Raw genomic sequence first — 461,373 nt, 5'->3', positions numbered from 1 at the left:
CCTTCTTAACAGGAGCAACTAAATGTCCATCTTCAGCGAGTGATTTATCCGCTTCAGTAGAAATTTTGTAAGGTGATTTGTCACCCTTTTTCGCAATGACTGTTATTTCTTTTTCAGGTGCAACAGTTACTTGATCTTCTTTACCTTTTACGACAGAGATTGTATTGTGTTTATCAACTTTTAATTTTTGTTTTTCAAAGTTATTAAATCCATATTCAATTAATGCACGAGATTCAGTGAAACGTTCGTCCATTGATTTTGTTTTAATAATTACTGAAATAAGGCGTAAGTCACCACGTTTTGCTGTAATAGTGAATCCGTATCCAGCGGTATCAGAACTACCAGTTTTTAAACCATCTGTTCCTTCATAAGAGAAAGCAGCACCTGGTAACATCCAGTTCCAGTTTTCCATACGAATTGGTTTCGGATGATTATCTGGAAAGTTTCTAAATCTTTGTTTTGTATCCTCTAGCATTTCTGGATACTTTGTAATCATTGCTTTTGAAAGCATACCCATATCGCGAGCTGACATGGAATTTTCTCCATTCGGATCCGTTCCTTCAGGATGTTTTCCCTTTAAGTCAGCGTTATTTAACCCAGTAGCGTTTACAAATTTATATTTCTTTAACCCTAGTTTCTTTGCATGTTCATTTGCAAGATTTAAGAAGTTTTTCTCACTTCCTGCAAGAAGTTCTGCTAAGGCAATACTAGATCCGTTTGCAGAGAAGATAACGATAGAATGATATAATTCTCTTACAGTATACTGACGTCCCTTTTCAAACGGAACGTTAGAGAATTCATTATTACGTGAAACTTCATAAGCGTAATCAGAAATGTTTACCTTTGTATCCCAAGTGATTTTTCCTTCTTTAATTGCTTCTAATACAGCATAAACAACAATTAGTTTTGACATACTAGCGATAGCTAGCAATTCATCTGGATTTTGTTCATGCAGTATTTTCCCTGTATCTGCATCAAATAGAAGTGCAGCAGCTGCCTCAATGTGTATTTTTTCTTCCGCATGGGATGTTGTTACTCCTAAGGAAGAAATTGACAATAGAAACGCTAGTAAAATAGACAAGATTTTCTTCATATAGATTATCACCTTCGCATCGTTATTAGCATGTAGCTCGTACCATTTTAGCATAAATTTGGATATAGAAAGGTTACAATTTTGTAAGGAATTTGAAAGGAATTTGTCGATTTTTGTTCAAACTTGCGGAGAAAAGAAGTTTTTTGAAGAGAAATATAGAGGGGAATAAAAAAAGGAACGAATTTCGTTCCTTTTTCACGATTTACCCCGCATTAACGGGCAGTAAGATCCCCACCTCAAAATTAAGCGAAAGCAAGGAGGTTAGGTGGGCGATTAACTGCCCGTAAAAGCCCGATTGGTTCAACTAATAATCAGTGTGGATGAACAAAATTCCCACTGATTAAAGTTTCACTTTATATGTGTAAAAACTTCTCTACTTTTTCGTCTGGTAAAATGTTTCCGACGAAAAATGTCCCGAATTCACCATAACGAGCACTTACTTCATCGAAGCGCATTTCATATATAAGTTTTTTAAATTGAAGAACATCGTCAGCGAATAATGTTACGCCCCACTCAAAATCGTCGAATCCAACTGATCCTGAAATAACTTGGCGTACTTTACCTGCGTACTGGCGACCGATTTTACTATGACTGTACATCATTTTTTTACGTTCTTCCATCGGAAGCATGTACCAGTTATCATCACCTTGGCGACGCTTGTCCATTGGATAGAAGCAAATATGATTTGCTTTTGGTAGTTCTGGATATAAGCGAGCTAAGATTTGTGGATTTTGGTATGGATCTTCATCAGCTGGAAGGTAGTTGCTTAGTTCAACAACAGATACGTAAGAGTATGCAGGAACCATATATTCAGCTAATGTTGTTTTATTCAATTCTGTCTCAATTTCATTTAACTCTTCCATTGTTGGACGTAAAATCATAAGCATAATATCAGCTTTTTGGCCAACAACTGTATACATTGCATGACTGCCTTTTTTCGCAGTAGCCACTTCGTTCCATTTTTCAACGACATTTAAAAATTCAGACACAGCTTGTCCGCGTTCGTCGCTGGATAATGTTTTCCATGCAGCCCAATCAATAGAACGTAAATCATGTAAACAATACCAGCCATCTAACGTTGTTGTTGCTTCACTCATTCTATTCACCTCAGTTAATGATAGTTTTACACGTTAACTATAGCATATATAGTTTTAAAATCATCTATATAAAGCTTTGGCGCATAAAATTGTCACATTTAAGTTTATTTGAAAATAGGAGGAGATAAGGTTTAAAGGGGCGTTATTTATAGGCTGAATTTTATGAAAATATAATCATTTTCATTTTATCTATTTTTTGGGAGCTATAAGTTTAAAATAGAGAGGAAAAGCAGTATTCTTAAAGATAGAGTTTTTTTAACATAAGTAGGAGGGTTTATTCGTGAGCAACTTATTTACAACAGTAAAAGAAAAAGTTCAAGGAAAAGGCATTTCTATCGTACTTCCTGAAGGAACTGATGAAAGAATTTTAGGCGCTGCAGAGCGTTTAGCAAAAGAAGAGTTAGTACAACCAATCTTAGTTGGTAATAAAGAAGAAATTAGCGCAAAAGCTGCTAGCATGAATTTAACATTAGCAGGCGTTGATATTTACGACCCAGCTACATACGAAGAAATGGATGCAATGGTAGCATCTTTCGTTGAACGCCGTAAAGGTAAAGCAACTGAAGAAGACGCTCGCAAAATCCTTAAAGACGAAAACTACTTCGGTACAATGCTTGTATACATGGGCAAAGCACACGGTTTAGTAAGTGGTGCGGCTCACTCTACAGCTGATACAGTTCGTCCAGCGCTTCAAATCATCAAAACAAAACCAGGCGTTACAAAAACTTCTGGCGTATTCATCATGGTACGTGAAGAAGAGAAATATGTATTCGCTGATTGTGCAATTAACATTGCACCAAACAGCCAAGATTTAGCTGAAATTGGTATCGAGAGTGCGAAAACTGCTGAACTATTCGGTATTGATCCACGCGTTGCTATGTTAAGCTTCTCTACAAAAGGTTCTGCGAAATCTCCAGAAACAGAAAAAGTTGTAGAAGCAACTCGCATTGCAAAAGAAATGGCTCCAGAATTAACTTTAGATGGAGAGTTCCAATTCGATGCTGCATTCGTACCATCTGTAGCTGAGAAAAAAGCTCCAGGTTCTACAATTAAAGGTGATGCTAACGTATTCGTATTCCCAAGCTTAGAAGCTGGTAATATCGGCTACAAAATCGCTCAACGTTTAGGTAACTTCGAAGCAGTAGGACCAATCTTACAAGGTTTAAACATGCCTGTAAATGACCTATCTCGTGGATGTAACGAAGAAGAAGTATACAAGTTAGCTTTAATTACAGCAGCTCAAGCACTTTAATTCTATAATGAATTGAAATAAAGACCGTCGCTATAATAGCGACGGTCTTTATTTTTCTAAGCCGAGTGCTTTATTGTTACGATCAATAATACGTTGTAAATTCGTCTCATATAAAGGTATTTCATCTATTGTTAATTGAGATGGTGTTAACTTTGGAGCGAATTGCTGCAATGTTTTTAAAAGGCGCATCATTAAATCTTGTACTGTAATGGTTTCGCCAAGTAATTCTGAAAGTGAAGCCATCGTGCTCGGTACAATTTCAGGATACGTAAAGCGTGTCTCTTCTCCTTGAATGGCTAGGTTGTAGAAATCACGAACGAGTGCGGCACGCTCAGAGCCACTTCCTGTAGCGCATAGATAAATTTGGACAGCGACACCGCCGCGAATACGGCGCTGTGAAATGCCAGCGAATTTTTGATCGCGAATACTTAAATCGTAGCTACCAGGACAGTAAGAGCCAACAATTTCTTTTGCCTCGATTGTAACATCGTAATCGCGTAACATTTCCTTAATTAAATGCCACATTGTATCGTATCCAAGATCAATATCGATACCTTTTTCCGTCTCTTGGAATAACAGCGATACGTTTAAAACACCTTCATCCAGTACGACTGCAAGTCCACCGGAATTACGAACGATAACATTGAAGTTGTTTTCTTTTAAAAAGGAAATACCTTCTTCTAAGTGTGGTAGGCGTGAATCTTGAATGCCAAGAACAATTGTATTGTGATGAACCCAAGAACGCATTGTTGCAACTGATTGACCGTTTCCAATACTTGTGCATAATGTGTCATCCATTGCGAATGACTGCAATGCATGGAATGTTGGTCCCAAACTAGACTGATCTACAATACGCCACTCTGGCTGAGATAAAATGGAACGGGAATTGCTCATATAACTAACCCCTTATCTTTAAAATGACAATCTCTATTATAGCAAAAATATAGAAAATAGTTTTAGGGAGAAATCTTACTAAAATGTAATGTTGTTGTAAGGAAAGTGAATTGGTAAAACGAGCTACTGTCGTTAAACTAAAAGATGCAATTATGATTTTAGGAGGCATACAAATGAAAAAAGTTAAATTAGGACTCGTAGCGATTATGTCAGCTGCCGTATTTAGTGGCTGTTCTATTATGGATATGATTGCACCACAAGCAAAGGGCGTTGTTATGTACGGAGATGAAACAGGCGTTCAAAAAACAATGGACCAATATAAAGATAAAATTGAATCCCAAAGTAAATTCGAAGCAAAACTAGGTACTGTTAATGAGAAAAAGGTTTTAATTATGAATAAAACAACAGCTGAAAAAATGGTAAAAGAAAACATGCTGAAAAAGGTAGTAAAAGAAGATGTGGAACCAATTAAAGCATTGCCATCTGTTTCAGATGAAGTGGGAATCATATTCGCTAAAGAAGAACAAAAAGATGTAGTAATTAATGGAAAGAAAATGAAATATGAAGGTAATGTAGTCATCGGTGATGCGCGTAAATATACAGATATGTATGCAGTTATTAGTGATGCCGAATATACAAAGATAAATGAACCGGTAAAAACGATTGGATTAGCGGCTTTTAAAGAAAATCCAAAGGAAAAAATTTTCCCAGATATAAAGAGAGGTTCTAACGTAGAAGAAGTGCATATGGTTGAAGTGAAATAACAAAAAAGGATGCATGCAATGCATCCTTTTTATTCTGCAATTTTTTCTAAATTACCGTTTCGATCCATTCGGAAAGATGTTTGGGAACGTTCCTCGTCATCCATAACTGCCAACTTACGAGCGCGGTTCATAATATTCATAAGTGTTTCGTAATCTTCTTGTACAGTATGAGATTGTTTTTCTAATTTTTCTAGTTTCTTTTCTAGTTCTTCATTTCGAAGGATTTGTGATTTGATTTCTTGTTTCAATCTCGTATTCTCGTTTTCAAGAGCTGTCACTTTTATATTTGAAGATCCGACTGTTTGTAAAAAATAAATAACATCTTGCATTGTCATAGAGCCTTTTGCAGCAGGAACAGTAGATTGTTGATATGGAATAGCTTCTTTATATTGTACAATTGCTTCCTCTTGTACGAATTCTTCATAATCAGTTATCGCCTCTGAAGCTGGTGGTGTATAAAGTAAACGTTTTTTCGCTTGTTCACCGCTTGCAGCACGCATTTTATCCTTACGATGTTTTTTTGCTAGTTGAAGAGCTTGTTCATAACTATAGCGAACAACAGCATTCCAACGGAAACCACAGGCAGCCGATGTACGATTTAATTGATCTCCTACTTCTTCAAATGCATTTAATTGAGTACTTCCTTCTCGAACGTGACGAAGTACAGTTTCAGCAAGTAATAAATCATCCTCATCTGTCCAAGCATCTTGTCTTACTTTCATAGATTCAACTCCCTTTCTTTTTATGAACTTCCTATTTTTATAATGGGCAAAAAAAGGAGCTTTTATACAAAGCTTTTAAAAATATGGTAGATTTCGATGAAAGGTATAAAGTGAAACTTTAATCAGTGGGTGGTTTCTTCATCCCCCGCTGATTATCAGCCCTCACCAATCGGACTTTTATGGGCAGCCCGTTAAAGCGGGATAAATTTTGCCAAGAATGACGGGAACTTCTGTAGGAGAACATATAAATATGAAGCATTATATGAGGAAAGAGCTTTATAGGGAAACTTGCAACGAGCTTCAAAGAGCGGTAAAATACCATTTAGTGTTTATTTTTAAATGTACTTGTGAAAAGTTTAAAATAGAGGAAGTGTTATATATAATGGGAAACGAATTTCGTGTGTGCGATGATTGTCAGGCAACGAACGTTAAAACGTTAATTCCAAAGTTAAAAAAAGTAGATTCATGTGCAACGATTGAAGTTGCATGCCAGTCTTACTGTGGTCCTGGTCGTAAAAAATCATTCGCATTTGTAAATAATCGTCCAGTTGCGGCTCCAACAGAAGATGAATTAATTGTAAAAATTGAAGCAAAATTAAAGAAGTAAGAAAAAGAAGAGTGAACAGATTACTCTTCTTTTTTATGCCCATAAGAGGAAGGATTTATTCTGTGGAAGCTTAAATGGTGAGGGTAATAGTTAACGACAGGTAGTTATTATCCATGTATTAAGGTCTCGACCTATATGTATTTGTATTTCAAAATAATAGTTGACAGTCTTTGGAAGCGATAGGTAGAATAGAAGATGTCTGATTCTGATAATCATTATCAAGAAAAGGCTGATTCGCTTATTTTTTTATTACTATTTGAGAATAAATTTCATTAAATATATGTTGTTGGTTAGGATGGTTGAGGGATGGAAGCGAGCGCAAGGAGTATAGAACAGCAAGATGTGAATGTTAAAGAGATTAAGAGCAGACCGCTCATTGCTTCTATTATTTTAATAGTAGGTACAATTTTGTTAGCTTTAAGCATGGCAGCTTCTATTTCGTTTGGAGCAGCAGATATTAGTTTAAAGACTGTATGGCAAGCTGTGTTTCAGTTTGACGGTTCGATTACGCATCATAACGTAATTCAAGAACTTCGCATGCCTAGAGCAATAGGGGGCGTAGTTGCAGGTGCCTTTTTAGCAGTATCAGGTGCAATTATGCAAGGTATGACGCGAAATCCACTTGCTTCTCCATCGTTAATGGGGATTACAGATGGGGCTGTATTTGGGATTGCGATTATGTATGCATTCTTCCCTAATTCACCTTATTTAATGTTCGTTATCGCATCTTTTATTGGAGCGGCGTTTGGAGCAGCTATTGTATATGGTGTTGGGTCTTCTTCACCAGGTGGATTAACGCCTGTGAAGTTAGCTTTAGCGGGAGCGGCAATTAGTGCTTTATTAGGGGCCATTTCATCTGGAATTGCGTTATATTTCAACCTTGCCCAAGAGGTGAGTATGTGGAATGCAGGTGGAGTTGCTGGAGTGAAATGGGAAAGTATTAATATGTTAGTACCGATTGGTCTTGTTTGTCTCTTTATTGCAATTATAATGTCGAGGTATATTACAATTTTAAGCTTCGGTGAAGAAATTGCGATTGGACTTGGTCAAAATACGACATTAATTAAATTTATCGGAACAGTACTTGTTCTTGTGTTAACAGGTTCTGCAGTTTCTATGGCAGGATCAGTTGGATTTGTAGGGCTTGTAATCCCGCATATGACTCGTTTCCTTGTAGGCTCAGACTATAGATGGGTTATTCCATGTTCTGCGGTCTTAGGCGGACTGTTAATTGAATGTGCAGATATGTTATCTCGCGTTATTAATCCGCCGTTTGAAACACCAATTGGAGCAATTACAGCGCTAATTGGGGTTCCATTCTTCCTCTACTTAGCACGTAACGAAGGGAGAGGGAAAATGTGAGGACAAGTGTCTTAACAAAAAAGAACGTTTCGGTTTTAACAATTTTAGTAGGATTAATCGTTACTGTATTTTTAGTAAGTTTAAATACAGGGACATTTAAAATACCACCAATGGACGTATTAAAGTCATTGGTTGGACTTGGGGCTGAAGATCAGTCTGTTATTTTATTTGAATTCCGTATGCCACGTATGGTTATTGCTATATTAGTTGGATCTGCTTTAGCAATGTCAGGTGCAATTTTGCAAGGATTATCACGAAATCCACTTGCTGATCCAGGTATTATCGGTATTAACGCTGGAGCAGGATTAACAGTAGTTATATTCGTCTACTTTTTCTTCGGGAAAGTTGGGACTGGAACATTTTTATCTGTATTTATCCTTCCATTCTTCGCGTTAGTTGGAGCGATATTAGCAGCAGTTATTATTTATTTACTAGCATGGAAAGACGGCGTTTCATCAACGAGATTAATACTTGTCGGTATCGCTGTTGCAGCCGGATTTGGTGCTGTTAGTTTAATTTTTTCTATGAAGATGACGTCTAACGATTTCCGTTTTGCGACGATTTGGTTAGCAGGAAGTTTGTGGGGCACAGATTGGAAGTTCGTACTAAGTGTACTTCCATGGATGGTTATTTTCTTGCCACTTGCTATTAGTAAGGCGCACATATTAAATGTAATGAACCTAGGCGACTCTACAGCTGTTGGCCTTGGTGTAAATGTAGAAAAAGAAAGACGTAAATTATTATTTATTGCAGTTTGTTTAGCTGGTGCATCTGTCGCTGTTGCCGGAGGAATTGGTTTTATCGGCTTAATGGCTCCGCATTTAGCGAGGCGCCTTGTTGGTGGTAAACATCAAATTATGCTGCCTACCGCTGCACTAATAGGGACGTTTTTACTTTTATTCGCAGACGTAATTTCAAGAAGTGTGTTAACAACTTCAGAAATACCGGTCGGTCTTGTTATTTCTGTAATTGGTGCACCGTATTTTATATACTTACTTATGAGGACAAAATAAAGGGAGGCTTTTTGTATGGCAACTTTAGCAGTTGATGCGGTATCTGTTGGTTATAATGAAGGGTTAATTATTGATGGATTAACAGTTGAAATTCCGGAAGGGAAAATTACAACAATTATTGGACCAAATGGTTGTGGGAAGTCCACATTATTAAAAACGGCTTCTCGTATTTTGAAGGCGAAAAAAGGTACTGTTTATCTTGACGGAAAAGCAATTGAGAAACAACCAACGAAAGAAATCGCAAAGAAAATGGCAATTTTACCACAGACTGCAGAAGTGCCAACTGGCCTTACTGTGTTTGAACTTGTTTCATATGGACGCTTTCCTCATCAAAAAGGATTTGGAACGCTAAAAGAAGAGGATTATCGTTACATTCATTGGGCACTTGAAGTGACGGGAATGACAGAATTCGCAAATCGTCCAGCAGAGGCGTTATCAGGTGGACAACGTCAACGTGTATGGATTGCGATGGCTCTTGCACAAGGAACAGAATTACTTGTATTAGATGAACCGACAACGTACTTAGATATGGCGCATCAATTAGAAGTATTAAACTTATTGAAAAAGTTAAATGAAGAAGAAGGTAGAACGATTGTTATGGTTATCCATGACTTAAATCATGCTTCTCGTTTCTCAGATCATATGATTGCATTGAAAGCAGGTAAGTTAATGAAGCAAGGAACGCCAGATGAAGTGATGACGAGTGAAACACTTCGTAACGTATTTGAGATTGAAGCTCAAATTGTTCCATGTCCAGTAAACTGTAAACCAATTTGTTTAACATATGATTTAGCGATGATTAGTAATCAATTGCGTAAAAAAGCATAAGTAGAATCCCCCTCGTAAAGAGGGGGGCTTCTAATGGATGTTGAGCTTCTTATTAGTAAATAGGAAGTTGAACACCCGTTAGAACGGGGCATAAGCAACAATTAATCGATATATATTTATTAATTGTTAATCTTGTTTCTTATAGTTCATTGTAACTTATAAGAGGAATACAGCTAGAAGGAGTGGGAACATGAAGAATTTTAAAATGGCACTATTAGCAATGGTACTAGTCTTTACTTCTGTACTATTTGCAGCTTGTTCTAACAAAGAAGAAGAGAAGAAAGCAGATGCGAAGGATGCGAAAACTGAAGAGCGCACTGTACAACACGCAAAAGGGGAAATTAAAATCCCTGCAAATCCAAAGAAAATTGCTGACCTTAGTGGTTCAACAGAAGAATTGTTAATTTTTGGTATGAAACCAATTATTACTGCTAATACATCTCAAGAAAAAATTGATGCACATATTGAAAAGAAATTAAAAGACGTAAAACCAGTTGGCTCTGCTTGGGGCGATAAAATTAACATCGAAGCAGTAGCTGCTGCAAAACCAGACTTAATTCTTGTAAACAATCGTCAAGAAAAGATTTATGATCAATTATCTAAAATTGCACCAACAGTTATGTTAAAAACTCCATTAGATCAATGGCGTCCAAAATTCGAAGAAGTAGGTCAAATCTTCGGTAAAGAGAAAGAAACAAAAGAATGGTTCAAACAGTATGATGAAAAAGCAAGCAAATTACATGATAAAATCGTTGCGAAAACTGGCGATGCTAAATTTATGAAAATGGCTGCATATCCAAATGCTTTCCGCGTATACGGTGACTACGGTTACGGTAGCGTAATCTTTAATGATTTGAAATTACCAGCAGTTAAAGGTACACCAACGGATAAACCGTTAGTACAAGTACAAAAAGAAGCTTTAATCGATTACAACCCAGATTACTTATTTGTATTTACGACTGGTGACGGTTCTCAGCGTCTAAAAGAATTCCAAGAAGAATCAATCTGGAAAAACATGAACGCTGTTAAAAATAACCACGTATTTACAATTAAAAACGAAGACTTAAACAAAGGTTATTTCCCTCTAGGTAAAGAAATGATCTTAGATGAAGTTGCTGAATTCGTTTTAGGCAAATAATGTATAAAAAGAAATCACTTTTACTCCGGTAAAAGTGATTTTTTCTTTATATAAGGGCAATTAATATAGTCTTTCATTTCTTTCTGTTTCCTATTTCGTTTATAATATATAGTAAGAATGCAGTAAAGAAAGGAGGATGTCGGAAGGTGGTATATTTAAACGACAAACTCAGCGAAACAAAAGTGTTTAAAGACCCGGTACATAAATATGTGCACGTGCGCGATCGTGTTATTTGGGATTTAATCGGAACAAAAGAATTTCAACGCTTGCGCCGTATTAAGCAGCTTGGAACGACATTTTTTACATTTCACGGTGCAGAGCATAGTCGCTTTACTCATTCGTTAGGTGTATATGAAATTATTCGTCGTATGATTGATGATGTGTTTGATGGCAGACCGAACTGGAATGCTGAAGATAGATTGTTATGTTTATGTGCGTCATTACTTCATGATGTCGGTCACGGCCCATTTTCTCACTCGTTTGAAAAGGTATTTTCATTAGATCATGAGAAATTTACGCAAAAAATTATCGTTGGAGATACGGAAATTAACCGTGTATTAAGCCGCGTGGATAAAGACTTTCCGCAAAAGGTGGCCGATGTAATCGCAAAAACATCTACTAATAAATTAGCGATTAGTATGATTTCCAGTCAAATTGATGCAGATCGTATGGACTACTTATTAAGAGATGCGTATTTCACTGGCGTAAAGTATGGAAACTTTGATATGGAACGTATACTACGTGTCATGCGTCCGTATGGGAATCAAGTAGTCATTAAAAATAGTGGTATGCATGCCGTTGAGCATTATATTATGAGTCGTTATCAAATGTATTGGCAAGTATATTTCCACCCGGTAACGCGCAGTGCCGAAGTTATTTTAACGAAGATTTTACACCGTGCAAAATCATTGCACGAGAAGTATTATACATTTAAAAATCATCCGGTTCATTTCTATTCTTTATTTGAAGAAGAAGTAACAGTAGAGGATTATTTAAAGTTAGACGAGAACGTTATGTATTATTACTTCCAAGTATGGCAAGACGAAGAAGATCCAATTTTAAGTGATTTATGCCGTCGTTTTATGAATCGAAACCTATTTAAATATGTAGAGTTTACAGATAAGCACGGTTTAGACAATTGGATGGAATTAAGTAGCTTATTTAAAAAGATTGGACTTGATCCAGAATACTATTTAGTAGTTGATTCAACATCAGACTTACCGTATGACTTTTACCGTGCTGGTGAAGAAGAAGAGCGTCTGCCAATCTTACTTCTTATGCCAAATGGAGAGCTTAGAGAGCTTTCACGTGAATCGGATATTGTTGAGGCGATTACTGGTAAGAAGAGAAGGGATCAAAAATTATTCTATCCGCATGATTTAATCTATGAAGATGGAAGAAAAGGAAAATATAAAGAGAGAATCATCGAGTTACTAGAAGGAAAAAAATAAGAAGCAGCTAAGAGCTGCTTCTTATGAAAGAACTTGAAATTATTTGTCGCTTAAGCGTTTTCCGCCAACTGCATAATGGTTTTTAGACATTTCTTCGATGAAAACAACGATGTTTTCTTCAGGAGCACCAGTTGTTTCGCTTACTGCTGCTGTTACTTTCTCAGCAAGAGCTTTCTTTTGTTCCTCTGTGCGTCCTTCTAGCATTTTCACTGTTACGTATGGCATATATAATCGCTCCTTTTATGTAAGTTACACTCTTATTATAGCGGATTATAGGGAAGAACAATCGAAAAAACAAATATTTTCTTTTTTTGACATATTGAAGAGGAGATGAAGCATGGATCAGTTATTTAGATATCCGTTGCACCAAATTCCGTTGGTAGCAATGGCCATTATTATTGCATTATCAGTGCATGAATTTGCGCATGCATATGTTGCATATAAATTTGGAGACGATACAGCAAAGAAGCAAGGCCGTTTAACATTATCACCGATGGCACACTTAGATCCTATCGGGATGATTGCTGTATTAATTCTTGGTTTTGGTTGGGCAAGACCGGTACCAGTTAATCCGTATAATTTTAAAAGACCGCGTCTTGCAGGAATATTAGTTTCTATTGCGGGACCAATTAGTAACTTAATTTTAAGCGCAATCGGTTTAATTATTTGGTATAGCTTATTAAAATTTGGCGTATTGTACTCAATTCCATCTGCAGTCGCAGATACGTTAGCTCAATTTTTCCAGATTTTTATTATGTTGAATATCGTTTTACTTGTCTTTAACTTATTACCAATTCCACCACTTGATGGATATCGCGTAGTGGAGGATCTAGCACCAGCAAATATTCGTGCGAAAATGACACAGTATGAAAAGTATGGAGCGATAGCGTTATTAATTCTTGTTATTACACCGCTTAGCAATTACACAATCCAGCCTATTTTTAATGTTGTTATTCCGTATGTATTAATATTTTTACAGAATATCATTGCGCCTATTTTCGGCCTTTAAACGAGGAGGAGCTTACATATGACAGAGAAAAAGAAAAAAATCGGTTTTAATATCGTGAAAAATGATTCAACGGATGGACATGGTGGTTTTGGTGTTGGAGCATTAAGTCTAGAAAATATTTCACCTGTATTTGTCGATGTACTAGAGAAAACAGCATTTGTTGATATCGGTGCAATGCATGCGCGTAGTACAGTCGAAAAAGGTATTAAGTTTTTAACAAATAAAGATGAAGTTCCAAACGGAAAACCATTTTGGCTTGTGTGGGTAACGATTGAAAGAACGGCGACAGGTGCTTATTATGCAGGTGTAACAGCTTGTGAAATGACAGTTGACCGTGAAATTCGCCGCGGATATAAATCACTTCCAGAGCACGTAAACAAAATGGATAAATCAATGAAGCGTCACATTATGGTTGACCATATGGATGAATCATCTAAAAAAGTACTTGGTACGTTCTTGAAAGAACATAATGAAGCGATTTGGAACGAATCTAGTGAAGAATTGCGCCGTGCATTATTAAGTGAATAAAAAATAGCTGACGGATGCCCGTCAGCTATTTTTTTACCAAGGAAGATATTTTTTCCACCAACTTGTTTTTTTCTTTTCTTCAGTTGTCTTTTCAAATTCTTCTTTATCATCAACATGATCCATACAATATTCAGTTGGTTCAGTACCTTTTGCGAAATACATTTTAACTGAAATCGGACAGTTTTTTGTAGCGATTTTTCCGTTTTCAGGGTTAATATCGACTGCAACGACGTCATTTGGTTGTTTAAACTCTTTTTTAGGTTGTCCATCTAAGCCTTTTTCCATCGTATCGGTCCATATTCTTTTTGCATATCCTTGTTCTGCTACATTTGAAATCGATTTAGGTTGATCGTATCCAACCCATACCCCAGTGACGATTTGCGGGGTAAATCCAATCATCCAACTATCCGTTTCAGTAGAACCAGACTTTCCAGCATATGTTCTTGATAGCTTTGATAACATCGATTGACCAGTTACAGCAGCATAACTGCTTAGTTTTTTATTAAACATACCCGTCATCATTTCTTCCATCACAAACGCTTTGCTCTTATCAAGAACTTGCTTACTCTCCAAATGAGCATCGTATAACATATTTCCTTCATGGTCCATAATGCGGCGAATAAACACTGGTTTTACTTCTTTTCCACCGTTTGCGAACATGCTATAAGCGTTAACCATTTCAATTGGTTTTACAGGAGATGTACCGAGAGCGAGAGACGGAACATCTTTTAATGCGGTAGTAATACCGAATTGCTTCGCTGTTTTTGTAAGAATGTCTTCGCCTAAAAATAAATTGGTCTTCACGGCATATACGTTATCAGAGACCGCAAGAGCTTGTGCCATTGTTACAAAATCGTCTGCATAATAGTCTTTATAGTTTTTCGGTTTATACTTTGAAACACCGTCACCTAAAGTGAAAACAGTATATTCGCTTTTTAAGCGCGTAGCAGGGGTGAATCCTCGTTCTAATGCCGCGTAATACAGAAATGGCTTAAACGTAGATCCAGGCTGGCGAGCGGCTTGTGTAGCCCTGTTAAATTGACTTGTATTATAATCAGTTCCACCAACAAGGGCAGCTACTTCACCTGTTTTTGGATTCATAGAGACGAGCGCAGTTTGTATGTTTGTTGTGTCAGGTATATGATCTTTTACAGCTTGCTCTGCGACCGATTGTAATTTAGGGTCTAGCGTTGTATAAATGCGCAAACCACCTTTTTGTAATGCTTGTTCATCTAATCCGATATCACGAAGAAGAGAAGCTTGTACAGCATCTTGGAAATAAGGCGCGATTTCTGCCACTTTTTTCGTATCTAATGAGGCAAAGGTTAATGGCTCTTTCTTCGCTGACGTTGCTTGTTTCTTCGTAATATAACCTTGTTCTACCATTTCGTCTAATATGAGAGATTGTCGCCCTTTCGCACGATCCTCTTTTAAAAAGGGAGAGTAGACACTAGGTCCTTTCGGAATACCTGCGAGCATACTAGCTTCCGCTAATGTTAGTTCTTTTGCTGTTTTATCGAAATATAGACGAGACGCAGCTTCGATTCCGTAAGCACCATGCCCATAATAAATTGTATTTAAATATCCTTCTAAAATATGATTTTTATTATAGTTCACTTCAAGGCGAATTGTGTACATCGCTTCTAATAGTTTACGTTTCCACGTTTTATCGTGATCTAAGTATAGGTTACGGGCATACTGTTGTGTAATCGTACTAGCACCTTGAACCTTTGCCATCGCTTTTAAATCGGCAACAATAGCACCAGCAATACGTTTCATATCAAAACCATGATGTTTGTAGAATCTTTGATCTTCGATAGATAGTGTTGCCTCTTTTACATAAGGAGAGATTTCATTGAGAGATACATTGTAACGTTTTTGCATTTCATTACTTTGTCCGATAACAGTGTCATCATTAGCGTAAAAGACACTCGTTTGCGGGACGGCAACAGGAGGAGGTCCCATAATTTTTGCAACTATAATAATAACAAAAAAGGAAAAAACGAAAAAAAGAACAGAAGAAAACATTACGGTGAAGAAAAGACGTTTATATTTTTTAAGTTTCGGATTCATAGTTTGATCCATCTTTTTCAGCCCCTCAATACTAATACAAACATTATTGTATTAGTATTGAGGGTTTTCGGTTATTTTAAACAATGAAATTTCCAAAACAAAAAGCTCCTTTAATTAAGAAAGGAGCTCAAAGGCACGTGCTGGCCAATCGGTAATAATGACATCTACGCCGTAGTCAATCATAGTCTGTAAATCGTTGTATTCGTTAATTGTATAAGGGCGGAAAGCGTACCCTTGATTTTGTGCAAATTGGACAAATTCTTTTGTTAATAATCGAAAGTTCGGGTGTAAACCAGTTGCGTTTCTATTTTTTGCTTCAGCAATCGGATCAGCAAGTGGTGTATCATATAAAATTGCTCTTGGGATTTCAGGAGCTATTTCTGCTAGTAATGAAACAGAGCCGTGGTTAAATGATGAGAATACAATTTGATTAGATAGATGATATTCGCGAACGAGAGCGACAACTTTTTCTTCAATGTTTGGATAGTGAATGACATCTGTTTTTAACTCAATGTTGAGTTGTAACTTTGTTGTAGATAGCCAAATGAATACTTCGCGTAACGTTGGGATTTTTGCTTCATGGAAAGAAGGATCTTTATGGCTGCCGGCATCTAAAGCTTGTAATTCCGCTACCGTTTTTTCAGAAACAAGACCTATGCCATTTGTTGTACGATCTACTGTTTCGTCGTGGATCACGACAAGCTCACCATCTTTTGATAGGTGGACATCAAGTTCAATGCCATGAGCACCAATACGTTCTGCTTCTTGGAAGGCAATCATCGTATTTTCTGGATGTGTTCCTTTTACCCCGCGATGAGCGAAAATAAGTGGTTTATTCATACGGAAATCTCCTTATCGTTTCTTTTCTTTCATTATGAAACTGCTTTTGGAAAAATACAATTGAATAGGATAAACATTTACAAAAGTCTAACAGTTGCACAAAAGTTAACGTTAACGTAAAATGTAATAATTGAGTGAAGGGAGGAATAAACATGTATAAAATTGATGAAGTCACAAAGCAAGTTGGTTTAACAAAACGTACACTTCGTTATTATGAGGAAATTGGTTTAATTCATCCCCCTGAACGTAGTGAGGGGAACATTCGCCTGTATACAGACGAGGACATCGCTAGAATTAAAAGGATTGTGGAAGCGAAAGAAGTGTTAGGGATTACGCTTCAAGAAATGCAACATTTTTTATCATTAAAAGAAAGAATGGAGCAAAGAAGAAATAGTGAGAATCCTCGTGACCGCGAAGTGATTCAAGAAATTAAAGAGATGCTTGAAAAACAAGTGCAAACGCTAGACGAGAAAATGGAGCAAATGCAGCGCGTAAAGGCGGAACTCGAAGATAGCTTACATCGTGCAGCGACATTTTTAGAGAATACAAAAGGAGAGTAATCAAAATGGAGAGCAAACAAAAACTAGGGAGATTGATTACAGTGGTGGCTACCTTTCTTGCCTTTTCGGGTATAGGGGTAGTCGATCCAATCTTGCCGATTATTGCTGAAAAGATTGGTGCATCACATTGGCAAGTAGAGATGTTATTTACAGCATATATTTTAACGATGGCAATTATGATGTTACCAGCTGGAATATTCGCATCGAGATTTGGTGATAAAAGAATGATGACGATTGGTCTTGCGATCGTAACTGTATTTGCGTTTATATGCGGTATATCGCAAACGATTGCTCAATTATCTCTTTTCCGCGCTGGATGGGGATTAGGGAATGCGATGTTCTTTGCAACGGCGATGACCTTATTGATTGCATTAAGTAAAGAAGTTCATGAAGCAGTAGGATTATATGAAGCAGCTATCGGTTTAGGAATGGCAGGCGGACCGTTATTAGGCGGGATATTAGGTGGACATTCTTGGCGTTATCCATTTTTTGCGACGAGTATTTTAATTTTCTTAGCATTTATTTTAGTTTTCTTTTTTGTAAAAGAACCGGAGCGAAAAGTGAAACGTAAAGCGGCAGGCGTGGGAGAATTACTTAACCTAGTGAAGTATAAACCGTTTATGCAAGGTGCAATTTCAGGAATGTTATACTACTACGGATTTTTCGTTGTATTAGCATATTCACCGCTTATTATGCATTTATCTGCGATTCAATTAGGATTCGTATTTTGCGGATGGGGATTAGCGTTAGCTTACGGTTCCGCAATTTTGGCTCACAAGTTAGAAGGTAAATATGAGCCGAAAGCATTGTTGAAAGGTAGTTTACTCGTATTTGCGCTTTTCTTAATCGCACTATTCTTTGTGAAAATTATGTGGTTACAAATTGTATTAATTGTTCTATCAGGATTAGCATCCGGATTAAATAATGCACTATTTACAAGTTATGTAATGGATATTTCACCTTATGAAAGATCTGTTACATCAGGTGTTTATAACTTCGTTCGTTGGTTAGGTGGCGCAATTGCTCCAATCTTATCAGGAATCATCGGTCACACTGTTTCACCGCAAAGTCCGTTTTTAGTCGGTGGAATTGTTGTGCTAGTCGGTTGTGTAATGATCTTAATTCCGGTTCGAAAGCCGGTAGAAGTAGAGACAAAAGCCCTTTCTTAAGAAAGGGTTTTCTTTCCTGTTACGGGGCAATCTTTTTTCGTATATATGTTAGAACCCTCTGACTAAAATATATTTTCGGTATTTTTGTACTTTTAACTATACTTTTTGGATGTTTTGTTTTATTTTTGTTAGGGGACATTAATGATGTCCCTATTATAAATTTGCATTGAGAGGCGTGATTGTACGATGGAACTATGGTTCACTGAAAAACAAACAAAACATTTTGGGATTACGGCGCGTATTAACCGCACATTACATACGGAGCAAACAGAATTCCAAAAACTTGATATGGTTGAAACGGAAGAGTTCGGAAACATGCTTATTTTAGACGGCATGGTTATGACAACAGAAAAAGATGAGTTCGTTTATCATGAAATGGTAGCGCACGTACCTTTATTTACACATCCAAACCCTGAAAACGTATTAGTTGTAGGTGGTGGCGATGGTGGTGTTATTCGTGAAGTGTTAAAACACCCAAGCGTAAAGAAAGCAACTCTTGTTGAAATCGATGGAAAAGTAATTGAGTACTCAAAACAATACTTACCATCAATTGCAGGCGCATTAGACAATGAGCGTGTAGAAGTAAAAGTAGGAGACGGTTTCCTACACATCGCAGAAAGCGAAAATGAATATGACGTAATTATGGTAGATTCTACTGAGCCAGTAGGACCAGCAGTAAACTTATTTACAAAAGGATTCTACGCTGGAATCTCTAAAGCGTTAAAAGAAGACGGTATTTTCGTTGCACAAACGGACAACCCTTGGTTCACACCAGAACTAATTACAACTGTGTTTAAAGACGTAAAAGAGATCTTCCCAATTACTCGTTTATACACAGCGAACATTCCAACTTACCCAAGTGGTCTTTGGACGTTCACAATTGGATCTAAAAAACATGATCCATTAGAAGTAAGTGAAGAGCGTTTCCACGAAATCGAAACGAAATACTATACAAAAGAATTACACAATGCAGCATTCGCATTACCGAAATTTGTTGGCGATTTAATTAAGTAAGAGAATCGTATTGAACAAATAAAGTGTAAGTAGCTCATTTAAGGTGTTTGTCCAGAAGACTTAAACATGCTAGCTACTTACACTCCTGTAAAGAAAATCGTCTTCTTGTTATGAAACAGAAGACCCGGTAAATCGAGAAAGAGGAGCAGCTCGCTCCAAATTTGAGAAATAGTGAAAGGTTGGGATACCTTAAGTTCCACATAAGGAGGAAAAGAATATGCGTTTTGATGAAGCTTATTCAGGTAAAGTATTTATTAAAAGTCATCCAAGTTTTGAAGAGTCAAAGGTAGTTATTTACGGGATGCCTATGGATTGGACAGTAAGTTATCGTCCAGGTTCTCGCTTTGGCCCTGCACGTATTCGTGAAGTATCAATCGGTCTTGAAGAATATAGCCCATATTTAGATCGTGAACTAGAAGAGGTAAAATATTTTGATGCGGGTGATATCCCATTACCATTCGGAAACGCACAACGCAGTTTAGACATGATTGAAGAGTATGTATCAAAACTTTTAGATGCCGATAAGTTTCCACTAGGTCTCGGCGGTGAGCACTTAGTGTCTTGGCCAATTTTTAAGGCAATGGCAAAAAAATATCCGGATTTAGCAATCATCCATATGGATGCTCATACTGATTTACGTGAATCGTATGAAGGGGAGCCTTTATCCCACTCTACACCTATTCGTAAAGTGTGCGATTTAATTGGTCCGGAAAACGTATATTCTTTCGGTATTCGTTCTGGAATGAAGGAAGAATTCGAATGGGCAAAAGAAGTAGGTATGAACTTATATAAATTTGACGTATTAGAACCGTTAAAAGAAGTACTGCCGAAACTTGCAGGACGCCCAGTTTATGTCACAATCGACATTGACGTATTAGACCCAGCTCATGCTCCTGGAACAGGAACGTTAGAAGCTGGAGGTATCACATCTAAAGAATTATTAGATTCCATCGTGGCAATTGCAAATTCAAATATAAATGTAGTTGGAGCAGACTTAGTAGAAGTAGCTCCTGTCTACGACCATAGTGATCAAACACCAGTCGCAGCAAGCAAATTCGTGCGGGAAATGCTGCTCGGTTGGGTGAAATAAAAGTGAAGCGGCTTGCTCAGAATCGCAGGTCATGGAATGCTCGACAGAGAGTGTGAAATGGCCGGAGATTCTAGCTGCCATAGCTGCATAAAAAAAGAGCCTCCTATATGAATAGGGGCTCTTTTTTTATGCAACTTTCTCTTCTGAAGTAATGCCGCGAATTTCATCAGCAGAACGAATTGGATATTTACGGAATACGATTGATCCGATATATCCAACAATAGTGGTAACGATTCCACATAGTGCAGCAGCAATTGTTACTTTTACAACGTCATTAAATCCGAATAAGACAAGAAGTCCTGGGATTGGTGATGCTGTTCCTGGCGCATTATTAACGAGCTGGAACAGAGATGTAATAATACCAGCAAGTGCACCGCCAACGAAGTTTGTCGCATAAATAGGAATTGGATTTGCTGAAACAACATCGGCTTGTGTTAAAGGCTCGATTGCTACAGCGATTGTGTCTTTCTTCGAGCAAATTTTTAGTCGCTTAAAGAAAATAAAGTTCATCGGGGCTGAGGCTGCTACGGCAAGACTACCAATTGCCATTGGTAAACCTGTTAATCCAAGCATTGCAGTTAGTGCCATAGAACTTAATGGAGAGGTAGAAATAACTGTTATTAATCCACCAAGCATAATACCCATAATGATAGGACTTTCTGTAGTTGCAACTGAAATCATAGAACCGATTTTACCAAGTGTTGCGTTCACGAGTGGATCCATAAGCATTGCCATGCCGCGCGAGATTGGTGCAGCAATAAATAAAATTGCTAAAAATTCTACACCAGCCGGCAATTTCTTTTCGAGAAATTTCACGACGAAAGCGCAAATGTATCCAGCGAAAAATCCTGGTAAAATACCGAATCCACTAGTGGCGATACCGATTAAAACAGCATATACAGGTGAAACACCGATTGCTAGTGCGACTAAAATTGCCGCTGCGACACCGCTCATGCTACCAGAAGCTTCTCCTACTGATTGTAAAAAGTCATTATGAAACATTTCTCCACCGATATAACGGTGAAATGCTTCAATAAGAAAACTTGCGATTGCTGCATTAGCTAAAGCACCCATTGCTTTCATGCCGTAAGGAGCACGGTAACTAAAAAGTGTAAATAGACAAAGTACAACAAGTAATAGTGCTAAACCTTGCAAGATAGCCATTTGAAAACTGTCTCCTTTGATTTTTGTAATAAAAATTCGTATCATTCAATAATAATATAAAAGTTTGGTAAACGGAAAAAATTTTTGATGGGAATTTGCTATAAAGGGAAAAACTCTTACAATAATGTAAGGAAAGTGTAAGGCGTTTCGATAGAGTATAGTATGTTGTTTTTCGTATAATACATGTATAGACATAAGGTTAGTGAGAAAGAAGTGCAAACAGGAGGCGCATTTATGAAATTGGTAATTAAAGTTTTAGCTGTGTTCGCCATTATTTTAGGGGGAACAGCATATTATTTAAACACAAAAACAGAAGGTGTACATGCTTTTGTAGACAACTTCTTTTCAAATAAAGAAATACAAGATTATTATGCGGTTATAGATAAAGGTGAGAAAAAAGATGGAGAATACTTATACACCTTTAAAGGGTATACAGAAGACGGAAAGTTACAAGTTGTGAAAAGAATGATGAACCGTGAATTGCATACGGGAGCATTTATAAAAATTTATGCAAAAGGTATGCAAGGAAAAGGATGGGCTGAAATCTCAAAAGAATCAATTCCGCAAAAGGCTTTGGAAAAAATAGAGAAACCATAAAAGGAGCGACTCGTTCGCTCCTTTTTTAGTGCGTTAAAATGGTGATAGATGTCTTTTCTTTGTTAGAAATGATTTTTGCACGTCCACCAATTGGAAAAGTGAAAATCGGGGTTGTATGCCCGAAACTTGCGTTTGCAATGATAGGGATATGTGCAAGTTCAGATTTTGAAGCGATCATTTCTTGAATGTCTTCTATCGTACATTCTGCACCTTTTTGCATCTTTCCTATAACGATGCCCTTTATGCACTCAAAATCTTGCTGTTGCATAAGGGAATGTAAATAACGATCAAAAGTTTTAAGAGTAGCTGTTCCAGTTAAACTATCCTCTTCAAGAAATAAAATTTTATCCTGTAAATTTGGCATATACGGTGTACCTTGTAGTAAATTCAATGTGCTCATATTACCACCGATAATCTCTCCAGTTGCTACGCCTTCGTGAATTGAAACATACCCTTCATTTTTAATGAATTCTCGATTTTCCTGATCAATGTACCAAGAATCATCGCTCCATGTTTCAGATGGCAGGACTTCAATAGGCTCATTAGAAGTTAAGCATTTTAAAAAGTAATCGTTCGTATACTCGAGCCCTTTCTTCATTCCAAATGAAGAGAAATGGGGTCCTGAATATGTAACGAGTCCTGTTTTTGCGTAGATGGCATTATTTAAAGCGGTAATATCAGAATAGCCACAGAAAAACTTTGGATTTTCTCGAATTAAATTATAATCGAGATGTTTCAATAAGCCATTAGAGTTGTATCCGCCAAGTGTCGTTAAAATGGCTTTTACATTCGGGTCTCTAAATGCTTCGTGGAGGTCTTGAATGCGTGAAGAAATGGAAGAGGAAGCAAATCGATCGATCTCATCAGCATATGTTGAGAATGTAACTTGAAAGCCCATGTCAGTTAATCTTTTTATAGCAAGCTCTTGGTTCATATTTGAGACAATACTTAAACTACAAGATGGTGAAATAACTCTAATTTCATCACCTTTTTTCAATTTTGTTGGTAGCACATAATTCACCTCTTTAAATGAAAGAATATTTAGATTTAAAAAATATTTTATCATATGAAATAAAGTGAAAGTGAATTATTTTTTGAAATGGAGTTTTCCTGATTTTTCAGCAGACAGACAGAGGTTTTTTTTGATATGATAGGAAAAGTGATTTATTATAAGTAGTATTTAATATCTATAACATTTGAAAGGTGTGCAAGACGTGGAGAAACAACTTGCAGGCTTGCCGGTACACGTTCATTTCGTAACAGAAATCCGTGAAGGGGCGAGGAAGGAAACCGTTGCTTTTGAAGCAAATGGTCAATACTATGTAAAAGGTCAAGGTACATACGTAACATTCCAAGAGCCGAATGAACAGGGCGAAGTGAAAACAATTATTAAAATTCAAGGTGAACAAGTTCTCATTATGCGTTCAGGTGCTGTTTCAATGCGTCAAACGCATGTGAAAGGTGAATGGACAACTGGTACGTATACGAGTGAACTTGGTACGTTTGCATTGCAAACGAAAACTGATAACGTTCTTTTTAAATGGTCGGATGAAAAGAAAAAAGGACAACTCTTCTTAACGTACGCATTGCTTCTAAGTGAACAAGAAGCTGGCAGATATACAATTACACTTAATTTGAAGGAGGCAAAATAATGAATTCTTTAGAACAAGTAAAAGGATTAATTAAAGAAGAAATTCAAGCTGCTGTATTAAAGGCAGAATTAGCGACAGAAGAACAGATTCCAAACGTTGTATTAGAATCTCCAAAAGATAAAACAAACGGTGACTTCTCTACAAATATGGCAATGCAACTTGCACGCGTTGCAAAAAAAGCACCTCGTATGATTGCAGAAGAATTAGTTGCAAACTTCGATAAAGCAAAAGCTTCTATTGAAAAAATTGAAATCGCAGGTCCTGGTTTCATTAACTTCTATATGGATAATAGCTACTTAACAGACTTAATCCCAACAATCGTTAACGCTGGCGAAGCTTACGGTGAAACGAATACTGGTAAAGGTGAAAAAGTACAAATTGAGTTCGTATCTGCGAACCCAACAGGTGACCTTCACTTAGGACATGCACGTGGTGCGGCAGTGGGTGACACGTTATGTAACGTATTAGCAAAAGCAGGATACGATGTATCTCGTGAGTACTACATTAATGACGCTGGTAACCAAATCCATAACTTAGCTCTTTCTGTTGAAGCTCGTTACATGCAAGCTTTAGGTCTAGAGAAAGAAATGCCAGAAGACGGATACCATGGTGCGGACATCATTGGAATCGGTAAGCTTTTAGCTGAAGAATTTGGTGATCGTTATGCAAAAGCTGATGCAGAAGAAAGCTATGAGTTCTATCGTTCATACGGTTTAAAATATGAGCTAGCAAAACTTCAAAAAGACTTAGAAAGCTTCCGTGTTAAATTCGATGTATGGTTCTCAGAAACATCATTATACAAAAACGGAAAAATCGATGCTGCACTTGCAGTATTAAAAGAGCGTGATGAGATCTTTGAAGAAGGCGGCGCAACTTGGTTCCGTTCTATGACTTACGGTGACGACAAAAACCGTGTATTAATTAAAAACGACGGTTCTTACACATACTTAACGCCAGATATCGCTTACCACCGTGATAAATTAGAGCGTGGTTTCGATAAGTTAATCAATATTTGGGGTGCTGACCACCACGGTTACATTCCTCGTATGAAAGCTGCTATTCAAGCACTTGGTTACGATAAAGAAACACTTGAAGTAGAAATCATCCAAATGGTACAACTGTACCAAAATGGTGAAAAAATGAAGATGAGTAAGCGTACAGGTAAAGCAGTTACACTTCGTGAGCTTATGGAAGAAGTAGGCGTGGACGCAATGCGTTACTTCTTCGCAATGCGTAGCGGTGATTCTCATTTAGACTTCGATATGGACTTAGCTGTATCAAAATCTAATGAAAACCCAGTATACTATGCACAATATGCTCATGCTCGCGTATGCAGTATCCTTCGTCAAGGTGAAGAGTTAGGATTAGCTACAGGCGGAGACGTGAACTACAAACTTGTTACTTCTGAGAAAGAAGTAGAGTTACTGAAAAAACTTGGTGAATTCCCGGCAGTAGTTGCGGATGCAGCGCAAAAACGTCTGCCACACCGCATTACAAGCTATGCATTTGAATTAGCAGCGGCATTACACAGCTTCTACAATGCAGAAAAAGTATTAAACCAAGACAACTTAGAATTAAGTAAAGCTCGCTACGAGTTAATGAAAGCAGTACGTACTACACTTCAAAACGCATTAGCAATCGTAGGAGTATCTGCACCAGAAAAAATGTAATAAAGAAAAGCGGAAGCGGCTCGTTCAGAATAGGAGGGGGATGGAGCTCCTGACAAAGAGGTGTACTTTACCTCGGAGGAAGGCGCGAAGCCACCGAGTATTCTAGCCGCTGGAACTAGGCAATAGAGAAAAGCGGAAGCCGATTTTTCGCTTTCAGTAAAAGGCAATCACACGATGTTGTGATTGCCTTTTTGTATGGAGATAATAAAAAAATAAAATTTTATCAAACAAAAGGAGAATTTGCGTCGTCTTATATAAATGACAGGAGGTTTAAGATGGAAGAAAAGGTAGAAGAATTAATTGATATATATATAAGCAGCAAATATATTCCTTATGCTATAAATTAGCGAAAACGAAAGAAGATGCAGAAGATATTTTTCAAGAGACTTGGATAAAAGTTTTTTCCTCTAGGCACCAGCTTTCTTGCGTGGAAAATTATAAAAAATGGATTACTACAATTTGCGTTCGTACGTTTTATGACTTTTATCGTAAGAAGAAAAGGTGGAAAGATCGCGTATTGGATTTGTTTCATAAAGAGGATGGTGGAGAAATCGATTTCGCAGATGAAGTGAATATATCAGAAGAATTGATTCAAAAAGTGGAAGCGGAAATGATACGGGAAGTTATACAGTTATTGAATGAAAAATATAAAACCGTACTCGTACTCTACTATTATGAACAATACTCTTATAAAGAAATGAGTGAAATATTAAATATACCGATTGGTACGGTGAAATACCGCCTTAATTATGCGAAGAAGCAAATGCGGGAACATTTGGAGGGGTTCATTTATGACGGAAGATAAGTTTGATCAGAAGATAAAAAGTAGCTTAGCGGGAGAGATGATTCCTAGCTCAGAGCTGCTAAACAATACGAAAAATAGTGTGCGAAAGGCTCGGAAATTTGAGAAAAGATGGTTTGTTTTTATACATGTTATTTGGATTGTATTATTAACAGTTGTTGTAGAACAGTTTGTTGTTCATTTAGATAATAAAATACCTATCATAATAGCAATTGTTATAGTGATGCACTTATACATTCCGATATATGTTGTCATACAGTCATTTTTAAAGAAGGAGTATAAATTACATGATAGAGTTCGCTAATCCATTTGTAGTATTTGAGATAGCTGGGATTGCAATACTTTTGACTTTTATAGCACTTTTAGTATGTGTAGCATCATGGGTATATACAGATGCAAAAACGCGTGGAATAAGTAGGTGGTGGAGTGTTATAGCGATTGTATTGCCATTTTTTATTGGGGTTTTGTTATATATGATACGAAGAAGTAAAAAGAAAATAGAAGGAGAACATACAGTGAAGGCTATGAAAAAACAAAAGATAACATTAGTTGTCATATTTGCAAGTGCAATGTTTGTATTGCTGAGCGGCTTTGCTTTCGTTCAAACGTTAGATGATATGTGGAAAGCCGGTGATATATATTTAGAAAGTGAGAAGCAAGGAGAGACAAGTTATGAAGCAAAATTCTCATCATGGGATATTGCTGGGAAAGATATTGAAATTCAGTACGAGAAGGATACAGAAGTAACATTTTCTTATGGGACAGATGCAAAACGCGGTAATTTATGCTTTAGCTTGTATGAAAGACAAGGGGAAGAGATAAAAGAGTTAAAGGAAATTTGTGAATCGAAAAAAGGTACGTTTACAGTTACATTAAAAGCGAATGAAAAATATGTGTTTAATATAAGTGGTGTAATGGTGAAAGATGGATTTGTGAAAGTGAATTGGGAAGCAAAATAAAGAGCCTTGAGAAAGGCCCTTTATTTTATTGGATAGTATAAGTAACAGAAAAGCTAACAGGACTATAGTAAACGAAAGGTGCATGAAATTGAACGTACATATTTCCATCTGTTTTTGCAGTGAAAATTCTGCCGTACCCATCAGAATACCGCCCGATAAGGTTATGATTTGAGTCATAAACACTGTAACTAGGAGTTTTGCTATTAGGTTGAATTGTTAACTCTTGTCCCTTTTGAAGGAAAACAGGTTCTTGTTCAGAACTACTTCCAGTTTGCAAGGAATAAAATTTTGTAAAGCTGTGTTCTTGAACGGCAGCAGCGACCTTTGTTTCGGGAATAAACGCGGTAGCACCAGTAATTCCTGCTAAAGTTAACGCACCGGCTAAAATCATTTTTTTCATAGTAGAAAAAGCCTCCTTATTAGTTGTAATCATTTTTGTTACAGTTAATATTGTATATGATAATGAGCAGGAGGAAATATGCTTTTATGCATATATGTATTTTCTCAATAAAAGACCACTAATAAAAATCAGTGGTCTTTTAAATGGTTAAGCAGCTTTCTGTTCAGTTTGAGTAACAGGTTTTTGAAGTGTATTATAAACTCCTGTCCCGATAACCTCTAATGCCATTTTCATACGTTCAGGCGAAATGTTTTCTAACACATTATCTTGAGGTGTATGGTATACCTTCTCAATATGATAGATTAATGGATTCCAACTATCGACACCCATCCAAATAAATAGGGCGGCAGGAATACCAACTTCAGCAAATGGAACGTGATCACTAGAGCCGAATTTCCCTTGCAGTACGAGGTCATTATTTAATTGTTTACCTGCTTGTAAGGCCGCGTCTGTTACAAGGTTTGGAGAACCGTTAGGCGTCATAGCATATAAATTCTTTGCTTTATCGTAATTTGTTGCAACCATGTCTGCGTTAAAGACACCTAAAATTCGATCGCGTTCTTTTTGGGGCAGATTATTAACGTAATAATCAGAGCCAAGTAAGCCAGTTTCTTCAGAACCAAAAGCAATAAAACGAATTTCTTTATCAGTTTCTACATTTTGAAAAGCACGAGCTAACTCTAATACTAATCCTGTACCAGAAGCATTGTCGTTTGCTCCAGGTGCTCCAACTACGCTATCATAGTGCGAACTTACAACGACAGCTTTTTCATTACCTGTACTATTTTTTGGTTTCTTTTTAGCGATGACATTTAGTGATGTTAAGTTAGATTCATGTCTCGCCTTTAGAGAAAGAATTGTTGTCCCTTTTTTAGCGATTTCCTCTTTAAATGCATTTCCTTGCGCATAAGCAAGACCAAAGACAGGGATAGACTGCTTTTTCGTTAGGCGGGGATTGAAGGTTTGTCCATAATTTCCGCGTCCACCAATTAAACTGTATAACAGGACACCTTTTGCTCCTTTGCTAACAGCATTTTCAACTTGTTTATTATAGTCTGCAACTGTTGTTCCTCTTTCAAATAGAACAATTTTTCCGTTTACTTCATTTGGGATATCCTCTAATTTTGTCCCACCTTGAACAAAGATAAGAGGTGCTGTAATAGCTTCTGTAGAAATTAGTGCGTTAGGGGCAGCGCCAGCTTGCCAATTACGCTTTGTGGATAATGGTGAGTCAATAAATCCAACGTATTGATCAGGCACTTGAAATGGTTGATATTCTACTTCATAGCCCATTGATTTCAGTTGCATACCAACGTAGCGAGAAGCCCATTCTTCTGATTTTGTTCCACCAGGGCGAGGACCAATTGTTTCGGATAAGAAACGAATGTGTTCGATGGCGCGGCTTGCATCAACTTGTTTTGTGATAGGTGAAGTCTGTGTGATTTCTGACGTGGAATCAGCTTTGGCTTGTCCGATTGGAGCTAAGCTAACAGCGAGTGATACAGCAAGCAAAGAGCTTACTATTTTTTGTTTCAAAGTTTTTTTCATTTTTTCCTCTCCTATTCTTCTATTCTCTATGCCTGACAAAAGAAGACGGATAACGACTTCATTTTACCGTTACCTTCGTTTATTTTCAATATTCTGACATTGAGAAATAAAAAACGCTATATGCATATTTGCATATTTTTGATGGAGATATGTATGCTATCATTTTAAATGAAGGTTCGCTTTCTGCTTGGAAAGCTCCTACATTGCATGAATCTAGTGTACCCAAACTTTAGATTATGTAGAGAAAAGAATCCTATAGGGTTCTTTTCTCGTGTTTGAATCATGTGATGATAAATATGTTTCCGCATTTCATACTTATCATCAGTGATATATGTAAGGCATCCATATGAAAATACGAGGCTGTTCAAAGGTTTTCCGTACTTTTGGACAGCCTCACCCCGTTAAAAGGACGATACTCTATGTATCGTCCTTTTTTGCATAAAAAAACACCCAATCAAATGTTTACTTGATTGGGTGTGAAAACTATTAATAATATTTTTTGCGTTTTGTAGCTAAAATACTTAACAATCCAGCTAGTAGAAGTACGATGCCGACTGTTTGAGTAGGATCATTTTTGTGACCTGTATTTGGAAGTTCTTTACCCTTATTTCGGTCATCTTGCTGTTTGTTTATTTGTGTTTCAGGGTTTTCTTTTTCTAGTTCTTCAGAAGTTCCTTTACCATGTGTTTCAGGATTTCCTTTTTCTAGTTCTTCGGAAGTTTCTTTACCATGTGTTTCAGGATTTCCTTTTTCTAGTTCTTCAGAAGTTTCTTTACCTGTTTCCTCTTCTTTATTAGGAGGAGTAACTGGTTTATCATCTCCACCTGATGAAGAATCGATTTTTTTATTTGAAACTGTAAGTTGTAGTGGTGTAGCTTGAGCTTTTTCAATTGTAAAGTTTATCGGTGATGCATCCAATTGATAGCCAGCAGGAGCCTTTGTTTCCACTAATTGATAATTACCAGGTTTCAAATCATTTACGATTAATTTACCATGCCCATCTGTTTGTAAACCTTCTCGTACTACTTTTCCGTCTTGATCTAAAATGTTGAAAATGGCACCTTCAAGTGTTCCATGGTGATCCATATCAACTTTAGTTAACTCCATTGAACCTGTCGTTAAACTATTTAAAGCTGTAACAGAAGTAACTTGAGATTGTCCTTTCGTAATTGTGAAGGGAATTGGCTTAGCACTTAAATCGTATCCGGTAGGAGCCTTTGTTTCAACGAACTGATAGTCTCCCGGACGTAAATCAGAAACAGAAATTTTACCATCTTTATTAGTAGTTAAATCAGAACGAACATCATTGCCGTTCATATCAACAATTTTAAATACTGCACCTTCAAGAGTAGAGTTGTCAACGTCGTCAAGCTTAATTAATTCAACAGCGCCTTTCGTTAAGCTATTCGTAGCGGTAACAGAAGCTGTAGTTGTTTGACTCTTTTCAACAGTAAACTTGATAGGATTTTGATTTAAGTCGTAATGAGTAGGAGCTTTCGTTTCAACGAACTGATAGTCTCCCGGACGTAAATCAGAAACAGAAATTTTACCATCTTTATCAGTAGTTAGATCAGAACGAACGTCGTGCCCGTTCATATCAACGATTTTAAATACTGCGCCTTTAAGGGTAGTACCGTCGACATCATCTACTTTAGAAAGTTCCACAGCACCTTTCGCTAAGCTATTCGTAGCTGTAACGGAAGCGATTTTTTCTTGCCCTTTTTTAACAGTGAATTTAATAGGTGTTTCGTTTAAGTCATAATGAGTAGGAGCTTTTGTTTCGATAAACTCATAGTCTCCTGGTGGTAATTCATCCACAACTAAACGGCCGTTTTTATCAGTAGTTAAATCAGTACGGACGTCGTGTCCATCCTTATTAACAATTTTAAATACCGCACCCTCAAGTGTTGTGTTTTCTTCAACATCATCCACTTTAATTAACTCCACACTACCTTTTGTTAAGCTGTTCGTAGCTGTAACGAAGACATGTTTTGTTTGACTTCTTTCAATTGTGAACTTAATAGGTGTTTCATTTAAGTCATAATGTTTCGGAGCTTTCGTTTCAATAAATTGATAGTCTCCAGGTTGTAAGTCTTTAGCGACAATTTTGCCGTCTTTATCGGTAACTAAATTCGTACGAATATCGTTACCGTTCATATCAGTAATTTTAAATACCGCACCTTCTAGCATTTCTTTTGCATCTAGAGAGTCAACTTTCGTTAATTCCACGCCACCTTTAGTTAAGCCATTTTTAGCAGTAACAGAAACGTGAGTTGGTTGGCTTTTCTCGATAGTGAAAGGAATCGGTTTTTTATTTAAATCATAATCTTTAGGAGCTTTCGTTTCAACAAATTGATAATCTCCTGGTCGTAAATTAGAAGCAGAAACTTTCCCGTCTTTATCAGTAGTTAAATTCGTGCGAACAACTTTACCTTTCGCATCAATGATGTTAAATACTGCATCAGAAAGTTTTGTATCTGGATTTATATCATCCACTTTAATTAATTCAACAGCACCTTCAATTAAGCTGTTAGTAGCAGTGACTTGTAGCTTCTCTGCTTGGCTTTTCTTAATTGTAAATTTAAGCGGTGTACTGTCTAATTTGTAGTGTTCAGGAGCTTTCGTTTCAACAAACTGATAGTCTCCAGGACGTAAATCAGAAACAGAGATTTTTCCATCTGCATCTGTCGTAAGATTAATGTGAACATCATTGCCATTACTTAAATCAATGATGTTAAATACTGCGCCTTTAAGGGCAGTACCATCGACGTCATCCACTTTAGAAAGCTCTACCGCACCTTTAGTTAAACTATTTTTAGCAGTAACAGAAAGCGGTTCGGCTTGTCCTTTTTCAATTGTGAAAGGAATCGGTTCTTTATTTAAATCGTAGTGTTTCGGAGCTTTCGTCTCGACGAATTGATAATCACCAGGACGTAAGTTAGAAACGCCAATTTTACCTTGTGAATTGGTAGTAAGATTCTCGCGAATTACAGTACCCTTCATATCAACAATGTTAAATATTGCGCCTTCAAGAGTAGTACCATCGACGTCGTCCACTTTAATAAGTTCCACGCCGCCTTTAGTTAAACTATTTTTCATAGTAACAGTAGCAATATCTTTCTGGCTTTTTTCAATTGTAACTATCATTGGCTTTTTGTCTAAATCATAATGTTTCGGAGCCGTTGTTTCGACAAATTGATACGTACCAGGACGTAAATTTTCAACAATGATTTTTCCTTCACCGTTTGTTTTTAAATCGGTTTTAATTACAGTCCCGCTTTGATCTAGTAAATTAAACACAGCATCGGCAAGTTTTGTTTGATCATTTAAATCATCCACTTTAATTAATTCGATACTACCTTGTTTTAAACTATTTTTAGCGGTTAAAGAAATAGTTTCCTTCTGTCCTTTTTGAATAGTGAAATTAATTGGTGTTTCATCTAAAACGTAATGCTTAGGAGCTTCTATTTCGATGAATTGATAATCACCAGGACGTAGGTCGTTAATTTCAATTTTCCCTTTACTATTTGTAACAAGACCTTTATGAATTACAGTACCCTTCATATCAACAATGTTAAATACTGCGCCTTCAAGTTTAGTGCCATCGATGTCATCTACTTTAGAAAGTTCCACGCCACCTTTTGTTAGAGCGTTTTTAGCCGTAACATGAAGCGTTTCAGTTTGGCTTTTCTTAATTGTAAATTCAATCGGTGTTTTATTTAAATCGTAATGTTCAGGAGCAGCTGTTTCAATAAATTTATACGTACCAGGACGTAGGTTTTCAACAACAATTTTTCCTTCATCATTTGTTCTTAATCCTTCTTTAACTACTTCTCCGTCTGCATCTAATAAATTAAATACGGCATGAGCGAGCTTCGTATCAGTATCAATATCGTCAATTTTTGTTAATTCAACGCTACCTTTTTTCAACGTGTTTTTCCCTGTAACAGGAATCTTTTTCGTTTGGTTTCGTTCAATTTTAAATGGAATTGGTGTCTCATCTAACACATAATGTTCAGGAGCAGCTGTTTCAATAAACTGATATTCTCCTGGACGTAAATTAGAAACAGAAATTTCACCATTGTCATCTGTAACAAGGTTTGTGCGAACTTCGTTACCATTCATATCAACAATTTTAAAGGTTGCACCTTTCAGCATTGTACGATCGATGTCATCAATTTTTGTTAAAATGACGCCACCTTTCGTTAAGCTGTTAGTAGCGGTAACGTTAATATTTTCTTTTTGACTTTTTCCGATAGTGAAAGGAATAGGCTCTTTCCTTAAATCATAGTCTTTTGGAGCTTTTACTTCAATAAATTGATAGTCACCCGGGCGTAAATCAGAAGCAGAAACTTTACCATGTTCATCGGTAGTTAATCCTTTACGAACGACTTTTTTCGTATCATGAGCATCAACAATGATAAATTCTGCGCCTTCAAGAGTAACGCTATCAATGTCATCAACTTTTGTTAAAGTAACGCCACCTGTAAGTAAACTATTTGTTACAGTGACAGGGACTGGAAGATCATCCTTGCTACCTTTTTTAATTGTGAACTTAATAGGTGTTTGATCTAATTTATAATGTTCAGGAGCTGATGTTTCAATAAATTGATAATCTCCTGGTGCTAAATCAGGAATAACTAGTACTCCATAATCATTTGTTTTTAAATCTTTCGCAATTTCTTTGCCAGTTGCGTCTTGTAATGTAAACACTGCGCCGGCAAGAGCGATACTACTATCCACATCATCTTCTTTAATAAGTTTAACTTTTCCTTTCGTTAAACTATTTTTAAATGTAAGTGGAAGAAGTTTTTGTTGTCCTTTTTCAATTGTAAATTCAATTGGTTCTACATTTACATCATAATAAGTTGGAGCCTTTGTTTCGATAAGTGTATAGTTACCAGGACGTAAGTCATCTACAACTAACTTTCCTTCACTATTCGTAACAAGGTTCGTACGAGCATCTTCATTCGTATCTCTATTAACGATTTTAAATACTGCACCTTCAAGTTTTTCCTTTTCATCTGCAGCATTCACTTTTGTTAATTCAATACCGCCTTTTGTTAAGCTGTTTTTAGCAGTAACAGTAGCCGACGTCGTTTGACTTTCTGTAATCGTAAATTTAATCGGATTTGTATTTTTATCGTAATACTTCGGTGCTGTTACTTCGATAAATTTATAATTGCCAGGGCGTAAGCCAGTAGCGATAGCTTTACCATCCGCACCAGTTTTTACATTTTCGCGAATGACTTTCTTTTCATCATGAGCATCAACAATTTTAAATACAGCACCTTCAAGGGCTGTACCATCGATATCATCAACTTTTGTTAATTCCACATCTCCTGGTTTTAAGGCATTTTCAGCTTTCACAAGTAGAGTTTCTTTTTGACTTCTATCGATTGTAAATTCAATAGGTTCTGCTCGTAAAACGTAATGTTCAGGGGCAGCTGTTTCAATAAATTTATACGTGCCAGGACGTAGCTTATCAGCTTTTGTTTTTCCATCAGCATCTGTAGTTAGGTCAGTACGAACATCATTATTATTTACATCAACAATTTTAAATACGGCACCTTTTAGAGGCTTTTTATCACCGAATTCATCAACTTTTAATAATTCAACTTCTCCTGTTTTTAAACTGTTTGTTGCCGTAACGGTAGCAAAAGACTGTTGGCTTTTGTCAATTGTAAACTCGATAGGGTTTGTATTTAACGTATAATCCTTAGGAGCTTCTGTTTCAACAAATTTATACGTACCAGGCTCTAAGTCTTTAACAGTTACTTTACCGTCTGCACCAGTTTTTACATTTTCGCGAATGACTTTCTTTTCATCATGAGCATCGACAATTTTAAATACAGCACCTGCAAGAGCTGTACCATCGATATCATCAGTTTTTGTTAAAGTGACGCCACCTTTAATGAGGTGATTTGTCGCTGTAACAGTAACTGCGTTCTTTTGACTTTTTACAATTGTAAACTCAATTGGTTTTTTATCTATGTCGTAATCTTTAGGTGCTTTTTCTTCGACAAATTGATAGTCCCCAGGGCGTAAATCTTTTGCTTCGATTTGTCCTTGATCATTTGTCGTTAATTTTCCATAGCCAGGGATTATTTTATTATTTCGATCTCTTACACTGAATTCCGCGCCTGCTAAGTTTTTTCCATTTTTATCGACCTTTGTTAAAATGGCCGATCCTGGAATCAAACTGTTTTTTGCAGTTCGGTATACTACAGTCGTTTGATCTTCTTTGATTGTGAATTGAATAGGTGTACTGTCTAATTTATAGTGCTCAGGAGCAGTTGTTTCTTGTAAGTAGTAAGTTCCTGGTTTTAAATTATCTACAGTAATTTGTCCTTTATCATTTGTTGTCAATTCTTTATGTTCAGAAATGACTTGTTTGTTTTTATCCAGTAAAGAGAAAACAGCATGTTCGAGTTTTTCTCCACTGTGAGCATCAGTTTTTGTAAGTACTACTTTCCCGACAAATTTCTTATTTGTAAGGGGGTAAGTTGTAACTTCTTTTGAACCTAGCTCAACAAGTATACCTTCTCTTAATTCTTTACTAATTACATAACCTTTAGGTGCTTTCGTTTCTTTAATTAAATATTTATCGCGTCGTAAGTTGTTAAACTTAGCGATACCGTCATCACCTGTTGTAATTGTTCGAATAGCGGTTGTACCCGTTTGATCATATAAAGTAAATTCTGCTCCGGCTAATCGTACTGTTTGATCTTTATCATCAGCCTTTATAATTTGAAGGTTTCCGCGTCCTTTAGTAGCAGAACCACCTCCAGATCCAGAAGATACTTTAACTTCAACAAACTTAACATCTTCCGTTTCCGTTAATGTTAAACGGTGACCAGTGATTGTCGCTTTATTACTTACCTTTTCCTTATGGTCTGCATTAATGAGTGAGCGGTATTCTAAAATATAAGCTCGGTCAATGGTATGAAGGAATTCAACTTTAAACTGTTGTTTCCCTGTATCGTTGTCTGTTATTACTTTGAGTTTATAGTCTGTTCCTTCTTTTAATTCATTTGCTGTATCTTTCGTTAAAGTTCCATCCACGGCTACTGTTGTCGGATATAGGTGGAAGGACTTTTCATCAAGCATTTGATTGTCTGTCGGTTCGTCTGTTACGACAGCATTTTCGATAGTTGATTGACTTGCATTAATAGAAATACTCCAATCAATATACTTGTCATTTTGTTTCGCTGTTTTCGTAACACCGCTACCACCGTTTGTGATCTCAAATGCACCATGGATAGTAGTAACAGTTTTCGATCCGTCTTTTAAATCGGCATAATTATCGTAGCGCTTATTAATTTGTTCACCTGCAAGTGAAGTTTTAAAGCTAATATAATATGCAGAATTAATTTCATTTTTAAAATGAACTGTTAATGTATTGTTATTATCTTTTGTTGGATTTTCTATCGTATATTCGCTAGATGGAACAGGATCACCTACTTCAAATCCATGTGCACCACCAGTTAATTTCATATGTCGAACTTCAATAGATTCCGGTATTAATTTTTGGTTATCTCTTAATACGTCAACGATAGAAGGGTCCTTAATCGTCATATTATTATAGTTAAAACCTATGTCCCATTTAATTTCTTTCGTTTGGGCGTTGTAAGAACCGTATTTAAATCCATTTCCTTTTGTGAAGTAATCAGGATCAAATGTATCATTGGAGGAACTATTTTTATCGTCCCCATTTATGTCTATCCATGATAAATTTGCTGTATTTTTGAATGATTTATTATCTTTCTCTTTGGATAGGTTCTCGTAATTAAAGTCTGTTGTGTATGTGATAGTTAAAGTTTTATTCATATTAGACTTATAATCACCAGTTAGTTTCACTTCGAATCCTTTATCGGTTGCATGAAGTGTGTAGTCATGCCCTAATTTAAGTGCATTTGATCCGTCAGTAATCTTGAAACTATTTTCCTGTAACGTTAGACCACCAAAGTCAAACGTATCCTTGATAACAGCATCGTTTAACACGTAGTTGTTATCATTTACAATAATTGTCCATTTGGTTGTTTTCGCATTGTAATCTGTATCGCCTGCATTTTTATTATGTTTCTTTATAATGTTTTGTTGTTGTAATGTAACCTTGTCTGTTTTACTTGAACCGCCATCTGCGATAATTTTATTTTCGATTTCTCCATCTGCGATGACATCACCCGCGGCCTTTGATGTGTAAGTAATCACATAGGCACTATCAATATCAGTAGTGAACTGTAAATCGAATCCCTCAGTCGTTTCTTTTATTGTGAAGTTTGTAGCATCGTCACCAGTGACAATTTGCCCACTATCATTATAAGAAGCATTTTTTACAACAATAGAACTTAGATCAACTTTATGATCTTTATCTAGAATATCTTTTAAAAGAGCAGCCTCTTTTTTGATCTTTTTTTGGTCACCGTTATAAGTGATCATCCATTCGATTGTTTGTGTTTTTGGGTTGTACTTGCTAGTTTTTTCTAGATGCGTACCTCTTTTTACAGTTACAGTTGCATTTGCAGATACATCTTTTTGGTTCTTACTTGATACTTTTGCTTCATTTTTGAAACTAGTAACACTTTCATCCGTAATCTTTGTTGCATATTCAATTTGATAAGCTTTACTCGTTTCATTTTTAAAAGCGACATTTAATTTATTAGATGATGAAGTAAGTTCATATTCTTCTTTAGGAACTTCTGCACCACGAGTTGTTTTTCCGTTAATATCTACTTCTAAATAATAAACCTTAATAGAATCTTCGTTGAGACTTGCTCCGTTTGGAATGTTATCTTGGAAGACAGCATTTGTCAGTCTATCTTTTGTCTTGTTCATTTCTACTGTCCAATTAATTTGATTCGTATTAGTTGGTCTATCAGGTACACCTTTTTTACCTATAGATTCTGTTACTTTAGGTTTGAAATCAAGCTCAATAATAACGTCTTTTTCTTTAATAGGGAATGGGATTTGTTTATCTGTAGTCCCTGTAATTTTTACTTCATTAAACTCCGTACGAATGTTTAAATGGCCGGATAGATTAGGATTATCTTCAACATATTCGTTAAAAGTCATCGTTACTTTGCCATCAGGCGTAACAACGAATGATCCAATCGTATTTCCTTTACCATCTATTAAATCTTCTGTAATGGTATTGTGGACAATAAAGTATTCTGGGAGTTGGAAAGTGTAGTAATCACCTTTTTTGACGTTCAGTGACTTTAGAACTTCCCATGTAAAATCAATTTTAGTAATAGAATCTGGACTTGGACGATTATCCGTATCGTTGAATGGCTTACCGTCTTTATCCGTTAGTGTGACACCTGTTAAAATATTTTCTGTAATTTGCTTAGGTGATGGATCTGGATTATCAACAGGTTGCTCTGTTGTGTTATCACTAGGATTGTCCGTAGGTTGTTGAGTATCACCATTTTTTTGCTCTTCCGCAGGTTGCTGGGCATTACCATTCTTTTGCTCTTCTGCAGGTTGCTGAGCATCGCCGTTCTTTTGCTCTTCCGCAGGTTGCTGAGCATCACCATTCTTTTGCTCCTCCGTAGGTTGCTCTGCAGTGTCCTTGTTCGTAGTAGGTGAAGCAGGGCTATCTACTTGAACGGGAACTGAAATAGACTTAGCTGTTGTACCTAGAGGGAACGAGAGTTGAATAGATTTTGCATCAGGTTTTAAATCAGGATTGAATACTGTATCAAAATTGATTTTTCCGTTAGCACTTTTGGAATCTTTTACTCGATCGTTAAATACTAGTTTCATTTTGTTATCATTTGCTGTAACAAAATATTGACCAATAATTTGTTGATCTGCCATCAGGTTTCCCTGTTGGTCACTTTTAACTTTTAATGCGTTAGGTATTTGGAGCACTGTTGAGTCTGTTTGTTGATCTTTTATTGACCAAGCATATTCTAGGTGAATGGTTGATCCTACTTGTATTAAGTTTTTAGGATTTAATGCTTCGTCAATAATATGATCCGTTGTATCTTTCATTTCAACAGTGTCAAATAATGAATTGCCTGTTAATGTTTCCGCTTTTACTTGATTGTATGGAAAACTAGCAAGCTGTGAAAATAGTACGAATACAATTAAACATATATTGAAAAGTTTTTTCATTGTGCCTCCTTTATGAATCCTTTTATTGCATAAAAATACTTTGTGAATGGATTGTTTGTCATGGATCAATGGGACTGACTTGATGCCTCCTTTACTGCGTATCCTCTTTAGGGAAAGTATTCATATCTGATGCTTTGTAACGTAAAACAAAATGTATATTCTAATAATATAGGGAGTGAATATACAAATTTCGACAAAAAATGTCGAATGAAATACTGATAAGGAATGATATCAGACCTTTATAGGATGTGACTTGTTACGTGGTTCTTTATAAAATAGGTACATACAAAAAATATGCAGTGAAATACTTAAACTATTTTATAATGATTTGTATTCTTGCAATGTGCAAAGAATCGTTATAAAGGTAAGTTTTACGATACATGCTAACCAAAATAATGTATCCTATTGTAAAAAGTTCTTTCGTATTGAGGTAGTAATAAAATGTAGCTTGAATTTGGTCAGGATGAAGAAAATATGTACTGTCTAAAAGAGTATACAATTCGTAGATTAAAGCGAAGACAGCGTTTTATAATAAATAGAACGCATTACTTTAATCGGTGCTATTAAATAAAAAAAGAAGGTACTCCCTTGATCATCTTTTATGAGAGATAACCATCAATAACCTTCGTTAAAAATTATATACGTAAATGAAAAAGAGTTCAACCGTATTGCTTCTTTTCAAAAAAGTACATAAAAAAGAACCGCTTCCTACTAAGAAGCGGTTCTTTTTATATTTCTGTTAAAATTATCGGTTCGCCGCGTGTTACGACAACGGTATGTTCACATTGGGCAACAAGGCTTTTATCAGGTGTAACGAATGTCCAACCATCGTCACCGCGCTCGATAATGTGATCAGCTTTCATAGAAATGAATGGTTCTACAGCGATAACAAGACCGTCTTTTAGAAGCGCATTATCCATTGGATCAAAGTAGCTTAAAATGTGGTTTGGTGCTTCATGTAAGCTAAGACCAATACCGTGACCAGTTAAGTTTTGAATCACATTGTATCCATTTTTATGTGCAAAGTTTGAAACAGCACGACCAATTTGGTTTTGTTTTGAACCAGCTTTTACCTTTTTCATTGCTGCCCAAAATGCATCAACAGCTGCTTGGCAAAGCTTTTCTTTCGCTTCATCTTCTCCAAGTACAAATGAAATACCTGTATCTGCATAATAGCCATCAAGTGCAGCAGATACGTCGACATTTACTAAGTCGCCTTCTTTTAATACGCGATCTCCTGGAATACCGTGAGCAACTTCTTCGTTTACACTGATGCAAGTTACACCTGGGAAATCATATTCTTTTTCAGGTGCAGAAATAGCACCATGCTCATCTAATACTTTTTTACCGATCAAATCAAGCTCTTTCGTTGTCATACCTGGCTTCGCTTCTTTTTTCATTTCTTCACGTGCAAGCGCAACGATGCGGCCGATTTTTCGTAAGCCTTCTAAATCTTGTTCATTACGAATAATCATGAAAACCACTGTCCTTCCTCGAATATATATCTTACCCGATTGTATCATGTTTATTTTCGTCCTGCTACTCGCTTGCGGTATGTGGGCTGATTCCTCTCATAAGGAATACATGACAATTGTCATATCGATGTCATGACGCATCATACTGTTTCCTATGTTTTCCAACACGTACAATGTAAATATAAGAAACAGCGGGGGTGGAGAGATGGAAAAGATTATAGAAGTAAATGGTGTTACTAAAACATTTAAACATAAAAAAGCAGTAAATAACGTTTCATTTCATGTGAATAAAGGAGAAATCGTGGCACTACTTGGACCGAATGGTGCAGGGAAAACGACAACGATGTCAATGATGCTTGGATTAAAGGATCCGACGGAAGGAACTGTTTCTATATTTGGAAAGAGTCCCAAGCATAGAGACGTTCGTAATAGCCTCGGTGCGATGCTACAAGAAGTAAGTGTCATTGATAGCATTACAGTGGAAGAGGCGATTGAGTTATTCCGTAGTTATTATACGAATCCGGTAGCGAAAGAAACGTTACTACAGTTATCGAATTTAGAATCGGAGCGGAAGCAAAGATGTGAGAAATTATCAGGTGGGCAAAAAAGAAGGTTAAACTTTGCACTCGCACTTGCAGGAAATCCTGATTTGTTATTTTTAGATGAGCCGACAGTTGGGATGGATATTACGTCCCGAAGAACGTTTTGGGAAACAATTCGAAAGTTAGCAAGTGAAGGGAAAACAATTATTTTAACGACGCACTATTTAGAAGAAGCGGATGCATTGGCGAATCGTATTTTATTGTTTGCGAATGGAAAGATTATCGCAGATGGTACACCAGATGAGATGAAAGCGACGATTTCGCGAAAAACAATCAAGTTTTATTCGAAGGAAAATATTCCTGCAAAATTACTAAAGGAATTACCAAACGTAACAGAAGTACAGTCAAATGAAGGGCACTTCACTTTAACAACTGAAGATACAGATGAAACTTTAAAAGCGATTTATCAAAAGAACTTACCTGTAACAGACGTTTCCGTTGAACGTGGAAGTCTTGATGAAGCATTTGAACAGTTTGTCGCAAAACAGGAGGAGGGAATCGCATGAGAGCGTTATGGATGCAGTGCAAAATAGAGATTTTACGTACATTTCGTAATAAATTATTTATCTTTTTCTCATTATTAATGCCGGTTATGTTTTATTACATCTTTACCAATGTTGTTCAGGTTCCACAAAATGGAGATGCATGGAAAGCACATTATTTAATTTCAATGGCGACGTTCAGTATTGTAGGGACGGCACTTTTTAGTTTCGGTGTAAGAATCTCTCAGGAAAAGGGGCAAGGGTGGACGCATTTATTAAAAATTACACCACTTCCAGAGGGGGCATATATAACAGCCAAAATCATCGCTCAAACTGTAGTGAATGCCTTTTCAATCTTAGTCATCTTTATCGCAGGAATATTAATTAATCATGTTGAGTTAACTGTAGGGCAATGGATTGGTGCTGGATTATGGTTGTTGTTAGGTGTAACACCATTTTTAGCATTAGGAACAGTAATAGGTTCTATTAAGAAGGCGGATGCAGCAGCGGGTTTAGCAAACATTTTAAATATGTGTTTAGCAATTCTTGGTGGTCTATGGATGCCGATCGAAGTATTCCCGAAAATATTAAGATCTATTGGTGAATGGACACCAACATATCATTTCGGAAGCGGTGCATGGGATATTGTAGCTGGGAAATCAGTTGGATGGGAAAATATCGCGGTATTAGGAGGTTATTTCCTTATATTTGTTGTAGTATCAATATATATAAGAAAAAGACAGGAAGCGGTATAAATGATAGAGAAGAAGAGGATTGAAATTTTTCCGAAACATATGGGTTTCTTCCCGTATATGTGGCTTGTGTATCTGTTGTTTCCAATTTACCATTTAGTGCAGGCGTCAGGGTGGAAGCTTGTAATTGGAAGCGGTATGTTGATAGTTTTTATTATCACATACCGTCAGCTTTATTTTGTGCAGAGGACATTTGTTGTTTGGGCATGTATTCAAATGGTACTTATCTTTTTATTTGCTTTATTTTATAATCCTTTCATGATATTCTTTGGCTTTTTCACGGCAAGTGCGATGGGATTTACGCCAAATAAGAAAGTGTTTCGAGTGCTATTATGTTTGTTAGTTATAATGCTTGGGGCATTTTTATTTGTAAATATGAATCAATTAACAACTACAAGTTTAGTAAATATCGTTCCGATGTTTATTTTAATGCTCCTTACGCCTTTCGGTATGCGCAACTTTAATCAAAAAAAGATGTTAAGAAATCAATTAAACGAAGCGAATGAGCAAATTAAGGACTTAGTAAAACGTGAAGAACGGCAGCGGATTGCAAGAGATCTTCATGACACGTTAGGGCATACGTTATCACTCATTACTTTAAAAAGTCAGCTTGTGGAGAAGTTAATTGTAAAAAATCCGGAGCGTGCAAGTGTGGAAGCAAAGGAAATTACGCAAACATCGCGTACCGCTTTAAAGCAGCTAAGGGAATTAATTTCTGATATGCGTATGATTACAGTGGAAGAAGAGCTTGAGCAAATAAAGGCGATCTTACAAGCGGCTAATGTCCAATTAGAAGTGAAGCAGGAAGCAAGTGCGAGTTCGTTATCACCAATTGAGCAAAATATTGTGGGGATGTGTTTACGTGAGGCTGTTACGAATGTTGTAAAGCATAGTAAGGCAACATATTGCACAGTTTCTGTACGAGAATCACAAGGTGAATTGATTTTGACAGTAGAAGATAACGGAATCGGATTAGCGGATCAAAGCCATGATGGAAATGGCATTCGTGGTATGAAGGAGCGCATCGCTCTTATTGATGGGTTTGTTGAACTAGGTACGATCAATCCAGGGACACTATTAACAGTAAAAGTTCCAGTTGTTATTCGAACAGGAAAAGATGAGGTGAGGGCATGATTCGAATTATTATTGCAGAAGATCAGCGGATGCTTCGTGGTGCATTGGGGGCCTTACTTGATCTAGAAGATGATATTGAAGTAATTGGGCAAGCGGCGAACGGGGAAGAAGCGCTAAAACTAATTGAATCGCTACAACCTGATGTAAGTATTATGGATATTGAAATGCCAATTCAAAGCGGATTAGATGTTGCGGAAACGTTAAAGAAAGAAAAATCAGCATGTAAGGTAATGATTTTAACAACATTTGCACGCCCTGGATATTTTGAACGAGCTATGAAAGCTGGCGTGCACGGATATTTATTGAAAGATAGCCCGAGTGAAGATTTAGCTGCATCGATTCGTAATGTAATGAAAGGAAAGCGAGAGATCTCTCAAGATTTAATGTTCGGCTTATGGCAGGAGCAAAATCCGTTATCGGATCGTGAAAAAGAAGTATTGTTACTTGCGAAAGAAGGAAAGACGGCAAATGAAATTGCGAAGGCACTTTATCTTTCACCTGGAACAGTACGTAATTACATTTCTGAAGTATTAACGAAGCTTGATGCGAAAAATAGAATTGAGGCAATTACAATTGCGGAAGAAAAGGGATGGATATGAAAAGAAGTTTACCTATGAGTGGTAAACTTCTTTTTTTTCATAAACAAGTATTTCAATAGAGAGTTTCGTCGCAGTCGCATCGCTCAGAATTTGAAGTATATCGCGTAATTTAGATTTTACTTCATTTTTCGACAAAAAATTTGTTATAGTAAGATTAGGTTGTTGGTCTAAATTTTGGACAACTTTACCACTAACAGTTGTAATTACTCCATTTTTATCTACTTTTACAATAAGATCTTGGCAATATACTTTGTAATTTTTGTAAGTTTGTGCAAGGTGAACTTCGGTTTGATTTTCTTTTGTTTCTTTATTGGTAGGTTGGGAATCTACATTCATTTCAGTTGTCACTCACTCTTGTTGAGCTTTAGCCTCGTTTATCTCACCCTTTAAATACTTTTTCGCCATATATTTTTGTATCATTTTGAGGTTGTGTTAATTTTTAAATCGTTAAACTAGGCTGAGCGATTTCAATTTTTACTTCATTTCTATCTAGTTCTTGGGTGTGAATAGCTTCTGCTGATAAAGGATAAAGAAGATCGAATGTAACGAAAGCATGGGCAAATTTTCTATAGTTTATCTATAAAATTACTAGTCTATTATATTATATGAGATGGATTGTATGAAAAATTTGCCGAATTTTATATATATTATGCATTATTTCATATCAAAAATTGTCGAATTCACATTATTGTAGTGGTATGACAACTTAAAAAATTAGATTGTTATAATGGGATGGTGAGTAAGTGTGCACGCAGAAAAACTAGGAAGTGAAATTAAGAAAATTAGGGTGATGAGAGGATTAACACAAAAGCAGTTATCCGAGAACATATGTCATCAATCGGAAGTGAGTCGAATTGAATCGGGCGCGGTATACCCAAGTATGGATATATTGCAAGGCATTGCAGCAAAGTTACAAGTTCCCATTATTCATTTTTATGAGGTACTCATTTATTCGGATATTGAGAGGAATAAGCAGTTAAAAGATCGAATTATTATGCTTTGTAAGCAAAAGAAATATAAAGAAATTTATAATAAAGTATGGAATGAGTTGAAAAAGGAAGAATATCATCCTGAGCTTCAGCAATTTCTTCAATGGCAATATTATGTATCTGCTTACATATTGAAAAAAATCGATTACGAATATTGTATTTTAGAATTAAAGAAATTGCTCAATCAACAATTGGCGGGAATAGATGTATATCAAAACCTTTATATTGAAAACGCAATTGCAAACATTTACGCTGAAAATGGCCATTTTAAGAAGAGCATTGAGTTATATGAAAATATATTAAAACAATTAGAGGTATTACATGATAATAAAGAGTTTGATGTGAAGGTGAGACATAATCATGCAAAAGCATTATACTTAGACAATCAATACGAAGAAGCACTTTGTCACGCAAATAAAGCCATTGAACTATCGTGTCAAATTAATAGTATGACATTGATTGGACAGTTATACTATCGAAAAGTTGAATGCCTAGAAAAGCTAGAGTGTGATAGAGCAGAAATTGAAGATGCTTACGAAAAAGCGTGTTTCTTTTTTGATATATTAGGAAACCATGCGTTAAAAGAATCACTTATAAAAAAAATGAAGAAATAAAAAAGACGTAAAAAACAAATATGCATAATTGCATACGATGTGGGTAATTTTTCATGATATATTTAAAGAAAAAATGCGGGTGATGGAATATGAAAAAACTACTTATTGGTAGTCTGTTAACATTAGCGATGGCATGGGGTATTTCATTAACAGATACAGTTTTAGAGAAAAACCAAGTAATTTCTCATAATGATCAAGAGATACAATTAGCTTCAGATGTACCTTTTGAATATTAAAAAACAACCGTCTTACTTAGACGGTTGTTTTTTTGTGGAGTAACCTCCAAACGTCTTTACTAGAAACAGGTTTGCTAATAAAGAATCCTTGAATGTTGTCACAGCTTTGTTCATATAAAAACTTCCATTGTTCTTCGGTCTCTACACCTTCCGCAATAACTTCTAAATTTAGTTCTTTAGATAGTGTAATGATGGAGGAGATAATCGCTTCTTCTAAAGGACTATTTGTAATGCCACAAATAAACTCTCGAGCAATTTTTAATGTGTTAATTGGGTATTTTGTTAAATAAGCTAAAGAACTATAACCAGTTCCAAAGTCATCGATTGAAATTTGAATACCGAGATTTTGAAGCTGTTCTAGTTTTGTAACTACAGATTGATTTTGATTAATTGCAATACTTTCCGTAATTTCAATATCTAGTGCTTCCGGTTTTAGTTCTGTTTCTTCTAAAACCTTTGAAATAGTTGGGATTAAATCTGCATGGTTAAATTGAACAACAGATAAATTCACACCAACTTTCAAGTGAGAAAAACCTTGATTATGCCATCTTTTTGCTTCTAAGCAAGCAGTACGTAAAATCCAATTTCCAAGTTCAATAATAAATCCGGTTTCCTCCGCTAGAGGAATGAATTGGGCAGGAGATACGATGCCGAGTTTTGGATGCTTCCAACGGATTAGTGCTTCAAAACCGATAATTTGTTTTGTTGCTGTGCTTACTTGTGGCTGATATTCAAGGAAAAATTCATTTTGTTGTAACGCTTTAGAAAGTTCCCCTTCTAAAAATTCAATCTCATTTTGTGCGATACTCATTTCTTTTGAGAAGAAAACAAATCTATTTTTTCCATTTGCTTTCGCGCAATACATAGCCATATCGGCATTTTTCATTAATTCAGTAACATCAGTTCCATAATCAGGATACATGGCAATTCCGATGCTCGGTGTAATAGATAGTTCTTCATCTTTAATGAAGAATGGTTTGTTTAAAATAGTTAAAATCTGTTCAGCTATAAAAGCCGCACTTCTTTCTGAGTACATATCTGGTAATAGAATTGTAAACTCGTCTCCACCTTGGCGAGCAACAACATCCTTTGAACGTAAGCAACCGCGTAATCTTTTTGCTACTTCAATTAATAATAAATCTCCGACGTCATGACCAAGCCTATCGTTAATTTTTTTGAAGCGATCTAAATCAAGAAACATGACGGCAACATCATTTGCGCTAGTTTGAGCTGTATTTAAAATAGTTTTTAAATCTTTTTCAAATTTTCGACGATTTGGTAATCCTGTGAGTGCATCATGAAAGGCTAAATGTTCTACTTGTTTTTGTTTTTCATATAAAGTTGTAATATCACGTGCTATGCCGAACATCCCGACAACTTCTTTATTTATGAAAGTAGGGATGAGTGTAATGTGAAGGTAATAGTAATAGCCTTCTTTTTCTTTCGTGCGAACTTCTAAAGTTTGTGGTCTACCTTCTTTCGTTATTTGTAACGCTCTCTTTAGTAGATTATGGTCTTTTGAGTCAATAAAGTGTAAAAGGGAATAACTTTCTACTTCACAATAGTAGGCGGTAAATAAACTTTCACATGCCTTATTAGAATGTTGGAAAATACCATTCATATTTAAAGAGAAAACAGCATCGGGATGATCTTCAAATAAAGATTTATAGCGTTGTTCACTTTTGGATAATGCAAATGCACCTTCTTCAACTTCATCTTCTAGTTGTGTAGTCAGCTGTTCATATGTATCGATTAATACTTTATTATCTTTCCACATGTAAAGTTGTCGTAAGAATAATAAAATAAGTGATAATACGAGACCGATTAACATAAACTTATCATCCCAAGGTTGAATGATAATGAAGGAAAAAGTAATGATTATACTAAAATAAGGTAATATAAAGCGTACATAATCGAATCGATAATATTTCGCTTTTGTTTCATGTTGCATTGGTTTATCTAAAATGTATAGTATGGACGATAAACCGATTAATAAAATTGAAGCGGTATGTATTAAATAAGAGACTTCAGCAGAAGTTTGCATTCCTGTGTTTAACTGGAATAGTTGTATATATCCGTACACGAGTATGATAGTAAAGCCGATAATTAATGAGATTCTACTAGAAGAATATTGTTCTCTTCTATATAGGCTAATAACGGCGTAAATTACTAATGATTGTGCGATAAAGCATCCAATTAAAACCCACGTACTCTTTGTTAGCATACCGAAGCTTGAAAGATCCAAAATAAACGTTAAGGTGAAATAAATATTCATAATAACGATAAAGATGCTATCGAATGAGAATTGAGCAAGGCCTCTAATAGAGTAATGTTTTATGAACTTTATAGCGAAGGCAGAAAAGAGTAAAATATATTGTATGATGAAAAAAGGTAGTGCCCTATATGAGAATATGACTTGATCATATATAGAAAGTGAATGAAGAAATAAAGTTATCTCCATAGTTAGTCCGCATATGCAAGTGCATAATAATAACACCCAAAATAGTTTATCACCGCGCTTCATTTTCTTAATTGCTTTATATGAGCAATAACAAGAAAAGATTGCAGCAAAACAAAATAAGAAGAGAATTCCAATTTCTTTTATATTCCACTCATTTGGAATAAAGGATATCCAAAGAGAAAATATACAAATATAAATTATGACAAATTGTACATACTTTTTTTGATTAATCATATTATGACTCCGTTTCAATAAAGTTGAATCTCAGGGGGAAAATGCTAATTTAAATAATAGCATATAAAATAGGAACATTTTTACTATAAGAATTACTTTTTAAAAAAAATGGCGCAATGTTACAATTTACCATTGTAATATTGCGCCATTTATTCTTTTGATCCCTCTTATAGAGGATAATTCATGTATGAATTGCAGCATTGCTAAATCTTTCTGTTTACTTTCAATCATAATATCGAAATTATGATTGATTTTTTTTGCAATGTGTAAGAAAGGCTTAATAAACTCTAAATCAATATATTCAGCATGGGCCCTAAATTCTTTTTTGGATTTAGGGGAGGAAATGTGAACTTTAGGAGGGATATTTGTATGTGACCAAGTTTCAAAAATTGCAGGAAGTAACACTTCTAGCGGTTCTTCGCAAAGGTTTGCTATGTGATGATGATAATCAAATACGAATGGGATCTTTTCTTTTTGGCAAATCGATAAAGTTTCAGCAGTTGTATATGTTTTATCATCGTTTTCAAGCGTCATTTGTTTTTTTATATGTGTAGGAAGTTTTTTTATATTTTCATGGAAACGCCCAACCGCTTGTTCTTTATTTCCATAGGCACCACCTACATGGATATTAATATAGGAAGAATCTGCAATGCCTATTGCATCTAATACTTTATAATGATAGGCCATATCTGTAATAGCGTTAGTTGTAATATGTGGCTTGTCGCTTGTAAATAGCGTAAATTGATTTGGATGAAAACTTACTCGTAAATTGTGTTCTTTAATTAATGCCCCAATTTTACGCCAAAGCGGTGTAAATGCCCCGATATAATCAAACTCGACTTCGGGATGTGTTGCAAGTGGGACGATGGAAGAGGATAAACGATATAACGGAATTTCATGCGCTATATTGTAATGAAGAATACGTATTGTATGCTCAAGGTTCTGCCTTGTAACATCGTACAATTTATCTTCTCTTTCTTGTTTGCTGAGCTTTTGAAAGCTTGTAAACGTCATCGTTTTGGCAGGAGAACAGTCCCACAGTGCCATTGCATGTGAGACATATCCAAACCGCATAATCATATGTGATACACCTCTTTTTACTCAGTATCTTTCCTATAAGAAGAAAGCAAATACCGTTCCTATCCATTCTTTCCCTCTATCAATAAGGGAATGCGGGCTAACATCTTTAAAGGAAAGTAATGACGCATTTTCTAGATCTTCATGGAATTTGTTTTTTACTGTTTGTATAAAATGTTTATCATATAAAAGGCAGTTGATTTCATGATTAATATATAAACTTCTCATATCAAAGTTTGCAGTTCCGATATCACAAATATAATCGTCCGCTATAATAACTTTAGCGTGAAAAAAACCTTGTTGAAATGCGTAAATATTACAACCGGCTTGTATTAACTTTCGGCAATAGGGAAATTTTGCTTCTCGAACAAGGGCGTGATCAGCTTTTTCTGGAACGAGAATCGTGATTTGAACCCCACGTTTTCGTGCTTTTAATAATGCGTTCATAATTTTTTTTCCAGGAATGAAATATGGTGTACCGATAAAGAGTTCTTTTTCTGTATTTTCAATTAAGTGTAAAAAGGTATGTTGTAAATAGGCCCCATCTGTCGGAATAAATTGATGTTGGATGATACCAGTTTGCAGTTTCGGAAAATAAAGAGAAGTATCCAATAAGTTTTGGTTTGTATCATCAAACCAGTCATGTAAAAATTGTTTTTGTAAATCTTGTACACCTTCGCCTGTAAGACGTAAATGATAATCGCGCCATAATCCTAATTTTTGATTATGCCCTAAATATTCTTCTCCAATATTAAATCCACCAATATAACCAATTTTCCCGTCAATAACTGTAATTTTTCTATGGTTTCTTTGATTGGCAGAAAAGAATAGGAACGGAAATTTCATTTTATGACAAAATGAAAAAGAGACGCCGTGTTTTTGTAGGGAACGAATTGCCTCGTTTGATAAATGATGGCTTCCCAATCGATCGAGTAAAAGTCTTACTTCAATTCCTTCCTGTGCCTTATCGATAAGTAACTTTAAAAATTCACGACTGATTTTATCGTTTTTTACAATGAAGAATAAAACGTGCACATGGTGCCTTGCTTGTTGTATATCAGTAAATAAAGCATCATATAAATCTTGCCCGTATGTATAAAGGTGAAAATTACTTTGACGTAAAGGGAAAGTACGAGAGCGCACACGCTTTAAATGAAGAGTTCTCCCATATAAAAGGTCAATTGTGATCCAAAGAGTAACGCATAGTAACAAGAGAGATAAGAAGAACATAAGTGAATTCCCTCCTTTGCATTCTTTTCACCTTCATTTTGCTGGTTACCTGGTAAAGTCCGATTGGTGAGGCTAATAGTCAGTAAGGAATAAACAGCTCTCTACTGATTAAAGTTTCACTTTATAGTTTCACCGAAATAAACAACTTTATGAAAAAATATGTTGTTGTATAACAAAAAAACTGTTGACTGAATGCTCACTCATTATATAATGAAGATAGGGGAAAAAATTCAGAAAATTATATGTTTTTGAAGATTCTAAAAAAGAAAGAGGGCTTACAAAGAGAGGGGTAGCATAAAAATGAATAGCTTACTGATCATGAATTGGCTGGCTGCCATTGCTGTTATTGCTTATGCGGGATATTTGTTTGTGTATCTTATACGAACGAGGATGGCCTACATACAGTTAGGAAAAAAGATTGAATTTGACCGTCGTTTTAAAGAGCGTTGGGACCTCCTTAAGGTCAATGTTTTCGGTCAGAAAAAGCTGCTGAAAGATAAGAAGAGCGGCATTATTCACGTTATGTTCTTTTACGGATTTATTCTTGTCCAATTTGGAGCAATTGACTTCGTTTGGAAAGGACTCGCACCAGGATCACATCTTCCACTTGGACCACTATACCCTGCATTTACATTCTTCCAGGAAATTGTCACACTTGTTATTTTAATTGCAGTCTTTTGGGCTTTTCATAGACGTTATGTTGAGAAGCTAGTTCGTTTAAAACGTAATTTCAAATCAGGCCTTGTTCTTATCTTTATTGGTGGCTTAATGGTTTCTGTGCTACTCGGTAATGGGATGGGAATTATATGGCACGGCGAGGAGCTTTCATGGAGTGAACCAATCGCTTCTGCAATCGCTTACGTTTTCTCGGGAATAAATGAAACCGTAGCCATTTCTGTGTTCTATTTCTCTTGGTGGGTGCATCTACTAATTTTGTTAACGTTTTTAGTGTATGTTCCACAATCAAAACACGCGCATTTAATTGCGGGACCAGCCAACGTTTTCTTCGGTCGTCTTTCAAATCCAGGGAAACTTGAAAAGATTGACTTTGAAGATGAAACGCAAGAAACATTTGGTGTTGGTAAAATTGAAGACTTTAGACAAAATCAGCTTATTGATTTATACGCTTGTGTAGAGTGTGGTCGCTGTACAAATATGTGCCCGGCAACAGGAACAGGGAAAATGTTATCGCCGATGGATTTAATTTTAAAACTTCGCGATCATTTAACTGATAAAGGAGCAGCAGTGACATCAAAAGCACCGTGGGTTCCAGTAGTTGCTTTTAATAATACACAAGGAAATCAGTTAGCGATGATGGCAGCTGGGAAAGGGCAACAAGAATCAGCAGCTACAACGCTAGCTTACGATCCGAGTTTAATCGGAGATGTTATTACAGAGGAAGAGATTTGGGCTTGTACAACGTGCCGTAACTGTGAAGACCAGTGTCCGGTTATGAATGAGCACGTTGACAAAATTATTGATTTACGCCGCTATCTCGTTTTAACAGAAGGAAAGATGGACGCGGAAGCGCAGCGTGCGATGACAAACATCGAGCGTCAAGGGAATCCATGGGGACTGAACCGTAAAGAGCGTGAAACTTGGCGCCAAGGTGATGATGAAGTAACGGTTCCAACTGTAAAAGAAAAATCGAAAGCTGGCGAGGAGTTCGAATATTTATTCTGGGTTGGTTCAATGGGATCATATGATAATCGTAGTCAGAAGATTGCAATATCATTTGCGAAGTTAATGAACGAAGCAGGCATTTCATTCGCGATACTTGGTAATAAAGAAAAGAATTCTGGGGATACACCGCGACGTCTTGGAAATGAATTTGTCTTCCAAGAGATGGCGACAAAGAATATCGAGGAATTTGAAAAAGCAGGAGTGAAGAAAATCGTTACGATTGATCCTCACGCTTATAACACATTTAAAAATGAGTATCCAGACTTTGGCTTGCAAGCAGAAGTCTATCATCATACAGAATTGTTAGCTCAGTGGGTGAAAGAAGGGCGATTAAAACCTGTTCACGCTATTGAGGAAACAGTTACGTACCATGATTCCTGTTATTTAGGAAGATACAACGAAGTATATGAAGCACCGCGCGACATTTTGAAAGCAATTCCTGGTGTGAACCTTGTAGAAATGGCACGAAACCGTGAAACAGGAATGTGTTGTGGCGCAGGTGGTGGCCTAATGTGGATGGAAGAAACAGCAGGTTCACGTATTAACGTCGCTCGTACAGAACAAGCACTAGCTGTAGAGCCATCCATTATCGGTACAGGTTGTCCATATTGCTTAACGATGATTAGTGATGGGACGAAAGCGAAAGAAGTAGAAGAGAATGTTCAAACTCTTGATGTAACAGAGATTTTAGAACGCTCTGTTATCGGACAGAAGAAAGAAGCTATGTAATCTGCAAGCATGAATACAACTTTAGAGAGAGGTGCAATCATTGCACCTCTTCTCAACGTAAGAACACCGAGCGAGCGCTCGGTGCTAAAAAAAGAGATGGGGGAAATAGATATGAGTAAAACAGTTATTTTAAGTGCTGCAAGAACACCGGTTGGGAAATTTGGAGGATCTTTAAAAGACGTGAAAGCAACAGAACTTGGGGGAATTGCAATTAAAGCAGCGCTTGAAAGAGCAAATGTTTCTGCTAATGATGTTGAAGAAGTTATATTCGGAACAGTTATTCAAGGTGGACAGGGACAAATTCCATCACGCCAAGCTGCGAGGGCTGCTGGAATCCCTTGGGAAGTGCAGACGGAAACGGTGAATAAAGTTTGTGCATCAGGGCTTCGTGCGGTTACATTAGCGGATCAAATTATTCGTACTGGTGATCAATCACTTATTGTAGCTGGCGGTATGGAGTCGATGAGTAATAGTCCTTATATTTTACGCGGAGCAAGATGGGGATACAGAATGGGCAACAACGAAGTGATTGATTTAAACGTTGCTGACGGTTTAACATGCGCATTTTCAGGTATACACATGGGTGTTTATGGCGGAGAAGTTGCGAAGGAAGATGGAATCTCTCGTGAAGCGCAAGATGAATGGGCGTACCGTAGCCATCAACGTGCGGTTTCAGCGCATAAAGAAGGACGTTTTGAAGAAGAAATCGTACCAGTAACGATTCCGCAAAGAAAAGGCGATCCTATTGTCGTTGCAAAAGATGAGGCGCCACGCGCGGATACAACGATTGAAAAATTAGCGAAATTAAAACCTGTATTTGATAAGACATCAGCAGTGACAGCGGGTAATGCACCAGGACTAAATGATGGTGGTGCTGCACTTGTACTAATGAGCGAAGACAGAGCGAAGCAAGAAGGAAGAAAGCCATTAGCGACAATTTTGGCACATACGGCAATTGCAGTGGAGTCTAAAGATTTCCCAAGAACGCCAGGTTATGCAATTAACGAATTGTTGAAAAAAACAGGCAAGACAATTGAAGATATCGATTTATTCGAGATTAATGAAGCATTTGCAGCGGTAGCAATTGCCAGTACAGAGATTGCAGGAATTGACCCAGACAAATTGAATGTAAATGGCGGCGCAGTGGCAATGGGACATCCGATTGGAGCAAGTGGAGCGCGTATTATCGTTACACTTATCCACGCACTGAAGCAGCGCGGCGGCGGAATTGGAATTGCTTCGATTTGTAGCGGTGGCGGTCAAGGTGACGCAATTATGATTGAAGTTCGTTAATTTACGTGTAGGTAATTTTTGATTTATTAACAATTTATATTAAGGGGGAAGAAAGAATGGGTGTACAAAAAATAGTTGTAATTGGTGCGGGACAAATGGGATCGGGAATTGCGCAAGTATGTGCAATGGCAGGATATGATGTGAAGGTACAAGATTTAAAACAAGAGCAATTAGACAGAGGATTGGCTATTATTACGAAAAACTTAGCGCGCCAAGTAGAAAAAGGGCGCATGAAGGAAGAAGAGAAGGAAGCAACGTTAAATCGCCTTACAGTAACGCTTGATTTAGATTGTGTGAAGGAAGCGGACCTTATTATTGAAGCAGCTGTTGAGAAAATGGATATTAAAAAGAAAATCTTTGCGAATCTAGATGAAATTGCTCCAGATCACGCAATTTTAGCGACGAATACGTCATCTCTACCAATTACAGAAATTGCAGCGGTAACGAAACGTCCGGAGAAAGTAATCGGTATGCACTTTATGAATCCGGTTCCGGTTATGAAGCTTGTTGAGATTATTCGTGGTTTGGCTACAGATGATGCGGTATATGAAACGATTGAGGATATTACGAAGAAAATTGGGAAAGTACCAGTTGAAGTAAATGATTTCCCAGGGTTTGTATCAAACCGTATTTTATTACCGATGATTAACGAGGCGATCTATACGTTATATGAAGGTGTAGCGACGAAAGAAGCGATTGATGAAGTAATGAAACTCGGTATGAATCATCCGATGGGGCCTTTAACGCTCGCTGATTTTATCGGTTTAGATACATGTTTATACATTATGGAAGTGTTGCATGAAGGCTTAGGTGATAGTAAATATCGCCCATGTCCATTATTACGCAAGTATGTGAATGCAGGATGGTTAGGACGTAAAACGGGTCGTGGCTTCTACGTTTACGAATAAAATCCTCCCTTTATTAAAATAGTGGTCTTACCAAATTGTTAAAAAGATATATAGCAAACGGAGGCGAAGTACATGAATTTTCATTTTACTGAAGAGCAACAAATGATGAGGAAAATGGTTCGAGATTTTGCGCAGAAGGAAATAGCTCCCTTTGTTCCTAGTATGGAACAAGGGGTGTTCCCGAAAGAGATTTTGCAAAAGATGGGTGAGCTTGGACTAATGGGTATTCCAGCGCCTGCAAAATATGGCGGGGCAGAAATGGATTTTATTTCTTACATTTTAGCAATTGAGGAAATTTCAAAGGTAAGTGCAACGGTTGGTGTAATTTTAGCTGTACATACGTCAGTTGGAATGAATCCGATTTTATACTTCGGAACAGAAGACCAGAAGCAGAAATATGTTTCTAAACTTGCGACTGGTGAGTATTTAGGTGCATTTGCATTAACAGAACCAAATGCAGGATCAGATGCAGGGAGTTTGAAATCAAGAGCTGTAAAGAAAGACGATCACTACATTATTAATGGATCGAAAGTATTTATTACAAATGGCGGTGAAGCAAGTACATATATTGTATTCGCTTCTACAAATCCAGAGGCAGGAAAAAGTGGGATTTCTGCATTTATAGTAGAGAAAGATACACCGGGCTTAATTATTGGAAAAGATGAGCACAAAATGGGACTTCTCGGTTCTCGCACAGTACAACTTACGTTCGAAGATATGAAAGTGCCGACTGAGAATTTACTTGGTGAAGAAGGACAAGGATTTAAGGTAGCGATGGCGAATTTAGATGTTGGACGAATTGGAATTGGTGCACAGGCTTTAGGAATTGCGGAAGCAGCGCTTGCATGTGCAATTGATTATGCGAAAGAACGTAAGCAATTCGGAAAGCCAATTGCGGCGCAGCAAGGAATCGGATTCAAACTTGCAGATATGGCAACTAGTGTAGAAGCAGCGCGATTACTCGTATATAGAGCGGCATCGCTAAGAGCACAAGGGTTACCATGTGGTAAAGAGGCATCTATTGCGAAATTATTCGCTTCTAAGACGGCTGTTGAAGTTGCGATTGAAGCGGTGCAAGTATTTGGTGGTTACGGTTATACGAAAGACTATCCAGTAGAACGCTTTTTCCGTGATGCGAAAATCACGCAAATATATGAAGGAACGAGTGAGATACAGAAACTTGTTATTAGTCGAGCTTTATAAAAGGACAAGGGGGAGACGGGCATGCATTTTAAACTATCAGAAGAACATGAAATGATAAGAAAAATGGTTCGGGATTTTGCTAAGAACGAAGTAGCACCTACGGCAGCTGAGCGTGATGAAGAAGAGAGATTTGATCGTGCACTATTTGATCAAATGGCAGAGCTTGGTTTAACCGGCATTCCGTGGCCTGAAGAATACGGCGGAATTGGAAGCGATTACTTAGCGTATGTAATTGCTATCGAAGAATTATCTCGTGTTTGTGCTTCAACAGGTGTAACACTGTCTGCACATACTTCACTTGCTGGTTGGCCAATTTTTAAATTTGGAACGGAAGAACAAAAGCAAAAGTTTTTACGACCGATGGCTGAAGGGAAGAAAATTGGTGCATACGGCTTAACAGAGCCGAGTTCTGGTTCGGATGCTGGTGGAATGAGGACAACTGCGAAACGAGATGGAGACCATTACATTTTAAATGGATCGAAAATCTTTATTACAAATGGCGGTATTGCTGATATTTATGTTGTTTTTGCGTTAACTGATCCTGAATCGAAGCAACGTGGTACGAGCGCGTTTATTGTGGAAAGTGATACACCAGGATTTTCAGTTGGGAAGAAGGAAAGCAAGTTAGGGATTCGTTCTTCACCAACAACTGAAATTATGTTCGAAGATTGCCGTATTCCTGTAGAGAACCTACTCGGGGAAGAGGGCCAAGGATTTAAAGTTGCGATGCAAACATTAGATGGTGGTCGTAATGGTATTGCCGCGCAAGCAGTCGGTATTGCGCAAGGGGCTTTAGATGCTTCTGTAGAATATGCAAGAGAGCGTCATCAGTTTGGGAAACCAATTGCGGCGCAGCAAGGAATTGGCTTTAAACTTGCAGATATGGCAACGGATGTGGAGGCGGCGCGTCTTCTAACATATCAAGCGGCTTGGCTTGAATCGGAAGGGCTTCCGTACGGGAAAGAGTCAGCGATGTCAAAAGTATTTGCAGGTGATACAGCGATGAAGGTGACGACTGAAGCGGTACAAGTATTTGGTGGTTATGGTTATACGAAAGATTATCCAGTAGAGCGTTATATGCGCGATGCAAAGATTACACAAATATATGAGGGAACACAAGAGATTCAAAGGCTTGTAATTTCTCGTATGTTAACGAAGTAGGAACGAAAGCGTAGGTATTTTCCTACGCTTTTTCCTTCCAAAAAATAATAGAGAGAGGTGAAGGGGATGGTTAAACATAATGTACATGCGTCCGTGAAAGATGAAAAATTAGTTGCGTTAAGACGTGAACAAATGATTAAAGGTGCGGTGCAATTGTTTAAGCAAAAAGGGTTCCCACGTACAACAACGAGAGAGATTGCGAAGGCGGCTGGGTTTAGTATTGGAACACTTTATGAGTACATTCGTACAAAAGATGATGTTTTATATTTAGTTTGTGATAGTATTTATGAACATGTAAAAGAAAGATTAGAGGAAGTAGTGTGTACAGAAAAAGGAAGTATAGAAAGTTTAAAGATAGCAATAACGAATTATTTTAAAGTGATGGACGAATTGCAGGAAGAAGTATTGATAATGTATCAAGAGGTACGTTTTTTACCGAAAGAATCACTCCCGTACGTATTAGAAAAAGAGTTTCAAATGGTCGGGATGTTTGAGAATATTTTAGAGCAGTGTACAGAAAATGGGACATTTACATTAAATAAAAAAGAGATACAGCTTCTTGCACATAACATTTTCATACAAGGACAAATGTGGGGATTTAGACGTTGGGCCCTGCAAAAACTATATACGCTTGAAGAATATACAGAAATGCAAATTAGGTATGTACTGCAAGGAGCGCATATGTTTCCGAAATAAGGAATAGACAAATTATAATTTTATTACCATATTAAAGTTTCCCGTTTTTTTTGTAGCATATTTGTGCGACTTTTGTTTATAATGAATAGTATGGATTTTTTTAAGCAGACCGTTATATATAAGGTTATATTTGAAGAAAGGAAGTGCCGCATAAGTGAATTTTAAGCAATATTCACCAGAAGAGCTAAAAGAATGTTCAATGATTGAAGTTGTACATAGCGTTTTAGGGGATAAAAGACAAGCAACGACATTCAACGAGTTGGTTCAAGAAATCGCTCAAGTGCTGGGACTATCTCAAGAGCAAGTTAATGCGAAACTCGCACAATTTTATACAGATTTAAACATCGATGGACGTTTCATTAATTTAGGAGAAAATCGTTGGGGGCTACGCAGCTGGTACCCATACGAGCAAATTGATGAAGAAATCTTACCTCAGCCAAAACCGAAGAAGAAACGTAAAGTTGAAGAAGACGGTTTTGACGACTACATTGAAGAAGATGAAGACTTCGACGATGCAGACGGAAATGAAGAAGACGAAGAGGTAGAAGATTTGGACAAGGTTCTTGAAGAAGAAGACGGAGATGACGATGATCTTGATGATTTAGATGAAGATGATGACGATGACTTCGCCGAAGAAGAACTTGAGTACGATGAAACTGAAGAAGAAGAAGAGGAAGAACTGTAGTTCTTGACTTTTCATTATCGTCCATGTAGAATCATTTTTGGGCTCTTTAAAAAAGGACGATAATACTTTTAAAGTGTAAATATAAAAGAAAATTGCTCCCTACTTATTACTTTTTGTGATGAGGGGAGCAATTTTCTTTTTTGTTTTTTGTTTAGAAAATAAAAAGAGTCTAACAATAAGATGGATACAGTGTTATCTACATACGTTGCGCTTTGCAACGGTGATTATATAACAGCAAAATAGGAGGGAGCTTTTTCATGACTAAGTATATTTTTGTAACAGGCGGTGTAGTATCGTCTTTAGGAAAAGGTATTACAGCAGCATCTCTAGGAAGACTTTTAAAAAATCGTGGTTTAAACGTAACGATTCAAAAGTTTGATCCATACATTAACGTAGACCCAGGGACTATGAGCCCATACCAACACGGTGAGGTATTCGTAACAGATGATGGTGCAGAAACTGACTTAGACCTTGGTCACTATGAGCGTTTCATCGACATCAACTTAAACAAATACAGCAACGTAACAACAGGTAAAATTTACTCTTCAGTTCTTCAAAAAGAGCGTCGTGGTGAATACCTAGGAGGAACAGTTCAAGTTATTCCTCACATTACTAACGAAATTAAAGAGCGTGTATACCGTTCTGGTCGCGAAACAAACGCGGACGTTGTTATTACAGAAATTGGTGGAACTGTTGGTGACATCGAGTCTCTACCATTCTTAGAAGCAATCCGTCAAATTAAGAGCGACATCGGTCGTGACAATGTAATGTACATTCACTGTACGTTAATCCCGTACTTAAAAGCAGCGGGTGAAATGAAAACAAAACCAACGCAACATAGCGTTAAAGAGCTTCGTAGCTTAGGTATTCAACCAAATATTATCGTTGTTCGTACAGAATTGCCTGTTTCTCAAGATATGAAAGACAAGCTTGCATTATTCTGTGACATTGATACAAAAGCAGTTATCGAAGCACGCGATGCAGATACTTTATATGCGGTTCCATTATCTCTTCAAGAGCAAAATATGGACCAAATCGTTTGCGATCACTTAAAATTAGACAATCCAGCTGCAGATATGACAGAGTGGACTGCACTAGTTGATAAAGTACGTAACCTTTCTAAGAAAACAAAAATTGCTCTTGTTGGTAAATACGTAGAGCTTCAAGATGCATACATTTCTGTTGTAGAAGCACTTCGTCATGCGGGTTATTCATTCGACACAGATGTAGAAGTGAAATGGGTAAATGCTGAACACGTAACACCAGAGAACGTACAAGAATTAGTTGGCGACACAGATGGTATCCTTGTACCTGGTGGATTCGGCGATCGTGGTGTAGAAGGTAAAATCGTTGCAATTCAATATGCTCGTGAAAACAAAGTACCATTCTTAGGAATTTGCTTAGGTATGCAACTTGCATCAATCGAATTTGCACGTAACGTATTAGGATTAGAGGGAGCTAACTCTTCTGAAATTAATCCTGACACACCGTATGCAATCATTGACTTATTACCAGAACAAAAAGATGTAGAAGACTTAGGTGGTACACTTCGTCTTGGCCTATACCCATGTAAGCTTGCTGAAGAAACAAATGCTTACAGTGCTTACAATGAGCCGGTTGTATATGAGCGTCATCGTCACCGTTATGAGTTCAACAATCAATTCCGTCCGGATATGGAAAAAGAAGGATTTGTATTCTCTGGTACAAGCCCAGATGGCCGTCTAGTTGAAATCATTGAATTAAAAGATCACCCTTGGTTCGTGGCAGCACAGTTCCACCCAGAACTAGTTTCTCGTCCAAACCGTCCACAACCATTGTTCCATGACTTCGTAAGAGCTTCTATTACGAATAAAGAGAGCAAGTAATAAAAAAAAGCGCCTGAAATAGGGCGCTTTTTTTAATATTCATTTAACATTTCATCGATTGTAAATTTGATCCCATGATATGCAAATAAAGCTATCATTAAACTTGGGAATCCGTAGCGATTGCCTTCATCATCTGGAATAAGACTTTTTAACAGCTTTGTATCAATATGTACATCTGTATATTGTTCTAGTGATTCAGTACCTTCTTGAATAGCAGAGATACCGACAATAGAGTGTCCATTTGCTTGAAGTTTTTTTGCCATTGCTACAACTTCTTCATCTGTTGAAAAACGGCTAATAAGAAGTACACGATCTGCAGAAGTTACTTCTACTTCTTTACCATTCTCAAATAATCGTTTTGCTTGCTTCATTGGTTCAGCACCGGATAATGCTTCAGCAACAACGCCCTCCATTTCATTTGTCCCATGTAAATAAATGAAACCATCACCAACTAATGCTTGAGCAAGTAGACGGGCGCTATCTTCTATATTCATTTCCTCTTTTTGAGAAACTCTGGAGAAATAACCACTTAATTGAGTTGAAAAAATTTTTAACATAATGTTACTCCCTTCGTACGTGTTTACCGGCTTTCATTATAGTTTATTTTTTTAGAAAGGTGAAATCGAAGGGTAGCATAACAAAATAGGAAACGGTAAAATAAGAAAGAATAGGAAGGAATTTGCCAAAGAATAGCGAAAATTAATCGTTAAGATATAAGAAGCTTTAAATCTTGTACTTACACAGAAAGGTTGGGAGTTATGGAAGGGAAAATTTTAATCGTTGATGATCAATATGGCATTCGTGTGTTATTACATGAAGTGTTCCAAAAAGAAGGTTATCAGACATTCCAAGCAGCAAATGGATTTCAAGCTTTAGATATCGTGAAAAAAGATAATCCAGATTTAGTAGTATTAGATATGAAAATTCCAGGTATGGATGGCATAGAGATTTTAAAACATGTAAAGGAAATTGATGAGAGTATTAAAGTAATTTTAATGACTGCTTATGGAGAGCTTGATATGATCCAAGAAGCAAAAGATTTAGGAGCTTTAATGCACTTTGCTAAACCGTTTGATATTGATGAAATTCGTCAAGCAGTGAGAGAACAGCTTGCTGTAGAGGCGTAAAAAATGAATTTTTTATAAAAAATATGGAAAAAAGCGTTTACATGGACTATTGAGCAGGTGAATACGGTTGAGTTTTTGAGTACAAGTTGTTATCCTATTGAGTGTAGAAAAAAGTCCGGTATGTAAATATACATATTTTACCTTATTCTGGTCATACTACCAGCGATAAGAACTTATCGGATACAAAAAACGTTTTTTAGGAGGATTCACCATGCCTTTAGTTTCTATGAAAGAAATGCTAAACACAGCACTAGAAGGAAAATACGCAGTTGGTCAATTCAACATGAACAACTTAGAGTGGACTCAAGCTATCTTAGCTGCTGCGGAAGAAGAAAAATCTCCTGTAATCCTAGGTGTATCTGAGGGTGCAGCTCGTCATATGACTGGTTTCAAAACAGTTGTAGCTATGGTTAAAGCTTTAATCGAAGAAATGAACATCACTGTTCCTGTAGCGATTCACCTTGACCATGGTTCAAGCTTCGAAAAATGTAAAGAAGCAATTGATGCAGGTTTCACATCTGTAATGATCGACGCTTCTCACCACCCATTCGAAGAAAACGTTGAAACTACTAAAAAAGTAGTAGAATACGCACACGCTCGTAACGTATCTGTTGAAGCTGAGCTTGGAACAGTTGGCGGACAAGAAGACGACATCATCGCTGAAGGCGTAATTTACGCTGACCCAGCAGAGTGTAAGCACCTTGTTGAAGCAACAGGTATCGATTGCCTAGCTCCAGCTTTAGGTTCTGTACACGGTCCTTACAAAGGTGAGCCTAACTTAGGATTCGCTGAAATGGAACAAGTTCGTGACTTCACTGGCGTACCTTTAGTATTACACGGTGGTACTGGTATCCCAACTGCTGATATCGTAAAAGCTATCTCTTTAGGTACTTCAAAAATTAACGTAAACACTGAGAATCAAATCGAGTTTACAAAAGCTGTTCGTGAAGTATTAAGCAAAGACCAAGAAGTTTACGATCCTCGTAAATTTATTGGACCTGGCCGCGACGCTATTAAAGCAACTGTTGCTGGTAAAATGCGTGAATTCGGTTCTAACGGTAAAGCGTAAGAATAAAATTCCGTTTTGGAAACCGTCTAGTCTTTTAGACGGTTTCCTTTCGTTGTATAATGAAAGCGTGAACAAGTCTAAAGATTTTTATCATTTTGTTTTTAAAATAGAAAATAATGTGCATAGTCCTATTAAATAAATGTGATAACGTATCTAAATTGATAAAGTAAATTCGATGAATAGTTAATCTTTATCTAGTCGTACTACAGGAGAAATGAAGATAATGGTTTCCTATTTATTGAGTGTTAGGGTGGAAAGAGTGATTGAGATTCTTAAGGGGAGCTTTCTATAAAGATATAGAAAGTAAATACATTCACAAGAAGGGAGCTCAATATGGAAAAATTGCTAATTGAAGGCGGAAGAGCTTTAAATGGAACAATTCGAGTGAGTGGTGCAAAGAACAGCGCCGTTGCACTAATTCCAGCGACAATTTTAGCAGATACTCCAGTAACTATTGGTGGTGTCCCTAATATTTCGGACGTGAAAATGTTAGGAGACTTGCTAGAGGAAATTGGAGGAAGGGTAACTTATGGACAGGAGGAAGAGATGGTAGTCGATCCTTCTAACATGGTTGCAATGCCTTTACCAAATGGAAAAGTGAAAAAATTGCGTGCTTCTTATTATTTAATGGGTGCGATGCTTGGCCGTTTTAAAAAAGCTGTTATTGGGCTTCCGGGTGGATGTCATTTAGGACCGAGGCCGATTGATCAGCATATTAAAGGGTTTGAAGCGTTAGGTGCACATGTTACGAATGAACAGGGTGCGATTTATTTAAGAGCAGATGAATTGCGCGGTGCACGTATTTATTTAGATGTTGTTAGTGTAGGAGCTACGATTAATATTATGCTGGCAGCTGTGCGAGCGAAGGGTAGAACTGTTATTGAAAACGCAGCGAAAGAACCAGAGATTATTGATGTAGCTACATTGTTAACAAGCATGGGTGCACGTATTAAAGGTGCTGGCACAGATGTAATTCGAATTGATGGTGTGGATTCACTGCACGGTTGTCATCACACGATCATTCCGGATCGTATTGAAGCGGGTACGTATATGATTTTAGGAGCTGCATCAGGAGGAGAAGTAACGGTTGATAATGTTATTCCTCAACATTTAGAGTCAGTTACAGCGAAGTTAAGAGAAGCTGGTGTCCAAGTTGAAACGAACGATGACCAAATTACAGTGAACGGCAATAGAAGGTTAAAAGTAGTTGATATAAAAACGCTTGTATATCCAGGATTCGCAACAGATTTACAACAACCATTTACGACACTTTTAACAAAGGCGCACGGAACGGGTGTTGTAACGGATACGATTTACGGCGCACGCTTTAAACACATTGATGAGTTACGTCGTATGAATGCACAAATTAAAGTAGAAGGTCGTTCGGCAATTGTAACTGGTCCTGTTTTATTGCAAGGTGCAAAAGTGAAAGCGAGTGATTTGCGAGCTGGAGCAGCCCTTGTTATTGCAGGGTTAATGGCGGATGGAATTACAGAAGTAACCGGACTTGAGCATATTGATCGAGGTTATGAAAATATAGTAGACAAGCTTAAAGGTCTTGGCGCAAACATTTGGCGAGAACAAATGACAAGTCAAGAAATTGAAGAGATGAAGAACGCATAAGTGATACTTCCGCAAGGGGGAAGCGAAGCATCACTACTTGCGGAAGTATACTTTATAGAGAAACACAGTTCACAAAATACGGCAGAATATATAAAGACTTAAAGGAGAGGGATTATCGTGGAAAGAAGTTTATCTATGGAGTTAGTACGTGTAACAGAGGCTGCAGCATTATCATCAGCGCGTTGGATGGGACGCGGGAAAAAGGATGAGGCAGACGGTGCAGCAACATCAGCTATGCGTGACGTATTTGATACAATTCCGATGAAAGGTACAGTTGTAATTGGTGAAGGTGAGATGGATGAAGCGCCAATGCTGTACATCGGAGAGAAATTAGGTACAGGATATGGACCACGTGTAGACGTTGCAGTTGATCCTTTAGAAGGGACAAACATTGTAGCAGCTGGTGGATGGAATGCTCTTGCTGTTATTGCAATTGCAGATCATGGTAATTTGTTACATGCTCCTGACATGTACATGGATAAAATCGCGGTTGGCCCAGAAGCGGTTGGGGCGGTCGATATTGATGCGCCTATTATCGATAACTTACGTGCGGTTGCGAAGGCGAAAAATAAAGATATTGAAGATGTTGTAGCGACAGTTTTAAACCGTCCACGTCATCAAGCGATTATCGAAGAAATTCGTAAAGCTGGTGCTCGTATTAAATTGATTAACGATGGAGATGTGGCTGGAGCAATTAACACTGCATTTGATCGTACAGGTGTAGACATTTTATTCGGATCTGGTGGAGCGCCTGAGGGTGTATTAGCAGCAGTTGCATTAAAATGTTTAGGTGGAGAAATCCACGGAAAGCTTCTGCCTCAAAATGAAGCTGAATTAGCTCGTTGTAAAAAAATGGGCATTGAAGATATAAATCGTATCCTCCGCATGGAAGACTTAGTAAAAGGTGACGATGCAATCTTTGCAGCAACAGGCGTCACAGACGGAGAACTATTACGCGGCGTTCAATTTAAAGGTAGCGTAGGAACAACACAATCCCTTGTTATGCGTGCAAAATCAGGCACAGTACGCTTCGTAGACGGACGTCATAGCTTGAATAAAAAACCTAACTTGGTTATTAAATAAAAAGCGTAAGCAGCTCGTTCAGAATGGGAGGGGGATGGAGCTTCTGACGTAGAGGCGCTTTTTGCCTCGCAGGAAGAAGTGAAGCCACCGACCATTCTAGCTGCTGGAGCTGGATTAAGTAAAAAGTGGAAGCAGCTCGCTCAGAATCGCAGGGCATTGGAGCTCTCGGCCATTCTAGCTACTGGAACTAGGTTAAATAAAAGCGAAGACAAATTTTCTTGTCTTCGCTTCTTGTATTTGTGTTTCAACGTATTGATTAAAACTAGATAAAAGGGTTACAATAGTGAATATTACCCTACTTGAACTTATTGCCTTTCATTATTAATTATTTGCCTTCCGTATTTTTTCCCTTTACCCATGTGAAAAGAGAATAACGTTAAAGTGTGGTGTCTGAATGAATTTGTCAATTGCAGCATTAGAAAACATGAAATTAAAAGAGTTATACGAGCTTGCGAAAGAATTTAAGATTTCGTATTATAGCAAATTAACGAAAAAAGAGTTAATCTTCGCTATCCTAAAAGCTCGAGCAGAAAAAGAAGGTTTCTTCTTCATGGAAGGCGTATTAGAAATTATTCAATCAGAAGGATTTGGATTCCTACGTCCTATCAACTATTCTCCAAGCTCAGAAGATATTTATATCTCAGCTTCGCAAATTCGTCGTTTCGATTTACGTAATGGAGACAAGGTTTCTGGTAAAGTACGACCTCCGAAAGAAAATGAACGCTATTTTGGATTATTACAAGTTGAAGCTGTAAACGGAGATGATCCAGAGTCAGCAAAAGAGCGTGTGCATTTCCCTGCATTAACACCATTATACCCAGATCGCCAAATGAAATTGGAAACGGAACCGAAAAAGTTACCGACACGCATCATGGATTTAATCGCACCAGTTGGATTTGGACAACGTGGTTTAATTGTCGCGCCTCCAAAGGCTGGTAAAACTAGTCTATTAAAAGAAATCGCGCACAGTGTTACAACAAATCATCCGGAAGCTGAATTGATTGTACTTTTAATTGATGAGCGTCCAGAGGAAGTAACAGACATTGAACGTTCTGTTAAAGGTGATGTTGTAAGCTCTACTTTTGATGAAGTGCCAGAAAATCATATTAAAGTAGCGGAACTTGTGTTAGAACGTGCAATGCGTCTTGTAGAGCACAAAAAAGATGTTATCATTTTAATGGATAGTATTACCCGTTTAGCGCGAGCTTACAACCTTGTTATTCCGCCAAGTGGTAGAACATTATCGGGTGGTATCGACCCAGCTGCCTTCCATAGACCGAAGCGTTTCTTTGGAGCTGCACGTAATATTGAAGAAGGCGGTAGCTTAACGATTTTAGCAACAGCGCTTGTTGATACAGGATCTCGTATGGACGATGTAATTTACGAAGAATTTAAAGGAACTGGAAATATGGAACTTCACTTAGATCGTTCATTAGCTGAGCGTCGTATCTTCCCGGCAATTGATATTCGCCGTTCTGGTACACGTAAAGAAGATCTATTAATTCCGAAAGAACATTTAGACAAGCTATGGGGTATTCGTAAAACAATGCGCGATACACCAGACTTTGTCGAAGGTTTCTTACGTAAACTTCGTCAAACAAAGACAAATGAAGAATTTTTACAAAACATTGTTGCAGATTCGAAAAGATATGTAACAACTAAGTAAAGGGAAAAGATTGGGACTCGCTTATTTCGTAGTAAGCGAGTTTTTTATGTTTTTTAAGGGAATATTAGAGAGAGTAATATATGGAAAAAATTTTGTTTTTTGAGATGAAAATCATATTTGGATCGAGAGTTTGAAGTGTTCTGCGATTCTAAACGAGCCATCTTCACTGTAAGGTGGTTATCCAGCTCCAGCGGCTAGAATGGTCGGTGGCTTCGCGTCTTCCTACGAGGCAAAAAGCGCCTCTTTGTCAGAAGCTCCATCCCCCTCCCATTCTGAACGAGCCGCTTGCGCTTTAAATTATATCCAGCTCCAGCGGCTAGAATCTCCGGTCAGTTCACTCTCTCACTCGAAGCAAAAAGCGCTTCAAGGTCGAGAGTTCCAATGTCCTGCGATTCTAAACGAGCCGCTTCCACTTTAAATTTTAAAAAGACAAAAACAGGTAGTTGCAAAATGGAGTTAGCCTTGTTATAATTTCATCATATGTGTTTCATCAATATAGTTGTGCAAGCAGCTGAAGATGAAAAACTCTGTTTCGAAAATGATTCAGGGCGGAAGGAGATGAAAAGAATGAAAGCAGGAATCCATCCAAATTACAATAAAGTTGTATTTATGGACACGAACACAGGCTTCAAATTCTTAAGCGGGTCTACTAAAGGCTCTAGCGAAACTGTTGAGTGGGAAGATGGTAACACTTATCCATTACTAAAAATTGAGATCAGTTCTGATTCTCACCCATTCTACACTGGACGTCAGAAGTTTGCTACTGCAGACGGACGTGTTGACCGCTTCAATAAGAAGTACGGTATCAAGTAATAAAGAACATAAAACAGGCAAGTGTATGTATTCGCTTGTCTGTTTTTTTTGCAAAAATATTAAACCTTTACCCTACTTTGGATTAGGAAAGTAGATGAAAGGAGAGCTCAATGTACTTAATGAATCAAAATGGTTGGATTGAAGTGATTTGCGGGAGTATGTTTTCTGGGAAATCAGAAGAGCTCATCCGCCGTATACGCCGTACGCAATTTGCGAAACAACATGCGATTGTATTTAAACCATGTATTGATAATCGTTATAGTGAAGAAGATGTTGTATCACATAATGGATTAAAGGTTAAAGCAGTTCCTGTTTCAGCTTCAAAGGATATATTTAACCATGTAACAGAAGAAATGGATGTTATTGCAATCGATGAGGTACAATTTTTTGATGGGGACATTGTGGAAGTGGTGCAAGTATTGGCAAATCGTGGCTATCGTGTCATTGTAGCAGGATTAGACCAAGATTTCCGTGGTCTACCATTTGGACAAGTTCCTCAGCTGATGGCGATTGCTGAACATGTAACTAAATTGCAGGCAGTTTGTTCTGCATGTGGATCTCCTGCAAGTCGTACGCAACGTTTAATCGATGGAGAACCAGCGGCATTTGATGATCCAATTATTTTAGTTGGGGCTTCAGAATCGTATGAACCACGTTGTCGTCATTGTCATGCAGTACCTACAAAACAAAGATAAATGAAACTCGCTATGTAGAGCGGGTTTTTTTCAAAATAGATGAAGATTGGTGGCCAGCTCTTCGTACAGCTAAGAACGTTAGGCAGTCAGATTTGAGCGAGCCGCTTACGCTTTTAAATATTATCTAGCTCCAGCGGCTAGAATCTCCGGACATTTCACTCTCTCGCTCGAAGCAAAGAGCGCTTCAAGGTCGAGAGTTCCAAATAGCCTGCGATTCTGAGCAAGCCGCTTGCGCTTTTAAATATATCTAGTTCCGGTGGCTAGCTCTTCGTGTCTAAGAACCTCCCGCACGAGAAGACAAAAAGCGTCTTCTGTGCGAGAGAACCTAAGCCAGTCAGAGCTGAGCGAGCCACCTCCACTTTTAAATATAATTTGCGTTTTTTTTATTAAGTACCATATACTATTTGTATTAGATACTAGGATGTAGAGGTGAATGGTGTGTTAGATCGTTTGCAAGCTGTAGAAGATCGTTATGAGAAGTTAAATGAATTGTTAAGTGACCCAGAGGTTATTAGTGATACGAATAAGCTTCGTGAGTATTCAAAAGAACAATCTGATATGCAGGAAACGGTAGAGGTGTACCGTGAGTATAAAGATGTTCGTGAGCAATTAAGAGATGCAAAAGCAATGTTAGAAGATAAGTTAGACGCTGATATGCGTGAAATGGTAAAAGAAGAGGTTTCTGAATTAGAAGGACAAGATAAAGAATTGTCAGAGCGTCTGAAAATTTTACTTGTTCCAAAAGACCCTAATGATGATAAAAACGTTATCGTTGAGGTTCGTGGTGCTGCTGGTGGTGATGAGGCAGCTTTATTTGCTGGTGATTTATATCGTATGTATAGCCGTTATGCTGAGGTACAAGGTTGGAAAACTGAAATTATCGAAGCGAGCTATACAGAGTTAGGTGGATATAAAGAGATTATCTTTATGATTAACGGTAAAGGTGCTTTCGCGAAGCTGAAATTCGAGAATGGTGCTCACCGTGTACAACGTGTTCCTGAAACGGAATCTGGTGGACGTATTCATACATCTACAGCAACTGTAGCTGTATTACCAGAGGCAGAAGAAGTAGAGATTAGTATTCATGAAAAAGATGTTCGTGTAGATACGTTTGCTTCTAGTGGTCCTGGTGGACAAAGTGTTAATACAACGATGTCAGCGGTACGTTTAACGCATTTACCGACTGGTGTAGTTGTATCGTGTCAGGATGAGAAGTCACAAATTAAGAATAAAGAAAAAGCGATGAAAGTATTACGCGCACGTGTTTATGATAAGTTTAGACAAGAAGCGCAAGCTGAGTATGATCAAAACCGTAAACAAGCTGTTGGTACAGGTGATCGTTCAGAGCGTATTCGTACGTATAATTTCCCGCAAAACCGTGTTACAGACCATCGAATCGGTTTAACGATTCAAAAGCTAGATCAAATCTTACAAGGTAAGTTAGATGATTTCATCAATGCCTTAGTGATGGAAGATCAGGCTCAAAAGATGGAGGCAGCTGAGTAATGCGTGTCTATGAAGCCCTGAAATGGGCTTCTTCTTTTTTACAGGAAAATGGACGAGATGAAAATGCGGGAGAAATTGTCCTTTGTCATGTATTAAAGACGAACAGAACCGGAATGCTCATGAATATGCGTGAAGAAATAACTGTGGAACAAGAAACAAGTTTTACGGAGTTTATTCACAAGCATGTAGAAGGTATTCCTATTCAATATATGATGGGTTATGAAATGTTTTATGGACGGTCGTTCTTTGTGAATGAAGAAGTATTAATACCAAGACCGGAAACAGAAGAGCTTATAGTGGGAGTGTTAGAAAGAATCGAGCGTCATTTTGGTGATGAGAAACTGCATGTGGCGGATATCGGTACAGGTAGTGGAGCGATTTCTATTACGCTTGCTTTAGAAAATAAAAATCTTCATGTGTATACGGTAGATATTGCACAAGAGTCGATTGAAGTTGCACAAGAAAATGCAAAAACTTTGGGCGCAGAAGTAACGTTCTATCATGGTGATTTATTGTCACCATTTCATGAAACAGGTCAAAAGTTAGATGTTGTTGTTTCAAACCCCCCATATATACCGGAAGAGGATTGGCGTGGCCTTTCTCCTGTGGTGAAAGAGCATGAGCCAAAGAGAGCACTTGTTGGCGGTGAGGACGGATTAGATTTCTATCGCCGTTTTATGGAAGAGTTGCCGAATGTGTTGCAGAAGAAAGCAATTGTGGCATTTGAAATTGGAGTAGGACAAGGTGAGGACGTAAAAGAGCTGTTACAACAAGCTTTTCCTCATGCTCATGTTGAGGTTGTTTTTGATATTAACGGAAAAGATCGTATGGTATTTGCAGAGATGGAGTAAGGTTCACACCTTACTCTATTTTTTTATGGGAAAATTTATATAGATTTTGAATTTAATAGTTTAGAAAGATGAAAGTCTGTCCACACTGTTTGTAGAAGGGACGGTGGAGGAAATGAAAAAACAAGTTATTGCTTATCTTCTTCTATTATTAATTGGTGCACAGTTACTTGTGCAGTTTGGATATATGAAAGCTGATGCGAAAGGGCCTTCAGTTATTCCGAAAGAGGCCGTTCGATTACGGATTTTAGCAAATAGTGATTCAGATAAAGATCAGGCGTTAAAGCGCAAAGTGCGTGATGAAGTAAAAGCACAAATTGATGGATGGGTAGCGGATTTAACTTCATTTGAAGAGGCACGTAAAGTCATTCAAAGTCATATTCCAGAAATCGAAAAAACAGTGGCAAATACGTTGAAAAAAGAAGGAAGTAAAGATTCATTTCAAGTGAAATTTAGTAAGAATGTAAAGTTTCCTACAAAGGTATATGGGAATTTTATTTATCCAGCAGGGGAATATGAGGCGGTATTGATTACAATTGGGGAAGGTGAAGGGGCGAACTGGTGGTGTGTATTATTTCCGCCGATGTGTTTCTTAGATTTTTCAAGTGGTACAGCTGTAAGGAAAGAAGAACATGTTGTGAAGGCTGAATCTCCTGAAGAAGGAGAAGTTAAGAAACAAAATGAGGAAGTAGTGGATGTACGAGAGAAGAAAGAGGATAAAGTGAAAGAAACGAAAGTTGTAAAGCAGGAAGTTGCAAAAAAAGTAACAGCTTCTGAAAAGAAGTTAGTAAAAAATGAAACGAAAGTAGAGGAACAACCTGTAAATAAAGAAGAAACAAAAACTGTGGAAAAAGTGGAGAAACCTGTGGAACAAAAGCAAGAAAAACAAAATGAGTATGTAAAAGTAGAGGAGGAAGAAGAAAAGCCAGAAGTGAAGTTATTTATTGTAGAAGCTTTTACATCTTTATTCTCTAAATAGTACTATTAGTAAATCCCTTCTCATATATAAAAAAGAGGAGGGATTTACTATGAAGAAAGTATATTTTGCGACGAAAGCAGATGTGGAAAGATTGCATTCTTTTTTCGGACAAGCTAATAAAAAAGATGATAAAATAAATGAGTTGTACGCGCAATTTATGATTTTGGAAGAGGCGGAAGAAATACGGGCTGTTATCGGATATGAACAAAGTGAAGAACACGCACTGATTCGTTCTTGTTTATTCACACCTAATGTGGATAAACAGACTTTCTTATATTTTTTTGAAATGTTTTTGCAGTATATGAAAGAAAAAAATATTCGACAATTGTACTTACTAACAAATCATCCACAATCTATAACAATCTTTCAGTTTTTTGACTTTGTTACTATAGAGAAAGAAAACGTACCAGAGGGAATTCGACAGTTAGAACACTTTTGTAAAAATATAAAAGAGCCAAATGCAATAATACTAAATTGTCAGCTATTCACAAAGTTATCCACGGATTAATTAGGTTTATCCACATTTTGTGGATAAACCTTGTTTGTCTTTTGGATAAATCTCATAGTAAACTAAAAATAGACAAGTATTTCAGGGTAGAAAAGGACGTGTGAAAAAATGCATACAAATATGTGGGTTGTGGATAATGTTGTGGAAAGAAAAAAATATTATCCACAGTTACAAGAAGCAGCAAAATTATTAAGGGAAAACGAGGCGATTGCCTTCCCTACAGAAACGGTATATGGACTAGGCGCCAACGCGATGAATGATGAAGCAATCGCGAAAATTTTTGAAGCGAAAGGAAGACCGAGTGATAATCCACTGATTGTCCACATCGGTACAAAATCACAGTTGGATGGAATTGTGAAAGAAATCCCGCCAGTTGCAGAGAAGTTAATGGAGCATTTTTGGCCAGGCCCGTTAACAATTATTTTACCTAGAAAAGAAGGGATTTCAGAGAGGGTGACGGCAGGACTTAATACGGTTGGAGTAAGAATGCCTGATCATCCAGTAGCGCTTGCTCTTATTGAAGAGGCAAATGTACCTGTTGCAGCACCGAGTGCGAATCGTTCTGGTCGTCCAAGTCCGACGTTAGCGTCTCACGTATATGAAGATTTAAATGAGAAAATCGCAGGTATTGTAGATGGTGGTGCGACGGGAGTAGGTGTTGAATCAACTGTAATTGATTGTACGAGCGAGGTTCCAACGATATTACGCCCAGGTGGGATTACGAAAGAACAATTGGAAGCGGTGATTGGTACTGTCTCTTTAGATCCGGCTTTAAAGGATGAGAAGGAAAAACCGAAATCACCTGGAATGAAATATACACATTATGCACCGAAAGCGCCACTGAGTATTGTGGAAGGTTCACGTGAATTTATTCAACGCCTTGTGGATGAGAAGAAAGAAGAAGGGTTCAAAGTAGGTGTATTAACGACAGAAGAATATCAGCATGTATACAGCGCGGATGTTGTATTATCTTGTGGTGTTCGAAGCGATTTAGCAAGCGTTGCGACTAAATTATATGATGTACTTAGAACGTTTGATGCAAGTGAAGTAGATGTTATTTTTAGTGAATCATTCCCGAATGAAGGAATAGGGAATGCCATTATGAATCGCTTAACGAAGGCGGCAGGGCATCAAATTATTACTGAATGATAAGGTAAGATTAGCAAACAGAATATTTCTCCTCGGATAAGCATATTTTGAAGTAGCACGTCCGAGGAGGGACATGAATGACGTTTGAACAGCTACTACCTTTAACAATTATGGCATTCGCCTTAGGGATGGATGCGTTCTCGGTAAGTCTTGGTATGGGAATGATGACCTTAAAGGGAAGACAAATCCTGTATATCGGTATGACGATAGGGATATTTCATATTATCATGCCATTTATAGGGATGGTATTAGGTCGTTTTTTATCAGAGCAGTATGGAGATGTTGCACATTTTGCAGGTGCTATTTTATTAATTGGACTAGGATTTTATATTGTATATTCATCTATTTTGGAGAATGAAGAGACTAGAACGGCCCCTATTGGAATTAGTTTATTCGTATTTGCATTTGGTGTTAGTATAGATAGTTTTTCAGTAGGCCTTAGTCTTGGTATTTACGGGGCGCAGACACTTATTACGATATTACTTTTTGGATTTGTTAGTATGTTATTAGCGTGGCTTGGTTTATTAATTGGTAGGCATGCGAAAGATATGCTCGGCACGTATGGCGAGATAGTGGGCGGTATCATTTTGGTTGGATTTGGATTATATCTCCTTTTTCCTATATAATTTTAAGGAGGAGGGCGTTATGAACAAGCTATTGGAATGGTATATTCGATTTGGCACTTTCTTTCCTAGATGGTTGCGACTGCTTGTTATTTGGGGTATTATTTTGCAAATTTCAATTTTAGGTTGGATGAAGTTAATTCGCGAATGGTAAGATAGCTCCTTTCTGTGCATAGTTTTATTTATACTATACTGATTGCGCTAAAAAATTACACATATAGAAAGGATGAGATGAATGACGAGATTGAAACAAGTTTTTGGTATTATTATTAGTTTTTTTGTTTTTTGGTTTAGTATGCTCGGTGTACAAATGTTTGCTGAGTTTTTAGATATTGAGTCATTGAAGTTTGTTGCGGGAAAAACGGAGGCGGCGCGTGCCTTTTATTCTCCGTATCCGTTTATAATCGTTTTTCTTATTACATTGCTTTCCCTATATTTCTTAGTAATTAAGCTTGGGAAACCGAAAAAAGAGAAAGTACCTACTTTAGAGGAGCAGAAGGAAGAAATATAAGGGGGAGACTATGTCTAACATTTCTTTAGCGGAAGCTGTAAAATTAAAAAGCGTATTATCGAAAAGAATACATGAATTAGAAGAAGAGATGAATCAAATTGGATTTGTTGAAATTGAAAAAGGTGATACACTTCCAAAACAGACGCGTACATTGGTACAAGTTGAACAAGAGTTAGATGAAGTTCGCGCTGACTTTCGTCTTTTAGATAAATTGATGTACGAAGCAAATATTCAAAACGAAGTTAATTTCAACGGAGAAAACGTAACGATTGTTGAGGCGATAGAGCTTGCAACACAACTACGTGCAAAAGCTCGAAAGTGTAAAGAGTTTGGTGTGAGTAAGAAAGAAGAACATGTATATTCTTACGGTGAAACATCATCGCTTTTAAAAGTAGCGATGTTCGATCCTGAAGTATATCGTGTAAAAGGTTTAGAGTTAGAGAGACAAGCTAATAGATTGTCCAATTTAATTAATGCGAAAAACTACGCGATTGAACTAGACTTCGATGGTGAAAAATACTTTTAAACCTTGAAGTGGTGAGACTCTGCTTCAAGGCATAGAAGAAGACCGCTTTTGTAAAAATGAGATTTGTGATGGCAAAGGGTACAACCAATCATCCAATTACCAATCACACTGTTACTTTTTACCGATGACCAATGATGGTAAAAGAGGTCGATGACCGAAATTGAAAAATTATTTTTCTTCTTCTATGAAAAGGCTGTACCAAATTAATTTGGTACAGCCTTTTATATTTTATAGGTATTCTATTTTGAGCGAACCACTTCCACTGTTAGATATATCCAGCTCCAGCGGCTAGAATCTCCGGTCATTTCGCTCTCTCGCATGAAGCAAAAAGCGCTTCAAGGTCGAGAGCTCCAATGCCCTGCGATTCTGAGCGAGCCGCCTCCACTTTTAAACAGGCCTCACCAATTCAAATTGTTCTCCTAGTTTTGCGTAGTTGTGTCCTGCTAGACGGCTTACTGGTTTTAGTCCTTCTGCGTGAATGCGACCTTTTTCGTATAGGTGTTCTGCGACGTGGAAACGAACGACGCGTCCGATTAGTAGGTCGCAAGCTGGTGAGTCTTCTGTTCCACCAAGAGGGATTGCGCGTTCTAATACGCATTCCATTCGAATGTTTGCTTCTTTTACACCTGGGACGGAGATGACGTCACTTTCAATTGGTGTTAGTTTTGCTAGTTCAATTTCACTCTCATTTGGCGGGAGATTAGCTGCTGTTTCGTTAATTGCTTCTACGTAAGATTCATCAGAAATATGTACGACAAACTCACCTTTTTCAATTGCGTTTCGGGAAGTGTCCTTTCTTTCTCCTGCTTTCCGTTGCACAGAAACTGAAATAAGTGGTGGATTAGCAGCGACGATATTGAAATAACTATACGGTGCTCCGTTTAATACGCCGTCTTTTGTTACAGAAGTAACGAATGCGACAGGGCGTGGAATGATACTTCCCGTTAATAATTTGTAATTCTCTTTTTCTGTTTGTTCGCTTGGATTAATGGATAACATGTGTAAAATCCCCTTTCTGAATGTAACGACTTATTGTTTGTTTACAAGATGTTAGTGGAAAACTCCTGCTGGAAATAATATTTTTATTGCATAAAAAGAACTTACTTCAATTGTAATGAAGTAAGTTCCGTTTGAATAATCTCGAAACTGAGATAAATATTACAGTAACACGTATGCGCCAGGTCCGATTAAAGCTACACCGATCGCAACAGCGATTAACATTAAATTGTATTCATATCCGTTTTGTGTCACCCAGTAACCATTTTTTCCGTGAACAGTGAAGATTGCCATTAACATTGTTCCAACGATAAATAATGAACCAACTGCAGTGAAAATACCTGATGCGAATAAGAAGCCACCTAATAATTCAGTTGCGCCAGCCATAAATGCCATGAATACACCAGGGCGTAAACCGATTGATTCCATCCAGCCGCCTGTTCCTTTTAAACCGTAACCGCCGAACCAACCAAATAATTTTTGAGTACCATGACCCATGAATGTAATACCTATAATAAGACGAATAATAAGAAGACCGAAATCCATCATTTTTAAAAACCTCCTAAAAGTTATTAACTTACCTTATGTAAGTAATAATAAAATAGTTACTTACTTTAGTCAAGTGGATTTCGAAAAAAGTTTGAAAATAATTTTACAAATTAGCGACAAAAAACAAAATGTAGTAAAGACCTCTAGACAAGTTGGGTAAAAAAAGAGAAAATATAAGTAGAAGTTAACTTCTTATTGTTATTCAGACAATCAGAATTGACTGGAATTTTGTGAGGCGCTACAATAAGAGTCTAGTAGTAATGACGTAATTTATTTCGAAAGCGTTTTTACAGTATAATATTCGAAGTATGAGGTCTTACGTTTATTTCGATCTTTAATAGAGATTGCCCTATAAACTTTTAGGTAAATTATAAGGAGGACTATCCTATGTTTAAAAAATTATTCGGTCTTGGTTCAAAAACAAATGAAGAAACAATCGTAGCTCCATTAACTGGAGCAGTGAAAAATATTGAAGAAGTACCAGATCCAGTATTCGCTGGTCGTATGATGGGTGACGGTGTTGCAATCGATCCTACTGAAGGTGTAGTTGTATCTCCAGTTGATGGTGAAATCGTACAATTATTCCACACGAAACATGCAATTGGAATTAAAGCGAAAAACGGTACAGAAATTTTAATCCACGTTGGATTAGAAACTGTAAAAATGGAAGGCGAAGGTTTCGAAGCTCATGTTTCTGAAGGACAAGCTGTAAAAGCTGGAGATAAATTAATCTCATTCGACTTAGAATTAATCCGTGAAAAAGCGAAAAGTACAATTACTCCAATCGTTATCACAAATACAGATGCAGCTGAGTCTATTAAGACAACTGTAGGTGTAACTGCTACAAAAGGTTCAACAGAAGTAATGAAAGTTACAATGAAATAATTATTGCATGAAAGGAATCTGTTTCGTATGAAATGGATTCCTTATTTTGTTTTGTAGTCTGTTCCTTATGTATGTTAAAATACTTTGGGCACTTGGAAATAGGGTTTCACATATATGTGGATAAGGCGCATTTTTCTTAGAAAAATGCGCCTTTCGTATATTCACATTTCTTTTGTTCTATTCTTATGTACGCTATGATAAAGGAAGCAGAGAAAAGGGGTGGGGTTAGATGAAACGAGTATTATTTGTTTGCACTGGAAATACATGCCGTAGCCCGATGGCTGAGGCGTTACTTCGTCATCATGGAGAAGGTAAGTTTGAAGTGCAATCTGCTGGCGTTTTCGCCTATCCTGGTAGTGATGCGTCGATATATGCAAAGGAAGCTCTAGCTGAAAAGGGAATTTTTATCAATCATGCTTCGCAGCAGGTAAATGAAACTTTGATTGATTGGGCAGATATTGTAGTAACGATGACGGAAAACCATAAGCAAATTGTACTTGGGCATTATCCGAGTGTTGAAAAGAAAGTAGATACATTATATGGAGTAACCGAGGGGATCAGTAAGGATATTTCAGATCCATTCGGCGGATCACTTTCTATTTATAAAGAAACGTTAGAAGAGATGGAAAAACTTGTACAAACTTTACTGAAAAAACATTCAGAGGGTTAATGTTTCGTGTATAATACGATATTGGAGATCACTTCGTTCCGTTAAGGTAACGAGTGAGAAATGAAGATGATTGATTGAAACTTTGGAGGGGTAAAAATGAAAGTAGTAGTAGCATCTGATCACGGCGGTATGAATATCCGTAAAGAACTTGTAAGTTTATTAGAAGAGTTAAATATTGAATATATTGATTTAGGTTGTGAATGTGAAGCTGGTTCTGTTGATTACCCTGATTTTGCGTTTCCAGCAGCGGAAATGGTAGCGAATGGCGAAGTAGATCGTGGTATTTTAGTTTGTGGGACAGGCATCGGTATGTCAATTGCAGCGAACAAAGTAAATGGTATTCGTTGTGCATTAGTTCATGATACTTTCAGTGCGAAAGCAACGAGAGAGCATAATGATACGAACATGCTAGCAATGGGCGAGCGTGTAATTGGTGCTGGTCTAGCGCGTGACATCGCAAAAATTTGGTTAACAACTGACTATGAAGGTGGTCGTCACGAAAACCGCGTAGGAAAAATTAAAACATACGAAACAAAGTAATAGATTCTAACTAGAAGCAGTATGAAATATAATTTGGTGAACCAACCTGTGAAAGGAAGAGGCGTAATGACAGAAATCGTAAAGGTAAGAGAACAGTTACAAATGTCGCTTTCTGATTTCCAAGAACAAGCTTCATTACAAAGTGGTCAAATTTTTGTAGTGGGGTGTAGCACGAGCGAAGTGCTAGGAGAAAGAATTGGAACATCAGGGACGATGGAAGTAGCAGAGGCGATTTTTTCTGAGTTAAAACAATTTCAAGAACAAACAGGTATTGAGTTGGCGTTTCAATGTTGTGAGCATTTAAACCGTGCTTTAGTAGTTGAGAGAGAGTTGGCGATGAAATATCAATTTGAAATTGTAACAGTTACGCCTGTTAGATCAGCAGGTGGTGCATTAGCAACATATGCGTATCACAATTTGAAAGATCCGGTAGTAGTTGAGTTTATTAAAGCAGATGCAGGAATGGATATTGGTGATACATTTATCGGTATGCATTTAAAGCATGTAGCTGTTCCGGTTCGTACAGGTGTGAAGGAAATTGGAAGTGCACATGTAACGATGGCAACAACACGTGGGAAACTAATTGGCGGAGCGCGTGCTGTTTATGCGGTGAAGGAAGAGACTATTACTTGCCGTTAGACATGAAAAATTATAAAGTCGCATAATAGCTTTATATCGAAAGATAAAAGGTATGTAGTCTGACTTTATAATAGAAGAAAGAAAAGACCGATTTTCGGTCTTTTTTTTCTTTTATGATATAGAAAGTCATGTTAGAATGTAGTTGAAAACATGAAGGTTCGAAAGAATTACAACCTGAATTTTCGTTTTTTCTGAATAAATGAGAAAAAACTATTGGGAATCGATGTAATTCGTTCAGAAAAGGGGGATTTTGGTGGATCATTTAAAACGTCAAGATGAAAAGGTATTTGCTGCAATTGAGGCAGAACTAGGAAGACAGCGTTCAAAGATTGAGTTAATTGCTTCGGAAAACTTCGTAAGTGAAGCAGTAATGGAGGCGCAAGGTTCTGTTTTAACGAATAAGTATGCTGAGGGATATCCTGGAAAACGTTACTATGGTGGCTGTGAGCACGTAGACGTAGTGGAAGATATCGCACGTGATCGCGCGAAAGAAATTTTTGGCGCAGAGCATGTAAATGTTCAACCGCATTCTGGTGCACAAGCGAACATGGCAGTATACTTCACGATTTTAGAGCAAGGCGATACAGTACTTGGTATGAATTTATCTCATGGTGGTCACTTAACACACGGAAGCCCTGTTAACTTCAGTGGAGTACAATATAATTTCGTAGAATATGGCGTGGATGCTGAATCTCACCGTATTAATTACGATGATGTATTAGCAAAAGCGAAAGAACATAAACCAAAATTAATCGTTGCAGGTGCAAGTGCATATCCTCGTGTTATCGATTTCAAACGATTCCGTGAGATTGCAGATGAAGTGGGTGCATACTTTATGGTTGATATGGCACATATCGCTGGTTTAGTAGCTGCTGGTTTACATCCAAACCCAGTACCACATGCACATTTCGTTACAACGACAACACATAAAACATTACGTGGTCCACGTGGTGGTATGATTTTATGTGAAGAGCAATTTGCAAAACAAATTGATAAATCAATCTTCCCTGGTATTCAAGGTGGTCCACTTATGCACGTAATCGCTGCAAAAGCTGTTGCATTTGGTGAGACACTACAAGATGATTTCAAAACATATGCACAAAATATCATTAATAATGCGAACCGCTTAGCTGAAGGTCTTCAAAAAGAAGGACTTACACTTGTTTCTGGCGGAACAGACAATCACTTAATCCTGATTGATGTTCGTAACTTAGAAATCACAGGTAAAGTAGCAGAGCACGTATTAGATGAAGTTGGTATTACAGTGAACAAAAATACAATTCCATTTGAAACAGCAAGCCCATTTGTAACAAGCGGTGTACGTATCGGTACGGCAGCTGTAACATCTCGTGGTTTCGGTTTAGAAGAAATGGATGAAATTGCGTCACTTATTGCTTACACATTAAAAAATCATGAAAATGAAGCTGCATTAGAAGAAGCACGTAAGCGTGTAGAAGCGTTAACGAGCAAATTCCCAATGTACACAGATCTATAATAGATGAAAGAAGACTGCTGAGACATAATTGTTTTGGCAGTCTTTTTTTGGACATATATTGGTCTTTAAGTATGTATACAAATGATGAATAAATTTTGGCGATATAATGAAGGATACAGCTCCCATAATTGGTAAAGATACTAGATAGATTCATCGTAAAATTATGATTTTGCCAAATTTGCCCTTGAATATTAGTAGCGTTTTCTTTACAATCGTAAATAGTGTAAAAAAGCGTGCAAACGCATGAATATCATCTAAAGGAGAGATTCACATGGGAAAACTGTATGTATTTGATCACCCGTTAATTCAACATAAGATTACATATATTCGCGATAAGAATACAGGTACGAAAGATTTTCGTGAATTAGTGGACGAAGTAGCAAGTTTAATGGCCTTCGAAATTACTCGCGATCTTCCACTTAAAGACATTGAAATTGAAACGCCTGTAAGCAAAGCGACAACAAAAGTGATCGCTGGTAAAAAACTTGGTTTAATTCCGATTTTACGTGCAGGTTTAGGAATGGTTGATGGAATTCTGAAATTAATTCCAGCAGCAAAAGTAGGACACGTTGGTTTATACCGCGACCCTAAAACATTGCAACCGGTAGAATACTATGTGAAACTTCCAACGGATGTAGAAGAGCGTGACTTTATCGTACTAGATCCGATGCTAGCAACAGGTGGTTCTGCAGCTGAAGCAATTAACTCTCTGAAAAAGCGCGGTGCAAAGCAAATTAAATTAATGTGTATCGTTGCAGCTCCAGAAGGAGTAAAAGTAGTACAAGAAGAACATCCGGATGTTGATATTTATGTAGCGGCATTAGATGAGAAATTAAATGACCACGGATATGTAGTACCGGGTCTTGGTGATGCTGGTGACCGTTTATTCGGAACGAAGTAAGACAACTGACGAGAGGGGATTCCCTCTCGTTTTTTTGTACCTTGATTAAGTAGGGGAGGGGGATAAATATACATAGTATATACAACATAAGTTGCATGCACATCACATATAATATAGAAGTCTTACGTCTAAAGAGCACTATATTATGGAAGGAAAGCGTTATATCGTAAAAATATAATAGTGACAAACTTGTGAACATTTCCTTCTATTATAAAGAGAAAACTGTTAGAAATTGCATATCTCTAACCAGTATTTAGAAGGGGAACGTTTTCATTTTTGGGAGGAAATGACTAATACTCAAATTTTTTGATTTTTTACGATTTCTCGTTGACACTGTTAATACCCTATTGTATGCTAACAACGGGGATAGATGGTAGGGCTTTCAGTGACAAAAATACATCTATTCAGTGACGAAAATGTAAACTTTTTATTTTGTATAGGATTTATGCAAAAAAATGAGTTATTATTAACACATCGTGAATGAGGGTTACATATTGGAGGGATGAATCCTTGCAAAAAAACGATCGCAGCCATATAAAAGCTTATGCTTTAATGTCAGGTATTCTTGCTCAGTTAGTCGGTTCTATTCTTATTGGAATCTTTGGTGGGCAGTGGATTGATAATAAGGTTGGAACGTTTCCATTGTTTCTTATTATAGGGTTATTACTCGGATTAGGAACTGGGGTATACGCAATGATTCGACTCATTCGACATTACTATTCGGGAGAGCAATGATGATAGACGTACATGGACTTGTCCAAAGACAAAAGAAATATATGTACTACTTGCTTGCGCTTCTAGTGCTAGGATGGGGATTCACCTCTTACAAGGATGTATTTCTTGGACTGATTATCGGAACGATTTTCAGTTTTCTTAGTTTGCGCATCATTGCACGTAGAACAGACAAGCTGTTGGATCGCGTAACAAATGGAGAAAACGTGAAGTTTAAGGCGACAGCGGTAAGTACATATTCAAGATTCGCCACGATTGGGTTATTAATTTTATTTGCAGCCAAGTATCAAGAGTTAATTGCGATGTGGGGCTTAGGTGTGGGATTGCTGACAGGATACCTTGTCATGATCATAGATTTTCTTTATTTAGAGTATAAGAGCAGGGAAGAGAGGTGAATTACTAGTGGAACACGGTAGATTAGTTGAATTTCTAGGTTTAACGTTCGATTTGTCATCAGTTATGATGGTTACTGTAGCAGCAGTTATTGTTTTCTTAATCGCTGTTATCGGAACTCGCAGTTTAGCTCTTCGCCCAACAGGGATGCAAAATTTCATGGAATGGGTGTTTGACTTCGTGAAAGGGATTATCAATAGTACGATGGACTGGAAAACAGGTGGACGTTTCTTAACGCTTGGCGTTACGCTTATCATGTTTATCATCGTATCGAACTTCCTTGGTTTACCATTCATGTATTCAACAGTTGAGGCTGGCGAACATATTGCATGGTGGAGATCACCAACGTCTGATCCAGCAGTTACATTAACATTAGCCGTGATGGTAGTTACCCTCACCCATTATTATGGAATTAAGATGAAGGGTACGAAAGAATACGTTAAAGGTTATTTCCAACCGATGAAATTCTTATTCCCATTAAAGGTTATTGAGGAGTTTGCTAACACATTAACGTTAGGTCTTCGTTTATTTGGTAACATTTATGCAGGTGAGATCTTATTAGGATTACTTGCTAAGTTAGGCGGGGCATCATTCCTTGGAGCATTAGGTGCGCTTGTACCGATGTTAGCATGGATGGGATTCAGCGTATTCGTTGGATCAATCCAGTCATTTATTTTCGTTATGTTAACGATGGTTTATATGGCTCATAAAGTAAGCCATGACCATTAATATAATTTAAGTAAGAAAAAATTTATTTTTTTATAATACAAAGGAGGACAAATTAAATGAGTTTAGGTGTAATCGCAGCTGCAATTGCAATTGGTTTATCAGCATTAGGTGCAGGTATTGGTAACGGTCTTATCGTATCACGTACAATCGAAGGTGTTGCTCGTCAACCAGAATTAAAAGGCGCACTTCAAACAATTATGTTCATCGGGGTTGCTTTAGTTGAGGCACTTCCAATCATCGGTGTAGTTATTGCATTCATCGTAATGAACAAATAAGGGAGACTCCCCTTACATAGATGGCGAAGAGTGTTTTTCCGAACTTTCTTCGCCATTGCTTTATGGATGAAACGTATGTCTTTTTTTTTCATATGATCAATTTAGATATTTTGAAGGGAGTGAATCCTTGTGCCAACTTTATTATTAGGGGCTGCCATTCCATTTGGAACGATTGCTTATACATTGTTCATTTTCTTACTTCTATTAGTAATGCTACGCAAATTTGCGTGGGGTCCTTTAATGGGAATTATGAAAGAACGTGAAGAGCATGTTACTAATGAAATCGACGCTGCAGAAAGAAGTAACGCTGAAGCGAAAAAATTAGTAGAAGAACAACGTGAAATGTTAAAACAATCGCGTGTTGAAGCACAAGAGTTAATCGAAAGAGCGAAAAAACAAGCTGTAGATCAAAAAGATGTTATTGTTGCTGCTGCGAAAGAAGAAGCAGAATCAATTAAAGCATCTGCTGTACAAGAAATTCAACGCGAAAAAGAGCAAGCGATTGCTGCTTTACAAGAACAAGTTGCTTCTTTATCTGTTCAAATTGCTTCTAAAGTAATTGAAAAAGAGTTAAAAGAAGAAGATCAAGTTAAGTTAATTCGCGATTATATTAAAGAAGTAGGAGAAGCGCGATGAGCAATGGGATTGTAGCAAAACGTTATGCTGTCGCTCTTTTTAAAATTGCAAAAGAAAAACACGTATTAGAAATGTTTGAAGAGGAATTACGCCTTGTACAAAACGTTTATGTAAAGAACGGAGAACTACATAGCTTTTTAACGCAACCGAACATTTCAAAGGAACAAAAGAAAACGTTTCTTGCAAACGTATTCGGGTCTGTTTCTGAATCTATTTTAAATACGTTATATATTTTAATTGATAACAAACGCATTGATATCTTACCTGAAATTGCAGATGAATACGTTGTTCTTGCTAATGAAGAACGTAACGTAGCGGATGCAACTGTATATTCTACTCGTCTTCTATCAGAAGAAGAGAAGCTTAACATTGCAGAAGCATTTGCAAAGAGAACAGGAAAAGATGCAATTCGCGTGAAAAATGTTGTAGATGAAGATTTACTAGGCGGCATTAAAGTACGTATTGGAAATCGCATTTATGATGGAAGTTTACAAGGAAAATTAGCACGTATTCAGCGTGAATTAATGAAGAATAGATAGGGGTGAAGCACATGAGCATCAGAGCTGAAGAAATTAGCGCACTGATAAAGCAACAAATCGAGAACTATCAGTCTGAAATCGAAGTTAGTGATGTTGGTACAGTTATCCAAGTTGGTGACGGTATTGCGCGTGCTCATGGTCTTGATAATGTTATGGCTGGTGAACTTGTAGAGTTCTCTAACGGCGTTATGGGACTAGCACAAAACTTAGAGGAAAACAACGTAGGTATTATCATTTTAGGACCTTACACAGAAATCCGTGAAGGTGACGAAGTTCGTCGTACTGGTCGCATCATGCAAGTACCAGTAGGAAAAGAACTAATCGGTCGTGTTGTAAACCCATTAGGTCAACCAGTTGATGGTTTAGGCCCAATCAATACAACAAACACTCGTCCAATCGAAAGTCCAGCACCAGGTGTAATGGATCGTAAATCTGTTCATGAGCCACTTCAAACAGGTATTAAAGCGATCGATGCTCTTGTACCAATTGGCCGTGGTCAACGTGAGTTAATCATTGGTGACCGTCAAACAGGTAAAACAGCAGTTGCACTTGATACAATCATTAACCAAAAAGATGAAGATATGATTTGTATCTATGTAGCTATCGGACAAAAAGAATCAACTGTACGTAACGTAGTAGAAACACTACGTAAGCACGGTGCATTAGATTACACAATCGTTGTAACTGCATCTGCTTCTCAACCAGCTCCATTATTATACTTAGCTCCTTATGCTGGTGTAACAATGGGTGAAGAGTTCATGTACAATGGTAAACACGTATTAGTAGTATATGATGACTTATCAAAACAAGCAGCGGCTTACCGTGAGCTTTCATTACTATTACGTCGTCCTCCAGGTCGTGAAGCTTATCCAGGGGATGTATTCTACTTACATTCTCGCTTATTAGAGCGTGCAGCAAAATTAAGTGATGCAAGAGGCGGCGGTTCTTTAACTGCACTACCTTTCATCGAAACACAAGCAGGGGACGTATCAGCATACATCCCAACAAACGTAATTTCTATTACGGATGGACAAATCTTCTTACAATCTGATCTATTCTTCTCTGGCGTACGTCCAGCAATCGATGCGGGTACTTCTGTATCTCGTGTAGGTGGATCTGCTCAGATTAAAGCAATGAGTAAAGTATCAGGTACACTTCGTCTTGACCTTGCATCTTACCGTGAGTTAGAAGCGTTCGCTCAGTTCGGTTCTGACCTTGATAAAGCAACTCAAGCGAAACTAAACCGTGGTGCTCGTACTGTTGAGGTATTAAAACAAGGATTACACAAACCGTTACGTGTAGAGAAACAAGTTATCATTCTTTACGCTTTAACACGTGGATTCCTAGATGATATCCCAGTAGCAGATATCACTCGTTTCGAAGAAGAATTACATGCTTGGTTAGATTCTAATGCGACTGACTTATTAGAAGAAATCCGCACAACTAAGAAACTTGCGGATGACGACAAATTTGCAGCAGCTATTAATGGATTTAAAAAAGTATTCGTAGCTTCTGAATAATAAAAGCGGAAGCGGCTCGTCCTGAATGTGAGGGGGAAGAAGTGAAGCCACCGAACATTCAAGCCGCTGGAGCTAGATAATAATATATATAGGCATCTCAGGCTTTGAGATTGCTGACGGTTATGTAAAGGAAAAGAGTAGGTGCACCTATTCTTTTCCTTCAATCATGAGCAAGAATATCTTGCAACGTAGATTAGGAAGAGAATTCTTACTAATCGTGCCAACTTCCGGAAAAAAGGTGGTGAAAACCTGTGGCATCTTTACGCGATATAAAAGCGAAGATTAACTCGACAAAGAAAACGAGTCAAATTACGAAAGCGATGGAGATGGTATCTGCATCTAAGTTAAACCGTGCAGAGCAAAATGCTAAATCTTTCGTTCCGTATATGGAAAAGATTCAAGAAGTAGTAGCGAGCATTGCGCAAGGAAGTAAAGGAATTAATCATCCGATGCTAAATGCGCGTCCTGTAAAGCGTACAGGGTACATCGTTATTACATCTGATCGCGGACTAGCAGGTGGTTATAACAGTAACGTATTACGTACAGTAAGTAACGTAATTCGTGAACGTCATAATATGGACTCAAACCAATATTCAATTATTGTGCTTGGCCGACTAGGACGTGATTATTTAAAACGTCGCGGCTTTAACATCATTGATGAAGTAGTTGGACTATCTGACCACCCATCATTTACTGATATTAAAGACCTTGCTTCTCGAGCAATTGCGATGTTTGCAGATGGTGCTTATGATGAGCTGTATATTTACTACAACCATTACGTAAGTAAAATTTCACAAGAAGTAACGGAAAATAAAATTTTACCGCTTACTGATGTGGCGTCTGATAAACCGACGACAGCTTATGAATTCGAACCTTCTGAAGAAGAAATTTTAAAAGTACTATTGCCACAATACGCAGAAAGCTTAGTGTACGGTGCATTACTAGACGGTAAAGCAAGTGAACACGCAGCGCGTATGACAGCAATGAAGAGTGCTACAGACAACGCAATGGAAGTTATCGATTCACTTACACTTTCATTCAACCGTGCGCGTCAGGCAGCGATTACGCAAGAAATTACGGAAATCGTTGGTGGAGCAGCAGCGTTAGAGTAGTATAAAAAGTGGAAGCGGCTCGTCCAGAACAGGAGGGCATTGGAGCTCCTGACAAAGAGGCGCTTTTTGCCTCGTAGGAAGGCGCGAAATGACCGACTGTTCTAGCCGCTGGAACTAGATTCAATAAAAAGCGTAGGCGGCTCTTTTCAAAGAGCCGCGTAAGCTATAAACCAATAAAAAATGAAAAGCTAACCGCTCGTAGAAAGTTGGCTAATTAAAAGAAAGCTAGGAGGGAACCCGATGAATAAAGGGCGCGTTACGCAAATCATGGGTCCGGTTGTAGACGTTAAGTTTGATGGCGGAAAGCTACCAGAAATCTACAACGCCCTTACGGTAAAACAAAGCAACGAAAACGGAACAAGCATTAACTTAACATTTGAAGTTGCACTTCATTTAGGTGATGATACAGTTCGTACAGTTGCAATGTCTTCCACAGACGGACTTGTTCGTGGTACAGAAGTAGAAGATACTGGTAAAGCAATCTCTGTACCAGTTGGTGATGCAACACTTGGTCGCGTATTTAACGTATTAGGTGATGCAATTGATTTAGATGGTGAGGTTCCTGCCGATGTACGTCGTGATCCAATTCACCGTCAAGCACCTGCATTCGAAGAATTATCTACTAAAGTAGAAATTCTTGAAACTGGTATTAAAGTAGTAGACTTACTTGCTCCTTACATTAAGGGTGGTAAGATCGGTCTATTTGGTGGTGCCGGTGTAGGTAAAACTGTATTAATTCAGGAATTAATTAACAACATCGCACAAGAACACGGTGGTATCTCTGTATTCGCTGGTGTAGGTGAGCGTACTCGTGAGGGTAACGATTTATACCACGAAATGAGCGATTCTGGCGTAATTAAGAAAACTGCGATGGTATTCGGACAAATGAACGAGCCACCTGGAGCACGTCAACGTGTTGCATTAACAGGTTTAACAATGGCTGAACATTTCCGTGATGAGCAAGGACAAGACGTACTTCTGTTCATCGATAATATCTTCCGTTTCACGCAAGCAGGTTCTGAAGTATCTGCCCTTCTTGGTCGTATGCCATCTGCGGTAGGTTACCAACCGACACTTGCAACAGAAATGGGTCAATTACAAGAGCGTATTACATCTACAAATAAAGGATCTATCACGTCTATCCAAGCGGTATATGTACCAGCCGATGACTATACGGATCCAGCACCAGCTACAACGTTCGCTCACTTAGATGCAACAACAAACTTAGAGCGTCGTTTAACACAAATGGGTATTTACCCAGCCGTAGATCCATTAGCATCTACATCTCGTGCACTTTCTCCAGAAATCGTAGGAGAAGAGCATTATGAAGTAGCTCGTCAAGTACAGCAAACTTTACAGCGTTATAAAGAGCTTCAAGATATCATCGCTATCTTAGGTATGGATGAGTTATCTGAAGAAGATAAGTTAGTTGTACATCGTGCTCGTCGTATTCAATTCTTCTTATCTCAAAACTTCCACGTAGCTGAGCAGTTTACAGGTCAAAAAGGTTCTTACGTACCTGTAAAAAATACAGTTAGCGGATTTAAAGAAATTTTAGAAGGAAAATATGATGACCTTCCAGAAGATGCATTCCGCCTTGTTGGTGGCATTGAAGAAGTTATTGAAAACGCGAAGAAAATGATGGCGTAAGGCCTTAGGAGGGACGAATTATGAAGACATTTCCAGTCAGTATTGTAACTCCTGATGGACCGGTTTACGAAAAAGAAGTAGAAATGGTAAGTGTAAAAGCAGAGAGTGGGGAAATGGGGATCTTACCAGGTCACATTCCAACTGTCGCACCGTTAAAAATTAGTGCAGTTCGTCTGAAACATGGTGGACACACTGATTATGTAGCAGTAAGCGGTGGCTTTATCGAAGTTCGTCCAGATAAAGTAACTGTATTATCATCATCTGCTGAAGAAGCAAACCATATCGATATCCATCGTGCAAATGAAGCGAAGCGTCGTGCTGAGCAACGTATGCAAGATAAACAAGCACATGTTGACTTTAAACGTGCAGAAATGGCATTACAACGTGCTGTGAACCGTTTAAACGTTTCCGATATGAAATGAAAAATCCGTAAAGGCTTTGCCTTTACGGATTTTTTTGTGTAGTTTATGGATAATTTTACAAAAATGGTATAATTATATTGATGCTTGTATAAGTAGAGAATGTACAACAATTTATAAAGGAGATGAATAAATGATTGGTGAAGTGAAACGAGAAGCGTTGCACTCTTTAACGGGAAATTGGGGACTAGGTGTTGGATCAACGATTTTATATCATATCATAAGTTACGTCGTTTCAATGGCTGTAATGCTTATATTATTAATTCCAGGAGTTATAATATTCCTTTTAGCTTCTATCTCAACCGGTTCAATTGGAGAAGAAGCGATGGGAATTGCAGCTGTGATTACGTTTGGGGTTTTTTATTGTCTTATGATAATTTTAAGTTATGCAGCTTATGGTATTACAACATACGGTTATACGAATGTGTTTCTACAAATAAGTAAAAGAGAAGATGCTAGAGTGGATTACTTGTTTGAAGGGTTCCGTGGTTTTAAAAGAATGATGAAAACAATGTGGGCTATGGTTGCAATTTTGTTATATACAGGTGCATGGGTGCCAATGTTAGGAATGATTGTGTTTGGGACATTAGGGTTTTTTGATGAGGGTGCAAACCCATCGTTCATAATCGTTTTCTTTATTTTATTAGCTATCTCGGGTATTGTAATGACTATCCTGTATTTTTCGTATTCAATGACGTATTATGTGATGGTTGAAAAACCAGAATATAGTGTTTCACAGGCAATGAAAGAAAGTAAGCATCTTATGAAGGGGCACAAATTGGATTTGTTTCTGTTATGGCTGAGTTTTATAGGTTGGGTAATTTTAGCGATTCTTACACTTGGAATAGGTTTTCTTTGGCTTAGCCCGTATATGAGTACAACGACAGCGCATTTTTATCGCTATCTTGCAAAAGATGAATTGTAGTAGGAACATGCTATACTAATAGAGTTATTACGTATAGGAGGACGATTATGATTAGTGATTTAAAAGGAGAAGCGCTGGATTCATTAGAAGGGAAATGGGGATTAGCTGTCGGTGCAACATTACTGATTTCGATTCTTATTTCAGTTTTTAGTTTTAGTATTAATTTCATTTTCTCTCAGGCTTGGGATTGGAAAGAAGTAAATAGCTCACTTTCAGTAGACGTTATTTCAATATTCATGGTAGGTCCATTAACGTTAGGTGGCTATTATTTAGCGCTACATATTATTCGTGAAAAAGAGGCGCGTATCGGGCATATATTCAGGTGGTTTACAGAAGGAAGTAAGTTTATAAAGTCATTTTTATTATATATAGTAGTGAACATTTATATTTTCTTATGGTTTTTACTATTTATTATTCCAGGCATTATTAAATCATTTTCTTATGCGATGACGTACTTTATTATAAATGATCACCCTGAGTATTCTATAAATCAAGCTATTACAGAAAGCCGTCGTATGATGGATGGGCATAAGATGGAGTATTTCATTTTATGTTTAAGTTTTATTGGCTGGTTTATATTAAGTTGTATTACGTTAGGAATTGGATTCCTATGGCTAATTCCATATTTTTATACGACGTCAGCAGCTTTTTATGAAGAAATTGCAGAGGAATATTACGAGAAAAAAATTCCGACACTATAAAGTGAAACTTTAATCAGTGGAGGTTTTGTTCATCCCCCACTGATTATTAGTTGAACCAATCGGGCTTTTACGGGTAGTTGATCCCCCACCTAACTTCTTTGCTTTCGCTGAATTTTGAGGTGGGGGTCTTACTGCCCGTTAAATGCGGGATAAAAACGCCCAGTATGAACTATTTGTTCATACTGGGTGTTTTTTGTAGAAATTTTATAAATTGATGACTAGTAAGTGGTTTGCTGAAATAGTAACCTTGCATATATTTACAGTTGTTTTTTTGTAGGAATTTAAGTTGTTTTTCTGTTTCAATTCCTTCAGCAACGACAGAAAGATTTAAAGTATTTGCAAGGGAAAGGATAGTGGAAACGATAGCTCTTTCCTCAGGTCGATGATCGGCTAGTTGTGTAAATTCTCTCGGTACTTTTAATGTATCGATAGGGAAAATGGATAAATAAGCGAGAGAAGAATAGCCGGTACCGAAGTCATCAATGGACGTTTGAATACCATATTCCTTTAATTGTTTTAGTCTTGATAACGTTTCTTTTTCATCGATCATCGCAATTCGTTCTGTTAACTCAAGTGTTACATATTTTGGATCAACGTTAACGTCTGTTAGTATTTGTGAAATGTTCTCGATTAAATAATCTTGCTGGAACTCCTTTGCTGATAAGTTCACACTTATTTTTAAATCTTGGTAGCCGAAAGTATGCCATATTTTCAGCTGGCGACAAGATTCTTTTAATACCCAATGACCGAGTGGGATAACTTGTGGCGTCTCCTCTACAATTGGAATGAACTCACATGGCGGAATGTCACCTAGGAGTGGGTGTTTCCAGCGTATTAATGCTTCAGCACCAATAATCTTTTTCGTCGTAATATCAATTTGTGGTTGATAGACGAGATAGAACTCTTCGTTTACTAAAGCGAGTGGTAAATCTTTTTCAATTCGAGCTTTTCGTTCCATTTTTTTATACAATTCTTTCGTGTACAGAGAGCTACCGTTTTTCCCTTTGTTTTTTGCTTCGTACATGGCCATATCGGCATGCTGCAAGATTGATAATGGATCTTCACCTGCTTCAGGATATATCGCAATTCCGATGCTCGGTGAGATTTGTAAATGCTGATTTTCGATTTCGAATGGTTCGTTCATGGCTACTACAATCGTATCAGCTATTTTTTGTATATCTGGTCTTTTTTTATAATTTTCGATAAGGATTGTGAACTCATCCCCAGCTAGCCTGGCAAGCTTCATATTTGGTGTCGATAGCCTTTCAAGTCTTTTTGCTACTGCAATTAATAGAAGGTCTCCTACCCTATGACCGAGGGTGTCATTAATAACTTTAAAGCGGTCTAGGTCGAGAAACATAACAGCAAAAGGCCTTTTTGATATTTCGGATCGAGCAATTGCTTGTTCTACATATTGATGAAATGCACGGCGATTTGCAAGCTCTGTTAACGTATCATGATATGCTAGAAAGTTAATTTGTTCTTGTTGTTGTTTGCTTTCCGTAATATCTTTAATCATTAAATAAACTCCAGAAATATGATTCTTTAAAAAGATAGGAACAGCTGTAACATGCAAGTAGTAAATATCTCTATTTTTATGATATGCCCGTATTTCTAAAGAAATAGATGTCCCCTTTTTTACGCGATGAAAGGCATTAATGATTTCTTCCAAATCTTCTTCATACATAAGTGAATAGTAAGGTTGATTTAATAATTCATTCGTTTGATAACCGAGTAAAGTAGTACCAGCGTTGTTCACATTGAGAAAATTACCGTACAAGTCTAATGTGAAAATTGGATCTGGATGGTACTCGTATAAAGATTTAAACATTTGTTGGTTATGGTATAGTTCATTTTTTTGTTCTACTAAATCTTCTGTACGTAGTTCAATTTGTTTTTCGAGTTCTGAGTTGAATTGCATTTGGGCTAGTAATAATATTTTATTTTGTTTTCGAACTAAACTATGGCGTATGAGAACGAAGGAGAAAGTTATCATAAGCCCGATTACTACAATAGGTGCAAAAACGTATTCAACTAATATAAAAACAATAAGCATGACTACAGAAATATAAGGTAATGACAATCTGATCGACTCACCAAGTTTAGGTGTTAATAGTACTTGTTCTTGTTTTTCAGGTTCTTTTGTATGCAGAATACAGGCGATTGCTACTAGTACTAAAGTTACTTGATAGAGGGGGGTAACTGTAAACATAGAATACTCGGGTGTGAAGTATTTGATATAAGCATAAATCGCGTCTGTAGTAGCATATAAAATTAAAGCACTGCCAAGAAGCGCACCAACTTTTTTTGGTAATAAGGATAATGGCTTGAATAACAGATTGATTCCTATTAAAAGAAAAAGTAAATCAGCCATTGGATAGGTAAGTTGAACAAATATGTCGACATAGGATGTTGTAAAAACGTGAATGGTTCGTTCAATAAGTAAGTAGTAGCTTAAAGTAAATTGTGCTGTAACGATGATACAAATATCACATATCATAAAAAGTTTTTCTAATAAATCTCGGTTATAAATGATTTCATATAGAAAGGCAAATGCAAAGCTCATTAAAAAAAGTAGGTAAAAAAAATCGGACGGATCAACGAATGTATAGTAGTCCTTTAAAATTAAACGCTGATAGGAAACGACGATATCCCCAATGAAATAAGAGAGGGTTCCAACAGATAATATGGTCCAAAATAAACGAGGTAACCCTTCTTTCATGTTTGAAAAATAAAGTATATAACTACAAGCGATAATATCAATGAATAGTGAACTCATCCCAATTAATAATTGAAAAGGAAATGAGTATTCATATAGAAAAGGCATTGCTACGTAATGAATAACTATAGACAACAATATAATGCTTATAAGAATACTTACATGTGTTTGTTTTTTCATTTATCTCACCCACGGTATATACATATAAATTCCTCTTTTATTTTTTATAGTTTCTTGAAAAACATATATAATTTTTATATTTATTTTGCACAGGTATGGCGCGAGTTATAAAAACAGATTTTAATAATTCTCGTTTCTGTCCCCAATATATCGACATAGGAATTTGAAGTTTGCTATAATGATTAAAATAGTTGCATTATTTAGAAAAATTTAAAAATAATAATTACTGCAACTAGGACATATTGTTTACTAAGTGAACTTGTTCTTAATTCAGGGGGGAGGGTTTCACAATGGCAAGTGTATATGAAAATAGTTATATGATCGTTTTGATTTTCTTGCTATTAGGCATATTGCTGCCGGTAGTGGCTCTTACATTAGGAAGGATGCTGCGTCCAAACAAACCAAGTGCAGCGAAAGCGACGACGTATGAGAGTGGGATTGAGCCTTTTCATGATGCGAATATTCGGTTTCATGCTCGTTATTATATTTTTGCTTTATTGTTTGTCATCTTTGATGTAGAAACTTTATTTTTATATCCATGGGCTGTTGCATATGACAAGCTCGGTTTATTTGCACTGATTGAAATGCTCATCTTTGTTGTAATGTTGCTAGTTGGATTAGCGTATGCTTGGAAAAAGAAGGTGTTACAATGGTTATAAATTTTGAGGAATTACATCCAAATGAACGTGCGGAATTAGAACGAAATATCTTTTTTTCTACATTGGAACAGTTGAAAGGATGGGCACGGAGCAATTCTTTATGGCCGATGACATTCGGACTAGCATGCTGTGCAATTGAAATGATGGGAGTAGGTTCATCACATTATGATTTAGATCGATTTGGGTCATTTTTTCGGACTTCACCAAGGCAATCAGACGTTATGATTGTGTCGGGAACGGTAACGAAGAAGATGGCTCCTATTGTTCGGCGTTTATACGATCAAATGCCTGAACCAAAGTGGGTTATTGCAATGGGATCTTGTGCGACAGCAGGTGGTCCATATGTAAATTCATACGCTGTTGTGAAAGGTGTAGATCAAATTGTACCAGTTGACGTGTATATTCCTGGCTGCCCACCAAATCCCGCCGCTTTAATTTATGGAATTAATAAATTGAAAGAAAAAATTCGTTACGAGGCAAAGACGGGAAAGCAGGTGACGAATAAATGAGTGATCCAAACAAAGACTTAGAGGATTTGAAAAGGGAAGCGGCTAGGCGTGCGAAAGAAGAGGCAAGAAAGCGCCTTGTTGCGAAACATGATGCAGAAATAAGTAAACTTGAGGAAGAAAATCGAGAAAAAGAGAAAGCGCTACCAAAAGATAGTGAAATGACTTTGGAAGACGCAAAACGCCGCGCGGCCGCAAAAGCAAAAGCGGCGGCGTTAGCGAAGCAAAAAAGAGAAGGAAGCGAAGAAATACCGGAGGAAGAAAAGGTCAAAGCAAAGGCAAAGGCAGCGGCGGCCGCGAAAGCAAAAGCGGCAGCGTTAGCGAAGCAAAAAAGAGAAGGAAGCGAAGAAGTGACGGAAGAAGAAAAAGCCAAAGCAAAGGCAAAGGCAGCAGCAGCCGCAGCCGCAAAAGCAAAAGCGGCAGCATTAGCGAAGCAAAAAAGAGAAGGAACAGAAGAAGTGACGGAAGAAGAAAAAGCCAAAGCAAAGGCAAAGGCAGCAGCAGCCGCAGCCGCAAAAGCAAAAGCGGCAGCATTAGCGAAGCAAAAAAGAGAAGGAACAGAAGAAGTGACGGAAGAAGAAAAAGCCAAAGCAAAGGCAAAGGCAGCAGCAGCCGCAGCCGCAAAAGCAAAAGCGGCAGCACTAGCAAAGCAAAAAAGAGAAGGAAGCGAAGAAGTAACGGAAGAGGACAAGGCTAAGGCGAAAGCAAAGGCCGTGGCGGTAGCAAAGGCAAAAGCAGCGGCTCTAGCAAAGCAGAAGGCCTCGCAAGGTGATGGGGATTCGGGAGATGAAAAGGCGAAGGCGATTGCAGCAGCGAAGGCGAAAGCGGCTGCGGCTGCAAGGGCGAAGACAAAGGGTGCTGAAGGTAAGAAGGAAGAGGAAACGAAGCAGGAAGAGCCATCCGTGAATCAGCCGTATTTAAATCAGTATGTTGAATTTATTAAGGGGAAAATAGGAGAGGATATATTAGTAGATTCCTACATTAATAAACTTTCAAAAGATGTGCCAACTCTTGTAGTGGAGCCTTCAAAATATTATGAAGTGATGGAGTTACTGCGGTTCCACGAGGGACTTGCATTTGATTATATGTCAGAGCTACATGCGACAGATTTTGTGACACATATGGAAGTATATGTTCATTTATTTTCATATGGAAAGAAACAGTCAGTAGCGGTGAAGGTGAAGCTGGATAGGGAAGAGCCGCAAGTAGAATCGGTGACAGCGTTTTGGAAAGGCGCGGACTGGCCGGAGCGAGAAGCGTATGATTTGCTCGGTATTGTATTTAAGGGGCATCCCAACTTATCACGTATTTTAATGCCAGATGATTGGATAGGGCACCCGCTTAGGAAAGATTATGAACCGCATGATGTGGAGGTGTAGCTAATGATCCGTACGGAAGAAATGCTTTTGAATGTAGGGCCTCAGCATCCGAGTACGCACGGTGTGTTCAGGCTTGTTATTAAGATTGATGGGGAAATTATTAAAGAAGCTACACCGGTTATTGGATATTTGCATCGCGGGACCGAAAAGATTGCTGAGAGCTTACAGTATACGCAAATTATCCCTTATACAGATCGAATGGACTATTTATCGGCCATGACGAATAATTACGTCATTTGCCATGCTGTAGAGACGATGATGGGGCTTGAAATACCGGAGCGGGCCGAATACTTACGAGTACTTGCAATGGAGCTTGGAAGGATTGCGAGCCACCTCGTTTGGTGGGGGACGAATCTTCTTGATATAGGAGCGGTCAGTCCGTTTTTATACGCGTTTCGTGAACGAGAGATGATTATAAATTTATTAAATGAATTATGCGGTGCCCGGCTTACTTTTAACTATATGAGAGTCGGGGGTGTAAAGTGGGATGCGCCGGACGGTTGGATCGAAAAAGTGGAAGAATTCATTCCGTATATGAGAGAGCAATTGGCAGGTTACCATGATCTCGTTAGTGGTAATGAGATTTTCTTAAATCGTGTAAAAGGCGTTGGTATATATAGCGCGGAAGAAGCGATTTCGTATTCTTTAAGCGGAGCGAATTTGCGGTGTACGGGAGTAAACTGGGATCTTCGCAAGGATGAGCCGTACTCCATTTATGATCGTTTTGATTTCGATATTCCTGTTGGGAGCGTGGGAGATGCTTGGGATCGTTACGTTTGCCGCATGGAGGAAATTGAGGAGTCATTAAAAATTGTTGAGCAAGCTGTCCAGCAGTTCCCGAAAGACGGAGCTGTGCTGGCGAAAGTGCCGAAAATCATTAAGGCGCCTAAAGGGGAAGTGTTTGTACGTATAGAATCACCGCGAGGAGAGATTGGTTGTTATATTGCTAGTGACGGAAAGAAAGAGCCGTACCGCTTGAAGTTTCGCAGGCCGTCTTTTTACAATTTGCAAATTTTACCGAGGTTATTGAAAGGTGAAAATATCGCCAATTTAATTACGATTTTAGGTGGAGTTGATATTGTACTTGGGGAGGTTGATGGCTAATGATTGAAACGCTCTTACAATCACCTTCAAGCTGGACGAATTTTTTCATTTTTTTCGGATTAGCGGTGCTTCTATTATTTGCAGTCCTTGGCTTCGTTACATATGGTATTTTGGCAGAACGGAAAGTGATGGGATTTATGCAAGGGCGAATTGGACCAAACCAAGTTGGGGGCCGATTCGGTTTACTGCAAACGGTAGCTGATGTTTTAAAACTATTACTGAAAGAAGATAGTATTCCGAAAGCGGCAGATAAACCGTTGTTTATATTAGCACCTGTTATTGCATTCGCACCGGCATTTATGGTGCTTGCAGTTATCCCGTTTACTGATAAATTTCAGTTCGCGGATATTGGCGTAGGCTTACTGTATTACATTGCTGTTTCTGGTATTACGACGATTGGTGTCGTGACCGGGGGATGGGCATCAAATAATAAATATTCCCTTTTAGGAGGGATGCGTGCGGCGGCGCAAATGATTTCTTATGAAATTCCACTCGTAATGAGTGTAATTGGCGTCGTTTTGTTAGCTGGTAGTCTGAATTTAAATGAAATTGTAGCAGCGCAGGAGAATGTTTGGTATATTTTCGTGCAACCAATTGGTTTCGTCGTCTTCTTAATCGCAGCGGTAGCAGAGTTAAATAGGACGCCGTTCGATTTACCGGAAGCAGAGTCAGAACTTGTTTCGGGATATCATACGGAATACTCAGGATTTCGCTGGGCGTTTTTCATGCTTTCAGAGTATGTATATTTCTTTGGAATGGCATCATTAATTACAGTGCTCTTTTTAGGCGGATGGAATCCAGTCATGTTCCTTGGATTTATTCCAGGAGCTGTATGGTTTGCTTTGAAGTTTAGCAGTGTAGTCTTTCTATTAATTTGGTTCCGCGTTACGTTTCCGCGTATAAGAGGTGACCAGTTAATGGAGTTTGGCTGGAAAGTATTATTGCCAATTGCACTTGCAAATATTTTCTTAACGGCATTGATTAAGGAGTTATTCTTCTAATCTATGAGGGGGGTGCCAGTAAGAGATGAAAGGACTATTTAAAGGATTAAAATATACATTAAGCAATTTGAGTAAGAAGAAGGTGACTTACGATTATCCGAATCAACCGTTGCCGCTGCCAGACCGCTTTCGAGGTATTCAAAAGTTTTATCCGGAAAAGTGCATTGTTTGTAATCAGTGCTCCAACATTTGTCCGACAGATTGTATTCAGCTGACGGGGAAAAAACATCCGGATCCTATGAAAAAAGGAAAAATTATCGACACGTACGATATTAATTTTGAAATTTGTATTCTTTGTGATCTATGTACAGAAGTTTGTCCGACAGAGGCGATTGTTATGACAAACAACTTTGAACTCGCGGAATATTCACGTGATGATTTATTTAAAAATTTGCAGTGGCTTGACGAAAACGACGAAAACGTCAGGAAGGAGAATAAAGCATGAATGGCGAGTTTGTAGCATTCTTCATACTATCCTTGTCTGCAATTATCGGCGGTGTTCTTATGCTAAATTTAACGAAAGTCATGCATATGATGCTAGCTCTCGTTCTGACATTCCTCAGCATTGCAGGTTTGTACTTTCTTTTATCGGCCGAATTTATAGGGGTTGCACAAATTTTACTTTACTCGGGTGCAATCACAATTATTATGATTTTTGGCATTATGTTAACGCAACATAACGCAGAAAATGAATCACGTCTTACTCTTCGAAAATGGATTATCTTCTTTGCGGTTGTAGCATTTGGGGCAGTTATGTATTTCGCTGTTAACAATATTGATTTTGCAAATGAAAGCGCACAAGGAAGTTTACCTCTCCATGAAAAAAACACACTTCAAATCGGTACACTTCTCTATTCGAAATATATTATTCCATTTGAGTTAACCTCAGTTATTTTACTTGTAGCACTTGTTGGCGCAATTATTCTTGCGAAGAAGGATGAGAAAGAGGAGGATTCCAATGAGTAGCGTTCCTGCTTCTGCATATTTAACGCTTGCGATTATTTTATTTTGCATCGGTTTGTTTGGAGCTTTAACGAAGCGGAATACGGTGATTGTATTAGTTTGTATTGAATTAATGCTTAACGCAGCCAATTTAAATTTAGTAGCGTTTAGTAAATTAGGTTTATTCCCAAATTTAACAGGGCAAATTTTCTCTCTGTTTACGATGGCTGTAGCGGCTGCGGAGGCGGCGGTAGGACTCGCCATTTTAATTGCTTTGTATCGTAATCGTACGACGGTTCATGTAGATGAAATGGATACGCTCAAAGGATAACATTGTGACCGAAAAGGGGGAAGGAAACAATGATCGATTATGCATGGCTCATACCGCTTTTCCCGCTTGTTTCGTTTTTTTTATTACTTATATTCGGGAAGAAAATTAGAGAAGGAAGCAGTGTACTTAGTATTTTCCTCGTCTTTCTCTCCTTTATATTTGCGGTACTTGTGTTAATAGAACGATTTTCGAAAGTAGGATTGAAACATAAGTGGGTATGGCTTAGAACGGGAGATATTGATATATCATTTGGCTTTGAAGTGACAGCATTAGGGGCTTTAATGCTGTTTATCGTTACACTTGTGAGTTTACTTGTACATGTGTATTCGAAAGGTTATATGAAAGGTGATGAAAGATTACCAACCTTTTATGCCTATTTAGGACTCTTTACATTTGCGATGCTCGGGCTCGTTATATCGCCGAATTTATTACAGCTTTATATATTTTGGGAGTTAGTAGGCCTCGGTTCATTTTTACTCATCGGTTTTTATTTCTTTAAAGAAGAAGCGAAGGCTGCTGCAAAAAAGGCCTTTATTATGACTCGTATTGGAGATGTCGGGTTATTTATAGGGATGATCTTACTTTTTTGGCACGCGGGTAGTTTTGAATATGACGCAATTTTTAGAGCGATTCATACGGGGGATCTTACCCCTACGATGATTACAATAACGGCGATATTAATTTTTATCGGAGCGATGGGGAAATCAGGTCAGTTCCCGCTTCATACGTGGTTACCGGATGCAATGGAGGGGCCGACGCCTGTTTCGGCACTTATTCATGCGGCGACAATGGTCGCAGCTGGCGTATATTTAGTGGCGACGATGTACCCGCTATTTTCAGCAAGTGCGGTGGCGATGCAGACGGTGGCAATTGTTGGAGCCTTCACTGCAATCTTTGCGGCTTCTATCGGTCTTGTGCAAACGGATATAAAGAGAGTGCTTGCTTATTCTACAGTTAGTCAGCTTGGTTATATGATGCTTGCATTAGGATCTGCCGGTTATGTAGCTGGTATTTTCCATTTAACGACACACGCCTTTTTTAAAGCGCTACTATTTTTGGCTGCAGGAAGTGTCATTCATGCAGTGCATACGCAAAACATTAACAAAATGGGCGGTTTACAAAAGAAGATGAAAATAACGGGTGCACTATTTTTAATCGGTACACTTGCAATTAGTGGTGTGCCACTCCTTTCCGGTTTCTTTAGTAAAGATGAAATTTTGGCGGCGGCTTGGATGAATGGCAATTACGTTTTATTCATATTAGCAGTAATTGCAGCGTTCTTAACAGCATTCTACATGTTCCGGCTATACTTCCTTGTCTTTACGGGGGAAGCGAAGACGAAGGAAGATGTGAGGGAATCGCCCCGCGTTATGACGTATCCGATGATTGTCCTCGGCGCCCTCGCGGTAGTGGCGGGTTATATGAATACACCATGGTTTGGGACGTTTCTTGGGGATTGGCTTACGAAAGATGTAGCATTTAAAGCGCGAGAGGTACACGGGCCAGTTTGGATTATGATCGTAGCAACGCTCGTTTCATTTGCAGGGATTGCTCTTGCATATTTCATATATGGTAAGAAATCTATTTCTAGAGATTTGGCAGGTGGCGAGGGAACACCTCTTTATAACCTTTTGAAAGAAAAGTATTATGTGGATGAACTATACAATATGACGGTGCTCCCTATTACGAAGGGAATCGCTCATGTGCTTCGCTTATTTGAGGTGTATGTAGTCGAAGGAATTGCCGTTTTAATAGGAAGTCTAGTTAAAGGGATAAGCGGACTCGGTTCTAGACTCCAAAACGGAAATGTACAAGTGTACGGCACTGTAACAGCTGTTTCGCTTGCAGTACTCGTCATTATTTTGCTTTATACGGGAGGGGATTTACGATGAATGATTTGTTATTAACGTTCTTCATTTTTTCCCCGCTTTTAGGAATTCTTTTACTTGTATTAACACCGAAAAAAGAATCGCGTACAGTGCGAGCGCTCGGTTTATTTGGGACGGCGCTTCCATTTGGAATCGCTATCGTCCTCGCTTGTACATATGCTTCTGGAAAGAGTTTGTCGCTATTCGATGAAAAAGTGAAATGGATTAAATTTGGGGATTTTGCAGCGGTGGATAAAAGATGGTTTTCCATTTATTACGAGCTTGGTATTGATGGTTTATCACTCGTTATGATGGTGCTGACGGCCCTTCTAGCGATGCTTGCAGCAATTGCGGCATTTACTATTAAAAGGAACTTAAAAGCCTTTTATATGCTGCTACTCATGCTAGAAATAGGGATGCTCGGCGTCTTCGCTGCTCAAAATTTAATGCTGTTCTTTATCTTCTTTGAAATTACATTGCCGCCAATGTTTTTATTAATTGGGAAGTGGGGGAAATTGTCGAGTGAAAAGGCTGCTTATAGTTATTTAATATATAACGGTATCGGCTCCGCTATTTTACTCATCGTTTTCTCGGTTTTATTTGCAAAAACAGGTACAACAAATATTACAGAGCTTAAAGAAATATTAACGAGTGTAGGTGCTGGGGGAGGAACGGCTGTCTCAAGTAGCTTACAGTTCGGTTTGTTTCTTGCCATAATGATCGCTTTTGCGATTAAACTCCCCGTTTTCCCGTTACATCGCTGGATGGTTAATGTGCATATTGAAGCGCATCCAGCTGTAGTTATGCTTCATGCGGGCGTTTTACTGAAGATTGGAGCATACGGTATGATTCGCTTCGGAAAGGGGTTATTCCCGGAATACTTTCGCGAGTTTGCAACGCTCATTGCGATTTTAGGAGTCATCAATTTATTGTACGGAGCCTTCTTGGCGCTCATCCAAACGGACTTTCGGAAGGTGCTTGCTTACTCTAGTATTTCGCATATGGGTATTGTATTAATGGGACTTGCGGCGTTAAATGCACCAGGTACACAAGGGGCACTATTCCAAGTTGTCTCTCATGGTTTAATTGCGGCATTACTCTTCTTCTTACTGGGTGTTATAGAACAACGTTTTGGAACGTCGGATATTACAGCGCTTGGCGGACTTGCAAAAAGTGTCCCAATACTTAGCGGATTCTTCTTAGCGGGAGGAATGGCATCGCTTGGATTACCAGGCATGTCTGGATTTGTTAGCGAGTTTCTTGCCTTTCTTGGTTTATTCCAAGGAGAGCCGGTCGTTGCGGCAGTCGGCGTACTTGGCATCATTTTAACCGCTGTATACGTATTAAGAGCAACACTTCAAGTAACATTTGGTAAGAAAGAGTGGGAAGCGAAAGCTGATATACATGGATGGGAGTATGTCCCTATATTGCTACTTATCTTCTGCATTATTGCAATTGGAGTAATGCCAGAAATACTAGGGGATCCGCTTCAAAATACATTGAAAACATTGGGGGTGAAGTAGGATGGATATGAATACGTTACTTAGCTTATCATGGCATCTCATGGTGCCAGAATTCATAATTCTCGGAGCTGCCATCCTTCTTTCCATATGTGATTTGTTTTTTAAGTTGAACCATAGATATGTAGCGCTTAGTGCAATCGCAGCCGTCATATTAGCAATCGTGTCATTAATTACGCTATATGGTGAACCGACAGGAGACATTTTAAACGGCTCGTTCGTGTTAGACGGGTTTTCAAAAGGGTTCAAAACGTTGTTATTAGGCGGCGCGGCCCTCATCTTATGCACCGCAATGAGCGATGATAAGAAGAATCCCATTGAAGATAAGGGAGAATATTATTACTTGTTTTTAATGGCACTTCTTGGGGCTATGTTTATGGCTTCTAGTGTCGACTTCATTACACTTTTCGTCGGTTTAGAATTGCTTTCACTTTCTTCATATATTTTAGTAGGGATACGAAAAAAGAACCGTGCATCAAACGAGGCGGCCATGAAATATGTCATTAACGGAGGAATTGGAACGGCAATTACCCTCTTTGGAATGAGTTATTTATACGGTATTACAGGATCAACTAATATCGTGGATATGCAAAAAGTATTCGCAGGGGAGCTTGCTGGTGGTATTCAGTTATTGTTAGCTCTCGCATTTCTACTATTACTCGTTGGACTCTCGTTTAAAATTGCGACGGTGCCGTTTCACATGTGGGCACCAGATGTGTATGAGGGAGCGGCTCCGCCTGTTACTGCTTTTCTTGGAACGATTTCTAAAATTGCTGGGTTCCTACTCATTATTCGTCTGTTTCTCATGGTTTTTGCAAGTGTATCAGTGCAAGGAGATATGCAATCTTTATACGGACGTATGAGCATATACATTGCAGTGCTAGCGAGTATTACGATGATTATTGGAAACGTCGTAGCGTTAAAGCAATATAACGTAAAACGCCTATTTGCCTATTCGGGAATCGCACATGCAGGGTATTTACTCGTTCCGCTTGTAGCATTATCACCATTTACGATGGATAGCATGTGGTTTTACATGCTTGCGTATATGCTTATGAATATAGGCGCGTTTGCAATTATCCACGGCTTAATCTTACAAAGTGATAAAGAAAATATTACCATTTTCACCGGATTGTATAAAAGGTCGCCATTTACAGCGATAGTGATGACGATTTTTATTTTATCGTTGGCCGGAATACCAGGAACAGCTGGTTTCATCGGGAAAATTAACATCTTTTTAGGGGCACTGCATGTAGAGCCAGCTCATTACGTACTAGCTTCTATTATGATGGGAACGACAGTCATTTCATTCGTATATTATTTCCGTATTCTACAGCAAATGTTTTTCCGGACGGGAGAAGTGGAAGAGAAAATTCGTTTGCCATTCAATATAAAGGTTGTTATGAGCCTTTGTGCAATTTCGATTGTAATACTAGGGATTATGCCGATGATCGGATACAATTTCTTTTATGAATATTTTCCATTAATGAAGGATTTCTTCTTCCTAGGGAACGTGGTACAATAGTGAAAATAAAAGGTGTGGAGTTGTTACTCTGCGCTTTTTATTTTGTGTGAATTGCAATTGAAAATGCATGTAGGTATACGTTTTTTGAGAGCAAATTACGATGTGAAATGTAAGATGCTTATTTGTATTTGAAAAAGTGTGGCTCCTACTTATTATGGTATCGTTTTTATAGTATTTCGTAAGTAGTAGCTGGGTAAAAAGGGGTCGATTTTTTGGCACATCTTTTAGGGCAACAAGCACTGATTGCCATCGTTTCGCATTTATTGTTTATTACCATTACGTGGTGGGCCTTACAAGGTATTCACATTGAGCGTTTAATGAAGCCTGGAAAGGTGATGCAGACGCGAGTATTACTCATCCTAATTACAATTACAATTGGGACGTCTGTAAGTAACTTTTTCCTTGATTATTTAGGCTATTCAAAGAGTTTAACGTATTTAGTAAAGTAAGTGTATAGAACCTCATATCTCCGTTAACAATGGGGATAGGAGGGGATGAAATTGAAGTTTAAAGCCATTCTTATTGTTGTGATAAGTGTTGTTTTATTTTTGGTTGGATATAGAGAAATGAAACCAATCAGCGATGAACAGAAAATGGAGAGCATGATTGCAACTTTAGAGAAAAATAATGCTAAAGTAGAGAAGTGGTCATGGTTAGCGCGAGAAACAAAAACAATTTCTAATATACATACGTTTCAAAAGTTGTTAAACGATGTGAAGGACAAGGCGAATATTCAAAAGTGGGAATTAGAGCAATCTCCAGATGGATATAAAGCTACATCCTATAAAAAGTTTTCTTCTTATGAAGAACGAGTAGTAGTAACATGGAGTAAGGAAAATACTAAAGAAAACACTTTCATTATTTTTGAAGTGAGCGGGGCGAAATGGGACCCGAAGTACATTCAGAAAACAAATAAAATTTTTAGTGAAAAACCTATAATTTACACTTGTGTTCAAGGTGTACTGAATGATAAGATTGAAGGTGTTTTGCAAAATAAAACCAATCAGGTTTTGAAAGATTTTTCAGCAAGAGCGATCGAACAGATAGAAGAAAGAGCATTTGTGTCAGTCTCCGCATACAATAAAAAGTGGGATGACGCTCTTTCAACAAATAGAGAGAAAATAAATGTGCAAATAGCAATACGTTCTACAGACAACAAAGATACAATTGTGGTTGGCACACCGATCATAACTTCTGAGTATTGAGTGAATAGATACTGAAAAAAGGACACGGAGGGGAATAATTTGGAAAAGATCATCGTCCGTGGCGGAAAGCGGTTAAACGGCACAGTGCGTGTTGAGGGCGCAAAAAATGCTGTATTACCTATAATCGCTGCAGCCCTATTAGCGAGTGATGGAAAGAATGTACTATCTGAAGTACCAGTTTTGTCTGATGTATACACAATTAATGAGGTATTACGTCATTTAAATGCTGAAGTCGTATTTGAAAATAACCAAGTAACAATCGATGCTTCTAAAGAACTAAACATCGAAGCACCATTTGAATATGTACGTAAAATGCGTGCATCTGTTCAAGTAATGGGACCATTACTTGCGCGTAACGGTCGTGCTCGTATTGCACTTCCTGGTGGATGTGCAATTGGTTCACGTCCAATTGACCAACATTTAAAAGGCTTCGAAGCAATGGGAGCAAAAGTACAGGTTGGTAATGGTTTTGTTGAGGCATACGTTGAGGGAGAACTAAAAGGAGCTAAAATTTATTTAGACTTCCCAAGCGTGGGCGCGACAGAAAACATTATGTCTGCAGCTACATTAGCAAAAGGGACAACAATCCTTGAAAACGCAGCGAAAGAACCAGAAATCGTTGACTTAGCTAACTTCTTAAATGCGATGGGAGCGAAAGTACGCGGAGCTGGAACTGGAACGATTCGTATCGAAGGCGTTGATAAATTATATGGTGGAAACCACTCTATTATTCCTGACCGTATTGAAGCGGGAACATTCATGGTTGCAGCGGCAATTACTGGTGGAGACATCTTAATTGAAAATGCTGTACCTGAACATTTACGCTCAATTACAGCGAAAATGGAAGAAATGGGTGTTAAAGTTATTGAGGAAAATGAAGGCGTACGTGTTATCGGCCCAGATAAGTTAAAAGCGGTTGATATTAAAACTATGCCTCACCCAGGTTTCCCAACAGACATGCAATCACAAATGATGGCATTATTACTACAAGCTGATGGAACAAGTATGATTACAGAAACGGTATTCGAAAACCGCTTTATGCACGTTGAAGAATTCCGTCGTATGAATGCTGATATTAAAATTGAAGGTCGTTCTGTTATTATGAACGGTCCAAACAGCTTACAAGGTGCTGAAGTAGGCGCAACTGACTTACGTGCTGCTGCTGCATTAATCTTAGCTGGTTTAGTATCTGAAGGTTACACTCGTGTAACTGAGTTAAAGCATCTTGACCGTGGTTATGTAGATTTCCATAAGAAATTAGCTGCATTAGGTGCAACTATTGAACGTGTAAACGAACAAGTAGAAGAAGTGAAAGAACAAGAAGTTTCTGATCTTCACGCTTAATTGAAATAGTCTCTACGTCTTTTGACGTAGGGGCTATTTTTTTGGGTTATTACTGTTATAGTCAATAAATTCTATACTTATGCACGTACCAGTAAAAATATTTAGAAAATTTTCGTTTTAGCTAGTTCCCTTTAAGTATGTTCTAAAAGAAAGAGTTGTTCCATAAGAATGAATGGAGTAAAGCTTTTTCATATTGGGGGAAATAAGATGAAATTTTCAAAGCCACTTTTCATCACAGTAGCGCTTCTCATAGCGCTCGTTATCATTGTACCTGCTGCTCTTGTTATTCCGTTTGCGAAAGCAAAGGTAGGGGAAGAAGCAGCTTCTAAAACTCCTCCAGCAATAGAAAGTATACCAGCTCCAAGGAAAGTGGATACAGCGGTGCAAGTTGCTGTATATCGTGAGAAACAGAAAAAGGTAGATACATTACCTATGGAGGAGTATGTGACCGGTGTAGTAGCTTCTGAGATGAATGCCAGTTTTGAAATAGAGGCGCTAAAGGCGCAGGCATTAGCAGCGAGAACATTTGTGGTGCAGCGTATGCTAAGTGGAGGAAAGAAAAACAATGCGGACGTGACAGATACGGTGAAAGATCAAGTGTACAAAAGTAAAGAAGAATTGAAGAAACAATGGGGCAATAACTACGAAAATAATTTGAAGAAAATCGAAGAAGCCGTTTCGAAAACCGCAGGACAAGTTTTAACGTATGATGGAAAACCAATCTCAGCATCCTTCTTCTCAACGAGTAATGGCCGGACAGAAAATGCGGCTGATTACTGGGGAAATGATTATCCGTACTTAAAGAGCGTAGATAGTCCGTGGGATCAAGCTTCTCCAAAATTTACGAGCGAGCAAACATTTACAGTAGCTGACTTCCAAAAACGTCTCGGTGTGAAAGTGCTAGCAGACGGGAAAGTTGGTGATATTAAAGGGCGTACAGAAGGAAAACGTGTAAAAGACGTAGCGTTTCAAGGTAAAACATTAACCGGAAGAGATGTGCGTGACAAATTAGATTTACGCTCTTCTGACTTCACTTGGAAACAAGATGGAGATAAAATCATTGTTACGACGAAAGGCTTCGGCCACGGTGTTGGCATGAGCCAATATGGAGCAAATGGCATGGCAGCGGAAGGTAAGAAATATACAGATATCGTCGCTCATTATTATAAGGGTGTCGAAATAAAGTCGATGAATGATTATGAAGGAAAGTTAATGGTGAAGAAGTAGAGGACAAAAGGAGCTAATTTAAATTAGCTCCTTTTGTCATTATTTGTAGAAATAAATGGAAGGTACGCTGTATGCTACGTGTTATAATACAATTATATGAATATATAAAACATAATAACAGGAGGTAATGACAAATGATGATGGATGTACCACTTCTCATTCCGTCAATGATGGAGCGAGCAGAGAAATATTTTTCGAAAAAGGAAGTTGTTTCACGGACTGCATCACGTATTCATATATTAACATACGGAGAAATTGCAAAGCGGACGCGCAGGCTTGCTAGCGTATTAACGAAAATGGGAATTGAAAAAGGGGATAAAGTAGGTACGATTGCTTGGAATCACCATAGACATTTAGAAGCATACTTTGCGATTCCGGGAATCGGAGCAGTGCTACATACAATTAACTTAAGACTTTCCGCCGATCACATTTCATATATTATTAACCATGCAGAAGATAAGGTTATTCTTGTCGATGAAGATATGGTTCCTATATTAGAAAGTATTCAACATGAAATCCCGCATATAAAAGCCTTTATCATTATGACAGACGATCATAAACTACCTCAAACAACATTATCACCAGCATACCATTACGACCAACTACTCGAAGAAGGCGATGAGACATTTCCGTTTGTAAAAGATTTAGATGAAAAAGAACCAGCCGGTATGTGCTACACATCGGCTACGACAGGAAAACCGAAAGGTGTAGTTTACACACACCGTAGTATTGTGCTTCACAGCTATACACTAGGACTTGCAGATGGCGGGAATATATCGGAAGTAGACACTTGTATGCCTGTCGTTCCAATGTTTCATGTTAATGCATGGGGATTACCGTTTGCGAGTACGTGGTTTGGGACAAAACTTGTATTACCAGGCCCGCATTTCACACCGAAGATTTTAGCAGAACTAATTGAAAGAGAGAAAGTAACAATTACGGCTGGCGTGCCGACGATTTGGATTGGCTTATTGCAAGAACTAGAAAAACATCCATACGATATTAGTAGTATAAAAACGATATGGTCAGGTGGATCTGCGGCTCCATTAAGCATGATTCGTACGTATGAAGAGCGATATGGAATTGCATTTAGACAAATATATGGAATGACAGAAACAAGTCCGGCTGTTGTCATTAACTGTCCGAAATCATATCAACGAGATTTACCGAAAGAAGAATATTATAATTTACGTTCACGCCAAGGATATTTATTCCCTGGGTTAGAAATGAAAGTGATTGGACAAGACGGTGAAATTAAGTGGGATGGAGAAGAGATGGGAGAACTTTGTTTAAGGGGTCCGTGGATCGCTGGAAGCTATTATAAGGATGAGCGTACAGAAGAATCAATGAAAGATGGTTGGCTCCATACAGGAGACATTGTCACGGTTGATTCGGAAGGATTTATTAAGATTGCTGATCGTACGAAGGACTTAATTAAAAGTGGAGGCGAATGGATTTCTTCCGTAGATTTAGAAAATTCCTTAATGTCGCACGATAAAGTGTTAGAAGCATCTGTTGTGGCGGTGCCGCATGAAAAGTGGCAAGAACGCCCTGTTGCTTGTGTTGTATTAAAAGAGGGACAAGCAGTAGACAGAGAAGAGCTGTATGCTTTACTAGAAGCAGAGTTTCCGAAATGGTGGATGCCAGACGATATTTTATTTGTAAATGAAATTCCGAAAACATCTGTAGGGAAATTTCTAAAACGAGCACTGCGTGATCAGCTCAAGACGTATATGGTAGAGCAAAACTAGAGAAGAAGGCTATCCTTTCATTTGGATAGCCTTCTTTTTATGGTGCTTCATAAAATATCTAAATTTTCCATTAATTGTTTGGTATAATAAGATAAAAAGTATTTGGGGGAGACAGAATGGCGTTATTGGAGTTGAAACAGTTAGGTAAGACGAACCAGTTACCGGCAGTTGAACTGAAGGTTGAAAAGGGACAATGTGTTGTTTTGCAATGCAATAACCATACAGCTAAAGTATTGCATCGTATTATTATTGGTGAGGAAGAAGCTTCAACTGGGAACGTGCTATTTGAGGGGGAATCGATTGGAAAGAAAAATTATTCTCACATCGGTTTTTGTTTTTTGAAAGATGAAGCATACGAACGTTTGAAGGTGAAGGAATACTTCAAGTTTTTAATAGGACTTTATGAATCGAATATAAGTATAGAGGAAGTAGTACAATATGTCGGCCTCTTAGATAAATTAAACGTTAAAATAGAAAAATTATCATTTTCAGAGAAACGTCGCCTTCATATCGGGCGAGTTATGATTCATAATCCAGATTTAGTTATTTTGGAAGAACCAGAGCAAAATGTAGATACAGAGAGTACGATTATTATTCGAAAAGCAATTATGAAAATGAAAGAGCAAGGAAAAGCGATTTTTATTACGTCATCATTTCTATCAGACGCCCTTTCGTTAACAGAAGATGTATACATATTAAACAATGATGGTGTGAAAAAAGTAGAAATCGAACAAGAAGAAATTGAAGAGGTTGATGGAGAAAAAGTTGTTCAAATGATTCCGCAAATGAAACTTGAAAGAATTCCAGCAAAAGTGAACGATAAAATCATTTTACTTGATCCGATGGAAATTCATTTCATTGAAACGCAAAATGGAGTGACACATATTCATGTGCGTGAAGGTGATTTCGTATGTGCATTAACATTAAGCGAACTAGAATCGAGATTAACAGGATTCGGGTTCTTTAGATGTCATCGCTCGTACCTTGTGAATTTACAAAGAGTACGAGAAGTCATTACGTGGACTCGTAATAGCTTTAGTTTAATTTTGGATGACGAAAGAAAAAGTTCAATTCCGCTTTCAAAAGGACGAATGGATGAATTAAAAGGTGTGATTGGGCTATAAAAATTACTCCAATAAGCTCAAAATACGATTCATTCACCGGTAAAAATACTCCTTTTACCGGTATTTTACTGCGTAACCTCTTTGTTTTTCATATGATTGAGTCAAGAAAAGCGAAACAAACAAACGAAAAGCGCTAAAGCGACTTTCATCTATAAAAGAAAAAAACAAAGGGGATGACGAGATGACATTAGCAATTGAAATGAAAGATGTAATGAAAAGTTTCAACGAAAAAACAGCACTTCGAAATGTAAATATTGAGGTGAAGCAAGGAGAAATTTTTGGATTCCTCGGACCGAGTGGATCTGGAAAAACGACAACAGTAAAGATTTTAACTTCTCAATTGCTGCATAGCGTTGGAACAGTGAGGGTACTAGGAAAAGATATTACAGGACCAAGCAGCATCGATTACAAACGAATTGGTATTTTAACAGACAACAGCGGTTTATATGAGAGACTTAGCATTTATGATAACTTACTATTATTTTGTGATTTATACGATTGTAAAAAAGAACGGATCGATGAAGTACTAGCGCAAGTGAATCTATTAGATGATAAGAAAACACCAGTAAAGAAACTATCAAAAGGAATGAAGCAACGCGTTACACTAGCAAGAGCGATTCTTCATAAACCAGATATCCTCTTCTTAGACGAACCAACATCTGCACTCGATCCAGTTAATGTACAAAACATTCATAAAATCTTAAAAGACTTAAATAAAGAAGGAACGACGATTTTCTTAACGACGCACAATATGGACGAAGCGGAAACGCTTTGTAACCGCATCGCCTTTCTATGTGGCGGAGAAATTGTAGCGCTTGATACTCCGGAAAACCTTCGCTTGCAATACGCGAAAGATCAAATACAAGTCGTATTAAAAGATAAGCAAAAAGAAATCGTACAAAAAGATGAATTAGGTGCCAAACGTATTTCAGAATGGATGAAAAAGGGCGAATTACTATCGATTCATTCACACGAACCATCGCTAGGCGATATCTTTATTGAAGTTACTGGGAGGGGATTATAATGACATTTTCAATGAGACGTGTATCAGCTATTTTTAGAAAAGAAGTACAAGATTTTAAGACAAATTCACAAGTATTGTTAATGGCATCTTTACCAATTATATTTGCATTTATATATAGCAGGTTTGGGCAAGGGAGTGCAGGAGTTGGTATTATTACTTTAATGGCCTTTCTATTTGTTGCTGGGTTTGTTCAATCAATGGTAATTGCAGAAGAAAAAGAAAAACATACACTACGTGTGTTAATGCTATCACCGGCTTCTTCTGTGGAAGTTCTTCTTGGGAAAAGTATATTAACAGCATGTTTAACGTTGGGCATTTCCATTGTAAACTTATTTATTTTAGATCAATTAAGTGGCAATCTCTTATTGCTAGCATTTATTTTCTTATGTGGAACAATTCTATTCATTTTAATTGGAACAGTGATTGGATTATTAGCTGAGTCTGTCCCGCAAACATCACTAATTGGAATGCCAATATTAATGACGATGTATTTAGCTGTACAATTTGAGCCAATGGTTGAAAATAAAGTAATTAAGACGATGATTAGTTATCTTCCAACATCTCATCTTGAAAAAGCGATTAAAAGCTTAGTGGAGGGTGCTGGGTTTAGTAGTATTAGTGGGCATATGCTAAATGTTGGAGTGTGGCTCGTTATTTCACTTATTGCATGTTTAATCGTATATAAAAAGAAACAATTGGACTAAAAACTGAGCTGAAACGCTCAGTTTTTTCTTTTTTCTATCATTTCCTCGGAAATTTTGCAATTCCTATACATATTTTTACAGATTTTGTCGAAAAGTAATTAGTTATACGTTGTATAGGATACGTGAATATTGTTCAAAATGATTGCTGAGGTGATGATGGAATGCGAGGAAGAAATAATAAAAAGTCGCAAAAGGTAGTACATTTATTTCAAAAAAGATGGGTGTTTCCGGCACTATACATTGCTTGTGCAGCGGTAATTTTAATGGTTGCGCTATGGTTCCAAGGAGCTAATCCGAAGAAGACTCCGAACCAAGATCAAGCAACACCGTATACACAATCGGAAGATCCAGCAGTACCAGTAACGAAATCTTCAGAAGTAGTGAAAATGCCAGCTGCCGCGAGTGTGGAAGTAGTCGTACAGAAGAAATTCTATGAAGATGCAGCAACTGAGGCGGAACAAGAAAAAGCACTTGTCTTTTATAACAACACATATTCCCCAAACAAAGGAATTGACATTGCTGCGAAAAATGGAAAAGAATTCAATGTAGCAGCTGCTTTAAGTGGTACAGTAACGAAAGCTGAAAAAGATTCACTTCTTGGTTATGTTGTAACAGTTGATAGTGGAAATGGTGTAGCAGCTTCTTATCAAAGCTTAGGCAGTGTAAAAGTAGAAAAAGGTGCACGAGTTGCACAAGGTGAAGTATTAGGAAAATCCGGTCTAAGTGCAATGAATAAAGAAGCAGGTTCTCACGTTCACTTTGAAGTACGTAAAGACAATGTGGCTGTGAACCCTGAACGCTACTTAAATAAATCAGTAGCCGAAATTAAAGCTGATGCAGGTGCTGCAAAAGCAACGAATGCTTCTGGTAAAAAAGCTGATGACAAATCTCAAAAAGAAGAAAAATCAACAAGCACGAAACCAGAAAGTAAAACAGAAGATAAGTCTCAAAAAGAAGAGAAATCAACAAGCGGTTCGACTAGTGACAAAAAAGAAGAGCCGAAGAAAGAAGAAAAATCAACAAATGGTTCTACAGAATCATCTAACAGTTCTTCTTCACAAGAATAAAAAAGTGGAAAAATCAGTTCTCACTAGGAGAGCTGATTTTTTTACTTTCATCCCGCATTAACGGGCAGTAAGACCCCTACTTCAAATTTCAGTGAAAGCTAAGAAGTTAGGCCTGGGGTCAACTGCCCGTAAAAGCCCGATTGGTGAGGGCTGATAATCAGTGGGAAATGGCGCCCACTGATTAAAGTTTCACTTTATATAAAAATACTCAATTTCGAGAAAAAAGTTGCAATAACAAGGAAATATGACGAGATTCTCGAATATATATTACAAAAAGGAGGGGATACTGTGTCATTTGTATTTGTTCTGTCGACTGCTATTATTTTATTGTTTGTTTTATTCACTTTATATTATTATATTGCCGGTAAGAAAGAGGTTCCCCACCATCAATTGTTAGAAGAAGAATGTGAACGAGAAGAATGACACCTTATATATAAGGTGTCATTTTTTTTCGCCAAAATAGTCACTGTTAACGTATTTCTCACAAAAAAACGTAATTTTTCTTAACTTAGTCCGCAAAAATAGTGAACATGTAGCATATATCAGTAGTGCGGGCAATACAATGGTATAAACCAAAGCAAAGAGAGTGTTTGAGGTGAGAAATCGTGAATCATTTCATTATAAATCCAAGAATGTTTAACGCTTACAAACAGCACTCACACTTACTTCTTAGTCATATGCAGCGAGGCTCATTTCACCCTTCTCACATCCAATTTAGGGAGGCGAGTGGTGTGCACGATTACATCAAAGAGAGAACTATCAAGATTGGTAAGTATATCGTGGAGACAAGAAAGACAGTGCGTGTCATTGCAAAGGAATTTGGGGTATCAAAGAGTACAGTCCATAAAGATTTAACGGAACGTCTACCAGAAATTAATCCAGAGCTCGCAAATGAAGTGAAAGAAATTCTTGATTATCATAAGTCTATTCGTCATTTAAGAGGCGGAGAAGCAACAAAACAAAAGTATAGAAAAGAAGATGTAGAAAAGCCGGTACGTCAATAAAGGTACAATCGTGAACATTCCGTTTCAATCCGGTAATATTTTTCAGAAGAATTCTTTTTGCGAATATTACGTTTCTGTTAAATTTATGATAAAATCAGAAATTAGGTGTAAAAGAATTCGGGTGTAACCTGATTTTGAATATCGAGGAGGAAAAAACGGGAATGTTTGCGCGAGATATCGGAATTGACCTAGGTACGGCTAACGTATTAATCCATGTTAAAGGTAAGGGTATTGTATTAAATGAGCCATCTGTTGTTGCAATTGATCGTAACACAGGTAAAGTATTAGCAGTAGGTGAAGAAGCAAGAAGTATGGTGGGACGTACGCCTGGTAATATTGTAGCAATTCGTCCACTTAAAGATGGTGTAATCGCAGATTTCGAAATTACAGAAGCAATGTTAAAGTATTTCATTAACAAATTGGACGTAAAGAGCTTCTTTTCAAAACCTCGTATTTTAATTTGCTGTCCAACAAATATCACATCAGTAGAACAAAAAGCGATTCGTGAGGCTGCTGAACGTTCAGGTGGTAAGACAGTATTTTTAGAAGAAGAACCAAAAGTAGCCGCAGTTGGTGCTGGTATGGAAATCTTCCAACCAAGCGGTAACATGGTTGTTGATATTGGTGGAGGTACAACAGATATCGCTGTACTATCTATGGGTGATATTGTTACCTCTTCCTCTATCAAAATGGCTGGCGATAAGTTTGATATGGAGATCTTAAACTATGTTAAACGTAAGTATAAGCTGTTAATTGGAGAACGTACTTCAGAAAATATTAAAATTAAAGTTGGTACAGTATTCCCAGGTGCACGTAGCGAAGAGCTTGAAATTCGCGGACGTGACATGGTAACAGGCTTACCACGCACAATTACAGTATGCTCTGAAGAAATTACAGAAGCACTAAAAGAAGATGCGGCTATCATTGTACAAGCTGCAAAAGGCGTATTAGAGCGCACACCACCAGAACTATCTGCGGACATCATCGACCGCGGTGTTATTCTAACAGGCGGTGGAGCTTTACTACACGGTATCGACATGCTTCTAGCAGAAGAACTAAAAGTACCAGTATTAATTGCTGAAAACCCAATGCAATGTGTTGCGGTTGGTACAGGGATTATGTTAGAGAATATCGATAAATTACCAAAGCGTGCTTTACGATAAAGTGAAACTTTAATAAGTGGGGGTATCCCCACTTATTATTAGCTTGCAAATAGTAGGGAAAATGAGAAGAACTAAGGTGTTAACCGAAGTTCTTTTTTGTTTTTTTATTCTTTTATTTTTTTATTTTATTTTGATTTATTGAGAAAATAGAAGAAAAATAAAGAAAAACGAAGGAAATAGGTAAAATATTCATATATATGGTTAAATTTAATATTTCCTTATTTGAAAACGTTTATAATATAATGAGTCGAATACGACATTAAGGCAAATCATGTTTCAATACATATTGCCTTTCCCTAATCTGGGCATACACTCTTTTCTACCTCCGTGTCAGTTGCAAGTATATGCAGCTATTTTAATGGAATAGAGTGTGTGCATTTTTTTATAAATAGGAAGTTAAATTGCACTTTATAATGACAAACAATAAACAAAATGGGATAATAAACAATATGTCCAAGTGGTAAGACCAATATTACAAAAGGGGCGATTGTTACATGCTAAATATAGAACAAATTAAAGAAATCATTCCTCACCGCTATCCATTTTTACTTGTTGATAAAATATTAGAAGTAGATGAAGGAAAAAGAGCGGTAGGAATTAAAAATGTATCCGCAAACGAAGAATTCTTTAACGGGCACTTTCCTGACTATGCAGTTATGCCCGGTGTACTTATTGTAGAAGCATTAGCACAAGTTGGAGCAGTTGCTGTACTAAAGAAAGAAGAAAACCGCGGAAGACTTGCTTTCTTCGCAGGTATCGACAATTGCCGTTTCAAAAAACAAGTACGCCCAGGTGATCAACTTCGCTTAGAAGTTGAAATGACACGTGTACGTGGCCCAATCGGAAAAGGAAAAGCAATCGCAACAGTAGATGGTGAAGTTGCATGTGAAGCTGAAATCACATTTGCGATTGGTGATAAAAAAGAATAAAGATACTAAAAAATCTCCTTGTGAAAATGCAAGGAGATTTTTTTATTTCCACTATATATCGGTTTAATTATTAAAATGCAAACTAGTCAGAAAATTACTTGTGTATAAATGGTAATTGCCATATAATTACTTTGTTATTTATTCGGAATTTAGGATAAATGATAAAGGTAGAAAAGAAGTAAATTCATTGTCATATTATAAAGGCGTTCATATAAGACAAAGTAGAATAATATTGATTAAGATGAGATGTGGGGAAGTCAGTGATAAAAAATAGTAATTAGACGTATGAAATCGAGCATAGAGAGAAAAGGGAGAGCGTCGCATTTCACAAAAGGAGATAGGAATATGTTCGGAAGAAAGAAAAGAAAACCATTACGACAATTAATTACACATAAAGAGCCTAAATCACGTGTTGCAGAACAATACCGTAACATTCGTACAAATATTGAATTTACATCTGTAGATAATCATGTCCGTTCTATTATTGTTACCTCGGCAGATCCAGGTGACGGAAAAACAACAACAATCGCAAACTTAGCAGTTGTTTTCGGTCAACAAGGAAAGAAAGTTTTATTAATCGGAGCGGACTTACGTAAGCCGACAATTCAAAACTTATTTGCCATTCACAACTCAAATGGGTTAACGAACCTATTATCAGGACAAGCGAAATTAGTACAATGTATTCAAAAAACAGATATAGAGAATGTATACTTAATGGCAGCGGGTCCAATCCCGCCAAATCCAGCTGAACTATTGGGTAGCCGGATAATGGACGAGCTATTGCTAGAAGCATATAACATGTTTGATATTATTCTAATCGACACACCACCAGTCCTTGCGGTTACCGATGCACAAATCTTAGCGAACAAATGTGATGGAATCGTACTTGTCGTACGCAGTGAAAAAACAGAAAAAGACAAAATCGTAAAAGCGAAGCAAATATTAGAAAAAGCGTCTGGTAAATTACTCGGTGTCGTTTTAAACGATAAAAGAGAAGAAAAAGAACAATATGGATATTATTAGGGGATAGTGAATAGAATAATAAATTTTAAAGCTGATAAATAATTTTATCGGCTTTTTTGAATTTTTATAAAATTTCTTATTGCATTATATAAAAAGAGTGATATAATAGAAATTTTGGAAATTCGTTGGAATGTGTTGTCATATTTAAGATTATTTTGTAAGATTATATTTGTTTGTTATGAGCTTGTATTAAATAATTTATTAAAATAAAAAAATATAAGATGAATATGTTATAATTTTTCTTATGTGCAAATTTTAGAAAGTTGGAGGAACTTATGGAAGAAACAATTAGTTTGAAAGAGTTATTTCATATTTTAAAAAAACGTTTAGCAATGATCCTCACTGTTACATTTGCGGTGGCAATTATAAGTGCTATTATTAGCTTTTTCTTTATGACACCGATTTATCAGTCTTCAACACAAATCCTTGTAAATCAGAAGAAGCAAGAGGGAACTGCATTACAGATTGGGGAAGTTCAAACAAATATACAATTAACGAATACATATAAGGTTATTATTAAGAGTCCTGTAATCTTAGAACAAGTGAAAGATAAATTGAAATTGCAGGAGACGATACAAGAGTTAACCAAAAAAGTTGATGTTACGAATGAAAAGGATTCGCAGGTGATTGCTGTTACAGTGCAGAATAAAGATCCGAAAACAGCAAGTGCCATTGCAAATAAAATTGCAGAAGTATTTCAAAGCGAAATAGCGAAAATCATGAGTGTTGATAACGTTACTGTATTATCAAAGGCAGAAGTGGTCGAAAAGCAGTCCCCAATTAAACCACGTCCAATGTTAAATATAGCAATTGCGTTCATTGTTGGTTTAATGGCTTCAGTTGGACTTGCATTCTTACTAGAATATTTAGACAACACTGTGAAAAAAGAAGAAGATGTAGAAAATTTACTTGGATTACCAGTATTAGGGATTGTAGCTCGTATGGATGAAGAAACAAAAAATATAAATTCGCATGCTTCATCATCAAGAAAAGTGAGGGGACAAACAATTGGCTCTTAATTTATTTAAAAAGAAAAAAAATCATCGTCAACGTCGTCAATTAATTGCTCATCAACAACCGAAATCACCAATATCAGAACAATATCGTAATATTCGAACGAATATCGAATTTGCAGCTGTTGATACGAATTTACACTCATTAATGGTTACGTCGGCAAACCCAAGTGAAGGAAAAACAACGACGACAGCAAATATGGCAGTTGTTTTTGCACAACAAGGAAAGAAAGTACTATTAATTGATGCAGATATGCGTAAACCAGCGATGCATCAAATGTTTCAAGTAGATAATATTTTCGGATTAACGAACGTATTAACATATAGTGAACGTTTAGAAAAATGTGTACAAACGACATCAGTTGATAATTTACACTTTTTAGCTTGTGGCCCAATCCCACCAAATCCAGCAGAATTGTTAGGTTCAAAGTCAATGCAAGAACTTCTTGCACAAGCATATAGTATGTATGATCTAGTTGTCTTTGATCTGCCACCTATTTTAGCTGTAACTGACGCGCAAATTATGGCGAATGTATGTGATGCTTCTATTCTTGTCGTTCGTAGTGAATCGACAGAGAAAGAAACGGCAGTAAGGGCAAAAGTATTATTGGAATCGGCAAAAGGTAAGCTTTTAGGTGTAGTTCTGAATGATCGTGAACGTGAACAAGGCTTATATTATTATTATGGTGCTAACTAATTAAAAAGTGAGATATGGCAAGGCCATATCTCCTTTTTTCCCTTGAATATGAGACATGCCTCATATTCAAGGGAAAAAAGATTTGTATATGAGAGGGAGGATGCAAAGAATGATTGATTTACATTGTCACATTTTACCTGGCATCGATGACGGTGCACAAACAATAACCGATAGTTTGGCGATGGCCCAAAAGGCTGTCCAAGAGGGGATACATACAATCGTTGCAACACCACATCACCAAAACGGAAAATATATAAATGAGCGTAGTTCTATTCTTCATCAAGTAAAACAATTAAATGATGAACTACAACAAAATGAAATTCCACTGAAAATATTACCGGGGCAAGAGGTCAGGTTATATGGTGATTTATTAGAAGACTATGAAGCTAGTAAAATTGTGACTTTAAATGAGACAAATAAATATATATTAATTGAATTTCCATCGAATCATGTCCCCCGTTATGCAGAACAATTATTATATGAAATACGTGTTAAGGGAATGATTCCAATTATCGTTCACCCAGAACGTAATGCCGAGTTAATCGAGCGACCAGATAAGCTATACACCCTTGTAAATAAAGGGGCATTAACACAAGTAACAGCAGGTAGCCTACTAGGTAAGTTTGGTAAGAAAATCAAAAAGTTTTCACTGCAACTCGTAGAACATAATTTAACACATATGATTGCATCGGATGCACATAATACAGCATCAAGAGGATTCCATTTAGCAGAAGGTTATGAACTAATTGAGAAAGAATTTGGAACGAGTATTATGAATGATTTGAAAGGAAATCCATACTTATTAATTAGCGGGAAGGCAATTTATAAAGAAGATCCAGAACAAATCCGTCGTAAAAAGTTATTTGGTATCTTCTAAATAGTGAACTGGTGATGTCTCCTAACCGTTATCAATGGGGGCACTCGGTCGTGCTGTGGGTAGAAATTTTATTTCGTGCCTACCTTAGACGCTTGTCGTCGGGAGTATGACGTGAGGTTGGGTTAGATGCCCATGTTTATTTTAGTAAAAACTCTACCTGTGGAGTTATAAAAATGACTATAGAGGTAGGTTTTTTATTTTGTATATTATTATATTTTGATATCAATTGGGGGGTAAAATTTGAAAAGAGTAAGAAAGGCTATTATTCCAGCGGCCGGTCTTGGAACGAGGTTTTTACCAGCAACGAAGGCGATGCCGAAAGAAATGTTACCGATTGTTGATAAACCAACAATTCAATACATTGTAGAAGAAGCAATAGAATCAGGAATTGAAGATATTATTATTGTTACTGGAAAAGGAAAGCGCGCAATTGAAGATCATTTTGATCATTCATTTGAGCTAGAACAAAACCTACTAGAAAAAGGAAAATATGAAATACTTGAAAAAGTACAAGCATCATCAAAAATTAATATTCATTACATAAGACAGAAAGAACCAAAAGGTTTGGGACATGCAGTATGGTGTGCACGTAAATTCATTGGGAATGAACCATTTGCGGTATTACTTGGTGACGATATTGTCCAAGCAGAAACACCGTGCTTACGTCAATTGATGAATCAATATGAAGAGACACAATCATCAGTTATTGGTGTACAAACAGTGTCTGAAAATGAAACGCATCGTTACGGTATTATTGATCCAATTGAACAAAATGACCGTCGTTATCAAGTACGTCAATTTGTTGAAAAGCCAGCTCAAGGAACAGCACCATCTAATTTAGCGATTATGGGTCGTTACATATTAACACCAGAAATTTTTGAGTTCCTCGAAAATCAAGAAACCGGAGCAGGTGGTGAAATTCAATTGACAGATGCGATTCAACACCTAAATGAAATTCAACGAGTATTTGCGTATGACTTTGAAGGAACACGTTATGATGTTGGAGAAAAGTTTGGTTTTATTAAGACTACGATTGAAATGGCATTGCAGCATGTGGAACTAAGGGAAAGATTATTAGAATATATTAGTGAGACTGTAAAAGCAGAGATGTTTATAAAAGGGGGGAGATAAAGTTGGAAAGCAGAAAAATAGTAGGTACTCCAGTTGAATCGAAAGAGCTGGTAATTAAAAATCAAAGTATAATTTATTTGTTTTTTAAAAGAATGCTAGATTTTATAGGCGCTATAGTAGGGTTAGCGATTTTCTCCCCAATTTTCATTGTAATTTCAATCTTTTATATGTGGGGAGATAATAAAGGACCTGTATTTTTTAAACAAGTACGGATGGGCAAGGATGGTAAAGAATTTCACATTTATAAATTCCGTTCAATGATTGTAAATGCAGAGGGGAAATTAAAAGAAAATGAACTATTATATAAAAAATATGTTGCTAATAATTATAAATTAGAACCAAATGAAGACCCTCGCATTACCAAATTAGGACAGTTTTTGAGAAAAACAAGCTTAGATGAGTTACCTCAATTCATTAATGTTTTAAAAGGTAATATGAGTCTGGTTGGTCCAAGGCCGGTGGTAAAAGAAGAATTAAAGGAATACGGTCATAGAGAACGTGAGTTTTTATCTGTTAAACCAGGTATTACAGGATATTGGCAAGTCAGTGGGAGAAGTGATGTTGGCTATCCAGAAAGAGTAGATTTAGAGCTTCATTATGTGGATAATGCTTCTTTATATTTTGATATTAAGATTATAATTTTTACAGTTATAAATGTAATTTTACGTAAGGGTGCTTATTAATTTTATAATAAAGGAGATTTATGATTATGAAAGGAATTATTTTAGCCGGAGGAAGTGGAACGCGTTTGTACCCACTTACTACAGCTGTTTCAAAACAATTGTTACCAGTATACGATAAACCAATGATTTACTATCCATTATCAGTATTAATGTTGGCTGGAATCAAGGATATTTTAATTATATCTACGCCACAGGATACACCACGTTTTGAGGAGCTCCTAGGGAATGGTTCTCAGTTTGGAATTAACCTTGAATACGCAGTGCAAGAATCACCGGATGGATTGGCACAGGCATTTATTATTGGAGAAGATTTTATTGGTGATGATTCAGTCGCTCTAATATTAGGGGATAATATGTTTTACGGACATGGCTTAACTCAATTACTACAAAATGCTGTAGGACGTCAAAATGCAGCGACTGTTTTCGGATACTATGTAAATGATCCAGAACGTTTTGGAGTAGTTGAGTTTGATGAGAATGGAAAAGCTATATCTATTGAAGAAAAACCAGAAAATCCTAAATCTCATTATGCAGTAACAGGGCTTTATTTTTATGATAATAGAGTCGTAGAGATTGCTAAAAATATTAAACCATCAGCTCGTGGTGAGCTAGAGATTACAGATATTAATAAAGTATATCTAGAAGCAAATGAATTAAATGTAGAGATTCTTGGACGTGGTTTCTCATGGCTGGATTCAGGTACGCATGAATCTTTATTAGAGGCATCACAATTTATTGAAACAATTGAAAAACGTCAAAGTTTAAAGGTAGCTTGTTTAGAGGAAATTGCTTTTAGAAGAGGATATATTAATCGAGAGCAATTATTAGTTCTGGCAGAGCCTATGAAAAAGAATCAATATGGTCAATATTTAATGAAATTGGCAGAGCAAAGTAAGCAGAAGCAACCAATTTATCAATAAAGGAGTATTAAATATGAAGATTATTGAGACAAAAATTCCTGATGTACTTATTTTAGAGCCAAATGTATTTGGAGATCATCGTGGATATTTTATGGAAAGTTATAATAAAGATGCATTTGATAAGTTAGGTTTAAAATATGAATTTATTCAAGATAATCAATCATTGTCAGTGCCTGTTGGAACATTACGTGGTTTACATTTTCAATTAAATCCTAAAGCACAGACAAAAGTAGTGCGCTGTATTACTGGTGCCATTTATGATGTAGCGGTTGATATTCGTAAAGGTTCACCTACATATGGTCAATGGGTGGGTGTTATTTTAAGTGAACATAATAAGCGTCAGCTAGTTGTACCAAAAGGATTTGCACACGGTTTTTGTACATTAGTACCTAATTCAACTGTCGCTTATAAAGTAGATGAATATTATTCTCCAGAACATGACTCTGGTATTTTGTGGAATGATCCAGCGCTAGGAATAGACTGGCCAGTAAGTAATCCAATACTATCGGATAAAGATAACAAACATCCAATGTTGGAAGAAGCAAATATTAATTTTGTATATGAAAATTAAGGAGGAGCAACATGAAAGTATTAGTAACAGGTGGAGCAGGATTTATTGGAAGTAATTTTGTGCGTTATATGGTAAAGAAATACCCTGAATATAACCTTGTCAATTTAGATGCATTGACGTATGCAGGTAATTTAGAGAATCTAAAAGAGATTGAGGGCTTACCTAATTATAAATTTGTTAAAGGTGATATAGCTGATCGCGAGTTTATCAATCGATTATTTGAAGAAGAAAAATTTGACTATGTATTAAATTTTGCAGCAGAATCACATGTGGATAGAAGTATTACTAATCCAGATATATTTATTCAAACAAATATTCAAGGGACTCAAGTGCTATTAGATGCAGCAAAAAATGCACAAGTGAAGAAATATTTGCAGGTTTCAACAGATGAGGTATATGGTACTTTAGGCGATACAGGTTATTTCACAGAAGAAACACCTTTAGCTTCAAATAGTCCATATAGTTCAAGTAAAGCAGGGGCAGACTTACTAGTTCGTGCATATCATGAAACTTTTGGCTTACCTGTTAATATTACACGTTGCTCAAATAACTATGGACCATTCCATTTTCCTGAGAAATTAATTCCATTAATGATTATTAATGCATTAAATAATAAGCAGTTACCTGTATACGGTGATGGATTAAATGTACGTGACTGGTTACATGTTGAAGATCATTGTCAAGCTATTGATTTGGTACTTCATAAAGGGGAAAATGGTGAAGTATATAATGTTGGTGGAAATAATGAACGTACAAATATTGAAATTGTAAAAACAATTTTAAAAGCGTTAAATAAGCCAGAATCTTTAATTCAATATGTGACAGATCGTCCGGGGCATGACCGCCGCTATGCAATTGATGCAACAAAACTTCGTGAGGAGTTAGGTTGGTCACCAAAATATAACTTTGATACGGGAATTGAACAAACAATTAATTGGTATTTAGAAAACCAAGACTGGTGGGAGAATATTATCTCTGGAGAATACCAAGAATACTTTGATAATCAATATGGTAATAGATTAGAGGTTAAGTAAATGAAAGTTATTGTAACAGGAGCAAAAGGTCAACTTGCACAAGACGTTTTGAAACAATTAGAACATACAGATTTACAAGTATACGGTATTGATCGTGAAGAGTTAGATATAACAAATAATGAGGCTGTACAAGCTTATATAAATAAAATTAAGCCAGATGCAATTATGCATTGTGCAGCTTATACAAATGTTGATGCAGCAGAAGAAGATGTAGAAACTGCTTATAAAGTAAATGGACTAGGTACAAAGTATTTAGCACAAGCTGCAGGAGAAATAGGGGCGAAAATGTTGTACATTAGTACTGACTATGTTTTCGATGGTACAGCAAAAAATCCTTATGAAACTAGTGAACCCACAAAACCATTGGGGGTTTATGGTGAAACAAAATTAGCAGGTGAAACATTTGTACAACAATATGTAGATAAATTCTTTATTGTACGTACAGCTTGGGTATTTGGGATATTTGGAAATAACTTTGTAAAAACGATGCTACGTTTAGGAAAAGAGCATGATGAAATTAGTGTTGTTCATGATCAGATAGGTTCACCTACATATACAGTAGATTTGGCACGTTTTATGATTGAATTAATTCGTTCTGAAAAATATGGTATATATCATGCGACAAATACAGGGGTTTGTTCTTGGTATGAATTTGCTGTAGAGATTTTCAATCAAGCAGGCATAGAAGTCAAGGTGAATCCGGTGACAACAGAGGAATTTCCTCGACCAGCAGCACGTCCACATTATTCAGTATTAAGTAAACAAAAAATTGAAGATGAAGGATTTAGCTCTTTACAAAATTGGAAAGAGGCTTTGAAAGCTTATCTTCTTGAAAATAGATAAAAAGATGCTACACAAAACATCTATATTAGATGTTTTGTGTAGTTATATAGGATTTTTTACTTTAGTGAATAAAATTAATTTGTTTTCTAAAGTAAGAAATTCTAAAATTACAACATGTGAAAGGATATTTATATGACTGCAAATTTAAATCCTAGAATAGATATACTATTAGCTACTTATAATGGAGAGAGATTCATTCAAGAGCAATTAGATTCATTATTGGCACAAAGCTATGAGAATTGGAAGATTATTATACGTGATGATGGTTCTTCAGATAATACATTAGGAATAGTTGGGGAATTTATAAAAGAACATGGAGACCGCATTGAATTAATAGATGATGGTGATAAAGGTTTGGGGCCTAGTGGGAACTTTGCGCGACTGCTAGAAAATTCAACTGCTCAATATATAATGTTTTGCGATCAAGATGATGTTTGGAAAGAAGATAAAATTAAATTAACATTTGAAAAAATGAAAGAAATAGAAAATAACGGTTATAGGGATAAACCAATATTAGTACATACCGATTTAGAGGTTGTTAATAAGGAATTAGAGACTGTGGCTGATTCGATGTTTCAATATCAAAATTTAAATTCAAACTTTGTAAATTTAAATAATCTATTAACGCAAAATAATGTAACTGGTTGTACTACCATGATTAATGAAAGCTTGAAAGAAAAAGCCCTGCCTATATCCAAAAGTGCAATGATGCATGATTGGTGGTTAGCATTAGTAGCTTCAGCTTTTGGAAAGATAGGATTTGTTTCAAATTCCACCATAAAATATCGTCAACATGGTGGAAATGATACAGGAGCAAAACAATATTCATTTAGCTATTTTTATCAAAGAGTAAAAGGATATAATAAATTATTTGAAATAGTAAACAAAAATTTTAAACAAGCAGAAAGTTTTTATTTAACATATCAAAGTGAACTTACAGCAGAAATGTTGGGAGATATTGAGCATTATATTGAATTGAAAAACATCAACAAGTTTAAAAGAGTACAAGTTATGAATAAGTATGGATTTTTGAAACAAGGGATAATTAGAAATATAGGTTTCTTTATAATTGTATTTATGATGAACAAGGAGAAAAGAATATAATGCAGAAAAAAAAGGTTTCAGTGCTTATCCCATTATATAATGCAGAGGTATTTATACGCGATTTAATGAGAAAGTTAGAGATACAATCATTGCCAAAAGATGTTAGTATGGAAATTATTACAGTAGATTCTTCTTCTAGTGACAATACAGTTGCGATTTTAAATAAGGAGTTTCCAAAAGTAAAGTGTACGGTCATAAAAAATAAAGACTTTGATCATGGAGGAACAAGAAATCTCTTAATGAAGCAGTCAGAAGGAGATTATTTATTGTATATGACACAAGATGCTATTCCGTTTGATAATTACTTAATAGCGAATCTTTTAGCACAATTTGAAGATGAAAATGTGAAAATTGTTACAGCTAGACAAATTCCTAGAGATAATGTAAGTCCTTTAGAAAAATTTGCTCGTAATTTTAATTATCCAGCTGAAAGCAAAGTAAAGACTAAAGAGTCTATTGATGAGTTAGGAATTAAAACGTTCTTTAATTCTAACGTTTGTAGTATGTATCATCGAACTTTATTTAGAGAACCATTTAAAGGGTTTCCTGAAAAAATTATTTTAAATGAGGATATGATTCTAGCTTATGAGACTATTATGTCCGGATATAAAGTCGTATATGAAGCAGAAGCGAAGGTATTTCATTCACATGATTATTCTTTGAAACAACAATTTAAAAGGTATTTTGATATTGGAATGGCCTTTGATGAGACTAGTTATATTTTAGAGAATGTATCCAATGAAAAAGAAGGATTAAAGATGATTAAACATCAGCAGCAATATTTATTAAGTGGAAGGCACTTTAGGTATATGTTTTACAGTGTTTTTGAAAATGTTGCTAAATTTTCAGGGTATAAAATGGGGAAAAAACATCATTTATTTAATGACAATATAAAACGTAAATTTTCGGCGTATATGAAATAATTAAATAGGAGTTTTGTTTGTGATTAATCCATACTTTATGTATATTGTAGCGTTTGTGATAGCAATAATAGTATATCAATTGGGATGGTCATATGTTTTTCCGGAAATAAGTGTATCCCTACTGTTATTTCTTATATTTACTATTGTAAGTGCATTTTTTATTGGATTTTATGTATATAATAAAAAGATTATAGAGTATTCAAATATTAAATTTGAAAAAAAAGTAAGCCTAATCACCATTTTTATTATAGGATGTTATTTGTTGGAATTTATATATGAAGGTGGATTTCCTTTATTATCATTACTGACGAAATCTAATTTAATCTATATGGAATTTGGAATTCCGGTCTTCCATGTATTTGTGGTTACTTTTAACTCTTTTTATGCAACATACTTGTTCCATATGCTAATTTCAAATAGATACCAAGCGAAAAAGATATTAATAAATTTTCTTATAACTCTTTCATTACCCTTATTATTAGTTAATAGGGGAATGATCATGATGATTTTAATTAGTTGTTTGTTTATATATCTTTTGAAAATTAAAAAGAAGATGAATTTTAAAATTGTAATAGGTCTAGGTGTTGTAGCAATTTTGGTTTTGTATATATTTGGATTATCTGGTAATGCCCGTGTAAATCATTCTTATCAAAATGATAAAACTATGTGGGAGAGCGATGTAATATTAAGGGTTGGAGGTGCTAAAGAAGAATTTATAAATTCCTCCATACCGGATGCGTTCTTTTGGTCATATATATATATATCGTCTCCATTAGCTAATCTTCAACATACAATTAATGCAATAGAAGTAAAAGATTTAGAGTTTGTAGATATATTTTATATGGTTAATAATGAAATTTTCCCGGATTTTATAAATAAAAGAATTAATGACATGTATGGGGTAACAAAACCACCCATTGCACAAATTTCTACAGAATTAACTGTAGCTACGGCCTTTGCTGGGAGTTATGTTACTTTGGGATGGTTAGGATTAATAATCTATTTTATTACACTCTTATTCATTTCATTAGCATATATTATGATTTTAAAAAGGTTAAATAGTAAATATTTTTTAACTGGTGTTAGTATATTTAGCTCTATTTTATTATTTAGTACCTTTGATAATATGTTAGAATTCAGTGGATTGAGCTTTCAATTAGTATATCCATTATTATTTTCAGTATTAGCAAAAATTAAGCGTTAATATTGCCCAATAGATGGAGGAGAAAAATGACTTTAAAAGTTATATTTGCTAATCGGAAAGATTGCTTTGATAGGATGGGGGGAGACACCGTCCAAATGATGAAAACAAAAGAGCATTTAGAAAAGCAGTATGATATTGAGATAATATATTGTACGTCTCCACAAGAGATAGAGAAGCATAAAGATGTATCGATAGTACACATCTTTAATATACAGACTATTGAACAAACCCTTGAATATATAGAGGTATGCAAAAAAAATGGGAAAAAAGTTGCGTTATCTACTATATATTGGGATTTATCACATGCGTACTATATTGATTTGTTAAGTAAATTAAAAGTGTTTAATATGGATAAATTAAGCAAATATAAAAATGTCTGCAACAAGGTTCGGATGAACGTTAGTAAGGTAATTGGAAAAACAAAGACATATGGAACAGATACTTACAAAGAGTTGAGAAGAAAAGCCCTAATAGATGCAGATGTATTGTTACCGAATTCGGCTGAAGAATTAGGTATAGTAGCTAATGAGTTTGGTATACCAAAGGAGATTTTGGATAAAAAGGCTTTTCTTGTTCCTAATGCAATAGAAAATAAAGAAAAAGTAGCTATGAGGAATAGTAGTTCGATAAATGTTGAAGGCTATATCCTACAAGTGGGACGAATAGAACCTATTAAAAACCAACTTAATGTTGTAAAGGCTATGTTTGAGGATAAGAAAATACCAATTGTGTTCATTGGAAGAAATGGTAATAAAGCTTATTATAAAGAGGTTACAAAGTTAGCAGAGAAGAGAGGGAACGTATTCTTTTTAGGTGAGTTAAGCCACGATGATTTAATAGAATATTATCAAAAAGCGAAGGTTCACATCTTACCATCTTTCCGAGAATCGCCAGGTTTATCAACTTTGGAGGCTTTATGGTGTGGAACTGAGATAGTGGTTGCTACCCCAGAATATTGCCCTGTTAATTTTTATAAATTTGATAAGTATGGTCATCAATGTAACCCTTATGATGTGAAATCAATAAGGAAAAGTATCTTAACTGCTATGGAAAACCCGAAAAATGTTGAATTACCAGATGCATATAAACATTATATTAGTTACGAAAATGCAGCAAATATTACGTATAGTTCTTACCAATCTATATTAATTTAACATGATTATAAGAAGTTTAAATTAAGAACGAAGAGGGTATATAAAATGAAGAAAAAAATATTAATTTGGATTTTAGGGATTGTTGGATTCTTTATCGTAGCTGGTGGTGGATACGCTTATTATTTATATTCATCGGTATCAAGTACATTAGACGCCGTACATAAACCGTTGGATCGCGAGAAATCGGAGAAACGTAATGAAAGTGTTGATATTGGAGATAAAAAGCCAATTTCTATTTTATTAATGGGAAGTGATCAAAGAAAAGATGAGGTCGGCAGATCTGACTCCTTAATGTTGTTTACTTTAAACCCTAAACAAGAATCTATGAAGATTGTAAGTATTCCTCGTGATACTTATACGGAAATTATTGGGAAAGGGAAAAAAGATAAAATCAATCATGCCTATGCATTTGGTGGAATTGATATGTCTGTTAAAACAGTAGAAAACTTTCTTGATATTCCGGTAGACCATTATATTGAAGTGAATATGGAAGGATTTAAAGATGTTGTTGATGCAGTTGGTGGAGTGGAAGTAAACAATGATTTAGCCTTTTCTTATGAAGGTAGTCAATTTGTGAAAGGCGATATTCATTTGAATGGAACAGAGGCTTTACGATATTCTCGTATGAGGTACGAAGATCCACGTGGAGATTTTGGTCGTCAAATGCGTCAACGTCAAGTGATTCAAGCTGTCATAAAAAAAGGGGCAAATGTGTCTTCTTTAGCGAATTACGGAAGTGTACTGAAATCAATTGAGAAAAATGTAAAGACAAGTTTAACTCAAGAGCAAATGTTTGATATTCAAAAAGATTATAAGAATGCTATGAAAAATATAGAAGAAGTTCAAATTGCAGGTGACGGACATAAAGCTGCTGATGGTATTTGGTATTATTATGTGCCGGATCAAGTAAAACAAGATGTAACAAGTAAATTAAGACAACATCTTGAAGTAAATAAAAAATGATCTGAATGATCCCCAATTACTTTCAAGGTAGTTGGGGGTATTTCAATTTTGTTAGATGAGGTGAATAAATGAATAAGAAAAATATATTTGTTTTTATTATCTTTATAGTATTTGTGGTTTCGATTGTAGTTGGTAATTCATATTGGAATAAGAAGGTTATAAGTGCTACGAAACAAACTGAGGAAGTAAAGACAGAAGTAGTGAAACAAGCAAAAGAGGAAAAAAATAATTTTAATGAGAATTACATAAAAAATCTACCTGAAGCGATAAAAGAAAAGGTAAAGAAAGCAACAAGTGGAGGAGAACCAGTACATCTTGTTATTATTGGTGATCAAGCATCTTCCTCTGAAAAGGACGCTTGGCCGGAAAAATTAAAGAATAATTTAGAAGAGGTATATGGAAAGAAATTGTGGAAAGTCACAGTTAAGGAATATAAAGATGAAAGCTCAGAAGAATTAGTGGTAAAAAATCGAGATAAAGAAATTATAGCATTAAAGCCAGATGTGATTTTATTTCAAGCTCCATTTATTACAGATAACAACAAGATAGGTAATGGAAACTCTGTAGCGAATACGCAAAAATTTATACGGTCGATTAGTAATAGTATGAAAGATGTTACTGTTATGATTCAACCGCCAAATCCGGTTTATAATGCAAAGAACTATCCGAAGGCTGTTGAAGCATTGAAACAATTTACAATACAAAATGATTATACATATATCAATCATTGGGAAGCGTGGCCTAATTCGAACACTAAGGATATTTTATCGTATCTACAAGATGAATTCGGTTTTCCAAATGCTAAAGGTCAAGAAGTGTGGGCGCAGTATCTTGTTAATTATTTTATTGCAAAAGAATAGGTAATAAGAAGTCGATTTGGATGTAAATATTCAAATCGACTTTTATTTGTATATATTAGAAACAGGTAGGAGATTTTAGTATGCTAAAGAATAAGTTGGCAAAGAACGCATTCTCTTTATTACTATTAAAGGGGTTCGAGTATTTACTACCGTTACTTACAGTTCCCTATTTAGTAAGAGTTTTAGGGAATGAGAAGTTTGGAGAGATGTCATATGCAATTGCAATTTCATACTTCTTTGTAATGATTACAAATTATGGTTTTGATTTGACCGCTACTAGACAGATTTCAATTCATAAGGAAGATATGAACAAAGTTAAGAGTATATTTTCCTCCGTGTTAACTGTAAAGATACTACTGATGTTAATTAGTTTTGGATTATTATTTACAGCATTAAGCGTGATTCCTCAGTTGCAAGGAAATAATGTAGTATACTATATAGCTTTTTTTAATGTTATTGGAAATGCATTGTTCCCGATTTGGCTGTTTCAAGGTATTGAGAAAATGGAGTATATTACGGGTATTAATATGTTTGCAAAAATTAGTACTACTTTACTTATTTTTATAATTGTAAGAGAGCCCGGTGATTACGTGCTTGCTACATTGTTACAATCAATTCCATTTGTAATTTGTGCTGTTGTTAGTTTTATAATTATTTCACGTAAATTAACTATTACTTACGTATTTCCCAATGTAGAAGAAATTGTTTATTGTTTTAAAGATGGCTGGAATGTTTTTACTAGTGCTTTCATGAGCTTTATTTTAACATCTGGTGGTATTTTAATATTAGGAATATTTACGAATAAAGAGATAGTTGGAATTTATTCAGCGATAGAAAAATTAGCAAAGGCAATTATTAATTTATTTACACCAATTACACAAGCTTTATTCCCCTACATTAGTGAAAAATTTGGAGTGAGCTATGACAGTGGAAAACGAGCAGTTTTTAAATTTGGTAAATGGATTATTACTTTAGCTGCATTTATTTCTATAGTTATGATGATTGGTGCAAAATGGATTTTATTAATTTTTTATGGTGATAACTATGTGCAATATAGTCTTGTAGTACAGTTATTTGCTATTTGGTTATTCACAAGTATTTTTAATAATATTATTGGAATTCAATATTTAGTGGCTTCAGGGAAATCTAATTTATATAGTAAAAGTTTCTTGTTTTCTACCATCATCACTCTTACACTATTTCTTGCATTAACGCCGAAGATGCATATTTATGGAATCTTAATTGGAATCAATGCTGGTGAGTTGATATTAACAGTAGTCATGCTGTTTTATGCAATAAAAAATGATAGGTTATTTAGTGCTGGTACACCGAAGTTATAATAAAGAATAAGTTGAGAAAAATAATAAAAAGGATTCCTTCTTAAATTATGAGGGAATCCTTTTTTATTAAAGAGTATAAATAACTACAAATAGTTTAATTTATTATAAGTTAAACTTCAGTAATGGTATTATTTATAAGCTGAATAGCATCATTAGTGGACTCAGTATAGATTGCTTTTTTAGCAGTAATTATATTATTAGAAACTGTTAATGTCTTATTTGAGTTAATATGCTCGAGAGCTATGAAAATGCCAACATCATCAGTATTAATATGGTTTTTACTTAGTACAATGTTCTCTGTACTTTGAATTAGCATTGCATGTGCAGCAGTTTTTGATAAAGTGTTTGAAGATATCTTTGTAGTCTTTACCGTATTGCTAATCCAAATAGAGTTATTATGAGGGTTACTATTATTAACATTTTGTATTGAATTTTCCTCAATTAATATATTTTCCCCACGTTCAATTGCTATAGCGTTACAAGGATTATTCCCTAAATTAGTATTGATCTTATTATTCTTTATGGTGATTTTCTTAGGAGGTGGACTTGAAAGGTCCTTAAGATGGAGTACACCAATTCCATATCCATCTGTAAAATTATTAATGGTATTATCAGTAATTGTTATTTCGGAAGGACCATTTTCGATACCAATGCCTCCACTTTTGGTGTCAGATACTGTATTGTTTTTAAAAACAATATCTTGAGCACCAGTACTATTCGCAACAAGTGCTACGTCATCTAGTTTGATAGAGGTGTTATTTTTAGCTTCACTATGTTTTCCTTGGAAAAAAACAGCCCCCCCACCAGAATTTGTAACTGTATTTCCTATAGCCTTTCCATAATGCGAATTCCCAATGAATCCAAAAGCGGTATTAAGGTTTTCGCCGCCACCATTTAAATTAGTAACACTACAGTTTTCGATAGTAACATGAGAGGTATTTTCAAACCAAGTCACAAAATTATTTATTGGATCTTTTAATAAATTTAATTTGTTTCCATCGAAATTAAGCTTATTAATCGTAATGTTATCTATAGAATTTGCATAAAAAAAGCCTTGCCCGATTTCATTTGATTTAAAATGTGGACTAAGTTTTAATGTGGCATTTTCACCAATGATTGTTACTGGTCTTGTAATAATAATTGGTGCTGAAATAATATAGTTTCCTTTTGGAAATAGAACAGTTGCATTATCAGTATGTATAGTATCAAAAAGATCTTGGATAGCCTGAGTGTTATCAGTATTCCCATCACCTATAATATCGTACTTCTGGACATTATAGGTTTTTGAATGCTTTGAGTTTAAAGAAAGAATGGCTAATATTATTAATATGATTGGTATCAAAAAACGGTAGCGCAATTATATAATCCTCGTTTCTAAAAATTTATTTAATAATAAAATTAAGTATAACGCAAAAATATTTAATGTGGGTCGATAATGTATTAAAATTAATTTATTGTATAATAGGATGTGTATGTACAGAGATAAATTTAATTTTTTATTCTACCTTATATTCATGAAGTTTGGGCACAATATGTAACGGATTATTGCGTTGCTAAGTAATAAAGGTACACAAAAGGTATACGAGCAATCGTATACCTTTTATAATAAGAGAGTGAATAAGAAATCCTAATATATGTAGGAGGAAGACAATGAATTCAATTCTAATCTGCGGCGGAGCTGGTTATATCGGTTCTCACGCTGTGAAAAAATTAGTAGACGAAGGTTTATCTGTAGTAGTAGTAGATAACTTACAAACTGGTCATGAGGATGCAATTACGGAAGGTGCAAAGTTTTATAATGGTGACCTTCGTGATAAAGCATTTTTAAGAGATGTGTTTACACAAGAAAATATTGAGGCTGTTATGCATTTTGCAGCTGATTCTTTAGTTGGAGTTAGTATGGAGAAGCCTCTTCAATATTATAATAACAATGTGTATGGTGCACTTTGTTTATTAGAGGTAATGGATGAGTTTAAGGTAGATAAGTTTATTTTCTCTTCTACTGCGGCAACGTATGGTGAGGTGGATGTAGACCTTATTACTGAGGAAACGATGACAAATCCAACGAATACATACGGAGAAACGAAGCTAGCAATCGAGAAGATGCTTCATTGGTATAGCCAAGCTTCTAATTTACGTTATAAGATTTTCAGATACTTTAACGTGGCTGGTGCAACTCCAAATGGTATTATTGGGGAAGATCACCGTCCAGAGACACATTTAATTCCTCTTGTATTGCAAGTGGCATTAGGTCAACGTGAGAAGATTATGATGTTTGGTGAGGATTACAATACACCAGATGGTACTTGTATCCGTGATTATATTCATGTTGAAGATTTAGTGGCAGCTCACTTCTTAGGGCTTAAAGACCTACAGAACGGCGGAGAGAGTGATTTCTATAACTTAGGAAATGGTAATGGTTTCAGCGTAAAAGAAATCGTTGATGCAGTTCGTGAAGTTACAGATCATGAAATTCCAGCTGAGGTAGCACCGCGCCGTGCGGGAGATCCAGCACGCTTAGTTGCTTCTTCTCAGAAGGCGAAAGAGAAGCTAGGATGGGATCCACAGTATGTAAATGTGAAGACAATCATTGAGCATGCTTGGAATTGGCATCAGAAGCAACCTAATGGGTATGCTAAATAAAATGTAATAAGTGAAAGAGAGGGTATTGTCGTTCAACATATGTTCGACAATACCCTCTCTTTTTTTGTATGATTTTTGCTATACTAAACTGTACTATAATACAGGATGGAAGGAGGAGAATAATGAAAATACTTGTAGTTGATGATGAATCGAGTATTCGTAATTTGATTCGGATGCAATTGGAGATGGAAGGGTATGAAGTGCTCACGGCGGCTGATGGAAGAGAAGCTTTAGAGAAATGGAATGATGGGCCGGATGTATTGATTTTGGATGTTATGCTTCCAGATACAGATGGGTATGAGTTGCTTCGTTTGTTCCGTGAGAAGAATAGGGATATTCCAGTGCTCATGTTAACTGCGAAGAGTCAGATGAATGATAAATTGCTTGGCTTGCAGCTTGGTGCAGATGATTATGTGACGAAGCCATTTAATTATGCGGAGCTTATTCTTCGGGTTAAGAATATGACGCGGCGTGTGAAGAAGGCAGAGGTAACGGTAAGTCATGAAGTAATCGGAGCGGGGGAGATAACGATCTGTCCTAAGGAAAGAAAGGTACATGTTAGTGGACAAGAAATCCAGTTAACGTACCGAGAGTTTAATTTATGTCAGTTGTTTGTTTCAAATCCACAGCGTGTATTCATGAGAGATGAGTTACTTGAGAAAGTATGGGGATTTGAGTATATCGGAAATACGAGGGCGGTTGATATTATGGTGCAAAGACTGCGGAAGAAGTTAGGGAATAGCGGGGAATATATTAAGACAATTTATGGCGTCGGCTATAAACTGGATTGTTAAGTGGTGATGGTATGTCTTTAAAAAGGAATATGGTGTTTGGAATAGTGGGACTGTTAATCCCGATTTTTGTTCTTTTGTACGCAGTTGTTTATATTACGTTAGAAAAGAATATGTATCATAACGCGGCAAATTCTTTAGAAAAGTTAAGTGTAGAAGCACAAATTTATACGATGAATTATTTAGAGAAGGAAGCAGAAGTGGAGACACTCGGTCCGAATTCACTTTTAATTGCCTCGTATTTAGCAAAGCGCATGGATGTCCGTGTACAGATGATCGGGAAGAATGGAGATGTTGTTGCGGATACGCAAAAAGGAGCACTTCTTCACCGGAATATTGATATTGCGAGTTCTTTGAAGGGGAAGAAATCTTATGTTTTTGAAGAGGGAGACCCAGCTCCAATTCTTTTGTTTTCAAGCCCAGTGTATTATGGAAACGATGTCATTGGAAGTGTTCGTTTCATAAATGAGTTAACGGGTGAGAAGGAAGTTTTAACAAATGTCGGTTGGACGTTCTTAATGACGTCTCTTTGTCTAGTAGCTGCAGGTATTTTCTTTGCAATTCGATTGGCAAAGTCTCTTCATAAGCCGATTGATCAGTTAAGACAAATGGCAAAGCGGCTTGCGAATGGGGATTATAAAAGCAAGATTGAGTTAAATGAATATGTGGAAATTGCTCAGCTTTCAGCATCTTTTAATGCGATGGCTGATGGAATTAAACTGCATATTAAGCAATTGAAAGAGGAGAAAGAGAAGCAGAAAGATTTCTTAGACCGCATTACGCATGAGCTAAAAACACCGCTAACGGCGATTATTGGCTATGTGGATTTAATTCCGAAGTTAAAGGCGAAGGAAGATGTACAGGAGAGCCTTCGTTATGTAGCTGTAGAGAGTGAGCGTTTATTATCACTTGTGGAGGAATTACTTAAGTCTTCAAAGTACGGGACGAGTACGTTTGAAGTGTCACCTACAGTTGTGAATATAAAGGAATTAGCAGAAGAAGCAGTTTCAATTGTGAAACCTCGCCTGCAGAAATTTGAGATTGAAGTGATAAATGAGTTAACAGATGTACATGTTGTTGCAGATTTCGATAAGACGAAACAGATCTTCTTAAACGTACTTGATAATGCGATAAAATATAGCGATGCTACGCAAATTCGTATGAATGTAATTGTAAATGAACGTGAGGCAAAGGTTTTTGTTCATGATGATGGCATTGGTATAGATGAAGGTGTGCTTGCAGAGTGGAATGAATCGCCAGAAGGGAAGGTACTTCCTTCTAGTTACGGGAATGGTTACGGGTTGTATATTTGTCAGGAGATTATGAATAAGCAGGGCGGAAGTATGCGAATTGAGAGTAGTGAAGAGGTTGGTACTACAATATTTATTACATTCTTGCTTCCGAGACGGATGGAAGATATAAAAAACTTGAAAGCGGTTAAATGATACATTTATGAAACAATTATGCGGTATTTTCGAAACAACGTTTTTTTATCTTGGAGGTAGGCAGAAATGAAAAGGCTATCATTTCAAATTCTTATGTTTGTTCTTTGTATAATCGTTTCTCTTATTTTGTTTTATGTGATGGAGAAGCAAATATACAATCGAATCACAATAGTGAATGACAAACAAACTGTTTTACAAAGAGTGAATGAATCCCTGCCTACTGAAATGAAGGTTAGGCATGAAAAGTGGGGAGAAATTGTTATAACGGATGAAGTTCGTTTGCATACGATTGTTTCATTCTTTGACCGAATTCAAATAGAACCGAGAGAAGCTAAGAGTCAAGAACAAGTATTTACTGGAGAAGTAACGTACTTGAACGGACATAAACGTACTTTTGCAGTAGGTGACTTGTTCCAGTACGGGGCTGATATGTACGGAAAGAATGGTACGGATCCAATGATTTCAGCATTTCAAACGTATTTGTTAAGTCTGTATTACACGCCAGAACGTATTAGTGATTTTTTTGCGTCAGCGCAGGATGTCATAGTGCGCCAAGGTGATGTAGAACGTACGATGAATCTTACGCACATACTTGATTCGATTCGGTACGCAAAGCAAATTACAGATTACGGAGAAATACAGAAATTATTACAATCACAGAATGAACCGATTGCTTATATTACCGCTTATAAAACAGGGAAGCGTATAAAGAATGAGCGAGAAGATATTCTTACTATTTCTGTATATCCATCGTACTTTGTTGTGCAATATCTCGGTGATAATAATGGGAATGTCATGTATATGAAAAGCTCCCTCGCAAATGTATTTGTAAAGGAGAATGTGTCATGAGAAAGATAGCCTTTTTCTTCTTTTTGCTAGTAATTGGAGGAGCGATGTCTAGTTGCTCTCGAGATACAACCTCTATTAAATATAATAAAAATGGTCTCCCTATTTTGGATGATCGTCATCTTGTTGCGTATGTAGCGGCTCGTGAGGAAGTTGGTGAAGCTTTGCTTTCATCATTTTGTAAACCACGCGGCTGTACGTATGAGTTTATTCGTCTTTCGACAGAAGAGCTTCTTCGGAGGGTAGAAGAGGAAGCTGGAAATCCGAAAGCGGATATTATTATTGGCGGTACGGTAGACGCGCATCAAATGATGAAGCAAAAAAATCTATCTATTCCTGTTACGAGTCAGCATGCGAACCGTATTTCAAAAACTGTTAAAGATAAAGACGGTTATTGGTACGGTTATGAAGTGGAGAAACTGGCAATTGCGATCAATAAAGAGCGGTGGAATGAAGAAATAGCACCGCTCGGACTTCCTTATCCATCAAGGTGGCAAGATTTATTAAATCCAGTATATAAGGGAAAGATTGTGATGCCGGATCCAAATGTATCAGGAACAGCATATACGTTTTTTCAATCACTTATTGATACGGTAGGTGAAGAGGAAGCGAAGGAATATGTTAAGAGTCTCGCAGGACAAGTTGGTGAGGTAACGGTGAATGGTTATGTACCAGTCGAGCTTGTTGCGAGCGGTGAGTATATGATAGGCATCAATTTCATGGGAGATCAGAGAATGCTTCAAAAGCAAGGCTTTCCAATTGTAAGTATTGTACCTGAGCAAACAGGGTTATCTGTTAATGCGATTTCGAAACTAAAACGTGCACCGAATGGTATTATTGCGGATTTATTTATTGATTATTGTTTATCAGAAGAAGCGGGTCACATTTTAGAAAAAGTTTCGTTTGGCGTACCAACGATGTTTGCGAAGAATGAGCAAGAAATAGAAGGACAGCCGGTTAGAAGAACAAACAAAAATATATCAAATAGCGGAATAATCGAGATATGGAATAGACAGCGTCTCTCTCAGAAGTGAGAAAAGGAGACGAAAGAATATGTTTAAATGGCTTAAGCCAGCACCTGCAATTGAGAGATTGCCAGCGGATATGATTGATCGAGTATACAAATTACTACGTATTCGTGTATTAATGGGAATTTCAGTTGGGTATGCTGCTTATTATTTAGTTCGTAGTAACTTTACGTTATCAAGTACGTATTTAGTACAAGAATATGGGTTTAGTACAGCTGAAATTGGACTACTAGGTTCAATCATGGCAATTGTTTATGGATTTAGTAAGTTCTTTATGGGGAATTTGTCAGATAAAGCTTTCGCCCAGCGCTTTATCGCAGTCGGTTTATTCTTATCGGGGCTTGTAAATATTTGTTTCGGTTTTGCATCGTCATTTGGAATGATTGTTACACTACTTGTTCTAAATGGTATTGTACAAGGTATGGGAGCACCACCTTGTAGTATCGTTATGACGAAATGGTTCTCAAAGAAAGAACGTGGTACGAAAACAGGTATTTGGAATATTTCACATAACGTTGGCGGAATGCTCGTACCACCACTTGTCGGAATTGGTGTAGCTATTTTTGGTGAAAATCATTGGCAAGGCGGCGTGTTTATTTTCCCTGCGATTATTGCAATGGTAATTTCAGTTCTTGTTTGGATTAATGCGAAGGATACACCAGAATCAGAAGGTCTTCCTCCAATTGATGAGTATCGTAATGACTATGAAAATCTTGAAAAAGCAGATAATGCTAACAAGATGTCACCAAAAGAAATTTTAATGAAGTATGTTGTGAAAAATAAATTTGTATGGTTCTTATGTATTGCAAATGCATTTGTGTATTTAATTCGTTTCGGCGTTATTAACTGGGTTCCACTTTATTTAACGACAGTTAAAGGCTTCTCAAAAAATGAAGCACACGCGGCGTACGCAATCTTTGAAGGTATGGCAATTCCAAGTTCATTAATCGTTGGTCTTTTAAGTGATAAATTATTTAAAGGAAAACGTATGCCATTATGTATCATTAGTATGGTCGGAGTTGTTATTGGTACGTTCGTATATTGGCAAGCAACTAGCATACTTGTTGTAAGTATTGCAGTTTCTATCATCGGTTGTTTAATTTATGTACCACAGTTCTTAATCGGTTTAAGTGCGATGGAATTAGTACCGAAATTTGCAGTAGGTACGACAGTTGGTATGTGTGGTCTGTTCGGTTATGTAGGCGGAAGTCTTGTAGCAAACGCAGCAATCGGTGTTATTGTTGATCGTTCTGGCTGGGACGGTTGCTTCATCTTACTATTAACAGGTGCAATTTTATCAACAATCTTCTTGTTCATCGTGCAACGTGGACATGAGAGAAATGCTCCTAAAGCAGCGTAATATTTTGTTCAAAAAGCTATCCAATTATTATTTTGGATGGCTTTTCTTATATTAATATAATCTTTCCTTAAATCTATCTTAAAAGACAATATGTCATATTTCTAATCATTGGAATTTTTGTTACAATATAAATGGATGTGTAAAACTTTGTAAAAAGAATGTAATAATATGTAATCTGTTTTCAGAAAGTTTTATACAATTTTTATATTAAACTATTAAGTTATAAAGGGAGCGAGAAAATGATACCAAATACGGTTCGTACTCCAAACAAGAAGAAGAAATGGATTATTATCGGGGTTATTGCACTAATTGTTATTGTAGCAGCAGTTAATATTTTTATTATGCAAGGCAAGAAGAAAGGAGCATCAACATCTGCTGATGCTGTGAGCTTTGAGAAGGTAACGGAGCGAAAGCTTAATAATACGAAATTAATTTCTGGTCAGGTAAAACCAGGTAATATTGAAAGTTTCTATGCGGATCCGACTAAAGGAAAAGTGAAAGATATTGCAGTGAAAGAAGGACAAGAGGTAGAGAAAGGTACGAAGTTATTCTCTTATGATAATGAAGAGATTAACTTGCAAATGAAGCAAGCTGAGCTTGATCAGAAGATGGCGGACATGCGTTATGATCAAGGAAAGAAGAAAATTGATTCGTTGAAGAAAGAAATTAAGAAGGCAAAGGATAGCGGAGCTGGGAAAGAAGTAACGGATCCGATGGACGAGCAAGTAAATGAGTTAGAGATGGCGCAAAAGACAACAGATCTTGAGAAAGAAAAAGGGAAGTTGCAGAAAGAAGAATTAAGTAAAAAGCAGAAAGAGCTTACGATTTATAGTAATTTTACTGGTGTCGTTCAAAAGTTAGATAAAGATGCGGCGCAAAGTTCATCTCAAGCTTTAGGTGGTCAAGGGAAAGCATTTTTACAAGTAGCGTCTAAAGATCCATTCCAAGTTCAAGGGACGTTAACTGAGCTTCAAAAGTCACAAATTCAACCAGATCAAACATTTACTGTAACTGCGAAAGCAAATAGTAAGAAGAAGTGGACAGGTAAGATTACAGAAGTAAGTGAATTCCCAACGAGTGCAGAGATGGCTCAAGCAGGCGGTATGGGTGAAGCGACTCAAAATATGTCCCAATATACATATAAAGCAAGTCTTGATAGTCAAGATGGTTTATCTCCAGGTTATCACGTTTCTCTGCAAGTAAATTTAGAGAATAAGACGATGATTGCTGTTCCAACTAAAAGCATTGTAGAAAAAGGCGATGATGCATTTGTTTATGTTGAGGATAAAGGAAAGCTTCGTAAACAAAATGTGAAAAAAGGTTCTACTGATGGAGACTGGACAGAAATTACTGAAGGCGTAACAGTGGGGCAAAAGGTGGTTAAAAATCCTTCCGACGATGTGTATGACGGAATGGAAGTGAAAGAGAAATGATTACGTTAAATAATATTGCTAAAACGTATTATCAAGGGAAATTGGCAGTGCCGATTTTGCACGGTATTAGTTTAACGATTCAAAGTGGTGAGTTCGTTTCGATTATGGGACCGTCTGGTTCTGGTAAATCAACGCTTATGAATATTATCGGTTGTTTAGATCGTCCAACAGAAGGCGAATATATGCTGAATGATGTGAATATCTTAACAGCAGATGAGTCAAAGCTTGCTTTAATTCGTAATGAATATATTGGCTTTGTGTTTCAGCACTTTAATTTGCTGCCGCGTCTTTCAGCAGTAGAAAATGTTGAACTTCCGCTCGTATACGGTGGTGTGAAGAAAGCAGAGCGTCGCCAAAGGGCTCTAGAAGCGCTTGGTAAGGTCGGTTTGTCAGATAGGGTTCACCATTTGCCGAATGAATTATCAGGTGGACAGAAGCAGCGTGTAGCGATTGCAAGATCGATTGCGAATAATCCAACGTTCATTATGGCTGATGAGCCAACTGGTGCGCTTGATACGAAGTCTGGTGAGCAAGTTATGGATATTTTCACGAAGCTTAATGCAGAAGGTACGACGATTGTTATGGTTACGCATGAAGAGGAAGTAGCAGCGTATTCTTCCCGCCGCATTGTACTGCGAGATGGGAAAATTACAGAAGATAGAAGGTGTGCGGTATGAGTTTACTAGATAGTATAAAAATTGCCCTATCTTCTATTTTAGCTCATAAACTGCGTTCCGCTCTTACGATGCTCGGTATTATTATCGGCGTTGGTTCTATTATTACTGTCGTCGCAATTGGGCAAGGCGGGGAAGCGATGCTGAAGTCGAAATTCGCGGGTTCTGGTGGTAATAATCTTATGCCAATTCAATTTAAAGCAGATATTAATGATGAGTTTGCTATGGGCGGATTTCAAATACCGAAGTTAACGGAAGAGGATATTTTGGAAGTAAAACAAGTGAAAGATGTTTCACACGTTATTACGACAAACCAGAATTCAGAGGTGCTTGATGTAAATGATAAAAAAGCAAATCTGAATGTTATTGGGCTTGATAATGAATATTTTGCGGTTAATAAAGTAAAGGTTGTAAAGGGACGTACTTTAAGTGAATCAGATATTACTCATGCAAATAATGTTGTGATGGTTAGTACAAAGACAGAGGAAACATTATTTAAGGATGTAAACCCAGTTGGACAAATTATTGAGATGAAGGGACAGCCAATGCAAATTATTGGTGTGTATAAATCTGATAATGAGTTTATGGGATTTGAAATGGAAGAAGCGTTAATCCCTCTTACGTTATGGCCTGTTTTATACGGAACAGATGATATTCAAAATATCGCAATTCAAGCTAAAAATGTAGATGACTTGGAAGCAGCAGGAAAAAAAGCTGTTGATGTATTAAATAGTCGTAAGCCAAGTGAAATTCCAGGTAAATATGAACTGGTGAATTTAAAAGAATTCCAAGAAAATGTTTCTAAAGTAACTGGTATTATGACGATGATCATCGGCGGTATTGCAGGTATTTCACTAGTCGTTGGTGGTATCGGTGTTATGAACATCATGCTCGTATCTGTAACGGAGCGTACGCGCGAAATTGGGATACGTAAAGCACTTGGGGCAACACGTAGTAAAATTTTATTACAGTTTTTAATTGAAGCAGTCATGTTAACACTTCTAGGCGGTTTAATCGGAATTGGTCTTGGATATGGCGGGGCATATATCGTTTCCACATTCGCAAAATGGCCACCACTCGTTTCATGGGAAGTTGTCGTTGGAGGCGTACTGTTCTCTATGACACTCGGTATTATCTTTGGATTAATTCCAGCAAACAAAGCTGCGAAATTAGATCCAATTGAAGCATTACGTTATGAGTAAGTAATAGTGTAGTAGAGAGGAGATTCTCTACTACACATTACCGTTCTAGTGGGCGGTTCGTAGCCTCTATATGAGGAAGTGAACCGCCCGTTAGAACGGGTTATATAAATAGAAGGAGGCGTTATAATGGAAGCGAATTTGAATACGCAAAAAGCTAGCGGAGAGAAGCCATCATTGTTTGGAATGATTACTTCTCCTGGTTTACAGTTTGAGAGAATGAAGACGACTGAGAAAGTTTGGGGTATGTTCTTCATAGTGGCGCTATTACAAGGACTTGTAGGTGGTTTAAATTCGTATATTACGTATACATCACCTGAGATGATTGAAATGCAAAAGAAATTGGGAGGCGAATTTGCAAAGCAGGGTTCGCTTGCATCAGATGTAGTTTCTGGTACGATATGGGGAATAGTAGGTGTTATGATTGCAACATTAGTTGTTGCAGCTATTTATAAGGTGTTTATGATGTTCTATGGGAATGATACTTCTTATAAAAAAATAGTAATGATTATTGTATATGCGGATATTGTTGTTGTTATTGGTGGACTTATTAATGGTGTTATAGCTTTAATTTTAGGTGCTGGACCAACTGCGTATACAAGTTTAGGACCACTATTCGATCAAGGTTCACTTGCATATGGAATTGGTAATACAATTGAATTGTTCTATTTATGGAATTTAGTTTTAATTTGGTTAGGATTACAAGTTACAGCAGGATTAAGTAAAGTGAAAGCAGCTATTCCAATTATTGTTTTATTCATTATTAAAGCGGGATTCCTAGCTGCGATTGTTGTATTGATTGCAAAGTTCTTACCTGGTTTGCCTGTATAATTATATGATTGAATTAAAGGGTGACTCTTCAAGGGAGTCACCTTTTTTATTTTTACCCTTATTTCAAATACAACCAGCAAAATTTCAAATTCTACTTCGTGTAATTTCAAATTTCGGCGGTAGTATTTGAAATTACTCACAGTGAAATCACTTCTTTATTTTTATATTGTGGAGGTACCGGCGGAATAACAAAGAGGTATACCTTTTAGAAGTGGGTACTGTGTGAAACCAGCAACTTTTAAAGAGGCGGTTGTTTTGTATGAAGGTATGATTGTGAATCAAATCAAGAAGTTGGGTATTTACCAAGATCATGAAGAGTATTATCAATGTGGTTTAATTGGTCTTTGGTATGCGTATGAAAGATTTGATGCGGAGAAAGGAAGTTTCCCAGCATATGCAGTTGTAACGGTGCGTGGTTATATATTAGAAAGGTTGAAGAAAGAGTTTGCAGTGCAAGAAAAGTGTGTATGTGTAGGAGAGTATGAGGATATCTTCCATTTTGAAGATATCGAAATGAAAGTGAAGGATTTTATGAGTGTGTTAGATGAAAAGGAGAAGTATATTATTTTTGAACGATTTTTTGTAGGAAAAACGATGGGAGAAATCGCTAGCGAGATGGAAATGACCTATTATCAAGTGAGGTGGATGTATCGGCAAGCACTTGAGAAAATGCGAAATAGCTTAAGAGGGTAAATATTATCATAAGAATGGAAGGCAAGGGATGTTGCTTTCCATTCTACTTATTATGTTAAGGTAGTAAATGTAATAAGAGGTTTTTAAATTGTAGTGAATCTTGCATGTTCATACGTGATAATACGTATCCAGCTTTTAATAATTGTTGTTTTAACCTATGGGGACTGATATGTATGGTTGTAGTTGTGCCATTTGAAAAATGAAGCTTAGCTTTTTTACTCTTTTTGAAAAACTCTATGTCATCTATATGGTTATAAAACAGCCATATACAGTTTGGAGAAGAAGGAGATTCTGTCGGGAAAGCACAAATATATTCTCGATGATTAATTGGAATTGGGACATTTTGTTTGAAATGAAAGTTTGTTTGAACTGCTTTCCGTCTGCCTTGATAAGTAGAGTGAACGTTGGTTAGACAAGATTGTTTGATGAGCTGGAGAGCAGTTTGACAGGAGTAAAGATGGTTCCCGCTACTTTCGATAATCTTTGTTTGATAATAAGGGTGCTTGTATGGTTCTAACATCATTGTAGAATTAGAAATAATAATATCATTTTCGTCATTCATAAATTTGATTCCCCCTTTATAAATGATAATAATTCTCAATATAATTATATACGAATTAAGTAAATTAATTGTTAATATTCTGTTTCATATTGTAAATTTTGGCTATTCGTTTACAATCAATAGATGATAGTCTTTCTAATTTGCATCGCTTGTACATATATATGAAAATAGAAAAGAGTAGGCGGTGAGATAGTATGAAGAAAAAGTATATTATTATGGCTCTAGTTGTTGTTCTTCTAGTATATTTAGCAAATAGTAATCCGAGTAAAGGTGAATATACGGACTGGGCAGCAAAGCAGTTTATGAAACGTAATGATGTAAGTAAGAAGCTAGACGAAGTTCAAAAGGAAAATGAAGAGGGTCTCCTTGGCGATTTAGCATCGGCTGGTAAGAAGTTGGCGAAAAAATATGTTGAGCCACAAGTTGGATTATTAATCGAGAATTATACAAAGCGAAGTGATTATATTTTCTTCTCAACATATACGACCGAGTTTGATATAGGTGGAGAACACTATAAATATGTATGCGTCGGTTTTTCAAAAATCTTTATTCCGATTGAAATGCCGAAGAAAAAAGACGAATCTGCAAAATGATGCAGATTCGTCTTTTTCATTTATTGAGTAATGGGAACTTCAGATACATTCCTTTCTACAAGACGGGCTCCTTTTTTTCGAGTATTATCATTAATTGATGAAAATACAGATGAGGCAAGGATCGTATCCATTACTTGATTTACGACTTGTGCATCGACGGGTGTGATGGGTTTTTCGATAGAAAAAACAACTGTTTTTCCATCTTCTTTTGCGAAAATTAATTCTAGTACTTGCATATGCTATTTCCTCCTTTTTATTTATCTCGCTATATGTGGGCAGCGTGATGGGTGTTGGCTAATAATCAGCGGGGGATGAACACCCCACTGATTAAAGTTTCACCTTATAGGTTAGAAAGATCTGATGTGCTAACAAGTTGTATAGCGTGAAGCGGTGATGCTTGTACAGAAGCAAGAGCACGTGCTACGTTTTGTACTTGCTCTAAGTTTGCGTTTGTTTTCACACGCTTAAATTGTTTGTGCTTAAAAACTGTTTTTCCGTTCTTATCTAATCCACTGTTTAAGACAAGACGTAAAGTTAAGTCCATTACGATTGTTTCGACTGCCATGTTTATCACCCCCTTTCACTTTATAAATAGGGTGCAAATGTCATGTTTTGGCGTGAAATTTATTCTTTTTTTTGGTACGCTTAAAAGACTAAGAGAGGGGTTTCGGAAGAATGAATCGTAAATGGTTATTTTGGATTCCTGTTTTACTATGGATGGGGTTGATTTTCTATTCCTCGGCACAACCATATAAAAAGCAGGATATGCGTTCGGATATTGAACAATATGTAAATGTTGAGTTTGTGAAAGAGCATTTCTCATGGGTATCTATCGATTATGGTGGTGGTACACCTGTTAGCATTGCAAATAAAGGTGTAGGCGGATTTGTTGAGTTTTTCCTTCGTAAAGGTGCTCATTTTATGGTGTTCTTTATGCTCGGCTCATTGACGTATTATGCTTTTCATCGATCAGGTTATTCGAGAAAGCGGTGTTTTATATACGCCCTTCTTTTCGTCGCGGGATATGCAACATTTGATGAAATTCATCAATGGTTTACGGGAGACCGTACACCGATGTGGCAAGATTCATTACTGGATACATGCGGCGGATTAACAGGAATTATAATAAGTAATTGGTTTTGGAATAGAAAAAGGAGCTAATCTTTTGAGATTAGCTCCTTTTGTTTATCCCGCTATTCACCGGGCAGTAAGACCCCTACCTCAAAATTCAGCGAAAGCACAGAGGTTAGGTGGGGGACAACTGCCCGTAAAAGCCCGATTGGTGGGGGCTGATAATCAGTGGGGATGAACAAAACCCCCACTGATTAAAGTTTCACTTTATACACCAAGCAATTCTTTTAGTTCATCTGTAGATAGTTCGGTCATCCAACTATCACTTGTAATGACGGCGTTGTTTAATGATTGTTTTCTTTCTAACATTTCATCAATTTTTTCTTCGAGTGTCCCTGTTGTAATAAGTTTATGAACGTGAACGAAGCGTTTTTGACCAATGCGATATGCGCGGTCTGTTGCTTGATTTTCTACAGCTGGATTCCACCAACGGTCGTAGTGAATGACATGGTTGGCAGCGGTTAAGTTTAAGCCAGTTCCACCTGCTTTTAACGATAAGATGAAAATGTCATACGTTCCGTTTTGGAACTGCTCGATCATTTTGTCACGTTCTTTCTTCGGTACACTACCGTTTAAGAAGAGGACGCGCTGACCGAAATGTTCTTCTAACACATTTTTTAGCATGTTTCCCATACCGATGTATTGTGTGAAGATTAAACAACTTTCATTTTGATCTTTTATATTTTCAATGAGTTCCATTAGCGTACTCGTTTTCATGGAACGTTCGATGATGTCTTTTGGTTCTGTTTCTTTTAAATAAAGAGCAGGGTGATTACATATTTGTTTGAGCTTGTTCAGCATGAGTAATATAAATCCGCGTCTTTCAATCCCGCTTAATCCTTCTACATTTTGCAATGTATCTTGAACAAGTTGTTCATATAAGGAAGCTTGTTCACCAGTAAGTGGGCAGTAAGCTTTCTGTTCTTGTTTATCTGGTAAGTTTAATGCGACGGTTTGATCTTTCTTCGTTCGGCGCAGTAAAAATGGTGAGATAAAACGTTGAACTTGTTGTATTTTTCCTTCGTCACGGTCTTTTTCAATCGGTGAGACGAAGCGGCGCTGGAATTGTCCTAAGCTGCCGAGATATCCATGATTAATGAAGTCGAAAATAGACCAAAGCTCAGCAAGTCGGTTTTCCATCGGTGTACCGGTTAAAGCGATTTTGTGATTTGCTGGCAAGTTTCGTACTGCTTTCGACTGTTTCGTATGTGGGTTTTTAATATTTTGTGCTTCATCCAAAATAACAGCATCCCAGCATAACGTACTAAGTTCTTCTTCATCAAGCTGAGCTAATGCATAAGATGTTAATATAACATCTGCTGATTGAAGGAAGTCTTTAAATGATTCGCCTTTCGCTCGGTTACTTCCATAATGTAACTGAACACGTAAATTTGGTGCGAAACGCTCAAATTCTTTTTGCCAATTTCCAAGAACAGATGTCGGTGCCACGATTAAAGCAGGGCCTGTTTGGAGATTGTTCTCTTTTATATATAGTAAGTAAGTGATCGTTTGAATACTTTTTCCAAGTCCCATGTCGTCAGCTAATAATGCTCCGAATCCAAGCTTTCTTAAATATAATAACCATTCAATGCCATGTTGTTGATATGGACGGAGTGTTGCGTTTAGTGCAGAAGGGACATCTACTTTTGGAATATCTCCAATGTGCAATAGTTTTTGGAATAGCTCTTCATAATATCCATCTAGTTCGATTTCAATATCGGTAAATGGACTATCTTCCTCTACAACTTCTGTTTCAGCAGTGTTTGATAAATGTTGCTGAAGGACATCTTTCATTTCGAGTCCATATTTATCGGCACGGTTCATGAGCTTTCGTACTTCTTCAATAAAGGCTGGATCCAGTCTCATCCATTGACCATTTATATTGAATAATCGTTTGTTTTGTTCAACGAGTTCGAAAAATTCGCTTTCGGATAAATCAATGCCGTTCGTTGAAATGCGCCAGTCAAAATTAACGAGCGTATTCATGCCGAAGAAAGATTGCGTTTGCGTAGCATTTTGCTTCAGTTGTACACGTAATTTTGGTTTTGTTGCTTTTAAATTTTGCCACCATGATGGTAGTAAAATCGTAATACCTGCGGCGAGTAATTCGTTACTTGCTTCCGTTAAGAAGTTCCACGCTTCCGTTTCAAAGAGCTCACTTCGGAACGTTTCGTCTTCTTTTAACCACGGTACGAGCTTACTGAAGCCTTCTTGTGTTTCAAGAATACGCTCTTCATAATCGTGCCATCGTTTTGGTAAAGAATCGATACTCTCATATACATATATGCGATGTGCCCCACGCTTTGGTGTAACAATTGTTTCAAGCTTCCACATTTCAAATTCTTCTTGCGGCTCTTGTAGCCGTAGTCCGATTGTAAAGGGAAGGTCATCTTCAATGTAACCAATTTTTCGAAGCCAATCTTCTTCATGTAATGCTGCATCCAATTGTCTTTTCGTAAAGTCGTAATGTTCATAAAGTCTCTTGGCATCTTCCCATCCATCATTTGAACGGTTATCTTGTAATATGCTTTCATTTACCGCGGCCGAGAAAAGAGATGCTAATGTGTCATCTTCGATTGGGGTATTTTGAACTTTCCAAGATGGTTGTTTGGGCCAACGTTCCATATCAGGTACGAAGCTACCACTTGTGAAGGCATCCCACAATTCGTTCGCATCTTCTGTAAGTGCTGTAATAGGGCCGTTCATTTGAATATGTGCAAAGGAGTTCATCGGTTTATTAGCGATGTATTCAAATGCTTGTGCGTTTGTTAGCATAACACCTTGTTTTCCTTCAAAGGTCGCTTCTTTTAGAAACGTGCCGTAGAAGGAAGTGGAGTGCCATGTAAATGCATTTCGTTTCCAACTTGTTACGGATAATGGAGTACCGCTGTCATCTTCTCCCCAAAGGAACCAACCTTGACTAACATGCTGGAGCCTAATTGTTACTTCAGTTTGATTGATCATCGATTAATTTTCCTTTCCGTAATTCCTCTTGTAGTGCACGCAGACGTGAATGTAAGTTTGCGATGTGAATAATGAAAGCATCCCATTCATCAGTGCGCTTTAATCGTTTATACAATGTACGTAATTTCTTTAAATAACGAACTGCACGTCTATATGATTTGCGGTTTCGCTCTTCAATGGCCTCTACGGCAGCAAGGTGATAAAGAGGAAGGGCCGCTTCTGGTGCTTCCTTTTCAATATCTTTCAGAGGCTCTTTTAAAAGTTCAATGGCTTCAAACCCATGTAAGAGCTGAAGTTCTGCCCATGTACGATATTGCTTTTTCGCGAGTACGTATTGCTCATAGTTTGCGAAACTATATGGTAATAGCTCTTGCAAAATCATTTCGAGTCCGGCTTGTTCATTTGTATGGGTTGCATACGTTTCATACATGATGACAAATAAGCGAACGATATCTTTTATGAAAATTGTATTTTCATGCTCATGTATCGTTTTCTTCACTTGTTTATACGTAAAGGAAAGCCAGTTTTTCGCACGATCCCACTGCATTGTATTTAATAGCTCTTCTAACCAATAGAAGTACAGACTTACAACAGAAGCAGGCTGTTTCTTTAGTAAGTCCATCGCTAATAGGTCTTCGTCATTTAAAAAGAGTAGATGAGAAGATGCTAATGCTTTGGAAAGTGGATTGATTTTCGTATCGATTCGCTTTTCTTCTTCTTGTAGTTGCTCTTTCTTGTGTAAGAGTTCACTCCATATGTGACGATAAATAAAAAATCTCTCTTGTGTATAGGCGTCGGTGGAGAAGAAGACTTCGTGAACGAGACGAGCTGTTTCTTGCAAAATTGCTTCAGACTCTGAAGGAATCGCTTCTGATTGTAAGTCCCGAACGATGGATTCCATTTTATCTACAAATAAGCGAACGACGTTAACAGGCTGGTGATAAGAATACGTTTTATTTACTTCGAAGTCCTGAATCTCTTCTAGTAATTTTTGAAAGCAATAAAGCGCTGCATGTAGCCTGAACAACTCATGTATCGCAACAATGCGCGGAGCTTTCCGCTCGAGTTTCGTATAGAAGTCCGTAAAAATGCTCATAAGAAAATACATTTGTTTATAAGTAAGCCGAGCTTGTTCTTTTTTAAATGATTCATATTCGTTATCAAAATATGATTGCCAACTTTTATAATCCGTTTCTTCAAAAGCTGATGATTGCAATACTTGTCTTGCAGTTCGAATAGGAGGAAGGGAAGGTTTCGTATTATTTTTAAATAAAGTTAATACATCTCCTACTTGCCCGAAACTAGATGCTGCAGATAGTAACACAGCGAGCATATGCTCACATTGCGTTGGTGCAAAGCAATCGCAATAGCTTTCAGCCACGTTACGAATTGGGATATGGACGCTATATACGCTGCCAGCAGCATCTACAGTTCCTGATAGCGTATAACCATCAAAGTCAACGTTGTAGACAACACCACTACGATATAGGTGCCGAGCTGTAGCGACATGTTCCTGATCAGCTGTTTGCTGTGGATCTAGTCCTTGAACGAACTCATTCGCAATCATCATAATTTCATCTTTCGTAATTGAGTGTTGCAGCATAATATTCCTCCGTACACATATTTCTTTCCTTTACCATTATAAACAAAAAATGCCCAAAACAGAAAAAATGAAATTTGGATTACATAAATTGAAAATCATGGTAATATATAAAATGTTAATTTTATATATTGCTATGTAATTAAAAGGAGAGAATTTGTTTGTCAGATTTGCAATCGAAGTTTGGTAATGGATGAATAAGTTGCAAGTAGCACAGGAAATTGCGCAATTAAAGAAGATTATACAAGAGAAGTTATAAGCTAAAACTGAAATTTCACTTGAACTTGGTTAAACGGTATATATGCAACTTCGTGATGATGAAGTTCGAGTAGATTTGTTGAAAGGTATTGTAGCACGAGTATAAGAGTTTGATATTGCTATTTATAACACATGCAGAAAAATGTCTAATTTACAGAGCCGAGAACAAAAAGGCAGTGAAGTTGCGGTGGTCCATTATCAGTAGCGGTGTGTATTGCTGTTTATACTGGATGACGCTTTATGTAAATGGATTAGCAAAAATTCATATTACAGCCTCAGGAAGTAAGGAAATTATGAAGGAGTTCGCTGGAAGTTCTGGACCGATATTATCTATTCAAAGCAACACGTTATATTTAATAGTAGGTAGTTTTCTTATTTCTTGCGTATTAACATTCGCGGTTATGAAATTAGTAAAAAAATAAGGGGGAGAAATACTTGAAGTTTTGTAGAACATGCGATAAACAAGTTGCAGGGCAAGTGAAATTTTGTCCTAGTTGCGGAAGTAAAGTAGAAGAGGTTGCTGATCAAACAGCTTCTTCACATTTAGAAATGAAGAGAGAAACAAAGCCAGTCAAAAGTAAGAAAAACATGTTTTTACTTATAGGTTTTTTCATTGTTTTTGCTATTTTGTTTGGCGTATATAAATTTGGTGCAAGTAAGTTTTCGAAGGAAAAGCAAGTAAATGCAATGATCGAAGCATTCCAAAATAAAGATGTAAATGCAATCGATGAGTTTGTGAAGGTAGATGATCCAAGCTTAAAGGTTAAGACAGAAGATATTAAGGCGTACATACGTTATTTAAAGGAGAATCCTTCGTACAATAAAGCATTGCTGTCCTATTTACAAAAAGAGACAGTAAATCAAGAACTTGCAAAGGATAAAGTGTCCTTTAAAGATGGGCAAGTTGTAGAAGATGGAAAAGAGTTGTTCTTATATCCGAAGTATAAGTTCAGCATGAAAGCTTATTACATGAATGTAAGTACAACTGCGAAAAATGCTGAAATATATGTGAATGATAAAAAAGAAGCAGAGCTTTCTAGTGATAAAACTTCGAAAGAATTAGGGCCATACTTCCCTGGTACTTATGTTGTAAAGGCAAAGGCGAAGGCGGAACTTGCTGAATTAGAGACAGAAAAAGAAGTGGATTTAGCGGATGAAAAAGATGGAGCAATAGAAGTGAATTTATCACTTGAAGGAAATTATGTAACCATTTCTTCTGATGAAAAGGATGCAACTGTATTTGTCAATGGTAAGAAGAGTGGTAAGTTGAGTCGCGGAAGTTATAAACTTGGTCCTGTACCAACAGATGAAACAGTAGAGGTGCATTTAGAGAAAAACACTGATATGGGTGCTATTAAATCTGAAAGTGTTAAAGTGGGAGAGCAAAGTACATATTACTTAAAATTCCCGAAAGAAACATCAAGTTCGGCTGTTGGTGACTTTGTACGAAATCATCTTTATGATAATGTGCGTGCGATTTCATTAAATGATTTTAGTCTAGTTGAAAATAATTATGATAAGAGCGGGAAATCGTACAAGGAAGACCGTGATTATATACAATATTTACACAAAAAAGGAATTACTGAAGATTTATTAACGATAGAAATTCGTAATGTAGAGCGTCAAAGTGCTACGAAATATAAAGTAACGACATATGAAGAGTATCATATTCGTTACGGTGATGGATCTGTGAAGTTCAAAAGCTTTAATAATGACCATATCGTTACTGTTAATGGAGATGGAAAGATATTGTACCATTCTCTTGGAGCGAATAATACGCTTAAGTCAGAGGAAGTATCTGGTCCGACTCGCTAATAAAGGAGAGAGGTTGTTCAATATTGTTGAACAGCCTCTTTTTTGTAGTTTATTTTTCTTGTAAATCTTTGCTAGTAAGTCGATATTTCGTGTCGAAACGTTGATATATTTTTCTCTACTTGTGTTCACGAAGGGAAAATAAAAGGATATCACTTAGCCGAAAAAAACAGCTAGGTGATATCCTTTTTTACAATTATGAGCGCGTTTCCTTTAATATCACTTGCACATATGGATCATGTAATATTTGTTCTATGATTGGTAACATGTTTTGTTCGAATGGAATGTCGATAGGAAATGGTTTTTGTGAGCCAGGTTTGATTCCATATTGGACAATTTTGTAATGTGTATTTTCTTCAGAACTGAGTACAATTAATTTATATCGATTGTCATCGCCAGCGAGTGAAAAGTCAATGGAAGTAGCGTCGTATGTTACTTCATCCTTATATATATACGGTTTTGGTGTACCGATCCAGTCTACTTTTGCTTGTATATTCATGGACATAACCTCCTTATAGTCATTATAAAAAAATAAAAGCCAGCTCTCAACAAAGAGAACTGGCCTTAGCAGTCATTGGTTATTTTAAAATTTTCACTTTAACAGTTTTGCGTCCCCATTTTTGAGCAGCGCTATCTGATCCAAGTAGGATGTCGATACGGTTACCTTTAATCGCACCGCCAGTATCTCCAGCGATAGCTTCTCCGTAACCTTCTACCCATACTTTAGATCCTAATGGGATTACTTTCGGGTCAACAGCAATCATTTTCATGTTTGGGTTCGCTGTTAAGTCATGACCCATTGCAGTTAATACACGGCCACCGTATGTGCCACCGTTTTCGCTCGGGTGAGCTGTATATGCTGTAGCTACAACTGTTAACTCACGACCATTAGAAGGTTCGCTAGTTTCAGCAGCTTTCACAGCAGGCTTAGCAGCTGGTTTTGCTTGTGCTGCAGGTGCTTGCGCTTTAGCTGGTGCTACAGTTTTAGCAGGAGCAGGTTGTTCTTGTTTCTCAATAACAGGTGCTGTACCTGTTAAGAAAGGAACGTGAACATAAGCTGTTTTCCCGTTATATTCGAATTGTAACCACTCATTTTGTACTTGGTTCGTTGTTTCGATCATATCGTCTTTCTTCAACGTTCCAAGAACTTCTGAGTCTGTGTTCGCTTCAGCACGTACGTTTAATACGTTAGCTGTTACGTAGTAGATGCTTTTTGTAAACTCTGAACTTACGAATGCGTCTTTACCATCTAAAGTGATTTTTGACCATCCGTTCTCTGTATTTTGAACATCTATTTTATTACCGTTTAGTAATTTACCGACAACTTTTGATTCCGTAGTAGGGTTTTCGCGTACATTTAGTACGTCTGTTGTTACAACAGTTTCTGCATTAGCAGATGATGTGAAAATCCCAAGACCAAAAACTGCTGCTGTTGCTATTCCAATTAATTTTTTCATGATAGCCTCCATTGCGTTTGTTTTCGTGTCCTCATTATAGCAACAGATTTTTTCGGATTTCGGGAAAACACACAATTACAAACCATTCGTAATAAGTCGTTAACATCCTGTAATATAACAAAAAATATAGGAAAGCGTTTTTCATTCCATATGATTATTAGGTTTCTACTTATATTCAAAATATTTAATACAACATATTGTTTTCGGCGTAAATAAAAATATTACAGGAGTGTTACATGATGTTTACTAAACGATTACATTCCTTGAGTATTTTACCGTTTTATGGGTAATATAGTTATATAAACATAAACATTTTGTTTGTGAAACTATAAACACGTGCTATATACTAGCAAAAAAACCGCATAATTGTTACAAACAGAAAGGGTTGCAAGGAAGAAAAATGCCCTTTTTTACATCTGTAACACATCCTTTTTTGGGAAAACACATTCCCATCCGCATTTTTCTCGCACAATTTGACAGCAGTATTTCGATCTTGTAGCTCTTGCAGAGTAAAAAGATTATACGGAAGGTAAGGCTGTCCATAAGAATTCGAATTGGTGAAGGTGAAAGTAAGAAAATCACCGTAAAAATCATAGTTTTCTATCCGATTTTACATATCGGAATTGATGTTATTTACAAAAGTGAAACCTACGAAGGGGGATTTGATGAGGAAACTGACAAAAACATTCATCGTTTCATTAACATTATGTATTGCATTTACAATTTGGGGGATTATTCCCGAATCTATTATTGGAAAAGGTAGCTTAGGAAATATAACAACCGCAATTCAAACTGCATTAGTTAGTAAGTTTGGATGGTTCTATATTATTTCTGTTTCTATTATATTAGGTGTGTCTATCTTTTTAATTGTTTCGAAATACGGTTCTATTCGTTTAGGTAAAGACGATGATGAACCTGATTATAGTTATATGACATGGTTTGCTATGCTATTTAGCGCTGGTATGGGTATCGGTTTAGTTTTCTGGGGCGTTGCCGAACCGTTAAACCATTTATACGCACCTCCATTTGGAGAAGGTGCAACTGAGGAAAGTGCGCGTCTTGCACTACGTTTTTCATTTTTCCATTGGGGATTACATCCGTGGGGACTATATGCATTTGTAGCGCTGTGTATTGCTTACTTTACTTTTAGAAAAGGAAAAGCAAGTACGATTAGTGCGACAGTAGGTCCATTATTTAAAGGCGGAGAACATGGGCGTATTGCTCATTCATTTGATGTGTTAGCTGTTTTCGCAACTGTGTTTGGTGTTGCGACATCATTAGGTCTTGGTGCAAAACAAATTGCAGGTGGTGTTAGTTATTTAACATCTATCCCGAATTCATTAACGACTCAGTTAGTTATTATTGCAATCGTAACCGTGTTATTTATGTTATCTGCGCAAACAGGCCTTGATAAAGGAATTAAATATTTAAGTAATACGAACATTATTTTTGCGTTTGCACTTATGATTATTGTATTATTTGCAGGTCCAACAAACTTTATTATGAATTACTTCACTTCAACAATCGGTTCTTATCTTCAGGAATTGCCAAGCATGAGCTTCCGTTTAAGTCCATTAGATGAAGGTGGGAACCAATGGATTCAGTCGTGGACAATTTTCTATTGGGCATGGTGGATTGCATGGTCACCATTCGTAGGTACGTTTATTGCACGTGTTTCACGAGGACGTACCATTCGTGAGTTTGTTATCGGTGTGTTACTCGTACCAACTGTGATTGGTGCGCTTTGGTTCTCTGTTTTCGGTGGAACTGGTATTCATATGGAGCTGTTTGGTGATGCTCATATCTTTGAAAAAATTAAAGAGATGGGAACAGAAGTAGGATTATTCGCTATGTTTGATCAGATGGGAAGCTACGGATCAGCTTTATCAGTTCTAGCTATTCTTCTTATTTCTACATTCTTTATTACATCTGCAGACTCTGCGACATTCGTTCTAGGGATGTTAACGACACATGGTAGTTTAAATCCACCAAACCGCATTAAAATGGTTTGGGGTATCGTTTTAGCCGCGTTAGCTTCTATCTTATTATATGTAGGTGGATTAGAAGCCTTACAAACGGCAGCTATCATAGCGGCATTCCCATTCGTTTTCGTTATTTTCTTTATGATGGCAGCATTATTTAAAGAGTTACAAAAAGAAGGGCGTATGAAGCGTCATAAATAATAGAAGGAAAAAGAGCTGATTATGTATCAGCTCTTTTTTATATAGAAGGAACGTTAACAGCAAGTCAGGGAAATAAAATACTTTACTATATAAGTAGTATGCCTTTTATATAAAGAAAAATCGATACGTTTCGACAAATTCCGATAATTTGTAAATTCTATTCATATTTTTGACAAAAAATTGTCGGAAATGTGTTGTCACGTTTATGTATATGTGCTATATTATTTCCTGTAAGCGATTTCAAATAGTTTTAAAGCGCATTCAAGGGGGACATCTAGAATAATGAAACGTTACGAAAGAAAGTGGAAGCATATTTGTTTGAAACGTGTGGCACATCGTAGTGTCCAAGAAAGCACGGAACCTAAGACTGAAACGCGCAAAGAACAGCAAGAGAAGCAATTGGTTCTACAAAAATAGCAATCACTTTTTCGTATATAAATGAAGGTCAATCGTTCGTTGGGGGATGGACGTGAAATTACTTTCAGCTAAGGGGTATTGTCTGATATATAATTTATACGGCAATAAATAAGCACAGAGCATACGGCGCTCTGTGCTTATTTTTATTATTTATCTTTTTTGAATCGAACTGTTTTATCCCAGCCAATGACTTGTTTCTTGCTCTTTGCACGTAAGTATAAAATTAAGCTACGAATGAATAAGTACGTAAAGAGCTGTGCGTACGTAAAGTACATGATAACACTAATAAAAATATTAGTTGGTGTAAAGGTTCGTTCTACACTCTGGGCACTAAATAATTGAGAAACATATGTAATATATGCGACATACCACATAAATAGTAGCGGAATGCTATATTGAATTTGGAATATCCCGAGTAACCCAATTACAAACCAAACGTTCGAGATGATTAAGAATAGCCAAAATACAACATACACTAAAACTTGTTGTAAGGAATGGACGAGAAGTTTTCCTTTAAAGAAACTTAAGGAAGAAAACATTTTTTCTAAAATATACAAGTTCCCTTGGAGCCAACGTGTACGCTGCTTAATAAGGATTTTTAAATGCTCAGGTTCTTGTTCCCATGTAATCGATTCTGGAACGATTGGCAAGAGATAGCCTTTTTGTGTAATTCGTAATGTTAATTCAGCGTCTTCTGCAATTGCATACGGATCATAACCGCCAAGTTCTTCTAATGCAGAGCGGCGAAGAAGCATGTTTGTTCCTGTTAGTGAGCCTGTTTGGAATAGTAACCAGCGTCCGGATTGCATAAGGAGCTGGAAGATTTGAAATTCTAACGAAATCATTCGTGTTAGCCAGTTTCTTTTTTCATTTACAGTACGAACGTGACCGACAGCTCCAACAGCATCCTCGGTTGTTTCAGCGTGTTCTACAAGCATTCGTAGTGCATGTGGTTCAGGCTGGTTATCTGCATCATACACACAGAAGTATTCACCATCTGAAATACTAAGACCATAGTTTAATACACGCGATTTCCCTTTTGGTTCACCCGCCGGTACACGAATGTGACGAATATGAGCATAAGCTTTATCGAAATCGTCACCAATTTCAGGTGTCTCATCTTGAGAGTTATCGTTTAATAAATAAACAGTTAGTTTGCCTGGATATTCAATCTTCGCCATCGCCTCTAAAGTATCTTTAATAACGACACCTTCATTGTGGGCTGGTATTAAAATGTCGACGCTTGGATAATGTTCTAGCGTACGATCTTTTCGTTTCCTATTTCGGTGAACTAAGCCCGCAAGTGTTAAGAAAGAATAGTAAACGAGTAAGCCAGAGAACAGAAAGGCTGTAAAAATAAGTACATATTTAATTGAAAATGTGATGCTGATCCAAAAAACAAGTACGCAAAACAGGAGGAATAAAAGGAGTATAACGAGTGTCATCATAATACTGTCGGTCCTTTTGTAGCGATTTGTTCTCGTTTAATCTTAATATCTTGAATTGCCTCAGCTGCAAGCCATTTTTCCATTTTAGGCTGTAGGCGGTTCATTACAATATCGGCACCAGCTTCATTTGTATTTTGTAATAAAATGACTAATGTGTTGTTATCATATTCAGCAACAAGGTCAAAGTCAGCCCTTACCGTTTCAACTAATAATGAAGCTACACGGTCCATAACACTTTCCTTCGTATATTTACTAAAGGGAGTGAAGTCAAAATAAATCATAAGGCCTGTTTCATTACGACGATTCATTGCATTTATTAATAATGCTTGTCGTCTTTCAAATTCTTGTCTTGTTAATAATTTTGATTCTCCAATGTATTGTTCTAACGTTCTCACACGTTCGGTTAATTCTTTATTTTCATGAATAACCTTCTTTAATAAATGAGTTGAGATATATACGATGAAGAAGTTTGCTGCCATTAGGAAGTGGGTAATAATGTATTCCCATTGTTCTGATGTACTCCATAAGTAAAGCCATGCTTGGTAGAATAGGTAGAACACCGAAATAATGGTTCCTAATATGAAGAGAACAAATGCAGTTTTATCAGTCAATAATAGAAATAGTACATTAACAATTACATATATAATTGTAAAAATAAGAGCATGCTCATATTGCGTTACATGTACAGTTGTAAAATAAAATAAAATTTGTAAAATCCACATAGAGAGGACTTTATAGAAGTTATTTTTCACAAAACTTTCCTCCTTAAAGGTAATTCATGCAAGGATACTTGTAGTATGCACAATTATTAAGAAATAGACCGGATGGCTAAATTCTTTTAGAGAGAGCAACAACAAGTAGTATCTCTCTTTTGCAAGAAAAAATAAACAGACTTACTAATTATTGTATCATAATGTTCTTATATTTAAGCATAAAGTATTTAATATATATCGAAAAAATATATAACAAAAAGTCCCCTCTTTAGAAAAGAGGGGACTTATATCAATTTATAGGAACATCATACCTGCAACTGCTGCATTTAAGAAGTTCGCTAGTGTACCAGCGATAACTGCTTTAATCCCTAATTGTGCAATTTGTTTACGACGAGTAGGAGCTAGCGTTCCTGTTACACCTAACTGAATTGCGATAGAAGAGAAGTTTGCGAATCCACAGATTGCGAATGTTAAAATTAAGTTTGTTTTTGCAGAGAACTCTGCCATGTGTGGTCCTAAGTTTGCATATGCAACGAATTCGTTGATTGCAAGTTTTTGACCGATAAAGCTTGCTGCTTGTACAGCTTCACCAGGAGAAACCCCGATTAAGATTGCAAATGGTGATAGTAAGTAACCGAAGATTAAATCAAGGCTAAGTTTAATATGGAACAGAGAGCCAATTAATCCTAATAGACCATTTAATAAAGCGATTAATGCGATGAAAGCCATTAACATTGCTGCTACGTTAATAACAAGTTGCATACCTTCAGATGCACCACGTGCTGCTGCGTCAATAACGTTTGCGTCTTCACGTTCTGTAGAAAGTTCAACGTTATTATCAACTTCTTCTGTTTCTGGCATAATTAGTTTCGCAATTAATAAACTTGATGGAGCTGCCATAATTGCTGCTGCTAATAAGTGTTCTAACGGAATACCCATTGCTGCATAGCCGACAAGAACTGATCCGGCAACAGCTGTCATACCGCTTACCATAATAGCGAAGAATTCACTGTTTGTTAAACGTGTTAAGTAAGGTTTGATTAAGATTGGAGCTTCAGTTTGTCCTAAAAATACAGTTGTTACTGAGTTTAAACTTTCTGCTTTAGAAGTTCCAAGAAGTTTACTTAATGCGCCACCAACGACACTGACAAATTTCTGCATAATACCGAAATGATATAAGATTGCAACTAATGAACTAATAAATACGATTGGAAGTAGTGCTTGAATGAAGAAAACAAATCCCCAAGGGCCTTTTGCGTTGACTAAATCCCCAGCAACGAACTTAATTCCCTCGTAAGAAAAATTAATTAATCCTTGAACGCCATCTGCAGCGTGTTTTAAACCTGCTTTTCCGGCATCCCATCGTAATACGATAAATGAAAATGACATTTGTAATGCTAGCGCGATTAAAATTGTGCGCCAATTAATAGCTTTGCGGTTGGAAGATAGTAAGAAAGCAATTGCTAATACTCCAATCACGCCGCCAATTCCCCATAAAAGATTCATGCAGTGTATGCTCCTTCCTCATAGTAAAAAAAGTGTATAAACCAGTTGTCTATACGTTTACGAATATAACATCTTAAGTAACTTATCATAATGGACATCAGAGGTCAAACGTCTAACGAAAAGTTTAAATAAAAAGAAAATTCTTTAAAAAAACACATATAAAATGAATAGACATGAAATAGGTTATGTTTTTTATGTGAAAATATACATTATGATAACGTTATGGATCATTATTGTAGAATATAGTGTATGAAATAGGAAAATAGATACATTATTTTTTGAGGGAAATAGGTTATACACATTAAAAAGAGCCTTCTAGTAATCTAGAAGGCTCTAAAAATATAACTTAAGGTGCTTTCGTATAACCTAAGAAATGCTTACTCCAATAAGAATTGCTTAATGAAGCGATTGCGACACCTTTATCTCCAGCTTGGATAAACGATCCGCCTCCAAGATAAATACCCATATGAGAAGGACCAGCTTTATAAGTGTCTTTGAAATAAATTAAGTCACCTGGTTGTGGATTTGAAGTTTGTGGTAGGCTACCCCAATATCCCGCAACACTTTGACGACTAATGTTATGACCAAATTTCTTAAATACGTGGTAAATGTAGCCACTACAGTCAACACCGTTAGCAGAAGTACCGCCCCAAACGTATGGTACGCCTTGCATTCCTTTTGCATATGCAAGTATGGAAGAACTATCGCCGCTATTATTACCTGTATTATTATTGTTGTTGTTGTTGTTGTTGTTGTTATTGTTTTGATTATTATTTTGGTTGTTGTTAGGTTTATTATCTACTGCGCCACCTACTGGTGTTTTAGAAAGGTAACGTGTTCCGATATAACCAGTTTGGCCATTGTAGTTAATTTTACTCCATCCAGAGTTTTCAGAGATTACTTGAACCTTCTGTCCTTGTGGAAGAGCCCCTATGATTCTATAATTTGTACCTTCGCCGCTACGTACATTTAAGGCAGAAGCATTAATGTAGTAGTCACCAATTGCACCTTGATTAGGTTGTTCAGGTTGTTTTGGTTGCTCAGGAGTAGCAGTGCCACCTTTAACGAATTTTACAAACTCGCTACTAACGAAGCCTGTTTTTCCTTGATAGTTTACTTTAAACCAACCGTTTTCAGATCCAACTACGTTTAATGTAGTCCCATTTAACACGCCGCCAATTACACTATGGTAAGCAGCAGGGCCTGTACGAACGCGTAGAGATGTTGCGTTAACAACGTAAGTACCGCCAGTTTGAACAGTTACATTATTGTTTTGTTCTTGTTTGTTATCTTGGTTGTTTCCTTGTGTAACGTTGTCGTTAGAACCGCCTTTTGTTACGTAGTCTTTGCTTACGTAAGCAGTTTGTCCTGCATAATTGATTTTGAACCAATCTTGAACTTCGCCAACAACTTGTACAACTTGTCCTTTTGTAACAGAAGCTACAGTTGTATGAGAAGTGCTAGGGCCTGTACGAACACGAAGGGAAGATACATTTACTGTATAGTTTCCGCTTGCTGGTTTTACAGATTCTTGGTTGTTATTATTCGTATTGTTGTTTGAAGAACCTGTATTAGAAGAAACACCAGATACAAATTCGCCACTTACATAACCAACTTGTCCATTATGGTTGATTTTCACCCAACCATTTTCTTGACCAATTACATTTAATGTTTGTCCTTCATATACACGTCCTGAAACAGAACTAGAAGCATTAGGAGCGGTACGTACACGTAATACATCAGCAGTAACTTTATTGTTTCCACCTGATGTATTTACATTAGTATTGCTTGCTCCATTTTTTGATACAAATTCGCCGCTAACAAAGCCGGTTTGTCCATTCATGTTAATTTTGAACCAACCATTTTCTTCGCCAACCACGTTTAAAGATTGACCGTTATACACGCGTGAGATGATGTCGTGAGAAGTACTAGATCCTGCACGAACATGTAATACGCTAGTGTTTACCGTATAAGATGAGCTGTTTGATGCGGAAGCTTGGACAGTTTGTGTAGCAGCTTTTTGTGTATTTTGTTCAGGGGCAGCTTGAACACTATCAAGTGTAGGTGCTGCTCCTCCTGCTACAGACACTGCCGCAAGACCGGCAAGGTATTTTTTCATAATTTGTCGATTCCTTTCTGTCTGTAATGTAGTGAAGAAATATTTACCAACTGTTAAAAATTCTAAAGAGCATGTCGATTACTGTCAAGACTTATGCGGTAATCTGAATATGACAAAAAGATTACAGAAAAAAATCAAGGCATAAATCTATACCTTGATTTCCATTTAAATACATATATTGAATGTAGAAAGAAAAGAAATTATTCGTGTTTAAGAAGACATATTGGATTGTAGCAAGCTTTGAGAAAAGGATCTTTGTAGCACTTTTGTGATAGGGCCAACTTGCCCATCTTGAATTGCAGTTCCATCAAGGTGAGTCATCGGCAAAATTTCAATCGTCGTTCCTGTAAAGAAACATTCATCCGCTTGATAAACATCGCGAATGCTAAATAGTTCTTCTTGTACAGGAATGCGAAGGGTTTTCGCTAAAGAAAGGATATATTGACGAATGATGCCATTTAAAATAAGGTGATTGGCTGGATGTGTGTAGAGAGTTCCGTTTTTTATGAGAAAGAAATTAGAACAGCTTCCCTCAGTTACAGTGCCATTTCGTACGAAAAGAGCCTCTTTGCATCCTTTACGTTCAGCTTTCGTAGCAGCTAATATATTGGGTAATAAATTTAATGATTTGATATCACAGCGTAGCCAGCGTGTATCTGGTTCTGATATAGCACGTACACCATATTCAATCCATAACGCAGGTCTTTCTTTCTTCGTAATATAGGCATAGATTGTCGGCGGGACGTCATATGAGAATGTGTGGGTACGAGCTTGTACACCACGAGATACTTGCAAATAAATCGTTCCATCTTCGTAGAAATTATTACTTTCAATTAGTTTGTAAAGTAGGATGATAAGTTCTGCTTTTGAGAAAGGGAGTGATAATTCTATTTCTTCCATGGAGCGATATAATCTTGTGATATGCGGATCTAATAAGTGAAAGTTACCTTTATATAGGCGAATAACTTCGTAGACACCATCTCCAAACTGTAAGCCTCTTTCTTCAAGTTCTATGTACGCTTTTTGTTTCGTTGTATCAATAACTGCATCATTCCAAAGTACAAATCTTTCATATGCCAATTTCCGTCCCATCCTTTCGTAAGTGCATAAGTAAAGTGAAGTTTTCATTCGGAATAAAAATCACTATAGTAATTTTTATGTGAGTACTTCTTTACATATGACGTATATGTATTTGTAAATGGTAGAGAAGTAGTAGTGATTTACAGCATTTTGTATATACAAATTCGGAAATAAGAAATAAGAATCCTGCTTTTGAATAAAAAAAAGCAACATTCTTATGGAATGCTGCACAAGGAGGGTAGCTATCTTTCATAGGGACATCGTCTTATTGAATGTTTTGTGTATGGAAACAAAACACATTGAAAGACAATTATAAGAAAGTAGAAATAAACGATTCATATATTTCTTTAAGGGATCTTATTAAAGATGAGAGATAAGAAATATATAGAACCTCGCTTACATATTTTATTATAGAGATGTTTCATTAATCCTATGTGAATATTTGGTAAAGGTTATGTAATGTTAAAGTTAATGAATATAAGTGATTGTATGGAGAAATATAAAAAAAAGAGGCTGAGATTACTCAGCGCTCTTCTTTTCTTCTTTAATAGCTGTCTTTACTTCACCAGTTTTGGTCTTATTACTTTCAGAGAAGCGAAGTAAGTCACCTTCAATGATTTTGTCAGACATGTTCAATTCATTTTGTGCACGATCAATAAGTGGTTGAGATTCTTCTTTCGGTAATTGTACAACTTCGCCAGTAGTACGGTCGTAGAATGTACTGTTCGTGTACATGTACTTATCTGTAATGAAGCTACCGTCACGAAGAACGACGAATCCTTTATTATCAGGTGAGAATACATCATGACCAAATTGAACTTGATTCGTAGAATCTACGCCAAGTAAGTTTAGAATTGTTGGTTTAATGTCAATTTCACCAGTTGGTTTTGAAATTGTTTTACCTTCTTTTTGACCTGGAACGTGAATAAACATCGGTGTTTTTTGTAAGTTCATATGGTCAAATGCAGTGATTTCTTCTTTTCCTAAGAACTGTGCCATTGCACGGTTATGGTTTTCAGAAATACCGTAGTGATCACCGTAGAATACGATAACTGAGTTGTCGTAAATACCTTCTGCTTTTAGACGCTCAATAAAGTGTTTCATTGCTTCGTCTAAATAGCGAGCAGTTACCATGTAACGGTCAAATACGCCATCGCCAGAATTGTATTCATCGATTAATTTCGTGCTTTCATCATAAGTGAATGGGTAATGGTTTGTTAAAGTAAGGAAGCGAGTATAGAACGGTTGCTTCACTTCTTTTAACATATCGATAGATTGATCGAAGTATTCGATATCTTTTAATCCCCAATTTAATTTCGTTTCTGGCGTAATCTTGTAGTCAAGTTCGTTGTAGTAACGATCATAACCAAGTGCCGGGTACATAATGTTACGGTTCCAGAATGTTGCGTTGTTCGCGTGGAATACTGATGTGTGGTATCCTTGCTCACGTAAAATTTCTGGAGTTGCTGTATATTCATTATTACCGTGTGTGAAGAATACAGCACCACGGTCTAGTGGATACATGGAAGTATCTACTAAGAATTCAGCATCTGATGTTTTTCCTTGCCCAGTTTGATGGAAGAAGTTATCAAAGTAATAACTTTCTTTCGTAAATTGGTTTAAGAATGGTGTAACTTCTTGTCCGTTAACTGTTGCACCAATTAAGAATGTTTGTAGTGACTCAAGAGAGACAACAATTACGTTTTTCCCTTTTGCAGTACCAAACATATTTGGATCTGGTTTACTTTGTGTTGTTTTTACGTAGTTTTCTGTTTCCTGTAACTTACTACCGTCAGCAAAAGCTTTTTGTGAACTTGATTTCGCTTGTAAGCCAAGGTCGTATACTTGGTGTACATATAAACCTAAGTTTTTAACAAGCATAACGCGGTCGAATGAACGTGTTAATAGTTCAGGACGCTCGGCTTCTGCCAGTCCTAAGTTTGCGAAGAAAATAGCAACTGTTGACACGAAGTATAGGGAACGCATTGGGCGTGCTACACGCTCTGTCGGTGCAAAATTCTTCATCTTCTTCAATAAAATGAAGAATACGATAATATCAGCAAATGCAAGGATGATTTTGTAGTTAAACAATTCTTTCACACTAGAACCTAAACTTCCAAAGTTAGATGTTTGTCCTAGTACAGGTAAAGTAACGAAGTCATTGTAGAATCCGTAGAACATTACGTTACCAACAAGAATGATTGTTAAGACAAAATTAATTCCAAGTGCTATATAGTTACGTTTTTTCCCTTTTGCAAATAATGCAAGGCCAACAAGCAGTAATGATGCTGCTAATGGGCTAAGGAATAAAATGAATTCTTGCATGAAAGATTCAAGTTTTAAATCAAAGCTTGTGCGTGTAATAATATATGTCTTCAACCATACGGCTAAAGCTACGAATACAGTGAAACGCACATTTTGAAATTGTGATTTCAAGGTTTCTTTCATTCATTTCCACCCTTTCTCTATCAGGCTTGGTCGATTTTGGAGCGAAAAATGCTAAAATAAAAAATACATAGTTTTCTTGGCCATAATTAGAGGTTCTATATTCACCCATATACGACTATAACTATGCATACCCTTTTGGTTTCTTGTGCTGCTCATAAGCATAACGTCATTTCTGTATTATACAACAAAATTCATTTCTGAGAAACACTATAACATTTTACATTTTTTGTATGAGATTTGTCACTACCAGAGAAAACTTTAACATTCGTTTATATGTCCGTCAACTAGAAAATATAACAAAGGTAGAGCAGAATGTTAAGTGGAATTGAAAATTTTCTTTGTTGAGAAATAAGAAATGACGATGGGTAAGCGGTTATCTAGAAACCTATTATATGAAGGAGAGTACAGGAAAATTAACGAACACTTGTTCTTTTTTCGTTTGTTTGTTACAATGAAAGTTCATTGATAGATTATGTGTAATTTTGATGAACTTTTACTGATAACATATTGTAGCTTATTTCTTTTTAAAAATAGGGAGGCTTTTACATGGAACAAAAATTTTCAGTTGAAGCGTTTTGGAAGAAAGTGAAACATGTTGCAAAGCAAGCAGGGCAATCGGTCATTTATGCAAGTTTATTATTGTTTTACGTTTTGCAGAAACCGGATGTTCCAAAACGAGTGAAAATTATTGTAATTGGAGCACTTGCTTATTTTATTGCACCGATTGATGCGATTCCAGATTTCGTTGCTGGAATTGGTTATACGGATGATTTAGGGGCGTTAATGGCTGCGCTATTACAAGCGTCGATATACGTCAATGAAGAGGTGAAAGATAAGGCACGAGTGAAGTTGGCAGAATGGTTTGGTTCGGATATAGACACATCCTTTATCGATCAGAAATTAGATCAATAGGTGAGAACTGTCATATGGTGACAGGGCGAACGTAAGCGAGGAAGTGCATTATGCCATCAGGAAGAACGCATACGAAAATAAACTTAATATCCCTTCCGGTTGTTTTGTTTATGCTCTTTTCGTATGGATTAACAAACTTTGATTTTTTATTAACTTTTGCAATTGGCTTTTTAGTAGGTACTACATTTTTAACGCCGGATTTAGATACGTATAGTAATGCGTATAATAAATGGGGATTCTTACGTATATTTTGGTATCCGTATAAGAAGGTAATGCCGCATCGCTCCTTCTTTACACATACAATTATACTTGGTGATGTGATTCGTATTGCATACATGTTAATTGTGTTTTCCCCGTTTTTATTCCTATTAAATGTAATCGCACTTGACGGTAATTTAATAGAAACTGCGAAGGAACATGAGGTTGAAATTACAACGTTCGTAATGGGAATTGTTGTGGCAAGCACGCTTCACATTATAGCGGATAAAGTGAATACGCGCCGCAAGAAGATGATGAGAAAAAAGAAGAAACGCAGAAGATAAAAGACACTTGCAATTTGCAAGTGTCTTTTTTAAACAAACGTTTGATTAAAATTAAGCTTTCAGCACTTTAATACCTTTTATGATGTTCCAAATGAAGTAGTATAGGCTAATAATGCCGCAAATACATAAGACAATCATTGCTCCAATTCCAAGTGTTACGTCCGGCTGATCAGATCCAAGCCCCATAATTCCTAAAATAGTTACGCCGATGAATGTAGCGATACTTGGAATAATGTGTGTCCATAGAGCGCGTTTTGCATGTGGTTTTGTTTCAGCATCGCCTACAATCCAAACGATAATAGGGAATAAGATAGGGGCAAATAATACACTAAAGTATGATAAAGCTGCTAATATTTTGTTTCCGTTCATATATATCACCTCATGAATAATGTCTGTTGTTATACTATTATTATGCAATAGTTTTGGCAAGCTTACTATCGATGAACATTACAGGAACGTGACGATTTTGTAAGATTTTCATATTAAATGATATAATTTTCAAAAAAATCTTTTGTAATAGAAATTGTTATGGTACAGTATAAATGAAAGTTATTGAAAACGTTTTCTTAAACGTTTTTTATTTTTAGACTTAAAGGTATGATGACCTGATAGTCTATTGATGAGGTTATTCTATTTAAAAGGGGATTCTTTAGGGGGAGAGAACAATGAACACATGGACACAAGTTTATGATCCGTTTGGAAACATTTGGATTTCGGCAGCGGTCGCACTTATTCCGATTATCTTTTTTTTCTTAGCTTTAGCAGTTTTCCGCATGAAGGGGTATGTGGCAGGATTTATTACAGTTGTACTTACAATTTTAGTGGCGTTATTCGCTTATAAGATGCCGTTCACGATGGCGATGGCAGCGACCGGATATGGTTTCTTATACGGACTATGGCCGATTGCTTGGATTATCATTATGTCGGTATTTTTATATAAAATATCTGTAAAAACAGGTCAATTCGATGTCATTCGTGCATCTGTATTATCGATTACAAATGACCATCGTTTACTCGTTATTTTAATTGGTTTTTCATTTGGAGCATTTTTGGAAGGGGCAGCAGGATTTGGTGCACCAGTAGCGATTACGGCAGCACTCCTTGCAGGTCTTGGATTAAATCCTTTATATGCAGCTGGTCTTTGTTTAATTGCAAATACGGCACCGGTAGCGTTCGGGGCGATGGGAATTCCGATTACAGTTGCTGGACAAGTAACTGGCATTGATCCACATAAAATTGGACAAATGGCTGGACATCAATTACCGTTTCTATCATTATTTGTTCCGTTCTTTATCGTATTTTTAATGGATGGATTTAAAGGAGTAAGACAAACATGGCCAGCTCTATTTGTAGCGGGTAGCTCATTTGCAATTACGCAGTTCATTACAGCGACGTTCTTAGGACCAGAACTTCCGGATATTACGTCAGCACTTGTAAGTTTAGTGAGTTTATCGCTATTCTTAAAAGTTTGGCAGCCGAAAGAAATCTATCAGTCTAAAGAAGCAAATAGTGAAGTAGCTGCGGCAACGACGGCGACATCTATGCCGAAACTAACGGTAGGAAAAGTAGTAAAAGCATGGTCTCCATTCATTATTTTAACTGTGATGGTAGTCATTTGGAGCCAAAGTTTCTTTAAAGCGTTATTTGCTCCAGGTGGCGCATTAGAAAGCCTCGTGTTTAAGTTTGAAGTTCCAGGCTTACACAATCTCGTAATGAAAGCAGAGCCAATTGTAAATAAACCGACGCCTTATGAAGCAATCTTGAAATTAGATATTTTATCAGCGACGGGAACAGCAATTTTAATTGCTTGTATCATTTCTATCTTTATTTTGAAAATGAGTGCAAAAGATGCAGTAGTAACATTTAAAGAAACGCTAAATGAGCTTAAGATGCCAATTCTATCTATCGGATTCGTATTAGGATTCGCGTTTATTGCAAACTATTCTGGTCTATCTTCTACATTAGCGTTAGCACTTGCAGGAACTGGCGGACTATTCCCGTTCTTCTCACCATTCCTAGGCTGGATCGGTGTATTTTTAACAGGATCTGATACGTCAGCGAATGCACTGTTCTCGAATTTACAAGCGATTACAGCGCAGCAAGTCGGTGTATCTGAAGTACTTCTCGTTGCAGCAAATACAACGGGCGGTGTAACAGGAAAAATGATTTCTCCGCAATCGATTGCGATTGCTTGTGCGGCAGTTGGACTTGCTGGAAAAGAATCAGATTTATTCCGCTTTACAGTGAAGCATAGTTTATTCTTCGTAATTATTGTTGGTATTATGACGTATGTGCAGGCATATTATTTAACGTGGATGATTCCATAAACAACAAAAGAAATAAACTTTGCATTTTTCAGATTATCGTGTATGATGGGAAAGTATTGAAAATTAAATCAGTGATAAACTAGGGGTGCCTAACGTATGCGTAGGCTGAGAGAGAAGCGCGTGATCTTCTTAACCCTTTGGACCTGATCTGGCTCGTACCAGCGTAGGGAAGTTAACGGCTTTACATAATGATGTCTTTTATGAGCCAGGTCCTTATTTTTTTATGGACCTGGCTCTTTTTATTTTGGCATGCGCTGGCCATATCTCGTCCTTGTCACGTACAGGGGGGCAAAAAAGGTTATGAAACAGTCTGTTTCAGCTGAGCAAATTGAATTGAAATCGAGTTTACCAGGAAGTAAGAAAGTGTATGTGGATGGACCGCGCGCGGGTATGAAAGTGCCGATGCGCGAGATTGAACAAAGTGAAACGAACGGCATTCCGAATCCACCAATTCGTGTATACGATACGAGCGGTCCCTATACAGATCCTGCGTATAAAGTGGAGCTGGAAAAGGGGTTGCAGGCGCCGCGTCACTCTTGGATCATAGAGCGCGAGGATGTAGAAGCATACGAAGGGCGCGAAGTGAAACCAGAGGATGACGGTGTGAAAGTGGCTTCGAAACATACACCTGTTTTTCCGCAAATGGATCGCCAGCCGCTTAGAGCAAAGCAAGGGGCAAACGTTACGCAAATGCATTATGCGCGCAATGGTATCATTACATCTGAGATGGAATATGTTGCGATTCGTGAAGGAGTAGAGCCTGAGTTTGTTCGTAAGGAAATCGCGGAAGGCCGTGCCATTTTACCAGCGAATATTAACCATCCGGAAGCAGAGCCGATGATTATCGGACGTAATTTCCACGTGAAGGTTAATGCAAATATCGGAAACTCTGCTGTATCTTCTTCTATTGCAGAAGAAGTAGAGAAGATGACGTGGGCAACGCGCTGGGGTGCAGATACAATTATGGATTTATCTACAGGTAAAAATATTCATACGACGCGTGAGTGGATTATTCGTAACGCGCCTGTACCAGTCGGAACTGTACCGATCTATCAAGCGCTGGAAAAAGTAAACGGAATTGCAGAAGATTTAACGTGGGAAGTGTATCGTGATACGTTAATTGAACAAGCGGAGCAAGGGGTTGATTACTTTACGATTCACGCAGGCGTATTACTTCGTTACATTCCGATTACTGCAAAGCGTACGACAGGTATCGTTTCACGTGGTGGTTCAATTATGGCACAGTGGTGTTTATTCCATCATAAAGAAAACTTCTTATACACTCATTTTGAAGAGATATGTGAAATTATGAAGCAGTACGACGTTTCGTTCTCTCTTGGAGATGGATTACGTCCAGGTTCGATTGCAGATGCAAATGACGAAGCACAGTTTTCTGAGCTTGAAACACTTGGTGAATTAACGAAAATTGCTTGGAAACATGATGTGCAAGTGATGATTGAAGGACCTGGACATGTACCGATGCATTTAATTAAAGAGAACATGGAAAAAGAGCTTGATATTTGTCAAGGTGCGCCGTTCTATACACTTGGGCCGTTAACAACAGATATTGCACCAGGTTATGACCATATTACATCCGCGATTGGGGCTGCAATGATTGGCTGGTTTGGAACGGCGATGCTTTGTTATGTAACGCCGAAAGAACATTTAGGTTTACCGAATAAAGATGATGTTCGAACGGGGGTTATTACGTACAAAATCGCTGCACATGCAGCTGATCTTGCGAAAGGGCACAAAACGGCTCATCAGCGTGATGATGCACTTTCAAAAGCTCGCTTTGAATTCCGTTGGCGCGATCAATTTAATTTATCTTTAGATCCTGAACGTGCGATGGAATATCACGATGAAACATTACCAGCAGAAGGTGCGAAAACAGCTCATTTCTGCTCCATGTGTGGACCGAAGTTTTGTAGTATGAGAATTTCACATGATATTCGTGAATATGCGAAAGACAATGATTTAGAAACGACAGAAGCAATTGAAAAAGGGATGAAAGAGAAAGCGAAAGAATTTAAAGACACTGGTAGTCATTTGTACCAATAATACGTTACGCCTCTTTACTTGATTGATCACACTGTAGTACCTAACTTAAATATAGAAGAAGCCCGCTTTGCTAAGACGGTAGCAAAGCGGGCTTCTGTTATTTATAAGGCGAAGAAGAGGTGTACCCAGTAGTATAAGAGGAATAATGTGACGACTGTTGTGAGAGGAATAACGATAAGGGATACACTTAAATAGTCTTTCCATTTTACTTTAATTTTGTTTTGTTTCAGGATATACATCCAAATGAGGGAAGCTAGTGTACCGATTGGTAATAATAGTGAACCGATGTCACTACCAATAATGTTTGCGAGGTAGATAGTTTTTAATGTGACTGGATCTAGCCCCATTTCTGTTAATGTGATTGTACCAATCATAAGTGCAGGATGGTTATTGAAGACGTTAGAGAGGAGGGAGACGAGCCCGCCCATTGCAAAGCTAGCATAGAGCAGATGTTGGCTTACAAGTGGTTCAAGCCAATTGACAAGCACCGCTGTTAACCCTGCGTTATGAAGCCCGTAAATAATGACATACATAGAGAATGCGAAAATTAAAATGTGCCACGGTGTCTTTTTCAAAATGTCGATAGGATTCGTTCGTAAGTAGTACCATCTCCATATGAGAAGAACGAGTGAACCGAGTACTGCAACAATTTCGATGGGGATCGATAAGAAGGATGCCACGAATAGAAGGCAGCGCATAAGGAAGACGAAACCTAATACTTTTAACATGAATTTTGTACGTTTTTGTTTCGTATCAACAGAATTTTTTCCTTTTAACGGATGGAAGTTTTTCGTGAAGAATATTTCTTCGATATCATATGAAGAAACAGGTAATCTTTCTGGTAGTTTTTTCTTTAAAACTGTGTACATAAGCCATGACATAAACAATAGTCCTAATGTTGCAGGTACAAACATCATAGCAGTATGCATATAAAGAGTCATATGAACGATATTTAATGCGATTAAGTTTACGATATTACTTACACCAATTGGTGCACTAGATGCAGTAGCAATTAAAGCACCGCTTAACAAATAAGGAATTTGTTGATGTGGTTTTAATCGAAGGTTTTTTAGAAGAAGAATTAAAATTGGGGTTGTAATTAAAATACTACCGTCGTTATTAAATAAAAGAGTCATAAGAAAACATAATAATTGAATATACCAGTATAAACGGCGACCGGAGCCTTTTGCTAAATTTGCAAGTTTCGCTGCGGACCAGTGGAAGAAGCCGAAGCTTTCTAATATAACCGCCATAACGATGGTCGCTAATATTGTTATGGAGGCACCGCCAATTTTACTAATAATGTCCATGACGTCTGGTCTTGATACAAGTCCAGTAATTAGGATAATGCCAGCGCCAATTGCTGCCGGCCACGCCTCATTTAAACCACGAGGTCGCCAAAAGATAACAATCATTGTGAAGAAGAATACAATAATAGTAATCCATATTTCAATGCTCATATTTAACCTACCTTTCTACTTTTCCTTAAACCAATGTAGCTTGTCTCAAGGTCTGTATTGGTAGTATATTCAGCAAAAAATAGGAAGAACTAGACATATGATGGATTAAAGTGAATATGTGTTTTTCAAGCTAAAGGACAAGTGTCACGAATAGTGAAATAACTATTGTGAGAGGAGTCTATAAATTAGTGGGGCGATAAGATAGAAAATGACATTTATATGAGCAATTATGGAAATATATCAGCGGTTTTTAAAATATATCGACTTATCGACAAAACATGATAAAAGGAGTCCATCCCAAAATGCCGTTTGGAACAGACTCCCCGACTATATTATTTTTCCTTCAAGAAAGTTCGATCCTTCAAGAATAAATTCCAGAAGAAAATAAATCCTGGTAGTAAAATTGCGATTCCAATTGCGTATAGGATAAGCAATGCATAGAATGTTTCTGTCGTTGTAAAACTTGTAAATACAGTTACATCAGGATAAATAATATAAGGTAAATGCGCGACACCGTAAGCGTAACTTGCAAATGCATATTGAGCGACGACTGCTAAAACGGCAATACGAGGGTATCCTAGTGTGCCATACTTTTTGTTTGTCCACCAAAGAGAAGAGTACCCGATAACGAATAAAACGATAGAAACTGTAAACCATGGGAATTGCTTTATGAGTCCTTGCATAAGCCAGTGTGTTTCCGGATCCATTACAACGAGGGCGATAATCGCCGTAACGAGTGTTGCAGGACCAAGGATGATAGCGTTTCTTCTATAAATTCTATACGAGTCTTCTGAGCCTTGCTCTCTCGCAAAATCAGCAAGAAAGAGAGAAGAGAGAAATAGTTCCGAAGTTAGCCCGAAGAGCATATAGCAGTAGATAACCGGACTAGAAAGAAGTTTTCCATACAGAAGTACTTCTTTTCCTTCAGACATTGTAATATAAGCCCCCTCTGTAACGGGTAAAACGGTAATTAATAAGGCTGGAATTAAGAGCCCAGTAATACCTGAAATTACCCGAAGGAGGAATTGATACTTTGGCAGAGAGTAAGCAAATACCATGAACGTACTACGAATTGCAATGAGTATTAAAATTAACATAACTGGCACGAACATCACTGTCGCAAGGGTGAAAGCAGCTTTCGGAAAGAAACCGAGAAAAGCGACAACGACAAAAACGAGAAATGTATTTGTTACTTCCCAAGTTGGTGATAAGTATCGATTGGCAAGTTTAGCAGCAATCGTTGGATGTTTTGCGTATACCATGCCCCAAAAACCTGCTCCAAAATCGATGGACCCTAATATACTGTATACGAAAATAAGAGCCCATAAGATGATGATTGCAATACTTTCCTCATGCACGAGAATCGCCTCCTTCGTGATGTAAATCATTTGTAAGCGGATGTTTCTTAAAGAATGTCCGTAGTACAAAAACCGTTAAAATACCGAGTCCAATATATAAAATGATGAATAGAATAAATAAAGGACCGACAAAATCAGCGCGTGTAGAAGCATCGACTGTACGTTGCATACCATAAATGGTCCAAGGTTGACGACCACTACAGCTGAAAATCCACCCGAATTCAATACCAAGCATCATAATTGGTCCACATGCGGCAGCTCCCCAAAGAAGCCACTTCGGTAATTCTGTCCCTTTTTTTCGGTAAACAAAGTACCAATATAAGAGGGCGATTGCCGCAACTGCAAAGGTAAAGGCAGCGGTGCCGACCATTAAGTTGAATAGTGTATGTGTATAAAATGGTGGCCATGTTTCTTGTGGGAATTCCTTGAGTCCTTTTACGACGGTGCTAGGGTCGAGTCCCACTAGTAGGCTAAGCATGTTCGGAATTTCTAGTGCATAGTTTAGTTCAAGTGTGTTAGGATCTACAACCCCGCCAATTGATAACGGTGCATGTGATGTCGTTTCAAATAAAGCTTCAGCAGATGCAAGTTTTTCAGGGGAATGCTTATGTAAGGCAATCGCCGATTCATGTCCCGAAAGCCACATCGTAGCACCTGTAATAAATGTCACGACGAGACCTAACAGTAGTCCCTTTTTGTGATATGCCACTTCACGTTTACTTAAATTCTTCTTTAATAATTTAAATCCAGCGATAGAGGCAATGACGGCAGCTCCAGTTGTATAGGCTGTAATCACAACGTGGAATGCGCTTGTGCCAAAACTCGGATTAAAGAAAGCTTTCCACGGATCAACGTTAAAAACTGATCCATCTGGCCCCATTGAAAAGCCTGCGGGTGTATTCATCCATGTATTTGCTGATGTAATAAGCACGGCAGATGCCGTGGCACCAATCATGACGAAGAATAGTGAGATTAATCTCATAAATGGAGGTAGTTTGTCAGCTGCATATACATAAATGGACATGAACAAAGCCTCTAAAAAGAAGGCGAAAATCTCAATTTGAAAGGGAACAGAAATCACCTGCCCAACAATTTTGGCAAAACCAGGCCAAAGAAGTGAGATTTGCACACCAACAATTGTTCCAGTTGGAATTGCTACACCGAGAAGGATGGCAAACGCCTTCGTCCATCTTTTCGCCATAATGGCGTAATCGGAATCTTTCTTCCAGTGATAGAGTATTTCACTTATAAAAATCATCAATGAAAGTCCCACGCCAAGTGTTGCAAAGATAATGTGGAATGCTAATGAAGAACCAAAAAATGCTCTTGCTAATGTTACCGTATCCATATGTAAACTCCTCTTCTTTTTTGCCATTATTTTCTGATTGAATTGGAAGATTTATTCAAAAAAACTACCAAAAATATATATGTATTTAAAAAGTGGATATGGTAATATGTTGATTGAATATTCTAAATAAAAAGAAGTTAATGTTTAATAATATTTTGTTTGTTTTTTAGTAAGGAATATTTTATAATCTTTTATGCGAACATAAGTTCTGTTTTTAAAGGTGAAGAAGTTTATGTGAAATGGAGAGGATGTTTTATGTATCCTGAAGTCATTAAAAAGATGGCATTTTCAAAAGAGCATAGAGATTTATTATTGAAGCTGTATAATAAAGAGATTACGCGTAGTGAGTATGATCGACTCGTAGAATCGCTATATAGACCTTCTAAAGAGGCTTGTGAGAGCTAGAGGAACGGGAGACAATCTAATAGATTGTCTTTTTTAAATTTATGTATGTTCTGGTAAAATTAAGGTTAGTCTTAATGGGGAGGTGAAAAGATTGCGGAAACGTTTATATATAGGGATTGGAGTTATTCTCTTAATCGCTTTAGGCGGCATTGTATTTTGGGCGGCTATACAAGGAAACCGTACAGAACATTTTATTTTAAGGCATATGGTGAATGAAAATGGGACGCTTGCCACATATCGTTTAGCGGATACAAAGGCAGGAACGGGTGAAGCGAAAGGTCGTGAAGCTTTATCGGAATCAGCAGGACTATGGCTACAATATACACTCGATAAAGATGATCAAGCGTTATTCGATGAACAAGTTAAGGTTATTCAAAATAGCTTTGTACATAAGGATCACATTGTTATATGGAAAATCTCTGAAAAGGGAGAAATGCAGTCAGCTACAAATGCACTTATAGATGATCTTCGTATTATAGAACAATTATATCGTGCTTATGAAATGTATAAGGAAGAGCGTTATAAAAACTTGGCAGATCAATTGAGTGATGCTGTAATTCGTTATAATAAGAAAAATAATTATTACGTTGATTATTATGATGCAGATGCAGGGAAACAAAATAATTTTGCAACTACATCATACTTAAATCCGCACGCATTCTCGTATATGAAGAAGTACGGCAAAGTTTCTGCTGAGCAATATCAGGAAGTCGTTCAATTTTTAGCGGATTATCCAAGGCATGGCTGGGCATTCCCAAAAGAGTATAAAGAAGATGGTACATTTACGTACGATAAAGAAGTGAATCTTATTGATCAATCATACGTTGCATATCATCGAAGTTTAGGTGGTCTTTCATCAGATGCTTATTTGGAATTTATAAAGAAGAAATTCCAGGAGGATGGAAAGCTATACGGTCGTTACAATTTAGAAACGGGAAAACAAACTGTGAATTATGAATCGCCAGCCGCTTACGGACTAACGATTTTGTACGTACTACAAACAGGTGATAGAAAGTTTGCAAAGGAATTATATGATCATATGGCCACATTCCGAAATGACAACGTATTTAGTAGATATTACGGTGGATATGTAACAGGTGAAAATAACAATACGCATATTTTTGATAATGTTTTGCCGCTTTTAGCTGAAATAGAATTAGAGAAGAGTGAAAAATAAAAGGTGCCATCCTATGGGGATGGCACCTTTCATTTTTTGATATTATTTTACGTCCTAATATTGGAGAAGTAATCAATCACGAATTCACGGAATTGCTGGGCGGATTTCGATAAGTAACGTTTTTTTGACCAGCTTAAGCCAATTGTTCGCTTACAAACGGGTTCAATAATACGTAGCTTATTTAATGCTAAAGTAGAGTTTTTTAATAAAGTTAAACTTGGGACAAAAGCGATGCCGAGGCCTTGCTTAATAAGGTCGCTAATCACAGTTGGTTCATCTACTTCAAAAGCGATATGTGGAGTGAAGCCAGCTTCTTTACAAAATTCATCTGTTAAGTGCCGAAATCCGTAACCAGTGTTCATACTAATAAATGGTTCATCTTTTACCTCATGCAGATGGATACTTTTGCGTCCTGATAAACGATGACCTGAAGGGACGACTAAGAAAATTTCTTCTGTAATAAGTGGTTCCCACATAATTTCCTCGCCTTCAATTGGTACAGAAGAAATGCAAAAGTCAATTTCTATATTATTTAATTGTCGCTTCATAGAAGGCGTAGATGCGAGAAATTGTTGGAATCGAACGCTAGGATGCTCTAGTAAAAAAGAACCGAGTAGTTCTGGTAATATTCTCGGAATAGAAACTGCCAGTGTAATAGAGCTTTGTTGTAATTCAGCTAAATCTTTAATTTCTCGTTCGCCTTCACTTAATTCATGAAAAATGCGTTCTACTCGTTTTAAAAATACTTTTCCAAAAGAATTCAATGTAATCTGTCGACCTTGGCGATCAAATAACGGGACGCCTAAGTCCTTTTCTAATCTAGCGATTGTTTTGCTGAGCGAAGGTTGTGCGATATGCAATTCTTCAGCGGCTTTTGTCATATGTTCTACTCGTGCGACTGTCTGAAAGTATTTTAGTTGAAGAAGTTCCATTTTGACGCTCCTTTCTATAGACCAAAAGGAATGAATTGATAATTAAAGATGTATTATACAGTATGGAAATGGACGTGTATAGTAAATCTGTTAAACCATTGTAATGGTGTTAAATTAGGAGAAGGAGTATGTTTCATGAAGGGAATTCAACTTATATTTAAAGATTGGAAAGCGATGTGGCACCATAAACATGGACGTATCGCTTTAATTTTTTTATTGATCGTTCCTTTAATTTATTCAGGATTCTTTTTAGCTGGATATTGGGATCCATATGGAAAATTAGATAAATTACCTGTTGCGATTGTGAATTTAGATAAGGGTGCTGCGATGGATGAGAAAACAATTCATGCAGGAGATGATTTTGTAAAAAATTTAAAAGAGAATAAGGAACTGGCTTTTCATTTCGTATCAGAAAAAAATGCTGATGAAGGGCTGAAAGAAGATAAGTACTATATGGTTGTTACGATTCCAGAGGATTTCTCTAAAAAGGTAAGTACACTTATGGATGAGAAACCAGAGCCAGCGCAGCTTCAATACAAAGTGAATCCGGGTAAAAACTTTGTAGCAGCTCAAATTGGAACGACAGCTGTTGAAAATATGAAAACAAAAATTTCAAATAGTATTACGAAATCTTATACAGAAGGTGTCTTTTCAAAGTTTCAAGATTTAGCACAAGGGTTGAGTGATGCAAGTAATGGTGCTGAGAAGTTACATGAAGGAACGACAGATGCAAGAAACGGGGCAAATCAGCTTGCAGATGGTATTTATCGTTTAAGTGATGGGACATCAAAAGTGAAAGAGGGAAGTGAAAAACTTGCTGATAGCCAATCAGCCTTAACTGGTGGAGCAAACGAGCTGAGTCAAGGAGCGACCTCACTTCATAGTGGTATGGAATTGTTAGCACAAGGTGAAAAAACTTTACAATCAGGGGTTAGTGAATTAAGTGCTGGTACAAATGAATGGGTGAATGGAAGTGAGAAGCTTGCTGAAGGGCAAGTGAAAGCGGACAATGCAGCAAATAGTGTAAAACAACAACTAGAAGAGTACGTGAAAAGTCATCCAGAAGTGCAACAAGATCCTGCTTTTCAAAAAATCATTGCTACTTCTAATGGATTAGCTAAAGCGACAAACACTTTAAATAATAGCCAACAACAATTGACACAAGGTGCGCAGAAGATTGCGGATGGTCAGCATAAGGTTGAAGAAGGCATGAATACATTTGGAGTTAAGTTAAATGAAGCTACTACTGGAACGAAAAAGGTTGCAGATGGTGCGGGGAATTTAGCTGATGGATTTACGAAGTGGGGAATTGGATTTGCATCATTACAAGAAGGTGTAAATCAGCTTGCGAGTGGCGGAACAGAGTTAAATAACGGTGCTGGTAAGTTAACAAGTGGACTTGTTAAACTTGACGAGGGCGCGGAAGAACTTTCTACGAAATTGGGAGAGGGCGCAGGGAAGATAGCGGACGTTCGCAATAATGATGCACGCAATACGATGTTCTCAGAGCCGGTTCAATTAGTGAAGTCGACAGTTTCTGATGTGCCTAATTACGGTTCAGGTATTGCACCATATTTCTTATCACTTGCATTTTATGTTGGTGGAATTATGGCATCAAATATTTTACCTCTTGGTCGTAGACAAAATATGAAGGTAAGCGGAACGGTACATTTTATTAATAAACTAGGATTGGTATATGTAATTGGATTGATTCAAGCATTACTAGTAGATGTGGTTGTGCTAGGAGTTATGAACTTAGAAGTTGCAAGTGTGCCACTCTTTGTTTTATCAAGTATCGTTATTTCCTTTACGTTCATGACGTTTATTCTTATGTTAGTAACTGTATTTGGTCTTGTTGGAAAATTCTTAGCAGTAACGCTTCTCGTCTTGCAATTAGCGACGAGCGGGGGGACTTTCCCAGGAGAATTAAATATAGCTGTTCTTAGCAAAATTGGACAATTTCTTCCAATGTCCCATTCTCTTAGAGGGCTACAAGATGTGATTTCTTTAGGAGATTGGTCGCAATTACAAATACAAATTTTAATATTGTTATGCTATCTCGTTGTTGCTGGCGGAATTGCTTGGATCACGAGTCATATACAACATAAGGAAACGAATGCAGAACAAGTTTCTTAAAATGAAAGAAGCTATCCAATTTTTTCGGATAGCTTCTTTTTTATTTGCGTTCCATTACGGCAAAGTAATTATTTTCATGATCAGCAAAGTTGAATGCTCTACCTGTAGGTAAATCTACAACTTGTCCAACTGTAACGTTTTTCTCAGAAAGATCCTTATACAGTTGATCTAAGTTATTAGAGAAGAACATAAGTGAAGGCGTATTTAAGTTTAATTCAGGTTGCATCTTCGCAATTAACGCTTTATCGTGAAGGACGATGCTTGTGCCTCCTTCTTTCGTTGGTGCAATTTCAATCCAGCGAAAGCCTTGTCCGTTATTTTCTTCCGCAATAATTTGGAATCCTACTGTCTCAGTCCAAAATTGTACTGCTTCATCTTGATTATTTACATATAACATAATTTGTCCAATTTGATTAATCATAGGTGTGTCCTACTTTCTTTTCTTGTATGGAATTCTATTATATCAAAGATATGGTTTGAATACCTTTTCGTGATTTTTCCGAAGTACAATCTTAGCCCATTTCACATTTTTCGTAGGAGAAGGCCCTGTAATCCACGTATGCAACGGTAGTGTACTGCAAATGACCATGACTGAAATTGAGATTGTGGCCGTTATTATAAATAATAATAGGCTATATAATATTGTGTTTTCTTGTTGTGTGAATAAAGAAAGAAATTTTGTACATAGTTGTAAGAAGAAAAAATGAGCTAAATAAGCACCATACGTGTAATTCCCGATAAATCGTAAAGCTTTATATAAGAAACCGCGTCGCTGTACGATTGTAATAGACAGCACGTAAAGTATAATGATTTCGCATACGATATATAAAAACATAGACGGTTTTAAATAAGTCGAAACGGTTAAATGAATAGAGTTTGCTCCGTAAAAACTAAATAACTCATAATTGATGAATAAAAATAAGATGAAAAATAATATTGTGATAAGCGGGATATGTTTCATGACAAATGTACGCCACGCTTTTAGTGCGACAGCAGCGATTCCTCCCATGACGAAATAGAATGAGTAGAAGAAGAAGGAACGATCTGTATAATGTAAAATGGTGGAGCTAGTCAATTTCTCTCCATTAAAAATGTAGTGAGAAGAATACCACATTAAGAGGAAATATAGAGAAGCAAAGATGGTCATATATTTATATATGTCTTTTTTATTTTCTGTTCGTTTTTGAAACCAATAAAATAGTGTACATAGTAAAGGGAACAATAAGTGAATTTGGAACATCATAATCACGTACCAAAGATGGGGTGCGGCTGTTCCGAGTAATAAACTTTTTATTCCACTTTGTAGTGTAATCATATCGCTTGTTGTTAATAAGTAAAGAATAGACCAGAAGAAATAAGGAATGAGTAAATGTGCGGCTTTTTCATAAATATATTCTGTGTAGGCTAGTTGCTTCTTATATTGCCGAATTAAGTGAAAGCCGACAATAAATATGAATGCAGGTGCTGAAAATTTCGCGAGATTAAATAGCATGCCCATAATGAGGGATTGCTCAAGCAAGACATTTCCTTGATTCATTGTATATAATAAGGAACTTTGCAAAACAACAGCAAGGAATGCGATGCTTTGCAAAACTTTAAATTCTGGTGCGCTTTGTGTCATCATGTCCATCTCCTTTTCCATACATGATTATAGTACGGAGAATGGATGATGGATGTGGAATATTTGTGAAGATTATAACAAATTTGTGGCGGAATGGATTATATCGACGATTTTTTGGATATATCTATTGTAAATTCAAATATATCAACGTTTCGACAAGGGATATCGACTTATCAACAAATAAAGACAAAAAGAGGATGCTCCAAACGAGCATCCTCTTTCTATTTTATTAAGCAAATTTATTTTTGATCCAGTTCTTACCTTCTACAAGGCGAGCTGTCATTACGGCACAAGCGTTATCTGCTGTTACGTTTAACATCGTTGCAGGTGGATCAATGATAGTACTAATTGCTGCGATAATTGGTAATGCTTCTGGCGGGAAGCCGTATAGAGAAACGATTAACATTTCACCAATCATACCGCCGCCTGGAATAGCGCCCATTACTGTTCCTACTAATAGAGAAACAACAAGTGCGATTGCTAATGTTTTCGGTCCTTCGAATTCCATGTTAAAAATACCGAATAAGAAAGCAATTTTTAATACGCCGCCTAAAACAGATCCGTCTTTATGAAGTGTAGATCCAAGCAGGACAACTGTTTCACGAACGTCAGAAGAGATACCCATTTTTTTCGTTGCTTCCAAGTTCGCTGGAATACTAGCAGCACTACTACAAGTTGCTAGTGATGTAACTGTAGGGGATACCATGTTCTTCCAAAATACTTGTACACCTTGTTTACGACCTGCAAGGTATGCATAGAACGTGAAGAATACAAAGAAGTAAATTAGAGACGCTGGATAGTATACCATTGCTGCTCGGAAGTAAGTTCCAAGAAGTTGTGGTCCGAATTCACCAACTAATGCTGCAAAGTAAGCAGCAAGTCCGATTGGAGCGTAGTACATAATGAAAGATACAACTTTCATTGAAATTTCTGCACCAGCTTGTAAGAATGTAGCGAATGGCTTTCCTTTTTCACCAACTGCTGAAGTTGCAACCCCCATTAAAATAGAGAAGAAAATAAGAGCTAACATATTTTCACGAGATAGTAACTTCGAGAAATCGGATACTGTTATAATACCAACAATTTGATCCGCAACACTAACTGCTTTTTCAGCTTTATCAGGCTGCGTTAGTTCTAATACAACACCTTGTGCTGGCGGGAATACTTTCACGACAATAATCATAAAAATAGCAGCTAAAATACTTGTAAATAAGAAAGTCCCAGCCATACTAGACATAATTTTACCGAAACGTTTTAATCCATCCATATTAGCAATAGATGACGCGATGCTAAAGAACACTAGAGGTACAACAATCGTAAACATTAAGTTTAAGAAAATGTCACCAAGCGGCTTTAAAGCAACTGCATCGGCACCCATGAAATAACCAATGAAACCACCAATTAGGATAGAAGATAATAAAATAAGTGGAAAGCGATATGCCTTCATAAATATATCCTCCTATCAATAAAAAAATCATACTGAATTATTATAGCGAGTTAGAGTCCCCTTTACTAGGAGAATAATGATAGATGGAATAGCGTGAAAATCGAGAAATTTTTGTTTTTAAGCTCGGCATACAGCAGGAAATCTAGACATATATATTTGTAACCTAGTGGTGGCAAAGGATGCACCGTAACTTAGGTTTGGAAAAAGGGGGAGGGAAAAGGGATGAATATTTTACTTTGCTGTGCAGCGGGAATGTCTTCCAGTTTAATTGTTACTAAAATGGAGAAAGCAGCAGAGGCAAAAGGGATTGATGTAAAGATTTGGGCAGTATCAGGTTCTGAAGTAAATAGTCACATAGATGAAGCTGATGTACTTTTACTTGGACCGCAAGTACGTTATTTATTACCGAAAATGAAAGAGTTATGTAAGGAGAAGGGAGTCCCTGTTGATGTCATTCAATCCGTCCATTACGGGCTTTGTAATGGAGAAGCTATCTTGCAAGCAGCTTTGTTAATGAAACCATGAGGAGAGTGGGATAGATGATACGGTTTTTAGAGAAATATGTAATGCCAGTAGCAGGGAAGGTTGCAGAGCAGAGGCATTTGCAAGCAATTCGTGATGGAATTATTTTGACGATGCCTTTCTTAATTATTGGATCATTTTTCCTTATCATTAGTGCGCTACCAATACCAGGGTATAATGATTTTATGGCAGGTTTGTTTGGGGAGAATTGGCAAAGGGCTTTGGGGTATCCAGTTAGTGCAACTTTTAATATAATGGCTTTAATAGCTGTTTTTGGAATCGCTTACAGGCTTGGGGAATATTATAAAGTGGATGCTTTAGCATCTGGGGCATTGTCGCTTGTGACATTTTTACTTGCAACTCCCTTTCAAGTTGCATATATTGTTCCGGGTACGAAAGAAAGTATACTGGTAGATGGAGTAATTCCAGCGGCATTAATGGGAAGCCAAGGTTTATTTGTAGCGATGATTATTGCAATTATATCTACTGAAATATACCGATTTATTGTGCAGAAAAAGATGATTATAAAGATGCCTGAGACAGTTCCACCAGCAGTAACGCGTTCATTTGCAGCACTTATTCCGGGGTTTATTGTTGTGACAGTTGTTTGGATCATTAGATTAATCTTTGAACACACGACTTTCGGTAGTATTCATAATGTTGTAGGGAAGCTTTTGCAAGAGCCGCTTAGTATACTGGGGGCTAGTCTTTGGGGTGCAGTAATTGCAGTTATCATTGTCCATGTCCTTTGGGCGTGCGGAATTCATGGTGCTGCAATTGTTGGTGGTGTAATGAGCCCGATTTGGTTATCGTTAATGGATCAAAACCGAGTTGCTTTTCAAGCGGGTCAAGATGTACCGAATACGATTACCGCACAGTTTTTTGATTTATGGATTTATATGGGCGGTTCTGGTGCGACATTAGCTTTAGTTGTCGGAATGTTATTGTTTGCGCGAAGTCAGCAATTAAAAAGTATAGGTCGGTTGTCGATTGCACCGGGTATATTCAACATTAATGAAATGGTAACTTTCGGTATGCCAATTGTCATGAACCCATTGTTACTAATTCCATTTATAGTGGTTCCGGTTGTATTAACGATTGTTTCTTACTTTGCGATGGAATGGGGGCTAGTTGCCCGTCCGAGCGGAGCTGCTGTACCTTGGACGACACCGATTCTGTTTAGTGGATATTTAGGATCAGGCGGGAAAATTTCAGGTGTTATTTTGCAACTCGTTAACTTTGCACTAGCATTCTTCATTTATTTACCGTTCTTAAAAATATGGGATAAACAAAAGTTAGCGGAAGAAAAGGGGGAGTAAAGAACTAAAATGGATACGATAGAAACGAAGGCTTTTCATTTAATTTTGCATGGGGGAAATGCACGAAGTTGTTCAATGGAAGCAATTGATTGCGCAAAGCGTGGAGAATTTACAGAAGCAGAAGCGAAATTACAAGAAGCGTTAGAGGAATTAAAAGAGGCGCACCGTGTACAAACGGAGCTCATACAGAAAGAAGCTGCTGGTGAAAAGACCGAAGTTACCCTTCTGATGGTGCACGCGCAAGATCATTTAATGAATGCGATTACGGTGAAGGAATTAGCGAGTGAATTTGTAGAATTATATAGGAAGATGTCAGTATCGGAATGAACCTTGCGTATGCAAGGTTTTTTTATTTCAGTAAATAGTGGGTAAAAATAATAAATTATTGTTCGCTAAAAAATTTATTTAGTGTATTTTTTGTTTTAAACACAACTAGACAACTAAACACTAATCTATTTTCATACAGTTATGTGTTAAAAGCGTGTTGTTTTATAACACACTGTGTGTTTTTTAGGTGACACACTAATTGAAAGCGTTAACACACAAAGAAAACAGTCGAAAAAGTGCTGATTTTAGTGGTTTTAAAAAGTTGGCACGCTAATTGCATTAATAAATAGCGTAAAGAAAAATAAATAAAACATAAATTTTTTATACTACACAAGGGGGATTTTCAAATGAATATTTTATTATGTTGCTCAGCAGGGATGTCTACAAGTTTACTAGTTACAAAAATGGAAGCGGCTGCAAAAGCTCGCGGTCTAGAAGGAAAGATTTGGGCTGTATCTGGGGATGCAGTAAAAACAAATATCGATCAAGCAGATGTATTATTACTAGGACCACAAGTTCGTTACATGCTTTCTTCAATGAAAACGCTTGCTGATGAGAGAAATGTTGGAATTGATGTTATTAATCCAATGCACTACGGCATGATGAATGGAGAAGCAGTTTTAGATCACGCATTAACACTTAAAAAATAATTAGGGGGGAAGACGAAATGCAAAAATTTATTGCATTTATGGAGAAGTATATTGTTCCTGTCGCTGGTAAAATCGGATCGCAACGTCACTTAGCTGCGATCCGTGATGGATTTATTGCAGTTATGCCACTTATTTTAGTTGGTGCACTGGCATCACTAATTAATGGTTTTCCGTCTGAAGTTTTCCAAGATTTCATGAAAGGTTTGTTTGGTGAAACGTGGAAACAAGTTGGCGGTGGAATGTGGACTGGTTCTTTCGCAATTCTAGCACTAATCATAGCATTTACAACAAGTTATAACTTAGCAAAATCTTACGGCGTTGATGGTTTGTCAGCAGGTATTATTTCATTTGGTGCGTTAATTATTCTTACGCCAACAACACCGAAAGAAGGCGGATTGAACTTAGCTTGGACAGGTGCACAAGGGCTATTCGTAGCAATTATCGTAGCACTTCTTGTTACTGAGGTATTCCGTTTCTTTGTACAAAGAAACATTACGTTTAAAATGCCTGATGGAGTACCACCAGCAGTTTTAAGATCTTTCGCAGCTATAGTTCCAGCATTTGTTATCTTAACAGTAGTTGCAGGTATTCAATTAGCGGTGAAATTATCTGGTACAAGTGTTCATGAATTTATCTTTAATACGATTCAATCACCACTGCAAAGTTTAGCAGGGACATTACCAAGTGCAATTGTCATTGTAATCCTTGTTCATCTTCTTTGGTTCTTCGGTTTACATGGGCCAAATATCGTTGGTGGTATTATTGAGCCATTATACTTACCGGCATTAGAGAAAAATATGAAGTTATTCCAAGGTGGTACATCTGCATTTGATGTTCCAAATATTATTACAAAACCATTCTTTGATACTTTCGTATATCTTGGTGGTTCTGGTGCAACATTAGCATTCTTAGTAGTGGTATTACTTGTAGCAAAAAGTGCACAATTACGCGGTGTATCTCGCTTATCAATTGGACCTGGTGCATTTAACATTAACGAACCAGTAATCTTTGGTACACCAATTATTTTAAATCCGATTTTATTCTTACCGTTTATCGTAACACCAATTGTATTAGTAATTACTTCCTATACAGCTATATCTATTGGATGGGTACCAAAAACAGTTGTGATGATTCCATGGGCAACACCACCAATTATTAGTGGTTATCTTGTAACAGGTGGACATCTTTCAGGTGCAATTCTACAGTTATTCAACTTTGTAATTGCGATGGTAATCTACTATCCATTCGTTGTATTATGCGACCGTTCTGTTGTTCGTACTGAAAAAGCAGCAGCACAAGGAAATAATAACTCTGTACCTATGTAACATAGTAATTGTTCTCACAGATAACATTATCTGTGAGAACAATCACCTTTATATCATGTTCAAAAAGATGAGACCCATCTAGAAGAACACCAAACTATCATTCATAAATTAATATTTTAATAGAAATGTTCAAACTGAAGGGGTATTTCAATCGGTTGAACCATAATAGAGAGGGCGGTAATTATGATGACTACAGCAGAACAAATTCCATTCCAATTAATTTTAAATAGTGGTAATGCACGAAGCTTTGCAATGGAGGCACTTCAATTTGCCAAACAGGGGAAAATGGCAGAGGCTGATGAAGCGATGGTAAAGGCGAAAGAAGCGATTAATGAAGCGCATCATTTCCAAACAGAGCTCATACAATCAGAAGCAAGAGGAGAAAAAACAGAGATTAGTGTTCTTTTGATTCATGCACAGGATCATTTAATGAATGCGATTACAGTAAAAGAGTTAGCAGCAGAATTTATTGACCTTTATAAAAAGTTAGAAGCGAAAGGGGAATAAAGCATGACTGGAATTAAAATTGCTACAATCGGCGGTGGATCTAGTTATACACCAGAGTTAATTGAAGGATTTATTAAGCGTTATGATGAGCTTCCTGTTCGTGAAATTTGGTTAGTAGATATTGAGGCAGGAAAAGAAAAGTTAGAAATCGTTGGTAACTTAGCGAAACGTATGGTGAAAAAATCTGGTTTACCAATCGAGGTACATTTAACACTTGATCGCCGTGAAGCATTAAAAGGTGCTGACTTCGTAACAACGCAGCTTCGCGTAGGTTTATTAGAAGCTCGTGCAAAAGATGAAGCAATCCCGTTAAAATATGATGTAATCGGTCAGGAAACGAATGGTCCTGGTGGCTTATTCAAAGCGCTGAGAACGATTCCTGTTATTTTAGATATTTGTAAGGATATGGAGGAGCTTTGTCCAAATGCATGGTTAATTAACTTCGCGAACCCAGCAGGTATGGTAACAGAAGCTGTCCTTCGTTATACAAATATTCAAAGAGTAGTTGGTCTATGTAACGTTCCAATCGGAATCCGCATGGGTCTTGCAAGATTACTTGAAGTAGATGCAAGTCGCGTCCACGTTGATTTCGCAGGTTTAAATCATATGGTATACGGACTAGATGTATACTTGGATGGCGTAAGTGTAATGGATCGTGTGTTAGAGCTTGTAACAGATCCAGAAAAGCAAATTACGATGGAAAATATTGCAGCGCTTAACTGGGAGCCAGACTTTATTCGCGGCCTTCGTGCAATTCCATGTCCATACCATCGTTATTACTACAAAACACGTGAAATGTTAGAAGAAGAGAAAGAAGCTTCAGTTGAAAAAGGTACACGTGCAGAAGTAGTAAAACAATTAGAAGATGATTTATTCGAGTTATATAAAGACCCGAACTTAGATATTAAACCACCACAATTAGAAAAACGTGGCGGCGCTTATTATAGTGACGCAGCATGTAGTTTAATTACGTCTATTTACAATAATAAAGGTGATATCCAGCCTGTTAATACACGAAACAACGGAACAATTGCAAGCTTACCACATGATTCGGCTGTTGAAGTGAACTGTATTATTACGAAAGAAGGTCCAAAACCAATTGCAGTTGGAGATCTTCCCGTACCAGTTCGCGGTTTAGTACAGCAAATTAAATCATTTGAGCGCACAACAATTGAAGCTGCTGTTACAGGGGATTATCATAAAGCGCTGCTTGCTATGACAATTAATCCACTTGTACCATCAGATAAAGTTGCAAAACAAATTTTAGATGAAATGTTGGAAGCGCATAAAGAATATCTTCCACAGTTCTTCAAAAAGGTAGAAAAATAAAGCGGCGCTATTTAGCCCGCTTTTTTTATTCTATTAGGAGGTATTACGATGATTAAGTTAATTGTAAATGCAGATGATTTCGGTCTTACAGAAGGTACAAATTACGGCATTATTGATGGGCATATAAATGGACTTGTAAATTCAACGACGATGATGATGAATATGCCAGGGACAGAGCATGCGGTACGCTTAGCGAAAGAGCATAACCTACTCGGAGTAGGCGTACATCTCGTATTAACAGCAGGGAAACCACTTCTTGGAGATGTACCATCACTTGTAAGTAGCGATGGATTGTTTCATAAACAAAGCGTCGTATGGAAAGGGAATATAAATCCAGAAGAAGTTGAGAGAGAGTGGACTGCTCAAATTGAGAAATTCCTATCTTATGGATTAACGCCAACTCATTTAGATAGTCATCACCACGTGCATGGATTACCAATTTTGCACGATGTTCTTGAGAGATTAGCGACTACATATAATGTTCCGATTCGTCGTTGTGAGAAAGAGCGAGCAGTGCGCCCATTTTCAGATGTGTTTTACAGTGACTTTTACGCGGATGGTGTGACGGAAGATTACTTTGTGAAGTTAAAAGAAAGAGTACAAGGTGAGCAAACGGTAGAAATTATGGTTCATCCAGCTTATATTGATCCAGAGCTTGTGAAGCGTTCTTCTTACGTAATGGATCGTGTGAAAGAATTGCGTATTTTAACGGAGAGCGAGTTGCCTGAAGGAATAGAACTTGTGAAGTTTTAATAGAAAAACGACGGCTATATAATGCCGTCGTTTTTTTGCGCTTACAAGATGGATAGAATATATCCGCCGAAGGCTCCGAGTATAACGATAACCCAAGGTGGTGTTTTCCAAAAAGCGAGCAAGCAAAATAGAAGAGACGCAAAAACAAAATCTACAGCGTTCATAATTGTGCTTGTCCAAATAGGATCATAAAAAGCTGCTAATAAAATACCGACAACGGCTGCATTGACTCCAAGTAGTGCGCCTTGTATGTAAGAGATTTTTCTCATACTGTCCCAAAATGGTAAAACACCAATAACGAGCAAGAAAGCAGGAAGAAAGATCGCAATTGTTGCGAGTATGGCCCCAAGCGCCCCGTTTAACACTGCTCCTATATAAGAGGCGAATGTAAATAGTGGACCTGGTACGGCTTGTGTTAATCCGTATCCAGCTAGGAATTGTTCTTTTGTCAGCATTCCGTTTTGTATGAACTCCCCTTCAAGAAGGGGCAGCACGACGTGTCCGCCTCCAAATACAAGTGCACCAGAGCGATAGAAACTGTCAAATAAAGCGATGTAATAAGAGAAAGGTCTTAATATTGGTAGCACTATTAATAGTCCGAAGAATAAGACGAGACAAGAGACTGCTATCGTTTTTGAAATAGGTACTTTTATATTTTGAGATTGGCTAATTGGTTGGTTACGATATAAAAACCAACCGATAAAGCCCGATATTATAATGAGGATGACTTGTGTCCAGCTACTTGGCCATAATAAGGCGATTGCCGCAGTTACAATTGCAATCGTCGCACGATTTCGGTCTGGCGTTAACTTTTGCGCCATTCCCCATATGGCATGAGCGACAATGGCGACTGCTACAAGTTTTAGCCCGTGAATCCAGCCAGTACTTCCAAGATCAAACTGATTCAGGAACGAGGCGAAGAAAGCTAAAACAAGCACAGACGGTAAAGTGAATCCGATCCATGAAATAATAGCTCCTAATACCCCGCCCCTTAATAATCCAATCCCCATACCGACTTGACTGCTAGCAGGACCGGGAAGGAATTGGCACAGTGCTACTAAATCTCCATAGCTTCTCTCATCCATCCATTTTCTTTTTTGTATGTATTCATGGTGGAAATAGCCAAGATGGGCGACAGGACCACCAAATGAAGTAAGTCCTAATTTAAATGAGACGAGAAAAATCTCTAATAATGTGCGAAAAGTGTATTTGTTATTTTTCAAAATGACCTCCGAGAATGTTTTCCTAAGTGCATTATACAAGAGGTAGTAAAGCAAAAGGAACGATTCTAATGTAAAGATTGTGTGAATCTTTTCTTCGTAATTAAAACTTGAAAAAGTCATAAATGATTATGTATAAACCATAAAGTAGTAGAAGTAGTGCTGGGAAATTTATATAAGGAGAATGCCCGTATGACAACACATTTCTTTGCGAGGTTAACAGGTAAGAGGGAAATACCTCCTGTAAATACAGAAGCTTATGGTGTAACAGAGTTTATATTTAGTGATGATTTAAAGAAATTACAATATCGGGTCATATTGAAAAACATCGAAAAAGTTATATCATGCCAAATTCATTTAGGGAAAGCGGATCAAATTGGTCCAGTAATTTTAAATTTGTTTGGTCCGTTAAAGCAAGGTATTAGTGTAAGTGAAGGAGTCGTGACCGGTGTAGTCAATGTGGAAGATTTTGAAGGGCCTTTACAGGGGCGAGCGTTTGATAGCTTACTTCAAGAAATCATTCAGGCAAATGTATATGTAAATGTTTATACGAAGTCCAATAAGAAAGGCGAAATTAGGGGGAGAATTAGGAAAGTAAAGAAGTAGAAAAAAGGCTGTCCATATTTTGGAACAGCCTTTTCTGCTATAAGTTGCAAATTGTAGCGATTATTGCCGGTAAATCGATATATTTGAAAAGTTGCTGATATAATTCGCGTTACGGTCGATATAGTTAAACAACTGCCTCAATTAATTTTTTACAGGCTGATTTTTAATGAAGAAGTCCATGACATAAAACACTTCGTCATCAGGTATTTGTATTTCAAATGTATTTTCAATCGGTTGCAATGCTTTTTTCACTTTCATATACATCCAGTACTCATCTTGTCTTCGTTTCTCTTTATCCGGATGAGGGAGGAGGCTTTCTCCTTTTTGAAGACGGTCAACCATACAGCTCATATGCAGAATCACACCCATTAAGCTGTCAGGAGTTAGCTGTAAGGAAATTAATTCTTGAATTGTGTTTAATGCGTAACGAATTGTTTTAATAAGTAATGCTCCGTCGTTCCGCTGCATTTGTTGTTCAAGAATATCAGCCATTTTTGCATATGTTTCTTCATACGTAATTAATTCTTGAATTGGCTGAATCGCTGTGTAGTTTACAATGTCTTGGAAATGATATGTTAAGCATGGCACCTGCACATCGAAATTTGTGACGATACAAATGATATTTCGCTCTTTTTTTATGTTCTCAATCATTTTCGTTAAATCTTTTTCATGGACGATACTAATCGGAATAATTTCAATTAAGTCTTTGTCAAATCGCAAATAGTTCTCTAACATTTTTTGAATAGCTAAAGCACTGCCTTCACCAGTTAAACAAGCTGTCAAAATAACAGACTTCATTGGTGATAGTGGTTTTTTCTTTTCTTCTTGTACGTTTAAGTAAAACGGTGTTAAGTTCTTCACTGTTTCATATAATGCATCTAACGAGTAGCCAAGCTGAGCTTTTCGAGCTGCTTCTAGTGCATGTGGAGTGCTTGTCATGGAAAGAACACGTACCGGGATCTTGAACTCAGTTTCTAATATATCCCCAATATAAGCGAGAGAGCCCATATCAACGAGTAAGAGAAGTCCATTTACATTTTGGAGTGTTTTCATATACACTTTCACACGCTCTAAGAAATCTTTCGGCGATTCATGTAACGGCATATCAATACCGGTTACTTCCTCAATGCCGAGAAGTTCGTTTGCGACGTTTGCCATTTCTGTTGCGATGCCGTTACCGTGCGCTAATATTAATACTTTTACTTCTGTTTGTGAGGCAGGAATTGGATCAACAACGAAGAACATTGTTAAAAAGCCTGCTTCATCAATAGGCATTGTTATTTGTAATTCATCCTCCAGTAGTTGAATGCATTGCATCGCTACGGAAAAAGCTTCTTTATATTTTGTACGAATTTGATTTAATTGTGGGTGATGAATTTGTTTCCCAGCTTGCAAACGTTGTAGAGTTGTCTGTACATGTAAACTTAAAGCGAGAAATACTTTTTCATCAAACGTCTTAGATAAATGCTTCTCAGCAAGTACCGCAATTTTTTCGCAAACGGAAACGATATTACGATCCACAATTTTAAAAACATTTTCATGACTTGTTTTTTTAGAAATTTGGTTAAAATATTGTACGAAAAAGCTTTGAATATCATTTTCTATTAGTAATTCTAATTCGTCCTCTTCAATACCGCGAGCTTGAAGTTCTTCATATTTATAATCAATATAATCGTATATAGAAGATTGTTTTTCATTTTCTATTTTATGATTACTCCAACCTTCATTACCCGTAAATACAAATGTTTCATTTGGTATTTGGTATAGATGACGGCTCTTTCTTTCAATGAATAGTCCTTCTTTCATATACCAAGGTAAATCTGTACTTGAAACATAGACAGAATCACGTTTCTTTGTCACGAAGTCAGAATAGGCTTTCGCACAGGCAATTTGTACATCCGTTTTTAATTGACCGATGTTATTGGGACAATTGTAAAAGACGAAGGCACGCATTGCATTCGGGCTAACGTGAATTTCTTTTCGGAGGCGGATTGCTTCATTTGTGAAAAATAGTTGCAGTAAAGCAAAGCGTTCTTTATGTGTACGCTCACGAAGTGGTGGCAGCGTAACGGTCATCGGTATACGTCTTGTAAATGTTTTTAATAAAAATGAATTTGGTTCTTCTGTTGTTGCAGTAATGATTAATACTTGTGCCTTACGCTCGTTTTCTGTTTCTCCAAGGCGGCGGTATACCCCGCGGTCAATAAAGGTGAAAAGCATTTCTTGTCCCTCTGGAGGAAGACGATGTACTTCATCTAAGAAAAGGATCCCTTCATGTGCTTTTTCAATTAACCCTTTTTGATCACTTGCCCCTGTATAAGCTCCTTTTTTTATCCCAAATAACTGCCCCAGTAGTAGCTGTGGATTATTTGCATAATCAGCACAGTTAAAGACGATAAATGGTGCATTTTTAGGAAGCTGTTCAACTTCAATTGCATATTCGTGCATTAAAGAAGCGAACATAGATTTTCCGACTCCTGTTTCTCCTAGCAGCAAAGTATGCATACCGTTTGGAGGATAGAGAATAGAAGCTTTCGCTTTTTCGATTGCGATTTTAAGGCTTGTATTTTCAATTGCAAATGTATCTAATGAAGTTGTTTCCTTTGAATGCGTTTCCAATGAAGCGTTCGTTTCTATATAAAAACGAACAGGACGCGTATTTGTTTTTAATAAACGTTTATCTTTTACAAGTTTGTTTAAGTCGCTACTTACATTAGCGCGATCTAGTTGCAACAGGGTAGCGAGTTCTGATGCGGTTACACCTTCTGTATAATTGCCTTCTTGTATTGCGTTAAAAATGAGATCTATTCGTTTCATTTCTATTCACCTCGAAACTTCATCACTATTTAAAATTTTACACAAAAATGGGAAGGGTGGGAAGAGAAAAATAAAACAGCTTTAGCATATAGGCACTAAAGCTGTTACAATCTTGTGTCTTTCCAAAAGTTCACTTCGAGATGGGAAGACGGATTATAGGGAAGAAGTTTGTATCCTTGTGACTGTAAGTAATCAATTACTTGTGGCAGTATTTGTACGGTTACACTCGAATCATGCATTAAAATCACTTCGACTTGTTCATCGCTCTGATTACGTACTCTTTCTAATATGGCAGAAGGATTGTCATAGCTTTTCCAGTCATATGTATCGATTGTCCAATCCCACATTTTATACTGGGCGGATACAAGTGCATCACGGTAATTCTTTTTTAAGTAAGGCATACTACCGTACGGGACACGAACGAGATGTGTATTTAATTTTGTAACTTGCTGAACAATGGTTTGTGTTTGTTCCATTTCTGTAATTAAAGCAGATGGATCACCAGTATAAAGGCGTTTTACATCGTGTGACATACTGTGAAGTCCGATATAATGTCCGTCTTTAATTAATCGTTGCATTGTTTTTTTATAATGTGGCACTTTTCCACCAATAACAAAGAAAGTTGCTTTTCCGTTCTTTTCTTTTAAGATGTTTAAAATTTGCGTAGTATATTTGTTTGGTCCGTCATCAAATGTTAAGTACGCGATTTTTTGGATAGGAGAGGTAGTTTCAGTATTTGGATGATGTTCAGCAGGAATCATTGTAGTTGCTCCTGCATGAGATGACGCGTACATAGTAATTGTTAAAAATAAAATAATGTATTGAAATACTCGCTTGATCATAACATTCACCCTCAGTTTGACAATCAAGATGTAAAAAAGAAAATATAATCCTTTTCTTATTATGTATATCTTTCTCCAATAGTGGGACTCTCAAACAAACTATATTTTGGAAATATGAAATGAGGAGTGAAAAATAAAAAATAGCATCCTCTTATAAGAAAGAGGATGCTATTTGAATATTTCATAATAGTAAAGGCTATACTACAATTAGTCTTCGCGTTTTTTCACTTTTTTATAAAAGGAAATAAGTGGTTTGTAACGTTCATGTACAAGCCCAATTACTTCAGCAATAATCTCTGTAAAGAAGATTAAAACGAAAAGAAGAATAATGGATAACCATAATGTCGCACTAGAGAAAATGATTGCATTTACACTAAAGAAAATACCGAATGCGTATATAATTAGTACCGTTTTACGATGAGAGAAGCCCATTGCAAGTAAACGGTGATGTAAATGCGATTTATCTGGTGCTGAAATAGGTTTTTTATTTACGATACGGCGGATAATTGCAAATGTCGTATCAAATACAGGTACGCCTAAAATGATAACTGGAACGATAAAGCTGAATAACGTTACACTTTTGTATAATCCAAGTAACGATATAACAGAAATACAGTATCCTAAAAATAGTGCGCCTGTATCTCCCATGAAAATTTTTGCTGGATGGAAGTTGTAGAATAAAAATCCAATTGTACTTGCTAATGTAATTAATGCTAGTGGTAAAATAATAGCAGCTCCAGTGCCCCATGGGCTAGTGAAGGCCATATATGCTAGCGTTGCAAGTACGATAGATGAAATACCAGCAGATAACCCATCTAAGCCGTCAATTAAGTTGATTGCATTTGTAATACCTACAATCCAAAATACTGTAATTGGATAAGCAAGCCATCCAAGTTCAGTATCCCCGAGGATTGGAATATATAATACTTGCACTAATAATCCACTTTTTACAATCATCATGGCAACTAATAGTTGTCCACCGAATTTTACTTTCGCAGATAACTCGTACATATCATCTAAAATACCGATGATTACAATGATAATCGCACCTAGCGTTATCGATAACATTCTTTGTTCATATAAGCCGCCAACAACAAATCCTACAGCTACACCAATAAATATCGCTAATCCGCCAAGACGAGGCATGATCTTTTGGTGTACTTTACGCGCGTTTGGCTTATCTGTTGCTCCTATTTTAAAAGCTAACTTAATAACTAAAGGAGTAACGACGAGTACAGTGATGAAAGATGCCAAAATGGCATAAATCACTTGTGAGTCCATTAATACCCCACCCTTTTATAGTCTAACGTAATTTTTTTCTAATGTATTTATCTGAAAATTATGATGTTTATTTACAGGCTCATAACATATGGTATCACAAAAAGATTAGAATTCAATCTTTTTTTCTTTGTACGGCAAATGGAAGCGGATAGAATATATGACAATTGTATACAGAATGTTGAATCGTTTGAGAAGGTTAATCGTATTGGGCTTTGGAATATGACATTTTCTCTGTTTCTGCGCTAATGAATATTTTTATTTCAGTATTATAAGTGTTACACGTAGAAATGAGTAAATTCCGTGTTAAAATGTGGGAATTTATCCGCATGAACGGGCAGTAAGGCCTCCACTTCAAAATTCAGTTGGAGAAAAGAAGTTATGTGGGAACATTAATTCCTGTAAAATCTCGATTGGTTTAACCAATAATTAGTGGAGGATGGATGCCCCCACTGAATAAAGTTTCATTTTATATTCTTGCATGCAATTTTACAAAAACTTAAAAAAGAATGGAAAAAGTAATTCATATAATAAAGAAGTAAAAGAGTTTTCTCATTTTTAATGTGAGAGGGGGAAGCACAGGGGGAATTCTATGTATTCGTATATTTTCTATTGTATATTCCTGTGCGAAAAGGAAATGAAAATTACGATAATAGGTACCGGATACGTTGGATTGATTACAGGAGTAGGATTGGCAATGTTAGGCCATTCAGTCACATGTTTTGATATAAATGATGAGAAAATTGAACGGATAAAGCAAGGGGATTTGCCTATTTATGAAGCGGGTTTATATGAATTAATAAATGATGCGTGTGAGAATAATTGTTTAACTTTTACAACAAGTAGGGTAAAAGCATTTTGCGATGCGGAATTTATATTTATTGCAGTTGGAACGCCATCTTCATTAGATGGGACAGCGGATTTAACATATATTCGAAGTGCTTGTGATGATATCGGAACATATGCGACGAACGACATTATTGTCGTTACGAAAAGTACGGTTCCTGTAGGTACAAATGATGTTATAAGAGGATGGATTGAAGAGAAACTACAAAACAGATATGAATTACATATCGTATCGAATCCAGAATTTTTACGGGAGGGTTCAGGGATTTACGATTTTTTTCAGGGAGATCGTATTGTAATTGGAGCAGATAATGAGGAAGCAGCATGGAAAGTGGAGAATTTGTATAGTAAATTACGCTTAAAAACGTATGTTACAGATATAAAAAGTGCAGAGATGATTAAATATGCATCGAATGCTTTTTTAGCGACAAAAATTAGTTTTATCAATGAAATTTCAAATATATGCGAGAAGGTAGGAGCCAATGTATTAGACGTTGCGCAAGGGATGGGAATGGATAAGAGGATTGGAGCGTCTTTTTTAAATGCGGGCATTGGTTATGGGGGATCGTGTTTTCCAAAGGATACGAAAGCACTTGTGCAGATTGCAGGGAATGTGGCGCATGATTTTCGCTTGTTAAAAGCAGTCATTGAAGTGAATAATAAGCAACAGTTGTTATTGATTGAGAAAGCGAAGAAAATATTAAATATGAACAAGAAGCGGATTGCGGTGCTGGGAGCGGCGTTTAAACCGAATACGGATGATATAAGAGACGCACCGTCTCTTATTATGATACAAGAATTAATTCATATAGGTGCGGACGTAGTTCTATATGACCCGAAGGCGATTCCAAATATGAAAAACATCTTTGGAGAGACTATACAATATAGCGAATGTATAGATGAATCGATTAGAGGGGCGAGTGCGGCTTTTATCATGACAGAATGGGAGGCTATCCGAGCTTATCCGTTAGAAAAGTACGAACAACTTATGAGAGAGCCTATTTTATTCGATGGAAGAAATTGTTATACTATTGAGGATGTCAAGAAACAAGGGATAGATTATTATTCGGTTGGAAGAGAAAGTATTTGTAAGAGAGACTTTTCCATTATTCGTTAAAAAGGCATGTATTCATGTATATTCTTATATGTCATAATAGAATTTGTAACTAGTGAAAGAAAAGAGGCAATGAAATGAATGAACGTTTAAAGGTAATGACAATTTTCGGGACACGTCCAGAAGCAATTAAAATGGCACCTCTTGTGTTAGAGTTGCAAAAGCATCCAGACAAAATTGAATCGATTGTGACTGTAACAGCACAACATCGTCAAATGTTAGACCAAGTGTTAAGTATCTTTGGAATTACGCCAGATTTCGATTTGAATATTATGAAAGATCGCCAAACCTTAATTGATATTACAACGCGTGGTTTAGAAGGTTTGGATAAAGTAATGAAAGAAGCAAAGCCGGATATCGTACTTGTACATGGTGATACAACGACAACATTTATCGCAAGTTTAGCTGCTTTCTATAATCAAATTCCAGTAGGTCATGTAGAAGCAGGACTTCGTACATGGGATAAATATTCTCCATACCCAGAAGAGATGAATCGCCAACTAACAGGTGTAATGGCAGATCTTCATTTCTCACCTACATCAAAATCAGCAACGAACTTACAGAAAGAAAATAAAGATGAGTCACGCATTTTCATCACTGGAAATACAGCGATTGACGCACTAAAAACGACTGTAAAAGAAACATATAGTCATCCTGTACTAGAGAAACTTGGAAATGATCGTCTTGTACTTATGACAGCTCACCGCCGTGAAAACTTAGGAGAGCCAATGCGTAATATGTTCCGTGCAATTAAACGTCTTGTTGATAAGCATGAAGACGTACAAGTTGTGTATCCTGTTCATATGAACCCTGTTGTTCGTGAAACAGCGAATGACATTCTAGGCGATCATGGTCGTATTCATTTAATTGAGCCGCTAGATGTAATTGATTTCCACAATGTAGCAGCTCGTTCATACTTAATGTTAACTGATTCTGGTGGTGTACAAGAGGAAGCGCCGTCATTAGGTGTACCGGTTCTTGTTCTTCGTGATACAACAGAGCGCCCGGAAGGCATTGAAGCAGGTACATTGAAATTAGCAGGAACAGACGAAGAGACAATCTTTGGTCTTGCTGATGAATTGTTATCAGATAAAGAAGCTCATGATAAGATGTCAAAAGCATCTAATCCTTACGGTGATGGCCGTGCCTCAGAGCGTATTGTAGAAGCAATTTTACAACATTTTAATAAGTAAATAAAAAAGAGCCAAATCATATGCGATTTGGCTCTTTTTGTTATTGCTGATTTCTCATAATCCACTCTGCATGAGCATTCGTAGAAGGAGGTGGCTCAGTTGGTGTTTTGTTCTGATTCTGATTCGTTTCTTTCTTTGCTTTTGCGTCAGAGTTAGAATTTGAAGAAGGATTTGATTCGGTTTTTGTAGTTGGATTTTCTTGAGTGTTTGCTGTTTCGCCTAATTCTTTTTTAATTTCGTTACGTACTGTCTCTACACCGATTGGATCTGGAAGGAAGTAATAAATACCACCTATTTTTTTGTCTTCTCCTTCAAGTTTGAGCGTTTGTATTGTAGAAGGGTCAAACCCAGACAATTTATTGTAAAGAGCAAGTCCGTCTGAAATAGGAATGTCAGTTTTTATATATTTTCCAACGACTGCTGTTAAATCTTTAATTTTAAATACAGTAGAGGCTGAATTTAGTTTTTGAGCAACAGCTGCTAGTAATTGTCTTTGTCTAGCGGCCCTACCATAATCACCGTTTGGATCCTGTTTTCGCATACGTACGTATGCAAGTGCTTCTTCTCCATTTAAGTCTTGTTGACCTTGCTTAAACTCGATCTTTTTGTAGTAATCTACGTCCGAACGCTCCCAAAAATCGAATGGGACATCAACGGTAACACCGCCAACAGCATCAACAATACCTTTAAAGCCTTGGAAATCAATTTTAATATAATGGTCTACAGGAACTTTTAGAAAACCTTCGACCGTTTTGATTGCCATTTCTTCTCCGCCGTAAGCATGTGCAGCGTTAATTTTGTCCTCTTTGTTCTTACCAACAATTGGAACGCGACTATCACGAGGGATACTCATAAGTGAAATCTTTTTCGTTTTAGGATTGACTGTGGCAAACATTAATGAATCTGTCCGACCGTTTTGTCCGTCCGTTGCATAATCTTCTATACCCATAATGAGGAGTGTAAAAGGCTCTTTTGTAATTTCTACATCTTCGGTTCTCAAGTCCGATTTTTGACGAGTAAAACCACTATACATCCCCATGAGAGAAGAGTAGGAGTTTAATATATAAAGTCCTACACCACCAAATAAAAATACGAAAATAAGGAAGTAGAAAAACTTTCTTCTTCGTTTCTTTTTTATTCTGCTATTTTGGAGATGATAATAACGTTCTTCCATATATAATCTCCTTAGTTCATTTGTAGGGAAGTAATTCACTACATTAATCTTTAGAGGTGATAATATAGTTATTCTTAGATAACATCTTGTTCTAAGTACAACATATCTCCTTCTGTAATTGTACATTTCCCATTTGTTAATTCAATCATCCAATCTGTGAATGCTTGTTTTCCATCTTCTTCTACATACGTATCAAATGTGACATTTTCGAGATAATGTATATCTTTAATGGCATATTTCGAATTACGTAATTCATTTTCAATTTTGCCAAGTAATGTGTAATCAATTTCGGTCTGCATAACACGCATTAGTTTTCGCTGAACGACACCAACATGATTAATACCCTCACTTGTACATTTTCCATATGCGCGAATTAATCCACCTGCGCCAAGTTTGATGCCGCCAAAATAGCGAGTAACGACAACGACGGTATCTTTTAAACCGCGTTTTTTTAGTACCTCTAACATAGGTACGCCAGCTGTGCCGCTAGGTTCTCCATCATCATTTGCTTTTTGTATTTGATCTTGTTCGCCAATCAAATACGCAGAACAATTATGTGTGGCATTCCAATTTTGTTTTTTTATTTTTTGTATAAACTCTTGAGCTTCTTCTTCGGTTGTAGCTCGGCTAATATAACAGATAAATCTTGATTTTTGAATGACAATTTCGTGCTCACCGTAGTCTTTGATTGTTAAATATTGTAATAACACTCGTATACGCCCCTATCTATCAAAATGACTAGTACTTTACATTTTAAAAGCGAGCGTTTTTATATTCAAACATTTTTTATAAATAAGTTGAAATTTTTGATGAGTATTTCACCTTTTTGTTGTAATTTGTCGAGATGGTGAGTATAATTTCAAATCGGCATTTTCATGTATGGATGCACCATTTTTAGTTTTCGTGTAAACTTAGGGAATAAAAACTTTTTTATAAGGCAGGTACGCAAATGAAAACAGCTATTGTTACTGATAGTACAGCATATATACCGAAGCATATTCGTGATGAACTCAATATATATATGATTCCATTAAACGTTGTATTTGGAACGGAATCTTATCAAGAAGAAGCTGAAATTTCAGTAGATGATTTCTATGTAAAAGTACGTGAGCAAGAAGAACTTCCGAAAACTTCTCAGCCAGCAATCGGAAAGTTTGTTGAGTTATTTGAAGAACTATCGAAGGATTATGATGCGGTTATTAGCATTCATCTTTCAAGTGGGATTAGTGGTACATATCAAACGGCAACGACAGCCGGGCAAATGGTAGAGGGTATCGATGTATATACGTACGACTCTGAAATTAGCTGTGAAGTACAAGGATTCTATGTACGTGAAGGGGCAAAATTAGCAAGCGAAGGAAAAGATCCGAAAGAGATCGTTGCCCGTTTTGATGAAATGAAGAAAACGATGGACGCTTATTTTGTAGTAGATGATTTACATCATTTACAACGTGGAGGACGATTGAATAGTGCGCAAGCCTTCATTGGTAGTTTATTGCAAGTGAAGCCCGTTTTATATTTTAGAGATAAAATCATTATTCCATTTGAAAAGATTCGTACACGTAAAAAGGCGTTAAAACGAATTGTTGAAATTTTTGATGAGCAAGCAAGTCAAGGTGTACCTATGGAAGCTGTTATCATTCATGCACAACGTGAAGAGGAAGCGAATGAATGGAAGGCAGAATTAGAAGCAAAATATCCTCATGTCACAATCCGCACAGGTTATTTCGGTGCTGTAATTGGTACGCATTTAGGTGAAGGTGCGCTAGGTCTTGGCTGGTATACGAAGTAATAAGATATAAAAAAGCTCTCTTTTTAAGAGGGTTTTTTTACGGATATTTTACGTGTGGTTGACAAGTTAATATTTGGAAATGGTAAAATGTACGTAAAATAAATTAACGAGGAAAGTTTTATAACTTACTTTTTACAAGAAACTATATTATAATGGAAGAGAGGTGAAACATATGGAGCATAATTCTTGTTTATGTCCAAAGTTTGAGTCAGCTTTTACTTTGCTTAGTAAGAAATGGACTGGCTTAATTATTAAATCTTTGCTTGAAGAGTCAAAACGTTTTAGAGAAATCGCAGATATTATACCAAATATGAGCGATCGTATGTTGTCAGAGCGTTTAAAGGAATTGGAAAGCGAAGGCATTGTAGTTCGTAATGTTTATCCAGAAGTACCAGTTCGAATCGAGTACGGCTTAACTGAAAAAGGGAAAGCATTAGAAAGTGTTATGGATGAAGTCCAAAATTGGGCTGAGAAATGGATGAAATAACGTTTTGATTTCATTTGTATTAGTGTATGTAACAAAACGTAAGGGAAACCTTGCGTTTTTTTTTGCTTATAAAAAACGTTTAAAATTCTACACATACATACAAAAATATGCATATTTTGCGATAGAGTTACATATAATATTACATTTGTTTTACAATAGCGTAACATTAGCAAAAAAAATCCCGAATTATGGTATAAATTTTATAGGTTATATACGGAAAAAAGACAAAAGAAAGCGGTGTAAAAAATAAAATGAAAAAGCTAAAAATGGCATCTTGCGCATTAGTTGCAGGGTTAATGTTTTCAGGACTAACACCAAATGTATTTGCAGAAGATAAAATTTCTGACGTGAAATCACAAATTAATACACAAAATGACACTTTACATAAACAACAACAAGAACGTGATGAATTACAAAAACAAATGAATGACTTAAACAAAACAATTCAAGGTTTAGATAAGTCTGTTCAAGAGAATGCTTCAAAGCTTGATGAAACAACGAAAAAAGTTGCTGATACTGAGCAATTAATCGAAAATAAAAATAAAGATATTGCAGAACTACAAACGAAAATTGCAAAACGTGAAGAGTTATTAAGAAAACGTTTAGTTGCACTTCAAGAGCAACCAAACACAAATGTTGTAACAGAAGTTCTTGTAAACTCTAAAAACGTTGCAGATCTAGTTGATCGTTTAGCTTCTGTTTCTAAGATTCTTGAGTCTGACGAAGATATCATGAAAACACAACAAGAAGATCAAGCGAGCGTGAAAAAAGACGTTGAAACGGTAAAAACAAAGCAAAAAGAATTAAAAGAAGCACAAGCACAAATTGAAACTGCTAAGAAAGAACTTGACGCTGAAAAAGCGAAAAAATCAACAGCAGTAAATGATTTAAGCGGTAAAATGGATACAGTTGTAACTTCAATGACAAGTACGGAAAGTCAATTGAAAGATCTTGAAAAACAAGCACTGCAATTACAACGTATTGCTGAACAAGAAGCACAAGAAAAAGCTGCACAAGAAGCTGCTGCTCAAAAACAAGCAGAGCAAGCTGCTAAAGATGCGCAAGCTCAACCACAACCAGCACAAGCGGCACCTGCTCAGCCAGCAGCACCAGCTCAAAAAGAAGAACCTAAAAAAGAAGAGCCTAAAAAAGAAGCACCTAAGCAAGAAACGAAAAAACCAGAGCCAGCACCAGCTTCAAATGCGGGTGGCGTAATTGGTAAAGCGCAAAGCTACTTAGGTTTACCATATGTTTGGGGAAGTGCATCTCCATCAAACGGTGGTTTTGACTGTAGTGGATTCATTTCTTACATCTTCGGTGTAGGACGTCAAGACGTTGCAGGTTACTGGAATTCAGTTTCTAAAGTAAGTAGCCCACAACCTGGAGATTTAGTATTCTTCCAAGGTACTTATAAGCCAGGTCCATCTCACATCGGTATTTACGTTGGTAATGGCCAAATGATTCATGCTGGTGATAAAGGGATTGCTTACTCTAGCTTAAGCAGTAGCTACAACCAAAAACATTTCTTAGGATACGGTCGATTCTAGGATTTATAAACGAATAAAACAAGTGTATAAAGTCGATAGCTTACTATTTTATAAGTAGGTTATCGGCTTTTTTGAGTTTTTACGAGATTATGAGAAAGGTTTATAGTAGTGCTGGAGGTGGTTGCTGATGCTTGCTGGAAAACAGTTGCTATTAGAAGAACTTTCTTCAGATTTACGGAGAGAATTAAGTGGTTTGAAAAAGATGGGAGAGATCGTATGTATACAAGGCGTAACAAAAAAGGTTTCTAAATATATATGTCAGCGCTGCGGAAATATAGAGCAACGACTATTTGCATCATTTTTATGTAAAAGGTGCAGTAAAGTGTGCGCGTATTGCCGGAAGTGTATCACGATGGGGAGAGTTAGTGAATGTGCTGTACTCGTTCGTGGGATCGCTGAAAGAAAAGGTGAAAAAGGTTTAAATTCGTTACAGTGGAACGGAACTTTGTCTATTGGTCAAGAGTTGGCGGCGCAAGGTGTTATAGAAGCTATTAAGCAGAAAGACTCTTTTTTTATTTGGGCTGTGTGCGGGGCTGGAAAAACAGAAATGTTATTTTACGGTATTGCAGAGGCACTTCAAAAAGGAGAAAGAGTTTGTATAGCAACGCCAAGAACAGACGTTGTACTGGAATTAGCACCGAGATTACAAGAAGTGTTTCCTAATATAAATGTAGCTGCTTTATACGGAGGGAGTGCAGATCGTGAAAAAGATGCAGCGTTAGTCGTTGCAACGACGCATCAATTGTTACGTTATTATAGAGCGTTTCATGTCATGATTGTAGATGAGATGGATGCCTTCCCGTATCATGCAGATCAAATGTTACAGTATGCAGTGCAACAAGCGATGAAAGAGAAAGCGGCACATATTTATTTAACAGCAACTCCTGATAAAAAGTGGAAGCATAATCTCAGAAAGGGGAAGCAAAAAGGTATCATTGTCTCAGGACGATACCATCGTCATCCGTTACCAGTTCCTCAATTTTGCTGGTGCGGAAATTGGAAGAAAAGCCTCCATCATAAAAGAATTCCTCGAGTGTTACTACAATGGTTAAAAATGTACGTAAGCAAAAAGTATCCCGTTTTTTTATTTGTTCCTCATGTGAGATATATAGAAGAAATGAGTCTGTTATTGAAAACCTTGGATCATAGAATCGACGGTGTACATGCAGAAGATCCAATGAGAAAGGAAAAGGTAGCGGCTTTCAGAAAGGGAGAAATTCCGTTATTAGTTACGACGACAATTTTAGAGAGAGGAGTAACTGTGAAGAATTTACAAGTTGCGGTGTTAGGGGCAGAAGAAGAAATCTTTTCGGAAAGTGCACTCGTACAAATTGCAGGTCGAGCAGGTCGTAGTTTTGAAGAACCTTATGGCGAGATTGTTTATTTTCATTGCGGTAAGACAGAGGCGATGGTACGCGCGAAAAAGCATATTCAAAGTATGAACAAAAAGGCAAAAGAACAAGGATTAATCGATTGATGCATTGTCTACTTTGCGATGAGTATATATTGGAAACAGTTAGTTGGTACACCTTCTTTGTAAAGCCTCATAAAAAATATATATGTGATAGATGTGAGCAGAAACTTTCCTATATTATAGGAGAAATTTGTATGGAGTGTGGGCGACCTTTAGAGGGCTTGCCTTCCGAATATAAAGAAAATGATATTTGTGTGGATTGCGTAAGATGGATAAACGAGGAGAAGTATCGTCCTTTAAAAAATCGTTCTTTGCACGTGTACAATGATGAGATGAAAGAAATAATAGCACAGTTTAAGTTTCGGGGAGATGCGGAGTTAGTTCATATTTTTTATCGATCTTTTCGGGAGTTATTTCAAAAGCATTTTACGAGTGTTTCAAGTGTTATTGCTGTTCCGCTTAGTAGGGAGCGGGAATATGAACGTGGTTTTAATCAGGCAGAGTTATTAGCAGCTTGTTTACCTGTCAAAATTTCTTATCCATCATTAAGAAGAAGAGAAACAGAAAAGCAAAGTAAGAAGAAGCGTAAAGAAAGGCTTTCGGGAAGTAATCCTTTTTATTTTCAGGGAGAAGAGATGTTTCATGGACAGTATATCTTACTCGTTGATGATGTATATACGACAGGAATTACAGTTAGACAAATTGGAAGTCTTTTATACGACAGAGGAGCAAGGGAAGTTTCTAGTTTGACGCTCTGTAGAAGTTGATCTGTAACTGTCGAAAGGGATAATAAAAAGGCGATAAGTCTCCTTTGACTTCCTAAGTTGTCATTCGTTATAGTCAAAGTATGGGGCGAATGCCCTGATTTTTAGAGTGAAGGGAATGGAATGAACATGCAAGGAAGAGTGAAATGGTTCAATGCAGAAAAGGGATTTGGGTTTATTGAGCGTGAAGATGGTGATGATGTGTTTGTTCATTTTTCTGCTATTCAACAAGATGGATATAAATCATTAGAAGAAGGGCAACAAGTTGAGTTTGACATTGTAGATGGAGCACGTGGACCACAAGCAGCTAATGTTGTAAAACTGTAGGGATATTGTTTTTGGGAAGAGAAAGCTGCGTTTGTGGCAACGTTATATATATAGTAGAACCTCTTGTTTTTTACAAGGGGTTTTTGTTATGAATTAAGTTGTCAAAAAGTTGTTTCTTTTCTGTAACGAATTGTCCACAGTTATATTCGTTATTCACGATGTTAATAGGATAAAATAAAGATAGAAACGATGCATCTTTTCATTTCAACAAAAAACGATAAAAAAATCGCAATTCCACTAATTTTTTTAAAAAAGTTAGAAGGAATTTTTAAGCCAATGTCGAAATTATAGTACATAGGCTTGAAAGGAGGAATTCATCTATGAAATTCAACATTCGTGGTGAAAATATTGAAGTAACTCCAGCATTAAAGGAATATGTAGAGAAAAAACTAAGTAAGTTAGAGCGTTATTTTGATACATTCCCAGAGATTAAAGTTAATTTAAAAGTATACTCTGACAAGCAACGTGTCGAGGTAACAATTCCATTTACTGATTTATTACTTCGTGCAGAAGAAACTAATAGCGATATGTACGCTGCTATCGATTTAGTAGTTGATAAACTTGAGCGACAAATTCGTAAACATAAAACAAAGGTAAATCGTAAATTACGTGAGAAAGGTTCTGTGAAAACGAACTTTATCCTTCCGGAAGCAGTAGCTGTTCTGGATGCGGTAGAAGAGGATGAATTAGAACTTGTACGTACAAAACGATTTGATTTAAAACCGATGGACGTTGAAGAAGCAATCCTACAAATGGATATGCTAGGACATAATTTCTTCGTCTTCACAAATGCTGATACAAATGAAACTAACGTTGTATATGGCCGTAAAGATGGGAAATATGGTTTAATCGAAACTAAATAATAATTCAAAAGCGCAGCCGATATGGCTGCGCTTTTTTTGCTGAAAATAGATTTTGAAAAAAAGTTTTCTTAATTTAGAACGAGAGATTCGGCCGATTGTTGTCATAGTTATAAGACAAGTGTTACAATTATCATTAGGTATATACATTTTAGTTTTTTTAATTAGGAGAAAAATTGGCATAACATACATTTGATTTTTATGACGACTGATTGTAATAGAGAAAAAGAAAAACAATCGGGAGTTTTATTTTAATAAAAAGAGGAGCGTATTTCCTATGATCGGTATTTTAAAAAAGGTGTTTGATGTAAATCAACGCCAAATTAAACGTATGCAGAAGACAGTTGAGCAAATTGATGCATTAGAGTCATCTATTAAGCCTTTAACTGATGAACAATTAAAAGGAAAGACGCTTGAATTTAAAGAACGTCTAACAAAAGGTGAGACAGTAGATGATCTACTACCTGAAGCTTTTGCGGTTGTTCGTGAAGCTGCGACTCGTGTTCTTGGAATGCGTCCGTATGGCGTACAGTTAATGGGTGGTATTGCCTTACATGAAGGGAATATCTCTGAGATGAAAACGGGTGAAGGTAAAACGTTAACATCTACATTACCTGTATATTTAAATGCTTTAACAGGAAAAGGTGTTCACGTTGTTACAGTCAATGAATACTTAGCACAACGTGATGCGAGCGAAATGGGACAACTTCATGAGTTCCTTGGCTTAACAGTAGGAATTAACTTAAACAGTATGTCACGCGAAGAGAAACAAGAGGCTTATGCTGCTGATATTACGTATAGCACAAATAATGAGCTTGGATTCGATTACTTACGTGACAACATGGTTTTATATAGAGAACAGTGCGTTCAGCGTCCACTTCATTTTGCTATTATCGATGAAGTCGATTCTATCTTAGTCGATGAAGCGCGTACGCCGCTTATTATTTCAGGACAAGCGCAAAAATCAACAGAGCTATATATGTTTGCAAATGCATTCGTTCGTACATTAGAAAATGAAAAAGAATATTCATTTGATGTGAAGACGAAAAATGTAATGTTAACAGAAGATGGTATTACGAAAGCGGAGAAAGCTTTCCATATTGAAAACTTATTCGATTTAAAACATGTAGCACTTCTTCATCATATTAATCAGGCACTTCGTGCGCACGTTGTTATGCACCTTGATACAGATTATGTTGTACAAGAAGGCGAAATCGTAATTGTAGACCAATTTACTGGTCGTCTTATGAAAGGTCGTCGCTATAGCGAAGGTTTGCACCAAGCTATTGAAGCAAAAGAAGGCGTAGAAATTCAAAATGAAAGTATGACGCTTGCGACAATTACGTTCCAGAACTATTTCCGTATGTATGAAAAGTTATCTGGTATGACTGGTACAGCGAAAACGGAAGAAGAAGAATTCCGTAGTATTTACAATATGAATGTTATCGTAATTCCAACGAACAAAGATATTATTCGTGATGACCGTGCTGATTTAATCTTCAAATCAATGGAAGGTAAATTCAATGCTGTTGTTGAGGATATTGTAAATCGTCATAAACAAGGACAACCTGTTCTTGTCGGTACAGTTGCAATTGAAACGTCAGAGCTTATTTCAAAAATGTTAACGCGTAAAGGTGTACGTCATAACATTTTAAACGCGAAAAACCATGCGCGTGAAGCAGATATCATTGCAGAAGCTGGTATGAAAGGTGCTGTAACGATTGCGACGAATATGGCTGGTCGTGGTACGGATATTAAGCTTGGAGACGATATTAAAAACGTTGGTCTAGCAGTTATCGGTACAGAGCGTCACGAAAGCCGTCGTATTGATAATCAGTTACGTGGTCGTGCTGGTCGTCAAGGGGATCCTGGTGTAACGCAGTTCTACTTGTCTATGGAAGATGAACTAATGCGCCGCTTCGGTTCTGACAATATGAAAGCGATGATGGATCGTCTTGGTATGGATGATTCACAGCCAATCGAAAGTAAAATGGTTTCTCGTGCGGTAGAATCTGCACAAAAACGTGTAGAAGGAAATAACTATGATGCACGTAAGCAGTTATTGCAGTACGATGATGTACTTCGTCAGCAACGTGAAGTTATTTACAAACAGCGTCAAGAAGTAATGGATTCTGAGAACTTACGCAGTATTATTGAAGGTATGATGAAATCTACAGTAGAACGTGCTGTTGCGCTTCATACACAAGAGGAAATTGAAGAAGATTGGAACATTAAAGGTCTTCTTGACTACTTAAATACAAACCTTCTGCAAGAAGGCGATGTAAAAGAAGAAGAGTTACGTCGTCTTGCTCCAGAGGAAATGAGCGAGCCAATTATCGCGAAATTAATAGCGCGTTACAACGACAAAGAAAAGCTTCTGCCAGAAGAGCAAATGCGTGAGTTCGAAAAAGTTGTTGTATTCCGTGTAGTAGATACGAAATGGACAGAGCATATTGATGCGATGGATCACCTTCGTGAAGGTATTCATTTACGTGCTTACGGTCAAATTGATCCACTTCGTGAGTATCAAATGGAAGGATTCGCAATGTTCGAGTCAATGATTGCTTCTATTGAAGAGGAAATCTCTCGTTACATTATGAAAGCTGAAATTGAACAAAACTTAGAGCGTCAAGAAGTTGTCCAAGGTGAAGCTGTTCATCCGTCTAGTGATGGGGAAGAGGCAAAGAAAAAACCAGTTGTAAAAGGTGACCAAGTAGGCCGCAACGATTTATGCAAATGTGGTAGTGGCAAGAAATATAAAAACTGCTGTGGCATTGTAAGCTAATAAAAAATGCGGCTGCTGAATTCAGCTTGTTTTGCAAATTATAATAAAAAGGATTAAACTCTCTCCCTAGTAAGTGGAGAGAGTTTCCCTTGTTTTCATACGAAAGTAACAGCAATTACATAGAGGTGAAGGAAATGGAATTAGTAGAAATTAGACAAGAATTAGAAAAAATGGCTAAGAGATTAGCGGCTTTTAGGGGGTCTCTTTGACCTTCCTACTAAGGAAAAACAAATTGCAGAATTAGAAGAGACAATGATGGGTGCAGGATTTTGGGATGACCAACAAGGCGCACAAGTTGTAATTAACGAAGCTAATGCACTGAAAGAGATGGTTGGAAAGTTCCGTCAGTTAGATGAGACATTCGAAAATTTAGAAATCACGCATGAACTTTTAAAAGAAGAGTATGATGAAGATTTACATGAGGAGCTTGAATCAGAAGTGAAAGGCTTAATTCAAGAAATGAATGAGTATGAGCTTCAGTTACTACTAAGTGATCCTTATGATAAAAATAACGCTATTTTAGAATTACACCCAGGTGCAGGTGGAACAGAGTCGCAAGACTGGGGTTCTATGCTACTACGTATGTACACACGTTGGGCTGAAAAACGTGGATTTAAAGTAGAAACGGTTGACTACTTACCAGGTGATGAAGCTGGTATTAAGAGTGTTACTTTATTAATTAAAGGTCATAACGCTTACGGTTACTTGAAAGCAGAGAAAGGTGTACATCGTCTTGTGCGTATTTCACCCTTCGATTCTTCAGGCCGTCGTCATACATCGTTCGTATCTTGTGAAGTTGTACCTGAGTTCAATGATGAAGTTGAAATTGAAATACGTTCAGAGGACTTAAAAATTGATACGTACCGTGCAAGTGGCGCAGGTGGACAGCATATTAATACGACAGACTCAGCAGTTCGTATTACACATACACCTACAAACACAGTTGTAACATGTCAGTCAGAGCGTTCACAGATTAAAAACCGTGAGCACGCGATGAAAATGTTAAAAGCGAAATTATACCAAAAGAAATTAGAAGAGCAACAAGCAGAATTAGATGAAATTCGCGGTGAACAAAAAGAAATCGGATGGGGTAGCCAAATTCGTTCTTACGTATTCCACCCATATTCTCTTGTGAAAGACCACCGCACAAATACAGAGGTTGGTAACGTGCAAGCAGTTATGGATGGAGAAATTGATCCATTTATTGATGCTTACTTACGTTCTCGCATCTAATAAAGTGAAACTTTAATCAGTGGGGGGCATCCCCACTGATTATCAGCCCTCACCAATCGGGCTTTTACGGGCAGTTGATTCCGCACATAACTTCTTTGCTTTCGCTGAATTTTGAGTTGGGGATCTTACTGCCCGTTAATGCGGGGTAAGCGAAAAAAGCCAACAAAGTTGTCGGCGTATGCTGAGGATAATCGAGGATATAAAGAATTTGATTTTATTTCTATAAATGAAGTAAAGAGGAAGAGAAGTTGGAAACGACAACTTCTCTTTTTGATGGGATTATATGTAGCATATAATGTTGTATATTGTTTTGTAAAAAGAAGAGAATAGTAAAACAGAGCGGCAATAGAGTAAGACTTTAACAGAACTTTTCTGATTTTCTGTTCAAAAAGAATTCTTTGTAGAAGTTTTTACGTTGTTCACAGAATTGAAACAACTTATGAAAGCTTTATATTATCAGGGTTCTTACTGTATTTTTGAAAAATATGAAATATACCTTAGTTTTTCTATATAAAGATAATGCTTATAATGAAAATGAGTGTGTTAGGAATGAAAAGAATATCAACAATGGGGAGCGATAGAAGTGAAAAAGAAATTGTTGGCTATTGCGCTAGGAACATCAGTCGTTTTTGCTTTAGGAGCATGTGGAAATAAAGAAGAGAGTAAGCCTTCGAAACAATCTGCAAGCACGGATAGCGCAGAGCAAATTTACCAAAAAAGTTGTATAGGCTGTCATGCGAAAGATTTATCGGGAGCAACTGGACCAGATTTACGAAAAGTGGGACAGAAATATGATGCAGCAGAGATTGAAAAGATTATTGAAAAAGGTCGCGGTTCCATGTCACCAGGAATTATTCAAGGTGAGGATGCGAAAAAAGTAGCTGAGTGGTTAGCTGAACATAAATAAAAAGGGTAAACTGGACGAGTTGATTACATAATCTTATCCCAAAATGATTTTGGATAAGAATTATGACAGCTCGTTTCCTTTTTTTGGAGTGTAACATAACTGTAACAAAATTGTATCCGAACTGGAAACCGTTTGATGTTACAATGGGGTTTGTAGAATTTTGCTGAAATATATTACATAGTAGTATTGCTTATAAAAGATTGTAAGTAAACTACCTTCAACAAGAGTGGTTAAGCGAGAATAAAAGGTTATCTTTTATTTTTAGATGTACAGAAAAGTATTTCGAAAAAAAATCATTAAGTATTGGGTGATAAATAATGATAAAAATGACGAATGTTTATAAGGAGTACCCGAATGGTATGAAAGCCATTGCTGGTCTCACAGTTAACATTAAACAAGGCGAGTTTGTATACGTAGTTGGACCGAGTGGAGCCGGGAAATCTACATTTATTAAAATGATGTATCGTGAAGAGAAGCCATCTACAGGATCAATTAATGTAAATGGACTTGTTATTGAAACATTAGCAGAAAGAGATGTTCCATATTTCCGTCGTCAATTAGGCGTAATTTTCCAAGATTTTAAATTGCTACCTAAGTTAACGGTATATGAGAATGTTGCGTTTGCCTTAGAGGTAATTGAAGAAGAAAAAGAAGCTATTCGTGAGCGTGTAACAGAAGTTTTAGGTCTTGTAGGTCTTGAAGATCGTGCAGACGCACTTCCAAGTGAACTTTCAGGCGGAGAGCAGCAACGTGTTGCGATTGCGAGAGCAATTGTTAATAGACCAAAGGTTGTAATTGCCGATGAGCCAACAGGTAACTTAGATATTGAAACAGCTCTTGATATTATGAAGATTTTCACACGCATCAATGAACGCGGTACAACGATCGTTATGGCGACACATAACGCAGATATCGTAAATACAATCCGTCATCGTGTAATCGCGATTGAAGGCGGAAAAATTGTTCGAGATGAGATTGAGGGAGGATACGGATATGAAGGCTAAGACCCTTAGTCGACATTTGCGAGAAGGTGTAAAGAATCTATCACGTAACGGATGGATGACGTTTGCGTCTGTTAGTGCAGTAACAGTTACATTATTACTTGTAGGTGTCTTTTTAACAGCGATAATGAATATGAACCATTTTGCGACGAAAGTAGAGCAAGATGTAGAAATTCGTGTACACATTGATCCAGCAGCAAAAGAAGCTGATCAAAAGAAATTAGAAGATGATATGAGTAAGATTGCAAAAGTAGAATCTATTAAATATTCTTCTAAAGAAGAAGAGCTAAAACGCTTAATTAAAAGCTTAGGTGATAGCGGAAAAACGTTTGAGTTATTTGAACAAGATAACCCACTTAAAAACGTATTCGTTGTAAAAGCAAAAGAACCAACAGATACAGCGACAATCGCGAAAAAGATTGAGAAAATGCAGTTTGTAAGTAATGTTCAATATGGTAAAGGGCAAGTTGAAAAATTATTTGATACTGTAAAAACAGGACGTAATATCGGTATTGCGTTAATTGCAGGTCTTTTATTCACAGCGATGTTCTTAATCTCTAATACAATTAAAATTACAATTTATGCTCGTAGTACAGAAATCGAAATTATGAAACTGGTAGGTGCAACAAACTGGTTTATTCGTTGGCCGTTCTTATTAGAGGGATTATTCTTAGGAGTATTAGGATCAATTATTCCAATTGGCTTAATTCTAGTTACGTATAATTCACTACAAAGTGTGTTTAACGAAAAACTTGGCGGAACAATTTTCGAACTTCTACCATACAGTCCTTTCGTGTTCCAATTAGCTGGTTTATTAGTGTTAATCGGGGCTTTAATCGGTATGTGGGGAAGTGTAATGTCAATTCGTCGCTTCTTAAAAGTATAAAAAGTTGCAAACATAATTCGTACAAGCTTATCATATAGTAGAAATAGGTAAAGGCATCACACACTGTGTGATGCCTTTTGCTACACCACCTGTGTGTTTTGGAAAGGGGAATTCCGCATTGAAACGTAGAGTTGCAATTATTGGAATGGTTGTTGCATTTTTAATTGGTGCTGGCGGAATGTTTGCAGGTATGTCTTTATTTGGGGTTAACCCAGCAGAAGTAACGCAAACAATTTCGAGTGGAAACGCTAGCACCGCGCAAGGGAATTTGGCAAAAATTAATGAGGCGTATGCACTAATTGATTCACGTTATGTGGAAGACGTGAAGGATGACAAGTTAGTCGAAGGTGCAATACAAGGTATGTTGTCTACGCTGAAGGACCCTTATTCCACGTATATGGATAAAGAAACGGCTAAACAGTTTAGTGAATCACTTGATCCTGAGCTAGAGGGGATTGGGGCTGAGGTGAACAAAACGGACGGTAAGCTTATTATCGTATCTCCAATTAAAGGCTCACCGGCAGAAAAGATTGGAATTAAACCGAATGACCAAATTTTATCTGTGGATGGAAATAGTGTGAAAGATTTATCACGAGAAGAAGCAGTATTAAAGATTCGTGGTAAAAAAGGTACGACTGTCGCGATTGAAATTAAGCGTGCAGGAGTAGCTGATCCGATTGTATTTAAAATTAAGCGTGAAAAAATTCCAATCTTCACAGTGTTTAGTTCTGTGAAACAAGAGAGCGGAAAAGATATCGGTTATATGCAAATCACTTCTTTTGCTGAAAATACGGCGAAAGAATTTAAGGATCAGTTAAAAGAGTTAGAGAAGAAAAATATCAAAGGCTTAGTTATTGACGTGCGTGGTAATCCTGGTGGCTACTTAAATAGTGTAGAAGAGATACTAGGGGAAATTATGACGGATAAAAAGCCAATGCTACAAGTAGAGCAACGAAATGGTGAGAAAAAGAAATTCTCTACGGAACTGAAAGAGAGAAAGCCATATCCAATTTCAGTATTAATTGATAACGGAAGTGCTTCTGCTTCAGAGATTTTAGCGGGTGCGCTAAAAGAGGGAGAAGGATACGATTTAATTGGTGAAAAAACGTTTGGTAAAGGCACTGTGCAGCAAGCCGTTCCATTTAAAGATGGCAGCAACATTAAATTAACGATGTTTAAATGGTTAACACCGGATGGAAACTGGATTCATAAAAAAGGAATCGCGCCAACAGTAGAAGTGAAGCAACCAGATTATTATCATGCGACACCAATTCAAATTGAAAAAACACTTTCATACAATTCAAATGATGTGCAAGTAAAACACGCGCAAGAAATGCTTAAGAGCCTAGGATATGTACCGGGGCGTGAAGATGGATACTTTAGTAAAGAGACAGAATCAGCGCTGAAAGCATTCCAAAATGCGAATGAGATGGAAGCGACAGGGCAGCTGGATAAAAAGACAGCTGAGGCGATTCAAACTAAAATTATTGAAAAAATCCGTTCTGGAGAAAATGATTTACAATTACAGTCCGCATTAAAATTAATAGCGAAATAAAGTGGGATAAAAAGAAATACAGGCAGTTTGCTGCCTGTATTTTTTTGTGTTAAACAAACGGTTGTCCAGTTATGATAATATAAAAAGAAAGAATGATATAAATGGTGGTGAATGGGTTCGTGGAGGCATGGATTTTTGAAATAATGCGGGCAGTTGGACGTTTTTTCTTACACCCTGCTGTCTATGTATTTTTAATAAGTAGTATCTTCGTTGGATACTTACGTATGTTACGTGAACGAAAGGATTTTTCCTTTAAAGTTTATGATATTTGGTTTGAACTGCGAACATCTCTATTCGCAGGAGTTAAATACGGATTAATCGTATCTATTATTACGATTGGACTTGGACTTGTTGTTTCCAAAGCAAGCTTATGGGTCATCTTATTATGGACGTTTCTATTTGGATTAACTGCTATGTATCGATATTTATCAGCGGCTTATACGCTTAGTATCGCGATTGTATGCGTTCTATTATCTTCTAAGCTACCAGTTTCCTTCTTACAGCTTGGAGAGGGTGAAGAGAATACGATTGTATCTCTTGCTATTTTACTAGGCGTCATGCTCGTTGTAGAGGGCTTGTTGATTTCTAAAAATGCAGTAGGATATTCGACGCCGAAGATTAGGAAGGGTAAGCGCGGATTAAAGATTGGTTTACACGAATCAAAGCGTTTATGGATCGTTCCTATTTTTATTCTTGTACCAGGTGATGCGGTAACACAATTTATTTCATGGTGGCCTGTCGTTTCAATAGGTTCAGATACATATTCTCTATTCCTCGTTCCATTTTTAATTGGATTTATGAGAAGGATTAGAAGTTATGAGCCAACGGAAGCTTTATTATTTACAGGAAGACGTGTGTACGGATTAGCAGGACTTGTGCTTGTTTTAGGAATCGCAAGTTATTGGTGGCATGTACTTGCGATTATCGCGATGGGAGTTGCAATGCTTGGACGTTTCACGATTTCCATGCAAGAAAAAATTGCGGATGAAACAAGACCGGCGTATTTCGCTGCACGTAATGATGGACTTGTTGTATTAGATACAATCCCGAATACAATTGGGGCAGAACTGAATTTGCTGCCTGGAGAAGTGATTACGAAAGTAAATGGAGTCATTCCAAGAAGTGCTGAGGAATTTTATGATGCGCTTCAAACGAAGACGACAGGAGCATTTTGCAAGTTAGAAGTATTAGATACAAATGGAGAGCTTCGCCTTGCTCAAACGGCATTATACGCCGGAGGACATCACGAATTAGGTGTTGTGTTTGTTCAGCAGGAGCATGAATGGGATTCAGAAGCGATGTAATAGAAGAAAGGGTATCACCTTGTGGTGATACCCTTTTTGTTGTTGGGTGGGCGGGGTTAGTAGTAAATGAAATTTATATCGGCGATTATTCCAATATATCGACTTTCCGGAAAAAAACGACAACTATCGCAAACCTTATTTTGAATTTTGAAGTTTCATAGACGAATAACTTGAATAATTATTTGATAATGGTTATCATTTAGGGAGTCTTTTTAATTTTGGAAAATGGAGGGAAGATATGCTACGTAAATTTTTTTCTTACTATAAACCGTATAAAGGTTTATTTATACTCGACTTTTCTTGCGCAGTTGTCGCAGGGTTACTAGAACTTGGCTTCCCGCTTATCGTAAATCAATTTATTGATAAGTTATTGCCAGGACAAAACTGGACGCTTATTTTATGGGCTTGTTTCGGTTTACTTGCAGTGTATATTTTAAATGCAGGCTTACAATATGTCGTTACATATTGGGGGCATATGCTTGGGGTTAACATTGAAACGGATATGAGGCAGAAATTATTTGATCACATTCAAAAGCTATCATTCAGATTTTTTGACAATAATAAAACAGGTCATTTAATTTCACGTCTTACAAACGACTTAATGGAAATTGGGGAAATTGCTCACCACGGGCCAGAAGATTTATTTATCGCTGTTATGACTTTAGTCGGGGCATTCTCATTTATGATGATGATCAACTGGAAGCTAGCGTTATTAACGTTCTTCGTTATTCCATTCTTATTATGGTTAGCGCTTTACTTCAACAAAAAAATGACAGGTACGTTTAGACGTTTATTCTCAGATGTTGCTGATTTCAATGCATGTATTGAGAACAACGTTGGCGGTATCCGGGTTGTACAAGCATTCGGAAATGAAAAGTTTGAGAAAGAGCAATTTGCTGTTAACAACGCTCGTTTCCGTACAACGAAATTAATGGCGTATAAAATTATGGCGTTAAATTCGTCAATTAGTTATATGCTCATGCGTCTCGTAACGCTTTTCGTCTTAATATGTGGTACATGGTTTGTTCTACAAGGTGAATTAACATACGGTGGATTTATCGGATTCGTTTTATTAACGAATATTTTCTTCCGCCCAATTGAAAAAATCAATGCAGTAATCGAAAGCTATCCGAAAGGGATCGCTGGTTTTAAGAGATATGTAGAGCTTCTTGAAACAGAGCCAGACATTGTAGACTCTAAAGATGCGATGGAAGTTAAACATGTACATGGTGATATTCAATATAGCAACATTACATTTGGATATGAAAATAAAGAACCGATTTTAAATGATATTAGTTTGAAAATACATGCAGGTGAAACAGTTGCGTTCGTTGGACCATCAGGAGCTGGAAAAACAACTTTATGTAGTTTACTTCCACGTTTTTATGAACAATCGTCTGGTTCAATCCAAATTGATGGTATTGATACGAAAGATATGACGTTATCTTCACTTCGTAAGCAAATTGGAATTGTGCAGCAAGATGTGTTCTTATTCTCAGGAACGATTCGTGAAAATATTGCTTACGGAAATTTAAAGGCGTCAGAAGCTGAAATTTGGCAGGCAGTAAAACGTGCGCAGTTAGAAGACTTAATTTACTCACAACCAGACGGTTTAGATACTGTTATCGGTGAGCGCGGCGTGAAACTTTCAGGAGGACAGAAGCAGCGTCTAGCGATTGCTCGTATGTTCTTGAAAAACCCGCCAATTTTAATATTAGATGAAGCGACTTCTGCATTAGATACAGAGACGGAACTAGCGATTCAAAAATCACTTGCTGAACTATCTGTCGGCCGTACAACATTAGTTATCGCTCATAGACTTGCAACGATAAAAAATGCGGATCGTATCGTGGTTGTAAATAAAGATGGTATTGCAGAACAAGGTTCACATAATGAATTAATTGAACAAGGCGGAGGATACAGCAGGTTATACGAAGCACAGTTCAGTTCGTAAATATAATTTCTACTGAATTAGCACATCATATAAGTAGATGAACATCTTATATGGGAGGCTATAAAGTATGATTGTAACAACAACGTCTACAATTCAAGGGAAAGAAATTATTGAGTATATCGATATCGTGAATGGAGAAGCGATTATGGGTGCGAATATCGTTCGTGACCTTTTCGCCTCTGTTCGTGATGTTGTCGGTGGTCGTGCAGGTGCTTATGAAAGTAAATTAAAAGAAGCACGCGACATTGCAATGGAAGAGATGAAAACTTTCGCAAGACAAAAAAATGCGAATGCAATTGTTGGTATCGACGTGGATTACGAAGTAGTTCGCGAAGGGATGCTAATGGTTGCAGTGAGCGGAACTGCTGTCCGTATTTAAAGTAAAAAGCCGTGCTGATGCACGGCTTTTTACTTTTATTGATGCTACTCTATGTCGAAGTTCCAATATTTCTTGGGAAATGCGGAAGGCCTTGTCGATATATAGGGAAGACATTAGAGAGCTTCCTTACACTTCCGGATTTGAACTAATAATGTTTCATATTCTTGTTCGAGAGATGCGATGTCATCATGATGATTTTGTATGGAAATTCGGCCGATGATTTCTGTTAACTTTGTTTGTAATCGTAGTAATTCTTGTTCAGTAATGTTTACAGAATCCCCGGTTGTTCTTTTTATGTATTGCTCGTAATTACCGTGGAATACTTTTGGTTCACTCTCATCTACTTGTAGAATATGGTCTGCAACAGAGCGAATAAAGGCACGGTCATGGCTAATGAAAAGTATTGTACCCGGGTATTCTTGTAACATGCTTTCTAATTCTTCTTGCGTCGCTAAGTCCAAATAGTTTGTCGGTTCATCGAGAAGAAGCATATTATAGTTTCCTAAAAATACTTTTGCGAGCGCAACCTTCATTCGTTCGCCGCCACTTAAGACGTGCACAGGTTTATGAACATCTTCACGGCGGAATAGAAGCCGGGCGAGTATTGTGCGAACGAACGATTCTGTATAATTTGTTTCTTCTAGAACGTTTTCTAAAATGGTTTTATCTGTTTTTAAAATAGATAGTGTTTGTTCGAAGTATCCAATTTTACAACTTTTCGAAAGCTGCATGCCACGCTCATTTGCGAGAAGCATGTTGAACAAAGTGGTTTTGCCGCTTCCGTTTGCACCTAAAATAGCAAGTTTTGCACCAGGAGCAATAGTTCCATTCATATTTTTAAATAGTGTGCGGTCACCTATTTTCTTTGTTGCTTTATTGAACTGTATAACCGTTTTACTATGAATGGGTGCATGGTATTGCACGTCAAACTGAGCTTGAGAAAGATCTTTTGGTTTTTCTTTCTTTTCTAGTTTTTCGAGACGTGTTTCCAGTGCTTTTGCTACTTTGCTAACCTGTTCTTGGCCGTGAGCCCCACTTAATTTATACAGTTTAGATTCAGATGAGCTGAACCGTGTCGGAATTTTTGTCATGTTAGAAGCGCGTTGCTTTCTTTGTAAAATGGACTGCTCTAAACGATTTTTTTCTTGTACATATTGCTCATACTCTGCTTGTTTTTGTATTCGTTCACGTTCTTTTTGTTTTCGATAGTTGGAATAATTCCCTTTATACTCTTGAATCGTACTGTCTTCAATTTCAATAATTTTAGTACATATATTATCTAGAAATTCACGATCGTGCGATATTAAAACAAGTGCCCCTTTATAAGATAAAAGTGCTTTTTCTAATTGCTCTGTACCGATCATATCTAAGTGACTTGTTGGTTCATCAGCGAATAAAATGCCTGCATCTTGCTCGAGAGCATGGGCAATCTTTAGACGCATTCGTTCACCACCGCTCATTGCATCTGTAACATTTGAAATACTCCATTTTCCTTTTGCGAGAGAAGAAGTGGTTTCCGGTAGTTCCTCACTAAGCTGAGGAATGATGCTGATAGAACTATGATGAGTTACTATGCCAGTGTCAGCTTCTATTTCTTTACTTAATATTTGTAATAACGTAGATTTACCAGCACCGTTGACTCCAACAATTCCTATGCGATCCTGTGCTTGAATTTCCAGTGACGGTAACGTAAATAGTGTGCGATCACCAAAGCTTTTTTCAATATTACGTGCGAATAAAATGGTCATAAAAAAACCTCCCTAGTTTCACTAGAGAGGATAGACGTCGCCCTTGCATGTAAAAAATCGTACATAAATAAACGATTTTTTTACATGATCGTTTCGAAAGAAAGTATCGACAAATGGACAGACTAATCCTCTGCTAGTTTTCATCATTTTTTGTTCACTATTTGTGATGGATGAAATAAATAAGAGAATTAGAACTTCATTGGTCAAAGTACCTTCCTTTCATAATATTACTTTTATTGTATGCGTATACAAAATGGTTTGTCAAACTTATTTCTGTTTATGATTTTTGAATTCGTTATTATACAATTGTGCTTTTGCCAGCGCCTGAGCATCGTTTTTGATTTCATCTAATCCATTTGCGTCCCCAATAATATAATCTTCAAATGATGAACCAACAAAATCAAAGATGTATTGGAACTGGGAGATAAGCGGTAATGCTTTCAGTTTAGGATTGTCTCCGCCAACGATGACAACGTACATTTTTTTGTCTTTCATTTTTTCTTTGAAATGAAGGGATGTATCACGCAAACTTTGTGACCAGCGATCAACGAAGTTTTTCATATGTCCGCTCATTCCGTACCAATATAGCGGTGTAGCAAAGATAATCGTGTCGTGCTCTAACATACGTTCAATTAACTGCTCGTAGTCATCATGTACAGGTTGGAATCCTTCTGCGTCATGACGTTGGTCTGTAATAGGATGGATTGTATGGTCTCGCAAGTAAATTTGTTCTGTTTCAATTCCATCGATCATCGTATGTGTTAAAGCTTCTGTATTTCCGTTTTGTCTTGAACTGCCATGTATAACAAACATGTAATCATCTCTTTTCTTTTGCTTGTTTTAGGAGTGAAACGTGTTTTTGCAAATTTGTTTGAATGCTGGAAAGTAGTGAAATCTGCTTTGTTACTTCATTAAGTTTATCTTCATAAAGCGTAAGGATACTGCTGCAAGGATTTTCGTACAGATGCGGTTCAATTTCAAGGCAGCGCAGCATTTTTGCCGTTTCTTCTAAATTTAAGCCAATTTGTAAGTACATTTGAATAAGCTCCACTTTTTCGATGGCACTTTCATCAAAATCACGGTAGCCATTTGCGAGGCGTTTCGAAGGGAGTAACCCCTTCTCTTCATAATGTCTTAGTGACCTTTCGCTAACGCCAGTTTCTTTTGATAACTCTCCAATTCGCAATGTGTTTCACTCCTTTTACATGTATTGTAAACCTTCACACTAATGTGAAGGTCAACTCTGTTTTTTCGCAAAGGAATCTACATGATTTAAAAACACTTGAATAGCTTTAGACGGAATAAAATATTTGCCACGCACGATGGAGAATGGACGGATGAGTTGTTCATTTGGAACTTCAACGTGGAATAGCTCTTTTGCCAGTAACTCTTTCCGTACAGTCCAATCAGAAAGGATAGCGATGCCAAGCCCGGCACTAACTGCTTCCTTCACGCTTTGGATACTACTGAACGTAAAGAAGCGCTTCAGTTTTAAATGGTGTTGATGAATAAAGCGGTCGCTATAAGCGCGTGTACCAGAACCACTTTCTCTTAATACCCATACTTGATCTTGGAGTGTGCTTTCATTTATTTCATTTGTGCGGAGTAGTGGATGATTTGGCGGGACGACGAGCTTCATTTCATCTTGCATAAACGTTTCAACGTCAACGTCGGCGTATACGACTTGCCCTTCCACTAAGCCGATATCAATTTGATTAGAGCGAAGGCTTTGCAAAACGTCTTCTGTATTTGAGATAAAGGTATGAACTTCGACGTGTGGATTTTCATTCGCGTAGTTAGCCAGTATTTTTGGAAGTAAGTATTCGCCAATTGTAAAACTAGCACCGATGCGAAGAGTTCCTGTTACAACGTTATGTAGCTCGTTAATTTCTTGCTTAGCCTCTTCATAAAGAGAGAGCATTTGCTTTGCATGTATATATAATATGTTTCCAGCCTCCGTCACTTGAACGTGCTTCGGAGAGCGCTGAATAAGTGTAGTGCCAAATTCGTTTTCTAAGTTGCGTATATGCATACTTACGCCAGGTTGTGAAAGGTTTAATAATTCTGCTGCACGGGAGAAGTGCTTCTGTTCAACGACAGTAACAAAAATTTTTAAAATGTCTACGTTCATGTAATGGTCTCCTTTCGTTTTTCTTTCATCTTATCATAAGTATTTCTGATGATAGAGATTCAATATTGATATTAAACTTATTATAGAAACTCTCTTATAATGTAAGTAGAAAGAACATGCATGTTCCAATACGATTATTGGAGTGGTTCAAAATGGAACAAACACTTGTTATACAAAAGAAGAAGGGCTTTGGATTTTCGCAAGGAATTGGGATTACACTATTAATCGCAATTGCTGCGAAATATTTAGCAGAGCTTCCGTTTTTAAATATTATGGGACAATTAGTAATTGCTATTCTAATTGGGATGGTTTGGCGTGCGGCAATTGGAGTCCCGCAAGAAGCGATAGCTGGAACGAACTTTGCGAGTAAGAAGTTACTTCGCTTCGGGATTATCTTACTTGGAATGCGATTAAATCTTGTTGATATTGCGAAGGCAGGGCCGAAAGTATTGGTCATCGCAGCGGTTGTTATTACATTTACGATTTTCGTTGTATATGGACTAACGAAAGTATTTAAAGTAGAGAAGAAGCTAGGAATTTTAACAGCGTGCGGAACTGCAATTTGCGGCGCGGCTGCGGTCGTGGCAATTGCGCCGCAAGTGAAGGCGAAAGATGAGGAAACGGCAGTCGGCGCAGCGATTATTGCAATTTTAGGTACAATATTTACACTTATTTATACGCTATTATACCCAGTGCTTGGCTTCTCACCGTACGGTTACGGTGTATTCTCAGGTGCGACGCTGCACGAAATCGCTCATGTCATCGCAGCTGCGGCGCCGGGAGGAAGTACGGCTGTAGACATCGCAGTTATCGTGAAATTAACGCGCGTAGCAATGCTTGTGCCAGTAGCGATTTTAATTGGATTATGGTTTGGTAAGAGTGAAGGAAGCGAGGAAAAAAAATCGTGGCGCGACCTTCCAATTCCGTGGTTCATCTTCGGATTTTTAGCGATGAGTGCAGTGCATTCGCTCGGGGTTATACCAGAAGTTGTTGCTGGATACATTGTTGTCATTGCTTATATGCTTATTGCAATGGCGATGGCGGGTCTTGGTTTAAATGTAGAGTTTAAAACGTTCCGTAAGTTAGGAAGTAAAGCATTCATGGCGGGGCTGATCGGCTCGGTTTGTCTTTCTATTCTTGGATACGTTCTTGTATATGCGTTAGGATTTATGTAGTAGGGCGGAGAAGCTGTTCCCAAAGGTATTTGGGAACAGCTTTTTCTTATGATTATAGTGCTACAGATGTCGGTATTTGTCGGTAAGTCGATATATTTGGAAAATTGCCGATGTAAATTGAATTACTCTTGTACTTTATTAGAGTAGATGTTCAGTGAAATGTTTTCTAAAGTTTGTAAAGATATCTTTACTTGAAACTGGAAAATATTTATAATTAAAGTAAAGATATCTTTACTTTCGAAGGTGGATCCTATGGGTGTGAAAAATACAATAAAAGAGTTAAGAAAGCAAAATCATATAACGCAAGTTGAAATGGCAAAGGCGATGCAGGTGACGCGGCAGACGATTGTGGCGATTGAAAACCATCATTATAACCCGAGTCTAGAGTTATCCTTAAAAATCGCCAAATATTTTGGGGTGAAGGTGGAGGAAATATTTACGCTAGAGTAAGGGGAGAAAAAATGAACGATACTAAAAAGTTATTGATCGGTGCGACTTTTGGATTGTTTTTGGGAGACATTGTAGTTCATATTATGAATCCGGATATACCAATATTACCGCTCGTAGTGAGTAACGTTTTAGCAATTGTATTTTTGATAGTGTATGCGTATTACAAAAAGCGTAAGTACAGAAAAGAAGAACTTCCAGATATAGACGAGCGAGTAAATGAAAATATAAAAAAATATGTAAATGTATCATTTGTATTCGCATTTCTATTGCTTATTGTTTATATTGTTGCGAGTAAAGCAATAGGCAGAGCTGTTATACCAGTGCAAGAAATATTTATGATATGTAGTTCCTTATTTGCGGGTAGTCTCATCATAGGAGTCATGATAGGAAAACGAGCATAGCGATAGGAGGAATGAAAAATGCAAGATGAGTTTGAGAGATTTCAGTCAGATAAAGCGTTTAAATATGTAGGATTATTTTTTACGATTAGTTTAGCGATATGGAGTTTATATAATTTAATTGTTGATGGAAATGCTGGTATGCCGTTTGTTTTATTTGTACTAGGGCAGTGGGTGTATTTTCTTGTGAACTATTGGCCGAAGTGGAAATATAGAAATCAAAAAGAGGCTGATCATGTATGAGTAAGCAAAATGTTATACGGTTCATAGGAAGTTTATCCCGCTTTAATGGGCAGTAAGACCCCCATCTCAAAATTCAGTGAAAGCAAAGAATTTAGGTGGGGGATCAACTGCCCATAAAAGTCCGATTGGTTCAACTAATAATCAGTGGGGGATGAAGAAAACCCCCACTGATTAAAGTTTCACTTTATTTTTAGCAGGTCTTATTTTAAATGCGAGTTTAATGATTTTAAGTATTTCGTGGGGAACAATCTTCATATCGAATGTAGCACTAGTCATTTTGTATGGTATTTCGGAATATAGGGAACAGAAGCGTTTGAAAGAAGAGGGAGTACCGTCGATAGATGAGCGAGTTGTGAATAAGGTGAAGTCATATTTTACGATTAGTATGACAAGCTTCGTTTTTTTGTTCATTATGTATCTTTGTGTAAATAAGTATTTAGATAGGCAAGCAGTACATGTAAATGAGTTATTATATATTGCTATTTTTGGTTTATTAATAAGTATGGCATCGACGAGTGTGTTAGCAACAAGGAATAGATAAAAAAGGGGAACTGGGATGGGATTACCGGTATTATGTGTCGCTACGGCTATTTTTGCTTTGTTTTGGGGAATGCAGAACTTCTCTCGTTATCCAGTGCCAAGCATTTGTATTATGCTTGGTACTGTAGGTTTATCATATTATTTATTAGTTTCCGCTCATTATCATAAAACAGCAACGAGTGTTGTTGTTGGAGCACTTATTTTATTTTGTGGGCGCGCTGTACAAAAAGGATTATTTCCGTAAAAGCTGTTTATACAAAGAGTATAAACAGCTTTTTGTATTTTTTTACAAAAGGCTTGAAAGTGACGTAACGTCATCTTTTATAATGAAATGGAAGAGGTGATGGTAGTGATTTCAATACAACAATTGACAAAAGAAACAGGGGTAACAGTACGTACATTACGTTATTATGATCAAATAGATTTATTAAAGCCGAGCGGGAAAACAGAAGGTGGGCATCGTTTATATAGTGAAGCTGACGTAATACTGCTGCAACAAATTTTATTTTTAAAGGAAATGGGATTTTCATTAAAAGAGTCTGCGAATATGTTAGTAAAAGGTGAGCTTAACTTAAAGGATTCTCTTGAAAAACAACTTCGGTTTGTACAGGAAGAACAAAAGAAATTCAATCGAATGGAGCGTGTTTTACAAGCTGTTGTTTATTCGGTAGATGTGGAGGGGGAACTTGATTGGAAAGTTATGTTTGAACTGATTCAGCTTTCGAAACAGTCGTCTCGTATACGTGAAATATTTCAAAATGAAGTATTTTCAAAGGAAGAACAAAAATTGCTTCATAACTTGCCAAATATGAGTGAAGAAGAGCCGGATGTTTTAGAATGGGTAGATTTATTAAAGCAATTCCGAACTTTTATGAAAGCCGGAAAAGAAGCCATGAGTGATGAGGTACAAGGGGCAACGAAGAAATTAATGCAGAAGTGTTTAGAAATGGCCAATGGTGACGAAGCGTTTTTAGATAAGTTATGGGAAGTTAGAAAATCGAAGGAAGATTCACAGAAAATGAGCATGTATCCAATTGAAGAAGAACTTTTATTATATATGGATGAAGCTTTTCGTATATATGATGAGAAGGAGAGGGATAAATGAGTATACTCGCAGAATATCGTTGGTACTTTTTAATTGGGGCAGAGATTGTATTTTGGTTATCGGCTATCGGTTTCTTTTTACTCCGTTACGGATTTCGTTTGAAAAAGGCGAGCTTTATTATGGGGATTGTACTTCTCGTAAATGAAGTGTTTATTTTAACTTTAGGGGTAGTGGACTATTATCAAACAGGAAAGTTCTCTAACTTTCAAATCATTACGGTAATTATTTTATTGTATGCAGTTTTCTACGGGAAAAAGGATTTGAAGAAGCTTGATATATTTGCGCAAAAGCTAGTTGCGAAATGGCGGAATGAACCAGCGCCAATTATGGAAGAGCACGTAGAATTAACAGGTATGGCCTATGCAAAGCAGGAAATAAAAAATTGGGGATTGCACCTTGTTTTATTCGTTGTTGTGCATATTTTCTTTTTCTTCGCTTATGGGTTTATTCCATTTGAACAATGGGGCAATTGGTTAGAGTCAGGAATCGTTTTAAATAAAACTGCGAGTCGAGTGAGCCAAGTGTGGGCACTTATATTTTTAATTGATACAGCGATTTCATTTTCATATGTTCTTTTCCCGAAGAAGGAGAAAGGGAGAGAGAAGCTACTTTCGTAGAGGAAAGTAGCTTTTTTAGTATACAAATCATTGTTATAGGAGAGGATGACAATAGGAAAAAGAAGCGGTTTTATATGTCTATTTCTCTTTAGTTTAGTAGCATGCTCACAACCTAACATTACAATTGATAAGAAGAATGATGTCATTGTAAAGGAAGCAGGAATTTCCAATCTAGATAAATTTGAAAAGTTCGTTTTAAATGTGGAACAAGGGGAAGTTGATAAAATAAGAATTGTACATTATACACATGAAGGTGATCCGGTTTTTCAAACGTTAGAGTATAGTGGGACAGATATAATTCATATGTTAGATAATAGGCAAGATCGATTTGCTGGTAATCATACAGATATAGATGAAGATAGCTGTAAAAGGATTGTTAAAGAGCAGCGTGAATTACAAACGGCTTATAGGTTAATAGAATGCGTGAATGAAAATGGGCGCAATGGATATGATTTATTATATGTACCTAAAAATAGAGTTAGTAGAGGAAGGAAGTTTTGACTCCTTCCTTTTTCTATGTATATATTGTCGAAAATTTTACCGAATATCTGTTCGTTTTTTTAGGTTTTTTATGGGCGTTCGTGGTAAAATAATAATACAGATTTTTATGAGGAGGTCGGATTTTACTTGGAACATCAATTTGAAATTATCTCAGCGTATTCCCCGCAAGGTGATCAGCCGGTAGCTATAGAGAAGCTTGTAGAGGGAATTAATAGTGGAAAGAAAAAGCAAGTGTTGCTTGGAGCGACAGGAACGGGTAAGACATTTACGATTTCAAATGTCATTAAAGAAGTGCAGAAGCCAACACTTGTCATGGCTCATAATAAAACGTTAGCAGGACAGTTATATAGTGAGCTGAAAGATTTCTTTCCGAATAATGCAGTTGAATATTTTGTTAGTTATTACGATTATTATCAGCCAGAAGCGTATGTGCCGCAAACAGATACGTTCATTGAAAAAGATGCGCAGATTAATGATGAAATTGATAAATTGCGTCACTCAGCAACATCTGCACTATTTGAACGGGATGATGTAATTATTGTTGCGAGTGTTTCGTGTATATATGGTTTAGGTTCTCCAGAAGAATACCGTGAGTTAGTTGTTTCACTTCGAGTTGGTATGGAAAAGGACCGCAATCAATTGCTTCGTGAGCTTGTTGATGTGCAGTATGGACGTAATGATATTGATTTCAAGCGTGGTACATTCCGTGTGCGCGGAGATGTAGTTGAAATCTTCCCAGCATCACTTGATGAGCATTGTATTCGAATTGAATTTTTCGGCGATGAAATTGATCGTATTCGCGAAGTAAATGCGTTAACAGGTGAAGTATTAGCAGAACGTGATCATGTAGCAATCTTTCCGGCATCTCACTTCGTTACACGTGAAGAAAAGATGAAGGTCGCTATTGAAAATATCGAAAAAGAATTAGAAGAGCGTTTAAAGGAATTAAATGATAATGGCAAGTTGCTAGAAGCGCAGCGTATAGAGCAACGTACACGTTATGATTTAGAAATGATGCGCGAGATGGGCTTTTGTTCAGGGATTGAAAACTATTCCCGTCATTTAACGCTTCGTCCAGCGGGTGCAACGCCGTATACGTTATTAGACTATTTCCCAGAAGATTTCTTAATCGTTATGGATGAGTCACACGTATCCGTGCCACAAGTAAGAGCGATGTATAACGGGGACCAAGCACGTAAGCAAGTACTTGTGGATCATGGATTCCGTTTGCCATCAGCTTTAGATAATAGACCGCTTACGTTTGATGAGTTTGAAGAGAAAACGAATCAAGTTATTTACGTTTCGGCAACGCCAGGACCTTACGAGTTAGAGCAGTCACCAGAAGTAATAGAACAAATTATTCGTCCAACAGGACTTTTAGATCCACCAATTGATATACGACCAATTGAAGGACAAATTGATGATTTATTAGGAGAAATTCAAGATCGCATTGCAAAAAATGAACGTGTATTAATTACGACTTTAACGAAGAAGATGTCAGAGGATTTAACGGATTACTTAAAAGATGTAGGAATTAAAGTAAACTATCTTCACTCTGAAATTAAAACGTTAGAACGTATTGAAATTATCCGTGACCTTCGCCTTGGTAAGTTTGATGTGCTTGTTGGCATTAACTTATTACGAGAAGGATTAGATATTCCAGAAGTATCACTTGTAGCTATTTTAGATGCTGATAAGGAAGGATTCTTGCGTTCAGAGCGTTCATTAATTCAAACAATCGGTCGTGCAGCACGTAATGAAAACGGCCGCGTAATTATGTACGCAGATCGTATAACAAGATCGATGGGAATTGCGATTGAAGAAACGCAGCGCCGTCGTACGATACAAGAAGCTTACAACAAAGAGCATGGTATTACGCCGAAAACGATTCAAAAAGGCGTGCGTGATGTTATCCGTGCAACGACAGCTGCTGAAGAGCCGGAAATGTATGAAGCGGCACCAGCTAAGAAGATGACGAAAAAAGAGCGTGAAAAGACAATTGCGAAGATGGAAGCAGAGATGAAAGAAGCAGCAAAAGCGTTAGATTTCGAGCGTGCAGCTGAATTAAGAGATTTACTATTAGAATTAAAAGCGGAAGGGTGAATAGAGTGAGCATGAGCAAGGATTTTATTGTTGTAAAAGGTGCTAGAGCACATAACTTAAAAAATATTGATGTAACCATTCCGAGAAATCAGCTTGTTGTTGTGACGGGATTGTCTGGTTCAGGGAAATCATCATTAGCATTTGATACGATTTATGCAGAGGGACAACGCAGATACGTAGAATCGTTATCTGCGTATGCGCGCCAGTTTTTAGGACAAATGGATAAGCCGGATGTAGATACGATTGAAGGATTGTCACCAGCGATTTCAATAGATCAAAAAACAACGAGTCGTAATCCACGTTCAACTGTCGGAACGGTAACGGAGATTTATGATTATTTACGTCTACTATTCGCACGAATTGGTACGCCAATTTGTCCGAATCATGGTATTGAAATTACATCACAAACAGTAGAGCAGATGGTAGACCGTGTACTTGAATATCCTGAACGTACGAAATTACAAGTGTTAGCTCCTATCGTTTCTGGGCGTAAAGGTGCACATGTGAAAGTGCTTGAAGACATTAAGAAGCAAGGATATGTTCGTGTACGTGTTGATGGTGAAATGCTTGATGTATCTGAAGATATTGCGTTAGATAAAAATAAAAAGCATTCTATTGAAGTTGTAATTGATCGTATTGTTGTAAAAGAAGGAATCGCAAGCCGTCTTGCGGATTCTCTTGAAAGTGCATTAAGACTTGGCGGGGGACGAGTGTTAATTGATGTAATGGGAGAAGAGGAACTTCTATTTAGTGAACATCATGCTTGCCCACATTGTGGTTTTTCAATCGGAGAATTAGAGCCGCGTATGTTCTCATTCAACAGTCCATTCGGGGCATGTCCTTCTTGTGATGGACTTGGTTCAAAGTTAGAGGTAGATTTAGAACTTGTTATTCCGAACTGGGATTTATCATTAAATGAACATGCGATTGCGCCTTGGGAACCGACAAGCTCACAATATTACCCGCAGCTTTTACAATCTGTATGTAATCATTACGGCGTTGATATGGATATGCCTGTGAAAGATATACCGAAGGATTTATTTGATAAAGTGTTGTATGGAAGCGGTGAAGAGAAAGTTTATTTCCGTTATGTAAATGAATTTGGTCAAGTAAAGGAAAATGAGATTTTATTTGAAGGTGTTATTCCGAATATTGAACGTCGTTATCGTGAAACGAGTTCTGATTATATTCGTGAGCAAATGGAAAAGTATATGGCAGAGCAAGCTTGTCCGAAGTGTAAAGGCGGACGCTTAAAGCCAGAGAGTTTAGCTGTTTTCGTTGGTGAGAAAACGATTGCTGACGTAACGAAGTATTCTGTTCAAGAAGTACAGGAATTCTTCTCAAATGTAGAGCTAACGGAGAAGCAACAAAAAATTGCTCATTTAATTTTAAGAGAAATCCAAGAGCGTGTTGGGTTCTTAGTGAACGTCGGTTTAGATTATTTAACGTTAAGTCGTGCCGCAGGAACTTTATCAGGTGGTGAGGCACAGCGTATTCGTTTAGCGACACAAATCGGTTCTCGTCTGACTGGCGTACTTTACATTCTTGATGAGCCTTCTATCGGTTTGCACCAGCGTGATAACGATCGTCTTATTCGCACATTGCAAGAAATGCGCGATTTAGGGAATACGTTAATTGTCGTTGAGCATGATGAAGACACGATGATGGCAGCTGATTATTTACTGGATATCGGACCTGGTGCAGGTATTCACGGTGGTCAAGTTGTGTCAGCAGGTACACCAGCTGAAGTGATGCAAGACGATAATTCGCTTACAGGTAAGTATTTAAGCGGTAAAGAGTTTATTCCGGTTCCACTTGAAAGACGTAAAGGTGACGGAAGAAAAGTGGAAATTGTCGGTGCAAAAGAGAATAACTTAAAGAATGCAAAGATGTCATTCCCGCTTGGTACGTTTGTAGCGGTAACGGGTGTATCTGGTTCCGGTAAAAGTACGATGATTAACGAAGTACTATATAAATCGTTAGCGCAAAAGCTATATAAAGCGAAAGCGAAGCCAGGTACTCATAAAGAGATTAAAGGTCTTGAGCATTTAGATAAAGTAATCGATATTGATCAATCGCCAATCGGTCGTACACCACGCTCTAATCCAGCGACGTATACAGGTGTATTCGATGATATTCGTGATGTGTTTGCGCAAACGAATGAAGCGAAAGTGCGCGGATATCAAAAAGGACGTTTCAGCTTTAATGTAAAAGGTGGACGTTGTGAAGCGTGCCGTGGTGATGGAATTATTAAAATCGAAATGCACTTCTTACCAGACGTATACGTTCCGTGTGAAGTTTGTCACGGTAAACGTTATAACCGCGAAACGTTAGAAGTGAAGTATAAAGATAAGAATATTTCTGAAGTATTAGGGATGACAATTGAAGATGGAGTAGAGTTCTTCGCTAATATCCCAAAAATTAAGCGTAAACTTCAAACACTTGTAGACGTTGGGCTTGGTTATATGAAATTAGGACAGCCAGCTACGACATTATCTGGTGGTGAAGCGCAGCGCGTGAAACTAGCTTCTGAATTACACCGTCGTTCTACTGGGCGTACGTTATACATTTTAGACGAGCCAACGACTGGTTTACATGCACATGATATCGCGCGTCTTCTAGAAGTTCTGCAACGTCTTGTTGAGAGCGGTGAAACCGTACTTGTAATTGAACATAACTTAGATGTAATTAAAACAGCTGATTATATCGTTGACCTTGGACCAGAAGGCGGAGACAAGGGTGGACAAATCGTTGCTTCCGGAACGCCAGAGCAAGTAGTGAAAGAAGAGCGCTCGTATACAGGTAAGTATTTAAAAGAGATTTTAGTCCGTGATAAAGCAAGAATGAAAGAGAAAATAAAAGAAGTAGAGTTATCGCAATAAGTTTAGTAATAAAAACCGAGTGGAAATGACGCTCGGTTTTTATTGTATAGGGGGAGAAGATGGAGTTTTTAGATGTGTTGCGAAAGAAAACTATGAAGGTAAGAGAGTTTCAAAGTTGGGGTGTATATTTTCGCAAGCGCTGGGAGGATACCTTTGCAAACCATTTAAGTGATGAGGAAAAAGAAGACATTTTCCTGTATGGAGATAAGTATGCATGTGGGTATCTTTGGCACATATTTAGTTATGAGAAAAAGAAGTGTATAGAGGGTGAAGAAGCGGAGAACGCGTTTCATAATGAAGCGAAAAAGGATTGCTATATATTCTATCAACATTGTGATGATGTATTGCTAATAAAAGATACGAGCTTATTACATATGGATGATATATTGTGTGAGAGGGACGATATGTATAAAGGGGATATCTATATTATAGACAAGGCGTTCACTTGGACTTTTGTAAAAACTCATGAACATAGATGGTGTGGCCCTTATTTCGCGAGGAAATGTTAGTAGGTATACAAGCATGAGGAGTAGAATAAGTTGATATAAGTATTTGTATGATACTTGCGTTTCTTATCTATTAGCGTATGATGAAATATATATGTCAAAAGGATGTGTAAGAAAATGAGATGGATTGTATCACTTCTTGTAAATAGCGTTGTGTTAATCGCTGTATCGGGACTTTTAAAAGGGATTGCGCCAGACGCGTTTTACGTAGCGAATATACAAACTGCAATTATTGCGAGTATTATCTTGGCTGTTTTAAATGTGTTCGTAAAACCGTTTTTAATTTTAATTACGCTACCGATTACTGTTGTAACTTTCGGGTTCTTCTTAATTGTTATTAATGCGATTACGTTAAAAATAGCAGATTCATTATTAGGAGATGCATTTAATATATCAGGATTCGGTGTAGCAATTGTAGCGGCAATTTGTATTTCAATTTTTAATATGATTATTGAAAAGGCAATTGTGGAACCTTTATATGAAAAAAAGAGAAAATGACAAAAAGAAAAACATTTCATGATGTGTATGAAATGTTTTTTTCTATTTATTAGAAACCGTATTTCTTGTTTCCAGAAAAAAATGGTACAATATCCGGTAGAATGGAATTTTACATCAAATGAGACTGAACCCGCAGCGGAGTGGAGGTTTATACATATGCCGAAAGTAAGGACAAAAGATTTAATTGAACAATTTCAATTGGAGTTAATAAGTGGTGAAGAAGGAATTCATCGTCCGATTGATACAAGTGATTTATCACGACCTGGAATTGAAATGGCAGGATTTTTTACATATTATCCAGCTGATCGCGTACAGCTTCTTGGCAAAACGGAGCTTACGTTCTTTGACACGCTAACGACAGAGCAAAAACAAGAGAGAATGAAAGCGCTTTGTACTGAGGAGACGCCGTGTATTATTGTAACTCGTAATCAAGATGTACCAGATGAGTTATTGCAAGCGTCACGTGAATCGGGTATGCCTTTATTACGTTCTTCTCAAACGACAACAAGATTATCAAGTCGTTTAACAAATTATTTAGAAGGTAAGTTAGCGCCAACAACAGCTGTACATGGTGTGCTAGTAGATATTTACGGTGTTGGTGTTTTAATTACAGGTCAAAGTGGTGTCGGTAAAAGTGAGACAGCCCTTGAACTTGTGAAACGTGGTCACCGCCTTGTTGCGGATGATAGCGTAGAAATTCGCCAAGAAGATGAAGACACATTAGTAGGAAGCTCACCAGATTTAATTGAGCATTTATTAGAAATTCGTGGTCTAGGTATCATTAACGTTATGACGTTATTCGGTGCAGGGGCAGTGCGAAATTATAAGCGTATTACACTTGTTATTAATCTTGAAATTTGGGATCAAAAGAAAAATTATGATCGCTTAGGTCTTGATGAAGAGAAGATGAAGATTATTGATACAGAACTTACGAAGATTACACTTCCAGTTCGTCCTGGTCGAAACTTGGCTGTTATTATTGAAGTAGCAGCGATGAACTTCCGTTTGAAACGTATGGGAGTCAATGCAGCACAACAGTTCTCTGAACGATTAATGAGTGCGATTGAGTTAGGAAATCAGGAGTAAACTTTGGAGAGGGAGGTCATACATATGCTGTTAGGTTCTGTACCACAGCTTGACCGCGTAGCGATCCAACTTGGACCGTTTCCTGTTTATTGGTACGGGATTATTATCGGTACAGGTGTGCTATTAGGTCTTTGGCTAGCAACTCGTGAGGGAGAAAGGCTAGGTATTCCAAAAGATACATTTGTTGACCTTGTATTAATTGCAGTACCGATCGCTATTCTATTTGCGAGAATGTACTACGTTATTTTTGAATGGGAATATTACGCGCAAAACCCGAGTCAAATTATTAATATTCGTCAAGGTGGCTTGGCGATTCATGGTGGTTTAATCGGGGCTGTTATTACAGGGATTCTTTTTGCGAAACGACGCGGACTTTCATTCTGGAAGTTAGCAGATATTGCAGCGCCAAGTATTTTACTAGGACAAGCAATTGGCCGATGGGGAAACTTTATGAACCAAGAGGCACATGGTGATGAAGTAACGAGACAGTTTTTAGAGGGTCTTCATTTACCGGATTTCATTATTAATCAAATGTATATTGAAGGTGTGTACTATCACCCAACGTTTTTATATGAATCACTATGGAATTTTGCAGGTGTCATTTTATTACTTGCATTACGAAAAGTGAATTTACGACGCGGGGAATTATTCTTCACATATTTAATTTGGTATTCAGTAGGGCGCTTCTTCGTAGAAGGCTTACGTACAGATAGTTTAATGCTAGGACCACTTCGTATCGCACAAGTAATGTCAATTGGACTTGTTGTTATTTCTATTATTTTCATTATTGTGAGACGAAAAATGGGGCAAGCTGATAAAAGATATTCGGAAAATTAGAGAAAAGTAGCATCTTATTATGAGATGCTGCTTCTTTCATATTCAGGAAAGAGAAGGGACTAAGGCAATGAGAATAAATACAGTGTTATTTGATTTAGATGGAACGTTAATTAATACAAACGAACTTATTATTTCTTCTTTTTTACATACGTTACATACATATTATCCAAATCAATATAAGCGTGAAGATGTATTGCCATTCATTGGTCCATCTTTACATGATACTTTCAGCAAGATTGATGAAAACAAGGTTGAAGAGATGATTACATGTTATCGTCAATTTAACCATGAGCATCACGATGAATTAGTGGAAGAATATGAAACTGTATATGAAACAGTTCAAGAGTTGAAGAAGCAAGGCTATAAAGTTGGTATTGTTACAACGAAAGCGAGACAAACCGTTGAAATGGGATTAAAGCTGTCAAAGCTTGATGAATTTTTTGATGTTGTCGTGACAATTGATGATGTAGAGCATGTGAAACCACATCCAGAGCCACTTCAAAAAGCGCTTGAGTTATTAGAGGCGAAACCGGAAGAAGCATTGATGATTGGGGATAACCATCATGATATTGTTGGCGGACAAAATGCTGGTACGAAAACGGCTGCTGTTTCATGGACGTTGAAAGGTAGAGCGTATTTAGAGGCGTACAAGCCGGACTTTATGCTAGATAAAATGAGTGATTTGCTACCGATTTTGTCTAATATGAACCGGTCATAAAGGTCCAAGTAAGTTAGTAGGGGCGTATTTCCCTACTTTAGTAGAGGAGCGAGCTAAGTGCGACGGACAACGCGCTATCCTGTTTCGGGAGAGAATTCATTATGGAATGTGTATAAAACAGTGTCCTTTTGGAAGGTAATGAAGAACTTTATTATTATCCAAATTGCGCGTTACACGCCATTTTTATCCGTCAAGAATTGGTTGTACCGCACATTCTTACGGATGAAAGTCGGAAAGAAAACATCATTTGCGCTTATGGTAATGCCGGACATTATGTTCCCAGAAAAGATAACTGTGGGAGAGAATTCGATTGTCGGCTATAACACAACGCTTTTAGCACATGAATATTTAATTCGTGAATATCGACTTGGAGAGATCATCATAGGAAATGAAGTGATGATTGGAGCGAATACGACTATATTACCAGGTGTAAAAATTGGGGATGGCGCGATTATTTCAGCTGGCACACTTGTTCATAGAGATGTCCCAAGTGGTGCTTTCGTGGGTGGAAATCCAATGCGTGTTATTTATACGAAAGAAGAAATGGATGCTAGAGAAGGTTGATAGCAAAAATGTAACATTTCTCTTCTTTTTTAATGAATAAAAAGGAAATAATTGAGTATAATATACTGTTTTGTTTTTTACGGAATCGTTTATACTTATAGATAGAAGAATGTGTGAACGAAGAAAACAAAAAACTGGAGGATATATGGGGAAAAATCAAGGAATATATAAGGAGAACGGACAAGTTATCTCTTTTAATCAATTAGCGGACTTCTTTTATAAAAAAGGGATGAGGGCTTACAAAGGGCAAAAATTGCAAGATGCAATTAAATATTTTCGAAGAGCGGCACAAAGTGAGAAGGAGCCGTTTATTTTATGTCAATTAGCAACAGTATTATCTGAGGCTGGTGAATATCAAGAGTCGAATCAAATCTTCTTTAAGCTTGTTAGATCTAATCCAGAACTTGAACAGTGCTATTATTTTATTGCAAATAATTATGCATATATGGGGCTATTTCAGCAGGCGAAAAAGTATGCGGATCGCTATTTAGAAGTTGCAGAAGAGAAGGAATTTGTAGAAGATACATTAGAATTACTTGAGATTATGGAAGAAGAAGCGATGGGTGCGGAAGAGATTGAGGATGAAGATGATTTAATTGTTATGCAGGAAGAAGCGAATCGTTATATTCGTAACGGACAATTGGAAGAAGCAATTGCTACATTAGAAATTGTTACGAAAGATTATCCGGAATTTTGGTCGGGTCATAATAATTTAGCCATTGCACATTTTCAATCTGGTAATGTAGATAAGGCGCTGAAGTTAACGGAAATGATTTTAGAGAAAAATCCTGGTAATATACATGCGCTGTGTAACACGCTTATTTTTCTATATTCAATTGGAGAGCATAAACAAGTAGAAGCGTTAGCTGCTCAGTTAGTTTCAGTATATCCAATTTCGTTCGAGCATCGTTTGAAACTTGGAACGACACTTGCCACAATTGGTCATTTTGAGCCTGCATATAAATGGTTTAAAGTATTAAAGCGTCAAGGATACGAGGGAGACGTTAGTTTTTATTATTGGTTTGCATATTCTGCTTATATGGTGAAAGATCAGCAAGTAGCTGAAAAAATGTGGCAACATGTTGTAGAACTGCACCCTGATAAAAAGGGGAAAGAACCGTGGAATGCGCTGAATTTAGCGGATGAAGGACAAAACGTATTATTTGAAGAATTACGAAAATCATTCCAGCAAAGTGCGACGCTAGAGGAACAAATGCTAGCTTTATATTTAATGAATGAGTTGTCCACGCCAGAGAAGGTGGGATTCTTCTTTGATGTAACGCAGGCGAAGAACGGTGTTCCAATCGTATCGCAACTTGCAAAGTATTTCTTTTTACTTAATAGCCATAAGAGCATTCCATCTGATTTACAGCAATTTGAACAGTGTGCGCGAATTGCGGATGCTTTATATAATTATACGAAAAAAGATGATGAATTAATCGAAGAGTGCTTACAATTTTGGTTCTGTACGTTCATACGTTTATATACATCTGGGGCAGTTTTCACCAATGTATACGGCTGGTCAGCTGCGGTTGAATATATCGTACGCAGCGAACAAGGAAATAAGATGACACAGTCGGAGCTCGGAGATGTATATAATGTATCTGTAGCGACTGTTCGAAAGTATGTGCAGGCTGTTAAGCGTACGCACACATAATGTAAGCAAATCATTGGGAAAAAAATGATGCTAACAGTATAATGAGGGTAACTTAATTGAGTAGGAATGAATAGGAGTGAATAGTGTGTCAGAAGAAAAAATTTATGATGTCATTATTATTGGTGCAGGACCAGCTGGTATGACAGCTGCAGTATATACATCTCGTGCAAATTTAAGCACATTAATGCTTGAGCGTGGTATCCCAGGTGGCCAAATGGCAAACACAGAAGATGTAGAAAATTACCCAGGTTATGAGTCTATTTTAGGACCAGACTTATCAAATAAAATGTTCGAGCATGCGAAGAAATTTGGTGCTGAATATGCATACGGTGATGTGAAAGCAGTCATCGATGGTAAAGAATACAAAACAATTATTGCTGGTAAAAAAGAATATAAAGCACGTGCAATTATCGTTGCAAGCGGTGCAGAGTATAAAAAAATTGGTGTGCCAGGCGAAGCGGAACTTGGCGGCCGCGGTGTATCATATTGTGCAGTATGTGATGGTGCTTTCTTTAAAGGAAAAGAACTTGTAGTTATTGGTGGCGGAGATTCCGCTGTTGAAGAGGGTGTGTTCTTAACACGCTTCGCATCAAAGGTAACAATTGTTCACCGTCGTGACACGCTTCGTGCACAGAAAATTTTACAAGATCGTGCTTTCCAAAACGAGAAAGTAGATTTCATTTGGAATCACACTATTAAAGAAATTAACGATGCAAATGGTAAAGTAGGAAGCGTAACACTTGTAGACGTTAACAGTGGAGAAGAGAAAGAAGTCAAAACTGACGGCGTATTCGTATACATCGGTATGTTACCACTATCAAAACCATTTGTTGAACTAGGTATTACAAATGAAAATGGTTACCTTGAAACAAATGAGCGTATGGAAACGAAAGTTCCTGGTATTTTCGCAGCTGGTGATGTTCGCGAAAAAATGCTTCGTCAAATTGTAACTGCAACAGGTGATGGTAGTATTGCAGCACAAAGTGCGCAACATTACGTAGAAGAATTGTTAGAAGAACTAAAAACTGTATCAGAAAAATAAGGGATAACATGCCTTTTGAGAAGAAAGCTACCGATAGGAGCTTTCTTCTTTTTTTGTGAAAATGTCAAAGTATTGTCAAAAAATATTAGGATTATAAGCTTTCTTATTGATATACTGGACTTTACGGAAAAAATCACTATAAGAAATGAGGAATTTATTCAGTATGGAATGGCGTAATATATATCGTGGATTTTGTATGGGCGTTAGTGATTTAATTCCTGGTGTGAGCGGCGGTACAATCGCTGTTGTGTTAGGGATTTATGAACAATTACTTGCGGCAATTAGTGGATTTTTTAGTCGTGAATGGAAAAAACATTTAGGATTTTTAATTCCCCTTGCAGCTGGTGTGGCAGTAGCGTTTTTAACATTAAGCCACGTTATTAAATATTTACTTGCAAATCATTATGAACCGACTCAATTTTTCTTCCTCGGTTTAATTATTAGTATATTACCGATGTTAATGAGAGAAGCTGATGCAAAGTCTTCGTTTAAGGGTAAGCACATTGTTTTACTAATCGTTGCAGCAATTCTTGTTGCGATCACAGCTTTCTTTAAACCGGATAAGGCAGCAGATCCAATTACGACGTTAACAATTTTAAATGCAATTGGTTTATTTTTCGCAGGATGGATGGCTAGTATGGCTATGTTGCTTCCTGGAATTAGCGGATCATTTATTTTATTAATTATTGGTGTGTATCCGACAGCAATTAATGCTTTAACTACACTGAACTTACCTTTAATCGTAGTTATCGGTGCTGGGGTTATGGTAGGGTTTGTTGTAAGTAGTAAAGGAATTAGTTTCTTGTTAGATCGTTATAAAAGTATGACATTTGCGGCAATTATTGGACTTGTTATCGGCTCAATTGTAATTGTGTTTCCTGGTATTCCAACTGGAGGATTTTCAATTATAAGTTCAATTATTACCTTTATTTTAGGATTCGCGATTGTTACTTATTTCGGTAAGAAATAAGTACTTTAATCCCCTTGGCGATAAAAATCGTTAAGGGGATTTTTCATGCTATTCATTGAAAGTCTAGGCATTTACATTGCTTGTTATAGAAAGCTTTTTTAAAATTGTTGAGTAGCAGTGCTTAGCGAAAGGGGACTGGCTCCTTCGTTGTAGCAAACTGTTTTTGATAGTATAATGAAATGAGTATGCAGTGAGAAATTTACTGCAAGTAGCTGAGGTGAAGAAACATGCAAAGAGTGACAAACTGTGTGTTAGTTAGAGATAATGAAGTACTCTTACTCCAAAAACCTCGCCGAAATTGGTGGGTTGCACCAGGCGGGAAAATGGAGCGTGGTGAGACAGTAAGAGATTCCGTTGTTCGCGAGTATCGTGAAGAAACAGGGATTTATTTAAAGAACCCAGCGTTAAAAGGGGTCTTCACCTTTGTCATCCAAGAAGGTGATAAGGTTGTTTCTGAATGGATGATGTTCTCCTTTTTAGCGACAGATTTTGCAGGAGAAAACAAACTAGAGAGCGAAGAAGGCATCATTGGTTGGCATACATTTGACAAAATTGATGATTTAGCAATGGCACCAGGAGATTATCACATTATTGATTATTTAATTAAGGGAAATGGCATAATCTACGGTACATTTGTATATACCCCAGATTTTGAGTTGCTTTCATATCGATTAGATCCGAGTTAAACCGTCAAGGAGAGGATACGATGACAGAGAATAATGATATAAAAATGGTAATTATTACAGGAATGTCTGGAGCTGGAAAGACAGTAGCTTTACAAAGTTTTGAAGATTTAGGATATTTCTGTGTAGATAATTTACCACCGATGTTATTGCCAAAGTTTATTGAGCTTATGGCGGATTCAAAAGGGAAAATGAATAAAGTGGCACTTGGCGTTGATTTACGTGGCCGAGAGTTTTTCGAACATTTATGGGGAGCACTTGATGATTTATCAGAACGTACATGGATTATTCCTCATATTTTATTCTTAGATGCGAAAGATGGCACGCTTGTAACTCGTTATAAAGAAACGAGACGTTCGCATCCACTTGCACCAACTGGTTTGCCGTTAAAGGGAATCGAAATGGAGCGCAGCTTATTAACTGATATGAAGGCACGAGCGAATATTGTACTGGATACATCTGATTTAAAACCGAAAGAATTACGTGAAAAAATTGTTCATCTGTTTTCAACTGAAACTGAGCAAGCATTTCGTGTAAATGTTATGTCATTTGGATTTAAGTACGGTATTCCAATTGATGCAGATTTAGTATTTGATGTTCGTTTTTTACCAAATCCATACTACATTCCACATATGAAGCCATTAACAGGATTAGATGAGGAAGTTTCATCGTATGTGCTGAAATTTAATGAGACACATAAATTTTTAGAGAAATTGACGGATCTTATTACTTTCATGCTGCCTCATTATAAAAGAGAAGGCAAGAGTCAACTTGTAATTGCAATTGGATGTACAGGTGGACAGCATCGTTCTGTTACGCTTACAGAATACCTTGGGAAACATTTGAAACCAGAGTATAGCGTTCATGTATCTCATCGTGATGTGGAGAAGAGAAAGGGCCATTAAGGGATGAAAAAAGAGAGAAAACCTAAAATTGTTATCATGGGAGGCGGTACGGGACTCTCTGTTTTATTACGAGGATTAAAACAATATCCAGTTGATATTACAGCAGTTGTTACAATCGCTGATGATGGTGGCAGTTCAGGTAGATTACGTGATGAGCTAGAAATCCCACCCCCAGGTGACATTCGTAACGTACTTGTTGCGTTATCAGATGTAGAGCCGCTGGTGGAAGCTTTATTCCAGCATCGTTTCACAACGGGAGACGGGCTGAAAGGTCATGCGTTAGGAAATTTATTATTGGCGGGTATGACCTCGATTACAGGAGACTTTTTCCATGCGATTACGGAAACGAGTAAAGTATTAAACGTCAGAGGACGTGTGTTACCGGCAGCGAATCAAAGTGCGGTACTTCATGCGGAACTAGAAGATGGAGAAATTGTAACAGGTGAATCAAAGATTCCTTATTACGGAAAGAAGATTAACCGCGTCTTTCTAACTCCAGAAGATGTAGAGCCGTTACATGAAACGTTGGCTGAGATTAAACGAGCTGATTTACTTGTTTTCGGTCCAGGAAGTTTGTATACGAGTATATTACCGAATTTAGTTGTTAACAAAATTGGGGACGCTGTTCTTGCTGCAAAAGCAAAGAAGGTATATGTGTGTAATGTTATGACGCAAGCTGGTGAAACGATGGGATATACTGCGTTTGACCATGTGCAGGCGTTACATGATCATTTAGGTAAACCATTTATCGATACTGCAATTGTAAATAACCGTGATATTCCTTGTGAATTACGTCAGTTATATGAGGAAGAAATGTCGGCACCAGTTGTAGTAGATGAAGAGCGTTTTGCAGAGAGCAATATTGATGTCATTCAAGATCAATTGGCGAAGTATGATGATCGTGTTGTAAGGCACGATACATTAAAATTAGCTTCTATTTTATATTCACTGTTGTAGATGTGCGTTGCCTCGTTTGAGGTAACGCTCATCCTTTCATATAGGACAAGATTTTTGTTCCAAAGTAATCGTATAAGGAGGTGTTGACTGTGTCATTTGCATCAGAAACAAAGAAAGAGTTGACGAATCTTGAGATGAAGGAATGCTGTGAGAAAGCAGAATTATCAGCGTTACTTCGAATGAACGGATCGCTTTCTTTTTCAAATCGTCGTCTATCTATTGATATTCAAACGGAGAATGCGGCAATTGCAAGAAGGATTTATACGCTTTTGAAAAAAGGATATGACGTGACGGTAGAATTACTTGTTCGTAAAAAAATGCGATTGAAGAAAAATAATGTATATATTGTGCGGCTTGTTGAGAAGTCTCGCGAAATATTAGCTGATCTTCATATTGTTCGAGACGACTTTTCATTTATCCGAAATATATCACAAGAATTGATTGATAAGAAATGTTGTAAACGATCGTATTTACGCGGTGCATTTTTAGCAGGTGGTTCAGTAAATAACCCAGAAACATCATCTTATCATTTAGAAGTCTTTTCGTTATATAAGGAACATAATGATGCTATATGTGAACTGATGAACGGATTTGATTTAAATAGTAAGACGTTGGAAAGAAGAAAAGGGTACATTACGTATTTGAAAGAAGCAGAAAAGATTACGGAGTTTTTAAATATTATAGGCGCTCATAATGCACTTTTAAGATTTGAAGACATTCGAATCGTTCGTGATATGCGTAATTCAGTAAATCGTTTAGTGAACTGCGAAACAGCTAATTTAAATAAAACAATTGGTGCAGCGCTAAGGCAGATTGAAAATATCCGTTATATTGATGAGACAGTTGGTCTTGATATATTACCAGATAAACTGCGAGAAATTGCACAATTACGAAGGGATTATCAAGATGTAACATTGAAAGAATTAGGCGAGATGGTATCCGGGGGGAAAATTAGTAAATCGGGTATTAATCATCGTTTGCGTAAAATCGATGAGATTGCAGAGAAATTACGCGCGGGGGAAACGGTAGCGAAAAAATAAGAGGTTAAAGGGGAAATGGAGCTGTGGTTCAAAAACGAGTTAAGGTTTCATTAAAAAACGGTTTACAAGCACGTCCGGCTGCGTTGTTTGTGCAAGAGGCCAATCGCTTTCATGCGGATATCTTCATCGAGAAAGATGGAAAGACAGTGAATGCAAAGAGCATAATGGGGATTATGAGCTTAGCAATTGGAACTGGTAGCATGATAACAATTACAACAGAAGGTTCAGATGCAGAAGAAGCTTTAGAAGCATTAGCTGCATATATACAATAAGAAGCTATCGCGCATGTGCGATAGCTTTTTTTGTTTCGTTGTTTGTTATTGGGGGTGGGGGGATGTAGGGGGGCGCTTGCCGAAGATTGTCGGTAAGTCGATAAGTTGTGTCGAATCGTCGATATATTGAAAAAATCGCCGATATATTTAGGTGGATACTGAGTGGGGTATGCGTGTGCGGAGGCCTCACCATAAAAAAAGCGCCCTGTAAGAGGGCGCTTTCGCTTTAAATCTATCTAGCTCCAGCGGCTAGAATCTCCGGTCGTTTCGCCCCTTCATTCGAGGCTCCATCGCCCTACAATTCTGAACGAGCCGCTTCCGCTTTAAATATCTATTAACGATTTGTAAAGATCTTATCGATTAAACCGTATTCTAAAGCTTTTTCTGCTGTCATGAAGTTGTCGCGGTCTGTGTCGCGTTGTAGTACTTCAAGAGGTTGACCTGTGCGGTCAGCAAGAATTTGGTTTAGTTTTTCACGTAAGAATAGGATACGTTTTGCAGCGATTTCGATTTCAGTCGCTTGACCTTGTGCTCCACCAAGTGGTTGGTGAATCATTACTTCACTGTTTGGAAGTGCATAACGTTTTCCTTTTTCACCTGCTGCAAGTAAGAATGCACCCATAGATGCAGCCATACCGATACAGATTGTTGATACTTGTGGTTTAATAAACTGCATTGTATCGTAAATTGCCATACCTGCTGTGATAGAACCACCAGGGCTGTTGATGTAGATGTGAATATCTTTTTCTGGATCTTGAGATTCCAAGAATAAAAGCTGGGAAACGATTGAGTTAGCTACGTTGTCATCAATTGCACTACCAAGCATAATGATGCGGTCTTTTAATAGTCGAGAGTAAATATCGTAAGCGCGTTCTCCACGATTTGTTTGTTCAATTACTGTAGGAATTAAATTCATCTGTTATTTCCTCCTTCTAAAGCTTTCTTAGTCTTATAATACAATTATGGTCAATAAAGGTCAAACGAAACCACTTTAAATCAAAAAAATATGTAGTTGTACCATGAAATATTCGCTATGTTTTTGAAATTCCCTGCTTATGTATCTTCAACATCATAACCGAATTACATAAATTTAAACGTTATAAAAGCTGTAGAAAAAAAGAAAAGAACGCCTTTTTACTACAGCGTTCTTTTGATATTTATTCTTTTAAAAGATAGGTTACTTTATTTAAAATTTTTTCGATGTGTTTCGCGTTTTTACTATACATTTCGCTTGCTGATTTCGACTTTGTTTCTAGGGAAAATAGTTCAAGATCAGCATGGCATTTTTTTAAAGATGCTAATAATAAAGGCTTGTTTTGAGGAGAAGGCATTTGTAGTTTGTCATTATAAATGTCGATAGTAAGTTGCCCATATGAATCCACTTGACCGAGAAAGACATTTTCAATAACAACACCGAGCTTTTCTAGTTCAGAATGTAACCAAGCACGGTTATGTCCACTAGAGGATAAAGGTTCATCTAAGACATTTCCATCCATAATAACAGTTTGTGGTTCTTTTTCGTTTGGCACTTTTAAGCCGATATCTTTTGCTGTAAGTGGTTGGCGATCTTTTTTCAATAACACATTTAATTCTCCGCTCGGTTCTAGTACAGCGAATTCAACATCGGCTACGCTGAAAGCATCTTTTCCACGGAGAAGTTCCAGTAATTCGTCACTTGTATATTTTTCTTTCTTTAAGTTATCTTCGAGTATCTTTCCGTCTTTTATTAATACGGTAGATTTTCCTTCAAAAAAATCTCGAGCTGTTTTGTTTTTTAAAGAGAGGATTCCTGTTAAAAAAGGTACCACAGCGAAAATGAGTATCGCAAAAACGCCGTGGAAAAATTTTGAATCGAGCCCTGTAGATACTTGGGCAGCAATGTCACCGATTGTCATTCCGGCTATGTATTCAAAAAAGGAGAGCTGAGAGATTTGTCTTTTCCCTAACCATTTTGTAATAGCAAATAAAATAATTAATATGAATACAGAGCGAAGAATGACAAGTGTCCATTCCGGCAGGTGAGACATAGTCATTTCCTCCAGTCTACTTAAAACCCTTTATATTGAGGTTCTTCACGTTCTAATACTGAAACTCTATTCTGTAAATCAGCGATGATGCTGTCCATTTCTAACATACATTCATGAAATACACGTTTTGATTCCGCGTCCTGTGAATTTAGTGAAAGAGAACTTAAGCTTGCTTGAGCGCCCCTTACACTAGCGAGGCAGGTTTTAACGCTAGCGATAACAGTCATACGAACACCTTACCCTTTCGGTTTGAATAGCAATGCTCCAATGAATCCAAAAATAATAGCTGCAGATACGCCGGCGCTCGTTACTTTAAACATACCGGTGATGACGCCGACGATGCCATGTTTTGCAGCTTCTTCCATTGCGCCGTGAACGAGGGCGTTACCGAAACTTGTAATAGGTACAGTGGCCCCGGCTCCAGCGAAATCAATTAATGGTTCATACAGGTTGAATCCGTCCAGTATAGCGCCGACAACAACAAGTGTTGCCATTGTATGAGCGGGTGTTAATTTTCCGACATCAAACATAAGTTGTCCGATTACACATATGAGTCCACCAATGACGAAAGCCCAGAAAAAAATCATTGCGTTGCACCTCCAAATTCAATCGAAACGGCGTGAGCGATACACGGAATTGTTTCTTCTTGTTGGAATGTAAGTGGAGATAGTAAAGCGCCTGTCGCAACGACAAGTATTTTTTTGAACTCTCCTCTTTTCATTCGGTTTAATAAATGACCGTATACGACTGTTGCGGAACATCCTGGTCCACTCGCCCCAGCTATGACTGGTTGTCCGTCTCTATAAATAATGATTCCGCAATCTTGGAATTGTTCACTCGTTACTTTTGTTCCGTGTTTATGTAGTAAGTCGTAGGCAATTTCGCGACCGACATGTCCAAGGTCACCTGTTACGATTAAGTCGTAATAAGAGGCGTCAATTTGTCGTTCGCGTAAATGGGCTTCAATCGTATCGACAGCCGCTGGGGCCATCGCACCACCCATATTAAAGGGATCTGTTAATCCCATATCAATCACTCGTCCGATTGTTGCAGATGTTACTCTAGGGCCATGTCCAGTGTCGCTTAAAATAGCTGCGCCAGCTCCAGTTACTGTCCATTGTGCGGTAGGAGGTTTTTGACCGCCGTATTCAGTTGGATATCGGAATTGTTTTTCTACAGCGGCATTATGGCTGGATGCTCCAGTTAATAAATATTTTGCGCCTTTTGCATTTACAATGCTTGCCCCGAGTGCTAATCCTTCCATTGAAGTAGAACATGCGCCGAATAATCCGAGATATGGTGTTCCGAGTGTACGGCAGGCAAAGCTTGTTGGAGTGATTTGATTAATTAAATCTCCTGCAAGTACAAATTGAATATCGTCTTTACGAAGCTTGGCTTTTTCAGTAGCGCGGCTACAAGCTTCTTCAAATAAGATTTTGTGCGCCTTTTCGTAAGAATCTTGTCCGAGCCATAAATCTTCATGGAGTGTGTCGAAGTCTTCAGGTATATTTCCATTCGCTTCAAACGGTCCACCAACTACCCCGGTTGAGATAATAACTGGTTTGTTTTCGAATACCCATGTTCGGTGTCCTTGTAACATTTATAGCCCTCCCCATTGAACGAGAATCGTTTTAATAAGTGCGATGACGAAAGCTGAAAATACACCAAATAAAATAACGGAGCCGGCTAATTTAAACATATTTCCTCCAACACCGAGTACGAATCCTTCAGTCCGATGTTCAATACATGCTGCGATTACGGAATTCCCAAATCCAGTAACAGGTACAGCTGTGCCAGCTCCGGCGAATTGTCCGAGGCGATCGTATACGCCGAATCCAGTTAGCAACATGGAGATGAAAATAAGAGTTGCCACTGTTGGATTTCCTGCTGAACGCTCAGTGAAATCAAAATATGTGATGTAAAAAGTAGAAATGAGTTGTCCGATGAAGCAAATAAAACCACCGACGAAAAATGCTTTTATACAATTTTTTAAGACGGGGCGCTTCGGTTCCCGTTCTTGCTCGAATTTTTTATACTCCTGTTGCACAGGGGTTAAGTTCTTATCTTTACTAGACATTGCGATCCTTCCTTTTCTTTTAAAAAGCGTTAAGTGTTAGACTCCATTTTTTTTCCGATGAGTTTTAATTGCTTATTAATCTCATCTTTAGATACTTTTTTTTCCTTAATCTTTCTTTCAAGCTTTTCGAGTAACATAAAGATTTTTTTATCTGTACTTACACGAACATCGAAAGTAGGATGTTCATCACTTAGCTGCTTTTGAAGCTTCTTACGCAGAGGTTTTAATCCAAACCTTTCGTGGTGCTCAGGTAGTACTGCTATGTAGAGATCTAAATTTGAATTCACTGCTGTACTTTTTATAATTTCATCCATAGCGAGAGCTCTTTTCTTTGCTCCTTGTGATATAGATTGATTAAATGATTCCGTACTCGTCTTTGTTAATTTGGGACCTTTCTCTTTCTCCGTTCGTTTTGCTTCTTCTTTCACTTTTTTATCTAAGGGGCTATTATCACATCCGGTAAAAGAGCTACATAGAAGGGCAAATAACGCGGTTATGAGGCCGAGTTTTCGCATGATTATCATTCCATTTCTATTGCAATATGTAATGTGATAGAAAAAGGATGACCGCATATCATCCTTTTTCTATTTCACAGCATGACGAATCCGTTATTGCTGTGAGTATTGTGGTTCTTCTTGTTGGACTTCTTCAACGCGTGGGTTTAAAGAATCGATAATTGTTTGTGTTTGCTGCGCAGCTGTTTGGAAAAGTTGCTTTGCTTGTTGGTTATCCGTATCAAGAGCGAATCCCTCTAAGCTAGCTTGTGCACTTTTTAATCCAGAAACAGTTTGCTTTAGTTTTGTAATTACAGTCATTGAATGAAGCCCCCTTTGGAATATCAATTCAAAGGTTATAATTTGTGAGTTGGGGTGAATTTATGATTGGAAAATTTAGGGGTAAAGCATGTGGAGGTTACAATTTTGTAATGAATATGTAAGGAAAAGCGATAGTGGAAAAATTTTTTTCTTCTAGAATAAAGAAAGTAAAGCAAGTAAAGCAAGTCAAAAAGATATTTTAAGGAGAGAAAAATGAAGAAATTATTATTAGGTTTAATTGGACTTTTTATATTAGTTATTGGTGTGGCAAGTGTTTCTCATAATGAGATAACAGATAGATACAATCCGTTTGTGAAAGAGGAGTTTGTATATGTAAAGGTGAAAGAATCTGGCCGACTATCCAAAATCGGAGAGGTAGCTGGGGATTATAAACTTGCTGGTTATTACGCTTCGGGCGAAGGAAGAGACGTTAAGTTTTATGCACCTCGTGGGCTTCGAGAAGGAGCATATGTAAAGGTTAAAACGAAAGGTGAATATATTGAAACATACGAAGAAGTACAGCCGAATGAAATTCCAAAAGAGATTAAAGAGAAACTAGATAAATAAAATGTATAAGAAGTGCCTCCTAAATGTAGAAATTAGGGGGCGTTTTTATTATGTAAAAAAATAGATGAGTTGTAAAAAGACGAAGAAAAATAGTTGATTTTATGGATACCACCGAGGAATTGAACACAGAAATGGTGATAAGAATCGTTACACAGACATTTTAGGTGGAAGGGTTTAGAAAGTACAATATCGGTGATTACACAAAGATTTCTCATTATTTTATGCGAGAATTAAACATCAATAAAGTTGAGATTATTATTGCAAAACATTTGCAGATAGATATTAATAAATTGCTTAGTAGAGAGTTAGCACCAACTAAGTAGGTTAAAGAAAATAAAAGAGCCGTACGTGAAAGCGTACGACCCAAAACAATCATATCGAAACTAAATAATAGACAAGCCATATCAGTCCGAACATTTACTTTGCATTCTATCGGAAAAAATTCGAAGACTGCAAGGGGTCTTTAGTAATGTCTTTTTTTAGATATTGATACGGTAAGTCACGACGTGGAAGTCGTACCGAGTTGATAAATTAAAATTGTAAAAGGTTAGCTAGAGCCTGCGCGAATAAATCAGCATTATACAAGCGAAGTGTATCCTCTTTTGCATGTATAGGCCAGGTGGTTGCGACCATTAACAGAAAAGGGTGGAAAAATTTACGCTTCATCTTGTTGCTCTTCCTTGTCTTCTTTCTTTTCATTCATTCTCTTCTCGGTAGAACCTACTTCATCGCCCCTGCGAATATCGTTTATCGCACCCATTGATTTAAGGTATAGTTCTAATCCGCTTTGCATCTTTGCGGTTGATAAACTTAACTCTTCTGTTGTTGCACTCTCAAAACTGTCTAGACGTAATGAGAAAGCATCAGCATAGTAACTCATTGATCTTAACAGTTTCTCGTGATGTACTTTGTACTCTTTATCAGGTACTAGGTTTTGTAAGTCCTTATATAAATCAGAAAATTCGATAACTACCTCTGCGAACTCTTCTTGGTTTGAGAACAATGTTTCATCCTCTTGTACTAAATCATTCATCTTTGTTAAACATTCTCCAAAGCTGTTTGAAAAAGCCATGACTTGGTCTACATAGGTAGATTCATTTTTTTCTGCTACTTCAATTTTGTCTTCCTTCTTTGACTCACTGTTACCGCAACCTCCTGCAAATAACATCATCGGAACTGCTAAACAAATTAAACTGCGTTTCATAGTTGTATACCTTCCTTTTTCCTACCCCTATTACTTGAATATTACTATATCTTGTTTTCTTTATATTATAACCGAAATAAAGATCTTCACCTTCAATTCAATGGAGGTCTTTATGCAATACTTTCCCTGTTTACTTCCCATGCCTTCAATACTTCTGTGACTTCCCCATTGCTTAACTTATCTATTCGAGTCAAACCATTACCATAGTCTTTAAGAGAAGCGGAATTTATTAGTAGGGAAAGCATGAATGCCACACCTAAAATACTACCTAATAATGCGAGTGCAAATTCCGTATTTCTTTTTAAAACTCAACCTCCTAAAACTATGCTTATATGGAAAAAAACACTTATACTTATAATACCTGTATATAATTGAGCTTGCCAAGTGAAATTGCCCTTAAATGAATGGCTGCTATCAAACCGAGGTGTGAAGTCGTGGTTTTAGCGAGATGTCAATCCACTGATAAATAGCGAAGGGGGGATGGGGAATATGTGATAATGCTAGTGTAGAAGGCACTTTTGTACTTGCGTATTCGGTTAACGCCGAGATATAATATTACATATGTAAAGAAGCGAACACCTAAGCGATGGAGTTCGTGTCCTACGTTAAACTTTCGGTAAGAACAAATCGAAACGAGACGGAGGCTAAACGTTGATATTATTATAATCTTCATGCGCCCATAGCTCAGTCGGATAGAGCGGTGGTTTCCGGTACCACGTCTGCCGGGGGTTCGAATCCCTCTGGGCGCGTCAAAAAGTCCTAACTTACGTATTGTAGGTTAGGACTTTTTTATTTCCCTCTTGTTATATCTAGTAATAAGATTTACTATTAGTACTTGATAATAACTTTTCGGTTTATCATTTTCTTTCAATATTATTCAAATTTCGGTTGTAAGTTGTAAATCTCATTAATACATATAAATTAATAATATTTTGGAATGGGTGTCTGTGATAGGATTCTCCTTTTACCAAACTTATTGTACAATAGAAACAAGGGGGAGATTAGTTTGAAGGCAAGTCTTTTACAAGAACAAAGCTTACGTTTGGCAATGACACAAGAGTTAAGGCAAGCGATTACAATGCTCCAGTATAATGTACAAGAATTATCGGAGTTTTTGTATGAGCAATCGTTAGAGAATCCCCTTATTGAGTTAGGTGGTTTTGAGAGGGAGAAGAAAAAGAGCTCTAACAACAGTAAAAGTACCAGCAAACAAGTCGAGAATCAGATGGAAATCTACAGTGTGGATTCTACAACGATTCAGCAACATTTATTAAATCAAATACAGTATTATAAAATAGATGAAGAAGAGCGAAAAGTAGCTTCTTTCATTATTATGAACATGGATGGAAATGGGTATTTACAAGAAACGAACGAAGAGTTAGCGGATCTCCTTTCCGCGCCGATTCATGTAGTCGACCGCTCTGTAGAGCTTGTCCAATCGCTCGAGCCAGCAGGGGTAGGAGCGCGTAATATTCAGGAATGTCTAACTTTACAATTGAAGCGCTTACAAAGACGGAATGGATTAGCGGAAGAGGTTATAGAGGATCACTTCGCTTATTTCGTGAAGAAGGATTGGCGAAAGCTCGTTCAAGTGTTGAAGTGTAGTAATGAAGAATTGCAATCGGCGGTGAACTGTATTACGTCCCTGCAGCCGAAACCAGGTCTTGCGTTTTCTTCTGATAAACCACTTTACATTGTGCCTGATATGGCGGTGAAAAAAGATGGTGATCGTCTCGTTTTACAAATGAATGAGAGAAATATGCCGAGAATTGAAATTCATTCTGAGTATAGTGCGCTTCTGAATGATAGTGAAAGTGAAGTAGCATCTTACGTATCAGAAAAGTATCAGCATGTGCAGTGGATTATGCGCAGTTTAAAACAGAGAAAACAAACGCTTCTGCAAGTGATGACCATTATTATGGAGAAACAACATGATTTCTTCTGGGAAGGTCCAGAACATTTAAAGCCACTTGCTTTAAAAGAGGTAGCGGAAGAGTTAAGTGTGCATGAGTCTACAATTAGTCGTGCAACGCGAAATAAATATGTGCAAACACCACACGGTTTATTTGAGATGAAATCGTTCTTTAGTAATGCTGTTTCTACTACTGAAGATGAAGCAGTTTCTACAAAGCGTGTGAAACGGTTTATTCAAACGCTTGTTGAAGCGGAAAATAAGAAAAAGCCACTTTCAGATCAAAAGATTTCAAAATTATTAGAAGAAGAGCATGAAATCGTTATTTCTCGAAGAACAGTGGCAAAGTATAGAGAACAAATGCACATTCCAGCGTCGTCATTACGAAAAACGATTGGATAGGTGAAGAAGATGGAAGTTGTACTGTATACAAAAAAAGATTGTGGCCTGTGCGTGCAGGCGAAACAAGTTTTACAGGAAGTACAATGTGAATATTCTTTTCAAATTGAGGAAATAGATATATATGAAGATAATGACCTTTTAGAAAAATATCACCTAATGATTCCGGTTGTAGAAATAGGCGGGAAACAGGTGGAATATGGTAACATTCACAAAGGTGTCATAATAAACTATATAAAGAATGCAGTTAAGAGTTGAATAAGTTTCTATCTCCTGTTACAATAATACACGTAGCAGGGATTATTTTTTTAACCTATGTGGGACACAAAATGTCACTACGGGACGTAAAGTGACCACGAGGGAAAATGAACCAATGTAGTGAGGAGAAAAGATATGCGCTCATGGATTCAGAACACAAAAAAATTATTACCTGATCTGCTACCTGTTATGCAAACGAGAATGCAAATTCTTCAATACATTAGGCTCATGCAGCCGATTGGAAGAAGAAATTTGTCAGCAAGTCTCGGTATGACAGAACGAGTATTGCGAAGTGAAGTTCAAGTTTTGAAAGAACAAAACTTAGTTCACGTCGCTTCTTCTGGAATGACTTTGACAGAAGAAGGAACAGCTTTAGTTCTTGCTTTGGAAGACTTTATGAAAGAAATTTCCGGGTTAAAGGTTTTAGAAAAGCAACTTAAGGAAACATTAGACTTGGATGAAGTTTTCGTTGTCCCTGGTGATAGTGATGAATCGCCTTGGGTCAAACTGGAGATGGGCCGTGCTTGTGTGACTTGTATAAAAGACCGTCTGACAGCGAATAATATCGTTGCTGTGGCTGGAGGAACTACGCTAGCTGCTGCTGCGGACATGATGCAGCTTGATTGCAAAGATTTACATATGCTATTTGTCCCAGCACGTGGTGGAATTGGAGAAGGTGTCGAATTAGAAGCCAACACCATTTGTGCCAAAATGGCGCAAAATACGATGAGTAATTATCGCTTATTGTATGTTCCAGACCATGTTAGTAGCGAAGCATATGCGTCTATTGTGACAGAGCCTTCCGTGAAAGAAGTTCTTGAGTTGATTCGATCTTCCAATATCGTCATTCATGGAATAGGTGATGCGTTAACAATGGCACGTCGCAGAAATACTTCAGAAGCAGATTGGTTAAAGATTCAAGCAAGCGAAGCAGTTGGCGAAGCTTTCGGTTACTACTTTAATGAACAAGGAAATGTTGTTCATAAAGTAAGAACAGTTGGTATGCAACTTGAGGATTTACAACATGTATCTCACGTTGTTGCAGTCGCTGGAGGTTCTTCAAAGGCAAAGGCAATACAAGCTGTAATTAAACAAGGGCACACTTCAATTCTAATTACAGATGAAGGTGCAGCAAAACAGTTAACAAAGGGTATTACCCTTTAATATAATCCCCCAAGGAGGAAATTCAAATGACTAAAATTGGTATTAATGGATTTGGACGTATCGGACGTAACGTATTCCGCGCAGCTCTTAACAACTCTGAGGTAGAAGTAGTAGCAATCAACGACTTAACAGATGCTAAAACATTAGCTCACCTTTTAAAATATGACACAGTTCACGGAACTTTAAATGCAGAAGTATCTGCTAACGAAAACAGCATCGTTGTTAACGGTAAAGAAATTAAAGTTATCGCTGAGCGTGACCCAGCTCAATTACCATGGAGCGACTACGGAGTAGAAGTAGTAGTAGAATCTACTGGCCGTTTCACTAAAAAATCAGACGCTGAAAAACACTTAGGTGGATCAGTTAAGAAAGTTATCATCTCAGCTCCAGCTTCTGACGAAGATATCACTGTAGTTATGGGTGTTAACCACGAACAATACGATGCAGCTAACCACAACGTAGTATCTAACGCTTCTTGTACTACAAACTGTCTAGCTCCATTCGCTAAAGTATTAAACGAAAAATTCGGCGTAAAACGCGGAATGATGACAACAATTCACTCTTACACTAACGACCAACAAATCTTAGACTTACCACACAAAGATTTACGTCGTGCTCGTGCAGCAGCTGAAAACATGATCCCAACATCTACTGGTGCAGCTAAAGCTGTAGCATTAGTATTACCAGAACTTAAAGGTAAATTAAACGGTGGCGCTGTACGTGTTCCAACTGCTAACGTTTCTCTTGTTGACTTAGTTGTTGAACTTGACAAAGAAGTAACAGTTGAAGATGTAAACGCAGCATTCAAAGCAGCAGCTGAAGGCGAATTAAAAGGTATCCTTGGATACAGCGAAGAGCCATTAGTATCTATCGACTATAACGGATGTACTGCTTCTTCTACAATCGATGCATTATCTACAATGGTAATGGAAGGTAACATGGTTAAAGTACTTTCTTGGTACGATAACGAAACTGGTTACTCTAACCGTGTAGTAGACCTAGCAGCATACATGACTTCTAAAGGTCTTTAATTCTTAATTATATAAGTAATCAATGACAAAACGAGGGAGAGGGTTTGTTCCCTCTCTCTCTTCTTTCGTTTTAAAAGCAAATGTGTTAAGCTTTTGAGTGGGTTTTGTCAATCCTAACTAGTAGTCGGAGGGAAATCCAATGAACAAAAAATCAATTCGTGACGTAGATTTAAAAGGTAAGCGTGTATTTTGCCGCGTCGATTTCAACGTACCTATGAAAGAAGGCAAAATTACAGATGAAACTCGTATCCGTGCAGCTCTTCCTACAATTCAATATTTAGTAGAGCAAGGTGCGAAAGTTATTTTAGCAAGTCATTTAGGCCGTCCAAAAGGTCAAGCAGTAGAAGAATTACGTCTTACTCCAGTAGCAGCACGTTTAGGCGAGCTTCTTGGTAAAGATGTTAAAAAGGCAGACGAAGCATTCGGACCAGTTGCACAAGAAATGGTTGCAGCAATGAACGAAGGCGACGTATTAGTTCTTGAAAACGTACGTTTCTATGCGGGCGAAGAAAAGAACGATGCAGAACTTGCGAAAGAATTTGCAGCACTTGCTGACATCTTCGTAAACGATGCATTCGGTGCAGCTCACCGTGCTCACGCTTCTACAGCAGGTATCGCAGACTACCTACCAGCAGTATCTGGATTATTAATGGAAAAAGAGTTAGATGTATTAGGTAAAGCACTTTCTAACCCAGAACGTCCATTCACAGCTATCATCGGTGGTGCGAAAGTAAAAGATAAAATCGGTGTAATTCGTCATCTATTAGACAAAGTAGATAACTTAATCATCGGTGGCGGACTTGCTTACACATTCGTTAAAGCTTTAGGTCATGAAATTGGTCTATCTCTATGTGAAGACGACAAGATCGAACTAGCTAAAGAATTTATGCAACTTGCAAAAGAAAAAGGCGTAAACTTCTACATGCCAGTTGATGTTGTAATCACAGAGGAATTCTCTGAAACTGCAACAACTCAAATCGTTGGTATCGACTCTATCCCTTCTAACTGGGAAGGCGTGGACATCGGTCCTAAAACACGTGAAATTTATGCAGATGTAATTAAAAATTCTAAGCTTGTTGTATGGAATGGACCAATGGGTGTATTCGAAATGACTCCATTCGCAGAAGGTACAAAAGCAGTAGGACAAGCATTAGCAGATGCAGAAGATACATACTCTGTTATCGGCGGTGGTGACTCTGCAGCAGCTGTTGAAAAATTCGGTATGGCTGATAAAATGAGCCACATTTCTACTGGCGGCGGTGCGTCATTAGAATTCATGGAAGGTAAAGAGCTTCCAGGTGTAGTTTGTCTTAACGACAAATAAGTAGCAGCCAAAGAAAAAGGACGGTGCAAAGCATGCGTAAACCAATTATCGCAGGTAACTGGAAAATGAATAAAACTCTATCTGAAGCAGTTAGTTTCGTAGAGGAAGTTAAAGGTCAAATCCCAGCAGCTACAGCTGTTGATGCAGTAGTTTGCTCTCCAGCTCTATTCTTAGAGCGTCTTGTAGCAGCGACTGAAGGAACTGACTTACAAGTAGGTGCACAAAACATGCACTTCGAAAAAAATGGTGCATTCACTGGCGAAATTAGCCCAGTAGCACTTAGCGACTTAAAAGTAGGCTATGTAGTACTTGGCCACTCTGAGCGTCGTGAAATGTTTGCTGAAACAGACGAGTCAGTAAACAAAAAGACTCTTGCAGCATTTGAACATGGTTTAACACCAATCGTATGTTGTGGTGAGACTTTAGAAGAGCGCGAAAGCGGAAAAACATTTGATCTAGTAGCAGGTCAAGTGACAAAAGCACTTGCAGGTTTAACAGAAGAGCAAGTTAAAGCAACTGTTATCGCTTATGAGCCAATCTGGGCTATCGGTACAGGTAAATCTTCTTCTTCTGCAGATGCAAACGAAGTATGTGCGCACATCCGTAAAGTTGTTGCAGAAGCTGTTTCTACAGAAGCTGCAGAAGCTGTTCGTATTCAATACGGCGGTAGCGTAAAACCAGAAAACATTAAAGAGTATATGGCACAATCTGACATCGACGGCGCTTTAGTTGGCGGTGCTAGCTTAGAGCCTGCTTCGTTCTTAGGTCTTCTGGGGGCGGTAAAATGAGAAAGCCAACAGCTTTAATCATTCTTGATGGTTTCGGACTACGTGAAGAAACTCACGGGAATGCTGTAGCACAAGCTAAGAAACCTAATTTTGATGGTTACTGGAACAAATTCCCTCACACAACGCTTACAGCTTGTGGTGAGGAAGTGGGTCTTCCAGAAGGTCAAATGGGTAACTCTGAGGTTGGTCACTTAAATATCGGTGCTGGCCGCATTGTATATCAAAGCTTAACACGCGTAAACGTTGCAATTCGTGAAGGTGAGTTCGATCAGAACGAAACGTTCCAAAATGCAATTAAAAGCGTAAAAGAAAAAGGTACTGCTCTTCATTTATTCGGTTTACTTTCTGACGGTGGTGTGCACAGTCACATGAACCATATGTTTGCTCTTCTTCGCTTAGCAGCAAAAGAAGGCGTGGAGAAAGTTTATATCCATGCATTCTTAGATGGCCGCGATGTTGGACCACAAACAGCAAAAGGTTATATCGATGCAACAAATGAAGTGATTAAAGAAACAGGAGTAGGACAATTCGCGACTATCTCTGGTCGTTATTACTCTATGGACCGTGACAAGCGTTGGGATCGCGTAGAAAAATGTTACAGTGCTATGGTGAATGGTGAAGGCCCTACTTATAAATCAGCAGAAGAGTGTGTAGAAGACTCTTATGCAAATGGTATCTACGATGAATTCGTATTGCCGTCTGTAATTGTTAACGAAGATAACACGCCAGTTGCAACAATCAATGATGATGATGCAGTTATCTTCTATAACTTCCGTCCAGACCGTGCAATTCAAATTGCTCGTGTATTTACAAACGAAGACTTCCGTGAGTTCGATCGTGGTGAAAAAGTACCTCACATTCCTGAATTCGTTTGTATGACACATTTCAGTGAAACTGTAAATGGTTACGTGGCATTTAAGCCAATGAACCTTGATAACACATTAGGTGAAGTTGTTGCGCAAGCGGGATTAAAGCAACTTCGCATCGCGGAAACTGAAAAGTATCCGCACGTTACATTCTTCTTTAGCGGTGGTCGTGAGGCTGAATTCCCAGGAGAAGAGCGTATCTTAATTAACTCACCGAAGGTTGCAACGTATGACTTGAAACCTGAAATGAGCATTTACGAAGTAACGGACGCTTTAGTAAATGAAATCGAAAATGATAAACATGATGTTATCATTCTTAACTTTGCGAACTGTGATATGGTTGGCCATTCTGGGATGATGGAACCAACAATTAAAGCAGTAGAAGCAACTGACGAATGTTTAGGAAAAGTTGTAGAAGCGATTCTTGCAAAAGATGGTGTAGCACTTATTACTGCTGACCATGGTAATGCTGATCAGGAGTTAACTGCTGATGGCGAGCCAATGACAGCTCATACAACTAACCCGGTTCCTTTCATCGTTACAAAAAATGACGTAGAGCTTCGTGAAGGTGGTATTTTAGGAGATATTGCCCCAACAATGCTTACACTTTTAAATGTGGAACAACCGAAAGAAATGACAGGTAAAACAATTATTAAATAATTTGCTTATATAAAAAGGAGAGAATTTATTATGTCAACAATTATTGATGTTTATGCTCGCGAAGTCCTTGACTCTCGTGGTAACCCAACTGTAGAAGTAGAAGTTTACACAGAAAGCGGCGCTTTCGGACGCGCTATCGTACCAAGTGGTGCATCTACTGGTGAACACGAAGCAGTAGAATTACGTGACGGTGACAAATCTCGTTACCTTGGTAAAGGTGTTATGAACGCAGTAAACAACGTTAACGAAGCAATCGCTCCAGAAATCGTTGGTTTCGACGTAACTGACCAAGCTGGTATCGACCGTGCTATGATCGAATTAGATGGCACTCCAAACAAAGGTAAACTAGGCGCTAACGCTATCCTTGGTGTATCTATGGCAGTAGCTCACGCAGCGGCTGACTTCGTAGGTCTTCCATTATACCGTTACCTTGGTGGATTCAATGCAAAACAATTACCAACTCCAATGATGAACATCATCAACGGTGGTTCTCACGCTGATAACAACGTAGACTTCCAAGAGTTCATGATCTTACCAGTTGGTGCTCCAACATTCAAAGAATCAATCCGTATGGGTGCTGAAGTATTCCATGCACTTAAAGCTGTATTACATGACAAAGGTCTTAACACTGCAGTAGGTGACGAAGGTGGATTCGCTCCAAACCTTGGTTCTAACCGTGAAGCATTAGAAGTAATCATCGAAGCTATCGAAAAAGCTGGTTACAAAGCTGGCGAGAACGTATTCTTAGGAATGGACGTTGCTTCTTCTGAGTTCTACAACAAAGAAACTGGTAAATATGACCTTGCAGGCGAAGGCCGTACTGGCTTAACTTCTGCAGAAATGGTTGATTTCTACGAAGAGCTTTGCAAAGACTTCCCAATCATCTCTATCGAAGATGGTTTAGACGAAAACGACTGGGATGGTCACAAATTATTAACTGAGCGTATCGGTGATAAAGTACAATTAGTTGGTGACGACTTATTCGTAACTAACACTCAAAAACTTGCTGAAGGTATCGAAAAAGGTATCTCTAACTCAATCTTAATTAAAGTTAACCAAATCGGTACTTTAACTGAGACTTTCGAAGCTATCGAAATGGCTAAACGTGCTGGTTACACAGCAGTTGTATCTCACCGTTCTGGTGAAACTGAAGATGCTACAATCGCTGACATCGCAGTTGCAACTAACGCTGGCCAAATCAAAACTGGTTCTATGAGCCGTACTGACCGTATTGCTAAGTACAACCAATTATTACGCATCGAAGACGAACTAGGCGAAATCGCTGTTTACGATGGTATCAAATCTTTCTACAACATCAAACGATAATTGTAGAAAATAACGACAGACCGTGAGAAATCACGGTCTGTTTTTTTATGCTTAAAATTGCTCACCCGTCATAAGTGACATGAAATGTTTAAAGAAACGGCTATAATCAAAATCAATTGCGATTTGATGAATCGGCCAATCAGTAAATGGTTTAGATTCTTCTAAAGAGCGAAATTCTCCAATACTTGCTCCTTGTGCATAGGATTCTGTCATGACAACGATAGGTGATTTATGATACGTAAACATAGAGTTATCAAGTAAAGCGAGTATTGGCATTGTGTCATGAAAGGGGCTTCCTTTTAAATTTGGTAGGGCATTTTTATAATATCCGTAGTAATAATGATCGAATAACGGTTTGACAAGTGGGGCTTTTCCTTTTGCCTCAATGTATTCAGCCATTTCTGGTGTAATGACAGAATATTGAGTGACGTTTAACGGGTATATATACATGTTAGCTGTGGATTGAAGGACTATATTAGCGGCAGTAGGATCGCCATAAAAGTTTGCTTCGGAAATAGGTGTAACATTACCAGGGTGTAAAAAGGCACCGCCCATTACGTAGTAAGATTTAATTTGCTTCATTAGCTGTTTACATAGGATGAATAAAATTGCGAGGGAGGTAAGTCTTCCTAAACTTACAATGATTAATTCATCTTTATATTGCTCAATAAGAGGGATAACTTCAAAAAAATTCTCCATTTCTCCGTTAGTCACATTCTCCTTTGGAATAATTGGCCCGAGCCCTTGTTTCCCGTGTACATTCGTAAAGAAAGAAGGAGGGGCACCAGTAAGCGGTTGTTCTGAACCACCAAATACTTTAATATTTCTATTTTTTGTTTCGTGCTTAAGAAAATGAGCATTTTGTACGGCCATTTCTTTTGGAACATTGCCGTAATCAGCAACAATGCCGATGATTTCTATTTCATCGATAAAGAAAGCTAAGAGGAGGGCCATCGCATCATCAATCCCAGGATCACAAAAAATGAGAACTTTTTTTGGCATATGTTCACCACCTATCTTATTTATCCCACTTTAATGGGCAGTAAGACCCCTACTGATTAAAGTTTCACTTTATATATATGTAAGCTTAAGGATAAAAAGATTATTTTATTGAAATAACAACCTTGTAAATTCAGAAAATAAAAACTTTTTATATTAGGTCAAGGTTTTTGACTTAATTTTCACATAGAAATTCAGTCATATCAAGGTTGTAAGCGTCTAACATAGGCTGTTTTTGCTGCCAAATTGATAAATTGCAGCTTTTTACAATTTATACTATGATAAAGATATTAAGAGAAGATCGTATAAACATGAGGGATGATGAACATGAAATTTACAAAGATTCTTGTCCAAATTGCTGCTCTTTACGTTTTTTATATGGTTGGAACTTGGGTACAAGAAATGTTAAATATTCCAATTCCAGGAAGTTTGATTGGAATGTTCCTCTTACTTGTTTTACTTAGCCTAAAAGTTCTTCCAGTGAAATGGTTCGATTTAGGAGCAGAAACACTCGTTGCTATTATGCCGTTTTTATTAATTCCGCCAACGCTTGGCCTAATGAATTACGGTGCTTTTTTTATGAGTAAAGGAATTTCTCTTTTCATTACAATTGTAGCGAGTACATTTTTAATTATTATTGTCGCAGGACATACAGGACAATATCTTGCGAATAGAAAGGAAAGAGAGTCGCGATGAGCCAAATATTAATCGGAATTGGTTGGGTTCTTTTTACGGTGCTATTATACCAATTATCTAAAAAAATCTATAAATTATTTCCAACACCATTCACCATTCCAATGCTTGTAGCAACAGGATTAATGGCTTTCTTATTTATTATGCTTGATATACCATATCAACATTATATGGAAAGTGGTGGCGGCTGGATTGCAAAACTGCTCGGACCCGGTGTTGTAGCATTTGCAATTCCTCTTTATAAACAACGTCACGTTCTTCAAAAGTATGTTGTACCGATTGCTGGTGGCGTATTAGTAGGTACAACAGTTGCCATTGCGAGTGATTTTGCCATTGCAACACTTATGGGAACGGATAAAAGCTTAATTTTATCTTCTTTACCAAAATCGGTGACAATGCCAGTTGCAATGAGTGTTTCAGAGCAAGTTGGTGGTGTACCGTCATTAACAGCAGCTTTCGTTGTTATCGCAGGTATTACTGGAACGATTACCGGCCCGCTTTTATTAAAATGGAGCCGCGTTACAAACTCAGTTGGTAAAGGTATCGGATTTGGATGTGCTTCTCATATTATGGGTGTCATGAGAGCGATGAAAAATAATGAACATGAAGGTGTTATTGGATCGGTAACAATGACATTAACAGCAATTTTGACATGTTTGCTCGGGCCATTATTTGCAATGATGTTTATGTAATAGAAGAAAAGCGAGAGCGACTCTATAGCTCTCGCTTTTCTATAGAATTTATGCTACAGTTAAAATAACTGAATCTTTGTAGGAGGTACGCCAAGTGCATACGTTATTATCCGTTTTACTTATTATTGTATCGATTTTAATGATTGTTATGGTACTTATGCAGTCTAGTAATAGCTCAGGCCTTTCAGGTGCAATTTCAGGCGGTGCAGAGCAATTATTTGGTAAGCAAAAAGCACGTGGAATTGAAGCAGTATTAAACCGTATTACAATTGTTTTAGCTGTTCTATTCTTCGTATTAACAATTGCTGTTACGTACTTAAATTTATAGAATTGAAAGAAGAAGCGTTAGTAAGTTGTACTAATGGTTCTTCTTTTTTTGTTTTGCCATTTGAAAGATGTTTCTAATTAGATTATAGAAATATAAATATGGTACACTAAGATATAGAAAGAATACGACTAGATTACAGAAGAGAAAGAGGAGAAGTACATGATGAAATTAGCATCTCCGAAACCATTTACATTTGAGGGTGGAGACCGCGCTGTTTTATTACTACATGGTTTCACAGGCAACTCAGCTGATGTACGTATGTTAGGGCGTTTCTTAGAAAAGAAAGGCTACACTTGTCATGCGCCAATTTTTAAAGGGCACGGTGTACCACCAGAAGAGCTTGTTCATACAGGTCCTGAAGATTGGTGGCAAGACGTAATGGAGGCATATCAGCTTCTAAAAGATAAAGGCTTTGAGAAAATTGCTGTTGCTGGACTATCACTTGGCGGCGTATTTTCTTTAAAATTAGGTTATACAGTACCGGTTTTAGGTGTAGTACCAATGTGTGCACCAATGTATATTAAGAGTGAAGAAACGATGTACCAAGGTATATTGGCATACGCCCGCGAATATAAAAAGCGTGAGCAAAAATCACCAGAGCAAATCGAACAAGAAATGTTGGAATTCCGACAGACGCCGATGAATACATTAAAAGCATTACAACAATTAATTGCTGACGTACGTAACAATGTGGATATGATTTATGCACCGACATTTGTTGTACAAGCACGTCATGATGAAATGATTAATACAGATAGTGCTAATATTATTTATAACGGTGTAGAATCTACGTTAAAAGACATTAAATGGTATGAAGACTCTACGCATGTCATTACACTTGATAAGCAACGTGACGAGCTACATGAGGATGTATATAACTTCTTGGAGCAACTAGATTGGTAAGATCTAGTTGCCTCTTTTTTTCATAAGGGAATTTTTTATGGAAGCTGTAAAAAAATCATTGGGAGATGATTGAAGTTTCGCTTTATACATCCCCCATCTTTCGGATACACTAAATAATATAAGGGTTTAAAGGAGGTATTTCTGCTTGGAAGAAATCATACAAGAACATATTGATAAGTTGTTATTATTTATGAGAGAAGAAGCGTATAAACCGCTAACGATACAAGAGTTAGAAGAGGCATTTGGAATTGAAGGCTCTGAGGGCTTTAAAGATTTTGTAAAGGCACTTGTAACGATGGAAGAGAAGGGACTTGTTATTCGCACTCGTAGTAACCGTTACGGTCTTCCTGAAAAGATGAATTTAGTACGCGGTAAATTAATTGGACATGCACGTGGATTTGCATTCGTTGTACCAGACGAAAAGAAAACGGGAGATGATGATCTTTTCATCCCGCCTACAGAGTTAAACGGTGCACTTCATGGCGATACAGTATTAGCACGTGTTAGCGCACAATCAAGTGGATCACGCCAAGAAGGTTCAATTGTACGTATTTTAGAGCGCGGCACGAAAGAACTAGTTGGTACATATACAGAATCGAAAAACTTTGGATTTGTTATACCTGACAATAAGCGCTGGACGAGTGATATCTTTATCTTGAAAAGTGCATCAATGGGTGCTGTAGAAGGCCATAAAGTAGTTGTGAAAATTACGAGCTATCCAGAGAATCGTTTAAGTGCAGAAGGTGAAGTTATTCAAATTCTAGGTCATAAAAATGATCCAGGAGTAGATATTTTATCTGTCATTCATAAACATCATTTACCTTTAGCATTCCCTGAAGAAGTGATGGAGCATGCAAACAGTGTACCAGAAACGATTTCAGAAGAAGATTTAAAAGATCGTCGTGATCTGCGTGACCAAATGATCGTAACGATTGACGGTGCGGACGCGAAAGATTTAGATGACGCTGTTACAGTAACGAAGCTTGAGAACGGTAACTACAAGCTTGGTGTTCATATTGCGGATGTAAGTCATTACGTTCAAGAAGGTTCGCCAATTGATGTAGAAGCAGCGGAAAGAGCGACGAGTGTATATCTTGTTGACCGTGTAATTCCGATGATTCCGCATCGTCTATCTAACGGTATTTGTTCGTTAAACCCGAAAGTAGACCGTCTGACGTTATCTTGTGAAATGGAAATCAACAACTTAGGTGACGTTGTAAAGCACGAGATTTTCCAAAGTGTGATTAAAACGACAGAGCGTATGACGTATGCTGACGTAAGAAGCATTTTAGAAGATGAGGACGAGGAGTTAATCAAACGCTATGAGCCGCTCGTACCAATGTTTAAAGAGATGGGTCAATTAGCGCAAATCCTACGTGAAAAACGTATGCGCCGCGGTGCAATCGACTTTGACTTTAAAGAAGCGAAAGTATTAGTAGATGAAGAAGGAAAACCGACAGATGTTGTCATGCGTGATCGTTCTGTATCAGAGAAGTTAATTGAAGAATTTATGCTTGTTGCGAACGAAACAGTAGCAGAGCACTTCCACTGGATGAACGTACCATTCATGTACCGTGTCCATGAAGATCCGAAAGAAGATAAGCTTGAGCGTTTCTTCGAGTTTGTAACGAACTTCGGATATGCGGTAAAAGGACGTGCGAATGAAATACATCCTCGTGCGCTGCAACAAATTCTTGAAATGGTTCAAGGACAGCCGGAAGAAGTAGTTATTTCAACAGTAATGCTTCGTTCAATGAAGCAAGCGCGTTACGATGCGGATAGTTTAGGACATTTCGGTTTATCAACTGAGTTCTACACGCATTTCACATCACCAATTCGTCGTTACCCAGATACGATTGTTCATAGATTAATTCGTGAATACATCATTAACGGTAAAGTCGATCATGAAACACAAGCAAAATGGCGTGAAAACTTACCTGAGATAGCAGAGCATTCTTCTAATATGGAACGCCGTGCTGTTGAAGCGGAACGTGAAACAGACGAAATGAAAAAAGCAGAGTATATGGTTGATAAGATCGGCGAAGAGTATGACGGTATGATTAGCTCTGTAACAAACTTCGGTTTATTCGTAGAGCTTCCAAATACAATTGAAGGTCTTGTACATGTTAGCTACTTAACGGATGATTACTACCGTTATGACGAGAAACATTTCGCAATGATCGGAGAACGTACAGGTAACGTATTCCGCATCGGAGACGAAATTACAATTCGCGTTATTAACGTAAACAAAGACGAGCGTGCAATCGACTTTGAAATCGTTGGCATGAAAGGTACACCTCGTCGTAAGTTCAAAGATCGTCCAGTCGTTATCGAACAACCAAGAACAGGCAGAAAGAAACGCGGTGGACGTAGCGAGCGCAGTAATGAGCGCGGCGGCGAACGTGGTACAGGTAGAAAATTTGACCGTGGTGGCAAAGGAAAAGGTACAGGCACAGGAAAAGGAAGAGGATCCGCTTCCGCGTCAGCATCCGCTAGCCAGCCAGGGAAAAAAGATGGTAACGGCAAGAAGAAAAAAGCATTCTTCGAAAACGTACCAGGATTCAAGAAGAAAAAGAAAAAGCGTAAGTAAGAAAAAGAGGGCTTCGCTTTTATGAAAAGCGAGGCTTTTTCTTTTTTCTTGGTGGCTTGAGAGCGAGCCACTTTCGCTTTTTAATGTAATCCAGCTACAGTGGCTAGAATGTTCGGCGGCTTCGCTTCTTCCCAAGAGGCAAAGAGCGCCTCAAGGTCAGAAGCTCCATCCACCACACATTCTGAGAGAGCCACTTTCGCTTTTTATTAACATTTGTTACAATAGTAAAAATAGAGGAGGGACGTTATATGCCAAAGGGTACAGGTAAGGTTATTGCACAAAATAAAAAAGCATTTCATGATTATTTCATCGAAGAAACATACGAGGCAGGGCTTGTCCTTCAAGGAACGGAAATTAAGTCGATTCGCGCTGGACGCGTGAACTTGAAAGATGCATTTGCACGTGTACATAATGGTGAAGTATGGGTTCATAATATGCATATTAGTACATACGAGCAAGGCAATCGTTTCAACCATGATCCGCTTCGCACGAGAAAGTTACTTCTTCATAAAAAAGAAATTGAGAAGTTAACGGGTGCTTCAAAAGAAACAGGCTATGCATTAGTTCCAGTTAGAATTTATTTGAAAAATGGATTCGCGAAAATGGCACTTGGTTTAGCAAAAGGTAAAAAGCAATATGATAAGCGTAACGATTTAAAAGAGAAAGAAGCAAAACGTGAAATTGCACGCGCGTTCCGTGATCGTCAAAAGATGTAATACAGATATTTACATTTGTAAAACGACGCGCGTATGTTATAATAACTTATGTAAGATTGTTGCACATTGAAAAACAGCTCTTAGTAGCTATCACGATATTTCTTCGTATGCTCCATTTTTATCATGGGGACGTTACGGATTCGACAGGGATAGTTCGAGCTTAGGTTGCGAGTCGAGGGGATCGGCCTCGTTAAAACGTCAAAGCCTATAATTGGCAAACAAAACAATCTTTCTTTAGCTGCTTAATTGCACTAAAGGTTCCTCCCTCCATCGTCCATGTGGTAGGGTAAGGGACTCAAACTAAGTGGACTACGCCGGAGTTCGCCGTCTGAGGGCGAAGGAAGAGAACAATCAGACTAGCAACTTGGAAGCCTGTCGATAGGCCGAAGAGTTCGCGAAATGCTAATATATCGACTACACTCGTAGAAGCTTAAGTGCCGATATTTTTGGACGTGGGTTCGACTCCCACCGTCTCCACCAATACATAACTGTTTGGTGGTTTTTTATTTTGTATGATATGAACCATAACTTTGCCAGATTGGCGAGGTTATGGTTCTTTTTGTTTGTGGCAAACTTATGGTTCCGAAAATAAAATGTAACAAGAAGCGTAGAATAGCCATTTTACGCTTCTTGTTACATTTTAAGGACCACATTACAATCAAGATAGGAAAAGCAAATACCCCAAAACTAATAAATAATCTCTTTGGTTCGATGGGCATGTGGGGGATCCCTACTAGGCGAATTTTAACCTAAAAAATTCGAATTTCTGTACATTAAGTAAAGTGAATTTTTATTCGCGTGATTCTTATTATCTGAAATTAATAAAGCATGTTATACTCTCTTCTTTAAGAACGTCTCCATAATATCCTTTTTGAATCTTTCATAATCAAACTGAAAAGCTACATTATGCATTTTATAGCCTGGATTAGCAACAAAGCGAAAATCTGCAATGCTTTGACCAAATCCTTCTCCTTGATCAGGAATTATTTTAATGGGTACTCTTGAAAGGCTAACAGCCTCTTGATTTAGCAAATACCACACTGTTACAAAATCATGCATAGGACTTCCACTTATACCAGGATTAGACTTGGAGTAGAAATTATAATAATAGTCTAGCATGGGCTTGATGATGAGTCCTGCAAGATCTTGTGTATTCCGATGAAATGTATCAATTTGCTGGACCATTTCAGGTGTAACAATCGCATGTTGAGTCACATTTAAAGGAATAATTGTCAAGTTCTTCGCATGCTGCAGAATTAAATTTGCTGCATAAGGGTCTGCGTAAAAGTTAGCTTCAGCCACAGCAGTTACGTTACCTGGATAGAAAAAAGCTCCCCCCATGCAAATGCATTCTCTTACGTTTCGCATTGTTTCTAAATTCAATACAAAAGTCGTGGCTAGCGAAGAAAGTCTTCCTAAATTGATAATTGTAAGATCTTCTAAATTTGATTCTATAATTTGATAAATATCATTTAAGGGGTAAATTGGATATGGAATTTCAGGGGGAATAATAGGACCTAATCCGACTTTTCCGTGTACCTCAGGGAAATACTGAATCAATATACCTGTCAACGGCACAGAAGCACCAAGGAATACAGGTATCTCTTCTCTTCCCGCAATGTACTTCAAATAGTTAATATTTCTTATTACATTTTCTCTTGATACATTTCCATAATCGGCTACAATTCCTACAAGTTGAACGTCTTTACGAAAAAAGGTGTACAGTATAGCAAACGCATCATCAATTCCCAAATCTGTAAACAGGAGAACCTTTTTTGGCATATCTCTCCCTCCAAAATTTATAGAATCCTATGTTCACTAATGAGTAGGCTAAACTTGTGTGTATATATTTTATGTATTCTTAAAGAGTGAATTCTATTCACTTGACGTGGCTTCGCTCATCTAATTTTAATATTATGTTTAAGCGTAAAATACATAAGGTGCATTAGAAATATGAAAAGATCCATTGTTATTGAGGAGTTTACACCGGATTGGGCAATATCATTAGGGCTCATCATATCAAAAAAAGAAAATGGTACGTTTAGATACAAAATAATCGATTTCTTGTATGTTAAGGAACTGGTTATTTGTTTTTCTATTTTTTAGGGAGTTTTTCTGGTAATGGTGTATACAAATAATAAAGTTGTTTAATTTACAATAAAGACGTTTAAAACAAAGTGTTTTTAATTGTGTGATTCGTGTTAACCCATATAGATCAAGAGAGAAACTTTATTGTAAATAGATAAAATAAAAGCAAGACTAATACTTAAAATTATACGTATCTCGGCTGTACTCTCATAAATAACTGTAGAAGATAAAAATCTCGTTATGGGGATGGGGCGGTATCCCTGAAACAAAAAATGAAGAAATAGTTATTGATGATAATCAGGTAGATACTATAGCTGCACCTTAATGATTAAATAATATTTATTTAAATATTCATATCTTTTGTATTCGTCTCCATATCTATTGTAAGATTATATAGAGTTCCCCTAATAAGCTGTTATAATGGCTTTTTTTAGGAGTTTAATATTTATAAATCTTACATTATTTTTTTTGAGATAATTTTTTATCTAACTAAGTTATATTGAAGTAGAGGTGAACCATCGGTGAGGCAGGTGTTAGTAATTAAAAATGAACGGTCTTTAGCAAAGAAAATCGTAAGCGGTCTAAAGAAAGAAGGCCATTTCATTTTAAAACTTCACAATGAAAACGAAGGTTTAAATATAATATATGAACAAGATTGGGATATTATCATATTGGATTGGGATTCATTAAGTATATCCGGACCAGAAATTTGCAGACAAATACGACTTGTTAAAACGACACCGATCATTATTGTGACAGACAATATTTCTAGCAAGGATTGTATAGCAGGGCTACAAGCAGGAGCAGATGATTATATTAGAAAACCATTTGTGAAAGAAGAATTAGTAGCGAGGGTTCAAGCTATTTTAAGGAGAACTGACTATAATCAGCAAAATGAGATAAACTTTTTTCAATTTAAAGATCTCTTTGTTGATGCATCTAGCAATATTGTAAAAAAAGGTGGTAAAAATCTCTCGCTTACGAAGCGTGAGTACGATTTACTTGTATTTTTAATCAAGAATAAAAATACAATATTGAGCCGTGAAATGCTTTTGAATCAGGTTTGGGGATATAACGTAGTAGTAAATCCAAATGTAGTAGACTTATATATTGGGTATGTAAGAAAAAAGTTAAAGTGCGAGAAGAAAGACCGATATATTCAAACGATACATGGCAGAGGCTATTCAATGGTTGAATGATAAAAATAAGATGATAAAATAGTTTCTGTGAAATATTAAAAGACGGAAACTATAAAAAGAAGATTGCTATCAGATAGTGGAATATGTAATGGGCCCTTTTTTGCAGTAGAAATCATGGTATATAAGGTGCTAATCTATCAGTTAGTACGTGTGGGGGATGGATCTGGTGGAGACTGTATCTAATTTGTTTTTAATTTTGTTAACTCACACCATTCACAAGATTTTCACAGAATTAATGACTATACTTATTTACAGGATGTTCAAATGAAAATGATTATCAATAGCAATTTAGATACATGAAAGTTACTATCTAATTCAATCTATGGACGTCATCATTTTCGAACTAAATTACATAATAAGGAGTATACGTATGAAAAAAACTATGCTTTTAAAATTAGTAAGTATTCTAGCAATTTTCACTTTAATGTTAGTAGCTTGCTCAGATTCAGGTAAGGAAACTTCGAAAGCTAATAAAGGTGATAGTAGTGATAAGCCAAAAACGGTTGAAATCACTGATGCTCATGGAACTGTTAAAGTCCCTGTAAATCCAAAGAATGTAGTTGCTTTAGATAATAGAACTTTTGAAACTTTAGCTGATTGGGGAATTAAATTAGCGGCTGCTCCAAAGGATATCATGCCTGCAGATTCAGCATATAAAAAGGATGATTCAGTTAAAAATATCGGGAATCACCGCGAACCAAATCTTGAAATCATTGCAGCGGCAAACCCTGAACTTGTAATCGTTGGTCAAAGATTTGCTGATCATTACGAAGAAATCAAAAAATTAGTGCCAAAAGCAGCTGTTATTGATCTTAATTTTGATGTTTCTGAGAAATCTACTACGCCTGGAAAAAATTTAGTAGATGGACTTAAAAATTCTACAACTACTCTAGGAAAAATCTTTGATAAAGATAAAGAAGCTAAACAATTAGTAGCTGATTTTGATAAATCTATTGAAAAAGCAAAATCTGCTTATAACGGAAAAGATAAAGTTATGAGTGTTATCGTTACTGGTGGGAATATTGGTTTTGCTGCTCCACATTCTGGTCGTGTTTGGGGACCAATGTATGAAATTTTCGGTTGGACTCCAGCATTAGAAGTGTCTAATTCTACTGCAGGTCATAAAGGTGATGACGTTTCTGTTGAAGCTATCGCACAAACAAATCCTGATTGGCTTTTCGTATTAGATCGTGATGCTGCAACATCTGATGCAGCTAAGTCAACACCTGCTAAGGATGTTATTTCTAAATCACCAGCTCTTCAAAACACAACTGCTGTTTCTAAAAAACAAGTTGTTTATGCACCAGAAGATACTTACACAAATGAATCAATTCAGACTTATGTAGAGTTATTTGGAAATCTTGCAAAAACTTTAGCTAAGTAGTGTAAAGGGGTACGAAACAGTGTCAAAAAATATGATTTCTAGGGTTGAGAATATTTCTCAACCCCAGTTTTATAATCACAATAAAATATGGACAAAACCTTTTATAATAGCGGTTATAGTTGTTATAATTTTAGGGATTATATCACTGTTTACTGGAGTTTATGATATACGTGGACAAGAGGACGGAATGGAGATGTTTTTCATCACTCGTGTTCCGAGAACTGTTGCATTAATGCTTACTGGAGCTGCGATGGCGATGGCAGGACTCGTCATGCAATTAATTACCCAGAATCGTTTTGTTGAACCTACTACAACGGGTACTATTGAATGGTCAGGCTTAGGCCTGCTTTTTGTGTATTTATTATTTCCTGCCCCGACTTTAGTTCAAAGAATGACTGGTGCAATCATTTTTTCTTTTATAGGAACTATGATTTTCTTTCTATTTTTAAGAAGAGTTAAGCTTCGTTCGTCTTTAATTGTCCCGATTATTGGATTGATGCTTGGAGCAGTTATTTCTGCAGTGTCTACTTTTTTGGGACTTCTTTTTCAAATGACACAAAGTATTGAAACTTGGTTCGTAGGTTCATTTGCTAACATTCAGGTGGGAAGGTATGAATATTTATGGCTGATTGTTATCATTACTTTGCTTATTTTTATGTATGCGAATAGATTGACTTTAGCTGGACTAGGAGAAGATGTCGCAACAAGCCTTGGCGTTAATTACAATAGAATTGTTCTTTTTGGGACTGCTCTTATCTCTGTTGCAGTTGGAATTGTTGCAGCTGTTATTGGACACTTACCTTTCTTAGGATTAATTGTGCCAAACATTGTTTCCATGTTTAGAGGCGATGATCTTAGAAGTAATTTACCTTGGGTTTGTGTGATTGGAATGGGGACAATAACTGCCTGTGACATCATTTCTCGAACAATTATAAAGCCTTTTGAAGTCCCTGTTTCTTTAATACTTGCAACAGTGGGAGCGGTCGTGTTTATTACTATTCTATTGAGACAAAGAAAACCAAGGAGGCTGCGATGATCACATTAGAATATAAAAATAAAGAAAATGTCGAAATCGATTCTAGCCTTCATAATGCAAGTAGATCAGCTAGTGCTTTTCGTTCTAAAAAGGAAGCAAGACGTTATTGGATTTTACTCATAACATTGATCGCTTTAGGTCTCCTTTCTTCATATGGACTTTTAGTTTATAACAATCCAGTTCCGATAGATTCACCTTCTTTTATCCCAGTTGTTAAGAGAAGGATAGTAGCTATTGTTGCAATGATTATTGCTGCAGTTTGCCATAGCTTATCGACAGTTGCTTTCCAATCTATTACGAATAATAAGATTATTACTCCTTCACTTTTAGGTTTCGAATCACTTTATTCGGCAATTCAAACGAGTACAATATTCTTCTTTGGTGCTAGTGCATTAATAAACTTTAATGGAATTGGATCATTTTTATTTCAAGTTGTTGTGATGGTCTTCATGAGTTTGATACTTTATGGATGGTTACTTTCCGGTAAATATGGGAATTTACAACTTATGCTTTTAGTTGGAATTATTATTGGTACCGGGCTAAATTCTGTGTCAACTTTTATGAGAAAACTACTTGCGCCTTCAGAATTTGATATTTTACAAGCGAGATTATTTGGTTCTGTTAATCATGCAGACCCTGCATATTTTCCTATTGTAATTCCTATGATCATAATTGTAGCGGTATTAATTTTTGCTCATTCTAAGAAGTTGAATGTTTTGTCACTAGGAAAGGATGTTGCTACTTCTTTTGGGGTTAAATATCAACCTAGTGTAATTTATACGCTTGTGTTAGTAGCTATTTTAATGTCTATCTCAACAGCTCTAATTGGGCCACTTACGTTCTACGGCTTTTTAGTAGCAACTTTGAGTTATCAGGCGGCGTCAACTTATGATCATAGATATATTTTCCCAATGGCTTTTGCTATAGGATTTTTAATAATGACGAGTGCATACTTTTTAATGTATCATGTATTCCATGCTCAAGGGGTAGTTTCAGTTATTATTGAATTATTTGGTGGAATCATATTCTTAACTATAGTTTTAAGGAAGAGGGCTTTATGATAAAAATCGATAATGTTAAAAAGTTCTATACGGATAAGGTGAAAATAGGACCTTTGGATATTGAAATACCAAAAGCGGGCTTTACTTCTTTAATTGGACCAAATGGCGCTGGAAAGTCTACGACACTTTTGATGATTGGAAGACTCTTAGATATGGATGAAGGTCAAATTCAAGTAGCGAATATGGATGTTTCTGAATCCAAATCAAAAGACTTAGCAAAAATCCTGACTATATTGCGACAAGAAAATCATTTTGTAACGAGGCTCACTGTTAGACAATTAGTTGGATTTGGGCGCTTTCCTTATTCAAAGGGTAGATTAACTAAAGAAGATGAGGTTATCATTTCTAAATATATCGATTTCTTAGATTTAACTAGTTTAGAGAATAGATATTTAGATGAGCTTTCTGGTGGTCAAAGACAAAGGGCATATGTAGCGATGGTATTGTGCCAAGAGACTGAATATGTGCTATTGGACGAGCCTCTGAACAACCTTGATGTTGCTCGTTCTGTTCAAATGATGGAGCATTTAAGACGTGCGGCTAATGAGTTTGGAAGAACAATTTTGACTGTTATGCATGACATAAATTTTGCAGCTAAATACTCTGATAAAATTTGTGCTATGAAAGATGGACAAATTGCTGCTTTTGGAACAGTAGAAGAGGTTATGGACCCAATACTTTTGACAGATATTTTTGAAACGAAAATTGAAATTATCCAAGGTCCTTATGGGCCGATTGCTGTTTATTAATTACAAAATGAGTATGAAAAAAGCTGCTGCCTATATTTTATAGGCAGCAGCTTTTTTATACGATTGCCGATGATAGCTCTGTCCTACAGGTATCTCATTATTTCCGTTCCTGCGACGCTTCCAACAATAAACTTGTAAATTACTCATAAAATGCAAAGGAATGCTTCGATTTTTTTTCAAGTATCTACCAAACGGGAAATTTATCCCGCTTTAATGGGCAGTAAGACCCCCACCTCAAAATTCAGCGAAAGCAAAGAATTTAGGTGGGGGGTCAACTGCCCATAAAAGTCCGATTGGTTCAACTAATAATCAGTGGGGGATGAAGAAAATCCCCACTGATTAAAGTTTCACTTTATCTCTGTATAACTTTTTATGAGGATTCAGCTTGGTTCTTAGTATGTAATATTGCATATAAGAGTGTATTGATAAAAGTGTAAGGGGTCACTATAATGAGGGCATAAAGATAAATCACATTTTCGTAGCAATAAAAAAGGAGGAAATAATATGGAAATCGCAATGGCTGTTTTGAAATTTGTAGGTGGCGTAATCCCGTTAATTCAAGAACTTTTAAAAGCATTTATGTAGGTTTATTAGTTAGTAATCATTTATCAATCATTATCATATCTTACTAAAAAAAGAACGGGGTGATTTTTCTGAATATTAAGAAAAACACTAAAAGAAGAAAGTTCCTTGCATGTTTATTAGTTAGTCTATGCACTATTAATTATTCATCTATTTCCTTCGCAGAAACACAAGTAGGTAATGCAACTGATGTAATCAAAAATGCTAGTGGCATTGATACTGGTATAGCAAATCTTAAATATAATAATCAAGAGGTTTTAGCTGTAAATGGTGATAAAGTAGAAAGTTTTGTTCCGAAAGAAAGTATCAATTCAAATGGTAAATTTGTAGTAGTGGAACGCGAGAAAAAATCACTTACAACGTCACCAGTCGATATTTCAATTATTGATTCTGTAGTGAATCGCACGTATCCAGGAGCTGTACAACTTGCAAATAAAGCTTTTGCAGACAATCAACCGAGTTTATTAGTGGCTAAGAGAAAGCCTTTGAATATTAGTATAGACTTACCGGGCATGAGAAAAGAAAATACAATCACTGTCCAAAATCCGACATATGGTAATGTAGCTGGCGCAGTAGACGATTTGGTATCTACTTGGAATGAAAAGTATTCTACAACACATACGTTGCCTGCAAGAATGCAGTATACGGAATCTATGGTTTATAGTAAATCACAAATCGCAAGCGCTCTTAATGTTAACGCTAAATATCTTGATAACAGTCTAAACATTGATTTTAATGCGGTTGCAAATGGAGAGAAAAAAGTGATGGTAGCGGCGTATAAGCAAATATTTTATACGGTAAGTGCTGAACTACCTAACAATCCATCCGACCTTTTTGATAATAGTGTTACTTTTGGTGAGTTAACTCGTAAAGGTGTAAGTAATTCGGCTCCACCTGTTATGGTTTCAAATGTAGCTTATGGTAGAACTGTTTATGTAAAATTAGAAACAACATCTAAGAGTAAAGATGTACAAGCTGCTTTTAAAGCTTTACTTAAGAATAACAGCGTCGAAACGAGTGGACAGTATAAAGATATTTTTGAAGAAAGTACCTTTACTGCTGTAGTATTAGGCGGAGATGCGAAAGAGCATAACAAGGTTGTTACTAAAGATTTCAATGAAATCCGAAATATCATTAAAGATAATGCTGAATTAAGTCTTAAAAATCCAGCATATCCAATTTCATATACAAGCACTTTCTTAAAAGATAATGCAACTGCTGCTGTTCATAACAATACAGATTATATTGAGACGACAACTACAGAATATTCAAGTGCTAAAATGACACTGGATCATTACGGTGCTTACGTTGCTCAATTTGATGTATCTTGGGATGAATTTACATTTGATCAAAATGGGAAAGAGGTACTAACACATAAAACATGGGATGGTAGCGGCAGAGACAAAACAGCTCATTACTCTACAGTTATCCCTCTTCCACCAAATTCAAAAAATATAAAAATCGTAGCTAGAGAATGTACTGGTCTTGCATGGGAATGGTGGAGAACAATTATTAATGAACAAAATGTTCCATTAACAAATGAAATAAAAGTTTCAATTGGAGGAACAACATTATACCCAACTGCTAGTATTAGTCATTAGGTATAAAAAAGCGCCCTGTAAGCAGGGCGCTTTTTTACTTAATCACAAATTTTACTCTTTCCAAAACTGTTCTAATAAAATAACAATCATAGTACCTACGAGTAGTCCGTTACTTAAAACATATTGTAAGGAAGAAGGAACTCCGCTAAATACACCTTCTGGAAGAAACATTATACCCAAACTGATTAATAATGAAATTCCTAATATAGTTAATCGGCGTTGATTTAATTCTTCACGTAAAATGGATTGAAGTGAAATGCCTATTACTTGGACAAATGTTGCTAAAAGTGCAGCATTAGCAATAGGTCCTGGTAGCAAGGATATAAAGTTTACAATTGAAGGAATAAAAGAAATTCCTGCTAATATAAGACTTGCTATAAGGAAAGACTTCACTTTTCTTTGTCCTGTTAGTTGAATAAATCCTGCTGATGCAGGTAATGGCACAATTCCAATGGTAGAGAACAATGATGAGATAATATGTGATATACCTCCGACCCATACACCACGGTTCAGTGTTTGTTTTTCATTTTCTTTCGATAAAGGAGCTACTTGTTTTACAGCCGAAATAGCAGCAATTGTATTTGCAACTAAAAGAAATGTAAATAAAGTTGCAGTTAGAGTCATTCCAATATCGAATTTAGGTGTGCCCCAAGCAAATATCTCTGGTAACTTAACTAGCGTTGTGTGCGAAGGTATATGAGATGATTTTCCTAATACTGCATACAAAAGCCAACCGCATGAAATTCCAAGTAATACAGCGTAACTTTTCATCCATCCTTTCCCTTTAATTGATAAGAAAGTAATAAGGGCAAAAACAAAGAGCGCAATAGTAGCTGTTGTATAGTCAGGGTGAGTTGCATATCCTTGTAATCCCATCATGCCTTTTAGTAACACACCACTAAGCTGAAGTGCTAAGATTAAAAGAAAAGTTCCTGTAACTAAAGGGTTAAATAAACATAAGATTCGATGAACAAGCCCTGTTATACCAAGAACGAAGAGTAATATACCTGCAATAATTAATCCGCCTTCTAAAAGTTGCAACACGCCTTTTGCACTTTGTCCTTGATACATAGCGACTTGTCCCAATATGACAAATATACTTACCCATGAACCGGCTGGTCCATCCGCAATAGGATAGCGATGCCCAAACCATGCTTGTATAAATGAACTTACTCCTACAACTAAAAAAGTTCGCTGCATTAATGTTGAGATATCTTCTATTGGTAAATGGAATATACCACCAATAATTATAGGTAGTGCAATTGCATTTGCTAATAAAAACACAAACCACTGTAGAATACTAAAGCTCGTATCAAAGTATTTTTTATTCATATTAGTCTCCTTTGCCCAAAAAGAATTTCATAGTTAAAATCCATCCTTTCTACACAGTTAGAAAGGATGGATTTTGTAAATCTATAAAATTATTTTAATTATATAGATGGATTTTTTGATTATTTACCATGTACGGAATGGTAAGAATTTACCGTTAAGTGTAATGACGATACGAGGATCGCCACCTTGTGGATCTTCTTGTGTATCCACACCTAGGTTGAAGTTAATTGCACTCATTACACCTTCGCCGGCTTTTTCTAAGATTAATTCTCTAAGAGTTGGTGCGTATTGTAACATCATTTCGTATAATCGATATAAGATTGGATCAGTAGGAGGCATTTGCATTACTTGCCCTCTAAGTGGAACTACTGTTAATGCTCGAACTACTTCTTCATCTAATTCTAATAGTTTACCGATTTTTTCTGCTTCCGGACGTGTCATTGTAGCTTGTCCTAATAATGCTGTTACAACCCAAGTCTCAGAATTTTCACTTACTTTTGAGATTTCTTCCCATGTTAAACCTCTTGCGATTTTTGCTTCCATAATTTTTTGCGTAGCTTCTTGTCTATTCATATTTAATAACTTCCCTTCATTTAAGTAATGATTAATGTTTCATACCATTTAATTTTTTATATCCATCGACTACTAAATCTAATTTACCTGTGTGAGGATCGATAACTAAACCATGTACAGGAACATCTTTTGGAATAAGTGGATGATTTCTTACTAAATCAACATTAGCTTGAGTCGAATCGCAGATATCATCGAATCCAAATAGCCATTTTTCAAGGTCAACACCAGCATATTCAATTGCTGATAAAATTTCTGGTGAAGCTACCCCGCGCTCTAATATTTTTTGAAGTGTTCCTTTTGGATTCGTTTGGCTCGCACCACATCTATGGTGTCCAATAAGGAAGATTTCATCTGCATTTAAATCGTATACTGACGCTACAACACTTTGCATAACACTATCGAAAGGAGAAGCAATTTTACCACCTGCATTTCTGATAACTTTTGCATCACCGTCGTGTATATCTAAAGCTTTTGGGAGTAGCTCAATTAAACGAGCATCCATGCAAGAAACAACAACCATACGTTTTTTAGGCATTTTTGTCGCTTCACGAGGAGCGTATTCCTTATTTTCTACAAATTGTTCATTGAACGATAGAATTTCTTGTAATAACATATTTGTAACCTCCTTTAAATCTAGATTTATTTTTTTGATGTGTCCTCTATGTTATAAGTGAATATACCTGATAAATAATGTGATGTAAGAGGATAAACTAAGTATAGTGAATTGTATCGATAAGCAGAATAAGTTGGCGAAACACTTTCGGGCTTTCTACTTTCACGGTGAAAGGATTGGTTTATATCATTGATCAAACAGATTTTGAGATACTGAAATTATTAGGAGAAAACTCGAGAATACAATGGAAAGAACTTGGTCAGAAAATACATATGACAGGGCAGGCTGTAGGAAATCGAATTCGGAGATTAGAGGATCTAGGAATTATTGAACAATATACTATTGCAATAAACCGAATCAAGTTAGGACAAGTAGTGACTGCATTTGTTACTTTGTTCGTAACAACAGCTAATCACCAAGAGTTTATGAATTTCTTTCAAGGAGAAGAAGGGATTTCTGAGGTACACCGTGTAAGTGGTGAGGGGTGTTATTTATTAAAAACACATTTTGCGTCCAATGAAGACTTAGATAACTTTCTAGGACGACTATTAAAATACGGGAATTATCGTGTTAACTTATCAATAGGAAAGTTGAAATAAGGTTTCTTTTCCTTGGAGGGGATGGTAACATTATTTGCTAAACCTTATTTGTATAGAGATAATGAAGTCGTTTAATGTTTATCTTAAATAGTCAGAGCCTTACTACAATGTATGTGTAGTAAGGCTTTTTTAGAGAGTTATAAATAATTTTACCTTAAAAAAATCCTGTAGCTCAGTACAGGAGATGAATCACTAAGTAACAAAAAATCTTGGTATTTTCATACGCTCATTTAATTCTGCTTTTGTTAAGCCTTCTTCTTTTTGTTTTTTAGCTAATTCATTAATTCGATTTAAAACTTCAAGCATTGTTTTCCTACCTTTCTTTTTTTGCAAGTAGTCGATCATAGTTTAATCACCATTCCAAGAAGTTACTTCATCAACAGTTAATCGAACTGTTGGGAATCCTGGTTCTTTTGCTTTGCCTAGTGCGATCATTAAGACGTCAGTTAAGTTTTCTGGAACGTTAAATGCTTTGCGGAATTCTTCAACATTATAGCCAAGCATTGGAACTGTATCATATCCTCTCGCTTTTGCAGCAAGCATCAATTGCATAGCTAATAAACCACCATCAAGCATTTGCCATTCTCTTTTTCCTTGGTCACTGACAGGTGCATAAAACTCACGAATGCTGTTGTTAAGTCTATTTTTAACTTCTTCTGTCATGAATCCAGCAGCTACTGCACGCTCATTCACCTTATTGATATGTTCGAATTCATGGGCGTTATTTTCGCTTAAAATTACGAGCATAGCAGATGCTTCTAATACTTGTGGTTGATTTAAAGCGATTGGATGAAGCTTTTCTTTTAAGTCCTGATCTGTAATTACCATGAAACGCCATGGGTTTAAGTTAGAACTACTTGGTGCTAACATTGCTTCTTCTAAAAGTTCTTTAATTTCTTCATTAGAGATTGTAACTGAAGGATCATAGGAACGAACGGAACGACGCTCACGAATTACATCATAAAAATTTGCAGTACGATTTTCTTTTTTCATTTTTAAATACCTCCACTAAGTTGATGTCCTGTTATAAGTTGCTTACATGCATCATTATGGTATAGTACAGGTACTATGAAAAGTACGCACTTTTCCGTGATATAGACACCATCTCGTGACATAGGCACGAGAAAGTGCCTATCAAAATACAGAAGGAGTTCAGTATGAAAAAAGAGTATAACAATAGAATTGAAGTCGTTTTGGATGTAATCGGAGGTAAGTGGAAATCCCATATTTTATATCATTTAACAAGCGGACCGACAAGAACGGGTGAATTAAAACGATTGGTAACCGGTATTACACAAAAAATGCTTACGGAGCAATTGAAAGAGCTTGAAAAGGATGGGCTCGTATCTAGAAAGGTATACAATCAAGTACCGCCGAAAGTGGAATATTCCCTTACAGAACAGGGGCAATCATTAAAACAAGGTTTAAAAGTCCTTTGTGATTGGGGAAGCGATTATATTAAGCATAAATATCCGAATGGTGAAGTGATAGTGAAAGAGGACGATCATATTTGATTTAACACTTCTGTAAGTATAATTTTGCTATAATAAATAAGTACTTATACGAAGGGGAGCTAAAAGAGAAAATGAAGTTTAATATCGATCATTACATAGCTAGCATTTTGCAGTGGATATTGAATATAGCGTTAATTATATTATCCATTGTATTATCTATCTTTTTAATTAACGAGACTATCACATTTATTCAATATATATTTTCAACAAAGGAATATACATCGTATAAATTGGTTGAAAGTATCATCGTCTATTTTTTATACTTCGAGTTCATTGCGTTAATTATTAAGTATTTTAAATCGAATTATCATTTCCCGTTACGTTATTTTATTTATATCGGAATTACGGCGTTAATTCGTTTAATTATTGTATCTCATGAGGAACCGATGGAGACGTTGTTATACGCAGGAGCAATTCTTGTTTTAGTTATTGCTTTATACATATCAAATATGAGAGATTTGAGAAAAGAGTAGTAGTGCAGACATAAGTTTGCACTACTTTTTTTGTGTCTTGACCTTCAAGTTGCTTGAAAGTTTACAATGAAATTAGGGCGTTTGAAATTGAAAAAAATTGAGAAATTAAGTGAAGAGGTTTCTTTTACTTGGAGGTTATAGGAATGAATCAGGAATTGAAGTTACGTCCATTAGAGCGAGAAGATTTAAAATTCGTACACGAACTTAATAATAATGCTCATATTATGTCGTATTGGTTTGAAGAGCCGTATGAGGCATTTGTAGAGCTGCAGGATTTATATGATAAACATATACATGATCAAAGTGAACGCCGATTTATCGTGGAGAAAGATAATGAGATGGTTGGGTTGGTCGAGTTAGTGGAAATTGATTATATTCATCGTAGAACAGAATTCCAAATTATTATTGATCCAAATTATCAAGGATATGGTTATGCAGCAGAGGCGACGCGTTTAGCAATGGATTACGCTTTTTCTGTATTAAATATGCATAAGATTTATTTAGTGGTGGATAAGGAAAATGAAAAAGCGGTACATGTTTATAAAAAGGTTGGATTTATGGTGGAAGGTGAACTGTTAGACGAGTTTTTCGTTGATGGTAACTATCATAATGCGATAAGAATGTGTATGTTTCAGAAGGAATATTTTAGAACGAAATAATGAATTGAAAAGGCTATAGACAGTGATTGTCTATAGCCTTTTTGTATGTCAAACAACAATAATTTATCGTAAAACAATAAATTATTGTTGACTGATAATGCGTTGGAACTTATTATGATGGTAGTAAGAATAGTAAAAAGGAATGCAGATAAATGAATTGTGAAATCAAAGGAGAATATATTATGAAAAAATATTTATTAGCAATTGTATTGATATCATTAGGGGCTACTTGTTTAATCATACATGGGACGACAAGTAAAATGGATGGAAGTGGTTTGCTTATAGAACCTTACTTCTTCCTAGTACCAGTAAGCTATCTATTGTTCTTTAGTGGTATTGCCGTGTCAGTATTTGGATTTATTACTTCAAAGTTGAAAAAACAGTAATAGATCAATCAAAGTAGTTAAATTTTCAATCTTATAGTGTTAGCCAGGTAATATTCTAGAGCATAAAAAGGAGAGATTATGATGAAGAAAAAATACTTATTAGCTTCTAGTCCAATATTTTTAGGAGTGTTATGCATAATTATGTTTAATATAATTGGTTCTGAGGTAAAACCAGACGGAACTTTAGTGGAGCCATTTTACTTGATTCCGTTAGCATATTTATTTACTTTCACTGGAATTTTTGCGTTTTTGTGTGTGGCTATTTTCTCAGTGATGCGAAAAAAGGCAGCGTAATAAAACACTTGCCATGAAATAGAAACATACGATAGGGAAGAAAAATACTAAGTGAGCTGAATCATGATGAATCATTATTTTTATAGTGGTAGACAAGTGGGAGCAGCTATTACACTGGCAGGAGCACAGGGGACAATTCATGCTGTGAATCAAGCGATTCAAATGCAGCAAACATATTTTGCACAAATGATGCAAGGGCAGTATATGTCGTACTCACAACCACCGATGCAAGTTGTACATTATGATGTGCATCCAGCAGGTTTATTTTCCATCCCGTATGGCGGGACATACTTCTTATGAAAGAAAGCGACTGATAAGAGTCGCTTTCTTTCTTTATATGCCGCCTAGTTTCATGCCAAGGAATGCAAAAAGGATACCAATCGTATAAGTGGCACTTAAATATAGAAATAGTATGCCGAAGTTTTTGCCGTTGAAAAGCTGAACAGATTCTAATTTAAACGTTGAAAATGTTGTGAAGGCACCCATGAATCCAGTCCCTAATAATAATTGCCAACTTGTAGTGACGCCGTTGCCAATTATATATCCAAGTAAAAATGCTCCTGTTATATTGATGAGAAATGTAGCAATTGGAAATGTAGTTTTATTTCTTTTTTTAAACCAATTGCTAATTGCAAATCGTGTAATAGCACCGAAGAAACCTCCAGTTGCCACTAATAAAGCTTCCATCATAAGTGATCACCTTCCGTAAGCTGTTTCTGAATTAAGAAATCACCTAGTGTATAGCCAAGAGCAGACATAAGGAGCCCACCAAGTATACTGCATGATACATATAAGAAAGCCGTATTCCATTCAGAATGATTGATTAATTGCACAGTTTCTACACTGAATGTCGAAAACGTCGTAAAGGAACCGATGAATCCAGTTCCAATGCCTGTAATAAGCTCTGAAGGTAAGATATTTCGCCGAGCAATATACGTAGTTAGCCATGCTAATAAGAAGCAGCCGATTAAGTTAATGAGCAACGTGGCTAATGGAAATGAATGATGCCATGAAGTATGAATAGTAAGACCTAAATAATAGCGAGAGAGGGCTCCTAATATACCGGCTATGCCAACGATAATATAAATCAATTTCTTCACCTCTTTAAAATAGCTTGCTCAAAAAAATAGACTCCTACCAGTAGTTATACTGGTAGGAGTCATTAGCTAAGCAGCAGTTATGGCGAACTCCATCGCCTATGATTATTACATATAGTGTACTAAAAATTGCATTGAATTTCCAGAGTGAAGAAGTGGAGTCGTTTTGTATGTATGTGATGGTTTAAGATAGGGTATTATGCTTATAAACTAAATATAGTGATATAAGGTTTTCGATGTGATAAAATATTTCTTATGTCTGTCATTCAGTTTTATTTAACTGAAAATAAAGGTAATTTAGTTATGTGTTTTAGAAAAGGGGCGTTTATTTGAAGAAATTATTAAAAATAGTACTTATATGTATTTTGATAGGAGCTTGCATTTTAGGTGGTTTTTTAGCGTATATGACACTTACAAAAGAAAAGCCAGCTGATGTTATAAGTTTAAAGGTGGAAAATAATAAGGAGCGTGTATTAGCGCCTGACAATGAGTTTAAAATTACAACATTTAATATTGGATATGCTGGATTAGATAAGGATCAAGATTTCTTTATGGATGGCGGAAAGGGATCTGGTTCAAGTAGTAAAGAGCAAACGGAAACGAATTTAAAGAATATGCTTTCGTTTTTAAAAAATGAGAATAGTGATTTTGCGTTATTACAAGAAGTTGATATAAAATCATTGCGATCTTTTGATGTAAATGGACATGAGTTTTTGAAAAAGGGACTACCTAATTATGCTTCGTCATTTGGAAAGAACTATGATACAAAATGGGTCCCTGTCCCAATTACAAGTCCAATGGGATATGCGGAGGCTGGATTAAGTACGTTTTCTAAATATAAAGTTCAAACAGCGGAGAGGTTCCAGCTTCCTGGAATGGAGCCTTGGCCAAAGCGTTTGTTTGATTTAGATCGAGCGATTGTTGAGCATAAAATTCCTGTTAGTAATGGGAAGTTTGTTAGACTCGTAAACTTACATTTGTCTGCTTATGATGAAGGCGGGAAAATTAGAAAGCAGCAAGTAGAGTATTTAAAGGAATATATGAACAAGCATTATAAAAATGGTGATTACGTAATAATGGGCGGAGATTGGAATCAATTACTTTCTGATGTTCAGTTAAGTGATCCGAAGTTTGTGAAAGAGCGTCCAGAATGGTTAGTAGAGTTGCCGAAGGACTTTACTGATGGTGGCTTTAAGTGGGCTGTAGATCCGTCTGTTATGACGGTGAGAGATGATGTGAAGAAGTATGTGGAAGGTGAAAACTTTGTCACGATTATTGATGGCTTTATCGTTTCACCGAATGTGGAGATTGTAAATGTACAAGGGAAAAATTTAAAGTTTGAGAATAGTGATCATAACCCAGTGAGTGCGGTCTTTAAGTTGAAGTAATTAAGTGTAGAAGGTGGGACTTTATATATGGAGTGGTTAAAGAAAACTTGTTTTTCTAACCTGGAGAAAGAATCACAGAAAAATCATTTATTGCTGTTTATCACGATTTGTAGTTTCTTCCTCGGAATAATCGCGATTGGGTATTACGGATATATTTTTACAGAGAGAGCAATCGCGTTTTGGGTTTGTGGTATTTCTGTCGTTGTATTTGGAACACTGCTTACTTTTATAGAAAGCATGGAAGCGATGTATAAATATATCATGACATTTATGTTGCTTATGATGTCTTTCATTATGGTACAAGCTTTTAATGAAAGCCCGGCTGTATTTCAAATGATCTACTTTACACTAGCCGTTTCACTTATTTATTTAAGTGAGCGTCTCGTTATCATTCTCGGCGGAGTGGCGGTTGTTATTACATTTATTCTTTGTAGTTATTGGCCGGAGCAATTTTTTGCTTATACAGCGGCATCTGAAGCTGCAAACTTCGCAAGCTTGTTAGCGATTGTAACGATCGCTATGTGGGGCGTAACGAAGATTGGATCTAATCTGCTGGCTCGTTTAAGTGATGAGAAGCAAGAGGTGATGAGGAAAGCTCAGGAGCTAGAAGAGACGCAAAGACTTATTGAGGAAACGGTTGTAAAGTTAGATAGTAATTTCAATCATTTAAGACAAAATATGAATACGTCGATGGAGTCGATGAGTGAAATTAATTTCGCTTTTGAAGAAGTGGCAGTTGGTACCCAATCACAATCAGAGATGATGCATCGTTCGGTAGAAGTATTGAATGATATGGAAGGAAATATTGAACAAATCATTTCTCAAGTAAGAAATGCGTCACTTCGTATGGATGAAAGTTTAGAAATTTCAAAGGGCAGTGTACATACTTTACGAAATTTTGAAGCGAATATGAGAAGTTTAAATGATGTTGTTTCACAATCAGGAATTATATTTAGAGATTTAATGATGCAGTCGAAGCAAATTAATGAAATTGTAGATGTAATAACGAATATTTCAAGTCAGACGAGTTTGCTAGCTTTAAATGCAAATATTGAAGCGGCAAGAGCAGGAGAGCATGGAAAAGGATTTGCTATTGTAGCGAATGAAGTATTAAAGCTTGCTGAAGAATCAAATCGTTCTGCGGGGAGAATTCAAGGTATTTTGAAGGATTTTAGTAATCAAGCAAGTAAAGTGGAAGTACAGGTAGAGAAATCAGAAAGAGTACAAGAAGAATGTAACGAAATGCTAGCAAGTGTTTTAACGAATGTAACAGATTTAGGGAAGTTTATTGATGTAATTAATGATGTAATGAGAGAAATTGTTGATCATCAAGAAAGTTTCCAAGTTAAAACGACGAATATCGTAAAGGATGTTACACATGCTTCCAATGTAATTCAGCAAACTTCTGCTGCTACGGAAGAAGTGTTAGCAAGTGTGGAAGAAGAAAAACATCGAAATGATACATCAGTGAAGACGTTACACACGGTTAGCGAGCAAGTGAAGTTGCTAGAAGATATTCTAGAAAAGTAATATTTTTTGAAAAGGGCACACCATATGTGCTCTTTTTTCATTTAAATGAATTCTTGATAGTAATTTAATTGCTTTTCTGCTCGTTTTCTGCCAAGCTTAAGGAGATAAAATTCAGCTAATAGCGGAATTAAAATACTTCAAAGAAAGAATTAAATAGGTGACGCATATGATTGAAGTTAAGACTTCTGAACTTAGTGATGGAGAATTTAATAGAGGTGTATTTGCAACTCGTGATATTAAAAAGGGTGAGTTGATTCACTCAGCACCAGTTATCTCTTATCCGAATGAGCAGCATGAACACATTGAGAAAACGTTACTTGCTGACTACGCATTTGAGTATGGGGTAAATCATACGGCATTCCTGTTAGGATACGGCATGTTATTTAATCATGCATATAATCCGAATGCAACGTATGAAATTGTCTTCGAGAATCATACGTTTAACTTCTTCGCTTATAAGGATATAAAAGCGGGAGAAGAAATTTTAATCAACTATAACGGTGAAGTTGATGATGACGAACTATTATGGTTTGATAAGGAAAAAGAAGAGAACGAAAAGTAATTTATAATAAGTGATGAAAAAGATGCTTTTACATAGGTAAAAGCATCTTTTTTTATTGATGAAAATAAAGTAAAGATTACAAAAAAATACCACTATATTTTCGTATGGTATAGTAAGATACTGAAGGATAGTGTGTTGAAAAAGTAATATATTTTACAAATTGTTGTCTTTCTGATGACATGTCAAGTTTAGTAGCCCATTTGGGTTGCTTTATTATGCAATATATATTTTAATATGAGTGGCACCTCTTATAAATTAAGAGGTTTATAGGTGTCTCGAATTGATTTTGGGTACACTGTATCCACCACTTTAGGTTCGTTCATGTATGTGGGGATATTATGGGCCCGTATAACGGGATAAAAAGAATATAGAAATAGAGGAATCGTAAAATGAATATGCAAGAGGTTTATAAATATTTAAGTACGGTATTGCCTGAAGGTCATGTGAAACAAGATGAAATGTTAAAGAATCATACGCATATTAAAGTTGGCGGAAAAGCAGATGTGTTCGTTGCGCCGACGAATTATGATGAAATTCAAGAAGTTATTAAATATGCTAACGAATATAATATTCCAGTTACCTTTTTAGGAAATGGATCGAATGTCATTATTAAAGATGGTGGAATTCGCGGGATTACAGTAAGTTTAATTCACATTACAGGTGTGACTGTAACGGGAACGACGATTGTAGCACAGTGTGGTGCAGCAATTATTGATGTATCACGTATTGCATTAGATCATAATTTAACGGGTCTTGAGTTTGCTTGTGGTATTCCAGGTTCAGTTGGCGGAGCATTATATATGAATGCTGGTGCTTACGGCGGTGAAGTATCGTTTGTGTTAACAGAAGCTGTTGTGATGACAGGTGATGGAGAGCTACGTACTTTGACGAAAGAAGCATTTGAATTTGGATACCGTAAGAGTGTATTTGCAAACAACCATTACATTATTCTTGAAGCGAGATTTGAGCTTGAGGAAGGTGTGCGTGAAGAAATTAAAGAGAAAATGGATGATTTAACGTTTAAACGTGAGTCAAAACAGCCTCTAGAATATCCTTCATGTGGTAGCGTATTTAAGCGCCCACCCAATAACTTTGCTGGTAAGTTGATTCAAGAATCAGGACTACAAGGTAAGCGAATTGGCGGAGTGGAAGTTTCTTTAAAACACGCTGGATTTATGGTGAATGTTGATAACGGAACAGCACAAGATTATATCGATTTAATTCACTTCGTACAAAAGACAGTTGAAGAGAAATTTGGAGTGAAGTTAGAGCGAGAAGTAAGAATTATTGGAGAAGATAAAGAATAAAAAATACGTATGAAAATGCGAATTATTTTAAAATAACATTTAGGTATTATTGACAATTTGTTTTCAATTCAATATAATGGCTAATAATTTAACAAATAACATACGCTGAAAGAGCCTAGTAGCAGTTTGTCACTGTTAATGAGAGAGCTAGGGGTTGCTGGAACCTAGCACAAACAAACTTGCGAATTACACTCTGGAGTATCTTAGGTAATGCTAAGCGGATTGGCAAACGATATTATTGCTAAGAGTGGTATGAGTAGCTATGCTATTTATACAAACTGGGTGGTAACACGGTGAATAATCGTCCCTATGTCATAGACATAGGGACTTTTTGTTTTCAAAAAAATAGAGGGGATGACAAAAGATGAATATTATTGATGAATTAGAATGGCGCGGCGCTATTAATCAACAGACGGACGAAGAAGGTTTACGTAAGCTAGTAGAAGAGAAAAAGATTTCACTATACTGCGGAGTTGATCCGACTGGTGATAGTATGCATATCGGACATTTAATTCCGTTTATGATGATGAAGAGATTCCAGTTAGCTGGCCATCATCCAGTTATTTTAATTGGCGGGGCAACAGGAACAATTGGTGATCCGAGCGGACGTCAATCAGAACGTCAACTTCAAACGCTAGAAGTCGTTCAGCGTAATGTGGATGCGCTAACAGCACAAATGAAAAAGCTATTTGATTTTGGCGGAAATAGCGAAGTGAAGATGGTAAATAACTACGACTGGACACATGAAATAAATATTATTGAGTTTTTACGTGATTACGGTAAGAACTTTAGCGTTAATAGCATGTTAGCAAAGGATATTGTAGCAAGTCGTTTAGATACAGGGATTTCTTTCACAGAATTTACGTACCAAATTTTGCAAGCGATGGACTTCCATCATTTATACACGAAAGAAGATGTTCAACTGCAAATTGGTGGTAGTGACCAATGGGGAAATATTACAAGTGGTTTAGATTTAATTCGTAAGTTAGAAGGGCACGAAGCGAAAGTATTCGGACTAACAATTCCGTTATTATTGAAATCTGATGGTACGAAGTTTGGTAAATCTGCAGGTGGTGCGGTTTGGCTTGATCCTGAAAAAACAACACCATTTGAATTTTACCAGTTCTGGGTGAATACAGATGACCGTGATGTAGTGAAATACTTGAAATACTTTACGTTCTTAACGAAAGAGCGCATTGATGAATTGGCAGCGAAGGTAGAAACAGAGCCTCATAAACGTGAAGCACAAAAAGTATTAGCGGAAGAAATGACGAAATTCGTTCATAGCGAAGAGGCATTTTCACAAGCCGTGAAAATTACAGCAGCATTATTTAGCGGAGATATTAAATCGTTAACAGCTGATGAAATTGAACAAGGCTTTAAAGAGATGCCAACATTCCAGTCTTCAAAAGAGACGAAAAACATCGTAGAATGGCTAGTTGATTTAGGAATTGAACCATCTAGACGACAAGCGCGTGAAGATATTAATAATGGAGCTATTTCGATGAATGGCGAAAAGGTAACAGATGTGGGGACAGATGTTACTGTAGAAAATTCATTTGATGGACGATTTATCATTATTCGTAAAGGGAAGAAGAACTACAGCCTAGTTAAATTAGGATAATGAATGAGGTTGAAAATTATATCATCGATTTACCGACAAAAGATGACAATAAAAGCTGTTCCAAAACGGGGCAGCTTTTATTGTCAAAAGTCAGTATATTTTGATAATTATAGAGGATTAACTTATTCTTCTGCCGAATAAGTAAGTTAGAGAAAATTACGGATAAAAATAGCCCGAATCATGCAGGGCATGATTCGGGCTTATATTCAGATTAGTAAGCTAAGCTGAATAGACCTTTAATGTGTGATAAGTAACGAACGTTACTTGCTTCTTTCATTAATGATGCTGGTAAGCCTTTAAGTGGAGTATTGCTTGCTCCGATTGTAGCAACAGCATCTTTACGTCCTAGACTAGCAAGTGTTCCAGAGTTTATAGGTGCGAACTCTTCGAATGCTTTGCCTTCTAGTGCTGCGTATAAGTTGTATCCAATTAACTCACCCATTTGCCAAGCGATTTGTGCAGTTGGTGGGTATGGACGTCCGTCTGGAGCGAAGACAACAGCGCTGTCTCCAGCAACGAATACGTCTTTGTGAGAAGTAGATTGTAGGTATGCATCAACTGTTGCACGACCACGGTTTACTTCAAGACCTGATTCACCGATTAATGGGTTACCTTGTACGCCACCTGTCCAAACGAATGTGTTAGCAACAAGTTTTTGACCGTCTTTTAAGTCGATTTCATTGCCAGCAACGTTTGTTACAGGAAGACCAGTTAAGAATGTAACACCGCGTGCTTCTAGGCTAGTAGTTGCACGTTCGATTAAGTGGTCTGGTAATACTGGAAGGATTTTTGGACCTGCTTCAACAAGAAGAAGTTTAACTTCTTTTGGGTTTACGCCGTGGCTTTTTGCAAGTTTAGGCATAATGTCAGCAAGCTCACCAACTAGCTCAACGCCAGTTAATCCGCCACCACCGATTACGATTGTAGCATCAGCTTCGTTTTTCGTTTTCGCGTATTCACGAATACGGTCTTCAACGTGTTTGTAGATTTTGTTTGCATCAGCAGCAGATTTTAATACCATGCTGTTTTCTTCTAGTCCTGGAATACCGAAGTAAGCAGTTTTACTTCCTAAAGCAACTACAAGTGCATCGTAAGATAAAGTAGTGCCACCAGCTAGTTTAATTTCTTTGCTATCAACTGAGAATGACTCAACTGTTGCAATTTTAAGATCGATGTCTTTACCTTTGAAAAGCTTTGTAAGTGGCATTGCAATTGCTTGCTCAGCAACGTTACCAGCTGCAAGGCGGTGTAGTTCAGTGATGATTTGGTGCGTTGGGTATTGGTTAATCACTGTAACTTGTGCTTCTGATTTGCTGTAATATTTACGTACGTTTAAAGCGGCAAGAAGACCGCCATAACCAGCGCCTAAGATGACAATTTGTTTTGACATAGTATGATATCCCCCGTCTTTACTAATTGTTGTTATAAGTTAAATTATTTATTGTTACGTTCTGCACTAATTTGAAGGTATGCGTTCACAAAGCGGAACATTTTTTGTGCTTGTGGGTCTTTTAATAATTTTAATAGACCGAACAGGCCGATAACTTCGTTGCTTTCGTCAGCACGATCTTTCGCTTCGATAGCAGTAGCAGCCATGCCTTTCACTGTATCTTTTACAGGCTCTACAAGCTCTGTGATTGCACTAACAGTGTCGCTTTTTAATACTTCATCAGTAGCAACAGTTTGAGCGAAGTCATAAGACTTAGTTAAAATGTTAACAAGCTCAGTTAATTTTGGAAGCTGTTCTACTAGTGTAGTTAATGATTCTTGTACCTCAGGTTTTAACAACTGATCAAGTACATCAAGTTGTCCTTGGCTAGCAGAAATTTGTACAGTTTCTTGTTCTGGCTTTGTTTGAGTCATAGTTTCTGGCATCTCCAATTCTCCTTTACGATAGCAATACTCTTATTTTTGATAGGTAAGATAGTAAACGCTTGCGAAACTTTATACAAAGTTTCACAAAGCACAATAAAATGCCTTTAAATTTATGACAGCAAGTAAGCTGAAATCATAAATCCAAAACCATAATGTCCTACCTATTATTTATGAACTGTCCGATACTTGGCTTGTCCGCATAATGGAAAGTTCCTTTATCGGAAAGTGTATATAATATATATCCTATATTATATACTATATACACCTATGTTAACATAAAAATGATTCCTAATTATTTGATATTAAGTGTATAACGTAGTACTGACAAGGTGTGAAAGCGCATAAATTATTTTGTTAAGCTAAGAAATGTACGTATATATAAATAAAAAAAGGAAAAAATGGACAAATTTATGTTCATTTTTTCCTTTTTTTATTGTTCACCTTCTGTAATTAGCATCGATGTGTTACCTTCTTTTTCAAGATGGCATTCGCCCCAGGAACAAAGAGAATCAAGAATGGATTCTAAAGACCAACCGTAGTCTGTAAGGGAATACTCTACTTTCGGTGGTACTTGATTGTATACCTTTCTTTGAATAACTCCATCTTCTTCTAACTCGCGTAATTGCTGTGTTAACATCTTTTGTGTAATACCAGGCATAAGACGTTTTAATTCACTCGTTCTCTTTGTACCTTTCGTTAAGTGACAAAGGATAACAACCTTCCATTTTCCGCCGATAACTTCTAAAGTCGCTTCTACAGGAATATTGTATTTCTTCATATAAAGCCCTCCTTTTGTAAGTAAAGTAAGCCAAATCATACAAATGTTACTTTTTAGTACCTATAGCACTTTAAAGTACGTACTTTTTATCATGTTAAATATGTTTCATAATAGCACATGTAAGAGGCAAATGAGTAGTACATTACTGAAAAGTGACTATGTTACTTTTTGGTGCCTATAGTACTTTAAAGTGCGTTCTTCAAAAAAAGAATGAAACCATTCATAATAGCATTTGTAGAGATTAAATATATTTTTTTAGAAGATAAAAGGGCCTTTTTATCACACTATTATGATTGGATTTCTTGTAATAAGGAGGAATTCAATTGAGTTCATATACAGTACCATCTTCGGAAGTTCAGACGAATCGAAGAAGTATGTTTGCTTTATTAGCACTAGCAATTAGTGCGTTTGGGATTGGTACGACCGAGTTTATTAGTGTCGGTTTACTACCATCTATTTCGAAAGATTTAAATGTTTCAGTTACAACAGCCGGTTTAACGGTTTCCTTATATGCGTTAGGAGCAGCAGTAGGAGCTCCTGTTTTAACAGCGTTAACGGCAAGTATGTCGAGAAAGACATTATTAATGTGGATTATGGTTATTTTCATTATTGGTAATGGTATCGCGGCGGTAGCGACAAGCTTCACTGTACTAATTATCGCAAGGATTGTAGCTGCGTTTGCACATGGTGTGTTTATGTCGATAGGATCTACAATTGCGGCTGCGATTGTACCAGAGAATAAACGTGCTAGTGCTATTGCGATTATGTTTACTGGATTAACAGTTGCAACTATTACAGGTGTGCCAATTGGAACGTTTATCGGTCAAGAGTTTGGCTGGAGAGCGTCATTTATGGCGATCGTTGTAATTGGAATTATTGCTTTTATCGCGAATAGCATACTCGTCCCATCCAATTTAAAAAATGGTGTACCTGTATCGTTTCGTGATCAATTCAAACTAATTAAAAATGGAAGACTGTTACTTGTTTTCATTATTACTGCACTTGGATACGGCGGTACATTCGTAACATTTACGTATTTATCACCGCTATTACAAGAAGTAACAGGATTTGAAGCAAGTACCGTTACGATCATTTTATTAGTGTATGGAATCGCCATTGCGATAGGGAATATGGTCGGCGGAAAATTATCGAATCATAATCCGATTCGAGCGCTATTTTACATGTTCTTGATTCAAGCGATTATATTATTTGTTTTAACATTTACAGCGCCATTTAAAGCAGCTGGATTCATCACAATTATTTTCATGGGACTATTCGCATTTATGAATGTTCCGGGGCTACAAGTATATGTAGTTATATTGGCAGAGCGCTTTGTTCCAAGTGCGGTTGATGTTGCTTCAGCAATTAACATTGCCGCATTTAACGCAGGGATTGCTTTAGGTTCTTATATAGGTGGCCTTGTTACGAATTCATTAGGATTAATCCATACTGCTTGGGTAGGTGGCCTTATGGTAGTAGGTGCTGTAATTCTAACAGCATGGAGTATGACATTAGAAAAAAGAGATCAAGTAAAATAAAAGGAGAGAAAATAAAATGAAAAACTTACAAAGTAAAGCAGTATTAAATAATGGTGTAGAAATGCCTTGGTTCGGTTTAGGTGTATTTAAAGTAGAAGAAGGACCAGAACTTGTAGAAGCTGTAAAATCAGCGATTAAAGCTGGATACCGCAGTATCGATACAGCTGCAATTTACGGAAATGAAAAAGCTGTAGGTGAAGGAATTCGTGCAGGTATCGAAGCAACTGGTATTTCAAGAGAAGATTTATTCATCACTTCAAAAGTATGGAACGCAGATCAAGGATATGAAGAAACAATTGCTGCATACGAAGAGAGCTTAAAGAAATTAGAACTAGATTATTTAGATCTATTTCTTGTTCACTGGCCTGTAGAAGGAAAATATAAAGATACATGGAGAGCGCTAGAAACACTTTATAAAGAAGAGCGTGTACGTGCAATTGGTGTAAGTAACTTCCAAATCCATCACTTACAAGATGTAATGAAAGATGCAGAAATTAAACCAATGATTAACCAAGTAGAATACCACCCTCGTTTAACACAAAAAGAACTACAAGCTTTCTGTAAAGAACAAGGTATTCAAATGGAAGCATGGTCACCACTAATGCAAGGTCAATTATTAGATAACGATACATTACAAGTAATTGCTGAGAAACACGGTAAAACGACAGCGCAAGTTATTTTACGTTGGGATCTTCAAAATGGAGTAATTACAATTCCAAAATCAACGAAAGAACACCGTATTATTGCAAATGCTGATGTATTTAACTTTGAATTAACGAAAGAAGATATGGAAAAAATCGATGCGTTAAATCAAAATCACCGCGTTGGTCCAGATCCTGATAACTTCGATTTCTAAGATTAAAGTAGGAAAGAAAAAAGAGTGCCTTTATGCACTCTTTTTTTGTGCATAAAAATATTTTCTAATTAAATACTACTTAGTATTAAGTTTGTTATTAAGGGGCTGTAAACATGAATATAAAGCAATCGTTCAAACTTTTAGCTATGTTTTTAAGTGTTTTATTTCTGTTATTCCCGCTTCAAAAAGCATTTGCAGAAGTTATGGATCATACAAAGTATGAAATGGATTGGAGTTATAGTAAGTCCAAAAAGAAGCCAATCCGAACAGAACTTATTAAAACGGCAGATGGCAAAATTGCCTTTTGTTTAAATGTAGATTTGAAATCTCCAAGTGGTCAAGACTTACCGGAAATGGGGAAAGTGGATATTAACGTGTACCGCGTACTATTGAATGGATATCCACAAAAGAGTCCACAAGAATTAGGTGTTTCTGATTGGAGAGAAGCACATTATGCAACGCAGCTTGCAGTATGGAATGCGTTAAAACAAATCGATATTAATGATTTAGATTTCCGAAATAAAAATGTAGAAAAGGTAACGAAAGACATTGTTGCAAAAGCAAATGCTAGTGAAGAATTACAAGAAATTACGATGAGCGTTGTGCCATCAGAAGAACAACAAGCAGTATTGAAAAATGATTTCTTTGAAACAGGTTTATATACAGTAGAAACAAATGCGAAAAGCGGAACGTATAAAGTGCAAGCAACAGGTGCACCAGCGGGCGCGAAGTTTGTAAATGAAAAGGGCGAAGCAAAAACGGAATTTAATGTGGGAGAAAAGTTCCGCATCTTAATTCCGAAACAAACACCAGCTGGTGGATTTAGCTTTAAAGTAATAGGGAAATTAACGAAGCTACAAGGTATCGCACATAAGGGCACACCAACAATTCAAAATGCAGTCGTATTACTTGAACGAAGTGAGGAAAAAACAAGTCCGGAGTTATCGGTAAGTTGGAAAAAAACACATAGTCATGACCACGATAATAAACCATATACTCCAAATGAACCACATAAACCGAATCAAAAGAGATAATGAAAAAGCATTGGCCGTGTGCCAATGCTTTTTCTGTGAACGATAAAATTATATTAAAAAAATTAAATGTGGGATAAAAGTACTGTTTATACAGTTTAAACTTTATTTAGAAATAATATAAATATATTGAAATTCAAACGTTACAATTAATAGATTATATTCACAAAATTGTAACATTATTCTGATTGGAAAGGCTATCAAACAGTGTGGAAAGCGTGTAAAATTCAGTTGGAAAAACTACCTATAGATGGTCATATATGAAGAAAATGTAAATTTCTATTATTATTCATAACTTTAGATGTATAGATGACAATACTGAAAATATATCTTTTACTATTCTCTTTTTTATGTAGAGAGAACTCATCACAAGTAGAGGGAAGTGAGGAGGATACGTTACATAAAAAATTTTATAATGTAAGAAAGCGAATACATGGAGAGGAATGCGGTAGTAATTGATACAGGTGTGCGAGGTGTTAGTCTATTTATTACATGTTTTTATAAAAATAATAGGATGTCTTATTAAATGAATATATATAGGATAGTTTCTCTAAATAAAGGAACAGGGGACACAGATTATGTCGAAGAAAAAGAAGAGTAGGGTATTAGTAGCTGGAATATGCATATCAACATTATTATCGCCAGTAGCTTTCGAAGCATCAAAAGGATATGCAGCACCTTTGGAAGAAAATAAAGGTGGGCAATTAGAAGAGGTTAAAGAGAATAAATTTGAGCAGAGAATATTTCAGTTGCCGGGGAAAGGTAGCGTAGAAGAAGAAAATAATCGTTTAAGAGTTACTTGGAAACTTTCCGCTAATGAACCGACTGGGATTTATGCAGAGCCAAATGAAGAGATTACAATTGACATAAAAGGAACGCAGTCTATTCAAGCTTTTATTGGAACGAGATCTTATGATGAAAAGGATCCAGAAGAGTTTGATTTGAAACCAGGGAAAAATGTTATTTCATCTCCAAGAGGCGGTATTTTATATTTTTACAATATGAATAATGGGGGAGAAGTAACAGCTTCAGTTACGAATGGTGGTAGTCACTTCCCTTTATTTATTTTAGGTAAGCATACGAAAAAAGATTGGGATGAAATGTTAAAAAAATATAAGGATCCTTATGCGGTGGAATTAAAAGGTGAGAGAAGTTTAATTACTGCTAGTCCGAGCTCTATACAAAAGTTTATGAAAAACACAGACCCGATAGAATTAATGAAATTGCATGATAAGATTATTCGAATAGAAAATGCAGTAGCAGGATTATCTGAGGACGGTGTTGGGGTTGCGAAATCTCCAATTCATTATGCTCAGTTTGTTGAGAAAAGGAAGCCTGCTGAAGATGACTTTATGTTTGCGAAAAATTATCATACAGGATATATCCCGACGGCAATGAATAGAGTTTTAGATATAGAAGTGCTTGAAAAGGATGGTTGGGGACCGTGGCATGAAGTTGGACATTTACATCAGCAAGAACCTTGGAAGTGGTCTAAAGTAAGGGAAGTTACAGTAAATATTTACTCATTAGCTGTTCAAAAGGCGTTAGGGAATCAATTAGAAATGGATGAGCACTATAAAAACTCATTTGAGTATTTAGAGAAACCTAAAGCAGAAAGATTCATTGATGACATTAATCCGCTTACAATGTTTTGGCAATTAAATGTAGTTTATGGAGAACATTTTTATCCTAGGTTACATCAAGCTTATCGTTTGTTACCTCAGAGTGAAATGCCTGCGTCTGATGAAGAGAAAAAGCAGCTATTTATTTATATGACATCAAAAGTGGCAGGGCAAAATTTAATTCCTTTCTTTGAGGAATGGGGATTAACGCCAAATGATGATATTAGAGAAAAAATAGAAAAATTAAATTTACCTAAATTAGAAAAGGAAATTTGGAAAGCTACAGATAGTAATGATATTCGCGAGAAGCAAGTTGAACCGTATAAAGTTCCGTATGGTGAACCTGCTAATGAGGTACAAAACCTTGTAGTTGGTACGAATTTTGATGAAGAACAAGCGGTTAAACTTGTTCGAAATTTAGGTGAGAATGTAAAAGTAACAGGAAAGATTGTATGGCCTAAATTAGAGAATGGGAAACAGGAAGTGTTAGTAGAAATTGAGGATGAGAAAGGAAATAAAAATTCAATTCCTGTCCAAGTTAACGGAGTTTATGATGACAGTATAGTTTTTCAAGGACTTTCAGATGATGTAATGTCGACAGTGACACTTCACCACGATGAGAAGAAATTAAATGTAAACTTTACTAATAATGAAATACATTACCGTTTTGAAAAAGAAGAATATATGGGCTTAACGCTATACGATCGAAATGGGATTGAAAAGAAACGTGTATCAGCAGAAGGACAAGAAACGGGAAAAAGATTTGCGATGGAACTAAATGAATTGGATTTTGAATATGGTGATGTAGTAAAAGTATTCCATGCAGAACCAGGCCGTTTGAAGTGGTACAAAAATAATGCACTTGTAGATCAAGGGAAAGCTCAAAATAAAAAAGAGAAATTATTCCAAATTACTCAGCAAGGCTTCGAATTAAAAGATAGTTTACAAGAAGTGACAGCAGTACCGCAAAAGGTAGTAGTCGGAATGGATGTAGACAAACTAGATCCGAAAGAATTCGTACAAGTAAAAGATGGAGAAGTGGTTGGTTTTTCAGAAAAACCCAATACATCAAAAATTGGAGAACAAAAAGTAAAAGTAGAGACGAAGGATGCTTTTGGGAATAAGCAAGTGACGGAAGTATCGCTAGAAGTAATTTATGGAAATAGCATTGCATATGTAGGGTATAACAATGAAATTGCTTCAGTTATAACATTAAAGCATGATGAGAAGAAATTACATGCAACTGATATGAATAAACAAATTCATAAATACTTTGATAAAGAACAATATATGGGAATCACTTTATACGATCAAAATGGAACGGAGAAAAAGCGTGTAACAGCAGAAGGACAAGAAACTTCAAAGAACTTTGCAGAGCAAGTGAATGGAGTGCAGTTTGAGTATGGAGATGTTGTGAAAGTATTCCACGCAGAACCGGATCGTTTGAAATGGTATCAAAATAATACCCTTACTGGTCAAGGTGAGAAAAAAGGGGCAAAAGAATTATTCTTCAAAGTGACAGAAAAAGGCTTTGAGAGAATGGACATGTTGCAAGAAATAACAGCGAAACCGCAACAAGTAGTGGTAGGAACAGATATTGAGAAGTTAGATGCAAAGAACTTTGTTGAGGTGAAAGATGGAGAAGTAGTTGGATTTGTAGAAAAACCAAATACAACAAAAATCGGTGAGCAAAAAGTAAAAGTAGAAACGAAAGATCGTTTTGGGAATAAGAAAGTAACGGAAGTATCGTTAGAAGTAATTTACGGTGATAGCATTATGTTCTTTGGGACGAGCTATGGCGGAACGAACATTAAATCAGTTGTAACGTTGAATCATGACGAGAAAAAATTTAGCGCGACAGATTCAGAAGGTAAAATGCATACGTCATTTGCAGATGAGAAATATATGGAAATGACTGTATATGATAAAGATGGGAAAGAGAAGAAAGCAGTATCTGTAAAAGCGTCTGAAAATACAAAAGCATTTGCAGAGCAATTCAATGGAATGACTTTTGAATATGGTGATGTAGTAAAAGTATATCAAAAAGAGTTTGATAGATTTAAAGTGTATAAAAAGAATGAATTTGTGAATACAGAGTATGGCGTTCATGAGGTAGTCTTTAAAGTTACGGAGCACGGTTTCGAAAGAATGGCGAATCAACAAGAAATAACAGCGAAACCGCAACAAGTAGTAGTAGGAACAGATATTGAGAAGTTAGATGCAAAGGACTTTGTTGACGTGAAAGATGGAGAAGTAGTTGGATTTGTAGAAAAACCAAATACAACAAAAATCGGTGAACAACAAGTGAAAGTAGAAACGAAAGATATGTTTGGAAATAAGCAAGTGACAGAAGTTCCTCTAACAGTAACATATGGAGATAGCCTACTTGTATATGGATTGAGCTATAGAGATGGTGATTTGAAATCAATTGTAACTTTGCATCATGATACGAAAAAACTGAGTGCGACAGATACAAAGAACCTAATTCATGATTACTTTAAAGATGAAAAGTATTTTGAATTCACATTGTACGATAAAGAAGGAACAGTGAAGAAAAATATAGCGGTAAAAGGTTTAGAGAATACGCAAGAATTTGCTAAGGAAGTAAATGGACTTGCATTTGAGTATGGAGATGTAGTGAAAGTATATCATGCGGAATCTTCTCGTTTACATTGGTATCAAAAAGATGTATATGTGGGCGAAGGAAAAAGTAAAGAGATAAAGGAATTAGTCTTCAAAATCACTAAAAATGGATTTGAAAGATTAGACGGCGAGCAAACAGTAAAAGCAAATCCGCAAAAAGTAGTAATTGGAACAAATAGCGAAACGCTAGACGCGAAGAAATTTGTTGAAGTAAAGGGCGGAGAAGTAGTAGGTTTTGTAGAGACTCCGGATACGACAACAATTGGTAAGCGAACAGTGAAGGTAGAAACGAAAGATGTTTTTGGAAATAAAAAAGTAACAGAAGTAGCATTGGAAGTAACGTATGGAGATAGTCTTGTATACAAAGGGCTTAGTGACGTAATTCGTTCTATAGTAACGTTCAATCATGAAGAGCAGAAATTACATGTAACGTATACAAATGAACAAATTCATAGCTACTTTAAAAATGAATTATATATGGGAATTACACTATATGATCAAAATGGCAATGAGAAAAAGCATATAACAGCAGAAGGACAAGAAACTTCAAAGAATTTTGCAGAGCAAGTAAATGGCACTTCATTCCAGTATGGGGATGTAGTGAAAGTATATCATGCTGAATCAGATCGCTTGAATTGGTATAAAAAGAGTGAGTTAGTCGGAAAAGGAGATGCGAAAAAGTTTAAAGAAATTTCCTTTAAGATTACTCCAGATGGTTTAGAGAAAGTTCAATAATAAAAAAGCTCGTAAACATTATGTTTACGAGCTTTTTCTATTATTCAGCTTCAGAAACGACTGTGAAGCGTTCGTTTACGTGTTTTGGATTTTCGATTTCATCAAGTGCAGCGACTGCAAAGTCTTCGTAACTTACGTAGCTATCACCTTTTGTGTTAACAAGAAGGTTGTCTTTGCCAGCTGTATAAGAACCTGTGCGTTTTCCTAATGCGAATAATGCAGAAGGACTGATGAATGTCCAAGTGATATCGTTTGTTTGTTGCAAGATTTCTAAATTTTTTCCTTGGTTTTGAGCTGTTGCAAGGTATTCATTTGGGAAACCTGGTGTATCGAATACACGTGTTGTTTTTTCTTCGTCTACAAATAAGCTTCCAGCTCCGCCAACTACAAGTAATTTTGTGTTTGGTGCACCTTTCATCGCTTCAATTAGTACGTTTCCTGCATCTACGTGAAGGTGCTCTTCGCCTGCTGGAGCGCCGAAAGCATTTACAACTACGTCAAATGCTTGTAGGTCATTAGATGTAAGAGAGAATACATCTTTCTCTAAAACTTTTACGTTTTCTTCTGTAATTTTTGCAGCGTTTCTTACGATTGCAGTTACTTCATGTCCGCGATCTAATGCTTCTTTTAAAATACGACTTCCTGCTTTACCAGTTGCTCCGATGATTCCAATTTTCATAATAAATCCCTCCAAAGTGTTTTGTTAAAGTGTATATCTGAAAGTGAATGAATGTATTGTAATTAGGTTTGTTACAACCTGTTGTAATCATTATAGTTACAGGTTGGTACTTTTGTCAATGGTGTTGTTTTTAGATTTATTTTTTGTTTTAGTATGTACAGTTAGAGGAAGGAGAGTCTTAAAGATATTGTTACTTTGTGCATGGCTAATATTTGGAAATTGTAAATTGTCGAAAAATGTTGATTTTTAAATGTTTTTTAAATATAATTCGTTTTATGGAGAAAAGGAGGGGTTAATTGTATGAATATTTTGGAACAATTTGTTTCATCAACGAATACAATTCTTTGGTCATATATTCTTATTGCAATGTTAATTGGTTTAGGTCTTTATTTTTCTATTAAATTAAAATTCGTACAAATTACTCATTTAGGGGAAATGGTTAGACTAATGAGTGATGGATTAACTGGAAAGACGCGTAAAAAAGGTAGTGTATCTTCTTTCCAAGCATTTTGTATGAGTTCAGCAGCTCGTATTGGAATCGGGAACTTAGCTGGGGTAGCGTTAGCTATTTCTATGGGAGGACCTGGAGCGGTATTTTGGATGTGGGTAATTGCGATTATTGGGGCGTCTTCAAGTTTTGTAGAAAGTACGCTTGCGCAAATTTATAAAATAAAAGATGGCAGTGGCTTCCGTGGTGGTCCTGCTTATTATATGGAAAAAGGTTTAAATAAACGTTGGATGGGAATTTGGTTCTCTATCCTTATTACAATTAGTTACGGATTAATTTTTAACTCAGTACAAGCAAATACAGTTACATTAGCATTTAAAAACGCTTTTGGTATTGAGCGTTACGTTGTTGGGATTGTATTAGCAGTATTAGTCGCGGTTATTATTTTTGGTGGTGTAAAAAGTATCGCACGTATGTCGGAAATGATTGTTCCGCCGATGGCGCTTATTTATATTGCGGTAGCTATTTTTGTTGTCATTAAAAACTTCTATTTAATACCAGATGTTTTTACGGAAATCTTTAAAGGTGCATTCGGTTTAGATTCAGCTGTAGGTGGCGGTATCGGTGCTGCGATGAAATATGGTATTCAGCGCGGATTATTTGCGAACGAAGCAGGTATGGGTAGTGCGCCGAACGCGGCAGCAACAGCTGACGTAACGCATCCAGCGAAACAAGGTTTTATTCAAACGATTGGTGTTTTAGTGGATACATTCTTAGTATGTACATCAACAGCATTTATCGTACTATGTTCTGGTGCGTATAAAGCAACGAATTTAGAAGGTATAGAATTAACGCAAAATGCATTAAGTTCACAAATTGGCCCATGGGCGAGCAGTTTCTTAGCGATTATTATTTTCTTATTTGCATTTAGTTCACTTTTAGGAAACTACTATTATGGTGAAACGAATATTGAATTCATTAAACAAAGTAAAACTTGGTTAACGATTTACCGTATTGCGGTAGTGGGAATGGTATTATTCGGTTCTGTTGCGACGCTTAAAGTCGTATGGAATATGGCAGATTTATTTATGGGTCTAATGGTAATTACAAACTTAATTGCAATTACACTTCTTGGACGATTTGCATATGCTGCTTTGGCAGACTACGTAAGGCAAAAGAAACAAGGAAAAGATCCAGTCTTCAGTGCAGATTCTATTCCTGGTTTAATGAATACAGAGTGTTGGGATAAGTCAGTAGTAACAGATAAAGAAAAAGCGGTGTAATGAAAAGGCGAGCGTCGAGATAAATTCGATGCTCGTCTTTTTTTATTGTAGTAAATGATGAAAAGGGTGAGAGGGAATTATTAATATAACTTTGTTTGTTCATTATTCTCGTTATTTGTAGAGAGTGCACTGTCTTAAAAGTAGGACTGGTCGAATGGGATGATTGATTGAGTGTTGGATACATGCACGTACTGGTTATATTTTCACGTGGGAAAACATATATGTTAAGAGAATTAACGTATTCATGTTACAAAACCTAACATAAAGTTCTTGATTACTAAAAGTTTTTAGAATATAATTTTCTTATTGTTAGGAAGAGGGGGCAATGCGATTATGGATTTTTTAGCTAAGGTAATTGGGGATATAAATAATGTCCTTTGGTCATATATCATTATTGCGATGTTAATTGGGTTAGGACTTTACTTTTCGTTTCGTGTGAAATTTGTCCAAGTTCGTTACTTCGGTGAAATGATTCGATTGCTTGGGGATGGGGCAAGTTCGAAAACGCGGAAGGCACAAAAAGAGAAGAGTGGTGTATCATCATTCCAGGCTTTTTGTATGAGTACAGCTTCTCGTGTAGGTACTGGTAACTTGGCTGGTGTAGCTATCGCAATTTCAGCAGGTGGACCAGGAGCAGTATTTTGGATGTGGTTAATCGCGGTAATTGGGGGTGCTTCTGCGTTTGTAGAGAGCACATTAGCGCAAATTTATAAAGTGAAAGATGGGAATGCGTTCCGTGGTGGCCCAGCTTATTATATGGAAAAAGGATTAAATAAGCGCTGGCTTGGAGCTATTTTCTCTGTTTTAATAACAGTAAGTTTCGGATTAATTTTTAACGCTGTACAGTCTAATACTGTAGCTGCTGCTTTTGATGGGGCATTCAAAACAGATAGTAGATTAGTAGGTCTTGTAATGGCTGGTTTACTTGCAGTTATTATCTTTGGCGGAGTAAAACGTATTGCACGTGCGGTTGAAATGATTGTTCCAGTAATGGCAATTATATATGTAGCAGTGGCATTATTCGTTGTTGTAACAAACATTACGGCAATTCCATATGTATTTAAAGAAATTTTCTTACATGCTTTCGGAATTAAAGAAGTAGTAGGCGGAGGATTAGGAGCTGCGATTTTACTAGGGGTAAAACGCGGATTATTCTCAAATGAAGCAGGTATGGGTAGTGCGCCGAACGCAGCTGCGACTGCAAACGTAACGCACCCAGTTAAACAAGGTTTCATTCAAACTTTAGGGGTATTTACAGATACATTATTAATTTGTAGTTGTACAGCATTTATCATCCTTTTATCAGATGTGCATAATGCAGCGGATTTAAATGGTATTCAATTAACGCAGCAAGCATTAAGCCAACATATCGGACCGTGGGCGTCTATATTTGTAGCAGTTGCAATCTTCTTGTTTGCATTTAGTTCATTAGTAGGTAACTACTACTATGGTGAAACAAATATTGAGTTCTTAAATGGAAGTAAAGTGTTACTAAATGCTTATCGAATTGCTGTACTTGGTATGGTTATGTTAGGATCTGTAGCAACAATTCAAATCGTTTGGGATTTAGCAGATTTATTCATGGGTATTATGGCTATTATTAACTTAGTTGCGATCGTATTCCTTTCTAAGTATGCTTTCGCGGCATTAACAGATTACATTAAGCAAAAGAAACAAGGAAAAGATCCAGTCTTCTATGCGGAGTCTATTTCAGGTTTGAATAATACAGAGTGCTGGGATAAGCCAGCAGTAGCTGATAAAGAAAAAGCAGTATAATGAGGTGAGCATCAAGTAAAACTTGATGCTCATTTTTTTGTTTTATCCAGATATTTGTGGGGAGTAAAAGACGAACATTCATGAGTGTTTTATAATAAAATGTAATTTTTTTAAGAAAAGTGCGGATATGAGTTGTGATTTGTGTTAGAATGGGAAATGCCTTTGAAACAAGAGGTTTTATGATCTTTCCTATCCGATTGAAGGTTTTGGAGGAGAAATGGAAAGTTCGGATTATTTCTTATTTTGAGTGGTCAGACGTTCAACGTTAATGAAGAGTTAAATGGAGGATTTTATTAATGAAGTTTGTTATGTTTCTTGTAGGATTGCTCGTTGTATTCGTACTCGGTTTTCTTATAAGTGCCGATCGAAAGAAGATTAAGTATAAACCAATCGCAATCATGCTTGTTATTCAGCTAGTGTTAAGCTATTTCTTATTAAATACGCAAGTTGGTTATATTTTAGTAAAAGGAATTTCAGATGGATTTGGCGCGCTTCTTGGATATGCAGAAGCTGGAATCGTTTTCGTATTTGGCGGTCTTGTTAATAAAGGAGAGGTTTCATTCTTCCTAACAGCGTTATTACCGATCGTATTCTTTGCCGTTTTAATCGGAATTCTGCAACACTTTAAGATTTTGCCGATATTTATTCGTGCAATTGGTACGTTGTTAAGTAAAGTAAATGGTCTAGGAAAACTAGAATCATATAACGCAGTAGCAGCTGCTATTGTTGGGCAAGCAGAAGTATTTATTACAGTAAAAGATCAATTAAGTAAAATCCCAAAACATCGTTTATATACATTATGTGCATCTTCCATGTCGACAGTATCCATGTCAATCGTCGGTTCTTATATGAAAATGATTGAACCAAAATATGTAGTAACAGCACTTGTATTAAATTTATTTAGTGGTTTCATTATTATTCATATTATTAACCCGTACGATATTACAGAAGAAGAAGATACACTGAAATTAGAAAATAAGAAAAAACAGTCATTCTTTGAAATGCTAAGTGAATATATTATGCTTGGTTTCACAATCGCGATCACAGTAGCGGCAATGTTACTTGGTTTCGTAGCATTAATTACAGCAATCAATAGCTTGTTTGATTCCATGTTCGGTATTACATTCCAAGCTATTTTAGGATATATTTTCTCACCATTAGCATTCGTAATGGGTATCCCGCAAGCAGAGATGGTAACAGCGGGTCAAATTATGGCAACAAAATTAGTATCAAACGAGTTTGTTGCGATGCTGGATCTTGGAAAAGTAGCTGGTGACTTATCAGCTCGTACAGTTGGTATTCTTTCTGTATTCCTTGTATCATTTGCGAACTTCTCATCAATCGGAATTATCGCAGGTGCAACGAAAGGTATCGATGAAAACCAATCAAATGTTGTATCATCATTCGGTCTACGCCTTGTGTACGGTGCGACATTAGTAAGTATTCTATCAGCGATTATCGTTGGTGTTATGTTATAAAAAAAGGTGGCCCTAGCTCATAGTTAGGGCTATTTTTTTATGGTAAATTTTCATGAAAAAACCAATTAATTAGGAATATATTAACATATAAAAATCTTTTAAAATTTATATTGCATTTCGTCTAGATAACGCTTACAATTTGATTTGTAGGTGGTATCAATTTCAGACTTTCAAGTATGGTAGGAGAGAAGAAGCTACCTTTTATAAATTGCAATTTATGTAAACGCTTACTGATTTTAGATGACAGTTGAATAGTATTTAGGGGTTTTAAATTTTTTTAACATCAATGGTCAGACGTCATTCGTTATACGTTATACGACCGATAACTCGTGGGAGAAGTGGAGGATTCACATATGAAGATTGTAATGTTTCTAGTCGGTTTACTTGTAGTATTTGTACTAGGGTTCCTTATCAGTTCAGATCGTAAGAAAATTAAATATAAACCAATTGCACTTATGCTAGTCATTCAATTGGTACTTGCGTATTTCTTACTAAATACAAAGGTCGGATTTGTATTAGTAAAAGGGATTGCAGATGGGTTTGGCGCTATTTTAAAATTTGCGGAAGCAGGGGTTAATTTCGTATTTGGTGGTCTAGCAAATGATGGACAAGCACCATTCTTCTTAACAGTATTATTACCAATTATTTTCTTAGCAGTACTAATTGGGATCTTACAACACATTAAAGTATTACCGATTATCATTCGTGCAGTCGGTTTCCTATTAAGTAAAATTAACGGCTTAGGAAAACTAGAATCATATAATGCAGTAGCAGCTGCAATCGTTGGTCAAGGTGAAGTATTCATTACAGTAAAAGATCAACTAAGCAAATTACCGAAAAATCGTTTATACACACTTTGTGCATCTTCAATGTCAACAGTATCGATGTCAATCGTCGGTTCTTATATGAAAATGATTGATCCAAAATATGTAGTAACAGCACTTGTATTAAACTTATTTAGCGGATTCATTATCGTTCATATTATTAATCCATATGATGTGAAAGAAGAAGACGATATTTTAGAATTACAAGAAGATAAAAAACAAACATTCTTTGAAATGTTAGGCGAATATATTATGCTTGGTTTCTCTATCGCTGTAACAGTAGCGGCGATGTTAATCGGTTTCGTAGCATTAATTACAGCAATTAACGGTGTATTCGATTCAATTTTCGGAATCACATTCCAAAGCATTTTAGGATATGTCTTCTCACCATTAGCATTCGTAATGGGTATTCCAACATCAGAGATGCTAGCAGCAGGACAAATTATGGCAACGAAATTAGTAACGAACGAATTCGTCGCGATGCTTGACCTTGGAAAAGTAGCTGGCGATTTATCAACTCGTACAGTAGGTATTTTATCTATCTTCCTTGTATCATTTGCGAACTTCTCATCAATCGGAATTATCGCAGGTGCAACGAAGAGTATCGATGGCAAACAAGCAAACGTTGTATCTTCATTCGGATTAAAACTTGTATACGGTGCAACGTTAGTAAGTATATTATCAGCGATTATCGTTGGGGTTATGCTTTAATAAAACGGTATAGAAGTCGTTTATCTCTCGCCTAGAGGGATGAACGACTTTTTTATTTTGGTATGATAAGTAAGGGGGGATTAAGTTGAAAGAACGGGATAGTTTCAGGGAGTTTGATGAGATTATGGAGAGCATTGATCAATTAACTGGTGAAGATGCTAGAACCTTTTTGAAATTCATACATGGATATTTAAGCATAGTAGAAGAAGGCGATGGGACGTTTACTCATAGTGATTTTGTTGAAAAGGTTTCAGGGATTTATAAGAAGGATTTGGCGAAGGTTATTGGGCTGAGAGAAGAAATAAAAAAATCACCTTAATACATTCATTAAGGTGATTGAAATACTACTCGGCTGGAGGCGTAAATGTACGTTTCTCTAATTCAGCATCTAGCATAAATAATGCGTTTGAATCGCTTGTAATACGTTTTAATTTTTGGATGATGCTATCGAATGAAGCTTCTTCTTCTACTTGCTCATCAACGAACCATTTTAAGAATGTAATCGTTGCGTGTTCACGCTCATCCCAAGCGATATCAGATAAGTTGTAAATACGCTTCGTTACTTCACGCTCATGCTCAAGTGCTACTTCAAAAGCATTCAGTACAGATTCATATTCGTTATTTGGATTATCAAATCCAGTAACAATAGCGCGCTCACCGCGGTCGTTAATGTAGTTGTAAAGCTTCATTGCGTGGAAACGTTCTTCTTCAGCTTGTACAAGGAAAAAGTTAGCGAATCCATCATAGCTCTCAGCTGTACAGTAAGCAGCCATTGCCATATAAGCGTGGGCAGAGTAAAATTCAAAGTTCATTTGATCGTTTAATGCGTCGTGCAATTTTTTAGATAACATAAAATCCCCCTTAGTATTGTGACAAGAATATTATACCATAATTGATAATATTCTCATTTGGATGTCTCGAACCTTTTCGAAAGCTTTGTGACGTGAGCCTCCATAATGTCTTGTAAATCTAAATCATATTTTTGTGAAAGAATAATAAGATTAGATAGTACATCACCAAGTTCTTCTTTTAGTTCCTGTTTTAGCTCTTCTTCTGTTTTCACTTCTTCATCAGGGCGATCACGGCCAATTTCAATGGCGCGAACAACACGTGAAACTTCCCCAACTTCTTCAGTTAAGAAATTTAAGCGAATAAAGGCATTATATTGCGACCAGCTTCGTTTTTCATAAAATTCCTCTACCCATCTTTGAAATGCGACGATATCCATTTCTTCCTCATCCCTTCAATATGTTGTACAATGTTCATTGTATCATAACAATATATAGTTTCGGGGTGTAGGAATGAGAAAGATTTGTGTGTTTGCAGGTTCCAACTTAGGGGAGAGACCAGAATTTAAAGAGCAGGCAATAGCGTTAGGAAAAATGTTTGTTGAAAACGACTATGAGCTCGTATACGGCGGTTCATGCGTTGGATTAATGGGAGAAGTAGCAAATGAAGTTCTTCGTTTAGGTGGGCGTGTAACAGGTGTTATGCCGCGCGGTCTATTCCGAGGAGAAATTGTACATACAGGGTTAACAGAATTAATTGAAGTAGAAACGATGCACGAACGTAAAGCGAAAATGGCAGAGCTTGCGGATGCTTTTATTGCATTACCAGGCGGATACGGAACGTTTGAAGAGTTATTTGAAGTTGTATGTTGGTCACAAATTGGTATACATAATAAGCCGGTTGGTTTATTAAACATTAAAGATTTTTACGGACCAATCCTGCAAATGGTTGAACGCGCAGCAGAAGAAGGGTTTATGAACCCATCGAATAAAGAGTTGATCGTTTCAGCTGAGACGGCAGATAAATTAATTCATGAGATCCAAAATTACGAGCGTCCTGTTTTAGGAACGAAGTGGAAACAGTTATCATAATAAAAAATTATAGAGATTTTTGGAAACACATGTCATTTTATCTTGAAAAGGCATGTGTTTTTAATTTGGTTAAATATGTTAATATTGAGATGTAATGTTTTTGGAAAAGGAGAAATAGATGGAGGAGTTTGTGTACTTACGTCCTGTTTTTAAAAGTATATTAGCAGCATCTATTCTTGCTATGCTAATTGTTTCAACACAGAAGAAAGAGCTAATTAATGAGTTTTCGCTTTGGTTTATTTCGATATTATGTATCGGCGTTTCTGCGATAACGTTGTTTATGTCTGGGTTTATCGTTGATGAGTATAATTTAAGTGGAGATGCAGTGTCGTTTGATATGTTTATTGGGATTGTTTTGATTAGTGGTTTGAACTTCATTATTTACTATAGACGGCAATAAAAGAAGGCATTCCGTATTACTTTGGAATGCCTTTATCACTTTTATTATTTTGTTTCTTATACAGGTACCAGCCACCCCAGCCGCCACCAATTGCTACAACAACGAGGAAAGCGTAGTCTTTTACCCCGATACGTATATTGAAAATGTTAGCTATAAGTAAGACAATCCCAACTGTTATTAACGCAAAAAATGCTCTAATTAAGTAGTCTTTCAACTGAACCACTCCCGCCATTTAAGTAGTAAATGATGAATATGGAAAAGCTTTTTTGGATCTATTTTACTAAAGTATGTTACCTATATTTTAACATAAAAGGGATTGTAATATATTGATAAAAGTAGAGGAGAGAGGTGCTTATATTGTCGTGATTTGTCGGTAGGTCGATATTCTGTGTCGAATCGTCGATATATTTGAAAAATCGTTGATATAATTTCATGTACCAGCATGTGCGACCACCCCATAGAAAAAAGCGACTCTGAACGAGCCGCTTCCGCTTTTAATTGATATCCAGCTCCAGCGGCTAGAATCTCCGGTCATTTCGCTCTCTCGCTCGAAGCAAAAAGCGCTTCAAGGTCGAGAGCTCCAATGCCCTGCGATTCTGAGCAAGCCGCTTCCGCTTTTAATTGATATCCAGCTCCAGCGGCTAGAACAGTCGGTTGTTTCACTCCTTCATTCGAGGCAAAAAGCGCCTCGTAATCAGGAGTTCCAACACCCTCCTGTTCTGAACGAGCCGCTTCCGCTTTAAAATCTATTATTGATTCAAGAACGCACGTAGCATCCAAGCGTGTTTTTCTAGTTCTGTGTAGATGCCTAGTAGTAGGTCAGATGTCATTTCGTCGTCAGAGTTTTGAGCGATTTCCATGCCTTTTTTCAGTTCGACTAGCATCATTTCGTAGTCTTTCATGATTGCTTCAACCATTCCTTCTGCAGTTTCTCCGTAAGCTGCTTCTTGAATAGTAGATATTTCTAGGTATTCTCTCATAGTCGCTACTGGTTTACCACCGATTGCTAAAATACGTTCTGCAATTTCGTCGATGTGAGTAGCTGATTCTGTGTAAAGTTCTTCGAATTTCTCATGTAATGTGAAGAATTGAGGTCCTTTTACGTACCAATGGAAGTTGTGTAATTTTGTGAATAAAACGCTCCAGTCTGCTACTTGCTTGTTTAATACTTCGATTACTTGTTTGTTCATTATGATCAATCTCCTTTTGAGTTGTTATGTGATATCAATTACTAATTTATAATTATTATAATCTAGTAATTCGTATAAATCAACCCTTTTGCTGTAATTAATTTGAACAAATTATGAACTGTTATAAATAAAAAATCCCTATTACGGTGAAGTAATAGGGATTTTGTTTGATATATAGCTCTTGTTCTAAACGAGCCGCTTCCGCTTTTAATGATATCCAGCTCCAGCGGCTAGAATCTCCGGTCATTTCGCTCTCTCGCTCGAAGCAAAAAGCGCTTCAAGGTCGAGAGCTCCAATGTCCTGCGCTTCTAAACGAGCCGCTTCCGCTTTTAATAATTATACAGCTTTTTTATTCTCTTCTACATCCTGTCCATCCCAGCACTCTGTATTCTGTAAGCCAGGGATAGAACTTGCAACGAAAACAGGATCTTTTCCTTGTTTCTTTTGCTTAATATAGTCTACTAATGCTGCGTAGGCGAATTTGCTTAGGAATGAGATGGCAATTAAGTTTGTGAATACCATTAGTCCCATAAATAAATCAGCTAAGCTCCAAACTGTTTTAAGGGCAGCGATCGATCCGAAGAATACCATTCCGACAACTGCAACGCGATAAATCATTAACCAAGTTTTGCTTTCTTTAATGAATGCGATATTTGTTTCACCATAATAGTAGTTTCCTAGTAAAGAACTGAATGCGAATAGGAAAATAATAATCGCTAAGAAAGTGCTTGCCCACGGTCCAATTTGTGAACTTAATGCTTGTTGTGTTAATTCAATACCTTCTAAATTTGATCCTTTGTAAAGTCCAGAACATAATACGATAAATGCTGTTGATGTACATACTAAGAATGTGTCTACGAACACTCCTAATGCTTGAACAAGTCCTTGTTTTACAGGGTGAGATACATCTGATGTTGCTGCTGCGTTAGGAGAGCTACCCATACCTGCTTCTGTCGCGAATAGACCGCGCTGAATTCCGAACTTGATTGCTGCACCGATACCACCAGCGATAGCTTGGTCTAAACCGAATGCACTGTTAAATATTTCTGAAAAAATGCTTGGTAACATAGTGAAGTTGTTAATAACGACGAAAATTGCCACACCAATATAAATAATTGCCATTGGAGGAACAATCATTTCTGTAATACGTGAAATGCTCTTAATACCACCAAAAATAATAACTGCCACTAATAAAGCTAATAGAGCTCCTACGATTGTTCGCTCTAGTCCAAAAGCATTTTCAAACGCTATTGTTACTGTATTTGCTTGTACAGAATTGAAAATTAAACCGTACGCAACTGTGATAAGTAACGAAAACCAAACACCCATCCAGCGTTTGTTTAATCCTTTTTCCATGTAATATGCTGGCCCACCACGGAACCTGCTTCCATCTTTTACTTTATAAATTTGCGCGAGCGTACATTCTACGAAACTAGTAGCTGCTCCAAGGATAGCGATAAACCACATCCAAAATATTGCACCGGGTCCACCCATTGAAATCGCTAATGCTACACCAGCTAAATTTCCGATACCAATACGTGCTGCTGCACTTAAGCAAAATGCTTGGAATGGAGAGATGCTATCTTTATTTTTTTCTTTTCGATTAAACCCTTTGCTAATTAAACCGACCATCTCACCGAAATGAGTAAGTTGGACAAATTTTAATTTGAAAGAGAAATAAAGACCGAAGCCGATTAGCATTGCAATAAGAATATATGACCATAAAATATTATTCGTTACCTCAAGGAATCTGCTAAAGATATCAACCATATAATACACTTCCTTTTTTCGTAATAAGAAAATTATATGCAAAAAATATACGAGAATCAATTTTTCTAAAAAATTATGTTACTTAAACGTATTGTGTGTTATGATTATGTTACATCATAATATTTTTAGAATTATTTACATTTTAAAAAACTAAATGTAAAGCAAGAAAGAGGGGATAATTTGAAAGAAGAAACTTTATTGAAAGTAAGCCTTAAGAGTTTGAAAATGAGAAGTAATATATTTTTTATCATTACATCTGTAAGTATCTTTTTAGGAGCCACTTATTATTACAATAAAAGATTTCCAAGTCATAAGTATCCTGAATGGTTAGAATTTCTAAAGTTAATTGGATGAATAAAAGACAGAAAAACAGAAAATTCAAATAAAAAATGTTGTGGAGGAGCTAAATATGAATATTAGAGAAAGTGAACTTCCGGGTATTGGTTATAAGTTTCAAATCGTTACGAAAGGTAACGAAAAGATGGTGATTGTCATTCATGATGACGGGCGTAGAGAAATGTATCATTTTGATTCAGACCATGAAGAAAGTATCTCAAGTATTTCATTACGTGACTCAGAGGCAAGACAAATTGCAGCAATATTAGGCGGAATGGTATATAAGCCTAGAGCATTAGAAAATGTTGAGATGGTCTTTGAAGGTTTAGCGATTGAGTGGTTCAAAGTGGAGAATGCAGCTCCAGCAATCGGGAAAACAATTGGTGATCTGGAAATAAGAAAAACATATAGCGTAACGATCATTGCAGTTATGAAAAAGAATATGAAAAAGCTATTTAATCCAGGGCCAGAAACAGCAATTGAAGAAGGCGATATGCTTGTAGTTTCTGGTGAGAGAGAAGAAATTAAAAAAATTATTAATGAGTTACTTTCGAATAGGGGGACTGACTAGATGGATACTTTAATTTTTGAAGTTGGTACAGCGTTAGTATTAGTTGCAATTGCGGCAGTAATTGCTGGAAAGTTTAAATTCTCAGTAATTCCGTTTCTAATTGTTCTTGGAATGTTAGTGGGACCACATGCGCCGACAATAGGTGTTATCGATTTCAAGTTTATTGAAAGTGCAAGTGTCATTTCCTTCCTCGGACGGATTGGGGTCCTGTTCCTTCTGTTCTATCTAGGATTAGAATTTTCGATGAAAAAACTAATTAAATCTGGACGTTCTATTGCGATTGGCGGAACGATTTATATTTTAATTAACTTTTCACTTGGGTTATTATACGGATTTATAATGGGATTCCCTTTACTAGAAATCTTAATTATTGCGGGTATTATTACGATTTCTTCTAGTGCTATCGTTGCTAAAGTGTTAGTGGATTTAAGAAGAACTGGTAATAATGAAACCGAATTAATTTTAGGGATTATTATGTTCGAAGATATATTCCTTGCTGTATATTTATCAGTTGTATCTGGTTTAGTTCTAGGAGATCATGCTTCCTTCTTAGGTGCTCTTACTTCAATTGGAATTGCTTTAGGATACATGCTTCTATTCTTTATTGTAGCTAGAAAGGCGACGCCGTTATTAAATAAATTGCTCAATATTAGTTCGGATGAAATTTTCATTATTGTAGTATTTGCTTCGTTATTCTTTATTGCAGGTTTCTCGGAAACAATTCACGTTGCCGAAGCAATTGGAGCACTTCTTTTAGGATTAGTTTTCTCTGAGACAGAGCATAGTGACAGAATTGAACATCTTGTTGTTCCATTTAGAGACTTTTTCGGAGCTATTTTCTTCTTCAGTTTCGGATTAAGTATTGATCCGTTTTCATTGGGCGGAGCGATATGGTTAACGTTAGGTGCTGTCCTTCTTACAATCATCGGAAACTTTGTTGCAGGGATGATTGCAGGGCGACAAGCTGGATTATCTCATAAAGCGTCAACAAATATTGGATTAACAATCGTTTCAAGAGGAGAGTTCTCCATCATTATGGCCAATATCGGTATCGCGGGTGGTTTAATGTCAGTCTTGAAACCATTCTCAGCACTATACGTGCTTATACTATCGATCTTAGGTCCACTTTTGACGAAAGAGTCAAAGAATGTATATAAATTTTTAAATAAAATCTTTAAGTGGGATACGAAGGCTAACTAAATTAAAAAAATAAAAGTACAAGATATTTCCTGCTTGTACTTTTATTTTTTGCAATGAAAACAGTAAAGAGAGGTACATGATGTTAGGAGAGTTGATTCATTCCGTTTTAGTTTTTTTAGAAGGACTTGGTTATTGGGGAATTATGCTTGGATTAATGCTAGAGGTTATTCCGAGTGAAATCGTATTATCTTATGCTGGGTATTTAGTATCAACAGGAAGCATTACATTTTGGGGCGCTGTCGCGTTCGGTACAATTGGTGGTGTAATCGCACAACTATTCATTTATTGGATTGGTCGATACGGAGGAAGACCTGTTCTTGAGCGATATGGAAAATATATTTTAATTCAGAAGAAACATATTGATTATGCTGAAGCGTGGTTTAATCGTTACGGAACTGGTGTTATTTTTACAGCGCGTTTTATTCCTGTTGTGCGTCATGCTATTTCGATACCAGCGGGTATTGCAAAAATGTCACATGCTAAGTTTATTACGCTAACTACATTAGCTGTTATTCCATGGTCAATTGTATTTGTATATTTAGGTTTTAAATTAGGAACAGAGTGGGAAAGTATTAATAAAGTAGCTGGGCCATATGTGAAATACTTTGCACTTGCTGCTATTGTTTGTGCGATTGGTTACTTTGTATTAAAAAAAGTGATGAAAAAAAAGTAATTACGTAAAAGGAATCTATTCTGACATAGATTCTTTTTTTATTGTCATTTTTTCGAAAGGGGAAGAGTATGTTTAATATTTTACAGATTGTGGCATACATATAGGAAAAGGAGTTTGGAAAGGGGATTATAGAAAAATGGAACTCCAGTTTCAAAATGTATATCAACAGGTGGAGAATTGGTATGTGTTGGATTCGGAGCTTCCTTGGGATGTCAAAAGGCTTAGAGACGATGTGTTTTCACTTATTGAAGTATGTAAAACGCCAGTTATTTTTTGTGATACGTGTGATGCGAATCATGTCCTTCTATCATTAGGAGAAGAAGAAGAGGAATTTTTATTCCCAGTAGGTGGTTTTTATCATAAAGAAAAACAATTAATTTTTGTTTGTATGTGGGAAGAGTACGAGCAAGTGCTCAAAACACTACTGCATGAATTTCGCCATGCGATGCAACATAAGAGAGACGTATTGTATGTTGGAAGTGAATTGTACGAAGATAGATGGATTGAGAAAGATGCGAGGAATTTCGCAGAGAGGAAGTTAGATGAATATAAAAACAGAAAATTAATGTAAAGCATAGTGGAGAAATGGCACTGTGCTTTCTTTGGCGGTTACTAAAAGTAAGCGATTGACTTTTATAAAGTTTAGTTCTAAACTAATGGTATGAAACGAGCGAGGTGATAGAATGAAAACAGAAGATAGACTCGGATTACTATTATGGTTTCGTTTATCACGTTTTTATAATAAAAGTATTCGTGAGACGAATCAGCATTTGAAAGAATGGAATGTGTCTGCCGCCCAGTTTGATGTACTAGCACAAGTTGGAGGGCATAATCGTCTAACGCAGCAAGAGCTTGGAAATAAACTATTTGTTACGAAGGGAAATATCACGCAGCTTTTAAATAAAATGGAGCAACTAGAGTGGATTCGTCGTGAGCAAGAAGGTACTACAAAATATATTTCGCTAACAGAAAAGGGAAAAGATTTATACGAAGAAATCGTCCCGCCTCAAGAAACGTTCCAAGCGGAGCAGTTTCAAAATTTAAATGTAGAAGAACAACATCAATTATTACAATTACTAAAAAAATTACAGTGAGAAAAATTTTTATAATAAATCTTGAATTCGAGATAATATGAGGTGAAGGATATGTTTAGAAAAGTTGATCATAAAAATATGGGAAGAGCAAATCACGGTTGGCTAAATACACATTTTCATTTTTCATTTGCAAATTACTATAACCCAAATAACATGAACTTCGGAGCATTGCGTGTAATTAATGATGACTTAGTAGCGGCACAAACTGGTTTTGATATGCATCCGCACCGCGATATGGAAATCATTTCGTACGTTGTAGATGGTGCTTTAACACATGAGGATAGCATGGGGAACCGTGGAACAATTGAGCGAGGACATGTTCAATATATGAGTGCTGGCACAGGTGTATTTCATAGTGAGCATAATTTAGGAAATGAAACACTACGTTTATTACAAATTTGGATTTTACCAGATCGTGCGGATCATAAACCAAACTATGGTGAGTTTAAATTTGATTGGAGCAAGCGTGAAAATGAATGGTTCCATATGGTATCTCCAGTAGAAGGAGAGGCACCAATTCAAATTCACCAAGATGCAAATTTATATTCTTTATCGTTAGATGCCGGAAAAGAAATTCATTTTCCTGTGCGAGAAGGCCGTCAATTGTATCTTGTTCAAATTGAAGGAAGTAGTGTAATAAATGGGGAAACGCTTGTTATGCGTGATGCAGCAGAGGCGATAGAAGAAGATATTCATATTGAAGCGAAAGAGCAATCACACTATTTAGCAATTGAGTTGAAAAGATAATAGAGCGTTTATGGAAAAGAGGACATCCGATCGGATGTCCTCTTTTTTGAGTTGAATTGTCAGAAAAAACTTTCTCAAATTTTTGGTAAAGGTATCGACTTGAAAAACAAGAATTGTATAAAAGTGTCAAAAATCTTTATGGGAATGGGGAATGTTATAGTGAAAAAGCAAGTCATTTCATCAGCATTAGCGTTAACTGTTATAGCCGGGGGATTTGGAACATTTGGAGCAACGACAACGAAAGCGGAAGAACAAAAAATTCAATATCATCAAGAGTTTAAAACACCTGCATACATAGGTGAGGAATGGAAAGCACCAGAAGGACTAGATAAAAAAGAAACGGTCTTTCAATATTTAGAGAGTAAGAAAGATATGTTTAAATTAGCAGGGAATATTGATAAACACTTCAATGTCGTTGGGGAAGAAAAAGACGCTGAATCTGGCACAACACACGTGAAGTTAGTTGAGAAGCATAATAACATTCCTGTGTATGGTTCAGATCAAACTGTTACACTTGATAAAGAAAATAATGTAAAAGCATTCTTCGGACAAGTTATTCCGAATTTAGATGATAAAAATATTCCTGCGTTTGCAAATATTAGTGCAGAGCAAGCAGAAACGATTGCAAAGGCAGATATTGAAAAAGAAGTTGGTAAAGTAAAGAATTATGACGGTGTGAAAAAAGATTTATTTGTGTATGAAAAAGATGGAAACTACTATCTTGCATACTTAGTTAAGGCATCGATTTCAAAACCAGCTCCAGGATATTGGCATTATTTTGTTGATGCGACAAATGGAAATGTGATTGAGAAATATAATGCTGTAGACAATATTACAGGATTTGGTTACGGAGTATTAGGTGGTAGACAATCATTTGAAATTGCTCAAGATACGAAAACAGGAGAATTTAACTTATTTGACGGTAAACGAGGACAAGGTATCCATACATTTGATGCGGAGAATATGGACGAAAACTGGTTTAATTTATTCTCGCAAATTCTTGGATATACAGGAGAAGAAGTGAAGAGTAAATCTAAGTTCTTCGAAGATAAAGCGGCAGTTGATGCGCATGTAAATGCAGGGAAAGTATATGATTACTACAAAAAGACATTTAATCGTAACTCTTTCGATGATAAAGGCGCGAAGCTTATTTCTACTGTTCACGTTGGAGAAAGCTGGAATAACGCAGCTTGGAACGGTGTGCAAATGATGTATGGTGATGGCGATGGTAAAACATTCATTCCATTATCTGCTGGGCTAGATGTTATCGGTCACGAATTAACGCATGCTGTAACTGAACATACAGCAAACCTTGTTTATAAAAATGAGTCAGGTGCGTTAAATGAATCGTTATCTGATATTATGGGTGTCATGGTTGAGAAGAAGAGCTGGGATTTAGGTGCTGACATTTATACACCTGGAAAACCTGGTGATGCACTTCGTTCTCTGAAAGATCCAGCATCTATTCCAAATCCATTAAAACCAGGTGAAGGTTACCCAGATCATTACAATAAACGCTACACTGGAACAGCTGATAATGGCGGCGTTCATATTAACAGTAGTATTAACAATAAAGCTGCATATTTAGTATCTGACGGTGGAGAGCATTACGGCGTGAAAGTAACTGGAGTAGGCCGTGAAGCGACAGAAAAAATTTACTACCGTGCTCTTACGAAATATTTAACTGCAAACTCTGACTTTAAGATGATGCGTCAAGCTGCTCTGCAGTCAGCTGAAGATTTATATGGTAAAAACTCTAAAGCTGTACAAGCTGTTACGAAAGCTTATGATGCAGTAGGCGTAAAATAATAAGAGAAAAAGACCTGACTAGTATGTCAGGTCTTTTTTTATTTAGTCGCGAATACCTAATGCAATTTTCGCCATACGTGACATGCGTTCTTTAGACCAGGGCGGATTCCAAACGACATTTACTTCTATTTCATTGACTTCAGGTACGTTCGTTGATAATACTTTTTTAACGTCTGATACAATTTGCCCGGCCATCGGACAACCGATAGAAGTCATCGTCATTGTAATGACAGCATTATTATTTTCATCTGCTGTAACGTCATAAACTAATCCAAGATTGATAATATCAACACCTAGTTCAGGGTCAATAACAGCTTCTAAGTTTGCATATAACTTTTCTTCAAATGCTTGTTGTGACATGTGTAGCACCCCCTGCATAATTAATGATATCGATTCTCATTATAACGGAAATGTGCATAATGTGCAGGAAATGAGCTCAAAAAAAGATCCCTTTTGGAAGAGGGATCTTTTTGGAATGTCTATTCAGTTTTAAAGTGGGATACGAGTTGATCTAATTCTTCAACTGTTTGTTTCATTTGTCTAGCGGTTTGTGTCATCTCATTCATCGTAATGACTTTTTGCTCAGCAGATTGTGCTGTTGCCGCTGTTTCACTAGATACTTCAGTCGAAATAGAAGCGATGTTATTCAGTGAAGCGTTCATTTCTTCAGCGCTTGCAGCCATTTCCTCAGCGGTTGCTGAGATGTCTTGCATTTGAGTAGATACTTTATTTACTTGTTCTACAATCGTTGTGAAAGAATTGCCAGCTTCACGAATGACATGAATGCCTTCAAATGCTTCAGAACGACCTTGTGACATCATCGAACTCGCAGTTTCAGTGTCTTGTTGAATTTGATGTAGTAATTGGTTAATATCTGTTGCCGCTGTTTTAGATTGTTCAGCAAGTTTTCGAACTTCGTCAGCTACGACGGCGAAACCTTTTCCTTGTTCGCCAGCGCGAGCTGCTTCGATAGATGCATTTAAAGCAAGTAAGTTTGTTTGTTCCGCGATATTAGAAATAGATTGTACAGCTGTATCAATATATTTCGTGTGTGTGATTAGACGTTCGACCACTTCTGACGTAGCATTTACCGCGTCGTGTATCGTTGTCATTTGTGAAACAGATTTTTGAATAACAGTACTTCCGTCGTTAGCCTGTTCAGATGTAGATACAGCAAGTTCAGTTACAGATGAAGCAGATTCAGCAATACGCTGAACGCTTACTGCCATATCGTCCATTGCAGTTGAGCTTTCTTCCATACTAGAGGCTTGTGATTGAATATTTGAATTTAGGCTAGACATCGAGTTTTGAACTTTTATTGTTGCTTCGCGTGATATATTCGTCTTTTCTAGCATATTTTCAGAAGCGTTTTGTACTTCCACAGATGTTTTTTGAACACGATTGATAATATGTTGTAGGTTTTCTAACATTGTATTAAATGATGTTGCGATCGTACCAATTTCATCATTACTATTTACTTGTAGGCGGGCTGTTAAGTCACCTTCTTGAGATGATAATTCTTTTAGCTTACTATCAATTTGTTGAATTGGTTTAACAAGTTTACCAGAGAACCACCATGCAACAGTGATAGCTACGATAATACAAATAACAAGTGATAAGAAGACAACATATTCAATTTGTAGCGAAGATTGATCAATTTTTTTGATAGATTGATCACGTAACTTGGCTTGTTCGTTACTGTAATTTGTGAAGTCACCAATTACTTTATAAACAGTACCATTTTCTGCATAAGCTACTTTTAAAGCCTCTTCCCACTTTTGGTCTTTTGCAAGAGTGAAAACTTTTTCTTCAATAAATTTTCTCCAAGTAGATCCGGATTCCATTGTATTTTTCATGGACTGAGAAACATTTGGATTAGAAAGAAGTTTATCTTTTGAATCCTCCAGACGTTTACTCATCTCATTAAATTTGTCTAATTCAACTTGATCATGTTGTAATAAATAACCTCTTAAAGCAGAGAGCTGTACTTGATAAGCGTCCCCACGCTCTTTCAATTCTGTTGCCAGAGGGGAAATTTCTTTTTGTAATGCTTCAGCTTTATGAGATTGATCAATAGCAAAAAATAAAATAAAAGCTAAGGCGATGCCAAATAAAGCGCAAATCGTTCCCATCATGAACATTAGTTTTTTTCGAATGCTAATAAAATTCATATGATAAAAATCCTCCTTGTGAAATCAAAGTATTAGAATTAATAAATGTAAAAAATTGAAAGAAAGCTTTACTCCGATTGGAATAAAGCTTTCTTCTTTCCTTTAGGAATTATAGCAGACGGAATGAGAGATAGAAAGAGATATTTTAAATTGAAAAAAGAGAGACTGTAGATTTCTCTTTTTAATAACTTGGAGCTTCTGGAAGTATAAATGAAAGTTTCGCTTTAAACGTTTGTTTTGAAATGAGAAACGAGAACTTCAAGTTCTTGTACGGTCGTTTTCATTTCAGACGCTCTTTTAGCAACGACACTCATTTTGTTTACTTGGTCACCAGCTGAGGTTGCCGTTTGTGATGTTTCGGCGGCAACTTCATTTGAAATAGAAGCAATGTTATTTAAAGCTGCATTCATTTCTTCAGAACTTGCGGCCATTTCTTCAGCAGTTGCAGACATTTCTTGCATTTGCGTAGAGACTTTGTTAATGTGGTTAACAATTTCCGAGAATGAAGATCCGGCGGTACGAATGACTGTAATTCCTTCAGAAGCTTCTGACTGACCTTGTGTCATCAGTTCATTTGCTATTTTTGTGTCAGCTTGAATTTGATGAAGTAAATGGTTAATGTCAGTTGCTGCTAGCTGAGATTGTTCAGCAAGTTTTCGTACTTCATCGGCAACAACAGCGAATCCTTTTCCATGTTCACCAGCACGTGCTGCTTCAATTGAAGCATTTAAAGCGAGTAAATTCGTTTGTTCCGCGATATTAGAAATGGATTGAAGTGCAGTATCAATATGATTCGTATGTGTAATGAGTCGTTCTACTACTTGTGATGTAGCGTTAACAGCTTCGTTAATGGTATGCATTTGTGTAATAGATTTCTCAATGACTTTATTCCCACTATCTGCTTTTTCAGCAGTTGTAACAGCTAGGCTAGTAACAGAAGAGGCAGATTCAGCAATACGCTGAACACTCGTTGTCATATCATCCATTGCAGTTGAACTTTCTTCGATACTGGAAACTTGTGAACGAATATTATGCTCAAGAGCATTCATAGTTTCTTCGGTTTTTGCGGTATTTTCCATAGACGTAGTTGTTTCGATAAACACATTTTCAGACGCTTCTTTGACACTTGTAGATGTTTGTTGCACTTGTTTTATAATGCGCTGTAAATTAGCGAGCATTTGATTAAAGGAATTGGCGATATCACCAATTTCATCTTTACTCGTTACGTGCAATCTAGCAGTTAAATCGCCATCTTGAGAAGCTAATTCTTTTAATTTCTCATCAATTTGTCGTATCGGTTTAACAAGTTTACCAGAGAACCACCATGCTAATAAAATAGATGTTAATGTGCATGTAATGAGTGAGAAGAAAATAATATATTGAATAAGAGATGAGGAAGACTCTACGTCAGCAATTAATGCGTCACGTTTATCATTTTCTTCATTTGTATATTTAGTAAAGCGACTTAAAAGGTCGTTTACATAGTCGGTTTGAGCTAAAGAAATTTTGGATGCTTCGTCCCATTTTCCTTCGCGAGCGAGAGGGAGGACTTCATTATCTATAACGCTTCGCCATTTTCCACCCATTAAAATCGCTTCTTTCATTCCTTCTGGGAGTTTTTTATCACTTGTTACTTTTTCTCTAGTATCAGCTAGTTTTTTTCCTTCTCGGTTGAATTTATCCAGTCCTTTTTGATCATGTGATAGTAAATATTCTTGTAAACCAGCAACTTGTGCTTGGAACCAATCACCACGCTCTTTTAAAATCGTTGCTCTTTTTGATACATCATTTTTTAATGTTTCGACTTCATTGGCTTGATGCATGGCGAATGAAAGAATAACAATAAGAGCAATGCTAAATAAGGAACAAATACTTAAGAGTGTGAAGAGTAGTTTTTTTCGAATACTAACATATTTCATCGTTACCCCTACCTTTTAAAAACTATTTATTGTGATTTATAAATATTAAGAACGACATTAATAAAAACATTATTATGAAGTTATTAATCTGTTCAATGAAAATTATAGCAGATAATGGAAGAAGACAGATTCATATGAGTAAATGTTCTTAAAATGTATACATTTGTATATCAAAAAATTCATAAATAAAAATGAGAAATGCTATTGTAATTTGAAATAACATCATGTATACTTCTAATTAGTTGATAACGATTATCACTATCAACTGCGAACATTACTCTTCGTTATGTTGGTCATACCCCTTTTTGACGACGTAAGTCAGAGACGAAATGTTGAAATATCTTGTGTCCTATTCTACAGAATTATGGTAATCTCCAACCTCAACTTATATGCGTGAGCATGCAAAAAGGATCCTATCCGTGAAGGGATCCTTTTTTGCATGCTGTCGCAATTAATGTATATAAGCCAGGCACACGTTCTTCAATTCCTTCCGGTGCAGTAGAAGGAAAGACCCATCTTTGATGAGGCCCGTGTTCTTCAACTAGTTTTTCAATTTTAAAGTGTTCTTCGGCAAGTGTCGAAATAATTTCTCCTAGCGTCCAGCGACGGATGGTTGTTTTAGGTAACGATTCTTTCTGCGCTTCTGTAAGAAGGATGCTATAAGCAACATCATCTTCAATCAATTCTTCATCGAAATAATTTCCATTGGCCCGAAATGATGGGTGGTCTACTCCTAATAATTTCGTGTAAACAGGATGATAGTCACGAAGGATAAGCATGCCACCTCCTTTAAGCAAGGTAGCAATTTTTTGAAAGAGCGGTTTTAAATCTAAAAAGTAATGGAGTACACCAAGTTCCAGCAATACGATATCAAATGATTCGGAGAGCTGCACATTTAGTACATCAGAAACGACATACTGGATAGAGACACCTGCTGCTTCAGCAAGTTCATTTGCATATTTTGCATTACTTGCTGAAATATCAACAACTGTTACGTCAGCTCCTAAAAGAGCGAGAGCAACGGCTTTATTTCCTTTTGACCCGAGTAAATTAATAATACGTTTTCCTTTTGGAGATTGTATGTAGGGTAAATAGTGATCTACCTCGCGCATGGGATCTGCTATAAGCTTTTTCGCATAATCAGCTGGCGCCCCGTGGCGATTCGTCCAAGCTTCATAAGCAGCTGCATTCCAGCTTTTTTCATTACGTATGCTTAGTTGATTTTGATTCAATCGTATCACTCCTTTTGTGAACGTATAGTTATTCTATGGGAGGATAGGATTTCCTTTTTTTTGAATAAAAGTTTGATTTTTCTGCAATTAAGTCGTAAAATACGTGTTATATATATAAGCGTTGAAAAGGAAAAGTAGGATGAAATCATTCTGTCCAGAGAGCTTCGGTAGCTGAGAAGAAGCAAGAATATTCATTTGAACAATGGCCTTTGAGCTTCGTCCTGAACTTATCAAATGATAATAGTAGGCGGCGACGAGAGTTGGTACTCGTTATCAAAACCACAGTATAAGAGCATATAGCTCCGTACTTGTTAAGGCTAATTATGTGAGTAATTGGCGAAATAAGGTGGTACCGCGACTGTTTATACAGCCCCGCCCTTATCTTTTTTAAGATAAGGGCGGGGCTTTTTTATATTTAAAAGGAGGAATGTAAGATGAGTATTTTTATTGGAGGCGCTTGGCCGTATGCAAATGGTTCGTTACATCTTGGACATATTGCGAGTTTGTTACCTGGAGATATATTAGCGCGTTATTACCGGGCAAAAGGTGAGAATGTGTTGTATGTTTCGGGAAGTGATTGTAATGGAACACCGATTGCAATTAGGGCAAAACAAGAAGGTGTGACGGCGAAGGAAATTGCTGATAAGTATCATGAAGAGTTCCAGCAATGTTTTCGTAGCCTTGGTTTTACTTATGATTGCTATACACGTACAGATAGTGAGCACCATCATGAAACGGTTCAAAATGTCTTTTTACGCTTATTAGAAGAAGGTTATATTTATAAAAAAACAGTGGAACAAGCGTATTGTGAAACGTGTACACAGTTTTTACCTGATCGTTATGTAGAAGGCGTTTGTCCACATTGCCATGAAGCAGCAAGAGGAGATCAATGCGATGCGTGTTCAGCTATTTTAGATCCACTCGATTTGTTAGAAAAGACATGCAAGTTATGTGGTAGTACACCATCCGTGCAGGAAACAGAGCATTTCTATTTCGCATTGCATACATTTCAGGAACAAATCAAAACGGCTGTAGAAACTGCAAAACAAACAGGAGCATGGCGCGACAATGCGATTCAATTAACAGAGAGATATGTTAAGGAAGGATTATTAGATAGGGCCGTATCACGTGATTTACCAATTGGGGTACCCGTTCCAATAGAAGGGTATGAAGATAAGAAAATTTACGTATGGATTGAAGCAGTGACAGGATATTATTCGGCAAGTAAACATTGGGCTGAAGAAACAGGAAAAGATGATCAACAGTTTTGGGATAAAGAAGCGAAAACATATTATGTACATGGAAAGGATAATATTCCGTTTCATTCCATCATTTGGCCAGCGGTATTGCTTGGAATAGGAGAAGGAGCTACTCCTCGTCATATCGTTTCGAATGAATATTTAACAGTTGAAAAAAGAAAGTTATCTACAAGTAAAAACTGGGCAGTATGGGTGCCTGACATATTAGAACGATACAATCCCGATGCTATTCGTTACTTTTTAACAGTCAATGCACCAGAAAATCGTGATACTGATTTTTCATGGCGTGAATTCATTTACAGTCATAATAGTGAATTGCTAGGTGCATATGGGAACTTTGTGAACCGGACATTAAAGTTTATTGAAAAGTATTATGGTGGTATTGTACCGAAGGGAAGTATTGATGTAGAACTGAAAGATAAAGTAGAAGGATTATATAAAAATATTGGAGAGGCCATTGAGCAAACTACATTTAAGGTGGCGCTAGAAACAATATTTGAGGCAGTACGTTTTGCAAATAAATACTTTGATGAGAGGCAGCCTTGGAAACAACGAGAAGATGATCCGATTTCATGCGAAGAAACGATTTATAACTGTGTGTATCTTATCGCTAATTTTGCAAATCTCCTTGAACCATTTTTACCATTTTCAAGTGAAAGAGTTAGAAACACATTATCGATTGTGAAACGAAATTGGGAGCCTCAAAACACGTTGCCGAATAGAATTGATAGTGTGCAGCCACTATTTGAACGAATTGATGTAAAACAAATTGAGCATGAGGTAGAAAAGTTATATGGAGCGGTAAAGTAGGGGAACTTGGAGGATTATATAAGTAAGTAGTTAAATATTATCGAGTGTGATGTTTTTATATTGCTATTTAATTCTAGTTAAAGGAGCAGAAATGATACCCAAACTAAATGTAAATTAGTTGAGTATCATTTCTGTTCAGGAATATAAGATAAAGAAAAGCCTTTTTGAAAATGTTGAACTTGTTGATAACCAAGGCACATTTAATCGCTTTGTTATTAGTTCTTTCTGAAAAGTAGTTAGTTTTAAATAGTTAAATCTTTTGTTTAAAAGGTCTGTGGGTTTACCAGAAGTCAAGTCATAATTAATGATACTTAGTAATGTACCAGTTTTATAAGGAGATAGATTGCAAGAATAAATCGATGACTTTATTATATTAATAATTTTAAGAATACAGGTTTCTTCAGTTACAAATCTATAGTGATAACCTAATCCAAATTTGAATTGCTTACCTCTTTTATCATAAGAGGTAACGCCATGTATTGTGTTTTTTAGTTTGTAATAAAGAGTCCAAAATTCTTTGTTCGAGCGTGACCCCTTTTTGAAGTTGAAAAAATAAGATTTTATTTTTTTTTCGACTTTAACAATTTTTTCTTGTGCGATTCCGATGATTAATTTAGAATCATTACTTTTAAATTGATAGCCTAAATAATCAAATTTTAGCTCGGATGACAGATTACCTTTCTTGTATGAGGAAAATTCTGTCTTCTTTAAATTGCGTTTTAAACTGTATTTAGTAAATATATTATCAATTTTTGAAAGCATTTCTGTCTGTATTTTTGTTTGTTCTTGTTTATTTTTTGTAAAATCATAATTAATTATGATTATGTCATCAACATATCTGAAATAAACAATTGGTTGGAATGTTTTTTTTATTTCTGCATCAAAATCCTCAAGGTATAGTTCCGCTAGATGACTAGAAAATTGTAAACCTAGAGGAACGCCCTCAACTTTGTTGGAAAATACAGCCTCTTTTAGAATATGTATAGTTGAGTGTGAAAGAATATTGGAATTGTTCAATTTTTGATAAAGCTTATGCTTATTTATTGATGGAAAGAAGTTTTTTATATCAGTTCGTAGAATCATAAGATCTATTTTTGGAATGCTATTATTTATATAATCACCTTGTGTGATGTGACTAATTAGAGATTTAATAATAACATCACGATTGCTAGTAGAGATATTATATTTTCTTATTAACTCATTTTTTATTTGATTATAAGCTTCACTTTGTTCTTCATCAGGAATAAAAAAAGTACGGTTGTTTACTTTTAATTTTTGAGAGCTTTTAATTTTTTTTATGTTTTTCACCCTCCTTATTATTACACCAATACTTTGCCCCGTTGGCTATAATATGTATAGTCAATGGGGCAAAAGGGCTAATCATCACAAGGATGGCCTTTGAAAACCTAATAGTAATCATCGTGTGTGTATTCTTTAACCTATATGCGAAATATCGTATGGTGTAAAGAATGGTATTAGTCGTAAGACTAATAAGTATTGGTGATGTGAATCTTTTGGGACAAATCTTGAAGATATGTATCTAGATATTCACAATGGTATAATATAATACATAAATGGAAAAAGCAACAATAAGGAGGAAATATGAGGGAGAATTTATTTCTTAGAACAGACGTATTACCTGAAGAATTACCAATTTTATTTAGTAATAAGAATGTCTATCGTAATTTTTCTAAACAAAAAATTATAGATATGCTTACTATAGAAAGAGAAAATAATAAAAAAGGCGAAGAGTTAATATCGTATATTACGGTTCCATATCAATTTTATATTCCTAAAAATGATAGAAGTTATAGAAGGATGTCGTTATTACATCCAATAGCACAATTGCAAACATTTGCGTATATTTTAAGATACGACCAATTAATTGTGTCTTTCTGTAAAAAATCTGAGTTCAGTGTCAGATCACCAATAATCCGTAATCAACCCGTATATAATTATACGAAAAGCCAGCAAGCTACATGGAAACGAATGGATGAAGAATTTAGCTTTTCAAAAGATACTGTTGTAACAACTGAAGAGGATGTAATTTACTTTACTTCGTTTTTTTCATATAAACAGTATAAAAGAATTCAACAACTTTATGATTCGAAGAAGTTTAATCGTGAAAAATATAAATATCAATACTTTATGAAATTTGACGTCCAAAATTTTTTCCCAAGTATTTATACACATGCGCTATCATGGGCGATTTTTGGGGAGAAACCATTGGCGAAAAAATTAAGAACTGTAAGTAGTGCTTTTGGAAACGCAACAGATGTAATTTGTCAAAGAATAAATTTTAATGAGACAAACGGTATTGTTGTAGGACCGGAATTTTCAAGGGTCATGGCTGAATTATTGATGACACGCATTGATATAAAAGTTCAAGAAGCACTGTTAGAACAGAAGCTGGTATTAAAAAAGGATTATATTTTATATAGGTATATGGATGACTTTTTTGTATTTACACATAATAAAGAAGATGCCTATGTTATTGAAAGAATAGTAGAGTCTGAATTAGATAAATACAATTTAAAGATGAACTTAGCGAAAACTCAGCTGCAAGAAAGACCATTTGAAATCGTAGAGCCGTCAATTATAGAATTGAAGAATGTATTTAGTTTATTTGAATTCAACTATAATCGCCATATGGAAAGGGAAACAAAAAATGGAAAGTTTGATAGACGACTTGATAGCATTTGGATAGATTTATTTAATAATGTTGAGTTGATAATATGTAAATACCCGGCTTCTAGACATAGGGTTGTAAATTATTTTTTAAAAAAGGTACGTTCACTCATTATTAATTTAATAACAATAAATAAATTTAACTTGGCTAATATCTTAGAAATTGTGTCTAATATTTATTCATTATCCATTGATACTAAAAGTACTAATGCAGTAATTGCAGTCTATTTAAAGGTTATTCAAGAGTTAAAAAAGAATATGCTGGAATTTTCCACAGAGAAAATTGAAGAAAAGTTTAATTTTATAAATGAAAAGGTATTTCAAAATCTGTATATGTCTTTAAAAAATAATTTTAATAAGATTAATCAAATGTATGACGTTATTATTTTTATTAAAACTTTAGAAAAAAATCTTTCAAGTACATTTCTTTGTAAGATTATAGAGCAATATAAAGATTCATATTTTGTTATGTGTACAATAGGTTACTATATTTTAAACGTAGGTAGTTATGGAGTGATAAAGGGGTATCTTACAGTGCAAAAAAAACTAAGAGATGCCATATTTGACAAGATAGAAAATTACAGCACAAAAGGAAGTGATAATTTATTACTTGAGGCTGAATATTTTTATTTTATTAATGATTTTTCCTATTATCCGGGATTTTTGAGAAAAGATTGTAAAAAGTTAAGAAAAATTATTGATTCCGAGCTTAAAAAATTTAAATTTAATTCTTATAATCCATCAGTAAATACTGTAGAAAATCGAGCTAGAGGTATACATAAACAAATATTTAATCAAATAATGAGTAATTCTTATTATGAATGGGGGAAAACAACGGAAACATTTATTAGGGATATTGCAAAAAAAATCACTAACGTCCCTAAGAGAGATACATTATCTGATTATTAATTTGTTAGGGTTGCAGAGTTTATGAGGTGTTTAGGAATAATGTTTTGAAAAATACTAATTTTATATTTTGTACTATTTAAAGAAGAGCACATTAGGTGCTCTTCTTTAAATAGTATCTGTTATAGTATGATTCCGTTTTTGTTTAGTATCAAGCAGCTGAGGAGTAAAAATTCCAAGTAGTATAAAGAGTATCCCAATCCACTGCATGAAGGTTACGACTTCATGTACAAGTGTAATAGAAGCGATAATGGCTGTTGGTAATTCAGCTGCTCCTAGTATTGTACTAAGTCCTGTTCCAACTTTCGGTACGCCAATTGAAAAACAAATGACAGGTACGACAACGCCAAACAATCCGAGGAAGAAAGCGTATTTCCAAAGACCTGCTTGCAGGGCACCGTCCGTTAAAAAGGTTGGCGGGAAGAATAGGCATACGATAAGAGTAGCGCTTGTTGTCATAAGAAAACTTTTCGTATAAGGCGGAACTTCTGTAGCAACGCGCCCGCTTGCAAACACATAGAATGAAAAAGAGACAGCGGCTAATAAACCAAAGATAATACCTTTCGTGGAAAAGCTTTGTCCGAGTCCTTCAAAGACGCCGCCTGCAAACAATGTACCAGTAAATAAAATAATGATAGATATAATTTTCTCACGGCTTGGAAATGTTCGATTTGCAATTGCTTCAATGACTACACCAATCCATGTGAACTGGAAAAGTAGGACAACAGCGATAGATGCTGGTAGTTCTTCTACAGAGATAGCGTAGAAGATACCAGTCATACTCATTGTTGTACCAACTGTTAGTAAGGAAAAGAATTGCTTTTTTGTTACTTTGTGACGTGAAGTGAAAAGAACGAGCAGAAGAAGCCCAATCCATCCGAAGACATATTGTCCTCCTAATAGTTGATGTGCTGAAAATCCATCAATAAATCCGAGTTTGAAAATAGTTGAAAGTACGCCGTAGCTACAAGCGCCAAATAAAACGAGTAATGAATACTTAAATTTTTCCATGAAAATCCTCCTTTTGAATAATAAAAAAACGCCCGCTATCCAAATAAGGATAACGGGCGAACGAAACAGAGTAAGATACTCTACAAAATTCCGCCACTCATACGAAGTATGAATTTGGGTTATGAAATTGTAGTAAGTTTTTACATTGCCTTTGGGAATACAATAGAACATTTTACACCTTGAGGTGTGTTTTGTATTCCATAAGGAAATTGATGTTTATCTAATATTTGTTTTACAATATATAATCCAAGACCACTACCTTGTACTAAGCCATGTTTGTCAGGGTTAGCGCGATAGAATGGTTCAAATAAATGGGCAAGTTTATCTTCATCTATTTGTGAACCTGTATTTAATACTTCTAATGCGTAACCGTTTGGCTTTTCATAAAGCTTTATATAGACATGCTGATGGTCAATTGTATAATGAATAGCATTTGAAATAATGTTAAAAATGGCGGTTTGAATAAATTTAGGATCAGCTAAAACCTGTACATCTTGTTTAATGTTAGATTGAACATTTAACTGCTTTACAGATACGAAATAATCTACTTTCTTCATAACATCCTCAATAATATTAGTTAATGAGATAACTTTTAAATCAGGTTTAAATTGAGGGTTTTGTATTTTGGATAATTCCGACATTTTTTCCGTTAATATGTTAATGTCTTGCATCATTTCATAGGAACGTTTTAAATATTTATCTTTATCTTTATAAGCTCCAATTCCGTGAATCATGCCATCTAGTTGTCCCATAACGGCTGCGATTGGTGTTTTTAATTCATGGGAAACCATAGACATAAATTCTTTACGAGATTGTTCTAATTGTTGTTCCTTTTTGAGTTCATTTCTTAAATCTTGATTGCTTGCATGTAAATTCTTCACTATATTTGGGACCTGTGAAGCAGCTACTTGCAAATTAAAATCTGTTTGATCCGTATTTTTGTTAAGTAGCTTTTTATCTGAGAAATCAAGATTTATAATATCTTTTAAAGCATCACTCATATATTGAAAAGGTTTAGCAATTAGTTTGGCATAAATTAAAGATCCGAGTAGAGATAATGCAAGCATTGTCGCGCCAATATGTGGAGCTAATTGCTGCAGTGCATCTGTTAATTTTGGATTATCTTGTGCATCATTTGTTTTACTTGCTGCACTTTGTTTATGTAAGGCATCATTAGTAGCGACTTGCTTTTCCGTTTCTATAGGTGGAGCAGAAGTACTATTTTTTTTCGCAATATTTTGAGTATGTTCTTTTGCTTTTGCAGTTTGGCTAGGCTGCAAAAGATGATTGATAGCTGTAGAGAGTGATTTATAATCTATAATAGAAGATTGGAAATTAAAAATGTCTCCCTGTGATACAGCTTTATTTTGATTCGTTTTACTTTGGTCGTTTTGTTTGTCTGAATCCGCTTGTTCTGTAGTCAGCGCTCCATTTTCTTTCGCAAAACGTTCTTTATCGTAGTTTGAAGCTAGGAAGTAAATAATTTGATAAAGACAAAGTGATAAAAGAATACAAAATAATAAGGTTTTGATGAAAATATTTTTGGTGATGTTGTCTTTGCTACGATTCGATTTTGTAGCCAATGCCTTTCACCGTTTTAATATAAGGAATCCCTAATTTTTTTCTTAAGTTTTTAATATGTGTATCTATAACTCTTACATCACCATAATGTTCATAGCCCCATACCTTATTCAGCAAATCACTTCTTGATAATACTTTTCCACGATTTTGCAGTAAAGTATAAATAATTTCAAATTCTTTTGTTGTCAATTCAATTTGATTACCATGAACATAAGCGGCATATGCTGTAGAATTTAACATCAATTCATGGAATTGTAGTATAGTTGCAGCTTCTGCTTCCTTCGTAGCTACCCTTCTTAATACAGCTTCTACACGTTTAATAAATACGGTGTAATGGAACGGTTTCGTAATATAGTCATCAATACCTAATTCAAATCCTTTAATTTCACTTTCTTCATTATGTAAGCCTGTTAACATAATAATCGGTACATCAGATTGTCCTCGCATAATTTTACAAATACTATAGCCATCTATATCTGGTAACATCACATCAAGGAGGACAAGGTCGTATGAATTTTTTTGGAAAAGAAGTATACCTTCTGTTCCAGCACCAACGACATCAACGGTAAAGTTTTGTGCCATTAGAAATTCACGAATTAGTTCTTGTATATCTGGGTTGTCTTCAATCACCAGTATATGCGTCATAGTAACACCTCCTAAGGAACGCTTTTCACTGCAATATTCGAATTCATCATTTTTTCGATGACTCAGATTGTTTATACATATAATAAGCCCCCGCCATAAAATAATCATGAAAGTAGCAAGGGGAGTTGTTTAGTGAAACTGAATATTTAAGAATTACAGTAATTCTATTATAGTATGTATTGTAAAATTTATAAAATATTATAACTGTATAATTTTAATATCCATGTTTATCAATGTTTAGATGTTACTTAATACAATCTATCCCTATTATATATGTAAATACAGTTGTTTTGCTACTGTAAATGAAGAAATAAAATAAGCCAAGACATAAAATTCTTGGCTACACGTAAATCGTGTTCTTAGGTTATTTTACAGTGACAGTAGCCTGCTGGGGAATACGCTCAAATAACCAGTGTATATCATTGTTATACATACGAATACAACCTAGTGTTGTCCATTTGCCGATTGCCTGATTATTGTTCGTACCATGAATCGCATAAGTTGTTCCATAAGTTCCAGCCATATTTAATCCTAGCCAACGGTCACCAAGGGGATTACGTGGGTCGCCGCCTTTAATTTTTCCTGTATAGTAAGGACGGTTTTTAATTTTATTAACGATTTGAAAAGTACCTTTAGGTGTAGGTGTACTTGCTTTTCCAGTAGCGACAGTAAAACTCTTTATAAATTGTCCGTTTTGATAATAATCCATTTTATTTAGCTGCGTGTTTACAATCAGTTGATCATTCGTTGTAGCTGCCTCAGCATTTGTGAATGGAATAGTTAAAAATCCTAATGATAATAGTGCGCTTAATAATAGCTTTTTCATTATATTCTCCTTTTTACTATTGAAATAGTCTTACACACACTGAATTTGCAATCCTCGTAATACTTTATTTACATTTTCATCTAATGTTTCAAAGAAGGTAGTAATCTTTGGATTTTGTTTGTTGTTTTTATCAATAAGTAATCTTTCATTTAGTAAAAGTTCACCATGTAGTCCAAAACTTTGAACTTGAATATTTAGTTCATCTTCAGTTTCAGAAATAATTGGTAAAAAATAGTGGAAAGCTTTCGTTGGAATGATGTAACTTTTGCCAATCATGCTTTCTTGATTTGAATTAATCCATTTTTTCGTAACGATCTTAATGTTCTTTTTTGAAACGATAAAAGACAGTGTTGTAGATTTTGTTAAACTTACGTCAAATTCACTTGTTTCACACATGTGTAAATTAAAAACGGTTTCATTTTGATGAGATTCAACATTTGTATTAATAAAATCGTGCATTTTATAAGCTTCCATTTCTTATTCACCCTTTTTTCAATTTCGAAAAACGACTTATATTTATTCAATTTAATGCTTAGTCATATATTGGTTAAATTTTTCAACAAATTCCGATATAATCTTACAATACGTATATGAAGCTAATATGAAGTTCGTATGAGTTTGTGGTGGTTTTTTATTGAGAACAAAATGTGGTGATTTTTAGGTGTTAAAAACTGGATAAAAAATGTATATTAATTCCTTTGATTCGTACGATATATAGCTGTTAGTTCATTTTAAAATGATAATGGATAGCATCAAATAAAGAACAGAAAACCTTAGTGTAAGCCTTACAAAAATGTAATAAAAATGTAAGCTATTGTGATAGTTATTTCGACAATTTTTTTATACAATAATAGTAAGAAGTTGTACGTGATTGAAAGGAGAGATGACATGGAATGGGTTCATGAATTATTTCAGCAGTACGGGTACTATGTTGTACTTGTTGGTTTGCTGTTAGAATATATTGCACTTCCGTTTCCGGGAGAGCCAACGTTAGCATATGCGGGATTTTTAGCACAGAAGGGCGATTTAAGTTTACCGATTTTAATTATCCTATCTTTTATTGGGACAAGTGTAGGAATGACAATTCAATACTTTATAGGAAATAAATTAGGTATGCCCTTTATTCAAAAGTATGGGAAATACGTATTTTTAACACAAAGAAAAATCGACTTAACAAGAATGTGGTTTGATAAGTATGGATACTTCCTTATTTTTATCGGTTTCTTTATTCCTGGTGTCCGTCATTTTACAGGATATTTTGCAGGAATTATTAACTTACCATTCCGTCGCTTTGCCATTACAATTTACTCAGGTGCTCTATTTTGGGTATCGTTCTTCTTAATCGGTGGTTACTGGTTAGGTGGCAACTTACATGATATTTTTGGAGCGTTAGAAGGTCACATCGGTAAAATCATTTTTGGAGTGATTGTGATTGTAGCAATTACGTTAGGAGTTCGTTTCCGCAAACAGCTAAAACGAGTATTTTTACAAAACGCAAGTTAATATGAAATCCATTCTATGTCAAAATTTGGGAAAGCAGTGCAGACGCACTGCCTTTTTTATTTGATTTTCCAATCTATTTTCAACTTTCCTTTTAACTGGTTTCCACTAACTATAATGTAATACGTTCCGGTCTTAATTGCTGCGAAATGGTACGTGTTAGGGCCAGCTGGAGCTAAATAATTTTCTTCCTCTTGAAATTCACTAGCCATTTTTATGTCCCCTATGTAGCCATTCGAATTATCAGTTCGTGATTCAATAGTGAATTCTAATATGTCACCTCGTTTTAATTCAATTGGGACTTTATGTTCACCACTAAAATGTTGAAAAGATGCTTCGAAAGAGTTATCGGTTTTTGTTTCGACCCATTGTTCTTTTGATGTTCCAACCCTTTCTATATCTACTAAGTTAATTGTGATAAATATAATAAGCATAATGCTTGGTACGAAATACGGTATCCACTTAAATTTTGTTGCTATGACTGTATATAAATAGAAAGAAAGAGAACATACTGCTCCGATTGATCCGAGGAACAAGAACTGTATTAGATCAGCTTCTTTAAATATTAAAAAGGGAAGAAAAAATAAATAGCCGCAAAAAATATAAAGTAATAATGTCTTCAGTCTTGTATGTGTTTTTAATTTCAATTTATCGATGCAAATAGAACAAAAAATTGCATATGCCGCAAGAATAGGAGCGAAGGGAACATATAGTAGTTCTCGTAATCCAGCTAAGAAACTATATAATGTTTGTTGACTAGTTGTTAAGAGAAGCGTGCTAATAAGTAATAATAACAAAAAAGCTGCTGTAAGCTTGGTAAGTATGTAAGAAAAGGTAGATGTTTTCTTCATATCGACTCTCCTTTGTTTAATATTTCACATTCATTATATAAGTTATTTTCATCATAATACATCTTTATTTTTGTCAATTATTATAGTCGTAATGACAATTATAATTGACAAAAATAAGGATATTATTTACAATTTTAATTAAATAAATGAAAAAGAGGGAAGACATGAAGCTTCAAAATCGAGTGAGGGAATTGCGAGCAAAGCATCGTTTATCACAAGGGGATTTAGGGAAAGCGATTGGATCATCACGGCAAACGATTAGTTTAATTGAGCGCGGGGACTATGCACCATCTATCGTATTGTCGTTAAAAATCGCACAAATTTTCAATGTACCGGTGGAGGAAATATTCACGTTAGTGGAGGGGGAAGAGTACGATGAAGAGTAAATTAGGGGAACAATTTTTTAGTTTTTGTAAACTCATATTAAGTATGGTAGCTGGCTTTTTTGCATCTTATATAGCTTTAGATTTACTTGCGGATGAACCGAGAAAATTATCACCCAATATATTAATAGGTGTATGTACTATTTTTGGAATCGTAATGATGTACTACACTTGGAAGAATACGCGTATGTTAGCAGAGGCACGCGATGAAGAAGAGAGCGTACAAGGCAGGAAATTAGGGGTTATAAGTATATATTTACGTGTAGGTGATATAGTTACGCAGGCATGGTTTGTATATGCAGTTATTACATGTAGACGTGCACTGTTACAGGATACAAATGTGTCATTTGCAGTGTGGAATTTAGTAGCTTCTATTATCTGTTTAACGATTGTAGTAGTTATCGGGCTCATAACAAAAAATCGTTATAATAAGCTATATCCTGAACAAGGTGTAACATATATAGAATCTATGGAGATGTGGAAGAAAAACGCAGATGAAGGATTAAAACATATTGTGCATGAAGCTGGATATAAAGCGTATGAATTTACGAATAAAGTATTGGCATATGTATGGTGGGCTGCCGTTATATATACAGCGGTTAGCGATATTGATTTTGTATTAATTGGCTTAATCTCATTTGTTTGGATATTGCATCTCGGAAAGTTCATGTACGAAATGCATAGAAAAATGATTTATTAAGGGGAGAAAAAGGTGGATATTTTAAGAAGGCCAGCTGGTTCTATGACGGCGGCGTTAGTTTTGTCCATTTTATACGGAGTAATCCGAACCGAGAAATTAGAAGTAATGTTGGATATATGGGCATTAGTTGGAATTTTTTTATTGGTGCTAGCTATTCATGAGCTAGGACATGTAGTGTTTGGTTTAATAGGAGGTTTGAATTTTAAATTTATGACAGTAGGGCCGATTACTTTTCAAAAAGAGAAGGGGAAAGTACGCATTCGAGAAAATAAATTGTGGATGTACTTTGGAGGCGTGGCGATGTTAGTGCCTCCTTCTATAGAGACACCGAATCTTTCGAAAAAATGGGCATGGCTCACTTTAGGTGGACCGATTACAAGTTTACTATTTGGTGTTACTTCAGGTTACATATACATGGTGAGTTATTATCAATATCTTTTATATTTCGCCGTGTTACACTTTGCAATTTTTGCAGCTACAATCGTACCGATAAAAGGAACGTTTTTGAGTGACGGTATGCAATTCCTCATTTTAATTAAAGGTGATGAAAAGGCGAAGCAGCATTTATATAACATTCAAGTATCAAGTGAGTTATTTAGTTATAAGAGGCCGAAAGATTGGGACGAGAGATTAGTAGAACTTAGTGAGGAAAAATCAAAAGAGGATAAAAGTATAAGAGATATAATGAGTGGACTTATGCTCGTTTTTTATGCTCGAGCTGACCAAAAGGGGATGGAAAGGGCGATATCGTATATAGAACCAATTATTCAACAACCTGTAACGAAGGAAAATAAATTTTTCGTTGGCAGTTTTCATAGTTGGTACCTTTTGTATAAAGCTCTTTATCAGATGGATAGCCTTTCTCTACAAGAAGCGAAGGAATATGGGAAGGCCGTTACAAAAATAGACTTACATGGGTATTATCGCACACAAGGAATTGTGAAATATGTAGAGAATGATCTAGAAGCTTCCCGTATGTATATGAAGAAAGCTGATAAAGAATTAAAGAATGCTGAAAAGAATGAACTGGGATATTTACAATTAGAGAGAGAATGGTTTGAGCGGTTAAAAGAGAGGGTATCTTACGATGGGTGAGGTATCCTCTTTTTTCTATGTCACCTTATGCCGTTCCATAAAAGGTCTGAGGCGAGTAAAATAAGAGAAGAAGAGCAAAGCTTGGAGGAATTCTAGATGGAAATTTTAACGATTATTTTAATCGTCTTGCTCATTTATACTGTTTTTAAAGTAGCGTATGTAGCATTAAAAATACTCGCGATCTTATTAGTTATCTTTTTAATCGTAGAGTTCGGCAGTAAATTGCTTGGGGGATAGGGTATGTTGTAGGTTTAGGGTATCGGTAAATCGATAACCTGTATTGGAACGTTGATATAAGTGGAGAAATGATCGATATATTTGGAAAATCGTTGATATATTATAGTGAATACTAAGTGGGTATATGGAAAAGAAGTTGCCGTGAGGGTAGCTTCTTTTTATTGTGGTGACGGAGTATGCAAAACAACATAAAAAAGCTGGAAGAATATCTTCCAGCTTACGAGTTACTTTCAATTTGGCGACCGTTTTCTTCTTCATTGTCTTGTAATAGGTTGAATACGTCTGCTAGGCAGAATGCAATGAACCAAGTCCATAGACCGTGGAAGAAAGCTGAGCTTAATTGAAGTGGTAATGTATAGTTAGTCATTGAGTAGGAAATACATCCGCCAACGATTCCGATCATTGTTAATAACATTGTTTTTTGCGCATTTTCTTCTGGGTTGAAGAGGAAGAAAATGTATCCACCTAAAATTGAAGCGCTTACAAGTGTTTCGATTCCATTAAAAATGATATTCTCTCCAAGCTGAGTGTTTGTCCAGAAACAGATCGTTCCGCCGATAATAGCAAACAGGACAGCTATTGTATATCTGATATATTGATTCATATGTTCATCTCCTTATGTAATAAGATGATTTGGAAGTCAAAAAGGTAGGTATAGTATATTGAAGTGAATTTTAGTTGTACGTATCTTTTTTTATAAAAAGATCATGGAAGAATAACTAAGATGATCGGTTTTTTAAACCGTTACGTGTATGGTGTTTGAAATATACCCGACTGCTCGTTTCTTTTTGCTTGTAAAATAAGAGAAACTTCCAAGTCTATATACTCTTTTTTTGTGAGTCTGCTTTCATTATAACACATTTAGGGGCACAATAATAGAATTATCTGATTTTGTAATAAGTGTAAAAAATAAAAATGCAGGGAAATACCATTAACGGTGCAGTTTAGTGGAAGAAGGATTTTAATTTATTATGATGAAATATGTAATCAAGGTGAGATCTAAGAAGGAGGATTAAATACTATAAAAAATGTTTTGTAGCATGAATGTAAGGGAGGAGAGCTAACTTGGAGATCACAACAGAAAGATTAATAATTAGACCTTTTAAGAGTACTGATTTACAGGATGTATTTGCTATTTATAATAATGATGATACATGTAAGTTCCTATTACATAATAAGTGGACTCATGAAGACATGCAGAAAAGATTTAATAAGAAGCTAGCAAACAATGTACTTACTAAAGAATCAATATTAAGTTTGGCAGTTATATATAAGACTAAAGTAGTTGGTGACTTATCTGTATGGTATACAAATATGAAAGACACTGTTGAGATTGGTTATAGTTTTTCAAATGAAGTAGCTGGGAGAGGTTTGGCAACAGAAGCAGTAAGTAGTTTGGTATTTAAATTATTTAATGAATGTAATGTACATCGTATACAAGCTAATCTTGATGCACGTAATACAGCTTCACAAAAATTGTGTGAACGAATAGGCATGAGAAAGGAAGCCCATTTCATAAAAGATTTTTGGAATAAAGATGAATGGACAGATAGTTTTGTATATGGAATGCTATCCTCCGATTTGTAGTAATAAACTTCGTAATTTTATTATGCTAAAGGGTGCGTTAGTTAAATAACAAAGGGCATAACATATTATATATGACTAATATGTTATGCCCTTTCATGTATTAACCTTTTTTATATGCGTTTGAAACGGCCGACAATTTCAACTGTTTCAGTAATGTTCATGAATGCTTTGTTATCCACTTGACGGATAATACGTTTCATTTCGCCTAACTCATAGCGAGTTACGACGGTGTAAATCATTTTTTTCTTATGGTTTGTATAGCCGCCGACAGCATCTACCATTGTCACTCCGCGTATGCCGTGATGTAATAGTGCGCTTTTTATTTCCTCGCCTTTTTCTGTAACTGTCATTATCGTTAATTTAATATGTTTCGTATGCACGGCATCAATTACTTTACTGACTACAAACCGGCTAATTAACGTATAAAGTGTAATATCCCACCCGAAAATAAATCCTGCTGCAACAAGTAAGATTAAGTTGAATCCAAAGATGATTGCTCCAATCGAAATATCTCGATGTTTTGCTACAATCAATCCAACGACATCAAAGCCACCTGTTGAAGAAGCAAATCGGAATATGATTCCGGAAGCTGCTCCGCAGATTACACCGCCGAATACAGAAGATAGTAAAATATCGTCTGAAACTTGGTGTACAGGGATAATGTTCATCGCTAACGATGATACAGCTACAAAGTACGCTGTTAAAAAGGTTGTCTTCTTGCCTAAGTAAAAGTGACTTAAAATAAGAAGAGGAATGTTTAGTAAAAAGATAAGTGCACCGATATTGTAGTGCATTAAATAACCGATAATCATCCCTACACCAGCAAATCCACCGCTAATCATGTTATGCGGGATAAAGAACATATTCATAGAAATTGCATACAAAATAGAGGCTACGAAAATAACAACCAACTGTATGATAAATTCTAAGTGAAATGTTTTAGCTGCTGGGAAGGATAAAAAGGCGGTGTCGGGAACGTAATCGGCGTCTCCTAGTTGACCCATAGTATGTTTCATCTCCATATTCATTTTTGATTACAAGAAGAGAATAAAGGTTTTTTCAAAAACTGGCAATAGTTTTATTATAATGCAAAAATTTTATAAATTTCTAATAAATCAAGCCTATTCATTGATGTGTGTGAATATACTAAAGAAAGCGAATACAACGTTTCTTAATTATTATTTTCTTGAGAAAATATGCAAAATACTTTTTTTGACGATAAAAGGAAATAGAGAATGTTTGCCTAATGTGCTAAAATGACCTTATTAAGGATGTGAAGCGATGGAATTTTTATTGCAGGATGCAATTCTATATATATCGTTTGTAACGACAGCGCTTTGTTTATTAGAAGTTTTCTTCCTTGCTAATGTTTCTCGCTTTGTGCGTCAGCAAGCATCAAACGGTAGACAAAGAGCTTTTGCGTTAGCTGATACATGTGAAGATAGTGCGGGAAATGTACCGCTATTTTCAATTTTTTATAAGTATGGAATGATTCGTTCTGTACGCAGACAAGAATCAAGTGAAGAGAATGACGAGGTCGGTCCGTATACACCAATGTTTCGCTAAATAATTACGAAACATTGGAGGAATGAACATGTTAAAATCATACCGAGCTGCGCTCATTAGTTTATCAGTATTACTTGTTTTTGTTTTATCTGGCTGCAGTAATGCAGGCACAATCGATTCACATAGTACGGGAATTTGGAACCATTATTTCGTATATCCAATCTCGTATATGATTCAATTTGTTGCTCATCATATACCGGGAGCTAGCTTTGGGATTGCTATCATTATTATGACGCTCGTTATTCGTTCAGCAATGATTCCATTAGCTGTTTCACAATATCGTAGCCAAGCAAAAATGAAAAAAATGCAACCTGAATTGCAGAAGCTAAAGAAAAAATACGGTGATGTAAGTAAAGATCTTGAAAAACAAAAGCAGTATCAAAAAGAAATGTCAGAACTAATGAAATCAGGCGGTTGGAATCCACTAGCTGGTTGCTGGCCAATCTTTATACAAATGCCGATTTTTTCTGCTTTGTATTATGCGATTAGCCGAACAGAAGAGATTCGCACATCTTCATTTTTATGGGTGAACTTAGGACATGCAGATCCTTATCATATATTACCGATTATCGCAGCGTTAACGACATTTATTCAGATGAAAGTTTTCCAATCTAACGTTACACCTGGAGAACAAGTACAGATGATGAAGGTGCAGCAAATTATGATGCCGGCAATGATTCTATTTATGGGATTTGCGGCGCCATCAGGACTTGTGTTGTACTGGATAACAGGTAACTTATTTACAATGACACAAACAATTGTATTAAGAAGGATAATGGAACGTGAAGAATTACAATTACAAAAAGCTTAGAACAACGCCGCTCGGGATGAGCGGTGTTTTTTTGTTAAGTCGTTAAGGAAATGTTAAGAAACCGACATTACTATAGGCATTGTATACGAAAGTGTACATGCTTTAGAAATATGAAGGAGGAAATTTCCTATGAAGAAGAAAACAGTTGGGTATTTAGCAATTGCAGGTGCTTTATCATTCGGAATCATTGGAGGAGCTGGCATACCAGCATTTGCGGCAACGAATACTCCAGCAGCTGAGCAATCTACAAAAACGGCGAAAAAAGATTTAGATGACGCTACAAAACAAAAAGTAAAAACGATTATGGACGATACAAAGAAACAGTTAGAGGAACTAGGTGTAAAACTTCCAGAGAAAGAAAAACGTAAAGACATGTTTGCTAACTTAGATGAAGCAACAAAAGAAAAAGCGAAACCGATTTTAGAGCAAGAGAAATCTGGGAAATTAACACGTGAACAAGCAAAAGAAGAATTAACGAAGTTAGGCGTGAAAATGCCAGAGAAGGGTAAGCATGGAGACATGTTTGCTAATTTAGATGAAGCAACAAAAGAAAAAGCAAAATCAATTTTAGAGCAAGAGAAATCCGGGAAATTAACACGTGAACAAGCAAAAGAAGAATTAACGAAGTTAGGCGTGAAAATGCCAGAGAAGGGTAAGCATGGAGACATGTTTGCTAATTTAGATGAAGCAACAAAAGAAAAAGCAAAATCAATTTTAGAGCAAGAGAAATCCGGGAAATTAACACGTGAACAAGCGCAAGAGGAATTAACAAAGTTAGGCGTGAAAATGCCAGAGAAGGGTAAGCATAAAGACATACTCGCTAACTTAGATGAAGCAACAAAGGAAAAAGTAAAGTCTATTTTTGAACAAGAAAAGTCCGGAAAATTAACACATAAGCAAGCAAAAGAAGAATTAACTAAACTAGGTGTGAAACTTCCAGAGAAAGAGAAACATGAAGACATCTTTGCGGGATTAGATGAGGCAACAAAAACAAAAGCAAAATCGATTTTAGACAATGAAAAGAAACAATTAGAGGCGTTGAATGTGGATCTTCCACATCACAAATTTTTTATGAAAAAAGATGAGAAATAATTGAGTGAAGTCGTACCTTTCGTGTGGGCAACCGAAAGGTACGTGAGAGGACCGATTTCTGTTAGCAGAAATCGGTCCCTTTTAATGATTCAATAAAATTTTTTTCATTGTTAGTATGTATCCAAAGACGCAGTAGAAGATTGCAAAACCGATAAATACTTCTGTATATTGGTATGTACCTAATACGTAGAAGGAAGCAGCTGGTATAACAGCTACGGCTAAAATGCTATAACCAGGATACTTGTGCCTGTACATGATAGCGAATAGAGCCGAAAGAAATGTAGCGATAATACAAAAAACAGCAATCATTATTTGTGCACCTCCTATATGGAGTATACTATTTTTAGGGAATTAGAGAAGTGTCGTAACTTCTGTTATAATATAAGAAGAGAAACATTTCGTATGTTATATAAAAAAATATATTGATTTTTTCTAACAATTCAATATAATGAACAATAACTACAAAATTCGACATCAAGAAGTGATGATGAGGACACGATCGATTTTTTACGATTCTCAGAGAGGGAAGCCTTTGGCTGTGAGCTTCCTAATACGAAAAAATGGATTACCACCTCTGAACTGCAGCAGTGAACGGATACCTAGTAATTGCTTGCCGGCAAAAACCGTTATTTAGACTTGAGAAATTGGTGAAGTGTGTCACTTTGCTAATTGAAACAAGGGTGGAACCACGAATACAACACTCGTCCCTTTTTTAGGGAGGAGTGTTTTTTTATTTCATTTTTGCATCACACTAGGATTGGAAGGAGGATACGCAGCATGCATCATGATGAGAAGAACAAAATTGGCTTAACAGTAGCACTTTCTATTGTGGTAGGAACGATTATTGGATCTGGTGTGTTTATGAAACCAGGGAGCGTATTAGATTACTCGGGGAGTTCTAATATGGCCATTCTTGCTTGGGTAATTGGTGGTCTGTTGACGCTAGCAAGTGGTTTAACAGTAGCTGAAATTGGAGCGCAAATCCCGAAAAATGGTGGGTTGTATACGTATTTAGAGGAGATTTACGGAAGTTTTTGGGGATATTTATCAGGCTGGATGCAAACGATTGTTTATGGACCAGCTATTATTGGAACATTAGGGTTGTACTTTAGTTCTTTAATGATTAATTTTTTCTATTTAGATAAAGTATGGAATTTACCAATTGCAATTGGTACAGTTGTGTTCCTTGGCGTTATAAATAGTATGGGGACAAAATATGGAGGTATCGTCCAAACGATTACGACAATTGGGAAGATGATTCCAATCGTATTAATTGTTGTGTTAGGTTTTTGGAAAGGGAATAGCGATATCTTTAACGTAGTTGTGCCGATATCAGAAAATCAAAGTATCGGTATGGCAATTTTAGCAACGTTATTTGCTTATGACGGCTGGATTCTACTTGCTTCGATTGGCGGAGAAATGAAGAATCCAACAAAGTTATTACCGAAAGCGATGACAGTTGGGATTTTAATTGTAACGGCTGCTTACGTACTAATTAACTTGGCATTATTAAATGTATTACCAGCAGCAAAAATTGTAGACCTTGGAGAAAATGCAACAGCGACAGCTGCGGGCATGCTACTTGGAGAATATGGCGGGAAAATTATTAGTATCGGTATTATCATTTCTATTTTCGGTTGTTTAAATGGAAAAATTTTAACGTTCCCACGTATCCCGATGTCGATGGCAGAACGTGGACAACTTCCATTTGCTAAGTTTATTGCAAAGGAAAGCCCAAGATTTAAAACACCAGCAAATGCGATTACTGTTGAAATCATTTTAGGAATTATTTTAATGATTATTAGTGATCCGAATAAGCTATCTGAGATTTCCGTATTCATTATTTATATTTTCTATGTAATGACGTTTATTGGTGTCTTCATTTTAAGAAAACGTAATAAGAATAAAGAGCGTGCATACAGTGTACCGTTATTCCCAATCGTACCAATTGTCGCGATTTTAGGTTCGTTCTTTGTAATTGGTAGTGCAATTATCAATGATCCGGTAAGTTGTTTCTTATCAATTGGAATTGTCTTTACTGGACTTCCGGTGTATTGGTATTTAAATAAGAAGAATAAAACTAGTGTTTAATAATTAGAAGGCAGGCGTATCATACGCCTGTTTTTTTATTGTAAAAAAATTGTACTTGTGTTCAATTTCTATTTTAGTTACTATAGTCGTAGTAACCAAAACAGAAAGCGTGGGGAAAGACTTGAATTTTCGTGTGTATATTTTAGCTATCGCGGCTTTCGTAGTCGGAACGGTTGAGCTAATTATAGGAGGAACGCTCGATTTAGTTGCCAATGATTTAGGAGTATTTATTAGTGCAGCTGGTCAGCTCATAACAATATTTTCAGTAGTATTTGCTTTATCAGGTCCGGTTTTATTAGCGGTAACTGGAAAGTTTGAAAGAAAAAGATTATACATTGGGGCATTATCAATTTTCTTAATCGGAAATATTATTTCGGCATTTAGTTTGAATTACGGGATGTTAATGTTCTCGAGGGTTGTTTGTGCGGCGAGTGGTTCATTAATTATTGCGTTATCTGTAACACTTGCTTCTAGCGTTGTAGAACCACATTTTCGCGCGCGTGCAATTGGAATCATTTTCATGGGGATTAGTGGATCACTTGTACTTGGGGTACCACTTGGTCTTGTACTTGGAAATGCATATGGATGGCGTGCACCATTTGTATTAATTTCGGTATTAACAGTTATGGCAATCGCTTGTATTTCATTATTCTTAACGAAAGTACCACCGACATCAGTATTATCAATAAGAGAGCAAATTGCTACATTAAAAGATAAGAAAATCGTAAGTGCACAGTTAACGTCATTCTTATTTTTAACGGGTCATTTAACATTATATGCATATTTAACACCATTTTTAAAAGATGTGATGCATGTGGAAGCAAATTGGATTAGTGTATTTTACTTCATTTTCGGAATCGCAGCGGTACTTGGGGGTGGCCTTGGGGGCTTGCTTGCTGATAAATGGGGATCGAAGAAAAGTATTATCTCCATTATTATCGTATTTGCGTGTGCGATCTTCATATTGCCGATGATGACATTCTCATTCCCACTCTTCATTATTATGATGGGGATTTGGAGTATGCTGAGCTGGGCTATTTCGCCAGCACAACAAAATTATTTAATTGAAATTGCACCAGAATCGGCTGGTATTCAGCAAAGTCTAAATAACTCTGCGCTTCACTTAGGAATTGCACTCGGTTCAACAGTAGGCGGAGTTGTTATTGAAAAATCATCTGTTATATATAACGCTTGGGTAGGAGGCGGCTTTATTATATTAGCGCTGCTTTGTGCAATTTTCTCTATTACGAGAGGACGTTCTACTCAGTTTGCGAAGGAAGAATCTATCGTTTGATAGGTTCTTTTTTCATTTGTAACAAATTGCAGGTTTTAGTAGATGTATGGAGAAGGTTGTATGTAGCGAGGTGATGGAAAATGGCATATGATTTAGTCGGAGTTATATTGGGCCTTATACCAATATTTGTGGTCGCGTTTATTTTTAGATGGGTCCGCTTCATCTATCAAAATTCAGAGAAACAAGTGGAGCAAAATGAGAAAATTATTGAGCTGTTGACGGAGATAAAAGAAAAAGATAAGTAACATGTATTCGTTTGAAATTTGTTTCTGGTAAGTAAAAAAGGCACTTATAAAGTGTCTTTTTATTATTTTTAAAAATTTAAAATATGTAACATTTATTTGTCAATAGCAGAATGAGAACAAATAATTTTAATGTTGCTTATTACTTTGAAACTTTCTCAACAATTCGACAAGATAATACAAAAAAACCACCTATTCTCTTTTTTTCACTATAAGTACAATGAAACAGTAAGATTGCTTCATGTAGAAATTTATATATGGTGGTGGAGAGAATGAAACGAAAGATGGTAGGGAAATGGTTTAGTTTTTTAAGTGCTCTTATTATTTTATTAGGAATTGCAATGCCACAAGTGAAGGCAGAAGTAATGAACAGAGAAACATATAAAATGGATTGGAGTTATAGTAATTCGAAACATCGTGAAATAAAAACAGAAATAATTAAAGCGGCTTCGGGTAGTATTGCGTATTGTTTAACGCCTGATTTACGTTCTCCGAATGGGGATGATTTGCCTGAAATGGGGAAAACATCTGATGCCGTATATCGTGTTTTATTAAATGGGTATCCTCAAAAAAGCCCATCTGAATTAGGGGTAGCGACAGTAGAAGAAGCGCATTATGCTACACAATTAGCAGTATGGATTGCAGCAAATGAATTAACGGAAGAAGATTTAGTTGCAAAAAATGAACGAGTACATAATCTTATGAAGCGTTTAGTAGAGGCTTCCAAAAAAGAAACAGGATCACAAGATGTATTTTTTAAAGTTATTCCTGTAGATCCACAAACTGCTACACAAAAAGGTGATTATTTAGAAACGGGATTTTATGCAGTGCAAACAAATGCGGTTTCTGGCTCTTATACAATTCTTCCTGAAAATGCTCCTAAAGGGTTTCGAATTGTAAATGAAGATGGAGAAGAGAAAAGTACATTATCAATTGATGAAAAATTCAAAATATTAATCCCGAAAGACACGAGTAGTGGTAATTTTAAAATGAAAGTGAAGTCTACTTTAACAAATTTACAAGCAATAGCTTTTAAAGGATCAGAAAAAGTTCAAAATACAACGGTATTGTTACAAAGAAATAGTGAGAAAATCAGTACAGATTTAGTTGTAAATTGGGAATCAGTAGGCTCTTTAAAGATTATAAAATTAGGAGAAAAAAAGGAATTATTAAAAGGCGCGGTGTTTGAAGTTTCTAATGAAAACTTTAAACAAAATGTTAAGACTAATGATAAGGGGATTGCGGAGTTAGGCAATCTTCCAATCGGTATATATAGTGTCAAAGAAATTCAAGCGCCAGCTGGATATGTGTTAGACGGAAGTGTTAAAAAAATTGAAGTGAAAACTGGTGAAACTGCTGTATTAGAGTTGAAAAATGAAAATGTAAAGGGTGAATTAGAAATAACGAAAGTAGATATAGCGGATGGAAATACGAAGTTACCGAACGCAGAATTTACAATCTACAATGAACAAGGAAAAGAAGTAGTAAAAGGAAAAACGGATGAAAAAGGTGCAGCGAAATTTAAACTACCATACGGAAAATACACGTATAAAGAAACAATAGCGCCGAATGGCTATGTAATAAATGAAGAGACATTTGCATTTGAAATAAAAGAGAATGGAGAAATTATTAAGCATATCGTTCAAGATAAGAAGTTAGAAGGTGAGTTAGAAATAACGAAAGTAGATGTAGCGGATGGGAATGTGAAACTGCCGAACGTAGAATTTACAATCTACAACGAACAGGGGAAAGAAGTAGTAAAAGGGAAAACAGATGAAAAAGGTGTAGCGAAATTTAAACTACCATACGGAAAGTACACGTATAAAGAAACAATAGTGCCGAATGGCTATGTAATAAATGAAGAGACGTTCTCATTTGAAATAAAAGAGAATGGAGAAATTATTAAACATATCGTTCAAGATAAGAAAGTAGAAGGTGAGTTAGAAATAACGAAAGTAGATGTAGCGGATGGGAATGTGAAACTGCCGAACGTAGAATTTACAATCTACAACGAACAGGGGAAAGAAGTAGTAAAAGGGAAAACAGATGAAAAAGGTGTAGCGAAATTTAAACTACCATACGGAAAGTACACGTATAAAGAAACAATAGCACCAAATGGATATGTAATAAATGAAGAGACATTCGCATTTGAAATCAAAGAGGATGGAGAAATTATTAAACATATTGTGAAAAATAAGAAAGAAGAAAAGGCATCACTTCCTTCTAAGCCAAATAAGCCAACACCGAGTGGAGAAGTGAAAACCTTCGCTGATGTGAAGCCAATGCAACAACCTAATAATCATAATGAAGTGCGTTTACCAGCTACTGGCGGCGTTGGCAATGAATTTACGGTTTTATTCGTTTTAGGAATTGGTTTTATTATTACAGGTGGTTATGTGTTAAGGATGAAAAATAGAAAAGAAATGTAGAAAAAACGCCTTGTAATAGAGGCGTTTTTTAGTATCTCAACTTCCTCAACAAACTCTTAATTTCCTCATCTTGCATGAAGAGATCAAGATGCTTCTCTGTAATTTTTGCAAGTGCAACGTCGTGATAGAAAAATTCTGTAAAGAACTTTACGAAAGGTTGCGACATTGTTTTCATTGCTTGCCATGACTCTTGCTCTACACCAGCAAATAAAATTTCGCGGTCGTCAACGATGAGTAGCAAGTAGCGTTCTAATGCGTTAGGTTCTTCAGTTGGGATTAGAAAATGCATGTTTTCTAAGTCTGTTTCTACTTGTCCAACTATAAGGGACTCGAGTTTGACGCCTTGTTTTGCTTTTTCTTCTAATGAAGGAAGGTATTCTAAAAGAGTATCATTCCAAGCTGAAATGCGAATCGATTCTTTTGCACTTTCGATAAGTTCTTTACTTTGAACTCGAATAGAAGATTGCATTTTTAAGCTCCATACACGGTCATCTGTAAATGATTTTTTCGATATATTCGTTTCCAATTCTTTAATATTTGATTGGAATTCTGTCGTTAATTTTTCAATTGCTAGCTTGAGTGGTAATGCTGTATACAGCTTTTTCTTTTCTGAAACAGAATCCATTACCATCCCTTTATCAATCAGGCGTGCTAGCACTTCATATATTTTTGCTTTTGGAACACCAGAGTGCTTCACAATCGTTGTAGCATCTAGTGGTTCGTTGCTTGATACGACAACTTCATAAGCTTGGCTTTCATATTGTGAGAAACCGAATTTTTGTAACATAGTTCCCTCCGAACAAATGAGATTATATACCTTAAGGATAATGAACTATTTGTTTTTGCACAAGTGGTTGTAGGTTTTCTACTCAGATTGAGGTGAGAATTAGTTTCAATTTTTTAATTTTATCCATTATACTTAATATAGTGATTAATATAATTACAATACAACGAGAAGGGGATGCCTGGGGGAAGATGTTAAGAAGTTTACGTTTAAAAATTGCGGTAGTATTTTCGGTGCTTATTTCTATGATGTTCGTAATATTAGGTACAGCTATGTATCAATTACAGAAAGAGAAGGAAGTGCGCTCCTTAGACCAGTATTCTCAAAATACGATGGATCTTGTGACAGAGCAACTTACGACATTTGTTCAAAGAACGGATGAAGATATGGGATATTATGCGAACAGTGAGATGGTTCGTAATATACTTCAAGACGGAGTTACTCCAGAAGAAGAAGCATTTTTGACGAAAGAGTTTTCGGAGTACAAAAAGAATCATCCTGGCATTTTAGACTTATATATTGGTACGAAAGATAAAAAAACATTAAGTGCCAATCTTGCTGAAGGTGGACAAGTGCCAGAAGGATATGATCCAACGACAAGACCATGGTATAAAGACTCAGAAGCTGATGTGAAAAAGGTTCACTGGGGACAACCTATGTATGAAATTGCAACAGGTAAGTTAAGCGTGGGAGTTTCTAAAGCAATTACAGCTCAAGATGGATCTGTATTAGGTGTTGTTGCGATGGATGTATCACTTGGAACAATTCAGAAGTTACTTCATAATATTCAATACAATAATGGCGGAGAAATGTTTATTATAAATGATAAAAGTATGGCTCTTGTTTACCCAGAGAAAATAGGGAAAGATGCTTCGAAAGAGCCACTTGTGAAGAGTTTAAATAAAGAGGTAACAAAATATGCTGTCACTACATTAAAGGGTGAAGATGTAGTTGTTTATAGCCAGTCATTTGATTTGATGAAATGGAAAATAGGAATTTTTTATCCGAAAGAAACGATTGATGGGCTATTAAATAGTACGAGAAATACAGTCCTTATAATGGCATGTATTAGCTTATTAGTTGGAATCATAGCTTCATACTTGTTCTCAAGAAGGTTAGCAAGACCGTTGCAACTATTAACGAATCACGTTCAAAAAGTAGCAGAAGGTGATTTAACGTTGCAAATGAAAGTGACAAGTAAGGATGAAGTTGGAGAGCTGACGAATCACTTTAATCATATGGTTGAGCAAATGAATGAAATGGTAAGCAAAATTAAAAATAGTGTATCAACAGTGCAGCAATCAACGAATAATCTACATTATTTAACGAATGAAACTGTAGCCGCTAGTAGAGAAGTATCAGGTGCAATGGATGATGTGAGCGGAGGAGCGTCTACTCTTGCTAATAGTGTAGATGAAGTTTCAGAGCAGCTCGAGAATATGGCGCAGTCAGTGGAACAAATGAATCACTCGGTTGGTGAAATAAAAGGAGTGGCCGGTAAAGCTGAAGAGGCATCTAAGCAAGGATTACATACGATGCGTAATTTAGTTCGTACAAGGGGCCAGTCATCTTCGATTGTTGTTCATACAGAGGAAGCCTCCGGAAAGTTAGAGCAAAGAGTTGGATCGATTCAAAATGTTGTAGAGCTTATAAAAGGTATTTCGGATCAAACGAATTTACTTGCTTTAAATGCTTCAATCGAGGCGGCGCGTGCAGGTGAGCAAGGTAAAGGATTTGCTGTTGTTGCTGAAGAAGTTCGGAAATTAGCGGAACAATCAAAAGATGCAACAGTAGAAATTGCGACGATGATTGGTGATGTACAAGTAGAGGTAAGACGAGTTGTAGAAGTTGTAAGTAAGTTGAAAGACATTGCGGATATACAAAATAAAGTTACGACAGAGGCAGAAACGGAATTCCGTACAATTATGTCAGTTGTAAATACGATTAGTACTTCAGTGGAACAAATTGTAGAAGAGGTATATAACATCGGTCACGAGCAAGGAGAAATTACAGCGGTAATGCATACAATTGCTGGTACGAGTCAAGAAAGTGCAGCTGTTTCGGAAGAGGTAAATGCTGCAACTGAATCTCAAGTGAATCATCTAGAAAAGGTAGCTCATACGATGGAAAGTTTGACGGAGCACATGAGAGACTTAGAAAGATTAGTTGAGCAATTTAAAATAGAGGAATAACAAATTAGTAAAATGATGAGTATTTCGGTAAAATAGACAATGGATATATAAGAAGCAAGTAATAGGAGGAAGACTACTATGGCAATTGTTGACGTATCGATTATTCCAGTAGGAACGGGTAATCCAAGTGTTAGTGAATATGTAGCAGAAGTACAAAAGGTGTTAGAGAAAAATGCAGATCGCGTGAAATATCAATTAACACCAATGAATACAATTATTGAAGGAGATCTTCCTGTCATTCTAGAAGTTATTCAACAAATGCATGAAGTTCCATATACGAAAGGTGCACAGCGCGTTGCGACAACAATTCGTATCGATGATCGTCGTGACAAAGTAAGCACAATGGAGAAGAAATTAAATTCTGTTCGATCAAAATTATAAGAAAAAGCAGCGATCTTCGCTGCTTTTTTCATATAGGAGGTAGATAAAATGAGTGAAAAGTTTAACGAACAATTTGATGGGTTGTTAGAGAAATACACGGAGCTATTACTTGGAGAGAGCAATGATGAGAGAAAAGAACAGGTGCAGAAGTGGGCGCTGTATTCTTACATAGCAAAGACGATGCCAGCTTTAGTGAAGCATTGGAATGAGACTTACCCTGATGCGAAAGAAGAGATGGTACAGTTAATTACAGATATTAAAAGGCTGAATGAAGAGAAGAGAAATGAGCAATAAAAAAATTTGAGGTAAATATAATCTCAAGTTTTCTGTATTAATATCCTTATATAATTTACATGGAATATAAAGGGTTTAATAAGCATGTCGAATATTTTCGACATGCTTATTTTGTGCCTAGTAAATTCGTTTTTTCTAAATGTCGAAAAATATTTCCTACATATTTATAAGCGGAAATATAGGGTTTTAAATGTTTTTATAGTATTTTATAAATTATCTAAATAATTATTTGTATCCAATAATTTTAAACAATGATATAATTTTGAAGAGGGGTAAAAAACAGATAAATCACAGTCATAGGGGTGAATTACATGGAACAATTAATGCGAAATTCGTTTCTTTTCTTGTCAAAAAATAAAGCGCTAACAAAACTGGCTAAAAAGTACGGTTTACGCTTTGGTGCAGGTCGCTTTGTCGCAGGGGAAACGATTGAATTAGCGACAGCTGCAATTAAAGCATTAAATAAGCAAGGTCTTTGTGTAACGATCGATTATTTAGGTGAATTCGTTGATAACGAAGCGGAAGCAAATGAAATGGCTAGCGAATCGATTGAAGCGATTCGTGCAATTGGAAGAGAAGGTCTTAATTCACAGCTTTCTTTAAAAATGACTTCTATGGGATTAGATATCTCTGATGAAATCGTAATGAACAATATGCGCCGTATTTTAGAAGCTGGAAAAGAAAATGGTGTGTTTATTACAATTGATATGGAAGACTATACACGCTGCGGAAAGACGATTGAGATCTTTAAACAGCTAAAATCTGAATACGATAATATTGGTACAGTTATTCAAGCTTATTTATATCGTACAGAAAAAGATATGGAAGAATTAAATGCTTATAGTCCGAATTTACGTCTTGTAAAAGGAGCTTATAAAGAACCTGAAGAGGTAGCGTTCCCGGATAAGAAAGATGTAGATGATAACTATAAAAAAATTATTAAAATGCACTTATTAAATGGAAATTATACTGCAATTGCTTCACATGACGAAGCGATTATTGAATATACGAAAAAACTTGCCGAAGAACACAATATTCCAAGAGACCAATTTGAATTCCAGATGTTATATGGTATTCGTAATGAGCGTCAACTTGAGCTAGTAAAAGAAGGTTACAAGATGCGTGTTTATGTGCCTTATGGAAACGACTGGTATGGCTACTTCATGCGTCGTCTAGCAGAGCGTCCAGCAAACGTTGCGTTCGTATTAAAAGGTATGGTTAAAAAATAACCAAGGAGAAAATACTCCTTGGTTATTTTAATTGCTGAAATGCGTAATGTGCCATTTTTTTCGTATCAGGATATAGTTGCGTGCGAGTAGAAGATAATACAACATTAATGACGCGTTTACCGTCTTTTTCATCCACTGTTACGACCGTATATTTTCCGAGTGCTGATAGACCGCTTTTACTTCCAATTGCATATGGATCGTCATATAGTTCTTCTCGTCCATAGTTTGCGATGTTTGGAGAGCGTTCTGAAGTATGTAGAGTTGTACGTGTTGAATTCATATATTCTAAAACAACTGGGTACTTTAATGCTTCTTTCGTAATCATAGCAATGTCATATGGTGATACTTTATTTCCGAGTGCATCAGCGCCACTTGCATTTTTGAAAGTCGCATGCTTTGTACCAAGTTCCTTCGCTCTAGCATTCATCATTTTTACAAATTCATTTTTTGATCCTGCGATATGTTCTGCGATGGATTCGGCTATTGGATCTGCACTAATGATAAGCATCAGTTTTAATGCCTCATCACGCTTTAACTTTTCCCCAGCACGAAGTTTAATTTTCTTACTTTGACTTTCTGTTTTAATTGCGTTCTCTGTAATTGTAATTTCTTCATCTTCTTTTACATTCTCTAGTAAAAGAAGGGTTGTCATCATTTTGGCTATACTAGCCGGATAAGAGCGTTCGTCTTCTCGTTTTCCATACAAAATTTCACCTGTGTCCGCATCGATTGTAATGGCGTATTGTCCAGTGATGCTAGGTTGATCGGCTCTTACAGCTTGTTGTCTTTGTGCGTAAGAGAAGAAAATCATCCCTGTAAATAGTGTAGCAATCATTACAATCATAACTATTGTTCGTTTCATCATCGTTCCCTCTTTTGTTTTCCATATGTACAAATAAATTGGGCAGAAAAAGCAGCCATTACCCATTATGCCACGTTTTCTGCCCAAAAATATACCGTTATTTTTCGCCCATATTATGCTTCTTGTATTGTTGGTTATTACCTTGACGGCCCTTTTCCACACCGTGATTATGCGGACCTGCATTTCCAGTTACACTTGCTGCGCTAATTCCAGCTTTTGAAGGGTTCTTCTTAAGTTTTGCCATATATATTCCTCCAGTTTCGTCAGATTATAAAAAGGAAAAGTGTATTTGAGTGAAGAAAATACATACATATAGCATGGGCAAATAAAAGAAAAGTATTTATTTCAGAAAATTTTATCAATAAATATATTGCGAAAATTCAAACTGTATCATATATTTATTAGTAGAGGCTCACTCATTGATTGCGACTTATGTCGAAAAATTGAATGAGCATTCATTCAAGAATAGGGGGAGAATTGGATGTTCCAAATTAAAAAGGCTGCTGTTCTAGGTTCAGGCGTAATGGGTTCGGGGATTGCGGCACACTTAGCTAATATTGGTATTCCGACATTATTGCTTGATATTGTACCACCTGCGCTAACAAAAGAAGAGGAAGCGAAGGGACTTACATTAGAACATAAAAGTGTGAGAAATCGTTTTAGTAATACGGCTGTACAAAAACTATTAAAGCAAAAACCAGCTCCTCTGACAGTGAAAGGAAATCTAGCACTGATTGAAGCAGGTAACTTAGAAGATGATCTTGAGCGTCTAGCTGATGTTGATTGGATTATTGAAGTAGTAGTTGAAAACTTAGATATTAAAAAGAAACTATTTGAAAAAGTAGATGCTGTTCGTAAACCGGGTTCTATTGTAAGCTCGAATACGTCAGGCATTTCAGTAGAAAAAATGGCAGAAGGTCGTTCAGACGACTTCCAGAAACACTTCTTAGGTACACACTTTTTTAACCCACCACGATATTTAAAACTTCTAGAGGTAATACCGACGAAAGAAACAGATCCACAAGTATTAAGCTTCATGAAACTATTTGGCGAAGACGTTCTTGGAAAAGGCGTTGTTATCGCAAAAGACACACCAAACTTTATTGGAAACCGCATCGGTACGTACGGTTTATTAGTAACTCTTCAAGAGATGATAAAACGCGGCTATAGCATTGGGGAAGTTGATTCTGTAACAGGCCCACTTATTGGTCGTCCGAAGAGCGCAACGTTCCGTACATTAGATGTTGTTGGTCTAGATACATTCGTACACGTTGCAAATAACGTATATGAAAACGTACAAGAAGAAGAGCGTGATGTATTTAAAGTACCAGCTTTCATGCATGACATGCTTGATAAAAAATGGCTTGGAAGCAAGACAGGTCAAGGCTTCTTCTTAAAACAAGGAAAAGAAATTTTAGAATTAAATCCTGAAACGATGGAATATGAAGCACGCAAAAAATTAAAAGCTGCATCTATCGAGTTAAGTAAACAAGAAAAAGGTTTATCGAATAAATTGAAAGCGCTTGTATACGCGAAAGACCGCGCTGGAGAGTTGTTATGGAACATCATTACACCGACTCTTTTATACTCTGCAAAACTTCATAAAGAAATTGCTGACGATATTGTTGCAATTGACCAAGCGATGAAGTGGGGCTTCGGCTGGGAGCAAGGACCATTTGAAGTTTGGGATGCAATCGGCGTTGAAAAGTCCGTTCAAAAGATGGAAGAAAACGGCGTAGTTGTTCCGACTTGGGTGAAAGAAATGGTAGAGAAAGGTTTCACTACTTTCTACAAACATGATAACGGAGATAGCTACTATTACGATAATGGCGAGTATAAGCTAATCGAACGTAATAAAAAGGCAATTTCTCTTAAACAATTAAAAGCGAAAAATGGTGTATTAAAGAAAAATAGCGGAGCGAGCTTAATTGATTTAGGTGACGGCATCCTTTGCTTAGAATTCCATTCGAAGAGCAATGCAATTGGTATGGATATTACGCAAATGATTAACTACGCTGTTGATGAAGTAGAAAAGAATTATAAAGGTCTTGTTATCGGTAACCAATCGAAGAACTTCTGCGTTGGTGCGAACTTAGCAATGATCTTAATGGAAGCACAAGATGACAACTACTTTGAAATTGAGTGGGTTGTGAAAAACTTCCAAGATGCAATGACGAAAATTAAATACTCTTCTAAGCCAGTTGTAGCAGCTCCATACGGTATGACGCTTGGCGGAGGTACAGAAGTTTGCTTACCAGCAGCGAGCATTCAAGCTTCTAGTGAAACGTATATGGGCTTAGTAGAAGTTGGTGTTGGCCTAATCCCTGGCGGAGGCGGTAATAAAGAGCTATACATTAAACACTTAAATAAAATGCCAAACGGTGTAGAGTTTGATCTGCAAAAAGTTGCGAATAAAGTATTCGAATCTGTAGCGATGGCGAAAGTTTCTACATCAGCACAAGAAGCTGTATCGAACAACTTCTTAGGCGATAAAGACGGTATTAGTGTGAATGGTGATCACTTACTATATGATGCGAAACAAAAAGCACTTTCTTTATATGAAGCGGGTTATAAAGCACCGATTCGCAAAAAGATACCAGTTGTTGGTGAAACAGGCTATGCAACGCTTGTACTTGGTGCAGAAGCAATGCATTTATCAGGTTACATTTCTGAACATGATCTTCACATTGCGAAGAAACTTGCATATGTCATTGCGGGCGGAAAAGTACCGTACGGAACAGAAGTTGATGAGCAGTATTTATTAGATGTAGAACGTGAAGCATTTATTAGCTTAGTAAGTGAGATGAAATCACAAGCAAGAATGCAGCACATGCTTGTAAAAGGAAAGCCATTACGTAACTAATAACGAGGGGAGATATCGTTCATGAGAGAAGCTGTCATTGTTGCGGGAGCAAGAACACCAATTGGAAAAGCAAAGAGGGGTTCATTAAAAACAGTTCGTCCTGACGATCTAGGGGCGTTAGTAGTAAAAGAAACGTTAAAGCGTGCGAATTATGAAGGACCAATCGATGATTTAATTTTCGGTTGTGCGATGCCAGAAGCAGAGCAAGGTTTAAATATGGCTCGTAATATCGGCGGATTAGCAGGACTTTCTTACGATGTTCCAGCTATTACGATTAACCGTTACTGTTCTTCAGGTTTACAAAGTATCGCTTACGGAGCAGAGCGTATTATGCTTGGTCACTCGGAAGCTGTATTATCAGGCGGAGCGGAATCAATGAGTTTAGTTCCAATGATGGGACACGTTGTTCGTCCGAATAGTCGCCTTGTAGAAGCAGCGCCAGAATATTATATGGGTATGGGACATACAGCAGAGCAAGTTGCTGTGAAATATGGAATTTCACGCGAAGAGCAAGATGCATTTGCAGTAAGAAGTCATCAACGTGCTGCGAAAGCATTAGCTGCAGGGAATTTTGCTGATGAAACAGTATCTGTAGATGTAACGTTACGTACTGTTGGATCAAACAATAAACTGCAAGAAGAAACAATCATTTTCGCACAAGACGAAGGTGTAAGAGCAGAAACGACGCTAGACATTTTAGGTAAATTACGTCCAGCATTTAACGTTCGCGGTTCTGTAACAGCTGGTAACTCTTCACAAATGAGTGACGGTGCAGCATCTGTACTATTAATGGATCGTGAAAAAGCAGTGAGTGATGGCATGAAGCCACTAGCGAAATTCCGTTCATTTGCAGTAGCTGGCGTACCACCAGAAGTAATGGGAATCGGCCCAATCGCAGCAATTCCAAAGGCGTTAAAATTAGCTGGCTTAGAGCTATCTGATATTGGCTTGTTCGAACTAAACGAAGCATTCGCTTCTCAATCGATCCAAGTTATTCGTGAACTTGGTTTAGATGAAGAAAAAGTAAACGTAAACGGTGGTGCAATCGCACTTGGACATCCACTTGGCTGTACAGGAGCAAAACTAACACTATCTCTTATTCACGAAATGAAACGCCGCAACCAACAATTCGGTATCGTAACAATGTGTATCGGCGGCGGAATGGGAGCAGCAGGAGTGTTTGAATTACTATAAAAAGTGGAAGTGGCTCGCTCAGAATGTGAGGGGGATGGAGCTTCAGACGAAGAGGCACTCTTTGCCTCACAGGAAGAAGTGAAGCCACCGGAACTAGATTATAAAGAATGGAAGCAACAAAGGTTTATAAAAAATAAACGGGAGAGCTAGCTTCTTTCAAAATGAAAGAAGCGGCTCATGAAAATATGAAGGAGGAAATTTTCATGGAAAAAACAGTAGGAAGTGCGGTTAAAGGCGGTAGCTTTTTAGTTGATGAGATTACGATTGATCAAGTGTTTACGCCAGAAGATTTTTCATCTGAGCATAAAATGATTGCGAAAACGACAGAGGACTTTATCGTAAATGAAGTTCTTCCAGAGCTTGAATATTTAGAGCAACATGAGTTTGATCGTTCTGTTCGTCTTTTAAAAGAAGCCGGGGAACTTGGTTTATTAGGCGCTGACGTACCAGAAGAGTACGGCGGAATTGGCCTTGATAAAGTAAGCTCGGCGTTAATCGCAGAGAAATTCTCTCGCGCTGGTGGTTTTGCAATTACTCACGGTGCTCACGTAGGTATCGGATCTTTACCAATCGTATTATTCGGTAACGAAGAGCAAAAGAAAAAGTATTTACCATTACTTGCAACTGGTGAAAAATTAGCTGCATACGCATTAACTGAGCCAGGTTCAGGATCTGATGCATTAGGTGCAAAAACAACTGCACGTTTAAATGCAGAAGGTACACATTACGTATTAAATGGTGAAAAGCAATGGATTACAAACTCCGCATTCGCTGACGTATTTATCGTATATGCAAAAATTGATGGAGAGCACTTCTCAGCATTTATCGTAGAGAAAGAATATGCTGGCGTATCTACAAGCCCAGAAGAGAAGAAAATGGGTATTAAATGTTCTTCAACTCGTACGTTAATTTTAGAAGATGCATTAGTACCGAAAGAAAACTTACTTGGTGAAATCGGTAAAGGTCATATTATCGCGTTCAACATTTTAAATATCGGCCGTTATAAATTAGGTGTTGGTACAGTTGGATCTGCGAAACGTGCAGTAGAAATTTCAGCACAATATGCAAACCAACGTCAACAGTTCAAACAACCAATCGCTCGCTTCCCATTAATTCAAGAGAAACTTGCGAATATGGCAGCAAAAACATATGCAGCTGAAAGCTCTGTATACCGTACAGTAGGTTTATTTGAAAGCCGCATGAGCACATTATCTGAAGAAGAAGTAAAGGACGGTAAAGCAGTAGCAGCTTCTATCGCTGAATATGCAATCGAGTGCTCTTTAAATAAAGTATTCGGTTCTGAAGTATTAGATTATACAGTAGATGAAGGTGTTCAAATTCACGGTGGTTACGGATTTATGGCAGAGTACGAGATTGAAAGAATGTACCGCGATTCTCGTATTAACCGTATTTTCGAAGGAACGAACGAAATTAACCGCCTAATCGTACCAGGTACGTTCTTACGTAAAGCGATGAAAGGTGAATTACCACTTCTTCAAAAAGCACAAAAATTACAAGAAGAGTTAATGATGATGATGCCAGAAGAAGTAGGCGATGAGCCATTAGCACTTCAAAAATATTTAGTAACTAACGCGAAGAAAATCGGCTTAATGGTAGCTGGATTAGCTGCTCAAAAATACGGTAAAGCATTAGATAAAGAGCAAGAAATTCTTGTGAATATCGCTGACATCGTAAGCAACCTATACGCAATGGAGTCAGCTGTTCTTCGTACAGAAAAAGCGATTAAAACAACTGGTCTTGAAAAGAATAAACAAAAAGTGTTATACACTGAAGTATTCTGCCAAGAAGCATTCAACGAAATCGAAGCAGATGCGAAAGAAACACTTATCGCAGTTGAAAACGGCGACATGCTACGCATGATGTTATCATCATTACGTAAATTAACTCGCCACACACCACTTAACGTAATTCCGAAAAAACGTGAAATCGCTGCGAAAATTTTAGAAGATGAGCGTTACACAGTTTAATAGCTGTAAAGAAAAGTAGTCGTATAAACGGCTACTTTTCTTTTTTTTTGTAAAAATGAAATTTTTAGTGGCACAAAACTAATACCATTAGTACAATAAAACTAATGGTATTAGTTTTCGTGAAAAGGGAGATGGAAATATGAGAATGATACATGAAAAAACGGTATATCAATTGTCATTTTTGCCAAGAGTGTTTCCAGTGAATTGTTACTTTGTGGAGGAAGAAGATGGTTTAACTTTAATTGATGCGGCTTTGCCATATAGCGCAAAAGGTATTTTACAGGCGGCTGAGAACATAGGGAAACCCATTACTAAGATTGTATTAACACATGCGCATGATGATCACATCGGTGCATTAGACGCATTAAAGGAAGTACTTCCTAATGTTCCAGTCTATATTTCTAAGCGGGACGCAAAGCTGTTAGAAGGAGATACGACGTTACAAAAGGATGAACCAAGTATACCGATAAAAGGTGGTGTACCTAAAAAAGTAAAAACGGTACCTGATGTGTTATTGGAAGATGGCGACCGAGTTGGATCGCTTCTTGCGATTATGACACCGGGACATACGCCAGGCTCCATGTCGTTTCTTGATGTACGGAATAAAGCTCTTATTGTCGGGGATGCATTCCAAACAAGAGGCGGTATGGCTGTTTCGGGACAAATGAAATTTTGGTTTCCGTTTCCTGCGATGGCAACGTGGAGCAAAGAAATATCATTACAAAGTGCAGAGAAGTTAAGCGAATATGAGCCTTCCTTGCTTGCGGCAGGACATGGGAAAATGATAAAGAATCCAGGCACTGTCATAAAACGTGCTATTAAGGAAGCTAAGCAAAATATAGAAAGTAGAAAAGAGGGGTAATTGATGTCACCGAGAATCGGACTTACATTACAGAAAATTGTAGAAACAGCAGCAGAAATTGCGGATGCAAATGGAATACAAGAAGTAACGTTAGCTTCATTAGCGCAAACATTAGGGGTACGTTCACCCTCGCTATACAATCATGTAAAAGGTTTACAAGATGTACGGAAAAATCTTGGTATTTACGGAATCGAACAGCTGTATAACAGACTGGAAGAAGCTGCTGAGGGTAAACGTATGGACGAAGCAATTCATGCTTTAGGAAAAGCATATGTAGCATTCGTACGCAAACATCCTGGACTGTATGAAGCAACTTTTTTACGAGATGAAGAAGTAAGAAAAGCTGGTGACGGAATTGTAAAGCTTTGTCTTCAGGCTTTACAGCAGTACGGATTAGAAGGAGAGAATGCACTTCATGCGACACGTGGATTCAGAAGTATTTGTCATGGATTTGCTTCAATTGAACAGCAAGGTGGATTTGGTCTGCCATTAGATTTAGATACAAGTTTACATGTATTATTGGAAACGTTTATTAAAGGATTACGTGAATAAGAAGCGAGACAAACAAAAACCTTAGAAGCGATTCTAAGGTTTTTTAGTGCATATGATTTCAAAAGAACGGTAGGCCTTTTCTCGTTAAAGGATATCATCTTGCAGGTTTGAAAAAGGTGTATATGGCTAAGAAAAAGCAAACGAAACTGAATGCGATAGGATCTTGATAGGGACTAGGCTCAGAACCCTTCTGGATTTCTGTAAGGAAGTCATGTGTTTTCATGTTCATTGCTCCTTTAACTAATCAGTTTTATATGATACGAGGGCTATGGTGGATAGAAGGTCTTTTTTGAAATTTTATACAATAATTATTGTATAGCAATTTGATTCCTAAAACTATAGAATGCAAAGCTTTCATAATATGTAAAATTGCATATTATTCTTTTTGTAAAATTTGTTATATTATCTTTATATTTAAATTAAAGGATTTTAATGATATAAATGAGAATAACTGGAGGGATACTGTGAGTAAAACAGTGTTAGAAGCGTATAGTGTGGAAAGAGAAATAGAGAATATAACATATAAAAACCTATTTGTAATGATAGCAATGATTATAGGGATTTCACTCCTAGGAGGATTATTCCTTGGTTTAGCCTTTGGGATTTATGGAGAAGAAGCATTAAGTACTAAATTAGAAGGATATTATTTGCTCTTATTCGATGCATCTGTTGTTGCTATCGTTTTATTAGCTTATAAACCGGTTCTTCATTTTATTAAATCTATTTGGGATTTATCCGTTTTGAAGAGTGGGAAGACATATTTATATCTATTAATTGGTTTTATTATCATTGCAGTATCACAATATTTAATGTTACATGTGTTTAGTTTTGAAAGTGCAGCAGAACAAAAGGAACAATTAGGAAGTTTAAGCCTTCAAAATAGCATACAAAGTATTATATATGTGTTAAGTGTTGCTATAATTACACCGGTTAAAGAAGAAATTCTATTTCGAGGTATTTTATATCGATTTCTAGAAAGGAAATATAATTTTTTAGTTGGTATTATTATTTCTTCCTTTATTTTTGGGATTCTTCATGGAGGTCTTCTAATTACAGCAACGATTATGGGGATTGTATTGGCTATGTTATACAAAAAGACGCAATCTATTATACCTAGTATTATTTTACACATTGTATGGAACTCACTTGTGAGTATAAGTATGATTGTATCTCTATAAAATTGAATACATAACCAGTATAAAAGATGAATGGCTTAGCTATTCATCTTTTATTTTGTATGCACGTGAAAAAGTTAATTCATGCATACAATCAAAAAATAGCTAAATACTAACAGTGAACGAACAAAGAAAGGTAGGAGTATTCTATGCAAAACTTAACAGAGCTTGAAGTAGAAAACTTACGTCATTTAATCGGTGGACACGCAACAATTATTAACAAGTTGGAACAGTATGCACAGACGTGTACAGATCCAGAGTTGAAACAAATGCTACAAAAGGATGCACAAGATGCACGAAATACGAAACAGCAATTAATGACTTTCCTAGGATAGGAGGAAGCGACAGATGAATGAAAAAGATATGGTAAATGATTATTTAGCAGGGTTAAATGCAAGTTTAACAAGTTATGCAAATTATATTTCTCAGTCTGATAACGAACAGTTACATCAAACGTTAATTCAAATTCGTAATCAAGATGAGATGCGTCAACGTAATATGTATGAGTACGCAAAGCAAAAAAGTTATTATAAACCAGCTGCACCTGCGAATCCAATGATTGTCCAGCAATTAAAAAGCCAATTAAGTGCGGAATAATGGGATGACAAAAAACGGGCGAATGAAGTCGCTCGTTTTTTGTTTTGTCCCGTTATTTACTGGGCGGTAAAACCCCACTGATTAAAGTTTTACTTTATATATGTCAATAAATATATAATAAATATTTTTCTAGTTGTAACAAATATGACGAAAATGGAATATAACAATTCACAAAAAGGACAAAAGTTTGTTCAATATTTCACAAAGTATCCATGGTTTATATCGTGGGAATCTCTATAATTAGGAGTGTAAAGAACAAAAGAAATAGATTATATGATCAATTAGGAGAGATTGCTATGAAACGAAATACAAGAAAAATTGCAATTATCGGTACTGGATTAGTTGGATCAAGTTGTGCATATTCCATTGTGAATCAAGGCATTTGTGAAGAGCTATTATTAATTGATATAAATCATGAACGTGCAGTTGGGGAAGCAATGGATTTATCACACTGCATTAACTTTACAAATACAAGAACAAAAGTATATGCAGGAAGCTATGAAGACTGCAAAGATATGGATATCGTTATTATTACAGCGGGACCGGCACCAAAGCCTGGACAAAGTCGCTTAGATACTTTAGGAGCGAGTGCGAAGATTATGGAAAGTATTGTTGGCGGCGTAATGGAAAGTGGATTTGACGGTATTTTCTTACTTGCATCGAACCCAGTTGATATTATTACGTATCAAGTGTGGAAATTATCTGGATTACCTAGAAATCGTGTGATCGGTACTGGTACATCACTAGATTCTTCTCGCTTAAGAACAATTCTGTCTGAAATGTTACATGTAGACCCTCGTAGTATTCATGGGTATTCATTAGGAGAACATGGTGATTCTCAAATGGTTGCTTGGTCTCACGTAACTGTTGGTGGAAAGCCGATTCTACAAATTTTAGAGGAACAAAAAGAACGATTTGGTGAAATAGATTTAGATGAAATTGTTGAGAAGACTGCAAAAGCTGGATGGGAAATTTATAAGCGTAAAGGAACTACTTATTACGGAATCGGAAATTCTCTAGCATATATTGCGAGTTCGATCTTTAACGATGATCACCGTGTCATTGCTGTATCAGCCATTTTAGATGGTGAGTACGGTGAGTATGATATTTGTACAGGAGTGCCAGCTATTATTACTAGAGATGGTATGAAAGAAGTTGTAGAACTAAATTTAACAGAGGATGAAGAATCTCGATTCGCAAAATCAAACGATATTTTACGTGATTATATGAAAACAATTGGTTACTAACTTATAGGAGAAGGTGAAACAAATGAAGGAATATATAATGTCTCGTGTATTTAAAGCATCAGCTGGAATCGCACAAGGTATTTTCGTATCCCTTGGAATTGGTTTACTAATCGAAAATATAGGAAGAATTGTTGATATTCCGTTACTTATTACAATCGGAGTTGTTGCAAAATCACTTATGGCACCAGCCATTGGTGCCGGAATTGCTTTTATGCTCGGTGCAAACGGTCTTGTAATCTTCTCGGCTATGGTAGCTGGAGCGATTGGTGCTGGATCCATTTCAATTACTGAAGCAGGTCTAATTATTAAAACAGGTGAGCCAATCGGTGCATTATTAACAGCGACTTTAGCTGTATACATTGGTAAACGTTTAAGTGGAAAAACTGCATTAGATATGATGCTTGTTCCATTTGCGGCCATATTAGGTTCTGGTTTAGTTGGTATTTGGTTATCTCATAATATTACTCCTGTTTTAAATACAGTTGGAGCATTTATTAAAGATAGCTCAGCTGGTAGCCCGTTTATTGCTTCTATCGTGATTGCAGTCGTTTGGGGACTATTACTTATCTCTCCAGCTTCGTCAGCTGCGTTAGCGATCGCACTTAGCTTAGACGGTGTTGCAGGTGGTGCTGCTCTTGCAGGCTGCGTTGCTCAGTTTATCGGATTCTCTGTTATCTCAGCGAAAGAAAATAATTTAGGTGGCATATTAGCTCAGGCTCTTTGTACTCCGAAAGTACAGTTGCCAAATATCACTAAAAATCCAATGATTCTCGTCCCAACTGTCGTCGCCAGTGCTATAGTTGGTCCTGTATCCGCATTAATTTTCCAACTGGAAGCAGGAAAAGAAATTGCAGGTCTTGGATTAAGCTCTCTTATCGCACCAATTAATTTAATTTCCAGCCAAGGATGGGGAGTTGTCCCAGCGATGGTCATCACTTATATCATCATTCCAGTAGCTGTTTCTTATATACTTTACATTGCTCTTAAAAAAGCAGGTCGTATTCACTCTGGTGATATGACTGTACCGCAATCTTAAATTGAAAATCTCCCTTTATATAGAGAAAAGCAGACTGTAGAAGCCACAGTCTGCTTTTTTGTTATGTTACATTTTATGATTTTGTTTTACTGGAACACGTACAGTTTCTTTTGCTAATAATAACTGAACGCCGAAGTAAAGTATGCTTGCAAGCGTCATGCCAGAAATGGCGTCTACAAATGCATGTTGCTTCGTAAATAGCGTTGATAAAATAATAAGCGTACCGAAGAACATAAGGATATAATACTCAAAAGCATGTTGTTCTCTACGTCTAAAGGCAGCTAACATAATGATAAAGGTAGTAAGAACGTGAATGCTAGGGAAACAGTTTACCGGTTGATCGATACTATAAATATAGCGGACTAGTTCGGAAAATACGTCTGATCCAACGACTGTTGGACGTGGTACAGTTGTCTGCCAAAAATAATAAATAGAGAAACAAGCAAGTTTTCCAAGAATGATACTACTTAAAGTGACATAATATTGTTTTCGATCCGCAAAGCAGTAATAAATAAGTGCGCCGTATAAGTAAGGAAACCAAAGTAAATAAGGAATAATAAATGCTTTCACAAATGGAATCCAATCATCTACTACAGTTGTGACATCTACTGCGTGAACAGCCGATTTATTTAATACATCGTAAAGGGGACTTACGAGTACGAGTAGAAGTATATAACTTAACGGAAGAAAAGATGAAAGTTTAAATTTCTTCATGATAATCTCCTATGTTTAGTAATGTAAGTAAATTCAATTGATTATAATATAGAAACGTAATTCGAGCTATCGATTTTACTTACATTTTCTTGAATGAACCTTACGTTTTTGTCACTTGACTGAAAAGAAGGGGAGGGTGCTAAATGAAGCGTTTATCGTATTTCTTATTTTTTATATTGATATGCCTAGTGAGTGCTGGGTGTGCAAAGGATAAAGAAGGAGAGAAATTAGAATATAACGGAAGAGCACTCGTAATTGGAGTTGTTGGAGAGAAACCGAAAGATACGTTTAGGAATATAAAGTTTGAGGAAACGAAGTTAGAGGAACTGGAAAAGAAATCTAAGGAAGTGGATGGTTTTCTAATAATGAAAGATCACTTTCAAGAGGCCTCAGCAGATCAGTATAAAGATGTATTTTCATCGCTAAAGAAACCAGTGTTTTTTATCGGTTTACAAGATAAATCATATTCAACGTTTATTACAAAAGGGATAGAGTATAACAGTGCACGAAAAGATGTAAATGCTATGTATACACAAGGCTTTGCAAATATCGGAAGTGGTGAAGGACAACAATGGGCAGTCGGTTTATCGAATGGTGGAAATACGGAAGAAAGTATTCATAATATGTATATCGTCGTATTCCAAACAATTGCCGATTACTTGAATAGATGAAGAAGGAGCCTGTAAACGAGGCTTCTCCTTTATTTCGCATGCAGGAATCGGTTATATAATGGTCCAAATGATTCCATTGTTATGAGGTTACTGGTAGAGCGTTTTGATTAACAGCAATTCCTCAATATTCATACAATATGCAAATATACATATTGTATTTATTTGGATATTTTGTATGTTAAAATTAAATATAGGGATTTTTGTATGTAAGGAACTGAACTCAGAAATATCCAATGAACTTTGAGAGGTGTTATATGTTTAAAAACAAGAAATTAATTCGTTTCGGTCTAACATTACTTGTATGTTTATTTGTAATTGATTTTACAATCGGTTATTTTCAAGCATATCTTGAATCAGCGGCAGGTATTAAATGGGTAATATCAGAAACTTGGAGAACTATTTTGTTAGATGCCCCTGAAAGTATACTGGTTATTTTAGGCGCAATTGCTTTATATGATTTCACAAAAGAAACATCTCCAAAAGACGCATCCATTTAAATGCGTCTTTTTTCTTTGCAGTAATTTCTTCAACATCATGGAATACTCTCATTATTACGGCTAAAATTGTTAATTCCTTTTATCTGTACGCCTTTGTCATGTAAAGTGTTTCCAGATTTTGTGACTATAGGATGAAATGGTGAAATAAACGTTTGTTTAAGATGTATGTTCGGTAGGAAGAAATCGATGCGGCTCAAGGGTTAACAAAGAAAAAAGGGGAATTAATCAAACGTTTGTTTAAGATGTATGTTCGGTAAGAAGAAATCGATGCAGCTCAAGGGTTAGCAAAGAAAAAAGGGGAGTTAATCAAACGTTTGTTTAAGATATATGTTCGGCGAGTGATAAGAGAAGAATCTAAAAAAATTTATATATTTATTTTTTCTTAACAAATGGCGGAAAAATAAGAAAAATTTGCAGGATTATTAAAAATTATCACGAAATAAGTAAAAGTTTAGCGAATAATCGTTTGAAATAATAAAACGTTTTCTATATGATAAAGGTAAAGGTTAGTAAAAAAGTAGGTGAATTTATGACAGTAACATTTTATTCATATCCAAAGTGTGGCACATGTCAAAAAGCAAAGAAATGGTTTGAGGCAAACGATGTAGCATATGAGATGATTCATATTGTTGAAAATCCACCATCAAAAGAAGATTTACGTAATTTACATGAAAAAAGTGAATTACCATTAAAAAAATTCTTTAATACAAGTGGAATGCGTTACCGCGAACTTGGTCTGAAAGATAAGTTAAAGGATGCAAGTGAAGACGAAATGTACGAGCTTTTAGCATCTGATGGCATGTTGATTAAACGTCCAATCGTAACAAATGGAACGAATGTAACACTTGGTTTTAACGAAGAGCAGTTTGAAAGTGTGTGGAAAAAGTACCAATAAGGTATTTTTACATAATTAATACATTCACTGGAGGTACAGTCATGAGCATTCCAAATAATTTACGTTACTCTGAAGAACACGAATGGGTAAAAACTGAAGGTAATGAAGTTGTTATCGGTATTACTCACTTTGCACAAGGTGAGCTAGGCGATATCGTATTCGTTGAACTTCCTGAAGTAGGTGCAACAATCGAAGCTGACGAGCCATTCGGAAGCGTAGAATCTGTTAAAACAGTTTCTGAGTTATACGCACCTGTAAGTGGTAAAGTTGTAGCAGTAAACGAAGAATTAAGTGACCAACCAGAACTTGTTAACGAATCTCCATACGAGGGTGCATGGATGGTTAAAGTTGAACTTTCTGATGCAAGCCAAGTTGAGAAGTTATTAACTGCAGAAAAATATGCAGAAATGACAAACCAAGACTAATTATAGTCGACTAAAGGACAGCCTTTGTGCTGTCCTTTTTTATTTTGTGTAAAATAATGAATATAGAATCATATACTAATTATTGTGTAGGAGAACGTTTTTTGAAAAAACTTTTTCGTCTAAGCTTGTATTGTCCAGCTCCAGCGGCTAGAACAGTCGGTCATTTCACTCCTTCACTTGAGGCAAAGAGCGCCTCTAGTTCAGGAGTTCCAATGCCCTCTTGTTCTGAACGAGCCGCTTGCGCTTTTCTTTTGCAAAAATAAACAGGAAACAACATGAAAATAACGAATATACTATATACTAAGTTAAAGGTTGTATAGTATATGGTGATCGGGTGATGACATATGATTTATGTAGAAAAAGTCATTATTGTAGAAGGTACATCAGATAGAAGAAAGATTGAATCTATTATTCGGGAACCGGTGGAAATTGTTTGTACAAATGGTACAATTGGTTTGTCGAAAATGGATGAGCTCGTTGATCAGTTTTTTGATAAGGAAGTGTATGTGCTAGTGGATGCTGATGATGCTGGAGAAAAGTTAAGGAAACAATTTCGAAAAGAATTTCCGCAAGCAGAGCATATTTATATTGATCGCTCGTACCGAGAAGTGGCAACTGCGCCATCTTCGCACTTAGCAAATGTATTATGGGGAGCTGACATTGACGTTTATACAGAATATTTACGGTAAGGAATGATAGAAGTGATTGACTGGACAGGAGCCGAAGCAACAGCCTTAATAGAGAACGAAGAAAAAACAGTGTTATATGTATATACTCCAATGTGTGGAACATGCCAATTAGCAAAAAAGATGTTAACAGTCGTTGAGATGACAATTGAAGACCTCAAAATTGGAATGTTAGATTTAAATTATGCTCCGCATTTAGCGAAAGAGTATGGAATTGAAAGTGTACCGTGTCTACTTGTTTTTGAAAATGGGACACTCATGAAGAAGATATATGCATTTCATTCGGTTGAATATTTATATACGGAATTAAAGTAGGCGGCAAAGTTTTTGCCGCCTCGACATATTTCTCGGGAAATATGTCGAGATGCAGTGTGGTTACAGTATTTGTCGAGCGAAAGTAACAGGATTGCTCTTTAGTGAGAGGGAATGATATGTGTAATAGAAAGTGATATGAAGGATGTGATTTAGGGTGAAATTATATTCTTTGCTGCAATCATTTGTAAATTACGCTAATGGTCAATATCATTTAGAGCCGCTTTTAAGACAAGGAGAAAAAACTGTTAATTTCCGTTTTGGAGATGAAAGTTGTTCGCTACAAATTTCAAGGAATTATATAGAGCTGCTACATGAGGAAAGAGGAACGGAGCAAATCGTTTGTGTAGATGAAGAAGATGTAAAACAATTGGTGAACGGAAATGTAAGGTTGCAAATGTTAATGAACGATGGACGTGTACAATATTCAGGAACGTATCGAACGATGCTATTAGTTGAATCGATGTTTCATATATGTAAACCGATGTCAGTAGGCGCTTAAAATTCTGAAGGTTCATTTTTTGCGAAAATTTCTGTTGACATGGTGTGTGGATATTGATACAATTCAATTCATAAAATATAGACAATTTCATAAATTACAAATCAGACGAAAATGTAATCTGATTTCTCTTATCAAGAGAGGTGGAGGGACTGTGCCCTGTGAAGCCCGGCAACCGTCAACTTATGTTGAAATGGTGCCAATTCCTGCAAAGCAAATGCTTTGAGAGATGAGAGAGAGGGATAATGTTGTTATATACGCATATAAACCTTTCTGCTTCTCTAAAGCGGAAAGGTTTTTTTATTGTTTGAATGTGGAGGACATTCAAATAATAAAAGTAGTGATAACGGTGGACTACACGCATTAAACATAAAAAATTGCGGAGTCGATCCAAACAAAAAAGGGGTGAACATCATGATCTTATTAGAAAATGTAAAGAAAATATATAAAGCAAAAAGCGGTGATGTCACTGCTGTAGATAATGCCAATTTAAAAATAGACAAAGGTGAAATATTTGGTGTTATTGGATATAGTGGCGCTGGGAAAAGTTCGTTAATCAGATTATTCAATCAGCTAGAGAAACCAACTTCAGGCCAAATTACAATTGCAAATCGTGTGATTTCAGCTATTACAGGAAGTGAACTTCGTAAGGCAAGGCAAGAAATCGGAATGATTTTTCAACATTTCAACTTACTTTGGTCACGAACTGTACGTGAAAATATTGAGTTTCCACTTGAAATTGCAGGTGTTGATAGGGCGGCGAGAAGAAAACGCGTTGATGAGTTAATTCATCTCGTTGGTTTAGAAGGAAGAGGAGACGCGTATCCATCTCAGCTGAGCGGAGGACAAAAGCAACGAGTTGGTATTGCAAGAGCATTAGCTAACAACCCACAAGTGCTTTTATGTGATGAGGCAACATCAGCTCTTGATCCAGAAACGACAGATCAAATTTTAGATTTATTATTAGATATTAATAAGCGTCTCGGTTTAACAATTGTACTCATTACACACGAGATGCACGTGATTCGAAAGATTTGTAATCGAGTGGCGGTAATGGAAAAAGGAAAGATTGTAGAGACGGGTTCAGTACTTGATGTATTCCGTAATCCGCAGAAAGACATTACGAAACGATTCGTACAGCAGTTAACGGATTCTGAAGATACAAATGAAACGATTGAAAGTTTAATTGAAAAGTATCCAGATGGTAAAGTCGTTCGTTTGCAGTTTATCGGTGAGGCTGTAGAAAGACCAGTACTTCAAAGATTAATGCAGCGCAGTGATATAGAAGTTAGCATTTTGCAAGGAAATATCGCTCAAACAAATAACGGCTCTTATGGTACTTTAGTTGTTCATTTAAATGGTGAGGAAACAGCGATTCAGCAAGCAATAGAGGGAATACATCAAGATCAAGTAGAGCTGGAGGTGATTGCACATGGATAAGTTACTCACAAATGTGGATTGGAATCAAATGTTAGAAGCAACTGGTGAAACGTTATATATGACGGCAATCGCAGCTCTTGCCACATTTGTTTTAGGGCTCATTTTAGGATTGTTACTCTTTATGACAGCGAAAGATAATTTATGGGAAAACAAAGCGGTTAACACGGCGATTGGAGCGTTCGTAAATATTTTCCGTTCGATACCGTTCATTATTTTAATCATTTTATTAATCCCATTCACAAAGATTTTGCTTGGAACAATTCTTGGAGCGAGTGCAGCACTGCCAGCTTTAATTATTGGAGCGGCACCATTCTACGCGAGAATGGTTGAAATTGCACTTCGTGAAATTGATAAAGGCGTAATTGAAGCTTCAAAAGCAATGGGAGCAAAAACAAGCACAATTATTTTGAAAGTGTTAATTCCAGAATCGTTACCAGCATTAGTATCTGGTATTACGGTTACGACAATTGCTTTAGTAGGCTATACAGCAATGGCGGGAGTTGTAGGGGCTGGTGGCCTTGGAACACTTGCATATTTAGAAGGATTCCAGCGAGGAAATAACGATGTAACAATCGTTGCGACAATTTGTGTATTACTAGTTGTATTTTTCATTCAGTGGATTGGTGATCGTGTAACGACTCGAATAGATAAACGATAATAAAAAACGGGAGGATGTTTCAAATGAAAAAATTATTACTTACAGCACTTATTTCAACTTCAATTTTTGGTTTAGCTGCTTGTGGCGGGAAAGATAAAGATGAAAAGAAACTAGTTGTGGGGGCTTCTAACGTGCCGCATGCGGTTATTTTAGAAAAGGCTAAACCTTTATTAGAGAAAAAAGGAATTGAGTTAGAAATCAAAAAATTTCAAGACTACGTATTACCAAATAAATCGTTAGCGGATAAGGATTTAGATGCAAACTACTTCCAGCACATTCCGTATTTAGAAAAAGAAATGAAAGATAAAAAATATGATTTTGAAATAGCAGGGAAAATTCATTTAGAGCCAATTGGTGTATACTCTCAAAAATATAAGAGTTTAAAAGAACTTCCGGACGGAGCGACAATTATTATGAGTAATTCCGTTACTGACCATGGACGTGGTTTAGCAATTTTACAAAAAGAAGGCATTTTAAAAATTAAAGACGGAGTAGATCCAGTTAGTGCAACTCCAAAAGATATTGCAGATAATCCGAAACACTTAAAATTCAAAACGGATATTGAGCCTGGTTTGTTGCCACAAGTGTATAACAATAAAGAAGGCGACGCTGTTTTAATTAACTCGAACTATGCAATTGATGCGAAATTAAACCCAGAAAAAGATGCAATTGCAATTGAAGGCGATGATTCTCCATACGCAAACGTACTAGTGGTTCGTAAAGGTGATAAAGATAAAAAAGCGATTAAAGAGCTTGTAGAAGTATTACATTCTAAAGAAATTGAAGACTTTATTACTAAAGAATATAAAGGTGCAGTTGTTCCTGTAAAAGAATAATTGCTGAAAAAGGGCTGGTGTATGCCGGTCCTTTTTTACTACATAACTATAGGGAGAAGGGGACGTCATATGAAAAAGATTCTATTGTCAGTTGTCACAGCATTATCTGTATTTACATTAGCTGCTTGCGGAGGGAAAGAAGAGAATAAGCTTGTTGTGGGAGCTTCTAACGTGCCGCATGCTGTTATTTTAGAAAAGGCACAGCCGATACTAGAGAAAAAGGGTATTAAATTAGAGATTAAAAAGTTCCAGGATTATGTTCTGCCGAATAAAGCGTTAGCGGATAAGGAAATTGATGCGAACTACTTCCAGCACATTCCTTACTTAGATAAAGAAATTCAAGAAAAGGGATATAAAATTGTAAACGCAGGAAAAATCCATTTAGAGCCAATGGGCATTTATTCTAAGAAATATAAAAGTTTAAAAGAACTTCCAGATGGCGGAACAGTTATTATGAGTAATAACGTAGCGGAGCGTGGCCGTATGCTCGCATTATTACAAAAAGGCGGCGTTATTAAATTAAAAGATGGCGTAGATGTTGTTAAGGCAACAGTGAAAGATGTTGTAGAAAATCCGAAAAACTTAAAGTTTAAAACAGATGTAGAGCCTGGATTGTCACCAAAGCTGTATGAAAATAATGAAGGCGATGCTTTATTCATTAATTCAAACTATGCAATTGATGCGAAGTTAAATCCAACAAAGGATGCAATTGCGATTGAAGGATCAGACTCCCCGTACGCAAATATTATTGCAGTTCGTAAAGGTGACGAGAAGAAAAAAGAAATTAAAGAATTAGTAGAAGTACTGCATTCAAAAGAAATTCAAGATTTTATTAATAAAGAATATAAAGGTGCTGTACTTCCGGTAAGCGAATAAATATGAGGAAAGGACTGGAAAATTACCAGTCCTTTTTTCTTTATATAAATAAGAAGAAAGGTGTATCATATAAGGATGCAAGGGAAATACTTATATACATTTGTGAAAAAATTGTTACTTTTTTTCGTCGTTTGCGATATCATTTTATTTGATATAAGATTAGAATGAGAATAAAATGAGAATATGAACGTTTTAGGAATTTTTAAAATGTATATATAGGATTAATGGAGGTATTGAGATGGCTGGTTCTACATTAACGGTTAAAGACTTACACGTATCAATTGATGGCAAAGAAATTTTAAAAGGTGTAAACCTTGAAGTAAAAGGTGGAGAAATCCACGCAATTATGGGACCTAACGGAACAGGTAAATCAACTTTATCTTCTGCGATTATGGGTCACCCAAAGTATGAAGTAACAGAAGGTAGCATCATCATCGACGGTGAAGATGTATTAGAAATGGAAGTAGACGAGCGCGCACAAGCAGGTCTATTCCTAGCAATGCAATATCCAAGTGAAATTAGCGGAGTAACAAACGCTGACTTCTTACGTTCTGCAATTAATGCACGTCGTGAAGAGGGCGATGAAATTTCTCTTATGAAATTTATCCGTACATTAGATAAAAACATGGAATTCCTAGAAATGGATCCAGAAATGGCACAACGTTACTTAAACGAAGGTTTCTCTGGTGGAGAGAAAAAACGTAACGAAATTCTTCAATTAATGATGATTGAGCCAAAAATCGCAATCTTAGATGAAATCGACTCAGGTCTTGATATCGATGCATTAAAAGTTGTATCTAAAGGTATTAACCAAATGCGCGGCGAAGAGTTCGGTTGCCTAATGATTACGCATTACCAACGTTTATTAAACTACATCACTCCAGACTTCGTTCACGTTATGATGAACGGTCGTATCGTTAAATCTGGTGGCCCTGAGCTTGCACAACGTCTAGAAGCTGAAGGTTATGACTGGATTAAAAAAGAATTAGGTATTGAAGACGAAACAACAGAGCAAGAAGCGTAAGAGAGGAGCATAAACATGACAATCGGTACATTACCTTTCGATCAAGAAACAATCCGTCAACGCGCAAGCGAAGTAAACGAAGCTGCTTGGTTGACTGAGTTCCGCTTACAAGCTCTTGCACAAGCAACTGAACTTCCAATGCCAACGCCTGATAAAACGAAAATTGAGAAATGGGACTTTATCGGAAAAGGCGACGCTGCTAAGCAAGAGCCTGTAAGTTCTTTAACAGAGCTTCCAGAAGCAGTGAAAAACTTAATCGATGAAAATAACAGCGTATTAGTACAACGTACTGGTACAACTGCGTTCGTTTCTTTAGCAGACGAAGCAAAAGAAAAAGGTGTTATTTTTACAGACATCGTAACAGCTGCAACAGAGCATGCTGAACTATTACAAAAGTATTTAATGAAAGACGGCGTGAAGGTAGACGAGCATCGTTTAACTGCACTTCATGCTGCATTAATCAACGGCGGTGCATTCGTATATGTTCCGAAAAACGTTGTTCTTGAAACTCCACTTCAAGCTGTATTCTTAGTAGACGGCGAAGAAGCTAACGTATATAACCACGTATTATTCGTAGCTGATGCGAACAGTACTGCAACTTATGTAGAAAACTACGTTGCAAATGAAAATGCTAAAGGTATTGCAAATATCGTAGCAGAAGTAATCGTGGAACAAGGCGCACAAGTGAAATTCGGTGCGGTTGATCTATTAGCAAAAGACGTAACAACTTACGTTAACCGCCGCGGTGTTGTAGGACGCGACGGCCGCATTGATTGGGCTCTAGGCCTTATGAATGACGGAAACACAATTTCAGAGAACGTTACAAACTTAATGGGCGACGGTTCATATGCTGATACGAAAACAGTAACAATTGGCCGTGGTAACCAAACGCAAAACTTTACAACTAAAGTTGTTCACTTCGGTAAACACTCTGAAGGTTGGATTTTAAAACACGGTGTACAAAAAGATAGTGCAACATCTATCTTTAACGGAATTGGTAAGATTGAACATGGTGCATCTAAATCAAATGCACAACAATCTTCTCGCGTTCTTATGTTAGATGAGAAAGCTCGTGGGGATGCAAACCCAATTCTTTTAATCGACGAAGATGATGTAATGGCAGGTCACGCAGCTTCAGTAGGCCGCGTAGATCCGTACCAATTATACTACTTGATGAGCCGTGGTATTCCAAAACGCGAAGCAGAACGTTTAGTCATCCATGGATTCTTAGCACCTGTAGTAAATGAGCTTCCAATTGAAGGAGTAAAAGCACAGCTTGTTGAGGTAATTGAAAGGAAAGTTCGCTAATGAATATTCATGAAATACGCAAACAGTTTCCAATTCTTGATCAAAAAGTGAACGGCAAACAACTTGTATATTTCGATAGTGCAGCAACTTCTCAAAAACCAATTCAAGTCATTGAAACGTTAGAACGTTACTATAAAGAATATAATTCTAACGTGCATCGCGGTGTTCATACGCTCGGTACGAAAGCTACCGACGCGTATGAAGGTGCACGCGAGAAAGTTCGCAAGTTTATTAATGCGAAATCAATGGAAGAGATTATTTTCACGCGCGGAACGACAACTGCATTAAATACAGTAGCGGCTAGTTATGGTCTTGAAAATGTAAAAGAAGGCGATGAAATCGTTATTTCTTACATGGAACACCATAGTAACATCATTCCGTGGCAACAAGTTGCGAAGAAAACTGGTGCAACTTTAAAATACCTTCCGCTTCAACCAGACGGTACAATTTCTTTAGAAGATGTTCGTCAAACAGTTACACCGAATACAAAAATCGTTTCTATTATGCAAGTTTCAAACGTGCTTGGAACGATTAACCCTGTAAAAGAAATCGGAGCAATCGCACACGAAAATGGCGCAATTATGGTCGTTGACGGTGCACAAAGTACACCTCATATGAAAGTGGATGTACAAGATTTGAACTGTGATTTCTACGCATTATCTGCTCATAAGATGTGCGGACCTACAGGTATCGGCGTATTATATGGTAAAAAAGAATTGCTGAACAATATGGAGCCAATTGAATTTGGCGGTGAAATGATTGATTTCGTAGATTTACAAGAATCTACTTGGAAAGAGCTTCCGTGGAAGTTTGAAGCAGGTACGCCGATTATCGGTAATGCCATCGGACTTGGAGCGGCAATTGATTTCCTAGAAGAAATCGGTCTTGATAATATTGAAAAGCATGAACATGAATTAGCGCAATATGCTTTAGAAAGACTATCAGAAGTAGATGGCGTTACAATTTATGGTCCAAAGCATCGCGCTGGTCTTGTTACATTTAATATTGAAGACGTACATCCTCACGATGTAGCGACAGTATTAGATGTAGAAGGCATTGCGGTTCGCGCAGGACACCACTGTGCACAACCGCTTATGAAGTGGCTGAAAGCTTCTTCTACAGCACGTGCGAGCTTCTATTTATATAATACAAAAGAAGAAATTGATACATTTGTTGAATCGCTAATCAAGACAAAGGAGTATTTCACAAATGTCATTTAATAATTTAGATACGTTATATCGTCAAGTTATTATGGATCATTATAAGAATCCTCGTAACCATGGCGTGTTAGAAGATAGTGTTACAGTTAACTTGAACAATCCAACTTGCGGCGATCGTATTCAACTTACGATGAAAGTAGCAGAAGGTATTGTGCAAGAAGCGAAGTTTGAAGGAGAAGGATGTTCCATCTCAATGTCTTCAGCTTCAATGATGACACAAGCAGTAAAAGGTAAGAAAATTGAAGAGGCACTTCAGCTTTCTAAAATTTTCTCTGACATGATGCTAGGAAAAGAGTACGATGACAGCATTGATTTAGGAGATATTGAAGCATTACAAGGCGTATGCAAGTTCCCTGCACGTATTAAATGTGCAACATTAGCGTGGAAAGCGTTAGAAAAGGGCTTAAACGAAGATAAGTAATGTTAAAGGTTCCTAAAAACGAGGTTATCTAAGGAGGGACACACCAACATGGCGAAGCAACTGCCAGATATCGGCGATTATAAATATGGTTTTAAAGACAAAGACGTTTCGATTTTCCGTGCTGGACGCGGTTTAACAAAAGAGATCGTTGAAGAGATTTCACGTATGAAAGAAGAACCACAGTGGATGTTAGACTTCCGTTTAAAATCACTGGATAAGTTCTATGAAATGCCAATGCCACAATGGGGCGGCGACTTAAACGACTTAGATTTCGATGAAATTACGTACTACGTAAAACCATCTGAGAAATCTGAGAAGTCTTGGGATGAAGTACCTGATGAAATTAAAGCAACATTTGATAAATTAGGTATTCCAGAAGCTGAGCAAAAATATTTAGCTGGTGTATCTGCACAGTACGAATCTGAAGTTGTATACCACAACATGAAAGAAGACCTAGAAGCTCTAGGAATCGTCTTCAAAGATACAGATAGCGCATTAAAAGAGAACGAAGATATTTTCCGTGAGCATTTCGGAAAAGTAATCCCACCAACAGACAACAAATTCTCTGCATTAAACTCTGCAGTTTGGTCTGGTGGATCATTCATCTACGTTCCAAAAGGTATTAAGGTAGATACACCACTTCAAGCGTATTTCCGTATTAACTCTGAAAATATGGGACAATTCGAGCGTACGCTTATCATCGTAGACGAAGGCGCACACGTACATTATGTAGAAGGTTGTACAGCACCTGTTTACACGACTAACTCACTTCACAGTGCGGTAGTAGAAATCATCATTAAGAAAGATGCGTATTGCCGTTATACAACAATCCAAAACTGGGCGAACAACGTATACAACCTAGTTACAAAACGTGCGGTTTGTGAAGAAAACGCAACGATGGAATGGATTGACGGTAACATCGGATCTAAATTAACGATGAAGTACCCAGCAGTTATCTTAAAAGGCGAAGGCGCTCGTGGTTTAACATTATCTATCGCGATTGCTGGTAAAGGCCAACACCAAGATGCTGGTGCGAAAATGATTCACTTAGCACCAAACACGTCTTCAACAATCGTTTCTAAATCGATTGCGAAGCATGGTGGTAAAGTAACTTACCGTGGTATCGTACACTTCGGACCAAAAGCGAAAAACTCTCGCTCTAACATCGAGTGTGACACGTTAATCATGGATAACCAATCTACATCTGATACAATTCCTTATAACGAAATCAAAAACGATTACGTTTCACTTGAGCACGAAGCGAAAGTATCGAAAGTATCAGAAGAACAATTATTCTACCTAATGAGCCGCGGTATTTCTGAGCAAGAAGCTACAGAAATGATCGTAATGGGCTTCATCGAGCCATTCACTCGCGAACTTCCAATGGAATACGCAGTTGAAATGAACCGCCTAATCAAGTTTGAGATGGAAGGTTCTATTGGGTAATATTTAAAGTGGAAGCGGCTCGTTCAGAATGTGAGGGGGATGGAGCTTCTGACGTAGAGGCGCTTTTTGCCTCATAGGAAGAAGTGAAGCCACCGAACATTCTAGCCGCTGGAACTGGATAATAGATAAAAGTGGAAGCGCCCTGCTATGCAGGGCGCTTTTTTATGTTGTGCTGGGGGCGATTCAGTTCAGGCTGGGATATCCAGGCGGATGTTCAGTTAAATATATCAATGATTTTTCAAATATATCGATCATAACTCGGAATATATCGACGATTCGACAAGGAATATCGACTTATCAACAAATTACGACAGGAAGAACAGACCGTATACCTCAAACCTAAATCGTATCCACTTTATCCACAGACTTAACACGGTCCAAAATATACTTCATCCCAACAAAAGAACCATATCCAATTAAAGCACCTAACATATTCAATATGATGTCATCAATATCGAAAACACCAGTAAAAGTAAGGAGTTGTAACGATTCAATTAATAAAATAAACTTAATGAAAATTTTTGATGCCATTTTTACATTGTTTATTTGTTTAAATAATAAAGGTAGAAGGAATCCGAATGGGATAAATATGAGGACGTTTCCTAATGTATTCATAAGTACGATGTCTAGATTATAAGAATCAAATTCAGTTAAATAGCGGATTGTACTTCTGAAAGGAACCAAGTTTATTAACCCACCGTGTATAGAATGCCAGTCACCTGTTTCAAAGAAGTACTTCAGATTACCAAAGTAAAAAGCTGGCCTTCCGAGCAATAGTTTAAATAATAAAACAAAAGAATATGGTAAAAACAATCCCCAACCAATCCACTGTACATATTTTTGCGTAGAAGATTGCATCGCTTTTTCAATTTCAGTTCCTAAAGTAGAGGCTTCTCCAAAATTTTGAATGGCTAATGTAGTCGCTTCTTCTTCAGATTTTCCTTGATCGAGAAATTCTTGTTTTAAGCTTGTAAGATGATCGTAAATTTCGAAGTAAAGTTCGTCTCTATCAGGTTGCGATAGGTTTGTTTTTTGAACGATACTCTGTATGTATTTTTCAATCGTCATTAATTTAAAGCCCCTTTCTGACAAGTTTTAATAAGAGCTGTAACTGAATTCCACGCTGTTAGTTTTTCTTCTAAAATTTTCTTTCCGCTCGTAGTAATGCAATAAAACTTTCGTTTCATACCAGTTTCAGATTCACCCCAGTAGGAATTGATTAAATCCTTTTGTTCCATACGTTTGAGTGCTGGATAGAGTGTACCTTGGCTCATCGTGTATAAATCATTGCTGTTTTCTTTTAGTTTTTGAATAATTTCATATCCGTACGTATCGTGCTGTTTAATGATGGAGAGAAGTAAAATATCAATACTTCCTTTTAATATCTCTTTATCCATTTTATGGTTCACCACCTTATGATGAAAGTGTAACACGACATATGTCGTGTTACAAGGTATATGTACAGAATAATCTTCCATATAGGAGCTGGCAAACACTCTTCGCCAAGCCGCCCAGTAAACTTCCTGACAAATATTGCCCCTCTAACTAATCCACAGATTTGAAAAAATAAAGTTCCTCACATTAAAAGGGCAATCTTTTGCTTTTTCTCTCAATGCGAGTACAATGTAAAATAGCAAGAAAAGACGAAAAGTATTTACAGGATTATTGCGTACGCGTAGCGTAAATGGCAGTAAAGAACTGAGAGGAGGTTTTTTCTCTGAATATAAATAAAGAAACAATCATCCACCTTTATCATACAAACGATATACATAGTCATTTTGAAAATTGGCCGCAAATTTCTCGGTTTGTACAAGGAGAGAAAAAGCGGAGACAGGAAGCGGGAGAGACCGTTTTGACGGTTGATATCGGCGATCATGTGGATCGTTTTCATAGTATTTCGGAAGCGACGAATGGACTTGGCAATACGAAGCTTTTAAATGAGGCGTTATATGATTATGTAACGATCGGAAATAATGAAGGAATTACGTTAGCGAAGGAGCATTTGAATCATTTATATGATGATGCTGGATTTGAGGTGCTCGTCGCGAATTTATTTGAAAAAGAAGGGGTACGTCCGGAGTGGGCAAAGCCTTATAAATTACATACAACGACAGATGGGATTACGATTGCTTTTATCGGGTTAACGGTAGCGTATCCAGAGTTTTATCATATGCTCGATTGGCATATTGAAGATCCACTTATCCATTTAGAGTCTATTTTAGAAGAAGCGCGAGATGAGGCTCATATTACAGTGGTCCTTTCTCATCTTGGAAAAAGCATGGATGAGTATATGGCGGAGCATTATGATATAGATGTTATTTTAGGGGCACATACGCACCATTTATTTGAGCGTGGCGTTCTTATGAATAATACGTTACTTTGTTGTTGTGAAAAGTGGGGACGTTACGTTGGGCACGTCCAGCTTACTGTGGATAAAGAGACGAAGAAGCTGTTGAAAAAGGACGGTAGAGCGATTAAGACAGAACGTTTAGGTGCTTATAGCAAACCGTTATCCACAATTGAAGTGCTGCAGGAAGAAAGTAAACAGATTATGGCCGAGCCTGTCGTTCATTTAAAGGAAGCATTACCGGTCGATTGGTTTCAGGAGACGTCATTTTCGCACATGTTAGCAAGTGCGCTGAAAACGTGGTGTGGTGCAGAAATCGGCATGGTGAACGCTGGTGTGCTATTAGAGGGATTAAATGAAGGTGTTGTGACGCGCGGAGATATTCACAGAATTTGTCCACACCCCATTAATCCATGTTTATTAAAAGTGCCAGGGAAAATGTTACGAGAAGTTATTTTGAAAGCGCGTCGTCCGAATATGGAGAACCTTGAGGTAAAGGGATTTGGATTTCGCGGGAAAGTGATGGGGAAAATGATTTACGCTGGTGTAGAAGTTATTCCAGATACGATTCCTGGGAATAAAATTTTACTCGAAGATGTATTGATTAACGGGCAATCGCTGGAATTAGATCGTATATATACGGTAGGAACGATTGATATGTTTACATTCGGATATTTATACCCAGAGCTATCCACACTTTCTGACAAACAATATTATATGCCAGAGTTACTCAGAGATGTGTTAACAGACGTGTTGATAACTCATACATCTTCCGTCAAACTATAGGCTAGTTACTTGTAACACTCATTTTTCTCTTGTCATACAGATAAGAAAGAGAGGAGTGTGAACTATGGTTAATGTGGAGCCAATTATAATCGATAATTATACGTTTATTGCGGTTAGCGTCAAACTTCCAAAGACAAATTTGCTAGCTGTAATGAGCGATAAAGGATATATTATGTGCGGTGCATTAGATGTAGGTCTTTTAAATGAGAAGTTAGGGGATCGAGGAATTATTGCTGGCCGTGCGGTTGGTGTAAGAACGATTGAACAGCTTCTTGAAGCACCGCTAGAATCAGTAACGATTGAAGCCGAAGCTTTAGGTATTACGGCTGGCACAATCGGAAAAGAAGCATTATTAAAAATGAGATAAGCATATATCGTCCCTCCTTCTTGCATAGAAATGATATAAGAAGGAGGTTTTTTTATGAGTATATTTCGTTCGAAAAATTCGCGGTTTCGAAGGGGGCCTATTTCCTTTCGGTACATACTGCTTATGTCGTTTATTCTTTTTGTTATATTACTCGTGCAAGGATTATGGATTGTGAATAGTAGCATTCAGCCGACGTTACTTAAATATGGAGAAGTAGAGACGCATAAAATGGCGACAGCGATTATGACGAAGGCGGTAAAAGATAGAATTAATGAAGGATTCGATGTCGATTCATTAATGAAAGTGCAAAATGATAAAAACGGGAAAGTATCCACAATTAATTTAAATACGAAGCAAGTAAATGAAATCGTAACGTCAACGACCACATACATAGAAAAATATTTACAGCAAGTAGAACAAGGTGATTTGAAGGGGCTAGGTATTTCTGAAAAAAATGGAGCAACGATGGCAGTTCCTTTTGGTCGTGTAACGGATAATGCGCTTCTTGGAAATATAGGACCCGATATTCCAATTGATTTCACGACGATTGGTCATGTGAATACGGATATTAAACAAAAAATTGAACCGCACGGGATCAATACGACAGCGATTCAAATTATTATGGAGATGGAAGTCACGTTGCAAGTGATTATTCCATTTCATACGAAAGAAATAAAAGTAAAACAAGATGTTCCGATTGCAACGCGCATTGTTCAAGGGGAAGTGCCTACGTATTACGGAAGCGGGAGTGTTGTTGTACCTGATAAAAAGAAAACGGATAGTTAGCTGTAAATAAAAAATAACCGTAGCATATTGCTACGGTTATCGTTTTGTATTTGCGCGTTCTTTTCGCTCCCAAAGACTTAAATGCATGTATGGATCGAAAGCCCATTCTGTATAGCCATTGTCTTTATACATGCCGAAATGTAAGTGAGGAGGGAATTTTCCTGCTGTGCCGGGAGGGCCATAACCGGTGCTACCGACAAATCCGATTACTTTTCCTGGTTCGACAATTTGTCCAAGTTGTATTTCTTTTGAGAATCCGCCTAAATGAGCGTAATAATGGTAATTATTATGAAGATCACGAATACCGATGCGCCATCCGCCAAGGCGGTTCCAGCCCTTTGTTTCAATAATGCCATAGCAAGTGGACCTTACTGGTACGCCATAGCCTGCAAAAATATCGGTTCCTTCATGAACTCTTCTTCCCCCAAAACTTCTTCCAGCGCCAAAGGTACTACGGTAGCTATGGTCGCTACGAATTGGAAGTGGGAAAGCATTTCCTTCTAAATTAATACGTCCATAATGTTTATAAATTTGGGCGTATTCGGTAATTAATTCAACTGTTTTCGCACGTCTATAATATTCCCAAAGCATAATGTGAACACGGTCTTCGGACGTTCCTTGTTTTTTTAAAATCGTTGCTGCTGTATGCAAAAGATCACGGTCGTTATTTGCATTTGCAAATCCATCTTTGTCACCATCTAAACCTAACCCGCCAAATAAAGAAATTGTATGGGGGAGAGTGTCGTTACCATTAACGGGTCCAGCCCATATTTCTGGTTTGAAATAAAGGGAAATGATGGCATCTGGTTTTTTCGGAATATCTTTTCTTACGCTCCGTATATTTCTTTCATATTGATCCATTGCAGCTAAGTAATACCACGGAATGCCTGAAGATTGCTCGGTTTCTTTATATAGTGCCATGCGCTTTTCGTATATGCTTTGCTGATTATCTTCACCGTAAGCGATGTTTTGGTGGAGAAGAAAGCAAATTGAAAGCAAAAGAGAAATTTTTCGAAGCATGAAATAGACTCCTTTCACAACATCACTCTTTTTAGTGTGGGATATACGGAGTATTTCATTATAGGGAACGATTGGAAAAAATCTTAGAATCTTCATTTGAGCAAATCGCTTTCATACGTTAGAATAGATATGTTACATTGAAAGAAGCGAACACGGTAAACTATTTCATATTGTGCGGAGTTGATAACCATGACAAAACAAACAGAATATAAGCGCAAGCCCGAATGGTTGAAAATTAAGTTAAACACGAATGAAAACTATACAGGCTTAAAGAAAATGATGCGTTCTAAGAATCTTCATACAGTTTGTGAAGAAGCAAAATGTCCGAATATTCATGAATGCTGGGCTGTAAGAAAAACAGCAACATTTATGATTTTAGGTGCGGTTTGTACACGTGCTTGTCGTTTTTGTGCGGTTAAAACAGGCTTACCAACTGAGCTTGATTTACAAGAGCCAGAACGCGTAGCAGATTCTGTAGTACAAATGGGCTTAAAGCACGTTGTTATAACAGCGGTTGCACGTGATGATTTAAAAGACGGGGGAGCAGCTGTTTTTGCTGAAACAGTACGCGCTGTACGTCGTAAAAATCCATTTACGTCAATCGAAGTATTACCATCTGATATGGGTGGAGTAGAAGAAAACTTAAAAATGTTAATGGATGCAAAACCAGATATTTTAAACCATAACATTGAAACAGTACGTCGATTATCTAACCGAGTTCGCGCTAGAGCAAAATATGACCGTTCATTAGAGTTTTTACGTCGAGCGAAAGAAATGCAGCCTGATATTCCAACTAAATCGAGCATTATGGTGGGCTTAGGTGAAACGAGAGAAGATTTAATTGAAGCAATGGATGACTTACGTGCAAACAATGTGGATATTTTAACTCTTGGACAATACCTACAACCATCTAAGAAGCATTTACCAGTTCTTAAATATTACCCACCAGCAGAATTTGCAGAGCTTAAAGAAATTGCACTTAGCAAAGGCTTTAGCCACTGTGAAGCTGGTCCACTTGTGCGTTCTTCTTACCATGCGGACGAGCAGGTTCGTTCTGCAAAAGAAAAAACAGCAGAAGCAAAATAATGAAAAAAGAGAGCCGATCATTGGCTCTCTTTTTGTTTATACTCTAAAACAGTATTCGGACATGTTAATAAAATTTTCTTTAATTCCTCTGTGGATAATTCAATTGTAAATTCAGGTACACCAGGTGTGATTAAAATTTTGTCGTAAGCATAAATTGCACGATCCACAATAATCGTTACATGTTGTGAATAACCGAAAGGAGCGACACATCCTGGCGTACAGCCAGTTTCTTCTCTTAGCTCATCGGGAGAACAGAGAGATAAGCTTTCTCCTGTTATTTCTTTTATCTCTCCTCGGTTGAGTCTTGTGCCCTCTAACGTAAAAAATACGTAATAATCTCCAGACTTTGATTTTAAAAATAAGCTTTTACTTGGAGTGCCGTGTAAGCCAAGCCTTTCACGTACGATACGATCTGTTTCATAATCGAGTACTGGTTCGTGTTCAAACTTTTCGTAAGAAGCATTTGTTTTATGTAGTAAAGCAAGTACATCTTCGTACATATGGAGTGATACCCCTTTCTATTGTTAGTACAGTTTCTTCTCGTGGCGTCAACTGAATGTGTTGGAAAGAGATATTACTCGGACGGTGCTTCCCATAATCGTTTTAGAATACATTGTTCATCGATTGTAATTTCGTAAATATCAGGATTCGTTAGAGCTCTCCATTCATTAAAACCAATCGTATGATCAAAGTGCTTTAAAATGAGCGTCAGTAAGTTTCCATGTGTAACGAGTAGTGTTGTAGTATGATCTAATTTTAAAACGTCTTGGATAAGCGATATAGCACGGTCCGTTGCTTGTTTTGTCGACTCTCCGCCTGAAAAGGCAATATCTATATTTGTAAAAGTAGATTCTAGTTTTTGCATCCAATCGTCCATTGGAACGTCGCTTAATATGCGTTCAGCTAATCGTTCATCTTCTTGGATAGACAAGTTAGCTTGGAGCGCATAGGGCCGAATAGAATCGATAGCTCGCACAAATGGGCTTGAAATAATATGATCTAGTTGTGGTTGGTTTTCTAAGAGGAATTTCGCAAGGGTGTTGGCTTGGTTTTTTCCTGCAATCGTTAATTCGGCATCACGTTCTTGGTCAGTTGCTGAACAATGTCGTATTACAATCAATTTCTTCATAATTCATCCCCATCTTTCAAGTTGACGCTATATACTTCGACAAATGTGGAAAAAATTCCTTTTTACTGGAAACGGCATATTGATTTTAAAATGTGGAAAAGTAATGTGGATAATGAACATTTGAGGTGCACTTATGAAAAAAATGATATGTATTGTATTTAGTCTTTGTTTTTTTATACACTTGTCCACAACATATGCAGAATCGAATACAAAATTAAATTATCCAAGCAACCAAAATAAATCGTTTGTGAGTGAAGATGTATTTTATGAACAGTTAGATCAGAAAATCTATAAAGAATATAACGATGCAGCATATAGCGTTCGAAAAAAAATCTTATTTAAAGAAGTGCCTGATGAAGAATTTTCTTTCCTACAAAAAACAGCTGTGGGTTGTCGGGGTAGTGTGGTGTTTCAAGATTCTTTTATTCACCCTGATCGCCAAGTTTATTTTTTCGCTTCCTTTTCTCAAAATGAAGTAGAAGAGTTTCATAAGTACATCGTCATAGATGCAGAAACAAAGAGGGAGCTGCAAGCGGGGAAAAGTTATCATCACTATGATAATCCATATAAAAAATAACCCACCAACTGGTGGGTTATTTTTATTCCGGCACACTCATTAATTTCTCTTTCATTTTTCGAATAAGAATGACAGCGCCAATTGTGAAGAGAAGGGTGATTCCTTCTGCAACAAAGATGTTGATTGTTTTCGTTTGGTAAAGTGCCGCGAAGAAGTCTACAAGTGCGTGGAATAGTATAGCGTACACAAGGAAGATATACTTCTTCTGTTTTACTGCATATAAAACAAGCATTGTAAAGGCGATTTGTAGCACGAGTGCCATAATTCTTTCTAAGCTACCAAGGAAGTATAAGTAGGCAGGTTGTTGGATTAACATGTCCTGTAGGCGGCTTAGTTCAGGCATTTTTTCGACCATCTGAGCGAAGCTACCGTTGTTAATTGAATTCGCAAATATAAGTGCTTGGAATGCAGAGAATCCGCCAACTAAAATAGATTCTATCCCGCCGTGACCAATTCCGTAAGCGAAGCCATCTTTATATTCTTGATATTTTTTTAGTAGGAAGAAGAAGGCAACGAAGCGTCCTAATTCTTCAAAAATACCAGCAGTTAGTCCGCCATAAAGTGCGAAGACAAATGGGTTTTCTAAAATTGGAGCGATTGCTGGATTACCGCGCATAAATAGGTGGAACGGTGTTTCGAGAATTTGGGTAAACCCGATAAAGATAAGGACACCAACGCCAACTATTTTCCAATTAATATTATATTTCTTACGGAAATAAACGAGTACAATAATTGGGACCAGAATCGATACAATGAGTTGAAAGATGATGCTGGCAATTACAGTATTTGAAACCATACTTTCACCGCTTTCTAATATATGTACATATCTATTATGCATGAAATATAGTGGAGATGAAACTTTTAACAAAAAATGAAATTAATTATTGACTCTAACGTTGCGTCATACTTTATCGTATGTATTAAGGGGGAGATACACATGACAATGAAGGTAAAAGAAGTAGCTAATTTAGTTGGAATTAGTGTGCGCACACTGCATCATTACGATGAAATTGGGTTGTTAACCCCAGACGAGACGACAGAGTCTGGATATCGTTTGTATTCCAATGAAAATTTAGAGACATTGCAGCAAATTTTATTTTTTAAAGAACTAGGCTTCCCTTTGAAGAAAATTAAAGAAATTATCATGAGTCCATCATTTGACCGAGAAGAAGCACTACAGCTTCATAAGAAGATGCTTCTTGAAAAGCGTGCTAGGTTAGATAATGTGATTGCGACGATTGATAAAACAATTCAGCATACAAAAGGAGAGATTGAAATGACGAATAAAGAGAAATTTGAAGGCTTCGATTTCAGCCATAATCCGTACGAAGAAGAAGCTCGTGAAAGATGGGGAGACGCAGCTGTAGATAAAGCGAATGAATATGCGAAAGGTATGTCAAAAGACAATCAAGAAGAGTTCAATTCGATTTACAGAAATTTAGCGGCGCTTAGACACGGCACACCAGATTCTAAAGAGGCACAGGAAGCAATAGGGGTATGGTACGATTACTTGCAAAACTTCGGTGAATATTCATTAGATGCTTTTAAAGGACTCGGTCAAATGTACGTCGCTGATGAGCGCTTCACGAAAAATATTGATAAGTTTGGAGAAGGGTTAGCGCATTTTATGTGTGACGCGATGGAGGTTTATGCGGATCGTAAGAAATAGTCAAAAATAAAGAAGGTGGAGGTTTTCTCCATCTTCTTTATTTTTTAATCATATCATTCAAAGTTTGATCCCCCGTATTGTTCAAATGAGGATTTTTGCTCATTTCCCGTTTTAGCATGTCGAGGCTCTGTGTATATTCTGTATCATTTAAAGCGCCAGATTGAAGTCCTTGAATTTGAGAAATCAACTTTTGGTCTGTTGATACATATGCTTTATAATAGCGAGGGACGATGGACAAAGCAGCTTTATATACTTGATCTGCTACGAGTTTTGGATCCGTTGTGTTTGCACGGTATACAACAAATACTTCATCATCGGTAACGAGCGTAGCGGCGTTTGTAACGTCAGGAAGTTTGACTGTCATGCTTGTAATCATTTCAGCGACTTTCTCACGGTTAATGGCTCCTACTTGTTTATTAGATACTTCATGCTTTTGTTTAGATGAATAACCGACTCTCGTTAATCGTGTATTTGTATTTTCCGTATGATACATGTCGTTTTTATTGGAAACAAGAACACGACTTCCTTCTTCACGTTCCATTTCGGCTTTATTCGTTGATTGACAGCCTGCAAATAAGGAAAGAGTGAGGAGAGAGAGTATAATTTGTTTTTTCACGATGTATCACCTCCTTCTCCATAGCATGCACTAATTTTCAATTTTTTGTATTTGAAATTGTTGGTTGGTATGCTTTGTGATACGATAAAAAGAAGAATGCTTAGAGAGGAAGTTAATGATGGAGCAAAAGCAAGAGCAAGAGATGCATGCTACGGTGAGCATTAATAATGTTCAGTACGAAGTAATTAAAAACTTTCGTGATGGTTTTAGTGAAGAAGCATTTAAAGAGCGTTATGCAGAAATTTTAAATAAATATGATTACATCGTTGGGGACTGGGGTTATGAGCAACTTAGATTGCGCGGTTTCTTTGATGATAGTAATCAACGTTCGACATATGATACGAAAATTAGTACTTTATCAGAGTATTTATACGAGTACTGTAACTTCGGTTGTGCACACTTCGTATTACGAAAAGTGAAGAAATAAAAAAATCCTCTTACGATTGTAAGAGGATTTTTTACTTGCTCATAAACAAATTGAAATAGAATCGCCTTCAGAAAGTATTGCGTTTGGTTTCATTTGTTGTCCGTTCAATTGAATATCCCCATTTTTAATTTTATCCACAATACGTGTACGGCTCCAGTCGGAAATATATGTGGATAAAGCTTTATCCATTCGGTGTGAACCGAAAACGATATCTAATACGATCGTGATTTCGGCTATACCGTTTTCTTTATGTTGCGTAATGGAAATGGTAGTAGTTGTTTCTGTTTGATCTTGCTGCGTCATATCGACTGTTTCAACGTGATCAGTAAATGCTTTATAAATACGAAGTTTTTGATTCCACGTATGATCTTTCGGACATTTGTAAATGGCAAAGCGGTATATATTTTTTCCATTGGCGTTATGCCTACGAATATTCGTGTCAGTAAATAGGGTAGTGCGTCTGCAATTTTTACAATACTTTTCGATTGTGTTTTGCTCATTTTCATATAAACTCCAAGAAAGTTGTACTTTCTGCATTTTCCTTCACCTCTTATAGTAGTGGTAAAGGAACGTAATACAGCTATTTGGATGTTTTGTAGTATGAAGACATGAGAAATAGACAAAAATAAAAGGAGATTCCCCAGAGAGGAACCTCCGTAAACATCATACTACAGATGCGTTACGCTCCTTTGTAATGGGAATGGGCAGACTACTCCCTTGAAAAAGCACGGTGCTTTTTTGAGAGTAATGCTATCCGATTGCTTATCCATCACAAAGTAAATGTTGGCATACGTAGATAACGTCCTTTCTATCCAAATAGATTTATTCTTAATTATAACATAGAGGTTTGAAAATTCAAAATACTTAAAGCGAAAAAACACCAGCTAAAATAGCTGGTGCATACGATAAATTATATAAGTTCAAATAAAAATGAGCGTAGTTCTTCTGCAATTTCTTCAGTCATAGAAAATGCATGCTCTAAGTAGCCTGGTTCGTTTAAATCGTCAGGACCGATGATTGCAAATTTATTGCGCTGCATATCAAGGACAATGGTTTTACCGTAATGACGATCAGAGTATAAAAGCGCTAAATCATGACGCTCATTTTCTCCCATAAAGCTAACGAAACGAGTTCTTGTAGCGACTGTATCGTCGTACAGAAAGAAACGTTCTTCCATACACATGGCTCCTTTATTAAATATCTAAGTTTAAGTGTGGTTTATGATCTAAATGGTGATGCGTTTTAATGAATCGTACCGTTCTTGTTTTGTAACGCATAACGATAGAATATGTTTCAGCTAAATCTCCGCCAAGGAATTTCACGCCGTCTAATAACTCACCAGCAGATACACCAGTTGCTGAGAAGATTGCATCATCCCCAGATACTAAGTCATCTAACATAAGAAGTTGACGAGGATCTTCTAATCCCATTTCACGACAACGAGCTTCTTCTTCTTCGTTCATTGGAACTAAGCGAGCTTGCATTTCACCTTCAAGGCATTTTAATGCTGCTGCAGAAATAACACCTTCTGGAGCTCCGCCAGTACCTACGAATAAGTCAATACCTGTCCCAGGTAGTGCTGTTGCGATTGACGCACCAACATCACCATCACCAAATAATTTTACGCGTGCACCTTTTGCACGAACACGGTCAATAATATCTTGATGACGTTCACGTTCTTGAACGATAACTGTTAGATCGCGAATCTTTTTATTGTTAGCTTCTGCTACAATTTCAATTGTTTTTTCAATTGGATCATCTAAGCTAATTTTACCAGCTGCTTTTGGACCAACCGCGATTTTTTCCATGTACATATCAGGAGCGTGAAGAAGGTTTCCTTTATCTGCGATTGCGATAACTGCCATTGCATTTGCAAGACCTTTTGCAACGATGTTTGTACCTTCTAATGGGTCAACGGCGATGTCTACTTCTGGACCGTTACCTGTTCCTAGTTCTTCACCAATATACAACATCGGTGCTTCATCAAGTTCTCCTTCACCGATTACAACTGTACCTGCCATGTTTACTGAATCAAACATATCACGCATTGCTGTAGTTGCTGCATCGTCTGCTTCGTTTTTCTTTCCGCGGCCCATCCACTGTGCGGATGCTAATGCTGCTGCTTCTGTTACACGGACAATTTCTAGTGCGAGTTCACGTTCCAAGATTCCATTCCTCCAATTTCAAAAATCATACAAATATAACTATAACAAATAACGGAGAAAAGGTGAATTCGAAAAATTGTCGATTTTTTCAGAAGAAAGCGTTACAATTAAAATGTAAATGCTTTAATTTCCAGGTAGGTGACATTCATGTATTTTGTAGACAGAAAGAAAATAGAACAAATGCTAGTATGTTTAGAACGAGCAACAAGTACATTTCAAGAGAAAAAGATATATGAAACCGAGTTTGAATTTTACGCATTAGAACGTATAACTCATCTAATTATTGATAGTGTATTAGATGTAGGGAATGCGATGATTGATGGATTTATTATGCGCGATCCAGGAAGTTATGAAGATATTATCGATATTTTGATGGACGAGCGAGTGATAAGTGCAGAAGAAGGACAAGGAATGAAAGAAGTGATTCTTCTTCGAAAAATGCTTACGCAAGATTATATTCAAATGAATCATGATGAATTATATAAGACGATTCAAAAACATATTGCCGTGGTAGAGAAATACCCAGCAAATATTCGCAGTTATTTAGAGAAGGAATTAGGACCTGTATCTGCATTTGTACCAGAATAATTATGCTTATAAGATCCCCAAGGTACCTTTTTGGGGATCTTATATTGTATGTGAGAAAGAAAAGGGAGAAGGGTTAAGCATGGGGGAAGCACGTACGACGAAAGATGAAATTGTCCAATTGTTGAAAGTAAAGGGAGAGCACACAGTAGCAGAACTAGCTGACGTTTTAGAGATTACCGAAATGGCGATCCGAAGACATTTAAGTAATCTTGAGAAAGATGGTTTAATCTATTCCAAGATGGTAAGACAACATGTCGGAAGACCAACTTATTTGTATGGATTAAGCGAAAAGGGAGAAGATACATTCCCGAAGGAGTATAAGCAATTTGCGATTGATATGCTAGAAGATTTAGCTCGAATGGGTGATGAAAAAGTACTTCGTTACGTTTTAAAAGAGAGAACGAAGCGAATGGAAGAACAGTTGCAAAAGCGAGTGAGTAATCAAAAGAATTTAGCATATAAAGTGCAAGAGATAGCAGCTATGCAAGAGAAAAATGGTTATATGGTTCAAATAAAGAGAGATGGAGAAAACTCTTTCGTAATTGAAAAACAAAACTGTCCGTTAAAGGAAATTGCAGAGAGATTCCCGCAAGTATGTGAAGATGAAAAAGAGATGTATAATCGTTTATTTGCAGGAGCAGATGTAAAGACGTTAGCAAACATGTGTGAGGGCGATTGTAGTTGTTCTTACCAAGTAAAAGAGAAAAAATGAACGTTATGGGGCGCTTTAAGGTAAAGCGTTTTTTTCTTTGGAAAAAGCGGGTAATATAAGAGTGGTATGATAGGTGAGAACGTTAGCATAGAAGGAGAGACATAATCGATGTATAAAGGTTACTTAATTGACTTAGACGGTACGATGTATCGCGGAGAAGAACAAATTGAAGAAGCGAGCGACTTCGTAAAAGCATTAGGAGAGCGCGGCATTCCTTATTTATTCGTTACGAATAACTCAACGCGTAAACCAGAACAGGTGGCAGAAAAACTTGTTCGTTTCGATATTCCAGCGAAAGCAGAGCAAGTATTCACAACGAGTATGGCGACTGCGAACTTTATTTATGAACGTAAACAAGACGCAACTGTTTATATGATTGGTGAAGAGGGCTTACATGATGCACTTGTGGAAAAAGGATTTGAACTTGTGGATGAAAATCCTGACTTCGTTGTTGTTGGTTTAGATCGTGACATCACATATGAAAAATTAGCAAAAGCTTGTCTTGCTGTACGTAACGGCGCAACATTTATTTCTACAAATGGAGACATTGCCATTCCGACTGAGCGCGGATTATTACCAGGTAACGGTTCATTAACATCAGTTGTAGCAGTATCAACAGGTGTGGATCCAATCTTTATCGGAAAACCAGAATCAATCATTATGGAACAAGCGTTAAAAGTGCTTGGTATGGGAAAAGATGAAGCATTAATGGTTGGGGATAACTACGATACAGACATTTTAGCGGGAGTAAATGCTGGTATGCATACCCTTCTTGTCCACACTGGAGTCACAACTGTGGAGAAGTTAACAGAATATGAAGTACAACCAACGCAAGTTGTGCATAACTTGACGGAGTGGATTGAGAAGATGTAATGAAATGCAGGTAACCGAAAGAGGTTACCTGTTTTTTATGCATAATTGCATATGTGCTATTGTTATATAAAATGTAAAATTTATATGTAATGATATTAAAAGGAGGGAATCAGAGTGTACTGGATGTCATGTATTATGTTTGTTTTTACATTATGTGTTTTGTTTTTTGTTCTATGGAAGATATATAAAATAAATGAAATGAAAAAAAGTGCAGGAAAACTTATTGCAACATATCCACGAGTGAAGAGACGGTGGATTGCGTTACTTGGACCAGCATATTTCTTTGGACAATGTATGTATATATATGCTCAGTACGTAAATGGCGATATTGATACAGCTGAACAGTTTCTTATTCAGTCGGGTAGTTATATTGTAGCAAGTTGTTTTATGACTTTAATAGCTATCCATCTTATTAAAGGTGTACAAATATATGAAAAAGGTGTAGTAGACGGATTAAACTTTTATTCATACGAAGAATTAAAAGGCTATAAAACATCAACATGGGAAAATCCAAAAGAAAATATATTTTTATATCGCGGGCGAGAAAAAATGAATGACAATGTAAATTTACTTATTAGACAGGAAGATATGAATGAATTAGAAAGCATTCTTCAAAGATATATTCCGAAACTAATGATGAAATAAAAAACTCCGGTTTTAACAACCGGAGTTTTTTTATTAAAATGCACGATTCACAACATCTTTAACTTCTTCAAGATATTGTTTACGCACATTATCATCCACAGAAGGAACACTTGTATAGAATGAATGTTCAATTGTTTCAATGCCCGTAAATTCAAAAATACCAACATCTGCTGTTTTCTTCATTGCTTCAAACATACCGCCTGCTGTGTATGCCTCTTTCGTATTTCCCATTGTAGATAATAATAAGCCTTTTTTACTGCTTAATAACTTCTCAATACCATTTTCACCGTAAGCATAAGCGAAGCCGTGGCTAAATACGCGATCAACGTATCCTTTTAAAATAGCAGGAAGTCCCGCCCACCAAACTGGATAAATGAATGTAATGCTATCAGCCCAAGAGATATGTGCTTGCTCTTCTTTAATATCTTCTGGTGTGTTTCCTTGAGAAAATGAGATGAAATCGGAAGCGCCTAATACTGGATTGAAGTTTAATTCGTATAGATCGCGAACGCGTACTTCATGACCTTTCTCTTCTAATTCACTTTTTACCGTTTCTAAAATCGCATGGTTGAAGCTTTCTGTATTTGGGTGTGCATAAACGATTACATGTTTCATTATTCTTCCTCCTATTTGTGGATATGTGAATAGTTTTTTTATTTATGTAACCATTGTGGTTACTTCTGTTATGGAAGTCAAATGATACATATGTATGTATAAAAAGACAGCTAAACTCGTCTTTCTATACCCCGCTCATACAAAGAACAAAGAAAACAAATAAAATGATAACAATACCAATGCCGAAGTTAAATACGAGAGTACTATCCATACTATAGAACCTCCTTATTTGAAAGTAAAAAGCACTCTAGCCAAGAGTGCTTTTTTATTTTGAATCTGCTTCAAAACTTTGAGGAAAGGATTCATGCATGTAAAGAGTTACATTATTTTATGTGTTTATATTTTGAAATGAGTAAGTCCTCGTGAGATATAAAAAAAAGACACTCTTTTGAGTGTCTTTCATGATGACAAAATGTGCCAATTGCTTGAGTTTGATAAGGCGCTAATATCCGTTTTAACGCCTTTTCTTTGATCAAGAAGTGTAGCAACAGCGATTCAAATGAAATTGTACCATTTGTTTCATTGGTGTGCGTATGCAATTCTGCATATTTTGATTGGAGGGAAATGAGGTGTGAAAAATGAATGAGTATATATAGAATATTTGATAAGGGGAGAGAAGGATGGATATACATAAGTTAACGGTAGAAGAAGCAAATGAGATAAATACGTGGACGTATGAGGAACCTTATGATTTGTATAGTTTTTCAGGAGAGGAAGAAGTAATAGAAGAATTATTAGATGGGACGTATTATGGTTGTTGTGACGATAAGGGAGAGTTTATCGGCTACTTTTGTTTTGGAGAAAATGCACAAGTACCAGGGGGAAGAGATGCTCATTTATATGGTGGAGAAGATGTGATTGATATCGGACTTGGCATGAAGCCGGCGTTAACAGGGAAAGGGCTTGGAAATCTGTTTTTTCAAGCTGGGATAGCTTTTGCTGTTAAAGGATGTAAGCCGAAAATGTTTCGACTTAGTGTAGCGACATTTAATACAAGAGCGATTAAGCTATATAAAAACATAGGTTTTCAGCAAGGTCCTATTTTTTTGAGCCGCGGAAGAGAATTTATGATTATGGAATATGAAAGACCGTCAGTATGAAACTGACGGTCTTTCATGTTTTACTCCGAATGATCAGCTCGGTGCGCTAAACGGCTTGAAGCAGCGGCAGCGATTCCGCCAACGATATCATCAAGGAATGTGTGCACCTTTCCAGTTGATTTATCATTTAAGTATTCTAAAATACCAGGTTTTAATTTATCGATATATCCAAAGTTCGTGAAACCGATAGAGCCGTACACATTAACGATAGAAAGTGCGATCACTTCATCAATTCCGTATAAGCCTTCATCACGTTTTACGATATCTTGTAACGGCTCACTTAACATTCCTTTTTCAGCAAGAACATCGAGTTCGATACCAGTAATCAGTGCGTTTTGTACTTCACGTTTTGATAATACACGCTCAACGTTATAACGGCATTCTGACATCTCTAAATTTGGATGATATTTTTTTTGAAGAAAATGAACAAGCTCAGCAATATCGTCAATTGTTACACCGCGCTCTTGTAATAGTTGTAATGCTCTTTCTTGTAGTTGATTTGATTCTTTCATGTTTATCACCTTTTTTTCTTTTTAGTATTTGTATACGTTTCGTTGCTTTATCATGTGCATAGGAATGAAAGGCGAGCACAAGCTCATATATATAAAGAAAAACCATAGGTGGCGACTGCGATGATTCATCATATTTATGAGCATTATCACATGCATGTTAAAGAATTAATCCCCCTTGGCCCCTATAAAAGCTTTTGGATTCGCAACAAAATTTATGTACTTGTTCCAATTGGAGAAATGGAGGAAGAAGTACTTGTAGAGATGAAAAAGCTCAGTGACTATATGAACCAGCAAGGGGATATAACTGTAGCGACTTTCGTTCCGACTATACACGGCTACTATGTAAGCGAGATAGAAGAACAAAATTACTGCTTATTAAAAGGTATGCGTGCGTTAGAACGACATGCTACATCATTAGGAAGTGAGCTTTCTATATTCCATAAACGAGGTGCATTCTTTCCAGAAGAAATCGAGCAATTAAGTCGCATTGGTGAATGGAAAGCGTTATGGGAAAAAAGGCTCGATCAATTAGAAAAGTTTTGGCAATCACAAGTGATGAACCACCCTACAGACGTATTCGATCAATTGTTTATTGAATCCTTCCCGTATTACTTAGGAGTTGCAGAAAATGCAATCCAGTATGTTGTCGATACAGAGATGGATGATACGCCGCAAGTGACTGATGCGGCAACAATTTGCCAAGAACGATTTACACCCTTATTATGGCATCAAACGAAGCGCCTCAAACTTCCTTTCGACTGGGTGTATGATCACCCAACTCGAGATATGGCAGAATTAATTCGCTATATGATGATAGAAAAAAAGAAAGACTGGGAGCAAACAATCGTTCAATTTGTTACAGACTATGAACGAAATTATTCGCTATCCTCATTTGGTTGGCGCTTATTATTTGCAAGGCTCCTGTTCCCACTTCACTACTTTGAAACAGTCGAACGATATTACCAAACTGGAAATGAAGAACAAAAAAGCATATATAGAGATCGCTTAGAAGCCATTTTACACGATGTGAACCGCTCTGAGCAATTTATGAAGCACTTTTATGGCTCACTTCGTTTACCAGTTGATAAGTTAGGGATTAAAAAATTAGATTGGCTATCTTAAAATAAAAAAGAGACCGGATGGGGTCTCTTTTTTTTTATACTACAATTGTATGTAATACATTATGCCCCTACCTGTTGATCTGCACATATATTTAAAATGAATTGATGCTGTTCGATTTTTTCATTTACTTTACTCAATAATTCTTGCTGGATTTCTTTAAATAAAAATTGGTAGCTCGCATTCCATGTTGGTATAACAGATGACAGGTCTAATAAATATTCTTTTTTCTTTTCTAGTTCTTGAATTGTTAAAAAAGTGTTCCCCATTCTTGGCATGTGTCGTCCCCCTATGTTTTTTCTGTATATGTGTGAACGATTCTATAGTATTAATTATCTCATTTTTTGAGAAGGATTTCCAATTTTGTTTTATGATGTTAAAGGGGAAGTGTTATTTGAATAAAAAAAGAGACCCATTTGGGTCTCTTTTTAGGAAGCGATTCTGAACGAGCCGCTTCCGCTTTTAGATTAATATCTAGCTCCAGCGGCTAAAATGTTCGGTGGCTTCGCTTCTTCCGCCGAGGCAAAAAGCGCCTCTATGTCAGAAGCTCCATCCTCCTCACATTTTGAACGAGCCGCTTCCGCTTTTAGATTAATATCCAGCTCCAGCGGCTAGAACAGTCGGCCATTTCGCGCCTTCCTGCGAGGCAAAAAGCGCCTCTTCGTCAGGAGCTCCAATGACCTCCTGTTCTGAATGAGCCGCTTCCGCTTTTAGATTAAAATACTTGTTCTACTTCAATAACGCCTGGTACTTCTTCTAGTAATGCGCGTTCGATACCAGCTTTTAGTGTGATTGTAGAACTTGGGCAGCTTCCGCATGCACCCATAAGGCGTAATTTTACGATACCTTCTTCAATGTCTACTAATTCAACGTCTCCGCCATCGCGAAGTAAGAATGGACGTAATTTATCTAATACTTCTAATACTTGTTCTTCCATATGTGGGTTTTCCATTTTTATCGACTCCTTTCATCAGTTTTATTATAATCAAGATAGAGGGGAAAATCTATTTTTTCTCTTCTTGTTTTATTGTCGAAATATTTTATTGTGTTTTTTCAGTATAGGGGTAGGGAATAAGTTTGTAAAATGATGTGCTTATGTAATAAGACATCTTAATATGCTGTTGAAACAAGAGGCGGGGGAGAAGAAATGGTTAATGTTCAAGTGTATGGGACGAAAGTAATTTGTGCGAGCTGCGTTGGAATGCCATCTTCAACAGAAACGTTTGAGTGGCTACAAGCGGCGATTGGTCGTAAATATGAAGGACAAGAAAATAAATTTAATTTCGAGTATATTGATTTTCAAGAAAAACAAGAAGATGAGGATAAAAAAGCATTCGCAGAGCGCGTAGTGGAGGAAGATCTATTTTATCCGGTCGTTCTTGTAAATGGAGAAATTGTTGGAGAAGGAAATCCTCGTTTGAAGGATGTTTACGAAGAAATCGAGAAATATTTATAAAGCAGGAAGCCTTTGCGAATTCGCAAAGGCTCTTTTTTATTGGAGGGATAGATGTGGAAAATAGAGTGAAGCATGCTTTACCAACAGAAGTACAACAGTTAATGGAGCGGTACACCGTAGAATTAAAAGAAATCTTTTTGGATGAAAAAATAGTCGGGGTATATATTTACGGCTCCATCGCACTCGGTGCATTTCATGCAGAAACGAGCGATGTTGATTTTGTTACAGTAATAAGTGATTCTGTGAATGAAGCTGAAAAACAGCAACTTGTAGAACTTCATAAGAAACTTAGTGGTAGTACGTTAGGTAAAAGAATGGATGGTATGTATATTCCGCTTGCTGATTTAGGGAAATACAATGATGAAATGAATGAGTACGTGTATTGTGCAGATGGTAAAGCGGATGTAGGTCATTGGGATATTAATGCGGTCACATGGTGGACATTGAAAAATCAAGGTATTACAGTTACCGGGAAAGAAGCGGAAGATCTTCCGTTTCAAATAAGGTGGGACGATGTAGTCAATACAATGAAATACAACGTAGAACAATACTGGAGTGAAAAAGCGAAGCAGCCATATTTATTTTTTGTAGAAGAGTGGGTAGAATCAGCAGTCGTTACGATGGGACGTATTTTATATACACTGGATCATAAAACAATCGTTTCAAAAGATAGAGGATTGCAATACTTGTTAGAACGTTCAGGGGAAGAATGGGAGCTTTTATTAAAAGAAGTAGCAAGAATACGGCAGAATCCAAAAGAAAAGCGAATGCTCTCAAGGTGGAGAAGGGCAGATATGACGAGGAAGTACTTACTGCATTTAATTGAAACATGTAGAGAGAAATGGTAGGAAAAAATATAATGGTGACTGGGAGAAGAAGACAAATCCTTAATTCGAAAACGGATACGGTAAAGATACGAAAGTATGAAGAGCAATTTAAAAAGTTACAAGAGGAATATAAAGCACTAGTAGAAGGTACAATGTAATTTTACATTGCACCTTCTACTAGCTTTTTCATATACATATCAACTTCACGAAACGATACTTGCTCTTTTTTCTCGGTATTAAGATACACAGCCCAATGCAAATATTGCTGTAAGTAGCGGTTAGATTGATCGTACTGTTTCAAGTTGTAGAAAGAGAAACAAGCGAGAAGCAGAAACGCTTTTTCCTGTAATATTGGAACGACAGCTAGTACCGGCGTAATAGCGTGTATATTTGTTTTTGCTAAATTCTCATAAGACGCCCACACTTGAAACCAGTCGAAAATAGTAGAAAGGTAATTCGGAATGTCGATAGTTTCATGTGAAACATTATGTAATAACTGGCTCTGGTTATACAGAGAAGAAAAACGTGAAAATAAAATTTGCTGTTTATTTCGATGAAGAGTATTTCGAGTGGCAAGAGGTATATGAAAATAATAAGAAGTTAAGTGAAGAAGAGTTAGAAGAGTATCAAATTTACGTTGAAGAAAATATGTGGTTTTTCCAGAGGGAAAGCGTTTATTTAGAAAAGAAGAATCTTGTGAAGGTTCTTCTTTTTTTATTGGAAACACCATACGAATTGAAATTTTGTAAAATACAATAAAAAATGAGAATTTGAGGTAGGCTTGTCAATAACGTAAGACTGTGGCACTATAAAGAAATGCTATACAAATTTTATTTATCGAGATGTAAACATCAATTTTGATTTTTACGTATAAATAATGAACGGAGGAAATGAATTTATGGCTACTTTACCAAATTGTCCAAAATGTAATTCAGAATATACGTATGAGGATGGCGTTCTTTTCGTATGTCCTGAGTGTGCTCATGAGTGGGGCCAAGAAGCAGAAGCTGAAAATAATGATGGTGCAAAAGTTGTAAAAGATGCGAACGGAAACGTTCTTCAAGACGGCGATGCTGTTACTGTTATTAAAGATTTAAAAGTAAAAGGAACTTCTTCAGTTGTGAAGATCGGTACGAAAGTAAAGAGTATCCGTCTAGTTGATGGCGATCACGATATTGATTGTAAAATCGACGGTTTCGGAGCTATGAAGTTAAAATCACAATTCGTTAAGAAGGCGTAAGTAATAAAAAAGAGGAGGTGATTAGCCTCCTCTTTTTTATTGTCATTTTTTGTCGGTAAGTCGACATTCCTTGTCGAATCGTCGATATAATTTCACTTACTATGAACAGTGCATCATTTATCGCGCACCATGGTCAACCTCTTTCAACTGACACCGTTTATTAAAGAATGTTTTATATCCAAGCTGTAAGAAGATAATAACAGCAAAGGCAGTGCTTCCTGAAATACCAAGTATGATAGCAATTTGATATTGAATCGCTGTAAATGGTGATACACCAGATAAGATTTGTCCTGTCATCATGCCTGGTAAGCTTATAATCCCCATTCCGACCATAGAATTAATCGTTGGTAAAATAGCAGAGTCAAAAGCGTCACGGATGAGCGGAGCGGCGGCTTCTTTCGGTGTTGCGCCGAGCATAAGGGCACCTTCAATTTGACCTCTTTGCGATTTCATATTGTTTAAGAACGTATTGGCACCGAGAGAAACACCTGTCATTGCATTCCCAACTAACATTCCTGTAATCGGAACGATGTATTGCGGTGCATACCAAGGATCGTGACCGATAATAACAAAGATAAATAGTAGAAGTGGTCCAATTGATCCGGCAACCATGGAAAGGGCGGCTACTCGTTTTAAGTCTTTTGACATTGGGATGTTAACTCGTTTATAAATATTAAAAATGGCAAAGGTAGTAATAGAAGTAATAAGAGCAATTGTATAAAATGGATTACTATTTTCAAATACGTATGTAAGGACATAAGCAACAAGTACGAGCTGAATCGTCATACGGAATGTTGCGAGTGCAATTTGTTTCTCGCGCGGTATTCCTTTTAATTTTACAAGTCCAATTAATATGAGAATAAAAATATATGCAGCGGCAAGTTGCCAAATTTGGAGTTCAATAACGCCCTTCAATTGAGAGCACTTCCTTTCTAGTTGCACCGTTTGTTTTACTAATTTCAATAATAACGTCCGCAATTTCTTCTGGAAGTTGTTGTGAGTGTGTAATGAAGATAACTGTTTTTTTCTTTTCTTTTGCTAGTATAGTAAATTGTTTCATAACGCGGCGTTCTGTATCGCTATCTAGCGCCGAGGTTGGTTCATCTAATAAATAGACAGGTGGATCCATAAGTACGATACGTGCAAAAGCAAGTCGTTGTTTTTCCCCGCCTGATAATGAATCGGCGTTGTCTTCTAACCCTTTTTCTAAGCTAACAGTCGTTAATGCGCTTCGCAGGGCATCATCATTTGGAAATGGTTTTTCAGAAAGACGAAGTCCCATTAATAGATTGTCTTTAATCGTTTCATCAAAAATAGGAGGCGTTTGCCCAAGCATGACTACGTCACGTCGTAATTGAATAGGGGGATAATCAGAAATTAGTTTTCCGTTATATTCAATTGTACCGGATGTTGGAGATTGCAAATCATTTAACATGCGGAGTAATGTACTTTTTCCGCTCCCACTCTCACCGATAATACATGTGATTTTTTCTTTTTGAATCTGTAAATAAGGAATGTGTAGTATATCTTTATATGTAACGTCTTTTAATATAAACATAAATGGCTCCTTTCTGATTCTAGTTCTATCGTATCAAAAAAGAGAGGATAACGGTTATAAAGAGCAACGTTTTTTCTTTGTCTTAAGTTCTATTAATAAGTTAAGTAAACGATCTAATTCTTGGCTGAAAGAAATCACTTTATCATGAGTGAATCCGTACTTTTCAACGAGATAGATCAATTCTTTCTTCTTCGCTTCTATTCGATCGTTTAGTTTCGTTACGTTCATAAGTGAAATGGAATGCCTCCTGTAAAAGTATTTACAACACAAAAAATAAGACCGAATGACTTCGGTCTTAAAGGAAATAAAACAACTTATAAATAGCATACACTGTTTATCGATAGTTTTTAATATGAAAATGAAAAATAAATCATTATCCATATTGAGAAAGATGTGTCTGATAATTATATTTTAACGAATAAAAGAGGCTGCCTGCTTAGTAGACAGCCTGTAAAGTATTAACCTTTATGATACTTGTACATCCAAAGAAGACCGGACTTTAATAATCTCGGTACACGTCCCATTAATGGTTGGTTTGCTAGTAAACCGAAGCCGTGCTTCTTCCCAAGAGAACCGAGAACACCTTTTAATTTAATAACAGGTAGTTCGTCAGGAAGTGGCTCATTATTCCAACGTTTTAATAATATTTGGACAATTTGTTCTCCTTGACCTTCAGCAAGTTGGGCAGATGGTGCGTGTGGAAGTGCTGCGCAATCTCCTACAACATACACGTGCTCGTTATTCGGAATATTGTGATATTTTGTTAAAACAACCCGTCCGCTACCATCTTGTTCAACTGGAAGGTTTCGAACAACTTCATTTGCTTGAATACCAGCTGTCCAGACGATTGCATCACATTCAAGTGGTTCATCGTGGTTGTACACAATATTTGGTTCTACTTTTGTAATGTTAGAGTTTCTTATAATAGTAACTTTATGTTTTACGAACCATTCTTCTACGTATCTACTTAATTTCTCTGGATATGGGAATAGAATCCTATCTTTTCGATCAAATAAGTGAATTTTTAAATCAGAACGGCTTTCGCGAAGTTCACTTGCAACTTCAACGCCACTTAATCCAGCGCCAACAACAGCTACTGTTGCATTTGGTTCTAGACTATTTAATTGTTCATATGTCTTACGTGTTTGTTCAATCGATTGTAGGCTATGTGTATATTCCTTCGCCCCAGGAACGTTATGATATTTATCTTCACAGCCAAGACCGATAATTAAATCATCATATTGGATCGCTTCACCGCCATCGAGATGAACAGCTTTTTCTTCGAGATCAATATTTGTTATTGTGCCGTATTGAATATTGAGGCGTGGGTGTTCAGGAAACGGTATACGAATATGCGTTTCTGAAATAGTACCCGCAACTAATGCATAATATTCAGTTTTGAAGCAATGATATGGTACTTTGTCGATTAATGTCACTTGTACATCATCTGGAAGTTGGTTGCTTGGAAGTAGCCGCTGCAGAATTCTCATTCCCCCGTAGCCGCCACCTAGTATTACGAGGTGTTTCATGATGGATTACCCCTTTTCTGTTGAAATATCCCCTAATCACACAATTTTATATTAATAAAATATTTTGACTTTACTCAATCAAATTATATCGAATTTGTGAACAAATAACAATGCATGAATGAATACTCTGTTGTACAATAAGAAGAAAAGTAAAGTAAACTGTTTTGCCTTTTTAGTTACTATTTTATTGCAAGTAGCATGTTATATAAAATAAAACCATCTACTTTGAAGTGAAATAGTGAAGTAACTAAATAGTTTAGGATGTATAACGAAAACAACAAGAGACAGCTTAGTTTTCTTCTTATAGATAGTCAGAAGGTAATTTGTTTTGTAGTACAGGGGGGAGAATTTTGATTAAACCATTAATTGAATTTTGTGTAGGTAACCTTGCGAGTGGTTCACAAGCAGCTTTAGAGAAATTAGAAAAAGATCCGAATTTAGATGTAATGGAGTATGGTTGTTTAGGATATTGTGGCATTTGTTTTGAGGGGCCATTTGCACTTGTAAATGGCGAAGTCGTACAAGGTGCTACAGTAGAAGAACTAGTCAATAATGTATATGATTATTTGGATGAAAATCCAATGTTTTAAGGTGTTGCAATCGGCAGCACCTTTTTCTATTAGATAAAATTTTGTTTCGCAGGGGAGGATAATACTGAATATAAATAAAAAAAGGCCCTTTTAAAAGGGCTTTTTTCTTACACAATTTGTGCAAGAATGGCTCATCGCCAAATGTTGTCAAATATGAGAAACGGGGGACATTCATATTGTGTTCTAAAAGCGTGCATTTTATACTTAAAATAACAAACTATTTTTGGAGTGAATACAAATGAGCCAATTTTCTTTTACAAAAATGCATGGTCTTGGCAATAGTTATATATATGTAAATATGTTTGAAGAACAAATTCCGGAAGAAGATTTAGCTCTTGTGGCGGAAAAGGTTTCAAATATTAATACTGGTATTGGAGCAGATGGAATGATTTTAATTTGTCCATCTGACGTAGCTCCGGTGAAAATGCGCATGTTTAATAATGATGGATCAGAAGGAAAGAGCTGCGGTAACGGTTTACGCTGCGTAGCGAAATATGCGTATGAGCATAAACTAGTAGAAGAAACAGTCTTCACAATTGAAACGTTAGCTGGCATTGTAACGGCGGAAGTAACGGTAGAAGAAGGGAAAGTTACGTTAGCGAAAATCGATATGGGAGCACCGCGTTTAACGCGTGAAGAAATACCAATGCTTGGTGAAGGTGAAACACCATTTATTCGTGAAAACTTCTTATACAATAATCATCGTTATGCATTTACAGCTGTTTCAATGGGGAATCCGCATGCGGTTATTTTTGTCGATGATGTAGAACAAGCACCTCTTACAACACTTGGGCCAGTCCTTGAGACACATGAAATGTTCCCAGAGCGAGTAAATGTTGAATTCATCGAGATTTTGAATGAGGAAGAAATGAACTTCCGCGTTTGGGAACGAGGATCTGGTGTAACACAAGCTTGCGGAACAGGGGCGTGTGCTGCGGTTGTAGCCTCTATTTTAAATGGAAAGATGGAACGTGGTAAGGAAATTACAGTTCATTTAGCTGGTGGCGATTTAATGATTGCATGGACAGAAGAAGGCAATGTGTTAATGAAAGGACCAGCGGAAGTAATTTGCCGCGGAGTGTATGAGTACAAGATAGAAGCGTAAAGATGTATAATAGAATGAGAACAGAAAGGATGTGTATTTCATGATTGAAGTAACAGAACAAGCAGCTTTTCAAATTAAAGATATGTTAAAAGATGCTGAAGATGGAGAGAAGTACGTGCGCCTTGCTGTACATGGCGGCGGATGTACTGGCCTTTCTTACGGCTTAGGATTTGAAGTAGAACCAAAAGAAGACGACACAGTTCTTGAATTTTTCGGTGTTGAATTTGTTATCGATACAGAAAGTGCTCCAATTGTTAAAGGAGTAAAAATTGATTATAAACAATCTATGCTTGGCGGCGGATTCACAATCGACAATCCAAACGCAATCGCATCATGCGGATGTGGATCATCTTTCCGTACAGCGACGAATGCTGGTAAGCCGGAAGAGTGCTAAGTTTTTAGCAGAAATAGAAAAAGACCTTTTTAGCGATGAAATAAAATCGTTAAGGAGGTCTTTTTCTTGTGCCGTAAAAGCCCGATTACCAAGGCTAATCAATATTTCACTTTACCTTTGCATAGATGCAAGTATCAATTAGTTGTTTGCCGTTAGCTGAAAGATCTTCATTACGTAATATCCCTTCAAGTTCAAAACCTAGTTTTTCAGGGATTGCACGACTTTTCGTGTTATTACGTTCACAGCGTATTTCAATCCTTCTAAATTCGAATAACTGAAATCCAAGGTTTATTAACGCATTTACTACTTCTGTCATATATCCATTTCCACTAAACCGCGTGTTAATCCAGTATCCAATTTCACATTTAGAAACCTTCCAATCAACCCTGTGAAGGCTAGCAGTTCCAACAAAATCATTCGTCTCTTTATGATAGATAAGATAGCGAAAGCTTTCTCTTTTCAAAAAATCTATATGCGCATTTCTTAGAAGAATTTCCGTTTCTTCAACAGTAGGAATGGACTGGAATAGAGACAACCATTGCTTTAATTCATTAATTGAATCTTTAATAGCTGCATGTACTATATTCCCTTCACCAGCTTGGAGTGGTGCTCTAAGAATGAGTCTGTCTGTTTCTATTTGTAACGGAACATCTAATAAAATAGGGTTCATATTATTTCTCCTCTCAAAAGCTAAAAACAATAAATATATATTCAATTCATTATTTAGAAATCCCTTTTCACATAATTAGCGTTTTTTCTTTTGTTTTGACATTTTGTATACAAACGTATACACTTTGAAGTGTAAAACAAATGTATACATTTGTATACAAAGGGGGATTTGAAATGAGAGAAGATAAGTTCATGAAAGAAGGTCGTCACCGTGGTGATCGTCATAGGGGGAGAGATGGATCTCATCATCGCGGGCCGAAAACATTTCGACGCGGGAGAGCGATTGCCTTTTTAGAAATGATGAATTTGAAGCGTACAACGATTAAACAACAGTTAAGCGAACCAGAATTCCAGTCTATTCAGCAAATTTTAATCGGGGAATTAAAGGCAATTGATATGGTCATTAATGAATTTACACAACTATTTGAAATACATGAAAGTGAAACAGAAGAAACGCCTACGTTAGATGAGAAGGCAAATCTAGAGCAAGGGACTGCATCTGATGAAACAAATTAATCGTTATATTGATTCTGTATTTTGTGGTCAAGATGTTCTTTTGGATGAAGTGATTATTTCTATAAAAGAAAACGAAATGCCGCCGATATCGGTATCACCTTCTTCGGGTAAACTGTTAACGATGTTAGTTTCCATTTCTGGAGCGAAAGATATTTTAGAAATAGGTGCATTAGGTGGGTATAGCGGCATTTGTCTTGCGAAAGGTTTTGGAGAAGAAGGGACGTTAACTTCTCTTGAATTAGAAGAAAAGTATGCAGAGATAGCACATAGCAATTTACATAAAGCGGGATTTGGAAAACAAGTGTCGTATATGACGGGTGCTGCTTTACAAAGTCTTGAAAAATTAGCTGCAGGTAATAATCGATTTGATTTCTTCTTTATCGATGCTGATAAGGAGAATTATGAAAATTACTTAGCGTACTGCATCCAGCTTGCTAAGCCAGGCGCATTAATTGTTACAGATAATGTTCTAGCTGGTGGTAGTGTAGTGGATGAAGGTGCGAAACAAAAACGTTATACAGAAGTTATGAAGAAATTTAATGAAGTAGTAGCAACTCATCCAAGTTTAGAATCCGTACTCATTCCAATTGGTGACGGGATGACAGTTTCTAGAGTGAAGAAATAATTATTATCTTACAAAAGTGTAATGTTCATGTCATGTTTTTGAATTTCTTCTTTAAGCTTCAGGCTTTAAGATAAGAATATAAGAAAAAACATATGAGGTGAAGGAAATGAAAAGATACATTGCACTGTTTAGTATTTTAGTTGTATTTGCAAGTTTGTTAGTTGGTTGTGATATTAACCGTATGGGCAAAGATGAGTACTACGTTCAAATTACAACTGATGGAATTGAGAAGAATGAAAAAGCTGATAACGGTCAGCCGCATAAATCATTCGAGTATAAGTTACCTGCATTTGATAAAGAAGGTAAAGAAAAAGAATTAGAATTTACAGCTGTGAAAAATCTTCGTAAAGAAGCATTCCTACGCGTATACCACTCAGATAAAAAAGGTGTAACAGCATGGGAAGAAGTAAAGAAAGACGAGCTTCCAGCGAAAGTGAAAGAAAAATTAAGCGTGAAATAAGACAGATAAAAAGGAATTGACGAACAGGGTCAATTCCTTTTTATATTCTCAAAATCCTCTTCTGAAATGACTGTAAATCCATGTCTTTTGAATAAAGCAGTTGTTACCCCGTAACCAGTTTGTTTATTCCCGTTAAATTCTCCAGTGTAAATTGTAGAACTACCACAAGATGGACTACGTTCTTTTAAAATAATATATTCTGGATGTAAATTCTTAATTTGTTCTAGAGCTTTATAAGCACCGCTCACGAAAGCTTCTGTAACATCTTCACCGTCTTTTGTCATCACTTTTGCTGTTCCGTCCAAAACGTCATCACCATTCCCGCCAATAATTTCAGCTGAAGGACGAGGCGTTGGTAGTCCTCCTAATACTTCAGGGCAAATGAGGAATGTATCTTCGTTTTGCAGCAAATCTTCTATTTTTGAAACGAGATTGTCATTTCCATCATACCGACAAGCGATACCACCTAAACAAGCGCTTATTACGATCATATTGTCACCTCCAAAAAAAATTAAAATATCACGCCAATTTCTCTTCCTGCCTCTTACTTATATATGAGGTGATAAAAATGGGAAGTTTATATAATTTAATGAAACCATACAGTGAATTTCGAAGTAAAGAAGAGTTTAATACATATCAAAAACAAGTGTTGAAATATTATCGATTTCAATTAAATAAAACGGATGCTAGCATTATTCATTTTTTAGGAAAGTATGCGGTGAATGAGAAACAGAAAACAGTGGGAGTTGCTTGTCCGTTAATGGAGACGATTGCTACAAATGTTGGAAAGAGTATTCGTACAATACGCCGTTCAATTGCAAAGTTAGAGGAGCTAGGAATTATAAAGCGTGTTGCGACAAAAGAAAGACATAGGCGCGGCGGATATAGTGCGAACTTATATGTATTTCTTACATCTGCAATTGACCGCATGGATGACCGTATGAAAATGTCCGCATGTGAAAGTGAGGATCGTGCAGATGGCTGTAGTGAAAATGAGCAAAAAAATGAGGGGGAAACAATTCTTTCTAAAAACATTCCACAAATAAAAGAGAATAGAAAAGAAACGTACGAACTTGATGAGACGTATTGCCGCCACGATATACCGAAGCCTTTTATATACGCACTTGTGCCGATGACGCGTAATCCGAAGAAGATTAATATATTTTGGAGTAAGGTGGAACTTGCATATAAAAAGAGCGGGTTACTAGAGCAAGGTGTTTTACTGGAGCAAATATTAGCCGATGAAGAAGTGTATGGAAACTTCATTTGGCGAGTAAAGAGTGTTGTGAGAGCGTATAAATACGGGGAAATCCGTAAAAATGTTAGGGCTCTTTTATATAGTACAGTGCGGGATCTATTTTTAGAGGTTGGATTAGAATGGGGAGCAGCTGTGAGAAGAAGTAAGGGAATATCGTTATTCGATCCGTTTAAAAAGGAGCCATGCGTATAACACATGACTCCAAGTAGTTAATCAAACTTTCTTACAACTGGAACACGAATCGCTACAAAGAGTACGAAGACGATAACGGCGATTGCACCGCTTTTCATAACGGTTACGATTGGAATTCCTATTGCAAGTGCGATTGATGTGAATGCATAAGAAAGCGGGATAAAGCCCATTGATGAGAGCATAAGTAAACTCATTACGCGTCCCATCATTTCTTCTTTTACTGTCGATTGAATCATCGCCATAAGCGGAACGATAGCCATTGCGATTGTAATACCGTAAAACATGCCAGCTAATAATGCTTGCCAAAGTACGGTGCTAAAGTTGATGGATAAGAAGAATACACCAGACAGTAGCATCATGATAATGCAAAATAGACCGCGTCTACGATTAATATTTTTTAAACCGACAATGACAGCGCCTATTGCCATTCCGCCTCCTACAGACGCTTCTAAGTAACTAAACTGAAGCGAATCACCGTGCAGAACATTTTTAACGAAAAGCGGGAAACCGACTTGCATCGGACCGATTAAAAATAAGTTTAAAAAGGCGCTACAAAGAAGGAAAGTTGAAAGGAATGGTGATTCCTTTACGTATAAGATTCCTTCTTTAATAGAAGTGAACATGCCTTTGTCTGTATTTTGCTGCTCTGGCATCGTAAATTGTATTTTTTGAACGAGTATGGCTGCGACGATCAGTAATAAAATCGTGATCGAAAAAATCGTTTCATAGTTCGTAAATTTGATAAGAATTCCGCCAAGTACAGGGCCTAAGATGACCGATGCTTGGTTTGTCATTTGTGTAAGTGAGTTTGCTTGTGTTAGCCGGCTTTTTTCTACAAGCTCAGGTAAGATAGACCCGTCAGCTGACCAGAAAAAAGCATCAGCAAGTCCAAAGAATAAAGCGAATAAAGCAAATGTATATAGTGTTACATCACCTACGATGAACCATGTAAGAATGGTTGCGACAAGAATAGCACGAATAATATTAGAGTAAAACATAATGTTTTTTTTCGGGAATTTATCAGCTACAGCGCCGCCGATAATCATAAAAATAAGCCTTGGAACACTAAGAGCTACGAAAACAACACCGAGTGAAGCCTCAAGGTTTAATGTTTTTGCTATGTACCACGTTTGTGAAAAAGTAAAAAAGGCTAAAGCAAAACTTGAAAAGAGTGTAGCTGCCCAAAGAAAAAGGAAATTCGTATTTTTTAATAACGGTTTTCCGCTGCCCTCTAAAGCAGATTTATTTTGTTGTAGTTCCTCCATATTGCTTCCTTTCTATGTAACAAATTTAAACTAAAAAACCTATTAACAATCGTTTTATACAGTTTCTAATATTTCTATACTGCACTTTCTCATTGTAGACAATAATATTGGGTTTGCACAGTGGCTATTTAACGACAAAAAAGAAGATACCAAATGGTATCTTCTTTTTTGTCGTTCAGGCTAATGCAATATAAATATCTAATTGTACGTTGGTTGGATCTGTTGCTTTTTCATCATAAAGCTCAAAGTCTGTTGTAAAAGCACGTTTGTTTTCTTTTGACCATTGCCAAATATATTCCCAAGCCTCACAAACGACTTCAGCAACTGGTCCTTTTCTCGTTGTAAATACCGCATACGTAGCAGCAGGTATTGTTAAAGTTGTCATATTTTCAGGAACGTCTTCTAATGAAGAAACGGGCATACCGATTGTAAATTGATATGTACCAGTTTCATCTGATTCGTAATTTGAGTAGAAAGCGAATGTTTCTTTCGTTTGTTGATTTGGTATGCGATGCATGATTTGTTCTTGGAAGTATTGGTTCCAGAGCCCGGGGATTTTTCCTTCAGTAGATGCCTCTGTTTCATTTGTCGTCGTAATCGAAACGCCGATTGCTTGGAAAGCTTCTTTTTTTACAATAATAGGTTCGTTTATCATTAAAAATTCCTCCTTTTAAACAAGAACGTTTGTTCTTGTTTAGTGTAACATATTTTTACATGTAACGATTATTGTTTTTTGAAAATTTTAATCATAAACAACAAACTGAAATGACTAAAAATGGTAGATTTTCTATTGTATGTATGAATAGATTAAGGGATATGTTAAGCTTTTTATGTATCCTTAAACTGTTATATAGGCCTATACCATAAGGTGTTTTATAGGTTTATATAAGTATCCGGTATATATGCTATTTTTGATAAATTAAAATAGTAATATTCTATGAGATTTGTATTGTTGAAATAGGGATTTCAATGATACATCTTCGTAGGACGGATTGTTGCGAGTGGATATATATTGCTATGTTTTCGGCTACTCGATGAAATGGGTACTGAAATGAAGTAGACGGATAGCAAATATATAGAAAGGAGAAAAGGTAGAAAATATGAAAAAAGTGTTGAAATGTTTTAATGTCGTAACAATGATTACACTTCTCCTATCCATCATATTACCTTCACCTAGCGCTTTTGCTACAGAGATAAATAAAAAAAGCTGGGATGAGTTACAAGGAAATGATGTGAGAATTAAGGCAGAGCAAGTGAATGCTGAAATATATAGGGGAGAAGTAGCTAAGAGGGAGCACGTATTTCAATATACGATTGAAAATACGGGAGATACACCAATTCAAGAATTGGTGATGAAACAAAATAATGACAATGAAATTATGTTTCTTCCTCAATCTATGAAAGTAAACGGAGAGAAGTTACCTGAAAATAAGGTAAATGATTACTATATTGAAGAAAAAGATAAGGGAGGAAAGCTTCTTTCTTCTAATCTTAAAATTCAAGATTTAAAATCTCACGAAAAAATGACTGTGTTAATAAAAGCTAGTCGCACGCAGCATTTTAATAAAGAATACAAACAAAAGATTGGTGTGCAAAAAGATCAAGTGCAAATAGGTAGCATGTCTGTAGATGTTGAAGGGGTTCCTTCTGAAGACAAGGTTGAAGCTAATGCCGATGATGAGGCTGACAGTAGTAAGAAAAATATCGGGTCACCGGCTGATGCTAAAACTAAAGAAGTGGATGAAAAATTAAAAGTATCTGTAGAAGATAAAAATAAACCTACATCCAACACAGAAATTGTAAAGCAACCAGTAGCTAAAGATGAGAAACAACTAGAAAAAGAGAAAAAACAATCGCCTGCAGCGACAAAGCAGAGTGATACAGAAGTACAAGCTGCATCAGAAAATGCTTCAAAGGTTCAAATCCAAACAGGAGATAAGCAAGGGTTTGGAGATCCACTGTATTCTACAATTGCTGCTGGTAATTTAGTGCAGACTGGTAATGTGACGCTTGGTTTGACGACCGATCATTATGGCAGACAAAGTCTGGGGTATAAGACGAATAAAATGACTGTGGATGTTGATACCGATGATAGTACTTTTAATTCGTCAACAGGAGCTTTTCCTAATATTCCTGCTGGAAGTAAAGTGAAAAAGGCGTATTTATTTTGGACAGCAGCTATGGGGACTCCAAGTGATGCAAGGAAAGATTATAGAGTTAGCGATGAAGATGTAAGACAGCCGGTTAAAATAAAAATGGGAAATACGCAATACGCTGAAGTAAGTGCTGATAGTATACGAAAAGCAGATTATTTACCGTATATTGCAAATCATTATAGTAGTGGCGCGGGATATGTTGCATATGCTGATGTGACGAATGTAATTCTCAAACAAGGAATTTCTCAAACAGTGACAGTTGCAAATGTACCACAGATTAAATTTGAAAATGGTGGTGGCTATTACTGGGGCAACTGGAATCTTATATTAGTTTATGAAAACTATAAAGAAACAGTAAAAGACATGAAGATTTGGGAAGGGCTAGTCTCTCAAAAAAGTACAGCCTGGACAGATATTAGTGTTAATAAAATAAATACACCCAAAGAAGGTACTTTTAAGGCGAAATTTAGTTATTTTTCATCGCAAGGTGATCCAGCTGAGAAAGATGGATATGCATATGATTATGGAGAATATGATTTTGGTGCTGGATATATAAAGATAAAAAATATTAACGGTAAAGATAATGATGCGAATGATTCGTCTATGACAGAAGTACAAGTAGACGGTACTAACGAGTTTGTTACGAAAAAATATCCAGGATATAATCCGGATTGGACGAATTCATTCAGTACTGACATTCATACGTATCATCTTGAAGGACCGAATCAAGTGAAAAATGATTTAAAAGAAGCAAAAATGCGTTTTAGAGCAAATAATGGCTATGGTGATATTTACGTATTAAATAACGCTACATTTGTTACAGAACATAATGCTCCAAACTTACAAGTTGATAAAAAGGCGTTAGATAGTGCTGGTAAAGAAGTTAAGGAAATTAAAGCTGGTGAAGAGTTTACGTATCAAATTGAAGTGAAAAATGATACGAAAAATAACCAAGCACCTGTATCTAATGTAAAAGGTTTTGATAAATTAGATGATCGTTTAGAGTATGTTCCGGAATCTATACAATATATTTCTGGAAGTAATAAAGGAAATAAAACAGATAATGCAAGCGATGATGAAGCAGAGTTTGTAAATAATCAAATTGATTTCCGTATGGGTGAAGGGGCAGATGCTAAAGACGGCGGTGTTTTAAAACCTGGTGAGAGTGCTATTATTACATTTAAAGTAAAAGTGAAAGCTTCTGTACAATCAGATACAACAATAAAAAATATCGTTGCGGTAAAGGGAAAAGATAGTACCGAGGTAAATTATGAAACTGCAGATGATGCAAATGTTACGGTTACGCTTCCAAAAGAAGTTCCGGGAGAAATAGAGGCGAGAAAAATAGCTTCTAATAAAACACCGAAGTTAGGTGATGAAGTAGAGTATCGTATTACATTTAAAAATACGGTAAAAGATGGACGTCTAGATGTATTGACGATTGAAGACGAATTACCAAGTAATCTTGAATACGTGAAAGATAGCTTGAAAGCAGAAGGTGCAAAACCGGAGCCAGTAGAGCTGAAATTTGAAAATGGCAAAGTAATTGCAAAGTATCCAGAAATTATGGATATGGAAGAAAGAAGTATCGTCTTTAAAACGAAAGTAAAAGAAACTGCAAAGATTGGTGAAGAAATTGTTAATAAAGCAATTGTTAGTGATAAAACAAATCCACCAAAGAATCTAGAAGAAAAGATTACACCACAGTATAAGGCCGGTAAAATTGCTGCAAAGAAAATGGCAACGAATAATAAGCCGAAGCTAGGAGAAGAAGTTGAATACCAAATTAGCTTCAAAAATACGGTGGAAAACGGAAAACTAGAGGCAGTCACAGTAGAAGATGAACTGCCAGCTAACTTAGAATTTGTTCAAGGTAGTGAGAGAACAGAAGGTGCTGGCCCAAATCCAGTAGAGCTAAAAGTAGAGAATGGTAAGATAATCGCAAAATATCCAGAGATTACAGATACAAAAGAACGAAGTATCATTTTTAAAGTGAAAGTAAAAGAAGAGGCAAAAGCAGGAGAGACAATTGTTAATAAAGCAATTGTGAGCGATCCGAATGGGCAGTCTGAGCATCCAGAAGAAAAAATTACGCCAGGTTATAGAGACGGTAAAGTAACCATAGATAAAAGCGTAACGAATCAAACACCAAAACTAGGTGAAGAAGTGGAATACCGCATTACATTTCATAATACGGTAGAAAATGGAAAGCTAGAAAAGGTAATGATAGAAGACACGTTGCCTGAAGGTGTTGAATATGTGAAAGATAGTTTGAAAGCAGAAGGTGTAAAACCAGAGCCCGTAGAGCTAAAAATGGAGAAGGGTACAGTAACTGCAACATATCCAGAAATTACGGATATGGAACAAAGAAGTATTGTTTTTAAAGTGAAAGTAAAAGAGACGGCAAAAGTAGGAGAAGCAATTGTAAACAAAGCAGTTGCAAAAGATCCGAAACATGATCCGACTGATGCAAAGGTTGTTATTACACCGCAAAGTAAAAAAGGTGTAATTGCCGCTACAAAGGTAGTTAATAATGAAAAGCCGAAGCTAGGAGAAGAAATCGAATATCGAATTAGTTTTCATAATACGGTAGAGAACGGAAAACTAGCAGAGGTGCGAGTAGAAGATACAATTCCAACAGGTCTTGAATATGTAGAAAATAGTATTAAGGCTGAAGGCGATAAACCGGGTCCAGTAGAATTAACAGTTGAAGCTGGGGTAGTTAAAGCTAAGTATATCGATATTACGGATACGAAAGAAAGAAGTATCGTCTTTAAAGTAAAGGTGAAGGAAGAAGCAAAAGTAGGTAAAGAGATTGTCAATAAAGCAATTGTTGATGATACGAAACATCCACCGATTGAGCCAGAAGAAAGAATTACTCCGCAATATAAAGATGGAATAATTGATTCGAAGAAGACAGTAGACAATCGATCACCAAAACTAGGAGAAGAAGTTGAATACCGAATTAGCTTTAAGAATACGGTAGAAAACGGAAAACTAGAAAAGGTAAAAATAGAAGATACAATCCCTAACGGTTTAGAGTATGTAAAAGATAGTGAAAAGGCGGAAGGCGATAAACCGGCTCCAGTAAAGTTACATGTGAAAGATGGAAAAGTTATCGCTGAATACGAAAATATTACGGATATGAAAGAAAGAAGTATCGTCTTTAAAGTAAAGGTGAAAGACGAAGCGGAAGTAGGCAAGGAAATCGTCAATAAGGCAATTGTTGATGATACGAAAGATTCAAAAAAGCCAGAAGCAAAAATTACGCCATCACACAAAGATGGAAAAATGAAAGCAAAGAAAAGCGTAAATAATCTAGTGCCGAAGTTAGGAGAAGAAGTAGAATACCGAATTAGCTTTAAAAACACGGTAGAAAACGGAAAACTAGCAGAGGTGAAAATAGAAGATATTTTACCCGAAGGCTTAGAGTATGTAGAAAACAGTGTGAAAGCAGAAGGTGCCGAACCAAATCCAGTAGAGTTGAAAGTGGAAAACGGTAAGGTACTGGCGAAGTATCCAGAGATTGCGGATACAGAAGAAAGAAGTATCACTTTTAAAGTGATAGTAAAAGAAGAAGTAAAAGTTGGCGAAAAAATCGTCAATAAAGCAATTATTGATGATACAAAAAACAAACCAGAAACACCAAAAGCAGAAATTACGCCGCAGTATAAAGATGGAAAACTTGAAGCGAAAAAGATGGTAAATAATCAAGCGCCGAAGTTAGAAGAAGAAATCGAATACCGAATTAGTTTTAAAAATACGGTAGAACATGGAAAGCTAACAGAGGTAAAAATAGAAGATGATTTACCAAATGGCTTAGAGTACGTGAAAGATAGTTTAAAAGCAGAAGGTTCTAAGCCAGATCCAGTGGAATTGAAAGTGGAAAAAGGCAAGGTACTGGCGAAGTATCCAGAGATTACGGATACAAAAGAGAGAAGTATTACTTTTAAAGTGAAAGTAAAAGGTAAAGTGAGCGATACAATTGTCAATCAAGCGATTGTGAGCGATACGAAACATCCGCCAGAAACACCGAAGGCAGAAATTATTCCGCAGCATAAAGATGGAAAAGTTGAAGCAAAGAAAAGCGTAAACAATAAGAAGCCGAAGTTAGGAGAAGAAGTAGAATACCGAATTAGCTTTAAAAATACGGTAGAGAACGGAAAGCTAACAGAGGTGAAAATAGAAGATATTTTACCCGAAGGCTTAGAGTATGTAGAAAACAGTGTGAAAGCAGAAGGTGCCGGACCAAATCCAGTAGAGTTGAAAGTGGAAAACGGTAAGGTACTGGCGAAGTATCCAGAGATTACGGATACGGAAGAAAGAAGTATTACCTTTAAAGTGAAAGTAAAAGAAGAGGTAAAAATCGGCGAAAAAATCGTCAATAAAGCAATTATTGATGATACAAAAAACAAACCAGAAACACCAAAAGCAGAAATTACGCCGCAGCATAAAGATGGAAAAGTTGAAGCGAAAAAAGTAGTAAATAACCCATCACCGAAGTTAGGAGAAGAAATAGAATACCGAATTAGCTTTAAAAACACGGTAGAAAACGGAAAACTAACAGAGGTAAAAATAGAAGATACTTTACCGAAGGGCTTAGAGTATGTGAAAGAAAGTGTGAAAGCAGAAGGATCTAAGCCAGAGCCGGTAGAACTGCAAGTGAAAGATGGCAAAGTAATTGCCAAATATCCAGAGATTACGGATACAGAAGAAAGAAGTGTCGTCTTTAAAGCAAAAGTAAAAGAAGACTTCAAAGTTGGTGAAGGTATTGTCAATAAAGTAGTTGTTGATGATACGAAAGATCCAACGACTTCAGAAGTAACAATCACTCCAGAATATAAAGACGGTAAGTTGAAAGCAGAGAAGGTTGTAAACAATAAGAAGCCGAAGCTAGGAGAAGAAGTAGAATACCGAATTAGTTTTAAAAACACGGTAGAAAACGGGAAGCTAGCCGAGGTTAAAGTAGAAGATGAAATACCAGCTGGATTAGAGTATGTGGAGAACAGTGTGAAGGCAGAAGGTTCTAAACCGAGTCCAGTAGAACTGAAAGTGGAAAACGGTAAGGTAATGGCAAAGTATCCAGCAATTATGGATACGAAAGAAAGAAGCATTGTCTTTAAAGTGAAGGTAAAAGAAGAGGCAGAAATAGGTAAGGAAATTGTCAATAAGGCAATTGTAGTAGATACAACACATGAGCCAGAAAAGCCTCATGTGGCAATTATCCCACAATATAAAGGCGGCAAGATTGCTGCTCAGAAAGTGGCGAATAATCATAAACCAAAACTAGGAGAAGAAGTAGAATACCGAATTAGCTTTAAAAACACGGTAGAAAACGGAAAACTAGCAGAGGTAAATATAAAGGATACATTACCAGATGGTTTAGAGTATGTAGAAGGCAGCATCAAGGCAGAAGGTTCTAAACCGGAACCAGTAGAGCTACAGGTGAAAAATAATAAGGTAATGGCAAAATATCCAGCAATTACAGATACAGAGGAAAGAAGCATTGTCTTTAAAGCGAAGGTAAAAGAAAGCGTAAAAGTGGGAGAAGAAATCGTAAATGAAGCGATTGTGGATGATACAAAAAATCTGCCAGAAGAGCCTTACGTACCGATTACCCCGCAATATAAAGATGGAAAAATTGAGGCGAGAAAAGAAGTAAGTAATCACGAACCGAAGCTAGGCGAGGAAATCGAATATCGAATTATTTTTAATAATACGGTGAAGGATGGAAAGCTAGCAGAAGTGAAGCTAGAGGATGAAATTCCAGCTGGATTAGAGTTTGTACAAGGAAGTGAAAAGGCTGATGGTGAAGAGCCAAAGCCAGTGGAGTTGAAAGTAGAAAATGGCAAGGTAACGGCAAAGTATTCAGAGATTATGGATACGAAAGAAAGAAGTATTGTCTTTAAGGTGAAGGTGAAAGATTCAGCTGCAATAGGAAAGGGGATTACAAATAAAGCGATTATTCATGTGGATGATCCGAACCATCCTATAACTGAACCGACAGCTAAAATTACCCCGCAATATAAAGACGGTAAAATTACTGCTCATAAAAAGGTAAATAATCATAAACCGAAGCTAGGGGAAGAAATCGAATACCGCATTTCATTTAGTAATACGGTGAAAGATGGAAAGCTAGCAGAGGTGAAGATAGAAGATGAAATTCCGTCTGGTTTAGAATTTGTGAAGGATAGTCTAAAAGCAGAAGGTGATAAGCCGGCGCCAGTAGAGTTGAAAGAAGAGGCTGGCAAAATTATCGCAAAGTATGAAAATATCACTGACATGAAAGAAAGAAACATTATCTTTAAAGTGAAAGTGAAAGATGATGTGGAAGTGGACAAAGCAATTGTAAATAAAGCGATTGTGGATGATTCGAAAAATCCAGTAGAGCAACCAGAAGTAGATATTACCCCGCAGTATAAAGACGGTAAAGTGAAAGCTGATAAAAAGGTAAGTAAAAAAGATCCAAAGCTAGGAGAAGAAGTAGAATACCGAATTAGTTTTAAAAACACGGTAGAAAACGGAAAACTAGCCGAGGTGAAAATTGAGGATCAATTACCAACTGGTTTAGAGTATGTGAAGGATAGTTTAAAAGCAGAAGGTAATGAACCGAATCCAGTAGAGTTAAAAGAAGAAGCTGGAAAAATTACAGCGAAGTATGAGAATATCACTGATACAGCGGAGCGTAGTATTAGCTTTAAGGTGAAAGTAACGGAAGCAGTAAAAATCGGTAAGCTAATTGTGAATAAGGCAATTGTGGATGATCATAATCCGAAGAATCCACCGCAAAAACCAGAAGCGATTATTACACCGGAGTATAAAGACGGAAAACTAAAAGCTGAGAAAACAGTAAATAATCCAGCTCCGAAATTAGGAGAAGAAGTAGAGTATCGAATTACTTTCCGTAACGTAGTTGAGCATGGGAAAGTAGCGAAGGTGAAGATTAAGGATGAATTACCAAGTGGCTTAGAGCTTGTAGAAGGTAGTGAAAGAGCTGAGGGAGAGAATCCGAAACCGTTGCATGTGAAAGTGAAAAACGGAATTGTCCTTGCAGAGTATCCAGAAATTACGGATACGAAAGAAAGAAGCATTGTCTTTAAGGTGAAGGTGAAAGAAAAAGCTAAAGTAGGCGACGAAATTGTGAATAAAGCGGTTGTGGAAGATACAATAAACCCACCAGAGCAACCGAATATCGCTATTCAGCCTCAATATAAAGATGGTGCATTACAAGCAGAAAAAACAGTAAGCAATTATGAACCGAAGTTAGGAGAAGAAATCGAATACCGAATTAGCTTTGAAAATACGGTAGAGAACGGAAAACTAACAGAGGTAAAGGTAGAAGATGAAATTCCAGCCGGTTTAGAATATGTACAAGATAGTATAAAGTCTGATGGACCGGAACCAAATCCAGTAGAACTTCATGTTGAACATGGAAAAGTAACAGCAAAGTATCCGGAAATTACAGATACGAAAAAAAGAAGCATCATCTTTAAAGTGCGAGTACAAGAAACAGTACAAGTAGGAAAAGAGATTGTAAACAAGGCGATTGTGGATGATAATAATCCGACGACTCCGCCAGTTGAGTCACTTATACCAATTACGCCGCAATATAAAGATGGAAAACTAGAGGCAAGGAAAGAAGTAAGTAATCATGAACCGAAGCTAGGAGAAGAAATCGAATATCGAATTACTTTTAACGGCACAGTAGATGGCGGTAAGTTAGTTGATGTGAAAATTGAAGATGAAATCCCAGCCGGTTTAGAATATGTGAAAGATAGTTTGAAGGCTGTAGGTGACAAGCCTGCACCAACAGAGCTTACAGTAGAGAGTGGAAAGGTAATAGTAAAGTATCCAGACATTATGGATACGAAAGAAAGAAGTATCATCTTTAAAGTGAAGGTAAAAGAAACAGTAAAAGTTGGAGAGGAAATAACAAATAAAGCGACTATTCATGTGGATGATCCGAACCATCCAGTTATAGAACCGACAGCGACAATAAAGCCAGAATATAAAGATGGTAAGTTAAAAGCAATGAAGACAGTAAGTAATCATGAACCGAAGTTAGGGGACGAAATCGAGTACCGAATTAGCTTTGAAAATACGGTAGAAAACGGAAAATTAGCCGTGGTAAAGGTAGAAGATGAAATTCCAACCGGTTTAGAATATGTGCAAGATAGTCTTAGATTTGAAGGTGCTGAGCCAAATCCAGTAGAGTTGAAAATGGAATTTGGAAAAATAACTGCTACGTATTTAGACATTATGGATAGAAAAGAGCGTAGTATTATTTTTAAAGCGAAGGTAAGAGAAACGGTTAAAATCGGTGAGGAAATTGTGAATAAAGCGATTGTGGAAGATACAACAAACAAACCGCTTGAACCGACAGTTTCCATTAAGCCGAAGAAACCAGAAGTGAAACCGGAAGATCCGAAAGAGCCAGAGGTGAAACCGGAAGATCCGAAAGAGCCAGAAGTGAAACCAGAAGATCCGAAAGAGCCAGAGGTGAAACCGGAAGATCCGAAAGAGCCAGAAGTGAAGCCGGAAGATCCGAAAGAGCCAGAGGTGAAACCAGAAGATCCGAAAGAGCCAGAAGTGAAGCCGGAAGACCCGAAAGAGCCAGAAGTGAAACCGGAAGATCCGAAAGAGCCAGAGGTGAAGCCGGAAGATCCGAAAGAGCCAGAGGTGAAGCCGGAAGATCCGAAAGAGCCAGAAGTGAAGCCGGAAGATCCGAAAGAGCCAGAAGTGAAGCCGGAAGACCCGAAAGAGCCAGAAGTGAAGCCGGAAGACCCGAAAGAGCCAAAAGTGAAACCGGAAGATCCGAAAGAGCCAGAAGTGAAGCCGGAAGACCCGAAAGAGCCAGAAGTGAAACCGGAAAATCCGAAAGAACCAGAAGTGAAGCCGGAAGACCCGAAAGAGCCAGAAGTGAAACCGGAAAATCCGAAAGAACCAGAAGTGAAGCCGGAAGAATCGAAGAAACCAGAAGTGAAACCGGAGGATCCGGAAATAAGACTAGAAAAATTGATTAAAGAGCCGCAAGTAAAAGTAGAAAGAGAATTACCGAAAACAGGGGCAGCGTCTCCATGGATGATGTCAGTTGGTGCGGGAATTTCATTCTTAGTCGGCGGAGTATTATTCATATTAGGTAGAAGAAGAAAACAGTAATTTTAAAAGCGCAATGGGTTCGATCATGTATCGGATTCATTGTGCTTTCGTTTTCTAATATATAAAGAAAAGCTCCTTCCATGTATGGAAGGAGCTTTATTTTACATATTAAAACATACTCGAGCTATGCATTGGTTGAAGTTTTGCGTTTGGATCGAAGTAAGCTTTTGCATTATTTACTGCTGTTGGTGCTTCACCGAAGCCGCAAGCAATGAGTTTTACTTTTCCTTCATATGTACAAATGTCACCAGCAGCGTAAATGCCAGGAATATTTGTTTCCATTTTTGAGTTCACGAGAATGCTGTTTTTTTGTATATCTAAGCCCCAGTTTTTAATTGGCCCAAGAGAGGAAACGAAGCCGTAGTTTACGATTACATCATCAACATCGATGATAATTTTTTCTTCCGTTTTTACGTGTTGAAGAACGACTTGTTCAATTTTGTCATCACCAATGAGCTCAACTGGAACATACGGTGTGCTTACTTCTGCGCGAGAATTCATTAAGCTTTCTACGCTATGTTCATGCGCACGGAATTTATCACGGCGATGAACGATTGTAACTTTGTCAGCGATTGGCTCTAACATCATTGTCCAATCAACAGCTGAGTCGCCGCCGCCAAATACTACGACGCGCTTACCAGCAAATTTATTCATATCATCAACAAAATAATGTAAGTTTTTCTTTTCGTACTTTGCTGTCCCTTCTAATTCTAAGCGGCGTGGTTGAAAAGCACCATTGCCAGCAGTAATAATAACTGATTTAGAATAGTGAGTTTGCTTATTCGTAACAAGTTTAAATATACCGTCAGCTTGTTTCTCAAGCGTATCAACAGCTTCTTCTAAACAAACAGTTGGGTCAAATTTCTTCATTTGCTCTTTTAAGTTATCAACTAATTCTTGTGCGCGCACTTTTGGGAATCCGGCTACATCATAAATGTATTTTTCAGGGTAGAGTGCGGATAATTGTCCTCCAAGTTGAGGTAAGCTTTCAATGATTTTTACACTTGCTTGTCTCATACCGCCATAAAATGCTGTGAATAGTCCTGTTGGACCACCACCAATAATTGTTATGTCGTAAACTTTGTGATTTTCTGCCACTTTCATTCCCCCTATAGATGGAATTTTGATATTGATTTCATATATTGTTCATATGTACACGAAAATCCTGCAAATGATGACACTTTCAAATAAATGATAGCATATTTGAGTTCATAATACTTCTGAAAACGACTGAATTGTGTGTAAGTTTTCGCATAGATGCTTTTTAAATTGTATAAAATATGGTGAAAGGAAAATACATGAAAAAAAGGCTGAAAAACCCTTGAAAACGCTATGTTATTTTAAAATATTGATAATTCGCCAGACGCTTGAATTCTGGAATAAAACCGACTAATATAGGGAAGTATTATGTTAAATTTCTATGACAAAATTCGTACGATTTTTTGACTGCGTTTTGTTATGATATAGAATGTGATAAATTCCACATTCTTGACAAATAGAGTTTTTAGTACTTGGTATTATTTTTCATTACTATTATATAAAGAAAAGGGTTGTGATTTGGTGAAGACTCCAAAAATCGTAGTTTTAGGTGCAGGTTATGGCGGGATGATTACGACTGTTCGTCTGCAAAAAGCATTATCTGTAAATGAAGCTGAAATTACGTTAGTAAACAACAACAGCTATCACTACCAAGCGACTTGGTTACACGAGAGCGCAGCTGGTACATTACAAGATGAAAAAATCTGTCTAGATATTCAAGACGTTATTGATACAAATAAAGTGAACTTTGTACAAGACACAGTAGTAGAAATTAAAGCTGCTGAAAAACGCATTATCTTAAAAGACGGCGAGTTAGAGTATGACTACTTAGTAATCGGTCTTGGTTTCGAGTCAGAAACATTCGGAATTACAGGATTAAAAGAGCATGCATTCTCAATCGCTAACATTAATGCAACTCGTGAAATTCGTGAGCATATGGAAGCTAGTTTCGCTAAATATGCAACTGAACAACGCGATGAGCTAGTAACAATCGTTGTTGGTGGTGCTGGATTTACTGGTATCGAATACGTAGGTGAGCTTGCGAACCGTGTTCCTGAACTTTGCAAAGAGTACAATGTACCACGTGAAAAAGCACGTATTATCTGTGTAGAAGCTGCTCCAACAGCACTTCCAGGTTTCGATCCAGCATTAGTAGAATACGCTGTAAAACAACTTGAGAAAAAAGGCGTAGAATTCCGCATCGGTACAGCAATTAAAGAAGCAACTGAAGAAGGTATTATCGTTGCAAATGGCGATGATACTGAATTAATTAAGTCTGAAACAGTAGTTTGGGCTGCAGGTGTTCGTGGTAATGGTATTGTAGAAGAGTCTGGCTTTGAAGCAATGCGCGGACGTGTAAAAGTTGATGAGTACATGCACGCTCCAGGATACGAAGAGGTATTCATGGTTGGTGACGCAGCGTTAATCATTAACGAAGAAATTAACCGTCCATACCCACCAACAGCACAAATCGCAATTCAACAAGGGTACAACATTGCACACAACTTAACTGTGTTAGTTCGTGGCAAGGGCGAAATGAAGAAATTCGCATTCGATAATAAAGGATCTGTATGTTCTTTAGGTCATGATGATGCAATGGGCGTTGTTATGGGCAAAAAGTTAACAGGTTGGAAAGCTTCTTTCATGAAGAAAGTAATCGATAACCGTTACCTATTCTTATTAGGCGGACCTTTATTAGTTCTTAAAAAAGGTAAATTAAAGTTCTTTTAATATATAGTAGAAAAAGCAGAAACGGCTAAGAGCTGTTTCTGCTTTTTTCATTTTAAAAATATAGTATAATATATAAAAAGAAAGAATATTCTGTCCGTTCTGGTAGAGGAGGGTATTACATCATGGAGAAACGAGGGAAAGTGTGGTTAGCTGTCGGTGGCCTAGTAGCTACAAAAGATGGCAGGTGGCTCTTCGTTAAGAAGAAGTACAGTGGATTAAAGGGGAAATGGTCTTTGCCGGCTGGTTTTGTAAATGAAGGTGAGACGGTTGATGAAGCTGTGAAACGTGAAGTGTTAGAAGAGACAGGCATTGTCGCTCATGTGAAGGGAATCATTGGTGTTCGATCGGGCGTGATTCGAAATGAGATTAGTGATAATATGATTATTTTCCTTTTGGAGCCTGAAGGAGAAAACATTATTGTACAGGAGAAAGAATTGTCTGAAGTAGCATTTCTACATCCAGATACGATTGCAGACAATCCGAATACGTCTGTACTAATTAAATATTTGTTAGAAAGAAAATCAGAACTACATCTTGAAATGGACAAAACATTAAATCCAGGTGAACAATTTGGTTATACCGCCTATCACGTATTTACGGCGCATACGAAGGAGAGGGAGAAAGAGTGAGTATACCGGTACTACTTATTTCAATGATGTTATTTTTCATTTTGTTTTTTGGAATTGGATTTTTACTCAACATGATTTTGCGAGCTACGTGGGTAATGGTTATTGTGTATCCAATTGTTTGTATGCTTATTATTAATAAGGCGAGTGTGTGGGATTATTTTTCAAAGCCAAAAGAAACATTTTCTTCATTTGGGACAAGTGTATCGCATTTAGGACAAGCAGATATGTTTATTTTATCTACTGGATTAGTAGGTGCTGCATTAGCAGGAATCGTAATTAAGAAACTCCGGAAAAGCGGATATCAAATGTTTTAATCTCCAATTCATTTGGAGATTATTTTTTTGCATATTCCTTTATCGTATAGGGAATGATTAACGATGAAGGAGTGTGGAATATAAAAATGTTAAAACGATATTGTATTCGCATTATGATGACTTGTTTACTTGTATCCGCATTATGCGTAACATGGAATGCTTTCACAGGAGTTTCTTTATTAGAGATTGTAAAGAAGTATGAGGGAACGAGTGCAAAAGAAGTACATGCAGCAGAAATTAAGAGAAATGTTGCTCCGAGTAAAGAAGTGATAAATGCTTTAGAGCAGGCGAAAGACTGGTCTAAATATCGTTCAATTGAAATGACTGCAACAGGTTATACGTCAGGAATTGAGTCAACTGGTAAGAGGCCGGGACATCCGGAGTATGGTATTACATATTCAGGTGTTAAGGTGAAAAGGGATTTATATTCCACAATCGCAGCGGACTTACGCGTATTCCCAATTGGAACAATTTTATTCGTACCAGGTTATGGATATGGTGTAGTAGCTGATAAGGGTGGCGCAATAAAAGGAAACCGTCTTGATTTGTACTATGATACGGTGAAAGATGTTTATAGCCAATGGGGTAAGAAAAAAGTAAATGTGTATGTAGTGAAAGTTGGAGATGGTAAGTTTTCAGAGGAAGAGTTAACGATGTTAAATCAAGACGAAACGATGCAAGTGTTTCGCGGTCAATATTTAAAACAAAGATAGTCTAGTGGTAATTACGCTAGACTTTTTTTATTTCATAATAGAGGTAATAGTAGAAGTTAGAATTGTCGCATTTTATCGAAAATAAAGTTATAATAAAGGTAGAGTAGAGAAATTTAGGGGGGTCTGAACATGTTTCAAGTACAAAAAGAATTGGCAAGCCATGAAGCGGTAATCGTTGCCTTATTTGAAGAAGAGAAAACGAGTAGTTTTGTACAAGAACTGGACAAAGCTTTTGAAGGACAATTACAAGTTTTATTAGAAGAGAAAGAACTTTCTACGAAGAAGAAAGCTATTTCGAAAGTACATAGTTTAGGGAAAACAAATGTGAAACGTTATTATTTCGTTGGTTTAGGAAAGAAAGAATCGTATACGACAGAAACATTGCGTACTGCTCTTGGTAAGGCGTTTAAAACGTTACAAGCAGCAAAAGTACAAGATGCAGCAATCTTGCTTGATTCTTTCGTAACAGAGAAATTAGACGCGATTGATGTAGCTCACATTGCAGCAGAGGTACAAGGTCTTGGTACATATGAGTTACAAACGTATAAATCAGATCAAAAGGAACGTGTAGAGTTAGAGAAGTTCACGGCTATTACAGCAGAAGATGCACACGAAATTGAAGCTGCGTTAACAGTTGGCTACGTACATGGACATGCAACAAATTCAGCTCGTACACTTGTAAATATGCCGCCAAACGTATTAACAGCAACAAAGCTTGCTGAGTATGCTGTTGAGTTAGCGGAAAAGTATGATATGGATTATAAAGTTCTTGAGAAAGAAGAGATGGAAGATCTTGGTATGGGTGCGTTGCTTGCAGTAAACCAAGGATCTACTGAACCACCAAAAATGATCGCTCTTATTTATAAAGGAAAAGAAGAGTGGACAGATGTTATTGGATTCGTTGGAAAAGGAATCACATACGATACAGGTGGTTATTCATTAAAACCACGTGAAGGCATGGTCGGTATGAAAGGTGATATGGGCGGTGCTGCTGCTGTATTAGGTGCGATGGAAATTATCGGTGAACTTCGCCCGGAGCAAAATGTGATCGCTGTTATTCCATCAACGGATAACGTTGTAAGTGGTACAGCATTTAAGCCAGACGATGTCATCACGTCTATGAGCGGAAAAACAATTGAAGTATTAAATACAGATGCAGAAGGTCGCCTAGCGTTAGCTGATGGTATTACGTATGCGAAAAAACTAGGTGCAAACTATCTAATTGATGTTGCGACGTTAACAGGTGGTGTAATTGTTGCGCTTGGAAATCATACGACAGGTGCAATGACAAACAATGAAGAGTTGTTTGAGCAAGTGCTAGAGGCATCTATGGAAACAGATGAATCAATTTGGCAATTACCGATTTTTGATCGTGATAAAGAACGAGTGAGAAACAGTAAGTTTGCTGATTTAAATAACTCACCAGGTCGTGAAGGACATGCAGTTATGGCAGGTACATTCCTAGGCGAATTCGCTGAAGAAACACCGTGGGTACACTTAGACATCGCTGGAACATCTGAAACATCAGGAGCGCATGATTTAGGACCAGCTGGAGCAACAGGTGCAATGGTACGTACACTTGCAACACTTGTTGAACGTTTTGGAGAAGAATAAAATTATAAGAGAAGGCTGTTCCAACATGTTGGAACAGCCTTTTTTATTATGATGACTATGGTCGTCTTATCCCACATGAAATCGTTTCACTTTATCCCGCTTTAATGGGCAGTAAGACCTCCGCCTCAAAATTCAGCGAAAGCAAAGAAGTTAGGTGGGGGTCGGGCTACCCATAAAAGTCCGATTGGTTCAATTAATAATCAGTGGGGGATGAAGATCCCCCACTGATTAAAGTTTCACTTTATAAGGAAATCGTATATAACGTCCCATTTAAAGCGAATGAAGTACGGCCTGTTTCTTCAGAGACAACTAAAATAAGGGCATCGCTTTTTTCTGATAAACCAATTGCAGCTCTGTGACGTGTTCCTAGTTCTGGATCAACTTCAGTGCTTTTCGTTAACGGAAGAATATTGGCAGCTGAAACAATATGATTATTTTTAACGAGAACGGCTCCGTCATGAAGAGGGTTACCTGGGTAGAAAATGGATTCTAGTAACGGTGAGGTTAAATGAGCGTTTAATGTTGTTCCAGTTTGAATGCAAGATTCCAGTGTCTCGTTTCGTTCCACAACAATAAGAGCACCATGTTTTCGGGCGCTTAAATGCTGGACAGCTGTTGTGATGAACTGTGAGCTTTCAGTATACGGTGATAAATATGCTTGAATATAGTATGTAGCTGCCAATGTTTGTACATTGGCTAACATATGATGAATATCTTCCATTTTGCACAAAATACATTCATCTTCTTTATCAATTGCTTGCCTCATCATTGATAATTCTTTCTCAGCAATTTCAATCATTTGCTTTGTTTGTATTTTGAGCTCTTCTGACAAGCCCCATTCTTGCATAATCCTCATTCCCTTTAGTGGAGTATTTAACCATAGTGTATACAAATATTCTTAGTAAAATCCTGTTAGATTGTAAAAAATATTGAGATACAGGTTGTTTTTTTCATATAATAAAGGTAGGACAAGCGAGAGGAGATAGAAATATGAACTGGAAACAAGAATTTAGTCGCTGGCTTTCATATGCAGAGTTAGACGCAGAACTAAAAGAACAGTTAGAAAACATGAAGCAAGATGAGAAGAAAATTGAGGACAGCTTTTATAAAAATCTAGAATTCGGCACAGGTGGTATGCGTGGTGAACTTGGTGCTGGTACGAACCGTTTAAACGTATATACAGTTCGTAAAGCGACACAAGGATTAGCGACGTTTATTGAAAAATTAGGTGAAGAAGCAAAAAAACGCGGTGTTGTTGTTGCGTATGATTCTCGTCATAAATCACCTGAATTTGCAATGGAAGTAGCTGCTACACTTGGTGCACACGGTATTACAACATATGTGTTTGAAAGCTTACGCCCAACGCCAGTACTTTCTTTCGCAGTTCGTCATTTACATACAGTGAGTGGAATCGTTCTTACGGCAAGTCATAATCCGCCTGAATATAACGGGTATAAAGTATACGGTGAAGATGGTGGCCAGTTGCCTCCAAAAGAAGCTGATGAGTTAATTAGCTATGTAGATGCAGTAGAGGATGAGTTAACAGTTGAGGTTGCTAATGTGGAGCAATTAAAAGCTGACGGTTTATTACATATTATTGGACAAGAAGTAGATGATGCATATGCAGCAGAATTGAATAATGTCATCATTAATAAAGAAATGGTACAAAATGTTGGGAAAGACTTAAAAATCGTCTTTACACCATTACACGGAACATCAAATATTTCCGTACGCCGTGGTTTAGAAGAAGTTGGATTTACAGATGTAACAGTTGTAAAAGAGCAAGAGTTACCAGATCCGAACTTCTCTACAGTTAAATCACCGAACCCAGAAGAGCATGCAGCGTTTGAGTATGCAATTCGTGACGGTGAGAAGGTAGGCGCAGATGTGTTAATCGCAACGGATCCTGACGCTGACCGTCTTGGCGTAGCAGTTCGTAATCATGATGGTGAGTTCCAAGTATTAACTGGTAACCAAACAGGTGCATTAATGCTTGATTACTTATTATCTCAAAAGAAAGAAAACGGAACACTTCCAGAGAACGGTGTTGTATTAAAAACAATCGTGACATCTGAAATTGGCCGTACAATCGCGAAAGCATACGGTTTAGATACAGTTGATACGTTAACTGGATTTAAATTTATTGGTGAGAAAATTAAACAGTATGAAGAAAGCGGACAATACGAATTCCAATTCGGTTATGAGGAAAGCTATGGTTATTTAATCCGTCCATTCTGCCGTGATAAAGATGCGGTACAATCTGTTCTATTTGCATGTGAAGTAGCTGCATACTACAAGTCACAAGGAAAAACGTTATACGATGGTTTATTAGAAGTATTTGAGAAGTATGGTTTCTTCCGTGAAGATCTTGTATCGTTAACGCTAAAAGGAAAAGATGGAGCGGAACAAATCCAAGAAATGATGGCAACATTCCGTGAAAATCCTCCGAAAGAAGTAGCTGGCTTAACAGTTGTAGCAGTTGAAGACTATAAAGCGAGCATCGTTACATCTTTACAAGATGGACATAAAGAAGAGATTCACTTACCGAAATCAAATGTGTTAAAATATCAATTAGAAGATGGTTCTTGGTTCTGCCTACGTCCATCTGGAACTGAACCGAAGATTAAGTTCTACTTCGGTGTTCAAGATAATTCTTTACAAAATAGTGAACAAAAGTTACTTACTATTAAAGAAGATATTATGAATCGTTTATAATATAAAGTAATTTTAAGTAGTAGGGAACAAAAGGGAGTGAAACCTCCCTTTTGTTCTATGTAAGGAAATGATCGTTATTGATTCTGACAGAAGAGAGGGTATTTTGTGATGAAAAGAGTAAGAAAAGCGATAATCCCAGCAGCTGGATTAGGAACACGTTTTTTACCAGCTACAAAAGCAATGCCAAAAGAAATGTTACCGATAGTAGATAAACCAACTATCCAATACATTGTAGAAGAAGCAATAAAATCAGGAATCGAAGATATTATTATCGTTACTGGTAAAACGAAGCGCTCTATTGAAGATCATTTTGATAATGCATTTGAGTTAGAGCAAAACTTATTAGAAAAGAAAAAGTATGAGTTACTTGAAAAAGTACAGGCTTCTTCAAAAATGGTAGATATTCACTATATCCGTCAAAAAGAACCAAAAGGATTAGGGCATGCAGTTTGGTGTGCACGTAAATTCATCGGTGATGAGCCATTTGCTGTTTTATTAGGTGATGATATCGTTCAAGCTGAAAAACCATGTTTACGTCAATTAATTGAAGAATATGATAAAACGCTTTCTTCTGTTATTGGTGTACAAACGGTTCCAGAAGATGAAACACACCGTTATGGAATTATCGACCCATTAGAGCAGGAAGGACGTCGTTACCAAGTTCGCAATTTCGTTGAGAAACCAGCAGCAGGTACAGCACCTTCAAACTTAGCAATTATGGGACGTTACGTTTTAACACCTGAAATCTTCATGTTCTTAGAACAGCAACATATTGGTGCTGGTGGTGAAATTCAGTTAACGGATGCCATCCAAAACTTAAACGAAATTCAACGTGTATTCGCTTACGATTTCGAAGGAAAGCGCTACGACGTAGGTGAAAAGTTAGGATTCGTTCAAACGACAATCGAAATGGCCCTGCAACACCCAGAATTACGTGATGAAATGGTTCCAATGATGCAGAAAATTTTAGAAGAACACACGAAGCAACAGTCTTAATATAAAAAAAGAGTTATTTCAGTACGCTGAAATAACTCTTTTTTTACTATGAAATCGTCGAATGAGAATGCTGATAAGCGGAACGGCGTACAGCATAGTATATACGAGGTGCGATAATAGCACCGATAATTGTAAATACAATATCTTTTACTGCGAACCACATCATAATCATCCAAGCAGCTTTATAGCTCATATTACCACCCATAAAGAGATTGACTGCCCCGTACATATAAGTAGTACCGATAATATAAGTTAAAATGATTCCTGTGAAAGAGGCAATTGCAAATGTACTGAATGTTGGTTTTTCCTTTTGTTCTACGAGTTTTCCTGATACGTAAGCAACGATAATAAATGCGATAATAAAACCACCAGTAGGATCTAAAAGTGCTCCAAAACCAGCTTTGAAGTTAGCGAAGATTGGCGCACCTGCTAATCCAACAAGCATATAAACAGTCATTGATAATGCGCCAAGTCTACTTCCAAGAAGAAGCCCTGCTAAAATTGCGAAAAATGGTTGCATAGATAATGGGATGCCAGCTACTTGCAGGAATGGTGCCCAAGATACAATATTTGCACCAATGGCCATAAGAGCAACGAACATGGCAGCCAATGCTAAATCTAAAACATGAAATCTTCTCATAATGTTAACCTCCTGTTGTTTTTAGGTTAACATTATCGTAGCGAAAATATTTACTTGTTGTCAATCAAAATATTTTGATAAGAAGGCTTCAAATAATCTCTTAGCAACGTATATGGAATACGAAATTGCGGAATTCCGCTTGAATAAGGAGCAATCTCATATAAAGGGAAATAAATGACGAGATTGTCTGGTTCTAAAAAGAAGTGGAACTTTTTCGTGCTCATGACCTTTTCAGTTGCATCGGGAAAATAAATGCTTTCATTTTGTTTAATTTGCCTTACAATTTCAGCACGGATGACTTCTTTATACGTATCTGCTTTTTGAAATAAATCGTCTAAGTGTAGTAGCTTTTTTTCGTTTAAATCAAATGTGTTTGCCTTCCACGTATAAAGACCGTGTGCTCCACCTGTAAATTGATAGTAATTCACATATAGACTAAGAAAAGGTGGTTTATTTAAGGAGACTTTATAATCAACATTCGCCACATACGGGTGAAATGGTGTACTAGATCCTTCTGTTTCTTTATAATATTTTTTTGCGTCTTTTTCTAATTTGGCTTTAAATTTGTCAGTAGATTTCTTGTAATAGAAATTGAGCTTATTTTGAAATTTAGAATCAGAAAAATTGTGAAAAGAAGGTCTGTTAATTTGATATTCTATATAAGGTTTCTTACCTTTTTGCGTCACAGTCTGAACATCGATTGTCAGGTTGGATGCTTTGGCTGCTAGTGCACAATTTGGTACAATAGTCAGCAAGGAGAACATAAGCAGTAGTATACAAAATTTCTGTTTCATTTAGGTGAAACCTCCTTATATAAGTGTTATAAGTAGTTTGAAAATAAACAGGTAAAATTATACATTTAATTAAAGTAGGAGAAGGGGGAAACGAGATGGCAAAAACTTTAATGGATTCACTTGGAATCGAGTTGTTAGAGATGACAGAGGATAAGGTAGTTGCTACGATGCCTGTAGATGAGCGTACGCATCAGCCATTTGGATTTTTACATGGTGGTGCTTCTGTTGCATTAGCAGAAACAGTAGCAAGCGTTGGTTCATATAATTTAATTGATCAAGAGAAATGTATTTGTTTCGGTCTAGAAATTAATGCAAATCACATTCGCTCAAAGAAAGATGGCATTGTAACAGCGATCGGGACACCGATACATAGAGGACATTCAACGATGGTTTGGGATGTGCGTATCATCGATGAAAATGATGATTTACTATGCATATCACGATGTACAGTAGCAATTAAAGAAAAACGTGAAAAGTAAAAAAGAGGCGCTCTCATGAGCTGCCTCTTTTTCTTATAATTAGAACTGGATTTTCTTCTCTAAGAAACCTTTTAGTTCGCTAATTGGCATACGAACTTGTTCCATTGTGTCACGGTCACGTACTGTAACAGCTTTGTCTTCAACTGAGTCGAAGTCATAAGTGATACAGAATGGTGTACCGATTTCGTCTTGACGACGGTAACGTTTACCGATAGAACCAGTTTCGTCAAAGTCTACCATGAAGTCTTTAGCTAGTTCTGCGAATACTTCAGTAGCACCTTCAGATAGCTTTTTAGATAATGGTAAGATTGCTGCTTTGTATGGTGCTAAAGCAGGGTGGAAACGAAGAACTGTACGAGAATCGTTTTCTAATTGCTCTTCTTCATATGCATCACATAAGAATGCTAATGTTACGCGGTCAGCACCTAAAGATGGCTCGATGCAGTACGGTACGTAACGCTCATTCGTTTGTGGATCGATATAGTTAAAGTCTTCGTTAGAGTGTTCCATGTGACGTTTTAAATCGAAGTCTGTACGAGATGCTACGCCCCATAGTTCGCCCCAACCGAATGGGAATCGGAATTCAATATCAGTTGTTGCGTTACTGTAGTGAGATAACTCTTCTTCACCGTGGTCACGAAGACGCATGCTTTCTTCAGTCATACCAAGTGAAAGTAACCAGTTCTTACAAGTTTCACGCCAGAATGCGAACCACTCTAAATCTTCACCAGGCTTACAGAAGAATTCAAGTTCCATTTGTTCGAATTCACGTGTACGGAATGTGAAGTTACCAGGCGTGATTTCGTTACGGAAGCTCTTACCGATTTGGCCAATACCAAATGGAAGTTTTTTACGCATAGAGCGTTGTACGTTTTTGAAGTTTACGAAAATACCTTGTGCTGTTTCAGGACGAAGGAAGATTTCGTTTGTGCTAGACTCTGTAACACCTTGGAAAGTTTTGAACATTAAGTTGAACTGACGGATTTCAGTGAATTCTTCACTACCACAATCAGGACATTTTACTTCATGCTCTTTCATTAAGTCAGCCATTTGGTCGAAAGTAAGACCATCAACAACCATTTCGATGCCTTTTGCATCTAATGCATCTTCAATTAATTTGTCAGCACGGTGACGCGCTTTACATTTTTTACAATCGATCATTGGATCGTTGAAGTTACCAACGTGACCAGAAGCGATCCAAGTTTTTGGGTTCATTAAAATAGCTGCGTCTAAACCAACGTTGTATGGAGATTCTTGAATGAATTTTTTCCACCAAGCTTTTTTAACGTTATTTTTTAATTCGATTCCAAGTGGACCGTAATCCCAAGTGTTTGCAAGACCACCGTAAATTTCAGAACCAGGGAAAACAAAACCGCGATGTTTTGCTAAGTTTACAACTTGTTCCATTGAATACATAATAAAATCCTCCTTTTGAAAGTTAACGTATTGGCGATGACGTGCTCAGATACTAGTGAAACGAGCGGTATATGCTTTGAAAACATAAAAAAACGCTCATCCCAAGGCTTAATTGCCTAGGGACGAGCGTTTGCCCGCGGTTCCACCCTAGTTGATACACTAAAGGTGCATCCACTTTATCACGTATTGCTCGAGACTGCCGTTTCCTTGCGGCTTCAGGCTTTCACTATCCCTGAATCGCTTTTTGTGCAAGTACTTATAAGTCCGTCATCGCTACTTATATTAATAATAATGAACATATTCTAACACGTTCTTTTTTAAATCTCAATAGAAGAGCGCGTCTATCTATGATAGAGTCTCGCCTATTTTTTCGTTATTTATTCCGAAATTTTGTTTAATGTGCTTAATTGCTTCACGTTTACTAAGCGGGGCAAGCTCGTTATTTTGCACGTATTCCCAAACGACATCAGGCTTCGTTTTTGCATATTCACGAAGAACCCAGCCGATTGCTTTTTGAATGAAAAATTCTTTTGAAGAATGTAGTTGTCCAATAATCCAGAAAAGAAGTTCTTCATCCATCTTTTGTTTATATTTTAGCTGGAATAAAATAGCGGCGCGTTGTAACCATATGTTATCGGATGCAATCCATTTTGGAATATATGCGGAAATTAATTCTGGTTTTTGTAAAAAGATATTCCCTAAAAATGTAGGAACGATGCTATCAACAGTGTCCCACCAAGACTTTGTGACAATGAGCTCTTCTAAGAAGGGGATATGCGTTTCGTTTATATGCTTTTTATATTTTTGCATAATATCAAGTGCGGCTGCTTGAAATTCACGTTCTGGTAAGTCCCAAAGTTCACGTATGATAATTTGAAAGTCTTTTTGATCTGGAAGAGTGTGTATTTGGATAACGTCTTTTAATAACTGTCTTCTTTCAGGTGTTTGAATACCGAGAAATGGGAAGTGGTTTTTCATATAACGTACCATCGGTTCCGCTTTTTCAAGGTTTTTATGGGCTATGAAATGCTCTTGTAATGCTTGTACAAATGGATGCATAAGTCCGTTCTCCTCTCTAATTATCTTACTCCTATTATTATACAGAGAGTTTGGTTGAATTTTAAAACATAACTTGCCATGTAATGAAATATGTTGAGAGTAGAGAGGAGAGGATAAGATGGAAGATCAAGGCGTACTAGCAGGTTTCTTTGCTCTTAGTTTTGCGTTTATTCTTGTTGTATTGATTTGGGCAATTATTGCGTATTTATTAACGGCTTTTGCACTGTATACGATGGCGAAAAATGATGGTGCAACGGATGGTGCTCTTGCGTTTATTCCTTTTTTAAATAGTAAGATCTGGGGTGACTTAGCAAAAGATAAATTACCAGATTTCTTGAAAGAAGAAGCAGGATGGAAAGTATTCGGCATATATGTCGCGTGTTTCATTTTTAACTTCGTACCAATTCTATATTTAATAGCAACAGCGGTAGCGATTGTGCTGTCTATTTATCTTATCTACGCTATTTTAGACAGGTACGGAACGAATTCTATATTGTTTACAATTATTCATACAATCACGTTTTCAGTTTTCTTACCGATTCACTTATTTATTATTCGGAATGAGCCGGTAAGATATAACGAGTAGATATATGCGGGGAGCTGTTTCGAAGATATTTTGGAACAGCTTTTTGTTGGTTAATTGATATTTCGTTGACTAAGAAAAAAGGGCTGCCACATAGGACAACCCTTTTTTACTACATAAGGTAACGTAAATAAATATAAATATGAGAAATGATTAATGAAACGATCATAATTGGGAAACCGACTTTTAGGAAGTCCATGTAGCTAAATTTATGTCCTTCGCGGCTTGCGATACCTGCGACAATTACGTTAGCAGAAGCTCCGATTAATGTTCCGTTTCCACCTAGACAAGCACCTAATGCTAATGCCCACCATAATACGTCGACTTGTGCGTCAGAAGGTGATAAACCTAGCCCAACTGCCATATCGTTAATAAGTGGGATCATTGTTGCAACGAATGGAATGTTATCAATTGTTGCAGAGGCGATACCAGATACCCATAAAATAAGGATAGATGCGTAAGAAATATCTCCGCCCGTTATGCCAATTACTTTTTGCGCTAACATTTTGATAAGGCCGATATCGATAAGCCCTCCAACGAGCACGAATAGTCCTGCGAAGAAGAAGATTGTTACCCACTCTACACTTGCGAATACCTCTTCAATTTCATGTTCTTTCACGCCAATTAGCATAAGTACAGTAGCACCAGTTAAAGCGATGATAGCTGCATCAACATGGAAAATCGAATGAGTCATAAAACCTACGATTGTAAGTCCAAGTACTGTTAAAGATTTTTTCATTAATACTGGATCTTTAATGTATTGCTTTTCATCTAAACTCATTAATTTTTTAACTTGTACAGGATCAGCAATTAATTGTTTACGGTACATGAAGTAAAGTATTGTTGCTGTAACAGCAATAATAATGATTACGATAGGTGCTAAGTTGAACAAGAAAGCATTGAAATCTAAATGCTTATTTGCAGAACCAATCATAATGTTAGGTGGATCACCAATTAATGTTGCTGTTCCCCCGATGTTTGAAAAAATAATTTCAGAAAGTAAATAAGGAACAGGATTTACTTGCAGTATGCGCGTAATAGATAAAGTAACTGGAACAACAAGAAGTACAGTTGTAACGTTATCTAAAAATGCGGAACCAAGTGCAGTAAGTAAGGAAAGTGAAATTAAAATTTTAATTGGATTTCCTTGTGCTCCTTTTGCTGCTTTAATGGCAACGTATTGGAAGACACCCGATTTACTCGTAATATTCACCAGAATCATCATACCGATGAGTAGTGTAATCGTCCCCCATTCAATATGTTTCGTAAAGGCGTTGTGTAAATCAACGACCCCCATAATTACCATGAGTGCTGCGCCAAGAAGTGCGATGACAGCGCGATTAATTTTTTCAGAAATAATAATGGCATATGTAATTAAAAAGACTGCGATAGCAAAATAATACTGCCAGTTTGCGAGCTCTTGCGTTGTTTCGTGCAAAACTCTCATCTCCTTTCATTCACTTTTCTTAGTGTGTCAAAAAATTAACTAGATGAAACACACATAACGTCATTATAAAGTAGAAAAAAGGGGGATGTAAATGAAAGGGCTTATTTTGTCATATTTTCTGCATCGGTCATTTTTTCTTATTTTTAAAAATATTTGTGGGCATTTGACATATATATAAGATACATCCAATCTGAATATTTAAAATGGAATTAGCATTCGAGCTTGTTCGTGTAGGAGTGTCAAATAGAAAGGAATGACAAAGATGATAAGGAAGGGATCGTATGGATGAACAACGATTTTTATTTTTGGATTTTGAGTTTACGATGCCCCAGCACAGAAAAAAACCAAAAGGATTTTTCCCGGAGATTATTGAGGTAGGACTCGTCTCGGTTGTTGGCTGTAAGGTAGAAGACACGTATTCAGCTCATGTTAGGCCGAAAACTTTTCCTTCATTAACGGATCGATGTAAGAAATTTTTAGGGATTAAACAAGAAGTCGTAGATAAAGGAATTTCGTTTCCAGAACTCGTTGAAAAACTTGCAGAATATGAAAAGAGATGTAAACCAACCATTGTTACGTGGGGAAATATGGATATGAAAGTGTTGAAACATAATTGTGAAATGGCGGGAGTAGACTTTCCATTCTTAGGACAGTGTCGTGATTTATCACTTGAGTATAAGAAGTTTTTTGGGGAGAGAAATCAAACAGGATTGTGGAAAGCAATTGAGGCGTATGGAAAAGCAGGGACGGGTAAGCATCATTGTGCGCTAGATGATGCGATGACGACGTATAATATTTTTAAATTAGTAGAAAAAGATAAAGAGTATTTAGTGAAACCAGCACCTCCAACATTAGGAGAACTCGTTGATTTTTCAAAAGTGTTAAAGAAAGTGAGTACACAGTAACGACCAAATTGCACAGTATGTAATTTGGTCGTTTTGTTTTTTAAAGTTTGTAGTCTTTTTTTAACTGTTCTAATGTTTCTAGACTACGAACCGCAAAAGGTGAATTATCTTCAGAAAATGAATTCATTTGAGTTTCTAATGCTAATTTGAGTGACTCTGTATACTCTGGAATTTCTCCTTCATATTTCTTCACCATTTGCTCTGGAATGTTCGTTTGTTCACGGAAAGCTAAAGCGCGTCTTTCATGGAAAAATGGTACGTCAGCTTGTTTTACGTTATGTAAGTCACCTTGCACCGGATGTTTTAAAACAGCTAATACTTTTACGACGTAACTGCCAGGACGGCTATTTGTAACTTCGCCGATGTATTTTCCAGTTTTATAAATACCAGTAACGATTTCACCAATTTCAAATGTTTCTCTCATATTTTTCACCTCAAGTTTATAGTAAGGAAAGTCCACGAAGGAGTCAAAGAAATCATTCGCTTTTTGAACGCCCCCTTGAGAATATGAATCGGTTCAACTATAATTTAAAGATATATAACAGAAAATTCTGATGTTTTCAATCCAATCATAAGGAGTGTTCAATGTGATGCCTTTATATTTTCCGGAAGATAAAACAGAATATATTATTCCAGGGATTGTTTGCGTTCTATTTATCATTGGTGCCGTTGCTACGTGGCGTATGTTCATTCGTGTATCAAAACGAGAAGCAGATAGGTTACAGAAAGTTGAAGAAAAACTGTTAGCGGAAAAGAAACAGTAACTCATTTTTGTATGTTTCCCTCTATGCTCGGACAATCTAAGGGCAGAATATATTTTGGAGGGAATAGAATGAAGAAACGGCTTTTTTTCAGTTGTTGTTTATTATTTCTGATGGCAGGTTGTGACCAAGGAAAGCCGAAAGAAATTGACGTGAAATTACATAATGCTTCAGGCGATGAAGTGGGGACTGCAAAAGTAGTGCAGCAAACAAGCGGAGTGAAAATTACGGTTAAAGGGGAAGGTTTTGCACCTGGCCCGCACGGCATACATGTACACGAAATTGGTGAGTGTAAAGCGCCACGATTTGAATCATCTGGGAATCATTTTAATCCTGATAATAAAAAGCATGGGCTTCTTAATCCGAAAGGTGCAGAAAACGGTGATTTACCGAACGTAATTGCAGACAGTTCTGGAAAGATTAAAGCAGAAATCGATGCACCCCATATAACGCTTGAAGAAGGAAAAACGACGATTCATAGAAAAGATGGAGCGTCTATTATTATTACAGAAAACGCTGATGATGGTATGACACAACCAACAGGTAAATCTGGTGATCGAATTGCTTGTGGTGTCATTGTAAAAAAAGCGTCGGATATGAAGAAAAAGTAAAAGCTACCGTGCATGGTAGCTTTTTTTGTGAAACGTAAGTGAAAATATATCGATTTACCTACAAAGGAGTTTATTATGAAAACGTATGGCGCAGTCTATTTAAAATTTCCTCTAAAACAGATCTTGGACAGCCGATGTTAATTCGAATATGTTCTTCTCCGCCTAATCCGTATTTCTCACCAGGTTCAAGGATGATTTTTCCTTTTTCCTCAAGCAATGTAGTGCGTTCATTTTGAGAAAGCTGTAGGCGAGAGCAATCAATCCACAATAAAAAACTACCTTCTGGTTTCGTTACAGAAAGAGCAGGTATGTGATCTTTAATATATTTACAAGCGAACCCAGCGTTATCTTCTATATATAATCGGATTTCATTTAGCCAATCGTTGCATTCTGTATAGGCACTTTGCATCGCTGTATAGGCAAATGTATTTAATCCGTGGAAGCCTTGTCTATATTGGATAGATGTAAAGGCTTGACGGAGTTTTTCGTTTGGAATGATAATAATCGATGCTTGTAATCCAGCGATATTAAATGTTTTACTCGGAGCCATACAAGTAATTGTGCGCGCTGCTAATTCTTCAGATAAAGAAGCGAATGGTGTATGTGTATGGTCTGCGTAAATAATATCGGAATGAATTTCATCCGCGACAACGATTACGTTATATTTTGTACATAACGCGCCAAGCTGTGTGAGTTCCTCTTTTGACCAAACACGCCCGATAGGATTGTGAGGGCTACAAAGAAGCAGGAGTTTGACGCCTTGTTGAAATTGTTTTTCTAAATGATCGAAGTCTATCGCATATGTATCATTTTGTTTCTGTAATGGACTTACGCATAATTGTCTGTTGTTTGTTGTAACCATTTCGAAAAATGGTGGATAAATAGGTGGTTGTACGAGAACAGATTCATTTTCTTTTGTGAAGGCCTGTATGCTCGTACTAAGAGCTGGAACGATTCCGGCGCTAAAGACAATCCATTCTTTTTGAATATCCCAGTTGTACTGTTTTTTTGTCCAGTTACAAATAATATCTCCCATATTTTCGGGAGGAAGTGTGTAGCCGAAAATAGGATGCTCGATACGTGTCTTTAAAGCAGTTTGAATTGGTTGTGGTACTTCAAAATCCATATCAGCAATCCAAGCATGGATAAGTTCTTCGTTTTTATATGTATCCCATTTTGTACTATGAGTTCCACGACGATTGACTGTTTTATGAAATAGTTGCATAAGTTTGCCCCCTTCTTCTGTAAAACCGATAAGTTATGAAAGTTCTCTCTCTTCTTATAGAATAGCTGATGTGATAGGATAAAGAAAAGTATTAAAAAGTGAAAAGGCGGGAAGCGAATGGGTACATATGAAAAGATGATAGAGGTTGTGAAGAATTGGGATCCGTTTCAAATGGGACCGGAGTTTTATGAAACAGAAGCGAGCGATGTTGTGAACGTCGTAAGTGTGTTTGATGATCCAAAATACATCGCAAAGAAGATTCAACATATATACTTTATGTCTTTTGAGGAAGTACCTGCGCTTGAAAAATGTGAGAAGTTAGCTGTGGAATTACTTGTAATAAAAGAAGGCGGAAGTTGTTCATTGTAGGCTGTCGGAATTTCCGACAGCCTTTTTACATTATTGCGCAGAAAAAGCGATGATTTCTTCATAAACGTGTTCAGGTTTTTCTTCAGGTAGTAAATGCCCTGTGTTTTCGTAAGAAATAAATTTTGAATTTGGTAAATCTTTGTGTAGACGATGACCTACATGTACAGGGACGACACGATCTTTTTCACCCCATATGAGTAGTGTAGGGGTTTCGATTTTTTGTAATTCAGTTGAAGATAAGTCACCTTCACGGTCTCGTATCATACGAGTTAAAGCAGGGAATATACGATTGTCATAAAAAGGAGCAGAGTAGCCTTCCTTCATTTCATCGTCAATTAATGAGTGATCATGAACGACATTCATTAAGTTATGAACGATGCCGCGCCGAATAATCCAGTTCTTTACGTATAAATGAAAGAACGGTAAATAAGAAGAGTACAGTAAAGGTAAGGTTGCGCGTGCTAAATAGCTAGAGCTACATAGTAAAATTGTCTTTGAAATTAATTCAGGACGTATACGGTTTACATAAAGAGAAATTTGTCCACCCATAGAATGCCCGACTAACACAATGTTTGAGAGAGATAAATGTTCAATTAAATCGATAATAATCGTTGCTAAATTGTGATAAGAATACTTAAACAGATGAGACTTATCACTTTTTCCGAATGGTGGTAAATCAAGAGCCAGTACTGTTCCTGCTTTCGATAGTAAAGGAATAAGCCGGCGGTAACTGAATGAGGAAGATAAAAAGCCGTGAATGAGCACGAAAGTAGGACGTTCCGTTTTGTTGTCATGTTCATACAATTCGTAATGAATGGTAGTGCCGCGAGTGGAAAAAGTGAAATAAGGACAAGTATATTCGTGATTCATTTTTTGTCACTCCATTGATTTTTGTTCATATCATTTCCAAGGAAGAAGAAAATATGTTAACAAAAAAAGGCAAGATGACGATGTCATCTTGCCTTTCGCTTATTCAGTATTATCCGCGAACAATATTAGGCGGTGTTTTTCCTTGTAACCCTGCAACTAAATTTTCAGCCGCTGTCATAGCCATTTGCTGCCTAGTTTTTAATGTTGCAGATCCGATATGCGGTAAAGTCACAACATTTTGTAAGGATAAGAGCGGATTATCTTTTTGAATCGGCTCTTGTGTAAACGTATCGATGCCTGCTGCAAAGATTTTCTTTTCGGTTAAGACATGGATTAACGCTTCTTCATCTATTGTTTTTCCGCGAGAAGCATTAATGAAGATTGCTGTTTCTTTCATTAATGAAAATTCCTTTTCTCCAATAAGATGATATGTTTCATCTGTTAGTGGAGTAAGAAGGACAATAAAGTCAGACTGCTTTAGTAGCGTCTGTAAATCACAATATGTAGCATCGAATTTTTGCTCTGCTTCTTCTTTACGGCGACGGTTATAATAAAGAACATTCATATCAAATCCGAATTTCGCTCGTTTTGCAACGGCTTCACCAATTCGTCCCATTCCGATAATACCGATTGTACTATGGTGTACATCCAGTCCGAAGTGCTCTTTTCCAATTTCGGCATTCCATTCACCATTTTTTACGTAGGAGTCGAGTTCGCAGACGCGGCGACCAGCAGATAGCATAAGAGCGAAAACGAGGTCAGCTACTGTATCATCTAGTACGTATGGTGTATTCGTTCCGATGACATTACGCTTTTCCATCGCTTGTAAATCAAAATTATCGTAACCGACAGAAATGTTGCTTACTACTTTTAAGTTAGGAGCTACATCTAATAATTCTTCATTAATAGCAGATCCAAAATTTAATAAACCATCTTTATCTTGTATTTTCTCCAATAGAACATCACGAGGTACTTTCTTATTTTGCTCCCATTTTTCATAATCACAGTGTTCTGATAAATATTTTTCTACAAATGTTGGAACTGGTTCGGCAATATAAACTTTTGGTTTCACGGTTCCATCCCCTTTCGCTTTATCACGCATTTTTCCGCTGATTAAATTACCCCGCTTTAACGAGCAGTAAGACTCCCACCTAAAAAGACGGTTGAGGCAAAGAAGTGAGGTGGGAGATTAACTGCTCGTAAAAGCCCGATTGGTGTGGGCTGAGAATCAGCGGGGTGAGTCTTTCCGCTGATTAAAGTTTCACCTTATTTTGACATAATTCACTGAAAAAATCTTCTTTTCAAACTGGAAAGGGTATTTGTATAATTTAGACACAAAGGAAAAGAAAGGATGATTTATATGGTGACAGAAAAGGAATTAGAATTATTAGCTTGTCTTGAAAAAAGTAGTCGATTAACTGTAGATACATTAGCGAAGCTGTTAAATATAGAAGTAGAAGAAGTAAAGAAAATGGTGGAGAAATTAGAAGCGGAAAAGATTATTGTGGATTATGTAACACATATCGATTGGACGAAGGTGAAAGAACATACAGGTTTAACAGCGATGATCGATGTGAAAGTTACGCCAAAGCGCGGAGTTGGGTTCGATGCGGTTGCTGAACAAATTTATCGTTATTCAGAAGTGAAATCTGTGTATTTAATGTCAGGGACATATGATCTTTCTATTACATTAGAAGGAAAGACAATGGGAGAAGTAGCGATGTTTGTTTCTGAGAAATTAGCAACAATTGAATCTGTCGTTTCTACAACAACACATTTCATTTTGAAGAAGTATAAACATGAGGGAATTATTTATGAAAAAAACGATGATGATAAGCGGATTGTGGTGACACCATGAAGCAATTTGAACTATCTAGAGCAGCAGAATCTTTACAACCATCAGGTATTCGAAAGTTTTTCGATTTAGCAGCGAATATGAAAGGTGTTATTTCTCTTGGAGTAGGAGAGCCTGACTTTGTTACACCTTGGAATGTAAGGCAAGCATGTATCCGTTCTTTAGAACAAGGATATACGTCATATACAGCAAATGCAGGATTATTGGAGCTCCGTCAAGAAATAGCAAAGTATCTAAAAAAACAATTTGCAGTATCTTATGATCCAAACGATGAAATCATTGTTACAGTTGGAGCGAGTCAGGCGTTAGATGTAGCGATGCGTGCCATTATAAATCCTGGTGATGAAGTACTCATTATTGAACCGAGTTTCGTTTCTTATGCACCGCTTGTGACATTAGCTGGAGGAGTTCCGGTTCCTGTGGCGACAACTTTAGAAAATGAGTTTAAAGTACAACCAGAACAAATTGAAGCAGCTATTACAGCGAAAACAAAGGCAATTTTACTTTGTTCACCAAATAACCCAACAGGTGCGATGTTAAATAAATCCGAGCTTGAAGAAATAGCAGTGATCGTTGAAAAGTACAATTTAATCGTATTATCTGATGAAATTTATGCAGAGCTTGTATATGACGAAGTATATACAAGTTTCGCGAGTATTAAAAATATGCGTGAGCATACGATTTTAATTTCAGGATTTTCAAAAGGATTTGCGATGACAGGATGGCGCCTCGGTATGATTGCAGCTCCTGTTCATTTTTCGGAATTAATGCTCAAAATCCACCAATATTCCATGATGTGTGCACCGACGATGTCTCAGTTCGCAGCACTCGAAGCGTTACGCGCGGGGAATGATGAAGTAATTCGAATGAGAGATAGTTATAAGAAACGACGTAATTTTATGACGACATCTTTCAACGAAATGGGATTAACATGCCATGTACCGGGCGGAGCGTTTTATGTCTTTCCTTCCATTTCTTCAACTGGATTATCTTCAGCGGAATTTGCAGAACAGTTATTATTAGAAGAAAAAGTGGCTGTTGTACCTGGAAGTGTATTTGGCGAAAGTGGTGAAGGTTTTATTCGTTGCTCGTATGCAACATCGCTTGAACAACTCATGGAAGCAATGAAGAGAATGGAACGGTTTATAGAAAATAAAAAAAGGACAAAACGTAATACGTTTTGTCCATAAAAGGGGGGGAATACTAGAAAGCCATGTGTTAGTATTCTATCCCAATATTGGAGAATTATACGTACTACAGGAAATTTTTCGTTAATTTTGAATGAGTTCTGTCATAGTGGTATAATTTACTAATATAAGGTATGCGTATCCTGAGTAGCTTTACTTAGGATACGTACTAACTAATCGGATATTTAACAATAAATCATCTGCTTGCTATCTACAATTGTAGAGAAAATGGTAAACGTATGGGAGTGTTTCATATGTCAGAACAATATACAACAGGAGTGGTTGTAACAGGGAAAGTGACTGGGATTCAAGATTACGGTGCATTTGTAGCGTTAGATGCAGAAACACAAGGACTTGTGCATATATCTGAAATTACAAATGGATATGTAAAGGATATTCATGACTTTTTAAAAGTCGGCGATACAGTAGAAGTAAAAGTACTTTCAATTGATGAAGAACACAGAAAAATGAGTTTATCGTTAAAAGCGGCAAAAAGAAAACAAGGACGGATTCTTATACCGAATCCATCTGAGAACGGATTTAATACGCTGCGAGAAAAGCTAACAGAATGGATTGAAGAGTCCGAGTTAACAAAGTAAAAGAGGAGCGCATATGAGCGTTCCTCTTTTACTTTGTCTTATGATATATATTTGCAAATATGATTGCATGCAATCATATTCGTATGTCGGAGTGAAATAAAGACATACTGACTAGTGGATTTCGTTCGTTTCTGGGTGAGTACCAAGATTTTCTGATGGTTTAAAGAGTAAACCAAGATTGATAAGCCCAGAAATACCGACGATGCCGTATATAATACGTGCGAGAGCTGAGTTTTGTCCACCGAAAATAGCTGCCACTAAGTCAAACTGGAAGAACCCGATTAGTCCCCAGTTCACAGCGCCAATTACAGTAAAGACTAATGCGATACGTTGTAGAGTACTCATGAAAAAGCCCCCCTTTAATTGTGAAGCATGAGCAAGCGATGAGTTAATTAACTCCTTTATAGAATGGGGTAGTTATGTTGTTTTTATACATAAAAAATATAAGAAAAAGGATGTATATACATCTATACCGAAAAATGCGAATTTTTATGCAAAAAATGAACTTTTTCTAAAAAATATATATTGGTTACGTTTACAATTGTTGAATCGCTTGATTTACAACTTCAGTTTCGCTAAAGTGAATACAGAAATACATATACATTATTGGAGGGAAAAAGATGAGTACACATGTAACGTTCGACTATTCTAAAGCGTTATCCTTCATCGGTGAACATGAAATCACTTATTTACGTGATGCAGTGAAAGTAACACATCACGCAATCCACGAAAAAACTGGAGCTGGGAACGATTTCCTTGGGTGGGTAGACCTTCCGCTTCAATATGACAAAGAAGAATTTGCTCGTATTCAAAAATGCGCAGAAAAAATTAAAAATGACTCTGACATTTTACTTGTTGTAGGTATCGGTGGTTCTTACCTAGGAGCACGCGCCGCAATCGAAATGTTAAACCATTCTTTCTACAACACGCTATCTAAAGAACAACGTAAAACTCCACAAGTGCTATTTGTTGGACAAAACATTAGCTCCACTTACATGAAAGATTTAATGGACGTATTAGAAGGTAAAGACTTCTCTATTAACGTTATTTCCAAATCAGGTACAACAACAGAGCCGGCACTAGCATTCCGTATTTTCCGTAAGTTATTAGAAGAAAAGTATGGACAAGAAGAGGCTCGCAAACGTATTTATGCAACGACAGATAAAGCACGTGGTGCATTAAAAACATTAGCTGATAACGAAGGTTACGAAACATTCGTTATTCCAGATGATGTTGGAGGACGCTTCTCTGTATTAACGCCAGTTGGTTTATTACCAATCGCAGTAAGTGGCTTAAATATTGAAGAGATGATGAAAGGTGCAGCTGCTGGTCATGGTGACTTCGGTGCATCAGAGCTAGAAGAAAACCCAGCTTACCAATATGCAGCAGTTCGTAATGCTTTATACAATAAAGGAAAAACAATTGAAATGCTTGTTAACTATGAGCCAGCACTTCAATACTTCTCTGAGTGGTGGAAACAGTTATTTGGTGAAAGTGAAGGAAAAGATCAAAAAGGTATTTTCCCATCTTCAGCAAACTTCTCAACTGACTTACACTCATTAGGTCAATACGTTCAAGAAGGTCGTCGTGACTTATTCGAAACAGTTCTGAAAGTAGGTAAATCTACGCATGAACTAACAATCGAATCAGAAGAAAACGATTTAGATGGATTAAACTACCTTGCTGGTGAAACTGTAGACTTCGTAAACACAAAAGCATACGAAGGTACATTACTTGCACATAGCGATGGTGGCGTACCAAACTTAATCGTAAATATCCCTGAATTAAATGAGTACACATTCGGTTACCTTGTATACTTCTTCGAAAAGGCATGTGCGATGAGCGGTTACTTATTAGGCGTAAATCCATTTGACCAACCAGGAGTAGAAGCATACAAGAAAAACATGTTTGCTTTACTTGGTAAACCAGGATTTGAAGAGTTAAAAGCAGAATTAGAAGAGCGTTTAAAATAATAAAAAGCGACCGGAATACGGTCGCTTTTTATTATTTCATCGAAAAGTTCATCGGTATATTCAAACTAGAGTGGGTATGCTAAAGAAAAAGTCTAGGAGGGATGGGCTTGATTCCGATTCAATCCAATTTAGAAGGACGTACATATGCGTTATATAAGTTAGAAGAGACAATGAAGCCGCTTGGGTATAACATTGGTGGCAATTGGGATTACGATAAAGGGTGCTTCGATTATAAAATCGATGAAGAAGATGGCTATCAATTTTTACGAGTGCCATTTACAGCAGTGAATGGCGAATTAGATGTGCCGGGCGTAATCGTCCGTCTTGAAACACCGTATATTCTTTCTCACGTATATCAAGACGAACTAGATGATCATGTAAATACTTTAGCAGCCGGAACAAGTGGAATGGATCAATTTGCTGAGCCGAAAGATCCAGATGGAGATGTGAAAAGAAAATATATCAATATTGGGAAAGTGCTCATACAAGAACTAGAGCGTCATTTTATTAATGGTGAATAACAATGAGTATGTCGCTTTCAATGAGAATAAAGGAATGGACTGGATTAATCATATATTGTTCGTCGCGCTTTATACCTAGTAATAGAATGTTTTGCTTTAAAAGAGTATAGCTGCAATTTGCGAAAGTTTGTCCTGTGCAGGAAGGAGAAAGCTCCATCAGTTGTAATTTATTATCAGAGATTTCATCGTAAAGTGAGAATAGTACACCTGAAATGGAAGGGAATAAAAGAGAAGCGGTAAATACATAGCTTGTTAATTTATTTCCTTCTATAATTTCTGATACACCAGCTCTTGTTGCATTTTGTATTTGTTCAGAAGTAAGAAGTTCAGCGATGCAATGAATGTTTGGATTGAGTCCTTTTGCA

The 461,373-nt window shown here is 36.8% G+C and carries 458 protein-coding genes, 1 tRNA gene, 1 other RNA gene, 5 pseudogenes, 3 riboswitches and 3 other annotated features (2 of these 471 only partly in view); of the genes and pseudogenes, 330 read left to right on the top strand and 135 right to left on the bottom strand.

Annotated features, from left to right (window positions below; translation table 11 throughout):
* Together ACHZK0_RS26265 and hemQ are read right to left on the bottom strand one after the other, a co-directional pair.
* Nucleotides 1-1,099: the 5' portion of a serine hydrolase gene (locus ACHZK0_RS26265; RefSeq protein ID WP_270340522.1), read on the bottom strand. It extends 179 nt beyond the left edge of the window; 1,099 of the gene's 1,278 nt are visible here — the first part of the coding sequence; its start codon is at nt 1,097-1,099; its stop codon lies beyond the left edge, outside the window.
* A gap of 347 nt (nt 1,100-1,446) precedes the next feature.
* Nucleotides 1,447-2,190, bottom strand: coding sequence for a hydrogen peroxide-dependent heme synthase (hemQ, locus tag ACHZK0_RS26260; RefSeq protein WP_001287595.1), 744 nt, complete (start codon nt 2,188-2,190; stop codon nt 1,447-1,449).
* A gap of 280 nt (nt 2,191-2,470) precedes the next feature.
* Between hemQ and pta the strand changes: the two genes are divergently transcribed.
* A complete protein-coding gene (gene pta, locus ACHZK0_RS26255; protein ID WP_000067226.1) occupies nt 2,471-3,442 on the top strand; it encodes a phosphate acetyltransferase in 972 nt (323 codons plus the stop codon).
* A gap of 48 nt (nt 3,443-3,490) precedes the next feature.
* Here the strand turns inward: pta and ACHZK0_RS26250 are convergent, their stop codons facing one another.
* Entirely contained in the window at nt 3,491-4,336 is an 846-nt protein-coding gene (locus ACHZK0_RS26250; RefSeq protein ID WP_395761044.1) for a lipoate--protein ligase family protein, read from the bottom strand.
* Between the two features lie 173 nt (nt 4,337-4,509).
* Here ACHZK0_RS26250 and ACHZK0_RS26245 point away from each other — a divergent pair, with 173 nt between their 5' ends.
* Nucleotides 4,510-5,100, top strand: coding sequence for a lipoprotein BA_5634 family protein (locus ACHZK0_RS26245; RefSeq protein ID WP_270606109.1), 591 nt, complete (start codon nt 4,510-4,512; stop codon nt 5,098-5,100).
* A 29-nt stretch (nt 5,101-5,129) separates the two neighbouring features.
* Here ACHZK0_RS26245 and ACHZK0_RS26240 read toward each other — a convergent pair whose 3' ends face one another.
* Nucleotides 5,130-5,822 carry an RsfA family transcriptional regulator gene (locus ACHZK0_RS26240; RefSeq protein WP_270340422.1) on the bottom strand — a complete coding sequence of 231 codons (693 nt, stop codon included), beginning with the start codon at nt 5,820-5,822 and terminating at the stop codon, nt 5,130-5,132.
* A gap of 382 nt (nt 5,823-6,204) precedes the next feature.
* Here ACHZK0_RS26240 and ACHZK0_RS26235 point away from each other — a divergent pair, with 382 nt between their 5' ends.
* From ACHZK0_RS26235 to ACHZK0_RS26210, 6 genes are all read left to right on the top strand, one after another.
* Nucleotides 6,205-6,429 carry a DUF1450 domain-containing protein gene (locus tag ACHZK0_RS26235; protein ID WP_000526074.1) on the top strand — a complete coding sequence of 75 codons (225 nt, stop codon included), beginning with the start codon at nt 6,205-6,207 and terminating at the stop codon, nt 6,427-6,429.
* 306 nt (nt 6,430-6,735) lie between these two features.
* Nucleotides 6,736-7,791: a FecCD family ABC transporter permease gene (locus ACHZK0_RS26230; RefSeq protein WP_262741484.1), complete on the top strand. Its 1,056-nt coding sequence runs from the start codon at nt 6,736-6,738 to the stop codon at nt 7,789-7,791.
* Entirely contained in the window at nt 7,788-8,804 is a 1,017-nt protein-coding gene (locus tag ACHZK0_RS26225; RefSeq protein WP_001260777.1) for a FecCD family ABC transporter permease, read from the top strand. Before ACHZK0_RS26230 ends, ACHZK0_RS26225 begins: the two co-directional genes overlap by 4 nt.
* 15 nt (nt 8,805-8,819) lie before the next feature.
* On the top strand, nt 8,820-9,632 hold the full coding sequence (locus ACHZK0_RS26220) for an ABC transporter ATP-binding protein (RefSeq protein WP_000212060.1): 813 nt from the start codon (nt 8,820-8,822) through the stop codon (nt 9,630-9,632).
* Nucleotides 9,633-9,822: 190 nt separating this feature from the next.
* Nucleotides 9,823-10,770, top strand: a complete 948-nt coding sequence (locus ACHZK0_RS26215; RefSeq protein WP_395761043.1) for an ABC transporter substrate-binding protein — start codon at nt 9,823-9,825, stop codon at nt 10,768-10,770.
* Nucleotides 10,771-10,916: 146 nt separating this feature from the next.
* Nucleotides 10,917-12,221, top strand: coding sequence for an HD domain-containing protein (locus ACHZK0_RS26210; protein WP_000262748.1), 1,305 nt, complete (start codon nt 10,917-10,919; stop codon nt 12,219-12,221).
* A gap of 39 nt (nt 12,222-12,260) precedes the next feature.
* Here ACHZK0_RS26210 and ACHZK0_RS26205 read toward each other — a convergent pair whose 3' ends face one another.
* Nucleotides 12,261-12,446, bottom strand: a complete 186-nt coding sequence (locus ACHZK0_RS26205) for a 2-hydroxymuconate tautomerase (protein WP_001147171.1) — start codon at nt 12,444-12,446, stop codon at nt 12,261-12,263.
* A gap of 112 nt (nt 12,447-12,558) precedes the next feature.
* On the opposite strand from ACHZK0_RS26205, the gene ACHZK0_RS26200 reads away from it, so the two are divergent.
* Together ACHZK0_RS26200 and ACHZK0_RS26195 are read left to right on the top strand one after the other, a co-directional pair.
* A complete protein-coding gene (locus ACHZK0_RS26200; protein WP_097817113.1) occupies nt 12,559-13,230 on the top strand; it encodes a site-2 protease family protein in 672 nt (223 codons plus the stop codon).
* A gap of 18 nt (nt 13,231-13,248) precedes the next feature.
* A complete protein-coding gene (locus ACHZK0_RS26195; RefSeq protein ID WP_000136683.1) occupies nt 13,249-13,758 on the top strand; it encodes a YwhD family protein in 510 nt (169 codons plus the stop codon).
* Nucleotides 13,759-13,791: 33 nt separating this feature from the next.
* On the opposite strand, the gene ACHZK0_RS26190 is transcribed toward ACHZK0_RS26195, so the two are convergent.
* Both ACHZK0_RS26190 and ACHZK0_RS26185 read right to left on the bottom strand, forming a co-directional pair.
* The gene (locus tag ACHZK0_RS26190; RefSeq protein ID WP_097817112.1) at nt 13,792-15,843 is read right to left on the bottom strand and encodes a transglycosylase domain-containing protein; all 2,052 of its coding nucleotides are present in this window, start codon (nt 15,841-15,843) and stop codon (nt 13,792-13,794) included.
* Between the two features lie 102 nt (nt 15,844-15,945).
* Nucleotides 15,946-16,671: a glycerophosphodiester phosphodiesterase gene (locus tag ACHZK0_RS26185; protein ID WP_088023417.1), complete on the bottom strand. Its 726-nt coding sequence runs from the start codon at nt 16,669-16,671 to the stop codon at nt 15,946-15,948.
* A gap of 152 nt (nt 16,672-16,823) precedes the next feature.
* Here ACHZK0_RS26185 and ACHZK0_RS26180 point away from each other — a divergent pair, with 152 nt between their 5' ends.
* The 4 genes from ACHZK0_RS26180 to speB all read left to right on the top strand — a co-directional run bounded on the left by ACHZK0_RS26180 (nt 16,824) and on the right by speB (nt 20,504).
* Complete coding sequence (locus tag ACHZK0_RS26180) at nt 16,824-17,231, top strand: MerR family transcriptional regulator (protein WP_061680054.1); 408 nt, start codon at nt 16,824-16,826, stop codon at nt 17,229-17,231.
* Nucleotides 17,232-17,236: 5 nt separating this feature from the next.
* Complete coding sequence (locus ACHZK0_RS26175) at nt 17,237-18,400, top strand: MFS transporter (RefSeq protein WP_098884454.1); 1,164 nt, start codon at nt 17,237-17,239, stop codon at nt 18,398-18,400.
* A 186-nt stretch (nt 18,401-18,586) separates the two neighbouring features.
* Nucleotides 18,587-19,414: a polyamine aminopropyltransferase gene (gene speE / locus ACHZK0_RS26170; RefSeq protein ID WP_000424696.1), complete on the top strand. Its 828-nt coding sequence runs from the start codon at nt 18,587-18,589 to the stop codon at nt 19,412-19,414.
* A gap of 217 nt (nt 19,415-19,631) precedes the next feature.
* Nucleotides 19,632-20,504, top strand: coding sequence for an agmatinase (speB, locus tag ACHZK0_RS26165; RefSeq protein WP_001209831.1), 873 nt, complete (start codon nt 19,632-19,634; stop codon nt 20,502-20,504).
* Nucleotides 20,505-20,630: 126 nt separating this feature from the next.
* On the opposite strand, the gene ACHZK0_RS26160 is transcribed toward speB, so the two are convergent.
* Complete coding sequence (locus tag ACHZK0_RS26160; RefSeq protein WP_262741485.1) at nt 20,631-21,668, bottom strand: PTS sugar transporter subunit IIC; 1,038 nt, start codon at nt 21,666-21,668, stop codon at nt 20,631-20,633.
* 234 nt (nt 21,669-21,902) lie between these two features.
* On the opposite strand from ACHZK0_RS26160, the gene ACHZK0_RS26155 reads away from it, so the two are divergent.
* Nucleotides 21,903-22,265 (top strand): YxeA family protein, encoded by a 363-nt coding sequence (locus ACHZK0_RS26155; protein ID WP_061680051.1) that lies wholly within the window; start codon nt 21,903-21,905, stop codon nt 22,263-22,265.
* Nucleotides 22,266-22,290: 25 nt separating this feature from the next.
* Here the strand turns inward: ACHZK0_RS26155 and ACHZK0_RS26150 are convergent, their stop codons facing one another.
* The gene (locus ACHZK0_RS26150) at nt 22,291-23,277 is read right to left on the bottom strand and encodes a S66 family peptidase (RefSeq protein WP_395761042.1); all 987 of its coding nucleotides are present in this window, start codon (nt 23,275-23,277) and stop codon (nt 22,291-22,293) included.
* 202 nt (nt 23,278-23,479) lie between these two features.
* Between ACHZK0_RS26150 and ACHZK0_RS26145 the strand changes: the two genes are divergently transcribed.
* The 5 genes and pseudogenes from ACHZK0_RS26145 to ACHZK0_RS26125 all read left to right on the top strand — a co-directional run bounded on the left by ACHZK0_RS26145 (nt 23,480) and on the right by ACHZK0_RS26125 (nt 27,348).
* Nucleotides 23,480-23,917 (top strand): DUF1934 domain-containing protein, encoded by a 438-nt coding sequence (locus ACHZK0_RS26145; RefSeq protein ID WP_000414871.1) that lies wholly within the window; start codon nt 23,480-23,482, stop codon nt 23,915-23,917.
* The gene (argS, locus tag ACHZK0_RS26140; protein ID WP_001086441.1) at nt 23,917-25,587 is read left to right on the top strand and encodes an arginine--tRNA ligase; all 1,671 of its coding nucleotides are present in this window, start codon (nt 23,917-23,919) and stop codon (nt 25,585-25,587) included. The genes ACHZK0_RS26145 and argS overlap by 1 nt, the downstream gene beginning before the upstream one ends.
* A gap of 275 nt (nt 25,588-25,862) precedes the next feature.
* Nucleotides 25,863-26,392 (top strand): annotated as a pseudogene (locus tag ACHZK0_RS26135) (RNA polymerase sigma factor).
* Nucleotides 26,379-26,693: an anti-sigma factor gene (locus tag ACHZK0_RS26130; RefSeq protein ID WP_262741488.1), complete on the top strand. Its 315-nt coding sequence runs from the start codon at nt 26,379-26,381 to the stop codon at nt 26,691-26,693. Before ACHZK0_RS26135 ends, ACHZK0_RS26130 begins: the two are co-directional and overlap by 14 nt.
* Nucleotides 26,677-27,348 carry an anti-sigma factor gene (locus ACHZK0_RS26125; RefSeq protein ID WP_395761041.1) on the top strand — a complete coding sequence of 224 codons (672 nt, stop codon included), beginning with the start codon at nt 26,677-26,679 and terminating at the stop codon, nt 27,346-27,348. Before ACHZK0_RS26130 ends, ACHZK0_RS26125 begins: the two co-directional genes overlap by 17 nt.
* Before the next feature lie 25 nt (nt 27,349-27,373).
* On the opposite strand, the gene ACHZK0_RS26120 is transcribed toward ACHZK0_RS26125, so the two are convergent.
* The 4 genes from ACHZK0_RS26120 to map form a co-directional block, all read right to left on the bottom strand.
* Complete coding sequence (locus ACHZK0_RS26120) at nt 27,374-27,748, bottom strand: hypothetical protein (protein WP_242254447.1); 375 nt, start codon at nt 27,746-27,748, stop codon at nt 27,374-27,376.
* 147 nt (nt 27,749-27,895) lie between these two features.
* On the bottom strand, nt 27,896-29,296 hold the full coding sequence (locus ACHZK0_RS26115; RefSeq protein ID WP_262741490.1) for a M28 family metallopeptidase: 1,401 nt from the start codon (nt 29,294-29,296) through the stop codon (nt 27,896-27,898).
* 486 nt (nt 29,297-29,782) lie between these two features.
* Nucleotides 29,783-39,418: a SpaA isopeptide-forming pilin-related protein gene (locus tag ACHZK0_RS26110; RefSeq protein WP_395761040.1), complete on the bottom strand. Its 9,636-nt coding sequence runs from the start codon at nt 39,416-39,418 to the stop codon at nt 29,783-29,785.
* 728 nt (nt 39,419-40,146) lie between these two features.
* Nucleotides 40,147-40,941 (bottom strand): type I methionyl aminopeptidase, encoded by a 795-nt coding sequence (gene map, locus ACHZK0_RS26105; protein WP_002096176.1) that lies wholly within the window; start codon nt 40,939-40,941, stop codon nt 40,147-40,149.
* A 157-nt stretch (nt 40,942-41,098) separates the two neighbouring features.
* Between map and ACHZK0_RS26100 the strand changes: the two genes are divergently transcribed.
* From ACHZK0_RS26100 to ACHZK0_RS26085, 4 genes are read left to right on the top strand one after another with little or no spacing between them, the layout of a single operon-like run.
* Nucleotides 41,099-42,001: an ABC transporter ATP-binding protein gene (locus ACHZK0_RS26100; RefSeq protein ID WP_395761039.1), complete on the top strand. Its 903-nt coding sequence runs from the start codon at nt 41,099-41,101 to the stop codon at nt 41,999-42,001.
* A complete protein-coding gene (locus ACHZK0_RS26095; protein ID WP_270340434.1) occupies nt 41,998-42,732 on the top strand; it encodes an ABC transporter permease in 735 nt (244 codons plus the stop codon). The genes ACHZK0_RS26100 and ACHZK0_RS26095 overlap by 4 nt, the downstream gene beginning before the upstream one ends.
* The gene (locus tag ACHZK0_RS26090) at nt 42,733-43,863 is read left to right on the top strand and encodes a sensor histidine kinase (RefSeq protein ID WP_270340435.1); all 1,131 of its coding nucleotides are present in this window, start codon (nt 42,733-42,735) and stop codon (nt 43,861-43,863) included. It abuts the gene before it with no gap.
* Entirely contained in the window at nt 43,860-44,462 is a 603-nt protein-coding gene (locus ACHZK0_RS26085) for a response regulator transcription factor (RefSeq protein ID WP_000619264.1), read from the top strand. The genes ACHZK0_RS26090 and ACHZK0_RS26085 overlap by 4 nt, the downstream gene beginning before the upstream one ends.
* 12 nt (nt 44,463-44,474) lie before the next feature.
* Here ACHZK0_RS26085 and ACHZK0_RS26080 read toward each other — a convergent pair whose 3' ends face one another.
* Nucleotides 44,475-44,798: a bacillolysin gene (locus ACHZK0_RS26080; protein WP_061680123.1), complete on the bottom strand. Its 324-nt coding sequence runs from the start codon at nt 44,796-44,798 to the stop codon at nt 44,475-44,477.
* Nucleotides 44,799-45,207: 409 nt separating this feature from the next.
* Here ACHZK0_RS26080 and plcR point away from each other — a divergent pair, with 409 nt between their 5' ends.
* Together plcR and ACHZK0_RS26070 are read left to right on the top strand one after the other, a co-directional pair.
* Nucleotides 45,208-46,065, top strand: coding sequence for a transcriptional regulator PlcR (gene plcR, locus ACHZK0_RS26075; protein WP_270340436.1), 858 nt, complete (start codon nt 45,208-45,210; stop codon nt 46,063-46,065).
* A gap of 89 nt (nt 46,066-46,154) precedes the next feature.
* Nucleotides 46,155-46,301: a quorum-sensing peptide PapR gene (locus ACHZK0_RS26070; RefSeq protein ID WP_097852468.1), complete on the top strand. Its 147-nt coding sequence runs from the start codon at nt 46,155-46,157 to the stop codon at nt 46,299-46,301.
* Nucleotides 46,302-46,317: 16 nt separating this feature from the next.
* Here ACHZK0_RS26070 and ACHZK0_RS26065 read toward each other — a convergent pair whose 3' ends face one another.
* The 3 genes from ACHZK0_RS26065 to cls all read right to left on the bottom strand — a co-directional run bounded on the left by ACHZK0_RS26065 (nt 46,318) and on the right by cls (nt 51,303).
* On the bottom strand, nt 46,318-48,996 hold the full coding sequence (locus ACHZK0_RS26065; protein WP_395761038.1) for a DUF4084 domain-containing protein: 2,679 nt from the start codon (nt 48,994-48,996) through the stop codon (nt 46,318-46,320).
* A gap of 126 nt (nt 48,997-49,122) precedes the next feature.
* Nucleotides 49,123-50,076, bottom strand: a complete 954-nt coding sequence (gene uvsE / locus ACHZK0_RS26060) for a UV DNA damage repair endonuclease UvsE (protein ID WP_270340438.1) — start codon at nt 50,074-50,076, stop codon at nt 49,123-49,125.
* A 33-nt stretch (nt 50,077-50,109) separates the two neighbouring features.
* Nucleotides 50,110-51,303, bottom strand: coding sequence for a cardiolipin synthase (gene cls, locus ACHZK0_RS26055; RefSeq protein ID WP_262741381.1), 1,194 nt, complete (start codon nt 51,301-51,303; stop codon nt 50,110-50,112).
* 300 nt (nt 51,304-51,603) lie between these two features.
* Here cls and ACHZK0_RS26050 point away from each other — a divergent pair, with 300 nt between their 5' ends.
* The 8 genes from ACHZK0_RS26050 to pyrG all read left to right on the top strand — a co-directional run bounded on the left by ACHZK0_RS26050 (nt 51,604) and on the right by pyrG (nt 61,526).
* Nucleotides 51,604-53,715: a heterodisulfide reductase-related iron-sulfur binding cluster gene (locus tag ACHZK0_RS26050; RefSeq protein ID WP_270340439.1), complete on the top strand. Its 2,112-nt coding sequence runs from the start codon at nt 51,604-51,606 to the stop codon at nt 53,713-53,715.
* 9 nt (nt 53,716-53,724) lie between these two features.
* The gene (locus ACHZK0_RS26045) at nt 53,725-55,008 is read left to right on the top strand and encodes an acetyl-CoA C-acetyltransferase (protein WP_073517205.1); all 1,284 of its coding nucleotides are present in this window, start codon (nt 53,725-53,727) and stop codon (nt 55,006-55,008) included.
* A 56-nt stretch (nt 55,009-55,064) separates the two neighbouring features.
* Nucleotides 55,065-55,916: a 3-hydroxybutyryl-CoA dehydrogenase gene (locus ACHZK0_RS26040; RefSeq protein ID WP_071710803.1), complete on the top strand. Its 852-nt coding sequence runs from the start codon at nt 55,065-55,067 to the stop codon at nt 55,914-55,916.
* A 72-nt stretch (nt 55,917-55,988) separates the two neighbouring features.
* Nucleotides 55,989-57,119 carry an acyl-CoA dehydrogenase gene (locus tag ACHZK0_RS26035; RefSeq protein ID WP_395761037.1) on the top strand — a complete coding sequence of 377 codons (1,131 nt, stop codon included), beginning with the start codon at nt 55,989-55,991 and terminating at the stop codon, nt 57,117-57,119.
* Between the two features lie 21 nt (nt 57,120-57,140).
* On the top strand, nt 57,141-58,280 hold the full coding sequence (acdA, locus tag ACHZK0_RS26030) for an acyl-CoA dehydrogenase AcdA (RefSeq protein WP_262741384.1): 1,140 nt from the start codon (nt 57,141-57,143) through the stop codon (nt 58,278-58,280).
* A 66-nt stretch (nt 58,281-58,346) separates the two neighbouring features.
* Nucleotides 58,347-58,976 (top strand): TetR/AcrR family transcriptional regulator, encoded by a 630-nt coding sequence (locus tag ACHZK0_RS26025; protein ID WP_000238598.1) that lies wholly within the window; start codon nt 58,347-58,349, stop codon nt 58,974-58,976.
* Between the two features lie 154 nt (nt 58,977-59,130).
* Nucleotides 59,131-59,661 (top strand): DNA-directed RNA polymerase subunit delta, encoded by a 531-nt coding sequence (gene rpoE, locus ACHZK0_RS26020; protein ID WP_262741385.1) that lies wholly within the window; start codon nt 59,131-59,133, stop codon nt 59,659-59,661.
* Nucleotides 59,662-59,918: 257 nt separating this feature from the next.
* Complete coding sequence (gene pyrG, locus ACHZK0_RS26015) at nt 59,919-61,526, top strand: CTP synthase (protein ID WP_000170443.1); 1,608 nt, start codon at nt 59,919-59,921, stop codon at nt 61,524-61,526.
* A 32-nt stretch (nt 61,527-61,558) separates the two neighbouring features.
* On the opposite strand, the gene ACHZK0_RS26010 is transcribed toward pyrG, so the two are convergent.
* Complete coding sequence (locus ACHZK0_RS26010) at nt 61,559-62,083, bottom strand: DUF2529 domain-containing protein (RefSeq protein WP_270606116.1); 525 nt, start codon at nt 62,081-62,083, stop codon at nt 61,559-61,561.
* 201 nt (nt 62,084-62,284) lie between these two features.
* On the opposite strand from ACHZK0_RS26010, the gene spo0F reads away from it, so the two are divergent.
* The 16 genes from spo0F to ACHZK0_RS25930 all read left to right on the top strand — a co-directional run bounded on the left by spo0F (nt 62,285) and on the right by ACHZK0_RS25930 (nt 76,252).
* Entirely contained in the window at nt 62,285-62,653 is a 369-nt protein-coding gene (gene spo0F / locus ACHZK0_RS26005; RefSeq protein ID WP_000398593.1) for a sporulation initiation phosphotransferase Spo0F, read from the top strand.
* A 211-nt stretch (nt 62,654-62,864) separates the two neighbouring features.
* Nucleotides 62,865-63,722, top strand: a complete 858-nt coding sequence (locus tag ACHZK0_RS26000; protein ID WP_063262339.1) for a class II fructose-bisphosphate aldolase — start codon at nt 62,865-62,867, stop codon at nt 63,720-63,722.
* A gap of 333 nt (nt 63,723-64,055) precedes the next feature.
* A complete protein-coding gene (murA, locus tag ACHZK0_RS25995; protein WP_262741386.1) occupies nt 64,056-65,345 on the top strand; it encodes a UDP-N-acetylglucosamine 1-carboxyvinyltransferase in 1,290 nt (429 codons plus the stop codon).
* Between the two features lie 117 nt (nt 65,346-65,462).
* Nucleotides 65,463-66,428 (top strand): class II fructose-bisphosphatase, encoded by a 966-nt coding sequence (gene glpX / locus ACHZK0_RS25990; RefSeq protein WP_000442336.1) that lies wholly within the window; start codon nt 65,463-65,465, stop codon nt 66,426-66,428.
* 394 nt (nt 66,429-66,822) lie between these two features.
* Nucleotides 66,823-68,094, top strand: coding sequence for a transcription termination factor Rho (gene rho, locus ACHZK0_RS25985; protein WP_001053898.1), 1,272 nt, complete (start codon nt 66,823-66,825; stop codon nt 68,092-68,094).
* 567 nt (nt 68,095-68,661) lie between these two features.
* On the top strand, nt 68,662-68,907 hold the full coding sequence (locus ACHZK0_RS25980; RefSeq protein WP_000643447.1) for a type B 50S ribosomal protein L31: 246 nt from the start codon (nt 68,662-68,664) through the stop codon (nt 68,905-68,907).
* 110 nt (nt 68,908-69,017) lie between these two features.
* Complete coding sequence (locus ACHZK0_RS25975; protein ID WP_000281086.1) at nt 69,018-69,602, top strand: thymidine kinase; 585 nt, start codon at nt 69,018-69,020, stop codon at nt 69,600-69,602.
* 438 nt (nt 69,603-70,040) lie between these two features.
* Nucleotides 70,041-71,108 carry a peptide chain release factor 1 gene (prfA, locus tag ACHZK0_RS25970; protein WP_033656424.1) on the top strand — a complete coding sequence of 356 codons (1,068 nt, stop codon included), beginning with the start codon at nt 70,041-70,043 and terminating at the stop codon, nt 71,106-71,108.
* Nucleotides 71,108-71,959, top strand: coding sequence for a peptide chain release factor N(5)-glutamine methyltransferase (gene prmC / locus ACHZK0_RS25965; RefSeq protein ID WP_395761036.1), 852 nt, complete (start codon nt 71,108-71,110; stop codon nt 71,957-71,959). The genes prfA and prmC overlap by 1 nt, the downstream gene beginning before the upstream one ends.
* A gap of 112 nt (nt 71,960-72,071) precedes the next feature.
* On the top strand, nt 72,072-72,935 hold the full coding sequence (gene spoIIR / locus ACHZK0_RS25960; protein ID WP_395761035.1) for a stage II sporulation protein R: 864 nt from the start codon (nt 72,072-72,074) through the stop codon (nt 72,933-72,935).
* Nucleotides 72,936-72,984: 49 nt separating this feature from the next.
* Complete coding sequence (locus ACHZK0_RS25955; RefSeq protein WP_000758431.1) at nt 72,985-73,443, top strand: hypothetical protein; 459 nt, start codon at nt 72,985-72,987, stop codon at nt 73,441-73,443.
* A 108-nt stretch (nt 73,444-73,551) separates the two neighbouring features.
* Nucleotides 73,552-74,592, top strand: coding sequence for an L-threonylcarbamoyladenylate synthase (locus ACHZK0_RS25950; protein ID WP_262741389.1), 1,041 nt, complete (start codon nt 73,552-73,554; stop codon nt 74,590-74,592).
* A 77-nt stretch (nt 74,593-74,669) separates the two neighbouring features.
* Nucleotides 74,670-75,218 carry a manganese efflux pump MntP family protein gene (locus ACHZK0_RS25945; protein WP_073517197.1) on the top strand — a complete coding sequence of 183 codons (549 nt, stop codon included), beginning with the start codon at nt 74,670-74,672 and terminating at the stop codon, nt 75,216-75,218.
* Nucleotides 75,219-75,237: 19 nt separating this feature from the next.
* Nucleotides 75,238-75,369, top strand: coding sequence for a hypothetical protein (locus tag ACHZK0_RS25940; RefSeq protein WP_270606118.1), 132 nt, complete (start codon nt 75,238-75,240; stop codon nt 75,367-75,369).
* Between the two features lie 81 nt (nt 75,370-75,450).
* Nucleotides 75,451-75,726: a DUF3935 domain-containing protein gene (locus tag ACHZK0_RS25935; RefSeq protein ID WP_000197468.1), complete on the top strand. Its 276-nt coding sequence runs from the start codon at nt 75,451-75,453 to the stop codon at nt 75,724-75,726.
* Between the two features lie 10 nt (nt 75,727-75,736).
* Nucleotides 75,737-76,252, top strand: coding sequence for a hypothetical protein (locus ACHZK0_RS25930; RefSeq protein WP_061680025.1), 516 nt, complete (start codon nt 75,737-75,739; stop codon nt 76,250-76,252).
* Nucleotides 76,253-76,639: 387 nt separating this feature from the next.
* Here the strand turns inward: ACHZK0_RS25930 and ACHZK0_RS25925 are convergent, their stop codons facing one another.
* Nucleotides 76,640-77,251, bottom strand: coding sequence for a flavin reductase family protein (locus tag ACHZK0_RS25925; RefSeq protein ID WP_262741391.1), 612 nt, complete (start codon nt 77,249-77,251; stop codon nt 76,640-76,642).
* Nucleotides 77,252-77,410: 159 nt separating this feature from the next.
* Complete coding sequence (locus ACHZK0_RS25920) at nt 77,411-77,797, bottom strand: DoxX family protein (RefSeq protein ID WP_270340445.1); 387 nt, start codon at nt 77,795-77,797, stop codon at nt 77,411-77,413.
* A 387-nt stretch (nt 77,798-78,184) separates the two neighbouring features.
* On the opposite strand from ACHZK0_RS25920, the gene ACHZK0_RS25915 reads away from it, so the two are divergent.
* From ACHZK0_RS25915 to ACHZK0_RS25825, 19 genes are all read left to right on the top strand, one after another.
* The gene (locus ACHZK0_RS25915; RefSeq protein WP_000473666.1) at nt 78,185-78,682 is read left to right on the top strand and encodes a PTS sugar transporter subunit IIA; all 498 of its coding nucleotides are present in this window, start codon (nt 78,185-78,187) and stop codon (nt 78,680-78,682) included.
* A gap of 229 nt (nt 78,683-78,911) precedes the next feature.
* Nucleotides 78,912-79,352 (top strand): low molecular weight protein arginine phosphatase, encoded by a 441-nt coding sequence (locus tag ACHZK0_RS25910; RefSeq protein ID WP_395761034.1) that lies wholly within the window; start codon nt 78,912-78,914, stop codon nt 79,350-79,352.
* 96 nt (nt 79,353-79,448) lie between these two features.
* Nucleotides 79,449-79,892, top strand: coding sequence for a ribose 5-phosphate isomerase B (gene rpiB, locus ACHZK0_RS25905; protein WP_000869917.1), 444 nt, complete (start codon nt 79,449-79,451; stop codon nt 79,890-79,892).
* Nucleotides 79,893-79,913: 21 nt separating this feature from the next.
* Entirely contained in the window at nt 79,914-80,531 is a 618-nt protein-coding gene (locus ACHZK0_RS25900; protein WP_262741394.1) for a TIGR01440 family protein, read from the top strand.
* A 253-nt stretch (nt 80,532-80,784) separates the two neighbouring features.
* Entirely contained in the window at nt 80,785-82,026 is a 1,242-nt protein-coding gene (gene glyA / locus ACHZK0_RS25895; RefSeq protein ID WP_071724808.1) for a serine hydroxymethyltransferase, read from the top strand.
* A gap of 271 nt (nt 82,027-82,297) precedes the next feature.
* A complete protein-coding gene (gene upp / locus ACHZK0_RS25890; RefSeq protein ID WP_000517539.1) occupies nt 82,298-82,927 on the top strand; it encodes a uracil phosphoribosyltransferase in 630 nt (209 codons plus the stop codon).
* A 370-nt stretch (nt 82,928-83,297) separates the two neighbouring features.
* Nucleotides 83,298-83,411, top strand: coding sequence for a DUF4024 domain-containing protein (locus tag ACHZK0_RS25885; RefSeq protein ID WP_071724806.1), 114 nt, complete (start codon nt 83,298-83,300; stop codon nt 83,409-83,411).
* 26 nt (nt 83,412-83,437) lie between these two features.
* A complete protein-coding gene (locus ACHZK0_RS25880) occupies nt 83,438-83,662 on the top strand; it encodes an AtpZ/AtpI family protein (RefSeq protein ID WP_001171219.1) in 225 nt (74 codons plus the stop codon).
* Complete coding sequence (locus ACHZK0_RS25875) at nt 83,662-84,054, top strand: ATP synthase subunit I (protein ID WP_000567600.1); 393 nt, start codon at nt 83,662-83,664, stop codon at nt 84,052-84,054. The genes ACHZK0_RS25880 and ACHZK0_RS25875 overlap by 1 nt, the downstream gene beginning before the upstream one ends.
* Nucleotides 84,055-84,061: 7 nt before the next feature.
* A complete protein-coding gene (atpB, locus tag ACHZK0_RS25870; protein WP_016085476.1) occupies nt 84,062-84,781 on the top strand; it encodes a F0F1 ATP synthase subunit A in 720 nt (239 codons plus the stop codon).
* Between the two features lie 56 nt (nt 84,782-84,837).
* Nucleotides 84,838-85,056: a F0F1 ATP synthase subunit C gene (gene atpE, locus ACHZK0_RS25865; protein ID WP_000052064.1), complete on the top strand. Its 219-nt coding sequence runs from the start codon at nt 84,838-84,840 to the stop codon at nt 85,054-85,056.
* Nucleotides 85,057-85,185: 129 nt separating this feature from the next.
* A complete protein-coding gene (atpF, locus tag ACHZK0_RS25860) occupies nt 85,186-85,692 on the top strand; it encodes a F0F1 ATP synthase subunit B (RefSeq protein ID WP_001142618.1) in 507 nt (168 codons plus the stop codon).
* The gene (gene atpH / locus ACHZK0_RS25855) at nt 85,689-86,231 is read left to right on the top strand and encodes a F0F1 ATP synthase subunit delta (RefSeq protein ID WP_000064683.1); all 543 of its coding nucleotides are present in this window, start codon (nt 85,689-85,691) and stop codon (nt 86,229-86,231) included. The genes atpF and atpH overlap by 4 nt, the downstream gene beginning before the upstream one ends.
* A gap of 11 nt (nt 86,232-86,242) precedes the next feature.
* Nucleotides 86,243-87,751: a F0F1 ATP synthase subunit alpha gene (atpA, locus tag ACHZK0_RS25850; RefSeq protein ID WP_000027514.1), complete on the top strand. Its 1,509-nt coding sequence runs from the start codon at nt 86,243-86,245 to the stop codon at nt 87,749-87,751.
* Nucleotides 87,752-88,002: 251 nt separating this feature from the next.
* Nucleotides 88,003-88,863, top strand: coding sequence for a F0F1 ATP synthase subunit gamma (gene atpG / locus ACHZK0_RS25845; RefSeq protein ID WP_000157696.1), 861 nt, complete (start codon nt 88,003-88,005; stop codon nt 88,861-88,863).
* Between the two features lie 240 nt (nt 88,864-89,103).
* Complete coding sequence (gene atpD / locus ACHZK0_RS25840) at nt 89,104-90,513, top strand: F0F1 ATP synthase subunit beta (RefSeq protein ID WP_001032603.1); 1,410 nt, start codon at nt 89,104-89,106, stop codon at nt 90,511-90,513.
* A gap of 20 nt (nt 90,514-90,533) precedes the next feature.
* Nucleotides 90,534-90,935: a F0F1 ATP synthase subunit epsilon gene (gene atpC, locus ACHZK0_RS25835; RefSeq protein ID WP_060487972.1), complete on the top strand. Its 402-nt coding sequence runs from the start codon at nt 90,534-90,536 to the stop codon at nt 90,933-90,935.
* Between the two features lie 130 nt (nt 90,936-91,065).
* Entirely contained in the window at nt 91,066-91,857 is a 792-nt protein-coding gene (locus ACHZK0_RS25830; RefSeq protein ID WP_270606120.1) for a DUF975 family protein, read from the top strand.
* A gap of 47 nt (nt 91,858-91,904) precedes the next feature.
* Nucleotides 91,905-92,558, top strand: a complete 654-nt coding sequence (locus ACHZK0_RS25825; protein ID WP_262741396.1) for a DUF975 family protein — start codon at nt 91,905-91,907, stop codon at nt 92,556-92,558.
* Nucleotides 92,559-92,727: 169 nt separating this feature from the next.
* Here ACHZK0_RS25825 and ACHZK0_RS25820 read toward each other — a convergent pair whose 3' ends face one another.
* The gene (locus ACHZK0_RS25820) at nt 92,728-95,457 is read right to left on the bottom strand and encodes a putative bifunctional diguanylate cyclase/phosphodiesterase (protein ID WP_270606121.1); all 2,730 of its coding nucleotides are present in this window, start codon (nt 95,455-95,457) and stop codon (nt 92,728-92,730) included.
* 290 nt (nt 95,458-95,747) lie between these two features.
* Here ACHZK0_RS25820 and nuoA point away from each other — a divergent pair, with 290 nt between their 5' ends.
* The 41 genes from nuoA (at nt 95,748) to ACHZK0_RS25615 (ending at nt 135,174) form a co-directional block, all read left to right on the top strand.
* The gene (nuoA, locus tag ACHZK0_RS25815) at nt 95,748-96,116 is read left to right on the top strand and encodes an NADH-quinone oxidoreductase subunit NuoA (protein ID WP_000179273.1); all 369 of its coding nucleotides are present in this window, start codon (nt 95,748-95,750) and stop codon (nt 96,114-96,116) included.
* Nucleotides 96,107-96,625: an NADH-quinone oxidoreductase subunit NuoB gene (nuoB, locus tag ACHZK0_RS25810; RefSeq protein ID WP_000236331.1), complete on the top strand. Its 519-nt coding sequence runs from the start codon at nt 96,107-96,109 to the stop codon at nt 96,623-96,625. The genes nuoA and nuoB overlap by 10 nt, the downstream gene beginning before the upstream one ends.
* Entirely contained in the window at nt 96,622-98,001 is a 1,380-nt protein-coding gene (locus ACHZK0_RS25805; protein WP_395761033.1) for an NADH-quinone oxidoreductase subunit C, read from the top strand. The genes nuoB and ACHZK0_RS25805 overlap by 4 nt, the downstream gene beginning before the upstream one ends.
* A 3-nt stretch (nt 98,002-98,004) precedes the next feature.
* Complete coding sequence (gene nuoD, locus ACHZK0_RS25800; RefSeq protein WP_395761032.1) at nt 98,005-99,105, top strand: NADH-quinone oxidoreductase subunit NuoD; 1,101 nt, start codon at nt 98,005-98,007, stop codon at nt 99,103-99,105.
* Complete coding sequence (nuoH, locus tag ACHZK0_RS25795) at nt 99,105-100,106, top strand: NADH-quinone oxidoreductase subunit NuoH (protein WP_000573437.1); 1,002 nt, start codon at nt 99,105-99,107, stop codon at nt 100,104-100,106. The genes nuoD and nuoH overlap by 1 nt, the downstream gene beginning before the upstream one ends.
* A 25-nt stretch (nt 100,107-100,131) precedes the next feature.
* Nucleotides 100,132-100,551, top strand: coding sequence for an NADH-quinone oxidoreductase subunit NuoI (gene nuoI, locus ACHZK0_RS25790; protein ID WP_199638414.1), 420 nt, complete (start codon nt 100,132-100,134; stop codon nt 100,549-100,551).
* Entirely contained in the window at nt 100,548-101,072 is a 525-nt protein-coding gene (locus tag ACHZK0_RS25785; RefSeq protein WP_063262324.1) for an NADH-quinone oxidoreductase subunit J, read from the top strand. The genes nuoI and ACHZK0_RS25785 overlap by 4 nt, the downstream gene beginning before the upstream one ends.
* On the top strand, nt 101,065-101,379 hold the full coding sequence (nuoK, locus tag ACHZK0_RS25780) for an NADH-quinone oxidoreductase subunit NuoK (RefSeq protein ID WP_000100078.1): 315 nt from the start codon (nt 101,065-101,067) through the stop codon (nt 101,377-101,379). The genes ACHZK0_RS25785 and nuoK overlap by 8 nt, the downstream gene beginning before the upstream one ends.
* A 29-nt stretch (nt 101,380-101,408) precedes the next feature.
* On the top strand, nt 101,409-103,271 hold the full coding sequence (gene nuoL, locus ACHZK0_RS25775) for an NADH-quinone oxidoreductase subunit L (RefSeq protein WP_395761031.1): 1,863 nt from the start codon (nt 101,409-101,411) through the stop codon (nt 103,269-103,271).
* Entirely contained in the window at nt 103,268-104,770 is a 1,503-nt protein-coding gene (locus ACHZK0_RS25770) for an NADH-quinone oxidoreductase subunit M (protein ID WP_063262322.1), read from the top strand. Before nuoL ends, ACHZK0_RS25770 begins: the two co-directional genes overlap by 4 nt.
* A 7-nt stretch (nt 104,771-104,777) precedes the next feature.
* Nucleotides 104,778-106,292: an NADH-quinone oxidoreductase subunit NuoN gene (gene nuoN, locus ACHZK0_RS25765; protein ID WP_395761745.1), complete on the top strand. Its 1,515-nt coding sequence runs from the start codon at nt 104,778-104,780 to the stop codon at nt 106,290-106,292.
* A 212-nt stretch (nt 106,293-106,504) separates the two neighbouring features.
* The gene (locus ACHZK0_RS25760; protein ID WP_071724788.1) at nt 106,505-106,741 is read left to right on the top strand and encodes a DUF1146 family protein; all 237 of its coding nucleotides are present in this window, start codon (nt 106,505-106,507) and stop codon (nt 106,739-106,741) included.
* Between the two features lie 51 nt (nt 106,742-106,792).
* Nucleotides 106,793-107,497: a YwmB family TATA-box binding protein gene (locus tag ACHZK0_RS25755; RefSeq protein WP_270340462.1), complete on the top strand. Its 705-nt coding sequence runs from the start codon at nt 106,793-106,795 to the stop codon at nt 107,495-107,497.
* Nucleotides 107,498-107,536: 39 nt separating this feature from the next.
* Nucleotides 107,537-108,841, top strand: a complete 1,305-nt coding sequence (gene murA, locus ACHZK0_RS25750; protein ID WP_061679415.1) for a UDP-N-acetylglucosamine 1-carboxyvinyltransferase — start codon at nt 107,537-107,539, stop codon at nt 108,839-108,841.
* A 207-nt stretch (nt 108,842-109,048) separates the two neighbouring features.
* The gene (spoIID, locus tag ACHZK0_RS25745; protein WP_395761030.1) at nt 109,049-110,068 is read left to right on the top strand and encodes a stage II sporulation protein D; all 1,020 of its coding nucleotides are present in this window, start codon (nt 109,049-109,051) and stop codon (nt 110,066-110,068) included.
* Between the two features lie 134 nt (nt 110,069-110,202).
* Entirely contained in the window at nt 110,203-111,819 is a 1,617-nt protein-coding gene (locus ACHZK0_RS25740; protein ID WP_395761029.1) for a long-chain fatty acid--CoA ligase, read from the top strand.
* 116 nt (nt 111,820-111,935) lie between these two features.
* Nucleotides 111,936-112,943, top strand: coding sequence for a LytTR family transcriptional regulator DNA-binding domain-containing protein (locus ACHZK0_RS25735; protein ID WP_270606129.1), 1,008 nt, complete (start codon nt 111,936-111,938; stop codon nt 112,941-112,943).
* A gap of 181 nt (nt 112,944-113,124) precedes the next feature.
* Nucleotides 113,125-113,967 (top strand): ABC transporter ATP-binding protein, encoded by an 843-nt coding sequence (locus ACHZK0_RS25730; RefSeq protein ID WP_262741405.1) that lies wholly within the window; start codon nt 113,125-113,127, stop codon nt 113,965-113,967.
* Nucleotides 113,967-114,671, top strand: a complete 705-nt coding sequence (locus ACHZK0_RS25725; RefSeq protein WP_262741406.1) for an ABC transporter permease — start codon at nt 113,967-113,969, stop codon at nt 114,669-114,671. Before ACHZK0_RS25730 ends, ACHZK0_RS25725 begins: the two co-directional genes overlap by 1 nt.
* Before the next feature lie 161 nt (nt 114,672-114,832).
* On the top strand, nt 114,833-115,738 hold the full coding sequence (locus tag ACHZK0_RS25720) for a M23 family metallopeptidase (RefSeq protein WP_098324538.1): 906 nt from the start codon (nt 114,833-114,835) through the stop codon (nt 115,736-115,738).
* 288 nt (nt 115,739-116,026) lie between these two features.
* Nucleotides 116,027-116,161, top strand: a complete 135-nt coding sequence (locus ACHZK0_RS25715) for an ABC transporter ATP-binding protein (RefSeq protein ID WP_262741407.1) — start codon at nt 116,027-116,029, stop codon at nt 116,159-116,161.
* Nucleotides 116,162-116,469: 308 nt separating this feature from the next.
* On the top strand, nt 116,470-116,742 hold the full coding sequence (gene spoIIID / locus ACHZK0_RS25710; protein ID WP_000544012.1) for a sporulation transcriptional regulator SpoIIID: 273 nt from the start codon (nt 116,470-116,472) through the stop codon (nt 116,740-116,742).
* Between the two features lie 161 nt (nt 116,743-116,903).
* A complete protein-coding gene (locus tag ACHZK0_RS25705; RefSeq protein ID WP_000457990.1) occupies nt 116,904-117,905 on the top strand; it encodes a rod shape-determining protein in 1,002 nt (333 codons plus the stop codon).
* Nucleotides 117,906-118,399: 494 nt separating this feature from the next.
* Nucleotides 118,400-118,834: a 3-hydroxyacyl-ACP dehydratase FabZ gene (gene fabZ / locus ACHZK0_RS25700; protein WP_000931959.1), complete on the top strand. Its 435-nt coding sequence runs from the start codon at nt 118,400-118,402 to the stop codon at nt 118,832-118,834.
* Between the two features lie 345 nt (nt 118,835-119,179).
* Nucleotides 119,180-119,857, top strand: a complete 678-nt coding sequence (locus tag ACHZK0_RS25695) for a CpsD/CapB family tyrosine-protein kinase (protein ID WP_270606130.1) — start codon at nt 119,180-119,182, stop codon at nt 119,855-119,857.
* A gap of 275 nt (nt 119,858-120,132) precedes the next feature.
* Nucleotides 120,133-120,876, top strand: a complete 744-nt coding sequence (locus ACHZK0_RS25690; protein WP_395761028.1) for a YveK family protein — start codon at nt 120,133-120,135, stop codon at nt 120,874-120,876.
* A complete protein-coding gene (locus tag ACHZK0_RS25685; protein WP_395761027.1) occupies nt 120,866-121,567 on the top strand; it encodes a CpsD/CapB family tyrosine-protein kinase in 702 nt (233 codons plus the stop codon). Before ACHZK0_RS25690 ends, ACHZK0_RS25685 begins: the two co-directional genes overlap by 11 nt.
* Before the next feature lie 109 nt (nt 121,568-121,676).
* Nucleotides 121,677-122,444 (top strand): tyrosine-protein phosphatase, encoded by a 768-nt coding sequence (locus ACHZK0_RS25680; RefSeq protein ID WP_395761026.1) that lies wholly within the window; start codon nt 121,677-121,679, stop codon nt 122,442-122,444.
* A 240-nt stretch (nt 122,445-122,684) separates the two neighbouring features.
* On the top strand, nt 122,685-123,575 hold the full coding sequence (gene galU, locus ACHZK0_RS25675) for a UTP--glucose-1-phosphate uridylyltransferase GalU (RefSeq protein WP_395761025.1): 891 nt from the start codon (nt 122,685-122,687) through the stop codon (nt 123,573-123,575).
* 2 nt (nt 123,576-123,577) lie between these two features.
* The gene (locus ACHZK0_RS25670; protein ID WP_395761024.1) at nt 123,578-124,258 is read left to right on the top strand and encodes a sugar transferase; all 681 of its coding nucleotides are present in this window, start codon (nt 123,578-123,580) and stop codon (nt 124,256-124,258) included.
* A gap of 26 nt (nt 124,259-124,284) precedes the next feature.
* On the top strand, nt 124,285-125,178 hold the full coding sequence (rfbA, locus tag ACHZK0_RS25665) for a glucose-1-phosphate thymidylyltransferase RfbA (protein ID WP_144614973.1): 894 nt from the start codon (nt 124,285-124,287) through the stop codon (nt 125,176-125,178).
* Between the two features lie 13 nt (nt 125,179-125,191).
* The gene (rfbC, locus tag ACHZK0_RS25660) at nt 125,192-125,749 is read left to right on the top strand and encodes a dTDP-4-dehydrorhamnose 3,5-epimerase (protein WP_144614975.1); all 558 of its coding nucleotides are present in this window, start codon (nt 125,192-125,194) and stop codon (nt 125,747-125,749) included.
* A gap of 11 nt (nt 125,750-125,760) precedes the next feature.
* Complete coding sequence (rfbB, locus tag ACHZK0_RS25655; protein WP_395761023.1) at nt 125,761-126,783, top strand: dTDP-glucose 4,6-dehydratase; 1,023 nt, start codon at nt 125,761-125,763, stop codon at nt 126,781-126,783.
* Nucleotides 126,784-127,626, top strand: coding sequence for a dTDP-4-dehydrorhamnose reductase (gene rfbD / locus ACHZK0_RS25650; protein WP_395761022.1), 843 nt, complete (start codon nt 126,784-126,786; stop codon nt 127,624-127,626).
* A 132-nt stretch (nt 127,627-127,758) separates the two neighbouring features.
* Nucleotides 127,759-128,730, top strand: a complete 972-nt coding sequence (locus ACHZK0_RS25645) for a glycosyltransferase family 2 protein (protein WP_395761021.1) — start codon at nt 127,759-127,761, stop codon at nt 128,728-128,730.
* Nucleotides 128,730-129,653 carry a glycosyltransferase gene (locus tag ACHZK0_RS25640; protein WP_395761020.1) on the top strand — a complete coding sequence of 308 codons (924 nt, stop codon included), beginning with the start codon at nt 128,730-128,732 and terminating at the stop codon, nt 129,651-129,653. The genes ACHZK0_RS25645 and ACHZK0_RS25640 overlap by 1 nt, the downstream gene beginning before the upstream one ends.
* A gap of 19 nt (nt 129,654-129,672) precedes the next feature.
* The gene (locus ACHZK0_RS25635) at nt 129,673-130,857 is read left to right on the top strand and encodes an O-antigen polymerase (RefSeq protein WP_395761019.1); all 1,185 of its coding nucleotides are present in this window, start codon (nt 129,673-129,675) and stop codon (nt 130,855-130,857) included.
* A gap of 26 nt (nt 130,858-130,883) precedes the next feature.
* Nucleotides 130,884-132,011: a glycosyltransferase gene (locus ACHZK0_RS25630; RefSeq protein ID WP_395761018.1), complete on the top strand. Its 1,128-nt coding sequence runs from the start codon at nt 130,884-130,886 to the stop codon at nt 132,009-132,011.
* A 45-nt stretch (nt 132,012-132,056) separates the two neighbouring features.
* Entirely contained in the window at nt 132,057-132,974 is a 918-nt protein-coding gene (locus tag ACHZK0_RS25625; RefSeq protein WP_395761017.1) for a LytR family transcriptional regulator, read from the top strand.
* Between the two features lie 68 nt (nt 132,975-133,042).
* Nucleotides 133,043-133,834: an SGNH/GDSL hydrolase family protein gene (locus ACHZK0_RS25620; protein WP_395761016.1), complete on the top strand. Its 792-nt coding sequence runs from the start codon at nt 133,043-133,045 to the stop codon at nt 133,832-133,834.
* An 80-nt stretch (nt 133,835-133,914) separates the two neighbouring features.
* Nucleotides 133,915-135,174 (top strand): flippase, encoded by a 1,260-nt coding sequence (locus ACHZK0_RS25615; protein ID WP_395761015.1) that lies wholly within the window; start codon nt 133,915-133,917, stop codon nt 135,172-135,174.
* Between the two features lie 109 nt (nt 135,175-135,283).
* On the opposite strand, the gene ACHZK0_RS25610 is transcribed toward ACHZK0_RS25615, so the two are convergent.
* A complete protein-coding gene (locus ACHZK0_RS25610) occupies nt 135,284-136,531 on the bottom strand; it encodes a glycosyl hydrolase family 28-related protein (RefSeq protein WP_395761014.1) in 1,248 nt (415 codons plus the stop codon).
* Nucleotides 136,532-136,824: 293 nt separating this feature from the next.
* On the opposite strand from ACHZK0_RS25610, the gene galE reads away from it, so the two are divergent.
* The 11 genes from galE to ACHZK0_RS25555 all read left to right on the top strand — a co-directional run bounded on the left by galE (nt 136,825) and on the right by ACHZK0_RS25555 (nt 148,117).
* Entirely contained in the window at nt 136,825-137,817 is a 993-nt protein-coding gene (gene galE, locus ACHZK0_RS25605) for a UDP-glucose 4-epimerase GalE (RefSeq protein ID WP_395761013.1), read from the top strand.
* 122 nt (nt 137,818-137,939) lie between these two features.
* Nucleotides 137,940-138,611 (top strand): response regulator transcription factor, encoded by a 672-nt coding sequence (locus ACHZK0_RS25600; protein ID WP_098632351.1) that lies wholly within the window; start codon nt 137,940-137,942, stop codon nt 138,609-138,611.
* An 11-nt stretch (nt 138,612-138,622) separates the two neighbouring features.
* Complete coding sequence (locus ACHZK0_RS25595; protein WP_395761012.1) at nt 138,623-140,053, top strand: HAMP domain-containing sensor histidine kinase; 1,431 nt, start codon at nt 138,623-138,625, stop codon at nt 140,051-140,053.
* 66 nt (nt 140,054-140,119) lie between these two features.
* Complete coding sequence (locus tag ACHZK0_RS25590) at nt 140,120-140,902, top strand: DUF3919 family protein (RefSeq protein WP_270340493.1); 783 nt, start codon at nt 140,120-140,122, stop codon at nt 140,900-140,902.
* Nucleotides 140,899-141,933 carry an ABC transporter substrate-binding protein gene (locus ACHZK0_RS25585; protein WP_395761011.1) on the top strand — a complete coding sequence of 345 codons (1,035 nt, stop codon included), beginning with the start codon at nt 140,899-140,901 and terminating at the stop codon, nt 141,931-141,933. Before ACHZK0_RS25590 ends, ACHZK0_RS25585 begins: the two co-directional genes overlap by 4 nt.
* A gap of 19 nt (nt 141,934-141,952) precedes the next feature.
* Nucleotides 141,953-143,287, top strand: a complete 1,335-nt coding sequence (locus ACHZK0_RS25580) for an MFS transporter (protein WP_073517156.1) — start codon at nt 141,953-141,955, stop codon at nt 143,285-143,287.
* A gap of 239 nt (nt 143,288-143,526) precedes the next feature.
* A complete protein-coding gene (locus ACHZK0_RS25575) occupies nt 143,527-144,720 on the top strand; it encodes an efflux RND transporter periplasmic adaptor subunit (protein ID WP_395761010.1) in 1,194 nt (397 codons plus the stop codon).
* Complete coding sequence (locus ACHZK0_RS25570) at nt 144,717-145,397, top strand: ABC transporter ATP-binding protein (protein ID WP_000631628.1); 681 nt, start codon at nt 144,717-144,719, stop codon at nt 145,395-145,397. The genes ACHZK0_RS25575 and ACHZK0_RS25570 overlap by 4 nt, the downstream gene beginning before the upstream one ends.
* Nucleotides 145,394-146,596 carry an ABC transporter permease gene (locus tag ACHZK0_RS25565; RefSeq protein ID WP_064460100.1) on the top strand — a complete coding sequence of 401 codons (1,203 nt, stop codon included), beginning with the start codon at nt 145,394-145,396 and terminating at the stop codon, nt 146,594-146,596. The genes ACHZK0_RS25570 and ACHZK0_RS25565 overlap by 4 nt, the downstream gene beginning before the upstream one ends.
* Nucleotides 146,597-146,722: 126 nt before the next feature.
* Nucleotides 146,723-147,424: a Yip1 family protein gene (locus tag ACHZK0_RS25560; protein WP_262740458.1), complete on the top strand. Its 702-nt coding sequence runs from the start codon at nt 146,723-146,725 to the stop codon at nt 147,422-147,424.
* 222 nt (nt 147,425-147,646) lie between these two features.
* A complete protein-coding gene (locus tag ACHZK0_RS25555; protein WP_262740459.1) occupies nt 147,647-148,117 on the top strand; it encodes a sigma-70 family RNA polymerase sigma factor in 471 nt (156 codons plus the stop codon).
* Nucleotides 148,118-148,172: 55 nt separating this feature from the next.
* On the opposite strand, the gene ACHZK0_RS25550 is transcribed toward ACHZK0_RS25555, so the two are convergent.
* Nucleotides 148,173-148,679 carry a competence protein ComK gene (locus ACHZK0_RS25550; protein ID WP_395761009.1) on the bottom strand — a complete coding sequence of 169 codons (507 nt, stop codon included), beginning with the start codon at nt 148,677-148,679 and terminating at the stop codon, nt 148,173-148,175.
* 194 nt (nt 148,680-148,873) lie between these two features.
* On the opposite strand from ACHZK0_RS25550, the gene ACHZK0_RS25545 reads away from it, so the two are divergent.
* Nucleotides 148,874-149,272, top strand: a complete 399-nt coding sequence (locus tag ACHZK0_RS25545) for a DUF4359 domain-containing protein (protein WP_000731404.1) — start codon at nt 148,874-148,876, stop codon at nt 149,270-149,272.
* A gap of 20 nt (nt 149,273-149,292) precedes the next feature.
* On the opposite strand, the gene ACHZK0_RS25540 is transcribed toward ACHZK0_RS25545, so the two are convergent.
* On the bottom strand, nt 149,293-149,508 hold the full coding sequence (locus ACHZK0_RS25540) for a DUF2922 domain-containing protein (RefSeq protein ID WP_262740460.1): 216 nt from the start codon (nt 149,506-149,508) through the stop codon (nt 149,293-149,295).
* 104 nt (nt 149,509-149,612) lie between these two features.
* Nucleotides 149,613-149,837: a DUF1659 domain-containing protein gene (locus ACHZK0_RS25535; RefSeq protein ID WP_061679374.1), complete on the bottom strand. Its 225-nt coding sequence runs from the start codon at nt 149,835-149,837 to the stop codon at nt 149,613-149,615.
* A 110-nt stretch (nt 149,838-149,947) separates the two neighbouring features.
* Between ACHZK0_RS25535 and ACHZK0_RS25530 the strand changes: the two genes are divergently transcribed.
* Nucleotides 149,948-150,433, top strand: a complete 486-nt coding sequence (locus tag ACHZK0_RS25530; RefSeq protein WP_016136054.1) for a VanZ family protein — start codon at nt 149,948-149,950, stop codon at nt 150,431-150,433.
* Between the two features lie 177 nt (nt 150,434-150,610).
* Here ACHZK0_RS25530 and ACHZK0_RS25525 read toward each other — a convergent pair whose 3' ends face one another.
* Both ACHZK0_RS25525 and ACHZK0_RS25520 read right to left on the bottom strand, forming a co-directional pair.
* Nucleotides 150,611-153,367 carry a DEAD/DEAH box helicase gene (locus ACHZK0_RS25525; RefSeq protein WP_270606500.1) on the bottom strand — a complete coding sequence of 919 codons (2,757 nt, stop codon included), beginning with the start codon at nt 153,365-153,367 and terminating at the stop codon, nt 150,611-150,613.
* Nucleotides 153,351-154,970: an SWIM zinc finger family protein gene (locus ACHZK0_RS25520; RefSeq protein WP_262740462.1), complete on the bottom strand. Its 1,620-nt coding sequence runs from the start codon at nt 154,968-154,970 to the stop codon at nt 153,351-153,353. The genes ACHZK0_RS25525 and ACHZK0_RS25520 overlap by 17 nt, the downstream gene beginning before the upstream one ends.
* Nucleotides 154,971-155,371: 401 nt before the next feature.
* On the opposite strand from ACHZK0_RS25520, the pseudogene ACHZK0_RS25515 reads away from it, so the two are divergent.
* A pseudogene (locus ACHZK0_RS25515) lies at nt 155,372-155,647 on the top strand (hypothetical protein); the annotation flags it as partial.
* 13 nt (nt 155,648-155,660) lie between these two features.
* Nucleotides 155,661-157,040 carry a zinc ribbon domain-containing protein gene (locus tag ACHZK0_RS25510; protein WP_270606501.1) on the top strand — a complete coding sequence of 460 codons (1,380 nt, stop codon included), beginning with the start codon at nt 155,661-155,663 and terminating at the stop codon, nt 157,038-157,040.
* Between the two features lie 193 nt (nt 157,041-157,233).
* On the opposite strand, the gene ACHZK0_RS25505 is transcribed toward ACHZK0_RS25510, so the two are convergent.
* Both ACHZK0_RS25505 and ACHZK0_RS25500 read right to left on the bottom strand, forming a co-directional pair.
* Nucleotides 157,234-157,536, bottom strand: coding sequence for a DUF3910 family protein (locus ACHZK0_RS25505; protein ID WP_270606502.1), 303 nt, complete (start codon nt 157,534-157,536; stop codon nt 157,234-157,236).
* A 79-nt stretch (nt 157,537-157,615) separates the two neighbouring features.
* On the bottom strand, nt 157,616-158,494 hold the full coding sequence (locus tag ACHZK0_RS25500) for a cell wall-binding protein EntA (protein ID WP_097863761.1): 879 nt from the start codon (nt 158,492-158,494) through the stop codon (nt 157,616-157,618).
* Nucleotides 158,495-159,159: 665 nt separating this feature from the next.
* On the opposite strand from ACHZK0_RS25500, the gene opuD reads away from it, so the two are divergent.
* Together opuD and ACHZK0_RS25490 are read left to right on the top strand one after the other, a co-directional pair.
* The gene (gene opuD, locus ACHZK0_RS25495; RefSeq protein WP_395761008.1) at nt 159,160-160,677 is read left to right on the top strand and encodes a glycine betaine transporter OpuD; all 1,518 of its coding nucleotides are present in this window, start codon (nt 159,160-159,162) and stop codon (nt 160,675-160,677) included.
* A 282-nt stretch (nt 160,678-160,959) separates the two neighbouring features.
* On the top strand, nt 160,960-161,094 hold the full coding sequence (locus ACHZK0_RS25490; RefSeq protein WP_000833067.1) for a hypothetical protein: 135 nt from the start codon (nt 160,960-160,962) through the stop codon (nt 161,092-161,094).
* A gap of 146 nt (nt 161,095-161,240) precedes the next feature.
* On the opposite strand, the gene ACHZK0_RS25485 is transcribed toward ACHZK0_RS25490, so the two are convergent.
* The 6 genes from ACHZK0_RS25485 to ACHZK0_RS25460 all read right to left on the bottom strand — a co-directional run bounded on the left by ACHZK0_RS25485 (nt 161,241) and on the right by ACHZK0_RS25460 (nt 170,408).
* Nucleotides 161,241-162,542: a glycosyltransferase family 2 protein gene (locus ACHZK0_RS25485; protein ID WP_000988760.1), complete on the bottom strand. Its 1,302-nt coding sequence runs from the start codon at nt 162,540-162,542 to the stop codon at nt 161,241-161,243.
* On the bottom strand, nt 162,539-163,294 hold the full coding sequence (locus tag ACHZK0_RS25480; RefSeq protein WP_262740466.1) for a dGTP triphosphohydrolase: 756 nt from the start codon (nt 163,292-163,294) through the stop codon (nt 162,539-162,541). Before ACHZK0_RS25480 ends, ACHZK0_RS25485 begins: the two co-directional genes overlap by 4 nt.
* Nucleotides 163,295-163,549: 255 nt before the next feature.
* Nucleotides 163,550-164,761, bottom strand: coding sequence for a NupC/NupG family nucleoside CNT transporter (locus ACHZK0_RS25475; protein WP_262740467.1), 1,212 nt, complete (start codon nt 164,759-164,761; stop codon nt 163,550-163,552).
* Nucleotides 164,762-165,107: 346 nt separating this feature from the next.
* The gene (locus ACHZK0_RS25470; protein ID WP_395761007.1) at nt 165,108-166,880 is read right to left on the bottom strand and encodes an SH3 domain-containing protein; all 1,773 of its coding nucleotides are present in this window, start codon (nt 166,878-166,880) and stop codon (nt 165,108-165,110) included.
* A gap of 210 nt (nt 166,881-167,090) precedes the next feature.
* Entirely contained in the window at nt 167,091-167,972 is an 882-nt protein-coding gene (locus ACHZK0_RS25465; protein ID WP_262740469.1) for a D-amino-acid transaminase, read from the bottom strand.
* A 507-nt stretch (nt 167,973-168,479) separates the two neighbouring features.
* Nucleotides 168,480-170,408 carry an LTA synthase family protein gene (locus ACHZK0_RS25460; protein WP_061679362.1) on the bottom strand — a complete coding sequence of 643 codons (1,929 nt, stop codon included), beginning with the start codon at nt 170,406-170,408 and terminating at the stop codon, nt 168,480-168,482.
* 546 nt (nt 170,409-170,954) lie between these two features.
* On the opposite strand from ACHZK0_RS25460, the gene ACHZK0_RS25455 reads away from it, so the two are divergent.
* Together ACHZK0_RS25455 and ACHZK0_RS25450 are read left to right on the top strand one after the other, a co-directional pair.
* Nucleotides 170,955-171,320 carry a YkvA family protein gene (locus ACHZK0_RS25455; protein WP_262740470.1) on the top strand — a complete coding sequence of 122 codons (366 nt, stop codon included), beginning with the start codon at nt 170,955-170,957 and terminating at the stop codon, nt 171,318-171,320.
* Between the two features lie 50 nt (nt 171,321-171,370).
* Nucleotides 171,371-171,862: a metal-binding protein gene (locus tag ACHZK0_RS25450; protein WP_395761006.1), complete on the top strand. Its 492-nt coding sequence runs from the start codon at nt 171,371-171,373 to the stop codon at nt 171,860-171,862.
* Between the two features lie 51 nt (nt 171,863-171,913).
* Here the strand turns inward: ACHZK0_RS25450 and ACHZK0_RS25445 are convergent, their stop codons facing one another.
* Nucleotides 171,914-172,231 carry a DUF4870 domain-containing protein gene (locus ACHZK0_RS25445; protein WP_395761005.1) on the bottom strand — a complete coding sequence of 106 codons (318 nt, stop codon included), beginning with the start codon at nt 172,229-172,231 and terminating at the stop codon, nt 171,914-171,916.
* A 296-nt stretch (nt 172,232-172,527) separates the two neighbouring features.
* On the opposite strand from ACHZK0_RS25445, the gene lldP reads away from it, so the two are divergent.
* Nucleotides 172,528-174,189, top strand: coding sequence for an L-lactate permease (gene lldP, locus ACHZK0_RS25440; RefSeq protein ID WP_001099312.1), 1,662 nt, complete (start codon nt 172,528-172,530; stop codon nt 174,187-174,189).
* Nucleotides 174,190-174,260: 71 nt separating this feature from the next.
* A riboswitch (TPP riboswitch) is annotated at nt 174,261-174,376 on the top strand.
* Between the two features lie 113 nt (nt 174,377-174,489).
* Nucleotides 174,490-176,250 (top strand): phosphomethylpyrimidine synthase ThiC, encoded by a 1,761-nt coding sequence (gene thiC / locus ACHZK0_RS25435; protein ID WP_395761004.1) that lies wholly within the window; start codon nt 174,490-174,492, stop codon nt 176,248-176,250.
* A gap of 101 nt (nt 176,251-176,351) precedes the next feature.
* Here thiC and ACHZK0_RS25430 read toward each other — a convergent pair whose 3' ends face one another.
* The 3 genes from ACHZK0_RS25430 to cydA form a co-directional block, all read right to left on the bottom strand.
* Complete coding sequence (locus ACHZK0_RS25430) at nt 176,352-177,710, bottom strand: arsenic transporter (protein WP_262740474.1); 1,359 nt, start codon at nt 177,708-177,710, stop codon at nt 176,352-176,354.
* 332 nt (nt 177,711-178,042) lie between these two features.
* Nucleotides 178,043-179,068: a cytochrome d ubiquinol oxidase subunit II gene (locus tag ACHZK0_RS25425; protein ID WP_262740475.1), complete on the bottom strand. Its 1,026-nt coding sequence runs from the start codon at nt 179,066-179,068 to the stop codon at nt 178,043-178,045.
* Nucleotides 179,061-180,416, bottom strand: coding sequence for a cytochrome ubiquinol oxidase subunit I (gene cydA, locus ACHZK0_RS25420; RefSeq protein WP_061679355.1), 1,356 nt, complete (start codon nt 180,414-180,416; stop codon nt 179,061-179,063). Before cydA ends, ACHZK0_RS25425 begins: the two co-directional genes overlap by 8 nt.
* A 255-nt stretch (nt 180,417-180,671) precedes the next feature.
* Here cydA and ACHZK0_RS25415 point away from each other — a divergent pair, with 255 nt between their 5' ends.
* The gene (locus ACHZK0_RS25415; RefSeq protein ID WP_103626889.1) at nt 180,672-180,821 is read left to right on the top strand and encodes a hypothetical protein; all 150 of its coding nucleotides are present in this window, start codon (nt 180,672-180,674) and stop codon (nt 180,819-180,821) included.
* 91 nt (nt 180,822-180,912) lie between these two features.
* Nucleotides 180,913-181,998 (top strand): transcriptional regulator, encoded by a 1,086-nt coding sequence (locus ACHZK0_RS25410; RefSeq protein ID WP_262740477.1) that lies wholly within the window; start codon nt 180,913-180,915, stop codon nt 181,996-181,998.
* A 47-nt stretch (nt 181,999-182,045) separates the two neighbouring features.
* On the opposite strand, the gene ACHZK0_RS25405 is transcribed toward ACHZK0_RS25410, so the two are convergent.
* Entirely contained in the window at nt 182,046-182,930 is an 885-nt protein-coding gene (locus ACHZK0_RS25405) for a LysR family transcriptional regulator (protein WP_395761003.1), read from the bottom strand.
* A 135-nt stretch (nt 182,931-183,065) separates the two neighbouring features.
* On the opposite strand from ACHZK0_RS25405, the gene ACHZK0_RS25400 reads away from it, so the two are divergent.
* On the top strand, nt 183,066-185,066 hold the full coding sequence (locus ACHZK0_RS25400; RefSeq protein WP_262740479.1) for a YhgE/Pip domain-containing protein: 2,001 nt from the start codon (nt 183,066-183,068) through the stop codon (nt 185,064-185,066).
* A gap of 40 nt (nt 185,067-185,106) precedes the next feature.
* Here the strand turns inward: ACHZK0_RS25400 and ACHZK0_RS25395 are convergent, their stop codons facing one another.
* The 3 genes from ACHZK0_RS25395 to ACHZK0_RS25385 all read right to left on the bottom strand — a co-directional run bounded on the left by ACHZK0_RS25395 (nt 185,107) and on the right by ACHZK0_RS25385 (nt 188,134).
* Nucleotides 185,107-185,487 carry a VOC family protein gene (locus tag ACHZK0_RS25395; protein WP_000609848.1) on the bottom strand — a complete coding sequence of 127 codons (381 nt, stop codon included), beginning with the start codon at nt 185,485-185,487 and terminating at the stop codon, nt 185,107-185,109.
* A gap of 42 nt (nt 185,488-185,529) precedes the next feature.
* Complete coding sequence (locus tag ACHZK0_RS25390; protein ID WP_262740565.1) at nt 185,530-186,687, bottom strand: acyltransferase; 1,158 nt, start codon at nt 186,685-186,687, stop codon at nt 185,530-185,532.
* A 229-nt stretch (nt 186,688-186,916) separates the two neighbouring features.
* On the bottom strand, nt 186,917-188,134 hold the full coding sequence (locus ACHZK0_RS25385) for a dicarboxylate/amino acid:cation symporter (RefSeq protein WP_000649366.1): 1,218 nt from the start codon (nt 188,132-188,134) through the stop codon (nt 186,917-186,919).
* Nucleotides 188,135-188,356: 222 nt separating this feature from the next.
* Between ACHZK0_RS25385 and ACHZK0_RS25380 the strand changes: the two genes are divergently transcribed.
* The 8 genes from ACHZK0_RS25380 to chbG all read left to right on the top strand — a co-directional run bounded on the left by ACHZK0_RS25380 (nt 188,357) and on the right by chbG (nt 194,866).
* On the top strand, nt 188,357-188,659 hold the full coding sequence (locus ACHZK0_RS25380; protein WP_262740481.1) for a PTS sugar transporter subunit IIB: 303 nt from the start codon (nt 188,357-188,359) through the stop codon (nt 188,657-188,659).
* Between the two features lie 14 nt (nt 188,660-188,673).
* A complete protein-coding gene (gene celB / locus ACHZK0_RS25375) occupies nt 188,674-189,975 on the top strand; it encodes a PTS cellobiose transporter subunit IIC (RefSeq protein WP_061679348.1) in 1,302 nt (433 codons plus the stop codon).
* Nucleotides 189,976-189,984: 9 nt separating this feature from the next.
* Nucleotides 189,985-190,302 carry a PTS lactose/cellobiose transporter subunit IIA gene (locus tag ACHZK0_RS25370; protein WP_073517121.1) on the top strand — a complete coding sequence of 106 codons (318 nt, stop codon included), beginning with the start codon at nt 189,985-189,987 and terminating at the stop codon, nt 190,300-190,302.
* Between the two features lie 347 nt (nt 190,303-190,649).
* Nucleotides 190,650-190,952 carry a PTS sugar transporter subunit IIB gene (locus ACHZK0_RS25365; RefSeq protein ID WP_001023569.1) on the top strand — a complete coding sequence of 101 codons (303 nt, stop codon included), beginning with the start codon at nt 190,650-190,652 and terminating at the stop codon, nt 190,950-190,952.
* A 17-nt stretch (nt 190,953-190,969) separates the two neighbouring features.
* On the top strand, nt 190,970-192,277 hold the full coding sequence (gene celB / locus ACHZK0_RS25360; RefSeq protein WP_262740482.1) for a PTS cellobiose transporter subunit IIC: 1,308 nt from the start codon (nt 190,970-190,972) through the stop codon (nt 192,275-192,277).
* A gap of 183 nt (nt 192,278-192,460) precedes the next feature.
* On the top strand, nt 192,461-192,784 hold the full coding sequence (locus ACHZK0_RS25355; RefSeq protein WP_000989050.1) for a PTS lactose/cellobiose transporter subunit IIA: 324 nt from the start codon (nt 192,461-192,463) through the stop codon (nt 192,782-192,784).
* Between the two features lie 3 nt (nt 192,785-192,787).
* Complete coding sequence (gene celF, locus ACHZK0_RS25350; RefSeq protein WP_000145768.1) at nt 192,788-194,113, top strand: 6-phospho-beta-glucosidase; 1,326 nt, start codon at nt 192,788-192,790, stop codon at nt 194,111-194,113.
* Nucleotides 194,114-194,161: 48 nt separating this feature from the next.
* Entirely contained in the window at nt 194,162-194,866 is a 705-nt protein-coding gene (gene chbG, locus ACHZK0_RS25345; RefSeq protein WP_395761002.1) for a chitin disaccharide deacetylase, read from the top strand.
* A gap of 41 nt (nt 194,867-194,907) precedes the next feature.
* Here the strand turns inward: chbG and ACHZK0_RS25340 are convergent, their stop codons facing one another.
* The gene (locus ACHZK0_RS25340) at nt 194,908-196,089 is read right to left on the bottom strand and encodes a chromate transporter (RefSeq protein WP_395761001.1); all 1,182 of its coding nucleotides are present in this window, start codon (nt 196,087-196,089) and stop codon (nt 194,908-194,910) included.
* A 189-nt stretch (nt 196,090-196,278) separates the two neighbouring features.
* On the opposite strand from ACHZK0_RS25340, the gene exsM reads away from it, so the two are divergent.
* Nucleotides 196,279-196,692, top strand: coding sequence for an exosporium regulatory protein ExsM (exsM, locus tag ACHZK0_RS25335; protein ID WP_262740485.1), 414 nt, complete (start codon nt 196,279-196,281; stop codon nt 196,690-196,692).
* Nucleotides 196,693-196,833: 141 nt separating this feature from the next.
* Here the strand turns inward: exsM and ACHZK0_RS25330 are convergent, their stop codons facing one another.
* The 3 genes from ACHZK0_RS25330 to ACHZK0_RS25320 form a co-directional block, all read right to left on the bottom strand.
* A complete protein-coding gene (locus tag ACHZK0_RS25330; RefSeq protein WP_262740486.1) occupies nt 196,834-199,509 on the bottom strand; it encodes a sigma 54-interacting transcriptional regulator in 2,676 nt (891 codons plus the stop codon).
* Between the two features lie 104 nt (nt 199,510-199,613).
* On the bottom strand, nt 199,614-200,351 hold the full coding sequence (locus ACHZK0_RS25325) for a polysaccharide deacetylase family protein (RefSeq protein ID WP_061679338.1): 738 nt from the start codon (nt 200,349-200,351) through the stop codon (nt 199,614-199,616).
* A gap of 207 nt (nt 200,352-200,558) precedes the next feature.
* The gene (locus tag ACHZK0_RS25320; RefSeq protein ID WP_000378314.1) at nt 200,559-201,632 is read right to left on the bottom strand and encodes a glycosyltransferase family 4 protein; all 1,074 of its coding nucleotides are present in this window, start codon (nt 201,630-201,632) and stop codon (nt 200,559-200,561) included.
* A 589-nt stretch (nt 201,633-202,221) separates the two neighbouring features.
* On the opposite strand from ACHZK0_RS25320, the gene ACHZK0_RS25315 reads away from it, so the two are divergent.
* Together ACHZK0_RS25315 and wecB are read left to right on the top strand one after the other, a co-directional pair.
* Entirely contained in the window at nt 202,222-203,592 is a 1,371-nt protein-coding gene (locus tag ACHZK0_RS25315; RefSeq protein WP_395761000.1) for a UDP-glucose dehydrogenase family protein, read from the top strand.
* A gap of 74 nt (nt 203,593-203,666) precedes the next feature.
* Nucleotides 203,667-204,782 (top strand): non-hydrolyzing UDP-N-acetylglucosamine 2-epimerase, encoded by a 1,116-nt coding sequence (gene wecB / locus ACHZK0_RS25310; RefSeq protein ID WP_395760999.1) that lies wholly within the window; start codon nt 203,667-203,669, stop codon nt 204,780-204,782.
* 40 nt (nt 204,783-204,822) lie between these two features.
* On the opposite strand, the gene ACHZK0_RS25305 is transcribed toward wecB, so the two are convergent.
* Both ACHZK0_RS25305 and ACHZK0_RS25300 read right to left on the bottom strand, forming a co-directional pair.
* Nucleotides 204,823-205,956, bottom strand: a complete 1,134-nt coding sequence (locus ACHZK0_RS25305) for an LCP family protein (RefSeq protein WP_270606510.1) — start codon at nt 205,954-205,956, stop codon at nt 204,823-204,825.
* A 74-nt stretch (nt 205,957-206,030) separates the two neighbouring features.
* Nucleotides 206,031-206,666, bottom strand: coding sequence for a YigZ family protein (locus ACHZK0_RS25300; protein WP_073517111.1), 636 nt, complete (start codon nt 206,664-206,666; stop codon nt 206,031-206,033).
* 239 nt (nt 206,667-206,905) lie between these two features.
* Here ACHZK0_RS25300 and ACHZK0_RS25295 point away from each other — a divergent pair, with 239 nt between their 5' ends.
* The 17 genes from ACHZK0_RS25295 (at nt 206,906) to ACHZK0_RS25215 (ending at nt 225,151) form a co-directional block, all read left to right on the top strand.
* Entirely contained in the window at nt 206,906-207,748 is an 843-nt protein-coding gene (locus ACHZK0_RS25295; protein WP_000844775.1) for a DegV family protein, read from the top strand.
* A gap of 172 nt (nt 207,749-207,920) precedes the next feature.
* Nucleotides 207,921-208,235 carry a winged helix-turn-helix transcriptional regulator gene (locus ACHZK0_RS25290; RefSeq protein WP_000400858.1) on the top strand — a complete coding sequence of 105 codons (315 nt, stop codon included), beginning with the start codon at nt 207,921-207,923 and terminating at the stop codon, nt 208,233-208,235.
* 251 nt (nt 208,236-208,486) lie between these two features.
* A complete protein-coding gene (locus ACHZK0_RS25285) occupies nt 208,487-209,782 on the top strand; it encodes an NlpC/P60 family protein (protein ID WP_395760998.1) in 1,296 nt (431 codons plus the stop codon).
* A 127-nt stretch (nt 209,783-209,909) separates the two neighbouring features.
* A complete protein-coding gene (gene comFA, locus ACHZK0_RS25280) occupies nt 209,910-211,259 on the top strand; it encodes an ATP-dependent helicase ComFA (RefSeq protein ID WP_270340518.1) in 1,350 nt (449 codons plus the stop codon).
* Entirely contained in the window at nt 211,259-211,963 is a 705-nt protein-coding gene (locus tag ACHZK0_RS25275; protein ID WP_395760997.1) for a ComF family protein, read from the top strand. Before comFA ends, ACHZK0_RS25275 begins: the two co-directional genes overlap by 1 nt.
* A gap of 126 nt (nt 211,964-212,089) precedes the next feature.
* Nucleotides 212,090-212,287 (top strand): cold shock protein CspC, encoded by a 198-nt coding sequence (gene cspC / locus ACHZK0_RS25270; protein WP_001990088.1) that lies wholly within the window; start codon nt 212,090-212,092, stop codon nt 212,285-212,287.
* Nucleotides 212,288-212,607: 320 nt separating this feature from the next.
* Nucleotides 212,608-213,150, top strand: a complete 543-nt coding sequence (gene hpf, locus ACHZK0_RS25265) for a ribosome hibernation-promoting factor, HPF/YfiA family (RefSeq protein WP_000671193.1) — start codon at nt 212,608-212,610, stop codon at nt 213,148-213,150.
* 274 nt (nt 213,151-213,424) lie between these two features.
* Nucleotides 213,425-215,932, top strand: coding sequence for a preprotein translocase subunit SecA (gene secA / locus ACHZK0_RS25260; protein WP_395760996.1), 2,508 nt, complete (start codon nt 213,425-213,427; stop codon nt 215,930-215,932).
* Nucleotides 215,933-216,066: 134 nt separating this feature from the next.
* Nucleotides 216,067-217,165, top strand: a protein-coding gene (prfB, locus tag ACHZK0_RS25255) for a peptide chain release factor 2 (protein ID WP_097863750.1) whose coding sequence is annotated in 2 segments (ribosomal slippage) — nt 216,067-216,138 and nt 216,140-217,165 — 1,098 coding nt in all. Because the reading frame shifts where the segments join, the coding sequence is not laid out codon by codon here.
* A 138-nt stretch (nt 217,166-217,303) separates the two neighbouring features.
* Nucleotides 217,304-217,495, top strand: coding sequence for a hypothetical protein (locus ACHZK0_RS25250; RefSeq protein ID WP_395760995.1), 192 nt, complete (start codon nt 217,304-217,306; stop codon nt 217,493-217,495).
* A gap of 253 nt (nt 217,496-217,748) precedes the next feature.
* Nucleotides 217,749-218,072: a cytochrome c551 gene (cccB, locus tag ACHZK0_RS25245; RefSeq protein ID WP_000727965.1), complete on the top strand. Its 324-nt coding sequence runs from the start codon at nt 217,749-217,751 to the stop codon at nt 218,070-218,072.
* Between the two features lie 317 nt (nt 218,073-218,389).
* Nucleotides 218,390-219,076: a cell division ATP-binding protein FtsE gene (gene ftsE / locus ACHZK0_RS25240; RefSeq protein WP_071724655.1), complete on the top strand. Its 687-nt coding sequence runs from the start codon at nt 218,390-218,392 to the stop codon at nt 219,074-219,076.
* The gene (ftsX, locus tag ACHZK0_RS25235) at nt 219,066-219,959 is read left to right on the top strand and encodes a permease-like cell division protein FtsX (RefSeq protein ID WP_061679326.1); all 894 of its coding nucleotides are present in this window, start codon (nt 219,066-219,068) and stop codon (nt 219,957-219,959) included. The genes ftsE and ftsX overlap by 11 nt, the downstream gene beginning before the upstream one ends.
* Before the next feature lie 70 nt (nt 219,960-220,029).
* Entirely contained in the window at nt 220,030-221,514 is a 1,485-nt protein-coding gene (locus ACHZK0_RS25230; protein WP_141439217.1) for a S41 family peptidase, read from the top strand.
* 119 nt (nt 221,515-221,633) lie between these two features.
* Complete coding sequence (locus tag ACHZK0_RS25225) at nt 221,634-222,818, top strand: PDZ domain-containing protein (protein WP_144534536.1); 1,185 nt, start codon at nt 221,634-221,636, stop codon at nt 222,816-222,818.
* Between the two features lie 238 nt (nt 222,819-223,056).
* On the top strand, nt 223,057-224,772 hold the full coding sequence (locus ACHZK0_RS25220; protein ID WP_270341050.1) for an ABC transporter ATP-binding protein: 1,716 nt from the start codon (nt 223,057-223,059) through the stop codon (nt 224,770-224,772).
* 67 nt (nt 224,773-224,839) lie between these two features.
* Entirely contained in the window at nt 224,840-225,151 is a 312-nt protein-coding gene (locus ACHZK0_RS25215; RefSeq protein WP_000637523.1) for a heavy metal-binding domain-containing protein, read from the top strand.
* 113 nt (nt 225,152-225,264) lie between these two features.
* Here ACHZK0_RS25215 and abc-f read toward each other — a convergent pair whose 3' ends face one another.
* The 4 genes from abc-f to ACHZK0_RS25195 all read right to left on the bottom strand — a co-directional run bounded on the left by abc-f (nt 225,265) and on the right by ACHZK0_RS25195 (nt 229,030).
* Nucleotides 225,265-226,899, bottom strand: coding sequence for a ribosomal protection-like ABC-F family protein (abc-f, locus tag ACHZK0_RS25210; RefSeq protein ID WP_395760994.1), 1,635 nt, complete (start codon nt 226,897-226,899; stop codon nt 225,265-225,267).
* 267 nt (nt 226,900-227,166) lie between these two features.
* Nucleotides 227,167-227,712, bottom strand: coding sequence for a flavodoxin family protein (locus tag ACHZK0_RS25205; protein WP_395760993.1), 546 nt, complete (start codon nt 227,710-227,712; stop codon nt 227,167-227,169).
* Between the two features lie 4 nt (nt 227,713-227,716).
* Nucleotides 227,717-228,085, bottom strand: coding sequence for a MerR family transcriptional regulator (locus ACHZK0_RS25200; protein WP_262740498.1), 369 nt, complete (start codon nt 228,083-228,085; stop codon nt 227,717-227,719).
* A gap of 51 nt (nt 228,086-228,136) precedes the next feature.
* On the bottom strand, nt 228,137-229,030 hold the full coding sequence (locus ACHZK0_RS25195; protein WP_098047301.1) for a LysR family transcriptional regulator: 894 nt from the start codon (nt 229,028-229,030) through the stop codon (nt 228,137-228,139).
* A 152-nt stretch (nt 229,031-229,182) separates the two neighbouring features.
* On the opposite strand from ACHZK0_RS25195, the gene ACHZK0_RS25190 reads away from it, so the two are divergent.
* The 25 genes from ACHZK0_RS25190 (at nt 229,183) to ACHZK0_RS25070 (ending at nt 250,779) form a co-directional block, all read left to right on the top strand.
* Nucleotides 229,183-230,205, top strand: coding sequence for a YeiH family protein (locus ACHZK0_RS25190; protein WP_061679318.1), 1,023 nt, complete (start codon nt 229,183-229,185; stop codon nt 230,203-230,205).
* Between the two features lie 252 nt (nt 230,206-230,457).
* A complete protein-coding gene (locus tag ACHZK0_RS25185) occupies nt 230,458-230,655 on the top strand; it encodes a helix-turn-helix transcriptional regulator (RefSeq protein ID WP_098257995.1) in 198 nt (65 codons plus the stop codon).
* 11 nt (nt 230,656-230,666) lie between these two features.
* Nucleotides 230,667-231,056 (top strand): hypothetical protein, encoded by a 390-nt coding sequence (locus ACHZK0_RS25180; protein WP_395760992.1) that lies wholly within the window; start codon nt 230,667-230,669, stop codon nt 231,054-231,056.
* Between the two features lie 18 nt (nt 231,057-231,074).
* Nucleotides 231,075-231,296 (top strand): hypothetical protein, encoded by a 222-nt coding sequence (locus ACHZK0_RS25175; protein ID WP_016118885.1) that lies wholly within the window; start codon nt 231,075-231,077, stop codon nt 231,294-231,296.
* Between the two features lie 220 nt (nt 231,297-231,516).
* On the top strand, nt 231,517-231,837 hold the full coding sequence (locus ACHZK0_RS25170; RefSeq protein WP_395760991.1) for an ATPase: 321 nt from the start codon (nt 231,517-231,519) through the stop codon (nt 231,835-231,837).
* A gap of 15 nt (nt 231,838-231,852) precedes the next feature.
* Nucleotides 231,853-232,080 carry a hypothetical protein gene (locus ACHZK0_RS25165; protein WP_270341038.1) on the top strand — a complete coding sequence of 76 codons (228 nt, stop codon included), beginning with the start codon at nt 231,853-231,855 and terminating at the stop codon, nt 232,078-232,080.
* Nucleotides 232,081-232,179: 99 nt separating this feature from the next.
* On the top strand, nt 232,180-232,941 hold the full coding sequence (locus tag ACHZK0_RS25160; protein ID WP_395760990.1) for a MerR family transcriptional regulator: 762 nt from the start codon (nt 232,180-232,182) through the stop codon (nt 232,939-232,941).
* Nucleotides 232,938-233,558, top strand: a complete 621-nt coding sequence (locus tag ACHZK0_RS25155; protein WP_270341037.1) for a hypothetical protein — start codon at nt 232,938-232,940, stop codon at nt 233,556-233,558. The genes ACHZK0_RS25160 and ACHZK0_RS25155 overlap by 4 nt, the downstream gene beginning before the upstream one ends.
* 45 nt (nt 233,559-233,603) lie before the next feature.
* A complete protein-coding gene (locus tag ACHZK0_RS25150) occupies nt 233,604-234,059 on the top strand; it encodes a DUF4362 domain-containing protein (protein WP_270607024.1) in 456 nt (151 codons plus the stop codon).
* Between the two features lie 126 nt (nt 234,060-234,185).
* Nucleotides 234,186-236,162, top strand: a complete 1,977-nt coding sequence (gene uvrB / locus ACHZK0_RS25145; protein WP_395760989.1) for an excinuclease ABC subunit B — start codon at nt 234,186-234,188, stop codon at nt 236,160-236,162.
* Between the two features lie 11 nt (nt 236,163-236,173).
* The gene (uvrA, locus tag ACHZK0_RS25140; RefSeq protein ID WP_262740566.1) at nt 236,174-239,044 is read left to right on the top strand and encodes an excinuclease ABC subunit UvrA; all 2,871 of its coding nucleotides are present in this window, start codon (nt 236,174-236,176) and stop codon (nt 239,042-239,044) included.
* 59 nt (nt 239,045-239,103) lie between these two features.
* Nucleotides 239,104-239,553 carry a DUF4275 family protein gene (locus ACHZK0_RS25135; protein WP_395760988.1) on the top strand — a complete coding sequence of 150 codons (450 nt, stop codon included), beginning with the start codon at nt 239,104-239,106 and terminating at the stop codon, nt 239,551-239,553.
* A gap of 114 nt (nt 239,554-239,667) precedes the next feature.
* A complete protein-coding gene (locus ACHZK0_RS25130; RefSeq protein WP_001267308.1) occupies nt 239,668-240,048 on the top strand; it encodes a phage holin family protein in 381 nt (126 codons plus the stop codon).
* Nucleotides 240,049-240,204: 156 nt separating this feature from the next.
* Nucleotides 240,205-241,134, top strand: coding sequence for an HPr(Ser) kinase/phosphatase (hprK, locus tag ACHZK0_RS25125; RefSeq protein WP_262740508.1), 930 nt, complete (start codon nt 240,205-240,207; stop codon nt 241,132-241,134).
* A gap of 24 nt (nt 241,135-241,158) precedes the next feature.
* Nucleotides 241,159-241,971 (top strand): prolipoprotein diacylglyceryl transferase, encoded by an 813-nt coding sequence (gene lgt / locus ACHZK0_RS25120; protein WP_000924230.1) that lies wholly within the window; start codon nt 241,159-241,161, stop codon nt 241,969-241,971.
* 67 nt (nt 241,972-242,038) lie between these two features.
* Entirely contained in the window at nt 242,039-242,689 is a 651-nt protein-coding gene (ppaX, locus tag ACHZK0_RS25115; RefSeq protein WP_395760987.1) for a pyrophosphatase PpaX, read from the top strand.
* A 57-nt stretch (nt 242,690-242,746) separates the two neighbouring features.
* Nucleotides 242,747-243,253, top strand: coding sequence for an acyltransferase (locus ACHZK0_RS25110; RefSeq protein WP_061679305.1), 507 nt, complete (start codon nt 242,747-242,749; stop codon nt 243,251-243,253).
* A 145-nt stretch (nt 243,254-243,398) separates the two neighbouring features.
* Nucleotides 243,399-244,910 carry a tetratricopeptide repeat protein gene (locus tag ACHZK0_RS25105; protein ID WP_270341034.1) on the top strand — a complete coding sequence of 504 codons (1,512 nt, stop codon included), beginning with the start codon at nt 243,399-243,401 and terminating at the stop codon, nt 244,908-244,910.
* 85 nt (nt 244,911-244,995) lie between these two features.
* Nucleotides 244,996-245,952, top strand: coding sequence for a thioredoxin-disulfide reductase (gene trxB, locus ACHZK0_RS25100; RefSeq protein WP_061679303.1), 957 nt, complete (start codon nt 244,996-244,998; stop codon nt 245,950-245,952).
* 163 nt (nt 245,953-246,115) lie between these two features.
* The gene (locus ACHZK0_RS25095; RefSeq protein ID WP_097861447.1) at nt 246,116-246,922 is read left to right on the top strand and encodes a DUF368 domain-containing protein; all 807 of its coding nucleotides are present in this window, start codon (nt 246,116-246,118) and stop codon (nt 246,920-246,922) included.
* A 227-nt stretch (nt 246,923-247,149) separates the two neighbouring features.
* Nucleotides 247,150-247,608 carry an NUDIX hydrolase gene (locus ACHZK0_RS25090; RefSeq protein ID WP_061679302.1) on the top strand — a complete coding sequence of 153 codons (459 nt, stop codon included), beginning with the start codon at nt 247,150-247,152 and terminating at the stop codon, nt 247,606-247,608.
* Between the two features lie 20 nt (nt 247,609-247,628).
* Complete coding sequence (gene rapZ / locus ACHZK0_RS25085) at nt 247,629-248,510, top strand: RNase adapter RapZ (protein WP_000138462.1); 882 nt, start codon at nt 247,629-247,631, stop codon at nt 248,508-248,510.
* Between the two features lie 3 nt (nt 248,511-248,513).
* Nucleotides 248,514-249,467: a gluconeogenesis factor YvcK family protein gene (locus ACHZK0_RS25080; protein WP_000712183.1), complete on the top strand. Its 954-nt coding sequence runs from the start codon at nt 248,514-248,516 to the stop codon at nt 249,465-249,467.
* An 89-nt stretch (nt 249,468-249,556) separates the two neighbouring features.
* The gene (gene whiA / locus ACHZK0_RS25075) at nt 249,557-250,507 is read left to right on the top strand and encodes a DNA-binding protein WhiA (protein ID WP_061679301.1); all 951 of its coding nucleotides are present in this window, start codon (nt 249,557-249,559) and stop codon (nt 250,505-250,507) included.
* 23 nt (nt 250,508-250,530) lie between these two features.
* On the top strand, nt 250,531-250,779 hold the full coding sequence (locus tag ACHZK0_RS25070) for an HPr family phosphocarrier protein (RefSeq protein ID WP_000250305.1): 249 nt from the start codon (nt 250,531-250,533) through the stop codon (nt 250,777-250,779).
* A gap of 334 nt (nt 250,780-251,113) precedes the next feature.
* Here ACHZK0_RS25070 and clpP read toward each other — a convergent pair whose 3' ends face one another.
* From clpP to ACHZK0_RS25030, 8 genes are all read right to left on the bottom strand, one after another.
* Nucleotides 251,114-251,695 carry an ATP-dependent Clp endopeptidase proteolytic subunit ClpP gene (gene clpP, locus ACHZK0_RS25065; RefSeq protein WP_001049162.1) on the bottom strand — a complete coding sequence of 194 codons (582 nt, stop codon included), beginning with the start codon at nt 251,693-251,695 and terminating at the stop codon, nt 251,114-251,116.
* Between the two features lie 241 nt (nt 251,696-251,936).
* Nucleotides 251,937-252,806: a DUF421 domain-containing protein gene (locus ACHZK0_RS25060; RefSeq protein WP_061679300.1), complete on the bottom strand. Its 870-nt coding sequence runs from the start codon at nt 252,804-252,806 to the stop codon at nt 251,937-251,939.
* Between the two features lie 20 nt (nt 252,807-252,826).
* Nucleotides 252,827-253,033 (bottom strand): DUF1657 domain-containing protein, encoded by a 207-nt coding sequence (locus tag ACHZK0_RS25055; protein ID WP_002167398.1) that lies wholly within the window; start codon nt 253,031-253,033, stop codon nt 252,827-252,829.
* 9 nt (nt 253,034-253,042) lie between these two features.
* A complete protein-coding gene (spoVAE, locus tag ACHZK0_RS25050) occupies nt 253,043-253,393 on the bottom strand; it encodes a stage V sporulation protein AE (RefSeq protein ID WP_000575922.1) in 351 nt (116 codons plus the stop codon).
* Nucleotides 253,390-254,406, bottom strand: a complete 1,017-nt coding sequence (gene spoVAD, locus ACHZK0_RS25045; protein WP_088027980.1) for a stage V sporulation protein AD — start codon at nt 254,404-254,406, stop codon at nt 253,390-253,392. Before spoVAD ends, spoVAE begins: the two co-directional genes overlap by 4 nt.
* Nucleotides 254,407-254,883, bottom strand: coding sequence for a stage V sporulation protein AC (gene spoVAC, locus ACHZK0_RS25040; RefSeq protein ID WP_063263108.1), 477 nt, complete (start codon nt 254,881-254,883; stop codon nt 254,407-254,409).
* 29 nt (nt 254,884-254,912) lie between these two features.
* On the bottom strand, nt 254,913-255,398 hold the full coding sequence (locus ACHZK0_RS25035) for a YhcN/YlaJ family sporulation lipoprotein (protein ID WP_270341030.1): 486 nt from the start codon (nt 255,396-255,398) through the stop codon (nt 254,913-254,915).
* Between the two features lie 93 nt (nt 255,399-255,491).
* The gene (locus ACHZK0_RS25030) at nt 255,492-255,698 is read right to left on the bottom strand and encodes a DUF1657 domain-containing protein (protein WP_000216166.1); all 207 of its coding nucleotides are present in this window, start codon (nt 255,696-255,698) and stop codon (nt 255,492-255,494) included.
* Nucleotides 255,699-255,911: 213 nt separating this feature from the next.
* On the opposite strand from ACHZK0_RS25030, the gene ACHZK0_RS25025 reads away from it, so the two are divergent.
* On the top strand, nt 255,912-256,265 hold the full coding sequence (locus tag ACHZK0_RS25025) for a YxeA family protein (protein ID WP_395760986.1): 354 nt from the start codon (nt 255,912-255,914) through the stop codon (nt 256,263-256,265).
* A gap of 531 nt (nt 256,266-256,796) precedes the next feature.
* On the opposite strand, the gene ACHZK0_RS25020 is transcribed toward ACHZK0_RS25025, so the two are convergent.
* Nucleotides 256,797-256,931 (bottom strand): hypothetical protein, encoded by a 135-nt coding sequence (locus ACHZK0_RS25020; RefSeq protein WP_270341026.1) that lies wholly within the window; start codon nt 256,929-256,931, stop codon nt 256,797-256,799.
* Nucleotides 256,921-257,469 carry a hypothetical protein gene (locus ACHZK0_RS25015; RefSeq protein ID WP_270341025.1) on the bottom strand — a complete coding sequence of 183 codons (549 nt, stop codon included), beginning with the start codon at nt 257,467-257,469 and terminating at the stop codon, nt 256,921-256,923. The genes ACHZK0_RS25020 and ACHZK0_RS25015 overlap by 11 nt, the downstream gene beginning before the upstream one ends.
* 673 nt (nt 257,470-258,142) lie before the next feature.
* On the opposite strand from ACHZK0_RS25015, the gene ACHZK0_RS25010 reads away from it, so the two are divergent.
* From ACHZK0_RS25010 to eno, 9 genes are all read left to right on the top strand, one after another.
* Nucleotides 258,143-258,218: transfer RNA gene (locus tag ACHZK0_RS25010), tRNA-Arg, on the top strand.
* Between the two features lie 257 nt (nt 258,219-258,475).
* Nucleotides 258,476-259,783 (top strand): RNA polymerase factor sigma-54, encoded by a 1,308-nt coding sequence (rpoN, locus tag ACHZK0_RS25005; RefSeq protein WP_262740513.1) that lies wholly within the window; start codon nt 258,476-258,478, stop codon nt 259,781-259,783.
* Nucleotides 259,784-259,792: 9 nt separating this feature from the next.
* Complete coding sequence (locus ACHZK0_RS25000) at nt 259,793-260,038, top strand: glutaredoxin family protein (RefSeq protein WP_063263114.1); 246 nt, start codon at nt 259,793-259,795, stop codon at nt 260,036-260,038.
* 135 nt (nt 260,039-260,173) lie between these two features.
* Complete coding sequence (gene cggR / locus ACHZK0_RS24995) at nt 260,174-261,202, top strand: gapA transcriptional regulator CggR (protein WP_001258183.1); 1,029 nt, start codon at nt 260,174-260,176, stop codon at nt 261,200-261,202.
* A gap of 26 nt (nt 261,203-261,228) precedes the next feature.
* Nucleotides 261,229-262,233 carry a type I glyceraldehyde-3-phosphate dehydrogenase gene (gene gap, locus ACHZK0_RS24990; RefSeq protein WP_000161234.1) on the top strand — a complete coding sequence of 335 codons (1,005 nt, stop codon included), beginning with the start codon at nt 261,229-261,231 and terminating at the stop codon, nt 262,231-262,233.
* A gap of 139 nt (nt 262,234-262,372) precedes the next feature.
* Nucleotides 262,373-263,557, top strand: coding sequence for a phosphoglycerate kinase (locus ACHZK0_RS24985; RefSeq protein ID WP_001036332.1), 1,185 nt, complete (start codon nt 262,373-262,375; stop codon nt 263,555-263,557).
* Between the two features lie 32 nt (nt 263,558-263,589).
* Nucleotides 263,590-264,345 carry a triose-phosphate isomerase gene (tpiA, locus tag ACHZK0_RS24980; protein ID WP_061679291.1) on the top strand — a complete coding sequence of 252 codons (756 nt, stop codon included), beginning with the start codon at nt 263,590-263,592 and terminating at the stop codon, nt 264,343-264,345.
* Entirely contained in the window at nt 264,342-265,871 is a 1,530-nt protein-coding gene (gene gpmI, locus ACHZK0_RS24975) for a 2,3-bisphosphoglycerate-independent phosphoglycerate mutase (protein ID WP_061666152.1), read from the top strand. Before tpiA ends, gpmI begins: the two co-directional genes overlap by 4 nt.
* Before the next feature lie 30 nt (nt 265,872-265,901).
* Nucleotides 265,902-267,197 carry a phosphopyruvate hydratase gene (eno, locus tag ACHZK0_RS24970; RefSeq protein ID WP_000103949.1) on the top strand — a complete coding sequence of 432 codons (1,296 nt, stop codon included), beginning with the start codon at nt 265,902-265,904 and terminating at the stop codon, nt 267,195-267,197.
* A gap of 51 nt (nt 267,198-267,248) precedes the next feature.
* Here the strand turns inward: eno and ACHZK0_RS24965 are convergent, their stop codons facing one another.
* Nucleotides 267,249-268,199, bottom strand: a complete 951-nt coding sequence (locus ACHZK0_RS24965; RefSeq protein WP_262740514.1) for a nucleoside hydrolase — start codon at nt 268,197-268,199, stop codon at nt 267,249-267,251.
* A 324-nt stretch (nt 268,200-268,523) separates the two neighbouring features.
* Here ACHZK0_RS24965 and ACHZK0_RS24960 point away from each other — a divergent pair, with 324 nt between their 5' ends.
* The 7 genes from ACHZK0_RS24960 (at nt 268,524) to ssrA (ending at nt 274,598) form a co-directional block, all read left to right on the top strand.
* Entirely contained in the window at nt 268,524-268,892 is a 369-nt protein-coding gene (locus tag ACHZK0_RS24960) for a CidA/LrgA family holin-like protein (protein ID WP_000673220.1), read from the top strand.
* Nucleotides 268,889-269,581 carry an LrgB family protein gene (locus ACHZK0_RS24955; protein WP_097817368.1) on the top strand — a complete coding sequence of 231 codons (693 nt, stop codon included), beginning with the start codon at nt 268,889-268,891 and terminating at the stop codon, nt 269,579-269,581. The genes ACHZK0_RS24960 and ACHZK0_RS24955 overlap by 4 nt, the downstream gene beginning before the upstream one ends.
* Nucleotides 269,582-269,675: 94 nt before the next feature.
* Nucleotides 269,676-269,909, top strand: a complete 234-nt coding sequence (gene secG / locus ACHZK0_RS24950; protein WP_000557263.1) for a preprotein translocase subunit SecG — start codon at nt 269,676-269,678, stop codon at nt 269,907-269,909.
* A gap of 162 nt (nt 269,910-270,071) precedes the next feature.
* Complete coding sequence (gene estA / locus ACHZK0_RS24945; RefSeq protein ID WP_395761744.1) at nt 270,072-270,812, top strand: carboxylesterase; 741 nt, start codon at nt 270,072-270,074, stop codon at nt 270,810-270,812.
* 145 nt (nt 270,813-270,957) lie between these two features.
* The gene (gene rnr / locus ACHZK0_RS24940) at nt 270,958-273,402 is read left to right on the top strand and encodes a ribonuclease R (protein ID WP_270341017.1); all 2,445 of its coding nucleotides are present in this window, start codon (nt 270,958-270,960) and stop codon (nt 273,400-273,402) included.
* 248 nt (nt 273,403-273,650) lie between these two features.
* Nucleotides 273,651-274,118 carry an SsrA-binding protein gene (gene smpB, locus ACHZK0_RS24935; RefSeq protein WP_001123922.1) on the top strand — a complete coding sequence of 156 codons (468 nt, stop codon included), beginning with the start codon at nt 273,651-273,653 and terminating at the stop codon, nt 274,116-274,118.
* A 125-nt stretch (nt 274,119-274,243) separates the two neighbouring features.
* Nucleotides 274,244-274,598, top strand: a transfer-messenger RNA (tmRNA) gene (gene ssrA / locus ACHZK0_RS24930).
* Nucleotides 274,599-274,949: 351 nt separating this feature from the next.
* Here the strand turns inward: ssrA and ACHZK0_RS24925 are convergent.
* On the bottom strand, nt 274,950-275,900 hold the full coding sequence (locus ACHZK0_RS24925) for a nucleoside hydrolase (protein WP_395760985.1): 951 nt from the start codon (nt 275,898-275,900) through the stop codon (nt 274,950-274,952).
* Nucleotides 275,901-276,727: 827 nt separating this feature from the next.
* Between ACHZK0_RS24925 and ACHZK0_RS24920 the strand changes: the two genes are divergently transcribed.
* From ACHZK0_RS24920 to alo, 6 genes are all read left to right on the top strand, one after another.
* A complete protein-coding gene (locus ACHZK0_RS24920) occupies nt 276,728-277,405 on the top strand; it encodes a response regulator transcription factor (protein ID WP_151035631.1) in 678 nt (225 codons plus the stop codon).
* A gap of 370 nt (nt 277,406-277,775) precedes the next feature.
* Nucleotides 277,776-278,789 (top strand): siderophore ABC transporter substrate-binding protein, encoded by a 1,014-nt coding sequence (locus tag ACHZK0_RS24915; protein WP_061679286.1) that lies wholly within the window; start codon nt 277,776-277,778, stop codon nt 278,787-278,789.
* A gap of 19 nt (nt 278,790-278,808) precedes the next feature.
* A complete protein-coding gene (locus tag ACHZK0_RS24910) occupies nt 278,809-279,825 on the top strand; it encodes an ABC transporter permease (protein WP_061679285.1) in 1,017 nt (338 codons plus the stop codon).
* On the top strand, nt 279,822-280,886 hold the full coding sequence (locus tag ACHZK0_RS24905) for an iron chelate uptake ABC transporter family permease subunit (RefSeq protein WP_064449605.1): 1,065 nt from the start codon (nt 279,822-279,824) through the stop codon (nt 280,884-280,886). The genes ACHZK0_RS24910 and ACHZK0_RS24905 overlap by 4 nt, the downstream gene beginning before the upstream one ends.
* Nucleotides 280,883-281,635 carry an ABC transporter ATP-binding protein gene (locus tag ACHZK0_RS24900; RefSeq protein ID WP_064449606.1) on the top strand — a complete coding sequence of 251 codons (753 nt, stop codon included), beginning with the start codon at nt 280,883-280,885 and terminating at the stop codon, nt 281,633-281,635. The genes ACHZK0_RS24905 and ACHZK0_RS24900 overlap by 4 nt, the downstream gene beginning before the upstream one ends.
* A 644-nt stretch (nt 281,636-282,279) precedes the next feature.
* Nucleotides 282,280-283,818, top strand: a complete 1,539-nt coding sequence (gene alo, locus ACHZK0_RS24895) for an anthrolysin O/cereolysin O family cholesterol-dependent cytolysin Alo (RefSeq protein WP_262740520.1) — start codon at nt 282,280-282,282, stop codon at nt 283,816-283,818.
* A gap of 51 nt (nt 283,819-283,869) precedes the next feature.
* Here alo and ACHZK0_RS24890 read toward each other — a convergent pair whose 3' ends face one another.
* The 3 genes from ACHZK0_RS24890 to ACHZK0_RS24880 all read right to left on the bottom strand — a co-directional run bounded on the left by ACHZK0_RS24890 (nt 283,870) and on the right by ACHZK0_RS24880 (nt 286,336).
* Nucleotides 283,870-285,150, bottom strand: a complete 1,281-nt coding sequence (locus tag ACHZK0_RS24890) for a purine/pyrimidine permease (RefSeq protein ID WP_395760984.1) — start codon at nt 285,148-285,150, stop codon at nt 283,870-283,872.
* A 123-nt stretch (nt 285,151-285,273) separates the two neighbouring features.
* Nucleotides 285,274-285,723, bottom strand: a complete 450-nt coding sequence (gene cynS, locus ACHZK0_RS24885) for a cyanase (RefSeq protein WP_087955069.1) — start codon at nt 285,721-285,723, stop codon at nt 285,274-285,276.
* A gap of 31 nt (nt 285,724-285,754) precedes the next feature.
* Nucleotides 285,755-286,336 carry a beta-class carbonic anhydrase gene (locus tag ACHZK0_RS24880; RefSeq protein WP_262740522.1) on the bottom strand — a complete coding sequence of 194 codons (582 nt, stop codon included), beginning with the start codon at nt 286,334-286,336 and terminating at the stop codon, nt 285,755-285,757.
* A 167-nt stretch (nt 286,337-286,503) separates the two neighbouring features.
* Between ACHZK0_RS24880 and ACHZK0_RS24875 the strand changes: the two genes are divergently transcribed.
* Complete coding sequence (locus tag ACHZK0_RS24875; protein ID WP_087955067.1) at nt 286,504-286,935, top strand: Lrp/AsnC family transcriptional regulator; 432 nt, start codon at nt 286,504-286,506, stop codon at nt 286,933-286,935.
* A gap of 192 nt (nt 286,936-287,127) precedes the next feature.
* On the opposite strand, the gene ACHZK0_RS24870 is transcribed toward ACHZK0_RS24875, so the two are convergent.
* Complete coding sequence (locus ACHZK0_RS24870; protein WP_395760983.1) at nt 287,128-287,280, bottom strand: DUF896 domain-containing protein; 153 nt, start codon at nt 287,278-287,280, stop codon at nt 287,128-287,130.
* A 3-nt stretch (nt 287,281-287,283) separates the two neighbouring features.
* Entirely contained in the window at nt 287,284-287,928 is a 645-nt protein-coding gene (locus ACHZK0_RS24865; protein WP_395760982.1) for a nitroreductase family protein, read from the bottom strand.
* 164 nt (nt 287,929-288,092) lie between these two features.
* On the opposite strand from ACHZK0_RS24865, the gene ACHZK0_RS24860 reads away from it, so the two are divergent.
* The 6 genes from ACHZK0_RS24860 (at nt 288,093) to ACHZK0_RS24835 (ending at nt 290,561) form a co-directional block, all read left to right on the top strand.
* On the top strand, nt 288,093-288,449 hold the full coding sequence (locus ACHZK0_RS24860; RefSeq protein ID WP_000712644.1) for a winged helix-turn-helix transcriptional regulator: 357 nt from the start codon (nt 288,093-288,095) through the stop codon (nt 288,447-288,449).
* A 71-nt stretch (nt 288,450-288,520) separates the two neighbouring features.
* Entirely contained in the window at nt 288,521-288,922 is a 402-nt protein-coding gene (gene psiE / locus ACHZK0_RS24855; RefSeq protein ID WP_087983029.1) for a phosphate-starvation-inducible protein PsiE, read from the top strand.
* 143 nt (nt 288,923-289,065) lie between these two features.
* On the top strand, nt 289,066-289,581 hold the full coding sequence (gene speG, locus ACHZK0_RS24850; RefSeq protein ID WP_262740524.1) for a spermidine N1-acetyltransferase: 516 nt from the start codon (nt 289,066-289,068) through the stop codon (nt 289,579-289,581).
* Nucleotides 289,582-289,760: 179 nt separating this feature from the next.
* Nucleotides 289,761-289,967 carry a DUF3955 domain-containing protein gene (locus ACHZK0_RS24845; protein ID WP_262740567.1) on the top strand — a complete coding sequence of 69 codons (207 nt, stop codon included), beginning with the start codon at nt 289,761-289,763 and terminating at the stop codon, nt 289,965-289,967.
* Nucleotides 289,968-290,048: 81 nt separating this feature from the next.
* Nucleotides 290,049-290,261, top strand: coding sequence for a DUF3955 domain-containing protein (locus ACHZK0_RS24840; RefSeq protein WP_270606342.1), 213 nt, complete (start codon nt 290,049-290,051; stop codon nt 290,259-290,261).
* A gap of 63 nt (nt 290,262-290,324) precedes the next feature.
* Nucleotides 290,325-290,561: a DUF3947 family protein gene (locus ACHZK0_RS24835; protein WP_262740525.1), complete on the top strand. Its 237-nt coding sequence runs from the start codon at nt 290,325-290,327 to the stop codon at nt 290,559-290,561.
* Between the two features lie 33 nt (nt 290,562-290,594).
* On the opposite strand, the gene crcB (ACHZK0_RS24830) is transcribed toward ACHZK0_RS24835, so the two are convergent.
* Entirely contained in the window at nt 290,595-290,951 is a 357-nt protein-coding gene (gene crcB, locus ACHZK0_RS24830) for a fluoride efflux transporter CrcB (protein WP_262740526.1), read from the bottom strand.
* Nucleotides 290,948-291,352 (bottom strand): fluoride efflux transporter CrcB, encoded by a 405-nt coding sequence (crcB, locus tag ACHZK0_RS24825; RefSeq protein WP_270341071.1) that lies wholly within the window; start codon nt 291,350-291,352, stop codon nt 290,948-290,950. Before crcB (ACHZK0_RS24825) ends, crcB (ACHZK0_RS24830) begins: the two co-directional genes overlap by 4 nt.
* A 55-nt stretch (nt 291,353-291,407) precedes the next feature.
* Nucleotides 291,408-291,467: riboswitch (Fluoride riboswitch) on the bottom strand.
* A 220-nt stretch (nt 291,468-291,687) separates the two neighbouring features.
* On the opposite strand from crcB (ACHZK0_RS24825), the gene ACHZK0_RS24820 reads away from it, so the two are divergent.
* The 5 genes from ACHZK0_RS24820 to tyrS all read left to right on the top strand — a co-directional run bounded on the left by ACHZK0_RS24820 (nt 291,688) and on the right by tyrS (nt 297,769).
* Complete coding sequence (locus tag ACHZK0_RS24820; RefSeq protein WP_270606341.1) at nt 291,688-292,746, top strand: endonuclease/exonuclease/phosphatase family protein; 1,059 nt, start codon at nt 291,688-291,690, stop codon at nt 292,744-292,746.
* Nucleotides 292,747-292,773: 27 nt separating this feature from the next.
* Nucleotides 292,774-294,276, top strand: coding sequence for a DUF4077 domain-containing protein (locus ACHZK0_RS24815; protein WP_270606340.1), 1,503 nt, complete (start codon nt 292,774-292,776; stop codon nt 294,274-294,276).
* Between the two features lie 166 nt (nt 294,277-294,442).
* Nucleotides 294,443-294,838: an SET domain-containing protein gene (locus ACHZK0_RS24810; protein ID WP_000573651.1), complete on the top strand. Its 396-nt coding sequence runs from the start codon at nt 294,443-294,445 to the stop codon at nt 294,836-294,838.
* 389 nt (nt 294,839-295,227) lie between these two features.
* Nucleotides 295,228-296,145 (top strand): UDP-N-acetylmuramate dehydrogenase, encoded by a 918-nt coding sequence (gene murB / locus ACHZK0_RS24805; RefSeq protein WP_061679268.1) that lies wholly within the window; start codon nt 295,228-295,230, stop codon nt 296,143-296,145.
* Between the two features lie 96 nt (nt 296,146-296,241).
* Nucleotides 296,242-296,457: a binding site (T-box leader), on the top strand.
* Between the two features lie 52 nt (nt 296,458-296,509).
* Nucleotides 296,510-297,769: a tyrosine--tRNA ligase gene (gene tyrS, locus ACHZK0_RS24800; protein ID WP_270606339.1), complete on the top strand. Its 1,260-nt coding sequence runs from the start codon at nt 296,510-296,512 to the stop codon at nt 297,767-297,769.
* A 211-nt stretch (nt 297,770-297,980) separates the two neighbouring features.
* Here tyrS and ACHZK0_RS24795 read toward each other — a convergent pair whose 3' ends face one another.
* The 3 genes from ACHZK0_RS24795 to ACHZK0_RS24785 all read right to left on the bottom strand — a co-directional run bounded on the left by ACHZK0_RS24795 (nt 297,981) and on the right by ACHZK0_RS24785 (nt 300,422).
* The gene (locus ACHZK0_RS24795; RefSeq protein ID WP_097915657.1) at nt 297,981-299,159 is read right to left on the bottom strand and encodes an NAD(P)/FAD-dependent oxidoreductase; all 1,179 of its coding nucleotides are present in this window, start codon (nt 299,157-299,159) and stop codon (nt 297,981-297,983) included.
* Nucleotides 299,160-299,203: 44 nt separating this feature from the next.
* Nucleotides 299,204-299,644 (bottom strand): DUF1641 domain-containing protein, encoded by a 441-nt coding sequence (locus tag ACHZK0_RS24790; protein ID WP_001115312.1) that lies wholly within the window; start codon nt 299,642-299,644, stop codon nt 299,204-299,206.
* Between the two features lie 430 nt (nt 299,645-300,074).
* On the bottom strand, nt 300,075-300,422 hold the full coding sequence (locus ACHZK0_RS24785) for a winged helix-turn-helix transcriptional regulator (protein WP_262740533.1): 348 nt from the start codon (nt 300,420-300,422) through the stop codon (nt 300,075-300,077).
* A gap of 374 nt (nt 300,423-300,796) precedes the next feature.
* Here ACHZK0_RS24785 and ACHZK0_RS24780 point away from each other — a divergent pair, with 374 nt between their 5' ends.
* The 4 genes from ACHZK0_RS24780 to ACHZK0_RS24765 all read left to right on the top strand — a co-directional run bounded on the left by ACHZK0_RS24780 (nt 300,797) and on the right by ACHZK0_RS24765 (nt 308,847).
* Complete coding sequence (locus ACHZK0_RS24780) at nt 300,797-301,960, top strand: MFS transporter (protein WP_395761743.1); 1,164 nt, start codon at nt 300,797-300,799, stop codon at nt 301,958-301,960.
* A gap of 16 nt (nt 301,961-301,976) precedes the next feature.
* Nucleotides 301,977-302,816, top strand: a complete 840-nt coding sequence (locus ACHZK0_RS24775; RefSeq protein ID WP_395760981.1) for an aldo/keto reductase — start codon at nt 301,977-301,979, stop codon at nt 302,814-302,816.
* A gap of 113 nt (nt 302,817-302,929) precedes the next feature.
* On the top strand, nt 302,930-303,850 hold the full coding sequence (locus tag ACHZK0_RS24770) for a thioester domain-containing protein (RefSeq protein ID WP_262740535.1): 921 nt from the start codon (nt 302,930-302,932) through the stop codon (nt 303,848-303,850).
* Between the two features lie 575 nt (nt 303,851-304,425).
* Nucleotides 304,426-308,847, top strand: a complete 4,422-nt coding sequence (locus tag ACHZK0_RS24765) for a putative mucin/carbohydrate-binding domain-containing protein (RefSeq protein WP_395760980.1) — start codon at nt 304,426-304,428, stop codon at nt 308,845-308,847.
* A 40-nt stretch (nt 308,848-308,887) separates the two neighbouring features.
* On the opposite strand, the gene ACHZK0_RS24760 is transcribed toward ACHZK0_RS24765, so the two are convergent.
* A complete protein-coding gene (locus tag ACHZK0_RS24760) occupies nt 308,888-309,526 on the bottom strand; it encodes an NAD(P)-dependent oxidoreductase (protein WP_262740537.1) in 639 nt (212 codons plus the stop codon).
* Nucleotides 309,527-309,826: 300 nt separating this feature from the next.
* On the opposite strand from ACHZK0_RS24760, the gene ACHZK0_RS24755 reads away from it, so the two are divergent.
* The 5 genes from ACHZK0_RS24755 (at nt 309,827) to ACHZK0_RS24735 (ending at nt 316,365) form a co-directional block, all read left to right on the top strand.
* The gene (locus tag ACHZK0_RS24755) at nt 309,827-311,257 is read left to right on the top strand and encodes an alanine/glycine:cation symporter family protein (protein WP_395760979.1); all 1,431 of its coding nucleotides are present in this window, start codon (nt 309,827-309,829) and stop codon (nt 311,255-311,257) included.
* Nucleotides 311,258-311,590: 333 nt separating this feature from the next.
* A complete protein-coding gene (locus tag ACHZK0_RS24750; RefSeq protein WP_395760978.1) occupies nt 311,591-313,033 on the top strand; it encodes an alanine/glycine:cation symporter family protein in 1,443 nt (480 codons plus the stop codon).
* A 296-nt stretch (nt 313,034-313,329) separates the two neighbouring features.
* Complete coding sequence (locus ACHZK0_RS24745) at nt 313,330-314,511, top strand: NupC/NupG family nucleoside CNT transporter (protein WP_016085638.1); 1,182 nt, start codon at nt 313,330-313,332, stop codon at nt 314,509-314,511.
* 353 nt (nt 314,512-314,864) lie between these two features.
* Complete coding sequence (locus ACHZK0_RS24740; RefSeq protein WP_073517059.1) at nt 314,865-316,046, top strand: NupC/NupG family nucleoside CNT transporter; 1,182 nt, start codon at nt 314,865-314,867, stop codon at nt 316,044-316,046.
* Nucleotides 316,047-316,131: 85 nt separating this feature from the next.
* Nucleotides 316,132-316,365 carry a hypothetical protein gene (locus ACHZK0_RS24735; RefSeq protein ID WP_262740540.1) on the top strand — a complete coding sequence of 78 codons (234 nt, stop codon included), beginning with the start codon at nt 316,132-316,134 and terminating at the stop codon, nt 316,363-316,365.
* Between the two features lie 25 nt (nt 316,366-316,390).
* Here ACHZK0_RS24735 and ACHZK0_RS24730 read toward each other — a convergent pair whose 3' ends face one another.
* Together ACHZK0_RS24730 and ACHZK0_RS24725 are read right to left on the bottom strand one after the other, a co-directional pair.
* Complete coding sequence (locus tag ACHZK0_RS24730; RefSeq protein WP_063261728.1) at nt 316,391-316,897, bottom strand: ferritin; 507 nt, start codon at nt 316,895-316,897, stop codon at nt 316,391-316,393.
* Nucleotides 316,898-316,950: 53 nt separating this feature from the next.
* Nucleotides 316,951-317,274, bottom strand: a complete 324-nt coding sequence (locus ACHZK0_RS24725) for a MazG nucleotide pyrophosphohydrolase domain-containing protein (protein ID WP_000355759.1) — start codon at nt 317,272-317,274, stop codon at nt 316,951-316,953.
* 88 nt (nt 317,275-317,362) lie between these two features.
* Between ACHZK0_RS24725 and ACHZK0_RS24720 the strand changes: the two genes are divergently transcribed.
* Nucleotides 317,363-317,926 carry a TIGR00730 family Rossman fold protein gene (locus ACHZK0_RS24720; RefSeq protein ID WP_170955061.1) on the top strand — a complete coding sequence of 188 codons (564 nt, stop codon included), beginning with the start codon at nt 317,363-317,365 and terminating at the stop codon, nt 317,924-317,926.
* Between the two features lie 118 nt (nt 317,927-318,044).
* The gene (locus ACHZK0_RS24715) at nt 318,045-318,326 is read left to right on the top strand and encodes a hypothetical protein (RefSeq protein WP_262740541.1); all 282 of its coding nucleotides are present in this window, start codon (nt 318,045-318,047) and stop codon (nt 318,324-318,326) included.
* A 16-nt stretch (nt 318,327-318,342) separates the two neighbouring features.
* Here the strand turns inward: ACHZK0_RS24715 and ACHZK0_RS24710 are convergent, their stop codons facing one another.
* From ACHZK0_RS24710 to ACHZK0_RS24700, 3 genes are all read right to left on the bottom strand, one after another.
* Nucleotides 318,343-318,540, bottom strand: coding sequence for a hypothetical protein (locus ACHZK0_RS24710; RefSeq protein ID WP_270606354.1), 198 nt, complete (start codon nt 318,538-318,540; stop codon nt 318,343-318,345).
* A gap of 535 nt (nt 318,541-319,075) precedes the next feature.
* A complete protein-coding gene (locus tag ACHZK0_RS24705) occupies nt 319,076-319,516 on the bottom strand; it encodes a Dps family protein (protein ID WP_061678982.1) in 441 nt (146 codons plus the stop codon).
* 336 nt (nt 319,517-319,852) lie between these two features.
* Nucleotides 319,853-321,286, bottom strand: coding sequence for an alanine/glycine:cation symporter family protein (locus ACHZK0_RS24700; protein ID WP_262740543.1), 1,434 nt, complete (start codon nt 321,284-321,286; stop codon nt 319,853-319,855).
* Between the two features lie 409 nt (nt 321,287-321,695).
* On the opposite strand from ACHZK0_RS24700, the gene ACHZK0_RS24695 reads away from it, so the two are divergent.
* The 7 genes from ACHZK0_RS24695 to nprB all read left to right on the top strand — a co-directional run bounded on the left by ACHZK0_RS24695 (nt 321,696) and on the right by nprB (nt 327,716).
* Entirely contained in the window at nt 321,696-322,193 is a 498-nt protein-coding gene (locus ACHZK0_RS24695; RefSeq protein ID WP_048528229.1) for a cation:proton antiporter regulatory subunit, read from the top strand.
* Nucleotides 322,194-323,393 (top strand): cation:proton antiporter, encoded by a 1,200-nt coding sequence (locus ACHZK0_RS24690; protein ID WP_000380217.1) that lies wholly within the window; start codon nt 322,194-322,196, stop codon nt 323,391-323,393.
* Between the two features lie 79 nt (nt 323,394-323,472).
* Entirely contained in the window at nt 323,473-324,066 is a 594-nt protein-coding gene (locus tag ACHZK0_RS24685; RefSeq protein WP_000900205.1) for a DedA family protein, read from the top strand.
* 136 nt (nt 324,067-324,202) lie between these two features.
* Complete coding sequence (locus ACHZK0_RS24680; RefSeq protein WP_270340973.1) at nt 324,203-324,637, top strand: DUF3920 family protein; 435 nt, start codon at nt 324,203-324,205, stop codon at nt 324,635-324,637.
* Between the two features lie 112 nt (nt 324,638-324,749).
* Nucleotides 324,750-325,160, top strand: coding sequence for a MarR family winged helix-turn-helix transcriptional regulator (locus ACHZK0_RS24675; protein WP_098374163.1), 411 nt, complete (start codon nt 324,750-324,752; stop codon nt 325,158-325,160).
* A 51-nt stretch (nt 325,161-325,211) separates the two neighbouring features.
* The gene (locus ACHZK0_RS24670) at nt 325,212-325,907 is read left to right on the top strand and encodes a pirin family protein (protein ID WP_327798949.1); all 696 of its coding nucleotides are present in this window, start codon (nt 325,212-325,214) and stop codon (nt 325,905-325,907) included.
* A gap of 159 nt (nt 325,908-326,066) precedes the next feature.
* Nucleotides 326,067-327,716: a neutral protease NprB gene (nprB, locus tag ACHZK0_RS24665; RefSeq protein WP_262740545.1), complete on the top strand. Its 1,650-nt coding sequence runs from the start codon at nt 326,067-326,069 to the stop codon at nt 327,714-327,716.
* A gap of 42 nt (nt 327,717-327,758) precedes the next feature.
* Here nprB and ACHZK0_RS24660 read toward each other — a convergent pair whose 3' ends face one another.
* From ACHZK0_RS24660 to ACHZK0_RS24645, 4 genes are all read right to left on the bottom strand, one after another.
* Nucleotides 327,759-328,076 carry a metal-sulfur cluster assembly factor gene (locus tag ACHZK0_RS24660; protein ID WP_000082521.1) on the bottom strand — a complete coding sequence of 106 codons (318 nt, stop codon included), beginning with the start codon at nt 328,074-328,076 and terminating at the stop codon, nt 327,759-327,761.
* 119 nt (nt 328,077-328,195) lie between these two features.
* Nucleotides 328,196-329,887 (bottom strand): methyl-accepting chemotaxis protein, encoded by a 1,692-nt coding sequence (locus tag ACHZK0_RS24655; RefSeq protein ID WP_395760977.1) that lies wholly within the window; start codon nt 329,885-329,887, stop codon nt 328,196-328,198.
* 224 nt (nt 329,888-330,111) lie between these two features.
* A complete protein-coding gene (locus tag ACHZK0_RS24650; RefSeq protein WP_395760976.1) occupies nt 330,112-331,806 on the bottom strand; it encodes a methyl-accepting chemotaxis protein in 1,695 nt (564 codons plus the stop codon).
* Nucleotides 331,807-332,219: 413 nt separating this feature from the next.
* A complete protein-coding gene (locus tag ACHZK0_RS24645; RefSeq protein ID WP_395760975.1) occupies nt 332,220-333,038 on the bottom strand; it encodes a class I SAM-dependent methyltransferase in 819 nt (272 codons plus the stop codon).
* Between the two features lie 112 nt (nt 333,039-333,150).
* Nucleotides 333,151-333,421: a binding site (T-box leader), on the top strand.
* Nucleotides 333,422-333,472: 51 nt separating this feature from the next.
* Between ACHZK0_RS24645 and metG the strand changes: the two genes are divergently transcribed.
* Nucleotides 333,473-335,107, top strand: coding sequence for a methionine--tRNA ligase (metG, locus tag ACHZK0_RS24640; RefSeq protein WP_395760974.1), 1,635 nt, complete (start codon nt 333,473-333,475; stop codon nt 335,105-335,107).
* A 135-nt stretch (nt 335,108-335,242) separates the two neighbouring features.
* Here the strand turns inward: metG and ACHZK0_RS24635 are convergent, their stop codons facing one another.
* Nucleotides 335,243-336,415, bottom strand: coding sequence for an RNA-directed DNA polymerase (locus tag ACHZK0_RS24635; RefSeq protein ID WP_395760973.1), 1,173 nt, complete (start codon nt 336,413-336,415; stop codon nt 335,243-335,245).
* A 294-nt stretch (nt 336,416-336,709) separates the two neighbouring features.
* Here ACHZK0_RS24635 and ACHZK0_RS24630 point away from each other — a divergent pair, with 294 nt between their 5' ends.
* A complete protein-coding gene (locus tag ACHZK0_RS24630) occupies nt 336,710-338,704 on the top strand; it encodes an RNA-directed DNA polymerase (RefSeq protein ID WP_395760972.1) in 1,995 nt (664 codons plus the stop codon).
* 105 nt (nt 338,705-338,809) lie between these two features.
* On the opposite strand, the gene ACHZK0_RS24625 is transcribed toward ACHZK0_RS24630, so the two are convergent.
* The 5 genes from ACHZK0_RS24625 to ACHZK0_RS24605 form a co-directional block, all read right to left on the bottom strand.
* Nucleotides 338,810-339,712, bottom strand: coding sequence for an EamA family transporter (locus tag ACHZK0_RS24625; protein ID WP_395760971.1), 903 nt, complete (start codon nt 339,710-339,712; stop codon nt 338,810-338,812).
* Nucleotides 339,713-339,852: 140 nt separating this feature from the next.
* Nucleotides 339,853-341,295: a sensor histidine kinase gene (locus ACHZK0_RS24620; RefSeq protein WP_262740551.1), complete on the bottom strand. Its 1,443-nt coding sequence runs from the start codon at nt 341,293-341,295 to the stop codon at nt 339,853-339,855.
* Nucleotides 341,273-341,938 (bottom strand): response regulator transcription factor, encoded by a 666-nt coding sequence (locus tag ACHZK0_RS24615; RefSeq protein ID WP_262740552.1) that lies wholly within the window; start codon nt 341,936-341,938, stop codon nt 341,273-341,275. The genes ACHZK0_RS24620 and ACHZK0_RS24615 overlap by 23 nt, the downstream gene beginning before the upstream one ends.
* 364 nt (nt 341,939-342,302) lie before the next feature.
* Entirely contained in the window at nt 342,303-342,764 is a 462-nt protein-coding gene (locus ACHZK0_RS24610) for a L,D-transpeptidase (protein ID WP_262740553.1), read from the bottom strand.
* A gap of 30 nt (nt 342,765-342,794) precedes the next feature.
* Nucleotides 342,795-343,238 (bottom strand): DUF3978 domain-containing protein, encoded by a 444-nt coding sequence (locus ACHZK0_RS24605; protein ID WP_262740554.1) that lies wholly within the window; start codon nt 343,236-343,238, stop codon nt 342,795-342,797.
* A gap of 414 nt (nt 343,239-343,652) precedes the next feature.
* On the opposite strand from ACHZK0_RS24605, the gene ACHZK0_RS24600 reads away from it, so the two are divergent.
* Nucleotides 343,653-344,267 (top strand): DedA family protein, encoded by a 615-nt coding sequence (locus tag ACHZK0_RS24600; RefSeq protein WP_395760970.1) that lies wholly within the window; start codon nt 343,653-343,655, stop codon nt 344,265-344,267.
* Between the two features lie 56 nt (nt 344,268-344,323).
* Here ACHZK0_RS24600 and ACHZK0_RS24595 read toward each other — a convergent pair whose 3' ends face one another.
* On the bottom strand, nt 344,324-345,115 hold the full coding sequence (locus ACHZK0_RS24595; protein WP_262740555.1) for a hypothetical protein: 792 nt from the start codon (nt 345,113-345,115) through the stop codon (nt 344,324-344,326).
* Between the two features lie 164 nt (nt 345,116-345,279).
* On the opposite strand from ACHZK0_RS24595, the gene ACHZK0_RS24590 reads away from it, so the two are divergent.
* The 4 genes from ACHZK0_RS24590 (at nt 345,280) to ACHZK0_RS24575 (ending at nt 347,530) form a co-directional block, all read left to right on the top strand.
* Nucleotides 345,280-345,501 (top strand): helix-turn-helix transcriptional regulator, encoded by a 222-nt coding sequence (locus ACHZK0_RS24590; RefSeq protein ID WP_262740556.1) that lies wholly within the window; start codon nt 345,280-345,282, stop codon nt 345,499-345,501.
* Nucleotides 345,491-346,198, top strand: a complete 708-nt coding sequence (locus tag ACHZK0_RS24585; RefSeq protein WP_262740557.1) for a DUF3169 family protein — start codon at nt 345,491-345,493, stop codon at nt 346,196-346,198. Before ACHZK0_RS24590 ends, ACHZK0_RS24585 begins: the two co-directional genes overlap by 11 nt.
* A 42-nt stretch (nt 346,199-346,240) precedes the next feature.
* On the top strand, nt 346,241-347,293 hold the full coding sequence (locus tag ACHZK0_RS24580; RefSeq protein ID WP_262740570.1) for a M50 family metallopeptidase: 1,053 nt from the start codon (nt 346,241-346,243) through the stop codon (nt 347,291-347,293).
* A gap of 96 nt (nt 347,294-347,389) precedes the next feature.
* Nucleotides 347,390-347,530: a DUF3985 domain-containing protein gene (locus tag ACHZK0_RS24575; RefSeq protein ID WP_395760969.1), complete on the top strand. Its 141-nt coding sequence runs from the start codon at nt 347,390-347,392 to the stop codon at nt 347,528-347,530.
* Nucleotides 347,531-347,747: 217 nt separating this feature from the next.
* Here the strand turns inward: ACHZK0_RS24575 and ACHZK0_RS24570 are convergent, their stop codons facing one another.
* The gene (locus tag ACHZK0_RS24570; protein ID WP_001077770.1) at nt 347,748-348,134 is read right to left on the bottom strand and encodes a DUF3938 domain-containing protein; all 387 of its coding nucleotides are present in this window, start codon (nt 348,132-348,134) and stop codon (nt 347,748-347,750) included.
* 461 nt (nt 348,135-348,595) lie between these two features.
* Here ACHZK0_RS24570 and ACHZK0_RS24565 point away from each other — a divergent pair, with 461 nt between their 5' ends.
* Nucleotides 348,596-349,117: a GNAT family N-acetyltransferase gene (locus ACHZK0_RS24565; RefSeq protein ID WP_262740559.1), complete on the top strand. Its 522-nt coding sequence runs from the start codon at nt 348,596-348,598 to the stop codon at nt 349,115-349,117.
* A 110-nt stretch (nt 349,118-349,227) separates the two neighbouring features.
* On the opposite strand, the gene ACHZK0_RS24560 is transcribed toward ACHZK0_RS24565, so the two are convergent.
* Nucleotides 349,228-350,121 (bottom strand): YitT family protein, encoded by an 894-nt coding sequence (locus tag ACHZK0_RS24560; RefSeq protein WP_000530035.1) that lies wholly within the window; start codon nt 350,119-350,121, stop codon nt 349,228-349,230.
* 277 nt (nt 350,122-350,398) lie between these two features.
* On the opposite strand from ACHZK0_RS24560, the gene ACHZK0_RS24555 reads away from it, so the two are divergent.
* The 3 genes from ACHZK0_RS24555 to ACHZK0_RS24545 all read left to right on the top strand — a co-directional run bounded on the left by ACHZK0_RS24555 (nt 350,399) and on the right by ACHZK0_RS24545 (nt 352,586).
* The gene (locus tag ACHZK0_RS24555) at nt 350,399-350,683 is read left to right on the top strand and encodes a hypothetical protein (protein ID WP_242243211.1); all 285 of its coding nucleotides are present in this window, start codon (nt 350,399-350,401) and stop codon (nt 350,681-350,683) included.
* 28 nt (nt 350,684-350,711) lie between these two features.
* Nucleotides 350,712-351,494 (top strand): membrane protein insertase YidC, encoded by a 783-nt coding sequence (locus ACHZK0_RS24550; RefSeq protein ID WP_132133547.1) that lies wholly within the window; start codon nt 350,712-350,714, stop codon nt 351,492-351,494.
* Between the two features lie 129 nt (nt 351,495-351,623).
* Nucleotides 351,624-352,586: a hypothetical protein gene (locus ACHZK0_RS24545; RefSeq protein WP_395760968.1), complete on the top strand. Its 963-nt coding sequence runs from the start codon at nt 351,624-351,626 to the stop codon at nt 352,584-352,586.
* A gap of 81 nt (nt 352,587-352,667) precedes the next feature.
* Here ACHZK0_RS24545 and ACHZK0_RS24540 read toward each other — a convergent pair whose 3' ends face one another.
* Nucleotides 352,668-352,895, bottom strand: coding sequence for a hypothetical protein (locus ACHZK0_RS24540; protein WP_262740560.1), 228 nt, complete (start codon nt 352,893-352,895; stop codon nt 352,668-352,670).
* Between the two features lie 166 nt (nt 352,896-353,061).
* Nucleotides 353,062-353,298, top strand: a binding site (T-box leader).
* Nucleotides 353,299-353,363: 65 nt separating this feature from the next.
* On the opposite strand from ACHZK0_RS24540, the gene ACHZK0_RS24535 reads away from it, so the two are divergent.
* The 4 genes from ACHZK0_RS24535 to ACHZK0_RS24520 all read left to right on the top strand — a co-directional run bounded on the left by ACHZK0_RS24535 (nt 353,364) and on the right by ACHZK0_RS24520 (nt 358,642).
* Nucleotides 353,364-354,677: an APC family permease gene (locus ACHZK0_RS24535; protein ID WP_270340955.1), complete on the top strand. Its 1,314-nt coding sequence runs from the start codon at nt 353,364-353,366 to the stop codon at nt 354,675-354,677.
* A gap of 109 nt (nt 354,678-354,786) precedes the next feature.
* Complete coding sequence (locus ACHZK0_RS24530) at nt 354,787-355,971, top strand: MFS transporter (RefSeq protein ID WP_395760967.1); 1,185 nt, start codon at nt 354,787-354,789, stop codon at nt 355,969-355,971.
* Nucleotides 355,972-356,051: 80 nt separating this feature from the next.
* Complete coding sequence (locus ACHZK0_RS24525; protein WP_000312825.1) at nt 356,052-356,216, top strand: hypothetical protein; 165 nt, start codon at nt 356,052-356,054, stop codon at nt 356,214-356,216.
* 269 nt (nt 356,217-356,485) lie between these two features.
* Nucleotides 356,486-358,642, top strand: a complete 2,157-nt coding sequence (locus ACHZK0_RS24520) for a SpaA isopeptide-forming pilin-related protein (RefSeq protein ID WP_395760966.1) — start codon at nt 356,486-356,488, stop codon at nt 358,640-358,642.
* Between the two features lie 28 nt (nt 358,643-358,670).
* Here the strand turns inward: ACHZK0_RS24520 and ACHZK0_RS24515 are convergent, their stop codons facing one another.
* Nucleotides 358,671-359,429 carry a TrmB family transcriptional regulator gene (locus ACHZK0_RS24515; RefSeq protein WP_097817422.1) on the bottom strand — a complete coding sequence of 253 codons (759 nt, stop codon included), beginning with the start codon at nt 359,427-359,429 and terminating at the stop codon, nt 358,671-358,673.
* A 188-nt stretch (nt 359,430-359,617) separates the two neighbouring features.
* Here ACHZK0_RS24515 and ACHZK0_RS26830 point away from each other — a divergent pair.
* The 5 genes and pseudogenes from ACHZK0_RS26830 to ACHZK0_RS24495 all read left to right on the top strand — a co-directional run.
* A pseudogene (locus ACHZK0_RS26830) lies at nt 359,618-360,670 on the top strand (cache domain-containing protein); the annotation flags it as partial.
* Complete coding sequence (locus tag ACHZK0_RS26825; RefSeq protein ID WP_416351279.1) at nt 360,665-361,618, top strand: methyl-accepting chemotaxis protein; 954 nt, start codon at nt 360,665-360,667, stop codon at nt 361,616-361,618. The pseudogene ACHZK0_RS26830 and the gene ACHZK0_RS26825, both read left to right, overlap by 6 nt.
* A gap of 78 nt (nt 361,619-361,696) precedes the next feature.
* Entirely contained in the window at nt 361,697-361,999 is a 303-nt protein-coding gene (locus ACHZK0_RS24505; protein WP_001018860.1) for an MTH1187 family thiamine-binding protein, read from the top strand.
* Nucleotides 362,000-362,047: 48 nt separating this feature from the next.
* A complete protein-coding gene (locus ACHZK0_RS24500; RefSeq protein ID WP_001290586.1) occupies nt 362,048-362,293 on the top strand; it encodes a YusU family protein in 246 nt (81 codons plus the stop codon).
* Between the two features lie 311 nt (nt 362,294-362,604).
* Complete coding sequence (locus ACHZK0_RS24495; protein ID WP_000436767.1) at nt 362,605-363,522, top strand: proline dehydrogenase family protein; 918 nt, start codon at nt 362,605-362,607, stop codon at nt 363,520-363,522.
* A gap of 22 nt (nt 363,523-363,544) precedes the next feature.
* Here ACHZK0_RS24495 and ACHZK0_RS24490 read toward each other — a convergent pair whose 3' ends face one another.
* Together ACHZK0_RS24490 and ACHZK0_RS24485 are read right to left on the bottom strand one after the other, a co-directional pair.
* Complete coding sequence (locus ACHZK0_RS24490; RefSeq protein ID WP_000831469.1) at nt 363,545-364,384, bottom strand: D-alanyl-D-alanine carboxypeptidase family protein; 840 nt, start codon at nt 364,382-364,384, stop codon at nt 363,545-363,547.
* Between the two features lie 97 nt (nt 364,385-364,481).
* Entirely contained in the window at nt 364,482-364,628 is a 147-nt protein-coding gene (locus ACHZK0_RS24485) for a YuzL family protein (protein WP_001096344.1), read from the bottom strand.
* Between the two features lie 237 nt (nt 364,629-364,865).
* On the opposite strand from ACHZK0_RS24485, the gene ACHZK0_RS24480 reads away from it, so the two are divergent.
* From ACHZK0_RS24480 to ACHZK0_RS24435, 10 genes are all read left to right on the top strand, one after another.
* Nucleotides 364,866-367,247 carry a 3-hydroxyacyl-CoA dehydrogenase/enoyl-CoA hydratase family protein gene (locus tag ACHZK0_RS24480; RefSeq protein ID WP_270340948.1) on the top strand — a complete coding sequence of 794 codons (2,382 nt, stop codon included), beginning with the start codon at nt 364,866-364,868 and terminating at the stop codon, nt 367,245-367,247.
* 21 nt (nt 367,248-367,268) lie between these two features.
* Nucleotides 367,269-368,441, top strand: a complete 1,173-nt coding sequence (locus tag ACHZK0_RS24475) for an acetyl-CoA C-acetyltransferase (protein WP_001206343.1) — start codon at nt 367,269-367,271, stop codon at nt 368,439-368,441.
* Between the two features lie 185 nt (nt 368,442-368,626).
* Nucleotides 368,627-370,429, top strand: a complete 1,803-nt coding sequence (locus tag ACHZK0_RS24470; protein ID WP_002019643.1) for an acyl-CoA dehydrogenase family protein — start codon at nt 368,627-368,629, stop codon at nt 370,427-370,429.
* A gap of 139 nt (nt 370,430-370,568) precedes the next feature.
* Nucleotides 370,569-371,291: an MBL fold metallo-hydrolase gene (locus tag ACHZK0_RS24465; RefSeq protein WP_262741051.1), complete on the top strand. Its 723-nt coding sequence runs from the start codon at nt 370,569-370,571 to the stop codon at nt 371,289-371,291.
* A 3-nt stretch (nt 371,292-371,294) separates the two neighbouring features.
* Nucleotides 371,295-371,843 carry a TetR/AcrR family transcriptional regulator gene (locus ACHZK0_RS24460; RefSeq protein ID WP_088307958.1) on the top strand — a complete coding sequence of 183 codons (549 nt, stop codon included), beginning with the start codon at nt 371,295-371,297 and terminating at the stop codon, nt 371,841-371,843.
* Nucleotides 371,844-372,307: 464 nt separating this feature from the next.
* Nucleotides 372,308-373,021 carry a CPBP family intramembrane glutamic endopeptidase gene (locus ACHZK0_RS24455; RefSeq protein WP_262741050.1) on the top strand — a complete coding sequence of 238 codons (714 nt, stop codon included), beginning with the start codon at nt 372,308-372,310 and terminating at the stop codon, nt 373,019-373,021.
* A gap of 146 nt (nt 373,022-373,167) precedes the next feature.
* Nucleotides 373,168-373,353, top strand: a complete 186-nt coding sequence (locus tag ACHZK0_RS24450) for a hypothetical protein (protein WP_001180553.1) — start codon at nt 373,168-373,170, stop codon at nt 373,351-373,353.
* Nucleotides 373,354-373,366: 13 nt separating this feature from the next.
* A complete protein-coding gene (locus tag ACHZK0_RS24445) occupies nt 373,367-373,615 on the top strand; it encodes a spore coat protein (RefSeq protein ID WP_001002992.1) in 249 nt (82 codons plus the stop codon).
* A gap of 296 nt (nt 373,616-373,911) precedes the next feature.
* Nucleotides 373,912-374,862 (top strand): L-lactate dehydrogenase, encoded by a 951-nt coding sequence (locus ACHZK0_RS24440; RefSeq protein ID WP_416241299.1) that lies wholly within the window; start codon nt 373,912-373,914, stop codon nt 374,860-374,862.
* Between the two features lie 22 nt (nt 374,863-374,884).
* Complete coding sequence (locus ACHZK0_RS24435; protein ID WP_262741049.1) at nt 374,885-375,898, top strand: PTS transporter subunit IIC; 1,014 nt, start codon at nt 374,885-374,887, stop codon at nt 375,896-375,898.
* Between the two features lie 66 nt (nt 375,899-375,964).
* Here the strand turns inward: ACHZK0_RS24435 and ACHZK0_RS24430 are convergent, their stop codons facing one another.
* Nucleotides 375,965-376,612 carry a phosphatase PAP2 family protein gene (locus ACHZK0_RS24430; protein WP_063260500.1) on the bottom strand — a complete coding sequence of 216 codons (648 nt, stop codon included), beginning with the start codon at nt 376,610-376,612 and terminating at the stop codon, nt 375,965-375,967.
* A gap of 143 nt (nt 376,613-376,755) precedes the next feature.
* Here ACHZK0_RS24430 and ACHZK0_RS24425 point away from each other — a divergent pair, with 143 nt between their 5' ends.
* The 16 genes from ACHZK0_RS24425 to sufB all read left to right on the top strand — a co-directional run bounded on the left by ACHZK0_RS24425 (nt 376,756) and on the right by sufB (nt 389,826).
* Nucleotides 376,756-377,283 carry a hypothetical protein gene (locus ACHZK0_RS24425; RefSeq protein WP_270340944.1) on the top strand — a complete coding sequence of 176 codons (528 nt, stop codon included), beginning with the start codon at nt 376,756-376,758 and terminating at the stop codon, nt 377,281-377,283.
* A 254-nt stretch (nt 377,284-377,537) separates the two neighbouring features.
* On the top strand, nt 377,538-377,780 hold the full coding sequence (locus ACHZK0_RS24420; protein ID WP_061678018.1) for a DUF3937 family protein: 243 nt from the start codon (nt 377,538-377,540) through the stop codon (nt 377,778-377,780).
* Nucleotides 377,781-378,309: 529 nt separating this feature from the next.
* Nucleotides 378,310-378,675 carry an arsenate reductase family protein gene (locus ACHZK0_RS24415; RefSeq protein WP_000218969.1) on the top strand — a complete coding sequence of 122 codons (366 nt, stop codon included), beginning with the start codon at nt 378,310-378,312 and terminating at the stop codon, nt 378,673-378,675.
* 41 nt (nt 378,676-378,716) lie between these two features.
* Nucleotides 378,717-379,100 (top strand): glycine cleavage system protein GcvH, encoded by a 384-nt coding sequence (gene gcvH, locus ACHZK0_RS24410; protein WP_000026896.1) that lies wholly within the window; start codon nt 378,717-378,719, stop codon nt 379,098-379,100.
* A gap of 344 nt (nt 379,101-379,444) precedes the next feature.
* Entirely contained in the window at nt 379,445-379,789 is a 345-nt protein-coding gene (locus ACHZK0_RS24405) for a toprim domain-containing protein (RefSeq protein ID WP_000640869.1), read from the top strand.
* Between the two features lie 3 nt (nt 379,790-379,792).
* On the top strand, nt 379,793-380,101 hold the full coding sequence (locus ACHZK0_RS24400) for a thioredoxin family protein (RefSeq protein WP_002008881.1): 309 nt from the start codon (nt 379,793-379,795) through the stop codon (nt 380,099-380,101).
* Between the two features lie 154 nt (nt 380,102-380,255).
* Nucleotides 380,256-380,600 carry a hypothetical protein gene (locus tag ACHZK0_RS24395; RefSeq protein WP_262741046.1) on the top strand — a complete coding sequence of 115 codons (345 nt, stop codon included), beginning with the start codon at nt 380,256-380,258 and terminating at the stop codon, nt 380,598-380,600.
* 125 nt (nt 380,601-380,725) lie between these two features.
* Nucleotides 380,726-380,833: riboswitch (SAM riboswitch) on the top strand.
* Nucleotides 380,834-381,011: 178 nt separating this feature from the next.
* Nucleotides 381,012-382,037: a methionine ABC transporter ATP-binding protein gene (locus tag ACHZK0_RS24390; RefSeq protein ID WP_395760964.1), complete on the top strand. Its 1,026-nt coding sequence runs from the start codon at nt 381,012-381,014 to the stop codon at nt 382,035-382,037.
* Nucleotides 382,030-382,695: a methionine ABC transporter permease gene (locus ACHZK0_RS24385; RefSeq protein ID WP_000359556.1), complete on the top strand. Its 666-nt coding sequence runs from the start codon at nt 382,030-382,032 to the stop codon at nt 382,693-382,695. Before ACHZK0_RS24390 ends, ACHZK0_RS24385 begins: the two co-directional genes overlap by 8 nt.
* A 23-nt stretch (nt 382,696-382,718) precedes the next feature.
* Nucleotides 382,719-383,531, top strand: a complete 813-nt coding sequence (gene metQ / locus ACHZK0_RS24380) for a methionine ABC transporter substrate-binding lipoprotein MetQ (RefSeq protein ID WP_000735101.1) — start codon at nt 382,719-382,721, stop codon at nt 383,529-383,531.
* Between the two features lie 69 nt (nt 383,532-383,600).
* Nucleotides 383,601-384,407, top strand: coding sequence for a methionine ABC transporter substrate-binding lipoprotein MetQ (gene metQ, locus ACHZK0_RS24375; protein WP_000722406.1), 807 nt, complete (start codon nt 383,601-383,603; stop codon nt 384,405-384,407).
* A 238-nt stretch (nt 384,408-384,645) separates the two neighbouring features.
* Complete coding sequence (gene sufC / locus ACHZK0_RS24370) at nt 384,646-385,431, top strand: Fe-S cluster assembly ATPase SufC (RefSeq protein WP_000929163.1); 786 nt, start codon at nt 384,646-384,648, stop codon at nt 385,429-385,431.
* Between the two features lie 15 nt (nt 385,432-385,446).
* Nucleotides 385,447-386,739 carry a Fe-S cluster assembly protein SufD gene (gene sufD, locus ACHZK0_RS24365; RefSeq protein ID WP_000152177.1) on the top strand — a complete coding sequence of 431 codons (1,293 nt, stop codon included), beginning with the start codon at nt 385,447-385,449 and terminating at the stop codon, nt 386,737-386,739.
* The gene (gene sufS / locus ACHZK0_RS24360) at nt 386,739-387,959 is read left to right on the top strand and encodes a cysteine desulfurase SufS (protein WP_001020767.1); all 1,221 of its coding nucleotides are present in this window, start codon (nt 386,739-386,741) and stop codon (nt 387,957-387,959) included. Before sufD ends, sufS begins: the two co-directional genes overlap by 1 nt.
* Complete coding sequence (gene sufU, locus ACHZK0_RS24355; protein WP_000009521.1) at nt 387,949-388,380, top strand: Fe-S cluster assembly sulfur transfer protein SufU; 432 nt, start codon at nt 387,949-387,951, stop codon at nt 388,378-388,380. The genes sufS and sufU overlap by 11 nt, the downstream gene beginning before the upstream one ends.
* Before the next feature lie 48 nt (nt 388,381-388,428).
* Nucleotides 388,429-389,826: a Fe-S cluster assembly protein SufB gene (gene sufB / locus ACHZK0_RS24350; protein WP_001118824.1), complete on the top strand. Its 1,398-nt coding sequence runs from the start codon at nt 388,429-388,431 to the stop codon at nt 389,824-389,826.
* A gap of 339 nt (nt 389,827-390,165) precedes the next feature.
* Here sufB and ACHZK0_RS24345 read toward each other — a convergent pair whose 3' ends face one another.
* On the bottom strand, nt 390,166-390,894 hold the full coding sequence (locus ACHZK0_RS24345) for a VanZ family protein (protein WP_270340932.1): 729 nt from the start codon (nt 390,892-390,894) through the stop codon (nt 390,166-390,168).
* Nucleotides 390,894-391,223, bottom strand: a complete 330-nt coding sequence (locus ACHZK0_RS24340) for a PadR family transcriptional regulator (protein WP_262741044.1) — start codon at nt 391,221-391,223, stop codon at nt 390,894-390,896. The genes ACHZK0_RS24345 and ACHZK0_RS24340 overlap by 1 nt, the downstream gene beginning before the upstream one ends.
* Before the next feature lie 320 nt (nt 391,224-391,543).
* Here ACHZK0_RS24340 and ACHZK0_RS24335 point away from each other — a divergent pair, with 320 nt between their 5' ends.
* From ACHZK0_RS24335 to yunB, 3 genes are all read left to right on the top strand, one after another.
* Nucleotides 391,544-392,959, top strand: a complete 1,416-nt coding sequence (locus ACHZK0_RS24335) for a bifunctional metallophosphatase/5'-nucleotidase (RefSeq protein WP_316251358.1) — start codon at nt 391,544-391,546, stop codon at nt 392,957-392,959.
* Between the two features lie 64 nt (nt 392,960-393,023).
* Nucleotides 393,024-393,326 (top strand): YunC family protein, encoded by a 303-nt coding sequence (locus ACHZK0_RS24330; RefSeq protein ID WP_000248463.1) that lies wholly within the window; start codon nt 393,024-393,026, stop codon nt 393,324-393,326.
* 54 nt (nt 393,327-393,380) lie between these two features.
* Nucleotides 393,381-394,112 carry a sporulation protein YunB gene (gene yunB / locus ACHZK0_RS24325; protein WP_001974325.1) on the top strand — a complete coding sequence of 244 codons (732 nt, stop codon included), beginning with the start codon at nt 393,381-393,383 and terminating at the stop codon, nt 394,110-394,112.
* A 36-nt stretch (nt 394,113-394,148) separates the two neighbouring features.
* Here the strand turns inward: yunB and ACHZK0_RS24320 are convergent, their stop codons facing one another.
* Nucleotides 394,149-395,132, bottom strand: a complete 984-nt coding sequence (locus tag ACHZK0_RS24320) for a M23 family metallopeptidase (RefSeq protein WP_061678025.1) — start codon at nt 395,130-395,132, stop codon at nt 394,149-394,151.
* A 189-nt stretch (nt 395,133-395,321) separates the two neighbouring features.
* Between ACHZK0_RS24320 and lipA the strand changes: the two genes are divergently transcribed.
* Nucleotides 395,322-396,218, top strand: a complete 897-nt coding sequence (gene lipA, locus ACHZK0_RS24315; RefSeq protein ID WP_000166375.1) for a lipoyl synthase — start codon at nt 395,322-395,324, stop codon at nt 396,216-396,218.
* 17 nt (nt 396,219-396,235) lie between these two features.
* Here lipA and ACHZK0_RS24310 read toward each other — a convergent pair whose 3' ends face one another.
* Nucleotides 396,236-396,718 carry a YbaK/EbsC family protein gene (locus tag ACHZK0_RS24310; RefSeq protein ID WP_262741043.1) on the bottom strand — a complete coding sequence of 161 codons (483 nt, stop codon included), beginning with the start codon at nt 396,716-396,718 and terminating at the stop codon, nt 396,236-396,238.
* Nucleotides 396,719-396,792: 74 nt separating this feature from the next.
* Nucleotides 396,793-397,347: a histidine phosphatase family protein gene (locus ACHZK0_RS24305; protein WP_395760963.1), complete on the bottom strand. Its 555-nt coding sequence runs from the start codon at nt 397,345-397,347 to the stop codon at nt 396,793-396,795.
* Nucleotides 397,348-397,480: 133 nt separating this feature from the next.
* Here ACHZK0_RS24305 and ACHZK0_RS24300 point away from each other — a divergent pair, with 133 nt between their 5' ends.
* The gene (locus ACHZK0_RS24300; protein WP_270340927.1) at nt 397,481-397,924 is read left to right on the top strand and encodes a hypothetical protein; all 444 of its coding nucleotides are present in this window, start codon (nt 397,481-397,483) and stop codon (nt 397,922-397,924) included.
* A 22-nt stretch (nt 397,925-397,946) separates the two neighbouring features.
* Here ACHZK0_RS24300 and ACHZK0_RS24295 read toward each other — a convergent pair whose 3' ends face one another.
* The gene (locus ACHZK0_RS24295; RefSeq protein WP_262741040.1) at nt 397,947-398,762 is read right to left on the bottom strand and encodes a YhfC family intramembrane metalloprotease; all 816 of its coding nucleotides are present in this window, start codon (nt 398,760-398,762) and stop codon (nt 397,947-397,949) included.
* A 99-nt stretch (nt 398,763-398,861) separates the two neighbouring features.
* Between ACHZK0_RS24295 and ACHZK0_RS24290 the strand changes: the two genes are divergently transcribed.
* Nucleotides 398,862-399,593: a MerR family transcriptional regulator gene (locus tag ACHZK0_RS24290; RefSeq protein WP_262741039.1), complete on the top strand. Its 732-nt coding sequence runs from the start codon at nt 398,862-398,864 to the stop codon at nt 399,591-399,593.
* 37 nt (nt 399,594-399,630) lie between these two features.
* Here ACHZK0_RS24290 and ACHZK0_RS24285 read toward each other — a convergent pair whose 3' ends face one another.
* A complete protein-coding gene (locus tag ACHZK0_RS24285; protein WP_002191082.1) occupies nt 399,631-400,209 on the bottom strand; it encodes a YhcN/YlaJ family sporulation lipoprotein in 579 nt (192 codons plus the stop codon).
* A gap of 115 nt (nt 400,210-400,324) precedes the next feature.
* On the opposite strand from ACHZK0_RS24285, the gene ACHZK0_RS24280 reads away from it, so the two are divergent.
* Nucleotides 400,325-400,636: a YutD family protein gene (locus ACHZK0_RS24280; protein WP_002003766.1), complete on the top strand. Its 312-nt coding sequence runs from the start codon at nt 400,325-400,327 to the stop codon at nt 400,634-400,636.
* 39 nt (nt 400,637-400,675) lie between these two features.
* Here ACHZK0_RS24280 and ACHZK0_RS24275 read toward each other — a convergent pair whose 3' ends face one another.
* The 3 genes from ACHZK0_RS24275 to glpX (ACHZK0_RS24265) form a co-directional block, all read right to left on the bottom strand.
* Nucleotides 400,676-401,173, bottom strand: coding sequence for a cytoplasmic protein (locus ACHZK0_RS24275; RefSeq protein ID WP_098111112.1), 498 nt, complete (start codon nt 401,171-401,173; stop codon nt 400,676-400,678).
* A 373-nt stretch (nt 401,174-401,546) separates the two neighbouring features.
* Complete coding sequence (locus ACHZK0_RS24270; RefSeq protein WP_000392615.1) at nt 401,547-401,813, bottom strand: DUF3055 domain-containing protein; 267 nt, start codon at nt 401,811-401,813, stop codon at nt 401,547-401,549.
* 16 nt (nt 401,814-401,829) lie between these two features.
* Nucleotides 401,830-402,801: a class II fructose-bisphosphatase gene (gene glpX / locus ACHZK0_RS24265; RefSeq protein WP_000439095.1), complete on the bottom strand. Its 972-nt coding sequence runs from the start codon at nt 402,799-402,801 to the stop codon at nt 401,830-401,832.
* Nucleotides 402,802-402,948: 147 nt separating this feature from the next.
* Between glpX (ACHZK0_RS24265) and ACHZK0_RS24260 the strand changes: the two genes are divergently transcribed.
* The 4 genes from ACHZK0_RS24260 to ACHZK0_RS24245 all read left to right on the top strand — a co-directional run bounded on the left by ACHZK0_RS24260 (nt 402,949) and on the right by ACHZK0_RS24245 (nt 405,619).
* Nucleotides 402,949-403,389: a DUF86 domain-containing protein gene (locus ACHZK0_RS24260; protein WP_061678031.1), complete on the top strand. Its 441-nt coding sequence runs from the start codon at nt 402,949-402,951 to the stop codon at nt 403,387-403,389.
* A gap of 79 nt (nt 403,390-403,468) precedes the next feature.
* Nucleotides 403,469-404,101 carry a helix-turn-helix transcriptional regulator gene (locus ACHZK0_RS24255; protein WP_262741037.1) on the top strand — a complete coding sequence of 211 codons (633 nt, stop codon included), beginning with the start codon at nt 403,469-403,471 and terminating at the stop codon, nt 404,099-404,101.
* 108 nt (nt 404,102-404,209) lie between these two features.
* Nucleotides 404,210-404,974: a TIGR01457 family HAD-type hydrolase gene (locus ACHZK0_RS24250; protein WP_132133620.1), complete on the top strand. Its 765-nt coding sequence runs from the start codon at nt 404,210-404,212 to the stop codon at nt 404,972-404,974.
* Nucleotides 404,975-405,088: 114 nt separating this feature from the next.
* The gene (locus ACHZK0_RS24245; protein ID WP_262741036.1) at nt 405,089-405,619 is read left to right on the top strand and encodes an iron ABC transporter substrate-binding protein; all 531 of its coding nucleotides are present in this window, start codon (nt 405,089-405,091) and stop codon (nt 405,617-405,619) included.
* Between the two features lie 33 nt (nt 405,620-405,652).
* Here the strand turns inward: ACHZK0_RS24245 and ACHZK0_RS24240 are convergent, their stop codons facing one another.
* Nucleotides 405,653-406,234, bottom strand: coding sequence for an NAD(P)H-dependent oxidoreductase (locus ACHZK0_RS24240; protein ID WP_395760962.1), 582 nt, complete (start codon nt 406,232-406,234; stop codon nt 405,653-405,655).
* A 620-nt stretch (nt 406,235-406,854) separates the two neighbouring features.
* Here ACHZK0_RS24240 and ACHZK0_RS24235 point away from each other — a divergent pair.
* Complete coding sequence (locus ACHZK0_RS24235) at nt 406,855-407,334, top strand: GNAT family N-acetyltransferase (protein ID WP_395760961.1); 480 nt, start codon at nt 406,855-406,857, stop codon at nt 407,332-407,334.
* A 20-nt stretch (nt 407,335-407,354) separates the two neighbouring features.
* On the opposite strand, the gene ACHZK0_RS24230 is transcribed toward ACHZK0_RS24235, so the two are convergent.
* The gene (locus ACHZK0_RS24230) at nt 407,355-407,846 is read right to left on the bottom strand and encodes a phosphatidylglycerophosphatase A (protein WP_000665102.1); all 492 of its coding nucleotides are present in this window, start codon (nt 407,844-407,846) and stop codon (nt 407,355-407,357) included.
* Nucleotides 407,847-407,966: 120 nt separating this feature from the next.
* Here ACHZK0_RS24230 and yutH point away from each other — a divergent pair, with 120 nt between their 5' ends.
* The gene (gene yutH / locus ACHZK0_RS24225) at nt 407,967-408,968 is read left to right on the top strand and encodes a spore coat putative kinase YutH (protein WP_262741032.1); all 1,002 of its coding nucleotides are present in this window, start codon (nt 407,967-407,969) and stop codon (nt 408,966-408,968) included.
* Nucleotides 408,969-409,027: 59 nt separating this feature from the next.
* Here yutH and ACHZK0_RS24220 read toward each other — a convergent pair whose 3' ends face one another.
* Both ACHZK0_RS24220 and ACHZK0_RS24215 read right to left on the bottom strand, forming a co-directional pair.
* The gene (locus ACHZK0_RS24220; RefSeq protein ID WP_001137787.1) at nt 409,028-409,243 is read right to left on the bottom strand and encodes a hypothetical protein; all 216 of its coding nucleotides are present in this window, start codon (nt 409,241-409,243) and stop codon (nt 409,028-409,030) included.
* A 437-nt stretch (nt 409,244-409,680) separates the two neighbouring features.
* Nucleotides 409,681-409,917 carry a NifU family protein gene (locus tag ACHZK0_RS24215; protein WP_000431158.1) on the bottom strand — a complete coding sequence of 79 codons (237 nt, stop codon included), beginning with the start codon at nt 409,915-409,917 and terminating at the stop codon, nt 409,681-409,683.
* Nucleotides 409,918-410,112: 195 nt separating this feature from the next.
* On the opposite strand from ACHZK0_RS24215, the gene ACHZK0_RS24210 reads away from it, so the two are divergent.
* The 3 genes and pseudogenes from ACHZK0_RS24210 to ACHZK0_RS24200 form a co-directional block, all read left to right on the top strand.
* Nucleotides 410,113-410,421: a YuzD family protein gene (locus tag ACHZK0_RS24210; protein ID WP_061679584.1), complete on the top strand. Its 309-nt coding sequence runs from the start codon at nt 410,113-410,115 to the stop codon at nt 410,419-410,421.
* Between the two features lie 53 nt (nt 410,422-410,474).
* On the top strand, nt 410,475-411,269 hold the full coding sequence (locus ACHZK0_RS24205; protein ID WP_270340908.1) for a nucleotidyltransferase domain-containing protein: 795 nt from the start codon (nt 410,475-410,477) through the stop codon (nt 411,267-411,269).
* Nucleotides 411,269-411,406, top strand: a pseudogene (locus ACHZK0_RS24200) (leucine-rich repeat domain-containing protein); the annotation flags it as partial. The gene ACHZK0_RS24205 and the pseudogene ACHZK0_RS24200, both read left to right, overlap by 1 nt.
* Nucleotides 411,407-411,408: 2 nt before the next feature.
* Here the strand turns inward: ACHZK0_RS24200 and ACHZK0_RS24195 are convergent.
* Nucleotides 411,409-411,756 (bottom strand): annotated as a pseudogene (locus tag ACHZK0_RS24195) (hypothetical protein); the annotation flags it as partial.
* On the opposite strand from ACHZK0_RS24195, the gene ACHZK0_RS24190 reads away from it, so the two are divergent.
* A complete protein-coding gene (locus ACHZK0_RS24190; RefSeq protein WP_270606647.1) occupies nt 411,726-412,007 on the top strand; it encodes a hypothetical protein in 282 nt (93 codons plus the stop codon). The pseudogene ACHZK0_RS24195 and the gene ACHZK0_RS24190 overlap by 31 nt on opposite strands.
* Before the next feature lie 139 nt (nt 412,008-412,146).
* Entirely contained in the window at nt 412,147-412,488 is a 342-nt protein-coding gene (gene phnA, locus ACHZK0_RS24185) for an alkylphosphonate utilization operon protein PhnA (protein WP_000212737.1), read from the top strand.
* A 117-nt stretch (nt 412,489-412,605) separates the two neighbouring features.
* Here phnA and ACHZK0_RS24180 read toward each other — a convergent pair whose 3' ends face one another.
* From ACHZK0_RS24180 to ACHZK0_RS24165, 4 genes are all read right to left on the bottom strand, one after another.
* Nucleotides 412,606-413,403 carry an ABC transporter permease gene (locus tag ACHZK0_RS24180; RefSeq protein ID WP_262741028.1) on the bottom strand — a complete coding sequence of 266 codons (798 nt, stop codon included), beginning with the start codon at nt 413,401-413,403 and terminating at the stop codon, nt 412,606-412,608.
* Entirely contained in the window at nt 413,387-414,046 is a 660-nt protein-coding gene (locus ACHZK0_RS24175; RefSeq protein ID WP_395760960.1) for an ABC transporter ATP-binding protein, read from the bottom strand. The genes ACHZK0_RS24180 and ACHZK0_RS24175 overlap by 17 nt, the downstream gene beginning before the upstream one ends.
* Nucleotides 414,047-414,100: 54 nt before the next feature.
* Nucleotides 414,101-414,274 (bottom strand): aspartyl-phosphate phosphatase Spo0E family protein, encoded by a 174-nt coding sequence (locus ACHZK0_RS24170; protein ID WP_063260526.1) that lies wholly within the window; start codon nt 414,272-414,274, stop codon nt 414,101-414,103.
* A gap of 230 nt (nt 414,275-414,504) precedes the next feature.
* Nucleotides 414,505-415,575: an NAD(P)/FAD-dependent oxidoreductase gene (locus ACHZK0_RS24165; protein ID WP_060488143.1), complete on the bottom strand. Its 1,071-nt coding sequence runs from the start codon at nt 415,573-415,575 to the stop codon at nt 414,505-414,507.
* Nucleotides 415,576-415,925: 350 nt separating this feature from the next.
* Between ACHZK0_RS24165 and ACHZK0_RS24160 the strand changes: the two genes are divergently transcribed.
* The 3 genes from ACHZK0_RS24160 to ACHZK0_RS24150 all read left to right on the top strand — a co-directional run bounded on the left by ACHZK0_RS24160 (nt 415,926) and on the right by ACHZK0_RS24150 (nt 417,664).
* The gene (locus ACHZK0_RS24160; RefSeq protein ID WP_000595025.1) at nt 415,926-416,165 is read left to right on the top strand and encodes a YuzB family protein; all 240 of its coding nucleotides are present in this window, start codon (nt 415,926-415,928) and stop codon (nt 416,163-416,165) included.
* A 238-nt stretch (nt 416,166-416,403) separates the two neighbouring features.
* Nucleotides 416,404-417,270 carry a diaminopimelate epimerase gene (dapF, locus tag ACHZK0_RS24155; protein ID WP_097817470.1) on the top strand — a complete coding sequence of 289 codons (867 nt, stop codon included), beginning with the start codon at nt 416,404-416,406 and terminating at the stop codon, nt 417,268-417,270.
* A gap of 40 nt (nt 417,271-417,310) precedes the next feature.
* Nucleotides 417,311-417,664 (top strand): HesB/IscA family protein, encoded by a 354-nt coding sequence (locus ACHZK0_RS24150; RefSeq protein ID WP_000573830.1) that lies wholly within the window; start codon nt 417,311-417,313, stop codon nt 417,662-417,664.
* Nucleotides 417,665-417,770: 106 nt separating this feature from the next.
* Here the strand turns inward: ACHZK0_RS24150 and ACHZK0_RS24145 are convergent, their stop codons facing one another.
* Nucleotides 417,771-418,334: a GNAT family N-acetyltransferase gene (locus ACHZK0_RS24145; RefSeq protein ID WP_395760959.1), complete on the bottom strand. Its 564-nt coding sequence runs from the start codon at nt 418,332-418,334 to the stop codon at nt 417,771-417,773.
* 173 nt (nt 418,335-418,507) lie between these two features.
* On the opposite strand from ACHZK0_RS24145, the gene ACHZK0_RS24140 reads away from it, so the two are divergent.
* From ACHZK0_RS24140 to ACHZK0_RS24130, 3 genes are all read left to right on the top strand, one after another.
* The gene (locus ACHZK0_RS24140; protein WP_270606611.1) at nt 418,508-418,849 is read left to right on the top strand and encodes a hypothetical protein; all 342 of its coding nucleotides are present in this window, start codon (nt 418,508-418,510) and stop codon (nt 418,847-418,849) included.
* Entirely contained in the window at nt 418,836-419,474 is a 639-nt protein-coding gene (locus tag ACHZK0_RS24135; RefSeq protein WP_262741024.1) for an O-methyltransferase, read from the top strand. Before ACHZK0_RS24140 ends, ACHZK0_RS24135 begins: the two co-directional genes overlap by 14 nt.
* A 106-nt stretch (nt 419,475-419,580) precedes the next feature.
* Complete coding sequence (locus ACHZK0_RS24130) at nt 419,581-419,934, top strand: YxeA family protein (protein ID WP_262741023.1); 354 nt, start codon at nt 419,581-419,583, stop codon at nt 419,932-419,934.
* 29 nt (nt 419,935-419,963) lie between these two features.
* Here ACHZK0_RS24130 and ACHZK0_RS24125 read toward each other — a convergent pair whose 3' ends face one another.
* Nucleotides 419,964-420,425, bottom strand: coding sequence for a DUF523 domain-containing protein (locus tag ACHZK0_RS24125; protein ID WP_262741022.1), 462 nt, complete (start codon nt 420,423-420,425; stop codon nt 419,964-419,966).
* Nucleotides 420,426-420,502: 77 nt separating this feature from the next.
* Between ACHZK0_RS24125 and ACHZK0_RS24120 the strand changes: the two genes are divergently transcribed.
* Nucleotides 420,503-421,384, top strand: a complete 882-nt coding sequence (locus ACHZK0_RS24120; protein WP_270606610.1) for a helix-turn-helix domain-containing protein — start codon at nt 420,503-420,505, stop codon at nt 421,382-421,384.
* 17 nt (nt 421,385-421,401) lie between these two features.
* Here ACHZK0_RS24120 and ACHZK0_RS24115 read toward each other — a convergent pair whose 3' ends face one another.
* Both ACHZK0_RS24115 and ACHZK0_RS24110 read right to left on the bottom strand, forming a co-directional pair.
* Entirely contained in the window at nt 421,402-422,649 is a 1,248-nt protein-coding gene (locus ACHZK0_RS24115) for an MFS transporter (protein WP_097817476.1), read from the bottom strand.
* A gap of 175 nt (nt 422,650-422,824) precedes the next feature.
* Complete coding sequence (locus ACHZK0_RS24110) at nt 422,825-423,304, bottom strand: GyrI-like domain-containing protein (protein WP_395760958.1); 480 nt, start codon at nt 423,302-423,304, stop codon at nt 422,825-422,827.
* Between the two features lie 445 nt (nt 423,305-423,749).
* On the opposite strand from ACHZK0_RS24110, the gene ACHZK0_RS24105 reads away from it, so the two are divergent.
* Entirely contained in the window at nt 423,750-433,964 is a 10,215-nt protein-coding gene (locus tag ACHZK0_RS24105) for an isopeptide-forming domain-containing fimbrial protein (RefSeq protein ID WP_395760957.1), read from the top strand.
* Nucleotides 433,965-434,072: 108 nt separating this feature from the next.
* Here the strand turns inward: ACHZK0_RS24105 and ACHZK0_RS24100 are convergent, their stop codons facing one another.
* Nucleotides 434,073-435,062 (bottom strand): NAD(P)/FAD-dependent oxidoreductase, encoded by a 990-nt coding sequence (locus tag ACHZK0_RS24100; RefSeq protein ID WP_262741018.1) that lies wholly within the window; start codon nt 435,060-435,062, stop codon nt 434,073-434,075.
* A gap of 462 nt (nt 435,063-435,524) precedes the next feature.
* On the opposite strand from ACHZK0_RS24100, the gene ACHZK0_RS24095 reads away from it, so the two are divergent.
* From ACHZK0_RS24095 to pepA, 5 genes are all read left to right on the top strand, one after another.
* Entirely contained in the window at nt 435,525-436,733 is a 1,209-nt protein-coding gene (locus ACHZK0_RS24095) for an NAD(P)/FAD-dependent oxidoreductase (RefSeq protein ID WP_000856609.1), read from the top strand.
* Between the two features lie 122 nt (nt 436,734-436,855).
* Nucleotides 436,856-437,362 carry an NUDIX hydrolase gene (locus ACHZK0_RS24090; protein ID WP_395760956.1) on the top strand — a complete coding sequence of 169 codons (507 nt, stop codon included), beginning with the start codon at nt 436,856-436,858 and terminating at the stop codon, nt 437,360-437,362.
* Nucleotides 437,359-437,676: a YuiB family protein gene (locus ACHZK0_RS24085; RefSeq protein ID WP_000027018.1), complete on the top strand. Its 318-nt coding sequence runs from the start codon at nt 437,359-437,361 to the stop codon at nt 437,674-437,676. The genes ACHZK0_RS24090 and ACHZK0_RS24085 overlap by 4 nt, the downstream gene beginning before the upstream one ends.
* Before the next feature lie 86 nt (nt 437,677-437,762).
* Complete coding sequence (locus tag ACHZK0_RS24080) at nt 437,763-438,389, top strand: 3D domain-containing protein (protein ID WP_033656415.1); 627 nt, start codon at nt 437,763-437,765, stop codon at nt 438,387-438,389.
* Between the two features lie 129 nt (nt 438,390-438,518).
* Entirely contained in the window at nt 438,519-440,003 is a 1,485-nt protein-coding gene (gene pepA, locus ACHZK0_RS24075) for a cytosol aminopeptidase (protein ID WP_395760955.1), read from the top strand.
* A gap of 241 nt (nt 440,004-440,244) precedes the next feature.
* On the opposite strand, the gene cdaS is transcribed toward pepA, so the two are convergent.
* Nucleotides 440,245-440,850 (bottom strand): sporulation-specific diadenylate cyclase CdaS, encoded by a 606-nt coding sequence (gene cdaS, locus ACHZK0_RS24070; protein WP_270607907.1) that lies wholly within the window; start codon nt 440,848-440,850, stop codon nt 440,245-440,247.
* Between the two features lie 143 nt (nt 440,851-440,993).
* Here cdaS and ACHZK0_RS24065 point away from each other — a divergent pair, with 143 nt between their 5' ends.
* Nucleotides 440,994-442,718: a phospho-sugar mutase gene (locus ACHZK0_RS24065; RefSeq protein WP_073516968.1), complete on the top strand. Its 1,725-nt coding sequence runs from the start codon at nt 440,994-440,996 to the stop codon at nt 442,716-442,718.
* A gap of 108 nt (nt 442,719-442,826) precedes the next feature.
* A complete protein-coding gene (galU, locus tag ACHZK0_RS24060) occupies nt 442,827-443,714 on the top strand; it encodes a UTP--glucose-1-phosphate uridylyltransferase GalU (protein ID WP_262741014.1) in 888 nt (295 codons plus the stop codon).
* Between the two features lie 46 nt (nt 443,715-443,760).
* Here the strand turns inward: galU (ACHZK0_RS24060) and ACHZK0_RS24055 are convergent, their stop codons facing one another.
* Entirely contained in the window at nt 443,761-444,354 is a 594-nt protein-coding gene (locus tag ACHZK0_RS24055; RefSeq protein WP_061680146.1) for a biotin transporter BioY, read from the bottom strand.
* A 50-nt stretch (nt 444,355-444,404) separates the two neighbouring features.
* Nucleotides 444,405-445,148 (bottom strand): DUF3298 and DUF4163 domain-containing protein, encoded by a 744-nt coding sequence (locus ACHZK0_RS24050; RefSeq protein ID WP_262741013.1) that lies wholly within the window; start codon nt 445,146-445,148, stop codon nt 444,405-444,407.
* A 95-nt stretch (nt 445,149-445,243) separates the two neighbouring features.
* Between ACHZK0_RS24050 and ACHZK0_RS24045 the strand changes: the two genes are divergently transcribed.
* Nucleotides 445,244-445,627 (top strand): hotdog fold thioesterase, encoded by a 384-nt coding sequence (locus tag ACHZK0_RS24045; protein ID WP_001140610.1) that lies wholly within the window; start codon nt 445,244-445,246, stop codon nt 445,625-445,627.
* 39 nt (nt 445,628-445,666) lie between these two features.
* Here ACHZK0_RS24045 and ACHZK0_RS24040 read toward each other — a convergent pair whose 3' ends face one another.
* Nucleotides 445,667-447,043, bottom strand: coding sequence for a glycine--tRNA ligase (locus ACHZK0_RS24040; protein ID WP_000287155.1), 1,377 nt, complete (start codon nt 447,041-447,043; stop codon nt 445,667-445,669).
* A gap of 345 nt (nt 447,044-447,388) precedes the next feature.
* Nucleotides 447,389-448,102, bottom strand: a complete 714-nt coding sequence (locus ACHZK0_RS24035) for a DNA alkylation repair protein (RefSeq protein WP_262741011.1) — start codon at nt 448,100-448,102, stop codon at nt 447,389-447,391.
* 118 nt (nt 448,103-448,220) lie between these two features.
* Between ACHZK0_RS24035 and ACHZK0_RS24030 the strand changes: the two genes are divergently transcribed.
* Nucleotides 448,221-448,688 (top strand): hypothetical protein, encoded by a 468-nt coding sequence (locus ACHZK0_RS24030; protein WP_262741010.1) that lies wholly within the window; start codon nt 448,221-448,223, stop codon nt 448,686-448,688.
* A 109-nt stretch (nt 448,689-448,797) separates the two neighbouring features.
* Here the strand turns inward: ACHZK0_RS24030 and ACHZK0_RS24025 are convergent, their stop codons facing one another.
* Entirely contained in the window at nt 448,798-450,123 is a 1,326-nt protein-coding gene (locus tag ACHZK0_RS24025) for an ArsB/NhaD family transporter (protein WP_071725008.1), read from the bottom strand.
* A gap of 290 nt (nt 450,124-450,413) precedes the next feature.
* Here ACHZK0_RS24025 and kapD point away from each other — a divergent pair, with 290 nt between their 5' ends.
* Complete coding sequence (gene kapD / locus ACHZK0_RS24020) at nt 450,414-451,037, top strand: 3'-5' exonuclease KapD (protein WP_061680142.1); 624 nt, start codon at nt 450,414-450,416, stop codon at nt 451,035-451,037.
* Nucleotides 451,038-451,077: 40 nt separating this feature from the next.
* On the opposite strand, the gene ACHZK0_RS24015 is transcribed toward kapD, so the two are convergent.
* Nucleotides 451,078-451,461, bottom strand: a complete 384-nt coding sequence (locus tag ACHZK0_RS24015) for a kinase-associated lipoprotein B (protein ID WP_262741008.1) — start codon at nt 451,459-451,461, stop codon at nt 451,078-451,080.
* 163 nt (nt 451,462-451,624) lie between these two features.
* On the opposite strand from ACHZK0_RS24015, the gene ACHZK0_RS24010 reads away from it, so the two are divergent.
* Nucleotides 451,625-451,801, top strand: a complete 177-nt coding sequence (locus ACHZK0_RS24010; protein WP_000982762.1) for a hypothetical protein — start codon at nt 451,625-451,627, stop codon at nt 451,799-451,801.
* A gap of 68 nt (nt 451,802-451,869) precedes the next feature.
* Nucleotides 451,870-452,409: a superoxide dismutase [Cu-Zn] gene (gene sodC / locus ACHZK0_RS24005; RefSeq protein ID WP_262741007.1), complete on the top strand. Its 540-nt coding sequence runs from the start codon at nt 451,870-451,872 to the stop codon at nt 452,407-452,409.
* 73 nt (nt 452,410-452,482) lie between these two features.
* Here the strand turns inward: sodC and ACHZK0_RS24000 are convergent, their stop codons facing one another.
* Nucleotides 452,483-453,634: a MalY/PatB family protein gene (locus ACHZK0_RS24000; protein ID WP_262741006.1), complete on the bottom strand. Its 1,152-nt coding sequence runs from the start codon at nt 453,632-453,634 to the stop codon at nt 452,483-452,485.
* Between the two features lie 117 nt (nt 453,635-453,751).
* On the opposite strand from ACHZK0_RS24000, the gene ACHZK0_RS23995 reads away from it, so the two are divergent.
* On the top strand, nt 453,752-454,003 hold the full coding sequence (locus tag ACHZK0_RS23995; RefSeq protein WP_000537642.1) for a YugE family protein: 252 nt from the start codon (nt 453,752-453,754) through the stop codon (nt 454,001-454,003).
* A 30-nt stretch (nt 454,004-454,033) separates the two neighbouring features.
* Here ACHZK0_RS23995 and ACHZK0_RS23990 read toward each other — a convergent pair whose 3' ends face one another.
* Nucleotides 454,034-454,873, bottom strand: coding sequence for an alpha/beta fold hydrolase (locus tag ACHZK0_RS23990; protein WP_073516961.1), 840 nt, complete (start codon nt 454,871-454,873; stop codon nt 454,034-454,036).
* A gap of 109 nt (nt 454,874-454,982) precedes the next feature.
* A complete protein-coding gene (locus ACHZK0_RS23985; protein WP_395760954.1) occupies nt 454,983-455,975 on the bottom strand; it encodes a 2-hydroxyacid dehydrogenase in 993 nt (330 codons plus the stop codon).
* Between the two features lie 258 nt (nt 455,976-456,233).
* On the opposite strand from ACHZK0_RS23985, the gene ACHZK0_RS23980 reads away from it, so the two are divergent.
* The 3 genes from ACHZK0_RS23980 to yugI all read left to right on the top strand — a co-directional run bounded on the left by ACHZK0_RS23980 (nt 456,234) and on the right by yugI (nt 458,514).
* Entirely contained in the window at nt 456,234-456,731 is a 498-nt protein-coding gene (locus ACHZK0_RS23980; protein ID WP_061680264.1) for an Lrp/AsnC family transcriptional regulator, read from the top strand.
* Nucleotides 456,728-457,918 carry an aminotransferase gene (locus ACHZK0_RS23975; RefSeq protein ID WP_270607601.1) on the top strand — a complete coding sequence of 397 codons (1,191 nt, stop codon included), beginning with the start codon at nt 456,728-456,730 and terminating at the stop codon, nt 457,916-457,918. Before ACHZK0_RS23980 ends, ACHZK0_RS23975 begins: the two co-directional genes overlap by 4 nt.
* Nucleotides 457,919-458,169: 251 nt before the next feature.
* Complete coding sequence (gene yugI, locus ACHZK0_RS23970; RefSeq protein ID WP_000003765.1) at nt 458,170-458,514, top strand: S1 domain-containing post-transcriptional regulator GSP13; 345 nt, start codon at nt 458,170-458,172, stop codon at nt 458,512-458,514.
* A gap of 111 nt (nt 458,515-458,625) precedes the next feature.
* On the opposite strand, the gene ACHZK0_RS23965 is transcribed toward yugI, so the two are convergent.
* A complete protein-coding gene (locus tag ACHZK0_RS23965) occupies nt 458,626-458,859 on the bottom strand; it encodes a DUF378 domain-containing protein (protein ID WP_000105787.1) in 234 nt (77 codons plus the stop codon).
* Nucleotides 458,860-459,134: 275 nt separating this feature from the next.
* On the opposite strand from ACHZK0_RS23965, the gene ACHZK0_RS23960 reads away from it, so the two are divergent.
* Nucleotides 459,135-460,487 carry a glucose-6-phosphate isomerase gene (locus ACHZK0_RS23960; RefSeq protein ID WP_061680266.1) on the top strand — a complete coding sequence of 451 codons (1,353 nt, stop codon included), beginning with the start codon at nt 459,135-459,137 and terminating at the stop codon, nt 460,485-460,487.
* A 107-nt stretch (nt 460,488-460,594) separates the two neighbouring features.
* The gene (locus tag ACHZK0_RS23955; RefSeq protein ID WP_262741002.1) at nt 460,595-461,008 is read left to right on the top strand and encodes a YugN-like family protein; all 414 of its coding nucleotides are present in this window, start codon (nt 460,595-460,597) and stop codon (nt 461,006-461,008) included.
* On the opposite strand, the gene ACHZK0_RS23950 is transcribed toward ACHZK0_RS23955, so the two are convergent.
* Nucleotides 460,995-461,373: the 3' portion of a potassium channel family protein gene (locus tag ACHZK0_RS23950; RefSeq protein ID WP_061680268.1), read on the bottom strand. The gene runs 617 nt beyond the window's last position; the window shows 379 of its 996 coding nt (coding positions 618-996); the start codon falls outside the window, past its right edge — the gene reads right to left on this strand; its stop codon occupies nt 460,995-460,997. The genes ACHZK0_RS23955 and ACHZK0_RS23950 overlap by 14 nt on opposite strands.

This window comes from Bacillus sp. 3G2 (assembly GCF_044324725.1).
Classification (GTDB): Bacteria; Bacillota; Bacilli; order Bacillales; family Bacillaceae_G; genus Bacillus_A; species Bacillus_A mobilis.
The sequence above is the reverse complement of the archived record's forward strand: the minus strand, read 5'-3'. Positions and strand labels throughout refer to the sequence as shown.

What these genes read in the sequence shown, in the direction of transcription:
- ACHZK0_RS24035 (WP_262741011.1), bottom strand. Translation starts at nt 448,102, where the DNA reads ATGCATCCATTTGTACAAGCATTACAAGAGCATTTCATAGCCCATAAA.
- ACHZK0_RS25900 (WP_262741394.1), top strand. Translation starts at nt 79,914, where the DNA reads ATGAAATATAATTTGGTGAACCAACCTGTGAAAGGAAGAGGCGTAATG.
- ftsX (WP_061679326.1), top strand. Translation starts at nt 219,066, where the DNA reads ATGAAGGCTAAGACCCTTAGTCGACATTTGCGAGAAGGTGTAAAGAAT.
- ACHZK0_RS24685 (WP_000900205.1), top strand. Translation starts at nt 323,473, where the DNA reads ATGTTAGGAGAGTTGATTCATTCCGTTTTAGTTTTTTTAGAAGGACTT.
- ACHZK0_RS25295 (WP_000844775.1), top strand. Translation starts at nt 206,906, where the DNA reads ATGAAAACAGCTATTGTTACTGATAGTACAGCATATATACCGAAGCAT.
- ACHZK0_RS24570 (WP_001077770.1), bottom strand. Translation starts at nt 348,134, where the DNA reads ATGAATCAATATATCAGATATACAATAGCTGTCCTGTTTGCTATTATC.
- ACHZK0_RS24775 (WP_395760981.1), top strand. Translation starts at nt 301,977, where the DNA reads ATGAAAAACTTACAAAGTAAAGCAGTATTAAATAATGGTGTAGAAATG.
- ACHZK0_RS24255 (WP_262741037.1), top strand. Translation starts at nt 403,469, where the DNA reads ATGGGGGAAGCACGTACGACGAAAGATGAAATTGTCCAATTGTTGAAA.
- map (WP_002096176.1), bottom strand. Translation starts at nt 40,941, where the DNA reads ATGATACAATCGGGTAAGATATATATTCGAGGAAGGACAGTGGTTTTC.
- ACHZK0_RS25620 (WP_395761016.1), top strand. Translation starts at nt 133,043, where the DNA reads ATGAATAAGAAAAATATATTTGTTTTTATTATCTTTATAGTATTTGTG.
- ACHZK0_RS24660 (WP_000082521.1), bottom strand. Translation starts at nt 328,076, where the DNA reads ATGTCACAACAAGCATTTGAAGAAAAGTTATATGCAAACTTAGAAGCT.
- chbG (WP_395761002.1), top strand. Translation starts at nt 194,162, where the DNA reads ATGATTAAGTTAATTGTAAATGCAGATGATTTCGGTCTTACAGAAGGT.
- ACHZK0_RS23960 (WP_061680266.1), top strand. Translation starts at nt 459,135, where the DNA reads ATGAGTACACATGTAACGTTCGACTATTCTAAAGCGTTATCCTTCATC.
- ACHZK0_RS24765 (WP_395760980.1), top strand. Translation starts at nt 304,426, where the DNA reads ATGTCGAAGAAAAAGAAGAGTAGGGTATTAGTAGCTGGAATATGCATA.
- ACHZK0_RS24585 (WP_262740557.1), top strand. Translation starts at nt 345,491, where the DNA reads ATGAAGAGTAAATTAGGGGAACAATTTTTTAGTTTTTGTAAACTCATA.
- nuoI (WP_199638414.1), top strand. Translation starts at nt 100,132, where the DNA reads ATGAAAGGACTATTTAAAGGATTAAAATATACATTAAGCAATTTGAGT.
- ACHZK0_RS26115 (WP_262741490.1), bottom strand. Translation starts at nt 29,296, where the DNA reads ATGAAAAAAACTTTGAAACAAAAAATAGTAAGCTCTTTGCTTGCTGTA.
- ACHZK0_RS25405 (WP_395761003.1), bottom strand. Translation starts at nt 182,930, where the DNA reads ATGGAACTTCTTCAACTAAAATACTTTCAGACAGTCGCACGAGTAGAA.
- ACHZK0_RS25690 (WP_395761028.1), top strand. Translation starts at nt 120,133, where the DNA reads ATGGAAGAAACAATTAGTTTGAAAGAGTTATTTCATATTTTAAAAAAA.
- ACHZK0_RS26080 (WP_061680123.1), bottom strand. Translation starts at nt 44,798, where the DNA reads ATGAATGTAGATTCCCAACCTACCAATAAAGAAACAAAAGAAAATCAA.
- lldP (WP_001099312.1), top strand. Translation starts at nt 172,528, where the DNA reads ATGAACACATGGACACAAGTTTATGATCCGTTTGGAAACATTTGGATT.
- ACHZK0_RS26160 (WP_262741485.1), bottom strand. Translation starts at nt 21,668, where the DNA reads ATGGCTATCTTGCAAGGTTTAGCACTATTACTTGTTGTACTTTGTCTA.
- ACHZK0_RS25940 (WP_270606118.1), top strand. Translation starts at nt 75,238, where the DNA reads ATGAACAAGCTATTGGAATGGTATATTCGATTTGGCACTTTCTTTCCT.
- ACHZK0_RS26120 (WP_242254447.1), bottom strand. Translation starts at nt 27,748, where the DNA reads ATGAAAAAAATGATTTTAGCCGGTGCGTTAACTTTAGCAGGAATTACT.
- ACHZK0_RS25450 (WP_395761006.1), top strand. Translation starts at nt 171,371, where the DNA reads ATGCCATCAGGAAGAACGCATACGAAAATAAACTTAATATCCCTTCCG.
- ACHZK0_RS24760 (WP_262740537.1), bottom strand. Translation starts at nt 309,526, where the DNA reads ATGAAAATTGGAATCATCGGAGCAACTGGTAAAGCAGGAAGTCGTATT.
- ACHZK0_RS24385 (WP_000359556.1), top strand. Translation starts at nt 382,030, where the DNA reads ATGGATAAGTTACTCACAAATGTGGATTGGAATCAAATGTTAGAAGCA.
- acdA (WP_262741384.1), top strand. Translation starts at nt 57,141, where the DNA reads ATGCATTTTAAACTATCAGAAGAACATGAAATGATAAGAAAAATGGTT.
- estA (WP_395761744.1), top strand. Translation starts at nt 270,072, where the DNA reads ATGAAATTAGCATCTCCGAAACCATTTACATTTGAGGGTGGAGACCGC.
- ACHZK0_RS25290 (WP_000400858.1), top strand. Translation starts at nt 207,921, where the DNA reads ATGGAGCATAATTCTTGTTTATGTCCAAAGTTTGAGTCAGCTTTTACT.
- ACHZK0_RS25385 (WP_000649366.1), bottom strand. Translation starts at nt 188,134, where the DNA reads ATGAAGGCATATCGCTTTCCACTTATTTTATTATCTTCTATCCTAATT.
- ACHZK0_RS24905 (WP_064449605.1), top strand. Translation starts at nt 279,822, where the DNA reads ATGATCACATTAGAATATAAAAATAAAGAAAATGTCGAAATCGATTCT.
- yunB (WP_001974325.1), top strand. Translation starts at nt 393,381, where the DNA reads ATGAGTATATTTCGTTCGAAAAATTCGCGGTTTCGAAGGGGGCCTATT.
- sufB (WP_001118824.1), top strand. Translation starts at nt 388,429, where the DNA reads ATGGCGAAGCAACTGCCAGATATCGGCGATTATAAATATGGTTTTAAA.
- ACHZK0_RS24290 (WP_262741039.1), top strand. Translation starts at nt 398,862, where the DNA reads ATGACAATGAAGGTAAAAGAAGTAGCTAATTTAGTTGGAATTAGTGTG.
- smpB (WP_001123922.1), top strand. Translation starts at nt 273,651, where the DNA reads ATGCCAAAGGGTACAGGTAAGGTTATTGCACAAAATAAAAAAGCATTT.
- ACHZK0_RS24145 (WP_395760959.1), bottom strand. Translation starts at nt 418,334, where the DNA reads ATGAACCCTATTTTATTAGATGTTCCGTTACAAATAGAAACAGACAGA.
- spoVAC (WP_063263108.1), bottom strand. Translation starts at nt 254,883, where the DNA reads ATGTCTAGTAAAGATAAGAACTTAACCCCTGTGCAACAGGAGTATAAA.
- ACHZK0_RS25825 (WP_262741396.1), top strand. Translation starts at nt 91,905, where the DNA reads ATGATTAGTGATTTAAAAGGAGAAGCGCTGGATTCATTAGAAGGGAAA.
- ACHZK0_RS24595 (WP_262740555.1), bottom strand. Translation starts at nt 345,115, where the DNA reads ATGAAGAAAACATCTACCTTTTCTTACATACTTACCAAGCTTACAGCA.
- ACHZK0_RS24080 (WP_033656415.1), top strand. Translation starts at nt 437,763, where the DNA reads ATGTTAAAACGATATTGTATTCGCATTATGATGACTTGTTTACTTGTA.
- ACHZK0_RS24780 (WP_395761743.1), top strand. Translation starts at nt 300,797, where the DNA reads ATGTTTGCTTTATTAGCACTAGCAATTAGTGCGTTTGGGATTGGTACG.
- ACHZK0_RS23965 (WP_000105787.1), bottom strand. Translation starts at nt 458,859, where the DNA reads ATGAGTACTCTACAACGTATCGCATTAGTCTTTACTGTAATTGGCGCT.
- ACHZK0_RS25380 (WP_262740481.1), top strand. Translation starts at nt 188,357, where the DNA reads ATGAATATTTTACTTTGCTGTGCAGCGGGAATGTCTTCCAGTTTAATT.
- phnA (WP_000212737.1), top strand. Translation starts at nt 412,147, where the DNA reads ATGGCTACTTTACCAAATTGTCCAAAATGTAATTCAGAATATACGTAT.
- ACHZK0_RS25130 (WP_001267308.1), top strand. Translation starts at nt 239,668, where the DNA reads ATGAGATGGATTGTATCACTTCTTGTAAATAGCGTTGTGTTAATCGCT.
- ACHZK0_RS24440 (WP_416241299.1), top strand. Translation starts at nt 373,912, where the DNA reads ATGAAACGAAATACAAGAAAAATTGCAATTATCGGTACTGGATTAGTT.
- ACHZK0_RS24860 (WP_000712644.1), top strand. Translation starts at nt 288,093, where the DNA reads ATGAAAAAAGAGTATAACAATAGAATTGAAGTCGTTTTGGATGTAATC.
- argS (WP_001086441.1), top strand. Translation starts at nt 23,917, where the DNA reads ATGAATTCTTTAGAACAAGTAAAAGGATTAATTAAAGAAGAAATTCAA.
- pepA (WP_395760955.1), top strand. Translation starts at nt 438,519, where the DNA reads ATGTTTCAAGTACAAAAAGAATTGGCAAGCCATGAAGCGGTAATCGTT.
- ACHZK0_RS25705 (WP_000457990.1), top strand. Translation starts at nt 116,904, where the DNA reads ATGTTTGCGCGAGATATCGGAATTGACCTAGGTACGGCTAACGTATTA.
- ACHZK0_RS25915 (WP_000473666.1), top strand. Translation starts at nt 78,185, where the DNA reads ATGTTTAAAAAATTATTCGGTCTTGGTTCAAAAACAAATGAAGAAACA.
- sufS (WP_001020767.1), top strand. Translation starts at nt 386,739, where the DNA reads ATGAATATTCATGAAATACGCAAACAGTTTCCAATTCTTGATCAAAAA.
- prmC (WP_395761036.1), top strand. Translation starts at nt 71,108, where the DNA reads ATGCGTGTCTATGAAGCCCTGAAATGGGCTTCTTCTTTTTTACAGGAA.
- ACHZK0_RS25695 (WP_270606130.1), top strand. Translation starts at nt 119,180, where the DNA reads ATGTTCGGAAGAAAGAAAAGAAAACCATTACGACAATTAATTACACAT.
- ACHZK0_RS24320 (WP_061678025.1), bottom strand. Translation starts at nt 395,132, where the DNA reads ATGCTTCGAAAAATTTCTCTTTTGCTTTCAATTTGCTTTCTTCTCCAC.
- ACHZK0_RS25925 (WP_262741391.1), bottom strand. Translation starts at nt 77,251, where the DNA reads ATGTTATCCATTAATCCAAGCGAACAAACAGAAAAAGAGAATTACAAA.
- ACHZK0_RS25580 (WP_073517156.1), top strand. Translation starts at nt 141,953, where the DNA reads ATGTTTAAATGGCTTAAGCCAGCACCTGCAATTGAGAGATTGCCAGCG.
- thiC (WP_395761004.1), top strand. Translation starts at nt 174,490, where the DNA reads ATGAAACAGTCTGTTTCAGCTGAGCAAATTGAATTGAAATCGAGTTTA.
- ACHZK0_RS25535 (WP_061679374.1), bottom strand. Translation starts at nt 149,837, where the DNA reads ATGGCAGTCGAAACAATCGTAATGGACTTAACTTTACGTCTTGTCTTA.
- nuoH (WP_000573437.1), top strand. Translation starts at nt 99,105, where the DNA reads ATGATTGAAACGCTCTTACAATCACCTTCAAGCTGGACGAATTTTTTC.
- ftsE (WP_071724655.1), top strand. Translation starts at nt 218,390, where the DNA reads ATGATAAAAATGACGAATGTTTATAAGGAGTACCCGAATGGTATGAAA.
- ACHZK0_RS24120 (WP_270606610.1), top strand. Translation starts at nt 420,503, where the DNA reads ATGGGAAGTTTATATAATTTAATGAAACCATACAGTGAATTTCGAAGT.
- ACHZK0_RS25285 (WP_395760998.1), top strand. Translation starts at nt 208,487, where the DNA reads ATGAAAAAGCTAAAAATGGCATCTTGCGCATTAGTTGCAGGGTTAATG.
- ACHZK0_RS25770 (WP_063262322.1), top strand. Translation starts at nt 103,268, where the DNA reads ATGAATGATTTGTTATTAACGTTCTTCATTTTTTCCCCGCTTTTAGGA.
- ACHZK0_RS25520 (WP_262740462.1), bottom strand. Translation starts at nt 154,970, where the DNA reads ATGCTGCAACACTCAATTACGAAAGATGAAATTATGATGATTGCGAAT.
- ACHZK0_RS25805 (WP_395761033.1), top strand. Translation starts at nt 96,622, where the DNA reads ATGAGTGATCCAAACAAAGACTTAGAGGATTTGAAAAGGGAAGCGGCT.
- ACHZK0_RS24055 (WP_061680146.1), bottom strand. Translation starts at nt 444,354, where the DNA reads ATGAGAAGATTTCATGTTTTAGATTTAGCATTGGCTGCCATGTTCGTT.
- ACHZK0_RS25365 (WP_001023569.1), top strand. Translation starts at nt 190,650, where the DNA reads ATGAATATTTTATTATGTTGCTCAGCAGGGATGTCTACAAGTTTACTA.
- secA (WP_395760996.1), top strand. Translation starts at nt 213,425, where the DNA reads ATGATCGGTATTTTAAAAAAGGTGTTTGATGTAAATCAACGCCAAATT.
- ACHZK0_RS24445 (WP_001002992.1), top strand. Translation starts at nt 373,367, where the DNA reads ATGAATGAAAAAGATATGGTAAATGATTATTTAGCAGGGTTAAATGCA.
- speB (WP_001209831.1), top strand. Translation starts at nt 19,632, where the DNA reads ATGCGTTTTGATGAAGCTTATTCAGGTAAAGTATTTATTAAAAGTCAT.
- ACHZK0_RS26245 (WP_270606109.1), top strand. Translation starts at nt 4,510, where the DNA reads ATGAAAAAAGTTAAATTAGGACTCGTAGCGATTATGTCAGCTGCCGTA.
- ACHZK0_RS24105 (WP_395760957.1), top strand. Translation starts at nt 423,750, where the DNA reads ATGAAAAAAGTGTTGAAATGTTTTAATGTCGTAACAATGATTACACTT.
- ACHZK0_RS24415 (WP_000218969.1), top strand. Translation starts at nt 378,310, where the DNA reads ATGACAGTAACATTTTATTCATATCCAAAGTGTGGCACATGTCAAAAA.
- ACHZK0_RS24230 (WP_000665102.1), bottom strand. Translation starts at nt 407,846, where the DNA reads ATGAAAGAATCAAATCAACTACAAGAAAGAGCATTACAACTATTACAA.
- ACHZK0_RS25220 (WP_270341050.1), top strand. Translation starts at nt 223,057, where the DNA reads ATGCTACGTAAATTTTTTTCTTACTATAAACCGTATAAAGGTTTATTT.
- comFA (WP_270340518.1), top strand. Translation starts at nt 209,910, where the DNA reads ATGCTTGCTGGAAAACAGTTGCTATTAGAAGAACTTTCTTCAGATTTA.
- ACHZK0_RS25030 (WP_000216166.1), bottom strand. Translation starts at nt 255,698, where the DNA reads ATGACTGTAATTACAAAACTAAAGCAAACTGTTTCTGGATTAAAAAGT.
- ACHZK0_RS25945 (WP_073517197.1), top strand. Translation starts at nt 74,670, where the DNA reads ATGACGTTTGAACAGCTACTACCTTTAACAATTATGGCATTCGCCTTA.
- ACHZK0_RS25230 (WP_141439217.1), top strand. Translation starts at nt 220,030, where the DNA reads ATGCCTTTTGCTACACCACCTGTGTGTTTTGGAAAGGGGAATTCCGCA.
- ACHZK0_RS26070 (WP_097852468.1), top strand. Translation starts at nt 46,155, where the DNA reads ATGAAAAAACTACTTATTGGTAGTCTGTTAACATTAGCGATGGCATGG.
- ACHZK0_RS25875 (WP_000567600.1), top strand. Translation starts at nt 83,662, where the DNA reads ATGATAGACGTACATGGACTTGTCCAAAGACAAAAGAAATATATGTAC.
- ACHZK0_RS24000 (WP_262741006.1), bottom strand. Translation starts at nt 453,634, where the DNA reads ATGCAACTATTTCATAAAACAGTCAATCGTCGTGGAACTCATAGTACA.
- ACHZK0_RS24045 (WP_001140610.1), top strand. Translation starts at nt 445,244, where the DNA reads ATGGCAAAAACTTTAATGGATTCACTTGGAATCGAGTTGTTAGAGATG.
- ACHZK0_RS25055 (WP_002167398.1), bottom strand. Translation starts at nt 253,033, where the DNA reads ATGACTGTTATCGCTAGCGTTAAAACCTGCCTCGCTAGTGTAAGGGGC.
- ACHZK0_RS24655 (WP_395760977.1), bottom strand. Translation starts at nt 329,887, where the DNA reads ATGAATTTTATTAGCATTCGAAAAAAACTAATGTTCATGATGGGAACG.
- ACHZK0_RS24630 (WP_395760972.1), top strand. Translation starts at nt 336,710, where the DNA reads ATGAGGGAGAATTTATTTCTTAGAACAGACGTATTACCTGAAGAATTA.
- ACHZK0_RS24770 (WP_262740535.1), top strand. Translation starts at nt 302,930, where the DNA reads ATGAATATAAAGCAATCGTTCAAACTTTTAGCTATGTTTTTAAGTGTT.
- ACHZK0_RS24925 (WP_395760985.1), bottom strand. Translation starts at nt 275,900, where the DNA reads ATGCCAAAAAAGGTTCTCCTGTTTACAGATTTGGGAATTGATGATGCG.
- ACHZK0_RS24235 (WP_395760961.1), top strand. Translation starts at nt 406,855, where the DNA reads ATGGATATACATAAGTTAACGGTAGAAGAAGCAAATGAGATAAATACG.
- ACHZK0_RS25630 (WP_395761018.1), top strand. Translation starts at nt 130,884, where the DNA reads ATGACTTTAAAAGTTATATTTGCTAATCGGAAAGATTGCTTTGATAGG.
- ACHZK0_RS25035 (WP_270341030.1), bottom strand. Translation starts at nt 255,398, where the DNA reads ATGCGAAAACTCGGCCTCATAACCGCGTTATTTGCCCTTCTATGTAGC.
- ACHZK0_RS26240 (WP_270340422.1), bottom strand. Translation starts at nt 5,822, where the DNA reads ATGAAAGTAAGACAAGATGCTTGGACAGATGAGGATGATTTATTACTT.
- ACHZK0_RS23980 (WP_061680264.1), top strand. Translation starts at nt 456,234, where the DNA reads ATGGTGACAGAAAAGGAATTAGAATTATTAGCTTGTCTTGAAAAAAGT.
- sufU (WP_000009521.1), top strand. Translation starts at nt 387,949, where the DNA reads ATGTCATTTAATAATTTAGATACGTTATATCGTCAAGTTATTATGGAT.
- ACHZK0_RS25135 (WP_395760988.1), top strand. Translation starts at nt 239,104, where the DNA reads ATGGAGTTTTTAGATGTGTTGCGAAAGAAAACTATGAAGGTAAGAGAG.
- ACHZK0_RS24345 (WP_270340932.1), bottom strand. Translation starts at nt 390,894, where the DNA reads ATGACGATTGAAAAATACATACAGAGTATCGTTCAAAAAACAAACCTA.
- ACHZK0_RS24500 (WP_001290586.1), top strand. Translation starts at nt 362,048, where the DNA reads ATGAGTGAAAAGTTTAACGAACAATTTGATGGGTTGTTAGAGAAATAC.
- ACHZK0_RS26130 (WP_262741488.1), top strand. Translation starts at nt 26,379, where the DNA reads ATGACGGAAGATAAGTTTGATCAGAAGATAAAAAGTAGCTTAGCGGGA.
- tpiA (WP_061679291.1), top strand. Translation starts at nt 263,590, where the DNA reads ATGCGTAAACCAATTATCGCAGGTAACTGGAAAATGAATAAAACTCTA.
- ACHZK0_RS24795 (WP_097915657.1), bottom strand. Translation starts at nt 299,159, where the DNA reads ATGTCAAAACAAATTGTCATCTTAGGCGCTGGTTATGGCGGTCTTCTT.
- ACHZK0_RS24750 (WP_395760978.1), top strand. Translation starts at nt 311,591, where the DNA reads ATGGATTTTTTAGCTAAGGTAATTGGGGATATAAATAATGTCCTTTGG.
- ACHZK0_RS26180 (WP_061680054.1), top strand. Translation starts at nt 16,824, where the DNA reads ATGTATAAAATTGATGAAGTCACAAAGCAAGTTGGTTTAACAAAACGT.
- ACHZK0_RS24115 (WP_097817476.1), bottom strand. Translation starts at nt 422,649, where the DNA reads ATGGAGGAACTACAACAAAATAAATCTGCTTTAGAGGGCAGCGGAAAA.
- hprK (WP_262740508.1), top strand. Translation starts at nt 240,205, where the DNA reads ATGCCGAAAGTAAGGACAAAAGATTTAATTGAACAATTTCAATTGGAG.
- ACHZK0_RS25025 (WP_395760986.1), top strand. Translation starts at nt 255,912, where the DNA reads ATGAAGAAATTATTATTAGGTTTAATTGGACTTTTTATATTAGTTATT.
- nuoD (WP_395761032.1), top strand. Translation starts at nt 98,005, where the DNA reads ATGATCCGTACGGAAGAAATGCTTTTGAATGTAGGGCCTCAGCATCCG.
- ACHZK0_RS26195 (WP_000136683.1), top strand. Translation starts at nt 13,249, where the DNA reads ATGACAGAGAAAAAGAAAAAAATCGGTTTTAATATCGTGAAAAATGAT.
- pyrG (WP_000170443.1), top strand. Translation starts at nt 59,919, where the DNA reads ATGACTAAGTATATTTTTGTAACAGGCGGTGTAGTATCGTCTTTAGGA.
- clpP (WP_001049162.1), bottom strand. Translation starts at nt 251,695, where the DNA reads ATGAATTTAATTCCTACAGTAATTGAACAAACAAATCGTGGAGAACGC.
- ACHZK0_RS25490 (WP_000833067.1), top strand. Translation starts at nt 160,960, where the DNA reads ATGAAACGTTACGAAAGAAAGTGGAAGCATATTTGTTTGAAACGTGTG.
- ACHZK0_RS24250 (WP_132133620.1), top strand. Translation starts at nt 404,210, where the DNA reads ATGTATAAAGGTTACTTAATTGACTTAGACGGTACGATGTATCGCGGA.
- nuoA (WP_000179273.1), top strand. Translation starts at nt 95,748, where the DNA reads ATGGCAAGTGTATATGAAAATAGTTATATGATCGTTTTGATTTTCTTG.
- ACHZK0_RS25315 (WP_395761000.1), top strand. Translation starts at nt 202,222, where the DNA reads ATGTATTCGTATATTTTCTATTGTATATTCCTGTGCGAAAAGGAAATG.
- ACHZK0_RS24550 (WP_132133547.1), top strand. Translation starts at nt 350,712, where the DNA reads ATGTTAAAATCATACCGAGCTGCGCTCATTAGTTTATCAGTATTACTT.
- ACHZK0_RS25615 (WP_395761015.1), top strand. Translation starts at nt 133,915, where the DNA reads ATGCTAAAGAATAAGTTGGCAAAGAACGCATTCTCTTTATTACTATTA.
- uvsE (WP_270340438.1), bottom strand. Translation starts at nt 50,076, where the DNA reads ATGATTATGCGGTTTGGATATGTCTCACATGCAATGGCACTGTGGGAC.
- ACHZK0_RS24465 (WP_262741051.1), top strand. Translation starts at nt 370,569, where the DNA reads ATGAGAATGATACATGAAAAAACGGTATATCAATTGTCATTTTTGCCA.
- ACHZK0_RS25830 (WP_270606120.1), top strand. Translation starts at nt 91,066, where the DNA reads ATGATTGGTGAAGTGAAACGAGAAGCGTTGCACTCTTTAACGGGAAAT.
- ACHZK0_RS24240 (WP_395760962.1), bottom strand. Translation starts at nt 406,234, where the DNA reads ATGAAACATGTAATCGTTTATGCACACCCAAATACAGAAAGCTTCAAC.
- ACHZK0_RS24610 (WP_262740553.1), bottom strand. Translation starts at nt 342,764, where the DNA reads ATGAAAAAGCTATTATTAAGCGCACTATTATCATTAGGATTTTTAACT.
- ACHZK0_RS26235 (WP_000526074.1), top strand. Translation starts at nt 6,205, where the DNA reads ATGGGAAACGAATTTCGTGTGTGCGATGATTGTCAGGCAACGAACGTT.
- opuD (WP_395761008.1), top strand. Translation starts at nt 159,160, where the DNA reads ATGAGGAAACTGACAAAAACATTCATCGTTTCATTAACATTATGTATT.
- ACHZK0_RS24690 (WP_000380217.1), top strand. Translation starts at nt 322,194, where the DNA reads ATGGATACTTTAATTTTTGAAGTTGGTACAGCGTTAGTATTAGTTGCA.
- ACHZK0_RS25565 (WP_064460100.1), top strand. Translation starts at nt 145,394, where the DNA reads ATGAGTTTACTAGATAGTATAAAAATTGCCCTATCTTCTATTTTAGCT.
- ACHZK0_RS24390 (WP_395760964.1), top strand. Translation starts at nt 381,012, where the DNA reads ATGATCTTATTAGAAAATGTAAAGAAAATATATAAAGCAAAAAGCGGT.
- ACHZK0_RS24170 (WP_063260526.1), bottom strand. Translation starts at nt 414,274, where the DNA reads ATGAACGTAACGAAACTAAACGATCGAATAGAAGCGAAGAAGAAAGAA.
- ACHZK0_RS25330 (WP_262740486.1), bottom strand. Translation starts at nt 199,509, where the DNA reads ATGAAACGAATAGATCTCATTTTTAACGCAATACAAGAAGGCAATTAT.
- ACHZK0_RS24125 (WP_262741022.1), bottom strand. Translation starts at nt 420,425, where the DNA reads ATGATCGTAATAAGCGCTTGTTTAGGTGGTATCGCTTGTCGGTATGAT.
- ACHZK0_RS25720 (WP_098324538.1), top strand. Translation starts at nt 114,833, where the DNA reads ATGCGAGGAAGAAATAATAAAAAGTCGCAAAAGGTAGTACATTTATTT.
- ACHZK0_RS24490 (WP_000831469.1), bottom strand. Translation starts at nt 364,384, where the DNA reads ATGAAACGAACAATAGTTATGATTGTAATGATTGCTACACTATTTACA.
- upp (WP_000517539.1), top strand. Translation starts at nt 82,298, where the DNA reads ATGGGAAAACTGTATGTATTTGATCACCCGTTAATTCAACATAAGATT.
- nuoB (WP_000236331.1), top strand. Translation starts at nt 96,107, where the DNA reads ATGGTTATAAATTTTGAGGAATTACATCCAAATGAACGTGCGGAATTA.
- ACHZK0_RS24275 (WP_098111112.1), bottom strand. Translation starts at nt 401,173, where the DNA reads ATGCAGAAAGTACAACTTTCTTGGAGTTTATATGAAAATGAGCAAAAC.
- ACHZK0_RS25395 (WP_000609848.1), bottom strand. Translation starts at nt 185,487, where the DNA reads ATGATTAATCAAATTGGACAAATTATGTTATATGTAAATAATCAAGAT.
- ACHZK0_RS25470 (WP_395761007.1), bottom strand. Translation starts at nt 166,880, where the DNA reads ATGAAAAAATACCTTGCCGGTCTTGCGGCAGTGTCTGTAGCAGGAGGA.
- ACHZK0_RS24475 (WP_001206343.1), top strand. Translation starts at nt 367,269, where the DNA reads ATGAGAGAAGCTGTCATTGTTGCGGGAGCAAGAACACCAATTGGAAAA.
- ACHZK0_RS25400 (WP_262740479.1), top strand. Translation starts at nt 183,066, where the DNA reads ATGAAGGGAATTCAACTTATATTTAAAGATTGGAAAGCGATGTGGCAC.
- psiE (WP_087983029.1), top strand. Translation starts at nt 288,521, where the DNA reads ATGAAGTTTAATATCGATCATTACATAGCTAGCATTTTGCAGTGGATA.
- ACHZK0_RS25180 (WP_395760992.1), top strand. Translation starts at nt 230,667, where the DNA reads ATGAACGATACTAAAAAGTTATTGATCGGTGCGACTTTTGGATTGTTT.
- ACHZK0_RS25370 (WP_073517121.1), top strand. Translation starts at nt 189,985, where the DNA reads ATGGATACGATAGAAACGAAGGCTTTTCATTTAATTTTGCATGGGGGA.
- celB (WP_061679348.1), top strand. Translation starts at nt 188,674, where the DNA reads ATGATACGGTTTTTAGAGAAATATGTAATGCCAGTAGCAGGGAAGGTT.
- ACHZK0_RS24575 (WP_395760969.1), top strand. Translation starts at nt 347,390, where the DNA reads ATGGAAATTTTAACGATTATTTTAATCGTCTTGCTCATTTATACTGTT.
- ACHZK0_RS24460 (WP_088307958.1), top strand. Translation starts at nt 371,295, where the DNA reads ATGTCACCGAGAATCGGACTTACATTACAGAAAATTGTAGAAACAGCA.
- ACHZK0_RS25320 (WP_000378314.1), bottom strand. Translation starts at nt 201,632, where the DNA reads ATGGACTCACAAGTGATTTATGCCATTTTGGCATCTTTCATCACTGTA.
- ACHZK0_RS26000 (WP_063262339.1), top strand. Translation starts at nt 62,865, where the DNA reads ATGCCTTTAGTTTCTATGAAAGAAATGCTAAACACAGCACTAGAAGGA.
- ACHZK0_RS25955 (WP_000758431.1), top strand. Translation starts at nt 72,985, where the DNA reads ATGAAGAAAGTATATTTTGCGACGAAAGCAGATGTGGAAAGATTGCAT.
- yutH (WP_262741032.1), top strand. Translation starts at nt 407,967, where the DNA reads ATGATTCATCATATTTATGAGCATTATCACATGCATGTTAAAGAATTA.
- ACHZK0_RS24425 (WP_270340944.1), top strand. Translation starts at nt 376,756, where the DNA reads ATGAAGCGTTTATCGTATTTCTTATTTTTTATATTGATATGCCTAGTG.
- ACHZK0_RS26035 (WP_395761037.1), top strand. Translation starts at nt 55,989, where the DNA reads ATGAATTTTCATTTTACTGAAGAGCAACAAATGATGAGGAAAATGGTT.
- ACHZK0_RS26215 (WP_395761043.1), top strand. Translation starts at nt 9,823, where the DNA reads ATGAAGAATTTTAAAATGGCACTATTAGCAATGGTACTAGTCTTTACT.
- yugI (WP_000003765.1), top strand. Translation starts at nt 458,170, where the DNA reads ATGTCAGAACAATATACAACAGGAGTGGTTGTAACAGGGAAAGTGACT.
- cggR (WP_001258183.1), top strand. Translation starts at nt 260,174, where the DNA reads ATGCGCTCATGGATTCAGAACACAAAAAAATTATTACCTGATCTGCTA.
- ACHZK0_RS23990 (WP_073516961.1), bottom strand. Translation starts at nt 454,873, where the DNA reads ATGAATCACGAATATACTTGTCCTTATTTCACTTTTTCCACTCGCGGC.
- ACHZK0_RS24965 (WP_262740514.1), bottom strand. Translation starts at nt 268,199, where the DNA reads ATGCCAAAAAAAGTTCTCATTTTTTGTGATCCTGGGATTGATGATGCG.
- ACHZK0_RS24175 (WP_395760960.1), bottom strand. Translation starts at nt 414,046, where the DNA reads ATGTTTATATTAAAAGACGTTACATATAAAGATATACTACACATTCCT.
- ACHZK0_RS24435 (WP_262741049.1), top strand. Translation starts at nt 374,885, where the DNA reads ATGAAGGAATATATAATGTCTCGTGTATTTAAAGCATCAGCTGGAATC.
- ACHZK0_RS24545 (WP_395760968.1), top strand. Translation starts at nt 351,624, where the DNA reads ATGAAGAAGAAAACAGTTGGGTATTTAGCAATTGCAGGTGCTTTATCA.
- nuoL (WP_395761031.1), top strand. Translation starts at nt 101,409, where the DNA reads ATGATCGATTATGCATGGCTCATACCGCTTTTCCCGCTTGTTTCGTTT.
- ACHZK0_RS24985 (WP_001036332.1), top strand. Translation starts at nt 262,373, where the DNA reads ATGAACAAAAAATCAATTCGTGACGTAGATTTAAAAGGTAAGCGTGTA.
- rfbB (WP_395761023.1), top strand. Translation starts at nt 125,761, where the DNA reads ATGAAAGTATTAGTAACAGGTGGAGCAGGATTTATTGGAAGTAATTTT.
- ACHZK0_RS26095 (WP_270340434.1), top strand. Translation starts at nt 41,998, where the DNA reads ATGAGAGCGTTATGGATGCAGTGCAAAATAGAGATTTTACGTACATTT.
- tyrS (WP_270606339.1), top strand. Translation starts at nt 296,510, where the DNA reads ATGAATATTATTGATGAATTAGAATGGCGCGGCGCTATTAATCAACAG.
- ACHZK0_RS24810 (WP_000573651.1), top strand. Translation starts at nt 294,443, where the DNA reads ATGATTGAAGTTAAGACTTCTGAACTTAGTGATGGAGAATTTAATAGA.
- ACHZK0_RS25540 (WP_262740460.1), bottom strand. Translation starts at nt 149,508, where the DNA reads ATGCAAGTACTAGAATTAATTTTCGCAAAAGAAGATGGAAAAACAGTT.
- ACHZK0_RS24505 (WP_001018860.1), top strand. Translation starts at nt 361,697, where the DNA reads ATGGCAATTGTTGACGTATCGATTATTCCAGTAGGAACGGGTAATCCA.
- ACHZK0_RS25525 (WP_270606500.1), bottom strand. Translation starts at nt 153,367, where the DNA reads ATGATCAATCAAACTGAAGTAACAATTAGGCTCCAGCATGTTAGTCAA.
- gap (WP_000161234.1), top strand. Translation starts at nt 261,229, where the DNA reads ATGACTAAAATTGGTATTAATGGATTTGGACGTATCGGACGTAACGTA.
- ACHZK0_RS24870 (WP_395760983.1), bottom strand. Translation starts at nt 287,280, where the DNA reads ATGATCGACTACTTGCAAAAAAAGAAAGGTAGGAAAACAATGCTTGAA.
- ACHZK0_RS25160 (WP_395760990.1), top strand. Translation starts at nt 232,180, where the DNA reads ATGGTAGTGATTTCAATACAACAATTGACAAAAGAAACAGGGGTAACA.
- ACHZK0_RS24540 (WP_262740560.1), bottom strand. Translation starts at nt 352,895, where the DNA reads ATGATTGCTGTTTTTTGTATTATCGCTACATTTCTTTCGGCTCTATTC.
- ACHZK0_RS26220 (WP_000212060.1), top strand. Translation starts at nt 8,820, where the DNA reads ATGGCAACTTTAGCAGTTGATGCGGTATCTGTTGGTTATAATGAAGGG.
- ACHZK0_RS24915 (WP_061679286.1), top strand. Translation starts at nt 277,776, where the DNA reads ATGAAAAAAACTATGCTTTTAAAATTAGTAAGTATTCTAGCAATTTTC.
- ACHZK0_RS25000 (WP_063263114.1), top strand. Translation starts at nt 259,793, where the DNA reads ATGGAAGTTGTACTGTATACAAAAAAAGATTGTGGCCTGTGCGTGCAG.
- cdaS (WP_270607907.1), bottom strand. Translation starts at nt 440,850, where the DNA reads ATGCAAGAATGGGGCTTGTCAGAAGAGCTCAAAATACAAACAAAGCAA.
- ACHZK0_RS24560 (WP_000530035.1), bottom strand. Translation starts at nt 350,121, where the DNA reads ATGGGTCAACTAGGAGACGCCGATTACGTTCCCGACACCGCCTTTTTA.
- wecB (WP_395760999.1), top strand. Translation starts at nt 203,667, where the DNA reads ATGAATGAACGTTTAAAGGTAATGACAATTTTCGGGACACGTCCAGAA.
- ACHZK0_RS24065 (WP_073516968.1), top strand. Translation starts at nt 440,994, where the DNA reads ATGAACTGGAAACAAGAATTTAGTCGCTGGCTTTCATATGCAGAGTTA.
- ACHZK0_RS24030 (WP_262741010.1), top strand. Translation starts at nt 448,221, where the DNA reads ATGGAAGATCAAGGCGTACTAGCAGGTTTCTTTGCTCTTAGTTTTGCG.
- ACHZK0_RS25020 (WP_270341026.1), bottom strand. Translation starts at nt 256,931, where the DNA reads ATGAAGCGTAAATTTTTCCACCCTTTTCTGTTAATGGTCGCAACCACC.
- ACHZK0_RS25640 (WP_395761020.1), top strand. Translation starts at nt 128,730, where the DNA reads ATGCAGAAAAAAAAGGTTTCAGTGCTTATCCCATTATATAATGCAGAG.
- ACHZK0_RS24960 (WP_000673220.1), top strand. Translation starts at nt 268,524, where the DNA reads ATGAAATTTACAAAGATTCTTGTCCAAATTGCTGCTCTTTACGTTTTT.
- ACHZK0_RS24260 (WP_061678031.1), top strand. Translation starts at nt 402,949, where the DNA reads ATGTATTTTGTAGACAGAAAGAAAATAGAACAAATGCTAGTATGTTTA.
- ACHZK0_RS25740 (WP_395761029.1), top strand. Translation starts at nt 110,203, where the DNA reads ATGATGATGGATGTACCACTTCTCATTCCGTCAATGATGGAGCGAGCA.
- ACHZK0_RS24340 (WP_262741044.1), bottom strand. Translation starts at nt 391,223, where the DNA reads ATGGATAAAGAGATATTAAAAGGAAGTATTGATATTTTACTTCTCTCC.
- ACHZK0_RS24740 (WP_073517059.1), top strand. Translation starts at nt 314,865, where the DNA reads ATGAAGATTGTAATGTTTCTAGTCGGTTTACTTGTAGTATTTGTACTA.
- rpiB (WP_000869917.1), top strand. Translation starts at nt 79,449, where the DNA reads ATGAAAGTAGTAGTAGCATCTGATCACGGCGGTATGAATATCCGTAAA.
- ACHZK0_RS24430 (WP_063260500.1), bottom strand. Translation starts at nt 376,612, where the DNA reads ATGAAGAAATTTAAACTTTCATCTTTTCTTCCGTTAAGTTATATACTT.
- gpmI (WP_061666152.1), top strand. Translation starts at nt 264,342, where the DNA reads ATGAGAAAGCCAACAGCTTTAATCATTCTTGATGGTTTCGGACTACGT.
- ACHZK0_RS24700 (WP_262740543.1), bottom strand. Translation starts at nt 321,286, where the DNA reads ATGGTTGATATCTTTAGCAGATTCCTTGAGGTAACGAATAATATTTTA.
- ACHZK0_RS24955 (WP_097817368.1), top strand. Translation starts at nt 268,889, where the DNA reads ATGAGCCAAATATTAATCGGAATTGGTTGGGTTCTTTTTACGGTGCTA.
- ACHZK0_RS24890 (WP_395760984.1), bottom strand. Translation starts at nt 285,150, where the DNA reads ATGAATAAAAAATACTTTGATACGAGCTTTAGTATTCTACAGTGGTTT.
- ACHZK0_RS24295 (WP_262741040.1), bottom strand. Translation starts at nt 398,762, where the DNA reads ATGCATAATAGATATGTACATATATTAGAAAGCGGTGAAAGTATGGTT.
- hemQ (WP_001287595.1), bottom strand. Translation starts at nt 2,190, where the DNA reads ATGAGTGAAGCAACAACAACGTTAGATGGCTGGTATTGTTTACATGAT.
- ACHZK0_RS24330 (WP_000248463.1), top strand. Translation starts at nt 393,024, where the DNA reads ATGGTTAATGTGGAGCCAATTATAATCGATAATTATACGTTTATTGCG.
- ACHZK0_RS24900 (WP_064449606.1), top strand. Translation starts at nt 280,883, where the DNA reads ATGATAAAAATCGATAATGTTAAAAAGTTCTATACGGATAAGGTGAAA.
- ACHZK0_RS26155 (WP_061680051.1), top strand. Translation starts at nt 21,903, where the DNA reads ATGAAATTGGTAATTAAAGTTTTAGCTGTGTTCGCCATTATTTTAGGG.
- ACHZK0_RS24755 (WP_395760979.1), top strand. Translation starts at nt 309,827, where the DNA reads ATGAATATTTTGGAACAATTTGTTTCATCAACGAATACAATTCTTTGG.
- ACHZK0_RS24520 (WP_395760966.1), top strand. Translation starts at nt 356,486, where the DNA reads ATGAAACGAAAGATGGTAGGGAAATGGTTTAGTTTTTTAAGTGCTCTT.
- ACHZK0_RS26185 (WP_088023417.1), bottom strand. Translation starts at nt 16,671, where the DNA reads ATGAATAAACCACTTATTTTCGCTCATCGCGGGGTAAAAGGAACACAT.
- galU (WP_262741014.1), top strand. Translation starts at nt 442,827, where the DNA reads ATGAAAAGAGTAAGAAAAGCGATAATCCCAGCAGCTGGATTAGGAACA.
- rapZ (WP_000138462.1), top strand. Translation starts at nt 247,629, where the DNA reads ATGACAGAGAATAATGATATAAAAATGGTAATTATTACAGGAATGTCT.
- eno (WP_000103949.1), top strand. Translation starts at nt 265,902, where the DNA reads ATGTCAACAATTATTGATGTTTATGCTCGCGAAGTCCTTGACTCTCGT.
- ACHZK0_RS24480 (WP_270340948.1), top strand. Translation starts at nt 364,866, where the DNA reads ATGTTCCAAATTAAAAAGGCTGCTGTTCTAGGTTCAGGCGTAATGGGT.
- ACHZK0_RS26175 (WP_098884454.1), top strand. Translation starts at nt 17,237, where the DNA reads ATGGAGAGCAAACAAAAACTAGGGAGATTGATTACAGTGGTGGCTACC.
- ACHZK0_RS24140 (WP_270606611.1), top strand. Translation starts at nt 418,508, where the DNA reads ATGAGAGAAGATAAGTTCATGAAAGAAGGTCGTCACCGTGGTGATCGT.
- ACHZK0_RS25190 (WP_061679318.1), top strand. Translation starts at nt 229,183, where the DNA reads ATGGAACAAACACTTGTTATACAAAAGAAGAAGGGCTTTGGATTTTCG.
- ACHZK0_RS25600 (WP_098632351.1), top strand. Translation starts at nt 137,940, where the DNA reads ATGAAAATACTTGTAGTTGATGATGAATCGAGTATTCGTAATTTGATT.
- hpf (WP_000671193.1), top strand. Translation starts at nt 212,608, where the DNA reads ATGAAATTCAACATTCGTGGTGAAAATATTGAAGTAACTCCAGCATTA.
- ACHZK0_RS25585 (WP_395761011.1), top strand. Translation starts at nt 140,899, where the DNA reads ATGAGAAAGATAGCCTTTTTCTTCTTTTTGCTAGTAATTGGAGGAGCG.
- ACHZK0_RS24310 (WP_262741043.1), bottom strand. Translation starts at nt 396,718, where the DNA reads ATGTACGAAGATGTACTTGCTTTACTACATAAAACAAATGCTTCTTAC.
- abc-f (WP_395760994.1), bottom strand. Translation starts at nt 226,899, where the DNA reads ATGACCATTTTATTCGCACGTAATATTGAAAAAAGCTTTGGTGATCGC.
- ACHZK0_RS25305 (WP_270606510.1), bottom strand. Translation starts at nt 205,956, where the DNA reads ATGGAAGAACGTTATTATCATCTCCAAAATAGCAGAATAAAAAAGAAA.
- ACHZK0_RS25680 (WP_395761026.1), top strand. Translation starts at nt 121,677, where the DNA reads ATGATTGATTTACATTGTCACATTTTACCTGGCATCGATGACGGTGCA.
- rfbD (WP_395761022.1), top strand. Translation starts at nt 126,784, where the DNA reads ATGAAAGTTATTGTAACAGGAGCAAAAGGTCAACTTGCACAAGACGTT.
- ACHZK0_RS24680 (WP_270340973.1), top strand. Translation starts at nt 324,203, where the DNA reads ATGGAACTCCAGTTTCAAAATGTATATCAACAGGTGGAGAATTGGTAT.
- ACHZK0_RS26085 (WP_000619264.1), top strand. Translation starts at nt 43,860, where the DNA reads ATGATTCGAATTATTATTGCAGAAGATCAGCGGATGCTTCGTGGTGCA.
- ACHZK0_RS24485 (WP_001096344.1), bottom strand. Translation starts at nt 364,628, where the DNA reads ATGGCAAAACTTAAGAAGAACCCTTCAAAAGCTGGAATTAGCGCAGCA.
- spoVAE (WP_000575922.1), bottom strand. Translation starts at nt 253,393, where the DNA reads ATGATTTTTTTCTGGGCTTTCGTCATTGGTGGACTCATATGTGTAATC.
- ACHZK0_RS25625 (WP_395761017.1), top strand. Translation starts at nt 132,057, where the DNA reads ATGAAGAAAAAAATATTAATTTGGATTTTAGGGATTGTTGGATTCTTT.
- ACHZK0_RS25185 (WP_098257995.1), top strand. Translation starts at nt 230,458, where the DNA reads ATGGGTGTGAAAAATACAATAAAAGAGTTAAGAAAGCAAAATCATATA.
- nuoN (WP_395761745.1), top strand. Translation starts at nt 104,778, where the DNA reads ATGAATACGTTACTTAGCTTATCATGGCATCTCATGGTGCCAGAATTC.
- fabZ (WP_000931959.1), top strand. Translation starts at nt 118,400, where the DNA reads ATGCTAAATATAGAACAAATTAAAGAAATCATTCCTCACCGCTATCCA.
- ACHZK0_RS24835 (WP_262740525.1), top strand. Translation starts at nt 290,325, where the DNA reads ATGATGAATCATTATTTTTATAGTGGTAGACAAGTGGGAGCAGCTATT.
- ACHZK0_RS25910 (WP_395761034.1), top strand. Translation starts at nt 78,912, where the DNA reads ATGAAACGAGTATTATTTGTTTGCACTGGAAATACATGCCGTAGCCCG.
- ACHZK0_RS25445 (WP_395761005.1), bottom strand. Translation starts at nt 172,231, where the DNA reads ATGAACGGAAACAAAATATTAGCAGCTTTATCATACTTTAGTGTATTA.
- kapD (WP_061680142.1), top strand. Translation starts at nt 450,414, where the DNA reads ATGGATGAACAACGATTTTTATTTTTGGATTTTGAGTTTACGATGCCC.
- ACHZK0_RS25155 (WP_270341037.1), top strand. Translation starts at nt 232,938, where the DNA reads ATGAGTATACTCGCAGAATATCGTTGGTACTTTTTAATTGGGGCAGAG.
- ACHZK0_RS25150 (WP_270607024.1), top strand. Translation starts at nt 233,604, where the DNA reads ATGACAATAGGAAAAAGAAGCGGTTTTATATGTCTATTTCTCTTTAGT.
- ACHZK0_RS25250 (WP_395760995.1), top strand. Translation starts at nt 217,304, where the DNA reads ATGCGGGGTAAGCGAAAAAAGCCAACAAAGTTGTCGGCGTATGCTGAG.
- ACHZK0_RS25430 (WP_262740474.1), bottom strand. Translation starts at nt 177,710, where the DNA reads ATGAGCATTGAAATATGGATTACTATTATTGTATTCTTCTTCACAATG.
- atpA (WP_000027514.1), top strand. Translation starts at nt 86,243, where the DNA reads ATGAGCATCAGAGCTGAAGAAATTAGCGCACTGATAAAGCAACAAATC.
- ACHZK0_RS26090 (WP_270340435.1), top strand. Translation starts at nt 42,733, where the DNA reads ATGATAGAGAAGAAGAGGATTGAAATTTTTCCGAAACATATGGGTTTC.
- ACHZK0_RS24675 (WP_098374163.1), top strand. Translation starts at nt 324,750, where the DNA reads ATGAAAACAGAAGATAGACTCGGATTACTATTATGGTTTCGTTTATCA.
- exsM (WP_262740485.1), top strand. Translation starts at nt 196,279, where the DNA reads ATGACAACACATTTCTTTGCGAGGTTAACAGGTAAGAGGGAAATACCT.
- rho (WP_001053898.1), top strand. Translation starts at nt 66,823, where the DNA reads ATGAATTTGTCAATTGCAGCATTAGAAAACATGAAATTAAAAGAGTTA.
- ACHZK0_RS25465 (WP_262740469.1), bottom strand. Translation starts at nt 167,972, where the DNA reads ATGGGACGGAAATTGGCATATGAAAGATTTGTACTTTGGAATGATGCA.
- ACHZK0_RS25460 (WP_061679362.1), bottom strand. Translation starts at nt 170,408, where the DNA reads ATGAAAGAAACCTTGAAATCACAATTTCAAAATGTGCGTTTCACTGTA.
- ACHZK0_RS26250 (WP_395761044.1), bottom strand. Translation starts at nt 4,336, where the DNA reads ATGAGCAATTCCCGTTCCATTTTATCTCAGCCAGAGTGGCGTATTGTA.
- ACHZK0_RS24745 (WP_016085638.1), top strand. Translation starts at nt 313,330, where the DNA reads ATGAAGTTTGTTATGTTTCTTGTAGGATTGCTCGTTGTATTCGTACTC.
- rfbA (WP_144614973.1), top strand. Translation starts at nt 124,285, where the DNA reads ATGAAAGGAATTATTTTAGCCGGAGGAAGTGGAACGCGTTTGTACCCA.
- ACHZK0_RS26010 (WP_270606116.1), bottom strand. Translation starts at nt 62,083, where the DNA reads ATGTTAAAAATTTTTTCAACTCAATTAAGTGGTTATTTCTCCAGAGTT.
- ACHZK0_RS25935 (WP_000197468.1), top strand. Translation starts at nt 75,451, where the DNA reads ATGACGAGATTGAAACAAGTTTTTGGTATTATTATTAGTTTTTTTGTT.
- ACHZK0_RS25455 (WP_262740470.1), top strand. Translation starts at nt 170,955, where the DNA reads ATGGAACAAAAATTTTCAGTTGAAGCGTTTTGGAAGAAAGTGAAACAT.
- ACHZK0_RS25095 (WP_097861447.1), top strand. Translation starts at nt 246,116, where the DNA reads ATGGAATGGCGTAATATATATCGTGGATTTTGTATGGGCGTTAGTGAT.
- sodC (WP_262741007.1), top strand. Translation starts at nt 451,870, where the DNA reads ATGAAGAAACGGCTTTTTTTCAGTTGTTGTTTATTATTTCTGATGGCA.
- ACHZK0_RS26205 (WP_001147171.1), bottom strand. Translation starts at nt 12,446, where the DNA reads ATGCCATACGTAACAGTGAAAATGCTAGAAGGACGCACAGAGGAACAA.
- ACHZK0_RS25920 (WP_270340445.1), bottom strand. Translation starts at nt 77,797, where the DNA reads ATGATGGATTTCGGTCTTCTTATTATTCGTCTTATTATAGGTATTACA.
- ACHZK0_RS25415 (WP_103626889.1), top strand. Translation starts at nt 180,672, where the DNA reads ATGTATCCTGAAGTCATTAAAAAGATGGCATTTTCAAAAGAGCATAGA.
- cspC (WP_001990088.1), top strand. Translation starts at nt 212,090, where the DNA reads ATGCAAGGAAGAGTGAAATGGTTCAATGCAGAAAAGGGATTTGGGTTT.
- ACHZK0_RS25485 (WP_000988760.1), bottom strand. Translation starts at nt 162,542, where the DNA reads ATGATGACACTCGTTATACTCCTTTTATTCCTCCTGTTTTGCGTACTT.
- ACHZK0_RS24015 (WP_262741008.1), bottom strand. Translation starts at nt 451,461, where the DNA reads ATGAGAGAAACATTTGAAATTGGTGAAATCGTTACTGGTATTTATAAA.
- ACHZK0_RS24150 (WP_000573830.1), top strand. Translation starts at nt 417,311, where the DNA reads ATGATTGAAGTAACAGAACAAGCAGCTTTTCAAATTAAAGATATGTTA.
- ACHZK0_RS26110 (WP_395761040.1), bottom strand. Translation starts at nt 39,418, where the DNA reads ATGAAAAAACTTTTCAATATATGTTTAATTGTATTCGTACTATTTTCA.
- ACHZK0_RS24815 (WP_270606340.1), top strand. Translation starts at nt 292,774, where the DNA reads ATGGAGTGGTTAAAGAAAACTTGTTTTTCTAACCTGGAGAAAGAATCA.
- ACHZK0_RS24450 (WP_001180553.1), top strand. Translation starts at nt 373,168, where the DNA reads ATGCAAAACTTAACAGAGCTTGAAGTAGAAAACTTACGTCATTTAATC.
- ACHZK0_RS24090 (WP_395760956.1), top strand. Translation starts at nt 436,856, where the DNA reads ATGGAGAAACGAGGGAAAGTGTGGTTAGCTGTCGGTGGCCTAGTAGCT.
- ACHZK0_RS26190 (WP_097817112.1), bottom strand. Translation starts at nt 15,843, where the DNA reads ATGGATCAAACTATGAATCCGAAACTTAAAAAATATAAACGTCTTTTC.
- ACHZK0_RS24110 (WP_395760958.1), bottom strand. Translation starts at nt 423,304, where the DNA reads ATGATAAACGAACCTATTATTGTAAAAAAAGAAGCTTTCCAAGCAATC.
- speE (WP_000424696.1), top strand. Translation starts at nt 18,587, where the DNA reads ATGGAACTATGGTTCACTGAAAAACAAACAAAACATTTTGGGATTACG.
- ACHZK0_RS24405 (WP_000640869.1), top strand. Translation starts at nt 379,445, where the DNA reads ATGATTTATGTAGAAAAAGTCATTATTGTAGAAGGTACATCAGATAGA.
- metG (WP_395760974.1), top strand. Translation starts at nt 333,473, where the DNA reads ATGAGTATTTTTATTGGAGGCGCTTGGCCGTATGCAAATGGTTCGTTA.
- ACHZK0_RS26025 (WP_000238598.1), top strand. Translation starts at nt 58,347, where the DNA reads ATGGTTAAACATAATGTACATGCGTCCGTGAAAGATGAAAAATTAGTT.
- ACHZK0_RS26230 (WP_262741484.1), top strand. Translation starts at nt 6,736, where the DNA reads ATGGAAGCGAGCGCAAGGAGTATAGAACAGCAAGATGTGAATGTTAAA.
- nuoK (WP_000100078.1), top strand. Translation starts at nt 101,065, where the DNA reads ATGAGTAGCGTTCCTGCTTCTGCATATTTAACGCTTGCGATTATTTTA.
- ACHZK0_RS25015 (WP_270341025.1), bottom strand. Translation starts at nt 257,469, where the DNA reads ATGAAACGCAGTTTAATTTGTTTAGCAGTTCCGATGATGTTATTTGCA.
- uvrA (WP_262740566.1), top strand. Translation starts at nt 236,174, where the DNA reads ATGAGCAAGGATTTTATTGTTGTAAAAGGTGCTAGAGCACATAACTTA.
- ACHZK0_RS26200 (WP_097817113.1), top strand. Translation starts at nt 12,559, where the DNA reads ATGGATCAGTTATTTAGATATCCGTTGCACCAAATTCCGTTGGTAGCA.
- ACHZK0_RS24840 (WP_270606342.1), top strand. Translation starts at nt 290,049, where the DNA reads ATGAAGAAAAAATACTTATTAGCTTCTAGTCCAATATTTTTAGGAGTG.
- celF (WP_000145768.1), top strand. Translation starts at nt 192,788, where the DNA reads ATGACTGGAATTAAAATTGCTACAATCGGCGGTGGATCTAGTTATACA.
- ACHZK0_RS24615 (WP_262740552.1), bottom strand. Translation starts at nt 341,938, where the DNA reads ATGACGCATATACTGGTGATTGAAGACAACCCAGATATACAAGAACTA.
- ACHZK0_RS25500 (WP_097863761.1), bottom strand. Translation starts at nt 158,494, where the DNA reads ATGAAAAAATTAATTGGAATAGCAACAGCAGCAGTTTTTGGTCTTGGG.
- ACHZK0_RS26040 (WP_071710803.1), top strand. Translation starts at nt 55,065, where the DNA reads ATGGGTGTACAAAAAATAGTTGTAATTGGTGCGGGACAAATGGGATCG.
- sufC (WP_000929163.1), top strand. Translation starts at nt 384,646, where the DNA reads ATGGCTGGTTCTACATTAACGGTTAAAGACTTACACGTATCAATTGAT.
- ACHZK0_RS24730 (WP_063261728.1), bottom strand. Translation starts at nt 316,897, where the DNA reads ATGTTATCTAAAAAATTGCACGACGCATTAAACGATCAAATGAACTTT.
- ACHZK0_RS25275 (WP_395760997.1), top strand. Translation starts at nt 211,259, where the DNA reads ATGCATTGTCTACTTTGCGATGAGTATATATTGGAAACAGTTAGTTGG.
- ACHZK0_RS24650 (WP_395760976.1), bottom strand. Translation starts at nt 331,806, where the DNA reads ATGAAATATGTTAGTATTCGAAAAAAACTACTCTTCACACTCTTAAGT.
- ACHZK0_RS24515 (WP_097817422.1), bottom strand. Translation starts at nt 359,429, where the DNA reads ATGTTACAAAAATTCGGTTTCTCACAATATGAAAGCCAAGCTTATGAA.
- ACHZK0_RS26825 (WP_416351279.1), top strand. Translation starts at nt 360,665, where the DNA reads ATGGTTGAGCAAATGAATGAAATGGTAAGCAAAATTAAAAATAGTGTA.
- spo0F (WP_000398593.1), top strand. Translation starts at nt 62,285, where the DNA reads ATGGAAGGGAAAATTTTAATCGTTGATGATCAATATGGCATTCGTGTG.
- ACHZK0_RS25090 (WP_061679302.1), top strand. Translation starts at nt 247,150, where the DNA reads ATGCAAAGAGTGACAAACTGTGTGTTAGTTAGAGATAATGAAGTACTC.
- ACHZK0_RS24165 (WP_060488143.1), bottom strand. Translation starts at nt 415,575, where the DNA reads ATGAAACACCTCGTAATACTAGGTGGCGGCTACGGGGGAATGAGAATT.
- ACHZK0_RS24625 (WP_395760971.1), bottom strand. Translation starts at nt 339,712, where the DNA reads ATGGAAAAATTTAAGTATTCATTACTCGTTTTATTTGGCGCTTGTAGC.
- ACHZK0_RS25550 (WP_395761009.1), bottom strand. Translation starts at nt 148,679, where the DNA reads ATGAATGACGAAAATGATATTATTATTTCTAATTCTACAATGATGTTA.
- ACHZK0_RS25175 (WP_016118885.1), top strand. Translation starts at nt 231,075, where the DNA reads ATGCAAGATGAGTTTGAGAGATTTCAGTCAGATAAAGCGTTTAAATAT.
- crcB (WP_262740526.1), bottom strand. Translation starts at nt 290,951, where the DNA reads ATGATGGAAGCTTTATTAGTGGCAACTGGAGGTTTCTTCGGTGCTATT.
- ACHZK0_RS24705 (WP_061678982.1), bottom strand. Translation starts at nt 319,516, where the DNA reads ATGAACAAACAAGTAATCGAAGTATTAAACAAGCAAGTAGCAGACTGG.
- ACHZK0_RS25785 (WP_063262324.1), top strand. Translation starts at nt 100,548, where the DNA reads ATGAATGGCGAGTTTGTAGCATTCTTCATACTATCCTTGTCTGCAATT.
- celB (WP_262740482.1), top strand. Translation starts at nt 190,970, where the DNA reads ATGCAAAAATTTATTGCATTTATGGAGAAGTATATTGTTCCTGTCGCT.
- atpE (WP_000052064.1), top strand. Translation starts at nt 84,838, where the DNA reads ATGAGTTTAGGTGTAATCGCAGCTGCAATTGCAATTGGTTTATCAGCA.
- ACHZK0_RS24305 (WP_395760963.1), bottom strand. Translation starts at nt 397,347, where the DNA reads ATGAAGAAATTGATTGTAATACGACATTGTTCAGCAACTGACCAAGAA.
- ACHZK0_RS24040 (WP_000287155.1), bottom strand. Translation starts at nt 447,043, where the DNA reads ATGTATTCAATGGAACAAGTTGTAAACTTAGCAAAACATCGCGGTTTT.
- lipA (WP_000166375.1), top strand. Translation starts at nt 395,322, where the DNA reads ATGACAAAACAAACAGAATATAAGCGCAAGCCCGAATGGTTGAAAATT.
- ACHZK0_RS24695 (WP_048528229.1), top strand. Translation starts at nt 321,696, where the DNA reads ATGAATATTAGAGAAAGTGAACTTCCGGGTATTGGTTATAAGTTTCAA.
- ACHZK0_RS25885 (WP_071724806.1), top strand. Translation starts at nt 83,298, where the DNA reads ATGGTAGGGCTTTCAGTGACAAAAATACATCTATTCAGTGACGAAAAT.
- ACHZK0_RS24135 (WP_262741024.1), top strand. Translation starts at nt 418,836, where the DNA reads ATGAAACAAATTAATCGTTATATTGATTCTGTATTTTGTGGTCAAGAT.
- ACHZK0_RS25165 (WP_270341038.1), top strand. Translation starts at nt 231,853, where the DNA reads ATGGGATTACCGGTATTATGTGTCGCTACGGCTATTTTTGCTTTGTTT.
- ACHZK0_RS25590 (WP_270340493.1), top strand. Translation starts at nt 140,120, where the DNA reads ATGAAAAGGCTATCATTTCAAATTCTTATGTTTGTTCTTTGTATAATC.
- spoVAD (WP_088027980.1), bottom strand. Translation starts at nt 254,406, where the DNA reads ATGTTACAAGGACACCGAACATGGGTATTCGAAAACAAACCAGTTATT.
- ACHZK0_RS24270 (WP_000392615.1), bottom strand. Translation starts at nt 401,813, where the DNA reads ATGGAAGAACGTTTCTTTCTGTACGACGATACAGTCGCTACAAGAACT.
- ACHZK0_RS24050 (WP_262741013.1), bottom strand. Translation starts at nt 445,148, where the DNA reads ATGAAACAGAAATTTTGTATACTACTGCTTATGTTCTCCTTGCTGACT.
- ACHZK0_RS25205 (WP_395760993.1), bottom strand. Translation starts at nt 227,712, where the DNA reads ATGTTTGTTATACATGGCAGTTCAAGACAAAACGGAAATACAGAAGCT.
- ACHZK0_RS25530 (WP_016136054.1), top strand. Translation starts at nt 149,948, where the DNA reads ATGAATCGTAAATGGTTATTTTGGATTCCTGTTTTACTATGGATGGGG.
- ACHZK0_RS24420 (WP_061678018.1), top strand. Translation starts at nt 377,538, where the DNA reads ATGTTTAAAAACAAGAAATTAATTCGTTTCGGTCTAACATTACTTGTA.
- ACHZK0_RS25820 (WP_270606121.1), bottom strand. Translation starts at nt 95,457, where the DNA reads ATGAAAAAACAAACACATGTAAGTATTCTTATAAGCATTATATTGTTG.
- ACHZK0_RS23985 (WP_395760954.1), bottom strand. Translation starts at nt 455,975, where the DNA reads ATGCGTGATAAAGCGAAAGGGGATGGAACCGTGAAACCAAAAGTTTAT.
- ACHZK0_RS24215 (WP_000431158.1), bottom strand. Translation starts at nt 409,917, where the DNA reads ATGGAAAACCCACATATGGAAGAACAAGTATTAGAAGTATTAGATAAA.
- murA (WP_262741386.1), top strand. Translation starts at nt 64,056, where the DNA reads ATGGAAAAATTGCTAATTGAAGGCGGAAGAGCTTTAAATGGAACAATT.
- ACHZK0_RS25645 (WP_395761021.1), top strand. Translation starts at nt 127,759, where the DNA reads ATGACTGCAAATTTAAATCCTAGAATAGATATACTATTAGCTACTTAT.
- ACHZK0_RS24210 (WP_061679584.1), top strand. Translation starts at nt 410,113, where the DNA reads ATGGTTAATGTTCAAGTGTATGGGACGAAAGTAATTTGTGCGAGCTGC.
- ACHZK0_RS24555 (WP_242243211.1), top strand. Translation starts at nt 350,399, where the DNA reads ATGGAATTTTTATTGCAGGATGCAATTCTATATATATCGTTTGTAACG.
- ACHZK0_RS25725 (WP_262741406.1), top strand. Translation starts at nt 113,967, where the DNA reads ATGACATTTTCAATGAGACGTGTATCAGCTATTTTTAGAAAAGAAGTA.
- ACHZK0_RS24525 (WP_000312825.1), top strand. Translation starts at nt 356,052, where the DNA reads ATGGCATATGATTTAGTCGGAGTTATATTGGGCCTTATACCAATATTT.
- ACHZK0_RS24470 (WP_002019643.1), top strand. Translation starts at nt 368,627, where the DNA reads ATGAAGGAGGAAATTTTCATGGAAAAAACAGTAGGAAGTGCGGTTAAA.
- ACHZK0_RS24605 (WP_262740554.1), bottom strand. Translation starts at nt 343,238, where the DNA reads ATGGAAGCTTATAAAATGCACGATTTTATTAATACAAATGTTGAATCT.
- ACHZK0_RS26100 (WP_395761039.1), top strand. Translation starts at nt 41,099, where the DNA reads ATGGAAAAGATTATAGAAGTAAATGGTGTTACTAAAACATTTAAACAT.
- ACHZK0_RS26065 (WP_395761038.1), bottom strand. Translation starts at nt 48,996, where the DNA reads ATGATTAATCAAAAAAAGTATGTACAATTTGTCATAATTTATATTTGT.
- spoIID (WP_395761030.1), top strand. Translation starts at nt 109,049, where the DNA reads ATGAAATTTTCAAAGCCACTTTTCATCACAGTAGCGCTTCTCATAGCG.
- gcvH (WP_000026896.1), top strand. Translation starts at nt 378,717, where the DNA reads ATGAGCATTCCAAATAATTTACGTTACTCTGAAGAACACGAATGGGTA.
- atpC (WP_060487972.1), top strand. Translation starts at nt 90,534, where the DNA reads ATGAAGACATTTCCAGTCAGTATTGTAACTCCTGATGGACCGGTTTAC.
- atpD (WP_001032603.1), top strand. Translation starts at nt 89,104, where the DNA reads ATGAATAAAGGGCGCGTTACGCAAATCATGGGTCCGGTTGTAGACGTT.
- ACHZK0_RS24535 (WP_270340955.1), top strand. Translation starts at nt 353,364, where the DNA reads ATGCATCATGATGAGAAGAACAAAATTGGCTTAACAGTAGCACTTTCT.
- metQ (WP_000735101.1), top strand. Translation starts at nt 382,719, where the DNA reads ATGAAAAAATTATTACTTACAGCACTTATTTCAACTTCAATTTTTGGT.
- ACHZK0_RS25215 (WP_000637523.1), top strand. Translation starts at nt 224,840, where the DNA reads ATGATTGTAACAACAACGTCTACAATTCAAGGGAAAGAAATTATTGAG.
- ACHZK0_RS25170 (WP_395760991.1), top strand. Translation starts at nt 231,517, where the DNA reads ATGATTTTAAGTATTTCGTGGGGAACAATCTTCATATCGAATGTAGCA.
- ACHZK0_RS25930 (WP_061680025.1), top strand. Translation starts at nt 75,737, where the DNA reads ATGTCTAACATTTCTTTAGCGGAAGCTGTAAAATTAAAAAGCGTATTA.
- ACHZK0_RS25505 (WP_270606502.1), bottom strand. Translation starts at nt 157,536, where the DNA reads ATGAATATACAAGCAAAAGTAGACTGGATCGGTACACCAAAACCGTAT.
- ACHZK0_RS25080 (WP_000712183.1), top strand. Translation starts at nt 248,514, where the DNA reads ATGAAAAAAGAGAGAAAACCTAAAATTGTTATCATGGGAGGCGGTACG.
- ACHZK0_RS25575 (WP_395761010.1), top strand. Translation starts at nt 143,527, where the DNA reads ATGATACCAAATACGGTTCGTACTCCAAACAAGAAGAAGAAATGGATT.
- ACHZK0_RS25195 (WP_098047301.1), bottom strand. Translation starts at nt 229,030, where the DNA reads ATGAACGTAGACATTTTAAAAATTTTTGTTACTGTCGTTGAACAGAAG.
- rfbC (WP_144614975.1), top strand. Translation starts at nt 125,192, where the DNA reads ATGAAGATTATTGAGACAAAAATTCCTGATGTACTTATTTTAGAGCCA.
- ACHZK0_RS24725 (WP_000355759.1), bottom strand. Translation starts at nt 317,274, where the DNA reads ATGGATATCGTCGCATTTCAAAGATGGGTAGAGGAATTTTATGAAAAA.
- ACHZK0_RS25475 (WP_262740467.1), bottom strand. Translation starts at nt 164,761, where the DNA reads ATGAATCTTTTATGGGGAATTGGCGGCGTGATTGGAGTATTAGCAATT.
- ACHZK0_RS24300 (WP_270340927.1), top strand. Translation starts at nt 397,481, where the DNA reads ATGAAAAAAATGATATGTATTGTATTTAGTCTTTGTTTTTTTATACAC.
- ACHZK0_RS26125 (WP_395761041.1), top strand. Translation starts at nt 26,677, where the DNA reads ATGATAGAGTTCGCTAATCCATTTGTAGTATTTGAGATAGCTGGGATT.
- ACHZK0_RS24495 (WP_000436767.1), top strand. Translation starts at nt 362,605, where the DNA reads ATGGAACAATTAATGCGAAATTCGTTTCTTTTCTTGTCAAAAAATAAA.
- ACHZK0_RS24600 (WP_395760970.1), top strand. Translation starts at nt 343,653, where the DNA reads ATGGAATGGGTTCATGAATTATTTCAGCAGTACGGGTACTATGTTGTA.
- ppaX (WP_395760987.1), top strand. Translation starts at nt 242,039, where the DNA reads ATGAGAATAAATACAGTGTTATTTGATTTAGATGGAACGTTAATTAAT.
- ACHZK0_RS24220 (WP_001137787.1), bottom strand. Translation starts at nt 409,243, where the DNA reads ATGCCAAGAATGGGGAACACTTTTTTAACAATTCAAGAACTAGAAAAG.
- cls (WP_262741381.1), bottom strand. Translation starts at nt 51,303, where the DNA reads ATGTTCTTCTTATCTCTCTTGTTACTATGCGTTACTCTTTGGATCACA.
- ACHZK0_RS25950 (WP_262741389.1), top strand. Translation starts at nt 73,552, where the DNA reads ATGCATACAAATATGTGGGTTGTGGATAATGTTGTGGAAAGAAAAAAA.
- ACHZK0_RS23995 (WP_000537642.1), top strand. Translation starts at nt 453,752, where the DNA reads ATGGGTACATATGAAAAGATGATAGAGGTTGTGAAGAATTGGGATCCG.
- cynS (WP_087955069.1), bottom strand. Translation starts at nt 285,723, where the DNA reads ATGAATAGACAAGAAGCTACGCAAAAAATTATGGAAGCAAAAATCGCA.
- dapF (WP_097817470.1), top strand. Translation starts at nt 416,404, where the DNA reads ATGAGCCAATTTTCTTTTACAAAAATGCATGGTCTTGGCAATAGTTAT.
- ACHZK0_RS25595 (WP_395761012.1), top strand. Translation starts at nt 138,623, where the DNA reads ATGTCTTTAAAAAGGAATATGGTGTTTGGAATAGTGGGACTGTTAATC.
- ACHZK0_RS25060 (WP_061679300.1), bottom strand. Translation starts at nt 252,806, where the DNA reads ATGTCTCACCTGCCGGAATGGACACTTGTCATTCTTCGCTCTGTATTC.
- metQ (WP_000722406.1), top strand. Translation starts at nt 383,601, where the DNA reads ATGAAAAAGATTCTATTGTCAGTTGTCACAGCATTATCTGTATTTACA.
- ACHZK0_RS24400 (WP_002008881.1), top strand. Translation starts at nt 379,793, where the DNA reads ATGATAGAAGTGATTGACTGGACAGGAGCCGAAGCAACAGCCTTAATA.
- ACHZK0_RS24865 (WP_395760982.1), bottom strand. Translation starts at nt 287,928, where the DNA reads ATGAAAAAAGAAAATCGTACTGCAAATTTTTATGATGTAATTCGTGAG.
- ACHZK0_RS26050 (WP_270340439.1), top strand. Translation starts at nt 51,604, where the DNA reads ATGAATAGCTTACTGATCATGAATTGGCTGGCTGCCATTGCTGTTATT.
- ACHZK0_RS24670 (WP_327798949.1), top strand. Translation starts at nt 325,212, where the DNA reads ATGTTTAGAAAAGTTGATCATAAAAATATGGGAAGAGCAAATCACGGT.
- ACHZK0_RS25390 (WP_262740565.1), bottom strand. Translation starts at nt 186,687, where the DNA reads ATGACACAAAGCGCACCAGAATTTAAAGTTTTGCAAAGCATCGCATTC.
- ACHZK0_RS24880 (WP_262740522.1), bottom strand. Translation starts at nt 286,336, where the DNA reads ATGTTATTACAAGAAATTCTATCGTTCAATGAACAATTTGTAGAAAAT.
- atpH (WP_000064683.1), top strand. Translation starts at nt 85,689, where the DNA reads ATGAGCAATGGGATTGTAGCAAAACGTTATGCTGTCGCTCTTTTTAAA.
- ACHZK0_RS23975 (WP_270607601.1), top strand. Translation starts at nt 456,728, where the DNA reads ATGAAGCAATTTGAACTATCTAGAGCAGCAGAATCTTTACAACCATCA.
- ACHZK0_RS24590 (WP_262740556.1), top strand. Translation starts at nt 345,280, where the DNA reads ATGAAGCTTCAAAATCGAGTGAGGGAATTGCGAGCAAAGCATCGTTTA.
- ACHZK0_RS24580 (WP_262740570.1), top strand. Translation starts at nt 346,241, where the DNA reads ATGACGGCGGCGTTAGTTTTGTCCATTTTATACGGAGTAATCCGAACC.
- ACHZK0_RS25570 (WP_000631628.1), top strand. Translation starts at nt 144,717, where the DNA reads ATGATTACGTTAAATAATATTGCTAAAACGTATTATCAAGGGAAATTG.
- spoIIR (WP_395761035.1), top strand. Translation starts at nt 72,072, where the DNA reads ATGAAAAAACAAGTTATTGCTTATCTTCTTCTATTATTAATTGGTGCA.
- ACHZK0_RS25975 (WP_000281086.1), top strand. Translation starts at nt 69,018, where the DNA reads ATGTACTTAATGAATCAAAATGGTTGGATTGAAGTGATTTGCGGGAGT.
- cydA (WP_061679355.1), bottom strand. Translation starts at nt 180,416, where the DNA reads ATGGATACGGTAACATTAGCAAGAGCATTTTTTGGTTCTTCATTAGCA.
- sufD (WP_000152177.1), top strand. Translation starts at nt 385,447, where the DNA reads ATGACAATCGGTACATTACCTTTCGATCAAGAAACAATCCGTCAACGC.
- ACHZK0_RS25545 (WP_000731404.1), top strand. Translation starts at nt 148,874, where the DNA reads ATGAAGAAAAAGTATATTATTATGGCTCTAGTTGTTGTTCTTCTAGTA.
- ACHZK0_RS24790 (WP_001115312.1), bottom strand. Translation starts at nt 299,644, where the DNA reads ATGCCAGAAACTATGACTCAAACAAAGCCAGAACAAGAAACTGTACAA.
- ACHZK0_RS25560 (WP_262740458.1), top strand. Translation starts at nt 146,723, where the DNA reads ATGGAAGCGAATTTGAATACGCAAAAAGCTAGCGGAGAGAAGCCATCA.
- ACHZK0_RS24130 (WP_262741023.1), top strand. Translation starts at nt 419,581, where the DNA reads ATGAAAAGATACATTGCACTGTTTAGTATTTTAGTTGTATTTGCAAGT.
- murB (WP_061679268.1), top strand. Translation starts at nt 295,228, where the DNA reads ATGAATATGCAAGAGGTTTATAAATATTTAAGTACGGTATTGCCTGAA.
- ACHZK0_RS25730 (WP_262741405.1), top strand. Translation starts at nt 113,125, where the DNA reads ATGACATTAGCAATTGAAATGAAAGATGTAATGAAAAGTTTCAACGAA.
- ACHZK0_RS25105 (WP_270341034.1), top strand. Translation starts at nt 243,399, where the DNA reads ATGGGGAAAAATCAAGGAATATATAAGGAGAACGGACAAGTTATCTCT.
- lgt (WP_000924230.1), top strand. Translation starts at nt 241,159, where the DNA reads ATGCTGTTAGGTTCTGTACCACAGCTTGACCGCGTAGCGATCCAACTT.
- ACHZK0_RS26045 (WP_073517205.1), top strand. Translation starts at nt 53,725, where the DNA reads ATGAATACAACTTTAGAGAGAGGTGCAATCATTGCACCTCTTCTCAAC.
- ACHZK0_RS24785 (WP_262740533.1), bottom strand. Translation starts at nt 300,422, where the DNA reads ATGAAGAAATACAATATTCCTGTAGAAGCGACTTTAGAAGTTATCGGC.
- ACHZK0_RS25980 (WP_000643447.1), top strand. Translation starts at nt 68,662, where the DNA reads ATGAAAGCAGGAATCCATCCAAATTACAATAAAGTTGTATTTATGGAC.
- ACHZK0_RS24715 (WP_262740541.1), top strand. Translation starts at nt 318,045, where the DNA reads ATGGAGGAGTTTGTGTACTTACGTCCTGTTTTTAAAAGTATATTAGCA.
- ACHZK0_RS25735 (WP_270606129.1), top strand. Translation starts at nt 111,936, where the DNA reads ATGGCGTTATTGGAGTTGAAACAGTTAGGTAAGACGAACCAGTTACCG.
- ACHZK0_RS25325 (WP_061679338.1), bottom strand. Translation starts at nt 200,351, where the DNA reads ATGATCAAGCGAGTATTTCAATACATTATTTTATTTTTAACAATTACT.
- galE (WP_395761013.1), top strand. Translation starts at nt 136,825, where the DNA reads ATGAATTCAATTCTAATCTGCGGCGGAGCTGGTTATATCGGTTCTCAC.
- ACHZK0_RS24280 (WP_002003766.1), top strand. Translation starts at nt 400,325, where the DNA reads ATGATGGAGCAAAAGCAAGAGCAAGAGATGCATGCTACGGTGAGCATT.
- ACHZK0_RS25355 (WP_000989050.1), top strand. Translation starts at nt 192,461, where the DNA reads ATGATGACTACAGCAGAACAAATTCCATTCCAATTAATTTTAAATAGT.
- speG (WP_262740524.1), top strand. Translation starts at nt 289,066, where the DNA reads ATGAATCAGGAATTGAAGTTACGTCCATTAGAGCGAGAAGATTTAAAA.